Genomic DNA, 461,373 nt, shown 5'->3' on the forward strand with positions numbered 1-461,373 from the left:
GGCTTCTCGCTCGACACGCCCTGGAAGAAGCTCCCCGCATCGGTGCGCGAAGCCGTGCTGCGGGGCGAGAACTACAAGGTCACGGTGCGGTGGAAGAACCGGTACGGCCGTGAGATGCGCTACTCGTCCGGTTTCGAGGGCGTCGTGCCGTACATCGAACGGCAGTACACGCAGGCCGAGTCCGACACGCAGCGGCAGCGCTGGGCGGAGTACCTCCGCGAGGTGCCGTGCCCGGTGTGCGACGGTGACCGGCTCAAGCCCGAGGTGCTCGCGGTGCTCGTGCACGGTCACTCGATCGCGGATGCCTCGCGGCTGAGCCTCGGCGAGGCGCGCGAGTACTTCGCCAAGCTGACCCTCACCGAGCGCGAGGCGACCATCGCGGCCCAGGTGCTGCGCGAGATCCGGCTGCGACTGGACTTCCTGATCCGCGTCGGCCTGGACTATCTCAGCCTCAGCCGCGCGGCGGCGACGCTCTCGGGCGGTGAGGCGCAGCGCATCCGGCTGGCGACGCAGATCGGTTCGGGGCTGACCGGAGTGCTCTACGTTCTCGACGAGCCGTCGATCGGCCTGCACCAGCGCGACAACCGCCGGCTCATCGAGACGCTCGTCGCACTGCGCGACCTCGGCAACACCCTCATCGTCGTCGAGCACGACGAAGAGACGATCCACGCGGCCGACTGGGTGGTCGACATCGGCCCCGGTGCGGGGGTGAACGGGGGAGAGGTCGTGCACTCCGGCCCGATCGCCGAGCTGCTGGCCGATCGCGACTCGATCACGGGCGACTACCTGTCGGGCAGGCGCAGCATCGCGACCCCCAAGAAGCGACGCAAGATCGACAAGAAGCGTCAGGTCACCGTCGTCGGGGCGCGCGAGAACAACCTCAAGAACGTGACGGTCGACTTCCCGCTCGGCGTGCTGACCTCGGTCACCGGCGTCAGCGGTTCGGGGAAGTCGTCGCTGGTCAACGGCATCCTCTACCAGGTCCTCGCGACGCGCCTCAATGGTGCGCGCCGGGTCGCCGGCAAGCACACCCGGGTGACGGGACTGGAGAACCTCGACAAGGTGGTGCACGTCGACCAGGCGCCGATCGGCCGGACCCCGCGCTCCAACCCGGCGACCTACACCGGGGTCTTCGACCGCATCCGCACCCTGTTCAGCGAGACGCCCGAGGCGAAGGTCCGCGGCTATCAGCCCGGCCGGTTCAGCTTCAACGTGAAGGGCGGCCGGTGTGAGGCGTGCTCGGGTGACGGCACGATCAAGATCGAGATGAACTTCCTGCCCGACGTCTACGTCGACTGCGAGGTGTGCCACGGCAAGCGGTACAACCGCGACACGCTGGCCGTGCACTACAAGGGCAAGAACATCGCCGAGGTGCTCGAGATGCCGATCGCCGAGGCGGCAGAGTTCTTCGAGCCCATCCAGGCGATCCACCGCTACCTCAAGACGCTCGTCGACGTCGGTCTCGGCTACGTGCGCCTCGGACAGTCCGCCACGACGCTGTCGGGCGGTGAGGCGCAGCGCGTCAAGCTCGCGACAGAGCTGCAGCGGCGCACCAACGGTCGCTCGATCTACGTGCTCGACGAGCCGACCACGGGGCTCCACTTCGAGGACGTGCGCAAACTCCTCGAAGTGCTGAACGGGCTCGTCGACAAGGGCAACACGGTCATCGTCATCGAGCACAACCTCGACGTGATCAAGTCGTCCGACTGGGTCATCGACCTCGGGCCCGAGGGCGGCGCGGGCGGTGGCCAGGTCATCGCGACGGGTACGCCCGAGCAGGTCGCGCGGGTCGAAGGCAGCCACACCGGCGCCTTCCTGGCCGAAGTGCTCGGACTGCGTGCCCCCACGCACGCCGGAGCGGCTCTCACCGACGCCGAGCCGGTCGAAGTCCGCAAGGCCGGCTGAGCCGCATGGCACGCTCCGCTCCGACTGTCCCGTACAAGCCGAAGCCGGGTGAGATCCCCACCAACCCGGGGGTCTACCGCTTCCGCGACGCGGATGGCCGCGTCCTGTACGTGGGCAAGGCGAAGAACCTGCGTGCCCGCCTGTCCAACTACTTCGCGCCGCTGCACACGCTGCACGAGCGCACGCGTCGCATGGTGACGACGGCGGCATCGGTGGAATGGACCGTCGTCGCCACGGACGTCGACTCGCTGCAGCTCGAGTACCAGTGGATCAAGGAGTTCGACCCGCCGTTCAACGTCCGCTACAAGGACGACAAGTCCTACCCGTACATGGCGATCACGCTCGCCGACGAGGCGCCGCGCGTGATCGTGACGCGCAACCGCCGGATCCCCGGGGCGAAGTACTTCGGACCGTATCCGAAGGTGTGGGCGGTCCACGACACCATCGACCTGATGATCAAGGTGTTCCCTATCCGCACCTGCAGCGACTCCTCGTACAAGAAGGCGATGGCGACGGGAAGGCCGTGCTTTCCGGGACAAATCGGGCGCTGCGGCGGCCCGTGCTCGATGAAGGTCACCATCGAGGAGCACCGCGCGATCGTCGAGGACTTCATGGCCTTCATGTCAGGCGGTGACCAGCGCTTCACCAAAGCACTGACGGCGCGCATGCGCGAGGCCTCGGCGGCGATGGACTACGAGGCGGCGGCCGTCTACCGCGACAAGCTCCAGTCGATCGACGCGGTGCTCAACAAGAGCGCGCTGGTGCTCGCCGCCGACACCGACGCCGACCTGTTCGGGATCGCCGAGGACGAACTCGCGGCCGCCGTCCAGCACTTCGTCATCCGCGGCGGCCGTGTGCGCGGCGTGCGTGCCACGACGATCGAGAAGGAGATCGACATCTCCGGCGGCGACCTCGTCGACCAGGTGCTGCAGCGCACGTACGGGAATGCGGCCGGTGCCGACATCCCGCGCCAGGTGCTGGTGCCGTCGCTCCCGGAGGATGCCGCCGATCTCGAGGAGTGGCTGCGCGGACGCCGCGGCAAGTCCGTCACGATCCAGGTGGCCCAGCGCGGCCGCAAGGCAGACCTCATGCGCACGGCGACCCTCAACGCCCAGCAGGCGCTCATGCTGCACAAGACGCGGCGCACCAGCGACTACGTCGCACGGACGCAGGCGCTCACCGACCTTCAGGAGGCGCTCGACCTCGCCGAGGCGCCGCTGCGCATCGAGTGCTTCGACGTGTCGCACCTGAGTGGAACGAACGTCGTCGCCTCCATGGTGGTCTTCGAGGACGGGCTGCCCCGCAAGGATCAGTACCGCTCCTTCGGCGTGGCCGAGACCACCGACGACACCGACTCGCTCTACCAGGTGCTGACGCGGCGCCTGGCGTACCTCGACCGGCCGGAAGAGCAGGACGAGCCCACGTCGATCGCTCCTGCCTCGGGCGGAGGCGACGGGACCTCTCGCTCGGGCGGCGATTCGGAGGAGGCCCCGGTCGTCACCACGCGCAAGCGGCCGCGGTTCGCCTACCGGCCGCAGCTGCTGGTCGTGGACGGCGGCAAGCCGCAGGTGGAGGCGGCCGCGCGTGCCCTGCGCGATGCCGGGCACGAGGAGATCGCGCTGTGCGGCATCGCCAAGCGGCTGGAAGAGGTGTGGCTTCCTGGGGAGGAGTACCCCGTGATCCTGCCACGCACATCCGAGGCGCTGTACCTGCTGCAGCGGCTGCGCGACGAGGCGCACCGGTTCGCGATCACGCATCAGCGTCGTCGCCGTCGGCGTGACATCCAGAGCGTGCTCGCCGAGGTGCCCGGCCTGGGCGAGGCTCGCATCAAGGCGCTGCTGCGGCATTTCGGGTCGGTGTCGGCACTGAAGAAGGCCACGCTGGACGAGATCGAGCAGCTCCCCGGCGTCGGCCCGAAGCTGGCCGCCGCCATCCACGCGCACCTGGCGCAGACACCGCAGGGCGAGAGCGCTTCCCCGCGCGAGCAGGCCGTCGCCTCGAGTGGGTAGGCTGGGCTCGACGGGGGTGGTCATGAGCGAGGCGTCGCGGCACGTCGGTGAGGTGCTGATCGTCACGGGCATGTCGGGCGCCGGGCGATCGACGGCGGCCAACGCGTTGGAGGACCTCGGCTGGTACGTCGTCGACAATCTGCCGCCGCAGATGCTCAAGCCCCTCCTGGACCTCACGGAGCTCGCGGGGGGAGTGCTGCCCCGCGTCGCCGTCGTCGTGGACGTGCGTGGGCGGGACCTCTTCTCGGACCTGCCGGACGCGATGCGCGCGCTCCGGGAGCGACGGCAGATCCGGGTGATGTTCCTGGATGCCTCCGACGATGTGCTCGTCCGGCGGTTCGAGGCGGTCCGGCGGCCGCACCCCCTGCAGGGCGACGGAACGATCCTCGACGGCATCCGTCGCGAACGTGCACGGCTGGCGGCCGTCCGAGAAGGCGCGGACGTCATCATCGACACGTCGACCTACAACATCCACCAGCTCGCCACGAAGATCGCGGATCTGTTCACCGAGGAGGGCGCAGCGCGGCACACCGTGACGCTGCAGAGCTTCGGCTTCAAGTACGGGCTTCCCCCCGACGCCGACATCGTCGCCGACATGCGGTTCCTGCCGAACCCGTTCTGGGACGAGCGGCTGCGGCCGTTCACGGGCGAGGACGCCGAAGTGCGCGACTACGTCCTCGCCCAGGAGGGGGCACGCGAGTTCCTGGAGGCGTACAGCCAGGCCTTGCGTCCCGTCCTGGAGGGCTATCAACGGGAGAACAAGAGCCATTCCGTGATCGCGGTGGGATGCACCGGCGGCAAGCACCGTTCGGTCGTCATGGTCCGAGAGCTCGCCGAGCGCCTGGCATCCGTTCCCGGCGTGGCCGTCCGGATCGCCGATCGCGATCTGGGACGGGAGTGAGGAGTGGGCGCCGGGCGGCCGGGTAGGCTTGACGGTCGTTCCCGGAAGAGCCCGAAGGAGACCCGTGTCGCTGACCGCTGACGTGAAGGCCGAGCTGATCACTGTGCGCGACCCGCGCCCGACGGCCCGGGTCGCCGAGCTCACGTCGCTCCTGCGCTTCTCGGGAGGCCTGCACTCGATCGCCAACCGCGTCGCGGTGGAGGCGGAGCTCGACTCCGACGTCCTCGCCCGCAGGACGGCCCGCGACCTCGTGGAGCTCTACGGCGTGCGACCGGAGCTCGTGCACGTGCAGGGCTCGGGCGGGCGCACCGGCAGCCATTACGCCGTGCGGGTGATCGAAGGCGGCGAGACGCTCGCGCGCCAGACGGGTCTGCTCGATCAGCGCCGGCGCCCGGTGCGCGGCCTTCCCAACAAGCTCACGACCGGCTCTCGCGGCGACCTCGCCGCCATCTGGCGCGGCGCGTTCCTCGCCGCGGGCACTCTCACCGATCCGGGGCGCTCGGCCGCCCTCGAGATCACGTGCCCGTCGTCGGAGGCGGCGATGGCGCTCGTCGGCGCCGCGCACCGGCTCGGCATCGCCGGCAAGGCACGCGAGGTACGCGGGATCCCGCGCGTGGTGGTCCGCGAGGGCGAGGCGATCCGTGCCGCCCTGGCGGCGATGGGCGCGGTCCGCGCCGCCTCGGACTGGGACCAGATGCGCCAGCGCCGCGAGGTGCGCGCCGGCGTGAACCGCCTGGTGAACTTCGACGACGCCAACCTCCGCCGGTCGGCGCAGGCCGCCGTCGCCGCCTGCGCGCGCGTCGAGCGGGCCCTCGAGATCCTGGGCGACGAGGTTCCCGAGCACCTCCGTCAGGCAGGTGACCTGCGCCTGGCGCATCGCGACGCGAGCCTGGACGAGCTCGGCCACCACGCCGATCCGCCCCTGACGAAGGATGCCGTCGCCGGCCGCATCCGCCGGCTGCTGGCGATGGCCGACAAGAAGGCCGAGGCCGAGGGCATCCCCGGCACCGACGCAGCCGTGCCCGCCGGCATCGAGGACTGACCGCCCAAGCATCCGGTTCCCGAGCCTCTTCTCCCGCGAGACTCATCGGGGCGCCGAGACTCCATGCGAGCGTCGAGTCTCGGCGCTCGGATGAAGTCCGGGGTGGTGCGGGGGGGGCGGGGGGGTCGGGGAGGAGCGGGGGACGAGCGCGGGGGCGTCCTTCCACACGTCATAACGGGAAGCAACCCCGGTGCGCCAGCGTTGCCGCTCAGTAGGATGAGAACGTCACCCTCGCTGCGCCGGGGATTCGGCGCGCGCCGACAGGAAGAAGAGAACATGGCGAAGTACACCTTGCCCGACCTCCCTTACGACTACGCCGCGCTGGAGCCGCACATCAGCGGCAAGATCATGGAGCTGCATCACAGCAAGCACCACCAGGCGTACGTCACCGGTGCCAACACCGCGCTGGAGCAGCTCGCCGAGGCCCGCGAGACCGGCAACCTGGCGAACGTCAACAAGCTCGAGAAGGACCTCGCGTTCAACCTCGGCGGCCACGTCAACCACTCGATCTTCTGGACCAACCTGTCGCCCGAGGGCGGCGGCGAGCCCGAGGGCGAGCTGCGTGCCGCGATCGACGAGTTTTTCGGCGGCTTCGACAAGTTCCAGGCGCACTTCACCGCCGCGGCCACCGGCATCCAGGGCTCCGGCTGGGCCGTGCTCAGCTGGGACCCGATCGGCCAGCAGCTCATCATCCAGCAGCTGTTCGACCAGCAGAGCAACACCGCGCAGGGCACGGTGCCCATCTTCCAGCTGGACATGTGGGAGCACGCCTTCTACCTCGACTACCTCAACGTGAAGGCCGACTACGTCAAGGCGGTCTGGAACATCGCGAACTGGCAGAACGTGGCGCAGCGCCTCGACGCCGCCCGCCAGAAGACCTCGGGCCTGCTGGTACTGTCATAGCAGGCGCGGCCGTCCCGGCGGGCGCGCCCGCCGGGACGCCGTTGTCCTCGTTCGAATCGCAACAACCGCGCACTCGCGCACGACACACTCAGGAGAAACTCCGTGGCTGTCAAGATCGGCATCAACGGCTTCGGCCGAATCGGACGCAATTACCTCCGCGCGGCTCTCGCGCAGGGCGCGGACCTCGACATCGTGGCGGTGAACGACCTCACCGACAACAAGACCCTCGCTCACCTCCTCAAGTACGACTCGGTCGGCGGACGCCTTGACCAGGAGGTCTCGTACACCGAGGACTCGATCACGGTCGGCGGCAAGTCGATCAAGGTCTTCGAGGAGCGCGACCCCGCCAACCTGCCGTGGGGCGAGCTCGGTGTCGACATCGTCATCGAGTCGACCGGCCGGTTCACCAACGCCGACGACGCCCGCAAGCACATCCAGGGCGGCGCGAAGAAGGTCCTCATCTCCGCTCCCGCCACAGGCGAGGACGGCACGTTCGTCATGGGTGTGAACGAGGAGTCGTACGACCCGGCGACGATGCACATCATCTCCAACGCGTCGTGCACCACCAACTGCCTGGCGCCCCTGGCCAAGGTCTTCAACGACACGTTCGGCATCGAGCGCGGGTTCATGATGACCGCGCACGCCTACACCGCCGACCAGAACCTGCAGGACGGTCCCCACAAGGACCTCCACCGCGCCCGCGCGGCCGCGATCAACATCGTTCCCGCCTCGACCGGTGCGGCCAAGGCGATCGGCCTGGTGCTGCCCGAGCTCAACGGCAAGCTGAGCGGCTCGTCGTACCGGGTCCCGGTGCCCACCGGCTCGATCGTCGACCTCACGATCATCACCCCCGCGGAGGGCCTGACCAAGGAGTCGGTCAACGCCGCGTACGAGGCCGCCGCTGCCGAGGGCCGCCTCGCGGGTTACCTGAAGTACAACGCCGACGCCATCGTCTCCAGCGACATCCAGCAGGACCCGCACTCGTCGATCTTCGACTCGCAGCTGACCAACGTCAGCGGCAACCTCGTCAAGGTCTCGGCCTGGTACGACAACGAGTGGGGCTACTCGAACCGCCTCGTCGACCTCACCGAGTACGTCGCCGAGCGTCTCTGATCCCGCCATGGCTCTGCGTACCCTCGACACCCTGGGTCCGCTGGCCGGCAAGCGCGTCATCGTCCGTGCTGACCTCAACGTCCCTCTGAAGGACGGGGTCATCACGGACGATGGCCGTGTGCGGGCCACGCTCCCCACGCTCAACGCCCTGATCAACCAGGGCGCCCGCGTCATCGTCTGCTCCCACCTGGGACGCCCCGACGGCGCGCCCGACCCGAAGTACAGCCTGGCGCCCGTGGCGCAGCGTCTCTCGGAGCTGCTCGGTAAGCCCGTCGCGTTCGCTCGGGACACCGTCGGCGAGTCGGCCCACGAGGCGGCCGCCGCGCTCGAGGACGGCGACGTCGCGATCATCGAGAACCTCCGGTTCCACCCGGGCGAGACCGCGAAGGACGACGCGACCCGTCGTGCCTTCGCCGAGGAGCTGGCGTCGCTCGGCGACGTGCTGGTCTCGGATGGCTTCGGCGTCGTCCACCGCAAGCAGGCATCGGTCTACGACCTCGCGGAGATCCTGCCGTCGGCCGCCGGCTTCCTGATCGAGAAGGAGGTCGACGTCCTCGACCGCCTCACCGAGAACCCGCAGCGCCCGTACACCGTCGTCCTCGGCGGTTCGAAGGTGAGCGACAAGCTCGGCGTCATCGAGCATCTGCTTCCGCGCGTGGACCGCCTGCTCGTCGGCGGCGGGATGATGTTCACGTTCCTCGCGGCCGAGGGGTACCAGGTCGGCTCGAGCCTGTTGGAGCGCGACCAGCTCGACACCGTGAAGGGCTACATCGCGACGGCGAAGGAACGTGGCGTCGAGCTCGTGCTCCCCGTCGATGCGGTGGTAGCCGCATCCTTCTCGGCCGATGCCGAGCACGTGGTGGCCCCGGCATCCGCCCTCGAAGACACCCCGTTCGGATCGTCGGGCCTCGGGCTGGACATCGGTCCCGAGACGGCGGCGATCTTCGCCGACAAGGTGCGCGACTCCCAGACGGTGTTCTGGAACGGGCCGATGGGCGTGTTCGAGATGGCGGCGTTCGCCGCCGGAACCAAGGCGGTCGCCCAGGCGCTCACCGAGGTGGACGGACTGTCGGTGGTCGGCGGGGGAGACTCCGCCGCGGCGGTCCGTCAGCTCGGATTCGCCGACGACGCGTTCGGTCACATCTCGACCGGCGGCGGCGCCAGCCTCGAATTCCTCGAGGGCAAGAAGCTTCCCGGACTGGAGGTCCTCGGATGGCAGTGACGACGGGACAGGCCCAGGGGCCGCGTCAGCCGCTCATCGCAGGCAACTGGAAGATGAACCTCGACCACCTTCAGGCGGTCGCGTTCGTGCAGAAGCTGCATTGGACGTTGAAGGATGCCAAGCACGAGGACGGCTCGGTCGAGGTGGCGGTGTTCCCGCCCTTCACGGATCTGCGCACCGTGCAGACGCTGCTCGACGCCGACAAGATCCCCTTCGCGCTGGGCGCGCAGGACCTGTCGGTGCACGACTCGGGCGCATACACCGGGGAGATCTCCGGCGCGTTCCTGTCGAAGCTCGATGCGCGCTACGTCATCATCGGCCACTCGGAGCGTCGTCAGTACCACGCCGAGACCGACGAGGTCGTGGCCGCGAAGGTGAAGGCCGCGCTCAAGCACGGGCTGGTGCCGGTGATCTGCGTGGGTGAGACCAGCGAGGACCTGGAGAAGTTCGGTGCGAGCGCCGTCCCCGTGAGCCAGCTCGCGGCCGCACTGGACGGTGTGAAGGCGGATGCCGACATCGTCGTGGCCTACGAGCCGGTGTGGGCGATCGGCTCGGGTCAGGCGGCGACGCCCGAGCAGGCACAGGACGTGTGCGCGAAGCTCCGCGAGGTCATCGCCGAGAAGCTGGGACCGGATGCCGCGGCCCGCACCCGTGTCCTCTACGGGGGCTCCGTCAAGGCGGCCAACATCGCCAGCTTCATGCGGGAGCCCGACGTCGACGGCGCACTGGTGGGCGGAGCGAGCCTCGTCGTGGACGAGTTCGCGGCCATCATCCGGTACCAGAAGCACGTCGGAGTCTGATCGCGTTTCGTCTCGTCGCTGCGCTCTCCTTCAAGTACCGGGCTGTGTTCGCGGTCGTTGAACGAGCGAAGCGAGACCAAACGCGGTAACCCGTATACTTGTCCCTTGTGCGATCGGCGAATGATCGCCGCGAAAGGCTTCTACGACTGTGCAGATCCTCGAGTTCGTCTTGCAGGTGCTCCTGGGCATCACCAGCCTCCTGCTGACCCTTCTCATCCTGCTCCACAAGGGGCGCGGCGGCGGCCTGTCCGACATGTTCGGCGGCGGCATGACCTCGGCGCTCGGTTCGTCCGGGCTGGCCGAGCGCAACCTCAACCGCTTCACCGTGGTCCTCGCGCTGGTCTGGTTCGCCTCGATCGTCGCGCTCGGCCTGATCACGAAGTTCCAGGCGCTCTGATGGCTACCGGAGGCAACGCGATCCGCGGCACCCGCGTCGGTGCCGGGCCCATGGGAGAGCAGGACCACGGCTTCCACGCCGAGCGCATCGCGATCTCGTACTGGGACGCACTCGGCAACGAGACGGTGCGGTACTTCGCCGCGGGCATCCCCGAGGAGGAGATCCCCGACATCATCGACTCGCCGCACTCGGGACTTCCGGCCGGGCGTGACAAGGAGAACCCGCCGGCGGTCGCGAAGACGGAGCCCTACAAGACCCACCTGGCCTACGTGAAGGAGCGTCGCACCGAGGAAGAGGCCGAGACCCTCCTCGAGGACGCCCTGCGTCAGCTGCGCGAGCGGCGCGGCCAGGAGTGACGAGCCGTCTCGCGACCTCGTGAGACGAGAAGAAGACCGGATGCCGCGGCATCCGGTCTTCTTCGTTGCTTTGGGACTGATCGATACACTCGCTGCGCACGTGCACGAACTCCTCAAAACCGCCCGCTGCGACGGACAACTCTCGGCGCATCCCTTGGGATTGCCGCAGATGTGAGGAGTTCGTGCAGCACGGTCGGGGCGACTGAGGCCCGGGTGGACGACGGGCACGCCACTGCCCGGCGTCCCGGTGGGCGCCGTCTCTCCGCTCGGCGCCGCCGACCCGCGTGCGCAAACTCCTCAAGGTTGCACCATCCAACGGACGAATCACCGCGAACGCCGGGTCACTCCGGCAGATCTGAGGAGTTCGGGCCGCGCGTCGAGACCGGGACGCGCCCGTGCCCGAACCCTCGAGGTCGCGTGGGGCACAGGCCGGTCAAGACACACGCTGATCCGTCGCGCCTCAGTACTCCTGGTCGATGAGCTCCGGCGGCACCTGCGCGGCAGCGGCGCGATCCACGAAGAACGTGGTGCGCTTGCGGCCCTTGGCGCCCGCGGCGGGCACGCTCGCGTAGCTGGCACCCGCGAGCGCGAGGCCGAGCGCGGCGGCCTTGTCGGGGCCGGCGAGCACGAGCCACACGCGCTTGGAGCTGTTGATGACGGGGCGCGTCATCGTGATGCGCTCGGGTGGCGGCTTCGGGGACTCGCGGACGGCCACCACCGAACGATCCGTGATCTGGATCTCGGGCCGGTCGGGGAAGAGCGAGGCGATGTGACCGTCGGGACCGACCCCGAGGAAGCAGACGTCGAACGACGGCCACGGCCCCTCGGCCCCGGGGAATCGCGCGAGCTCCTCGGCGTACGCGGCAGCCGCGGCATCCAGGTCGACGCCGTCATCGCTGGCGAGAGTCGAATGGATGTTGCCGGCGGGGATGTCCAGGCCGTCCAGGAACGCCTCACGCGCCTGCCGGTCATTGCGGTCGGCGTCGCCGCGCGGGACGAACCGCTCGTCGCTCCACCAGAAGTGCACGAGCGACCAGTCGATCCGCGCGGCCTTCGGACTGCGGGCCGCCGCGGCGAGCACGGCCGAGCCCATCGAGCCTCCGGTGAGGGAGATGTGGGCGAGCTTGCCCTCATCCACCCGCTTGGCCACGCGGCTCAGGAAGCGGGGTGCGACGGAGTCGGCGAGCGTCGCGGGGTCGGAGCTGATGACGACGCGCTTCTCCGCCCAGCCCTCAGGCATCCGCACCGTCCCCGGCCGTGACCCGCGCATCGCTCATCGGACCTGCGTCTCCTTCGTCGCCGGCGGGTCGAGCAGTTCCCAACCCTCGGTGATCACTCGACCATACAGGACGTCGGGGTCCAGCCGACGAAGCTCCTCGGCCAGGCATTCCCGCAGCGTGCGGCGGGGGAACGCGAGCTCGTGGCTGGGCTGCCCCGGCTGCGTCAGGATCGCCGTGCCCGGCGTCGGGCGCTCCAGGAGGACCTCGCCGCTGGCGCGCACGAGGGCGACCGACTTGATGCCGTGAGGCCACTCGTCGGCCGGGAGGTACGCCCAGTCCACCGGCACGTCCAGCGCGAGCCGCAGCCAGGCAGCCAGGAGGGCGGTGGACGGCGAGTCCGCCGCCCCCCGCACGCGCACTCCCACGACCGGCTCGTACGGCGGCTGGTCCAGGATGGCGGCCAGCTGCTCACGCCAGCGTGTCAACCGGGTCCACGCGAGATCGGTGTCGCCCGGCGCGTACTGCCCGCCGAGTCCGGCGACGAAGGCGGACGGGTCAGGCTTGGTGGCCGCATCCGTGATCCGCCTCTGTGCGATGCGGCCGATCGAGGTCTTCGAGATGCTCTCGGGCGTGCGGTTCGGCCACCACACCACGACGGGGGCGTCGGGCAGCAGCAGCCCGGTGACGAGGCTCTCGAGATTCGAGCGGCCGGCGTCCCCGTAGGCCCGCAGCGTCACGACCTCACTCGCGCCGGCGTCGCCGCCGACGCGGATCTGCGCGTCCAGACGCGAGTCGCCCTCGTAGCCGTCCGGGATCAGCAGCACGATGACACGCATGGGATGCTCGCGCGAGGCGTCGTTGGCAGCCTCGATGACCTCTTCGACCGCACTCTCGCGGGTGAGGATGACGAGCGTCAGCACACGGCCGAGCGCGACCGCCCCGCCCTCCTCGCGCACGTTGACCAGCGCGCGAGAGATCTTGCTGACGGTGGTGTCGGGAAGATCGACGATCACGGGCGCCTCCAGGTCCGTCCGTCGCGGGCGAGCATCTCGTCCGCGGATTCCGGGCCCCACGACCCGGGCGAGTACTGCTCGAGGGGACCGCCCTGGGATTCCCAGAACCGCTCGATCGGGTCCAGGATGCGCCACGACAGCTCGACCTCTTCGTGCCGCGGGAACAGCGGCGGGTCGCCGAGCAGCACATCGAGGATGAGACGCTCGTACGCCTCGGGGCTGGCCTCGGTGAACGCGTGGCCGTAGCCGAAGTCCATCGTGACATCGCGCACCTGCGCGCCGGCGCCCGGCACCTTGGAGCCGAAGCGGATCGTGACCCCCTCGTCGGGCTGCACGCGGATCACGAGGGCGTTCTGCCCCTGGCCCGAGGTCTGGCTGCGGGAGAAGAGCAGTTCGGGGGCGCGCTTGAAGACCACCGCGATCTCGGTGACCCGGCGTCCCAGGCGCTTGCCGGTGCGCAGGTAGAAAGGCACCCCTGCCCATCGCCGGGTGTTCACCTCGAGGGTCACCGCGGCGTACGTCTCGGTGGTGGACTGCGGGTCCATGCCCTCCTCTTCGAGGAAGCCGAGCACCTTCTCACCGCCCTGCCAGCCGCCGGCGTACTGACCGCGGGCCGTGGACCGGGCGAGGTCTTCGGGCAGCGTGACGGCGGCGAGCACCTTCTCCTTCTCGGCGCGGAGATCCTTCGCGTCGAACGAGATCGGCTCCTCCATGGCGGTGAGGGCCATGAGCTGCAGCAGGTGGTTCTGGATGACGTCGCGCGCGGCGCCCACGCCGTCGTAATACCCTGCGCGACCGCCCACGCCGATGTCCTCGGCCATGGTGATCTGCACGTGATCGACGTAGTTGCGGTTCCAGATCGGCTCGTACAGCTCGTTCGCGAAGCGCAGCGCCAGGATGTTCTGGACCGTCTCCTTGCCGAGGTAATGGTCGATGCGGAAGATCGAGTCGGTCGGGAACGCCGAACGCAGCACGTCGTTGAGCGCGCGTGCCGACTCCTGGTCGTGGCCGAACGGCTTCTCGATGACCACGCGGCGCCACCGATCCGGCCGGTCCGCGGTGTCGTCGACGAGACCGGACGACTTCAGCTGCTCCGCGACCAGCGGGAACGCCTTCGGCGGGATCGACAGGTAGAACGCGTGGTTGCCCATCGTGCCGCGCTCGGTGTCGAGCTTGTCGACGGTCTCGCGCAGGCGCCGGAAGGCGTCGGGGTCGTCGAACTCGCCCGACACGAACCGGATGCCCTGCAGCAGCTGCTGCCACGTCTCGTCGCGGAACTCGGTGCGTGCGTGCTGGCGGACTGCGTCGTAGACGACCTTCGCGAAGTCCTGGTCTTCCCAGTCGCGACGCGCGAAGCCGACCAGCGCGAAACCCGGGGGCAGCAGACCCCGGTTGGCGAGATCGTAGACGGCGGGCATGAGCTTCTTGCGGGAGAGGTCTCCCGTGACGCCGAAGATGACGAGCGCGCTCGGACCGGCGATGCGGTTGAGGCGACGGTCCTCGGGGTCGCGCAGCGGGTTCTTCCCGCGCGAGATCTCGACGGTCATGAGGGATGGGGCTCCTACTGTGCCGCTTCGAAGAGCGACAGCACTTCGATCTGGGGATCGGTCAGGGTGAGGGTGACGACGGGGCGGCCGTGACCGTCCGCCAGCACGGCGGCGTCACCCGCCGCCTGCGCCTGGATGAGTTCGCCGAAGGTGAACGGACGGCCCGGGATCTCGAGGTCGACGTCTGTCTGCTCGAGGATCTGCAGGAACACGCCCTTCGCCGGTCCGCCCTTGTGGTACTGGCCGGTCGAGTGGAGGAACCGGGGCCCCCACCCGAACGTCGTCGGCCGGCCGGAGTCCGCCGCGACGAGCTCCCGGAGCCCCGCGAGCTGCGAGAGCTCGAGGCGGTTCACGTACGCCTGGATCGCGACGTATCCGTCCGCCGGGATGCGAGCCCACAGGGCGTCGAGGACGCCGGCGACGGTTCCGGATGCCGCGAGCTCGGGGTCGGACACGCGGACCTCGACGCCCTCGACGGCGAACGCCGGTGCGGTCTGCTCGGGACGCGCCTCCAGCAGGCCGCGCGCGGCGACCTTGGCGGATTCGACGTCGGGCTGGTCGAACGGGTCGATCCCCAGCATCCGTCCCGCGATCGCCGTCGCGTACTCCCACACCACGAACTGTGCTCCGAGCGAACCGCTGACCAGCACCTCGCCCTGGTGATGCTCGAAGAGGTGGAACTGCTTCGCCTCGTCGACGAACCGCACGATCTGCAGGTCCGGGGGAGTGACGTCGACTTCCGGCGAGACGGGGAGCAGGACGACGGGCAGGATGCCGGTGCCCTCCTTGCCCGTCGATTCCGCGATCAGCTGCTCGATCCAGTCGGGCAGGCCCGCGATGTGCGTCCCGTCGGAGACGAGACCGAGCTTGTCCTTCCGCGGGTCGCCGCCGGCGATCGCCGCGGCCAGGACCAGCGCCGGATTGTCGGGGCTGTCGATCGCGACCTCGAGCAGCGACGCCTCCGCCTCGTCCAGGAGCTCGGAGATGTCGGCGCCCGCCAGTCCCGCGGGGACGAGGCCGAACGCCGTGAGCGCCGAGTAGCGGCCGCCGACCGTCGGGTCGGCGTTGAACACGGTGTAGCCGTCTGCCCGCGCCGACTGATCCAGCGGCGAGCCGGGATCGGTCACGACGATGATCCGCTCAGCCGGGTCGATCCCGAGGTCGCGGAACGCGGCCTCGAACGCCCGCTTGGCGGAGTCGGTCTCGACGGTGGAGCCCGACTTCGACGACACCACCAGTGCCGTGCGGGTCAGGTCGCCACCTTCGGCGTCGCCGTCGATCGCGGCCAGGACCTGTCCCGGGGCGGTCGAGTCCAGGATGACCAGCGGAACGCCTGCCGTCTGGGTGATGACCTCGGGCGCGAGCGACGAGCCGCCCATGCCTGCCAGCACGATCCGGGTCACGCCGCTGGCGTTGAGCCGCTCGCGCAGGGCGAGGATCTCCGGAACCAGCGGGCGCGAGACGCTGACCGCCTGCACCCAGCCGAGCCGCTGGGATGCCTCGGCTTCGGCCTTCGGGCCCCACAGGGAGGCGTCACCGGCGGTGATGCCGGACGCGACCAGGCTGCTGACCAGACCGGGCAGCGTCGCTTCGACGACGGACTTGACGTGCCCGCTCAGGTGGATGTCGAAGCTCATCGGGTGCTCTGGAGGGCGTCCTCGAGCGCCTTCTTCACCGTTCCCTGCAGGTCGTGCCACGACGCGATGAACTTGTCGACGCCCTCGGTCTCGAGGACATCGGTGACGTCGGCGAAGTCCACGCCCACGGCTGCCAGGTCGGCGAAGATCTTGCGTGCCGCCTCGTACGTGCCGGTCACCGCGTCGCCGGCGATCTCACCGTGGTCGAACGTGGCCTGCAGCGTCTTCTCGGGCATCGTGTTGACGACGCCCGGCGCGACGAGCTCGGTGACGTACAGCGTGTCAGGGAGTGAGGGGTCCTTGACGCCCGTCGAGGCCCACAGCGGACGCTGGACGTGTGCGCCGGCATCCGTGAGCGCCTTCGCGCGGTCGGTGGCGAACTCCTTCTCGAACAGCTCGTACGCCAGGCGCGCGTTGGCGACACCGGCGAGCGACTTCAAGGCGAGGGCCTCGTCGGTGCCGATGGCGGCGAGGCGCTTGTCGACCTCGGTGTCCACGCGGGAGACGAAGAACGACGCCACCGAGTGGATCTTCGAGATGTCGTGGCCGTTCGCCTGCGCCTGCTCGAGGCCGGCGAGGAACGCCTCGATGACCTCGGCGTACCGCTCCAGGCTGAAGATGAGCGTCACATTGACCGAGATGCCCTCGGCGAGGGTCGCCGTGATGGCAGGAAGGCCCGCCTTGGTCGCGGGGATCTTGATGTGCACGTTGGGTCGGTCGATGCTGGCCCACAGCTGCTTGGCCTGCGCGACGGTGGCTTCGGTGTCGTGGGCGAGGTCGGGGGAGACCTCGATCGACACACGGCCGTCCACGCCGTCGGTGGCGTCGTAGACGGGACGGAAGATGTCGGCCGCGTCGCGCACGTCGTCGGTGGTCGCGGCGAAGATGGCGTCGTCGACCGAGGCGCCCGCGCGGGCGAGCTCGGTGATCTGGTCGGCGTAGGCGTGCCCGCCGCCGCCGATCGCTCCCTGGAAGATCGTCGGGTTGGTCGTGACGCCTGACACGTTGCGGGTCGAGATGAGCTCGGTCAGGTTTCCCGACGTGATGCGCTCGCGCGACAGGTCGTCGAGCCAGATGCTCACGCCGTCGGCGACCAGCTTCTCAGTAGGGGTGGTCATGGTGCCTTCTCCTCGTGCTTTCGTGTCGTCGCTCAGCGAGCCGCGGCCGCGAGGGACTCGCGGGCTGCCTCGACGACGGCGTCGGCGGTGATGCCGAACTTCTGGAACAGGGTCTTGTAGTCGGCCGACGCGCCGAAGTGGTCGATCGCGACCGAGCGGCCGGCGTCGCCGATGATGCCGCGCCAGGTGAGCGGCGAGCCGGCCTCGACCGACACCCGCGCCCGGACCGCGGAGGGCAGCACCTTCTCGCGGTACGCCTCATCCTGCTCGTCGAACCACTCCAGCGAGGGAGCCGACACCACGCGGGCGTTCACGCCTTCGGCGGCGAGGGTCTCGCGCGCCGCGACCGCGAGCTGCACCTCGGATCCCGTCGCGATGAGGATCACGTCCGGCGTGCCGCCGGGCGCCTCGGCGAGGATGTAGGCGCCCTTGGCGACGCCGTCCGTCGAGGCGAGCACGTCACCGGATGCCTCGCCGTCGCCGCGCTCGAACACCGGGATGTTCTGGCGGGTGAGGGCGATCCCGGTCGGCCCGCCCTGGCGCCGCAGGATCTCCAGCCAGGCGGCGGAGGTCTCGTTCGCGTCGGCCGGGCGCACCACCGTGAAGTTCGGGATGGCGCGGAGCGTGGCAAGCTGCTCGATCGGCTGGTGCGTGGGGCCGTCCTCGCCCAGCGCCACCGAGTCGTGCGTCCAGACGAAGATCGACGGGATGTTCATGAGGGCGGCCAGGCGCACCGCCGGGCGCATGTAGTCGCTGAAGATCAGGAACGTGCCCCCGAACGGGCGGGTGGGACCGTGCAGCTTGATGCCGTTCACGATGGCGCCCATCGCGTGCTCGCGGATGCCGAAGTGCAGGACGCGGCCGTACGGGTCGCCCGACCACTCGTGCGTGGACCACTCGGCCGGGATGAACGACTTCGCGTCTTTGATCGTGGTGAGGTTGGACTCCGCCAGATCGGCCGAGCCGCCCCACAGCTCGGGAAGCTCGGCGGCCAGGGCGTTGATGACCACGCCGGACGCGGCGCGCGTGGAGACGTCCTTGCCTGCTTCGAACGACGGGACAGCGGAGGCGATATCGGCGGGAAGCTCTGCGGCCTCCAGGCGATCGAGCAGGGCCTTGCGCTCGGGGTTGGCCGCGGCCCAGGCGTCGAACGACTCCTGCCACGCGGCGCGCGCCTCGGCAGCGCGGTCCTTCAGCGCCCGCGTGTGGGTCAGGACGTCGTCGGCGACCACGAACGACTGCTCCGGGTCGAAGCCGAGGACCTTCTTGGTCGCCGCCAGCTCGTCGGCTCCCAGGGCGGAGCCGTGGATCTTGCCGGTGTTCTGCTTGCCGGGCGAGGGCCACCCGATGATGGTGCGCAGAATGATCAGCGAGGGCTTCGCCGTCTCGCCCTTCGCGGCCTCGATCGCGGCGTACAGCTCCGCGACGTCCTCGACGTACTCGCCGGTCTTCTTCCAGTCGACGACCTGCACGTGCCAGCCGTACGCCTCGTAGCGCTGGGCGACATCCTCGGTGAAGGCGACGTTGGTGTCGTCTTCGATGGAGATCTGGTTCGAGTCGTAGATGGCGATGAGGTTGCCGAGCTCCTGGTGGCCCGCCAGCGACGAGGCCTCCGAGGTCACGCCCTCCTGCAGGTCGCCGTCGCCGGCGATCACGTAGACGAAGTGGTCGAACGGCGAGGTGCCGGCGGCGGCGTCCGGATCGAACAGCCCGCGCTCGTAGCGGGCGGCGTAGGCGAATCCCACCGCGGACGCGAGGCCCTGGCCCAGCGGACCTGTCGTGATCTCCACGCCCTTGGTGTGTCCGTACTCCGGGTGCCCCGGCGTCTTCGAGCCCCACGTGCGCAGCGCCTTGAGGTCATCGAGCTCCAGGCCGAACCCGCCGAGGTACAGCTGGACGTACTGCGTCAGCGACGAGTGGCCGGCCGAGAGGATGAACCGGTCGCGGCCCAGCCAGTGGGTGTCCGTCGGGTCGTGGCGCAGCACCCGCTGGTACAGCAGGTACGCCGCAGGCGCGAGGCTCATCGCGGTCCCGGGGTGGCCGTTGCCGACCTTCTCCACGGCATCCGCCGCTAGAACGCGTGCGGTGTCCACCGCGCGCCGATCGATCTCTTCCCAACGCAGTTCCGACACCGGGCCGCCTTTCACAGAGGAGGTGCGCCCGAGAACGAGGCCGGTTCGCGGCCCTTGTCCGGATGGAGAAGGGGAGAATCGGCGGCGGGCGCGCGTGATCTCAGCATAGCGAAGCGGGGTACCGCCCGGGCCATGCGAGCCGTCTATGTGACGGAGTCTTGCGAAGCCGGCATCCTCGCCGGTGACGTGCCGGTGTCGACGGCGTCACGTTCTGCTCACCCGCCTTGCGGCGGCGATGTGAATCGGCCGCGCGAGGGGAGCGGGGCGTCCGGCAGACGGGTCGCGACACGCCGATGCCCTAGACTTGGGAGGATTCTGCGAACGGCGATTGCGGGGGCCATGGACAGCACGAAGACGGTCGGGACCGAGCCGCAGCGCGACGGGTCCCGCCGGCCTCGCCAGAGCGTCGGCCGTACCGTCCGCGCATACGTGGCGCTCATGAAGCCGCGCGTGCTGGAGCTTCTGCTGGTGACCACGGTCCCGGTCATGATCCTGGCCCAGGGCGGCTTCCCGAACGTGTGGCTGGTGCTCGCGACGGTCATCGGCGGCACCGCCAGCGCCGGGTCGGCCGCCGCGTTCAACATGTATCTGGACCGCGACATCGACGCGCACATGCAGCGCACCGTGAATCGTCCGCTCGTCACCGGTGAGGTGTCTCCGCGGGGGGCGCTGATCTTCGCCTGGACGCTCGCCGCGTTCTCGACGGTGTGGCTGTGGCTCACCACGAACTGGCTCGCCGCGACGCTCTCGGCCGCCGCGATCTTCTTCTACGTCGTCATCTACACGATGATCCTCAAGCGCCGCACGGAGCAGAACATCGTGTGGGGCGGGATCGCGGGCTGCTTCCCGGTGCTGATCGGCTGGACCGCCGTCACCGGATCGCTCGCCTGGCCGCCGGTCATCCTCTTCGCCCTGGTGTTCCTGTGGACCCCGCCGCATTACTGGCCGCTGTCGATGAAGTACAAGGAGCAGTACGAGCAGGTGCACGTGCCCATGCTGGGTGCCACCCGGCAGGGGTCGCAGGTCGGTCTGCAGGTGATCCTGTACGCATGGGCGACCGTCGTGTGCTCGCTCCTGCTGATCCCTGTCGCCGGCATGGGACTGGTGTACACCGCGTCGGCGGTGGTGTTCGGCGGCTGGTTCATCTACGAGTCGCACGTGCTCTACACCCGTGCGGTGCGCGGAACGGAACCGCGTCCGATGCGGGTGTTCCACGCGTCGATCACCTACCTCACCCTGATCTTCGTCGCGATCGCCGTCGACCCGCTGCTGCCGTTCTGAGCTCGGGGCCGCCGGCGCTGAGCAGTCGGTGAATTCGGGCCGCCTGTCGAATCCGGTCGCCTCCCGTTCGTCGGAGGAGAGAGGCACAATGCCTCTGGATGACGGAGGAGACCCATGGCGCAGTATCTGATCCTGATCTACGGCGACGAAGCCCGCTGGGAGGCGGCCTCGGAGTCCGAGCGGCGACAGATAGACGAGGGGCACCGCGCGTTCTGGCAGCAGGCCGGTGCCGCGATCCTCGCCTCGGGCGAGTTGGAGCCGACCCGCACGGCGACGACGCTGCGCCCCGGGGGTGAGCAGCCGCTGATCACCGACGGACCGTTCCTGGAGACGAAGGAGGTCCTCGGCGGGTTCTACGTCGTGGATGTCGCCGACCTCGACGCGGCCCTCGCGCTCGCGGGGCTTCTCGCCGAAAGCCGCCAGGATCACAGCGGCGTGCAGGTCCACCCGCTCGTGGACCATTCGTGAGGAGGATGCCGTGCCCGGTGCCATAACCGCCGCGACGGTGAGGGAGGCGGTCGCGGCCGCCCACCGGAGCGAATGGGGTGCGGTGGTGGCGGCCACCGCCCGGCTCACCGGGGAGCTCGACCTGGCGGAGGAGTGCGCGCAGGAGGCGTTCGCGCGGGCGGTGGAGCTCTGGCCGGAGCGCGGCATCCCGGACCGTCCGGGTGCGTGGCTGACGACGGTCGCCGCCAACCACGCGCGCGACCTGCTCCGCCGGCAGGTCGCCCTGCGGCGCCGTCTGCCGCTGCTGGTCCGCGATGAGGTCACGGATGACGACGCCGCGGTGCGCGCGGACGATCGGCTGCGGCTGATCTTCATGTGCTGCCATCCCGCGCTGGCGCGGGAGGCGCAGGTCGCGCTCACCCTGCGTCTGGTGTGCGGCGTCGCGACCGTTGACATCGCGAGGGCGTTCCTGGTGACCGAGCAGACGATGGCGGCCCGGATCACCCGCGCCAAGCGCAAGATCGCCGCCGCACACATCCCTTTCCGGATGCCGGATGTGCGGGAGATGCCCGCTCGGACGTCGGCGGTGTGCGACGTGCTCTATCTCGCATTCACCGTCGGGCATGCCTCGCCGGGGGAGTCGAGCGGGCGCGACCTCGTCGCCGCGGCGCTCGCGCTCACACGCATGCTGCAGACGCAGGTGCCACGCGACCGATCGGTGGCGGGGCTGCTGGCTCTCATGCTGCTGATCGACGCGCGGCGTGCGACGCGCGACCGGCTGCTTCCCGACCAGGACCGGTCGCTGTGGGACCGGGCGCAGGTCGAGGAGGGCCTCGCGATGCTGGGGACCGCGGCGGCCGGGCCGGTCGACCGGTTCGCGATCTCCGCCGCGATCGCGGCCGTGCACGCCCAGGCGCGCACGTGGGAAGCCACGGACTGGGGTCGGATCGTCGACCTCTACGACGTGCTGGGTGAGGCGTGGCCGAGCCCGGTCGTCGAGCTCAACCGCGCCGTCGCGATCGGCATGCGCGACGGGCCGCAGGCGGGTCTGGCGGCGATCGAGGCCGTCCGTGACGCGCCGGCGCTGGATCGCTACGCCTATCTTCCTGCGGCGCGCGCGGCGTTCCTCGCCGGCAGCGAGCGGTGGGCGGAGGCCGCAGCGGAGTACGATCGCGCCGCTGGGCTCACCGCGAGCCTCGCCGAGCGCGCGCGGCTGCAGGAAGAGGCGTCACAAGCGCGCTCGCGCGCGTGAGCAGCATCGCACGGCGAGGCTCTTTCGCACCCGGGACACGAGAAGGGCCGCCCGGTTCGCCCGGGCGGCCCTTCTCACATCGACGTCAGCGGGACGCCTCGGAGCCGGGCTCCGTGGCCGTCTTCGGCTGATCGGCAGGTGCGGTGGACGCCGTGTCGGCGGCGGGACGGTCGGCGACCGGCTCGGCATCGACCACCGGCTCGGGCGTGGGTGCGACGGGTGCGGCGTCGGCGACCGGCTCGGCGGCCCCCGTGGTCGGTGCGAGGTCGGCCTGCGCGGCGGTGGTCCCGGACTCGGCAGTCCAGTCGATGGGCTCCACGACCTCGACCGGCGGGTGCGGCCGGAGCGTGGACAGAGCGGCGATGGCGAGGGTGAGCAGCACGCCGACGATGCCGGCGCCGATGAGGATCGAGCCGAGCTGTGCGATCGACTGGCCGACGTAGACATCCACGCCGGTCGCGCTGCCGTCGGTCAGCGTGGAGGTCATCGTGCCGAGCTTGTCGGTGGTGAGGAACCAGCCGCCGACGATCGTCGCGAGCGACACGACGAGAAGGCCCCAGAACGGGATGCTGCTGATGAGACGGGGACGGGTGGGCATGTGGCGATCACTCCTCGCGGTATGCGACCCGGGTGGCCGCGGCCTCCCACCCTGGCAAAAGAGTCTCTGCGGCGCCAATCCGGCCGCTATGAATTCCCTGTGACGGGTCAGCGTGCGGCAGCGCGGTCACCGGCGTCCACGGCAGCCGGCTTCTTCAGCTGCAGCACGGCGGCCGTCATGGTGGCCACGGCGATCGCCGCGAGGACCATGTGGATGCCGACAGCCAGCGGTGGCAGGTCGTTGCGCGCCTGGTAGAGCCCCACGCCGATCTGCACCAGTTCGACCGCCAGCAGGACCGTCGCCCAGCGCAGGAGGCCGGCCGCGCCCGGGCCGGCGCGCCACGCGCCGATCACCAGCACGATCGTCAGTGCGAACAGCGCGTAGGCGGGCCAGGAGTGCACGTGCTCCAGCAGGGTGGCATCGAACCCGTTGCGCAGGGTGACCTCGGGGTCGCCCGAGTGCGGGCCGGCGCCGGTCGTGAGCACCCCGACCAGCACCGTGAGCACGAGTACGAGGGAGGTGATGTGCGTGGTCACGGCGAGCCAGCGCGGCACCGCGGCCTCGCGGCGACCCGCGGGCTGCGTCGCGCGTCCGACGATCGCGGCGGACACCCCGACGAGGATGAGCGAGACGATGTAGTGGAAGGACACCAGGTTGGGGTGCAGGTCGAAGATCACGAGCACCCCGCCCACCACCGCCTGCACCAGGACACCGGCGAAGACGATCCACGACATCACCCACAGGTCGCGGCGCTCGCGGCGCAGCCGCGACACGAGCACGATCAGGGCGACGGCCGCCAGCCCGACGAAGAACGACAGCGCGCGATTGCCGAACTCGATGACGCTGTGGTAGCTCTGCTCGGCCGTCGGGAACAGCGAGTCCGGTGTGCACAGCGGCCATTCGCAGCCCAGTCCGGAGCCGGTGAGCCGCACGGCGCCGCCGGTGCCCACGATGGCGATCTCGAGCACCAGCGAGATCCAGGCGGCGGTGAGCACCCTGCGGTCCACGCGGTCGGGCAGCCACCGGCGCAGGCGCTGCCCGATCCCTGGAGCGGTGGTGGTGGACTGTTGCGCGGACATGCTTTCGTCGCCTCCAGGGAGAGGCTCCTCGCGCCGCATATGACGGACGGCGCGCGCCCGTGCCGGGGTGGAACCTGTAGAATCGAGGGGTCGGTCGCGAGCGCATCGAGCCGGTGGCTTTCAGGCGCCGCGTACCACTGACATTCTAGGCGCGATGGTCGGCGCCGCTTGAGAGGGCCCGAGAAGCGGCATCCCCCCTCCGGTATCTCCACCGGAGGAACCGGAATGCTGGGGCGGATGACACCGCAGGACCCGGAGGAGAACGTGACGATGTCTGATGTGCTGATCGATCGCCCGGAGCTGGATGGCCTGGGTGTCTACGAGTTCGGCTGGCACGACCCCGACGCCGCGGGCGCGAGCGCGAAGCGCGGCCTGAACGACGCCGTGGTGCGTGACATCTCGGCCCTGAAGGCCGAGCCGGAGTGGATGCTCAAGACGCGGCTGAAGGGACTGCAGCTGTTCGAGCGCAAGCCCATGCCCACGTGGGGGGCAGATCTCAGCGAGATCGACTTCGACAACATCAAGTACTTCGTGCGCTCGACGGAGAAGCAGGCCGGCTCCTGGGAGGAGCTGCCTGAGGACATCCGCAACACCTACGAGAAGCTCGGCATCCCCGAGGCCGAACGGCAGCGTCTGGTGGCGGGTGTCGCGGCTCAGTACGAGTCCGAAGTCGTCTACCACCAGATCCGCGAGGACCTCGAGGCCCAGGGCGTCATCTTCATGGACACCGACACGGCGCTGCGCGAGCACCCTGAGTTCTTCGAGGAGTACTTCGGCACCGTGATCCCCGCCGGCGACAACAAGTTCGCGGCGCTCAACACGGCGGTCTGGTCGGGCGGCTCGTTCGTCTACGTGCCGCCGGGGGTTCACGTCGAGATCCCGCTGCAGGCGTACTTCCGCATCAACACCGAGAACATGGGCCAGTTCGAGCGGACGCTCATCATCGCGGACGAGGGCTCGTACGTGCACTACATCGAAGGCTGCACGGCCCCGATCTACAAGAGCGATTCGCTGCACTCGGCCGTCGTCGAGATCATCGTGAAGAAGAACGCGCGCGTGCGCTACACGACGATCCAGAACTGGTCGAACAACGTCTACAACCTCGTCACCAAGCGGGCCGTGGCCCACGAGGGCGCGACGATGGAGTGGATCGACGGCAACATCGGCTCGAAGGTCACGATGAAGTACCCGTCCATCTTCCTGATGGGCGAGCACGCCAAGGGCGAGACCCTGTCCGTCGCCTTCGCCGGCCCCGGTCAGCACCAGGACGCCGGCGCCAAGATGATCCACATGGCGCCGTACACGCAGTCCTCGATCGTCTCGAAGTCGATCGCCCGCGGGGGCGGACGCGCCGGCTACCGCGGTGAGGTCCGCGTCGACGCCAACGCGCATCACTCGGCCAACACGGTGCGCTGCGACGCTCTGCTGGTCGACACGATCTCGCGCTCGGACACGTACCCGGCCATCGACATCCGCGTCGACGACGTGCAGCTGGGCCATGAGGCGACGGTCTCCAAGGTCAGCGAGGAGCAGCTCTTCTACCTCATGAGCCGCGGTCTTCCCGAAGACGAGGCCATGGCCATGATCGTGCGCGGCTTCATCGAGCCGATCGCCCGTGAGCTGCCCATGGAGTACGCGCTCGAACTCAACAAGCTCATCGAGATGGGCATGGAAGGATCCGTCGGCTAGATGAGCTCCGTCACCTCGGCCCCCACCGTTCCCGGCGCGAAGGGCCACTCCGATGGCGCCGGCGCTTTCGTGCCCGTGCAGACCCGGTCCGAGCGGCCGTGGTCCTTCGACCCCGCTGACTTCCCGGCCCCCACGGGGCGTGAGGTCAACTGGAAGCACACGCCGATCGCCAAGCTCCAGCCCCTCTTCGTCGACGAGGCCGGCCCCCACGGCGTCATCCGTGTCGAGGTGAGTGGTCCCGAGGGGCTCATCCAGGAGCGCCTCCGTGCCGGAACCGCTCCGCGGGGTGAGGTCTTCCGTCCCGAGGACCTGCCCAGCGCGATCGCCTTCGCGCAGGAGACCGAGGCGCCGCTGCTGCGCATCCCGGCCGGAGCGGAGTACGACGAGCCCATCGTGGTCTCGCTGACCGGCACGGGCGGACTCGCCCACGCGCATGTGGTCGTCGAGGCGCAGGCGAACTCGCATGCCACGGTCGTGTTCCGTCACTCGGGCACCGCGCAGCACGCGCAGAACATCGAGATCATCGTCCGGGAGGGCGCGCACCTCGAACTGGTCACCGTGCAGAGCTGGGATGACGAGACCGTGCACGTCGCGTCCCACCAGGCGCGCGTCGAGCGCGACGCGACCCTCCGCCACGTCGTCGTCAGCTTCGGCGGCGGCGTCGTGCGCGTGAACCCCAGCGTCGAGCTGGCGGGCACCGGCTCGCGAGCAGAGCTCTACGGGCTGAGCTACTCCGATTCCGGGCAGCACCTCGAGAGCCAGGTGTACCTGCATCACAAGGGCGCCGAGACCAGCGGCGATGTGCTGTACAAGAGCGCGCTGCAGGGCTCCGCGGCGCGCACCGTCTGGATCGGCGACGTCCTCATCGGAGCGGATGCCGTGGGCACCGACTCCTACGAGGCCAACCGCAACCTCGTCCTGACCGAGGGCGCCCGCGCCGAGTCCATCCCGAACCTCGAGATCGAGACGGGCGACATCCGCGGCGCCGGCCACGCGAGCGCGACCGGGCGCTTCGACGACGAGCAGCTGTTCTACCTCCAGGCCCGCGGCATCCCGGAGGAGGAGGCGCGCCGGCTCGTCGTGCTCGGCTTCCTCGCCGAGATCGTGCAGAAGATCGGCGTGGCCGACCTCGAGGCAGAGCTCTTCGCCGCGATCGAGGAGGAACTGGCGAAGGGGGCCGACCGATGACCGCCGAACGCGTCTGCGCTCTGAGCGAGCTCGTGCAGGACGAGGCCCGGCGCGTGGAGATCGACGGCGTCGCGATCGCGGTCGTGCTCGACTCCAACGGTGAGGTCCACGCCATCGGCGACGTCTGCACGCACGGCGACATCTCGCTGTCCGAGGGGTTCGTCGACGGCGAGTCCCTCGAATGCTGGGCGCACGGCTCGGCGTTCTCGCTGCGCACCGGCAAGCCCCTGAACCTCCCCGCGTACGAGCCGGTCCCGGTCTTCGCGGTCACCATCGACGGCGATGATGTGCTCATCGACCCGACCGTCAAGCTCGAAGTGAACTGAAGAAGGTACTGAACAATGTCTGTCCTCGAGATCCGCGACCTGCACGTGACGGTCGAGACGGATGCCGGAACCACGCCCATCCTCAACGGCGTGACCCTGACGATCCGCACCGGTGAGACTCACGCCATCATGGGCCCGAACGGCTCGGGCAAGTCCACGCTCGCGTACACGATCGCCGGTCACCCCAAGTACACGGTGACGAGCGGCTCGATCACGCTCGACGGTGAGGACGTGCTGGCGATGTCCGTGGACGAGCGGGCGCGGGCCGGGCTCTTCCTGGCCATGCAGTACCCGGTGGAGATCCCCGGCGTCACCGTCACCAACTTCCTGCGCACCGCCAAGACCGCGATCGACGGCGAGGCGCCCTCGATCCGCACCTGGACCAAGGACGTCAAGGCGTCGATGAAGAACCTGCGCATGGACTCCAAGTTCGCCCAGCGCAACGTCAACGAGGGCTTCTCCGGCGGTGAGAAGAAGCGGCACGAGATCCTGCAGCTGGAGCTGCTGAAGCCCCAGATCGCGGTGCTGGACGAGACCGACTCCGGCCTGGACGTGGACGCGCTGAAGATCGTCTCGGAGGGTGTGAACCGCGCCAAGGCCGAGACCGATCTGGGTGTGCTCCTGATCACGCACTACACCCGCATCCTCCGCTACATCGCCCCGGACTTCGTGCACGTCATGGTCAACGGGCGGATCGTCGAGGAGGGCGGCCCGGAGCTGGCCGACCGCCTGGAGGACGAGGGCTACGACCGCTTCCTGCCCGCGGGCGAGGAGGAGGCCGCCGACGCCCCCGTGGGCAGCGAAGCGTAGGATCCTGCTATGACCGCGACGCTCACCCCCGAGAAGTACGACGAGGTGACCGAGGCTCTCAAGGACGTCATGGACCCCGAGCTCGGGATCAACGTCGTCGACCTCGGCCTCATCTACGACCTCGCGTGGGACGACGAGAACGACGCCCTGGTCATCCACATGACGCTCACCTCGGCGGGCTGTCCGCTCACCGACGTCCTCGAAGAGCAGACGGCGCAGGCCCTCGATGACATCGTCGAGCGGTTCCGCATCAACTGGGTGTGGATGCCGCCGTGGGGACCGGAGCGGATCACCGACGACGGGCGCGACATGATGCGCGCGCTCGGCTTCGCCATCTGACGGGCGCGTGCGGCCTGCCGGCGTCCCGGGCGATGTCCCGAGGTGACGGGTCGGCGACCGGGACACGGCGCTCTCGATAGGCTCGGATGGTGAGCGTGATCACCCCCCTCCAGGCACTTCCCGTCGATCAGCTGCGTCAGCGTACGAGCACCAAATGGCGCACCTACCCCGACGATGTGCTCCCGCTGTTCGTCGCCGAGACGGATTTCCTGCCGGCTCCGGCGATCACGGCCGCGCTCGCGCGGGCGGTGGAGCTCGGAGACACCGGATACACGCCGCCGGACCCGGGAGTGCGGGCGGGGTACGCCGCGTTCGCGCAGCGGCGGTTCGGCTGGACGGTGGACCCGGCACGGATCCGCACGACGTGCGACGTCATGATGGGCGTCGTCGAGATCCTGCGTGCGGTCACCGAACCGGGGGACCGTGTCATCGTCACACCGCCGGTCTCCCCGCCGTTCTACGACTGCATCCCCGAGGCGGGCGCCGTGGTGGAGCGGGTCCCGCTCGTCGACACCGGCCAGGGGTGGCACCTCGACCTCGAAGGCATCGAGGCCGCATTCGCCGGCGGTGCGCGCGCGATCCTGCTGTGCAACCCGCACAACCCGACGGGCACCGTCCACTCCCGGCAGACGCTGGCTGCGCTGGCCGACCTCGCCGCGCGTTTCGGAGCCGTCGTCGTCAGCGACGAGATCCACGCGCCGCTGACCGGTCGCGGCGCGACGTTCACTCCCTTCCTGGACGCGTCCCCGGTCGCCGCACGCGTCGGCTACGCCGTGGCCAGCGCCAGCAAGGCCTTCAATCTGGCGGGCCTCAAGTGCGCGCTCATGATCACGGCGGACGACGCGACGACACAGGTCGTGCGATCGCTTCCCGCCGAGGTCGAATGGCGAACGGGGCTGTTCGGCGCGCTGGCCGCCGTCGCCGCGTTCGCGCCCGAGAGCGATGAATGGCTCGACGCTCAACTGGCCGCGCTCGACGCGAACCGGGTGCTGCTGGCCGAGCTGCTCGCCGAACACGTGCCCGCCGCCCGCTACCGGATCCCGGATGCCGGATTCCTGGCCTGGATCGACCTTTCCGCCCTCGGCTGGGGAGACAATCCGGCCGCGAAGATCCTTCGTGAGGCCAAGGTCGCCCTGCACTTCGGTCCGCACTTCGGCGAAGAGGGGAACGGGCACGTTCGCCTGAACTTCGGCTGTTCGCCAGACGTGCTGCGCGAGGCGGTGGCGCGCGTGGGCGCGCTCGCGCGATCGTGACAGCCGACCCCGAGACCGGTATCTGGCAGGGCCGCTACGTCTGGGTGACGGTCGGCGCGGTCGCGCTGATCTTCCTGGCGGCGATCCAGTCCCTCGCGGTGACCACCGTGATGCCCGTGGTCAGCGCTGACCTCGACGGCCAGCGGCTCTACGCGGTGGCTTTCGCCGGCACGCTGGCGACCAGCGTCATCGGCATGGTGGCGGTGGGGGCCTGGTGCGACCGCGGGGGAGTGCTCGCGCCGCTGAGCACCTCCGTCGGACTCTTCGTCATCGGTCTGCTGGTCGCCGGCTTCGCCCCCGACATGCCCGTCCTCGTCGTGGGAAGGCTGATTCAAGGGCTCGGTACGGGCGGCCAGACCGTGGCGCTGTACGTGGTCGTCGCCCGCGTGTACCCGGGCGCGATGCACGGACGCGTGTTCGCGGCGTTCTCGGCGGCATGGGTCGTTCCCTCGCTCATCGGCCCGTTCCTTGCCGGCGCGGTGACGGAGTTCCTGCACTGGCGGTGGGTGTTCCTCGGCGTCGCCGCGCTCACGGTGGCCGCCTTCGGCATGGTCGTCGCCCGGCTGCACGGCCTCCCGCTGCATACCGATGAGCCGGCGACAGGACGCGTCGCACCGCGCCTGGCCTGTGCGGTGGCGGTCGCGGCGGGGGCCCTCGGCCTGAGCCTCGCCGGCGAGTTCGGCGGCTGGGCCTGGGCGGCGGTGGCGGCATCCATCGTCGTCATCGGGCTCGCCTCCCGACCGCTGTTGCCCACGGGCACCCTCATGGCTGCGCGAGGGCTACCCAGTGTCGTGCTCATGCGCGGACTCATCGCGGGGGCGCTGTTCGGCGCTGAGATCTACGTCCCCTACCTGCTCATCGACGGGTACGGGTTCTCCCCGACATGGGCGGGCTTGGGTCTGACCGCGGCCGCGATCGCGTGGGCCGCTGCGGCCGACGTGCAGGGTCGCTTCGGTGACCGGATCGGGAACACGCGGATCACGCTCATCGGCACGGCGCTGCTTGTCGCCGCGCTCGTGGTGGCCGCCGCCACGGCGCTGCTGGCCTGGCATCCGGCCGTCCTCATCGCGGGGTGGGGCCTCGCGGGCGGCGGCATGGGGCTCATGTACCCGCGTCTCACGGTGCTGACCCTGGCGTACTCGACACCTCAGAACCAGGGATTCAACTCATCCGCGCTGTCCATCTCGGACTCCATCGGCTCGGCGTCGTCGATCGCGATCCTGGGCCTGGTCTTCACCGCGCTGGTCGGCACGGATGCCGGCTTCCCGGCCGTCTTCGCGATCGCCGGCGTCCTCGCGCTGGCTGCGCTGGTTCCAGGTCTGCGGCTCGGGCATGCCCACGAGGGCAGTCGATCCACAGCACCACGCCCGGGAGCCCCGACAGCACGGCGGCCGCGCCGGCGCGCACCGCCTCGCTCGCGCGCTCGGGCGTGAAGCTGCCGGCATCGTACTCGGCAGCTGTGCCGAGCCCTTCGCCGCGGTAGCCCGCCCCGGTCCAGTCGACGGCGGTGACGTTGGCCGTGGGCTCGGCGATCTCTGCTCCGACGACAAGGAACTGCCGGTCGAGGTGATTCGCGCTCACCGTGGCGAGAGCGTCGACGAGCCCGTCACCGACGCTCACGATCAGCTCGCCGTTCAGTTCCATGCCCTCGACGAGACCGGCGATCGGGTCGTGCTCGACGCGCACGGTGCGCAGCGCGACGCCCGAGCCGGCGGCCCAGTCCTCGACCGCTGACACGAGCGTGCGGGTCGGCGTGTCATCGCCCATCGTGACGAGGACGACGCGATAGCCCGGCGCCGGGGCGATCCCGTCCCAGGATCCCGGTGGCGGGGAGACGGTCGCCTCCGGCGTCGGGATCGGGGTCGGCACGAAGCCCGCCGCGGCCGCGCCGACGGGCAGCGGCGCGACGCGTTGCTCCCAGGCGGTGGCGCATCCGGAGAGGCCGACCGTCAGCAGGGCGCACGCGAGCGCGGCGGCGCGCGTGAGGGGCGAACGGGACACGGGACCTCCTGTCGATGTGACAGGTGCCACTCTCGCACCGGTCGAATGGGACGGACGCGTCGGCAGGCTGTCCGTCGTGCGGTGTTCTCCCCGCGTGCACGCACTGTTCACCGCGGTGGCGTTCGGTGCTCTGGTACCTGAAGGAGCCCGAATGATCCGCCGGCACTCTCGCCTCATCCTGTCCGCCCTCGCCGTCGTGCTCGGACTCGTCGCCTCGGCAACGACGGGCGGCGCGGCATCCGCGCACGGATTCACCTCCGTCGTCTACGCCGAGATCGCCACCGGCGACCGGCCGGGCCACGTGGCGGTGAGCCTGGAGCTGGAGTACGACCTGCTGGTCGTGTCGGCAGCGGACGCGGAGCGGAACGACCCGCTGTTCCAGGACGGGACCGAGGCCTTCCAGTTTGGAGACGCGGACGATCAGGCCCGTGCGCTCGAGGCGTATGACGACACGGTGCTGCAGTACGTCGCCGACCGGTTCACGGTGACCTCCGGCGACGAAGTGTGCGCCCTCGCCCGTGACGGCGACGTCGAGATCACGGTTCGTGAAGGGGTGCCGTACGCCGTCATCGGCTTTGATGCGGCGTGCACGAGCCCCGGGTCTGCGCATGTCGTCACCAGCACGCTCTTCGGCGACGACGAGGGCTACGTGCGCGACACCAAGACGATCTTGACGTACGACATCGACGCGCACTCCGGAAGTGCCGCGCTCGACGCCGCGTCGCCGACCTTCTCGACCGAGCAGAGCCTCGCGACCCGCTTCGGCGAGTTCTTCCTGCTGGGGGCCGAGCATCTGCTCACCGGCGCCGACCACATCCTGTTCCTGCTCGCGCTGATCGCGGGGTCACGCAGACTGCGGGAGGTCGTCCTCGCTGCCACCGCGTTCACCGTCGCCCATTCGGTGACGTTCATCCTGGCCGCGACCGGCGTGGTCAGCGCGCCGGCCGCCCTGATCGAGCCCGTCATCGCGCTCTCCATCTCGATCGTCGGCGCGTGGCATCTATGGGGACTGTGGCGCAGCGGGAAGGCCGCACCGGAGCTGGACAGCAAGAGCGGCCCGCTCGGCATCGACCGTGCCGGGTGGCTCCGCCTCGCCGTCGTGTTCGTGTTCGGGCTCGTGCACGGACTCGGCTTCGCATCGGCCCTGGGGATCGACGAGCCCTGGTCGTGGACACTGCTCGGTTCGCTGCTCGTGTTCAACATCGGCGTCGAGGTGGTTCAGATCGCGATCATCGCCCTGGTCTTCCCCCTCATCGTCCTGCTGCGCCGCCGGGTGCCGACGGTGGGCCTGTGGGCCACAGGGGCGCTCGCGGTGTCGGTCACGGCGGCGGGTCTGCTGTGGTTCTTCGAGCGGATCCTCGGCCAGTGACCGCCGCACGTGAGAGTTCGCACCACAGATAGATGACCTGGGTCAACTGTTCACCAGCCGTCCACGTGACGGGCGAAACGTTCTACCGGCCCCAAACGAGGCCGCACGCGTTCCCTGTCGGGAACTGAGAGAAATGGACACTGCATGTCGTTCACGCTCACGGCATCCGGTCAGGCCCCACGGCGTCCCCGACGCCGAGCGGTCGCCTGGATCACCGCCGCCACACTGAGCACGACTCTTGCATTCGCGGGTGTCGCGGGCGTTCCCGCGTTCGCGGAAGAGACGTCGAACTTCACCGGCATCATCCTCGGCGTCGGTGCCGACGAGTCGCAGCGCATCGTCACGTGGTACTCCTCCGGCGACACGAACCAGGTGGTGCAGGTCGCACCCACGGCGTCGCTCGTCGACGGCGAGTTCCCCGCGGACGCGGCGACCTTCACCGCGACCGGCGCCGCGAACATCGCGTCCAGCGGCGGGTACAACCGGCACGCCACGCTGACCAACCTCGCCGAGAGCACCGCGTACTCGTACCGCGTGGGTTCGCAGGGCAACTGGTCGTCGGCGTACACGTTCTCGACCCGCTCTTTCGAGGGCGACTTCGACTTCCTGTTCTTCGGCGACCCGCAGATCGGGGCGTCGGGGAACGTCGCGAACGACGGCGCCGGATGGGCCGACACGCTGGATGTCGCGCTCGGCGCCAACCCCGAGGCGGAGCTCCTCGTCTCGGGCGGCGACCAGGTCGAGACGGCGAACACCGAGACGCAGTGGGACGCGTTCCTCGCGTCCGACAAGCTGCGCCAGTACCCCTGGGTCGCCACGATCGGCAACCACGACGTCGGCGGCAAGGCGTACGAGCAGCACCTGTACACCCCGAACACCGACCGCTCGGGCGCGTACTACTCCAACGGCGACCCGGCGTCGAACACCTCGGGCGGCGACTACTGGTTCATCTACAAGGACGTGCTGTTCATCGACCTGAACAGCAACAGCTACACGACCACCCAGGGCGGCGGCGGTGACGCGGCCCACGTGGCCTACGTGACCGACGTGGTGAACAACCACGGCGCCGACGCCAAGTACACCGTGCTCGTCTACCACCACTCGATCTATTCCGCGGCCTCGCACGCGAAGGACGGCGACAACAAGGTCCGGCGAGTCGACTTCCCGACGGCGTTCTCGAACCTCGGCGTGGACCTCGTCTTGCAGGGACACGATCACGTCTACACGCGCAGTTACGAGATCCGCAACGGAGTGAAGGCGAACCCCGACGAGCAGCCGGGCGACGACGAGCTCTTCGCCGGCCCCGGCGGCGTCATCTACATGACGGCGAACTCCGCCTCGGGCTCCAAGTACTACAACATCACTGCTCCTGACAGCAGCGGGACAAGCGGTGCCGGCAACGGCGCCGACCCGCTGAACCCGAGCAGCTACTGGTACAACTCGGTGCAGAGCCAGGAGAAGGTGCGGTCGTACGTGAAGGTCTCGGTGCAGAAGGACCAGCTGGTCGTGCAGGACATCCGCAGCGCCGCCGCGGCGGCGGACAAGCCGGTCGGTTCGGTCGTGGACCAGGTCACCATCCACCCCGACCACGGCGAGGGCGGGCAGGAGATCCAGGTCGACGTGCCAACCGCCGCGCCGGGCGAGTTCGGGTGGACGATCGCCGGCGACAACGGTCTCGTCGACCTCGGCACCGCCGAGGAGCACAGCGGCGAGTACTTCGAGGCGAAGGGGCAGATCAACCCGATCACCGTCTCCGACACGCGTCGTTCGCTGGCGCCCTGGTCGATCGCGGCCTCCGTCGGTGACTTCACGGACGGCTCGAAGACGTTCTCCGGCAAGTTCCTCGGGTGGACGCCGAAGGTCGTCACCCCGGGTGCGGGTGCGGCGGCGGCTGAGCCGGTCGCCTCCGGTTACGACGGCGGAGACGGCCTCGCGGTCTCGCGCGGACTGGGCGCAGCGGCGCAGGGTCACGAGCGTGGTGAGGCCACGCTCGGCGCGGACCTGGATCTCAAGATCCCCACCAGCGCCGACCGCGGAACCTACCGCGCGACGCTCACGCTGACCGCACTGGCCGGCTGAGACAGGCCGTTGCGAGGCGAGCCCGTGCCCGCCTCGCAACGGCTCTCGCCCTGATCTACCCAGAAAGCCAAACATGAGAGCATCGTCCCTTCTCCGCCTCGCGTCCGCGTCGGCGCTGAGTGTGCTGCTGGCCGCTGCGCCGTCGGCGGCCGGCGCGCACGCGGCTGTCCCAGCCGCCCCGAGCGCGAGCGCCGCCCAGAGCGGCGATGTCACGTGGACGGTCCGGACCGAGTCCAATCGCCTCGGCGCGGATCGCACGAGCTTCACGTACACGCTGAACCCGGGCGCCACGATCCAGGACGGGCTGGTGGTCGCCAATCACGGGGATCAGGCGCTCGACCTCGCCGTCTATGCCGCCGACGGGTACACCACGGATTCCGGCCAGTTCGATGTGCTGGTGGCCGGAGCGGATTCCGCAGGAATCGGCGCATGGCTGCACGCCGACGTGGACCGTGTCGCCGTCGCGCCCGGAGGGTCCGCGACCATCCCCTTCACGGTCACGGTCCCCGAGAAGGCGACACCGGGGGATTACGCCGGCGGAGTCATCACCTCCCTCGGCGCCGAGGACGACGAGGCAGGTGTCTCGGTCGACCGACGGCTCGGCATCCGGATCGATCTGCGGGTCGCGGGCGAGCTGACGCCCGCACTCGCCGTCGAGGACGCCCGCGTCGACTGGCAGGGAGGACTCAACCCCTTCGCGACCGGTGACGCGACGCTCACGTACACATTGCACAACACCGGCAACACCCTCGTGACGTCTCAGGAGTCCGCGACGGTCGCCGGGCCGTTCGGCTGGTTCGCGCGGGACGCCGGGGAGATCGCGGCCCCGCCCCGCCTGCTGCCGGGGGAGTCGTGGACCCAGCGGGTGGCCGTCCACGACGTCGGCGCCCTCTTCGTCCTGACGGCCACGGCGATCGTCATCCCCGTCGTGACCGACGCCGCCGGTACGACCGCCCCTCTGGAGCCGGTGACGGCGACCGCTGCCGGCTGGGCGGTGCCGTGGGTCGCGCTGGGGATCCTCGTTCTGGCCGGGCTCGCCGCCTTCTTCATCGTCCGCCGGATCCTCCGGCAGCGCGCGAAGCGGAAGGAGCAAGAAGACGCTCGGATCGCCGAGGCCGTGGATCGCGCCCTGGCGCACGACCGTCGCGCGCGCGAACGCGACGGGGCACCGGACGATGCCGAGATCCCCGTTCCCTGACCCCGCCCTGGAGGGTGCCCGGGCGAGTTCACATTTGGCACTGGGCAGTAGGTAAGGCTAGCCTAATGTCATGCCCTCGACTCAGACCGCGGTCCGGCCTGCCTACCGTCCGTACAGCGCCGAGGTCGCGCGCAGCGTGCGGCTGTCACCGCACTTCGTGCGCGTCACCTTCACGGCCGACGAGTTCGAGCACTTCGGCACGGCGCGCCTGGATCAGCGCATCAAGATCGTGCTGCCGCACCCGGACGGCACCTTCTCCGACTTCGGGCAGGACGAGGGAGCGGGGGACTGGTACGACCGCTGGCGCGCCCTTCCGCACGCCGAGCGCAACATCTTCCGCACCTACACCGTCCGGCGGATCGACCCGGACAGCAGAGAGCTCGACGTCGACTTCGTCACCCACCACGACGCCGGCCCCGCCGGAGCGTGGGCCGAGCAGGCCGTCCCGGGTCAGCAGCTGATCATCGTCGGCCCGGATGCGCGCAGCCCGCTCTCGGCCGGTGGTCTGGACTGGCACCCCGGCACGGCTCGTCGCGTCCTGCTGGCCGGCGATGAGACAGCCGCCCCCGCCATCACCGCGATCCTCGAGCTGCTCGGCGACGAGTACGACGTGGATGCCTTCATCGAGGTGCCGACGGCCGACGACGTGCTCGACGTGCGCCATCACGAGACGGCGCGTCTCACGTGGCTGCCCCGCGAGGACCGGCCACACGGCGCACGCCTCATCGATGCTCTCGCGTCGTGGGCGGATGCCTCCGGCGAGGTCCTGGCGCGCGCGGCGGCGCCCCGTCGGCAGCTGGTCGACGACATCGACGTCGATCTGGAGCTGCTGTGGGACAGTCCCGATCCGGCCGACGGAGAGTTCTACGCGTGGATCGCCGGGGAGGCTGCGACCGTGAAGACGCTGCGCCGCATGCTGGTGAGCGAACGCGGAGTCGACCGCAAGCGGGTCGCGTTCATGGGGTACTGGCGGCTCGGCCAGGCGGAACGCATCGAATGAGCGGCGTCGCCCGCACGCGACGGGCGCGCCTCGTGCTGGTCTGTGTGATCGTGCTCCTCGGCGGAGCCGTCGTGCTGAGCCTCGGCGTGGGCGCGCGCGCCATCGCACCCGCCGACGTGGTGCAGGCCTTCTTCGCGCCGGATCCGGACAGCGCGGACCACACGGTGGTGCTCTCGCAGCGGGTCCCGCGTACCGTGATCGGCTTGCTCGCCGGGGCGGCGCTGGCGCTCGCGGGAACCGTCATGCAGGGCCTCACGCGCAATCCTCTCGCCGATCCGGGTCTGTTCGGTGTGAACGCCGGCGCCGCGGTGGCGGTCCTCGCGGCGATCACCCTCGCGGGGATCACGACGCCCGCCGGTTTCGTGTGGTTCGCGTTCGCCGGCGCCGCGGTGGCCGCACTCGTGGTCGCCGTCATCGGCTCACGGGGCGCCGACGGCGGGAATCCGGCGAAGCTCGCCCTGACCGGCGCCGCGGTGACCGCCGGCCTCACCGCGGTCATGCTGATGATCCTGACGACCAACCGCGAAGCGCTCGACGTCTACCGGTACTGGTCCGTGGGAGGACTGACGGCGCGAGGGCTCGACGCGGTCGCCGCGGTCGCCGGTCCCGTCGCGGTGGGGCTGGTGCTGGCGGCCCTGTGCGCGCGCGGCCTCGATCTGATCGCCCTCGGCGAAGAGACCGCGACCGGGCTCGGTCACAACGTGACGCGAACGAGGGCGCTCGGCATCCTCGCCATCGTCCTGCTGTGCGGCGGCGCGACCGCGATCGCCGGGCCGATCGTCTTCCTCGGGCTGCTGGTGCCGCATGCCCTTCGTGCGCTGGCGGGCTCCGACTACCGCTGGCTGCTGCTCATCGGCGCGCCGGCGGGTGCCGCCGTCCTGCTCCTGTCGGATGTGCTGGGGCGTGTCATCGCGCTGCCCGGCGAGGTGCAGGCCGGCCTGGTCGTCGCGTTCGTGGGGGCGCCGCTGCTCATCTCGCTGGTGCTGCGCACACGGCAGGTGGCCCTGTGAGCGCCGCGCCGCACAGCGCATCCCCGGCGCGGATGACCGCTTCGGGGCCTCCAGGCCGCGTGGCTTCGGTGCGGGCGCGGGTGCGCCGCCGACGGCTTCTCGTCGGAGCCGGGGTGGCTCTGGTCGTCGTGGTCGCGGCTGTCGTTTCGCTGTCGATCGGCGATTACACGCTGACGCCGACGGACCTGTGGCGCACCCTCGCCGGCGGCGGATCGCGTGTCGAGGAGTACGTGGTGTTCCAGGTCCGGGCTCCCCGCATGGCGATGGCCCTCCTCGTGGGGGCGTGCCTGGGGGTCGCCGGCGCTCTGCTCCAGTCCTTGCTGTCCAACTCCCTCGCCAGCCCCGATCTCCTGGGCATCAGCGGGGGAGCCGGGGCGGCTGCCGTGTTCGGCCTGCTCATCCTGGGGATCGGCGGACCGCTGCTGGCTCTGTTCGCGTTCGTCGGCGGACTGGTCGTGGCGACCTTCCTGCTGCTGGCGGGCCGACGCAGCGATGGCGGGTACCGGCTCATCGTCGCCGGGGTGGGCATCTCCTTCCTGTGCGCTGCGATCACCAGCTACCTCATGGTGCGCGCGAAGGTGGAGCTGGCCCAGGCCGCGCTCATCTGGCTCACCGGGAGCCTGGCCTCGACACCGTGGTGGAACGTGATCGTGGTGGCCGCCGTCGCGACGGTGAGCGCGCCGTTCGTCATCGCGTGCGCGCGCTGGCTGCCGCTGACACAGCTGGGCGCGCCCACGGCGGTGTCGCTGGGGGTGCGACCCGCCCTGGTGCGGGGCGTCGCAGTCGTGGTGGCGGTGCTCCTCACCGCCACGACCTGCGCGTTCGTCGGACCCATCTCGTTCGTCGCACTGTGTGCGCCGGCGATCGCCCGGCCGCTTCTCGGCCACGGTGCGGTCGGCATCGGCACGAGCGCAGCAGTGGGCGCTGCCCTCCTCGTCGCAGCAGACCTGGTGGCCCAGTACGCGGTGCCGGGAGTCTCCCTGCCGGTCGGGGTCGTCACGGGCGCGATCGGCTCGCTCTTCCTCCTGTGGCTGCTCACCGCATCGAAAGGACGACACCTGTGACCACCGCATCCGCTCCCGCGCCGGCTCCGCGGCTGGCCGCTCGCGGTCTCGCGGCCGGATACCCCGGACGTCGCGTCATCGCAGACCTCGACCTCGAGATCGCGCCCGGGCGGATCACCATGATCATCGGCGCGAACGCCTGCGGCAAGTCGACCCTGCTGAGCGTGCTCGCCCGTGTCAACAGCCCGCTCGGGGGCGCTGTCGAGCTCGACGGCACCGACGTCTCCACCATTCCCCGGCGCACCTTCGCGCAGACCGTCGGCCTGCTGCCGCAGCACCCCACGGCCCCCGACGGGCTGACCGTGGCCGAACTCGTGTCGCGAGGCAGGCACCCGCACCGCGGAGTGTTCCAGCGCTGGAGCGCGACAGACACCGCACGAGTCGATGAGGCGATGGCGCGGACGGGCGTCAGCGAGCTGGCGGACCGTCCGGTCGGCGATCTGTCGGGCGGGCAGCGCCAGCGCGTGTGGATCGCGATGGCGCTCGCCCAGAGCCCGCGGATCCTGCTGCTGGACGAACCCACCACGTTCCTGGATCTGAGTCACCAGATCGAGGTGCTCGACCTGCTCCGGGAGCTCAACCGGAGCGACGGGACGACGATCGTCGTCGTGCTCCACGAGCTCAACCTGGCAGCACGCTACGCCGATGACCTCGTCGTCATGTCGCACGGGCGTGTCGTCGCCCATGGCTCGGCTCACGAGGTGATGACTCCCGCGGTGATCGCGGAGGCGTTCGCGCTGGACGCGCTCGTCATTCCCGATCCCCTGACCCAGACCCCCCTTGTCGTTCCCGTCCCCGGCGGCTCGCATGTCGTCGCGGACGAGGGGTGACCTGACGAAAGGAAACACAGCGATGCCTTCTCGCGTCTCGTCCTTCGGCGCTCTGGTGGCGCTCACGATGGCCGGCGCTCTTGCGCTGACCGGATGCGCCGGACCGGCGGCCGACGAACCAGCCGCCTCGTCCACGGCCGCCGGAGATGCGTCGGCGTTCCCGGTGACGTTCGATCACCTCTACGGTGAGACGACGATCGACTCCCCGCCCGAGCGGGTCGCGACGTGGGGGTGGGGGGCGACCGACGCCGTGCTGGCGCTCGGAATCGTTCCCGTCGCCATTCCCTCGATGGATTACGGTGGCGGCGACGACCGCATCACCCCCTGGGTCGAAGACGCCATCGAGGAGCTCGGCGGCGACGCGCCGGCGATCCTCGACAACGCCAGTTACGAGCTGTCGGTCGAGGAGCTCCTCGCCGCCGACCCCGACGTGCTGATCGCGCCGTACTCCGGCCTCACGGAGGAGGAATACGACGCTGTCACGGCGGCCGGCATTCCCGTCGTCGCCCCGGAGCAGGCGCTGTGGGCCACGCCATGGCGGGACGTCATCACGGAGACGGGCAAAGCGCTGGGCCTGAGCGCTGAGGCGGAGGACGTGCTGGCGGACCTCGACACGCAGATCGCCGATGCCGCCGCCGCGCACCCGGAGTTCGAGGGAACATCCATCGCGTACATCGATGACGACGTCGACACGCTGTACGCGTACCTTCCGTCCGATGCGCGCGTGGAGATCCTGCAGGACCTCGGCTTCGTCCCTGCCGAGAGCGTCACGGCGCTGGACAACGGGGAGAGCACGTTCTACACGACAGTCAGCTACGAGAACCTGGACCAGATCGACGCGCAGGTGATCTTCACGCAGGCCGAGGAGCAGTCCGCGCTCGACGAGTTCCTCGCGTCGGACAGGGGACAGCTGATCCCCGCCGTCAAGAAGGGCGCCGTCGCGGCGATCGTCGGCGAGGAGAACGTCTCCGCCGTCTCGCCGACGGCGCTGTCCCTGCCCTGGCTGCTGCCCACCATGCTCGAGCAGCTCGCCGCGGCGACCGCGACCGCCCGGGGCTGATCTCCCCGACACGCAGAGGACCCCGGCCGCTCGGCCGGGGTCCTCTGCGTCGTGGAGATGGAGGAGTCAGGAACGCTTGCGCTTGTCGACGGCGCGCACGAGCGCCCACGCGCCGGGGATGATGGCCGCGGCGAGCGCAGCCTTGATGACGCCGCCGACGATGAACGGCAGCAGCCCCGCCTCGATCACCTCGCCGAACGAGTAGTCCAGGCCCAGGACGACGTTGAGGATGAAGGCCATGTACGGGATGCCCACCAGGAACGGCATGACGCTGGCCGCGGCGAACCCCACGAACGCCAGCGCGGGGCGGCGGTCCCAGGCGCGCTCGGCGAACCACCCCGCGACGAACGCGGAGAGGATGAAGCCGATCACGAACCCGAAGCTCGGCTTGCCGACGGCAGCGACCGTCCCGGTGAATCCTGCGAAGACGGGGAGGCCGGCCAAGCCCGCGAGCATGTAGGTGCCGAGGGCCGCCGCGCCGCGCCACGCGCCGAGTGCCGCGCCCACCACGATGACGCCGAGCGTCTGCCCCGTGATGGGCACCGGCCACAGCGGGATCTCGACCTGGGCGAGCAGGGCGACGATCGTGGCTCCCGCGACGATCAGCCCGGCGTCCAGCGCGAAGGCACGGGCACGGGAAGAGGGACGGGCGATGACGTCGGCGAGCACCCGACGTGTCCCGGCGGCGGCGGTCGAGGCAGCGGCGATGGATGACATGGCACTCAGCCTAGGGGCCGCCTGCACCCGATACTTGGATGGCGTCCACCAATGATCGGCCGATCCGCTGTTCACCATCCACCAGCGGCCCCCACGCGGACCGGGCTCCCTTCTGCGATACGCGAGAGCGATGAAGCCGTCACGCGACTGCTTCGCACCGGTGTGCGCGCCAGACGCAGGGCGGCGATGAGGAGGGCGACGGCTGCTGTCGCGGTGAACGCGGTGGTGCCGGCGACGAGCAGAAGCGCGACGGCTGCGGCGCCCACGGATGTCGCGGCGATCAACCGGCGCACCGAACGCGTCGCCGCCGGTGCTCTCACCGCCTCGATGCGTGACAGGGGCCGAGCGACGACGGCGGTCACCAGCAGCGCGACCGCGAGCCACAACGGCCGCCCGATCCACCACCCCGGCCCGTCGATCGGAGGCAGCGGCATCCCGCTCGTCATGGCCGCGGCGGCCGTGATGCCCGCCAGACTCAGCAGCACCGGCATGTGCCACAGGTAGATCGTCATCGCGCGTGGCGTGACGAACGCCGTGAGCGCCCCGGGCACTCGTCGCTGCGCAAGACGCTCCACGTGCGCTCGGTACAGCGAGAACAGCGCGGTGTGGATGACGCCGACCAGCAGCAGCGCCGTCGTGGGCGGATTGATGTTCGCCACGAGGTCGGGGGAGTGGATGCCGCCGGCGAACGACAGCGCCAGCATCGCGGTCGCCCCGGCGGCAGCGATCGCTCGCGTGCGGCGCGAGAGCGCATCGATCGCTCCGTCGGCCAGGAAGAACCCGACTTGCTGCAGCGCCAGCCAGACGAAGGCGAGGTTGATGAAGCCCAGCGCGTCGACGCCCGTGGCGATCCGGGCGACGTCGACGATCAGCGCGAGCCCGGCGAGCACGCCGAGCGATCGCAAGGGCGCGGATTCGTGGAGGCGCACCAGCACCGGCAGCAGTGCCTGGCACACGAGGAAGACGCCGAGGAACCACAGCGGCTGGGCGAAACGGAAGCCCGCGAGCGACACGAGATCAGCCCCGACCCCCGCGGCCGAGAGCATCGCCAGCAGGGCGCCGGCGGCGCCGATCGTGACGACGGCGGGCAGCAGCAGGCGATGGATCCTCCCGGCGACGAACTCGCGGGCGCTGCCGCCGCGTGCTCGCGCACGGCGGAAGGCGGTGACGCCCGAGAACCCTCCGATCACGAAGAACAGCGGCATGACCTGCAGCGCCCAGCTCAGCGGCACGATCCACCACGCTCCGTCGCTCGCATTCAGGAACGCGGGGCCCGTGGCGGTCACCTCGACGCCGACCATCATCGCGTGCAGCAGCACGACTCCGACGATGCAGACGGCCCTGATCAGGTCGATCGCGCGGTCTCGCCCCCGGCTGCGGGATGGGGATGCCGCACGGGCGGCGTCTACGACAGTCATGAGTCCTCCTCGGGAAGCGTCCCGGGAAGGCTATGGAGACGGTGTGCGGGCAGGCATCACTCCGTGGTGCCCACCCTCCTCACTCCAGGGAGGGATATCAGGGAGCGGGTTCGACGAGGCCGGCGTCGTAGGCGAAGATGACTGCCTGCACCCGGTCACGTGCGCCCAGCTTGGCGAGGACCTTGCCGACGTGAGTCTTCACGGTCTGCTCCGAGATGAACAGCTCGCTCGCGATCTCGGCGTTCGAGCGGCCGCGTCCGATGAGCGTGAGCACTTCTCGCTCGCGCTCGGTGAGCTCACGCAGGGCGGACACCGCCCGCCCGGTACGCGGCCGCCGCGCGGCGAAGTGCTCGATCATCCGACGGGTGACGCTGGGCGCCAGGAGCGCATCGCCGGCGGCCACGACGCGCACGGCATGGACCAGGTCGTCCGGCAGCGCATCCTTCAGCAAGAAGCCGCTGGCGCCGGCCTCCAGCGCGTCGTAGACGTAATCGTCGATGTCGAAGGTCGTCAGCATGAGGATCCGGGGAACGCGTGCGGCCGGGAAGTCCGGTCCGAGAATGCGTCGCGTCGCCGCGATGCCGTCGACGCCGGGCATCCGCACATCCATGAGCACGACGTCGGGGCTGAGCCGCGCCGACAGGGCGACCGCCTCGGCGCCGTCCGCGGCCTGCCCCACGACCCGGATGTCGTCCTGGGCGTCCAGCAGGGCGGCGAATCCTGCCCGTACCATGGCCTGGTCGTCGGCCACGAGCACGCTGATCGTCATTTCGTCTCTCCGTCCGAGGCGGGGGCGCTCGGCGCGTCGGGCGCGAGCGGGAGCCTGGCGGCGACGGTCCAGCCGCCGTCCGGGTCAGCGCCGACGCTGACGGTTCCGCCGACCAGGGCGGCACGTTCCCGCATGCCGAGCAGCCCGTGCCCGTGATGCGACGCCGGGGGTGTCGATTCCGCCGAGCCGGTCGGCGCGTTGCGCACCCGCAGCCGGAGGGCCGCGGCATCCACGTCGACGACCAGCTCGATCGGGGCCTGGGGCGCGTGGCGCACGGCGTTGCTCAGCGCCTCCTGGACGATGCGGAACGCCGCGATGTCGACCGCGCTGGGCAGCTCCGAGGCAGCCGGCGGAAGCGTCGCGTCGATGACGGCGCCGGCGCGGCGCACCGTCTGCACGAGCTCGCCGATGTCGGCCAGGCCCTGCTGCGGCGCGAGATCGGCATCCTGGTCATCGGTGCGGAGCACGCTGAGCAGGCGTCGCATCTCGGTCAGACCGGTGCGCGCGGTCAGGGCGATCTCGTCGAACTCGCGGGCAGCGTCATCGGAGAGTGCCGGAACCCGGTAGCGCGCCGTCGACGCCTGGACCTGGATGAGCGACATCCCATGCGCCACCACATCGTGCAGCTCGCGGGCGATGCGGGCACGCTCTTCGACCACCACCCGCCGTGACTGCTCCTGCGCGCTGACCTCACGCTCGCGGGTGAGCTCCGCTCCGACACGGAGGCGGCTGGCCACTAGCACCGCCACCAGGAGTGCCGCTCCGGAGATCGCGGTGACGATGACGAGATTCACCACCGACGCGACGAGCGGGACCGCGACGGCGAGTGCGATCGCCACGGCCAGCGTTCCGACGATCGCCGGGATCCACGCCAGCAGGGCGAGACGCCAGCCGTGCAGGAAGGCGACGACGCCGATGAAGAGGAAGAACACGAGCATGGCGGGAACCGACCACGGCCACGGCGCGGTCGTCGCATCGACGACGGCAAGTGGCAGGGCGATCGCCGCGACGACGAACGCCGCAACGCCCGACCGGGGGAACCGCACCGCGAGCAGCGGGGACGCGCACAGCAGGACGCCGAACAGGAAGGCGAAGGCAGCCGGCTGCTGGTAGAGCGCGATGTGCACGGGCACCAGCACGGAGAACAGCGCCACCATCGCCAGTGCGAAGGCGCCGAAGGCGACCAGACGCGCCGCGTCGCGGCGCGCCGGCGTCACAGCGGATCCGGGGGGTGTGGAGGCGTGCACCTTGTCATCCTGTCAGTCCTGGGCATTCGCAAAGACGCCGCGTACACCACGGCGCAGCAACGGGGCGCGCGACGAGGTCCGTGATCGGACCATCCCGGAACGGTACGCCGCCGACGCCGGGGGAGGCATCCCCCTGCGGTACCGACCGCATCCCTCTGCGGAGCTATCCGGCGCCACGGTCGCGACCCGGACGGAGCGGGGCGAGCGGGCCGTATACTGGATGGCTGGCCACTCGGCCAGCTCTCACTCCACCGACGGAACGGACATCCGCTGTGCTCGCCGTGCACGACCTTGAGATCCGCGTGGGCGCCCGCGTGCTCATGTCGGACGTGTCCTTCCGCGTGTCCGACGGCGACAAGATCGGGCTGGTCGGCCGCAACGGCGCAGGCAAGACCACGCTGACCAAGGTGCTCGCCGGCGACGTGCTGCCCACGGGAGGAAAGGTCGAGAGGTCGGGAGAGCTCGGCTACCTGCCCCAGGACCCGCGGTCGGGCGACCCGGAGATGCTCGCCCGCACCCGGATCCTCGACGCCCGCGGCCTCGGATCGCTCGCCATCGGCATGCACGAGGCATCCCTGGCGATGGCGTCGGACGACCTCGACGTCGCGGCTCGCGCCATGAGGAAGTACGGAAACCTCACGGAACGCTTCGAGGCGCTCGGGGGGTACGCGGCCGAGGCTGAGGCGGCGTCGATCGCCCACAACCTGTCGTTGCCCGATCGCATCCTCGACCAGCCGCTGAAGACCCTCTCCGGCGGTCAGCGTCGCCGCATCGAGCTTGCTCGCATCCTGTTCTCCGACGCGCAGACGATGATCCTCGACGAGCCGACCAACCACCTCGACGCCGACAGCGTCGTGTGGCTGCGCGACTTCCTGAAGGGATACAAGGGCGGTCTCATCGTCATCAGCCACGACGTGGAGCTCGTGGGCGAGACGGTCAACCGCGTGTTCTACCTCGACGCCAATCGCCAGGTCATCGACGTCTACAACATGAACTGGAAGAACTACCTGCGCCAGCGGGTGGCCGACGAGGAGCGTCGCAAGAAGGAGCGCGCCAACGCCGAGAAGAAGGCGACCGCGCTTCAGCAGCAGGCGGCGAAGTTCGGTGCGAAGGCCACCAAGGCCGCCGCGGCGCACCAGATGATCGCTCGTGCGGAGAAGCTGCTGTCAGGTCTGGAAGAGGTGCGCCAGGAGGACCGGGTGGCGAAGCTGCGGTTCCCCAAGCCCGCGCCCTGCGGCAAGACACCGATCACCGCGTCCGGCCTGTCGAAGTCGTACGGTTCGCTGGAGATCTTCACCGATGTCGACCTCGCGATCGACCGCGGCTCCAAGGTCGTCGTGCTCGGCCTGAACGGTGCCGGCAAGACGACGCTGTTGCGGATCCTCGCGGGCGTCGACAGGCCCGACACCGGTGTGGTCGAGCCCGGTCATGGCCTGAAGATCGGCTACTACGCGCAGGAGCACGAGAACCTGGACGTCTCGCGGTCGGTGCTGGAGAACATGATGTCGGCGGCGCCCGACATCACCGCCACCGAGGCGCGAAAGGTGCTCGGATCGTTCCTGTTCACCGGCGACGACGTGCTCAAGCCCGCGGGGGTGCTGTCGGGCGGCGAGAAGACGCGGCTGTCGCTGGCCACGCTCGTCGTGTCGTCGGCGAACGTGCTGCTGCTGGATGAACCGACCAACAACCTCGACCCGGCCTCGCGCGACGAGATCCTCGGGGCGCTGGCGCATTACGAGGGAGCCGTCATCCTCGTCTCCCACGACGAAGGCGCCGTGGAGGCCCTCAACCCGGAGCGCGTGCTCATCCTGCCCGACGGCGTGGAAGACATCTGGGGCCGCGACTACGCGGATCTCGTCACGCTCGCGTGACCTATCCGCGTCAGCGGCCGGCGGCGTCGAGCAGGGCGTCCTCGTCCTCGGCATCGCGGTCCCTGCGGCGTCGTGGCGGCGCGGGCTGCGCGGCATCCGTCGTCGGCTCCGCCGCAGCGGCCTCCTCGGCGTCTTCGCGGCGGTGGCGGCGCTCCGTCCGGATCACGTACCCGATGAAGACGAAGCCCATCACCGCGAAGAGGATCCACTGGATGGCGTACGACAGGTGAGGACCGGGGTCGTCGGACGGCGCCTCCAGCGCGTTCGGTGAGGTGGCCGGCGTCGGGTCCTCGCTCACCAGCACCCCGTACGCGCTCCGCTCCAGCGCGGCGCCCGACTCCGCAGAGATCGCGCCGGCCGCGAGCTCCAGGTTGATCGTCGGCACCTGACCCTCCGGGGCCGACCGGCCAGACGAGGGCAGGGCCTCGCCGGGCCGCAGCCGCGCCACCACGGTGACCTCGCCGGCCGGGGGTGCGGGAACCGCGTCCGGTTCCGGCTGGTCCTGTCCGGGCGGTACCCAGCCCCGGTCCACCAGGATCACACGGCCGTCGTCGAGCCGGAACGGAACCAGCACCTCGAACGCGGACGTGCCGCCGTGCGGGCGGTTGCGGGCGAGCAGCTGGTCGTCGGTGAGGTAGGTGCCGGTGAGGCGGACGGGACGCCATTCGTCCTGCGGGTCGAGCTCGCCGCCCGCGGGGATGACCTCTGCGAGCGGCACCGCTGCGGCGTCGTAGTTCTCGGCGACGAGGGCGAGCTGCCCGGCCCGCTCCTGATTGCGCGAGAACTGCCAGTTCGACAAGAACGCGCACGCGATGGCGAAGACCACCGCCAGGGCGATGTAGATCGCCCACCGCCCGGCTCGCGGAAGCCGCTGCATGCTGACGGATCGGCGCGTCATCGTGGCGCCCCGGTCTCAGCCAGGGGCGCGACAGAGAGGGGGAAGTCGCGCGCGGCCAGGAAGTCCCGCAGGTAGTCGACGTGCTCGTCGCACGCCACCCACGTCTTGCGGCGGTCAGCGGTGTGGATGCGGGGATTGCGCCAGTCGATGCGCCAGTGCGCCGTGGCGCGGCATCCCGCTCGCGAGCAGACCGCGTCGGCGACCTGCCCGCTCGACTGCGCGCTCATGCCGGCCGGTCCGGGGTGCCGTCTGTGCCCGATTCGGGGGGCGCGACCGGATCGGTGCGCGCCTCTTCGATGCGGATCACGCGGGGCGCGGCGGGCGGTGCCGTGGGCGCGGCTGCGGGAAGGGCCGGCTCGGGATCCTCCCGACGGTTGCGCCTGGCCTCCTGACCGACGTTCGCCGAGACGACGGCGATGTAGGGCAGGAAGATGGCGGCGGCGCCGAGCACCCACGTGTACCAGCCGTACGGCGTGATGACGACCATCAGGATGAAGCATGCGATCCGCACGCCCATCATCACCAGATACCGCGTGGACCGCGCGCTCACCTCGTCGCGCGGTGCGCGCGGCAGGGATGTCGCCGACGGGGCGTGGCTCGAGCTCTTCACGGTGCTTCCAGCGTACGCCGGTTGCATCGCTTGATCGCCCTGGGAGCGGATCCCGGGGCGGGGGATTCAGGAGCTGTAGGTGTAGCCCTGGTAGGTCGCCACGAAGAACGAGAAGAACAGGATGGCGGCGATGATGCCGAGGACGGCGAAACCCACGCCGACCCACCCGACGATGGTGCCTGCCAGCGCCATGCCGCGACCTTGCTCGCCGCTGTTCTTGAGCTGGCTGAGCGACATGTGACCGGTGATCACGCCGACGATCGAGCCGATCAGCGGCAGGATGACGAAGGCCGAGATGGATGCGATGAGAGAGACGATCGCGAGGGTGTTCGTCTTGGCCGGGGCGCCGTAGCCGTAGCCGGCACCGTATGCCGGGGCGGCGCCGTAGGCCGACGGAGAGCCGTACGCCGGCGCGGAGCCGTAGGCCGGAGGCTCCGTGGGGGCGCCGTACGCGGGCGGCGGGTAGCTGCCCTGCGGCGGCGGATACGCGGCCGGTCCGGGCTGCGCGGGCTGCTGTGCCGACGGCGCGGGCGGGGCTGCCGGAGCGGGCGGAACCGGCGGATACGCGCCCGGTTCGGGTGCGGGGTTCTGAGGAGGGGTGTCGCTCACGGTGGCCCTTTCGTCGGTGTCTGCGTCCAGCGTTCCAGCGCCGCCCGGGGCTGTCAAACGGGAAGGGGAGGACACCGGAGCCGCCGCTAGGCTGGTGCGGATCCGCCACTGAACCCGGGAGCGTCCCCTATGTCCACTGATCGCGTCGTCCTCGTCACCGGCGGCAACCGCGGCATCGGCCGCGCCATCGCCGAACGCTTCGTCGCCGCCGGGTACAAGGTCGCGGTGACGGCGCGCTCCGGCGAGGGGCCCGAAGGCGCTCTGACGGTGCGCGCCGATGTGACGGATGCCGCCGCCGTGGATGCCGCCTTCACGGAGGTGGAGAGCACCCTCGGACCGGTCGAGATCGTCGTCGCCAACGCCGGCATCACCAAGGACACGCTCCTGCTGCGGATGACCGAGGACGATTTCGACAGCGTCGTCGCGACGAACCTCGGCGGCGCCTTCCGCGTGGTCAAGCGAGCATCGAAGGGCATGCTGCGCGCCAAGTGGGGACGCGTGATCCTCATCTCCAGTGTGGTCGGGCTCTACGGCTCCGCCGGCCAGATCAACTATGCGGCGTCCAAGAGCGCGCTCGTAGGCTTCGCTCGGTCGTTGACACGTGAGCTCGGCGGACGGGGCATCACGGCGAATGTCGTGGCACCGGGCTTCATCGAGACGGACATGACCGCCGAGCTCCCGGCCGAGACCCAGGCCGAGTACAAGAAGAGCATCCCGGCCGGCCGTTTCGCGACCGCGGACGAGGTCGCCGGTGTCGTGGCGTGGATGGCGTCGGACGATGCCGCCTACATCTCAGGAGCCGTCATCCCTGTCGACGGTGGCCTGGGCATGGGGCACTGATCCGATCGCATGCCTCTCGTGCTCCTGCTTCTTCGGTGAGCCGGGTCAGCCGATCGCCTGCAGGATGGCCTCGGCCACCGCGCCGGGTCGCGAGAACTGCGGCCAGTGCCCGGTGGGATCGCCGGGACGGCCCAGCTCGATGATCTCGAGGTGCTCGAGCGCCGCCAGTTCCGCCGCCCATGCCGGCGCAGCGGCGATGATCTCGCGGATCTGCGCCGCCGGAACTGTTCCGGTGATGATCGTGGCGGGCACGGAGCGACGGCGCTCGTCCGTGAGATGGATCGGGTCGGTCGGCACCCGCGCGGGCACGGAACGCGCACGATCCGCCGCCGCAGCCCTGGTCTGCGCGTCGAGGTCCGAGACGTCCGACTCGTCGAAGAAGTCCCAGCCCGGGAACGGAACGACACCGTCGACGACGGGGAATTCAGAGATCGACCCGCCGTCGCCCGGCGGGAACGTGTCGAGGAAGACGACATGCGCGACGCGGTCGGGTCGTGCATCGACGGCCCCGTAGACGACGTTGCCGCCGCCGGAATGGCCGACGAGGGCGATCGGGCCGTCGAGACGGTCGAGCTCTGCGACCGTCGCGGCGATCCAGTCGGCGATCCCGACGCCCGAGGAGTCGGCACCGGTGGCGCCCACGCCCGGCATGGTGAGAGCGTGCGTGCGATGTCCGGCCGCTTCGAGGGCGGGGGAGACCTCCCCCCACGACGACGCGTCGAGCCAGAGACCGGGGACCAGGATGATGTGCATCCTCCGACGCTAGTCGCCGGCCCCGACATCGCGCCGGGCGGGACTCCTCAGGGAAGGAGGGGGATGATCTCGGCGAGGTCCACCGGCGCCACGACGACGTCCGCGCGGGCGCGCACAGCGGGCTTGGCGTTGAAGGCGATCCCGAGGCCGGCCGCCGACATCATCTCGAGGTCGTTCGCGCCGTCCCCGATCGCGATCGTCCGATGAAGGGGCACATCGCGCTCGGCGGCCCATTCCCGCAGCGCGGCGGCCTTGCCCGCGGCATCCACGATCCCGCCGTCGACGGTGCCGCTGAGCACGCCGTCCCGGTGGACGAGGCGGTTCGCCCGCCACATGTCCACGCCGAGGTCGGGCGCGACGGTGTCGAGGATCTCGTGGAATCCGCCCGAGACCACCCCCACGGCGCCGCCACGCTCGTGCACGGTGCGGATGAGATCGGTCACCCCGGGCGTGGGCTCGATCCGCGACAGCACGCGCGCGAACGCGGCGACGGGCACGCCTTCCAGTTCGCGGACGCGGGAGCGCAGGCTCGTGGCGAAGTCCACCTCACCGCGCATCGCGGCCTCCGTCGCGGCAGCCACCTCCGGGCCGCGGCCCGCCTCATCGGCGATGAGTTCGATGACCTCGTTGCGGATGAGCGTCGAGTCGGCGTCGAGGACCACGAGGAAGCGAGCGGGGGCGACGGGCATGCCTCAACGCTAGTCGGGGCCGCCGCCGGTGCCCGACCGTGTGTCACCGCTCGACGCGGACCCCTTTGCCGACGACGGTGATGCCGCTGTCAGTGACCGTGAAGCCGCGCGAGAGGTCCCGCTCGCGATCCACTCCCACCGTCGCGCCTTCCTCGAGGAAGACGTTCTTGTCGAGGATCGCCCGGTGCACACGGGCGCCCGCGCCCACGTGCACGTAGTCGAACAGCACCGAGTCGGTGATCGTCGAGCCGCCGCCTGCGAGCGTCCACGGTCCGACCACGCTGCGCTCCAGGTGCGTGCCCGACAGGACCGAGCCCAGCGACACGATGGAGTCGATCGCGTTGCCGATGCGGCCGACCGAATCGCGCACGAACTTCGCCGGCGGCGAGTTCACCGCCTGCGAGTGGATCGGCCAGTCGGTGTTGTAGAGGTTGAAGATCGGCAGCGTCGAGATGAGGTCGCGGTGGGCATCGAAGAACGAGTCGATCGTCCCCACGTCCCGCCAGTAGTACCGGTCGCGGTCGGTCGAGCCTGGCACGTCGTTGCGGTTCATGTCGTACACGCCGGCTTCGCCTCGGCCGACGAAGTAGGGGACGATGTCGCCGCCCATGTCATGGTTGGAGGTCGGCAGCTCACCGTCGCTCTCGACCGCCTCGATGAGGGCGTCGGCGTCGAAGATGTAGTTGCCCATCGACGCCAGCACCTGGTCGGGCGCGTCGGCGAGACCGGTCGGATTCTGGGGCTTCTCGAGGAACTCCCGGATGCGCACCGGATCGGCGGGGTCCACATCGATGACGCCGAACTGGCCTGCCAGCGAGATCGGCTGGCGGATGCCGGCGACCGTGGCCCGTGCGCCGGACTCGACGTGCGCGGCGAGCATCTGGCGGAAGTCCATGCGGTACACGTGATCGGCGCCGATCACGACGACGATGTCGGGCTGCTCGTCGTTGATGAGGTTGAGGCTCTGCAGGATCGCGTCCGCCGACCCGGAGAACCAACGCTTCCCGAGCCGCTGCTGCGCCGGGACGGACGCGACGTACGAATCCAGCAGCGCCGACATCCGCCACGTCTGGGAGATGTGACGGTCCAGGCTGTGCGACTTGTACTGGGTCAGCACGACGATCTGCCGCAGGCCCGAGTTGATCAGGTTGGAGATGGCGAAGTCGATGAGGCGGTACTGCCCGCCGAACGGGACCGCGGGCTTGGCCCGGTCCGCCGTCAACGGCATCAGCCGCTTCCCTTCGCCACCGGCGAGGATGATTCCGAAGACCTTGGGAGCTGCTGGCATGGTGCCACACTAGGGCCGCGGCGAGATTACGGGTACCCGCTACACGCGGACGTCGACGTGTATTAGGTTTCGTGCCATGCGCGTCGACATCGTGACCAAGGAGTACCCGCCCGAGATCTACGGCGGGGCCGGTGTGCACGTGACGGAACTCGTGAAGGCGCTGCGGTCGAGCATCGACGTGCGGGTGCGCGCGTTCGGGGCCGACCGCGACGAGGAGGGGACCACCTCGTATCGTGTGCCGGCGGAGCTGTCGGCGGCGAACGCGGCCGTGCAGACGCTCGGGACGGACCTCGAGATCGTCTCGGACGTCGCGGGTGCCGACGTCGTGCACAGCCACACCTGGTACGCCAACTTCGCGGGCCACCTCGCCGGGCTGCTGCACGGCATCCCGCACATCGTCACCGCGCACAGCCTCGAGCCGCTGCGTCCCTGGAAGGCCGAGCAGCTGGGTGGCGGCTATGCGGTGTCGAGCTGGATCGAGAAGACCGCGTACGAGAGCGCCGCGGCGATCGTGGCCGTCAGCGACGGCATGCGGACCGACATCCTGCGAAGCTACCCGAGCCTGGACCCCGATCGCGTCCGCGTGATCTACAACGGCATCGACGCCGAGGCGTGGCATCCGGTCGAAGACGCGGAGCTGCTGGCCGAACTCGGCATCGATCCCGCCAAGCCGTCGGTCGTCTTCGTCGGGCGCATCACTCGTCAGAAGGGGCTGCCGTACTTCCTGCGGGCCGCCGAACGCCTCCCTGCCGACGTGCAGGTCGTGCTCGCGGCCGGTGCGCCCGACACCCCGCAGATCATGGCCGAGGTCGAGGCGCTCGTGCGGGGACTGAAGCAGTCGCGCGCCGGCGTCGTGTGGCTCGACCGGATGCTCTCGCGGCATGAGCTCTGCACGATCCTCAGCGCCGCCACCACGTTCGTCTGCCCTTCGGTGTACGAGCCGCTGGGCATCGTGAACCTCGAGGCGATGGCGTGCGGGGCGGCGGTGGTCGGCACCGCGACCGGCGGCATTCCCGAGGTCGTCGTCGACGGTGTCACCGGCCGGCTGGTTCCGATCGACCAGGTGCAGGACGGGACGGGCACGCCGACCGATCCGGAACGGTTCGTGGCCGATCTCGCGCGCGTGCTCACCGAGGTCGTGAGCGATCCGGAACGGGCGAGGGCGTACGGCGCCGCGGGCCGCAAGCGGGCGACCGAGGATTTCAGCTGGCAGCGCATCGCGGAGCAGACGGCGGCGCTGTACGCGGAGGTGGCGGCCGGCGGCCGATAGGCTGGGAGGCATGCCTGAGGTGCTCGAGTTCTCCGACGTCGTCGTCCGCCGAAACGCCCGGAACATCGTCGATCACCTCGACTGGACGATCAGCGACGACGAGCGCTGGGTGGTTCTCGGGCCCAACGGCGCGGGCAAGACGACCGTGCTGCAGATGGCCGACACGCTGCTGCACCCGACGTCGGGCACGGTGACGATCCTCGGCGAGCGGCTGGGCCGCACGGACGTGTTCGAGCTGCGGCCGCGGATCGGGTTCGCGTCGTCTGCGATGGCCCGGCGCGTGCCGCCCGAGGAGACCGTGCTGAACGTGGTGCTCACCGCCGCCTACTCGGTGCTCGGACGGTGGCGCGAGGACTACGAGGACATCGACGAGCGCCGCGCGCTGCGTGTGCTGGCCGAATGGAAGCTCGACCACCTGGCGGACCGCACCTTCGGCACCCTCAGCGACGGCGAGCAGAAGCGCGTGCAGATCGCCCGCGCCGTGATGACCGACCCGGAGCTGCTGCTGCTGGACGAGCCGACGGCGAGTCTGGACCTCGGCGCGCGGGAGGAGCTGCTCATCCTGCTGGGCGGGTACGCCCAGGCCCCCACCACGCCGGCGATGATCATGGTCACGCATCACGTCGAGGAGATCCCCGTCGGGTTCACCCACGTGCTGCTACTGCGCGAGGGGAAGGCGGTGGCATCCGGTCCCATCGCGGCGACCCTCACCGCCGAGGCGCTGAGCGAGACGTTCGGCGCGCCGATCCGTCTCACCGAGGACGGCGGCCGGTTCGCGGCGCGCGCTGCCCACTGATCCGCGATCCGCGGGCGATTCCGCGTCGGCCGCGCGGCCTGATAGAATCGTCCCTTGGTGCGCTCGCACCGCAGACTTTGACCGCCCTGGCAAAATCCAGGGCGCCTTCCTCAAAGGACCATCATGAAGACTGACATCCACCCGGACTACCAGGCCGTCGTGTTCCGTGACCTCGGCTCGGGCGAGACCTTCCTCACCCGCTCGACGGTGACCAGCGACAAGACGATCGAGCTCGACGGCGTCGAGTACCCCGTCATCGACGTCGAGATCTCGTCGGCGTCGCACCCGTTCTACACGGGCAAGCAGCGCATCATGGACTCGGCCGGCCGCGTCGAGAAGTTCAACCAGCGCTTCAAGAACTTCGGCTCCAAGTAACGGGTGCCTCCGGCGCCGGGCGACGGCGCCGGCATCGCAGACGTTCAGAAGACCCCGCTTCGGCGGGGTCTTCTGCGTCGGGGCAACCGCTCAGCGGATGGGCCAGCGGCCGTCCAGCCGGTCGTCCGGATCCAGCCGGCCGATGCCGATGAAGTACTCGGTGAGGCTCTCGGCCTGTGCGCGGGCCCAGCCGATCTGCCGGGTGTGCAGTTCGTGGACGGTCGGCGGCAGCCACGGAGCGAACCGCTCGGCGAGTGCCTGCGCGACCCGACCGGCCGCGACGGCATCGGCGGATGCCTGGTGTGCGGCCTCGAGCCGCACGGCGTAGTGGGCGGCCACGACCTGGAGCGTGCGCTTGCCCTTTCGCCACCGGTCGTACGCCTTGTCGACGACGAGCGGGTCGATGACAGGCGCCGGGTCCTCGATCGGCGCGATGCCGTACCGCAGGCACTCGTACTTCAGGAGCGAGAAGTCGAACGGGGCGTTGTACGCGACCACGGGGATGCCGGCGTCCAGGAGTGCCCGTACCGCATCGACCACTTCGGCCACGACGTCGGCCGCACGGCGCCCGTGGCCGCGCGCGTGCTCGGTGGAGATGCCGTGGACCGCGCGGGCCCCGTCGGGGATCGGCACGCCGGGGTCGGCCAGCCAGTCGCGGGCGCGGATCACGCCGCCGTCGGCATCCAGCAGACCGACATGGGCGGTCACGATGCGGTCGGCGGTGACGTCGACCCCGGTCGTCTCGAGGTCGAAGACGCCCACCATGCGCACCCAGTCCGGCACGTCCCACAGCGGTAGCTGCTCGGGGCCGGGGCGTCTCATGCCGATCACGGTATGCGTCGCCTCCGACATCCGTGCGAGGCTCACCGGCGCCTCGCGGATCTCCCGCCCGCCCGTAGACTCGACAGGTGGTCGCCCCCAATCCCTACGCCGCACTGCTCGAGGCGGTGCCCGTCGAGCGGCGCGAGGCGCAGGTCCTCGGCGGCACCGCCGTGTACTGGACGTACGGACCTGCGGACGCCGAGACGACGGTCGTCGCGGTACACGGCTTCCGTGGCGAGCATCATGGTCTGGAACCGGTCGTCGCCCACCTGCCGCACGTTCGGGTGATCTCCCCGGATCTGCCCGGCTTCGGCGAGACGCCCCCGATCACCGGTCGCACCCATGACCTGGATCTGTACGCGCAGTGGCTGCGGGAGTTCGTGAGGACCGTGGCCCCGGATGCCGTCATCCTCGGGCATTCGTTCGGGTCGATCGTCGTGTCGGCCGCCGTCGCGGGCGGGTTGGCGACGCCTCGTGTCATCCTCGTGAACCCGATCGGCGCACCCGCACTGGAGGGCCCACGCGGCATCCTGACCAGGCTCGCCGTCTTCTACTACTGGGCCGGGGCGAAGCTGCCGGAGCGGCCGGGCGATGCGCTGCTGCGCAACCGTCTGATCGTGCGGGTGATGAGCATCTCGATGGCCAAGACCCGGGATCCCGGCATCCGGCGGTTCATCCACGATCAGCACGACACCTACTTCTCGCGGTTCGCCGACCGCGAGGTCCTCCACGACGCGTTCGTCGCCTCGGTCTCGCACGACGTCCGGGCCTTCGCGCCGGCGATCGCTCAGCCGACGCTGCTGGTGGCCGCGCAGCGTGATGACATCACGCCGATCGAGGCGGAACGGCGCCTGGCGACGATGTTCCCCCGGGCGCAGCTCGTCGAGATCGCGGACGTCGGCCACCTCATCCACTACGAGACGCCGGCCGCCGCGGCGGCGGCCATCACACGGTTTCTCGCGCCTTCCGTCGACGATACGCGTTGACGTTCATGCGGTTCCCGCAGTTGCCGGTGTCGCAGTAGCGCTTCGATCCGTTCTTCGAGTAGTCGATGTAGACGGAGTCGCAATCGTCGGCCGAGCAGATGCGGACGCGGTCGTACTCGTCGGACCGGATGACGTCGACGAACGCCATGGCGGCCTCGACCAGGATGCGCGTCGCCAGCGGCGCGTCGTCGCTCGTGGCGTGGATGTGCCAGTCGAACCCGTCGTGCCGCACCAGTCGCGGAAGGGCCCGGCCGTCGGCGAGCATCTCGTTGACCAGCGGCACGGCCCCGTCGCGGTCGACCTCCCAGAGCTCGCGCAGTCGCGGACGGATCGCCCGGATCGCCGCCAACTCATCCTCGTCGCGGCGGATGACGCCGGTGTAGGGGTTGACGGCCAGGTACTCGTCGAACTGCTCGAGCGTCGTCAGCGTGTCTTCGTCGTCGTAGCCCGGCAGCGTGTTGACCAGGAATGTGGCCGCACGGAGGCTCAGCTCCGTGTCACGAATGAAAACCATATTGACTCCTGACACTACCCGTGGGTACTGTCACCAGTGTAAGCACGCTTGACCCCTGACAGTCGGATGCCGCCCATGACCGCCTCCACCGCGTCCATCCCCATCATCGCCCCGACCGCGACGTTCGGCTCGGCGGCGCGCATGCGCACGACAGGCCTCGTCATGGGGATCGCCTCGGCGCTGGCGTTCTCGTCGAGCGGACCGTTCGTCAAGCCGCTCCTGGAGGCCGGATGGTCGCTGGGCGCGGCTCTGCTCGTGCGCATGGGTGTGGCCGGATTGGTCCTGTCGCCGGCTCTGGTGCGGGCCATCCTGCGTCAGCGGGGCTTCTTGCGCCGGCACTGGAGACTCATCGCCGCGTTCGGCCTCATGCCGGTGCTGGGGTGCCAGCTGTTCTTCTTCTCCGCGATGCAGCGGATGCCGGTGGCCGTGGCCCTGCTGATCCAGTACCTGGCACCGGTCATGCTGGTCGTGGCGGTCTGGGTGCGCACGCGGCGAGCGCCGTCGGCGCTGGTGCTGTGGGGGTCGGCCGTGGCGATGGCGGGGCTCGTGCTGGTCGTCGACATCTCCGGCGCCTCGTTCGACCTGGTCGGCACGCTCCTCGCGCTCGGCGCGGCCGTCTGCGTGTGCGCGTACTTCGTCATCTCCGAGCGGGCCGGCGACGACCTGCCGCCGCTGGCTCTCGCTGCCGGCGGCTTGCTCGCCGGCGCGACGGTGATGGGTGTCCTGTGCCTGATCGGAGTCATGCCCTTCCATGCGCCCGCGGTCACCGTGGTGCTGGCCGGCGTCACCGTGCCGTGGTGGATGCCCCTGCTGTGGGTGGCGGCGATCGCGACCACGCTGGGCTACGCGCTGGGTGTCATGGCCGTGCCGCGGATCGGGTCGCGCGTCGCCTCGTTCGTCGGGCTCTCCGAGGTGCTGTTCGCCCTGTTGTTCGCGTGGATCTTCCTCGCCGAGGTTCCGGCGCCCGTCCAGTTCCTGGGCGGCGCACTCATCCTGATCGGCGTGGTGCTCGTGCGAGCCGACGCCGGACGCATCGCGAAGGAGGCCGCTACGGTTCCCGTCGTGCCAGGTCCATGAGCGGCGTCACGCGATGCGCGATCACCTCGCCCATCACCAGCGAGGTCTCGGTGCGCTCGACGCCTTCGATCGCCAGAATGCGCGCGTCGGTGTCGAAGAGGTGCTGCGTGTCGCGGCATGCCACCCGCACCAGCAGATCCACCTGACCCGACAGACCGTGAGCCTGGACCACCTCCGGGACACGGGCCAGTTCGATGGCGATGCGGGGCAGGTCCGCCTGGCGGACGATGACGCTGATGAAGGCCTCGATCGGGAACCCGAGGGACGCCGACGAGATCGCCCGCTCATACGAGAGGAACACTCCGGCGCGCTCCAGGCGCGCCATGCGCGCCTGGACGGTGTTGCGCGACAGCCCGAGCCGCTCGGCCAGCGCCACCACGGTCGCGCGAGGGTCGGCGGACAATGCTGCCAGCAGCTCGAGGTCGACATGATCGAGGGCACTCATAGTGCGAAACGTTAGCACGCCTTTCGGACGTGTTACTTGTCAACATGCTCAAGTGATTGTCGAATGCTTGAGCGAGGTGCGATGCAGACGTAGCCTCAGAGCAGCCGGCGACGAGGCCGGCGCACACGAGGCGGCCCCTCACGAGGGGGCCCGCAACGAGGAGTGATGACGATGACGCACACCCTGACACCGACAGCGGATCCGGCCACCGACATCGACGATGTCGCGCGGCTGCTAACCCCTGACGGCGAGCGCATCTCCGACCCCGACCTGGAGCGGTGGGTGGCGGACATCGACGCAGCCGCGCTGCGCGGGCTGTATCGCGACATGGTGCTGCTGCGTCGCATCGACACCGAAGGGGTGGCGCTGCAGCGGCAGGGCCAGCTGGGCCTGTGGCCGCCGTGCCAGGGCCAGGAGGCGACGCAGATCGGCACCGCCCGAGCGCTCCGCGCCGACGACTTCGCCTTCCCGAGCTACCGCGAGACGGGTGTCGTGTACGCCCGCGGCGGCAAGCCCTCGGACTTCGTGCTCGCCTGGCGCGGCGAGGAGCACTCGACCTACGATCCGTACGAGCTGAACACGGCGACGCAGCAGATCATCATCGGCGCGCAGTCGCTGCACGCCGTCGGCTATGCCATGGGCATCCAGCGCGACGCGACGGACCAGGTCTCGGTGGCCTACTTCGGCGACGGCGCCTCCAGCCAGGGCGACGTCAACGAGGCGATGGTGTTCGCGTCGTCCTTCGGCGCGCCGGTGGTCTTCGTGTGCACGAACAACCAGTGGGCCATCTCGGAGCCGGTCACGGTACAGGCGCGGTTCCCGATCGCCGGGAGGGCCCCCGGCTTCGGCATCCCGAGCATGCGCGTGGACGGCAACGACGTCCTGGCGTGCCTCGCGGCCATGCGGTGGGCGATCGACAACGCCCGCCGGGGCAACGGGCCGGCCTTCATCGAGGCGGTCACCTATCGCATGGGACCGCACACGACCTCCGACGACCCCACGCGCTACCGCGGCAAGGAAGAGGTGGAGTCCTGGCGCCGTCGCGACCCGATCTCGCGGGTGGAGGCGCTGCTGCGATCGCTCGGCGAGTTCGATGAGGATTTCGCCGCGGCGGTGGCCCGCGACGCCGACGCGCTTGCGGCCGAGGTGCGCGAGGCCGCGATGTCGGCGCGCACGCGAGAGCCGCTCAGCGTGCTCGACAACGTCTACGCCGAGCCGCACGCGGGCCTCGACGAGCAGCGCGAGTGGTTCGGCGCCTACCTCGACGGGTTCGCGCCGGCTGCCGAGGAGGCGGGACGATGACCCAGCTCACGATGGCGAAGGCCATCAATGAGGGGCTGCGCAGGGCCATGGCCGACGATCCGAAGGTCCTTGTGATGGGCGAGGACATCGGCAAGCTCGGCGGCGTCTTCCGCATCACAGACGGCCTGCAGGACGAGTTCGGTGCCCAGCGCGTGATCGACACACCGCTCGCAGAGGCGGGGATCATGGGCACGGCGGTGGGCCTGGCCTTCCGGGGCTACCGGCCGGTCGTCGAGATCCAGTTCGACGGGTTCGTCTACCCGGCGTTCGATCAGATCGTGTGCCAGGTGGCGAAGCTGCACTACCGCACCCGGGGCAACGTCACCATGCCGATCACGATCCGCATCCCGTGGGCGGGCGGCGTCGGCGCGGCGGAGCACCACTCCGAGTCGCCCGAGGCGTACTTCGTGCACACCTCGGGGCTGCGCGTCGTCGCGGTGTCCAACCCGCAGGACGCGTATGTCATGCTGCGACAGGCGATCGCGTCGGACGACCCGGTCGTCTACTTCGAGCCGAAGCGGCTGTATCACACGAAGGGCGACGTCGACCTCGACCTCCAGCTCGCGGACGCGCCGCCCATGGGCCTTGCACGCGTCGTCCGCGAAGGCCGGGACGTGACGCTCCTGACGTACGGCGCGCAGGTGGGCACCGCGCTGGATGCCGCGATCGCCGCCGAGGACGAGGGCGTGTCCCTCGAGGTCATCGATCTCCGGTCCCTCTCGCCGGTGGACTACCGCACCGTCACCGCGTCGGTCCGCAAGACCGGGCGCGTCGTGGTGACCCACGAGGCGGCTCGCGAGGCGGGTGTGGGCGCCGAGCTCATCGCGAGTGTGACGGAGCGCTGCTTCCACTACCTCGAGGCCGCACCGCAGCGTGTCACGGGGCACGACATCCCGTACCCGCCCGCCAAGCTCGAGAAGCACCACCTGCCCGACCTCGACCGGATCCTGGACGCCGTGGACCGCGTCATGGACCGGCCGAACAGCCTCTCGGGGGTGCTGGAGTCATGACGCAGGACTTCCGTCTGCCCGATCTCGGGGAAGGTCTTCCCGAGGCTGAACTGGTGCAATGGCTGGTCGCCGTCGGTGACACCGTGTCGCTGAACCAGACGATCGCCGAGGTCGAGACCGCGAAGGCCGTCGTCGAGCTGCCGTCGCCGCACGCCGGCACCGTCACGGCGCTGCACGCCGAGCCGGGCGACGTGATCGCCGTGGGGTCCGTCCTCATCTCCTTCGACACCGGAGCAACCGATGCCACGTCGCCCGCGTCCGACGCCGGCGCAGCGGCGGCCGATGCACCCGTCGACGCGTCGGCGCCGGCTGAGCAGGCCCAGCCGAACCTGGTGGGCTATGGGGCGGCTCCCCGGGCATCCGTCCGACCCCAGCGGCGTGCACGCGTGGCGGCATCCTCCACCGTCGCGTCCGACACCGCGGTGCTCGAGGCGGCTCCCCACGACGCCATCCAGCTGGGCGATGTCGGGGAGCGGCCGGTCGAGCGGCCCCGCTCGACGCCACCGGTGCGCAAGTTCGCCAAGCAGCTCGGGATCGACCTGGCCCTGGTCGAGGCGACGGGGGTATCGGGGATCATCACGCGGGCCGACGTCGAGGCTTATGCCGCGCGTACGGGGGCCGTCCCGGCACCGGTGACCACGGCGGAGGTGGACGAGCGCCTGGAGCCGCCGCGTCCGGCCGCGTCGGCGGAGCGCACGACACGTACCCCGATCCGCGGCGTGCGGCGGATGACGGCCGAGGCCATGGTCCGCAGCGCCTTCACGGCGCCTCATGTCACGACCTTCCTCACCGTCGACGTCACCGCGAGCAGCGAGCTCATCGCCTCGCTCAAGGCCGACCGTGCGCTTCAGGAGCACCGCATCGGCATCCTCGCCGTCGCCGCAAAGGCCGTGTGCCTGGCCCTGAGCCGGCACCCCGGTCTGAACTCGCGGTGGGACGAGGAGGCGGGCGAGATCGTCGAGCACCACTACGTGAACCTCGGGATCGCGGCGGCGACCGGTCGGGGGCTGGTCGTCCCCAACATCAAGGACGCGCAGGAGCTGACCCTCGTCGAGCTGGCCGACGCCATCCGCTCGCTCGCCGAGACGGCACGCGGAGGCAAGACGCCGCCCGCCGACATGATGGGCGGCACCTTCTCGATCACCAACGTCGGCGTCTTCGGCGTCGACGCGGGAACGCCGATCATCAACCCCGGCGAGGCCGGGATCCTGGCCCTCGGCGCCGTGCGGCGTCAGCCCTGGGAGCACCGCGGCGAGATCGCGTTGCGTGACGTGATGACCCTCGCGCTCTCGTTCGACCACCGGTTGGTCGACGGCGAGCAGGGCTCGCGCTTCCTCGTGGACGTGGCGGAGATCCTGCGCGAACCCGGGCGAGCGATGCTGCTTCGATAGCAGGCCGCTGACCGGCCGGTGACTTGGGGAGGCCGGCCGGTCAGTGCTTCTTCGGGTAGAACAGGCCCAGGCCCTTGGCCTGCAGGATGCGGTACGCGTCGGCGTACGTCGTCGGATCCTCGTCGTCGCTGCTGCCGTACTTGGCCAGCAGGAGTCCGAGCAGCCCGCGTCCGGGCGGACTCAGGGGCTTGTCCTTGTGCGGGCCGTTCTTGAGATCGCTGCGTTCGTCCTCCGCGGTGTTCGGCGGAACGTAGAGCGGATGCACGAGGGGCCACGAGGCGGGATCCCGCGGTTCGTCCAGGTTCACCACTGAGTACAGGTCGCGCGCGTCGGCATCGCGCTGCGTGAGGGGGCGGAGCCCATGGCGCCTGGCGAGGGTCGCGGCCAGCGCCCCGTGGTGCATCTCGTCGTGGATGACGGTGCGTGCCCGGGTGTACGCCGACACCGCGATCGCCGGCACCCGGACGCCCAGGCGGTCGAAGGCGAAGCCCATCTCGCCCGGCGGTTCATCTGCCACCGGCGGAGTGGCCGGTGGCGGCGGCACGTGATCGTACGTCCCGCCGTGCTCGTCGAACGTGATGAGCAGGAGCGTGTTGATCGCGTTGGACCCTCGAGGGCTCGCGCTGGTGCGGATGGCGTCGTACACGTCGGCCACGAGCTTCTCGCCGGCGCGCACGTCCGACACGGCCGCGTCGATCACGACGTCGTCCTCGACGTCGCTGGCCCGCAGCACGCCCACCGGCGGGTGGAAGTCGTTGTGGTTGTACACCAGCCGCGGCTCGATGAACGCGTACGCCGGCAGCGTCCCGTTCTTGGCGTCGTCGAAGAAGTCGCTCATGTAGACGAAGTGTTCTGTGCGCCAGTACTTCTCCAGCGTGGGCGAATGGAGGATGCCGGTGAGTGAGACGAGCTGCAGCTCGTCGAAGTACACCTTCCATGAGATGCCGGCTTCTTCCAGCCGGTCGAACACCGTCGGCACCGGGGGAGCGTCGAGCCATTTGCGGTAGCCGCCGCCGTCGCGGTTCGTGACGAAGCCGTGGGACGTGGAGGCGTGGAAGAACGAGCGGTTGCAGTACGTCTGAGAGGGGACGGCGCAGAACCACGCGTCGAAGACCGCGAACTCGCGCGCCAGCGTCGACAGCACCGGCACCTGCTCCGGCGAGAACCCGCCCATGATGCGCGAGACGTCGTCCAGGCTCGGCGGGCTGCCCCGCCGGATGCGCTCGAGGTTGTTGCGGTAGTCGGTGACGAAACCGCCCATCGTGGCGCTCGTGCCGGCGGGCGGTGCGTTGAACGGCGGCCGCATGTCGACGATCTCCGCGGGACCGTTGCCGGGCGGATCGACGACGCCGAACAGCTGTGTGTTGACGTGGGGGAACTCCTCGCCGGGGTCGGGGTCGGGGCTGCCCATGATCTCGTCGATGGACCCGGTGTAGATGTGGGCGGCGATGCGCTCGCCGGACGGCGCGGTGTTGGCGTAGTCGCCGAACTCCAGTCCGTCGAACGTCTCGCCGGGTGGGACGGTGCCGGGGGAGTACAGGCGGCCCAGGAGGTTGTCGAAGGACCGGTTCTCACCCATGATCACGACGATGTGGTCGAACCCGGGTTCGTCGCGCGCCGGCACGGCGCCCAGATCCACCGAGCCCTCCCGCCCCCCCGCCTCATGGCCGATCGAGGCCCCTGCGGCGGCGCCGATGGCGCCGCCCACCACCAGCCCCGCGGTCGCGGCGCCGCCCATCTTCAGGAAGTCGCGCCGCGAGCTGCCGCGGCGTTCTGTTTCCGCGCCGACCGGTGCTGCGGCGTCGCCCTCGGGCGTCTCCGCATCGTGTGCGCTGCCACCGTCCTCCGCCATGATCCGTCCAGAGTAGGCCAGGAACCCCTGGTCAGGCGGTCAAGCAGGCGCGTGCCATCGACTGGAGGATTCCCCGCACGTCGCGCCCGCCGCTCTCGGTGCGCGCTGCGCGCACCGTGTACGGCGTGGAATTGATGAGGCCGAAGCAGGCGTGAGCCCGGACCCGCAGCTCGTCCTCGTCGCGATCGGGGTGCACCGTGGAGAGGATGGCGATCCAGACCTCCACGTACTCCCGCTGCAGCCGGCGCACCGTATGGCGATCCTCATCGCTGAGGCTCGCGAGATCACGGTCCTGAACGCGGATGACGTCCGCGTCGCGCAGGGCGAACTCGACGTGGAAGGCGATGATCGATTCGAGCCGTTCGACGGCATCGTCGTGCGTCGCGAGCACGGCGCGCCCGCCTGCGAGGAGCCGTTCGCTGACGCCGACGAGGATGGCGCCCAGCAGCGCCTGCTTGTTCGCGAAGTGCCGATACAGCGCGGGGCCGCTGACACCGACGGCGCCTCCGATGTCTTCCAGGCTGACGCCGCTGAAGCCGCGCTCGGCGAACAGCGCTGCCGCCTCGTGGAGGATCGCGGCGTGACGGTCCGCCTTCGCGCGTTCGCGATCGGTGACACCGCTCGTCATCTCACTGCTCCGCTTGTCATTTCAGTTAAGGCTCGCTAACCTAGACGCCAGTTAGTGAACACTAACCAATCTGGTCGCGTCGGGACAACGGACGTGACCCGATCGTGACGTCGACGGAGATGACGCGAGGAGCTCCATGAGCGTGCTGACCACGACGGCCGTGCAGGACGAGGAGTTCGAGCGCACGCGCGCTGCGCAGCAGGAGCTCGCCGGTCGGCTGCGCGAGCGGCTCGCCGCGGCGGCCGTCGGCGGTCCGGCAGCGTCCAGGGACCGTCATGTCGCGCGGGGCAAGCTGCTGCCGCGGGACCGCGTGACCCGCCTGTTGGACGAGGGCAGCCCGTTCCTCGAGGTGGCCCCGCTCGCCGCCGAAGGTCTGTACGGCGGCGACGCTCCGGCCGCCGGAGTGATCGCCGGCGTCGGGCTCGTCCACGGCCGGCACGTCATGGTGGTGTGCAACGACGCGACGGTCAAGGGCGGGACCTACTACCCGATGACGGTGAAGAAGCACCTGCGGGCTCAGGAGATCGCTCTGGAGAACCGGCTGCCGTGCGTGTACCTGGTCGACTCGGGCGGGGCCTTCCTCCCGATGCAGGACGAGGTCTTCCCCGACCGAGATCATTTCGGCCGCATCTTCTTCAATCAGGCCCGGCTGTCGGCGGCGGGAGTCCCGCAGATCGCGGCGGTGCTCGGCTCGTGCACGGCCGGTGGCGCTTACGTGCCCGCGATGAGCGACGAGACCGTCATCGTCCGCGATCAGGGAACCATCTTCCTCGGCGGTCCGCCTCTGGTGAAGGCCGCCATCGGTGAGGTGGTGACGGCCGAGGAGCTCGGTGGCGGGGAGCTCCACGCCCGCCGTTCCGGCGTCGTCGACCACCTCGCCGAAGACGACGAGCACGCCCTCGAGATCGTCCGGGACATCGTCGCCACCCTGCCGCCGCCGGCGGCGCCGGCCTGGGATGTCGCCCCGACGGCCGAGCCGGTGGTCGCGGCATCCGATCTCTACGGGGTCGTGCCCGTCGATGTGAACCAGCCGTACGACGTGCGCGAGGTCATCGCGCGCCTGGTCGACGGCAGCGAGCTGCACGAGTTCAAGCGTGAGTACGGCGACACGCTGGTGACCGGTTTCGCGCGGATCCACGGGCACCCGGTCGGGATCGTGGCCAACAACGGCGTGCTCTTCAGCGAATCCGCACTCAAGGGCGCGCATTTCATCGAACTGTGCGATCAGCGGGGGATTCCGCTGCTGTTCCTGCAGAACATCTCGGGATTCATGGTCGGAACCGATGCCGAAGCGGGAGGCATCGCCAAGGACGGGGCGAAGATGGTCACCGCCGTCGCCACGACGCGGGTCCCGAAGCTGACGGTCGTCATCGGCGGGTCCTTCGGCGCCGGGAACTACTCGATGTGCGGGCGGGCGTACTCGCCGAGGTTCCTGTGGACCTGGCCGGCGAGCCGCATCTCGGTGATGGGCGGGAATCAGGCGGCGTCGGTGCTGTCCACCGTGAAACGCGACCAGCTCGAGGCGCGAGGAGAGGACTGGTCCGCCGAGGATCAGGCGGCGTTCGAGGCGCCCATCCGCGCCCAGTACGAACAGCAGGGCGACCCGTACTACGCGACCGCGCGGCTGTGGGACGACGGGGTGATCGATCCGCTGGACACCCGTGACCTGCTGGGCCTCGCGCTGGACGTGGTGTCGCGTACGCCGCTGCCCGAACCGCGCTTCGGCGTCTTCCGGATGTGAGACATGCTTCCACACGCTCAGCAGCCAGGTGAGGGCGACCGCCCCGCGATGTTCGAATCCGTCCTCGTCGCCAACCGCGGCGAGATCGCCCGCCGGGTCATCCGCACCCTTCGGCGTCTGGGCATCCGATCGATCGCCGTCTACAGCGACGCCGACGCCGACGCGCCGCACGTGCGCGAGGCCGACCTCGCGGTGGGCATCGGTCCGGCCGCCGCGACGCGGTCCTATCTCGACGTCGACGCGGTCGTCGGCGCTGCCGTCGACAGCGGCGCACAGGCGGTGCACCCCGGCTACGGGTTCCTCTCCGAGAACGTGGCGTTCGCGCGGGCGTGCGCGGCGGCCGGGATCGTCTTCATCGGGCCGGGGGAGCGCGCCCTGGAGATCATGGGTGACAAGATCCGCGCCAAGGACCACGTCGCCGCCCACGGCGTGCCGACGGTGCCCGGGTTCTCGGCCGCCGGGATGACCGACGCCGAGATCGTCGAGTCCGCTGACCGGACCGGGTATCCGCTGCTCGTGAAGCCGTCCGCGGGCGGCGGCGGCAAGGGCATGCAGGTCGTGCGGTCCGCCGCGGAGCTCGCCGACGCGCTGGCGACCGCGCGTCGTGTGGCCTCGGCGGCCTTCGGAGACGACACGCTCCTGCTGGAGCGGCTGATCGAGCGACCGCGCCACATCGAGGTGCAGGTGCTCGCCGACGCGCACGGGCAGGTGCTGCACCTCGGCGAGCGCGAGTGCACGCTGCAGCGTCGGCATCAGAAGGTCGTCGAAGAGGCGCCGTCGCCGGTGGTGGATGCCGCGACCCGGGCACGCCTGGGCGCCGCGGCCTGCGCCGCGGCGGCATCGGTGGACTACCGCGGCGCCGGCACCGTCGAGTTCCTGGTCGCCGCCGACCGCCCCGACGAGTTCTTCTTCATCGAGATGAACACGCGCCTGCAGGTGGAGCATCCGGTCACGGAGCTGGTCACCGGGTTCGATCTCGTCGAGCAGCAGCTGCGCGCCGCGGCCGGTGTTCCCTTGGACCTCGTTCAGGACGACGTGCGTCTGACGGGCCACGCGATCGAGGCGCGGGTGTATGCGGAGTCGCCCGAGCGCGGCTTCCTGCCGGCGACCGGCGAGGTGCTCGCGTGGCGGCCTCCCGCATCTGCAGCCCCTGAGGTCGTCGACGTGCGCACCGACTCTGCCGTCGAGACGGGCAGCGTCGTCACGGCCGACTACGACCCGATGATCGCCAAGGTGATCGTGCATGCCCGCGACCGATCCACCGCGCTCGCCGCACTCGATCGAGCGCTCGCCGACACCGTGCTCCTCGGCATCGACAGCAACATCGGCTTCCTTCGTGAGCTCGTCGCCCAGGACGGGGTGCGGACGGGCGACATGGACACCGGCCTCATCGAACGGATGCCGCCGTACACGGCCCCGCAACCGCCGGCGGCTGCGGTGCGCGCCGCGGCCACGCTGACGGTTGGCCGCGCGGACGCTCAGGGCCCACGGCCGGACCGCGCGGGAAGTGTGTGGCGCGAGCTCGCGAGCTGGCGCGCAGGCGCCGCTCGCGTGCCGACGATCGCGCGGTTCGAGACCGCCGACGGGCGCATCGTCAGCGCCGAGCCCAGCGCGCCAGGCCCCGTGGTGAGCGCCGGTTCCTCGCAGAGCCGATCGCGGCCGCTGGGGGACGCGCTGCCTGCGGGACTCGCGCTGGCCATCGGGTCCGACGGCACCGTGTGGGTGCACGCCGAGGGCGGGACGCACCGCCTGCGCCCGCTCACCCGCCGCGCCGCCATGGACAGACGCCTCGCCGCCCGTCGGCGCGACGCCGCGGCATCCGATCCCGAACTGCGCGCGCCGATGCCGGGCGCCGTCGTGGCCGTGCACGCGGCCGACGGCGCGACCGTCTCCGCCGGAGAGCGGATCGTCACCATCGAGGCCATGAAGATGGAGCACCCCGTCACGGCCCCCCATGACGGCGTCGTGCGACTGGACGTCGCCGTCGGGGACCAGGTGCGCCGCGATCAGGTGCTCGCGCACGTGAGCGCCGCGAGCATCACCGAGACCACCCCCCGCGCAGCGGCTCATGAGGCCGCCGCGATCACCTCCTGACACCCGAGGAGCAGCATGGACAGCTACGAGGCCTACGACGTCAGCGACGACGAACGAGAACTCGCCGCGATGGCGCGGCAGTTCGCCGATGAGGTGGTCGCGCCGCGCTCATACGAGGCCGATCGATCCCACACCCTGCCGATGGACGTGGTCGCACAGATGGGCGACCTGGGCCTGTTCGGGCTGCCGTTCCCCGAGGAGTACGGCGGACAGGGCGGTGACTACTTCGCGCTGTGCCTTGCGATCGAGGCGCTCGGCCGCGTCGACCAGTCGATCGCGATCACTCTGGAAGCGGGGGTCAGCCTCGGGGCGATGCCGGTGTTCCGCTTCGGCACCGAGGAGCAGAAGCAGCAGCTGCTGCCGGATCTCCTCGCCGGCCGGGCGCTGGCCGGTTTCGGTCTGACCGAGCCGGAGGCGGGATCGGATGCCGGTGCCACCCGCACGACCGCGCGCCTGGACGGCGGAGAGTGGGTCGTGAACGGGTCCAAGCAGTTCATCACCAACTCGGGCACCGAGATCACCCGGTTCGTCACCGTCACGGCCGTCACCGGCGAGGCCGACGGCCGGAAGGAGATCTCCACGATCATCGTGCCCAACGGCACGCCGGGCTTCACGGTCGAGCCGGGGTACGACAAGGTGGGATGGCGGGCCTCCGACACGCACCCGCTGACGTTCCAGGACGCGCGCGTTCCCGAGACGAACCTGCTGGGCCGGCGCGGGCGTGGCTTCGCCAACTTCCTGCACATCCTCGATGAGGGCCGGATCGCGATCGCCGCGCTGGCGACCGGCGCTGCCGAGGGATGCCTCGACGCGGCGGTCGACTACGCGCGCAAGCGGACGGTGTTCGGCGACCCCCTCGCCGGTCGGCAGGGCATCCAGTTCCTGCTGGCCCGCATGCAGCAGCGGGTGCATGTGGCTCGGCTCGCGTGGCATCACGCCGCACGCCTGCGGGATGCGGGCAGGCCGTTCAAGACGCAGGCGGCGATGGCGAAGTTGACCGCGAGCGATGCGGCGATGGACAACGCGCGCGACGCCACGCAGGTGTTCGGGGGGAACGGGTTCATGAACGAGTACCCGGTGGCCCGTCATTACCGCGACTCGAAGATCCTCGAGATCGGCGAGGGCACGAACGAGGTGCAGCTGCTCGTGATCGCCCGCGCGCTGGGCGTGGCGTGAGGGTAGCGTGACGGAGGTGAGCGCTGACGCTGCCGGCCGGACCGGCCCCGAGATCGTGCAGCGCGGGCTGTACTACGACGAGCTCGCGGTGGGAGCCCGCTACGTTCACCGCCCCGGACGCACGGCGACCGAGGCTGACAATGTGCTGTTCTCCTCGCTCACCATGAACACGCAGGCACTCCACCTGGATGCCGCGTACGCACAGTCGCAGCCGTTCGGCGAGCGCCTGATGAACTCCATGTGGACGCTGGCGACGATGGTCGGGGCATCCGTCTCCCAGATCACCCAGGGCACCCTGGTGGCCCAGCTCGGTCTCAGCGACATCTCGTTCCCGGCGCCGCTGTTCCACGGCGACACGCTGTACACCGAGACGGAGGTCGTCGACAAACGACTCTCGGCGTCCCGCCCGGGCCAGGGGATCGTCACGCTGCGCCATACCGGGCGCAACCAGCGGGGCGAGGTCGTGGCGGTGGCGACCCGCACGGCGCTCATGTGGTGCGCGCCACCGTCCGCGCCCGACGCCTCCGAAGGAGACGCATCATGACCTTCGATCTCGGACCTGCCCTGCTGTTCTGTCCCGCCGACCGCCCGGAGCGGTACGAGAAGGCCCTGCAGCGCGCCGACGCCGTGATCCTCGATCTCGAGGACGCCGTCGCCCCCGCCGACAAGACGGCAGCCCGCGGGCATCTGATCGAATCCGAGCTCGACCCCACGCGTGTCATCGTCCGGGTGAACCCGCCCGAGACCGACGCCTTCCTCGCCGACCTGGCCACGCTGTCGCAGACGGACTACCGGCGCATCATGGTCGCGAAGTCCCAGTCGCCCAAGCGGATCGCGCGGATCGATCCGAGATTCGAGATCGTCGCGCTGTGCGAGACGGCCAAGGGCGTCGCACAGGTGGACCGGCTGGCCGCGCTCGACAACGTCGTGGCGCTGATGTGGGGGGCGGAAGACCTCGTCGCCGATCTCGGCGGCACCTCCAGCCGCAAGCCGAACGGACGCTACCGCGACATCGCCCGGTACGCGCGAGCCCGAGTGCTGCTGGCGGCCGGGGCACGCGGCAAGGCGGCCATCGACGCCGTGCACCTCGACATCGACGACGCGAAAGGCCTGGCGGCCGAGGCGACGGATGCCGCGGCATCCGGATTCCGGGCCACGGCGTGCATCCATCCGAGCCAGGTGGCGGTGATCCGGGCGGCATACCGTCCGGACGAGAAGACCGTCGCGTGGGCCCGCGCGGTGCTCGCGGCCGCCGACCACGAGCGCGGCGTCTTCTCCTACCGGGGACGGATGATCGATGAGCCCGTGCTGCGCCACGCCCGTCGCGTGCTGGCGAGCGCCGACAGGTAGCGGGGGACAGGTCTCCCGCTACACCACCAGCCCGGCGTAGGCCACCAGCCGCAGCAGATCGCCCTCGAACACGAAGTCGTGCATCGACCCGTTGAGGAGGCGCTCGCCCGCCGGCGGCAGCTCTCCGGCGGTGGCATGGCGGATCAGCTCGCGGATGAGGGCGCCGTGGCTCACGACGATCAACGTCCCGTCGTCGCGGCCATCTCCGGCGGCGTCGCCGCGGAGGTCCGGCTCGCTCGAAGCGGCGGCACGCACCGCGTCACGGTGGTCACGCACCACGCGGGCGAGAGCCGCAGTGCCGCGCGCGCGCAGGTCCGCCCACGGCTCCGCGCCGGGCACCTCGGCGGTGTACCAGTCACCCCACCGCGCACGGAACTCGTCCACCCCGAGGCCCTCCGCCTCGCCGTACGCCCGCTCGCGCAGCTCGGGATACACCCGAGGACCCGGGATGCCGAGCTCGGACGCGATGATCTCGGCCGTCTCGCGGGCGCGCGCGAGGTCGCTCGAGGCGATCGTGACCGCACCCGCGTCATCCAGGCGCTCGCGCAGCGCCTCGGCAGTGGCGCGCGCTTGCGCCCGCCCGTGGTCGTTGAGAGGGATGTCGGTGGTGCCCTGGATGCGCCGGTCGCGATTCCAGTCGGTCTCGCCGTGGCGGATCAGGGTCAGCGCGGTCACCCCTCGAGCCTAACCCGACGCTGTCCGGCGGCTGCCGCCCCGTCAGCCGACCGCGGGCAGGGCGTCGGCGAGCGCCCGAAGCACCTCGCTCGTGCCGGCGTCGATCTTCACGCTCGCCCGCCCGTCGCCGCGCGTCATCCCGCGGTTGACGATGACGACCGGCAGACGCCGGCGTCGTGCCCGCTCCAACAGCCGGATCCCGGAGTTCACCACGAGGGACGAACCGGCCACCAGCAGCGCCTCGCTGGTGTGGACCAGCTGCTCCGCTTCCCGGAACTTCTCGGCGGGGATGAACTCGCCGAAGAAGACGACGTCGGGCTTGAGCATGCCCCCGCACACGGTGCATGCCGGGATGCGGAAGCCGTCCGTGCTCTCCGGCAGCACATCCCCGTCGGGACCCAGCGGCACGTTCTCGGGCACGCGGATCCAGGGGTTGTCCTCCTCCACACGGCGCGCGAGGTCGCGGCGGTCGAACACCTGGCCGCAGTGCGTGCAGAACACGCGGCGCATCGTCCCGTGCAGCTCGACCACGCGTCGGCTGCCGGCGCGTACGTGCAGGCCGTCGACGTTCTGCGTGATCACGCCGGTCGACAGTCCCCGCTGCTCCAGCTCCGCGAGGGCGCGGTGACCGGCGTTGGGTTCCGCGGCCGCGAACGCCTTCCAGCCCAGGTGACTGCCGACCCAGTACCGGCGGCGCGAGGCGTCGCTGGAGAGGAACTGCTCGACCGTCATCGGCGTGCGCACCGGCGCGCCCTCGCCGCGATAGTCGGGGATCCCGGAGTCGGTCGACACGCCGGCGCCGGTCAGCACCGCCAGCCGGCGGCCGGAGAGCGTCGCGATGGCCGTTGCGACGGCGTCCGCGGTTCGCGCGTCCCATTCCGTGGCGGTCGTGGTCACCGGCGCACCCCCTTCGTTCCGAGTGTAGGCCTCTGCGTTTTCGGGGATGTTACGCCGGCCTCTCTCGTGCCAGGATGGCGCTGTGGGCAGCTTCGGCGGCGTCAGCGCGGACGCCTACGCACGGTTCATGGGGCGCTTCTCGACGCCGCTGGCGGTGCCGTTCGCCGAGGTCGGGCTGGCGGGCGTACCCGCATCCGCGTCCGTGCTGGACGTGGGCTGCGGACCGGGGATGCTGACGCTCGAGCTGGTGCGGCGTCGTGGCGCGGCGCACGTGGCCGCCGTCGATCCCGAACCCGTCTTCGTCGCGGCCACCGCGCAGGCCTGTCCGGGAGTGGACGTGCGCGTCGCGGCGGCCGAGGAGCTGCCGTTCGCCGACGACGCGTTCGGGGCGTCGCTCGCGCAGCTGGTCGTCCATTTCATGACCGACCCGGTGCGCGGGGTGGGTGAAATGGCACGGGTCACCTCGCCCGGCGGCCGCGTGACGGCGTGCGTGTGGGATCACGCCGGGGGCGGCGGTCCGCTCTCGCTCTTCTGGCAGGTGGCGCACCGGTTCGACGGCGACGCCCGCGGCGAGGCGGGTCTGAGCGGCGCCGCGGAGGGACAGCTGGTCGACATCTTCGAGCGAGCCGGACTGGCGGACGTGACGCAGACCGTGGTGGAGAGCACGGTCGCCTTCCGCGACTTCGACGACTGGTGGGCTCCGTTCCTGCTCGGCGTCGGCCCCGCGGGCCGTTACGTCGGCACGCTGGACGCGGCGGGCAGGCAGCGCCTGGAAGGTGCGCTGCGCGACGAGCTCGGCGCCGGCCCCTTCTCGGTCACCGCGCGGGCGTGGACGGCGGTGGGCACGCGCACCTGACGGGCTCGGCGCGTGCCACGATGGGACACGATGCCCGCGATCGTGATCTCCGACCCCGCTGACGAGAGGCTCGCCGACTACCGCGACCTGACCGACGTCGCACTGCGGCGGATGCTCGAGCCCGAGGGCGGTCTGTACATCGCCGAATCGGCGAAGGTCATCGCCCGGGCGATCGCCGCCGGCCACCGCCCTCGCTCGGTGCTGGCGCAGGAGAAATGGCTCGCTGACATCGAGCGCGTGGTGACGGATGCCTCGGTACCCGTGTACGTGGTGACACCGGAGATCGCCGAGTCGCTGACCGGCTACGCGGTGCATCGCGGTGCGCTCGCGTCGATGCACCGGCCCGAGCTCCCGCCCCTGGTCGACATCGTCGCCGGCGCACGGCTCGTCGTCGTGCTCGAAGACATCGTGGATCACACCAACGTCGGGGCGATCTTCCGTGCCGCGGCGGGTCTCGGCGCCGACGCGGTGCTCGTGAGCCCTCGCTGCGCCGACCCGCTGTACCGACGCAGCGTGCGGGTCAGCATGGGCACGGTGTTCCAGGTGCCGTGGACGCGGCTGCCGGAGTGGGATGAAGCGCGCACCGTGCTTCACGGCGCCGGGTTCGAGCTCGCCGCCCTCGCCCTCGCCGAAGACGCGACGCCCCTCGACGACTTCAGCACGCGCAGGCCGGAGCGGGTGGCGTTGATGCTCGGCGCGGAGGGCGACGGTCTGTCGCGGCGCGCGCTCGCGGCCGCCGACGCCGTGGTCACCATCCCCATGGCCGGCGATGTGGACTCGCTGAACGTCGCGGCGGCAAGTGCCGTGGCACTGTGGGAGCTGCGCCGGCGCTGATCCGCTCGTCCTCAGCTGCCGGGTCGGACCGTGAGCTCCGAGACGACGGCGTCGCGAGGCAGATCGAGCGCGGCGAGGATCGTCGTGGCCACCGACTCGGGCGCGATCCAGCGCGTCGGATCGTAGTCGGCCCCCTCCTGCCGGTGCACCTTCTCCTGCATGGGGGTCGCCGTGCGTCCCGGGTAGACCGTCGTCACGCGGACACCGGTGTCTCGTTCCTCTTCCCGGAGCGCATCCGCGATGGCGCGCACCGCGAACTTGCTGGCCGCATACGAGCCCCACTCCGGGCTCACCCGCAATCCCGCGCCCGAGTTCACGAAGACCACGTGACCGCGCGCCGCCCGCAGCGCCGGCAGCATGAGCCGTGTCAGCTCGGCCGGACCCACGGCGTTCACGTCCAGCTGCTGCTGCCAGGTGGCCACGGATGTCTCGGCGACGGGCCCGAGCTCCACGACTCCGGCGACGTGGATGAGCGCGTCGACTCGGGAAGGGACGGTCTGGTGGCCGAACGCCCACGAGAGGCGCCCAGGATCCGCCAGATCTCCGACGAGCGTCCGTGCACCGGCGTACCGCTCCCGGAGCTGCGCGGCCCTGCCGGCGTCCCGCGCGAGGAGCCACAGTTCGTCACCCCGCTCGGCGAGCCGGGCGGCCAGCGCGGCGCCGATGCCCGAACCGGCGCCCGTGACGAGACAGGTGGCCACTCAGACCTCCTCGCCGCGCGCGGCGGCAGCATCGCGGCCGGGCGCCAGCGTCCGCACGGGCAGCGGATCGGGCCGCTTGGGTGAGATGTCGTCGCCGGACGACTGATGACGCAGCCGCCGCAGCACCCACGGGACGAGGTACTCGCGGGCCCACACCAGGTCGACGGCGCGGGCCTCGCGCCACGTGCGCAGCGGCAGCGGGTCGGGTTGCATCGGCTGCAGGTCGTTGGGCACATTGAGGGCGCGCAGCACCATGCGCGCGACCTCGTGGTGGCCGAGCGCGTTGTAGTGCAGGCGGTCGTCGTCGAAGAAGCGCATGTCCTGCACCTCCTTCAGCGCCCACTGGTCGGCGACGATGCAGTCGTACCTGTCGGCGATGGCCCGGATGTTCTCGTTGTAGATCGCCACTTTGCCGCGGATGCCACGGAACACCGGCGTGAAGGCGGTGTCGATGCCCGTGAAGACCACGACCGTCGCACCCTCGCGTGAGAGCCGTACCACCGCGTCCTCGAAGAGCTGGGCGATCACATCCGGGTCGCCGTTGGGCCGGATGACGTCGTTGCCTCCCGCGGAGAACGTCACCAGATCAGGCTTCAGCGCGATCGCCGGCTCCACCTGCTCGGCCACGATCTGACCGATGAGGCGTCCCCGGATCGCCAGGTTCGCGTATGCGAAGTCGTCGACCTGTTCCGAGAGCACCTCGGCCACGCGATCCGCCCAACCGCGCAGCCCGTTCGGAGACGACGGCTCCGGGTCGCCGACACCCTCGGTGAAGGAATCGCCGATCGCGACGTAACGGCGCCACGGGTGCGGCTCCGCGTTGGCGACGTAGGGGGTGCGGGCGTCTTCGCTGGTGGACATGCGTGTTCCGTTCCTCGGCTCGTGACCGAGAGTCAGGCTACCGCGCACCGTCCGGCGGCGGCTGTCGTGGTTCGGGCCCGGATGTCGCGAGGTTCGTCTATCGTGGTGACTCGTTGTCTTCGGGGGAGGTGTGATCGGTGACGGACGAATCCGCGATCGAATCGCCGCCCGCATCCACCGAATCCCCGACCGCATCGCTCGCCGCTCATGATGCGCCCGCGCACGGCGGTGAACCCCACATCGGCAGCTTCGCGGCGGAGCACCTCTCGCCGACCTACCCGCAGCGTGCGCCATGGGGCACCGCCCAGCGGCTGCGCGCGTGGCAGGCCGAGGCCCTTGATCTCTACTTCGGCATGGACGGCCCGGACGGACCGGGCGGCGGGCCGCGGGACTTCCTCGCGGCCGCCACGCCCGGCGCCGGCAAGACGACGTTCGCCCTGCGCCTGGCCAGCGAGCTCCTCCGGCGCCGCATCGTGAACCGCATCGTCGTGGTGGCCCCGACCGAGCACCTGAAGACGCAGTGGGCGGATGCCGCCGCACGGGTGGGGATCCGGCTCGACCCCGCCTTCAGCAACCGCCATGCCACGCCCGCCCGGCAGTACCACGGGGTCGCCGTGACGTACGCGCAGGTCGCGGTGAAGGCATCCGTCCACCAGCGCCTCACGATGGACGCGCGCACGCTCGTGATCCTGGACGAGGTGCACCACGGCGGCGACGCCCTCAGCTGGGGCGATGCCCTGCGCGAGGCGTACAGTCGGGCGACCCGGCGGCTGCTGCTGTCGGGCACGCCGTTCCGCAGCGACACCGCCCCCATTCCGTTCGTGGAGTACCACCCGGATGAGAAGGGCATCCGGGTGTCGCGCACCGACTACGCCTACGGGTATCGGCGCGCCCTCGAAGACGGCGTCGTGCGTCCCGTGCTGTTCCTCGTCTACGCCGGTCACATGCGCTGGCGCACCAAGACGGGCGAGGAGATGGAGGCCCAGCTCGGGCAGGACAACACCAAGGACATCACGTCGCAGGCGTGGCGCACGGCCCTGGATCCACAGGGCGACTGGATCCCGGCGGTGCTGCGGTCCGCCGACCGGCGCCTCACCGAGGTGCGCGAGCACGTGCCGGATGCCGGCGGCCTGGTGATCGCCACGGATCAGACCGCCGCCCGCGCGTACGCCGCGATCCTGCACGAGATCTCGGGGGAGGCGCCCACCGTGGTCCTCTCGGATGAGGCCGAGGCCTCCGCCCGCATCGAGGAGTTCTCGAAGGCGACGACCCGCTGGATGGTCGCGGTGCGCATGGTCTCGGAGGGCGTGGACGTGCCGCGGCTGGCCGTGGGCGTGTACGCCACCAGCGCGTCGACGCCGCTCTTCTTCGCACAGGCCATCGGCCGTTTCGTGCGTGCCCGCCGCCGCGGTGAGACCGCGAGTGTGTTCCTGCCGAACGTCCCGCAGCTGCTCGCGCTGGCGGGGGAGATGGAGAGGCAGCGCGACCACGCGCTGGACAGGGACGCCGACGGCGACGACGAGTGGAACGCCGAAGAAGACCTCATGGATGCGGCGGAGCGCGAAGAGACCGCGTCCGACGCGCTCACCGAGGAGTTCACGTACCAGGCGCTGGGGTCGCTCGCGCACTTCGACCGCGTGCTCTTCGACGGCAAGGAGTTCGGACAGCTCGCGGTCCCGGGCACGCCGGAGGAAGAGGAGTTCCTGGGCATTCCGGGACTGCTCGAGCCGGACCAGGTGCACGAGGTGCTGATGTCGAGGGTCGCCCGGCAGTCGCGTCATCGCAGCGCGCGCGAGGCCCGCGCGCAGCGTCACGCAGAGGAGGCGGGCGCGGCCGGCGTGAAAGAGGAGCCGTCGCTGCCCCAGCCGCTGCACCGCACGCTCAAGGAGCAGCGTCAGCTGCTCAACAGCCTCGTGGGGCTGTACGCGCGTCAGTCGGGGGAGCCGCACGGGCTGGTCCATGCCGAGTTGCGCCGGATCTGCGGCGGTCCCGCCGTCTCCCACGCCACGGTCGCGCAGCTTCAGGCGCGCATCGACGTGCTCCGCAAGCGTGTCCGCTCCTGACCCCGAGAAGGGTCTCCGGCCTAGAATCCCCGCATGGCGGCGGCGTACTCGTTCGTCTCGCGATGGCGGATCCCGCAGCCGCCTGAGCAGGTGTGGGCCGAGCTCGAGCGCACACTGACCGGTCCGTCGGCTGCGACGATTCCGTGGTGGCCTGAGCTGTCGATCCCGATGCCGCCGCGGCGGCTGGCCCCGGGGGAGCGGATGGTGCTCGCGGTGCGGAGTCCGCTGGGCTACCGGCTGCGGGTGCGACTGGAACTGACATCGGTGGATGCCGGGCGCGCGCTGGCGGCCGCGAGCGAGGGCGACCTGCGCGGGACGGGGGAGGTCGTCATCGGCGGGCCTGCGCCGGAGGACCGGACGGGGGATCCGGCGGGCGCGGGGTGGTGCCTGGTCGCCTTCCGCTGGGACGTGCAGACCCGCCGACCGTGGATGAACGCCACCGCCTGGCTGCTGCGCCCGCTCTTCGAGCGCGCGCACGCGCGGGTCATGCGGCGTGGCGAGCGGGGCCTGCAGGCGTTGTGGGGGAGCGGCGCCGGTTCGGAACCCCGAAATGCTGGCAATCCACGCCCGACGGGCGGCCGCGGCGGTCGGGCTGACTAGCGTGGACGGGTCCCGATCCCGACTGGAGGCCCTGTGAGCGCGCCCGCCGCACCGACCGACCGCGATCGCCGCCGCTGGGCGAAGTACCTCGTGAACGAGCAGGCGGAGGCGCGCGTGTACCGACAGCTCGCCGATCGCCGCACCGGTGAGGAACGCGAGATCCTGCTCGCGCTGGCCGAGGCCGAGGGACGGCACGAAGCGCATTGGGTCGAGCTGCTCGGCGCGACGCCGACGCGGCTGCCGCATCCCGACGTGCGCACGCGCCTGCTCGGCTGGATGGCCAGGCGCTTCGGCTCGATCTTCGTGCTCGCGCTGGCCCAGAACGCCGAGGCGCGCTCCCCGTACGACGACGAGCCCTTCGCGACGTCGCGGATGGCCGCGGACGAGAAGATCCACCACGAGGTCGTGCGCGGTCTCGCCGCGCGCGGACGTCGCCGTCTGTCCGGCACGTTCCGTGCAGCCGTCTTCGGGGCGAACGACGGCCTGGTGTCGAACCTGGCGCTGGTGATGGGGATCGGCGCGACGGGCGTGCCGAGCCAGTTCGTGCTGTTCAGCGGCATCGCCGGGCTCCTCGCCGGGGCCCTGTCGATGGGAGCCGGCGAGTTCGTCTCGGTGCGCTCGCAGCGCGAGCTGCTGGCAGCCACCGAGCCGAGCGATTACGCCGACGGGGCGATTCCGCACCTCGACATCGATGCCAACGAACTGGCCCTCGTCTACCGCACGCGCGGGATGCCGGAGACGGAGGCGTCCGCCCGCGCCCGGCGCGTGGTCGAGGCGGCCCGCGCTGCCGGCCAGGGCCGAGCAGACACCGGTGCCATCGCGATCGCCGACCACGGCAACGTGGTCGGCGGCGCGTGGGCGGCAGCGCTGTCGAGCTTCCTCTTCTTCGCCTCCGGCGCGATCATCCCCGTGCTGCCGTGGCTCTTCGGGCTGTCGGGGTTGACGGCGGTCGTGGTGGCCCTGCTGCTGGTGGGCGTGGCGCTGATGTCGACCGGCGCCGCGGTGGGGCTGCTCTCCGGCGCATCGCCGCTTCGCCGCGCACTGCGGCAGCTCGGGATCGGCTTCGGGGCGGCGGCTGTCACGTACGTGCTCGGGCTGGTCTTCGGGGTGTCGATGGGCTGACGCGCCCGGGGGTCTGCGGATTCGTTCCGCGACCCCCGACGTGGTAGTGTCATTCCTCGGTTGCAAAACCGGAAACCACCTGCGCGGGTGGCGGAATAGGTAGACGCGCTAGCTTGAGGTGCTAGTGCCCGTATAGGGCGTGGGGGTTCAAGTCCCCCCTCGCGCACATGAGGTCGAAGGCCCCCGAGAGGGGGCCTTCGCCGTTTCCCGTCCGATCGAGACGATAGGTTTGAGCGCATGCCCGAAGCCGAACTCCCGGAAGTCGCCGCGCTGGCGCAGGACCTGATCCGCTTCGACACGACGAACCACGGCGGCGGTCGGGCCGCCGGCGAACGGGAGGCGGCGGAATACGTCGGGGCGTATCTGGAACGCCTCGGACTGAGGCCTCAGTTCTATGAGCCGATCCCGCGGCGTACGAACGTGATGGCCCGTGTCCCCGGCCGTGACGGCAGCAAGCCCGCACTGGTGCTGCACGGACACCTGGACGTGGTCCCCGCGATCGCGGAGGACTGGAGCGTGGACCCCTTCGCCGGCGTCGTCAAGGACGGCATGCTGTGGGGGCGCGGCGCGGTCGACATGAAGGACATGGACGCCATGATCCTCGCCTCCGTCGCCGACATCCTGCGCGCGGGCGACCAGCCCGAGCGCGACCTGGTGCTGGCGTTCTTCGCCGACGAGGAGAACGGTGGCGTCGAGGGCTCGGCACTGGTCGTCGAGAACCGGCCGGAGTGGTTCGAGGGGGCGACCGAGGCGATCAGCGAGGTCGGCGGGTACTCGATCCCGCTGGGTGAGCGTCACGCCTACCTGCTGCAGGTGGGTGAGAAGGCGCTGGTGTGGATCCGCCTGGTCGCCCGCGGCCGTGCCGCGCACGGCTCGAGCTTCCACGCCGACAACGCCGTCACGCGTCTGGCCGAGGCGGTCGCGGCGCTGGGCCGCACGGCGTGGCCGGTCACCCTGACCGAGACCACGCGGGAGATGACCCAGCGGCTCGCGGAGCTGACCGGCCGCAGCCCGCACGACGCGGATGCCGTCGCACAGGCCGCGGGTGCAGCATCCGGGTTCCTCCGCTCGACGCTGCGGACGACGACGAATCCGACCGGGCTGGTGGCCGGCTACAAGCACAACGTCATCCCCGACCGCGCCGAGGCGCTCATCGACGTCCGCGTGCTGCCCGGCACGGAACAGGCGGCGCTGGCCGAGATCGCACGGATCGTGGGCGACGACGTGGAGGTGCAGGTCGTCCACCAGGACATCGGTCTGGAGGTGCCGTTCGCGGGCGACCTCGTCGACGCGATGGTCGCGGCGCTCGGGCGCCACGATCCCGACGCGCCCGTCGTGCCGTATCTCATGGGCGGCGGCACCGACAACAAGGCGCTCGCGGCGCTCGGCATCGCCGGCTACGGGTTCGCACCGCTGCGGCTGCCGTCCGAGCTGGATTTCACCGGCATGTTCCACGGCGTGGACGAGCGGGTGCCGATCGACGCGCTGACGTTCGGTCAGGCCGTGCTCACCGACCTGCTCCGCACCTACTGAGAATGGACGGATGCCGCCGGCAGCGGCATCCGCACGGCTGAAAGGCGCCCATGCTTCTCGAAGCGATCATCCTCGGCTTCGTCCAGGGACTGACCGAGTTCCTCCCGATCTCGTCGAGCGCGCACCTGCGCATCCTGGGGGAGTTCCTGCCCTCCGCGCAGGACCCGGGCGCCGCCTTCACCGCCATCACCCAGATCGGCACCGAGGCGGCCGTCGTGGTGTTCTTCTGGCGCGACATCGTACGGATCATCGGCCACTGGTTCCGTGCGCTGTTCGGCCGTATCCCGCGCAACGACCCGGACGCGCGGCTCGGGTGGCTCATCATCGTGGGCAGCATCCCGATCGTCGTGCTGGGGCTGCTGTTCCAGGACCAGATCGAGACGGTGCTGCGGTCGCTGTGGATGACCGCGGGCATGCTGATCTTCTTCGGCGTGCTGCTGGGCATCGCCGATCACGTCGGCGCGAAGAAGCGCAAGCTGAAAGACATGACGATCGGTGACGGCGTCGTCTACGGCCTCGCGCAGTCGCTCGCCCTCATCCCGGGTGTCTCGCGGTCGGGGGGCACGATCACCGCCGGTCTGTTCCTGGGATACGAGCGTGCCGCGGCCGCCCGCTACGCCTTCCTGCTGGCGATCCCGGCGGTGTTCGGGAGCGGGTTCTTCCAGCTGTTCAAGAGCCTCGACGAGCCGGGGGTGTTCACCCTCGGCGAGACCGCGGTCGCCACGGTGGTGGCGTTCGTGGTGGCGCTCGGGGTGATCGCGTTCTTCATGAACTGGATCTCCAAGCACAGCTTCCTGCCGTTCGTGGTTTATCGCGTCGCGGTGGGTTCCCTGCTGCTCGTGCTCCTGAGCATGGGCGTCATCCACGCCTGAGCGGAGGGCACGCGGGGCGTCATCCCGAGGTCGTCGAAGCGCGCTTCGACGACCGGGAACGGTCAGCGGCGCGGGTCGTCGCGCCCGGGCTTGGTCGGCCCGTCGCCCGGCCGGCCGTCGGTGCGGCGCAGGTACCGCTCGAACTCCTGCGCGATGGCATCGCCGGACGCCTCAGGCGAGTCCCAGGTGTCGCGCGTGCGCTCGAGTTGGCGGATGTACTCGGTCATCTCCTCGTCGTCGGCCGCGGCGGCGTCGATCGACGCCTCCCACGCGGCCGCCTCGGTCGCCAGGTCGCCGCGGGGCACCGGCGCACCGGTGATGTCCTCGAGCTTGTCCAGCAGCGCCAGCGTCGCCTTCGGCGACGGGGTGTGCCCTGCGACGTAGTGCGGCACGCTCGCCCACAGGCTGGCGGTGGGGATGCCGGCGCGCTCTGCCGCGTCGCCCAGCACGCTGAGGATGCCGACGGGGCCCTCATACGTGCTGCGCTCGAGGTCGAGTGCAGTACGCAGCGCCTCGTTGTCGCTGCCGCCGAACACCGAGATGGGCCGGGTGTGCGGAACGTCGGACATCATGGAGCCGATCGCGACGAAGCCGGTGATGTCCTCCCGGAGGGCGACATCGATGAACTCCGATGAGAACGCCTGCCAGGCCCTGGCGGGCTCCACGCCGGTGAGCAGCCAGAGCTGGGTGCCCCGGGTCGCATGCGCGGGGCGCAGCAGCGTCGCCTCCGGCCACCGCAGCGACCGGCGGCCCTCGCCGTCCAGCGCGACATGAGGCCGGGTGTACTGGTAGTCGAAGTACAGCTCGGGATCGACGGAGAACACGCTCTCGTACTGACCGCCTTCGCGCAGATGCGTGAGGGCGGACGAAGCGGCCTCACCGGCGTCGTTCCATCCGTCGAACGCGGCGACGAGTACCCGGCGACCCAGTCCGTCCACGAGACCTCCTCCACCCGCGTGCACTGCGGGTCTCTCCAGGATAGGCCCCCCTCTCCGTCGGGGGCCGGAGTCGCGTCGGTAGGATTGCACGGTGAACGCGCCCCGACTCGCCGCCGTCCTCTGGGACATGGACGGCACTCTCGTCGACACCGAGCCGTATTGGATGGCGGCGGAGACACCGCTCATCGAGAGCTTCGGGGGCACCTGGTCGCACGAGCAGGCGCTGAGCCTGGTCGGCCTGGGCCTGGAGGACTCCGCCCGGATCCTGCAGGAGACCGGCGTGCGCATGAGCACGGACGCGATCGTCGACCACCTCACCGACGAGGTGATGCGTCAGCTCGCCGTGACCGGCGTGCCGTTCCGCCCGGGGGCGCGGGAGCTGCTGGCCGACCTGCGCGCGGCGGGGGTCAAGACGGCTCTGGTCACCATGTCGATGCGGCGCATGGCCCGGACGGTGGTCGACCTCATCGACTTCGAGGCGTTCGATGTCGTCATCGCGGGTGATGATGCGACCCGCCCGAAGCCCTTCCCCGATCCGTACCTGCAGGCCTGCGACGCGCTCGGAGTCGAGCCGGCGTCGACGGTGGCCATCGAGGACTCGCCCAACGGGCTGCGCTCCGCGCTGGCGTCCGGGGCGTCGGTCATCGGCGTGCCGCTCATGGTGTCGCTGACGGGCGTCGGCGCCCATGCGGTGTGGGAGACGCTGGAAGGGCGCACGGCAGCCGATGTCTCGGCCTTCCACGCGGCTCACCGTTCGACCCTGCACGGCACGCGCGCTGTCGAGGAGGCCACGCGATGACGACCGAACGCGATGCACCGGAACGCCCTCGCGGTCCGTTCCGCCTCGGGGACCGCGTGCAGCTCACGGGTCCGAAGGGGCGCCTGCACACCATCACGCTGCGCGAGGACGGTGAGCTCCACACCCACCACGGCGTGCTGAGGCACGCGCAGCTGGTCGGACAGCCCGACGGCTCGGTGGTGGCCAACAGCGGCGGCCACGAATACCTCGCGCTGCGCCCGCTGCTGCGCGACTTCGTGATGTCGATGCCGCGCGGGGCCGCGATCGTGTACCCGAAGGATGCCGCGCAGATCCTCGCCGAAGCCGACATCTTCCCGGGCGCCACGGTGGTGGAGGCCGGGGTTGGATCCGGCGCGCTGTCACTGTGGCTGCTCCGTGCGATCGGCGCGGAGGGCCGGCTGGTGTCGTTCGAGCGTCGAGAGGACTTCGCCGCGGTCGCGCGCGCCAACGTGGAGACCTTCACGGGGGAGGTGCCGGCGAACTGGGACGTCGTCGTCGGCGATCTCACCGAGCAGCTCGGCGAGACCGTGGCTGCGGCATCCGTCGATCGCGTCGTGCTCGACATGCTGGCACCGTGGGAGTGCATCGATGCGGTCGCCGACGCGCTCACGCCCGGCGGGGTCGTGGTCTGCTACGTGGCCACCGCGACCCAGCTGAGCCGGGTCGCGGAGTACATCCGCGGCACCGGCCTGTTCACCGAGCCCGATGCCAACGAGACGATGGTCCGCGGCTGGCACGTCGAGGGACTCGCCGTGCGGCCCGACCACCGCATGGTCGCGCACACCGGCTTCCTGGTGTGGGCACGTCGGCTGGCGCCCGGTGCGATCGCGCCCGAGGTCAAGCGCCGCGCCTCTAAGTCCAGCTACGGCGACGAGGACGTCGAGCTGTGGACTCCGGGCGCCGTCGGCGACCGGGAGATCACCGACAAGAACCTCCGCAAGCGCGTGCGTGAGGCCGAGCGGGCCGCCGAAGGAGCCCGCCGGGCCGCGGGGCGCACAGAGGCGCCGGACGCCCCGTGAGGCTGCGCGGCGACGCGTGAGCCGCCTCGAGCGCACGGCATCGCGTCGACGCGCATCTAGACTGTTCCGGTGCGCAAGTTCCCCGCTGCCCTCCTCGTCCTGGGACTGGTGACCGTCGGTCTCACCGGATGCTCGCTGTCCGGGTCGGCCGCCGCGGACTGCTCCCGCCCGGAGGTGACCGACACGGAGGTGATGAACCTCATCGACGTCACCGGCGACACCGACGAGCAGCCCGAGGTCGACATCTACACGCCGCTGCACGCGCCGCACCTCGCCTTCGAGGACGTCGTCACCGGCGACGGCACCGCGATCACGTCGCCGGACCAGCTGATGGTGGTCGACGTGGCGCTCTTCAACGGCACGACGGGGGAGCCGATCGTCGCCACCGCCTACGACGGCGACCTGACCCGCGTCTCGTCGCCGTCCCAGTGGGCCACGAACTTCCTGGGCTTCGAGGATGCGCTGCACTGTGCGACGGAGGGCTCCCGTGTGGCCGTCGCCCTCTCGCCCGACGACCTGGCGCCCGATGTCGCCTCGGGCTTTGGGCTCGAGGACGACGACACGGTCGTCGCCGTGGTGGACCTGCGAAAGGTGTACCTCGCCGCTGCCGACGGGCAGAACCAGTTCAACAGCGGCTTCGGGCTGCCCAGCGTCGTCCGCGCCCCCGACGGGCGCCCGGGTCTGATCATCCCCGACAGCGCGCCTCCCACGGACGTCGTGGTGCAGACGCTCAAGAAGGGCTCCGGCCCCGAGGTCACCGGCGACCAGCCGGTGCGCGTCCACTACACCGGCGTCGTCTGGGGTGAGGACGAAGCGTTCGACACGACGTGGGACGCGCAGCCGGCATCCGTCACCCTCGACGGGGTGGTGCCCGGGTTCGCGGAAGCACTGAAGGGGCAGACGGTCGGTTCGCAGGTGCTCGTGGTGGTGCCGCCGGACCAGGGCTACGGCGACCAGTCGCATGCCGGCGTGCCCGCGGGTTCGACGCTCGTGTTCGTCATCGACATCCTGGGTCTCGACGCGGTCCCGCAGGAGTGAGGCGGGGTCGCCGTCAGGATCGCTCGCGCGCGTGGGGCTCCGCCGCGCCCGCGGAGGCGGCCCTAAGATAGGCGGGTGCCTGCCACTGCTGCCGCGAAGATCCCGCCCGAGGAGCGCCTGGTCAACCTCGTGGTGGCGCTCATCGCGACCGATCAGGGGCTGACGAAGGACACCATCCTGACGTCGGTCGCGGGCTATCGCGAGCAGAGCGAGGCGGGTGCGTCCAAGGACGCCCTCGAGAAGATGTTCGAGCGCGACAAAGAGGCGCTGCGCGGCCTCGGGGTGCCCATCGAGACCATCGGCGACTGGGCCGACCCCGACGATCTGCGTGAAGCGCGGTATCGCGTGCCCACGGCGGAGTACGAACTGCCGGAGGACATCGTCTTCACGCCCGCCGAACTCGCACTCCTCACCTTGGCCGGGGGAGTGTGGAGCGAGAGCTCCATGTCGGACGACGCGCGCAGCGGGCTGCGGAAGATCCGCGCGCTCGGAGACCTCGTCGACGAGCCGATCATCGGCTTCTCCCCGCGGCTGAGCCTGCGCGACCCGGCGTTCCCGGTGCTGCAGCAGGCCATCGAGCAGAGCCGGGTCGTCACCTTCCCGTATCTGAAGCCCGGCGAGGGTGCCCCGCGCACGCGCCGGGTGCAGCCGCTGGCGCTGGTCGAGTACGAGGCGCGCTGGCACGTCTTCGGCGTCGACCTCGACGTGCGCGCAGACCGCACCTTCCTCCTCTCACGCATCGTGGGCCCCGTGACCGTCACGCGCTCGTCCTTCGACCCGGCGCTGCGCGAGGGGGCCGGCGAACGTGCGCTGGCGGGGCTGGAGGACGTCGCCGCGCGGAACTCGGCGCTGCTGGAGGTCAACCCCGGGACCGAGGCGGCGCTGCGACTGGCCCGCCGCGCGCAGCCCGCGGAGCAGGGGATCCGTGTGCCGTACGTGGACGTGCACATCTTCGCCGATGAGCTCGCCTCGTACGGCCCGGAGGTGCGCGTGGTCGAGCCCGCCGAACTGCGGGATCGCGTGATCGACCGGCTCGCTGCCACACGTGATCTGCACGGAGGTGCGTCATGACCGCCCGCCGGCCTCTCGTCGCGACGGATCGTGCGGCCCTCATGCTGCAGCTGGTGCCGTACCTGGTGGGCAAGGGCGAAGTGTCGCTCGCCGAAGCGGCGGACGAGTTCGACGTGACGCCGGAGCAGATGCGGTCGATGGTCGAGAAGCTCACCGTGATCGGGCTGCCCGGCGACCGCGGCTACTGGCAGATGGCCAACGACCTGTTCGACATCGACTGGGATCTCCTGGACGAGCGCGACCTCATCGTCATCACGAACTCGGTCGGGCTCGAGCGGTCGCCGAAGCTCACCGCCCGGGAGGCCGCGGCCCTGCTCGCCGGCCTGCAGATGGCCCGGTCGATCCCGGGCGTGGGCGACACCGAGCTCTACGCGGGCCTCCTCGCCAAGCTCGCACGCGGCGCTTCCGGGACCCCCGCCGAGGTGATCCTGGCCCCTGAGCCGGTCGACGCCGTCCGGGACCTCGTGGCCGACGCCCTGCGCCGCGGGGTGGCGGTCTCCTTCACCTACAAGGCGCCCGATGCCGCTCCCACCACACGGACTGTCGATCCCGTGAAGGTCCACATCGCGAGCGGGCAGTGGTATCTGCAGGGCTGGTGCCATCTCCGGGAGGCGATGCGCACGTTCCACCTCGACCGGGTGAGCGACCTGGAGCTGACCGGCATCCCGAGCACGCACGCGGGGGAGCACGCGCCCGACTGGTTCGACTCCGACGCCGGCGACATCGTCGCGCGGATCCGGTTCGCCGAAGGCGTCGCACCGCTGCTGGGGGACTACCTGGACCGCGCGACCCTCGAGACGGTGCACGGTGTCACCACCGCGACCATGCGCGTGGCGGACGAGTTGAGCCTGCGCCGGCTCGCCGCCCGCCGCGGCGGGGCGGTCGAGGTCCTCGAGCCCGCCGGCGCACGGCGTGCGGTGGCGGAATGGGCCGAGGCGGGTCTGGCCCAATACCGGTGACGTCGGCGGGCCGCGAGCCGCAGCGGGTTACACTGTAGGCACATCCGCACCGACAAGGAGATTCCGCATGGGCGCATTCGGATGGCCGCATCTTCTGATCATCCTCGCGGTGATCCTGCTCCTCTTCGGGGCCGCGAAGCTCCCGGCTCTGGCCAAGAGCCTCGGCCAGTCCGCCCGGGTCTTCAAGGGCGAGATGAAGGCGATGAAGGAGGACGACAGCACGGCGAAGCCGAAGGCGGAGAACGTGTCGTCGGAGTCTCCGAAGGCCGACACCCCCGCGAGCTCGAGCAGCAGCACCGCAGACCCTTCGTCCTGACCCGCCGTGGTCACCACGGAACCACCGCGCATCGAGGAGCCTGAGCAGCCTCGGCGCGACAAGCGCATGTCCCTCGGGGGGCATCTGCGCGAACTCCGCAAGCGGTTCTTCATCGCCGCGATCGGCCTGATCGTCGGCATGGTCGTCGCCTTCGTCATCAGCGGCTGGGTGATCGACCTCCTCTCGCAGCCGATCGTGCAGATCGCAGAAGAGCGCGGGGACCAGTACATCGCGCTCAACTTCACGACCGTCTCCAGCGGCTTCGACCTGCACATGCGGATCGCGTTCGCGATCGGCCTGCTGATCTCGGCTCCCGTCTGGCTGTGGCAGATCTGGGCGTTCGTCATGCCGGGGCTGACCCGCAAGGAGATCCGCTACACGGTGGGCTTCCTCGCCGCCGCCATCCCGCTGTTCGTGGCCGGACTGTACGTCGGCTGGCTCATCATGCCCCACATGGTGGTGCTGATGTCCAACTTCGTGCCCAACGATCAGGGCATCGCGCAGTTCTACGACTACGCCACGTACTACGACTTCGTCTTCAAGCTGCTTCTCGTGATCGGCGTATCGTTCGTCACCCCCGTGTTCCTGGTGGCGCTGAACCTCGCAGGCGTCGTGTCCGGACGCGGCATCCTCAAGGGCTGGCGCGTCGCGATCATCGTGATCACCGTCTTCGCAGCCGCCGCCACTCCCGCCGCCGATGTGACCTCGATGCTGCTGCTGGCGGGCATCCTCTGCGTCCTGTACTTCGCCGCCGTGGGACTGTCGATGCTGTTCGACCGCCGCAAGGCCCGGCGTGACGCCACGCTGCTGCCGCCCGAGGCGACCGCGTGAGCGACGGCGATCCGGCCGAGCGGTACGCGCGAGCCCGCGAGACGGCCCGTCTGGAGCGCACCCACCCGATCACGGCCGACTTCGCGGCGTCCCAGCGGTTCACGCTCGACCCGTTCCAGATCGAGGGATGCCGCGCGCTCGAGGAGGGGCGGAGCGTGCTGGTGGCCGCTCCGACCGGCGCCGGCAAGACGATCGTGGGCGAGTTCGCGGTGCACCTGGCGATGCGGGAGCCCGGCGACAAGGCCTTCTACACCACCCCGATGAAGGCCCTGTCGAACCAGAAGTTCCGGGAGCTTCAGGAGGTGTACGGCCCCGAGGAGGTGGGGCTGCTCACGGGCGACACGAACATCAACGGCAACGCCCGCGTCGTCGTCATGACGACCGAGGTCCTGCGGAACATGCTGTACGCCGACTCGCCGGCGCTGCGGGGACTCCGCTACGTCGTGATGGACGAGGTCCATTACCTGGCGGATCGGTTCCGTGGCGCGGTGTGGGAGGAGGTCATCATCCACCTCGCGCCGAGCGTGCGGCTGGTGTCGCTGTCGGCGACCGTGTCCAATGCCGAGGAGTTCGGAGACTGGCTCGACACGGTGCGTGGCGACACCGAGGTGATCGTCTCGGAGACCCGCCCGGTGCCGCTGGAGCAGCACGTCCTCGTGCGGGGTGATCTGCTGCCGTTGTTCGACGACCGCGCCGGGGTGGCGACGGCGCAGGTGAACCAGGAGCTCATGCGGATCCGCTCGTTCAAGGGCTCGCACTTCGAGAACAACCGCTCGGCGCAGGCGTCGCTCAGTGCGCGTCACGCGGGGTTCGAGGCATCCCGTCGCCGCCCGAACCGTGGCGGGCGACGCCCGGTGCGATCGGCGAACGTGCAGCGGATCGAGCGCATGGATCGTCCGGACGTGGTCGAGCTACTGTCGCGCGCCAACCTGCTGCCGGCGATCTTCTTCATCTTCAGCCGGGCCGGCTGCGACGCCGCCGTGCAGCAGGTGCGGCGGTCGGGTGTGCGACTGACGTCGCAGGAGGAGCGCCGCGAGATCCGCGCGATCGTCGAGGAACGCACTCGCAACCTCCTGGAGGAGGATCTGGCCGTCCTGCGGTACTGGGAATGGCGGGACAACCTCGAGCGGGGCGTCGCCGCGCACCACGCCGGCCTGCTGCCCGCCTTCAAGGAGGTCGTCGAGGAGCTCTTCCAGCGCAAGCTCGTGAAGGTCGTCTTCGCGACGGAGACGCTCGCGCTCGGCATCAACATGCCCGCCCGCACCGTCGTGCTGGAGAAGCTCGAGAAGTTCAACGGCGAGGCCAGGGTGGCGATCACCTCGGGGGAGTACACCCAGCTCACCGGGCGCGCCGGACGCCGGGGCATCGACGTCGAGGGCCACGCGGTGATCCAGTGGACGGAGGGGCTGGATCCGCAAGCGGTCGCTGCGCTGGCGTCGCGCCGCACGTATCCCCTCAACTCGAGCTTCCGGCCGACCTACAACATGGCCGTCAACCTCATCGACCAGTTCGGCCGGGGGAGGGCGCGCGAGATCCTGGAATCGTCGTTCGCCCAGTTCCAGGCCGATCGCGCGGTCGTGGGACTCGCGCGCCAGGTGCGCGACCAGGAGGAGTCGCTCGCCGGGTACGAGAAGGCGATGACGTGTGACCGCGGCGACTTCGCCGAGTACTCCGGCATCCGTCGTGAGCTCAGCGATCTCGAGAAGCTCAACCGCAAGGACGCGAACGCCTCCCGTCGCACCCGCGACGAACGACAGCGCCAGATCGCCGCCTTGCGCAAGCGCATGCAGCGTCATCCCTGCCACCAGTGCCCCGACCGCGAGCATCACGCGCGGTGGGCGGAGCGGTACTGGAAGCTCAAGCGCGAGATCGACAAGATGCGCCGTCAGATCGAGATGCGCACCGGCACGGTCGCCCGCGTCTTCGACCGGGTCGTCGATGTGCTCGGAGCTCTCGAGTACGTCACCGTGGCCGGTGACGGCACCACCGCTCTCACGGCGGCAGGGCGCACCATGCGTCGCATCTACGGCGATCGCGACCTCCTCGTCGCGGAATCGCTGCGCCGCGGCATCTGGCGAGACCTCGACGCCCCCTCGCTTGCGGCATTGGCCTGCTCGCTGGTGTACGAACCGCGACGCGACGATGCCGGCCCCGGTGAGAACAGGCTGCCGCGAGGCGCCTTCCGTCCCGCGTTCGACGCGACCCTCACCCTCTGGCAGGAACTGGACGACCTCGAGCGCGACCACCGGCTTCCCGGCACCGAGCCGGTTTCGGCCGGCCTCGCGCAGGCGATGCACACGTGGGCGCGCGGCGGCATGCTCGACCACGTCCTGCTGGAGGCCGACATGGCCGCGGGGGACTTCGTGCGCTGGGCGAAGCAGACCATCGACCTGCTCGACCAGCTCTCGCTGGTGGCCGATCAGCCCCTCGCCGGGGTCGCCCGCAAGGCGCTGGACGCAGTGCGTCGCGGCATCGTCGCGTACTCGGGCGTCTAGCGGAGTCGGGCTCGCGTGGGCTCGCTTAGGGTGGATCTCGTGCCGCCCGCTCCGCCTCAGCCTCGACTGACGCGGCCGCTGCTGCCGCTGTGGGCGGCGGTGCTGTGCGCGGCGGCGGGCGGTCTGCTGCTGTCCACGGCCTTTCCCGCACTGGCGTGGTGGCCGATGGTCTTCGTCGCTGTTCCGCTGGCACTCATGAGCTTGATCGGCCGGCGGATCTGGAGTGCGGGGCTGGTGGGCCTCGTGTTCGGGCTGGCCTTCTTCCTGGTCAACGTCTCTTTCACCGCACGCTATCTGGGCCCGGTGCCCTGGCTGGCGCTGTCGATCTTCGAGGCGGTGCTCACCGCCGTCGCCGCCATCCCCATCACACTGGCCTACCGGTGGCTGCCCAGAGTGCGAGATGGCGCGTGGGCGCGTCTGGTCGCCCTGCCCGCACTCGTGGCCGCGCTGTGGGTGCTGCGGGAGCAGCTGCTCGGAACGTGGCCGTACGGCGGATTCCCCTGGGGACGGGTCGGCATCACGCAGGCGGCGAGCCCTCTGGCGGAGGTAGCCTCGTGGGTCGGCGTCGCCGGGCTCTCGTTTCTCATCGTGTTCGTCTGCGCGAGCGCGGTCGAATGGGTGCGCCTGCGCCGCTACGGCGATCTGCGCACGGCGATCCCCGGCGTGGGAGTCCTCCTCGTGCTCGTCGTGATCCCGCAGTTCCCGACGACGGATGCCGGGAGCTTGCGCGTCGGCGCGGTGCAGGGCAACGGTCCCGCGGGCTACTTCGATGCGCGCGGCCGCAACGACGTCCTGAACGCCCAGCTGCAGGCGACCGCTCCGCTGTTCGGGGAGGACGTCGACGTGCTGCTGTGGCCGGAGGGCGGCGTCGACTCGGACCCGACGACGGACCCCGGCACGGCCACGACGCTGGATGCGCTGACGCAGCGGCTGGACGCGCCGCTGGTCGTCGCGGCGGTCACGCAGCGCGGGGACGAGTACTTCAACTCGTCGCTGCTGTGGGAACAAGACGCCGACAACCCCGTCGACGTGTACGACAAACGCCACCCGGTGCCCTTCGGCGAGTTCGTGCCCGACCGGTGGCTGTACCGCCAGTTCGCCCCCGACCTCATCGACCTGATCCAGCGGGAGTACACGCCGGGCGGAGCGCGGCCGTTCTTCGATGTGGACGGCGTGGGGGTCGGGCTCGCCATCTGCTTCGACGTGATCTACGACGACGTGGTCTGGGACGGTGCGCAGGACGGCGCCGAGCTGTTCATGTTCCAGACGAACAACGCCGACTTCCGCGGGACCGACGAGAACCTCCAGCAGCTGGCGTTCGCGCGCATGCGCGCCGTCGAGACGGGTCGTTCCGTGGTGAACATCTCGACGGTGGGAACCAGCCAGATCATCGCACCGGACGGCTCCGAGATCGCCGTGATCGCCGCTGACACGGCCGGTCACATGCTCGAGGACGTCCCGCTGCGCACGGGGCTCACACCCGCCGTGATCTTCGGGGGAGCGATTCAGCTCCTGCTCGTCGGGGGTGCCGCTGCGGCGCTCATCGCGCTCGGCGTCATCGGCCGAATCCGGCCCAGGAACGCGAAAACGCCGACCCCGTAGGGTCGGCGTCGCGCGTGGCTCGGCGTCAGGCGCTGAGCTTGTCGGTCTTGGACTCCTCGGTCGCACCGCGACGCGCACGGAGGTACGCGAGGCGCTCCTCGAGCAGCTCTTCGAGCTCGGGAATGGTGCGGCGCTCCAGAAGCATGTCCCAGTGGCTGCGGGGCGTCTTGTCGCCGGAGTGGTCGACCGTCGCGGTGCCTTCGCCGACGCGCAGCAGAGCCTCTGCGCCGCAGGTGCGGCACTCCCATGCCGGGGGGACCTCGGCGTCTGCCGCGAAGGTCAGGGTGGTGTCACGTCCGCACGACGTACACGTGTAGGTGTGCTGTGCGCGCTCATGGAACACGACGCCCTCTTCGCTCTGTAGGCTCTGGGCGCCGAGTCGGATGCCGCGCAGGCTGCGGTCTGCCATTGTGTGGTCCTCTCGTCGCTGTACAGGTATAACGAAGCGACCTGAGCGGATCATCCGAAGGGGGCCTGTTCATCGGCCTTTCACAGTGGATGCACAGGGGCGAAAGCCTAAGGTGGCGCCGGCCTGCTACGAGAGGGTTGCGAGGGCCACGTCAGCCCGATCGGTGACGATGCCGTCGACGCCCGACTCGACCAGGCGGACCATGTCGCCCGGGTCGTTGACAGTCCATACATGCACCTCCACGCCGTGGCGATGGGCCGCAGACAGGAAGCGGGGCGTGACGATCCGCAGCGCCCCCTGGCGCTCGGGCACCTGCAGTGCATCCACGTCGGCCAGGGCGCGCGTGAGGAGCCGGTCGGAGCGCGCCGTCAGTGCGGTGAGCACCCGCGCGATCGTGCGACGACCACCGGAGGTGGCGGGACGGGTGCCGCGACCGGTCGACGCGGCCGCCCGCAGTGCCGCCAGCCGCCGCGCGTCGGAGAAGCTCGTCAGCAGCACCCGGTCGGCGTGCCGTGCGACGATCGTGCCCACGTCGACGGCGGCATCGGCGGCCTTCACATCGAGGTTGAATCGGAGAGTCGGGAAGGCGTCGAGCGCCTGCGCGAGCGTGACGAGCCCGCCGCGCTCGGCCATGAGCTGCTCCAGTTCGCGCGAGCCGACCTGTGCGACCTTGCGCGGGTCGCCGGTGACCCGTGACAGATCCTCATCGTGGAAGAGGACGATGACCCCGTCGGCGGTGCGATGGCAGTCCGACTCCACGTATGCGGCTCCGGCCGCGTGGGCCGCGACGATCGCGGCGAACGAGTTCTCGACGATGCCGGCACGCGCGTCTTCCGCTGTCACGAGCCCTCGATGCGCCAGGACCCGCGGCGGGGCGGCACCGGCGAACCAGGGGTGTGTCACGGGGTCGGGGGAGTGATGGCCGTCGGCGGCCCGCCGGCGTTCGTGCCGGTGCCCGAGGTCGCCTGGGCGCGGCCTCTGGCCGCGGCATCCGCCATGACGCCGCCGAAGGAGCCACTGAGACCCTTGAGCGCCTCGGTGAACTCGCTCGGGATGATCCACAGCTTGCTCGATGCGCTGTCGGCGATCTTGGGCAGCGTCTGCAGGTACTGATAGGCCAGCAGCTTGTCGTCGGGGTTGCCGGAGTGGATGGCATCGAAGACCGTCTGGATGGCCTCGGCCTCACCCTGGGCGCGCAGGACCGCGGCCTGCTTGTCGCCTTCGGCGCGGAGGATCTCGGCCTGCCGGCGCCCCTCGGCCTCGAGGATCTGCGACTGCTTCGAGCCCTCGGCGGTGAGGATGGCGGCACGTCGGTCACGTTCGGCGCGCATCTGCTTCTCCATCGAGTCCTGGATGGAGATCGGCGGGTCGATGGCCTTGAGCTCGACGCGCGACACCCGGATGCCCCACTTGCCGGTGGCCTCGTCGAGGACGACGCGCAGCTGACCGTTGATCTCGTCGCGGCTGGTCAGCGCCTCTTCCAGGTTCAGTCCACCGACGACGTTGCGCAGCGTGGTGGTGGTCAGCTGTTCGACGGCGCCGAGGTAGTTCGCGATCTCATACGTGGCCGCGCGCGCATCGGTGACCTGGAAGTACACGACCGTGTCGATGGAGACGACCAGGTTGTCCTCGGTGATCACCGGCTGCGGCGGGAACGACACCACCTGCTCACGCATGTCGATGAGGGGGCGGAGCCTGTCGATGAAGGGCACGAGCAGATTCAGGCCCGGCGTGAGCGTCTTGTGGTAGCGACCCAGACGCTCGACGACGCCGGCGGTGGCCTGCGGCACGATGCGGATGGAGCGGAAGATCACGACCAGCACGAAGATGAAGACCGCGATCGCGAGGATCCAGCCGATGGCCGCGGGGATGGCGGATGCGAAGTCGTTCATGCGAGCGGTCCCTCCGGGGCGGAAGTGAGCGGGTCGGGGGAGTCCGAGCGGACGATCGCGGTCGCGCCGTCGATGCGGCTCACACGGACGCGCACGCCGGGCTCGAGATCGCCGGCCTCGGTGCGGGCGGTCCAGGTGTCGCCGTTGGCGAGCTTGACCTGCCCGGCGTGGGCGCTGACGGACGAGACGACCACGCCGCCGATGCCGATGAGGGCTTCGACGTTGGACGGAGTGGGGTCCTCGCCGCGCCGCAGCCGCCGCAGCAGCGGTGGTCGCAGCAGGAGGACGAGCACCGCGGCCACGGCCGCGGCGATGATGACCTGCAGCCAGATGGGTGCGCCGAGCAGATCCGAGACGAGACCGGCGAGTCCGCCGATGCTGAGCATCAGGAAGGTGAAGTCGAGAGTGAGCATCTCGATCACCAGGAAGACGAGGATCAGGACGAGCCAGCCGATCCACGCCCATTGTTCGATGGTCTGGATGAGCTCCACGATGCGCCTCCTCTTGCTTCGAACCTAGCAGGTAGGGTCGCTGTGTGACTGAGACATCCACCCCGATTCCCGCCGGTTCGCTGAGAGGCAGGACCGCCCTCGTGACCGGCTCGTCGCGCGGCATCGGCGCCGACACCGCGCGCTTCCTCGCCCAGGCCGGCGCCAACGTCGTCATCAACTACCGGAACAAGGCACCGCGGGCCGAGAAGCTCGCCGGTGAGCTCCGCGAGCTGGGCGTCGAGGTGCTCGTCGTCGGCGCGGACCTGACGGATGCCGAGTCGGTGCAGGCGATGTTCGACGAGGTGGCGAACGCGTTCGGCGGGCTGGACGTGCTGGTTCTCAACGCATCTGGCGGGATGGAGTCCGGTATGGCGGAGGACTACGCCCTGCAACTCAACCGTGATGCCCAGGTGCGGGTGCTCGAGACGGCGCTGCCGCTGCTCCGCGAGGGATCGCGGGTCGTCTTCGTCACCAGCCACCAGGCGCACTTCATCCGCACCACGCCCACCATGCCGGAGTACGAGCCGGTGGCCCTCTCCAAGCGAGCGGGCGAGGACGCCCTGCGCGAGCGGATCCCCGCCCTGCGGGAACGCGGCGTGGACTTCGTGGTCGTCTCGGGCGACATGATCGAGGGCACCATCACCGCGACCCTCCTTGAGCGCGCCAATCCCGGCGCGATCGCCGCGCGCCGCGAGGACGCGGGCAAGCTCTACAACGTCTCGGAGTTCGCGGCCGAGGTCGCGGCCGCCGCGGTGGACGACATCCCCGCCGACAACACCCGTCTCGTGGGTGACGTGTCCTCTTTCGGGGCGGAGGGATCATGAAGGCGCGCGACATCGAGAGCCTGATCTCGGTCGGGCGCCCTGAGATCGCTCCGGATGGTGGTTTCGCGGTCTTCGCCACCTCCCGTCCCGATCTCTCGGCCAATCGGGCCGTCGGCCAGATCTGGGGCGTCGAGCTTCCCGACGGCACCCCGCGCAGGCTCACGCGCGGCATCGCCGACAGCTCGCCGAGACTGTCGCCCGACGGCTCCCGGCTGGCGTTCCTGCGGGGAGATGCGAAAGGCAAGCCGCAGGTGCACGTCGTCGCGGCCGCCGGCGGTGAGCCGGTGCAGGCCACCGACGCCGTGCTCGGTGTGGAGTCGTTCGCGTGGTCGCCCGACGGGACGAGCCTCGCGTACCTCGCCCGGGTGCCCGAGCAGGGCCGGTACGGCAGCGTGGAGGGACTGGATGCCTCGGCGGAGGCGCCTCGGCACATCACGGGGGTCCGCTGGCATGCGAACGGGCTCGGCTACATCGCCGACCGACCGGCGCACGTCTTCGTCGTCGCTGCTCCCGCACCGGATTCCGAGCCGTTCTACGAGCCGGCGCCTGCCGTGAGAGCCGACGACGCCGAGCCTCCGAAGAAGCGGATCGTCGCGGCCGAACCCGTGCAGCTCACGAACGGCACGACGTCCCATGGCGGTCTGGAGTTCACAGCAGACGGTCGTGAGGTTCTGACGGTGCCCGACGACATCGAGCCGGACCGCCGGGACCTGCGCGATCGTCTGGTGGCGGTCGCCGTGGACGGCTCGGGGGAGAGGGAGGTGCTCGGCGCCGACGCGGGTCTGTCGATCTCCGACGTCGTCGTCGCCGACGACGGCACGGTGGGGCTTCTCGCACACGAGATCGGCGATGGGCGGGACTTCATCGCACCCGGTGTCGGCCTGTTCCTGCTGGAGGACGATGGCCCGCGGCGACTCACGGATGCGGAGACCATTCAACTGGGCGAAGGTCACCTCTCCGTCGACGGTGGAGAATTCCTCGTGCAGGATTCCACCCGGGGCCGCCTGCGGCTGCTGCGTGTGACGCGTGACGGGTCGATCACCGAGCTGCTCGGCGGTGATGTCGAGGTGGGCGGACACGCTGCCGCCGCCGGGCGCGTCGTCGCGTCGGTGGCGCGGCCCGACACCTTCGGCGAGCTCGTCCTCGTCGAAGGGGGCGCGGTTCGCACCCTCACCTCGTTCGGCGCCTCCATCGCCGCGGCGGGGATCGTGCCGCCACGTGAACTCACGGTGACGGGGCGCGACGGCTACCCGGTGCACGGCTGGGTCGCCACGCCGGAAGGGGACGGCCCGTTCCCGGTGATCCTCCAGATCCACGGTGGGCCGTTCGCGTCCTACGGGATCCACCTGTTCGATGAGACGCAGGTGCTCGTGGATGCCGGCTACGCGGTGGTGTACTCGAACCCCCGCGGCTCGGCCGGATACGGCCGCGCGCATGGTCGCAGCATCCGTCAGCAGATGGGAACGGTCGACTTCGCCGATGTGATCGACTTCCTCGAGGGTGCCCTGGCCGACGACCCCCGCCTGGACGGAACGCGCGTCGGCGTGCAGGGCGGGTCGTACGGCGGCTACCTGACGGCCTGGGTGATCGCTCACGATCACCGCTTCCGCGGAGCGATCGTGGAGCGCGGCTTCCTCGATCCCGCCTCGTTCCAGGGGACCAGCGACATCGGCTCGTTCTTCGGCGACGAGTACGTCGGGGTCTCGGTCGACGACATCGCGCGCCAGAGCCCGATGGCCGTCGTGGGCCAGGTCACCACTCCGACACTCGTGATCCACTCGGAGCTGGACTACCGCTGCCCGTTGGAGCAGGCGACGCGGTACTACTCCGCGCTCAAGCGTCAGGGCACCGAAGCGGAGCTGCTGGTGTTCCCGGGCGAGAACCACGAGCTCACGAGGTCGGGCCAGCCCCGCCACCGCGTCGAACGCTTCGACGCGGTGCTGGACTGGTGGCGACGTCACCTCCCGGTCGACTGACCACGACGCAGGAAGACCGCGGCCCCGGAGCGATCGCTCCGGGGCCGCGGTCGTGTGCGGACCTGATCAGATGTCGCCCTTGAACGTGAAGGCGCGCACGATGTTGATGATGCCGAGGACCACGAGGGCGATGCCCAGCAGCCACCACAGCACCGCTGCACCCCACAGAGGGGAGAACAGCAGGATGATGCCGGCGATGATGCTCAGGATGGCGAAGAAGATCGACCAGCCCTTCGACGCGGCATCGCCGAGCGTCGACAGTGCGACGACGCCCTCGACGATCCACAGGATGCCGACGAGGATGCCCAGGAACAGCGCCAGCCAGGCGGTGGCCTGACCGATGTTGAACAGCGCGACGACGCCGGCGATGATGAACAGGATTCCGAGCACGATGTGCCCGACACGGGCCCAGCCGCCCTTGGTCTTCGCGAAGATGCCCAGGCCGGCGTAGACCAGCCCCGCGGCGATCGCGTAGATCGCGATGATGGCGGTGACGACGGCGGCCGTCTTGCCCGGCCAGACCAGAATGAGGATGCCGACGATGACGGCCAGAATGCCGCCGACGCCGAGCGCCGTGCGGATCCCGTTGACGGCCGACTTCCCGGCCTCGGATGCGGTAGACATGAGGTCGCCTTTCTGAGAGTTACCTGTGTGTCATGCGGCTAAAGCTTAGACCCGGCGTCGAACATTCGGGCCAGCATTCCCGTGTGTTGCGTTTTGCCCATCGCCCGCGACGGCCCCGCCGCGCTAGCGTGAGCGTGCATTCCCGCGCAGGAGGAGGACCGCATGGCCGTCATCTCGAGAGGTTTCGGCGCACGGCGCCGTGAAAGTGATCCGCACCTGCCTCCGGGGCAGTACCTCACCGAGGACTTCCCGGTGCTCTCCGCGGGTCCCACGCCCCGGGTGGATCTCGCGCAGTGGCGTTTCGGCATCCGGAACGAGCGCGGGCAGGAGGTGTCGTGGTCGTGGGACGAATTCCTCGCACTCCCGATCGACGACGTGCACACCGACATCCACTGCGTGACCCGCTGGTCGAAGCTCGGGACGTCATGGCGCGGAGTGTCGCTGGACACCCTGCTGGCGGCGGTCGAGACGGACGCCGAGTACGCCATGGCGCACTCGTACGGCGGCTACACCACCAATGTGCCCCTGGACGAGCTGCGCGGCGGTCAGGCGTGGATCGCGTTCGAGTTCGAGGGTGAGCCGCTGGATCCGGAGCACGGCGGGCCGGCCCGCCTGCTGGTGCCGCACCTGTACTTCTGGAAGAGCGCGAAGTGGGTGCGGGGTCTGACTCTCATGGACCACGACGAGCCGGGCTTCTGGGAGCAGAACGGGTACAACATGCACGGCGATCCTTGGACCGAGGAGCGCTATTGGTGACGGTGGGCGGCTGGCGCGAGGGCCGCGTCGTGGAGACCGTCGCCGCCACACCGTCGGCGCGCGTCCTGCGCGTGCAGGTTCCCGGCTGGCCGGGCAGTGCCGCCGGGCAGCATGTCGACATCCGGCTCACTGCCGAGGACGGGTACCAGGCGGTGCGCTCGTACTCCCTGGGATCGTACGGCGAGGCTGACACGATCGAGCTCGCGGTGGACGAGGTGCCCGACGGGGAGGTGTCGCCGTATCTGGTGCGCGATGTCCGGCCGGGTGACGAGCTGGAGGTGAAGGGGCCGCTGGGCGGCTACTTCGTGTGGCGGCCGGGGGGAGTGGCGCCGGTGCAGCTCATCGCGGGCGGCTCGGGCGTCGTGCCCCTGGTGGCGATCGCGCGCGCGGCGACGGATGCCGGGGCCGGGGCATCCATGCGTCTTCTCTACTCCGTTCGAACGGCCGAAGATGCGATATATCGTGATGCCATCGAGCGTGCCGGCCAGGACGGGGGAGTGGAGGTCTCCTGGCGCTACACCCGGGCGGCCCCGGACGGCTGGCAAGGCCCGGTGGGACGCCTCGACGACGATGCCCTGCGGGAGGCGACCTGGCCGCCGCAGCGCGAGCCGGTCGTGTACGTGTGCGGTCCGACGGGTTTCGTGGAGCACGTCGCCGACGCGCTGGTGCGGCTCGGTCATGCGCCGTCGCGGATCAGGACCGAACGATTCGGAGGTGCGTGATGCGTGCGGAGAACGCGCAGAGCGTCGTGGACGGGAACGCGGCGGCCGGACTGCTGTGGGACGTGTTCGGGACCGACGTGACAACCCTCGTGGGTGTGTGCGGCGGCTGCGGGTCGGCGGCGCCGCTGGCCGAGGCCGTGGTCGAGCTCGATGAGGTCGCCGCCATCGTGCGCTGCCGCACCTGCACGCACACCCTGCTGACGGTGCTGCGGCAGGGGGACGGGGTGCGGCTGGTGCTCGGAATGCTGGGGGAGCTGGTGCGGGAGTAGCGGCCGCCCGCTTCGCCGCTCAGCCCAGAAGCGCTGTCACGATGATCAGCACCGGCACGCAGCCGATCGTCGTCAGGAACACCGTGTCACGGGAGATGGTCTCGCCCACGTCGTAGCGCTGGGAGTAGTTGAAGACGTTCTGTGCCGTGGGCAGCGCCGCCAGCACGGTGACCACGAGGACGTCGGCCGGGCCGAGGTGGAACACGAACGCGGCAGTGGCCCAGGCGATCAGCGGCATCGCGACGAGCTTCAGCGAGGTGGCCAGGACGATGTCGCGTCGGCGTCCCGACGCTCCCAGCACCCGTTGCCCGTGCAGCGAGATTCCGTACGCGATGAGCAGGATCGGCACGCAGGCGTTGGCGATGAGGGTGGCCGGCTCCATGACGAGCGGAGGCAGGTCCAGTCCGCTCACCGACACCAGCGTTCCGAGGACCGAGCCGACAACGATCGGATTGGTGCCCACGCGGGCGATCGCCCGCCAGAGCGACCCGCGGCTGGAGGTGACGGCATCCAGGATCGCCATCGTGATGGGCGTGAACACCAGCAGCTGCATGAGGATGACCGGGGCGGGATACGCCGCCGACCCGAGCAGGTACAGCGACAGCGGGATGCCGATGTTGTTGGAGTTCACCTGGCCGGCGCTGAGCGCACCGATCACCGTCTCGCCGACAGAGCGCTTCCAGAGGACCCGAGCGATGGCGGCGTACACGGCGATCACCGCGACGGCGGCGATCGCGGAGACCGGCAGCAGTGCGGAGAACAGCGTGTGCACATCGGCCTGTGCGAGCACGACGAACAGGAGGAAGGGCGAGAGCACGAAGAAGGTCAGCCGCGCCAGCACCGGGCGCGCATGCTCGCCCAACAGGTCGATGCGCCCGAGGATCCAGCCGACCAGGATCGCCACGCCCACCACGACGAATCCGGTGAGCGACTCCAGCATGCTTCGAGCCTAGGGAGAACGCTCGGTCGCTCAGAAATCCGGGTCGCCGTCTGTCAGACTGACGAACGCAGAACGAAGGGAATGACGGATGCCCGAACCTCGCGACCGCCCGACCCGCAAGGCCGACCTGCTGGCGGCGCTCAGTGCGCCCGCCGCCGACGTCTGGGTGGCGACGGCCTCGCCTGAGGCGATCCCGCACCTGGTTCCGCTGTCGCTCGCGTGGGTCGACGAGCGCGCCGTGATCGCGTTGGACGGCGATTCGCCGACGGCACGCAACATCCGAGCATCCGGCATCGCGCGACTTGCCGTCGGCCCGACACGGGACGTCGCGATCATCGACGCCGTGCTCGAGCGCACCGCGGGCGTCGACGACGACGAGACGCTCGGTGCACCGTATGCCGCCCAGGCCGACTGGGATCCGCGAGGCCTCGTCGGCTACGTGTTCCTCGTGCTCCGGCCGCTGCGGATCCAGGCGTGGCGCGAGTCGAACGAGCTGTCCGGGCGACTGCTGATGCGCGACGGCGAATGGCTGGTGTGACGCCCAGCGCAGGTCGCATCGGCCTTCAGGTGTCACGACACGCGGTCACCTCGCGCGGGAAGGCGCTTTTGGTGACACCCGAAGCAACGATCCATCGATCGGGGAAGACGAGAGGACCGGATGCCTCAATAGAGCGTCTCGCCGCGTTTGAGCATTTCGACGTACTGTGCGACGCGGGCCTCACGTGAACTCGGCCGTTTGAGGTTGCTCACCCGGAACGCCATCGCGAACCGGTTCTGAGCCGTCTGGGCGGCGAACGCCTTCGCGACGTCCGGATCGGCGTCCAGCGCCGCCTGCAACTCAGGCGGGATCTCACCGTCACGCTGCCGATAGGCGTTGTCCCAGCGTCCGTCCGCCTTGGCACGGTCGATCTCGCGTTGGCCCTCCGGTCGCATGCGGCCTTCTTCGATGAGCCGAGTGACATGCCCGATGTTGACCTTCGACCACATGCTTCGCGGCTTTCGTGGCGTGAACGATTGCAGGAAGTAGTCGGCGTCGAGCGATTGCGACTGTCCGTCGATCCACCCGAAGCACAGTGCGACATCGAGCGCTTCGGGATACGTGATGCCGGGTTTGGTCGACGCCTTCTTGCGCAGTCGCAGTCTCACACCGGCGGGATCCGGGTCGGATTCGAGCCACGTCTCCCACTCGGTGACCGTGTCGACTTGCAGGATCGGCTTGTCGGCATGCTTGACCATACCGGCACGATACCGTTCGCCGATAATGCACATTATGTCAGCTTGAACTTGTACTACGTGCGAGATTCGCAATTACTGCAGAAACGGGTATCACTCGGCGCTCTCCCCTGAAAGCTGATCTGACCAGGCGTTCTCACCTATCTCGCCTGCTTGCCCATGGTGGGTCGCGTTGTGCTGACGTGTGTACGAACCAGTTCAGCGATGCCGGCTGCTCCTCGACGTCGACGTACCGAGACCACCGCACGAAGTTCCTGGCGCGATCGATGAACGGCAGATAGACGCGGAGCATCGGCAGATCCCGGTGGGACGCCGGGATGAAGTCACGAGCGGGGGCGTGCCATCCCGACTGATCCAGCTCCACTATCGTCTGCGCCCTGCACAGACCGTAGCGACGCACCGCTGACACGGGCAGTTCGGCGGGGCGCGTTGTGGTGTCGATCGTGATGGGCTGACGTTAGTGAGGAAACGGGTAACACGGTTTCTCAGCAGAAACGACACTATGTGCGTTTCTCGCAATTGCCGCAGAAACGGATGTGGCACAGCGTGCCTTCCCTGAAAGATCAACTGACCTTTGGGCAGAAGGAACGTGCCAGCGACACTGTCTGCGTAGGGGCTGTCAGGGATCGACGCTGACCGTCGACAGCCGTCGCCCGGTCTGCCCATCAAGCGAGATCAGCGCAACATTGTTGAGCTGCAGCACATCACCGGCCTCTACACGAACGGCGGGAGCGAGCGTTGCGTGAGGTCGATATCCGCTGCCCCAGAAGGCCGGCTCGACCGCCTCGAAAGTCGTCATCTGCATCACCCGTGCCGCGAGCGACTGGTGCAGTCGATGGAAGTCAGGATGCTCGGCAAGGAGGACAGGAATGCTATGTGTCGCTCCGAACTGAGCTGCGGGGCCGAGAACGACTCCGAAAGCCGACGTCGCCTCGACGATCTCGATGAGCGATGCGGAGATGGCGTCAAACTGCGAGCGGTCCGCTCGGAAGTTGCCCACAAGGGTGACATGGACCGGCCAGTGGTGTCGGTCGACGGCCACCGGCACTTCGATCGGGGTCGCCATGATCGTGAACAGGTGACGGTTCTCCATGATGGCCCACACGCTATCGGACGTGCGCCGACTCTTCCTCGCCCGCACAATAGTGAGAAAGTGGATAACGCACTTTCCCACCAGAACGACACGATGTGCGCTTCTCGCAAACCGGATCGAGCGGCGTAGCCCACGATGGAGAGATGCTTCCGACTCATCAACTCGCCGCCGCAGTGCTGGTTCGCAACGTTCGTGGCGACCTCTTGATGGTCGCGAGCCCATACAGAACGGACCTGGTTCTCCCCGGAGGCATCGTCGAAGAGGACGAGCCCCCGGCTGTCGCAGCAGCGCGTGAGGTTCACGAGGAGACTGGGCTGCTCGTGAGTCCCACGCGGCTACTCGTCGTGGAGCACCTGACGCGAACCTCGACCGGAGGTTCGGGCCTGCGCTTCGTCTTCGATACCGCCCCGGTGCCGGTAGACGTTTCCCTCGTCAAGCAGGAGGGCGAGGTTGCCGAGCTGCTCTGGTTACCGCCGGACCAGGCCGTGCAGCGGCATGTGCCACGCGGTCGAAACCGTCTCCAGGCCGCCTTGGCAGCACTTAGCGACGGCAAGACCACCTACCTGGACGGCCACTTCGACGCCCGTTGGTGAAGAAGTTGGTAACGGGATCACCCATCAGAAGTTGCGTTGCGAAAGCTAGTCGGCGGCGAGTAGACGAGCGCTCGCGCTGCGCTCTCGTGACCCGTCTCATCTCGGGCTCACGACGCGCCGATCGCCTCCTGGCGTGCATGTGATCCATCAACGTGTGAGGGCCGAGAGGTACGTGATTGACTTTCGAGATGGTCTTGAGGATGAGGTTCTGCTTTGTCGGATGACGTCGATCAGCCTCCTGAAGGCGTCAACGCTTCTGCCCGGGCGGCCGCTCGGCGGCGAATCGGACAGGTGGGCTGGATTCTCTGGGTGATCCTGTTGGTCGCGGCCGGGGTGCTGGCGGCCTCTATGGTCGGCCTTCTGATGGAGGGCGCCTTTGGTGGTGGCCTGAGTGCCCATGAGGTCGGCGACTGGGTCGGAGCGGCGCGTGCCCTGCTTGTCGCTTCGATCGCCTGCTGTGTCCTCGCCGCGATCGCGAGGCGCTGGGTTCTCTTCTCGCTGTCAGTCGCCACCGCGCTCCTGCTCGCGGTGATGAACCACTTGCAATGGAACGCCGGCGCTTGAGCACGGGTCCCAGAAGACACGGCAGCTATGTCGGTCGGGAAGATGAGCCATACAGGTCGCTAGCCGAACCCTCCCCCGCTCCCGACTCCTTTCGCGGCGATCGCCGCCGGTAACCGGACGGAACCGAGGCGGAGCAGCGCGACACGAATCCGCCCGAGTCGTTGACGAATCCCAGGTCCGCTGCTAATTTCCGGACGTAACTCCGCTGATGCGTCCATGTCGGCTCGGTGAATCCGTGAGGAGTGTGACATGAAGAAGCGAACGATCATCGTGGGCGCGCTCGTGGCCGCGGCCGGCTTGGTGGCAGTCGGCGGTCTGGCTGCGTCCGGTGGATCATTCACGAACCCGGAAGCAGGGCCCCTCCCCGAGGGTGTCACCGTCGTCACGCGACAGGTGTACGAGGATGCCTTCGCGAAGTTCGAGGCATGCATGAAGGATGGTGGCGCCTCGCTCGCCGGCAGGCATGATGTCGCTGGAGTGCACATGTTCTCCTTCCTCGCCCAGGACGAACCGGTATACGACAGGTGCTATGTCGACTTCGCACCGGTCGACTTCCGGTGGCAGGTCTCCAGGTCGTACTACACGCCGGTATTCGACAGGTATCGCGAGTGCCTGACGAACATGGGCGTCGAGCCGGGAAAGGACGCGGAGACCATCCTGGCCCAGGTCGAGGACAGCGGCATGGACGTCCGGAAGTGCTTCGAGGAAGACACAGCGAACGGGTGACGTGAACGTCCCACCTCGTCCCCGTGCTCATCGAAGTGAAATCGAAGTGGTTCCCTTCTCGCCCTGAGGATCGACAGCGCCGATCTCGTCCACGTCGTCGCCCGAACGCAGGGAGTGCACCATCGTGCGCAGGATCTCGCTCGCTCGCGCTCGGTCCGCGGGCGTGAGATCCGCCAGCATCCGTATCTCGACGTGTCGTACCGCGGTCGTCGCCTTCTCGAGCTTCTGCCGTCCCTGGGTCGTCAGTCGCGCCGGAAGCGTCTTGCCCACGCGGTCCTCCGGCGGGCGGACGACGTCGCCGATCTGCTCGAGGCTCTGCAGCAGGACGTTCATCGACTGTCGCGTCACGAACGCTCCCCGAGCGAGATCGGAGTTCGACAGTCCCGGGCGCTGCGCAAGCAGTTCGAGGCAGGCGTAGTGCGTGATGCTCATTCCGAGGGGACGAAGGACCGTCTCCATCGCCGCGCGCAGGGCGCTGGATGCCTCTTTGAGCAGGTATCCGGGAGAGTTCTCGAGGTCGATGCCCGCGTCGTCTTGACTCATGTCAGAAGTCTGACATACCGTGGCGCATGTCAGAAAGCTGACATTCATTTCGAAGGAGCAACCATGCCCGCCACCGGACCCGACTTCCTCTCACTGCAGGTGCGCGACCTCGACGCGTCGCAGGCGTTCTACGAGCGCTATCTCGGCCTCGTCCGCTCCCCCGCCGGTCCGCCGCACGCCGTCGTCTTCGCGACGCAGCCGATCCCCTTCGCCGTCCGCGACATCGTCGTGGGCGCCGATCTTGACGCCGTCGCGCAGCCGGGCGCCGGCATCGCGCTGTGGCTCCACGCCACCGATGTGCAGCAGATCCACGACGCCCTCCTCGCGGACGGCCACCGGATCGTCGCCGCGCCGATCGATGGTCCTTTCGGGCGCACGTTCACCTTCGCCGATCCTGACGGGTATCACATCACGCTGCACGACCGTGCCTGAACGAGGATGAGGCGCTCGCGGGCAACACCGAGAGCGTGCTCTCGGTGAAGACTCGAAGGGCCCCTGCTGATCAGACCACTCCGGCGGCGGTCACGGACGATCGTTTCGGACCGCGATCATCGGGCGTGAGCAGAGGAACCTGGACAGGCTGGATGTCGAAGGAGGCACCGTGATCAGGACGCTCAATCAGGTCGTCGAGTACGTCGACGCTCACCTGGACGACGAGCTCGACGTCGCGGCGCTCGCTCGCCGGCTCGGGACGACCGAGTACCACGTGCGACGGATGTTCTCGTCATTGGCGGGCATGCCGCTGTCGGAGTACGTCCGTCGTCGCCGCATGACGGTCGCTGCCGCGGACGTGCTCGCAGGCGTCGATCTGCTGAGCGTCGCCGTCCGGTATGGGTACGGTTCGACCGAGGCGTTCGGGCGGGCATTCCGAGCCGTTCACGGCTCGGGCCCCGGAGATGTGCGCCGCCGCGGTGGCCCCCTTCGTTCACAACCGCAACTCAGGTTCCGCCTGACCGTCGAAGGGACGACACCCATGGACACCCGCCTCACCGAACGACCCGCGTTCCGTCTGATCGGGCACGCCGCCCGCGTGCCGCTGATCCACGAGGGCCCGAATCCGCACATCCAGGCCCACATCTCGTCGCTGCCCGCATCAGAACATGAACGACTGAAGACGCTGAGCGAGGTCGAGCCTGCGGGCCTGCTGCAGGTCAGCGCGGACATCGACCCGGACTATGTCGAGGGCAGCGAGCTGACCTACCTCCACGGCGTCGCGATGGATGCCTCCTCCCCCGTCCCCGACGATCTGGACGTGATCGATGTGCCGGCCGGCACATGGGCGGTGTTCCGCACAGCCGGCGCCTATCCCGCCGCACTTCAGGAGACCTGGGCGGCGACAGCGACGGAGTGGTTCCCCTCGAACCCGTGGCGGCTGCGGCCGGGACCGTCGATGGTCGCTGTGCTGGACCGCTCCCCCGACCTCCGCACGGCGACCTGCGAACTCTGGCTTCCCGTGGAGAGGGACTGAGGGCGCGCAATCTTGCTGCGAGGGGTCTCCGCCGCCGCGCCTCGGTCTGGCAGACTTCCGGGATGCCGCACCCTGAACTCCTCGCCCGGCTCTGGCCGGCGTCCGCGCTCCGCGTCACCTCCGGCGACCTCGAGCTTCGCTGGATCGACGATGAGATCCTGGTCGAGCTCGCCGAACTGGCCGGTCGCGGCATCCACGATCCAGCCGACATGCCGTTCGAGCACCCGTGGTCGCGGGGAACCGCCGACGAGGTGGGGCGGAGCGTCCTCACGTATCAATGGAGCGCGCGGACGCAGGTCACCCGCGACCGGTTCGCCCTGGAGCTCGCCGTGCTGCACGACGGGCGGCCGGTCGGCATCCAGGGGCTCACCGCGCGGGATTGGCCGGTGCTGCGCAGCGTCCAGACCGGCTCGTGGCTGGGGCGCGAGCACCAGGGGCGGGGCATCGGCACCCGTATGAGGGTCATGGCACTGCATCTGGCGTTCGACGGCCTCGGTGCCGACGAGGCGACATCAGGGGCCTTCGCCGACAACCCCGCCTCGAACGCCGTCTCGCGCCGCGTCGGCTACCAGCCGGACGGCGCGGTCAGAGTGGCGCGAGACGGCGTGGCGGTCGCTCACAACCGCTACGTCATGTCGCGCGAGAGGTGGGCGTCGCTCCGGTCGGAGCACGCCGCCCTGCTGGGCGCACCGGTCGCGGTCACCGGCGCCCGGTCATTCCGGACGCAGATCGAAGGCGCGACGACAGAACGCTGACCGGACCGGCCGCGGGGGTGGAGACGCCCGCGGCCGTCGCGGTGATCAGAGTCCGGCGCTGTCGTCGGGCATGCTCGCACTGCGCCGGGTGACGCGCGAGTTGGTTGCGGGGTCGACGTCGGTGTGCGTCACGACGTCAGAGCGACGGCGCCGCATCAGCAGCACCAGGCCTACGAGGAAGATGACCACGCCGGCACCCATCAGGATGTAGCCGATCATGTCGAGGTTCACCCAGTCGACCTGCACGTTCAGGGCGAATGCCAAGATCGCTCCGATCGCGAACAGAACGATTCCTGCTCCGATGCTCATCGAAAGCTCCTTTCCTGGGGCGCCTTCGGCCCCTCCCCTCCAGGGGACGCGTTCGTCCCGCCTTACAGGCTGGCGTATCGACCAGGAGGCGGGCAGGGGCTTGACAGACGCCGTGAATCCCGGCATCCCGCGCGTGACTACTGTGGAATGGTGCACAGCCTTGCCCGTTCCGCAGCGGCCGGGCCGGGACTGCGCGCGTGGGTGATCTGGACGGTGGGCGTCGCCGCATACGTGCTGGCGATCACCAACCGGTCGTCGCTGAGCGCGGTGGGAGTCGACGCGGCCGCGCGCTTCGATGCCGACGCCGCCACGCTGTCCCTCTTCGCCGTGGTCCAGCTCGCCGTGTACGGCGGCATGCAGATCCCCATCGGCGTGCTGCTGGACCGATACGGCGCGCGCCCCATCATGACGATCGGCATGTCGCTGATGGCCGTCGGCCAGCTGACCATGGCCCTGTCCCCCAGTGTCGGCGTCGCGATCCTCGCGCGCATGCTCCTCGGCGCCGGAGACGCGGCCATCTTCCCCGGCGTGCTGCGGCTGATCGCCACGTGGTTCCCCGCGCAGCGCGGCCCCATCATGGTGCAGCTCACCGGCATCGTGGGACAGGCCGGTCAGCTCGTCGCACTCATCCCCCTGGCGGCGCTGCTGCACGCCACGTCGTGGACGATCACCTTCGGCAGCATCGCCGGGCTGGGCGTGCTGTTCGCCATTCTGGTGTTCCTCCTCATCCGCAACCACCCGCCTGACCGCGACGAGGACGTGTCCGTCGACACCGACACCGGCGCCATCCGGGTGGTGACCTCCGCCGTCGACACCGGCGTCGGCATCAGGGCAGCGTGGGCACACCCCGGTACTCGACTGGCCTTCTGGTCGCATTTCACGACCCCGTTCGCCGGCACCGCCTTCGTGCTGCTGTGGGGGATGCCGTTCCTCACCGCCGGCGAGGGACGCAGCACGGCCGAGGCGGCGTCGATCATGTCCCTGTACGTCGTGGTCGGCATGGTCCTCGGCCCGATCATGGGAGAACTGTCGCGCCGCAACCCCCATCTGCGTTCTCAAGCCCTCGTGCTGCCGACCATCGCCGCGCAGGCGGCGGCCTGGATCGTCGTCATCGCGTACCCGGGGCCGGCGCCGCTGTGGCTGCTGCTCGCGCTCGCGGTTGCGCTGGCCACCGGCGGTCCCGCATCGATGATCGCGTTCGACCACGCGCGCACGCACAACCCCTCGCACCGGCTCAGCACCGCCACGGGCGTGACCAACGCGGGAGGATTCCTCGCCGCGCTCCTGGCGATCCTGCTCATCGGACTCGCGCTCGACCTTCAGGGGGCGGGCACGCCCGCGACGTACAACCTCGATGCCTTCCGGCTCGCATTCCTGATGCAGGTGCCCCTGTGGCTGCTGGGCGGCGCCTTCATCGTGGTCGAGCGCAAACGCACCCGCATCCGGCTCGGCATGGACCCGCCCCGGACGCCCCGGCGCTCCCGTCGGTGAGGCACAGGACCACCGCAGCGGTGGACCCATCCGATCCGCTGTCTGACGGGTCCGCTACGGTGACGGCATGACTCGCGCCGTCTTCTACACCGCGACCACACTGAACGGCTTCCTGGCCGACGACCACGACTCCCTCGACTGGCTGTTCGCCGCGCCGGGCGGCGAGGGCGGCGACGACGACTTCCAGCAGTTCCTCGCGGGCATGGGCGTCCTCGTCCAGGGTTCCTCCACCTACCGCTGGGTTCTCGAGCACGAAGACCTCGTCGCGCATCCGGAGAAATGGCCCGGGTACTACGGTGATCGCCCCACGTGGGTGTTCACGAGCCGTGAGCAGCCGGTCGTGCCCGGTGTCGACATCCGCTTCGCGTCGGGCGACGTCCGTGAGGCGTGGCCGGAGATCCGCGCGGCCGCCGGGGATCGGGATGTCTGGATCGTGGGCGGCGGCGATCTTGCCGGGCAGTTCGCGGATGCCGGGCTGCTGGATGAGATCCGGGTCTCGGTCGCACCCGCCACGCTGCGCTCGGGCAAGCCGCTGATGCCGCGCGATCTGGGCGCGGACCGGCTGAAGCTCACTGCCGTGCGCAAGGCGGGAGCGTTCGCCGAGCTCACCTACACGCTCAAAGGCGCCCGGGAATGAGCCGGCGATGGCGTGGAGTGCTGGCCGCGCTCACCAATCCCGACCTGCGAGCGGTGCTCGCCGAAGCCATGACCGCTCCCCCGCTCCCGGATGCCCGCCGTCGCCGGGCGATCGCCCGCCTGTCGGAGCTCGGGCTGGTACGAGCCACGCCGTCGGGAACGCTCTCGTTCGATGAGGCGACGGTGCGCAGCATCCTCGCGGAGGAGCGTCCCGTGAAGCCATCGGGGGTGGCCCGCTTCCTCGACGCGGACGGTCGGATCGATCGCTATCCGGCTCAGCACGGCGATCGCTTGGACCTGCTCGCATGGGTCGCGGACCAGGCGTTCTCGGCCGACGACGCCCTCGCCGAAACGGAGGTCAACGAGCGGCTGGAGCGCTTCACAACCGACGTCGCGGTGCTGCGCCGCTACCTGGTGGATGCCGGGATCCTGGAGCGCACGAATTCCGGCTCGCAGTACCGGCTCGCGGCGGTGTCACCGCGGTGACGGAGCGAACGGGGTCCAGTCGGCGAACTTGGGCGTTCGCCCGTCTCCCGATGACGTCCGGGTGAGGCGACGGCGCACCCACGGCCCCACGTGTTCCCGGTAGTACGCGGCGCCGCGCGTGCCCCCCTGCGGGAGAGGCGGCAGTGACCACCACACCGGCGGCGCGTCGAATCCGAGCGCGTCCAGCACGCGAGCAGCCACCCGGTGGTGTCCGCGGGAGTTCATGTGCAGGCGGTCCTCCGACCAGTACGGCGGGGTCGCGAGCTCTTCATCGAACCAGTTGTACGCGCGCACGACGTCCGGCCGCGAGGCGAGGTGCGACTCGACGGCGTGTGAGAGCAGGTCGCCACGACGCTTGATCACCCTCCCGAGCGGAAGCTGCGCCGTGGGATTCGCCCCCGACAGCACGATGAGCTGTACGCCTTCCTCGTCGCAGCGACGAAGGACGGTGTCGAAGGCGGCGACCACGCGACTCACATCGGTGCGGGGACGCAGCATGTCATTGCCGCCGCCGTTGAACGAGAGATGGGTCGGCTTGAGGGCGAGAGCCGGCTCCAGCTGCTCCTGGACGATCGGCCACACGAGCTTGCCTCGGATCGCCAGATTGGCGTACTCGATCGGCTCCCCCGCGGCATCCGCCCAGCCCTGAGCGACCAGGTCGGCCCAGCCCCGTACGTGTCCGTCCGGCAGCTCGTCGCCGACGCCCTCGGTGAACGAGTCGCCGATTGCGACGTATCGAACGGATGCCACGGGCTCCAGCCTACGGCGAGCGTCGCCGTGCGCCGTCACCGGTCGTCGAGCGCCGCACCGCGCCGGTCGACCAGGCCCCACGCTCCCGCGGCGGCCAGGACGAAGAAGGCGGCGAACACGACGAACAGGACGGGTGCTCCGCCCGCGAGCAGGAGCGACGGGACGACGAGCGGCGCGACGATCGAGGCGATGCGCCCCACCCCGGCCGCCCACCCCGTTCCGGTCGCGCGCAGCGAGGTGGGATACATCTCCGGCGTCACCGCGTAGAGCGCGCCCCACGCGCCGAGATTGAAGAACGAGAGCGCCATGCCGGCCGCGATGACGGCGCCGGGCGGGTCTGCGGTGCCGAAGAAGACGGCAGCCACCGCCGAGCCCACGAGGAAGACCGACAGCGTCACCCGCCGCCCCCACACTTCGATCAGCCACGCCGCGGCGGCGTATCCGGGGAGCTGGGCGAGCGTGATGACGAGCGTGAAGCCGAACGAGCGGACCAGGTCGTATCCCTGCGCCACCAGGATCGAAGGGATCCAGATGAATGCGCCGTAGTACGAGAAGTTGACGCAGAACCACACCAGCCACAGGCAGGCCGTACGCACGCGGAACTCACCCGACCACAGAGCGCCCAGCCGCTCGCTCAGCGAGCTGGCGCGCGCCGCGGGCACGGTCGGGCGCCCGCGCGGGGGCGCCGAGGCGACGACGGCGGCCTGCTCGAATCTGCCGACCACTGCCTCGGCCTGAGTGAATCGCCCGCGCCGCTCGAGCCACCGCGCGGATTCAGGCAATCCCCACCGGACGATCAGCGCATACGCGGCGGGAATGGCGCCGAGCGCGAAGGCCCAGCGCCAGCCGTCCGCGGACGAGGGGATCACGAGGTACCCGATCAGCGCCGCGAGTGTCCAGCCGACCGCCCAGAAGGCCTCGAGGATCACGATCAGCCGCCCGCGGATGCGCGCGGGCGCGAACTCGCTTACGTACGTGCTCGCCACCGGCAGCTCGGCGCCCAGTCCCAGACCGACCAAGAATCGCAGCACGAGCAACGCGGCGAGCCCCCCGACGAGTGCGCTCGCACCGGTCGCCAGACCGTAGATCAGAAGCGTCAGGGCGAAGATCTGGCGGCGTCCGAACCGGTCCGCGAGCAGACCGCCGACGCTGGCACCGACTGCCATGCCGACGAAGCCGATGGAGGCGATCCACCCGGTCTCGCTGGGTGCAAGGTCCCATTGGGCCGCCAGCGCGGCGATGACGAACGAGATGAGCCCCACGTCCATCGCATCCAGAGCCCATCCGATCCCGGAACCGGTGAGCACCCGCAGATGCAGGCGCGAGAACGGGAGGCGGTCGAGACGCTCCGCGAGCGTCGACGCGGTGCCCGCCGGCGCGTACGAGCCGGACGGGGAGACAGGTACGGCATCCGTCATATCGTCATGCTACGGAGGTCGGCACGGGCGCGGGTGTCATGAGAGCATGTCGCGCACGAGCGGAACCACGCGTGTGCCGAACAGTTCGATCGAGCCCATCATCTTGTCGTGCGAGAGCGTTCCCGTCGAGAATTTCATATCGAACCGCGACGCTCCCAGCGTCCGTACCGTATCGACGATCTTGCGGGCCACCGTCTCAGGAGAGCCGACATACAAGGCCCCCTCGGGGCCGACGTCATGCTGGAAGCGCAGCCGATTGTAGGGCGGCCAGCCGCGCTCCCTGCCGATCGAGTTGTTCATGGCTTCGAACCCCGCATAGGCCTCGTCCCACGCCTGCTGGTCGGTTGCTGCCACATGGCCCGGCGAGTGGACACCGATCGGCAGCTGCGGCTGCCCGAACGTGTCGAGCGAGCGCCGATACAGGTCCGCGAATGGGCGGAAACGGGCGGCAGGCCCGCCGATGATGGCGAGCATGAGCCCGAACCCGTACCGAGCGGCCCGCACCGCGGACTCCGGTGTGCCACCGACGCCTACCCAGGCGCGCAGGCCGTTCTCCGTCTTGGGGAAGACATCGGCCTCCTCCAGTGGAGCCCGCATGGTGCCGCTCCACGTGACGGGCTCCTCGGTGAGAAGGCGGGAGAACAGATCGAGCTTCTCGTCGAAGAGCGCCTCATAGTCGCGGAGATCGTAGCCGAACAGCGGAAAGGACTCGATGAACGAGCCCCGACCCAGGATGACCTCCGCGCGCCCCCGCGAGACGGCGTCGAGGGTGGCGAAGCGTTCGAAGACGCGCACCGGATCGTCGCTGGAGAGCACGGTGACGGCCGTCCCGAGGTGGATGCGCTCGGTCCGCGCAGCGGCGGCGGCCAGCACGATCTCGGGACTGGAGACGGCGAACTCCCGCCGATGGTGCTCGCCTACCCCGAAGAACGACAGCCCGACCTGGTCGGCGAGCACCGCCTGCTCCACGACGTTGCGGATCGTCTGCGCGCCGCTCACCATGGCGCCCGACGCGTCGAGCGTCACGTCGCCGAACGTGTCGAGGCCGAGCTCCAGCGCGGCGGGATCAGGGGCTTCGGCCGGAACAGCATCCATCGCGATCTCCTTTGTATGCAACTGCATGAACTCGAGCGGACCGAAGTGCATTCCCGAGACGTCTGCGCACGGCGAGCGTAGCGTGAGGGCTATGGCACTGTTCGCCGATCGCCGAGCCGCGGGACGCGTGCTCGCCCATGATCTGGAGCGCTGGCGCGGATCCGATGCGGTCGTGCTGGGCATTCCGCGTGGCGGTGTCGTGACAGCGGCCGCGGTCGCGGCACACCTGGGCCTTCCGCTCGACGTCATCCTGGTGCGCAAGCTGGGCGCAACGGGGCACGAGGAGTTCGCGGTGGGAGCGATCGCGGACGGTGTGCGGCTCGTCGAACCGAGCGCGGTGAGGTGGGCGGGCATGTCACCGAGCGACGTCGACGATGTCGAGGCGGCCGAGCGCGACGAGCTCGCCCGGCGCTCCGCGCGGTTCGGATCGGGTCGCGTCGACCTCGCCGGGCGCACCGCCATCGTCGTCGACGACGGCGTCGCCACCGGATCGAGCGCGATCGCGGCATGCCGGGCCGTGCGAGCCCGCTCACCCCGTCGAGTGGTGCTCGCCGTTCCGGTCTCCCCCGAGCGGTTCACGCCGCCCGCGGACGTGGTCGACGAGTTCGTGTGCCCGCACCGCGAGCCGGACTTCTGGGCCGTCGGACAGTACTACGACGACTTCGCGCAGACCACGGACGCAGAAGTCGTGCAACTCCTCGGTGACAGGGCGACAGGCTCAGGAACCGCGAGCGGCTCCTGAGCCAGTCCCGTGCGTCAGCGCGAGAGCGCCGCGCGCAGCGTGTCGAGGCCGACGCCGCCGATATCGAGGGCGCGCTTGTGGAACTGCTTGATCGAGAACGCGTCGCCTTCGCGCTCGGCGACATCGTCGCGCAGCTGCTCCCAGATGCGCTGACCGACCTTGTACGAGGGCGCCTGGCCGGGCCAGCCGAGGTACCGGTTGACCTCGAACTGCACGAATTCGTCGGACATGTTGACGTTGCGCCGCATGAACTCGAGGGCGAAAGCAGCGTCCCACGGGCCGTCGCCGTCGGGACGCTCCTTCTCGAGATGGACGCCGATGTCGAGGACGACGCGGGCGGCGCGCATGCGTTGTCCGTCCAGCATCCCGAGACGGTCGGCGGGGTCGGACAGGAAGCCCAGCTGCTCCATCAGCCGCTCGGCGTAGAGCGCCCAGCCCTCGGCATGGCCCGACGTGCCACCCAGCAGGCGGCGGTAGGTGTTGAGCTGGGCGCGGTTGTAGACGGCCTGAGCGATCTGCAGGTGGTGCCCAGGAACACCCTCGTGGTAGACGGTCGTCAGCTCGCGCCAGGTGTCGAAGTCCTCAACCCCCTCGGGCACCGACCACCACATCCGCCCAGGACGCGAGAAGTCGTCGGTCGGCCCCGTGTAGTAGATGCCGCCCTCCCTGGTGGGGGCGATCATGCACTCCAGGCGCCGGATGGGATCGGCGATGTCGAAGTGCGTCTTGCCCAGCTCGGCGATCGCGCGGTCGCTGGTCTCCTGCATCCACTTCTGCAGCGCCTCGGTGCCGTGCAGCTTGCGGCTCTCGTCCTGTTCGAGGAACGCGACCGCCTCTTCCACACTTGCGCCGGGCTTGATCTCGTTCGCGACGGACTCCTGCTCGGCGACCATGCGCGCGAGCTCCTCGACGCCCCACTCGTACGTCTCGTCGAGGTCGATGGTCGCGCCGAGGAAGCGACGCGAGTGAAGGGCATACAGCTCGCGGCCGACGGCATCCTTCTCGGTCGCGGCCGGCGCGAGCTCGTTCGAGAGGAAGTCGGCGAGATGGTCGTACGCGACGCGCGCTGCGTTGGCGTTGTCGGCGAGGTCCCGAGCCAGCGACGCGGGCAGCTGCCCGTCCTCGGGTGCCGCCTCGGCGGCGAACGTCGCGAAGAAGCCGCCGTCGGCGGTGTAGCGGGCGACCTGGGTCACCACCTCGACGACCTGGCGCCGCGCGGGCACGACGCCCTGCGCGATCCCTTCGCGGAGGGTTGCGATGTAGCCGTCCACCGCGCCCGAGACCGCGCCCAGACGGGTGGCGATCACCGACCAGTCTTCGGCGGTCGCGGTCGGCATCAGGTCGAACGCCGATCGGATGTTCTGCGCGTGCGATGCGATGACGTTGAGGTCTCGGAGATGCCATCTGGCATCGTGAAGGTCGAGTTCGAGCTGGATCTCGCGCGAGAGGTCGTCCTTCGTCACCGCGTCGACATCGTCGTCGACGGTCGCCGCGCTGAGCGCAGCCAGGGTCTTGCGGCCCTCTTCGACGAGGCGCTCCTGCCCTTCCGGGCTGTAGTCGCCGAACCGGTCGTTGTACTCGGACCGGCCGATGTAGGTGGCGAGCGTCGGCTCGAGCTCGGCGAGGGTGTCGACCCACGCATCAGCGATCTTGTCGATCTGCGTGGGCGTGCGGGTTTCGTCTGTCATGGATCCGAGCCTAGAGATGAGACAGGATGCCGACAAACAAGACCGGCGCGCCGACCGCGCCGGTCGCGCTCAATGCCCGGCGGCGTTCCAATCGTGGCCGCGGCCGATCTGCACGTCCAGCGGGACGGACAGCTGCGCCGCGTCTCCCATGCGCGTGCGGACGATGCGCTCTGCGGCATCCCACTCCCCGTGCGCCACTTCGATCACGAGTTCGTCGTGGATCTGCAGCAGGACCCGGGACGACAGTCCCTCGGCCGCGAAGTCATCGTGGATGTGGAACAGGGCGATCTTCATGATGTCGGCGGCGCTGCCCTGGATGGGCGCGTTCAGCGCGGCCCGCTCGGCGTTCTCGCGCAGCACGCGATTCGGGCTCGCGAGGTCGGGGAACGGCCGTCGACGGCCGAAGATGGTCTCGGTGTACCCGTCGATCCGCGCCTGCTCGACGGAGGAGCGCAGGTAGTCGCGCACGGCGCCGAACCGGGCGAAGTACTCCATCATGAGCTGCTTTGCCTCGGCCTGCTCGATCCGCAGCTGCTTGGACAGTCCGAACGCCGAGAGTCCGTAGACGAGCCCGTAGGACATCGCCTTCACCTTCGTGCGCATCGGCGGCGTGACGTCTTCGGGAGCCACGCCGAACACGCGGGATCCGACGAACCGGTGGGTGTCCTCCCCGGAGTTGAACGCCTCGATCAGCCCCGGGTCCTCGGAGAGGTGGGCCATGATCCGCATCTCGATCTGCGAGTAGTCGGCCGTGAGCAGCGTCTCGTAGCCCTCCCCGACCGTGAAGGCCGAGCGGATGCGACGGCTCTCTTCGGTGCGGATGGGGATGTTCTGCAGGTTCGGCTCCGTGCTGGAGAGCCGCCCGGTCTGACTGCCCGTCTGCACGTAGGTGGTGTGGATGCGCCCGTCGTCGCCGATCGCCGTGTCAAGGGACTCGATGATCTGCCGGAGCTTCGTCGCCTCCCGGTGCTGGAGCAGCAGATCCAGGAACGGATGCGGGTTCGACTCCTGGAGGTCGGCGAGCACCGCGGCGTCCGTGGAGTACCCCGTCTTGGTCTTGCGGGTCTTCGGCAGCTGGAGCTCGTCGAAGAGCACCTCCTGCAGCTGCTTGGGCGAACCGAGGTTCACTTCGCGTCCGATGGCGGTGTAGGCCTCCTGCGCCAGCGCGTCGGCGCGCGTGCCGAGCTCGCCGGAGAACTCGGTCAGGGTGTCATGCGACACCGCCACACCCGCCAGCTCCATGTCGGCGAGCGTGTGCAGGGTGGGCAGCTCGATGTCGGTGAGCACGGCGGCCACGCTCGGCGGCATCTCGGCCTGGACCGCCCGGGCGACGCGCAGCGTGTACCACGACAGCTGACCCGGCGTGGCGCCCTCTGTCTCGGGCACCAGTTGCGCAGGGTCGGCCTCCGGCAGCTTCTCGTCGAGGTACCGGTCGACCAGGTGCGCGAGGTTCTTGTCGGGGAAGCTGGGCCGCAGCAGCCAGCCGGCGAGCACGACGTCGCACACGAGCCCACCCAGCCGCACGCCGGCGCGTCGCAGTGCCTTGACCTGCGGCTTCGCGTCGGACAGCACCTTGGGGGCATCGGAGGTCAGCCACGGCTCCAGCGCAGCCTGCAGCTCGGGCGTCCAGGACGCCTCGGCGGCCGCCCCGCTCGTGGCGACGCCGAGTCGAGCGGGAAGACCACGCTCGACCGTGACGGTGAGGCCCACCTCGCCCGTCGCGTTCGTGAGCCATGCCGCGAGCTCGTCAGGACCGAGCTCTTCGGCGACCGGTGCCAGTTCGGCGGCGGCCGACGTCACCGCCGCCATCTGCTGCTCGATCCCCGCGAGCTCGGCCACACGCGGGATCAGCGTCTTGAACTCGAGCCGCGAGAAGATGTCGCGCACCGCCTGCGCGTCCATCGGCTGGACTTCGAGGTCTTCCGGCCCGAGCGGCAGGTCGACGTCGGTGAGCAGACGGTTGAGCGATCGGTTGCGTCGGACATCGTCGATGTGCTCCCGCAGGTTGCTGCCGACGACGCCCTTGATGGTGTCGGCCCCGTCGAGGAGTGCGTCGAGTGAGCCGAACTGGGTGAGCCACTTGACCGCGGTCTTCTCCCCCACCTTGGGTACGCCGGGCAGGTTGTCGCTCGTCTCACCGACGAGCGCCGCGATGTCGGGGTACTGCTCAGGCGGCACGCCGTAGCGGTCGATGACAGCCTGACGGTCGTAGCGCTTGAGCTGCGAGACGCCCTGCACGTTGGGGTACAGCAGCGTCACGTCGTCGTTGACGAGCTGGATCGTGTCTCGGTCTCCTGAGCAGACGAGCACCTGGAAACCCTGCTGAACCCCCTGCGTCGCCAGCGTCGCGAGGATGTCGTCGGCCTCGATGTCTTCCAGCTGAAGCACGCGGATGCTCATCGCCGCCAGGCAGTCCTGCAACAGCGGGATCTGGCCCTTGAACTCGGAAGGCGTCTCGGAGCGGTTGGCCTTGTACTCGCTGTACTCGCGCGTGCGGAAGGACTGACGGGACGTGTCGAAGGCGACGGCGAGGTGGGTGGGCTTCTCCGCCTTGATGAGGTTGATCAGCATCGCGAGGAACCCGTAGATGCCGTTCGTGTGCTGGCCGTCCTTCGTCGAGAAGTTGTCGACAGGAAGCGCGTAGAAGGCCCGGTAGGCCAGCGAGTGGCCGTCCACGACGAGAAGGGTAGGCTTTGCGGAGTCCGTCACCCTGTAAGCCTAGCCAGGGGCGACGACAGCGATCCGCGCCCCCTCCCCCGCCCCGACCGAAGGTGAGCCATGCCCGAACGACCTGTCGCCACGGAGGACGCGTTGGAGTGGGCCCGCGCCCGCGGCATCGGTGCGCTGGCCCAGAAGATGGGCTTCGAGTGGCTGGAGTTCACGCCCGACCGCGCGGTCGCACGCATGCCGGTCGAGGGCAACACGCAGCCCGTCGGGCTCTTCCACGGCGGGGCCTACGTGGTGCTCGGCGAATCCCTCGGATCGATGCACGCGAACTACCACGCGGGCCCCGGCCGCCTGGCGGTGGGCGTCGACATCAATGCCACCCACACCCGCTCGGCGACGTCGGGATACGTCACGGGCGTCTGCACTCCCCTGCACCTGGGTCGCACTCTGGCCGTCCACGAGATCGTCGTCAGCGATGACGAGGGCAGGCGATGCTCGACGGTGCGCATCACGAACCACCTGAAGGACCTGCCCGTCGCGTGACGGGCGCACACGAGAACAGCGGATGCCTCGGTCAGAGGCATCCGTTGCTGTCGAGAGTCTGAGGGTCAGCCCTTCTTGGGCGCCAGCTGCTCGATGATCGCCTTGGCGACGTCCTGCATCGTCAGGCGGCGGTCCATGGAGGCCTTCTGGATCCAGCGGAACGCCTCGGGCTCGGACAGGCCCATCTTCTCGTTGAGCAGGCCCTTCGCGCGGTCGACGAGCTTGCGGGTCTCGAAGCGCTCGACCATGTCGGCGACCTCGGCCTCCAGCGTGATGATCTGCTCGTAACGGGCCAGGGCGATCTCGATCGCCGGCAGCAGGTCATTGGGGGTGAAGGGCTTCACGACGTACGCCAGTGCGCCGGCTTCGCTGGCGCGCTCGACGAGCTCCTTCTGGCTGAACGCGGTGAGCAGGACGACGGGGGCGATGTGGTTCTTGCTGAGCTTCTCGGCGGCGGAGATGCCATCCAGCTGCGGCATCTTGACGTCCATGATCACGAGGTCGGGCCGCAGCTCGGTCGCCAGCTGGACGGCGGTCTCACCGTCCCCGGCTTCTCCGACGACGTCGAACCCGTTGTCGCGGAGGATCTCGACGATGTCGAGCCGGATGAGCGACTCATCCTCGGCGACGACGACACGACGGGGTGTGGAAGCCGTGGCGGCTGGGTTCTGCTCCTGGTCAGTCACCATTGAATCCTACGGCCAGATCGGGCGCCCAGCCCAACCGCGCCGCCTCCGACGTTGCGTGCGGTCCGGGCGGCCGGCTGCGGTAGGGTCGTTCGCGGACGTGCGGCCTGGTCGCACGGGCCGGTGTGGCGGAATGGCAGACGCGACCGACTCAAACTCGGTTGCCCGCAAGGGCGTGTGGGTTCGACTCCCACCACCGGCACTTCCCCGACATCCTCAGGAGCGGATGCCTCGAATCGAGGCATCCGCTCCTTCTGCTTCTGCTCCTGAAGAAATTTGCTATTCGGTGTTGCTAAGTACCGGTACCTAGTGTTACTTTCTACTGGTAGTCAACAACACTGAGTAGTGAAGGGAGGCGCGCCTCATGGGCAAGCAGGAGACCGAGATGCTCAAGGGCACGCTGGAGGGGATCGTGCTCGCGATCCTGTCCGCTCGGCCGGCATACGGCTACGAGATCACCTCGTGGCTGCGAGACCAGGGCTTCTCCGACATCGCGGAAGGCACCGTCTACGCCCTCTTGGTCAGGGTCGAGCAGCGTGGCCTCGTCGACGTCGAGAAAGTGCCCTCGGAGAAGGGACCGCCGCGCAAGGTGTACTCCCTCAACGCGCAGGGCAGCGAGCAGCTCGCGGAGTTCTGGAGGACGTGGAACTTCCTCGCAGACCGGATCGAACAGCTCCGCCACGCGAACAACGACAACACCGTCAGCAGCACGAAGGAAGAGGTTTGATCATGGCCGCCAAGTGGTACGAATTCGTCACCGGATCGCTGGAGCAGAAGAAGCAGTACAAGCAGTACAAGGCCCGCGTAGAGGCCCTGCCGGAGCCGTACCGAGCCGCCGCCAAGGCACTGGATCGGTACCTCATGACCGTCGGGGGGCTCACCGACGGCGAGGCGATGGTGCAGATGCTGAGCGACTCGGCTGATCTGTGGGAGCGGGCCGCCGCCGACGGCACACCCGTTCGCGACATCGTCGGCGAGGATCCGTCGGCGTTCGCACAGGAGTTCACCGCGGCGTACTCCGGCAAGCAGTGGATCGACAAGGAACGCGACCGCCTCAACAAGGCGATCGACGAAGCAGAACGGAATCAGGAGCGATGACGACGACCGCCATCCAGGTCAGCGGCCTGGAGAAGTCTTACAAGGATCTGCGGGTGCTGCGCGGGGTCGACTTCGACGTGGCCCGTGGAAGCATCTTCGCTCTCCTCGGGTCCAACGGGGCCGGCAAGACCACCGTCGTGCGGATCCTCTCGACGCTGCTGAAGGCGGATGCCGGGCAGGCCGCGATCGGCGGATTCGATGTGGCCTCTCAATCGCAGAGGGTGCGCGAGACGATCAGCCTGACCGGGCAGTTCGCCGCCGTCGACGAGGTGCTGACCGGCCGGGAGAACCTCGTGCTCGTCGCCCAGCTGCGACACCTGCCGAACCCGGGTGAGATCGCGGACGGGCTCCTCGCCCGGTTCTCGCTGACGGATGCAGGCAGTCGCCGAGCGGGCACCTACTCCGGAGGCATGCGCCGTCGCCTCGACATCGCGATGAGCCTCATCGGCAACCCGCCGGTGATCTTCCTCGACGAGCCGACGACGGGTCTGGATCCGGCCGCCCGCGTGGAGGTGTGGGAGGCCGTCAAGGAACTCGCCCACGGAGGCACGACCGTTCTGCTGACCACCCAGTACCTGGAGGAGGCGGAGCAGCTGGCTGATCGCATCGCGATCCTCCACAAGGGCCGCATCATCGTCAACGGCACCCTGGCCGAGCTGAAGCAGCTGCTTCCCGCGGCGAAGGTCGAGTACGTCGAGAAGCAGCCGAGCCTCGAGGACGTGTTCTTCGCCCTGACCGGCGAGACCGAGACCGCAGAACCAGAAGGCGCCGAGAACGGCGCTCCGCAGACACGAAAGGAAGGGCGATGAGCGCTCACGTCATCGGCGATACCGCCGTACTCACCGGCCGGTCGCTGCGCCACATCCTGCGCAGTCCCGACACCATCATCACCACCGCGGTCACGCCGATCGCTCTCATGCTGCTGTTCGTCTACGTCTTCGGCGGGGCGATCGACCTCGGCGCCGGTCAGGGGGCGTACATCGACTACATGCTGCCCGGCATCCTGCTCATCACGATCGCCTCCGGCATCGCGTACACGGCGTACCGGCTGTTCCTGGATCTGCAGGGCGGGATCTTCGAGCGGTTCCAGTCGCTGCCGATCTCGCGGTCGAGCGTGCTGTGGGCGCACGTGCTGACGTCCGTCGTCTCCATCATGGTGTCGCTGGCGATCGTCGTCGGCGTGGCCCTCCTGATGGGCTTTCGCACCGGCGCGAGCTTCGGCGCGTGGCTCGGCGTGATCGGGATGCTGCTGCTGTTCACGCTGGCCCTCACCTGGCTCGCCATCATCCCGGGCCTGACGGCGAAGACGGTGGACGGCGCGAGTGCGTTCTCGTACCCGCTCATCTTCCTGCCCTTCATCAGCTCGGCGTTCGTGCCGACGGAGACCATGCCGGGACCCGTGCAGTGGTTCGCCGAGAACCAGCCCGTCACCTCGATCGTCGACACCATGCGCGCGCTCTTCGCAGGCGAGCCCGTCGGCTCGGACATCTGGGTGGCGATGGCCTGGCTGGTCGGCATCCTCGTCGTCGCGTACGTCGCGTCGATGGCGATCTACCGTAAGAAGATCAGCTGACGCCGACCGGAAATGCAGAAGGGTGGATGCCTCTCCTCCGAGGCATCCACCCTTCCGCGTGCACGCGGATCAGGCGCCGAAGTACTGGTGGCCCAGGGCCTTGCTCTTGAGCGCGTCGAACTCTCCCTGCGTGATCGTGCCGGCATCCAGCAGCGCCTTCGCCTTGGCGATGTCCTCGGCGGGGCTGGCGGAAGCGGCGGGGTGGTAGTCGTCGCTCTCGGGCACGACTCCCCCGCGCGCCGCCTGGGCCCGAACGGCCATGCCCTTGCCGCGGGCGATGATGTAGACCAGGGCCGTCAGGAACGGCACGAAGACCAGGGCGATGATCCACAGCGCCTTGAACCAGCCGTTCAGCGCGTGATCGCGGAACAGATCCGTGATGATCACGATCACGACGTACAGGTAGGCGATGAAGTAGAAGCTCCACAGCAGGAACCACCAGAAGTCACCGAAGAACATCGGCGTCACCTTTCTCGAAAGCCGGACGGCTGCGACCACAGTAGTGGTCGCAGCCGTCGCAGCGGGAGAGGTGTCAGTCCCGTGTCTGGTAGATGGGCGCTTTGCCGTGGACCGCGTCGCCCACCTTGTGGATGCGGATGTCGTTGGTCGAGCCGATGATCCCGGGAGGCGAACCCGAGATCACGACCACCTTGTCGCCGACCTTCGCCAGGTCGTTCGACAGCAGGTAGTCGTCGACCTGGATGAACATCAGATCGGTGTGCGCGACGTGCTCCACGAGGGTCGACTGCACGCCCCAGGTGAGCGCCATGCGGCGACGGATGGCCGGTTCGGGGGTGAAGCCGATCATCGGGATGCGCGGACGCAGCCGCGACATGCGGCGCGCGGTGTCGCCGGACTCGGTGAAGATGCAGAGGATCTTGGCGTCCACGAACTCGGCCACCTCGTTGGCGGCCAGCGTGATCGCACCCCCCTGCGTGCGCGGCTTCGTCGTCAGCGGCTGGATGCGCTCCAGGCCGTGCTCCTCGGTGGAGCCGATGATGCGCGCCATCGTCTCGACCGTGACGACCGGGTACTCGCCGACGCTCGTCTCACCCGACAGCATCACCGCGTCGGCGCCGTCGAGGACGGCGTTTGCGACGTCGGATGCCTCGGCGCGCGTGGGCACCGGTGAGTGCGTCATCGACTCGAGCATCTGCGTCGCGACGATCACGGGCTTGGCCATGCGGCGGCACAGTTCGACGGCGCGCTTCTGCACGATCGGGACCGCCTCCAGGGGCAGCTCGACGGCGAGATCTCCGCGGGCGACCATGATGCCGTCGAAGGCGTCGATGATCTCCTCGAGGTTGTCGACGGCCTGCGGCTTCTCGATCTTGGCGATGACCGGAACGTGGCGTCCTTCTTCGGCCATGATCGCGTGGACGCGCTGCACATCCTTGGCGTCGCGGACGAACGACAGCGCGATGAGGTCGGCACCCGCGCGCAGACCCCAGCGTAGATCGGCCTCGTCCTTCTCGGACAGTGCGGGGACGTTGACGGCCACGCCGGGGAGGTTGATGCCCTTGTTGTTCGAGACGGCGCCGCCGACAACCACCTCGGTGGTCACGATCGTGCCATCGGTCTCGAGGACCTTCACGCGCACCTTGCCGTCGTCGATCAGGAGGAAGTCGCCGGGCTTGACGTCCTGCGGAAGACCCTTGAAGGTCGTGCCCACGATCTCCTTGGTGCCGAGGATGTCCTCGGTGGTGATCTTGAAGATGTCGCCGGCAGCGAGCTCGTGGGGGCCGTTCTCGAACTTGCCGAGGCGGATCTTCGGACCCTGCAGGTCGACGAGGATCGCGACCGCACGCCGGGCGTCTTCGGCCGCCTTGCGCACGTTGGCGAAGTTGTTGTCGTGGACCGAGTAGTCCCCGTGGCTCAGGTTGAAGCGGGCGACGTCCACACCGGCATCGATGATCGCGCGGACCATCTCATACGTCGATGTGGCCGGACCCAGGGTGGCGACGATCTTCGCGCGTCTCATCCGTTGGTTTTCTCCGGGTTGGGGTGAATTGGCGAGTGCCTCGGCCAGCCTACGCGGGCTGCAGGCCGATGGCGACATCGGTGGGGCGGACCGGGGCGGGCAGCTCCGTCTCGCCCATGAGGTAGCGGTCGACGCTGGCGGCGACGGCGCGTCCCTCGGCGATCGCCCACACGATGAGCGACTGTCCGCGACCGGCGTCGCCGGCGACGAACACACCGGGAGCGGTCGTCTGGTAGTCGCCCTCGCGGCGGACGTTCCCGCGCTCGGTGAAGCGCGTGCCGAGCTGGTCCTCGAGCAGCGCCTGCTCGGGGCCGGTGAAGCCCATGGCGATCAGCACGAGGTCGGCCGGGATCTCACGCTCGGTGCCGCTCTTGGGCACGCGACGACCGTCGACGAACTCCGTCTCGGCCACACGCAGCGCGCGGACTTCGCCCGCCTCGTTGCCGAGGAACTCGACGGTGGAGGCGAGGTAGGACCGCTCGCCGCCCTCCTCGTGCGCCGACTGCACCTCGAACAGCGTCGGGTCCATCGGCCACGGCTGGTGCTCGGGACGCTCACCCGGAGGGCGCCGGCCGATCGCGAGGTTGGTCACGCTGAGCGCACCGTGGCGGTGGGCGGTCCCGATGCAGTCCGCACCGGTGTCACCGCCGCCGATGACGACCACGTGCTTGCCCTCCGCGGTGATCTGGTTCGGCACCGCATCGCCGGCCACCGCCTTGTTCGACTCGACGAGGTACTCCATCGCGAAGTGCACGCCGGCGAGGTCACGCCCGGGGATCGGCAGGTCGCGCGGCACGGTGGAGCCGGTCGCGATGACCACGGCGTCGTAGCGGGCGCGCAGGTCGGCCCACGAGATGTCCTTGCCGATCTCGACGCCGGCGCGGAAGCGGGTGCCCTCGTCCTGCATCTGGCGAAGCCGCGCCTCGAGGTGCTTCTTCTCCATCTTGAAGTCCGGGATGCCGTAGCGCAGCAGCCCGCCGATGCGGTCGTCCCGCTCGAACACCGCGACGGTGTGGCCGGCGCGGGTCAGCTGCTGGGCGGCGGCCAGTCCCGCGGGCCCGGAGCCCACGACGGCGACCGTCTTGCCGGTCAGGCGCCCCGGCGGCTCCGGCTCGATCCACCCGTTCGCGAACGCCTCGTCGGCGATCGAGACCTCGACCTGCTTGATCGTGACGGCGGGCTGGTTGATGCCCAGCACGCACGCGCTCTCGCACGGAGCGGGGCACAGCCTGCCCGTGAACTCCGGGAAGTTGTTCGTTGCGTGCAAGCGCTCGCTGGCCGCGCGCCCCTCGCCGCGCCAGGTCAGGTCGTTCCACTCCGGAATGAGGTTCCCGAGCGGGCAGCCCTTGTGGCAGAAGGGGATGCCGCAGTCCATGCAGCGCCCCGCCTGCCGGCGAAGCACGGCCGAGTCGCCCGGCTCATAGACCTCTTTCCAGTCCATGATGCGCACCGGCACGGGCCGCCGCGGCGGCAGCTCGCGCTCGGTGACCTTGAGAAAGCCCTTCGGGTCAGCCACCCGTCACCTCCAGGATGCGGTTCCAGACGACGTCGCCGTCGGGGTCCAGCCCCTCGGCGACCGCCTCCTGGCGGGTCTGCAGCACCGCGGCGTAGTCGCGCGGCAGAACCCGGACGAAGTTGCCCAGCTCGGCCTCGAAGTCGTCGAGGAGAGCCTGGGCGAGAGTCGATTCGGTCTCCGCGACGTGCTGCTCGAGCAGATCGCGGAGGATCTCGGCATCACCGGAGCCCAGTTCGCCGAGTTCGAGCTCGCCGGAGGTCAGCGCCTCACGATTGACGAGCTTGCTGTCCAGCCGGTACACGTAGGCGGTGCCGCCCGACATGCCGGCGCCGAGGTTGCGCCCCGTCGCCCCGAGGATCACGGCCAGACCGCCGGTCATGTACTCGAGCGCGTGGTCTCCCACTCCCTCGACCACCGCCGTCGCCCCCGAGTTGCGGACGAAGAACCGCTCCCCCACGACGCCGCGCAGGAACATCGTGCCCTGCGTCGCCCCGTAGCCGATGACGTTGCCGGCGATGACGTTCTTCGACGCGTCGAAGCCGGCTGCCCGGGGCGGCCGGATCACGATCTGCCCGCCCGAGAGACCCTTGCCGACATAGTCGTTCGAGTCGCCCTCGAGTCGCAGCGTGATGCCGGCGGGCATGAACGCGCCGAAGGACTGCCCGGCGGACCCGGTGAGGTTCACGACGATGCTGCCGGAGGGCAGCCCGTTCTCGCCGTGAGCCCGCGTGACGTGGTGACCCAGCAGCGTGCCGACCGCGCGCTCGGTGTTGCGGATCGGCAGGTCGATCGTGATCCGGCCACCGTGGGCGATCACGTCCTGCGCGCGCTCCAGCAGCGCGACGTCGAAGTGCTCCTCCAGGTCGTGCTTCTGGCCCGTCGTGTTGCGACGGGGCTCGTCGGCGGCGAACACCGGGCCCTCGAGCACCGGACGCAGGTCGAGCCCGCTCGCCTTCCAGTGCTGCACGGCGCCGTCGACGTCCAGCAGATCGGTGCGCCCGATCGCCTCGTCGAGCGTGCGGAAGCCGAGCTGTGCGAGGTACTCCCGCACCTCTTCGGCGATGAACTCCATGAAGTTCACGACGAACTCGGGCTTGCCCGTGAAGCGGGAGCGCAGGACCGGGTTCTGCGTCGCCACACCCACGGGGCACGTGTCCAGGTGACAGACCCGCATCATGATGCAGCCGGAGACCACCAGCGGCGCGGTGGCGAAGCCGAACTCCTCGGCGCCCAGGAGGGCCCCGATGATGACATCGCGCCCGGTCTTCAGCTGGCCGTCGACCTGCACGACCACGCGGTCCCGCATGCCGTTGAGCATGAGCGTCTGCTGCGTCTCGGCCAGGCCCAGCTCCCACGGGGTGCCGGCGTGCTTGAGCGAGTTCAGCGGGCTCGCACCGGTGCCGCCGTCGTGGCCCGAGACGAGGATCACGTCTGCGAGGGCTTTCGCGGTGCCTGCGGCGACCGCGCCGATGCCCGACTGGCTCACCAGCTTCACGTGCACCCGCGCGCCGGGATTGGCGCGCTTGAGATCGAAGATCAGCTGCTTGAGGTCTTCGATCGAGTAGATGTCGTGGTGAGGCGGCGGCGAAATGAGGCCGACCCCGGCGGTGGCGTGACGGGTGCGCGCCACCCACGGGTACACCTTGGTCGGGGGCAGCTGCCCGCCCTCGCCCGGCTTGGCGCCCTGCGCGAGCTTGATCTGGATGTCGTCGGCCTCGGTGAGGTAGAGGCTCGTCACGCCGAAGCGGCCGGAGGCGACCTGCTTGATGGCGCTGCGCCGCTCCGGGTCCAGCAGGCGATCCACATCCTCGCCGCCCTCGCCGGTGTTGGACTTCGCACCCAGGCGGTTCATCGCGATCGCGAGCGTCTCGTGCGCCTCCTTCGAGATGGAGCCGTAGCTCATCGCTCCGGTCGAGAAGCGCTTCACGATCGACGACACGGGCTCGACCTCGTCGATGGGGATGGGTGTGCGGCCCTGCGTCTTCAGCCCGAACAAGCCGCGGAGCGTCTTCAGCTCCTGCGCCTGGTCGTCGACGAGCTTGGTGTACTCGCGGAAGATGTCGTACCGACGGGTCCGCGTCGAGTGCTGCAGCCGGAAGACCGTCTCGGGGTTGAACAGGTGCGGGGAGCCGTCGCGCCGCCACTGGTACTCGCCGCCGGTCCAGAGCCGTTCGTGGGCGCGGACAGCGGCATCCTGCGGATATGCGTAGGCGTGCCGCGCGGCGTTTTCGGCGGCGATGACGTCGAGTCCGACGCCGCCGAGCTTGGACTCGGTTCCCGTGAAGTAGGTGTCGACGAAATCCTGCGAGAGCCCGACAGCCTCGAACACCTGGGCGCCGGCGTACGAGGAGACGGTCGAGATGCCCATCTTCGACATGATCTTCAGCACGCCCTTGCCGAGGGCGTAGATCAGGTTCTTGACGGCCTTCTCGGGCGCGATGCCGGTGATGAAGCCGGCGCGCACGAGGTACTCGACGGTCTCCATCGCCAGGTAGGGGTTGACGGCGGACGCGCCGTACCCGATCAGGGTCGCGACGTGATGGACTTCCCGCACGTCGCCGGCCTCGACCACCAGACCGCACTTCATGCGGGTCTGCTTGCGGATGAGGTGGTGGTGCACCGCTGCCAGCATGAGCAGCGACGGGATCGGGGCGAGGTCCTTGTTGGAGTCGCGGTCGGAGAGCACGATGAACTCGGCGCCGTCCTCGATGGCCTGGTCGACCTCCTGGCACATCTGCTCCAGGCGCTTCTTCATGCCCTTGTGCCCGGCCTCCACGCGGTACAGGCCGCGGATGGTCACCGAGGTGCGCCCCGGGAGGGCGATGTCGATGTGCTGGATCTTCGCGAGCTCGTCGTTGTCGATCACCGGGAAGTCCAGTGTGACGACGCGGGTGTGCTCAGGACCCCACTCGAGGAGGTTGCGCTCCGGCCCCAGCCCGAGCGCGAGGGAGGTCACCACCTCCTCGCGGATCGAGTCCAGCGGAGGGTTCGTCACCTGTGCGAACTGCTGCGTGAAGTAGTCGAACAGCAGCCGCGGACGCTCGCTGAGGACGGCGACCGGGGTGTCGGATCCCATGGCCCCGAGAGGCTCGGCACCCGTCTGGCCCATGGGCGTGAGGAGGATGCGGACCTCCTCCTCGGTGTACCCGAACGTGCGCTGGCGGCGCGTGATCGAGGCGATGGGATGCACGATGTGCTCGCGCTCGGGGAGGTCGGCCAGTCGCACGCGGCCCGCGTCGAGCCATTCCTGCCACGGCTCGAGGTCGGCCAGCTGCGCCTTGATCTCGTCGTCCTCGATGATGCGGCGCTGAGCCGTGTCGACGAGGAACATGCGGCCCGGCCGCAGCCGTCCGCGGCGCTTGATGCGCTCGGGGGCGAAGTCCAGGACGCCGGTCTCGCTCCCGATGACGACCAGCCCGTCGGTGGTCTCGGTCCAGCGGCCGGGACGCAGACCGTTGCGGTCGAGCGTCGCGCCCACGAGGGTGCCGTCGGTGAAGATGAGTGCGGCCGGGCCGTCCCACGGCTCCATCTGCATGGAGTGGAACTCGTAGAACGCCCGCAGCTTGGGGTCGATGTCGGCCTGCTTCTCGTAGGCCTCCGGCACCATCATCATGATCGCGTGCGGGAGGCTCCGCCCGGTGAGGGTCAGAAGCTCCAGCACCTCGTCGAAGGATGCCGAGTCGCTGGCTCCCTCGGTGCAGATGGGCAGCAGCGGACGGATGTCGCCGAGCAGCTCCGACTCCAGCTGCGACTGGCGCGCGCGCATCCAGTTGCGGTTGCCGTTGACCGTGTTGATCTCACCGTTGTGCGCGAGCATGCGCAGCGGCTGCGCGAGCGGCCACGACGGGAACGTGTTGGTGGAGTACCGCGAGTGCACGACGGCGAGTTCGGAGGCGAAGCGCTCGTCCTGCAGGTCGGGGTAGAAGGGCTCGAGCTGGAGCGTGGTGACCATGCCCTTGTAGCCCAGGGTCCGCGCCGAGAGCGAGACGAAGTACGCGTCCAGCTCGGTGCGTGCGCGCTTGCGCAGCCGGAACGTGCGGCGATCCAGCGCGATGCCCGAAAGCGCCGGCTGGTCGCCGACCGACGGCCGTGAGACGAAGAGCTGCTCGAACACCGGCCGCGCCTCGAACGCCAGCTTGCCGAGGTTCTCGTCGGCGGTGGGCACCTCGCGCCACCCGAGCACGGTCAGGTTCTCGGATGCCGCGATCCGCTCGATGCCGGCCTTCTGTGCCGCGCGAGCCTCATCGTCGCGCGGGAGGAAGGCCATACCGGCCGCGTATTCCCCGACCGGCGGCAAGTCGAAGTCCACGACCGCGCGCAGGAACGCGTCGGGCATCTGCGTCAGGATGCCGGCGCCGTCGCCGGTGCCCGCGTCCGAGCCGATCGCGCCGCGGTGCTCGAGGTTGCGCAGGGCCGTCAGCGCCAGGTCGATGATGTCGTGCCCGGCTTCGCCGCGAAGGGTCGCGACCATCGCCAGGCCGCAGGCGTCCTTCTCGAAGGCCGGGTTGTACATCCCCTGCTTCTGCGGAAAGCCGGCTCGGCCGGACGAAGCAGGGGTGATCGCCTCCGGGAAGGCGACGTGACGGGGGCTCGAAGCCATACCTACCGTCCTCACGTTGATAGTCAAGATGGGACGACGTCGGCCCTGGGCGCGCTCTTCGGGAGTGAGCAGCGTTACTTGGTGGCAGGGGTGCTTGTGGCGCTGACCTCTTCGACCTCGGACGCCGGGGGTTCGCTGACGTCGACGAAGTCGTCGGTGTCCTGCGATTGTACAGCCTGTCCGGCCTTCCACTCGCGGCCGGGCACATACGGCGACGGCTCGAAGCCGGGGTGGCGGCGCTTCTGCACGAAGAAGATGAACAGACCCAGCAGCACCCCGAGGATGGCCGCCCACACGTTGGTGCGGATGCCGAGGAAGATGTCGCTGGGATCGATGCGGATCGACTCCCACACGATGCGCCCCGCGCTGTACCACATCAGGTAGACCGCGAACAGGCGCCCCCACTGCAGGCGGAAGCGGCGACCTGCCCACACGATCACGATGACGCCGAGAGCGTTCCAGATCACCTCGTACAGGAACGTCGGGTGGAAGAGGGTGCCCTCCGGCAGGCCGATCGGCCAGGCGGGGTTGGGGTAGTCGATCTCCAGTCCCCACGGCACGTCCGTGGGCAGGCCGAACAGCTCCTGGTTGAACCAGTTGCCGAAGCGGCCGATCGCCTGGGCGAGCAGCAGGCCGGGGGCGAGGGCGTCCGCGAACGTCCAGAACCGGATGCCGGTCCAGCGGCATCCCAGCCACGCGCCGACGGCGCCGCCGATGAGGGCGCCGTAGATCGCGATGCCGCCCTCCCAGATGAACAGCGCCGACCAGGGGTTGGCGCCCTCGCCGAAGTAGAAGCTCCAGTGCGTGAGGACGTGGTAGATGCGCGCGCAGATGATCGCCAGGGGCACGGCCAGCAGCGCGATGTCGATCACGACCCACGGCTCGGCGCCGCGCTTGGTCAGGCGGGCGTTGGTCCACAGCACCGCGACGATGATGCCGGTGATGATGCAGAGCGCGTAGATGTGGATCCGCAGGGGCCCGATGTCGAAGTAGCTGATCGACGGGCTCGGGATGCTGGCGACGACGCTCGCGGCGGCGTTGATCATGGAGAACCGTGTCCTTGGTGGATCCGTGCTGAGGGGTCGGCGGCGCCCGCCGACCTGAAGAGTCTAGTTGGCTCGGCGCGCGGTGCCTGCGGCGAGGCTGCGTGCGGTGGTGGCGAGGCCCTCGAGTCCGCCGTCGCGGAGCGCGCGCACGAGCGCGGTGCCGACGATGGCGCCGTCGGCGTAATCGAGCACTCCGGCGACCTGCTCGGCGTTGGAGATGCCGATGCCCACGCACGCGTGCTGGGCCCCGTGCTCGCGCAGCCGCGCGACGAGCGTGCGGGCCGCGGCATCCAGCTGCGCCCGCTCGCCGGTGATTCCCATGGTCGACACGGTGTACACGAAGCCCGTCGAGCTGCCCACGATGAGGTTCAGCCGCTCATCGGTGGACGTCGGTGCCGCGAGGAAGACGCGATCCAGCCCCGTGCGCTCGCTCGCGCCGATCCACTCGGGTGCCGCTTCGGGCGTGATGTCTGGTGTGATGAGCCCCGCTCCCCCGGCGGCGAGCAGGTCGTCTGCGTACCGGTCGATCCCGTACTGCATCACCGGGTTCCAGTACGTCATGACGAGCACCGGGACGTCGACGCGGCGCGTGATCTCGCGCACCGCCGTGAAGGTGTCGCGCATCCGGAACCCGCGCGCCAGCGCTTCCTGCGTCGCCTCCTGGATGACCGTGCCGTCCATCACGGGGTCGGAGTACGGCGGACCCAGCTCGAGGATGTCGGCGCCGTTCTCGGCGAGGGTGACGGCCGCGTCGATGCTGGTGGGCAGGTCGGGGTATCCGAGCGGCAGATAGCCGACGAACGCGCCCCGGCCGGCGGCGTGGGCGGCCTCGATCGCCGCGGCGACGCGCGAGGTCACAGCTTCTCCCCCTCGCCTTTGGCGGCGTCGTCGTGCGGCGCGGTGGCCGCGGCCGCGGCATCCGTCCCGTCGTCGTAGAGCTGGAAGTAGCGCGCGGCGGTGTCCATGTCCTTATCGCCCCTGCCGGACAGGCATACGGCGAGGATCGCGTCGGGTCCGAGTTCGCGCCCGATCCGCAGCGCGCCGGCCAGCGCATGGGCGGACTCGATCGCGGGGATGATCCCCTCGGTCTCCGAGAGCAGGCGCAGCGCCTGCATCGCCTCGTCGTCGGTGGCCGGGATGTACTCGGCGCGGCCGATCGACGCCAGCCACGCGTGCTCCGGACCGACTCCGGGATAGTCCAGGCCGGCAGAGATGGAGTGCGACTCGACGGTCTGGCCGTCCTCGTCCTGCAGGACGTAGGTCTTGGCGCCGTGCAGCACGCCCGGGCGGCCGCGCTCGATGGAGGCGGCGTGCCGAGGCGTGTCGACGCCGTCGCCGGCGGCTTCGACACCGTAGAGCTTGACGCCCTCGTCGTCGAGGAACGCGTCGAACATGCCGATCGCGTTGGAGCCCCCGCCCACGCACGCGAGGACGGCGTCGGGGAGCCGGCCGGCTTCGTCGAGCAGCTGGGCGCGGGCCTCCTCCGAGATGACCTTCTGGAAGTCGCGCACCATCGCGGGGAACGGATGCGGGCCGGCGGCCGTGCCGAAGATGTAGTTCGTCGACTCGACGCTGGCCACCCAATCGCGGTAGGCGTCGTTGATGGCGTCTTTGAGCGTGCGCGAGCCCGTCTTGACGGGCACCACCTCCGCGCCCAGCAGACGCATGCGTGCGACGTTGAGCGCCTGGCGCTCGGTGTCGACCTCGCCCATGTAGATGGTGCAGTCGAAGCCGAACAGTGCGGCCGCGGTGGCGGTCGCGACGCCGTGCTGGCCGGCCCCGGTCTCGGCGATCACGCGGGTCTTGCCCAGTCGCTTGGTCAGCAGCGCCTGGCCCAGAACGTTGTTGATCTTGTGCGAGCCGGTGTGGTTGAGGTCCTCACGCTTGAGGAACACGCGGGCGCCACCGGCGTGCTCGGCGAAGCGGGCGACCTCGGTGATGGGCGACGGCCGGCCGGCGTAGGAGTGCAGCAGACGCACGAACTCCGCCTGGAAGGCAGGGTCGGCCTTGGCCGCCTCATACTCGGCGGTCAGCTCGTCGATCGCGGCGATGAGCGACTCGGGCATGTAGCGCCCGCCGAACTCGCCGTACAGCGGGCCGGGGGCTTCGCGAAGACTCATGCGGTCTCCCTCCGTTCACCCGTGCCGTGCCCTGCGCCCGCCTCCAGGAAGGCACGCAGGGTCGAGACGGGATCGTTCGTGACGAGAGCCTCGCCGATGAGCACGACGTCGGCGCCGGCGGCGCGGTAGTGCGCGACGTCGGCGGGGGCGAGCACCGCGGACTCGGCGATCTTCACCGTTCCGGCGGGGATGCGGTCCGCCAGTCGTCCGAAGAGGTCGCGGTCGAGCTCGAACGTCGAGAGGTCGCGCGCGTTGACGCCGATGAGCTGCGCGCCGAGGTCGACGGCACGATCCACCTCGTCGGCGGAGTGCGTCTCGACCAGCGCGGTCATCCCGAGATCCCGGGTGAGGGCGTACAGCCGTGCGAGCGTGTCGGGCTCCAGCGCAGCCACGATGAGCAGAAGGAGATCCGCGCCCGAGGCGCGTGCCTCGAGCACCTGGTACTCGGTGGCGATGAAGTCCTTGCGCAGTACGGGGAGCGATACGGCGGCCTTGACGGCTTCGAGGTCCGCGAGGCTGCCCTTGAAGCGACGCCCCTCGGTGAGCACCGAGATGGCTGACGCGCCGCCCTCTTCGTACCGGCGGGCCTGAAGCGCGGGGTCGGGGATCGCGGCGAGGTCACCGCGCGACGGGCTGGCGCGCTTGACCTCGGCGATGATCTTCACGCGGTCGGCGGGCGCGAGTGCTGCCAGGGCGTCGATCGCGGGACGCTGCGCCTGCGCGGCGGCCTCGACGGCAGCAAGGGGCCGCGCCGCTGCGCGCGCCTGGGCATCCTCCACCGCGCCGGCCGTCAGGTCGGCGAGCATGTTCAGTGCTCTTTCGCGACGTACTTCGAGCCGTTCACGCCGTACCCGGCCTTGGCCATGGCCCAGCCGACGATCAGGCCCACGACGAGCAGCGCCGCCGACGCCCACACCAGGGCGGGGATGTCGAGGAAGAAGAAGAGGGTGCCGAGCGACACCGCGACGAGCATGATCACGACGGCCGTCCAGGCGGCGGGCGAGTGTCCGTGGCCGGGGTCGCCGATGTTGTTGCTCATGGATATCTCCTCGTGAAGCCTGGGAAGCGCGGGATGCCGCCAGTCTAGCGGTCAGGCGGTCGGGTCCTGGCCACGCGACAGGTCGTCCCAGTCATCGATGGCACGCGACCCCGCGGCGTCGTGCGGGCGGGGACCGGGTGCGGCTCCGGTGCGCGACACGTCGTCTGTGCGGTAGCGGCGTCCGGTGCGCGACCAGGTGTGCGCCGTCGCGAGGACGCACACGCCGACCAGCACGAGAAGGACCCACCCCACGAGGGTGACGACGGGCCAGGCGGTCGCGGTGATGGAGGCGGCCAGCGCGCCGACGGACTGCTCACCGGCGATGCCGGTGGCCTCGGTCACGACCGACGCGACCGCCGAGACCGGGCGTTCGAGCACCACGCGAGCAGTCAGCCACGCCAGCACGACGGCCATCACGACCGACAGAGCGCCGAAGACGTACCGCAGCGCGAGGCCCACGATCGACAGTGCCGCGCCCAGTGCCAGCACGGCCAGGCTCAGCGGGGCGAGCACCGGCACGGCGGAGGCCCCCGGCACGTCGAGCGCGTGGTGGGCACCGTCGCGCAGCACGACGGTCAGCCAGGTCTGGGTGGACGAGATCACACCGAGCGCGCCGCACGCGATCGTCGCGACGACGGCCAGCAGGCGCACTCTGCGGATCACGCGGGAAGCTCCGGGCCGCGCACCGCGCCGAGATCGTCGGCGTCGAAGCAGGTGCGGGTGCCGGTGTGGCACGCGGGTCCGACCTGCTCGACCTGCACCAGCACCGCGTCGCCGTCGCAATCCAGCCGCGCTTCGCGTACGAGCTGGATGTTGCCCGACGTGTCGCCCTTGCGCCAGTATTCCTGGCGCGAGCGCGACCAGAAGGTCACCCGGCCTTCGGTGAGGGTGCGGCGGAGCGCCTCCGCATCCATCCAGCCGAGCATGAGCACCTCGTGGGTGTCCCACTGCTGGATGATCGCGGCGACCAGGCCGTCCGCGTTGAACGCCACGCGGGCGACACGCTCGTCCACCGTCTCGGTCATGACCTCACCTCCCGTACGGCGATCCCCTCGGCCGTCATCGCGGCTTTCACGTCGCCCACTGTGAGCTGTCCGGAGTGGAAGACCGACGCTGCGAGCACGGCATCCGCTCCCGCGGCGATGGCGGGCGCGAAGTCTTCGGCACTGCCGGCGCCGCCGGACGCGATCACGGGCACGCTGGAGAGCTCGCGCATGAGCGCGACCAGTTCGAGGTCGAAGCCCTGCTTGGTGCCGTCGGCGTCGATCGAGTTGACCAGGAGCTCGCCGGCACCGCGATCGATCGCCTCTCGTGCCCACGCGAGGGCGTCGAGGTCGGTCTCGGTGCGTCCGCCGTGGGTCGTCACGACGAAGCCGGAATCAGTGCGGGGCGAGCGCTTGACGTCGAGCGAGAGCACGAGCACCTGCGCGCCGAACCGGTCGGCGATCTCGTCCAGCAGCGGCGGGCGGGCGATGGCGGCGGAGTTGACGCCGATCTTGTCGGCGCCGACCGACAGCAGCCGGGCGACGTCGTCCGCTGAGCGCACTCCCCCACCGACGGTGAGCGGGATGAACACCTCTTCGGCGGTGCGACGCACGACATCGTAGGTGGTGGCGCGCTCGTCGACCGTGGCAGTGACGTCGAGGAACGTGATCTCGTCCGCGCCCTGGCGGAAGTACTCGCGCGCCAGCTCGACCGGATCGCCCATGTCGCGCAGGTTCTGGAAGTTGACGCCCTTCACGACGCGGCCCCCCGCGACGTCGAGGCACGGGATGACGCGGCACACCAGGCTCATGACGCTGCCCCCGGCATCACAGTCTCGCGTTGTGGATCGCGGTGACGAGGATGGCACGGGCGCCGATCGCGTAGAGCGCGTCCATGACCTGGTTGACGCCCTTGCGCGGGACCATCACGCGCACCGCCACCCATGCCGCGTCCCGCAGCGGGGAGATCGTGGGCGACTCGATTCCCGGTGCGATCTTGACCGCCTCGTCGACGAGCTCAGCGGGAAGGTCGTAGTCGACCATGACATAGCGACGGGCGACCATGACCCCGCGCAGCCGGCGCAGCAGCGTCTCGGTTCCTGCAGCCTCGGTCGGCGCACTGATCAGCACCGCCTCCGACTGCAGCAGCACGGGGCCGAAGATCTCCAGTCCGGCCTGGCGCAGCGTGGTCCCCGTGGAGACGACGTCGGCGACCGCGTCGGCCACGCCCAGCTGGACCGCCGATTCGACGGCGCCGTCCAACGGCACGAGGTCCACGGCGACGCCGTGCTCGTCGAGGAAGGCGTCCACGAGCCCGGGGTATGCGGTCGCGACCCGCACCCCCTCGAGGTCGTGGACGTCATCGAAGCGTCCGGGCGGGCCGGCGAAGCGGAACGTCGAGTCGCCGAAGCCCAGTGCCTCGATCTCCTGGGCACCGGGCATTCGGGCATCCAGCAGCAGGTCGCGTCCGGTGATGCCGACATCCAGTGCACCGGAACCGACGTACGTGGCGATGTCCTTGGGGCGGAGGTAGAAGAACTCGACCTCGTTCTGAGGGTCGATGACGTGCAGGTCCTTCGGATCGCGACGACCGATGTAACCGGCCTCGTGGAGCATCTCGGAGGCGGTCTCGGCGAGCGAGCCCTTGTTCGGCACGGCGATTCGCAGCATGGCAGCGTGTCTTTCGGGTTCGAGGATGGGAGGTGACGCGCGCTCAGAGATGTCGGTAGACGTCTTCGAGGCTCAGTCCCTTCGCGAGCATGAGCACCTGCAGGTGGTACAGCAGCTGCGAGATCTCCTCGGCCGCGGCATCCGTGGACTCGTACTCGGCCGCCATCCATACTTCGGCGGCCTCTTCGACGATCTTCTTCCCGATGGCGTGGACGCCCGCATCCAGCTGTGCGACGGTGCCCGATCCCTCGGGGCGCTCGCTCGCCTTCGCGGCGAGCTCGGCGTACAGCGAGTCGAACGTCTTCACCATGCCAGGGTATCGCCCTTCCACGGGGCCCCTGCCCGCGTTACCGCGGCGATGCGTCTCGTGCCGGGCCGCCGCGTCAGTGGGCGAGGATGCTGAGACCGATGACCAGCGCACCCATCACCGTGGTCGTCAGAACACCCGCGATGCGCCACGGCCATGAGCTGCCGTTGCGGGCGGCGTTGGCGTAGCCGATCACGGCGAGCATGACGATGCCGCTGCCCAGCGCGAGGAAGTACGCCGTGTACTCCTCGATGAGGCCGATCGTCCCGAGGAACAGCAGCGCCGCCGGAACGAGCATCGCGACCAGCATTCCGGAGGCGTGGCGCGCGCCGTCGGCCACGGCGGTCTTCAGCGGCTTCGCGGGCTGCGCCGCCCGGCTGGCCACCACGGCCGCGTAGATGTGCGCGAGCCAGAAGACGACCACGGTGCCCACGACGAACAGGAGGACCTCGAAGTCGGTGTCCTCCTCCCAGCCCACCGCGACGAGCGCCGTCACGAGGACGAGCCCGTAGACGGCGTGTTCGCCGCTGTAGGCATCCAGCACGCGACGCGCTCCGCGGCGGTGGCGCGGTGAGGGGGTCGTGGCCTCGTCATCGGCGGTCATCTTCGTTCCTCGCCTTCAGCGCCGCGTCCGTTCGGCGACGTCAGTGGATGTGACTGCGTGCGCTGTCGCGCAGCGCGGCGATCGCTCTTTCGGGGTCTCCGGCTCCGAACACCGCGGATCCCGCGACGAAGGTGTCGGCACCGGCCTCGGCGGCCTGCGCGATCGTCGACTCGCCGATGCCCCCGTCCACCTGCAGCCACACCGACGATCCCCGTCGGCGGGCCTCATCCGCCAGCCGGCGCAGCTTCGGCATGGTCTCGGGCATGAACGACTGACCGCCGAAGCCCGGTTCGACGGTCATCACCAGCACCTGGTCGAAATCGTCGAGGAGGTCGAACAGCCCGTCCACCGGAGTGGCGGGTTTCACGGCGACCCCCGCGCGGGCGCCGATGTCGCGCAGCCGGCGCGCGAGCGCGACCGGCTCGGTGGCCGCTTCCAGGTGAAAGGTCACCGAGGCGGCACCCAGCTCGGCGTAGCCCGGTGCCCACCTGTCGGGGTCGGTGATCATCAGATGCACGTCCAGGGGCACGGGGCTCGTCTCCTGGATGCGCTCCACCATCTGGGGTCCGAAGGTGAGGTTGGGAACGAAGTGGTTGTCCATCACGTCGACGTGGACGAAGTCTGCGGTCCCGATCCGCGCCAGCTCGGACTGCATGTTGACGAAGTCGGCCGCGAGGATGCTGGGATTGATGCGGATGCCGCGCTGGCGGCCGTCGTCGTCGCTGGGGAGCACGCGTCCATTATGGTCGAGGCTCGCCCTCGGGCCCGGCGGTGTGCGTCACACGCGCCGCAGCAGGGAGATCGACATGGCGTCCGTGTTGTGGCGGTGGGGCCACAGCTGGGTGCGTCCGCTCCCGTCCGCCTGGGCGGGCAGACCCGGATCGGCTTCGGCCAGGGCAGTGACGACCTCACGTGCGGACACCTCCTCGAGCGCGCCCTCCCACTCCCGGCGGATGTCGGCGACCACACCGGCCGTCTCGGCCAGGTGCGGCGAGCACGTGACGTACGCGACGATCCCGCCCGGCTTCAGCGCGCCGATCGCCGCATCCAGCAGTTCCCGCTGCAGCTGGGTCAGCGCGGGCACGTCGCTGGGAGATTTGCGCCAGCGTGCCTCGGGGCGGCGCCGCAGGGCCCCGAGACCGGTGCACGGCGCATCGACGAGGATCCTGTCGTACGTCCCGGGTGCCTCCGCCGCCCGTGTGCGTCCGTCCTCCTCCGACACCGGCACGTCCATGGGAACCCCGGCGAGAGCCTGGCGGACGAGCCCGGCACGCGCCGGCGAGATCTCGTTGGCCTCGAGCCTCGCGTCGTTGCGGAGGGCCTCCGCGGCCAGGACTGCGGTCTTCCCGCCCGGGCCGGCGCACAGATCGAGCCACCGCTCGCCCGCAGTGACGGGGACGGCGCGCGTGAGAGCCAGTGCGGCCAGCTGCGACCCCTCGTCCTGCACGCGGATCCGGCCGCCCGAGCCACGCACCAGCGCGTCGGGGTCGCCACCGCCCAGGCGGAAGCCGATCGGCGAGTACGGCGTCCGGCGCGCGTCGCCGGGTGCATCCGCCAGGTCGGGAAGCGCCGCCATCGTCACGCGTGGTGACGCGTTGTCGGCGGTCAGGAGCGCTTCCAGCTCGTCCGCGCGTCCTTCGGCCGCCAGCGCACGCCGGAACGCCCTGACCACCCACACCGGGTGGGAGAAGAGCAGGCCCAGCTGCTCGTCATCGGAGCGTGCGCTCTCGGCCACGTGGGTCATCCAATCCCCCGGCGTGTCGCGGGAGACCCGCCGGAGCACCGCGTTCGCGAACCCCGCGGCACCGCGGCCGCCGGCGGTGCGCGCCAGCTCGACCGACTCGTGGACCGCCGCATGCGACGCGACACGTGTCGACAGCAGCTGGTGCACGCCGAGCCGCAGTGCGTCGAGCACCCCGGGATCGATGTCGGTCACCGGCCGATCGGCGGCGATCGCGATGACGGCGTCGTACGTGCCCTGACGCCGCAGCGTTCCATACGTCAGTTCGGTCGCCAGTGCCGCGTCCGCCGTGGACAGCCCGGCGCGTCCGATCGCGGCGGGCAGCAGGAGGTTCGCGTACGCGTCGGATTCGTGCACGGCCCGCAGGGTGTCGAAGGCGACGCGGCGGGCGGCGACTGCGCGGCTCACGATCCGGCCACCGCGCTCGTGTCGCGCCGGCCCCGCCACCAGTCCGCTGCCCGCATCGGTCCTCTGCCGGCCGGCTGGACCGTCTCCACGACGATGGGGTCCGACCCGGTGCCGGCGATGACGTGCCGCCCGTGCAGCGCGAGCGCGCCCGGTGCCAGGCGCGGGGCGTCCTGGGGAGCACGCGCCACCGCGAGCAGCTTGAGGCGCGCCCCGTCGATGGTCGTATGCGCGCCCGGCTCCGGGGTGACTCCGCGGATGCGGCCGAGGACCGCCGCCGCCGGCTCCTGCCAGCGGACCCGGCCGTCGTCGTCTCCGAGCTTGGGGGCGAGAGTGGGCTCGCCCTGCTGCGGCTGCGCGACGGCCGAGCCCGCGGCGATCGCGTCCACGACGCCGGCCAGCAGGTCTGCGCCCTCGTCGGCGAGTGTGCTCAGGAGATCTCCCGCCGTCGCGTCAGCGGGGATGTCCACGGCGGTCTCGCCGAAGACGTCGCCCGCGTCCAGCTCCGGTACGAGCTGGAACACGCTGGCTCCGGTGCGGGTGTCGCCGGCGATGAGGGCGTGCTGGACCGGGGCTGCGCCGCGCCAGCGCGGCAGCAGCGAGAAGTGCAGGTTGATCCAGCCGTGGGTGGGCGCCGACAGGAGCGGCTCGCGGACGAGACCTCCGTAGGCGACGATGACGCCCAGGTCGGGGCGCAGCGCGGTGATGCGCTCAGTGACGTCCGTGTCCAGCCGGTCGGCGCGCATCACCGGGATACCCAGCTCGTCGGCGGCTACGGCCACCGGCGACGGAGTCATCACGCGTTTGCGCCCGATCGGCGCGTCCCGCCGGGTCACCACCGCGACCACGTCGTGCGCGCCCGCGGCCAATCGCCGCAGCGACGGCACGGCGGGCGCGGGAGTGCCGGCGAAGACGAGACGCATGGCGCTCCTGAACGTCGAGGGTCACAGATCGAGATCGGGTACGTCGACCCGGACCTTCAGTGTATTGGCGGTCCCTGGTGGGCGTCCCTTGACGGGACGGCGGCCCTTGACGGCATGACCCACGACCGATGCCCGCAGGCTCTCCGTCACCCGCGCCCCGAGGCCGTACTCGAAACGCACGAGCGCACGCACCGTGTCCTCGCGCGCGAGCGGCCCGAGCACCGCGTCGGCGTCGAGCTCGGGAACGGCACGGCGCAGCTCTTGCAGCGCGGTGTCCACGGCACGTCGCGGACCTTCGACCGCCGCCACCCGCACCGTCGGCGGCATCCGAAGCGGCGCCCGATCGGCCAGCTCCGCCCGGGCGTATGCGGCCTGCGTCCATGTCGCCAGCGCGCGCGCGACGTCACCGGTCACGCCGACGAGGTGGACCGGCGCGCCGGGGGCCGCCAGGGCGGCCGCGTTGGACCACCAGCGCAGACACGACTCGCCGATGCGAAGATCGTCGGCCATGAGCATGCGGTCGCCGTCCAGCAGGATCACGGCACGGTAGCCGCCCGCCGCGAGGGGCTCGGCACCGCGGGTGGCGACCACCAGGGCGGGCCGTCCGTCGACCTCGGCGACAGGGTGGTCGCCGTCGGCGACGATGACGCGGATGCCGGGGAACGCGCGCCCCAGTTCGTCGGCGGTCCGTTCACTGCCCGACGACGCCATCCGGAGCATCGTCGAGGAGCACTGCGGGCACGTCCATGCGTGCGCCGACCGCCCGCACCACGAGCAGGTCGGCACGGCGCCGTGCCGGGCAGCGTGCAGGGGTCCGCCGCAATGCGCGCAGCGCGCCGGATGCCGGCACTGGGCGCACACGAGGACCGGCGCGTACCCCGGTCGCGCCACCTGCACGAGCACGGGCCCCGTGGCCAATGCCTCACGCGCGGCCGCGAACACCGAGGATGGCACCCGCGCCGAGTGGGATTCACCCTCCCTCGTCGCGCTGAGCACGACCCGGGGGCTGACGCGGCGTGCCGGCGGCACGTCGCGGACCCAGCCGACCCCCACCAGCCGCTCCACGTCTGTCGTGCGCGTGTGGCCGGCGAAGAGGAGAGCGCCGCCTTCGAGCTCCTGCCTGAGCAGCGCCGCGTCGCGCGCGTGGACGCCGGGACTGAGCGGCTCGGCCAGCAGCGGGTCGCCGTCGTCCCACAGCGCCACCAGGCCGAGTGTCGAGACCGGCGCATACACGGCGGAGCGATTGCCGATCACGACACAGGGGGCGTCGGCGAGGGTGCGCAGGAATGCCGCGTAGCGCGCGGGTCCGCTCTGCTTCGCGTCGTCGCGGACGAGCGCGTCGGCGGGGACACGGGCGCCCAGGGCCGCCTCGAGCTGAGCACGGTCCCGGTGGTCGGGGACGGCGATGACCGTGCTGCGCCCGGCGACGAGGGCATGAGTCGCCGCCGCCGCCAGCAAGAGCGCCCAGCTGCCGACCACGGCACCGTCTGCCAGCGCTGCCGGCACAGGTGGAGCGTCGAGCGCGACCCGCTCGCCGCCGTCCAGCGCCTGCGTGAGACCGGGGTACGCGGCCAGGACGGCATCGGCCCACTGCACGTGCTCGTCCTCGACCGCCGGATGCGGTGGCGGGTCCGCCGCGAGCCAGGCCTTCTCGGCGCGCACCATGCGCTTGGGGATCGCCAGGCGGAGGATGTCGCCCGCGGAGCCGGCGGCGCGGTCGGCGGCGCGCCGGGCCAGCGAGTACAGGGCCGGGGTCAGCACCGGGACCGGAGAGACGACGGCCTCCAGCTGCGAGAGCGGCCGGTCCGAGGCATCCGGTTCCCCCACCTCGACGAGGAGCCCGTCCACGACGCGTCCGGCGCTGCGCAGCGGCACCCGCACGCGCACACCCGGCAGCGCCTCGTGGGCCAGCTCCGCGGGGATCTCGTAGTCGAACAGACGGTCCAGCTGCGGCAACGGCGACTCGATCAGCACGCGGGCGACGCGGCGCACGCGGGCGGCGCCGGGCCCGTGATCTTCGTCGTGCACCGCGGTCACGCGGCCGGTGTCAGAGTCCCGCTGCCGCGCGGAGGGCGTCCGCGCGGTCGGTGCGCTCCCACGTGAAATCGGGCAGCTCACGGCCGAAGTGACCGTAGGCGGCCGTCTGCGCGTAGATGGGGCGCAACAGGTCGAGCTGATTGATGATCGCCTTGGGGCGCAGGTCGAACACCTCGAGGATCGCGGATGTGATGGCGTCGTCGGAGACGCGGCCGGTGCCGAACGTCTCGACGTACAGCCCCACCGGCTTGGCCTTGCCGATGGCGTACGCGACCTGCACCTCGAGGCGGTCGGCCAGACCGGCGGCGACCGCATTCTTGGCCACCCACCGCATCGCGTAGGCGGCGGAGCGATCGACCTTGGACGGGTCCTTCCCGCTGAAGGCGCCGCCGCCGTGACGGGACGCCCCGCCGTACGTGTCGATGATGATCTTGCGGCCGGTGAGGCCGGCGTCGCCCTTGGGGCCCCCGATGACGAAGGGCCCGGCGGGGTTGATGTAGTACTTCACGTCCGGCAGCTCCAGCCCGGTCGCCTCGAGCACCGGGTCGATCACCTCCGCGCGAACCGCGGCGCGCAGTGCCTTCTGCGAGATGTCGGGGTGGTGCTGCGTGGACAGCACGACGGATTCGACCGTCCGGGGCGTCTGGCCCTCGTAGCCCAGCGTGACCTGCGTCTTGCCGTCCGGCCGCAGGAACGGCAGTGCGCCCGAGCGGCGCACCTCTGCGAGGCGCTCGGCCATGCGGTGCGCCGTCCACGCCGCCATGGGCATGAGCTGCGGGGTCTCGGTCGTGGCGTACCCGAACATGATGCCCTGGTCGCCGGCCCCCTGCAGGTCGTGGGGGTCTTCGGACCCGTCTTCGCGGCGCTCGAACGCCTTGTCGACGCCGGCGGCGATGTCGGAGGACTGCGCGCCGATCGACACGCTGACGCCGCACGAGTCACCGTCGAAGCCGGTGTCGCTGGAGGTGTAGCCGATGCGGTTCACGACCTCTCGCACGATGGCCGGAATCTCGACGTACGCCGACGTCGAGACCTCACCCGCCACGTGGACGAGGCCCGTCGTGACCAGCGTCTCGACGGCGACCCGGCCGTCGGGGTCTGCGGTGAGGATCGCGTCGAGGATCGAATCCGAGATCTGGTCGCAGATCTTGTCGGGATGCCCCTCCGTGACGGATTCGGACGTGAACAGACGCAGATCGGTCATCGAAACTCCAGTAGTCGTGGACCCGGTCGCCGTGCGCGCACGACCGACTCGCGGGCGGACACCAGTATGCCCCCGACGACGGACAACTCCGTCTTCGAGGGCATCGGGTCGTAACGGATCACTCCGCGCGGCGAAGGCGCAGCTTGTCCTCGTGGATCTCGTGCAGGGCGATCGTCAGCGGCTTGTCCTCGACGGTGGAGTCGACCAGCGGGCCGACGTTGTCGAACAGGTTGCCCTCGTGCAGGTCCGAGTAGTAGTCGTTGATCTGACGGGCGCGCTTGGCCGCGTAGATCACCAGCTGGTACTTCGAGTCGACCTTCTCGAGCAGGCTGTCGATGGGGGGCTCGATGATGCCCTGGTTCGTTCCGGCCATGGCGAAACCTCCTGGATCGGATGTCGGGGTGGAGTCTGCGGAGCCTCGGGGTGCCGAGGCATCCCACCATTCTACGGGACGCCGTCGTCGCGCAGGCGCCGGCCTCACCGCGCGAGGCGCGCGACCTCCTCTGCGGCGCGCGCCACGTCGTCGTTGACGACCCGGTAGTCGAACTCCGCCTGGGAGGCGAGCTCCGTCTTCGCGGTGCGCAGGCGTCGCGCCCGCTCGGCGGCGTCCTCGGTGCCTCGCCCGACGAGCCGGTGCACCAGCTCGTCCCAGCTGGGAGGCAGCAGGAACACGAGCGTCGCGGCGGGATCGGCCTGGCGGACCTGACGGGCGCCCTGCAGGTCGATCTCCAGCAGCACGGTGCGACCCTCGGCCAGGGCCTTCTCGATCGGGGCTCGCGGGGTGCCGTACCGGTGGGCGTTGTGCACGGTCGCGTGCTCGAGGAGCTCTCCGGCGGCGATCATGCGGTCGAACTCGGCGTCGTCGACGAAGAAGTAGTGCTCGCCGTCGACCTCGCCCGGTCGCGGCGCGCGCGTGGTGGCCGAGACGGAGAGCAGGATCTCGGGGTGGTGCTCCTTGATGTGCGCGGCGACGGTCCCCTTGCCCACGGCGGTCGGCCCGGCCAGGACCACCAGCCGACTGCGACCGCCACGCGGCTTCAGCTCCGGCCACCGGCTGTCGAGGAAGCGGCGCAGGTCCTCGCGCTGGCGCGAGCCGAGCCCGCCCAGGCGCTTCACCGGCGAGATCTCGAGGTCGTGCAGGATGCGGTCGCGCTTGCCCTCCCCGATCGCGGGGATCGCGGTGAGGAATTCGGGCACGCGCATCGCACCGGCCGGCGATGCCGGGTCGGCCAGGGCGCGCCGCAACAGCTCCTGCGGCGTGATGACCCGCATCGCGACATCCTTCTTCAGCGCGGCGCGCTCGCGTCGAGCGGCGACCGCACGGCGAGACGCGGCCACTCTGTCGACGTCGGGCGGCTGCGCGCCGGGGTTCCGGGGCAGAGCCCCGTCGGATACAGAGCGCGAATCGGGCATGTCAATCACCACGGTAGAGAAGGGCGCGCTCAGTGATGCGCGCGGCGAGCCGGTCGGGTCCGGCAGCCAGGATGCTGCGGCTCTCCGACGCTATCACCGCTTGCCCCATGTCACCGAAGCGCTCACCGAGGTGATGCGGTTCCGCTCCCTGATGACCGAAGCCCGGGGCGAGGATCGGAGCGACCGGCGAGAACGCCGTCAGCCCCGCCTGGGCCCAGTCCACCGTGCCGCCGATGACGAAGCCGAGGCTGCCCCACCGGCCCTCGGGCGTCGTGGCCGCGTTGCGTGCCGACACCTCGCGCACGATGCCGGCGGAGACCGTCGCGCCGTCCTCCAGCCTGGCACGCTGAGCCGTGAACGCATCCGGATTGCTCGTCGCGGCGAGAACGAACACGCCCTTGCCGCTCGCCTCGGCGAGGGCGAAGGTGCCGTCGAGGGTTCCCGTGCCCAGGAACGGATTGGCTGTCATCGCGTCCGCCTCCAGCGGCGATCCCGGTGTCAGCCACGCCTCGGCGTAGGCGTCCATCGTGGATCCGATGTCACCGCGCTTGGCGTCGGCGATCACGATGAGGCCGGCCGCGCGCGCCGCCGCGAGAACGTCCTCGAGCGCAGCGATGCCCGCTGAACCGTAGCGCTCGAAGAACGACACCTGAGGCTTGACCACGCCCACACGGCCCGCGCAGGCGTCCACCACGCGCAGCCCGAACTCCCGCGCCGCGCGCCCCGAGGCATCCAGCCCCCACTCCTCCAGCAGCGGGACATGCGGATCGATGCCGACGCACAGCTGCCCGTGCGTCGTGAGCGCGGCGCGGATCCGCTCGCCGAATGACGTCATCCTCGGTCCTGCCGCTCCAGCGCGTACTCCTGCAGGCTCTTCACATCGAATCCCTCCCGCAGCACGGGCAGGGCGCTGACTGCAGCGCCGAGCACCGCCATCGTGGTGAACAGCGCCTTGTCGCCCGCGACGGCCGCCGCCCGGATCTCATACCCGTCGGCGCGTGCGGCCCCACCGGACGGGGTGTTCACCACGATGTCGATCTCACCGGCGTTGATGAGGTCGACGATGTTGGTGCCGCCCGAGTCCTGCGTCTCGGAGTACTTGCTCACGACGTTCACGTCGATGCCGTTGCGGGCGAGGATCTCGGCGGTGCCCTCGGTGGCGACGAGGTCGAAGCCGAGCTCCTGCAGGCGATGGGCGGGAAGGATCACCGCGCGCTTGTCGCTGTCGGCGACCGAGATGAAGACGGTGCCGGACTGCGGCATCCCGCCGTACGCGGCCTCCTGCGACTTGGCGAACGCCGTCGGGAAGTCCCGGTCGATGCCCATGACCTCCCCGGTGGAGCGCATCTCGGGGCCCAGCACCGAATCCACGGTCTGCCCCTCGGCCGTGCGGAACCGCTTGAAGGGCAGCACCGCCTCCTTGACCGCCACCGGCGCGTCCAGCGGCACCCGGGAGCCGTCACGCTCGGGCAGCAGCCCCTCGGCCTTCAGCTCGGCGACGGTGGCACCTGCCATGATGCGCGATGCCGCCTTCGCGAGCGGGATGCCCAGCGCCTTGGAGACGAAGGGGACGGTGCGGCTCGCGCGCGGGTTCGCCTCGATGACGTAGAGCACGCCGGCCGAGATCGCGAACTGCACGTTGAGGAGCCCGCGCACCCCCACTCCCTCGGCGATGGCGAGCGTGGCCTCGCGCACGCGGTCGATGTCGGTGCGGCCGAGGCTCACCGGCGGGAGCGTGCACGACGAGTCGCCGGAATGGATGCCGGCCTCCTCGAGGTGCTCCATGACGCCGCCGATGTAGAGCTCCTCGCCGTCGAACAGCGCGTCGACGTCGAGCTCGATGGCGTCGTCGAGGAAGCGATCGACCAGCAGCGGCAGCCCGGGCCCGATGATCGCCTCCCCCGCCACTCGCACGAAGTAGTCGCGCAATGCCTCCGTCGAGTACACGATCTCCATGCCGCGGCCGCCGAGCACGAAACTGGGGCGCACGAGCACCGGATAGCCGATCTCCTCGGCCACCGCCACGGCGCCGTCGACGTCGATCGCCGTGCCGTTGCGCGGGGCGACCAGTCCGGCATCGTCCAGCAGGCGCGAGAACAGCTCGCGCTCCTCGGCGAGGTCGATCGCCGCCGGCTTCGTGCCGAGGATCGTGTACCCGGCCTCCTCGATGCCCTTGGCCAGGCCCAGCGGCGTCTGCCCGCCGAGCTGGCAGATGACGCCGAGGATCCGGCCGGACTGCGCCTCCGCGTGCAGGACCTCCAGAACGTCCTCGAGTGTGAGCGGCTCGAAGTACAGGCGGTCCGAGGTGTCGTAGTCGGTCGACACCGTCTCGGGGTTGCAGTTGACCATGATGGTCTCGTAGCCCGCGTCGGCCAGGGCGAAGGACGCGTGCACGCACGAGTAGTCGAACTCGACCCCCTGGCCGATGCGGTTGGGCCCCGACCCGATGATGACGACCTTGGTGCGATCGGAGGCCGAGACCTCGGTCTCGAAGTCGTAGCTGGAGTAGTGGTACGGGGTCAGTGCCGGGAACTCCCCCGCGCAGGTGTCGACGGTCTTGTAGACCGGGCGGATGCCGAGACCGTGGCGGATCCCCCGCACCTGGCTCTCGCTGTCGCCGCGCAGCTGCGCGATCTGGGCGTCGCTGAAGCCATGCTCCTTCGCGACGCGCAGGGTCGCGGCATCCAGCTCCGCCGCCCGGCGCACGAACTCCGCCACGTCGTTGATCAGCACGATCTGATCGAGGAACCACGGGTCGATCTTCGTGGCCTCGAACGCCTGCTGGACCGTCGCGCCCTTGCGCAGCGCCTGCTGCAGCACCACGATGCGGCCGTCGGTCGGTGTCTTGGCGATCTCGAGGAGCTCCTCCACCGAGCGGTCCTCGTCGCCCCAGTGGAAGCTGGAACCGCGCTTCTCGAGGGAGCGCAGCGCCTTCTGCAGCGCGGTGGCGTAGTTGCGGCCGATGGCCATCGCCTCGCCCACCGACTTCATGGTGGTGGTGAGGGTCGTGTCGGCGGCCGGGAACTTCTCGAAGTTGAAACGCGGCACCTTCACGACGATGTAGTCCAGCGTCGGCTCGAAGCTGGCCGGCGTGACCTTCGTGATGTCGTTGGGGATCTCGTCGAGGCGGTAGCCGATCGCCAGCTTCGCCGCGATCTTCGCGATCGGGAAGCCGGTCGCCTTCGAGGCGAGGGCGGACGAGCGCGACACCCGCGGGTTCATCTCGATCACGATGATGCGGCCGCTGGCCGGGTCGACGGCGAACTGGATGTTGCAGCCGCCGGTGTCGACCCCCACGGCGCGGATGATGTCGATGCCGATGTCGCGCAGCCGCTGGTACTCGCGGTCGGTGAGCGTGAGCGCCGGCGCGACGGTGATCGAGTCCCCCGTGTGCACGCCGACGGGGTCCACGTTCTCGATGGAGCACACGACCACCGTGTTGTCGGCGGTGTCGCGCATGAGCTCGAGCTCGTACTCCTTCCACCCGAGGATCGACTCCTCGAGCAGCACCTCGCTCGTCGGCGAGTCGTGCAGGCCCGCCCCGCCGATGCGCCGCAGATCCTCCTCGTTGTACGCGAAACCCGAGCCCAGGCCTCCCATCGTGAAGGACGGGCGCACGACCAGGGGGTAGCCGAGCTTCTCGGCGCCGGCGAGCAGATCCTCCATGGAGTGGCAGATCACGGATGCCGCGACGTCGGCGCCCGCTTCGATCACGAGCTCCTTGAAGATCTGACGGTCCTCACCCTTGCGTATGGCATCCACCTTCGCGCCGATGAGCTCCACCCCGTACTTCTCGAGGATGCCGCGATCGTGCAGCGCCATCGCCGCGTTGAGGGCCGTCTGACCGCCGAGGGTCGGGAGGATCGCGTCGGGCTTCTCCTTCGCGAGGATCGTCTCGATCACCTCGGGGGTGATCGGCTCGATGTACGTCGCGTCGGCGAAGTCCGGGTCGGTCATGATCGTCGCCGGGTTGGGGTTGACCAGGATCACCCGGATCCCCTCATCGCGCAGCACCCGGCAGGCCTGCGTGCCGGAGTAGTCGAACTCGGCGGCCTGGCCGATGACGATCGGGCCGGAGCCGATGACGAGGACGGAGGCGATGTCGTCGCGCTTGGGCATTACTCGGAGTCCTTCTTGGTCTCGTCGGTCGTTGAGCGAGCTTGCGAGTCGAAACGCGTCGGGTCGCCGGGTTCCGACTCGCTGCGCTCGCTCAACCTGCTTCGCTGGTGCTGGCGCACCAGCTCCGCGAACCGGTCGAAGAGGTAGTTGGCATCGTGCGGGCCGGCGGCGGCCTCGGGATGGTACTGCACCGAGAACGCGGGGATGTCCAGCGCGCGCAGCCCCTCGACCACCTGATCGTTGAGCCCCACGTGGCTCACCTCGATGCGGCCGTACCCGTTGGGGCTGTCGAAGGCGCCCTCGAGCGGGGCATCGACGGCGAAGCCGTGGTTGTGGGCGGTGATCTCGACGCGACCGGTCGACTTGTCGAGCACCGGCTGGTTGATGCCGCGGTGGCCGAACGGCAGCTTGTAGGTTCCCAGGCCGAGCGCGCGACCCAGCAGCTGATTGCCGAAGCAGATCCCGAAGAAGGGCAGGCCCTCATCGAGAACGCCACGCAGCAGGTCGACGTGGTCGCCGGAGGCCGCCGGGTCGCCGGGGCCGTTCGAATAGAACACCGCCACCGGGTCGATCGCCCGGATCTGCTCGATCGTCACGTCCTGCGGCAGCACGTGCACGTCGAAGCCGCGGGCGGCGAGATTGTCGATCGTCGCCTGCTTGACGCCCAGGTCGAGGACGGCCAGGTTGCCGATGCGCTCCGTCGTGGCGGGCGTCACCTGGGCGGCCGGAACCGAGACCTCGGCGGAGAGGTTGAGCCCTGCCATCTCGGGCGCCTCCCGCACCAGCCGGAGCTGCTCCTCGGGGTCGAGCCCCGCGGCAGGACCCGAGAAGATGCCGCCGCGCATGCTGCCGGCCGAACGGATGTGGCGGGTCACCGCGCGCGTGTCGATGCCGCTGATGCCCACCACGCCGTCGTGCACGAGCGCGTCGTCCAGCGACTGGTCGGCACGCCAGTTGGACACCACGCGGGAGGGGTCGCGGACGATGTAGCCCGACACCCAGATCCGGCGGGACTCGGGGTCCTCCCCGTTCATGCCGGTGTTGCCGATGTGGGGCGCCGTCTGCAGCACGATCTGGCCGGCGTACGACGGATCGGTGAGCGTCTCCTGGTAGCCGGTCATCCCGGTGGCGAAGACGACCTCACCGAGGGTGGTGCCGATCGCGCCGTAGGCGCGGCCGGTGTGGCGGGTTCCGTCCTCGAGGACGAGCACGGCCGGATCGGTCTGGAAGAGGGAGGTCATGGGCGGGTTCCCGTCTGTCTCGGGGGAAGGATGGCGGCCACGGCGTCGGCGAGGGCGCGGGCCGAGGCATCCTGGGGTCGGAGGTAGGAGTCGACGACGGTGCCGTCGTCGAGGCGCCAGGCCACGCGCACGAGGCCGTCGCGTTCGACGACGCGGTCGATGGCCACGTTGGCCTGGCCGACGCCGTCGATGCGGTCCGCGGCGACGAAGACCCGGGGCCGTCCGGTGAGGTCGAGCGCCACGCCGGCGTCGGTGACGGTGACGTCGGCTCGCGAGCGGAACGCCAGCCCATCGATGGCCAGGCGCTCGAGCGGCTCGTCGTGGCGCGTGGTGGCGACGTAGAGCGCCGGGAAGGCCGAAAGGGTCCGTGCGCCCTGCGGCACCTCGCCGACGGGCGCGGTGAAGCGCGCATCACGCCGCGTGCGTCGCCACCACGCCCACGCGAGCAGCGCAAGCAGGCCGACGGCGACCGCCACGATGACGGTGAGCGCACCCTCGCGGCTCATGCCCGAACCCCCGGCCGGTCCAGCACGGTGCCGTCGGCGACGGTCACGGTGCCCCGGTGGAGCGTCCATCGGACGTCGCCCGGCAGCTCGCGTCCGAGGTAGGGCGAGTTCACGCTGCGGCCACGGAGGTCGTCGGCGGTGAAGGTGCGACGGGGAGTCGGGTCGTAGAACGCGAGGGATGCCGGCTGACCCTCCGTCAACGGTGTGCCATGCCCGTGCAGCCGGCCGATGCGGGCGGGCTCGCGCGACATGATCCGCGCGACGTCGCCCCACGTGATGAGCCCCGTGTCGACCATCGCCTGCTGCACGACGCGCAGCGCGCTCTCCAGGCCCACCATGCCGTTCGCGGCGGCGTGCCACTCGCACGCCTTGGCCTCGGCGGGGTGCGGGGCGTGGTCGGTGGCGACGATGTCGATCGTGCCGTCGGCGAGCCCCTCCCTCACGGCGAGGACATCCTCTTCGCGACGCAGCGGAGGGTTCACCTTGAAGCGGGCGTCGTAGTCGCGCACGAGCTCGTCGGTGAGGAGCAGGTGGTGAGGCGTGACCTCCGCGGTCACGTTCACACCACGCTTCTTGGCCCACCGGATGATCTCCACGGATCCTGCGGTGGAGAGATGGCACACGTGCAGGCGTGAACCGACGTGCTCGGCCAGCAGGACGTCGCGCGCGATGATCGACTCCTCGGCGACGGCGGGCCACCCGGCCAGGCCCAGCTCGGCCGACACCGCGCCCTCGTTCATCTGGGCGCCCTCGGTCAGCCGCGGGTCCTGTGCGTGCTGCGCGATCACCCCGTCGAAGGCCTTCACGTACTCCAGCGCCCGGCGCATGATGAGCGGGTCCCACACGCAGAAGCCGTCGTCGCTGAAGACCCGCACCCTCGCCCGCGAGTCGGCCATCGCACCCAGCTCGGCAAGGCGCTCGCCCCGCTGGCCGACGGTGACCGCGCCGATGGGCTGGACCGTCACGAAGCCTGCGGCCTCGCCGAGGGCCAGTTCCTGCTCCACCACGCCGGCGGTGTCGGCGACGGGAGAGGTGTTCGGCATCGCGAACACGGCCGCGTACCCGCCGGCGGCGGCGGCGCGCGATCCGGTGAGGATGGTCTCGGATGCCTCGTACCCGGGCTCGCGCAGGTGCGTGTGCAGATCGACCAGACCCGGCAGCAGCACGAGCCCTTCGGCGTCCACGACGGTGGCGCCGGCGCGGCTGAGCCCCTGGCCGATCTCGCTGATGACGCCGTCCGCGACGATGACGTCGGCGCCCGCGGTTCCCTCGACGAGCGCTCCGCGGAAGAGAAGGGTCTCGCTCATCGGGTGTTCTCCTTCGCTGTGCCTTCCGCGGCGGCATCCGTCGCAGGGGTGGTCTCGGCCGTGCTGCGCTCCGCGCCCGCCAGCAGCAGGTAGAGCGCGGCCATGCGCACCGAGACGCCGTTCGCGACCTGCTCGAGCACCGTCGAGCGGGGCGAGTCCGCGGCTTCTGCGGAGATCTCCAGGCCCCGGTTCATGGGTCCGGGGTGCATGACAATGCTATCGGCACCCAGCGCCTGCAGACGGCGGGCGTCCAGGCCCCAGCGGCGCGAATACTCCCGTTCAGTGGGGAAATACGCGGCGTTCATGCGCTCCAGCTGGATGCGCAGCATCATCAGCGCGTCGGGGCCCGCGGCGATCGCCTCGTCGAGGTCGTAGCAGACGTCGACGGGCCAGCCGGATACGTCCTGCGGCACCAGGGTGGGCGGGGCGACGAGCGTCACCCGCGCTCCGAGGGTGTGCAGGAGCCAGACGTTCGAGCGCGCGACTCGCGAGTGCAGGATGTCGCCCACGATCGTGACGGCGACGCCGTCGAGATCACGACCGCGGCTGTCGGCGCCGAACCGGCGCTTGCGGATGGTGAAGGCATCCAGCAGCGCCTGGGTGGGGTGTTCGTGGGTGCCGTCTCCGGCATTGACGACGCCCGCGGTGATCCACCCGCTGGTGGCGAGGGTCCGCGGTGCGCCGGAGGCGCCGTGACGGATCACCACCGCGTCGGCCCCCATGGCCTGCAGCGTCTGGGCGGTGTCCTGGAGGGACTCCCCCTTCGAGACGCTCGAGCCCTTCGCGGAGAAGTTGATGACGTCGGCCGACAGGCGCTTGGCGGCGGCCTCGAACGAGATCCGGGTCCGCGTGGAATCCTCGAAGAAGAGGTTCACGACGGTCTTGCCGCGCAGCGTCGGGAGCTTCTTGACCTCGCGGCGCTGGGTGTCGGCCATGTCCTCGGCGACATCGAGGATGGCCAGCGCGTCCTCGCGGCCCAGCGTCCTGGTGTCCAGCAGGTGCCTCATGACTCGATCGTCACCTCCTCGACGCCGTCCGTCTCGGCCAGGCGCACGTTCACGCGCTCCTCGCGGGCGCTGGGGAGGTTCTTGCCGACGAAGTCGGGCCGGATCGGAAGCTCCCGGTGGCCGCGGTCGACGAGCGTCGCGAGGCGGACGGCGGCGGGACGGCCGATGTCCTGCAGCGCATCGAGGGCGGCGCGGATGCTGCGGCCGGAGAACAGCACGTCGTCCACCAGCACGACCACCTTGCCGTCGATGCCGCCCGGCGGGATCTCGGTCGGCTGCGGCGCGCGGGTCGGGTTGCGGTGCAGGTCGTCGCGGTACATCGTGACATCCAGCGCGCCGACCGGCACCGGGGTGCCGCCGAACTGAGCGACGAGAGCGCCGACGCGGTGAGCGAGCGTCACACCGCGGGTCGGGATGCCCAGAAGGATCAGGCCGTCGGGCCCCTTGTTGGACTCGAGGATCTCGTGGGAGATCCGAGTCAGTGCCCGTGCGATGTCGGCCTCGTGCAGCACGGTGCGCGTGCTCATCCGCCGCTCCCTTCTCCGCCTCACGGGACGGTGTTAAAGGTTGCTGATCGCCTTCCACTCTACGGCACGGCCAGGGCCGGTCCCCAATCGGGGACCGGCCCGTACGGACGCGCCCGCTCAGCTGCGCGGTGACGGTCCGCGCAGCACTCGCGAGGCGATCACGAGCGCCGCGGCGATGAGCACGACGTTCTTGAAGATGTACTGACCGGTCAGCGTGGGGCCGGCAGGGCCGAACACCTCGCCGGGCAGCAGCACGATCGGCGACAGGATGCCGACGAACGCGGCGGCGAGCACGACGAGTCCGAAGCGTGCGAAGGCGCCGCCCGCGATGAGCAGCAGGCCGGCCGTCACCTCGATGACGGCGGTCGCGACGAGGGCGGCCTGTCCGCTCACGAGACCGAACGTGAGCTTCTCCCATGTGCTGCTCACGAGGGCTTCGACAGGGCTGACACCGGGAAACAGCTTCAGCGCGCCGAACACGGCGAACACGGCGCCCAGTGCGATGCGCAGCGCCGGGATGCTCCACCGCTGCAGCGACGCCTTGAGCGCGGCTTCGGCGCGAGCCTGCGCGGCGATGATCCTGCTGCGCGGCTGACGGCGGCGGGCGGACGCGGGGACGACGCCGGCGGCGCCGCGGACGGAAACGGTGGTCATGGCGTGACTCCTTCGGGTTCTGATCGCCCGCATGGCGGGCACGGTGATCAGGACCCGATCGGGCCGCGCCGTGATACGCCGCCGCTCAGATTGACGCCGGTCATACACATGTCGGGCGGTCAACGCGCACGTCGTTGTGGGATGCCTACAATGCCACGGCGCTTCGTCAGGCGGCGGGCGTCGTCGCCGCGCGGAAGAGATCGTCCTCCACCTGCGACGCCCGGATCGGATGGCCTTGGCTGGTCAGGCACTTGCCGCTGGCCAGATCCCACTTCCAGTCGTGCAGGGAGCACGTCAGGACGCCGTCCTCGATCTTCCCGGTCTTGGTGAGGTCGGCCCGCAGGTGCGGGCAGCGGCGCTGCACGAGCCAGTCGCCCAGCTGGGCGTCTTCCGTCTGGTCCGTCTGCTCGGCGTACCAGTTCTCGACGTACTCGATGCGGTCGCGCGACAGGCACTTGAGGAACGTGGTCAGGAACTCGTTGAACTTGCCGCTGCGCCCCACCTCGAACTGCATCGACAGGAAGATCGAGTTCGACCAGTCGATCTCGTGCTCGGCGATGTTCGTGGACACGAGGTCCGCCGGGATGGTGTACCAGTAGATGCACTCCTCGCCGGCGTACTCGCGGACCTTCGCCTTGGGGAAGTCGACCACCATGTCGAGGTCTCCGATGCGGAACCGCACGTTGCCGCCGACCCCGTTGCGGATGGTGCGTCCACGCCGCAGCAGCGGCTCCCACCATTCCTTGATCGCGGCGAGCATCTCGTCGGGCGGGAGCACGGGCGCCCGCGACGCCTCCTCTGCCCGGATCTCGTCCTGCCGGCTGTCGCGCTGCTCGGCGAGGTAGGCCCACTTGTCGTCGAAGATGCGGTCGATCTCGGCCTCGGTGTAGAGCGTCTGCGTGACCGAGATCTCACCGCCGTTCAGCTCCACGACCGTCCCCGGCAGGAATTCGTAGGCCTTCTGCTGCGGGCGCAGCTCCCGCATGTGGGCGAGGAACTCCCGCTGGTCGGTGAAGATCGCGTCGCCGTCCAGGCCCTGTCCGTTGTACTTGAACAGCTCCTCGCGCAGGAACATCGGGGGGCCGGCCATCGGGAAGACGTGCTCGGCGTCGACCTTCTCGATGTAGTACATCGCCCGCTTGTTCTGGGCGTCGCGTTTCAGCTTGGCGAAATTGCGCTTGGCGTCCTGCGGGAGGTCGTAGACCATCGGCCACCAGATCGCGCCCGACACCTGCGTGAAGTACGCCTCGGGCTTGGAGAACGACATCAGCTTCTCCAGATCCAGGGGGTGCGAGTCGTTCTGGTTGAGGATGCTCGCCGTCCCGTCGTCGACGCTCAGCGACGAGTCGCCGATCGGGCCGTCGCTGGGCGCACGCAGCGGAGTGACCATGACCTTCAGGTCGCCGAACTCGAGCGGCACTCCTGCCTGGGTGTAGATGATGTTGTCATAACCGAGCCCACGGAGGTCCTGCTCGAGATCGTCGGTCGGGTACTCGGGCAGCAGGACCTTGATGTCCTTCGGGATGTAGCGGTGCATCAGAGCCGGGTCGAGGTGGTCGCGGTGCCGATGCGAGACGTACAGGAAGTCCGCCTTGCCGAAGCGCTCCCAGTCCAGCCCGCGGTTGTCGGGGAAGGGGAACCACGAACCGAAGAACGTCGGTCCGATCACGGGGTCGCAGAGGATGGTGCCCCCCGCCGTCTCGATGAACATTCCGGCGTGGCCGAGGCCCGTGATGCGCATGGGGAGTCCTCCTGGGTCGAACCAGACGATTCTAGGCGGGGATCGATCCGGTCGCCGTGCGACGTGCTCGACACCCACCCGATCCCCAGCCTCCGTCGCGGTGCCGCGGGCCGCGCCGGGATCACTCGTCGAACAGTCCTCGGATGTCCTCGGCGCTCAGTGCCTGCCCGAACAGGGCGTCGTCGTCCATCACGGCCTGGAAGAGCCTCGCCTTGCGCTGCTGCAGCGCCATCACCTTCTCCTCGATGGTTCCGGCGGCGATGAGTCGGTACACCATCACGCTGCGGTGCTGGCCGATGCGGTGCGCACGATCGACGGCCTGCGATTCGGCCGCCGGGTTCCACCAGGGGTCGAGCAGGAACACGTAGTCGGCCTCGGTGAGGGTGAGGCCGAAGCCGCCCGCTTTCAGACTGATCAGGAACACCGGCGCCGCTCCCCCGCGGAACGCCGTGACGGCCGCGTCGCGATCGCGGGTGGAGCCGTCCAGGTAGGCGTGCGGGATGCCGCGGTCGGCGAGGCCGGCCGCGACCAGACCCAGGAACGACGTGAACTGGCTGAAGACCAAGACGCGATGGCCTTCCGCCAGCGCTTCGTCCAGCTGCTCGAACAACGCGCCCAGCTTGCTCGGCGGGATGTGGGAATGGTCGGGGTCCACGAGTTCGGGGGCAAGGCTCAACAGGCGCAGGAGCGTCAGCGATCGGAACACGATGAAGCGGTTGCGGTCGAGGTCGTCCAGCAGCCCCAGCACCTTCTGCCGCTCTCGCTGCAGCACCGTGTCGTACAGCGCGCGGTGCGCGGCGCCCAGCTCGACACGCACCTCCTGCTCCTGCTTGGCCGGAAGCTCCGCCGCGACGAGGTCCTTGGTCCGGCGCAGGACGAGCGGACGGATGCGTCGGCGCAGCCGGTCCAGGCGCGCGGCGCGGTACGCCCCGCCCTCCTGATTCTCCGGGACCTTGCCCTTCTCGATCGGGCCGACGTACTCCTCGCGGAATCGTCGCGAGGACGGGAAGAGTCCCGGGGCCGCCAGAGACAGCAGTGCCCACAGTTCGGTGAGGCTGTTCTCCAGGGGTGTGCCCGTGACGGCGAAGACGACCTCGGCGGGCAGGTCCCGCGCGGCGCGGTACGCCTTGGTCTGGCTGTTCTTGACGAACTGCGCCTCGTCCAGAATGAGACCCGCCCACGCAACGGCCGAGAACTCGTCCGCTTCCAGGCGCAGCAGTGTGTACGACGTGACGACGATGTCGGCGTCGGCTGCGGCATCCGACACCCTCGCTCCGCGTCTGCTGCGCGTCGCGTCGACGACCGCGACGCGCAGATCGGGGGTGAATCGCGCGGCCTCGCTGCGCCACGTGGACAGCACCGACGTGGGCGCCACGACGAGGAACGGGCGGCTTTCGCCGGATTGGCGTGCGTGTGCGATGAGAGCGAGCAGCTGCAGCGTCTTGCCCAGTCCCATGTCGTCGGCCAGGATGCCGCCCAGCCGGTGATTCCACAGGAACGCGAGCCACTCGAACCCCGCGCGCTGGTACGGGCGCAGCTCGGCCCGCAGCGTCGACGGGACCGGTGCGGCCGGCACGCCGTCCGCGTCGCGCAGCGCCTGGACCGTGGAACGCCATGCCCGTGCGGGCTCGGCCTCGTCCGCGAGATCCTCGAAGTCCGCCCACAGAGCGGTCTGGTAGCGGCTGATGCGCGGCCCCGTCTCCCACTCCGCCAGGTCCCCCGCCTCGTCGATCAGGTCGCGAAGCCGCGTGAGTGCGGGATGCCCGAGCGAGAAGTACGCGCCGTCACTCAGCAGGATCTTCTTGCGTCCGCGCGACAGAGCGGTGAACAGCGTGCCGAACGGGACCCGCCGCCCGTCGATGGTGACGACGACACCGAGGTCGAACCAGTCCGGGTCGCCCGTCTCGACGGTCGAAATCTCGATGCGCGGGTCGCCGGCGAGTTCGCGATACCGGGGGCGCTCGCCCGAGATCTCGACCGCGATGTCGGGATCGAGTTCGAGAGCCGGCAGCAGCCGCGCGGCGAACTCGGCCGCGTCGATCCCCGAGAGCGTGCCCGACGATGCGAACGCGACGGGGGCGAGCTCCTGCCAGCGGGCGTCCAGGCGTGACCGGATCAGTCCTTCGGCCGCGGAGTCGCGCTCGTCGTCACCGGTGTCGAACGGGAGCAGATCGCCGGGGCCGTACCGCCACGACAGGGCGTAGACCAGCCGGTGGTTCGGCTCGAACCGCACGAGCATCACGAGCACCGGCGACGGTGCCGGCGCGATCGTCAGGCCGGGTGCCTCCAAGGGGACGCGACGTGCGATGCGCGGCAGGTGGTCGTGCAGGAACTCGTCGGCCTCCTCGGCCGGGATGGTGACCGTCTCCCGCGTCGCCAGCAGAGCGGGAAGCGGGTCGGGCAGCACTGCCGGCGCGAGCGTCAGGTGGATCCGATCGCGGGCCACCTGGAACCGGTAGACGCCGGTACGCGAAACGGGACGCACGGATCCGGCGTCCGCGTGCTCACCGTCGATGGTCACCACGGGTGCGATCTCGACGGCGCCGCCGGCCCGCCGCGCCCGCACCGCGGCGGTCGCGCTCGTCGCGAGCACCACGGTGGCACCGCGTTTGGTCGCCACGATCGGGATGCCGAGGCCCGCGCCGGCCGCCAGGTGCGGCCAGAGCAGTGTCGAGGCGATGTCGTCGAGGGTGAGCCACTCCGAGACATCGGAGAAGCTCCCGAACGAACGCACGTCGCGGCCGATGCTGTGGAGCTCGGCGAACCATCGCGCCTGTTCGGGGTCGTAGGCGGTCGTGGGACGCCGGAGGGCATCCCACGAGACGCCGCCCTTGATCCATGCGTCGGAGCGTGAGGAGCGCTCCAGGGGGCGCAGGCCGACGAGGATGTCTTCGCCGTGCTGGTGCAGGCTGCGCGGGGATGCCGACTCGATCCGTGCGGGCGCCCACGTGGAGGCGCCGCGTCGGACGCGCTGGCGCAGCTCCACCCCCAGGGCCAGCGGCATGCGGTCGCGCGGCGGCAGGGCTGCCGGCATCAGCACCTCGCGCCACGACCTGGTCGCGGCGCCGGGTGCCGTCACCGCGATCCGGTTGCTCTCCAGCAGGGTGGCGACCGTGTGTTTGCAGTCGAACTGCACCGGGCAGGTGCAGGATGTGGCGGCGATGGGTCGCTCCGGGCGCTGCGGGTCCAGGCGGATCCTGCAGCGATACGTGCGTCCGCCGCTGCCGGTCACGGCGGACTCCACCACCGACGCGTGCGCGTCCCAGTGCAGCTGCACCACGGCACCGTCGTCGAAGTACGCCCGTCCTCGCTCGAACGACCCGCTGTCGGTGAGGGCGCGCAGGTGCGCGGGATCGACGAAGGGAGCGGTCACGGCATCCATCCTGGCCATCATCGCCGACAGGCCGGATGCTCCGACGCGGTCAGGAGGCGCGAGCGATGCGTGCCAGGACTCCGTGGACGAACGCACCCGAGTCGTCGGTCGAGAACTCCTTGGCGAGCTCGACGGCCTCATCGATGGCCACCGCGGCGGGCACCTCGTCGTTGTAGAGCAGTTCCCAGGTCGCGATCCGCAGCACCGCGCGGTCGACCGCGGGCATGCGCGCCAGCGACCAGTCCTTGGCGAACGTCGTGATCTGCTCGTCGATCGCGTCCTGGTTGTCGATCACGCCGTCGACGATCTCGCGGGCGTACAGCCAGGACGCCTGGCGGGCAGGCTCTCCGGCCGCGCGCTTCGCTTCGGCGGCGAGGATCGTCGCCGGCTGGTCGCCGCGGACGTCCGCCTGGAAGAGGATGTCGAGCGCGCGCTTGCGCGCCTTCGTGCGGGCACTCATCGATCGGCGCCGCTGGTCAGTTGACGCGACCGAGGTAGTCGCCCGTGCGGGTGTCGACCTTCACCTTCGTGCCCGTCTCGAGGAACAGCGGCACCTGGATCTCGTATCCGGTCTCGACCGTCGCGGGCTTGGTGCCCGCCGACGAGCGGTCGCCCTGCAGGCCCGGTTCGGTGTACGTGATCTCGAGGACCACCGAGGCCGGCAGGTCGATGTACAGCGGATTACCGTTGTTCAGCGCGATCGTGACCTGCTGGTTCTCGAGGAGGAAGTTCTTCGCGTCCCCGACGGTCGCCGCCGGCACCGTGATCTGGTCGTAGTCGGTCGTGTCCATGAACACGAAGCCGTCACCGTCGCTGTAGAGGTAGGTGAAGTCCCGGCGATCGACGTTCTCGATCTCGATCTTCGCGCCGGCGTTGTAGGTCTTGTCGACGACCTTGCCCGTCACGACGTTCTTGAGCTTGGTGCGGACGAACGCGCCGCCCTTTCCGGGCTTGACGTGCTGGAACTCCACGACGCTCCAGAGCTGACCGTCGATGTTGAGGACGACGCCGTTCTTGATGTCTGCGGTGGATGCCATGAGGGTGCGGGTCCGTTTCGTTGAAGGGGAAAGGCGGTCGTGGCCGCGCGCAGGGGGGCGGCGCGAGCGCCGACGTTCGATTCTACGGGATGCCTGGTCTCGGGCCGATTCCTCAGCCCTCGGCCTGTCCGCTGAGGACGTCGATGAGGCGGGCGACGGCGGTCGCGTACCCGGCGACGCCTTCGCCGGTCACGTGGACCACCGCGACATCGGCCACGTACGAGTGGTGCCGGAACTCCTCGCGAGCGCGCACGTCCGAGATGTGCACCTCGGCGACCGGCAGCGCGACCCCCGAGAGCGCATCGCGCAGCACCACGGAGGTGTGGGCCAGTCCGCCGGGGTTGATGACGATGCCGGCGCAGTCCTCGCGCGCCGCGTGGATGGCATCCAGCAGGACGCCCTCGTGGTTGCTCTGCACGGCGCGCACCTCGAAGCCGCGCCGGGCAGCGGCACCCGTCGCGACGGCCTCCACGTCGGCGAGGGTCTGGGTCCCGTAGATGTCGGGTTCCCGTGTGCCCAGGAGATTCAGGTTCGGGCCGTTGACGAGAAGGAGGCGACGGGGCGTGCTCACCCGCCCACCCTATCGCCGCCTCAAGCGGTCACCGGGGTGTCGTCCCGCGGCTGGTCGGACTCGTCCTCGGCGCGGTACTGGGCCAGCAGCTCCTTCTCGCGGGCGAACTTCGGGAAGGCGAAGAAGACGAGGATGCCGCCGACGAGCACCGCGATGACGCCCGCGAGGTACGCCCACGTCTGCCCCTGCTCGAACGACTCGCGGGCCGCGGTGATGATCGCGTCCGAGTACTGCGGGTACTGCTCGGCGAGGTCCGACGCGCTGGCGAACGACTTGGTCAGCTGGCTCTGCATCGATGCGGTCACCTGGTCGGCGCTCGGCGACTCGCCGATGAGCTGGTTCGCCGAGGCGGCGTACCCGGCGGTGAGCAGCGCGCCGAGGATCGACTGCATGACGGCGCCGCCGAGGTCGCGCTGCAGATCCGCGGTGCCGGATGCCATGCCCGCGCGCCTGACCGGGACGGCGCCGGTGAGCGAGTGCGAGGCGGGCGTCCCCGCCAGACCCACGCCCGCGCCGACGAAGGCGTAGCCGAGACCGACGGCCCAGTAGCCGGCGTTGCTCGTCCACAGCAGGAGCATCGTGAGGAATCCGAGCAGCACTGCCGCGTACCCCAGCAGCAGCGTGAAGCGGGCACCCCGCGCTTCGACGAGCTTCGCCGATCGTGGCGCGAGCAGCACCATGAAGACCGCTGCCGGCAGGATCGCGAATCCGGACTCGAGCGTCGAGTATCCGAGGACGTTCTGCAGGTACTGCTGACCGATGAACATCGCCCCCATGAGAGCGCCGAAGACGATGACGCCGGCGCACGCGGCGACCCAGAAGATCGGTCGCGCGGCGATCCGCAGATCGTAGAGCGGGTTCCTCGCGCGGCGCTGGCGGATCACGAACGCGACGAGCGCTGCCAGCCCGATCACGCTCAGCCCGAGGACGAGCGTTCCCGCGTTCGGGACGGCGGCGAAGTTGATGGCCAGGATCAGTGCCCCGACGAGGATCGCCGAAAGCACCCCGCCGAGGTTGTCGACCGGATCGGTCGACTCGTTCACGTGGCTCGGCACGACCTTGATGACCAGTGGGATCGCGACCAGGATGAGCGGGATCGTCAGGAGGAAGACCGAGCCCCAGTGGAAGTGCTCCAGCAGCACGCCGGACATCAGCGGGCCGAGCGCCGAGATTGCTCCGCCGATCGCCGACCAGAGGGCGATCGCGCGGGTGCGTCCGGCACCGGCCCACAACGCGGTGATGAGCGCCAGCGTCGTCGGGTAGGCCATGCCGGCAGCCAGACCGCCGACGATGCGGGCCGCGATGAGGATGTCGATCGTGGGCGCGAAGGCGGCCACGATGCCGGCGGGCAGGGACAGCAGCACGCCGATCAGCAGCATCATCTTGCGGCCGTAGCGGTCACCGACGGCGCCGAGCCACAGGACCGACGCGGCAAGTCCCAGCGAGTAGCCGACGGCGACCAGGTTCAGCTGCGTCTGGGAGGCGTCGAACGCCTTGCCGATGTCGGGGAGCGCGACGTTGGCGACCGAGAGCGGGAGGTTGGCGACGGCCGCGACGAGGATGAGGGTGGACAGGACCGCTCCGGCGCGAGCCGGTGCCTGTGTGGTACTGGTCGTCATGCGCAGGCTCCGTTCGACGGGTAGGTGGCCTGGTCAGTCTGGCAGTCCCCGCACCCGGCGTGCATCACCTCATTGCGGTGAAAGGCTGCGCGCCATCTCGAGCTCGGGACCGATCGTCGAGGTGAAGGTCACACCCGTCGGCACGAAACCGCAGCGGCGGTAGGCGGCCTGCGCGCGGGTGTTCTGCGTGTGGACGTCGAGGGTGAGGCGCGTCAGGCCGAGCGAAGCGGTCCAGCCTGCCGCCGCGTCCAGGAGCGCATCGATGACGCCCTGTCCTCGGTGGTCCGCCCGCACGAAGACTCCTACGACATCGGCACGTCGGTGGTAGACGGTGCGCCCCGTGTGGTCCGTCGTGCCTGCCGGCCGTACGAGGACCGTCGCCGTGCCCACCCAGTCCCCCTCAGCTTCGGCGATCAGCTGCGCCGTCGCGTCTCCGGAGGCGGCGTCGGCGGCGCGCTTGCGCCAGTGCGCCTCGTCGTGCGCCCGCTCCTGCTCGGGGGTGGTGAGGAACGCGATCGCCGCGTTCGGATCGGTGACGGCCGCGATGCGGAGATCGCGGACGCGTTCCCACTCGTCCGCTCGGACGCGGCGCACCTCGATCCCCTCGGTCACCCGGCGACTTCCTGATACGCCGCGAACAGCAGCGACTCGTCGGGTGCCTGCAGCACCGTGGGCTTGGCGATGTCGTCCAGCACGATGAAGCGGAGCATGCCGCCCCTGCTCTTCTTGTCGCGCTGCATCGTGGCCAGCAGCTGCGGCCACGCGCCCGGCCGATAACCCGTGGGCAGACCGAGCGACTCGAGGACATCGCGATGACGCTGGGCGGCAGCATCCGGAAGCCGCCCTGCCAGGCGCGAGAGCTCGGCGGCGAACACCATCCCGACCGAGATGGCGGCACCGTGGCGCCAGCGGTAGCGCTCGGCGTGTTCGATGGCGTGACCCAGCGTGTGGCCGTAGTTGAGGATCTCGCGCAGCCCCGCCTCGCGAAGGTCCTCCCCCACGACGCGGGCCTTCATGTCGATGGCGAGCTCGACGGCGCGGCGGAAGGCATCGCTGTGCGGGTCGACCGCGTTCTCGGGGTCTGCCTCGACGAGCTCGAGGATCTCGGGCGCCCAGATGAAACCGGCCTTGACCACCTCGGCGAATCCGGCGACCCGCTCGTTGCGCGACAGCGTCTCGAGCAGGTCGAGGTCGCAGATGACCGCGCGCGGCGCCCAGAACGCCCCGACCAGATTCTTGCCCTCCGCGGTGTTGACCCCGGTCTTGCCGCCGACGGCGGCGTCCACCATGCCGAGGACCGTGGTGGGCACCTGGACGACCTCCACGCCGCGCAGCCAGGTGGCGGCGACGAACCCTGCGAGATCCGTGACGGCGCCGCCCCCGAACCCGATGACCGCGTCGGTGCGCGTGAAATCGGCCTTGCCCATCACCTGCCAGCAGAACGCGGCGACTTCGATCCGCTTGCCGGCCTCGGCGTCGGGGATCTCGGCGAGCAGCACCTCGCGGTCGGCCGTCAACAGCGACCTGAGCCGCTCGGCCTGCTCGGCCAGCGTGGGCGGGTGGATCACCAGCACTTTGCGTGCCGCCGGGGGCAGGGCCTCGGCGAGCGAGGCGAGGATGCCTCGGCCCACGGTGATGTCGTAGCGCGCGTCTCCGGTGACGGTGATGGTGGTGGCATCGGTCATGCGTGGTCCTCCTGGCGTTGATGTTCGCCGGAACGCTCGCGGCGCACCCACGCCACGAGGGCGTCGACGACGTCCTGCAGCGGGCCGCTCGAGGTGTCGAACGTCACATCGGCGAGGTCCTCGTAGACGGGCCGCCGCTGCTCGTAGATGGCCGTCCATCGTGCGATCGCGTCGTCGCCGACCAGCAGCGGCCGATTCGAGTCGCGCACGCGTCCGGCCACGACGCGCGGCGTGACGGTGAGGAGCACGACCCGGTGCTCCGCGAGATCGGCTCGTGTGTCGGGGTCCATCACCGCGCCGCCGCCCAGCGACACGATGCCGCCGGCGGCCAAGCCCGCGGTGACGGCGGCGCGTTCCAGCGCGCGGAAGTGCTGTTCCCCATGCTCGGCGAAGATCCGCTCGATCGGCCCATGGTCGCGCACGACGGCGGCGTCGGTGTCGAAGAACGGCACGCCGAGGGCACGTGCCGCCTTCCGGCCGATGCTGGTCTTGCCGGCCCCCATCGGACCGATCAGCACGACGGCCTCAGAGTGCGAGGTCATGCGCGGCGAGGCCGGCGTCGCTCTCGGACGCGGTGCGGAGCGTGTCGGGGATCGCGGCGAGGTAGCCCTCGAGGTTGCGGCGGGTCTCTGCGATGCTGTCGCCGCCGAACTTCTCGAGCACCACATCGGCGAGAACGACGGCCACCATGGCCTCGGCGACCACGCCGGCCGCCGGCACCGCGCACACGTCTGAGCGCTGGTGGTGGGCCGACGCCGTGTCGCCGGTGGCGACGTCGACGGTACGCAGGGCTCGCGGAACGGTCGCGATGGGCTTCATTCCCGCGCGCACGCGCAGCACCGTGCCGGTCGACATCCCGCCCTCGGTGCCGCCGGCCCTGTCACTGGATCGGGTGATGCCCTCCTGCGCGGCGAACAGCTCGTCGTGCGCCGCGGAGCCGCGTCGACGGGTGGTCTCGAACCCGTCGCCGACCTCCACGCCCTTGATCGCCTGGATGCTCATGAGCGCTTGCGCGAGCTTCGCGTCCAGGCGCCGGTCCCAGTGCACGTGGGAGCCGAGGCCCGGAGGCAGACCGTACGCGAGGACCTCGACGATGCCGCCGAGGGTGTCGCCGTCCTTGCGGGCGTCGTCCACTTCCGCCACCATCGCCTGGCTGGTGGCGGGATCGAAGCAGCGCAGCGGGTCGGCGTCCAGTGCCTCCACGTCGTCCGGCGTCGGCAGCGCCGCGCCGTCGGGGACCCGCACCGGCCCGATGGAGAGCGTGTGGCTGACCAGGCGGATGCCGAGCTCGCCGAGGAAGGCGCGTGCGACGGCGCCGAGGGCGACGCGGGCAGCGGTCTCGCGGGCGCTGGCGCGCTCGAGGATCGGCCGGGCCTCGTCGAACCCGTACTTCTGCATGCCGACGAGGTCCGCGTGGCCGGGACGGGGACGGGTGAGGGCGGCGCCGCGGCCGCGCGACTTCTCGGTGAGCTCGACCGGCTCGGCGCTCATGACCTCGACCCACTTGGGCCATTCCGTGTTGCCGATCCGCAGCGCGATGGGGCTGCCGAGCGAGAGGCCGTGACGCACGCCCGCCGAGATCGTCAGCTCGTCCTCCTCGAACTTCATCCGCGAGCCGCGGCCGTAGCCCAGCTTGCGACGCGCCAGATCCGCCTGGATCGCGGCGCGGGAGACGGGCACGCCTGCGGGCAGGCCCTCCATGACGGCGACGAGTTCGGGGCCGTGGGATTCGCCGGCCGTGAGCACGCGGAGCATTGCTCCAGTCTCCCACGGCGTGACCGGCCGTTACGCCGCGGGGGCCTCCAGTGCGCGGCGCATCGCCTCCAGCGCCGCGTCCTCGCCGGGCAGTTGTGCGTCGGGGTCGCCGTGCCGGAAGATGCGGATCTGCAGCAGCGCCTGGTGCAGCAGCATCCCGAGTCCGGATCTGGCGGTCCCGCCGGCGCGATCCCACGCCGCCGACAGCGCGGTGGGCCAGTGTCCGTAGACGACGTCCAGCAGCAGGCCGCCCGAGGCGGCGAGGGCGTCGGCCACGGCACCGTCGACCGGCGCGTCGCCCGGCAGCGTGGCGATCGTGAGCGGCACGTCGGTGCGCGAGGACGACGTGAACGGTGCGGCGGTCACCGTGATGCCCAGGCGGCCGCCGAGCTCTTCCAGCGGTGCGACGGCGCCGGGCCGTCGGGCGACCACCTCGACATCGCGCGCGCCGAGCTCCCCGACAGCGACGAGGGCAGAGGTGGCGGTGGCGCCCGCCCCGACGATGCGGGCGTGCGGAACGTCGCCGATGGCGTCGTCGGCGAGGGCGCGCACGATCCCGCCGACGTCGGTGTTGAAGCCGCGGCGCTGCCCGCTCTCCAGGAGCAGCGTGTTCACGGCGCCGGTGAGCTCGGCGCGCCGGTCCCGCGCTGTGGCTGCGGCGAACGCCGCGCCCTTGAGCGGCATCGTCAGCGACAGTCCGCGCCACGTGTCATCGAGCCCCGCCAGCTGCTCCGCGAAGGACGCCTCGTCCACCCGGCGTCTGCCGTACGACCAGTCCAGCCCGAGCACGGCGTACGCGGCGGTGTGCAGCTGCGGCGACCTGCTGTGCGCGATCGGGTCGCCCCAGACCTCCAGACGCGGCGCGCCGGTCGTCAGCACCCCGAGTCCGGGTGGTCCGAGCACCACTGCTGCCACTGCTGGACGGCACGGTTGTGGTCTGCGAGGTTGTTCGTGAAGACGGTCTCGCCGGTGTCGAGGTTGACCGTGACGAAGTAGAGCCAGTCGCCGTCGGCGGGATGCATCGCCGCGTTGATCGCGACATCGCCGGGGTTGGAGATCGGCCCCACCGGAAGTCCGGTGTGGACGTAGGTGTTCCACGGGTTGTCGTCCGAGAGAGCCTCCGCCGACGAGCTCACGGTCCCGTCGTGCATCTCGCCGTACCCGTACTGGGCGGTCGAGTCCATCTGCAGCAGGCCGAAGGTCTCCTGATTGTCGGGGTTCAGGCGGTTCTGGATCACGCGCGAGACCTTCTGCATGTCGGCCTCGAAGCGCGCCTCGCGCTGGATGACGGACGCTGTCGTGAGGATGCGCTGCCGGTCCTCGGCGGGAACGCCGGCCGCGTCGAGCGACTGGATCGTGCGGTTCACGAGCGTCTGGATCGCCGATTGCGCAGTGACGCCCGGGTCGAAGGTGTACGTCGCCGGGAACAGCCAGCCTTCCAGCGGCTGCCCGCCGGCTGCCACGATGGCCGGATCGACCGGTACGCCGTACGCGGCCGGGTCGGCGGCGGCTGCCTGCAGATCGGCGAGCGGGATGCCGGTGCCCTCGGCGAGCCGCTCCAGCGTCCCCTCGACGGTGAATCCCTCGGGGATCTGGGCGGTGAACTCCTGTTTGTTCGCGGGATCCATGAGGGCGGCCAGCGCCGCCTCCGAGGTCATCTTCTGCTGGAGCTTATAGACGCCCGGCTGGAAGGTCGGGTTCTGCCCGGTGTCGATCAGATAGTCGTAGAACGCCTCGGAAGTCTTCGTGACCCCCGCCTCGTGCAGGGACTGCGAGATCGGCATGCCGGTGTCGCCGGAGGCGATCGTCACGAACGCCTCGCCGGTGGCCAGGCCCTCCTCGTAGTCCTTGGGCTCTTCCCAGCCCATCACCTCGCGGATCTTGTCTTCGTAGGTCGTCCACACGTAGAAGGCGCCACCGGCGATGCCGCCCAGGAGGAGCAGCACGACTCCCAGCGCGATCCAGCCGCCGACGCGCCGACTCCTCTTGTTCTTGGGGGGTGGCACGTCTCCGATGTCCTCCGTCGAGGTGGAACCGCTGAACAGTGCGTCCAGGGTCGCGGGGGACGCGCCGGGGGTCGACTGCCGACCCGAGGCGGTGGCCTCGGGATGCCCGCGCGATTCGAACCCCGGACGGGGGGCGGTCGGTGACGCGGCGGCGCCGGACCGGCTGTACGGCAGCGCGGGCTCCGCTCCCACGCTCGCGAAGATCCACGGCTCTTCATCCGCGCCCGCCGAACCGGCAGGAGCGGCATCCGGGCGAGGCGTTCGCAGCGGCACCGGCCGGAAGCCCGTGCCGTCCGGCACGTCGGAGGCGGGCGCGCCGCCGCTCGGTTCCGTCGCCGGTGAAGCGGGCGCGGCCGGCACGGGACGAGACGTCGCGTCGATCGGAGCCGTCGGCTGAGACGGCCTGCTGGCCGCCGTCCCGGTGGCGGGCGCGCTCGGCTGGGTCGGGTTCTCCCCCGTCGCCGCTCGGCGGGCAGCCGCTTCGCGGGCGGCGCGGCGCGACCGCGGTACGGCTTCGCCGTCGGGCGATGACTCGGGCATCAGGCGGGCTCCTGGGAGATGGGGGTTCCGGGCGCGCGGCCGGTGCTCTTCTCGACATCGAGGGCCTGCTGGAGCAGCACGACTGCGGCGACCTGGTCAACGATCGTACGCGACGTTCGCTGAGATCTGCCGGAACTGCGCAGCGCCGCGTGCGCCGAGACCGTGGAGAGGCGTTCATCCACGAGGCGCACGGGCAGACCGGATGCTGCGGCCAGCGCTTCGGCGAACTCCCGGGCGTCGCGGGTCGAGGCGGTGTCCTCGCCCTTGAGGTTCATGGGCAATCCCACGAGCAGCTCGATGGCGGCGTTCTCGTCCGCCAGGGCGACGATCCGCGCGATCGAGCCGTCGTCGCGGGGCACCGTCTCGACGGGTGTGGCCAGCAAGCCGTCCGGATCGCACTTGGCGACGCCGATGCGGGCTCTGCCCACGTCGATGCCGAGGCGCGTGCCGCGCCGCCACTGGCTCATCCGCGGAATCCGCTCACGCGCGCAGCGCATCCTTGATCGACGCCAGCGCAGCGGGCAGCGCCGAGGCATCCGTCCCGCCGCCCTGCGCGACATCGTCGCGACCGCCCCCGCCGCCGCCGAGCACTCCGGCGGCCGCCTTCGCCAGCGCACCGGCCTTCGCGCCGGCCGCGCGCGCGGCGTCGTTGGTGGCGACGATCACCATCGGCCGGTCGTTGACGACCGCGCCGAGGGCCACGACCGCCGCCTCGGAGCCGAGACGCTCCCGCACCTGCAGCGCGAGCGAACGCACATCGTCGGCCGCCGCCGCCGTGCCGAGCGACTCGGCCACGACCACCGTCTGTCCCACCCGCGCACCGGCGGCAACGAGAGCCGGCAGCCGCTCGCCCAGCGCCTTCGCCTCGAAGGCGGCGATCTTCTTCTCGGCCGCCTTCAGGTTGGCCTGCAGCTCCGCGATGCGAGCGGGCAGCTGTTCCCGCGGCGCCTTCAGCGACGTCGTCAACTGCGACACCAGCGCGCGCTCCGCGGCCAGCGACCGGAAGGCGTCCAGGCCCACGAGCGCCTCGACCCGGCGGTTGGACGCACCCACCGAGGATTCGCCGACCAGGTTGATCAGGCCGATCTCCGCGCTCGTGGACACGTGCGTGCCGGCGCACAGCTCGCGTGACCACGGGCCGCCGATGTCGACCATCCGCACGGTGTCGCCGTACTTCTCACCGAACAGCGCCATCGCCCCGAGTGACTTCGCCTCATCCAGGGGCAGCACGCGCGTGGTCACCTCGAGGTTGTCGCGCACGGCGTTGTTGGCGATCTCCTCGATCTCCGACTTCGTCTCATCCGACAGCGCCTGACCCCACGAGAAGTCGAAGCGCATGTAGCCGGCACGGTTGAGCGAGCCGGCCTGCGTCGCCGTCTTGCCCAGCGTGTCACGAAGAGCTGCGTGCACGAGGTGCGTCGCGGAGTGCGCCTGCCGCGCCGCGCGGCGATTGGCGGCATCCACCACCGATGTCGCGGGCTGGCCGACGCCGACCTCGCCGGTGGTCACCTCGACGGTGTGGCTCACCAGACCCGGCACCGGCTTCTGCACATCGAGCACCTCGAGCTCGTAGCCGGGGCCGACGATGACGCCCTTGTCGGCGACCTGACCACCCGACTCCGCGTACAGCGACGTCTCGGCCAGGATCACCTCGGCGATCTGGCCCGTCGTCGCACGGTCGACCGAGACGCCGTCCACCAGGATCCCGAGCACACGCGACTCCGTCTCCAGGTCCGTGTAGCCCGTGAAGACGGTCTCGCCCTGCGCGCGCAGGTCGCGGTACACGCTCGTGTCGGCGAGCTGGCGCTTTCGTGCCCGGGCATCGGCCTTCGCGCGAGTGCGCTGCTCCTGCATGAGGGTGTCGAACGCCGCACGATCGACGGTGAGCCCCGCCTCCTCCGCGATCTCCAGCGTGAGGTCGATCGGGAACCCGTAGGTGTCGTGCAGGAGGAACGCCTCCGCTCCGGGGATGGAGCTGCCCCCGGAGGCCTTCGTCTGGACCAGGGACTCCTCGAGGATCGCCTCACCGGCCGCCAGCGTCCGCAGGAAGGTGGCCTCCTCGGCGAGTGCGTACTGCGAGATGCGAGCCCAATCCGTCTCGACGACCGGGTAGGCCTCCTTCATGGCATCACGGGATGCGGCGAAGAGCTCTCCGAAGGTCGGCCCGTCCACGCCCAGCAGCCGCATCGAGCGGATGACGCGGCGCATCAGGCGACGGAGGATGTAGCCGCGGCCGTCGTTGGAGGGCGTGACGCCGTCCGACATGAGCATGAGCGAGGAGCGCACGTGGTCGGCGACGACGCGGAAGCGCACGTCATCCTCGTGGTCGGCGCCGTAGGTGCGGCCCGACAGCTCGACGGCCTTGTCGAGCACCGGCCGGACCTGGTCGGTCTCGTACATGTTGTCGACGCCCTGCTTGAGGAACGCGATGCGCTCCAGCCCCATGCCGGTGTCGATGTTCTTGTTGGGCAGCTCCCCCACGACGTCGAAGTCGTACTTCGAGCGCACGTTGGTGATCTCGTACTGCATGAACACGAGGTTCCAGATCTCGACGTAGCGGTCGTCGTCGGTGGCGGGCCCGCCGTCGATTCCGTATGCCGGGCCGCGATCGAAGAAGATCTCCGAGCACGGGCCGGCGGGGCCGGGAAGGCCCGTGCTCCAGTAGTTCGTGTCCTTGCCGAGGCGCTGGATCCGCTCCTCAGGAAGATCGGTGAGACGGCGCCACAAGTCGTGCGCCTCGTCGTCATCCTCGTAGACCGTGACCCACAGGTCCTTCGGGTCGAAGCCCAGACCGCCCTCGGTCTCGGGCGTGGTCAGCAGCTCCCACGCGTAGCGGATCGCGCCTTCCTTGAAGTAGTCGCCGAAGGACCAATTGCCGAGCATCTGGAAGAACGTGCCGTGACGAGGCGTCTTGCCGACCTCTTCGATGTCGTTGGTGCGTATGCACTTCTGGTTGTCGGCCGCGCGTGGATAGGGCGCCGGCACGTCACCGGACAGGTACGGGATGAACGGCACCATTCCGGCGACGGTGAACAGCAGCGCGGGGTCGTCTGTCACCAGCGACGCCGAGGGGACGATGGTGTGGCCGTTCTTCTCGAAATAGTCGAGGAAGCGCTGGGCGATCTCGGCGGTCTTCATTCGGGTCCTTGTGCGTACGAGAGCGTGCGTGTTCCAGTGGTGCGTGCGAGGGGTACGGGGTGTCCCCCGAGGCGCTGAGCCGGCCGCCGGGTCAGTCGGCCAGGCTGCCGCCGTCGGCCGCTGTCTGCGCCGTGCCGGCGGTCGCCGCGGTTGCGGCGGCTGCGGATGCGGCGCTGGCGGCAGCTGCCCCGTCATCCACGATCCCGGCGAATCGTGCCTCCTGCTCGCGGTAGGCGTCGCCGATCCGGTCGGTGAACTCGGTGATGCGCGCGTCGACTTCCGCCAGGATCTCGTGGCCGCGCGGGTCCTTGTTCATCAGATGTGCGATCACGAATCCGCCGGCGATGCCGAACAGGAACCACAGGAGGTTCTTCATGTCACCACTTCCTCGCGGGCCGCCGGGGCGCGGCATCCCACAATCGTATGCCGAAACGACGAAGGGCGTCGGGTCACCCCGACGCCCTTCATGCGCTGCTGGGTATCAGCGCGCTGCGTAGTACTCGACGACCAGCTGGACGTCGCAGACCACGGGGACCTCGGCGCGCTTGGGACGGCGCACGAGACGGGCCTGCAGCTTGTCGAGCTCGACCTCGAGGTAGCCCGGCACCGGGGGCAGGACGTCGGCGTGACCGCCGGCGGCTGCGACCTGGAAGGGCTCGAGGGCCTCGCTCTTGGGCTTGACGTGGATGAGCTGGCCCGGCTTCACGCGGAACGACGGGCGGTCGACGAGCTGTCCGTCCACGAGGATGTGGCGGTGCACGACGAGCTGACGCGCCTGCGCGGTGGTGCGGGCGAAGCCGGCGCGGAGCACGAGCGCGTCCAGGCGCATCTCGAGCTGCTCGACCAGGTTCTCACCCGTCAGGCCCTGGGTGCGGCGGGCTTCGTTGAACTGGATGCGCAGCTGCTTCTCGCGGATGCCGTACTGCTCGCGCAGACGCTGCTTCTCGCGGAGGCGGACGGCGTAGTCGCTGTCGGCCTTGCGCTTGGTGCGGCCGTGCTCGCCGGGAGCGTAGGGACGCTTCTCGAGGTAGCGGGCGGCCTTCGGGGTGAGCGCGACGCCGAGAGCGCGCGACAGACGGACCTTGCGGCGGTCCTGAGACTTCGTAGCCACGAAGTGTTCCTTTCGATGACGCTGCCGTGTCTTTCACGGCTCGCGGACGTATCGCCCTGTCTTCGCCCGGTCCGGACTGCACGCCGGGGCATGCCGGAAGGTCTGTGAAGAAGAAAGGGGATGCCCGAAAACGACGTTTCGAGCCGATCAAGCCTATCAGACCCGGGATCCGTGCCCGTCATCCCCGCGCGACGACCAGCGTCGCGGCCGCGAGCACGACGCATACCGGGGTCATGGTCAGTCGCTCGGGCCGGCTGCGTGAGACGGCGTTCATGACGATGCCGATCACGAAGTAGGCGAGAAGCGCCCAGGTGAGGACGTGAATGACCGTCGTGTCACCGCCGGGCAGCACTCCGGCGCGGCTGAAGACGATGCCGGCGAACGCGGCGTAGAGGATCACCGAGACTGCGCTGCCGACACGCAGGCGGGCAGGAAGCACGCGATGGCCGCCGCCCCAGACCAGGCGGCCCCACGGGGCCCCGGCGGCCACACCTGCCTGCAGCACGACCAGGGCGCTCAGCAGAACCGCGATGACGGCCGCAGCGACGATGGTGGGCGTCATGCGAGGTTCTCCTTCATGCCTGCTCCCCCACTTCGTCGATCCACGCGCGGAGAAGTCCGTGGGCGCGGATGCCGTAGTCGAGCGTCATTCGCTGGAACGAGTAGACCTCGCGCTCATGGCCCTCGAGGCTCGCCGCGCGGCCGTCGAGATCCCGTGCGAGCGACCTCAGGGTCTCCGAGGACCGGTCGACGTGCGCGCGGACCGCCCGTACGACATCCGCGCGGTCGGACTGATCTGCGAGCTGACCGAGGAGGAAGACTCTGGCGAGCACCGTCGTCTCGGCCTCCGTGCCGTCGGGCACCGGGCCGAGCATCCACGACCTCCAGCTGTCTCGTCCGCTGTCGGTGATGACGTAGAGCTTGCGTCCCCGTCGGCTTCCGTCGGGATCCGCGATGGACGCGTACCCGTCCGCTGCCAGGTGCTGGAGCGCCCGCTGGATGCTGCCGGAACTGGCGCTGTAGAACAGGGAGATTCCTGCCGTGAACCGCTTCTGGACGTCGTAGAGCGACAGCGGGCCGCTCATGAGCAAGCCCAGGATGACGTACTGCATACGACTCCTTCCCCACGCGAGTATATCCCTCTGAGGGATATCTACATCCCTCAGAGGGATATCGGCGAGATGAGCGCGCAGTCTGGTTTCCGGAGCGGGCAGACGGGGATGCCGCAGGGCCGGGAACGGACGATGTTCAGCGGTCGCCGAGGATGCGGCGGATGCGTTCCAGTCGGGCCTGCACGTCGCGTTCGGCGCCCAGCGCTTTGGGCTCGTAGTAGCGCCGGCCGCGCAGCTCATCGGGCAGATACTGCTGCGGCGCGATCCCGATCTCCGAGTCGTGCGGATAGACATAGCCCTTGCCGTGGCCGAGCCGCTTGGCCCCCGGATAGTGAGCATCGCGCAGGTGCACCGGCACACGGCCGAACCCACCGGCGCGCACATCGGCGATGGCCGCGTCGATCGCCAGGTACGCCGCGTTGGACTTGGCTGTGGTGGCGAGATACGCCGTGGCCTCGGCCAGCGGAATGCGTCCCTCCGGCATGCCGATGAACTGCACGGCGTCGGCGGCCGCCACGGCCAGCGGCAGGGCGTGCGGGTCGGCGAGGCCGACGTCTTCGGCCGCCGAGATGATCAGGCGGCGGGCGATGAACCGGGGGTCCTCCCCCGCCTCGATCATGCGAGCGAGGTAGTGCATGGCGGCATCGACGTCTGATCCGCGGATGGACTTGATGAACGCGCTGATGACGTCGTAGTGCTCGTCACCCTGGCGGTCGTAGCGCAACAGGGCCCGATCCACCGCCTGCGCGACGTCTTCCGGAGTGATCTCGGGAGCATCGCCGGGCGCGGCGGCCCCGCCCTCCTCGTCAGCGGGCAGCACGAGTGAGGCCGCCGCCTCCAGCGCCGTGAGCGCGCGCCGGGCATCGCCCGAGGCGAGGCGGACGAGGGCGTCGCGCGCCTCATCACCGAGGGCGACTGCGCCGTTCAGTCCGCGCGGATCGTGAACAGCGCGCTCGAGCAGCATGCGCAGATCGTCGTCTGTCAGAGGTTTGAGGGTGAGCAGCAGGGAGCGCGACAGCAGTGGCGAGATGACCGAGAACGACGGGTTCTCGGTGGTGGCGGCGATGAGGACGACCCAGCCGTTCTCGACGCCCGGCAGCAGGGCGTCCTGCTGGGCCTTGGTGAAGCGATGGATCTCGTCGAGGAAGAGGATCGTGGACTGGCCGTAGAGATCGCGCTGTGTCAGCGCCTCCTGCATGACCTCGCGCACGTCCCGCACCCCGGCGGTCACGGCCGACAGCTCGACGAACCGCCGGCCGGAGGAACGCGCGATCGCTTGCGCGAGGGTCGTCTTGCCGGTGCCCGGAGGGCCCCACAGGATCACCGACGTCGCCGCTCGGGCTGCGGCATCCGGGTTGGCCAGCGTGACCAGCGGGGAACCGGCGCGCAGCAGATGCGACTGACCGGCGACCTCGTCGAGCGAGGTCGGACGCATGCGCACGGCGAGGGGCGTCAGCCCCTGGAAGAGCGCGGTCGGACCGGTCACCTCACCAGGCTATCTCCCGGATCCGACACCGGACCGGGGTCGGTTTGGCCGCGGTCTGGCCCGCGCCATAGGATCAAGCCGCCCGGCGCGCACCCGCACTGCGCTGAGGCGACACTGCACGAAGCGGGATCACGGCTTGTGGACCAGGGAGGTCACGTGGCGACCGGTGGCAAGAATCGCGATGCACGGGCGGCGCGCGAGCGCGCCCGGCTGTACGAGGCGCGACGCCGGTTCCACGACGACCAGGCGCGGCGGCGCACGCGGGACAACGTGATCGCCGGCGTCGTCGGCGGCCTCCTCGTCGTCGCGATCGCGGGCGCGCAGACCGCCTACTTCATCGCCGGCCCGGGGGCTCCCGAGCCCACGCCCACCTCCACCCCGACCCCGAGCGCCACGACGCCCGCACCGACGCCATCGGCGAGCACCACCGCCGAGCCGACGCCCACCGGCACTCCGGCGCCCTGACCGCGCCTTCGCGCATCTCCGGGCATCGGCGGCGGGCGTGCGCCGTACTAGGCTGTGAGCCGTCCTACTCCCTACGAACGGCGCGAGCCGCGATGAGGTGCATCCCGTGACTGCCGCAGCAGACTCCCAGCCCGACAACGTCACCCCCGAGGCCGCCGGCGCCGAAGCAGATGAGCGCGTGGCGTCCGTAGACACCGCCGCCGACGCCGTCGACGACACCGCCGGGGAGCCCGCCCAGAGCGACGCCCCGGCCGAAACCGCCGACGCCGTAGGCGACACCGCCGGGGAACCCGCCGAGAACGATGGCCCGGCCGGGACCGAAGCGGCCGGCGACACGTCCGAAGACGATGCTCCGGCCGGGGCTCAGGTCGGCACGTCGGCGGAGAATGAGGAATCCGCGGACGCGCATGTCTCGCCGGTCGCCGAACCGGGCGAGTCCGCCGAGTCAGCCGCTGCGGCGGAGCCCACGACGTCCGGATCGACCTCTGACGCGCCGGCGGGCGGCGCCTCGCCCGACGAGCCCTGGGGTCGCGTGGACGAGGACGGCACGGTCTCGGTGCGCGAAGCCGGTGGCTGGCGCGTCGTCGGTCAGTACCCCGACGGGACGTCCGAAGAGGCGCTGGCCTACTTCGAGCGCAAGTACGCGGACCTCGCCAGCGAGGTGACGCTGCTCGAGGTGCGCCACCGCCGTGGCGGTGCCTCGGCATCCGACCTGCGGGCCACCGCCCGCACCATCAACGCCAAGCTCGACGGCGCAGCAGCCGTGGGTGACCTGGCCGCCCTCGCCGCGCGGGTCGCCGCGCTCACCGAGACGCTCGCCGCCGAATCCGAGTCCGAGGCCGTCGCGGCGCGCGAGGCCGTGGACGATGCCGTGAAGGCCCGCACCGAGCTCGTGGAGAAGGCGGAAGCCCTCGCGGCGCGAGACCCGCGGACCGTGCAGTGGAAGCAGGCGACGGCCGAGCTGAACTCCCTCTTCGACCAGTGGCAGTCGCAGCAGCAGAACGGCCCGCGGCTGCCGAAGTCGACGGCGCAGCAGCTGTGGAAGCGGTTCCGCGACGCCCGCGGGACCGTCGACAAGCATCGCCGCGCGTTCTACGCCGAGCTCGACGAGGCGCACAAGGCGGTCCGCGACCGCAAGACTCGTCTGGTCGAGAAGGCCGAGGCGCTTTCGCAGAAGGGCGAGGACGGCATCCCCGCCTATCGGGAACTGCTCGATCAGTGGAAGACCGCGGGGCGCGCCGGCAAGAAGGTGGACGATGCACTGTGGGCCCGCTTCAAGGCGGCCGGAGACGCCCTCTACGGCGCCCGGGTGCAGCGGGAAGCCGCTGACGCGGAGGCCTCGCGCGAGAAGATCGAGCTCAAGCGCGCCCTTCTGGAAGAAGCCAAGGCCGTCGGTGACGAGCGTGACATCGCCAAGGCCCGCTCCCTCCTCACCGGCATCCAACGGCGATGGGACGAGATCGGCCGCATCTTCCCGCGTGAGACCGAGCGCTCCCTCGATGACGAGCTGCGTCGCATCGAGAACGCCCTGCGTTCGCGGGAGGACGCCGACTGGAAGCGCAACGACCCTGAGCAGAAGGCGCGCGCCAACGACATGACGCGCCAGCTCACGGAGGCGATCCAGAAGCTCGAGGATGAGCTGGCGGCAGCCGAGAAGTCGGGAGACAAGAAGGCGATCGCGCAGGCCAGCGAGGCGCTCGAGGCGCGTCGGTCCTGGTTGCGGGCGCTCGGCGGCTGACGGCGCCCCGCCGCGCCGCGGCTGCGGACTTGTCCACAGGACGATGCGCTCGCCCGCCGTCTGCCCGGGCGCTCGGGCACACTGCCGGTATGCCGTCGCCGTTCCTCTACTTCGCCGATGAGAAGCTCTCACAGGCGGAACTGACCGCGGCATGCCTGGACGGTCATCTCGTCGAGCTGGGTGAGGCGTTCATCCCGGCCGACGCGGTCGAGACGACGGCGCTGCGCGCAGGCTCCCTCATCCGCATCCTCGGAGACACGCTCGCTGCGACGCACCTGACCGCCGCGTGGATCCATGGGGCGCTGCCGGCCCCGCCGGCCCGTCACACCGTTCAGCGTGCGGTCGGTCGCCGACTGCACATCGCGCCGGACCGGCAGGTGGTGTACCGGGATCTCGCGGTAGACCCGGCCGACCTGCAGCTGGTCGGCGGCGTGCTGGTGACCAGCGTGGTGCGCACCCTCAGCGATCTGGCCCGCGTCGACGACGACGTGCACGCGCGCGCATGCGGGCTGCTGGGAGCCACCCGACCGGATGCCGTCGCCACGGCGATCGAGCGGCTCCGCCAGGGCTCACTCCCCCACAAGCGGGCGGCGCTCGCGCGGCTGCACGCGATCGCCGCGCCGGCTCAGGACGACGTGACCCGGTAGACGTCGTAGACGGCGTCGATGCGCCGCACCGCGTTGAGCACGCGGTCGAGGTGCACGATGTCGCCCATCTCGAAGACGAACCGGCTGAGGGCGAGCCGGTCGTTCGTGGTCGAGACGGTCGCAGAGAGGATGTTGACGTGGTGCTCGCTGAGCACGCGCGTGACGTCGCTGAGCAGGCCCGAGCGGTCCAGAGCCTCGACCTGGATCTGCACCAGGAACACGCTCTTGGTCGTCGGCGCCCACTCGACGTCGATGAGGCGTTCGGGGTCGGCCATGAGCGACTTCACGTTGGTGCAGTCGGCGCGGTGCACCGACACCCCGCTGCCGCGGGTGACGAACCCCACGATCTGATCGCCGGGCACCGGCGTGCAGCACTTGGCGAGCTTCACCAGGATGTCGGGGGCTCCGCGCACGAGCACGCCCGAGTCGCCGCCGCGCGGCGCCCGCGCCCGTCCGACGACCGGCAGGTCGATCGGGCCCGTCGTCGTGTCCTCGGCGGCCACGAGCGCGGTGACCTTCTCGATCACGGACTGCGTCGACACGTGGCCCTCGCCGACCGCCGCGTACAGGGCCGAGACGTCCTCGTAGCGGAGCTGGTGGGCGACCTCGGCGAACGAGTCCTGGCTCATCAGGCGCTGCAACGGCAGGTTCTGGCGGCGCATCGCGCGGGCGATCGACTCCTTGCCCTGTTCGATGGCCTCCTCGCGCCGTTCCTTGGTGAACCATCCGCGGATCTTGTTTCGCGCTCGGGTGCTCTTGACGAACGTGAGCCAGTCCTGGCTCGGTCCGGCGTCGGGGTTCTTCGAGGTGAAGACCTCGACGACATCGCCGCTCTTGAGTTCCGACTCCAGCGGCACCAGCCGCCCGTTGACCTTCGCGCCCATCGTCCGGTGCCCGACCTCGGTGTGGACGGCGTACGCGAAGTCGACCGGCGTCGCACCGGCGGGCAGGCCGATCACGCGCCCCTTCGGAGTGAAGACATAGACCTCTTTGGCGCCGATCTCGAAGCGGAGCGAGTCGAGGAACTCCCCCGGGTCGGCGGTCTCGGCCTGCCAGTCGGAGATGTGCGCGAGCCACGCCATGTCGGTGTCGACGGACTTGGCGTCCGCCTTGCCGCCGTTCATCTGCTCCTTGTACTTCCAGTGGGCCGCGACGCCGTACTCGGCCTGCTGGTGCATCTCGTGCGTGCGGATCTGGATCTCGACGGTGCGCCCGCCGGGACCGATGACCGTGGTGTGCAGCGACTGGTACAGATTGAACTTCGGGGTCGCGATGTAGTCCTTGAACCTGCCCGGCAGCGGCGTCCACCGTGCGTGGATCGCGCCCAGGACCGCGTAGCAGTCGCGCACGCTGCCGACCAGCACGCGGATGCCGATGAGGTCGTAGATGTCGTCGAACTCGCGGCCCCGCACGACCATCTTCTGGTACACCGAGTACAGCTGCTTCGGCCGGCCCATGACGCGGCCGCGGATCCGCAGCTCGCGCAGGTCGCTGTCGACCGCGTCGATGACGCTCTGCACGTACTGCTCACGCTGGGGCGTGCGCTGCTTGACGAGGCTGTCGATCTCGGCGTACAGCTTCGGATGCAGCACGGCGAACGACAGGTCCTCCAGTTCCGACTTGATCGCCTGGATGCCGAGCCGGTGGGCCAGCGGCGCGTAGATCTCGAGGGTCTCGGTCGCCTTCTTGCGTGCCTTCTCCGGCGGCACGAACCCCCACGTGCGGGCGTTGTGCAGACGGTCGGCGAGCTTGATGAGCAGGACCCGGATGTCGCGCGACATGGCCACGATCATCTTGCGGACCGTCTCGGCCTGAGCGCTCTCCCCGTACTTGACCTTGTCGAGCTTGGTCACGCCGTCCACGAGCATCGCGACCTCGTCGCCGAACTCGCTGCTGAGCATCTCGAGCGAGTAGTCGGTGTCCTCGACGGTGTCGTGCAGCAGCGCCGCGGCGATGGCGCGGGGCCCGAGGCCGAGGTCGGCGAGGATCTGCGCCACGGCGAGGGGATGCGTGATGTAGGGCTCGCCGCTCTGCCGCGCCTGCCCGGAATGCGCCCGCTCCGCGACCGAGTAGGCGCGCTCGATGACCGACAGGTCGCCCTTCGGATGGTGGGTGCGCACCGTCCGCAGAAGCTGCTCGACGTCGTCTCGGCGGGCCGACCGCGAGAAGATGCGCGGCACCAGGCGGCGCAGCGACGACGACTGGGCGGGAGGGACGGTCTCGGTCATCCGCACCACTCCCCTCCGCTGGACCTCACAATCCTACGCCCGCGCGGCGGAGCCTCAGGCCGGTGTGCCGGCCAGCGCGCGTGCTCCGAGCACCCGCGCGTCGCGTGTCTTGATGCCCGGCTCGTTCTCGCGCAGCAGCGAGTACAGCGGCGCCGCAACGAAGATCGTGGAGTAGGCCGCGACGATCGTTCCGACGAAGATCGACAGTGACAGGTCGGTCAGCGTCTGGGCGCCCACCCAGATGAGGCCGATGAACAGGATCGCTCCGGTCGGCAGCACCGCGACGACGGTGGTGTTGATCGAGCGCACCAGGGTCTGGTTGACGGCGAGGTTGACGGACTCGCCGAAGGTCCGACCCGACACCTCCCCGTCTTCGCTGGTGTTCTCCCTGATCTTGTCGAAGACGACGGTCGTGTCGTACAGCGCGTACGAGAGGATCGTGAGGAACCCGATGACGGCGGCCGGCGAGATCTCGAAGCCGAAGAGGGCGTAGATCCCGATCGTGATGACCAGCACGTCGACGAGGCCGATGATGGCCGACACCGACATCTTCCAGGTGCGGAAGTAGAGCGCCAGGATGAGGAAGGTCAGCGCCAGGAAGATGGCCAGGCCCCACAGCGACTGGCGTGTGACGTCCGCGCCCCAACTGGGACCGATGAACGCATAGCTCACTTCGCTCTCGGGGACGTCGTAGGCCTCGGCGAGAGCGGCCGAGATCTCCCGGCTCTCGGCGTCGGTGACCTGGTCCGTCTGCACGCGCACCGCGTCGTCGCCGATCGTGACGACCTTGGTCGTGGCGCCCGGGACGACAGAGAGCACGGCATCCGTCGCGATGGACTGGTCGATCGGCGAGGCCACACCGCTGACGGTGAACTGAGACCCGCCCGTGAACTCGATCGAGAACTGGATCGGACGGAACAGCGGCACGAGTGCGGAGCCCACGACGAGGATCGCGGCGATGAGGAACCACAGGCGGCGCCGGCCGACGAAGGGGAACGATGTCTTACCGGTGTAGAGGTCGTTGCCGAACTGGCTCATGGAGCGCATCAGTCGTCTCCCTCCTTCACGGTCGTGCCGGGTTTCGCGTTCTCGGCCGCCGCCAGCTCGGCCTGCTTGCGCTCGGCGATCGTCTGGCGTCGTGCCGCCTCGCCCCGTGACTTGGCCGTCCGGCGGCCGGCGCCGCCCGTCGCCAGCACCGGCTCGCGGAACTGCGCGCGGCCGCGGTAGACAGCGCCGAGCGCGGTCGGGTCGAGGCCGGACAGCGGATGCCCCGAACCGAAGAACCGGGTTCGCGCCAGCAGCTGCAGCACGGGGTGGGTGAAGAGGATGAAGATCAAGACGTCGATGGCCGTCGTGAGCCCGAGCGTGAACGCGAAGCCCTTGACCGTGGAGTCGGCCAGGATGTAGAGCACCACGGCGGCCAGGATGTTGATCGACTTCGAGATGTAGATGGTGCGCTTGGCTCGTCCCCAGCCGTCCTCGACCGCCGCGGTGATCGACTTCCCGTCGCGCAGCTCGTCACGGATGCGCTCGAAGTACACGATGAACGAGTCCGCCGTGAAGCCGATCGTCACGATGAGGCCCGCGACACCGGCCAGCGACAGGCGGAAGCCCATGCGCCAGGCCAGGATGCAGAGGGTGATGTAGGTCAGTACGGCCATCACCGCGAGGGACGCGATGATGATGAAGCCGAGTGCCCGGTACACGATGAGCGAGTAGATCGCCACGAGCGCGAGGCCGATGAGGCCCGCGATCAGACCGATCTGCAGCTGCTGGGATCCGAGCGTCGCAGAGATCGAGTTCGAGCTCTCGACGGTGAAGCTCAGCGGCAGTGCGCCGTACTTCAGCTGGTCGGCGAGCACCTTGGCGCTCTCCTGCGTGAAGCTGCCGGTGATGCTGGGCTTGCCGTCCAGGATCACGCCATCCATCGACGGCGCGGACAGGACGTACCCGTCGAGCACGAACGCGAACTGGTTGAGGGGCGGCTGCGCTCCGTACAGTCGCTGGCTGATCTCGCCGAAGGTCTTGGTGCCGTCGGCGTCGAACGACAGATTGACCGCCCACAGCCCGTTGTTCTGCTGCAGACCGAACGTCGCGTCGTCGATCGACGAGCCGTCCAGCTCCACCGGGCCGAGGATGTACTTGACGCTTCCGTCGGGGTCGCAGGTGATGAGCGGCTCGTCCGCCGGCGCATTCGCGGGGTCGTTGTTCGGGTCGGAGCAGTCGTACGCCTGGAACTCCGCCTGCAGCGCGGGGGTGATCCACGCGGTGTCGCTGCCGTTGGTGGGCGACGCGGTCGGCGTCGCCTGCAGCGTGGGATCAGGCGTGGGGTACGGCGTCGTCTTGCCGTCGTCACCGACGAAGGTGTTGGCCGGCTCGCCCGCGAGGAGCACGGCGCGCAGCTGCAGCTGTGCAGACGCCTCGATCCGGTTGCGCGTCTCTTCGTCGGCCTGTCCCGGGATCTGCACCACGATCTGGTTGCCGGCCTGCGTCGTGACATCCGCCTCGCCGACGCCCGAGGCGTCGACGCGCTGACGGATGATCGTCACGGCCTGCTGCATCTGCTCTTCGGTCGGTGCGACGCCGTCCTCGGTCTGCGCTTCGAGCACGATCTGCGTGCCGCCCTGCAGGTCGAGCGCCAGAGCCGGCGTCCACGAGCTGGCGCCGAACACGTAGACACCGAGCGCGTTGATGCCGAACAGGAGTGCCGTGATCGCGAGGAGCCCGGTCAGCGCACGCCACGCATGCCGGACGGGAGTGGATGTCGCCACGTCTCTGCTTTCTTGAGATGCCCGATCGGGCGAGCGGGTCGGGTCTCAGCCCTGCGACTTGGTTCCGGGCTCGGCGTCAGGGTCGGTCTTGTCGTGGGCGGCGCCGGTGCTGTGGTCGTCGCTGATCGAGCTGATGTCGCCGTTCGCGACGCCTTCGGCGTACTCGGCGTGGCTCTCCTCGGCCGCGAGGAACTCGTCCTCGGTGACGGCGCCGACCGTGGGGTTCACGACGCGCAGGATCGCCTGGCTGTGGACCTTGATCTCCACCCCGGGGGCGAGCTCGACGATGGCCGGCTGGTCGAGGTTGTCGGGGTCGTACGAGACGATCGTCCCGTACAGGCCGCCCTGGAGCAGCACCTCGGCGCCCGGTACCGTCTGGCGCGACTTCGCCTCCTGCTCCGCCTTCTGCTTCTGCATGCGGCGGCGCGAGCTCCAGAACATGAAGACGAGGAGCACGACCAACAGGATGATGAGGCCGTAGTTGCTCAGGAACGTAGCGAAGTCCATGGAGCTGTGGGCACCTTTCGGATCAGGCATGCGCCGAGGGCGGCATTGCCTTGCAGGAGGGGGTGGGCGAGAGCCTCCAGCGATTATAGGTCATCGAATCCCAGGACCGAGTCGACGCTCGGCACCCCCAGGTGCGCGTACGCCTCGGGCATGGCGATGCGTCCGCGCGGCGTGCGGCCCATGAAGCCGATGCGGACCAGGTACGGCTCGACGACCGACTCGATGGTGTCGGCCTCCTCGCCGACCGCGACCGCGAGCGTCCCCAAGCCCACAGGGCCGCCCCGGAATCGGCGGACGAGGGCGTCCAGAACGGCGCGGTCCAGCCGGTCCAGCCCGATCGCGTCGACGTCGTAGAGGTCGAGTGCGGCGTCCACCGCCTCGATGTCGGCGCCGGTGCGCCCGTGGACCACCAGGTAGTCGCGCACGCGGCGCAGCAGCCGGTTCGCGATGCGAGGTGTTCCACGGGAGCGCCGGGCGATCTCGGCGCGGGCCGCCGGCGGCAACGAGACGCCCAGCATGACGGCAGATCTCTCGATGACCCGCTCGAGTTCCTCCGGCTCGTAGAACTCCAGATGGGCGGTGAACCCGAACCGGTCCCGCAGCGGATTGGGCAGCAGCCCCGAGCGGGTGGTCGCGCCGACGAGCGTGAACGGCGCCAGATCGAGCGGGATGCTGGTCGCCCCGGCTCCCTTGCCCACCATGATGTCGATGCGGAAATCCTCCATCGCGAGGTAGAGCATCTCTTCGGCCGAGCGTGCCATCCGATGCACCTCATCGATGAAGAGCACCTCGCCCGGCGTGAGGCTGGACAGGAGTGCCGCGAGATCGCCGGCGTGCTGGATCGCCGGGCCGCTGGACAGCCGCAGCGGGCGCCCGCTCTCGTGGGCGACGATCATGGCCAGGGTCGTCTTGCCGAGGCCGGGAGGCCCCGACAGCAGGATGTGGTCCGCCGGCCGCTGCTGGATGCGGGCCGCGTCCAGCAGGAGCTGCATCTGGCCGCGCACCTTCTGCTGTCCCACGAACTCCGCTAGCGACGTGGGGCGCAGGGCCCCCTCGATCGCCAGCTCGGTCTCGTCGACCGGTTCCCCTGCCTCGCGGAAGTCAACCACCGACCGGCTCCTTCCGTGCGGGACCCAGAGCGGCGAGGGTCAGGCGCAGCAGCGCGGGCACGGACGCCCGGTCGGCGTCCGCGGCGTCGGCGGCGACCGTGTCGACGGCGTCGGCGGCGACCCGCTCGGACCACCCGAGACCCACGAGGGCCTGGACGACCTGTGCGGGCACGGCGGCGAAGGAGGCGGCATCCCCGCCGACAGCCCCGGCGGGGCGGGTGGCGGCGATCTTGCCGGTCAACTGCACCACGATGAGCTTGGCCGTCTTGGGCCCGATGCCGGACACCCGTCGGAAGGGCGCGTCGTCGTCGGCGGCGACGGCGTCGGCGATCTGGGCGACGGTCAGGGTGGACAGCACGCCGAGCGCCGACTTGGGTCCGACCCCCGTGACGCCCAGCAGCTGACCGAAGACGCTCAGCTCCTCGCGGGTCTCGAAGCCGAACAGCGACAGCGCGTCCTCGCGGACGATGAGCGAGGTGTGCAGCGTGATCGTCTCACCGACGTGCGTCGCGCGCGCCACCTGGGGGGTGACCGCGACGTGAAGCCCCACTCCCCCGACTTCGACGACGACCGCATCGGCATCGACATGCACGGCGGTGCCGCGGACTGACGAGATCATGCATCGAGCCTACGGCGCGCTTCGGACGTTTGTTCGAGCGACACGCGCCCGTCTCACCGCCGCGCGAGACGTTCCGCATCCGCCCACGCGCGCTGCGCGGGCGTGAGGGGACCGGATGCCGCAGCCGTCGACGGTGCCCCGCGCCACGCGTGGCAGAGCGCGAGGGCGAGGGCGTCGGCGGCATCGGCGGGCTTGGGCAGCTCATCGAGCCTCAGGACGCGGGCGACCATGGTCTGCACCTGACGCTTGTCGGCGTTGCCGTAGCCGGTGATGGCCGCCTTGACCTCGGACGGCGTGTGCGTGGCGGCCGCGATCCCCCGCTCCCCGGCGACCAGGAGTGCGATGCCGCTGGCCTGCGCGGTGCCCATGACGGTCTGCCGGTTGTGCTGGGCGAACACGCGCTCCACGGCCACGACGTCCGGACGGTGCGCGTCCAGCACCGCGCGCAACCCGCTCGCGATGACGGCCAGACGGTCTTCGATCGCGGCGCCGGGGTCCGAGCGGACGACACCGACATGCACGAGCGTGGCCGAACGATCCGGTGCGACGTCGACGACGCCGACGCCGCACCGCGTCAGGCCGGGGTCGATGCCGAGGACGCGCAGTCGACGGGTGCGTGCGGATGCCACGTCACCACGCTAGGCGAGCGGGAGGGATGCCACCGCCAGGCGCGCGGAACGCGGACACGCCAAAGGCTCCGGATCGACGGGAGCCGACGATCCGGAGCCTCGGGAGCGCCGGCTCAGTCCTCGTCGTTCTCGAGCTCCGCCTGCACCTCAGGACTCAGATCGAAGTTGCTGTAGACGTTCTGCACGTCGTCGCTGTCTTCCAGCGCATCGATCAGCCGGAACACCTTGCGAGCCGTCTCGGCGTCGACCTCGACCTTGAGATTCGGGACGAACTCGACGTCGGCCGACTCGTACTCGATGCCCGCGTCCTGCAGCGCAGACCGCACGGTGACCAGGTCTGAGGCCTCGGTGATCACTTCGAAGCCCTGCGCGTGGGGTTCGACCTCCTCCGCGCCCGCCTCGAGCACCGCGAGCATGACGTCATCCTCGGTCGTCCCCTCGCCGCCGACGACGATGACGCCCTTGCGGGTGAAGTTGTAGGCGACGCTGCCCGGGTCGGCCAGCGTGCCGCCGTTGCGAGTGAGGGCGGTGCGCACCTCGGCCGCGGCGCGGTTCTTGTTGTCGGTGAGGCACTCGATCATCAGAGCGACGCCGCTCGGGCCGTAGCCCTCGTACATGATCGACGCGTACTCGACGGATTCGCCGCCGATGCCGGCGCCGCGCTTGATGGCGCGGTCGATGTTGTCCTTCGGGACGGACGTCTTCTTCGCCTTGAGCACGGCGTCGAAGAGCGTCGGGTTGCCTTGCAGGTCGGGGCCGCCGAGCTTCGCAGCGACTTCGATGTTCTTGATGAGCTTGGCCCACGACTTGGCACGGCGCGCGTCGATGACGGCCTTCTTGTGCTTGGTCGTGGCCCACTTGGAATGCCCGGACATGGTCCTCCTGAATCGAGCTCGTCGGGGGCTTCGCATGAGCCTGCGCCATCCGGCGCGGCGCCCGCCTGACGGAACATTCTATTCCTCGCGGCGGGCGCCGTCCGCGTCCTGGCGTCCGGCGTCTGCAGGCCGACGCGGGTGCAGCGTCCTCTCCGGCGCCGGCTGGGTCCCCGTCGTGCTCAGCCGATGCGTTCGCGCACCATCTCGAGGAAGAGGCGGTGGAAGCGGTCCTCGCCGGTCACCTCGGGGTGGAACGAGGTGCCCAGGAGCGGGCCTTGGCGCACCGCGACGAGCCGTCCGTCATTCAGGGCGGCCAGTCGCTCGACGCGCGGACCGGCCTCCTCCACGAGGGGTGCCCGGATGAACACCGCGTGGACCGCTCCGCCGGTCACCGCGGGGACATCGAGATCCACCTCGAACGAGTCCACCTGGCTGCCGAAGGCGTTCCGTCGCACAGTGACGTCCAGCCCGCCGAAGGTCTGCTGGCCGTCGATGCCGTCGACGATGCGGTCGGCGAGGAGGATGAGCCCCGCGCAGGTGCCGTAGACCGGCATCCCGCCGGCGATCGCCGCACGGATCGGCTCCTGCATGCCGAACGCGCGCGACAGCTTGTCGATCACACTGGATTCACCGCCCGGAAGGACGAGGCCGTCGACGTCGAGGAGCTCCTGCGGTCGCCTCACCGTCGCCGGCTCCGCCCCGAGCTCCGTCAGCACGCGCACGTGCTCGCGGACGTCGCCTTGCAGCGCGAGCACGCCGACGCGGAGGCGGCTCCTCGTCACCAGCCGCGCTCGGCGAGTCGGTGCGGAGCGGCGAGGTCCGCGACGTTGATGCCGACCATCGCCTCGCCGAGGCCGCGCGACACGTCGGCGATCACGGCCGGGTCGTCGTAGAAGGTGGTGGCCTTGACGATCGCGGCGGCGCGCTGGGCGGGGTTGCCGGACTTGAAGATGCCGGACCCCACGAACACGCCGTCGGCGCCCAGCTGCATCATCATCGCCGCATCGGCCGGCGTCGCCACTCCGCCGGCGACGAACAGCACCACGGGGAGCTTGCCGGTCTCGGCGATCTCGGCGACGAGCTCGTAGGGGGCCTGCAGCTCCTTGGCCGCCACGTACAGCTCATCCTTGGTCATCGAGCGCAGCACATTGATCTCGGAGCTGATCTTGCGGATGTGCTTGGTGGCCTCGGACACGTCGCCGGTGCCGGCCTCGCCCTTGGAGCGGATCATCGCCGCGCCCTCGTTGATACGGCGCAGAGCCTCCCCGAGGTTCGTCGCGCCGCACACGAACGGCACGGTGAACTTCCACTTGTCGATGTGGTTGACGTAGTCGGCGGGCGAGAGCACCTCGGATTCGTCGATGTAGTCGACTCCGAGCTGCTGCAGAACCTGCGCTTCGACGAAATGGCCGATCCGCGCCTTCGCCATCACCGGGATCGACACGGACGCGATGATGTCATCGATGAGATCGGGGTCGCTCATCCGCGCGACACCGCCCTGCGCGCGGATGTCGGCCGGCACGCGCTCGAGCGCCATCACGGCGACGGCGCCCGCGTCCTCGGCGATCCTCGCCTGCTCCGCGGTGACGACGTCCATGATGACGCCGCCTTTGAGCATCTCGGCGAGCCCGCGCTTGACGCGGTCGGTTCCGGTGTCGGCAGTGGTCACAGGGGTTCCTTCCAGTTCCGCACGCGGTGGCGTGCGACGAGCGAGGACAATGAGCATCATTGACCTAGGCCAAAAGATACCATGGTGTCCGCCCTAGAATCGGCGAGGCACCGCAACCACGGCAGGAGACGGCAGATGACCACGCTCGGCATCAGCGGGCGCTCCGCATCCGAGATCGCCGAGAGCGTGCGTGGCCTCATCGAACGCGCCGACCTGCGGCCCGGAAGCTCCCTGCCGTCGGTCCGCGCGCTGGCGGAGGAACTGGGGGTGAACCGCAACACCGTGGTCGCGGCCTACCGGCAGCTCACGCAGGCCGGCGTCGTCGTCACCCTCGGCCGGGGAGGCACGCGCGTCGCCGACCTCTCCCCCGTCGCCCAGGAGGGATTCGCGGCAGACAGCGTGCTGCGCGACGTCGGCACCGGCAACCCCGACGCGCGGCTCATCCCCGACCCCGCACGAGCCCTCGCCGCGATGGCCGGACGACCGGTGCTCTACGGCGAGCCGGTCGTCGATCCCGGTCTGGAGGCCTGGGCGTCCGACTGGATGCGTGAGGGCCTCGGGCCCGACGTCGACATGCGGCTCACGGTCACCAGCGGCGCCGCCGACGCGGTCGAACGGCTGCTCGCCCAGGCCCTGACACGCGACGACCTCGTGGCTCTGGAGGATCCCTGCTTCCTCACCAGCATCCACACGGTCCGGATCGGCGGATACCGTCCGGTGCCGGTGCCGGTGGACGACGAGGGGATGACGGTCGCCGGGCTGCGCGCCGCGCTCGAGCAGGGCGTCCGCGCTGTCGTGCACACCCCGCGGGCGCAGAATCCGACGGGAGCGAGTCTTTCGGCCCGACGCGCCGCCGAGCTGCGGGCGGTGCTGCGCGAGCATCCCTTCGTCCTGGTCATCGAGGACGACCACTTCTCGATGCTGTCGCGCCGGCCGTTCCACACGCTCATCGCTCCCGGACATCGGCGCTGGGCACTGGTCCGTTCGGTGTCGAAGTTCCTGGGGCCCGACATGTGCCTGGCGGTGGCGGCCTCGGATCCCGAGACCGCCGAGCGCCTGGCGATGCGCCTGACTCCCGGAACCACGTGGGTCAGTCATCTGCTGCAGCGACTGACCCTGGCGCTGGTGACCGACACCGCCACAATGGCGTCGATCCAGCAGGCGGGCGACCATTACGCGCAGCGCAATGCCGCGTTCGCGGGGATGCTCCGGGATCACGGCGTGGTCGCCACCGCGGGCGACGGGCTGAACCTGTGGGTGGCGCTCCCGGTGCCGGCGCGAACGGTCTCGGAACAGCTGATGCGCCGCGGATGGCTGGCCCGACCGGGCGACGAGTTCCAGATCGGTCACCGCGAACCCTCGCAGCGGCTGCGGCTGACCGTGCACGACCTGGACCAGGCCGACGCCGAGAAGCTCGCCGCCGACGTGGCGGGCGCGATCCGGGCTGCGGGTGGTCGGCTCGCCGAGCAGGAAGTGGCATGATCGAGCGGTGAAGATCCTCTCGATCCAGTCCGCGGTCGCCTACGGTCACGTCGGCAACTCGGCCGCCGTCTTCCCGCTGCAGCGCATCGGCGTCGAGGTCATGCCGGTGTACACGGTGAACTTCTCGAACCACACCGGGTACGGTGCCTGGCGTGGGCCGATGATCAGCCCCGACGACGTGCGTGAGGTGATCCTCGGCATCGAGGAACGGGGGGCGTTCCCGCAGATCGACGTCGTGCTCTCGGGCTACCAGGGCGGTGAGGGCATCGCCGACGTCATCCTCGACACGGTCGCCCGGGTGAAGGCGGCCAACCCGGCAGCCGTGTACGCCTGCGACCCCGTCATGGGCAATGCGAAGTCGGGGTGCTTCGTCGCACCCGCCATCCCCATCCTGCTGCGCGACCGCGTCGTGCCGGCCGCCGACATCATCACACCGAACCAGTTCGAGCTCGGATTCCTCACCGAGACCGACCCGTCCGACCTGGAGTCGACGCTGGCCTCGGCCGACGTCGCTCGCGACATGGGCCCGCGCACCGTGCTGGTGACGAGCGTCGAGCGGCCGGACCGCCCCGAGGGCACGATCGAGATGCTGGCGGTGACCGACGACGGAGCATGGATCGTGCAGACACCGCACATCCCCATGAAGGCCAACGGGTCCGGCGACGTGACCGCGGCCCTGTTCACCGCGCACTACCGCCGCACCGGGGATGCCGCCGATGCGCTCGCCCGCACCACGTCGAGCGTCTTCGATCTGCTCGAGCGGACGCATGCATCGGGCGAGCGGGAACTGCAGCTCGTGGAGTCGCAGGAGGCGTACGCCCACCCGCGACTGCAGTTCGAGGTGCTTCAGGTCCGCTGAGCCGAGGCGTCGGCCCAGGCGCCCGCCACGGCACGGCGCACATCGCCGAGGAGCTGAGGCAGCGCCTTGGTCTTCGCGATGATCGGGAAGAAATTGGCGTCGGCTGCCCACCGCGGAACGATGTGCTGGTGCAGGTGCTCGTCGACGCCGGCCCCGGCGACGTGCCCCTGGTTCATGCCGATGTTGAACCCGTCGCAGCGCGAGACGGCCCGCAGCACGCGCATGCCCTGCTGCGTCAGCGCGCCGATCTCGGCGACCTCTGCGTCGGTCGCCTGATCGTAGGTCGCGATGTGGCGGTACGGGCACACGAGGAGATGGCCGGAGTTGTACGGGAAGAGGTTCAGCAGGGCATACGCCGTGACCCCCCGGAACACGATCAGGCCGTCCTCATCCGACTTGCGAGGAGCTTCGCAGAAGGGGCAGTCGTGCCGGAGCACCTCGGGACCGGCCTGGATGTAGGCCATGCGATGCGGCGTCCACAGTCGCTGGAATTCGTCGGGAACCCCGGGAAGCGTGGCGGCGTCGACGAGGGCGGCATCCTCGGCATCGGCCGGTGGGCCGCCCGCCTCGGTCTTGCCGCTGCCCGTCACGAAAAGTCCTCCGCCGTGTTCACCAGCGCGTGCGAGTCGATCGCCTCGCGCACGCGGCGAACCGCGTCGGCGATGGGCACGCCGTTCTCCTGGGAGCCGTCGCGGAATCGGAACGACACGGTTCCGGCCGAACGATCCTGCTCGCCCGCGATCAGCAGCAGCGGCACCTTCTGGGTGGTGTGGGTGCGGATCTTCTTCTGCATGCGGTCGTCGCTGTGGTCGAGCTCCGCACGGACCCCTTCGGCCCTCAGCTGCGCGACGACATCGCCCAGATAGTCCGCATACTCCTCGGCGACGGGGATCCCGACCACCTGCACCGGCGACAGCCACACCGGGAAGGCACCGGCGTAGTGCTCGAGCAGGATGGCGAAGAACCGCTCGATCGAGCCGAACAGCGCGCGGTGGATCATGATGGGCCGCTTCTTCTGGCCGTCGCGGTCCGTGAACTCGAGTTCGAACCGTTCGGGCAGGTTGGGATCGACCTGCACCGTCGACAGCTGCCAGACGCGCCCGATCGCGTCACGCGTCTTCAGGTCGATCTTGGGGCCGTAGAACGCCGCCTCGCCGGGCACCTCGGTCAGCTTCAGTCCGCTGCTTCTGGCGACGTTGCGCAGCGCGTTCGTCGAGTACTCCCAGAACTCGTCCGAGCCGATCCACTTGTCCTTCTCGTCGTCACGCATCGACAGCTCGAGCTCGAAGTCGTCGAGCCCGAAATCGCGCAGCATCGAGATGACGAACGCGAGCACCCGCGTCGCCTCGCCCTCGAGCTGGTCGGGGGTCACGAACAGGTGCGAGTCGTCCTGGGTGAACCCCCGGACGCGGGTGAGGCCGTGCAGCGCTCCCGACAGCTCGTTGCGGTAGACAGTGCCGTTCTCGGCCAGTCGCATCGGCAGGTCGCGGTAGCTGCGCGCGCGCTCCTTGTAGATCAGGATGTGCATCGGGCAGTTCATGGGCTTGAGGTAGTAGTCCTGCCCCTGCTTGGTGATCTCACCGTTGTCGTCGCGCTCCTCGTCCATCACGATGGGCGGGAACATGCCCTCCTTGTAGGTGACGAGGTGGTTCGAGGTGAGGAACAGGTCCTCCTTGGAGATGTGCGGCGTGTACACGTAGGTGTAGCCACCCTCGATGTGGCGGCGTCGGGCATGCTGCTCCATCTCGCCGCGGACGACGCCGCCGCGCGGATGCCACACCGACAGCCCCGACCCGATCTCGTCGGGGAACGAGAACAGGTCCAGCTCCTTGCCGAGCTTGCGGTGGTCGCGCCTGGCCGCCTCCTCCAGACGCGTCTGATACGCCCGCAGCTCATCCTTCGTCGGCCACGCGGTCCCGTAGATGCGCTGCAGCTGCGGGTTCTTCTCGCTGCCGCGCCAGTAGGCGCCGGCGACCCGCTGCAGGGCCCATCCGTTACCGATCAGGCGGGTGTTGGGCAGGTGCGGGCCCCGGCACAGGTCCTTCCAGACCGTCTGGCCGTCGCGGTCGACGTTGTCGTAGATCGTCAGCTCGCCCGCTCCGACCTCGACCGAGGCCCCCTCGGTCTTGTCGGCGCCGCCCTTGAGCCCGATGAGCTCTAGCTTGAACGGCTCGTCCACGAGCTCGGCACGCGCCTCCTCGTCGGTGACGACACGGCGCACGAACCGCTGGCCCTCGCGGATGATGCGCTGCATCTCCTTGTCGATGGCCTTGAGGTCCTCAGGGGTGAAGGGATGCTCGACGCCGAAGTCGTAGTAGAAGCCGTCGGTGATCGGCGGGCCGATTCCGAGGTTCGCCTGCGGATTGATGCGCTGAACGGCCTGGGCGAGGACGTGCGCTGTGGAGTGGCGGAGGATGTCGAGGCCGTCCGGGCTGTCGATCGTCACCGGCTCGACGGCATCCGTCTCCTGCACCGTGGTGGCGAGATCTTTCAGCTCGCCGTTGACGCGGAGGGCGACAACGGAACGGTCGGGGAACAGGGCGAACCCGTCAGCGGGATAGGACACGACGTCAGACACGGCATCAAGGCTATCGCTCCGCCGCACCCCATCCGGCGGGCTCGCCCAGCGGCACCGCCGCGTCCGTCGATCCCAGGGCGTAGCCTGAACGCGTGCGGCGACAACCCCTCGACTCGTCGGCGATCGCGGCAGCGGGCTACGACGCCGCCACCGCCGTGCTCGAGCTGGAGTTCAGCTCGGGCGAGGTGTACCGGTACTTCGCTGTGCCGCCGTCGGTGCATCGCGCGCTGCGGTCGGCCGAGAGCGCGGGGCGCTTCTTCCGGGACCGCATCCGCGACGTATACCCCTCGCAGCACGTCCGCTGAGTCCGGCGGTGCGTGCGCCGCGACCGCTCGCTGTCCCGAGGCCGGCTCAGTGCCCCAGCGCCGCCGCGACGTCGACGAGGGTCGACGGGGAGCCGACGTTGCCGGGCACGACGACGTAGAGCCGGTCCTCCCCCTCCGCTGAGACGAGGTCCCACACCGAGACGCCGTCCAGCACCTGGCCGCGCACCCGCGCGCGCGTCGCACCGACGCCCGTGCGGGCCAGTTCCGCGGACGTGATTCCGCCCTTGGCGACGACCGCCTCCACGTCGCGGACGAGGTCGCGCACGGCCGTCGTGAGCGCCCGCATCACCAGCTCGCCGTGCGTGAGCGTGTTGTGGTCGGGACGCCGGTGCCGCTCGGTGGCGACGATCGCGAGCCCAGTCGTCACCAGGCGCGCCCGCGCCTGCGCGGCCGCCGCGAGGCCGGCCGCCTCAGGATCGGCGAAGGCGGCGTCGGTGGGGATCACGACGGCTGGTCCGTGCCGGGCCTCGAGCTCGGTGAGCTGCGCCGTGGCCCCGGCCGTGTGGGATCCGCACGCGACCAGGGTCGACGTGGCCCTCGTGGTGAGCGGCGTCGGTAGCAGGCCGTCGCTCTGCACGCCCGCGAGGATGGCGGCCAGCGGCGCCGCGCTGCGCACCACCACCGATCGGCCTGCGCGACGGGCCGCGACGATGCCTGCGGCGACGGCGCGGATGTCGTCGTCGGTCTCGGCGTCGGGAAGCACGACCGCTCCGGCCGGAGCGGACGCGATGACCGCTTCCGTTCTGCCCGCCCGCACGTCGGTGAGAGGGACGTTCACGCTCGACCGACCGGACTTGTCGGCGACGTACTCGGCGAGGACGGCCGAACGGAACGGGAAGACGGGATCCTGTGCGTACTCCGTCTCGTGTGCGGGGAGGTTCTCATCGCCGATCCGCACGTAGTGCACGCCGCCGACGGTCGTCCGCCCGCCGGCGGGGAACGCGGGGCAGAAGACGATGACCGAGTCCTCCTCGAGGAACACGGCCGTCTCCGGGAACACGTGCCCGCGCAGCGTCGAGTCGCCTCGCAGCACGAACTGCACGTCTTCGCTGAGCGTGCCGGCGGCCGCCCGTGCGTCATCCCGCAGGCGTCGCAGCAGCGCGACGGCGGTCGCCTCGTCGATCGCGCGCGAGTTCGTCTGGATGTACACGCTGTCGGCGGCGGCCAGCGTGGCGTGCAGCGACTCCGCATCGGCGTCGAGCAGCACGTCGACGCCGCTGGCGGACTGCGTGCCGGTGGGGTCGTCGTCGAACACGACGGTCTTCATCGCCCCTCCTCCCCTGCGCGGTAGGTCTGGAGGACGCTGGAGTCGTCACGCGACAGCAGGCCGATATCAGCGGCCGCGAGGAACCGCTCGCGGGCCGCCTGCAGCAGCGGCAGCTCGATTCCGGCCTCGGCCGCGGCGTCCGCGACGAGACCGGTGTCCTTGACGAAGATGCCGACCTGGCTGCGCACCTCGGCTTCCGGCCCCTCGATCATCCGGGGACCGCGATCGGAGAGCATGAAGGATGCCGCCGCTCCCCCGCCGATCGTGTCCAGCAGGAACGCGGGGTCGAGGTGCAGGCGCTCGGCAAGGGCCAGGGCCTCGGCGGCGGCGACGATGTGGACGGCGCACAGGTGCTGGTTGACGACCTTGATCGACTGGCCGTCGCCGACGGCCGACCCCACGCGGCGTGCCGTGCCCATCGCGGCGAGGACGCCGGCGACGCCGTCGACGACCTCATCCTCGCCTGCGACGAAGAGGAGGAGGTCGCCCGCCGCGGCGCGGGCGATCCCGCCGCTCACCGGCGCGTCGACCACGTGGCCGCCGGCGGCGGCGATCCGGGCCGCGTCGGCGCGGACGGCCTCCGGGCCGACCGTTGACATGACGACCCACGTGCGGCCGTCGACGACGCCGGCGGCGCAGGCGGCGTCGACGACGGCGCTGAGCTGTGCCGGGGTGGCGACCATGACGATGACGGCGGGCGCGGTGCCGATGCCGCCGATGTCGGCCACCGCGTCGATCCCGGCCTCCGCGGCCCGGCGGCGTCCGCTCTCGTCCGGTTCGACGCCCACGACGGGAATGCCTGCCCGGACGAGGCTCGCGGCCATCGGCAGCCCGATCGCGCCGAGCCCGACGAAGGCGGTCAGAGGGTGAGCGCTCATGAGCGCGATCCTTTCGATACAGCGACGCGGGGTGCGCTGCGCACACCCCGCGTCGTGACTGCGTCAGCCGGGGCTCAGTGACCCGGGGTGGGTGCCTGCTCGTCGAGCAGGGCGTCGGCCTTGGCGCGGAAGAACCTCGTGCACGCCATCATGATGGCCGCGAGGAACGCGAACACGCCGAGGGAGACCACGCCCCACGCTCCCGACTCGGTGGGGATCGCCTCGTTGATCGCGGTCCGCATGATCGGCGCGACGAAACCACCGAGGTTGCCGAGCGAGTTGATGAGTCCGATGCCCGTCGCGGCGGCCGCGCCGACGAGGAACGCCGTCGGGAACGACCACGTGATCGGGCCAACCGACAAGAACGCCGCGACGGCGACCGTGATCGCTGCGATGCCGAGGAGCGCCTGACCGTTGGCGCCGGCCCATGCCGACACGATGATCGCGACGCCGGTGATGATGAAGAACAGCGTGCCCCACGTGCGGCGGCGGCGGAGCGTCGTGGCGTGCTTGCCGACGAAGTAGCAGGCGAACAGGCCGACGGCCCACGGGATGGCTGAGACGAGGCCCACCTCCCAGCCGACCTCCTTGCCGATCAGGCCCGAGACCTGTTGCGGCAGGTAGAAGGTGGTGCCGTAGACGGCGATCTGCAGGCAGAAGTAGATGACGGTGAAATACCACACCTTCCAGCTGATGAGAGCGGGGCCGATGCCTCGCGGGCCGTCGTCGTGCTTGACGGCATCCTCGTGGTCCATGACCGCCTTCATCGCCGACTTCTCGTCGTCGGTGAGGAACTTCGCCTTCTGCGGCGAGTCGACGAGGAAGAAGATCGCCGCGATGCCGGCGAGCACGGCGAGCATGCCCTCTACGAAGAACATCACCTGCCACCCGGCCCACGGCGTGTACTGGTCGCCGAAGCTGATGAGCCCGCCCGACAGCGGCGCGCCGAGCATCTGCGAGAACGGCTGGGCGAGGTAGAACAGCGCGAACATCTGCACCCGGCGCTTGTTGGGGAACCACTGCGCCAGGAACATGATGACGCCGGGGAACAGACCCGCCTCCGTCACACCGAGCAGGAACCGGAGCCAGATGAACATCGTGTCGTTCGTCACGAAAGCGAACAGCGACGCGACGATGCCCCATGTGATCGCGATGCGGGCCAACCAGAAGCGGGCGCCGAACTTGTTCAGCAGCAGGTTCGAGGGGATCTCGAACAGCGCGTAGCCGATGAAGAAGATGCCGGCACCGAGCGCGTACGCGCCCGCGGTGATGCCGCGGTCGACCTGGAGCGCCTCTTCGGCGAAGCCGACGTTGGTGCGGTCCAGGAACGCGACGAAGTACAGGATGATGAGCATCGGCATCAGCCGGTAGGTGGCCTTCTTGATGCCGCTGCTGAGGTGGGGGCTCGACAGCAGGGCCTGCGCGCTGGGGGCGCCGGACGTCGTAGTCACTGGGTACTCTCCTTCGAGTTTCTCCCGGGCGTGGGGTGCCCGGTCAGCCGAGGCTGGGGATGATGAGCGCGAGGCCGATGGCCACGCACACGATTCCGATCACCAGGTAGGCGATGCGGGACTTGGACCAGGTGAAAGGCATTCGGGACCTCAATGCATGTAGAGACCGCCGTCGACGTTCAGGGTCTGGCCCGTCACGAATCCGGCGTCTTCGCTGATCAGATACGCGACCGCTGCGGCGATGTCGCGGGGGGTGCCGATGCGCGGCAGCACGCCGTCGGCGGCCATGGCCTGCTTGCGCTCCTCGGTGAGGGTGCCGCCCATGATGTCGGTGTCGATGGGGCCGGGTGAGATCACGTTGGCGGTGATGCCCAGAGGTCCCACCTCTCGAGCGATCGAGCGCATCAGACCGATGACGCCCGCCTTGGAGGCGGAGTACGGCGTCTTGGAGAACGTCCCGCCGCCGCGCTGGGCCGACACCGACGAGATCCCGACGATGCGGCCCACGCCGGACTCGACGAGCGAGGCGACCACGCGCTGGGTCACCCAGTGCACGCCGTCGAGGTTGATGCTCAGCACGCGGTGCCACTCCTCGGGGGTGACCTCGAGGTACGGCACCGGAGAGGACACGCCGGCGAAGTTCACCAGGGCGACGATCTGCGGCAGACCCTGTTCGAGGGTGTCGACAGCGGCGACGGCCTGCTCGCGGTCGGACGTGTCGGCGCCGACGCCGAGTCCGCGGACGCCGAACTGCTCGGCGACCTCTTGCGCGGTGCGCGCGGCCGCATCACCGTCGATGTCGATGATGCCGATGTTCCAGCCGAGCTCGGCCAGGTGATATGCCGTCGCACGGCCGATGCCGCGGGGGCTCGCGGCGCCGGTGAGGATGACGGTGCGCTCTGCGGGGAATGCGGTGGCCATGGTGTCCTTCAGCTGTTGTGGGTGGCGGCCGCGTGGATCGGTGCAGGGCCGAGCTCGTCCATGAGCTTCTTGATGGCGACGTACGCCTTGTTGCGGTAGGCGACGAGTTCCGGTGTGCGATCGGCCGGCACGTCGAGGAAGCCCGCGCCCGACTTCGTGCCGAGCTTGCCCGCCGTGACGAGGTCGTCGAGGATCTTCGGCGTGGCGAAGCGCTCGGGGAACTCCGTCTGCAGCGACGCGTAGCAGAACGCGTACACGTCGAGTCCGGCCATGTCGGCGATCGCGAAGGGGCCGAACACCGGGAGGCGGAAGCCGAAGGTCGTGCGGACGATCGTGTCGATGTCCTCCGGGGTCGCGACGCCCTCCTCGACGAGCTGCGTGGCCTCGTGGAACAGGGCGTACTGCAGGCGGTTGAGGACGAAGCCCGTGGCGTCCTTGACGCGCGCCGACTCCTTGCCGGTCGCCGCCACGATCTGCTCGACCACCGGGATGATCGCTTCATCCGTCGTGGTGTGCGGGATGAGCTCGACGCCGGGGATGAACGGCGCCGGGTTGGAGAAGTGGACCCCGAGGAAGCGCTCCGGGTTGCTGACGGCTTCGGCCAGCTTCCCGATGAGGATCGTGGAGGTGTTGCTGCCGATGATCGCGTCGGGCGCAGCGGCTCGTGAGATGCGTCGCAGCGTGTCGTGCTTGATCTCGATCTTCTCGGGGACGGCCTCCTCGATGAAGGTGGCGCCGCTGACGGCATCCTCGATCGTGGCCGCCGTGATGCGCGCGGCGATGAGGGCGGGGGCCTCGGCTGGGAAGAGGCCGTCTGCGGCGAACTGCTCGGCTTCGCGGATGAGGCGGTCGCGGTTGCCCGCGGCGATGTCGAGGTCCACGTCGGCGATGCGGACGTCGGCGCCGGACATCGCGAGAACCTGGGCGATGCCGCCGCCCATGTAGCCGCTGCCGATGACGGCGTAGACAGGGCGTGTGTTGTCGGTCATTCCATCTCCTTCTTCGACGGCTCGCGTCGAGGCCGATGCGTCGCTCACGCGGCCGGCTGGGGCAGCAGGGACTGCAGGTAGGTGCGGTTGGTGGCGCAGACGCCGAGGCTGTCGCCGCCGTACTGCTCCATCAGGAACGGACCGCGGAAACCGAGCTCGACGGCGCGGGCGACCATCGCGCGGTAGTTGATGAGGCCGAGCTCCATGCTCGTGGGCACTGCCGTGTACCAGCTGCCGTCGGCGGCCTCGTCGCGGATGTAGTTCTTGACGTGCCAGTAGTTCGCGTACGGGAGTGTCTTCTCGTGCATCTCCCGCCAGTCCTCGATCGGACGGTGCAGGCGGATGAGGTTTCCGATGTCGGGGTTGAGCCCGACGTTGTCCAGGCCGATCTCCTCGATCAGCTGAACCGCGCTGTCGGCGGTGCCGAGGTAGGTGTCCTCGTACATCTCCAGCGACATCGGCAGGCCCACAGACGCGGCGTGCTCGCCGAGCTCACGCAGCCGCCGGACGGCCAGCGCCCGTGTCTCAGTGTCGTCGGGGTCGACGGGGCCCTGCGCGGTCCAGAACCACAGCGCCGTGCGCTGCGCCTCGGTGAACGGCTGGTGCAGCCCGGTGGAGAACACCTGCAGCCCGAGCTCTGCCGCGGCGTCGATGGTGCGGTGCGCGTAGGCGAGGTTCTCCTCGCCGCGGCCGGGCTGGATGACGCTCTGACGCTGGACGTGGACCGAGAGGGGCGTGACGCCGTGCAAGCGCGCGATGGACAGCAGCTCGTCACGGCGCGAGGCGTCGAGGTCCGCGGGACGGATGTGGCTGTCGGCGAGCTCGATCGCGGTGAAGCCGAGTCGCGCCACCTGCGCGAACACGCCGTCCCACACTTCGGCGGGCGCGTCGTGCAGCGCCGTGCCGTCCGCGCCGATCGGCGGGAACCCGTGCATGCAGACGGCGATCGGCCAGGTCTCGCTGTCGAGCGCGGGTGGGGGTGACTGGGTCATGACGGCTCCGTTGACGTGTGGATCGACTTCGTTGTGATTCCTAAATCCTACAGGATCTTTCCTGCAGGGCAAGCGCAGTCAGGACGGCCGACTCTGGCGGGAGCCGGAGGCCGGACCGGGCTGCTGGGTGGCTGTCGTGCGGCTAGTCGGCGCCCTCGACGGCGAGGGACCGTGAGCGCACCAGCTGGATATGGCGACGCATGGCCTGCTCGGGCGCGTCCGCGTCGTCGCCGGCGAAGGCGGCGACGATCGACTCGTGCTCCGCGATGGCCTCCTGCACGTCGGTGACGCCGTGCCGAGCTGCCTGCCGCATGCGGTGCAGCTGCGCGCCGAGCGTGTCGGACATCTCGAGGATGTAGTGGTTGCCGCAGTGCGCGAAGACGACGCGGTGGAACGCGGCATCCGCTGCGAAGTACTCGCGGGTCAGGGCGACGTCGGCGATGCCTGCCGACATCGCGGCGCTGATCCGCTCCCCCGCTTCCCGGTGGAGATCCTCGGCGGCGCGGAGATCGCGCAGCATCGACGCGCTGGCGGGAGTTGCCAGGCGAGCCGCCGTGGTCTCGAGCATCAGGCGGGCGTCGAACAACTCCTCCAGCTCCGACGGCCGCAGCGGAGGAGCCACCCGATAGCCCTTGAGGGCTTCACGCGTGACCAGGCCGGTGCGCTCGAGCTGCACCATGGCCTCTCGCACCGGAGTCGGCGAGACGCTGAGTTGGCGCGCGATGGTGTCGATGGACAGGCGCGCGCCGGGCGCGACCTCCCCGCTGAGCAGGAGCTGGAGAATGCGCTCGTAGACGTGGTCGCGCAGGCCGCGGCGCTCGATCGTGCCTCTCAGGGCGTCAAGGCCTTGGAAATCGGCTGCCATCGTCATGATGAGTCCTCCCCGTGTGCACCCAGCAGCTGCGCGGCTTCGTCGAGGATCTGCGCGAACGCCCTCGGGTCGTGGGCGAACCTGCCCAGGAACAGGCCGTCCACGCAGTCACCGATGTCGGTCAGCAGGCCCGGTCCGGCACTGCCACCGTATACGACCCTCACGCTCTCCGGAGCGACGCCGAGCCGCTCCCGCAGCGGTCCGCAGACCGCCCGGATGTGGTCGGGTGCGGCCGGCTGCGCGGCGCCGATCGCCCAGTGGGGCTCGTACGCCACGACGACGTCGCCGCCGTGGCCGGCGGCGCGCGCCGCCGACAATGCCGCGTCGACCTGCCGCAGGCACTCGGCCAGCGCAGGTTCGGCCCCTTCCTGCCGTGATTCGCCGATGCATACCAGCGGCACCAGCCCGTTTCGCAGTGCTGCGGATGTCTTCGCGGCGACCACGCCATCGGTCTCCCCGAAGAGCCGGCGCCGTTCTGCATGGCCGACCTCCACGAAGGTGCAGCCGATCTCGGCGAGCACTGCGCCGCTGACTTCGCCGGTGTACGCGCCCACATCCTCGGTTGCAACGTCCTGTGCCCCGACCGCCAGTCCTGCGGGCGTGCCGATCTCGACGCAGGCCGGGATCGACGGGTACTGCGGGATCACGAACGGCGTCACGCCGGCTGCCGTCGCGGGGTGGTCACGGGCGACGTCGGCGACGGCCCTCGTCCACGCCACCGTGCGGGCGTGGGAGAAGTACATCTTCAGGCTGGAGCCGATGAGCATCGCGACCCTCCCGGCGCGCCGCGGCGTTCAGACGCCCTCGTAGGCGCAGATCTCCGCGACCTTGTCGGCGGACGCGCTGCGGGGGTCGAACGTGTAGGTGAGCCATTCGCGCGCGAGGCGACGAGCGAGCTCGATGCCGACGACACGCTGGCCCATGCACAGCACCTGCGCGTCATTGGAGAGGATGGACCGCTCCACGCTGAAGGAGTCGTGGGCCGTGACGGCGCGGATGCCGGGAACCTTGTTGGCTGCGATCGCCACGCCCAGCCCCGTCCCGCAGATGAGGATGGCGCGGTCGGCCGCGCCCGCCGCGACGCGCTCAGCGGCCGCGATCGCGATGGTTGGGTAGTTCGTGTTGCCGTCGGCGTCCACGCCCACGTCGACGACGTCGGTCACCAGGTCGTTGGCCAGCAGGTCGGCCTTGATCCGCTCCTTGTAGTCGAAGCCGGCCTCGTCGCTGCCGATCACAAGTCGAAGCGCCATGTCAGTTGTTCTCCTTCAGTACGTCCAGAACGGTCTGGGTGCTCAGCGCGAACGAGACCGCGCCGGGGTCGGGGGTGCCCAGGCTCTTGTCGCCGTGGGAGCGGGCGCGGCCCAGTCGCGCCGTCATCTCGGCGGTCGCCTCCGCCGCGGCCGCGGCCACGCCGGCGGCGTGGGTCCACGCGTCGGTGAGTCCGTCGCCGGCCGCGAGCCGCTCCGAAAGGTCCTCCGCGAACGGGACGATCGCGTCGATCATGGTCTTGTCGCCGGGCTTGGCCTTGCCGAATGCCATCACGGCGTCCTTCATCGCCGTGATGCCGGCACCGACGGCATCCGGGGTGACGGTGCCCTCATCGCCCAGGGCCGTGCCGAGGGCGACGAGCATCTCACCCCAGATGGCACCGGACGTGCCACCGCCCTTGTCCGCCCACGCGTCGCCCGCGTGGTGCAGGGTCGTGCGGGCGCCGGCTCCGGCGTCCACGGCGGCCGACGCGGCGTCTGCGGCGGCGCGGCTGCCTCGCTGCATGCCGATCCCGTGGTCGCCGTCCCCCGCGATGCGGTCGATACGGCCGAGCTCTTCCGCGCTGGCGTCGAGCATGCCGGCCATGGCGCGCAGTGCACGGGCGACCATGGCCGCCGCATCGCGCGAGGCTTCGTCGGACTCGCCGATCTCCTGCGCGTCGTCGAGCGCGGCCAGCTCGTCGGCGCTGACCTCGCGGCGCCCGGCGACGGCGCCGCGGCGGTACGCGGGGGTGTCGCAGGGGGCGAGCCACAGCTGCTCGAGCTCATCGTCCAGCCACAGCAGCGTGAGCGAAGCGCCCGCCATGTCGAAGCTGGTGCAGAACTCACCGACCTCCGGCGACACGACGACGGCGCCGGCGTCGGTGAGCAGGCGGTGCACCGAGCGGTAGACCACGAAGAGCTCCTCGTACTTGACGCTGCCGAGTCCGTTGAGGATCGGCACGACGCGGGCGCCGGCAGCCGTCACCCCGTCGGGCAGCTCGTCGAGCAGCTTCGCGACGAACATTTCGGCCAGGCCCGCGGCCGTCGGAGTGTCGACCTCGTCGATGCCCGGTTCGCCGTGGATGCCGAGACCCACCGCCATGCGACCCGCGGGCACCTCGAACAAGGGCTCGTCGGCGCCGGGGAGCGTGCAGCCGCTGAAAGCGACGCCGAACGAGCGCGTGCGGTCGTTCGCGCGGCGCGCCACCCGCTCCACGCCGTCAAGGTCCATGCCGGCCTCGGCGGCCGCGCCGGCGATCTTGAACACCACGAGGTCGCCGGCGATGCCCCGGCGCTTCTCGATCTCTGACTTGGGAGCGCTCCAGACGTCGTCGGTCACGAGCACCGTGCGGCAGTCGATGCCGGCCTCGCGCATGCGCTCCTGCGCCTGCCCGAAGTGCAGCACGTCGCCGGCGTAGTTGCCGAAGCTCAGCAGCACGCCTCGGCCCTCGTGCGCCGCGGTGGCGACGGCGTGCACCTGGTGCGCGGACGGCGACGCGAACAGGTTGCCCATCGCGGCGCCGTGCGCGATGCCGGGCCCGACCAGCCCGCCGAAGGCCGGGTAGTGGCCGCTGCCGCCGCCGATCACGACGGCGACCGTGGGCTCTGCGCCACGGGTGGACCGGACGACACCGCCGGTGACGGGACGCACCCATCGGGACGATGCGGCCGCGAAGCCCTCGATCATCTCCTCGGCGAAATCGTCTGGGTCATTGAACAGCCGCGTCATCGCGCTTCTCCCTACCGGCGACAGTGATTCCTCGATCCTATTGGAAATGGGATCACAAGGCCACCGTACGCCGGAGTAAGCGGGTCGGCGCACTCGCCACAGGGAGGACCCACGCGAAGGCGGCCGCGGGCGCGCACGCATTCCCGGAACGACGAAGCCCCCGCCGAAGCGGGGGCTTGCTGGTGGGCGATACTGGGATCGAACCAGTGACCTCTTCCGTGTCAGGGAAGCGCGCTACCGCTGCGCCAATCGCCCGAGTCGATCTCCGGTCGGGACCGGGAGTGGAGGTGGCGACGGGATTCGAACCCGTGTAAACGGCTTTGCAGGCCGGTGCCTAGCCGCTCGGCCACGCCACCGCGTGTGGTTTGACCCCACGTGCCGTGATCCCTGGAGGAGATCCCTGCACTCGAGCGGATGACGAGACTCGAACTCGCGACCCTCACCTTGGCAAGGTGATGCGCTACCAACTGCGCTACATCCGCATTTCGTTTCCGGGATTCGCACCCCGGGCACTTGAAAGACTTTAGCCGATCCTCGCCCGCATGCAAAACCAGACGACGTCCGCGCGTGTCACGTCCGGGTGGTTCGAGGCATGCGCTGCCATCCGGTAGGATCGTTACTCGTCCCCCTCGGGGAACGGGCGATTGGCGCAGTTGGTAGCGCGCTTCCTTCACACGGAAGAGGTCATCAGTTCGAGTCTGGTATCGCCCACCACACGTGCAGCCAGAAGACCCGCGGTAACCGCGGGTCTTCGGTTTTCAGTCGGTCGAGGAGCGGCGACCCGTCTGAGCGGCTACGTCATCGAAGAGCTTGCGCAAGCGGGTCTTGCGCCCGTTTCCCCGCAGCGCGTCGGCGTCACGTGGCGGCATCCCAGCCGTAGCGGCGGTGGAGCTCCCGAGCGACACGGCCGAAGCGGCCGAGGTCGAGCGCGGATGCCTCGCGCCGCATGCCATCGCGGTGCACGCTGTACAGCTGCTCGATGTCGACCCATGACGGCCGTCGCTGCGGGTCCCACTCCCCTGTCCCCAGGGCGAGGAAGTCCCGGTCCCCCTCGTGCGCCTTGCTCGTGAGGCGGACCGCGTAGACCCGGTCCTGCGTGTGGCGGGCGATCACCAGGACGGGGCGATCCTTGCCCCGCCCGTCGTTCTCGTCGTACGGCACCCACGTCCAGACGATCTCGCCGGCGTCCGGGTCGCCGTCGCGCTGCGGGGCGTACGTGATCTGCAGTCCGCCGCGGCCGGGCGGCGGCACCTCGACCGTGGCCGTCGAACCCCGCTGCGCCGTCCGCGGCACCCGCGTCGGAAGCGGCCGGTTCGATCCGGCGGAGGGCCTGAGGACGGAGTGCAGGATGCCGAGAAGACCGCGTCGCCGTGTCACACGGTCATCCTAGGAGCGGCGTCGCACGACGAAGGGGCGTCGCGACGTAGCGCGCGACGCCCCTTCGCGGGGTTGGCGGATCTCAGGCGCGGGCACCCTCGAGCACGTAGCCCTCTTCACCGTGCACGACGGTGTCGATGCCGGCGACCTCGTCCTCGTTCTTCACGCGGAAGCCGACCGTCTTCTCGATCGCGAACCCGATGACGTACGCGAGCACGAACGAGTAGACCAGGACCGCCACGGCGGCGATCGCCTGCACCATCAGCTGGGTCAGGTTCCCGCTGTAGAGGAGGCCCGTCTCGTTGGCGAAGAAGCCCAGGTACAGCGTGCCGAGGAGGCCGCCGACGAGGTGGATGCCCACCACGTCGAGCGAGTCGTCGAAGCCCCACTTGAACTTGAGCTCGATCGCGAGGGCGCACACGGCACCGGCGATGAGGCCCAGCACGACCGCCCAGATCGGTGTCAGTGAGGCGCAGGCCGGGGTGATCGCGACCAGACCCGCGACGGCGCCGGAGGCGGCGCCGACGGAGGTCGGCTTGCCGTCCTTGAACCTCTCGACGACCAGCCATGCCAGGAGCGCTGCGGCGGGCGCGGCGATCGTGTTGACGAAGGCGACGGCTGCGGTTCCGTCGGCGGCCAGCTCCGAACCGGCATTGAAGCCGAACCACCCGAACCACAGCAGACCCGCGCCGAGCAGCACGAACGGCGGGTTGTGGGGCACGTGGACGCCCTTCTGGAAGCCCAGACGCTTGCCGAGCACGAGGGCGAGTGCAAGAGCGGCTGCACCGGCGTTGATGTGCACCGCGGTGCCACCGGCGAAGTCGATGGCACCGACTCCGAACCACTCCTGCATGCCGTAGGTGATCCAGCCGCCGTAGGCGAAGCTGCCGTCATCGGCCAGGCCGAAGTTGAACACCCAGCTGGCCACCGGGAAATAGACGATCGTCGCCCAGATCGCGGCGAAGATCATCCACGACCCGAACTTGGCGCGGTCGGCGATGGCGCCCGAGACCAGAGCGACGGTGATGATCGCGAACGTCGCCTGGAAGGCGACGAAGGCCAGCGGCGGGAAGGCGGCGCCCTCCGGCACCTCGAGCAGGCTCTCCAGCCCGATCGCCGACCAGTCGATCGACCACGGCGGCACGAGGCCGTCGGAGCCCGGGAACGCGATCGCATAGCCGTAGATGACCCACAGGACGCCGATGAGTCCCATCGCACCGAAGCTGAGCATCATCATGCTGATGACGCTCTTGGCCTTGACCAGACCGCCGTAGAAGAACGCGAGTCCTGGCGTCATCAACAGGACGAGTGCTGCCGCTATCAGGATGAATGCGGTGTTGCCTTGATCCATCTCGAAGAGAACCTCTCTGCAGGGACGCAGGTATAGCGTCGGGTTCCCTCAGTGTGGCGACGGTCCGTTTCGGCCGCGGGACAAGCCGTGTTTCCCCGGGGTTACACGGGGACCGCCCACGTAAACATCGTGTTTCGGCACGCCGAAGCACTGCCCCGAGTCCGGCGTGAGACCGCCTCACGGCCGGACGCCCGGCGGTCAGGCCAGGGTCGAGGCGACCAGCCGCGAGATCGCTCGCAGGTACTTCTTCCGGTACCCGCCGGCGAGCATCTCTTCGGGGAACACCAGATCGAGAGACGTGCCAGTGGCGCGGATCGGCAGCTGCGCGTCGTACACGCGGTCGACGAATGCCACGAACCGCAACGCCGCGGACTGATCCGTGAACGGCGCGACATCGCGCAGCCCGACCAGGGACAGATCCCCGATGAGCCGGATGTAGCGAGACGGGTGGACGCGAGCGAGGTGCGCGACGAGGGAGTCGAAGTCGTCGTCCGAGACGAGACCGGTCGTCGCGGCATCCGCGATGGCGTTCTCGTACGGAGCGGGCTCCAGTACGGCGGCGTGGCCGTCGACGGCGCGGTGACGATAATCCGTGCCGTCGATGCGGACCGTCTGGAAGCTCGCGGCCATGGCGTGGATCTCGCGCAGGAAGTCCTGCGCGGCGAACCGGCCCTCGCCGAGAGCGTTCGGCGGGGTGTTGGATGTCGCGGCCAGGCGCGTTCCCGAGGCGACCAGCTCCCCCAGCAGGCGCGTCATCACCATCGTGTCGCCCGGATCGTCGAGCTCGAACTCGTCGATGCACAGCAGGTCCGATCCGCGGAACAGCTCCACGGTGTTCTGGTACCCCAGCGCGCCGACCAGCGCTGTGTACTCGATGAACGAGCCGAAGTACTTCCGACGCGCGGGCAGCGCGTGGTAGACCGACGCGAGCAGGTGCGTCTTGCCGACGCCGAACCCGCCGTCCAGATACACGCCCGGCTTGATCTCGGGCCGCTTCGCACGGCGGAAGAGACCACCCTTGACGGGCGCGGCGGCACCCGAGAACGCCATCAGGAGGTCTTTCGCCTCCTGCTGCGAGGGGTATGCCGGGTCGGCCCGATAGGTGTCGAACGTCGCACCCTCGAACTGCGGCGGCGGCACCAGTGCGGCGACCATCTCGGCACCGGCGAGCTGCGGAGTGCGATCCGCGAGATGGATCACACCGGTTCGGGTGGCGGGGACGGTCATTCGGGTCCTCTGTCGAAGTGGCGGACGGGCGGTTCGTCGTGCCCGGCGCCCCAGCATGCCGCGGGCCTGTGACGGCGTCTTACGGGGGTGCTGTGCTCGCACGCGCGGGAATCTAGGGTCGGAGGCGACGGTTCAACCCTAATCGTCAGCCGCGTGCGCCGACCCGCTGCCGCCGGACCCACCGCCCCGGCGAGCGATCCGCCCCACCTGAGGAGTAGCCATGTCTGTCGAGACCGACACGTCGTCCGAGAAGTTCGCCGAGTACGCCGAGCCCGGCAGGCTCGTCACCGGCGAGTGGCTCCAGGCCCAGCTGGGCCGGCCCGGGCTCGTCGTGGTCGAATCCGACGAAGACGTCCTGCTGTACGAGACGGGGCACATCCCCGGTGCCGTGAAGGTGGACTGGCACACCGAGCTCAACGACCCGGTGGTCCGGGACTACGTCGACGGAGAGGGCTTCGCGGCTCTCCTCAGCCGCAAGGGCATCTCGCGTGAGGACACCGTCGTGATCTACGGCGACAAGAACAACTGGTGGGCCGCGTATGCGCTGTGGGTCTTCTCGCTCTTCGGGCACGAAGACGTGCGCCTGCTGGACGGCGGCCGTGACAAGTGGATCGCAGAAGGGCGCCCGATCACGACGGAGGTGCCGGCCCCCGCGCCGACGCAGTACCCCGTCGTCGAACGCGATGACAGTGTTCTGCGCGCGTACAAGGACGACGTGCTGGCGCACCTCGGCTCGGGCCCGCTGATCGACGTGCGGTCACCGGAGGAGTACGACGGCTCTCGGACGTCGGCTCCTGCGTACCCGGAGGAAGGCGCCCTCCGTGGTGGTCACATCCCCACCGCGCGCAGCGTGCCGTGGGGCCGCGCGGTCGCCGAGGACGGTGGCTTCAAGCCCCGCGCGGAGCTCGAGGCGATCTATCGCGGCGAGGTCGGCCTGCAGGACGACGACAGCATCGTCGCCTATTGCCGCATCGGGGAGCGCTCCAGCCACACGTGGTTCGTGCTCAAGCACCTGCTCGGCTTCGGCGACGTGCGCAACTATGACGGCTCGTGGACCGAATGGGGCAGTGCCGTGCGGGTGCCGATCGCCACGGGTCCGCAGCCGGGCGAGGTGGCCGCGCGCTGAGCGGAGGCGGCCCGAGCCGGTCGGCCTCACGCGTGGGAGGATGGCGGTGATGTCCGAAGCCGTCCTTCCCGAGCGCCTCGCCGAGATCCGCGACGAGTTCCTGGAGCTGCCCGAGCCCGATCGCCTGCAGCTGCTCCTGGAGTACTCGCAGGAGCTCCCGCCCGTTCCGCAGCGATACGAGGGCCATCCCGAGCTGTGCGAGCGGGTCGTGGAGTGTCAGTCGCCGGTGTACATCGTCGTGGACGTCGATCCGGACGGGGTGGTGGCGATGCACGCCACGGCTCCACCCGAGGCTCCGACGACGCGCGGATTCGCGAGCATCCTCGCGCAGGGCCTGACCGGGCTCTCTGCGGCCGAGGTGCTGGCCGTCCCGGGCGACTACCCGCAGACCCTCGGATTGACCCGCGTGGTCTCCCCGCTGCGGATCTCGGGCATGACGGGCATGCTGTTGCGTGCCCAGCGTCAGGTGCGCGCGAAGACGGCCTGACGCCGGCGCCGCTCACGCCGCGGCGAGCCCTCGCGCGGCCAGCCAGGACCGGATGCTGTCACTCCAGCGCTCCTGGTCGTAGTTCCAGAGCTTCGTGTGACGCGCGACGTCGAACACCCGCAGATCGACGAGGTCGGGACGGGCCGCGAACAGCTCGTGCGACGCGTCGGAGGGCACGAAGCCGTCGTCGTCGCTGTGGAGGATGAGGATCGGATGCCGCAGCTCGGCCGCGCGCGCGACCACATCGAGCTCGTCGAGCCGGATGGCGGCGCCGGTCCGTGTGAGCGGTGTCGCCCATTCCGCCTGAAGCGCCTCCAGGGCCAGCCCCGTGATCGGCCGGGGCACGCGCAGCTCGCGCGCCTGGTACGCCAGCACGAGGCGCCAGTCGACGACGGGCGACTCGAGGATCAGTCCGGCAATGACATCACCGTGGGCCGAGTTCAGCGACAGCTGCAGCGCGATCGCGCCGCCCATCGACCACCCCATGACGATCACACGCCGCGCGCCGCGGCGCCGGGCGAATCCGACGGCGGCGTCGACGTCCCGCCACTCGGTCGCCCCCAGCGCATACGTGCCGGTCCTGCTGCGGGGCGCCTCCCCGTCGTTGCGGTACGACACCAGCAGGGACGTGATGCCGAGCGAATCGAACAGCGGCACGGCGCGCAGGCACTCGGCGCGCGTGGTTCCCCGGCCGTGCACCTGGATCACCCACGTGTCGCCGTCTCCGGCAGGGAACAGCCACGCGGGACAGGGACCGACGGTCGAACCGATGAGCTCCGGCGTGTACGGCAGGTGCAGCTCCTCGGGGCGCTCGTAGTACCAGCCGCTGAAGGCCGCCTCGGGCGACAGGTGCGCATCCGGCCCGATGTGGGTGAGCAGCTTGCGTTTGACGCTGGTGGCGTCCTCGGACAGCACCGAGCCCAGCTTGAGGTAATCCGCCGTCCCGGTGGTGAACAGACCGTAGCGGCCGGGGAGCTCGGTGTCGGCGGTGCGCGCGAGGGTGATCGTCTGCGCCGCCGTGTCGAGCGCGAGGATGCGCGTGTCCGGCAGCCGCCGGGCGGGCGTCACGACCTTGCGAGCCATCCGCACGGAACCGGCGGCGAGGGCGCCGACGACGCCTGCCAGCGCGATGCTCAGCACGGCGAGAGCAGCCTTGACACCGGCGGCGAACAGAGGGGTTGCGCCGCGGATCGCGGCGCGCCTGGAGGCGACCATCGAGGCATCACTCTAGTCTGTCCGCGTGGCTGAGCAGCGTCCCCCGGCGGCACCCACCACGTTCGAGCAGGCGGCGGACGCGGTGAGGGCGATCGAGTTCCGCGATGACCTGACGGTGCACGAGATCGCGGCACCCCAGGGGCTCGCGCCGCAGGCGCTCGCCATCGCGGGAGACGTGCGCTCCTCCCCCGACGAGGCGGACTCCCCCTACGGCACCGGGCGCCTGGTGCTTCTCTTCGATCCCGAGGAGCCCTCTGCGTGGAACGGTCCTTGGCGCATCGTGTGCTTTGCACAGGCCCCCCTCGAGCCGGAGATCGGAATCGATCCGCTGCTGGCCGACGTCGCGTGGACGTGGCTCACCGACGCCCTGGCATCCCGCCACGCCGGCTTCCATTCGGCCTCGGGCACGGCCACCAAGACGCTCTCCAAGGGCTTCGGATCGCTGGCCGCGGAGGGCGACGGAGCGCAGATCGAGCTGCGCGCGTCCTGGTCGCCGGAAGGCGCGATCGCGCCGCACGTGGAAGCATGGGCGGAGTTGGTATGCATGCTGGCGGGACTCCCGCCGGGCTCGGAAGGAATCGCGATGCTGGGTTCGCGCAGGTCGACACGTGGCTGAGTATGCGGTGATCGACGCCGTCGACGACGTCGTCGAAGCTGCCCTTCGGCTCGCCGCCGGGCAGGGGCCCGTCGCCGTCGACGTCGAGCGTGCGTCGGGTTTCCGGTACTCGCAGCGGGCCTATCTGGTGCAGGTGTTCCGGCGCGGCGCCGGGGTCTTCCTGTTCGACCCGCCCCCGATCGGCGACTTCCGCGCCCTCCAGGATGCGATCGGCGGCGAGGAGTGGGTGCTGCACGCCGCCAGCCAGGATCTGCCGTCCCTGCGTGAACTCGGGCTGGAACCCGACTCCATCTTCGACACGGAGCTCGCAGCCCGCCTCCTCGGTCACGAGCGGGTGGGCCTGGGTGCGGTGGTGGAGGACACGCTCGGCATCACGCTCGCGAAGGCGCACTCGGCGTCCGACTGGTCGACGCGGCCGCTGCCCCAGTCCTGGCTGGAGTACGCGGCCCTGGACGTCGAGCACCTCGTCGACGTGCGCGACAAGCTCGCAGACGAACTGGTTGAGCAGGGCAAGACGCAGTTCGCCGCCGAGGAGTTCCGCGCAGTCCTCGAGCGCGAGCCCAAGCCGCCGCGCGAGGAGCCCTGGCGACGGCTGTCGGGACTTCACACCGTGCGTGGCCGCAGGGCGCTGGCGATCGCCCGCGAGCTGTGGACCGCCCGCGAGGAGTTCGCACGTGAGGAGGACGTCGCTCCCGGACGTCTGGTTCCCGACCGTGCGCTCGTGGCAGCCGTGCTGGCCGACCCGAAGTCGAAGAACGCGCTGGCGGCCGTCAAGGAGTTCACCGGCCGTGCCAGCCGTACGCAGCTGGATCGCTGGTGGGCGGCGATCGAGGCGGGACGCGCGGCGAACCAGCTTCCTCTGGAGCGTGCCACCGGTGGCGACTCGCTCCCACCGCCCCGAGCCTGGTCCGATCGCAACCCCGAGGCCGACGCGCGGCTGAAGGCGGCCCGACCCGCTGTCGAGCATCGCGCCCAGGAGCTGGGAATGCCGACCGAGAACCTCCTGACGCCCGAGACTCTGCGCCGCGTCGCCTGGGCGCCCCCGGAGCCGGTGACCCCGGCATCCGTCGGGGAGGCACTCGCGGCGCTGGGCGCCCGCACCTGGCAGGTTGCGCAGACTGCACAGGTGATCGCCGATGCCTTTGTGGGATCCGTGCAAGGGCCGTCGCAGGCGTCCGAAGCCGCTTCGTAGGTTTCCCCCACCCGATTCCTGGCGTTCCGCGGCCGATCCTAGGCTGGCGGCATCTCTATGTTTGGAGGCAGAGTGGCCGAGATTTCGGACGTCTTCTTCGTCGATGGCATGCGCACCCCGTTCGGGCGCGCCGGCGAGAAGGGCATGTACTGGAACACCCGCGCGGACGACCTCGCCGTCAAGGCGACGATCGGGCTGATGGAACGCAATCCGGGCGTTCCCAAGGACAGCGTCGATGATGTCGCCATCGCCGCGACCAGCCAGACGGGCGACCAGGGGCTGACCCTGGGCCGCAGCGTGGCGATCCTGGCAGGGCTGCCCCAGACGGTTCCGGGCTTCGCGATCGACCGCATGTGCGCGGGTGCCATGACGAGCGTCACCACGATGGCCGCCTCGATCGGCGTGGGCATGTACGACGTCGCCCTCGCGGGCGGCGTCGAGCACATGGGCCACCACCCCATCGGCGCCAATGCCGACCCCAACCCCCGATTCGTCGCCGAGAAGATGGTGGATCCGGGGGCCCTCAACATGGGGGTCACGGCGGAGCGCATCTTCGACCGATTCCCGCACCTCACCAAGGAACGCTCGGACCGCTACGGCATGCTGAGCCAGCACAAGGTGCAGGCGGCGTACGACGCCGGCAAGATCCAGCCCGACCTCGTCCCGGTCGCGATCAAGGACGCCGAGGGTTCGTGGGGCCTGGCCACCGAGGACGAGGGTCGCCGGCCGCAGACCACAATGGAGGACCTGGCCAGCCTGAAGACGCCGTTCCGCCCCCACGGCCGTGTGACCGCCGGGACGTCGTCGCCGCTGACCGACGGCGCGACGATGTCGTTGCTGGCGGGCGGTCGCGCTGTCAAGGAGCTCGGTCTGAAGCCCAAGATGAGGCTCGTCTCGTTCGCCTTCGCCGGCGTCCAGCCCGAGATCATGGGCATCGGCCCGATCCCCTCGACCGAGAAGGCTCTCAAGAAGGCCGGCCTCACGATCGACGACATCGGACTGTTCGAGCTGAACGAGGCCTTCGCGATCCAGGTGATCTCGCTGCTGGATCACTTCGGCATCGCCGATGACGATCCGCGCGTGAACCCGTGGGGCGGCGCGATCGCGTTCGGCCACCCGCTGGCGGCCTCCGGTGTGCGCCTCATGATCCAGCTGGCGGCCCAGTTCGCCGAACGGCCCGACGTCCGCTACGGGTTGACCGCCATGTGCGTGGGCCTCGGACAGGGCGGCTCCGTCATCTGGGAGAACCCGTACTTCGACGGAAAGAAGCGGAAGTAATCGCAGAATGACCGACTACGACGACATCGACTTCTCCCCCATCCTCGCCACCACGGACGGCGAGGTGATCACCCACTCCCGCGTGCGCGACATCCGCCTGCCCTCCGGCAAGGTGCTGGCCCTCATCACGCTCGACAACGGCCGCGACCACACCCGTCCGAACACACTGGGCCCGGCCACGATGTCGCAGCTGGGCGACACCCTCGACGCCGTGAAGGCCCGCGCGGCCGCGGGTGAGATCCAGGCCGTGGGCATCACGGGCAAGCAGTACATCCTGGCCGCCGGCGCCGACCTCTCCGACATCGGCAGGGTGCGCTCCCGGGACGACGCACGGCTGGTCGCCCAGCTCGGCCACAAGGTGCTCGGCAAGCTCACCGAGCTCGGCGTGCCCTCGTTCGCCTTCGTCAACGGCCTGGCCCTGGGTGGCGGGCTCGAGATCGCCCTCAACAGCACCTACCGGACGGTGGATGCCTCGGCCGCGGCGATCGCGCTGCCCGAGGTGTTCCTCGGCATCATCCCGGGCTGGGGCGGCGCGTATCTGCTTCCGAATCTCATCGGCATCGAGAACGCGCTCGAGGTGGTCATCTCGAACCCGCTCAAGCAGAACCGCATGCTGAAGCCGCAGCAGGCGTTCGACTACGGGATCGTCGACGCCATCTTCCCCGCGGCCAACTATCTCGAGGACTCCCTCGCCTGGGCCGACGCCGTGCTGGCGGGCAAGGTCAAGGTGGAGCGCCGGAACGAGCCGGGCAAGCTCGAGCGTCTGACGAAGTGGCCGATCGCGATCAAGGTCGCGCGCGGAATGCTGGAGTCCAAGATCGGTACGGTGCCGAAGTCACCGTACGTCGCGCTGGATCTGCTCGACAAGGCCAAGAGCGGCACCAAGGCCGAGGGGTTCGCCCGCGAGGACGAGGCGCTGGCCGAGCTGGTGACCGGCGACCAGTTCGCGGCATCCATGTATGCCTTCGATCTCGTCCAGAAGCGCGCCAAGCGTCCGGTCGGCGCGCCCGACAAGCAGCTCGCGAAGAAGGTCACCAAGGTCGGCATCATCGGCGCCGGTCTCATGGCGAGCCAGTTCGCGCTGCTGTTCGTGCGCAAGCTGCAGGTGCCCGTGCTCATCACCGACCTCGACCAGGCCCGCGTCGACAAGGGTGTGGCGTACATCCACGAAGAGATCGGCAAGCTCCAGGCGAAGGGCCGGCTGGACGGCGACACCGCCAACAAGCTGCGTGCGCTGGTCACCGGCACGACCGACAAGAGCCTCTACGCGGACTGCGACTTCGTCATCGAGGCGGTGTTCGAGGAGGTCGGCGTCAAGCAGCAGGTGTTCGGCGAGATCGAGCAGATCGTGGCAGAGGACGCGATCCTCGCGACCAACACGTCGTCGCTCTCGGTCGAGGAGATCGGGGCGCGGCTCGTCCATCCCGAGCGCCTGGTCGGGTTCCACTTCTTCAACCCGGTCGCGGTGATGCCGCTCATCGAGATCGTCAAGACGCCGCAGACCGCGGATGCCGCGCTCTCGACCGCCTTCGTGGTGGCCAAGAACCTCGGCAAGAACGCGGTGCTCACCGCTGACGCGCCCGGCTTCGTCGTCAACCGCCTGCTGGCGAAGGTGATGGGCGAGGCAGCGCGCGCAGTGTACGAGGGAACCCCCGTCGCGGACGTGGAGAGGGCCTTCGCGCCGCTCGGCCTGCCGATGGGTCCGTTCCAGCTCATCGATCTGGTCGGCTGGAAGGTCGCCGCCCACGTGCAGGACACCATGGTGCGCGCGTTCCCGGACCGCTTCTACGCCAACGAGAACTTCCATGCTCTCGCGGAGCTTCCCGAGGTCGTCGAGAAGGACAAGGGCGGTCGTGTCACCGGCTGGACGAAGGCGGCCGAGAAGGTGCTCAAGCCCGCGGTCGGCTCCGCCCCCGCTCCGGCGGCGGAGATCCTCCGCCGCGTGCAGGACGGACTCGCGCAGGAGATCAAGATCATGCTCGACGAGCGTGTGGTCCCCGAGGTGCAGGACATCGACCTCTGCCTGATCCTCGGCGCCGGCTGGCCGTTCATCGACGGGGGCGCCTCGCCCTACCTCGACCGCGAAGGCGCTTCGGAGCGCGTCTTCGGCGACACCTTCCACCACCCCGTGATCAAGGGCATCGGCGGCTGAGCCACCGCCTCCTGCCAGGGCGCACCTTCTCCGGAGGGTGCGCCCTGCGCTTTCCCCCGCGACGTCGTGTCGCGGCCGAGTCGACACCTTTCGATCCAGACGACATGTATCGCCCGTCCGGAACACCGCGACTCGCGCGAAGCGCATCGAGTCGTCGGCCGCGAGGACGCCCGCGAGCGTCAGCGGCGTTCGTCGCGGCTGCGGGCGAGGTCCGGCAGGGTCGGGATCTCGGTGGTCTGCGCGCCCCGGGCGACGGGGATGCGCGTGCCCAGCACCTGTGCCACGACATCCTGGGCGATCTTGGCCGGCGCGAGCCCGGCGTCTTCGAGGATCTGCTCGCGGCTGGCGTGGTCGATGAACTCGTCCGGAACCCCGAGCTCATCCACGGCGGTGTCGACCCCCGCCTCGCGCAGCACCTGTCGCACGCGGGTGCCGATGCCGCCCACGCGGATGCCGTCCTCGATCGTGATGACGAGGCGATGGGATGCCGCGAGCTCCACGATCGACGGCTGCACCGGAACGACCCACCGGGGGTCGACCACCGTCGCACCGATGCCCTGCGCGCGCAGGCGCTCAGCGACCTCGACCGCGGTGTGGGCCATGGGGCCGATGCCCACGAGCAGCACGTCCTGGGCGTCCGAGCGCACCAGGACGTCCACGCCGTCTTCGAGCCGTTCGAGAGCGGGAAGGTCGGCACTGACCGGGCCCTTGGGGAAGCGCAGCACCGTGGGAGCGTCGTCGACGGCCACAGCCTCCTGCAGCTCTTCGCGCAGCCGGGCTTCGTCACGCGGCACGGCGATGCGGATGTGCGGGACGATCTGCAGCATCGCCAGATCCCAGATGCCGTGGTGACTGGGCCCGTCGGGGCCGGTGACGCCGGCCCGGTCGAGCACGAACGTGACGCCCGCCTTGTGGAGGGCGACGTCCATCAGCACCTGGTCGAAGGCCCGGTTCATGAACGTCGCGTAGATCGCCACGACGGGGTGCAGCCCGCCGAAGGCGAGGCCGGCGGCCGATGTGACCGCGTGCTGCTCGGCGATGCCCACGTCGTACACGCGGTCGGGGAACCGCTGCGCGAAGGGCAGGAGCCCCGTCGGGCGCAGCATCGCGGCCGTCATCGCGATCACGTCGTCGCGCCGGTCGCCGACCGAGACCAGCTCGTCGGCGAAGACGTCGGTCCAGGCGCGATCGCCCGGGGAGCCCAGCGCCTCGCCGGTCAGTGGGTCGATCTTGCCGACGGCGTGGAACTGGTCGGCCTCGTCCTCGAGTGCCGGAGCGTAGCCGCGGCCCTTCTCGGTGATCGCATGGACGATGACCGGGGCGCCGTACGCCTTCGCGAGTTCGAGCGTCTCCAGCAGCACCGGAAGATCGTGACCGTCGACCGGACCGAGGTATTTGATGTCGAGGTTCGAGTACAGCGCGGCGTTGTTGGTGAACCGTGAGAGGAAACCGTGTGTGCCACCCCGCACGCCCCGGTACACGGCGCGCGCGGCCGGCCCGAGCTTGCGGAACAGGTTGTCGGACCCGCGGTGCAGATTGCGGTACGACTCCGCGGTGCGCACCCGGTTGAGGTACCGGGCCATCCCGCCGATGGTCGGTGCGTACGAACGACCGTTGTCGTTGACGACGATGACGAGGTTGCGATCGTTGTCGTCCGAGATGTTGTTGAGCGCCTCCCACGTCATGCCGCCGGTGAGCGCGCCGTCGCCGACCACCGCGACGACGTGCCGGTCCTTGCGGCCCGTGCGCGTGAGGGCTCGTGAGACGCCGTCCGCCCAGCTGAGTGAACTCGATGCGTGCGAGGACTCGACGACGTCGTGCGGGCTCTCGGATCGCTGGGGGTAGCCGGCCAGGCCGCCCCGGGCGCGCAGTTTCGTGAAGTCCTGCCGCCCCGTCAGCAGCTTGTGGACATAGGACTGGTGGCCGGTGTCGAAGACGATCGGATCGTGCGGGGAGTCGAACACCCGATGAAGGGCGATCGTGAGCTCCACGACGCCGAGATTGGGACCGAGGTGGCCTCCGGTGCGTGCGACGTTCTCGACGAGGAACCCGCGGATCTCATCCGCCAGCTGCTCCAGCTGATCGATGCTCAGTGCGTCGAGGTCGCGCGGTCCGGTGATGGACGACAGCAGCGACATCCCCGCTCCTTTCCGGCCCCGGAGGGGCTCTGACAGTCTACCCGCGGCACGCAGAAGGACCGGATGCCGCGAGGCATCCGGTCCTTCTGCGTGCGAGTGTCAGACCAGCGACCGCAGCACGTACTGCAGGATGCCGCCGTTGCGGTAGTAGTCGGCCTCACCGGGCGTGTCGATGCGCACGACTGCGTCGAATTCGACGGTCTGCTTGCCCTCGGGCGAGAACTCGCTCGGCGCGGCGGTGACGTGCACGGTCTTGGGGGTGATGCCCTCGTTCAGCTGCTCGAGGCCGGTGATGGACACGATCTCGGTGCCGTCCAGCCCGAGCGACTTCCAGCTCTCCCCCGCCGGGAACTGCAGCGGGACCACGCCCATGCCGATGAGGTTGGAGCGGTGGATGCGCTCGAAGCTCTCGGTGATGACCGCCTTGACGCCCAGCAGGCTCGTGCCCTTGGCCGCCCAGTCGCGCGACGAGCCCGAACCGTACTCCTTGCCGCCGAACACCACCAGCGGTGTGCCCTGCGCCTGATAGTTCATGCACGCGTCGTAGATGTAGGACTGCGGGCCACCCTCTTGCGTGAAGTCGCGCGTATACCCGCCCTCGACGATCTGGCCGTCGTTGACGGCGGCGACCAGCTCGTTCTTCAGGCGGATGTTGGCGAACGTGCCACGGATCATGACCTCGTGGTTGCCGCGTCGGGAGCCGTAGGAGTTGAAGTCCTTCTGCGCGACGCCGTGCTCGGTGAGGTACTGCGCGGCCGGCGTTCCGGCCTTGATGTTGCCCGCGGGCGAGATGTGGTCGGTCGTGACCGAGTCGCCGAGCGTGGCCATGACGCGTGCGCCGGTGATGTCGGCGACCGGCGTCAGCTCCATCGACATGCCGTCGAAGTAGGGCGCCTTGCGCACGTACGTCGAGTCGGCGTCCCACTCGAAGACCGGGCCCTCGGGGGTCGGAAGGTTCTGCCAGCGCTCATCGCCGTCGAACACCGTCGCGTACTGCTTGATGAACTGCTCGCGCGAGATCGAGGTGTCGATGATCTGCTGGACCTCCTCGGGCGAAGGCCAGATGTCCTTGAGGAAGACATCGTTGCCGTCGAGGTCCTTGCCGAGAGGATCGGTCTCGAAGTCGAAGTTCATCGAGCCGGCGAGGGCGTACGCGACCACCAGCGGCGGGGACGCCAGATAGTTCATCTTCACGTCGGGGCTGATGCGGCCCTCGAAGTTGCGGTTGCCCGACAGGACGGCCGTCACGGCGAGGTCGTGCTCGTTGATGGCCGCCGAGACCTCCTCGATGAGGGGGCCGGAGTTGCCGATGCAGATCGTGCAGCCGTAGCCGACGGTGTAGAAGTCGAGCCCCTCGAGCGCCTTGTCCAGTCCGGACTTCTCGTAGTAGTCGGTGACGACCTTCGAGCCCGGGCCCAGCGTGGTCTTCACCCACGGCTTGCGCTTGAGCCCCTTGTCGACCGCGTTCTTGGCCAGCAGGCCGGCGGCGATCATGACCGACGGGTTCGACGTGTTCGTGCAGGACGTGATGGCGGCGAGCGTCACGGCGCCGTTGTCGAGGATGTAGGCCTCACCGTCCGGGGTGGTGACCTTGACCGGCTTGGAGGCCGTCGCCGGTGCGCCGCTGTTGATGTGGACGGGTCGCGTCGAGCGCTCCTCCTCACCGGGGACCTGGCCGGGGTCGGAGGCCGGGAACGAGTGCTTGGACTCGAGGTCCACGATGTCGTCGCTCGTGGACGGCGTGGCGTAGCCCACGATGTCCTTCTCGAACTGCGCCTTGGCCTCGGACAGCAGGATGCGGTCCTGCGGGCGCTTCGGCCCGGCGATCGAGGGCACGACGGTGGAGAGGTCGAGCTCCATGTACTCGCTGAAGTTCGGCTCGCGGGCCGGGTCGTGCCACAGCGACTGCTCCTTGGCGTACGCCTCGACGAGGGCCACCGCCTTCTCGTCCCGGCCGGTCAGACGGAGGTAGTCGAGCGTGACGTCGTCGATGGGGAAGATCGCCGCCGTGGAGCCGAACTCCGGGCTCATGTTGCCGATGGTGGCGCGGTTGGCCAGCGGCACCGAGGCGACGCCCTCGCCGTAGAACTCGACGAACTTGCCCACGACGCCGTGCTTGCGCAGCATGTCGGTGATCGTGAGGACCACGTCGGTCGCCGTCACGCCGGCGGGGATCTCACCGGTGAGCTTGAAGCCCACCACGCGCGGGATGAGCATCGAGACGGGCTGGCCGAGCATCGCCGCCTCGGCTTCGATGCCGCCGACGCCCCAGCCCAGCACGCCCAGGCCGTTGACCATCGTGGTGTGCGAGTCGGTGCCCACACAGGTGTCGGGGTAGGCGCGGAGCACTTTGTCCGCCCCCAGTCCTGAGCCTGTCGAAGGGACCTCACGGTCGTAGATCACCTTCGCCAGGTGCTCGATGTTCACCTGGTGCACGATGCCGGTGCCCGGAGGTACGACCTTGAAGTCGTTGAAGGCCGTCTGTCCCCAGCGCAGGAACTGGTAACGCTCGCCGTTGCGCTCGTACTCGATCTCGACGTTGCGCTCCAGAGCGTCCTCGCGGCCGAAGAGGTCGGCGATCACAGAGTGGTCGATGACCATCTCCGCCGGCGAGAGGGGGTTGATCCGGTTCGGGTCGCCGCCGAGGGCGGTGACCGCCTCGCGCATCGTGGCGAGGTCGACGATGCAGGGAACGCCGGTGAAGTCCTGCATCACCACGCGCGCCGGCGTGAACTGGATCTCGGTGTCAGGCTCGGCGTCCGGGTTCCACGAGCCGAGGGCCTGGATCTGCTCCTTGGTGACGTTGGCACCGTCCTCGGTGCGAAGCAGGTTCTCCAGCAGCACCTTCAGGCTGAACGGGAGCTTGTCGTAGCCCGCGACCGTGTCGATGCGGAAGATCTCATAGTCGGTGCTGCCGACCGTCAGGGTGCTCTTGGCACCGAAGCTGTCAACCGTGGACACGTCTGTCTCCTTCGTCGGCGGCGGGATCGTGCCGGAGTCCGGCATCCCCATCTTCTCTCGCCCCCGACCCCTCGGCTAGTGAGGTGCACCTAAACGGGACGAGCGATATTTATCTTGATGTCGAGATAAATGTATCACCTTGGCGAGGGTGGGTAGAGCGCGCGCACCGCGAGCCAGGTGACGGCGACGAGCGGGGCGAACAGCGGCAGACCCATGACGAGCTTCAGCGTGCCCAGGGCGGTCACGTCGTTCGCGAAGTACAACGGCACCTGAACGAGCAGCCGCGCCGCGAACAGCGAGGCCCACGCGATCGACAGCCAGAAGAACGCGCGACGCTTGCGCCGGTCGACACGCCACGCTGTGCCCTCCCCCATGAGGAACCCGACGGCGAGCCCGATGAGCGGCCATCCCACGAGAGCGGAGATCAGGAAGGCGGTGCCGTAGAGCCCGTTGGTCGCGAACCCCCAGAGGAAGTTGTCGGCGGCCCGACCGGTCCACAGCGACAGCGCGGCGGCCGCCACCGCGGCGATGAGTCCGCCGAGGGCCGCGGCGACCGGCTGCTTCTGGAGCAGGCGGATCACGGTGAAGATCGCCGCGATCCCGACCGAGACGGCCAGCGAGAGCACGAGCTGCTGCGTGAGCGTGAACAGCACGACGAACGCGAGGCTCGGAAGCACCGATTCGAGGATGCCGCGCCAGCCGCCCATGGCCGACCACACCACGTGCCGCGTGCTCCTGCCCTCCGCCGGGTCGAGGCCCGCGCGGCGCGCGGCGCCGCCGAGGGCGGCGCCCAGGATCTCGGATGCCGACGGCTGGGCGCCCGCTGCGGAGGAGGAGGGATCGGGCAGGCCGCCCTCGGGCATCGGTCCGGCGGTCGCGCCGGCCGTTGCCGGCTCGGCGTCCGCGTGTCGCGCGATCGGGGGATCCCCGTCTGCCGGCTCGCCACCGGGTCCGGGGCGGCCGTCGCGCGGGGTCGCGTCGCTCACGCCGTACCCGGGGTCGCCGGCATCCGAAGCGGGATGAGGTCGCGCGGAGGCATCGGGGACCCGCCCCGGACCACGACGATCGAGCGGAAGAGGTCCTCCACAGCGGCCGCCGCTTCGACGTCGGAGGTCGCCGCCCCGCCGATGACGCCCCGCAGGAACCACCGAGGACCGTCCACGCCGACGAAGCGCGCCAGGCGCTTGCCCGCCGTGCCGTCCGGCCCGGCGATGACCGGCACCTCGGCGAGCAGCTCCGGCCCCAGAGGGCCCTCGCGCTCCTCCACGCGTCCGCCCTGCTGGCGGATCTGCTGGCGGATCTGGTCCCGCGTCTCGTCCCACAGGCCCGCAGTGCGCGGGGCGGCGAACGGCTGCACCTGCAGCGTCGACCCGGCATAGTCGAGCCCGACGGCCACGATGCGCTTGGTCTGCTCCTCGACCTCCAGGCGGAGGTTCAGTCCTTCGCGCGGCAGGATCTTGATCCCGCCCAGGTCGATGTACGGCCGGACCGGGTTCGCTTCCGACTCGTCGAACGGGCCGGTCGCGGCACGGTCTTCGGGAGCCGCCTTGCGCGGCGTCTCGGGTGAGGGGGAATCGGTCATGCCAGGACTCCGTCCGTCTCGTCGTGGTCGCGGGGAGCTGTCCGCGCGTACTCCGCGGCGCCCGTCGCCGGCTGCGCCGCGCCCGCGCGATAGCCCGTGGAGCCGAAACCGCCCTCGCCTCGCGTGCTGTCGGGCAGCACCTCCACAGGAAGGAACGCCGCGCGCGGGACGGGCATCACGATCAGTTGCGCGATGCGGTCGCCCACGGCGATCTCGTGCGGCTGATCGCGATCGGTGTTCAGAAGGATGACCTTGATCTCGCCCCGGTAGCCGGCATCGATGGTCCCCGGCGAGTTGACGATGGTGATGCCGTGCTTGGCGGCCAGGCCGCTGCGCGGCACGACGAAGCCGACGTAGCCGTCCGGGAGCGCGATGCGCACCCCCGTGCCGACCAGAGCGCGCGCACCGGGCTCCAAGCGCACCGCCTCCGCGGCGACCAGATCCGCTCCGGCGTCGCCGGGATGGGCGTACACCGGGACGTCGGAGGCGATAATGGGGACGTCCACCGTTTCAGTCACCCAATGAGGGTAATGCAGAACTCATCGCGTCACGCCGGGGCCCGCAACGACCGCGGCGGTGCGCCCGCGGACCGTCTGTACCGGGAACGCCTCGGGCCGTCGCTGTGGATCCTGGTGGCCGCCGCGGTGGCGGCGCCGATGGCGGCTCTGGTGCTCACGCCGATCGACACGACGGTGGCTCTGGCGGTGGGGATCGTAGTGGGCGTGCTGCTGGTCGCGCTGATGATCGCCGCCGCTCCCGTCGTCGAGGTGCGCGGTGGCGAGCTCCGCGCGGGACGCGCCCACATTCCGGTGGAGTTCCTCGGCGTTCCGGTGACGCACGTGGGCGATGACGCCCGCCATGTGCGCGGTGCCGGTCTGGACCCCCGCTCGTGGCACCTCATCCGCGGCGGCATCGACGGCGTCGTCGTCATTCCGGTGACGGATGCCGACGATCCGACGACCGCGTGGGTGATCTCCTCGCGGACGCCTGATCGCCTCTCCGCCGCGGTACGGCGGGCTCAGCTCAGGCGGCGCACTCCGAGCAGATAGGGCCGTCGCCGCTCTCGTGATCCAGCTGCGAACGGTGCTTCACGAGGAAGCAGTTCGCACACGTGAACTCATCCTCCTGAGGCGGCAGAACGACGACGTCGAGCTCGAGGTCCGACAGGTCGGCCCCGGGCAGCTCGAAGCCCGACGGGTTGTCGGCGTCCTCCACGTCGACCGAACCCGAGAGCTTGTCGGGAACGCGCTCCTTGAGCGCCTCGATCGACTCGCTGTCGTCCTCGGTCTTGCGGGGGGCGTCGTAATCGGTGGCCATGCGTGAAGATCTCAACTTCCGGGTATCGCGGGTTGCGCTCGCCCTTGCGGGCGGCGATAGTTTGCACGACGGCTTCCCCTTTTGCAAATGCGATCGAGGCGGGTCCGTGGGGTGCGTTCGCGTGAAACTCGCGGCACGCGCGCGATATTCCCGGCGCTGGGGATCTGCTGTGACAGCATGGGCGCACAGGCAGGATCGGCAGCCATCAGCCCGACAAGACACGCGCAGCCATGAGCCGGCACGAGAAAGCAAGGGGCGTCCGCATGGAACAGCTCAAGGTGATCGGAACCGAGGACGACAAGCTCATCCTGGCGACCGAGTCAGGCGAGAGGTTCTCGCTCGCCGTCGACGACCTGCTGCGCCGAGAGCTGCGCAAGGCGCGCCGGGAACGCGACGAGGACGCGCAGGCCGCCCGGCCGAGTCCCCGCGAGATCCAGTCCCACATCCGCGCGGGGTTGTCCGCGCGAGAGGTGGCGGAGCTGCTGGGCGCCCGCGTCGAGGACATCGTCCGCTTCGAAGGCCCCGTCCTGGCCGAGCGCGAGCACGTGGTCGGTCAGGCGCTGGCCGTGCCCGTGCTGCTCGGCGGCGACTTCGAAGGCGACGGCCACACGACTTTCGGCGCGGCAGTGAGGGCGAAGCTCGCTGAGGCCGGCGCCATCGGTGAACGGTGGACCAGCTGGAAGGAGCCGACCGGCTGGATCGTGAAGCTGGAGTTCACCTCGAACGACATCGGCCATGACGCCCGCTGGGGCTTCGACCCCCGCCGCAGCACGCTGTCGCCGCTGAACGCCGACGCCATCCAGCTCTCGCGCCAGGGATCGCTGCCGGAGGGGCTCATTCCCCGGCTGCGCGCCCTGGAGTCGGTCTCCGCCAAGGACGACTCCCGCTTCGACAGTGGCGCATTCGGGCCGCGACGGCTGCCCGAGGCAGACATCGAGACGCCGGAGCTGCCTGCTCCCGCGGCTCCGGCCGTCCAAGAGGCGGCGATCAAGCGCGCGAGCGAGCCCGCCGTGGCGACCTCGGCCGAGACGGCGGACCTCCTCGAGGCGCTGCGGCGGCGCCGCGGTCAGCGCGAGCCGCTGCCGGGTGCCGACGAGGTCGCTCCGACGCCCCGCGGCTCCGCGCCGGTGGCGCTGTTCGACGCGCTCGAGCCCGGTTACGACGAAGCACCCGCCGACGAGGAATCCTCGGCAGCCGACCATCAGACGTCGTCGTCCTCTGCGGCGGTCGCCGAGGCGGGTCGCCGCAAGGGGCGGACGTCGATGCCATCGTGGGATGAGATCGTGTTCGGCGCCCGCTCCGACGACTGACCCCTTTCAGGCGAAGGCGCCCAGCCGGATCAGCGGCACCACTCGCTCTTCGTCGGTCAGCGAGCCGTGCTGGCCGATCATCTTCTGCGGCGCCTTGTCGGCGAGCCGGTCGTCGTAATAGGCGATGCCCGAACGCGCTGCGACGACCACGTCGCCGATCCGCGCGCTCACCTCCTCATCGATCGGACCCATCAACCCGGATTCCGCCAGCTCGGCACGCGAGAGCACCCAGGAACGGGACGCCTCGCCCGCCAGCCAACGCTCTTTCACCGCCACCGCGGCCCCGGGCTCCGCATACAGATGCAGCATGCGCGGCTCGCCGCCGATGAGGTGCACGCCCTCCAGCAGCGTAGATCCCTCCTCGAGGAGCACGTGCCGATGCCGCGGCACATCGACCATGCCGTGGTCGGAGGTCACCACGACCCCCGTGCCACGCTCCAGCGACCGGGCGAGCAGGCGCGCGGCGGCATCCACCCGCTCCAGGGTCGCCACCCACTCGTCCGACTCCCAGCCCCGCCTGTGCCCGACGGCGTCGAGGTCCGGCGCGTAGAGATAGACCAGCGAACCCGGATGCCGCGCCGCGAGGTCGGCGGCCAGCGCCACGCGCTGATCGAGGTCGTCCGCCCCGTGGAACTCTGCCGAGCCGAGCGTCGCCTCCGTGAATCCCGTGCGCGCGTACTCGTCGCGCGACACGACGAAGAACGGACGGCCGAGCGTCTGCGACAGCGGCGCCGCACGTTGGAACGACTGCGGCAGGCCATCGGTGTCCCAGCCGCGCAGCTGATTGGCGACATGGTCCGTGCCCGGGATGCGCGCGCGGTAGCCGACGATGCCGTGTTCGCCGGGCGCAGCCCCCGTGAGGAGGCTGGTGAGCGCGGCCGCCGTCGTCGAGGGGAACACCGTGCGCGCGGCATCCTTCTTCGCGCGGGCGTCCGCGAGGAACCGTGCGTGACCGGCGCGCGCCGACAGGTTGAAGACGCCGAGTCCGTCCAGTACCCAGACGATGGCGCTGCGGGCCGGGGCGAACCACTCCGACCGCCCATCCAGTGCCGCCGACATCTCCGGCACGACACGGGTGAGGCTCCGGGCTCGCGGCGGGTCCACGGGTAGGCTGAGGGACATCGGGGCCAGTCTCGCACACGCGGCCGCGCCCGTCCCTTCTGCCATCACCCGAGGCTTCATCGTCACATGCCCGCATCCCGCACCGACTCCGCACCCGCAGACCACGGCCGCATCGAGGACGTCGACGTCTCATCCGAGATGCAGACGTCGTTCCTCGAGTACGCCTACTCGGTGATCTACTCTCGCGCGCTGCCCGACGCGCGCGACGGCCTGAAGCCGGTGCAGCGGCGCATCCTCTTCCAGATGGCCGACATGGGCCTGCGACCCGATCGCGGACACGTCAAGAGCGCGCGCGTGGTCGGCGAGGTGATGGGAAAGCTGCACCCGCACGGTGACGCTCCGATCTATGACGCGCTGGTGCGGCTCGCGCAGCCCTTCTCGCTCCGGGTGCCGCTCGTGGACGGGCACGGAAACTTCGGGTCGCTGGACGACGGCCCCGCCGCCCCCCGCTACACCGAGGCGCGGCTGGCGCCACCGGCGCTCGCGCTGACGGAGAACCTCGACGAGGATGTCGTCGACTTCATCCCCAACTACGACGGCCAGTTCCAGCAGCCGGAGGTGCTGCCGGCGGCCTTCCCGAACCTGCTGGTCAACGGCACGACCGGCATCGCGGTGGGGATGGCGACCAACATGGCGCCGCACAACCTCATCGAGGTGGTCGGAGCCGCGACGCACCTGCTGGAGAACCCCGAGGCCACCGTCGAGGAGCTGATGGAGTTCGTGCCGGGTCCGGATCTTCCCGGCGGCGGCATCATCGTCGGGCTCGACGGCATCAAGGACGCCTACGCGACCGGCCGTGGCAGCTTCCGCACGCGCGCCAAGGTCTCCATCGAGTCGCTCGGCCCGCGCCGCACCGGTCTGGTGGTGACCGAGCTGCCCTATCTCGTGGGTCCGGAGCGGGTCATCGAGAAGATCAAGGACGCCGTCAACGCCAAGAAGCTCCAGGGCATCTCGGACGTCAACGACCTGACCGACCGGCACAAGGGCCTGCGCCTCGTCATCGGCATCAAGACCGGCTTCGACCCGCAGGCGGTCCTCGAGCACCTGTACCGGCTCACGCCCCTCGAGGACTCCTTCAGCATCAACAACGTCGCTCTGGTGGAGGGGCAGCCGCAGACCCTGGGACTGCGCGAGCTGCTGCGGGTGTACCTGGACCACCGCATCAGCGTCGTCACCCGCCGTAGCCGGTACCGGCTGAACCGCCGTAAGGAACGCCTGCACCTGGTCGAGGGCCTCCTCATCGCGATCCTCGACATCGACGAGGTCATCCAGGTCATCCGCACGTCCGACGACGGCGAGGCGGCCCGCACGCGCCTGATGAGCGTGTTCGACCTGTCCGAGCCGCAGGCCGAGTACATCCTCGAACTCCGCCTGCGACGGCTGACGAAGTTCTCGCGCATCGAGCTCGAGACCGAGCGCGACAACCTCCAGAAGGAGATCGCGGCGCTCGAGGAGCTGCTGGGCAGCGACGTGCTGCTGCGGCGGCAGGTCGCCACGGAATTGGATGCTGCGGCGGAGGCGTTCGGCACTCCGCGGCGGACCCTGCTGCTCAACGGCGGACCGGTGCAGCCGCGTTCCCGCGCGGCAGCAGCGGCCGCCGACCTGCAGATCGCGGACGCGCCGTGCCGCGTGTTCCTGTCGGCGACGGGGCGCATGGTCCGCGCCGAACTGGTCCCGGACGCGCCCGGCGGCGGCATCGTTGCACCGGCCCGCCGGTCCAAGCACGATGCGATCCGGTCGGCCGTGGACGCGACCACACGCGGTGACCTCGGCGCGGTCACCAACCTGGGCCGTCTCGTCCGCTTCTCCCCCGTCGACCTGCCCTCGGTCCCGGCGAACTCGGTGCAGTTGGCGGCCGGCACGCGCGGCGACCAGTACCTCGGTCTCAGCGGCGGCGAGCACGTGGTCGCCCTGGTGCCCCTCGCAGACGGTCCCCCGATCGCTCTGGGCACGGCGCAGGGCGTGGTCAAGCGCGTCGCGGCCACCGAGATCGGCAACAAGCACGACATCGAGATCATCGCGCTGAAGGACGGCGACCACGTGGTGGGTGCCGCTCCTGCGTCCGACGGTGCCGAGCTGGTGTTCGTCGCGAACGACGCCCAGCTGCTGCGCTTCGACGCGTCATCGGTGCGCCCCCAGGGCCGCTCGGCCGGGGGCATGGCCGGCATCCGTCTCGCCGACGGCGCGGAGGTGATCGCCTTCCACGTGGTCGGCGCATCCGAGTTCGATGCGGTGGTCGTGACGGTCGCCGGATCGACCACCGCGATCGCGGGAACCGACGCGGGCAGCGCCAAGGTGTCGCTGTTCAGCGAATTCCCCGCGAAGGGACGTGCGACCGGTGGCGTACGCGCTCAGCGGTTCCTCAAGGGCGAAGACGCGCTCACCCTCGCGTGGGTGGGAACCGACCCGCGCGCGGTCGGCGCCGACGGTGCCACCCGTACGCTGCCCGAATCCGGTGCCAAGCGCGACGCGTCGGGCGTGCCGCTGGACGGTGTCATCGGTGCCGTCGGGACTGCGGTCCGCTGATCAGACGAGACCCTGTCGCGGGCGGTGAGGTTTCGACTCGCTTCGCTCGCTCAACCTTGAGTCGGCACGCGTCAACGCTCATTCGTCGCATTGACCCGCACCGACTCAAGCGTCGATGCGCTCCCGCGCGAGGCGGTCGCTGGAGTCGATGATGAACTCCTTGCGCGGGGCCACGTCGTTGCCCATGAGCAGTTCGAAGACGGATGCCGCGGCCTCGGCATCCTGCATCCGCACGCGGCGCAGCGTTCGACCCGCACGGTCCATGGTGGTGGTGGCGAGCTGGTCGGCATCCATCTCGCCCAGACCCTTGTAGCGCTGCACGGGCTCCTGCCAGCGCTTGCCCGCCTTCGTGAGCTTCGTGAGCAGGGCGTGAAGCTCGTGCTCCGAGTACGTGTAGATCGTGTCGTTGGGCTTGGACCCCGGGTTGATGACGACGACCCGGTGCAGCGGCGGCACGGCTGCGAAGACCCGGCCCTCATCGATGAGGGGACGCATGTACCGGAAGAAAAGCGTCAACAGCAGCGTGCGGATGTGCGCGCCGTCCACGTCGGCGTCGCTCATCAGGATGATCTTGCCGTAGCGCGCGGCGTCGAGGTCGAACGAGCGACCCGAGCCGGCACCGATCACCTGGATGATCGCCGCGCATTCCGCGTTCGACAGCATGTCGCTGATCGACGCCTTCTGCACGTTGAGGATCTTGCCGCGGATCGGAAGCAGTGCCTGGAACTCGCTGTTGCGGGCGAGCTTCGCGGTGCCCAGGGCGGAGTCGCCCTCGACGATGAACAGCTCCGACTCCGCGACGTCGTTCGAACGGCAGTCGGCGAGCTTGGCGGGGAGGGACGAGGACTCCAGCGCGTTCTTGCGGCGCTGCGTCTCTTTGTGCGTGCGGGCCGAGATGCGCGCCTTCATCTCGGAGACGACCTTGTCCAGCAGCAGAGAGGTCTGCGCCTTGTCGTCCCGTTTGCTCGAGGTGAACCGCGCGGTCAGCTCGCGGGTGACGACGTTCGAGACGATCTGCCGCACCGCGGGGGTACCCAGAACCTCCTTCGTCTGGCCCTCGAACTGCGGTTCGGGCAGCCGGACCGTCAGCACCGCAGTGAGCCCGGCGAGGATGTCGTCCTTCTCGAGCTTGTCGTTGCCGACCTTGAGCCGGCGGGCGTTCTGCGTCACCTGGTCGCGCAGCACCTTCATGAGACCCTGCTCGAACCCCTGCTGATGCGTGCCGCCCTTGGGTGTGGCGATGATGTTCACGAAGGACCGGGTCACGGTCTCGTAGCCGGTGCCCCAGCGCACGGCGATGTCGACGTGACATTCGCGTTCCACCTCGGTGGGGACCATCGCACCCGACGCCTGCAGCACCGGGACGGTCTCGGTGAACGTGCCCGAGCCGGTCAGGCGCCAGGTGTCGGTGACGCCCGCATCGGGCGCGAGGAAGTCCGCGAACTCGGAGATGCCGCCGTCGAACCGGTAACTCGTCTCGACGGGCTCGCCGGTCTCGGTGCCGGGCCGCTCGTCGCGGATGACGATCTCGAGCCCGGGCACGAGGAAAGCCGTCTGGCGGGCGCGCTGCTCCAGCTCCTGCAGGTTGAAGGTCGCGTCCTTCGTGAAGATCTGGCGGTCCGCCCAGTAGCGGATGCGCGTTCCCGTCGCACCCTTGGGCGCCCGGCCGGCGACGCGCAGTTCGCTGCGATCCTCGAAGGGCGTGAACGCGGACTCAGGGCTGCCGTTGGAGAAGATGCCCGGCTCGCCGCGGTGGAACGACATCGCCCACGTCTTGCCGCCGCGGTCGACCTCGACGTCGAGCCGCTCCGACAGCGCGTTGACCACAGACGCACCCACGCCGTGGAGTCCGCCGGAGGCGGCGTAAGAGCCGCCGCCGAACTTGCCGCCGGCGTGGAGCTTGGTGAAGACGACCTCGACCCCGGAGAGCCCCGTGCGCGGCTCGATGTCGACGGGGATGCCGCGCGCGCGGTCACGGACCTCGACGCTGCCGTCGGCGTGGAGGATGATGTCGATCCGTGTGCCGAAGCCGGCGAGGGCCTCGTCGACGGAGTTGTCGATGATCTCCCACAGGCAGTGCATGAGCCCGCGCGAATCGGTGGATCCGATGTACATGCCGGGGCGCTTGCGGACCGCCTCGAGCCCTTCGAGCACCTGGAGATGATGGGCGGAGTACTCGGCGGTCACAATCTCTCATCGTAATCGCGGGGCCTGACACCCTTGCGCAGACACGCGCCGGGCGGGGCCGCCGTACGCGCTCAGCGAAATGTGCCGCGCTACCGGCATTCTCCGATGCAGCGCGTGGTTGTATTTCATGACCGCTACGGAGTTCTACGCATACGAGGAGGCACCGAGATGACCACGCTTTCCACCCCCACTGAGAACGGCGCCGTCCTCGAGTACCGCCTCACGGCGATGGACCGGTGCGATTCGTGCGGAGCGCAGGCGTACATCGCCGCCGAGGTGAACGGCAGCGAACTGCTGTTCTGCGCCCACCACGGTCGCAAGTACGAGGAGAAGCTGCGCGCCGTCGCCACCACGTGGCACGACGAGACCGCGCGCCTGTCCGAGACCGACTGACGCCGGTTCAGGCGTCCTCCGTCCCGCCCGCGAAGACCCGCGGGACGAGCGGCGAGACGCGCACGGCGAGCTCTTCCCCGATCGTTCCGATCTCCTCGGCGAGGTCGGTGGACGACGGGTCGTCGTGCTCACCCGTGCCGAACACCGTCACCTCATCGCCGACCGCGGCGCCCGGCCACGCTTCGATGGTCGACCGGGTGGCGCCCACGCCGAGCAGGCGCCGTCTGCCGGCGGGTGTGCCCAGCGCGGCCCTGCCGCCCAGCGACGATGGCAACCCGTGAAGCGCCCCGATCCCGATCTCGAGGACGTCGTCATGCACCTCGATGACGTCGGCGGCGAGTCGCCCCACCGGCATGAGTCCCAGCGACTGCGCAGACGGCCCGCCGGCGGAGCGGATGCCGTAGCAGAACGCGCCCACGCGCACCATGTCGTAGCGGAACTCCGGACGGGCGAACGAGGCCGCGCTGGCGGCCAGATGCCTCACGGCGGGGCGCAGGCCGGCCGACGAGGCCTGGGCGAGTGCGTGCTCGAAGACGTCTCGCGCCGCGTCGTCGTCCTCGTCCGACGCCTCCGCGATGTGGCTCCAGATCCCGACGACCTCGGTCAGACCGTGCGACTGCAGGGCGGCGGCGCGCGCGACGAACGCGGGCCACTCCTCGGGTCGCACGCCGTTGCGATGCAGCCCGGTGTCGATCTTCAGATGCACGCGCACCGGGCCGCGCGCCGCACGCGCAGCGTCGGCGACCTCCTCCAGGAGGGCCGCGTCGCCGACGCCGAGGTCGATGTCGGCGGCCACGGCGTCGTCGAGGTCGCTGCGGGACGCCGCGATCCACGCGAAGATGCGGATGCCTTCGCCCACCGCCGCACGCACGGCGCACCCGGTTCGCACGTCGAAGGCGCCGATCCACGTCACGCCGCTCGCCACCGCCGTGCGGACCACCGGCTCCACGCCGTGCCCGTACGCGTCGTCCTTCACCACGAGCATCGCCTCCGCGGGCGCGACCGTCTCCCGCACCCGCCGGATGTTCGACGCCAGCGCGCTGCGGTCCACGTGCAGTCGTGCGCTCATGCCACGACCTCCCGGAGCGCACGCAGCCCCACCATCGTGATCAGCTCGCCGGCGGAGAGCCCGGTCGGCGCGAGCCAGTCTGCGAGCGAAGGCTCGCCCTTCGACGCGTCGCCGAGGAACAGCGCCTCATCACCGCGCCCGACCTGGGAGCCGCCGATCTCGACCACGCAGACGTCCATCGCAACCCGTCCCACGATCGGATGCCGCATGCCGGCGATCATGACGTCCGCACCCCCGCCCAGCGCCCGCACGATGCCCTGTGCGTAACCACCTGTCACCAGCGCCACCCGTGTGTCGACGGGCGCCCGGTACGCGTAGCCGTAGGACACGCCCTCACCGCGACGCAGGTCCTTCACGGAGAGCACGGTCCCGGTCAGCCGGAGCGCGGGCGTGCCGCCGGAGCCGGGCAATCCGAACAGCCGCGGCGCCGACAGCGATCGCCGGGAGCCGGGCACCGCGACATCGCCGGCGGCAGCGTCCGCGGAGTCTGCCGGGTCCGGCCCCAGCCCCGCCTCGACGAGCACCGCCGCGACGAGCTCTTCACCGTGGCCCCAGGCATCCGCGTCCAGGATCGAGGACGCGTACAGGCGGATGTCGTCCGCCCGCGCCCTGCGCGCGTTGGCGAGGAGGATCCCCCGCGACACCCGGGCGACCGGCGCGCTGTGAGGCCCGGATCCCGATGCCGTCTGCCCAGGGATCGCGGAACTCACGCCTCTAGACTAACGAGGTCCCCTGCACCCGATACGGAGCATCCATGCCTTCTCAGGGCCTCAGCCTTGCGCCTCGCCTTCGCTACCTCGCCGCTCGCGCGCGCCGCATCGATGTCGGCTCGGTCATCGAACGGGCCAAGGAGACCGCGCGTGATCACGGCAAGTGGACGCCGGCCGTGCTCGTGGACATGCTGTGGTCGGCGGGTTTCCGGCAGGTCGGGTTCCAGGACTACGTCGACTACGACTTCGCGATCCTCAATCGCGCCGAGCGATCCACGTACATGACGCACCCGGTGTCGAACGAGCTGTCGCAGAAGTACGACGACCCGGCGTACCGGCACCTGTTCCACGACAAGGTGGCGTTCGACCGCACGTTCAGCGACTATCTGCGACGCGATTGGATGGTCGTCGAGGACGGCAACGCCGAGGCCGTGCGGGAGTTCACTCAGAAGCACGGCACCATCGTGACGAAGGAGCCGGTCGGTCAGGCCGGCACGGGCGTGCACCGCTACCACGCGAGCGATGTCTCCGACTGGGACGACTTCCATCGCGGGTTGCTCGCGCGCGGGGAACTGCTCATCGAGGAGGTCATCCGTCAGCACGACGACCTCGCCGCCGTGTGCCCGGGCACCGTCAACACGACACGCGTCACCGCCTTCTTCGACGGTGAGACCACCCACATCCTCGCCATGGCGCAGAAGTTCGGTCGGGGGGCCGTGAGCGATCAGATGACGTTCGGCGGCTTCTACACCATGCTCGACGACGACGGGCACGCCGTGGGTCCGGGCTACGACTCGCACGGCCACGTGCACCGCGCCCACCCCGACAGCGGCTTCGTCATCGCCGACTTCCAGCTGCCGATGGTCGACGAGGTCAAGGCCTTCGTCGACGAGGTGGCGCGCGTCGTGCCGCAGATCCGGTACGTCGGCTGGGACATCGTCGTCACGCCCGAGGGGCCGGTGCTCGTCGAGGGCAACTGGGGCGCGGGCGTCTACGAGAACAAGCCCAGCGTCACCGGCATCCGGACCGGTCACAAGCCCCGCTACCGGGCCGCGATCGGATTCTGAGCACGGGACGCCTTCGGGACGACACGGAAAGGGCGCGGCACCCGTATGGATGCCGCGCCCTTCCGCGCGTGTGGATCAGACCGCCCGGACGATGCCGAGCGGCGTGGACTGGTGCCCCTGCCCCAGCGGGTTGTCCTTGAGGATGGCGACCAGGCGCCGCTCCCCCTCCTTGTCGAGCGTCGAGCCCAGGATGTTGCCGCCGAGGTCGTTGATGTCCACGACGGCGACCTCCGCGACGGAGCCCAGGAGCGCCTTGAGACGCTGCGCCACCTCGCGCGGCCGCTCGGGCCCCAGCACGACGGCCTTGTTGTACGGCGGGATCGTGCCCGAGGTGGGACCGTCGATCGCACGTGCCTTGTCGCCGGCGATGCGGTAGAAGTCACCCTTGCGGCCGAACAGTTTGGTCACGGCCGATACGGCCGCGGCGACGAGGATGCGCGGTGTGCCGCACTCGCGAAGGGCCATCTCCATCGTCTCGGGCATCCCGAGGCCGATGCCATAGGGCGTGCGCGTGACGTACTTCGACAGGAAGAGCGCGAGCTTGCGGGGCGTGATGTCCTCCACCAGGTACGAACGCCCCTGGGTGATGGCGACGATCTTCTCCGTGACGAAGAGCACGTCCCCGTCACGGACGGCGTCTGCGGCGTACTCGCGCACGAAGGAGTCGAGGTCGTCGCCCGGCATCACGACCCGGGTGCGGATCGGGATGCGGGCGAACGACGAGCCCTCGACCTGGACGGTGAGCGCCTTGCCGGCGTTCGCCTCGCTCACTCGAGGTAATCCCGCAGGGACTGCGAACGGGAGGGGTGGCGCAGCTTCGCCATGGTCTTGGACTCGATCTGGCGGATGCGCTCACGCGTGACGCCGAACGTGTCGCCGATCTGATCCAGCGTCTTCGGCTGGCCGTCGCCGAGCCCGAACCGCATGCGGATGACGCCCGCCTCGCGCTCTGAGAGCGAGTCCAGCAACGACTCGAGCTGGCGCTGCAGCATCGTGAAGCCCACCGCGTCGGCGGGGACGACCGCCTCGGTGTCCTCGATGAGGTCACCGAACTCGCTGTCCCCGTCCTCACCCAGCGGTGTGTGCAGCGAGATCGGCTCGCGGCCGTACTTCTGCACCTCGATGACCTTCTCGGGGGTCATGTCGAGCTCGCGGCTGAGCTCCTCGGGCGTGGGCTCGCGGCCGAGGTCCTGCAGCATCTGGCGCTGCACGCGCGCCAGCTTGTTGATGACCTCCACCATGTGGACCGGGATGCGGATCGTACGGGCCTGGTCCGCCATGGCACGCGTGATCGCCTGGCGGATCCACCACGTCGCGTACGTCGAGAACTTGAAGCCCTTGGTGTAGTCGAACTTCTCCACCGCGCGGATGAGACCGAGGTTGCCCTCCTGGATGAGGTCCAGGAACTGCATGCCACGGCCGGTGTAGCGCTTGGCCAGCGACACCACGAGGCGCAGGTTCGCGCCGAGCAGGTGGCTCTTCGCGCGCTGGCCGTCGCGGGCGACCCACTGCAGATCCAGACCCAGCTGGGACGCCTTCTCGGCGGGCGACATGTGCGAGAGCTTCTCTTCGGCGAAAAGGCCCGCCTCGATGCGCATGGCCAGCTCGACCTCTTCGGCCGCGTTCAGCAGCGGCACCTTGCCGATCTGCTTGAGGTAGTCCTTGACCGGGTCTGCGGTGGCGCCGGTGATCTGCGTCGAGTAGACGGGGACGTCGTCCTCGTCGCTGGACGAGATGACGATGGCACCGGTGGGAAGCGGCTCGGTGAACGCCGGCTTGGTGCTCTCCTCCTCGTCCTCCTCGTCTTCGGCTGCCGATGCGTCCTCGGCGCCGGTCTTGCCGTCCTTCGCGGCGGGAGCCGCCTGGGCGTCGGCACCGTCGTCGTCGGCGTCCTCGTCGATGTCGTCGGCGTCCAGTTCGACGTCGTCGTCGAGCTCCTCGACGTCGTCCTCGAACTCGTCGTCGGACTTCTTGGTGCGCTTCGAAGCGGTCTTGGGGGCCGCCTTCGCCTTGCCGGCACCCTTCCCGGCGGCAGCCTTGGTGGTGGCCGAAGCCTTCTTCTCGTCCGTCTCGGTGTCCTTCACGGCCGAGCGAGCCTTGGTGTTCGTGCCTGGAGTCACGTTTCGCCTTTCACCGGTCTGCGCGTGACGCGCCGTCCGGTCGGTTTCGGACACTAGTAAGACCCTTGTCAAGTCCGGATCTTCGGCCGGTGCGCCGGCGAAGAAGGTTGACAACGGGTCAGAGCGTCTAGTATCTCATACTTGCCGTGCGCCGCCAGCATCGCTCTGCGGAGTCGGCGCACCTCCATCTCCAGATGCAACGCATCGGCGCCGCCGGGAATTCCGCAGCGGCGCGGGTCTCCCCGCGATCAGACGCCGAATCGATGCGTGGATCAGGATCCGCGCTTGTCCTCGTCTCCGGGGCGGGTGGCCAGGAACCGCTCGAGCTCGGCAGCGAGCTCGTCTGCACTCGGGAGATCGCCGGTGTGGATGATCGGTGTCGCCTGGGTGGAGCCCGCCATGTAGGCGTCGTACCGCTCCTCCAGCCCTTGGATCATGCGCCCGAGCTCTTCACTGCCGTCGATCTGCTCCGTGACCTTCTCGAGGTATTCGCGGTTCTCGTCGCGCAGTTCCTCGCCGGCGAAGACGAGTCCCGTCGCGACGGTCAGACTGTCCAAAGCCGCCAGCGCGGCGGCCGGATACTCGGTGTCGCCGAGGTAGTGGGGCACCAGCAGCACGAACCCCGCGACACGGACGCCGGCCGCAGCCAGCCGGTACTCGAGCAGGTGACCGGCGGTGGCCGGCACTTGCGTGTGCGGCTGCCACACCGAGTGCGCCTCGGTCAGCTCCGTCCTCGTGCCGCTGACCGTGGTGCCGATCGGACGCGTGTGAGGCACCGGCATCGGGATGGCGTGCACCCATGTGACGGTCGAGACGCCGTACACGTCGGTGAAGTCGAGCACGGCTTCCGCGAAGGCGTCCCATCCGAAGTCCGGCTCGTATCCCGCCAGCAGCAGGAAGGGCTGTCCGAGAGCATCGTGGGCGAACGACAGCTCCAGGCGCTGCGGACGGAAATCAGTCAGGTGATCCTTCTCGAACGAGACGATCGGGCGGCGGGCGCGATAGTCCAGCAGAGCGTCGTTGGAGAACACCGCGAGCGGTGTGGGCACGAGCTCGTCGCGGAAGTAGTCGATCACGCGGCTCACCGCGCTGCCCGCATCGGTGAACCCGGTGAGGGCGATCACCAGCGGCAGACCGCGCGGGACCGGCGGCGCTGAGGCCGCACGCTCGAACAGCGGGCCGGGAAAGGGCATGGACCCATGCTACGAGTCGCGCGCGTACGCCGGGTCGCGCCCGTCGCGCTCAGAGCGAACACCCTCGGCTCCCTAGGATGGAGATCATGTCGTTCCCCGACCTCGAGTACCGCCTCACCCCGATCCGAGAGTCAGACGCCGACGCACTGCTGCTGGCACTCCCCCCGCTCGAGGCGGAAGGTCCGGCGGATCTCTCCGACTGGCCGGGACTGCCAGAGGCGCTGTCCGGCGTCGGATTCACCGGGGCTCCCGGGTCCTTGGTGCGCGTCTACGCACCGGAGACCACCACGCGGCCCCTGGCGGTCGTCGGAACAGGGTCGGCTCCGGATGCCGCGACGCTGCGTGATGCGGTGGGTGCAGCCATCCGCTCCCTCACCGGGTTCGCGACCGTCGCGGTGGCCGCACCGGCTGCCGATCCGGCGCTGTGGACCGCCATGGCGGAAGGGGCCGCGCTCGGCGGGTATCGCTTCGACGGCTACAAGAGCGACTCCGGCAAGCAGCGCGCATCGCGCGTGATCGTCCACGGCGACGCGGATGCCGACGATGCGGCACTGCGGCTGATCAGGGAGACCGCGGCATCCGTCGCCCTGGTGAAAGACCTCGTCAACATCCCCGCCGAGTGGCTCGGTCCTGCCGACCTCGCCGAGCGCGCGGCCGCGGAGGTCGCAGAGCTGCCCGTCACCGTGCAGATCCTCGACGAGGTAGCCCTGCGCGAGCAGGGTTTCGGAGGCATCCTCGGCGTCGGTCAGGGCTCGGACCGCCCGCCGCGCCTGGTGCGGTTGGAGTATGCGCCCGAAGGAGCGACGCGGCACGTCGCGCTCGTCGGAAAGGGAATCACCTTCGACACCGGCGGGCTCTCGCTCAAGCCGGCCGCATCCATGGTGGGCATGAAGTACGACATGGCAGGAGCGGCCACCGTGCTCGGCGTGCTGCGGGCCGTGGCATCCGTCGAGGCTCCCGTCAAGGTGTCGGCGTGGCTGTGCCTCGCCGACAACATGCCGTCGGGGCGTGCGACACGGCCGGGCGACGTGCTGCGGATGTTGGACGGCACCACGGTCGAAGTGCTCAACACCGACGCCGAAGGCCGGCTCGTGCTGGCCGACGGGCTCGCCGCCGCGAGCCGTGAACGTCCCGATGTCCTCGTGGACGTGGCGACGCTGACCGGTGCGATCCTCATCGCGCTGGGCACGCGCCACACCGGTGTGATGGGCGACGACGACGCAGCGGCTGCCTATCTGGCCGCGGCCGCTCACGCCGGCGAGCCGGCGTGGCAGCTGCCGCTTCCGGCGCACATGGTGGAGGAGCTCGACTCCCCCATCGCCGACCTGCAGAACGCGAAGATCGGCGACCCGGCCGGCGGATCCCTTTTCGCAGGACTGTTCCTGCGTCACTTCGTCGGCCGGACGGGCGACGAGGCCGATGCTCCCCGCATCCCGTGGGTGCATCTCGACATCGCCGGCAGCGGCACCCACAAGGGCGCGCCGTACGGCTACACCGACAAGGGGCCGACTGCCGCGACCGTGCGCAGCTTGGTCCGCTTCGTCCTGGACCTCGCTGAGGAGGCACGATGACCGACCACACCTTCGATCTCGTCATTCTGGGCGGCGGCAGCGGCGGCTACGCCGCGGCGCTGCGGGCCGCGGAGCTCGGCAAGAGCGTGGCTCTCGTGGAGAAGGACAAGGTGGGCGGCACGTGCCTGCATCGCGGATGCATCCCGACGAAAGCGCTCCTGCACGCGGCAGAGGTCGCCGACACCGCGCGGGATGCCTCGACGATCGGCATCCGCGCGACGCTGGAGGGCATCGATCCGGCCGGTGTCCGGGCGTATCGCGAGGGCATCGTCGCCAAGAAGTACAAGGGCCTCGAGGGTCTCGTGAAGGCGCGCGGCATCACGGTCGTGAAGGGCGAGGGCCGTCTGGAGTCGGGACCGGCCGTCCGGGTCGGAGAGGACGTGTACCGGGGCACCGACGTGGTGCTCGCGACCGGTTCGTACAGCCGCACCCTTCCCGGTCTCGAGATCGGCGGCCGCATCCTCACCAGTGAGCACGCCCTCGAGCTGGACGACATCCCCAGCCGGGTCGTGATCCTCGGCGGCGGTGTGATCGGCGTCGAGTTCGCCAGCGTCTGGCGCTCCTTCGGCGCCGACGTCACGATCGTGGAGGCACTGGACCACCTGGTGCCGAACGAGGACGTCACCCTCAGCAAGGGACTGGAGCGTGCGTTCCGCCGACGCGGCATCCAGTACTCCCTCGGCGTCCGGTTCCAGGCGGCGACCCAGACCGCCGACGAGGTCACCGTCACCCTGGAGGACGGCAAGAGCTTCACCGCCGATTACCTGCTCGTCGCCGTCGGACGCGGGCCCGCGACGGCGGGACTGGGCTACGAGGAGGCCGGGGTCACGGTGGACCGCGGCTTCGTCATCACCGATGAGCGGCTGCGCACCGGCGTGCCGCACGTCTGGGCGGTCGGCGACATCGTCCCTGGCCTTCAGCTGGCGCACCGCGGCTTCCAGCAGGGGATCTTCGTCGCGGAGGAGATCGCCGGGCTGCGGCCGGTCGTCATCCCTGACACGCACATCCCGAAGGTCACCTACAGCCACCCCGAGGTCGCCTCGGTGGGTCTGACCGAGCAGCAGGCGACCCAGGCGCACGGGGCGGACGGCGTCGTCGCGTACGAGTACAACCTCGCGGGCAATGGAAGAAGCGAGATCCTCGGGACCAGCGGCGTCGTCAAGGTGGTGCGGGTCAAGAACGGCCCCGTTCTGGGCGTGCACCTCATCGGAGACCGTGTGGGCGAACTCATCACCGAAGGGCAGCTCGCCGTCGGCTGGGAGGCGCACCCCGAAGACATCTCGCCGTTCGTCCACGCCCACCCGACGCAGTCCGAGGCGCTCGGCGAGGCCTTCCTCGCGCTTGCGGGCAAGCCGCTGCACGCGCTCTGACCCTTCGGGCCCGGCCCGATCACTAAGCTAGATCCGATATTTCTTCAGAAGGAGACATCCTCATGAGCACATCCGTGGTCCTCCCCGCTCTCGGCGAGAGCGTGACCGAGGGAACGGTCACCCGCTGGCTCAAGAACGTCGGCGACACGGTCCAGGCGGACGAGGGCCTGCTCGAGATCTCCACGGACAAGGTGGACACCGAGATCCCCTCGCCGGTCAGCGGCGTCATCGAGGAGATCCTGGTGCAGGAGGACGAGACGGTCGAGGTCGGCGCCGTGCTGGCCAAGATCGGCGACGGCTCGGGCAGCACCGAGGCAGCACCCGCACCGGAGGTCGCGACGGCAGAGGCCCCGTCGGCACCTGCCCCGGAGGCGGCGCCCGCGGAGGCTGCGCCGGCTCAGGCCGCGCCTGCCGAGGCCGCCCAGGCCGCTCCGGCCGCGGCTCCCGCCGCTGACGCGGCCCCGGCTGCCTCCTTCAGCGGCAAGGAAGTCGTCCTTCCGGAACTCGGTGAGAGCGTCACGGAGGGCACCGTCACCCGCTGGCTCAAGCAGGTCGGCGACGAGGTCGCCGTCGACGAGCCGTTGCTGGAGATCTCCACCGACAAGGTCGACACCGAGATCCCGTCGCCGTTCGCGGGTGTGCTCCAGGAGATCCTCGTTCCCGAGGATGAGACGGTGGCCGTCGGCGCTGCGCTTGCCCGCATCGGCGAGGCCGGTGCACCCGCCGAGGCTGCTGCGGCTCCGGCACCCGCCGAGGCTTCGGCACCCGCGCAGCCCTCGGCACCCGCGCAGTCCTCGGCACCCGCGGCTCCGGCCGCCGCGCCGGCTCAGGCCCCGGCACCTGCCGCGCCGGCCCAGCCCTCGGCACCCGCCGCCGCGCCGGCTCAGGCTTCGGCACCTGCCGCGCCGGCCCAGCCCTCGGCACCTGCGGCGCCCGCCCAGACTGCGGCGGCCCCGGCTGCCCCGGCCATCGTGGCCGAGGACGACGGCATCACCTACGTCACCCCGCTGGTGCGCCGTCTCGCGCAGCAGCAGGGTGTGGACCTGTCCACGGTGAAGGGCACCGGCGTCGGCGGGCGCATCCGCAAGGAGGACGTGCTGAAGGCTGCCGAGGCTGCGGCCGCTCCCGCCGCGGCAGCGGCTCCTGCGGCGCCGGCGCCGGCACCGCTCGAGGTGTCGCCGCTGCGTGGGACCACCCAGCCGATGTCGCGCCTTCGCAAGGTGCTGGCGCAGCGTGCGGTCGAGTCGATGCAGTCGACGGCTCAGCTGACCACCGTCGTGGAGGTCGACGTCACCAAGCTCGCGGCGTTCCGCGACAAGGTGAAGAACGACTTCCTCGCGAAGACGGGCGACAAGCTGTCGTTCCTGCCGTTCTTCGCTCTCGCGGCGGCCGAAGCGCTCCAGGCGTACCCCGTCATCAACTCGACGGTGGATGGCGACCAGATCGTGTATCCGGCGACGGAGAACCTCTCCATCGCGGTCGACACCGAGCGCGGTCTGCTCACCCCGGTCCTGCGCGACGCGGCCACGAAGAACCTCGCTCAGATCGCACACGAGATCGCCGACCTCGCCGCACGCACGCGCGACAACAAGCTCAAGCCCGACGAGCTCGCCGGCGGGACGTTCACGCTCACGAACACCGGTTCTCGCGGCGCATTGTTCGACACTCCGGTGGTGTTCCTGCCGCAGACGGCGATCCTCGGCACCGGCGTCGTGGTCAAGCGCCCCGGTGTGGTCACGGTCGACGGCAAGGACGCGATCTCGGTCCGCTCGTACGTCTACCTCGCGCTGTCCTACGATCACCGCGTGATCGACGGGGCCGATGCCGCCCGCTTCCTCGGTGCGGTCAAGTCCCGCCTGGAGGCGGCCGCGTTCGAGGGTCAGCTCGGCATCTGATCCGGGCCGCCCGAAGGCTCTACGGCTGCTGCGCGACGTCATGCACGTCGCGCAGCAGCCATTCGTCGTTCTCACGCACGATCACCACGAGCTGCGCCGCGGCCTGTCCGGACGCCGCCTCCACGCGGAGCACGGCGAGGTCGCCGAAGTCATCCAGCAGCGTCACGGTCCGCTCCTGCGTCGCCAGATCGATGACGCCGCCGGCGGGGAGGGCGGTCGGATCGACCGTCACCGCCGAGAGACAGTCGATGTCGGTGCCGCACGTGCGCCGGGTTCCCCCGCCTCCGGGGTCGCCGTCGTCGTGTCGTTGCCCGAGCCGGTCCGGGTTCCGACCGCGTCGTCGGCGGGTGGAGGTGCCGTCTGGGCAGCGGTGCCGGTCGCCACTCCGCCGGCCGACGGCCACAGTGCTCCGCCCGCGAGCACCGCGGCAGCCACGGCGCCCCCGACCAGCCAGGGCGTGCGTCGGCGCGGTGACCTCGGTGGACGGTCGGCGCGCAGCCGCCTCCAGACGGCCGTCGTCGCACGCGACACGCTGTCGGCCAGGTCGTCGTCGACCCCGGCGATCAGAGAGTGCCACAGCGGCCGCGCCGGCGGGTCAGGCGGCCCACCGCTGCCGTCGGCCCGGCTCACAGCATGCGCGGGAGACGCGGTGCCGGCCGCCTGCCGGGGCGCCAGGTTGACGGTGCTCAGCGGCTCGGGGGCGGCGACGGCGAACAGCGCATCCTCCGCGGCCGACAGTTCGCGCAGAGATACGCGCTCCGCCGTGAGCGAGCGCAGCACGTCGTCCCACACGCGGGCGAGCTCCGGGTCCACGGCGGCGCGCTGAAGCGCGCCGACGGCACCATCGAACGCGTGGTCGGCGGTCGCCTCGGTGGCGAGGATCGGTCGTCCGGAATCATCGAGCCACCACTCCCCCGTGATGTCGCGCCTTCCGATCACCTGGGCGCATCCGCGGAGGACGCTGACGCCGAGCGTCACGGCCTCCCCAGGGCTCAGCGGCGCGCGCCGGGCGCGGCGGCCGACGAAGTCGTCGAGTCGCTCGACGCACAGCGGAAGCACGACATCGTGCCCGTCCGTGCGCCGCGCCACGTCCAGCGCCGCGAGCACGTGACCCTCTGGTGCGGCATCCCACCCGCTCCATCCCTCGCCGAGCGTCACGGCATCGACGAGCACCCGCGACTCACCGTCGGCGGCGCGCACCAGAGTGCCCGGCCACGGGCCGTCTTCTCTCGCGCGGACGGCTCGCACGACGCGGTACGGAGCACCGAGGATGCCGTCGGATGGGGTCACCCGCCCAGTCTTCGGGGAGTCGTCGGCCGCGTGCGCATCGACGAGGAATCTGGGGACGAAGCCGTGACTTGCGCGGCTGGGGAGGAACCGAGGACGAGCCGGCGGAAAGGTAGGCTGGAGGGTATGGCCGCGCGCAGCACCGCCCCCGAGAAGGGCCCGGGATTCTTCTCTCAGATCCGCACCCTCTACACCTTCACGCAGAAGGAGTTCCGCTGGCTGCCCTTCCTGCTGGCGGGCATCCTGCTCGTCGGCATCGCCATCGGGGTGGGCATCGGCTTCCTCATCCCGCCGGTCGCCGTGTGGAGCGTCATCCTGTGGGGTGTGACCGGCCTGATGCTCGGCGTCCTGGCATCGATGATGACGATGACGCGGCTGTCCACGCGCGCGATGTACAAGAAGATCGACGGGATGCCCGGGGCGACCGGGCACGTCATCTCGACGTCGCTGGGTCGCAAGTGGCAGGCCAGCGAGATGCCGGTGGGCATCAACCCCAAGACGCAGGAGGCGGTCTATCGCGCGATCGGGCGCGGCGGCGTGGTGATCGTGGGCGAGGGCGCCCGCGGACGCCTCACCCGCCTGGTCAACGACGAGCGCGCGAAGGTGCAGCGCGTCGCCTCCGGTGTTCCGGTCACCGTGCTCTACGTGGGGCACGGTGAGGACGAAGTGCCGATCGCCAAGCTCGCGCCGACCATCAAGGCGCTCCCCAGCAAGATCGACCGCGCCACGATGGCGGCCGTCATCAAGCGCGTCGAGTCCGTCTCGCAGTCGCTCACGTCTCTGCCCATTCCGAAGGGCATCGACCCGACGAAGGTGCGCGCACCGCGTCCACGCTGAGCGCCCGTCCTCGGCCCGCACGTCGCGGGCCGCCTCTCGACTGGCGGCCGGCGACCTGCGTCAGGAGCGGATGAGGACCGTCCCGGCGGCCTTGTCGTGGAGGCCGCGCTGGTCGGCATCCCAGATCACCGCGGGGATGGCGAGAACCAGAAGAGCCGTGCGGATGACGGGGCGCCAGAGCCCGACCCAGGCCCCGTCCAACCGCACCAGGCGCAGGCCGAAGATGCGGTGACCCGGGCTTCCCTGCAGGGTGGGCAGGAACACGATCTGGATCGCGGCGAAGATCGCGAGGATCGCCAGCGGGTCCCACCCGAAGAAGCCCGAGATCAGGTACGCGGCGCCGTAGTCGAGGAACAGCGCGCCGACGCGGCGGCCGACGCGGCCGACCGATCCCGTTCCCTCGCGGGGAAGACCGAGGCGCTCTCCGGGGTAGTCCTGCGTGCTCTGCGTCACTTCCTCAGCGTACCCAGGTCGCCGTAACATCCCCGAAACACAAGTGATACTGCCGGGCAATGCCCTGCCGGTAGCTTGCCAGCAAGCCCGCCCGTACGGGCCGATCCGAATGCCCTACCTCTGGAGTCTTCATGTTCAAAGATTCATCCGAGGTGCTCAAGTTCATCAAGGACGAGGACGTCAAGTTCCTCGACATCCGTTTCACGGATCTTCCCGGTGTGCAGCAGCACTTCAACATTCCGGCCTCCACCGTCGACGAAGAGTTCTTTACGGTCGGCCAGCTGTTCGACGGCTCCTCCATCCGGGGATTCGCGAACATCCACGAATCGGACATGCAGCTGATCCCGGACGTCTCGACGGCCTACCTCGACCCGTTCCGCGAGGCGAAGACCCTCATCATGGTCTTCGACATCTACAACCCCCGCAACGGCGAGATCTACGCGAAGGACCCGCGCCAGGTCGCCAAGAAGGCCGAGAAGTACCTCGCGTCGACCGGCATCGCCGACACGGCGTACTTCGCACCGGAGGCGGAGTTCTACATCTTCGACGACGTGCGCTACGAGGTGAAGCAGAACTCGAGCTTCTACTCCGTCGACTCGGAGGAGGGCGCCTGGAACACCGGTCGCGCGGAAGAGGGCGGCAACCTGGCGAACAAGACGCCGTACAAGGGCGGATACTTCCCGGTCTCGCCCGTCGACAAGACGGCGGATCTCCGCGACGACATCAGCCTGCGCCTCATCGAGGCGGGTCTGCAGCTCGAGCGCGCGCACCACGAGGTGGGCACGGGCGGTCAGCAGGAGATCAACTACCGCTTCGACACGATGGTGCACGCGGCCGACGACATCCTGAAGTTCAAGTACATCGTCAAGAACGTCGCCAACGAGTGGGGGAAGGTCGCCACCTTCATGCCCAAGCCGCTGTTCGGTGACAACGGCTCCGGCATGCACACCCACCAGTCGCTGTGGCTGGAGGGCAAGCCGCTGTTCTACGACGAGAAGGGCTACGCGCAGCTGTCCGACACGGCCCGCTGGTACATCGGCGGCATCCTCGCCCACGCGCCCGCGCTGCTCGCGTTCACCAACCCGACGCTCAACTCGTACAAGCGTCTGGTGAAGGGCTACGAGGCGCCGGTCAACCTGGTGTACTCGGCCGGCAACCGCTCGGCGGCGATCCGCATCCCGATCACCGGTTCGAACCCCAAGGCCAAGCGCATCGAGTTCCGCGCGCCGGATGCCTCGGGCAACCCGTACCTCGCCTTCGCGGCGCAGCTGATGGCGGGCCTCGACGGCATCCAGAACCGCATCGAGCCGCACGAGCCGGTCGACAAGGACCTGTATGAGCTTCCGCCCGAGGAGGCCAAGAACATCCCTCAGGTGCCGAACTCGCTGCTCGACTCGCTCGAGGCACTGCGGGCCGACCACGAGTTCCTGCTCAAGGGCGGTGTGTTCACGCCCGAGCTCATCGAGACGTGGATCGAGTACAAGATCGAGAACGAGATCCAGCCGCTCAACGCGCGCCCGCACCCGTTCGAGTACGAGCTGTACTTCGGGGTGTAAGCACCAGATAGACCAAGACCCCTCCTCCTCCCGCGAGTCACGGGAGGAGGAGGGGTCTTGCTGTCGGTGCGGATGTCGGCTGTTGTCGAGGAGCTGCCCGCCCTCACCGTGAGCGGAGCGCTACTCGCGTCTGCGTCTGGGCTGCGCCGCACTCCTTCTTGAGCCGGCGCAGCAGCGTGTCCAGGGTGCGGGTATCAGGGACGAACGCACGCAGGAGGTAGTCGTAGGAACCCGTCATGTGCACGGCATCCACGATGTGCTGGATCGGTGCGATGCTCGCCGTGAAGGCGTCGTAGTCTGTCGCCGCGTCGAGGCGGACGTCGATGAACACCTCCAATCCGCCGGCAGAAGGCGGCGCGTCCGTGCCGGTGACCACCGTGTACCCCACGATGATCCCGTCGGCCTCCATCCGGCGCACCCGCGCGGCCGTCGCATTGGTGCTGAGTCCGACCAGCCGCCCCAGCTCACTGAACGAACTTCGCGCGTTCTCCCGCAGAAGACCGAGAATGTTGGCGTCTGTCGCGTCCATGCCGCAAACATACCCGTGGGGCGGAGAATCCTCACGGCATCTGTGTGCGCGGTCGTCACACTGGCTGTCATGGTCGACGACATCTGGTCCCCGCTGCTCGGCGGTGCGCTCGCGGGCCTCGGCGTCGCGATGCCCTTGGGAGCGATCTCTGCACTGCTGCTGAGGGAGGGCGTGGTCAACGGCTTCCGGGTCGCGATGGCCGCCGCGGCGGGGGTCGCAACCATCGACCTGCTCTACTGCGCGGTGGCCACCGCGACCGGAACCCTCCTGGTGCAGGTCATCGAAGACCAGCGAGGCATTCTCATGGTCGTCTCGGGTGTCGTCATCGTGGCCATCGGCGCGCGGCAGCTGCATCGCAGCAAGGCGGAGCGGTCTGCCGCACCGACCGAGGTCGGCACAGCGTCGCGCTGGGGCGCCTACGGCCGCTACGTCGGCCTGACCGCGATCAACCCGTTGACCCTCGTGTACTTCGTCGCGCTCGGTGCGGCGGTGACCGCCTCACGCTCGTGGCCCGCACCGGTCCTGTTCGTGGCAGCGGCGGGACTGACGTCTCTCGCCTGGCAACTGGTGCTCGCCGGCATCGGCTCCTTCGTCGGTGGCGCGATAGGATTCCGGGCCACCCGCGCGATCGGCGCCGTGGCCGCGCTCCTGGTCATCGCGTTGGGAGCATCCGTGCTGATCAGCGGTGCGTTCGCGCTGGCGTAACGGGCATTCTCGACCAGCCGGGCGCGGCGACCGCCACGACACGACGACGGCGGATGCCGCCGGCCTCGCGGGATGCGCGCGTCGAGGTGCGGATCCCGGAAAGCGCTCTGCCAGACTGACAGGGACCTATTCCGGAGGACGCATGAATCAGGATGCCCCTACTCGGCACGGCCGACGCGGTCTGCGCATCGCCGGCTACACCCTGCTGGTGCTCACCGGCCTGATCATCGTGGTGCTCGTCGTCGGTGCCATCACGCCGTGGCCGTCCGCGATGCTGATCCGCTCGGTGTTCGAGCGGGGCGGGGACGAGACGGCCGCGGAGATGGAGCGACACCAGCCGTCGGCGCCCGTCGAGGAGCAGCTCGGCCTGGAGTACGGCGCTGCGGGAGATGAGACGACCACATTCGACGTGTTCCGTCCGCAGGGAGCCGAAGGGCCCCTCCCGACGATCGTGTGGGTGCACGGCGGCGCGTGGATCTCCGGCTCCTCCGCCAACGTCGACCCTTACCTGCGCATTCTCGCGGCCGAGGGCTACACCACCGTCGGTCTGAACTACGAGCTCGGTCCGGAGGGCACGTACCCCACGGCCGTCGTGCAGTTGAACGAGGCGCTGGCATATCTCGACGACAATGCGGCCGACCTCGGCATCGATCCGGATCACATCGTGCTCGCGGGCGATTCGGCCGGCGCGCAGCTGGCCAGCCAGTTGGCGGTGCTGACCACGAACGACCGCTACGCGAGGCTCATGGGGATCGACCCTGCGCTCGAGTCCTCGCAGCTGTCGGGCGTCATCCTGAACTGCGGCGTCTACGACATGCCCGCCATGGCAGAGCTCGACGGGATCGTCGCGTGGGGCTTCCAGATCGCGCTCTGGGCGTACACCGGCACCAAGAGCTGGTCAGCCGGCTACGAGGGCGCGACGATGTCGACGATCGACTTCGTCACCGCCGACTTCCCGCCGACCTACATCAGCGGCGGCAACGCCGATGGGCTCACCTGGCTGCAGTCGATCCCCATGTCGCAGCGCCTGCGCGACGCCGGCGTGCCGGTGACGGAGAAGTTCTGGGCCGCCGACCACTCCCCCGCGCTGCCGCACGAGTACCAGTTCCACCTGGACCTGCCCGACGCTCAGGACGCCCTGCAGACGACGATCGACTGGCTGGGCGAGACCGTGGGCACCGACGCTCAGCCGTAGAAGAGCTTCGAGAAGACGCGCCGCGCGCGCCGCGTGGTGCCGAGGTAGTCCTCCTCGACCTGTGTCGCCGAGCGCGGAGGGTACTCGAGCAGCCGACCGATGCCGTCGAGCTTCTTCCGGTCCACCGGGAGCACGTCGCTCGTCTGACCCGACAGGAGCGTGTTCGCTGACCTCAGACGGCTGGCCAGGCGCCACGCCGCCGCCAGGCGTTCGACGGCGCTGGTCGGAATGAGACCGGCCGACTCAGCCGCGCGCAGTGCATCCAGAGTCGACGTCGTGCGCATGCCCGGGACGGCATGGGCGTGCTGCAGCTGCAGCAGCTGCACGAGCCACTCCACGTCGCTGAGGGAACCCGGACCGAGCTTGAGGTGGCGGGACGGATCCACCCCTTGAGGCAGACGCTCGCTCTCCACGCGCGCCTTGATCCGCTTGATCTCCCGCACCGCGGTCGCGTCGATGGTCGGCGGGTACCGCACCTGGTCGGCCAGCTCGATGAAGTCATGGATCAGCTTCACGCTCCCGGCCACGCCGCGCGCACGCAGCAGCGCCTGTGCCTCCCACGGCTGAGCCCAGCGCCGGTAGTACTCGGCGTACGCCTCCAGCGACCGAGCCAGCGGGCCGTTGCGTCCCTCGGGTCGCAGATCGGCGTCGAGCTCCAGCGGAACGCGATGGTCTTCCGAGTGCGTGCGCAGTGCCGCGACCAGCCGGAGCGCGAGCTCGTGGGCGCGTTGCGGATCCACGCCGTTCGCACGGTACACGTACATGACGTCGGCGTCGGAGCCGAAGCCGAGCTCGCTTCCCCCGAAGCGCCCCATCGCGATCACCGAGAAGTCCAGTGCGGAGTCCTCCTCGGGGACGATGTCACGCCGCACCGCGCGCAGTGTCGCCTGGATCGTCACCTCGGTGATCGTCGTCAGCGCCTCGGCCACCTCCTCGATGGTCACCGCCCCGAGGATCGCCGCCATCGCCAGGCGCAGCTGCTCCCGACGGCGCAGCGCGCGCACCGCGCGCATCGCGTCGGCCACGGTGTCATGCCGCGTCTGGATGGCGCGGGCCTCCTGCTGCAGCGCCGCACCCGATCGCGGGCGCAGCAGCTCGGGGTCGTCGAGCCAGGCGGCCGACTCCGGTGTCCACTCGATGAGCTCGCCGACGTAGCGAGAGCCCGAGAGCACGCGGGACAGACTCTCCGCGGCACCGGACGAGTCGCGGAGCATGCGCAGGAACCAGTGGGTGTCGCCGAGCCGTTCGCTCAGGCGGCGGAAGGCCAGCAGTCCGTAGTCGGGATCCACCCCGTCGGCGAACCAGCGGATCATCACGGGCATGAGGTGCCGCTGGATGGTGGCCTTCCGGCTGAGGCCGGTCGTCAGCGCCGCGATGTGGCGCAGCGCGCCCGCGGGGTCGGCGAAGCCGATCGCGGCCAGGCGGTCGTGGGCCTGTTCGGTGGACAGCACGCGCTCATCGGCAGGGAGCGAGGCGACCGCCGACAGCAACGGCCGGTAGAACAGCCGCACGTGGATGTCGCGCACCTCGCGCTTCACCGACTCCCACAGGTCCCACACGCCCTCCCCGGTGTCGGCCAGGCCGGTCGCCCGCGCGAGCACCCGCAGGTCTTCTGGCCGCGCCGGCATGAGGTGCGTGCGACGCAGCTGCCGCAGCTGCACGCGATGCTCGAGCAGGCGCAGCACACGGTAGTCGCGTGAGAAGGCGGATGCCTCGGCCCGGCCGATGTAGCCCTCCGCGACGAGTGCGTCCAGCGCGTCGAGAGTGCCTCGCTGGCGGATCCGGTCGTCGGACAATCCGTGCACGAGCTGCAGGAGCTGCACCGTGAACTCGATGTCGCGGATACCGCCAGGGCCGAGCTTCAGCTGGTACGGCACGTCGCCGGCCGGGATGTGCTCGGTGACGCGCTCGCGCATGCGCTGCACGCTGTCGACGAAATTCTCGCGTGCGGCGCTGGTCCACACCTTGGGCTGGACCGCGTCGATGTAGGCCTGGCCCAGCGCAGCGTCGCCGGCGATGGGCCGCGCCTTCAGCAGTGCCTGGAACTCCCAGCTCTTGGCCCACCGGTCGTAGTAGGCCAGGTGCGAGTCCAGGGTGCGCACGAGCGCCCCCTGCTTGCCCTCAGGGCGCAGGTTCGCATCCACCTCCCAGAGCGGCGGTTCGATCTCCATCCCCGAGATGCCGCGCATCGTCTGCACAGCCAGCCGTGTCGCGATGTCGACGACGCGGCTCTCCCCCAGCTCGTCAACGGCATCGCTCGCGGCGCCCGCGACGAAGATCACGTCGACGTCGCTGACGTAGTTCAGCTCCCGCGCACCGGTCTTGCCCATTCCGATGATCGCGAGCTCGGTGCGCGCGACGTCCTCGCGCGGGAAGAGGCCGGCACCGACGGCACCGCCCGAGACGCGGGTGCGGGCGACCGCCAGCGACGCCTCCAGTGCCGCCCCTGCGGCATCCGCGAGCGCCGCGGAGACGGCCGCGACCTCGTCGACCGGTGAGGCGCTCAGCAGGTCGTAGGCGGCGATGCGGGCGAGCATCCGGCGGTACCGGATGCGCAGCGCCACCCACGCGGCCTCCCCGCCGTCCGCTGCGAATCCGTCGGTCGCACCGACGGATTCCAGCAGCGCCTCCCGCAGCTCGTCGGCCGTGGGAAGCCGCGCGCCTGCGTCGCCGAGCTCGTCGAGTTCGGCCGGGTGGCGCAGGAAGAACTCGCCGAACCCGCTCGAGGCGCCCAGCAGCGCCCACACTGCGCGCCACGCCGCGGTGGCGTCTTCGGCCCGCCGGACGGCGGCGGCGTCGCGCCGGGCGAGGCGCGTCAGCGCCACCAGCGCCTCATCGGGATCGGCCGCAGACGACGCACCCTGGAGCACGGCATCCCGCGGCGCAGCGATGAGCCCCGTCAGCTCGTCCAGCAGCGCCTCGGCCTCCGCGAGGCGGCTGAATCCCAGCCGTGCGAGAGGGGTGAGGGAACCCGGCCTTTCGCTCGCGGACATACGGTGAGGTCTCAGAGCATCTCGAGGTTGCTCTTGAGCTCGAACGGCGTGACCTGCGATCGGTATTCCTGCCACTCGCGCCGCTTGTTGAGGAGGACGTAGTTGAACACCTGCTCGCCCAGAGTCTCGGCGACCAGCTCCGACTCCTCCATGTATTCGAGCGCGTGATCAAGGCTCGCCGGCAGCGGCGCGTACCCCAGGGCCCGCCGCTCGGCGTCGGTCAGCGACCACACGTTGTCTTCGGCCTCGGCGGGCAGCTCGTACTCGTTCTCGATGCCCTTGAGCCCCGCGGCGAGCATGAGGGCATACGACAGGTACGGGTTGGCAGCTGAATCCAGCGCACGGTACTCCACCCGGGAGGACTGGCCCTTGTTGGGCTTGTAGAGCGGCACGCGTACCAGGGCCGAGCGGTTGTTGTGACCCCAGCAGATGAAGCTCGGCGCCTCGTCGCCGCCCCACAGGCGCTTGTACGAGTTCACGAACTGGTTGGTCACCGCCGAGATCTCGTTGGCGTGGCGCAGGAGGCCCGCGATGAACTGCCGCCCGACCTTCGACAGCTGATACTGGGCGCCCTCTTCGTAGAAGGCGTTGACGTCGCCTTCGAACAGCGACATGTGGGTGTGCATGCCGCTGCCGGGCTGTCCGGTCATCGGCTTGGGCATGAAGGTCGCGTACACGCCCTGCTCGATGGCCACCTCCTTGATGACCGTACGGAAGGTCATGATGTTGTCGGCCGTCGTGAGCGCGTCGGCGTAGCGCAGGTCGATCTCGTTCTGACCGGGGCCACCCTCATGGTGACTGAACTCCACGGAGATCCCCAGGTCCTCCAGCATGCGGACCGAGCGGCGCCGGAAGTCGTGTGCCGTGCCGCCGGGGACGTTGTCGAAGTACCCCGCGGAATCGACCGGCTCGGGCCCCTCGGCGCCGAACGCGGACGACTTGAGGAGATAGAACTCGATCTCGGGGTGCGTGTAGAACGTGAAGCCCGCATCGGCGGCCTTCGCCAGCGTGCGCTTGAGCACATGGCGCGGGTCTGCGACGGCCGGCTGCCCATCGGGCGTCGTGATGTCGCAGAACATGCGCGCGGTCGGGTCGATCTCGCCCCGCCAGGGCAGGATCTGGAACGTCGTGGGATCGGGATGTGCCAGCAGATCCGACTCGTACGAGCGCGTCAGGCCCTCGATGGCGGACCCGTCGAAGCCGAGACCCTCGCTGAATGCGCCCTCCACCTCGGCGGGCGCGATCGCGACGGACTTGAGGGTGCCGATCACATCCGTGAACCACAGCCGTACGAACTTGACGCCTCGCTCTTCGATGGTCCTCAGAACGAAGTCACGCTGCTTGTCCATCGCGTCCTCTCCGGTGCCCGGTCCGCCCCAGCCGTCCACGCGGACGCGGGCGAAGCCAGACTACTGGTCGTCGCGGGTCTGTCCTGACACGGAGTCGCCGCCCCAGCCGTCCTCACGTGCTTCCTCTTCGGCCCACGCACGGGAACGCTCGCGGATGACCTCGGGGGCCTTCGCCGCCTCCTCGGGTGTGTCGAAGGGACCGGCGCGGTCGGGAGCGGGCGATTCGAAGCCCTTCTCGACCTGGCCGGTCTTGAGGTTGTACCAGTACTTGTCGTTGCCGCTCGTCATCGCGCACTCCTCGGATGGCGGGACCTGGTCCCCGCAGCTCGATCCTAGTGAGCCGGCGCTGCGCGGCGCCCTGTGCGCGCCTGGCTAGGCTGTGGGCATGGCATCTGAGGCGACACGTGCCGTCGGCGTGGACATCGGCGGCACCGGCATCAAAGCGGGGATCGTGGACCTGGAACGGGGAGAGCTCATCAGCGATCGCGTCAAGGTCGCCACCCCCGAGGGCGCCCACCCGCCGGACGTGCTGGCGGCGGTCACGGAGGTACTGAAGACGCTCCAGGTCGAGGACGACCAGACGGTGCCCCTCGGTGTCGCCTTCCCAGCCATCGTGAAGAACGGCCGGACGCTGTCGGCTGCGAACGTCTCGGACGAGTGGATCGGCTTCGAGGCCGAGAAGTTCTTCGAGGACGGCCTCGGCCGCGACATCCACTTCGCCAACGACGCGGACGTCGCCGGTGTCGCCGAGATGCGCTACGGCGCGGCGAAGGACCAGCGCGGCCTGACCATCCTGACCACGCTCGGCACCGGCATCGGCTCGGCGCTGCTGTACAACGGGGTGCTGATCCCGAACTCCGAGCTCGGGCACGTGCAACGCGCCAAGCACGGAAAGGATGCCGAGGCCTATGCCGCGTACTCGGCGATGGAGCGTGACGAGCTGACGTGGGAGAAGTGGGCGCAGCGGCTGCAGTGGTACTACAGCCACATCGAGTTCCTCTTCAGCCCCGACCTGTTCGTCGTCGGCGGCGGCGTGTCGAAGCACTCCGACAAGTTCTTGCACCTGCTGGACCTGAAGACGCCGATCGTGCCCGCCGTGCACCGCAACAACGCGGGCATCATCGGCGCCGCCGCGCTCGCACGCGACTGACGCGGAGGCACAGGGAGGCGAATGGGCCGGCCTGTACGCCGGGTTCTGTCCGGGGGCTCACGCCCCGTGGACGGTCATCTCTCTCGGCGACACGTTGCCGTGCCGCTCCAGCGGCCTACCCGGGGACTCGGCGGGCCGCGTCGTCATCCCCTGTCTGGCCTTGCTCCGGGCGAGGTTTGCCGTGCGGGTCGTGTCACCACGACCCCGGTGGTCTCTTACACCGCCCTTTCACCCTTACCCCGGCCGAGGCCGAGGCGGTCTGCTCTCTGTGGCACTGTCTCGCGGATCGCTCCGGGTGGGTGTTACCCACCGCCCTGCCCTGTGGAGCCCGGACGTTCCTCGGCGCGCGGCGGCGAACCGCCCGCGACGCGACCGTCCAGCCGACCCATTCGCTGGCAGAAGCTTAGGCGATCCACAGGCAGTGCTCACCTGGGGATGCTGTCAGCGCGCCGGGCGATGGAGTAGAGTCTCCCTTACGACCCTCCTGGGGAGTTGGGTCGTACACGCCTACTGGGGAGGCAATTGTGAAGCGATCTTTCTTTGTCGCGCTCACGGTCGCCGGGGTCGTTGCGCTGGGTGCGCCGGCTGCGGCTCAGGCCGAGACCGACGATTACACACCGACCAATCCGGCGACGCCGTCGCTGGCGGGGTCCACTGCCGTCGGCGTCTGCGAGGACGACGTTCCGTGGATCAGCTACGACGTCACGCTCATCGATCCCGATGCGCAGACGTCGAACGCCGCAGCGCGGCTCGTGCTGACCGACGGCACCAACTCCGCGACGATTCCGCTCGGCACGTTGTCCAACGGTCACCTCGCCGGTCGGGTCCTCTGGCCCGGCGCGTCGGTGAGCGCCTCCGGACAGCCGACCGGCTGGCCGGGGTGGGTCTACGAGAACGGTGCCTGGGTCGAGACGTCGGGGAACTTCCGGTGGACCCGCGGTGACATCAGCGCGACGATCGAGGTCAATCCCTCGCTCGCGGTGCCGCTGTCGTACCCGCCGTCGACTCCGGAGTGCGCCACCGATCCCGGCAACCCGTCGACCGCGGCGATCCTGCCCGCGACCGGGATGGGAGCCGCCGTGCTGCCCATCGCGATCGCCGGTGGAGTGGCTGTGGCGATCGGTGCCGTGATCATGCTCCGGCGACGCGCTGTCCGTCGCTGACCCGCCGTGGAGAGCAAGAAGGCGGCCCGCAAGGGCCGCCGGATCCTGTTCGGCGTGCTCGCGCTCGGCGCGGTCCTGATCGCCTGCGCGGCGTGGGTCGGCGTGCGCGCGTTGATGGTGAAGTCCGATCTGGACGAACTGGTTCCCCTCGCCGAACAAGCGCGGTCTGCGCTGGACGCGGGCGATCCCGAGCAGTTCGCCCAGGTGGCCCAGGCCATGTCGGCGCACTCCGAACGCGCCGCGGCGACCGCGGGAGACCCGCTGTGGCGAGCCGCCGAGACCGTCCCCGGTGTCGGTCCCAACCTCACGGCGGTGCGGGTCGTCGCGACCGAGCTCGATCGGGTGGTTCGGACCGCTCCCGCCGTGCTGCAGGCTGCGGACGGGCTCGACGCTCCGGCCGACGGCGCGCTCGTGGACACCGCCGCGCTCGCGGCCGGGTCTGCACGGATCGAGCAGTCGGCACGCGCGCTGGAACGTTCGGCCGACGCGCTGCGTGCCATCGACGAGGGCGCCTTGATCGCACCCGTCCGGCAGGGGGTCGACAAGGTGCGCGGTGCCGTCGACACCCTCGCGCCGCTCGCTGATGTCGCGGCCGGCGCGGCACGCATCCTCCCGACCGCACTCGGAGGCGACGGCGCACGGTCCCTCCTGGTGATGATCCAGAATCCCGCCGAGCTGAGGACCGGCGGCGGGATCTCGGGCAGTTTCGCGGAGCTCCGAGCAGAGCAAGGTCGTCTGACGCTGGTGCGCCAGGCGAACTCGTCGGAGTTCACGCGCACGACGGCGCCCGTGGCGGACGTTCCCCCCGCCACGGGCGCGCTCTACGGCGACGGCGTCGGCCGGTACGTGCAGAACGCATCGATGGCGCCGGACTTCGCGGTCACTGGTGAGCTGGCATCGGCCTGGTGGGCCTCACTGACCGGACACCGACCCGACATGGTGATCGCGGTGGACCCGTACGTGCTCCAGGCGCTGCTCTCGGTGACCGGTCCGGTCGCCTTGCCGTCCGGAGCGACGCTCGACGCCGCCAACGTGCTCGACAGCCTTCTCGTGCAGCCGTACCTCACGCTGTCGTCCGACGAGCAGACGGCGCTCTTCTCCGGCGCCGGCGACGCGGTCTTCGCCCGCGTCGCCGACGGTTCCCTGGACGCTCTCGCGCTCCTGCGTGCCGTCGAGCAGCCGGTCGCGGACGGACGCGTCTCGGTGTGGAGCGCCCACCCCCACGAGCAGGACGTGCTGGGACGCTCGCCCGTGGGCGGGCCGAAGGCACGTCAGGATGCCGCGGGCGCGGGCGCCTTCGCCGTGTACTTCAACGACGCCACCGGCGGCAAGATGGCGGGATACCTCGATGTCGGTATCCGCTCGCGGGTGCTGGAGTGCCGCAGCGATGGCCTCGCCGAGGTCGCCGTCACGGTGACGATGGGCAGCCACGCCCCGGCGGATGTCGCCTCCCTGCCGATCAGTGTCACCGGCGGGGGCATGTTCGGCGTGGGAGAGGGCGACATCGGCACGAATGTGACCGTCACCGCGCCCGAGGGCTCGTTCGCAGGTCAGGTGATCGTCAAGGGTGAGCCCTACCCCGCGGCGACGGCAGACGACGCCGGTCGGGCGGGAAGCACCGCGCGAGTGAACCTCTCGCCCGCCGAGATCAACGAACTGGAGTTCCGCTTCCTGGTGCCGCGCGACGCGACAGACGCGATCACGTTCGTTCACACCCCGCTGATGAACGCCCCGGAGGTGAGCGTCGAGGGGCGCTGCTCGGCGACCGTCACTCCTTGAGCGCGGTCTCGGCGATCCGCACGTCCAGGCGGAAGTCGAGGGGGAAATCGCCGAACAGCAGCCGCGCGGCCTGCGCCGCCGCATCCGTCACCGCCTGCGCTGCGGCATCCGCATGCTCCTGCGGCGTGTGCACGATGACCTCGTCGTGCAGGAAGAAGGCCAGGTGCGGCCGCCGCGCGAACGCGATCCCCGAGCGCGGCGCCGCCCGCTCGTGGTCCACGGGCGGCAGGGACGCCAGGCGCCCGCGCAGATCGGCGAGCCAGGCCAGGGCCCATTCGGCGGCCGTGCCCTGCACGACGAAGTTCCGCGTGAAGCGACCGCGATCGCGGGCCCACCGCCTCGCGCGCGTCTCGTCGGCCCCGGATGCCTCGGCTTCGGTCGCGCGGGACTGGGCCGCCGACCACGCCGCCGAGGGAGGCGGTGACGAGCGCCCGAGCCACGTCGAGACGACGCCGCCATCCTCGCCGGTGCGCGCCGCGTCGTCGACCAGGCCCATGGCGCGGGGGTAGGCCCGCCGCAGCCTGGGGACGAGACGGCCGGGCTCCCCCGTCGTCGCGCCGTACATGGCACCGAGGATCGCGATCTTCGCCTCGTGCCGCGTCGCCACCGCACCGCTCTCGACGATCCCGGTGTAGAGGTCGCGTCCGCGCGCCGCGGCGGCCAGAGCGGTGTCGTGCGAGATCGCGGCCAGCACGCGAGGCTCCAACTGGGCGACATCGGCCACGACGAGGCGCCAACCCGGGTCGGCGCGGACGGCCTGCCTCAACTGGCGCGGAAGCTGGAGCGCGCCCCCGCCCGAGGACGCCCATCGGCCCGTCACGACACCGCCCGGGACGAACACCGGACGGAAGCGGCCGTCCGCCACCCATTCCTCCAGCCAGACCCATCCGTTGGCCGACAGCAGGCGCGAGAGCTTCTTGTACTCGAGCAGCGGCTCGATGACGGGATGTCGCTGCTGGGCCAGCTCCCACCGACTCGTGGACTCCACGAGGACGCCGACACGATGCAGCGCGCGCAGCAGCTTGGGCTGGGAGTCCAGGCTCGCCGTCGGATCCCCGAGGGCGGCGCGGACCCGGGCCGCCGACTCGGCGAGCCTGGCCGGCGGACCGCCACCCGGCGGTCGCTCGCCCAGCGTCTCCACAAGGATGCGGTCGTGCTCCACCGCGTCCCACGGGAGCCCCGCCGCTCGCATCTCCACCGCGATGAGAGCTCCGGCCGACTCGGCCGCTGTGAGCAGACGGAGCCGTCCCGGCTGGGCGCTGCCGGAGATGGCGTCACGTTGGCGTGCGAACTCCGCCAGAGCGGACTCGACGTCAGCCGGCGGACCCGCCGCGCCGGCAGACTCGTCGAGCTCGAACAGCGCCGGCGCGCGGCCGGCGTCGGTCTCGACCTGGGCCGCGGCATCCCATGCCGACCTGTCCTTCACCGGCGCGGACGGATCAACGAGCACGGAGTCGCGCAGGATCGCGTGGCACAGGCGCAGGTCGTGACAGCGCGCCACTCGTGCTCCCGCGTCGATCAGCACCGCGTACCACTGGGGGGTGTCATGCCAGACCCACCGAGGGGCGGAGCGCCCCTCGAGGTCGGCCACCCAGCTGACCAGTTCGGATACGGCGATGCTCTCGCGCCCGAGCTCATCTCCCGCCGCATCCAGTGCGACCGCGGTGACAGTTCCGTTCTCGCGGCCCAGGACGACCCAGGCGGGCGCGTCAGAACCGCCCATAGCGGTACCGCCCCGGTCCGGTCATCGCGGCGGTCGGATCACAGACCCGACTCGTCGTCGCGGACCAGGATGCAGCCGCACTCGGGACACGTGACGACGTCGTCCTCGGCGGCCTGACGAAGGGCGTTCAGATCGGTGCCGGCGAGGACCATGTGGCACCCCTCGCACGTACGACGCCACAGCAAGGCTGCTCCGGCACTGCGCACGGAGAGCCGGTCGTAGAGGGCGAGGAGCTCCCCCGGGACCGACCCGGCCAGCGCGGCACGGTCGCGGGTGGCCGCGTCGAACGCGGCGTTGGCCTCGGCGACAGCGCGCTTTCCCTCGGCGCTCAGCTCGGCCCCCTCCGCGTTGGTGGCCGCGATGAGCGCCTCCTGCTCGGCGACGGCGGCATCGGCGATCTCCAGGCGCTCCATCACGCCGAGCTCGGCGTCTTCGAGGTCGCTCTTGCGTCGTGCCAGGGCGGCGAGCTCGCTCTCGAGGCCCTGCGCTTCTTTGGGATTGCTCGATGCGGCCAGACGCTCGGCATCGCGCGCGGCCCGGGCGTCGACGACGGCGACGTCGGACTCGATCCGCGACAACTCGGTGCGCAGGTCGTCGCGCACGCCCAGCCGCGTCGTGAGCTCCTGCGAGAGCTCCTGCCGTCGCGCCAGCAGCTCCTGCACCCGGGCCGCCTGAGGCGGGTTCTTCCGTGCGTTGTCTGCCTGGCGGATGCGGGCGTCGAGCTGGGCCACGTCGACGAGGCGTCGCTGATCTGCGGGGCTGGCTTTCACGTGACCAACCTACCGTGGGGCGTCGACGCCGCGACCGGGCGGCGGTTACCATTCGACGACCTGCCCTTCCGAAGACGAAAGGCACGCACCATGGGCGTTCTGCGTACGAAGTCCGTCGAGCAGTCGATCGCCGACACCGACGAACCGGAATATCGACTCAAGAAGTCCCTCACCGCGCTGGACCTGACGGTCTTCGGCATCGGCGTGGTGATCGGGGCGGGCATCTTCACGCTGACCGGGCGCGCGGCCCACGAGGTCGCCGGCCCGGCCATCGTGATCAGCTTCGTCGTCGCGGCGATCGCGTGCACCCTCGCCGCCCTCTGCTACGCGGAGTTCGCCTCGACCGTGCCGGTGTCGGGGTCCGCGTACACGTTCTCGTACTCCTCGCTGGGCGAGCTGTTCGCCTGGATCATCGGGTGGGACCTCATCCTCGAGATGTTCCTCGGGGCCAGTGTGGTGGCCCAAGGGTGGAGTGCGTACCTCGGCACGCTGCTCGCTCAACTCGGTCTCCCCATCCCCGCCGTGATCGGATACGGCGGCGTCGTGGACGTCATGGCGATCCTGCTCGTGCTCGTGCTCGGCGGGCTGATGACGTTCGGCATCAAGGAGTCGCTACGTGTGAACCTGGTGCTGGTCGCCGTGAAGATCTTCATCGTGCTGTTCGTCATCGTGGCGGGGCTGCTGTTCGTCAACCCGGCCAACTGGTCTCCCTTCGTGCCTGAGGCGCAACCCCGCGAGGCGGCCACCGGACTCACGCAGCCGCTGCTGCAGTTCCTGTCCGGCATCGAACCGACCGCGTTCGGGGTCGGCGGGATCTTCGCCGGCGCCGCACTGGTGTTCTTCGCCTACATCGGCTTCGACGTCGTCGCGACCACCGCCGAGGAGACGAAGAACCCGCAGCGCGACATGCCGATCGGCATCATCGCCTCTCTGGCGATCTGCACGCTGCTGTACTGCGCCGTCTCGTTCGTGGTGACCGGGATGGTGCCCTACGAGGATCTGGACCCCGCGGCCGCTCTCGCGAACGCGTTCGTGTTCCACGGCGCGGACTGGATGGCGACCCTGATCTCGGCGGGCGCGGTGGCGGGCCTAACCACCGTGGTGCTGACGCTTCTGATCGGCGCCACGCGCATCATCTTCGCCATGTCGCGCGACAACCTGCTCCCCGTCCGTCTGGCTCGTGTGCACCCGCGGTTCCGCACGCCGTGGGTGATCTCGATCCTCGTGACGATCATCGTCGCGCTTGTCGCCGGCTTCACCCCGGTGGGCCTGCTCGAGGAGATGGTGAACATCGGCACGCTGTCGGCCTTCGTCCTGGTCTCGGTCGGCGTCATCGTGCTGCGCCGCAAGCGTCCCGACCTGCGGCGCACCTTCCGCGTGCCCCTGAACCCGTGGCTGCCTGCGCTGTCGGCCGCGATCTGCGTCTACCTGATGCTGAATCTGACGGTGGAGACGTGGCTGCGCTTCCTGGTGTGGCTCGTGATCGGCTTTGTGATCTACTTCGCGTACTCGCATCGCCACTCGAAGATCGGCCGGCCCGGCTACGAGGACTTCGCGCTGCCGCACGTCGTCTCCCACGCCAGGGATGACAGCGACGGCGACCCGCGGCGCTGAAGGCCCGGTCTCTGACAGTGGGCCCTGCCGGGATCGAACCGACGACATCCACGGTGTAAACGTGGCGCTCTACCAGCTGAGCTAAAGGCCCCTCGCGCTCAGTCTACGAGGTGCGTCCGTCGCGTCCCGAACTCGCTAGGCTGGCAGATGGTGCGTTGTGCAGGGCTGACAAAGCCCGCACCGCTCCGCTAGCGATTCCCTGGCACGATCTGCCAGACGACGAAAGGTCTTCTGTGACTGTCAACGATCAGGATCCGTACTCGCAGGAACCCCTCGACAGCGATCCCGATGAGACCTCCGAGTGGCAGGAGTCCCTCCAGCAGCTCGTGCAGGCCAAGGGCCACGGCCGTGGACGCGAGATCATGCTGAGCCTGCTGCAGACCTCGCACGAGCTGCAGCTGGACGTGCCGCAGGTTCCCACCACGGACTACATCAACACCATCGCGCCCGAGAACGAGCCGGAGTTCCCCGGCGACGAGGAGCTGGAGCGCCGCTACCGGCGGTGGATCCGCTGGAACGCGGCCATCACCGTCCACCGCGCGCAGCGTCCCGGGATCGGCGTCGGCGGTCACATCTCCACGTACGCCTCGTCGGCCTCCCTGTACGAGGTGGGCTTCAACCACTTCTTCCGTGGCCTGGACGACCCGGCCGGCGGCGACCAGATCTTCATCCAGGGTCACGCGTCGCCTGGCATCTACGCGCGCTCGTTCCTCGAGGGCCGGCTCAGCGAGGCCCAGCTCGACGGCTTCCGCCAGGAGAAGTCGAAGGCGCCCGACGGGCTGCCCTCGTACCCGCACCCGCGGCTGATGCCGGACTACTGGCAGTTCCCGACGGTGTCGATGGGCATCGGACCGATCAACGCCATCTATCAGGCGATGACCAACAAGTACCTCACCAACCGCGGCATCAAGGACCTCTCCAACTCGCGGGTGTGGGCGTTCCTCGGCGACGGCGAGATGGACGAGGTGGAAAGCCGCGGCCAGCTCCAGGTGGCCGCGAACGAGGGACTGGACAACCTGACCTTCGTCATCAACTGCAACCTGCAGCGTCTCGACGGTCCGGTGCGCGGCAACGGCAAGATCATCCAGGAGCTCGAGAGCTTCTTCCGCGGCGCCGGCTGGAACGTCATCAAGGTCGTGTGGGGCTCCGGGTGGGACGAGCTGCTCGCCAAGGACGTCGACGGCGCCCTCGTGCACCTCATGAACACGACGCCCGACGGCGACTTCCAGACCTACCGCGCCGAGGACGGCGCCTTCATCCGCGAGCACTTCTTCGGGCGCGACGAGCGCACCGCGGCGCTCGTGAAGGACTGGAGCGACGACGACATCTGGGGCAAGCTCCGCCGCGGCGGCCTGGACTACCGCAAGGTGTACGCCGCATACAAGGCCGCCACGGAGCACAAGGGTCAGCCCACGGTCATCCTCGCCAAGACCATCAAGGGCTACGGGCTCGGTCACCACTTCGAGGGGCGCAACGCGACCCACCAGATGAAGAAGATGACCCTGCAGGACCTCAAGTACTTCCGCGACTCGATGCGCATCCCGATCTCGGACGCGCAGCTGGAGGAGAACCCGTACCTTCCGCCGTACTTCAACCCGGGCGGGCAGGACGAGACGATCCAGTACATGCTCGAGCGCCGACGCGCGCTCGGGGGCTTCCTGCCGGAGCGCCGCTCGCACCACGTGGGCATCCAGCTCCCCGGCGACGAGGCCTATGCGCTTCCGAAGAAGGGCTCCGGCACCCAGGAGGTCGCCACCACCATGGCGTTCGTTCGCCTGCTGAAGGACCTGCTGCGAGCCAAGGACTTCGGTCACCGCATCGTGCCGATCATCCCGGACGAGGCACGCACGTTCGGCATGGACGCGTACTTCCCCACCGCGAAGATCTACAACCCGCACGGCCAGAACTACACGTCGGTCGACCGCGAGCTGCTCCTGGCGTACAAGGAGAGCCCGCAGGGCCAGATCATGCACGTCGGCATCAACGAGGCCGGCGCGGTCGCCGCGTTCACGGCCGCCGGCACGTCCTACGCCACGCACGGCGAGCCGCTGATCCCGGTGTACGTCTTCTACTCGATGTTCGGGTTCCAGCGCACCGGCGACGCCCAGTGGGCCGCCGGTGACCAGATGGCCCGCGGCTTCATCATCGGCGCGACGGCAGGTCGCACCACGCTCACCGGTGAAGGTCTGCAGCACGCCGACGGGCACTCCCAGCTGCTCGCCTCGACGAACCCCGCGACGATCTCGTACGACCCCGCATACGGCTACGAGATCGCCCACATCGTGCGCGCGGGTCTGGAGCGCATGTACGGCGGGAACCATCCCGACCCGAACGTCATGTACTACCTCACCGTCTACAACGAGCCGCTCGTGCAGCCGGCGGAGCCCGAGGGTGTGGACGTCGACGGGATCGTTCGCGGCATCCACCGCATCTCCACGCTCGAGGGCGACGGGCCGCGCGCGCAGATCCTCGCGTCGGGCGTCGGCGTGCCGTGGGCGCTGGAGGCGCAGCAGCTGCTGCGCGACGACTGGGGAGTGCACGCCGACGTGTGGTCGGTGACCTCCTGGAGCGAGCTGCGCCGCGACGGTCTCGCCGCCGACGAGCACAACTTCCTCCACCCGGAGGAAGAGCCCCGCACCGCCTACATCACGCAGAAGCTGGCGGGAACACCCGGCCCGGTCATCGCCGTGAGCGACTTCATGCACGCGGTGCAGGACCAGATCCGCCCGTGGGTGCAGCACAACTTCGCCACGCTGGGCGCCGACGGCTTCGGCTTCTCCGACACACGTGCCGCCGCGCGCCGCTTCTTCAAGATCGACGGCCCCTCGGTGGTGGTCCGCACGCTCCAGGCGCTCGCGCAGGAGGGAGCGGTCGACCGCAGCCTGGCAGCCCAGGCGATCCACAAGTACCGCCTGCACGATGTCACGGCGGGAACGAGCGGGAACACGGGCGGCGAGAGCTGAACCGCGGATGGGCAAGTCCGCCGAGGTGATGGACAAGCCCGAGACGCTCGCGTGGCTGCGGCGCATCTCGGGTGATCTCGCCACCGTCACCATCAAGCGACTCGAGGAGACGCTGCCCTGGTACGCCGAGATGCCTCCGGCCCGACGCTCCGCCGTCGGGCTGGTGGCACAGGCCGGCATCACGTCGTTCATCCAGTGGTACGACGATCCCAACTCCACGCCGTGGATCGCGTCGGATATCTTCGCCGCGGCCCCGCGCGAGCTGTTGCGCAGCGTCAGCCTCCAGCAGACGCTGCAGCTCATCCGCGTCACGGTGGAGGTGACCGAGGAACGGGTCGCCGGCAAGGGTGAGCATCTGCGCGAGGCGATCCTGCTCTACTCGCGCGAGGTGGCCTTCGCCGCCGCCGACGTGTACGCGCGCGCCGCCGAGGCGCGGGGACTGTGGGACGCGAGGCTGGAAGCGCTGGTCGTCGACTCGATCCTCACCGGCGAGGCCGATGAGGAACTGCCCAGCCGCATCGCGGCGCTCGGCTGGCACGGACACGGTGAGGTCGCGGTGCTCGTCGGCACGACTCCCCCGCAGTTCGATGTGGATCAACTGCGCCGCACGGCCCGCAAGCTGGGAGTCGACGTGCTGATCGGCGTGCAGGGTTCGCGCCTGGTGCTCGTCGTCGGGCGCGCGGAGCCGGGCGCACGAGCGGACGATGCCGCGGCGGACCTGCCGTTCGCCGAGATCGCACGGCGGCTGGAGCCGGGGTTCGGCAACGGGTACCTGGTGCTCGGCCCGACCGTGCCGGCGCTGGTCGACGCGAGCCAGAGCGCCCGGGCGGCCCTCGCCGGCTTCGCGGTCGCCCGCGCGTGGCGTCACGCGCCGCGTCCGGTCGAGGCGGACGACCTCCTTCCGGAGCGCGCCCTCGCCGGCGATCCCCTGGCGAAGGCGACGCTCGTCGATCGCATCTACCGGCCGCTGCAGGGGCACAGCGCAGACCTCGTCGCCACACTGTGGGCCTATCTCGACAACGGCCGGTCGCTCGAGGCCACGGCCCGTGAGCTGTTCGTGCATCCGAACACCGTCCGGTACCGCCTCAAGCGCGTCTCGGAGGTCATCGGGTGGGACGCGACCGGGCCGCGGGAAGCGCTGATCCTGCAGACCGCCCTCATGCTGGGCTCGATCGGGACGGATGCCTCCCGCCGGCGTCCGGCGCCCGCCCGTCGCGCGCCCGTGTGACCGCGCGGCCGCAGAAGATGTCGGCCACGCACAAAGCCGCGCGCGATTCTTTGACGGTGTCGCCAGAATCGCCCTTTCGATGATTGGCAGGATGGAACGGTGAGAATCGCGGTCTTCCCCGGGCAGGGCTCCCAGTCCCCCGGTTTCCTGTCCCCGTGGCTCGATGCCGACGGCGCTGCCGATCGGCTGGCGCAGTACTCGGAGTGGTCCGGTGTGGACCTGGTCGCCGCCGGCACCGAGTGGGACGCAGACCGCATCCGCGACACGCAGGTCGCTCAGCCGCTCATCGTGGCGGCGAGCCTGCTGTCATGGAACGCCCTGCCCGACCGGGACGGCATCGGCGGCGTCGCCGGCCATTCCGTGGGCGAGTTCGCCGCCGCCGCGGCGGCGGGCGTCCTCAGCGAGCAGGCGGCGCTCACCCTCGTGGGCATCCGCGGCCGTGCCATGGCCGAGGCGGCTGCGACGGCGCAGACCGGGATGAGCGCCGTCATCGGCGGCGACGAGGCCGCGGTGCTCGCACGTCTGGAGGAGCTCGGGCTGTCGCCGGCCAACTACAACGGCGGCGGACAGCTCGTCGTGGCCGGTGCCCTGGATGGGCTGCAGGCTCTCGCCGCCGACCCGGTGCCGGGTACCCGCGTCATCCCGCTGCAGGTCGCCGGCGCGTTCCACACCCGGTACATGGCGCCCGCTGTCGATGCGCTGCGCGCCGCCGCGGCCGAGGTGACGGCATCCGATCCACGGGTCATGCTGTGGACGAATCGCGACGGATCGGCCGTCACGTCGGGTGCCGATTTCGTGGCCCTACTCGTGGATCAGGTGGCCTCGCCGGTGCGCTGGGACCTCTGCATGACGTCGTTCGCCGACGCCGGTGTCTCGGGCATCGTGGAGCTCTCGCCCGCCGGCACGCTGGTGGGCTTGGCCAAGCGTGCACTGCGCGGCGTGCCCGCCGTCGCCGTCAAGACCCCCGCCGACCTGGACGCCGCCACCGCGCTGGTGGCCGTCGAATCCTGACCGGAGCAAGAGCATGACCCCCACCCTGATCCAGCCGACAGGCGCCGCCCACACGCGGATCTACGCCTACGGAGCCGCGCGCGGTGAGATCGCCGTCCCCAACGAGGACCTCATCGGGCCGATCGACTCCAGCGACGAGTGGATCCGGCAGCGCACGGGGATCGTGACCCGCACGCGTGCCGTTCCCGAGACCGACGCGATCGATCTCGCGACGGATGCCGCGCGTGAGGCGATCGAACGGTCCGGCGTCGCGGCATCGCAGATCGACGCCGTCATCGTCGCCACAGTGAGCAATCCGAAGCAGACCCCCTCGGTCTCGGCGATCGTCGCCGATCGGGTCGGATCCAACCCGGCCGCCGCATACGATGTCAACGCCGCGTGCGCCGGTTTCGCGTACGGCGTTGCACAGGCTGACGCACTCATCCGTGCCGGTGCCGCCCACTACGCGCTCGTCATCGGCACCGAGAAGCTCAGTGACATCGTGGACCCCACCGATCGCAGCATCTCGTTCCTCCTCGGCGACGGAGCCGGCGCCGTGGTGATCGGTCCGAGCGAGGCCGCGGGGATCGGTCCCACCATCTGGGGCTCCGATGGTTCGAAGGCGGATGCCGTCGGCATGAACCACACGCTGACCGAGTTCCGCGATGGCGTGGCTCCGTGGCCGACGCTGCGTCAGGAGGGCCCGACGGTGTTCCGCTGGGCGGTGTGGGAGATGGTGAAGGTGGCGCGCCAGGCGCTCGAAGCGGCCGGCGTCGAAGCATCCGACCTGGCCGCCTTCGTGCCGCATCAGGCGAACATGCGCATCATCGACGAGTTCGCCAAGCAGCTCAAGCTGCCCGAGACGGTGGTGATCGGCCGCGACATCGAGACCACCGGGAACACGTCGGCGGCATCCATCCCCCTTGCCACGCACCGGCTCCTGGAGGAGCACCCCGAGCTCAGCGGCGGACTGGCCCTGCAGATCGGCTTCGGCGCCGGACTGGTGTTCGGCGCGCAGGTGGTCGTGCTGCCCTGACGTCGCGGGCCTCGACCCTAGACTGAGACCCGGCCCGCTCGGGTCCTCGAACCCCCAAGAAACAGGAGAATCCCATGGCATTCACCAGCGAAGAGGTCCTCGCCGGACTCGCCGAGCTCATCACCGACGAGACCGGCATCTCGGCCGACGAGGTCGCGCTCGAGAAGTCGTTCACCGACGACCTCGACATCGACTCGATCTCGATGATGACGATCGTCGTCAACGCGGAGGAGAAGTTCGGCGTCACCATTCCCGACGACGAGGTGAAGAACCTCAAGACCGTCGGCGACGCCGTCAGCTACATCACGTCGAACCAGGCGTAAGCAGTTCCGAATCGGGGCATCGCGCCCCACACCCCGGCTCGCCGTCGCGAGACCCCGGTGGGGGCTGCGGCCCCCACCGGCAAACCCACGAGGACTTTCACCGACATGAGCAACTCCCGAATCGTCGTCACCGGCATCGGCGCGTCATCGCCGTTGGGCGGCACGGCCCCCGAGAGCTGGTCCGCGCTGCTGGACGGCGTCTCGGGCGCGCGCACCCTCGAGTACGACTGGGTCGAGCAGTACCAGCTGCCGGTGACCTTCGCCGCTGAGGCGAAGGTGCGTCCCGACACGGTGCTCGAACGGCCCGTCGCCAAGCGCCTGGACCCCGCTTCGCAGTTCGCCATGGTCGCGGCCCTCGAGGCCTGGGCTGATGCGGGAAGCCCGGATGTCGACCCGGAGCGCCTCGGCGTGGACTTCGCGACGGGCATCGGCGGTGTCTGGACGCTGCTGGACGCGTGGGACGCCCTGCGCGAGAAGGGCCCGCGCCGGGTCATGCCGATGACCGTCCCCATGCTCATGCCGAATGCAGCGGCGGGGAATCTGTCGTTGCACTTCAACGCGCGCGCCTACGCGCGCACCGTCGCAAGTGCCTGTGCGTCGAGCACCGAGTCGATCGTGAACGCGGTGGAGCACATCCGTGCCGGGTATGCCGACGTCGTGATCGCCGGCGGCACGGAGTCGGCGATCCACCCCATCACGGTGGCGGCGTTCTCCTCCATGCAGGCACTGTCGCGCCGGAACGACGACCCCGCGACGGCCTCACGGCCTTGCAGCATCGACCGAGACGGCTTCGTCATGGGCGAGGGTGCGGGTGCCCTGGTGCTCGAGACCGAGGAGCACGCACGCGCGCGGGGCGCCAAGATCTACGCCGCCGTCGTCGGTGGCGGCGTCACCGCTGACTCGTACCACATCACCGCGAACGACCCCGAGGGGCTGGGCGCCTCGCGGGCCGTCCGCATGGCGCTGGAGATGGCGGATGCCTCTCCCGACGACGTCACGCACATCAACGCGCACGCGACGTCCACTCCGGTGGGCGACCCGAACGAGTACACCGCGCTGCGCTCCGTCTTCGGCGCCCGCATCGACGAGATCCCGGTCTCGGCGACGAAGGCGTCCACCGGTCACCTGCTGGGCGGCACCGGCGCCCTCGAGGCGATCTTCACGGTCCTCGCGCTGCGGGACCGCGTCGCGCCCCCCACCATCAACCTGACCACGCAGGACCCGGACGTGCCGTTCCGCATCTCGGGCACTCCGACGCCGCTCGGCGACGGGGCGCACCTCGCGATCAGCAACTCGTTCGGTTTCGGCGGACACAACGCCGTCGCCGCGTTCGCCACGGTCTGAGGCGGAAGGCGCCTCGCGGCGCTGCCGCGGCTGCACACGAAGACGCCCCCGCGCGGCCCGTCTCGGCTGACCAGCCGGTCCAACGGGCCGACGCCGGGGGCGTCTGTCGTGTCAGGCGGTGGTTCGCGGTCCCGCTGCCCGGGATTCACGGCCTCCGAGCCTCGGTAGTGGCGCCTCGCACCGCCTGCGTCTTCGTGAGTGCTAAATCGCTCCTTCGTCGCTTTCCGACACCCGGCGCGTCTCAGCCGACCTTGTGAAGCCAGACCACCGGCGCGTCGTCGCTCGCGTGCCGGAACGGCTCGAGCTCCTCATCCCAGGCGGCGCCGAGCGCGACCTGCAGTTCCCGATGCAGTTCGGCCGCGTCTCCCCCGGCGATCTCCATGGCGTACCGGATCCGGTCTTCGCCGATCACGACGTTGCCGGCGCTGTCGGTCTGCGCGTAGTGGATGCCGAGGCCCGGTGTGTGCAGCCACCGGCCGCCGTCGCTGCGCGGAGTCGGATCCTCGGTGACCTCGAAGCGCAGGTGCTCCCAGCCCCGGATCGCCGTGGCGAGCGCCGAACCGGTGCCCGCGGCGCCCTCCCAGTAGAACTCTGCGCGACGGCTGCCTGCCAGGACGGGCTGGTCGGCCCAGTCGAAGCTGACGGCACGCCCGAGGGCGCGCCCGACTGCCCACTCCAGGTGGGGGCACAACGCGCGTGGCGCAGAGTGAATGAAGATCACTCCACGCGCCTTTTGTGTCGCCATGATCTCTCCGTTCATCAGGTGCGTCTTCCCCTACGACCTGCGACGGTTGTCACGACTGCTGTTCGGTTGTGCTGCCGCCATTATCGCCGACAGGGCGGTGGAATCACAAGAGTGTGATTCCACCGCCCTGTCGCGTGCGATCGAGGCTCAGGCCTCGCTCATCGCCTGGACCTCGGCCTTGCCCTTGGCGGCGTAGTACGCCGCGCGCGCGGCATCCCGGCGGGCCTGCTCGGCCTGGCCGGCGTCGAGCACATCCTGTGCGACCTCGACCTGGTCGGTGGTCGGCTTGCCGTGGTACTTCTCGATGTAGGCGTCGAGTTCGGGACCGGACTCCCACGAGGTGATGAGGCAGTAGCGCGCCGCGTCGCCGTAGTGGGCGACGGCGTGCCACAGCCGCTGGGTGTCGACGATCAGCTGCGCGCCCGCGGGCAGGGCAACGCGGTACTCGATGCTGGGGTCGGTACGGTTCTCACGCAGCACGAAGTAGCTGTTCTTGTCGTCGGTGAGGTTGAAGAACCCACGAACGACCCAGCCGGTCCCGTCGGGGTTGAGGCGGTTGTTGTCGTCCTGGTGCAGGTTGTACAGCGCGTCGGCGTACGTGTTGGGCTGCAGCTCGATGATGCGGCAGCGGCCCACGTTGGCGCCCGGCTCCTGCGCGCGGCGCGTGAGGGTCGGCGCCTTCTCGGTCTGCGACGGGATCCAGACGCCGTCCTTGTCGGTGCGCGGCGGAGTGTGGTTCCAGAAGCCGTTGCACTCGATCTCGCCCTTGGCTGAGGCCAGTGGCGCGAAGCGGGTGTCACCCGAGGACTTCCAGTCGACGTACTCGATCGACAGCCATTCCTGCGGGTCGATCTCCTCGTTGTAGGAGTCGAGCACCACGAAGCCGGTCTCTTCGAGAGCGGCGGACTTGATGTAACCCATGACGAATCATGCCTTTCGGTCAGCGAGCCAGCGCGTTTTTACAGGCTCAACTTAGGCAAGCCTACCTCGGGGCCTCGGAGCAGCCGGATCGACGGCCCGGGAAAGGGGGACGCACCCTTGCCCCGCATAGACTGGACGGGCCATGGTGAGTGCCACGAACGTCGATGCGACCGCTGTCAACACGATCGGATGGCTGTCCGCCGCGGACCGGACGATCGTGGTTCCGGTGTATCAGCGACAGTATCGCTGGGACATCGGCGGCTGCGAGCAGCTCCTGGCCGACATCCGTGCGGTGGCCGACCTCGATGATCGGCACATGCATTTCATCGGCTCCATCCTCTCCTCCTCCAGCAGGGAGGGACGGGATGCCGAGCTCGTGCTCATCGACGGCCAGCAGCGCACCACGACGCTGATGCTGCTGGTCGCCGCACTCCACCACACGGTGCGCGATGCCGATCCGCAGCTCGCGCGCGACCTGCAGCGGGTGCTGGTGCACGCCGATGACGCCACCCGCACCAAGCTCCGACCGCACCGTGCGTGGGCCTCGGTGTATGAGCGCGTCGTCCTCGACCTGCCGCTTCCGCCCGGTGAGCAGCGCGACTCCCGGTTCGACGACAACTATGCGTTCTTCCGCAGTCAGATCAGCCTCGAGGAGGCGCCGCACATCTGGCGCGGACTGCAGAAGCTCGAGCACGTGGCGATCACGCTGGGATCGGGCGCCAATGCCCAGCAGATCTTCGAGAGCCTCAACTCCACAGGCGAGCCGCTGCGGGACCATGAGCTCATCCACAACTACGTGCTCATGGGGCTCAGCCACGGCGAGCAGCGTCGGATCGAAGCCGAGTACTGGCAGGCCATCGAACAGAACACCGGCGACGCGATCGCGGAGTTCTGGCGGCAGTATCTGACGATGCGGACCGGCCGCGAGGCGACCGTGGTCGGCGGGCGCGGGGTCTACGACGCCTTCCGGAGCGAGTTCCCGCGCCTGGACTTCAGCCGGCTCGTGGCGTACGCGGAGGAATGGCGGGCTCTCTCGCACGTGTATCGCATCCTGCGGGATCCCGACGAGGCGCCGGACGACGAGATCGGACGTCACCTCCGGTACGTGAACACCTTCGGGACCGACATGTACCCCCTGCTGATGCGCGCCTACCGCGATTTCGAGCTCGCGCGCATCGGGCGCGATGAGCTCATCGACACGCTGGAGATGGTGCAGTCGCTGGTCGTGCGGCGCTCCGTGGTCGGTACCGGCGTCGAGCGCCTGGTCGCTCGGCTGTGCCGTGCACGCGAGGAAGGGCCTGCGGCCCTGGTCGCCGCGATCTCGCGCATCACACCGTCGGACGAGCGCGTCGCGGTGGCGCTCAAGTACTCGGAGCTGCCGCATGCGGCCTACATCCTCGGCCGTATCGCCGGGGTGGACGGGCTGGCAGGGCTCGACGTCGAGCACATCTTCCCGCTGGCGCCGGGAGACTCATGGACCGGCGACGGCGTCCGCGAGTGGGCGTCGTACAGCGACGACGAACAGAACAGCCATCGCGCGCTGGCGAAGACGATCGGCAACCTGACGGTGCTCGAGGAGGATCTGGCCGTTCGCGCCTTCGATCGATCCTTCCCCGAGAAGAAGTCGCTGTATGCCCGCAGCGCCGTCTCGACGACCGCCGACCTGGCGCAGATCGACTCATGGGGCACGGCAGCGATCGCCGAGCGCTCCGCTGGGCTGACCGAGAGGTTCGTGCAGGTGTTCCAGCGTCCGGGCGGTCCGGCCATCGACGACGACGGCCTCACCCCGATCCTGGACGCGGTGCGCCGCCGCGGGTGGCCGCCCGGATGGCAGCGCGAGTGGTCCTACGTCGAGTACTGCGGAGAGCACTGGGAAGTGCCCGACGTGAAGTACCTCTTCAACCGCGTCTTCAAGCGACTGTGGGCCGACGCCCGCGATGCCGTCGAGCGCTACAGCGCGCGGCGCGGCGGGCCCGTCTACACCGCGGAGTCGTGGAACGGCCAATGGGACCGGCTCGACGACCAGCACTCCCTCTACATGGGGTGGGACTCCAGCTACATGCTGAGCGCCGTGCAGGGTGTGCTGGAGGAGGCGGGGCTGGCCGCCGAGGTGTTCGTGAAGTACTCCTACATCGGCAATGCCATGTAGCGGACCGCGCCGAAGGCGGGATGCCTCGTGGTGAGGCATCCCGCCTTCGGCGCATCGATGCCGGTCAGTCGAACGCGATCGACGCGTTCTCGTTGTTGAGGACGATCACCGGCGTGATCGCGGGGTGACCCGCGGCCTTGATCCTCGCCAGGTCGAAGCGCAGCAGGGGCGTCCCCGCGGCCACCTTCTGGCCCTTCTCCACGAGGGTGCGGAAGCCGTCGCCCTTCATCTGCACCGTGTCGATGCCGACGTGGATCAGCAGCTCCGTGCCGTCCTGGAGCACCAGGGCGACCGCGTGGCCGGTGTCGAAGGTGGCGCCGATCGTCCCGTCGGCGGGCGCGACCACGGTGTCACCGGTGGGCTCGATCGCCACGCCCGGACCCATGATCCCCTCGGCGAAGGTCGCGTCGGGCACCTGCGACAGCGGAACGACGGTGCCCTCCAGCGGCTGACGGAGCGAGACGGTGGTCGTGGTCGCCGCGTCCGTCAGGACCGCGGTGCTCCCGGCCGCCGGTGCCACGGCCGGTTCGGGCGCGGCACCGGTCGGCGCTTCGGCGCGCCCCGACATGATCTGCTCCATCGCGTCCTTCACGAACTGCACGTTCGTGCCGTACACGACCTGCACGGACTTGCCGCCCGGCTTCATCGTTCCGGCGGCACCGGCGCGCTTGAGGGCCGTGTCGTCGACCTTGCTGACGTCGTCGATCTCCAGGCGCAGGCGGGTCGCGCAGTTCTCCAGTTCGAGGATGTTGTCCTTCCCACCGAGGGCATCGATGAAGCGGCTCCCGGTGACGAGGTACTTGTCATCGGCAGAGCGGGTGTCGTACTCGGTGTCGTCGGCGAGGATGTCGTCGTCCTCGCGACCGGGGGTCTTGAGGTTGAAGCGCTTGATGAAGAAGTAGAACACTCCGAAATAGATGAAGAACCAGAAGACGCCCATCACCGGGATCAGCCAGGGATTCTGTGCCATCGGGTTCGACCATCCCAGTACGAGATCGACGAAGCCTCCCGAGAAGCCGAAGCCCATGCGGACGGGAAGGATCTGACTGATGGCCATCGAGATGCCCGTGAAGACCGCGTGCACCACATACAGGACGGGCGCCAGGAACATGAACGCGAACTCGAGCGGTTCGGTGACGCCCACGAAGAACGACGACACGGCGCCGCCGAGCAGGATGCCGTACGCCAGCTTCTTGCGGGTGGTCTTGGCCGTGAGGTACATCGCCAGCGCCGCGCCGGGCAACCCGAACATCATGATGGGGAAGAAGCCGGTCATGTACTGTCCCGTGACCCCGTACGTACCCTCGCCGGCGAGGAAGTTGTTCAGATCGTTGATGCCCGCGACATCGAACCAGAACACCGAGTTGAGCGCGTGGTGCAGACCCACCGGGATCAGCAGGCGGTTGAGGAATCCGTAGATGCCCGTGCCGACGGGGCCGAGGGTCACGATCCACTCGCCGAATGTGACCAGGCCGGTGTAGATGAAGGGCCACACGAAGAACAGCACGATGGCGAGCACGAGCGAGAAGCCCGCGGTCACGATCGCGACGGACCGCTTGCCGGAGAAGAACGAGAGGGCGTCGGGCAGCTTCGTGTCCTTGAAGCGGTTGTAGCAGAACGCGCCGATGAGACCGCAGATGATGCCGACGAACACGTTCTGCACCTTGAGGAACGCCGGGTCGACCTGATTGACGTCATCCACGCCGGTGAACACCATGACGGTCTCGGGCCTGAGCAGAGTCGTCACGACCAGCCATGAGACCAGTCCCGCCAGCGCCGACGTGCCATCGGACTTGTTCGCCATCCCGAGGGCGATGCCCACGGCGAACAGAAGGGCGATGTTGTCGAGCAGCGAGCCGCCGGCCGCGCCCAGGAACGTTGAGACCAGGTTAGGCGACTTGCCGCCGTTACTGACCCAGAACGCGATGCCGGACAGGATCGCCGCCACCGGCAGCACCGCCACCGGCAGCATGATCGATCTGCCGAGCCTCTGCAAGAACTTCATCGTTCGCCTCCGAGATGCGAGGAACAGTTGCTGGCGACGACGCTACACGCAAAGGAAGTCGCGTCAACAGGCCACCCCCTCCGAAAGTAAGGAGGGTGAACGAATTGCGCCGGGTCGGTGCATTCGAGCTTCGCGCGCGCCGGATCATGCGGACGCCGGGAACCGACTCGACACGAAGAGACAGCCGCCACCTCTGTGCGACGGCTCACATCTGTAGGGCGGGTGGGACTTGAACCCACGATCGTCGGGTTATGAGCCCGCTGCCTTGACCAGCTTGGCCACCGCCCCGCGCGCGCAACGTGCGCGGACAAGAGCCTACCGCTCGTGCACGAGTCGTCGGTGTCAGCGCCGATCGGGATCGTCGGCGCGGTCCTTGACCGGCGGCTCGGGCCAGACCTTCGCGACGGCCTCGGTCACCTTGATGGACCCGGTGCGCGGGTGTGCGGCATCCACTGTTCCGCCACTGCTTCCCCGCTGGATGGGCAGCTCCTGGCTCTCGCTGAGCACCTGGGGATGGTGGCGCGCGAGCTGGAAGACGCCCCACACCGCCACAGCGCCCACGACGGCGAAGGCGATGTACACCCACAGCGGCGCGCCGGCCGCCTCCTGCAACACGGTGAGACCGATGATGATCGCCACGATGGGGTCGATCACGGTCAGGCCGGCGACCACGAGGTCAGGCGGCCCCGACGCGTAGGCGCTCTGCACGAAGTAGGCGCCCACGATCGCCCCGAGAATGAGCGCGGCCAGGCAGGTGAATGTCAGCCAGTCGAAGTCGCTGGCCTTGATCCGTTCGATCACCACCTTGGCAAGCGTCGCCACGAAGCCGTAGATGACGCCGGCCGCGATGATGTAGAAGAGCGGGCCCATCCGCTTCCGCAAGCAGATCCACAGTCCCGCGAACACCACGGTGACCACGCCCAGCAGGACCAGGATCGTGACGAGCTGTGCGTTCGACACCGGCTTCTCGGTCGCGAACAGCGCCGCGATCGTCACGAAGACGAAGATGCCGCCCACGCAGGCACCGATCGCGGTGAGAGACCGCTTCGTGGGTTTGTGCCCGCTGATCTGGGCGTTCAGCAGCGTGGTGATGACGAGCGCGACCGCGCCGAGCGGTTGAACCACGATCAGTGGTGCGAAGGCGAGAGCGGCCAGCTGGCACACGATCGCCAGGCCCAGCATCAGCGTGCCGATCACCCACGACGGCCGCGCCAGGAGCTTGAGCAGGTGGCTGGCGTCCAGTCCTCCCTGACTCCCCTGGGTACCGCTCAGGCGCTCGACCTTGGTGACGCCGCGATGCTGGTACTGGGCGCCGAACGACATGAACACCGCACCGAGGAGCGCCAGCGGGATGCCGATGAGGATGCCGGGGTTCTGGAAGGCGCCGACGAGCTGATCGCCCACGTCCTCGAGCTCCACCGCCGTCCACACCACACATCGACACTAGCCGCAGGCGTCGCTCGATAGGCTCAAGGCGTGGCTGTTCTCCCGATTCGCATCATGGGCGATCCCGTCCTGCACTCCCCTGCTTCCCCGGTCGACGAGATCACCGACGAGATCCGCGCGCTCGTCGCCGACATGTTCGAGACGATGGATGCCGCCCCCGGTGTCGGGCTGGCCGCACCGCAGGTCGGCGTTCCGCTGCGCATCTACACGTACACGTACACCGATGACGACGGGGCACCCTGGCGGGGCGTGATCATCAACCCGGAGCTGTGGATGCGACCGCTCGAGCCGGGCTCGCCGGACCCGGACGAGGAATCCGAGGGGTGCCTGTCATTCCCGGGGGAACGGTTCCCGTTGCGCCGCTCGGACGAAGTGCTCGTGACGGGCATCGACCTCGAAGGCGAGCCGGTGCGCATCCAGGTGGACGGGTGGCGTGCCCGCATCATGCAGCACGAGTTCGACCACCTCGACGGGGTGCTCTACATCGACCGCCTGGACGACGGTGACTGGAAGACGGTGCAGAAGATCGCCCGCAAGCGCGGGTGGGGGCGCCCCGGCAGCGCATGGACGCCCGGGGTGGACGACCTCGAGGCGTGAGGCCTGCACACCCACGTGAACCGGTCGGAGAATGCGGCCCTCACGATGAAGAAAGGCCCCGAGGTGGAGCTCGGGGCCGATCCGCTCCCCCACTTGGACTCGAACCAAGAACCTATCGGTTAACAGCCGATTGCTCTGCCAATTGAGCTATGGAGGAATGTGCTCCGCGCTCGCGCGGGCAACCAGTCCATATTAGCAAAGCTCCGGCGGTGCGATGACCACCGCCGGCCCTCAGGAGCCGACCAGCCGCCGATCGGCCTCACCGCTGGGCGTCCAGAGAAGATCGTCCGTGCCGTGCCCGAAGGCGACCGCGTGACCTGCCCGCAGGACGAGCACGTCGGCATCGAGCTCCTTGATCGCCTCGCGCTCGTTGGTGATCACGAGAGCGGCCATCCCGAGGTCCCGGCGGCGGCGCATGATCGCCTCGCGTGCCGCCTTGCGGACCTCGACGTCCATGTTCGCGAACGGATCGTCGGCGACGAGAACGCGAGGCTGAAGCACCAGCGCGCGTGCCAGCGCAACGCGCTGGCGCATGCCCGCGCTCAGTTCGTACGGATACTTCGCCGACGCGCCCAGAGGCAGCAGCATCTCGTCGAGCAGGGAGGCGACACGCACGGCGAGCGCTCGCGCGCTCACGCGCCGGTCGCGGCTGGTGATCGGTTCGCCGATGACCTCGGCCACCGTCAGTCGCGCCGGAAGCCGGGCACCCGCCGACTGGGGCATGTAACCGGCGTAGTACGTCAGATAGCGATGCGCCCGCCCGGGATGGCGGACCGGGATCCCCTCCACCAGGCCGCTGCCGCCGACCACCGCGAGCCCGGGCTCATCGGCGCCGGCGAGGACCGCGGCCAGCGAGGACTTGCCCGACCCCGTCGGCCCCATGACAGCGAGGATGCCGCCATGGGCGAGCCGGAACGAGACGCCGTCGACCACGCGCTGCGCGGCGCCGCCGCGTGCCGCGCGGGCGATGGACAGATCAGAGCAGTCGATGGCGAACTCCGCGTCTCGTCTTCGAGCCATGACTTCATCCTGCCGTGCGGCGCGCCAGGAAGCCAGCCGACCGGGGCTGGTCACGCCTCTGCGGCCAGTGCCTGGCGACTCGCGTCGATCTCGCGCAGGCGCAGCCTGATGCGGCGACCCTCTTCGGAATCGGCCGGCACGCGCTGGATCGCACCCAGAAGCTCGGCCTTCTCTCGGTCCAGGCCACGCAGCACGAGTCGCCGAGCCAGATCCCCTGCGGACACGACCGCGGCGTCGTCACTCAAGGCGGGAAAGTCCCCGGCCAGCAGCTCCGCCGCCAACGCCCGGTACGGCTCACGGACGGCTGCCACGGCATCCGCCGCCCATCCGGGGCGTTGCATGTCGGGCGCTTCGCGGACTGCCGCGCGCACCGCATCGAGCGCAGGATGCCGGAACGGCAGATCCAGCGCACGTGCGACCAGGGCGGCGTCCATGCGGTGCCCGAACTGCAGCACGCCCATGAGCGCGTCGCGCTCGAGCCCCACCTCGGGAGTGCGCGGAAGGGTCGCCAGCGTCACCCGCAGCGAGCCGTCCGCGGGTGGCGGAGCGGTCGGTTCGGGTGCGGCGCCGGCCTCTCGTCTGCCACCGCGGCCGGCACGCTCGACCTCGCGGCGCACGTCCTCGGTGTCCATGCCGAGACGACGGGCCAGAACCCGCACGTACTCAGGCTGCAGGAGAGGATCGCGCAGTTCCGCCACGACCGGGGCTGCGGCGCGCAGCGCCCCCACGCGCCCTTCGACGCTGGCGAGGTCGTAGCCCGAGATGCGCTGGTCGAGCACGAATTCGACCATCGGGGCCTTGGTCTCCAGAAGCGCCCGCACGGCGCCGTCGCCGCGAGCAAGACGCAGGTCGCAGGGGTCGAGCCCCTCCGGGCCCGTCGCGACGTAGGTCTGCGCGTTGAAGCGCTTGGCATCGGCGAACGCCCGGAGCGCCGCCTTCTGGCCGGCCGCGTCAGGATCGAACGTGAAGACCACCTCACCGGCCGTCGAGTCGTCGCCCATGACCCGGCGGAGGACCGTGATGTGGTCGGAGCCGAATGCGGTGCCGCATGTCGCGATCGCCGTGGTGATGCCCGCGAGGTGGCACGCCATGACGTCGGTGTACCCCTCGACGACCACCACCCGGTGCTGGCGGGAGATCTCGCGCTTGGCCAGATCCAGGCCGTACAGCACCTGCGCCTTCTTGTAGAGCGTCGTCTCGGGGGTGTTGAGGTACTTCGGCCCGTTGTCGTCGTCGTACAGCCGGCGCGCGCCGAACCCGATCACCTGGCCGGTGACGTCGCGGATCGGCCACACGACGCGGCCGCGGAAGCGGTCGTACACCCCGCGCTGACCTTGCGAGACAAGACCGGCCGAGCTGAGCTCCTCGTCCGAGAAGCCCTGAGCGCGCAGCGCCGCGTGCATGCCCGACCAGCCCTTCGGCGCATAGCCGACCCCGAAGTGCCCCGCTGCCCCCGCGTCGAACCCCCGCTGACCGAGGAATCGACGGGCGATGTCGGCCTCGGGCGACATCAGCTGTGACCGGAAGAACTCGGCGGCGGCGGCGTTCGCGGCGTACAGTCGCGCGCGTCCGGTGTGCTCCGGAGCGGCGCCGCCGTCTTCGTAGTGCAGGGTGTAGCCGATGCGGCTCGCGAGCCGCTCGACCGCCTCCGTGAACGTGACGTGATCCATCGCCCGCAGGAACGAGTACACGTCACCGGATTCGCCGCACCCGAAGCAGTGGTAGAAGCCCGCCTGCGGTCGCACGTTGAAGCTCGGGCTGCGCTCGTCGTGGAACGGACACAGCCCCTTCAGCGACCCGACGCCCGCGGACTTCAGCGCGACACGTTCTCCGATGATGTCGGCGATGTTGGTGCGGGCCTTGACCTCATCGACGTCGGCCTGGCGGATCCGTCCTGGCATCAACGGCCTCCCGGGGCCCGCATCGCCGCCGTCGTGCCGTCCACCGGCCGCGCTCCCGGAGCCCAGACCCCGACCGATGCCGGATCAACGGCCCCCACGAGCGCGCCGTGCCACGCGATGGCCAGCTGGTCGGTCAGGCTCGCGACCTGGTCGACGACGACACGGCGGCGCGCGGCATCCGTCTGCGCGGCGGCGAAGTCCTGACCGTGCAGCGGGTCCAGCGCTTCTGGCCGCTCCCACAGGGCGGTCGCCAAGCGCTTGAGCACACGACGCTGCTCCTTGTAGAGGTCCTTGCGTCCCTCGATCGAGACGACGGCCGCGCCGATGATGCCCTTCAGCACGGCCATCTCCGCCTCAACCACGCGCGGCACCACGAGGTGACCGCGGTAGCGGGTGAGCACCGAGGCATCGTAGGAATCGCGCGTCGCGGTCGTGGCGGCGCGTGCGAAACGGCCGATGAGGTCGGACGTGAGGTTCTTCAAGCGCGCCAGCGCCGACCGTGTGCCGTCGAAGGAGTCGATCCACTCCGGCATCCGTGTCAGCCGGAACAGCGCGTCCTCCAGCTCGTCACGGGCGTAGTCGAAACCCACCCACGACTGGATCGCCGTGAGCAGCCAGTCGTGCTCGCGCGGGTCCACCAGGCGCGCCGGGTCGAGGTAGCCGTTGACCACCGCGTCTTCGAAGTCGTGCACGGAGTAGGCGATGTCGTCAGAGAGGTCCATCACCTCGGCCTCGATGCACCGCACCCGGCCGGGAGCATCGGCGCGCAGCCAGTGGAAGACCTCCTCGTCCTCGGGGTACACGCCGAACTTCAGGCGCCCGCCCGGGTCGGGAAGCGGGTGGTCCGCCGTCCACGGATACTTGCAGGCGGCATCCAGGCTGGCACGGGTCAGGTTGAGCCCGAAGCTGCGCCCCTCCGCGTCGATCACCTTGGGCTCCAGGCGCGTCAGGATCCGGAGCGTCTGGGCGTTGCCCTCGAATCCCCCGAACCCCTCTGCCCATTCGTTGAGCGCGCGTTCGCCGTTGTGACCGAACGGCGGGTGTCCGAGATCGTGGCTGAGGCATGCCGTGTCCACCACATCCGCGGCCAGGCTCAGGGCGGTGGCAAGCTCACGTCCGACCTGGGCCACTTCGAGCGAGTGCGTCAGCCGGTTGCGCGCGAAGTCGGCCGGGCTGGCGGGACTGAGCACCTGGGTCTTCGCAGCCAGGCGCCGCAGTGCGGCCGAATGCAGCACGCGTGCCCGGTCGCGTGCGAAGTCATCTCGCTGCGACCGGTGCTGCTCGGGGTGGAAACGCGCGGCGTCGGCGTCGTCGTACCCCACCGGGCGGTCCGACGCGCCGGCGAGATCACCCGCCACTGTGATCGAGTTCCGCGTCGGCCAATGCGGTGGATGCCTCGGCGCCCAGCTCACGCGACTGCAGCCAGCCGTCGGGGAGGGCCGGGCGCTTCGGCGTGCCGGCGCGGCCGCGCTGCCCCTCGGCGGCGGCGCCGGGGTACGGCGCATCGAGGTCCATCGTCGCCACCAGAGCGTCGATCTCAGCCAGGCTGGAGACGGTCGCCAGGCTCGCGCGGAGCTCGCCGCCCACGGGGTATCCCTTGAAGTACCAGGCGACGTGCTTGCGGATGTCCCGACAGCCCCGGGCTTCGTCGTCGAAGAACTCGACGAGAAGCTCCGCGTGTCGCCGGAAGGCCGCGGCGACGAAGCCGAGCGTCGCATCGACGGTCTCGGCGTCGGGCGCCACCGCCGCGGGGCCGCCGAGGGTGCGTGCCAGTTCGCCGAACAGCCATGGACGACCGAGGCACCCGCGCCCGACGACTACGCCGTCGCAGCCGGTCTCGGCCATCATGCGCGCCGCGTCATCGGCCGACCAGATGTCGCCGTTGCCGAGGACGGGCACGCTCGTGACGGCATCCTTCAGGGCGGCGATGGCTGACCAGTCGGCGTGGCCGGAGTAGAACTCGGCGGCCGTGCGGGCGTGAAGGGCGACCGCCGCGACGCCCGCGTCTTCGGCGATCCTTCCCGCGTCGAGGTACGTCAGATGATCCGAATCGATGCCCTTGCGCATCTTGACGGTCAGCGGCACCTCCCCCGCGGCGCGCGCGGCACGGGTCACGATCTCGCGGAACAGTCCGAGCTTCCACGGCAGCGCGGCTCCCCCGCCCTTGCGTGTCACCTTGGGCACCGGGCAGCCGAAGTTCAGATCGATGTGATCGGCGCGGTCCTCTTCGACCAGCAGCCGCACCGCCGCCTCAGTGGTCGCGGGGTCCACGCCGTAGAGCTGGATGGAGCGCGGCGTCTCGGACTCGTGATGGGTGATCAGGCGCATGGTGGTGGCGTTCCGTTCGACCAGGGCACGCGTCGTGATCATCTCGCTGACGTAGAGGCCCGCCCCGTACTCGCGGCACAGGCGCCGGAAGGCCGTGTTCGTGATGCCGGCCATAGGAGCCAGGACGACGGGGGCGGCCAGCGTGATGGGACCGATGCGCAGGGGGCGCGCAGCGGTATCCGGCCGCGTGGGCGCCGGGGCGAGGGCAGTCGTCACGACTCCATTCTCGTACAGGAATCCGGCCCTTGGCTGAACGGCCTTCCTGCCTGTGAGGGGCTTAGCCTGGGGGTTATGACCGAGGCCACCACGACCGACCTGCGCGAGATCCCCTTCCAGACGGCTGACGGCGGCACCGCGACCCTCGCCGACTACGGCGATCAGGTGCTGCTCGTCGTCAATGTCGCGTCCCGATGCGGGCTGACGCCGCAGTACGAGCAGCTGGAGCAGCTGCAGCGGGCCTACTCGGACCGGGGCTTCACGGTGCTGGGGTTCCCCTGCAACCAGTTCATGGGCCAGGAGCCGGGCTCCATCGAAGAGATCCTCGAGTACTGCACCACCACATGGGGGGTGACTTTCCCCGTCTTCGACAAGGTGAAGGTGAACGGCCCGGGTGCGGCGCCGGTCTACAAGGCGCTCAAGAAGGCCCGTGATGCCGAGGGCAAGAAGGGTCCGATCGTGTGGAACTTCGAGAAGTTCGTGCTGACGCCCGCCGGCGGCATCCATCGTTTCCGCCCCAACGTCAAGCCGGACGACCCCGCCGTCGTCGAGGTCATCGAGGCGAACCTCCCCCGGTGACGCGCGCGCGGGGATCGCCGACCACGACGATCCCCGCGCGGTTCAGGCCGTTGCGTCCGCAGGCTCGCGGTGTTCGGCCCACACCTGCCGGACGATCTGCGCGAACGCCTCGGCGGGCTGCGCACCTGACACACCGTACTTGCCGTCGATCACGAAGAACGGCACGCCGTTGATGCCGTACGCGCTCGCCTGCGCCTGATCGGCGCGGACCGCCGGCAGATACCGACCGCTCTGGAGCGCCTCGCGCGCGGCGTCGGCGTCGAGACCCGCCTCGGCGGCGAGCTCGACGAGTTCATCCTCACGGCCGAGGTGGCGTCCCTCGGTGAAGTACGCCGACATCAGCCGCTCCGCCATCTCGTGCTGCCGTCCCTGTTCCTTCGCGAAGTGCAGCAGCTCATGCGCCTTGACGGTGTTGGTGTGCTTGAGGAGATCGAAGCGATACTCCAGGCCCGCATCGGCGGCGACGCCGGTGACCCGCTCCAGCATCTGCTGCGCCTGCGCCGGCGAGATGCCCTTGTGGGTGGCCAGGTAGTCCGTCTCGCCGCCCTCGAAGTCCACGGGGGTGTCGGGCGACAGCTCGAACGAATGGAACACGACCTCCACGGCGGGAGCGTCGTCGTCACCGGATGCCTCGGCCAGCCCCTTCTCCAGATTGCGCTTGCCGATGTAGCACCAGGGGCAGGCGATGTCACTCCACACGTCGATCTTGATGGCATCCGTCATGTTGAGGACAACTCGCCGTGGCGTACTTCGTATTCCAGCGACCGACGGGCGAGGACCGCTGCGAGGAAGAAGCAGACCGCCCCGAGGAACGTGCCGAGGTTCACCCACTGAAGGCTGTAGAGATCGCCGGTTGCCGGAACGACGTACGCGCCGACCGCCGAGAAGCCGAAGGCGACTGAGCCGGCCATGTTCAGCCAGGTGCCGTGCGCCGTGCGTGCGTCCGGGTCCCACAGCTCGTGGCGGCGATACGCGGCGACGAGGGCGACGCCGCTGGAGAGCAGGAAGGCGGCCGATCCCCAGGCATCCGGCTTCCATCCGGTCGACGCGGCCGCGGACGAGTGCAGCGCGCCGATCAGCACGGCACCGGTGCTGACGTTGAACAGCAGCGTGCCCACGAACTGGATGGCCGCCGACCACCAGTCGGCGAAGTCCGCACGCGAGGACGAGCGCCGCGGCGGACGGCGACCGCTCAGCGCGAGCTGGATGAAGGCGGCGAGGGTGAAGAAGATCGATCCGGCGAAGAAGGTCGCCGCGTCCCACACCGCGCCCACGGCACCGGCATACGAGGGCACCACGCCGACGGCGAAGAACACGGAGCCGATGGCGAATCCCCACGATTCGCGGCGGAGGCGGGTCGTCCGGGTCCGGGGCGTGCGCACCGGATGATCGTAACGTGCGGGGCGGACCCGGCTGCCGGCGACCCGTGTTCAGTGGTGGAAGGCGCCCGCCTCCTCCTCGGTCATGGGGACGGTGATGGGGTGCCGGTCGAAGTGCGCGATCGCGGCGCGGTAGTCGTCCATGAGGAGGGCGGCTTCGTCACGGCTGAAGCCGGCGCGCACCAGGATGCGCTGGACGGCGAGATCCTGCCGATCCGCCGGCATGGTGTACGCGGGCACCTGCCATCCCCGCGCACGCAGGCGGTCGGCGAGGTCGAAGAGCGTGAAGGGATGGTCCACGCCCTCCTTGAGCTTCCACGACACCGCGGGGATCCCGGCCTGCGGGCTGCCGTCGTTGATGATCTCGAAGTGCCCGAGCTTGGCGATCTCGCTCGCGAGGTACATCGCGGTGTCGTAGCAGGACTGGTGGACCTTGCGGTATCCCTCGCGGCCGAGCCGCAGGAACGTGTAGTACTGCGCCACGATCTGGCCGCCGGGACGGGAGAAGTTCAACGCGAACGTGGGCATGTTCCCGCCCAGGTAGTTCACGTTGAAGACCAGCTCCTCGGGAAGGTCCTCGGCATCCCGCCACACGATCCAGCCGACCCCGAGGGGGGCGAGGCCGAACTTGTGACCGGACGTGTTGATCGACTTGACCCGTGGCAGCCGGAAGTCCCAGACGATGTGCGGTGCGGTGAAGGGCGCGAGGAACCCCCCGCTGGCGCCGTCGACGTGGATCGGGATATCGAGCCCGGTCTCCTCCTGATGCGCGTCCAGCGCGTCACTGACCGCCTGCACCGGCTCGAACCCGCCGGTGAAGGTGACGCCGAGCGTCGGCACCACCCCGATCGTGTTCTCGTCGACGCGCTTGATGACCTCCTCGGGCGTCATGAGAAGCCGGTCGCCCTCCATCGGGATCTCGCGCAGCTCGACATCCCAGTATCGGGCGAACTTGTGCCAGCACACCTGGACGGGACCGGTGATGAGGTTCGGCTTGTCGGTGGGCTTGCCGGCGGCGCGCTGCCGTGCCCGCCACTTCCACAGCAGGGCCATGCCACCGAGCATCGCCGCCTCGCTGGAGCCGGTGGTCGACGTCCCGACCGTGTTCGCGGCATCCGGCGAGTTCCACAGGTCGGCGAGCATGTGCACGCAGCGCTCCTCGATGGCCGCCGTCTGCGGATACTCGTCCTTGTCGACCATGTTCTTGTCGAGGGTCTCGGTCATGAGCAGACGCACCTCGGGCTCGAGCCACGTCTGGCAGAACGTCGCGAGGTTCTGTCGAGAGTTGCCGTCCAGCATGAGCTCGTCCGAGACCACCTGGTAGGCGTGCCGGGCGAGGTGCTCCTTGTCGGGCATCCGGTATTTCGGCATCGAGATCGACAGGTCCGACGCGGAGAAGACCTCGTCGAGAAGGTCGTCACGGATCGAATCGCGCTTGTGCAGCATTGCTTCCTTCTTCCGGAGAGGGTCGGTTCGTGCGCGGCGACACTACACCGGCGAGTCAACTCCCGGTCGCAAGGGGCGACATCGCGCAGAATGCGTGAAATGCCCGGCGCCGTCCGTCGGTACCCGCCCGGGGCAGTCGTCTGGGCGGTCGTCAGGCGCTGGGGGCCTGCGGCACGTCCACCGCGCCGCCGAATCGGCGTTCCCGCCCGAGGTAGACGTCGATGCCGTGCCACAGGTCCTCGCGGGTGAAGTCGGGCCACAGCGTGTCGAGGAAGACGAACTCGGCGTACGCCGACTCCCAGAGGAGGAAGTTGGAGGTGCGCTGCTCCCCACTCGAGCGGAGGAACAGGTCCACATCGGGCATGTCGGGCCGGTACAGCCGCCGCTGGATGAGCTTCTCCGACACCGCCGAGGGCCGGAGGCGGCCGGCCGCGACATCGTCCGCGATCGACCGCATGGCGTCGACGAGCTCGATGCGCCCGCCGTAGTTCACGCACATCGTGAGGGTCAGCACATCGTTGCCGGCGGTGAGCCGCTCGGCGAACTGGAGCTCCTTGATGACGCTCGACCACAGGCGGGGCTTGCGCCCTGCCCACTGGATGCGCACGCCCCATTCGTTCAGCTGGTCGCGACGGCGGTGGAGCACGTCGCGGTTGTAGCCCATGAGGAAGCGGACCTCGTCCGGTGAGCGCGACCAGTTCTCCGTCGAGAATGCGTACACCGACAGATGCCTGACGCCTGCCTGGATGGCGCCGGCCACCACGTCGAGCAGCGCCGCCTCACCGGCCTTGTGTCCTTCGATGCGTGTCAGACCCCGCCGGTTCGCCCAGCGACCGTTGCCGTCCATCACGATGGCCACGTGGTTGGGTACCGCACCTCGCGGGTAGTCCGGCGGGTAGATGCCGGTCCAGTCCAATGGTCGATACGGGACGGCGTCCCGGTGCGTGTAAGGCTTGGGGGTCACCGGGTGCCTTCCTGAAGGGCCGTGGACACGTGCGAGAGCGAACGGATGCCCCGCTCCAGGTGCCACTGCGCGTACGCGGCGATGAGACCCGAGGCGGCTGCGCTGGAACCCGGAGAGGCGGCATCCACGGCATCCCACTCCCCCGCCATGAGCGACTGCAGCAGTGAGACCGTCGAGGCATCCACCCGCGCAGCGCCGACCGGCGCACAGTCGCGGCATACGATGCCGCCCTGCTGGGCGACGAACGTGTCATGCGGGCCCGTCCGCCCGCACCGGGCGCATTCACCCAAACCTGGGGCCCACCCCGATAGCGCCATCGCGCGGAGGAGATACGAATCGAGCACGCTGCGGGCGGCGTGCTCGCCGCGTGAGAGCGCGCGCAGCCCACCGACCAGCAGTAGGTACTGCTGCGGCGTCGCCTCGGCCTCGTTGAGCCGGTCCGCTGCCTCGACCATGGCGTGAGCGGACGTGTAGCGGTCGTAGTGGGCCGCGATGTCGGCCCCGTAGGATCCCAGCGACTCCGCCTGCTGCACGATGTCGAGCGATCGGCCCTGGTAGAGCTGCACGTCGGCGACCATGAACGGCTCCAGCCGTGCCCCGAAGCGCGACGAGGTGCGCCGCACGCCCTTCGCGACGGCGCGCAGCTTGCCGTGGCGGCGGCTGAGCATCGTCACGATCCTGTCGGCCTCACCCAACTTGTGGGTGCGCAGGACCACGACTTCGTCGCGGTAGGTGGGCACCCGTCAATTATCCCTGCGTGCCTCGCGGATCGGGCGAGGCGGGCGCGTTGCGTGGCGACAGGCTCCGCTGCCTCGTTCGGGTGTCACGACACGCCGTATCGCCCCGCCGGTTGCCGCGTGTCGTGACACCTGAACCGCCGGCCCGCTCGACCTTGCGATGGAGCGACATCATGCAGACGGTGCAGCGCTCGTGAGATGTCGCGGAGAAAGCGCCGATGATTCGCGATGAAGTGCACGGACGCACGTTGAGTCTGCGCATCCCCTGAGCGCTCGGTACCGCGTGGGCCGGCGCCGTTCGGGTGTCACGACACGCCGTATCGCCCCGCCGGTTGCCGCGTGTCGTGACACCTGAACCGCCCCTGGTGATGCAGCGCGGGCGCCTTGCGCCGATCGCGACGACAATGGAGGGGTGAACGAGCCGGTCTTCGTGATCCCCCTGTGGGCGGACCTCACCGCTGTCGGCCTCGGCGGCATTCAGGGGGCCCTGTTCGCCTCGGGCTTCCGGGGCCAGCGCCGGCTCGACCTGCTGGGCGTCGCCATCATCGGCATCGTGGTCGGAATGGGGGGCGGTCTCATCCGCGACCTGCTCCTGAACGTCACGCCGACCACGCTGCAGAGCAACTGGTACCTGTTGACGGCGACCGGGGCCGCACTGCTCGGGATGCTGCTGGCCGGGCTCTTCCAACGGCTCAACGCCGTCATCGTCGGCCTCGACGCGCTGGTGATCGGTCTGTTCGGCGCCTTCGGCACGAGCAAGGCGCTGGTGCTCGGGCTCCCGCTCGTTCCCGCCGTCTTCGTCGGCGTCTGCGCCGCGGTCGGCGGCGGCATCCTGCGCGACATGATCATGGGTCTGCCCGTCGCGATCATGCACGTCGGCTCGCTCTACGCCGTCGCGGCGGGGGCAGGATGCCTCGTCCTGGCCGTCGCCCATGAGCTCGGGCTCGACGTGGTCATCGCCTCGGCCATCGGCATCGTGGTGACCGCTGTCATCCGGCTGCTCGCGGTGATGTTCGACATCTCTCTGCCCGAGCAGCGGGCTCTGTATCGCCGCAAGGTCGCGGTCGAGACGTCGACGATCCCGATCGTCAAGCCCTGAGGCATCGGCGTTTCGTCTCGCTCGTTCCCCGCGCGCCCAGCGACCGAAGGCGCACACACCGACGGGTGCACACGGGGGTCGCCCGTGCACACCCGTCGACGGTTCGCGCTCAGACGGCCGCGAGGGCCCCTGAGCGCTCCCGCGTGCGGATCGCGCGGTTCACCCCCGACACGATCGCCTTGAGCGATGCGGTCGAGATGTCGGAGTCGATGCCCACGCCCCAGAGGCGCTCACCATCGACCTGCAGTTCGACGTAGGCGGCGGCCTGTGCATCGCCGCCGGCGCTGAGAGCATGCTCGACGTAGTCGTACAGCGTCACGTCGAACCCCTGCGCGCGGATGATCTCGAGGAAGGCCGCCACCGGGCCGTTGCCTCGGCCGGATGCCTGGAACCGGTCGTCCCCGTCGCGCAGGGTGATGTCCAGCGCGACGTCGCCCGACAGGTCGCTGCGGGTGCTCATGGCGAGCAGCTCGAACCGGCCCCAGCGCTCGTCGGCGACCTCGGAGGGCAGGTACTCGTCCGTGAAGATGCGCCAGATCTGCTCGCTGGTGACCTCGCCGCCCTCGGCGTCGGTCTTGGCCTGCACCACGCCCGAGAAGTCGATCTGCAGCTTTCGCGGCAGATCCAGCGAGTGATCGGTCTTCAGCAGGTAGGCCACTCCCCCCTTGCCGGACTGCGAGTTGACGCGGATGACGGCCTCGTACGAGCGCCCCAGATCCTTCGGGTCGATCGGCAGGTAGGGCACCGCCCACTCGATCTCGTCGACACCGACGCCCCGCTGCGCAGCGCGGGCTTCCATCGCCTCGAAGCCCTTCTTGATGGCGTCCTGGTGGGAGCCGCTGAAGGCGGTGAACACCAGGTCGCCCGCCCAGGGGCTGCGCTCGTGCACCGGCAGCTGGTTGCAGTACTCGACCGTGCGCTTGACCTGGTCGATGTCGCTGAAGTCGATCTGGGGGTCGATGCCCTGCGTCAGGAGGTTGATACCCAGCGCGACCAGATCGACGTTGCCGGTCCGCTCGCCATTCCCGAAGAGGCATCCTTCGATGCGGTCCGCGCCGGCCATGTAGCCGAGCTCGGCCGCGGCGATCGCGGTCCCCCGGTCGTTGTGCGGATGCAGCGACAGGATCACGTTCTCACGATGGTTGAGGTGACGGCTCATCCACTCGATCGAGTCGGCGTAGACGTTCGGGGTCGCCATCTCGACGGTGGCGGGCAGGTTGATGATGACCTTGCGCTCGGGTGTCGGCTCGAAGACGTCGAGCACCTGGTTGCAGACGTCGACGGCGAACTCCAGCTCGGTCCCCGTGTAGCTCTCGGGCGAGTACTCGTAGAAGACCTTCGTCTCGGGGATGCGCTCCTCGAACCGGCGGCACAGGCGCGCACCCTCGAGGGCGATGTCGATGATGCCCTGACGATCGGTGCGGAACACGACCTCGCGCTGCAGCACGCTCGTCGAGTTGTACAGGTGGACGATCGCCTGCCTGGCCCCGGCGATGGACTCGTAGGTGCGCTCGATGAGGTGCTCGCGCGCCTGCGTGAGCACCTGGATCGTCACGTCGTCGGGGATCAGGTCCTCTTCGATGAGCTGGCGGACGAAGTCGAAGTCGGTCTGGCTCGCCGAAGGGAAGCCGACCTCGATCTCCTTGTAGCCCATCTGCACGAGCAGGTCGAACATGATGCGCTTGCGCTCGGGGCTCATCGGGTCGATGAGGGCCTGGTTCCCGTCGCGCAGGTCGACCGCGCACCAGCGCGGCGCGGTCGTGATGCGCTGGTCCGGCCAGGTGCGGTCGGGCAGATGCACGCGGATCTGCTCGTGGAAGGGCCGATACTTGTGGATCGGCATCCCGGACGGCTTCTGAGTGTTGTTCATGATGGCTGCTTCCTCGTCGGGTGGTGCGGGCCAACACGAATCGCCGCGACGAGAAAGGCCCTCAGTACGAAGCCTCGTCGCGGCGGCTAAGAAGAAGGAGCCCGCCGAAGCGCATGCACTCAGCGTACACCCCGTGGCAAGCGCGGGTCGAAGCAGGTGACGGCGGATGTCGGAACGGGTCAGCGCACGACGTCGAGTACGAGCTTCTGCACGCCGTTCGCGTACACCTCGTGCTCGACGACGTCGACGCGCTGCGCGGCCATGTCGGCGTCGGTGAAGAGCGGCTTTCCGGCCCCGAGCAGCACCGGAAAGACCAGGAGGTGATAGCGGTCGATGAGTCCCGCCTCCTGCAGGGCCCGGTTGAGCGACGCGCTGCCGTGGACGAGGAGCGGGCCGCCCTCGGTGTCCTCCTTCAGGCGGGCGACGTCGTCCAGTGAACGCAGGATCGTGTTCTCGCCCCAGTCGTCGACCAGATCGTCGTCGGTCAGGGTGGTCGAGACGACCCATTTCGGCAGGTCCTTGTAGATCGTGAACTCGGCCATGCCCGGCCACACCGGCGCGAACAGCTCGTAGCTGCGCCGGCCGAGCAACAGACCGCCTGCTTCCTCCTGCTCGCGGCCCTTGAGCTCGTACACCTCCGGCAGGAAATCGACCGTCTTGAACGTCCACTTGGTGTCGCGGAGCTCGGGATCACCGCCCGTGGGGTCGAGCTTGCCGTCGAGCGAGACGAAAGACGTCGAGATCAGGGTGCGCATGGTTCTCCTCATCGTCGAGAGCGTGCAGTGGTGGATGCCGAGGCGTCGGTCCGGGCTCGGCATCGAAGCGCCTGGACACGCGTGGATTCTACGCGCGACCCGCCGCGCGCGGTGACCGCCAGCCGCGTCAGAAGCCGAGACGACCGAGCTGCTTGGGGTCCCGCTGCCACTCCTTGGCCACCCGCACGTGCAGACCGAGATACACCCGCGTGCCCAGCAGCGGCTCGATCCCCGCCCTCGCTCGTGCGCCGACGTCCCGCAGCCGTGAACCCTTGTGCCCGATGATGATCGCCTTCTGGCTGTCGCGCTCGACGACGATGTCGGCGTACACGTCGGTGAGGTCGGAGTCCTCGCGCGGGGCGATGTCCTGCACCACGACCGCGATGGAGTGCGGCAGCTCATCGCGCACGCCGTCCAGCGCCGCCTCGCGGATGATCTCCGCGATCCGGTCCTCTGTGGACTCGTCGGTGACCACGCCCTCGGGGTACAGCGCGGGACCTTCCGGCATCAGAGCGAGCAGCTCGTCGCTCAGCACATCGAGCTGGTCGCGGGTGAGCGCCGACAGCGGGATCACCGCCGCCCAGTCCTCGCGGAGCTGATCGACCTCGATGAGGCGCTCTGTGATCTGCTCGCGCGGGGCGGCGTCGGTCTTGGTCACGATGGCGACCTTCTTGGCGCGGGGGTAGCCGCTCAGCGACTCCGCGATGCGGCGATCACCCGGGCCCACCTTCTCGGTCGCCGGCACGCAGAAGCCGATGACGTCCACGTCTCCCAGCACCTGCTCGACGAGGTCGTTCAAGCGCTGCCCGAGCAGCGTGCGCGGCTTGTGCAGTCCCGGCGTGTCGACGATGACGAGCTGACCGCCGGGCCGGTTCAGGATGCCGCGGATCGCGCGCCGCGTGGTCTGCGGCTTGTCGCTGGTGATGGCGACCTTCTCGCCCACCAGCGCGTTCGTGAGCGTCGACTTGCCGACGTTGGGTCGCCCCACGAAGGTGACGAAGCCGGAACGTCCGGCACCCCCGGGGACCGGCGCGGGCGCATCGGCGGAGTCGGATTCCCGTCGGGCAGGATCCGGAGCAGCGGATGTGTCGCGGTCGCTCATGAGGTCTCCTCCTTCTTCGGGATCCGGGTCTCGCCGGTACGCGGTCCGAGGACGCGGATCTCGCCCGTGCGTGGAGATCGGCCGGGATCCGGAGCCTGGGCGCTGCGCTCGACGAACACGGTCGAGATCCCGCGTCCGCGCCCGCGCGAGGCCCCGCCCGTGAGCAGCAGGCCGGCGTATTCCGCGGTGGCGCCCGGTTGCGGAACGCGTCCCAGCGCCTTGCCGAGCAGTCCGCCGATCGAATCCACGTCGTCGTCCTCGAGCTCCATGCCGAACAGGTCGCCCACTTCGTCCAGACCCAGCCGCGCACTCACCCGGTAGTGGCCCGGCTCGAGCTCGGTCACCTCGGCCGCCCGGGGGTCGTACTCGTCGGAGATGTCGCCGACCAGTTCCTCGATCAGGTCTTCGAGTGTCACCAGGCCCGAGACGCCGCCGTACTCGTCCACGACGAGGCACACGTGGACCGCGTCGCGCTTCATCTGCTGCAGGAGCGTCTCGGCCTTCATCGACTCCGGCACGAAGACCGCCGGACGGGCGATGCGGCTGATCGGGGCATCCCGCCACCCCGTCTCGTCGCGGAAGCCGAACTGCACGAGGTCCTTGAGGTACAGCACGCCGACGACGTCATCGGCGTCGTCGTCGACGATCGGCACCCGCGACACCCCCTTCTCGAGGAACACCTTCATGGCGTCGCGCGTCGAGGTCGAGGCATCCACCGTCACCATGTCGGTCCGCGGCACCATGACGGCGCGGACGAAGGTGTCGGTGAAGTCGAACACCGAATGGATGAGCTCCCGGTCGTCCTGTTCGATGAGCTCGTTCTCGGCGGCCTCGTCGATGATGCTGAGGAGCTGCTCCTCGGAGGCGAACGAGGAGCCGCGTGACGCGCCGGGCGTGATGCGGGTGCCCAGGGCGACCAGTCCGTGTGCGAGCGGTCCGAGGATCACCCTCACGCCCCGGATGACCGGCGCGGCACCGCGCAGCAGCCCCTTCGCGTGGAGCCGGCCGACGGTGCGGGGGCTCGCGCCCACCACGACGTAGGAGACCCCGGTCATGAGGACCGCGGCGGCGAGCATCGCCCACCAGATGTTGTCGAAGAGGTCCACGAACGCGACCGTCACGAGCACCGCGGCGGTCGTCTCGGCCAGCACCCGGATGAAGAGCACGGCGTTGCTGTGGGCTTCGGGATCGGCTGCGATGCGTCGGAGGGACCCTGCGTTGCGGCCCTCGGCCGCCAGCTCGGCCAGGTCGGCGCGGGATGTCACGCCGAGAGCGGCGTCGATGGCGACCATGAGGGCGCCGAAGGCGAGCAGCAGCGCCGCGACGACGAGGAGGGCGGCGGCGGTCATGCGCGCGGTCGTCGCCGCTCGGCCGCGTGGAACGACGCGATGAGCTCCCGCTGCAGGCCGAACATCTCCCGCTCCTCTTCGGGCTCGGCGTGGTCGAATCCGAGCAGGTGCAGCAGCCCGTGAGTGGTGAGAAGGATCAGCTCGTCCAGCGTGGAGTGCTTGGCCGCGACCGCCTGCGTCTCGGCCACCTGCGGGCACAGCACGATGTCGCCCAGGAGGCCCGCAGGGGTGGGGGCGTCCTCCGTGCCCGGGCGCAGCTCGTCCATGGGGAAGCTCAGCACGTCGGTGGGACCGGGCTCGTCCATCCACTGCACGTGCAGCGCCTCCATCGCTCCTTCGTCGACGAGGAGGATCGCCACGTCGGCGTCGGGGCTGACGTGCAGCTCCGAGAGGTTGTGCTCCATCAGCCGCAGCAGCACCGTCTCGTCGACGGCCACACCGGACTCGTTGCCGATCTCGATGGTCATGCGCGTCCTCGCTTGGGAAGGTGATCACGCGGCCCGCCCGGGCGGACGGTGGCCGCGCGCCGCTCGGCGCGGTTGGCGAACTCGGATGCCTCGTCCCGCTCTCGGCGGGCGGCCAGACGGCGCTCGTCGTATTCGCTGTAGGCGTCGACGATCCGTCCCACCAGCGTGTGTCGGACGACGTCGTCGCTGGTCAGATAGGCGAAATGGATGTCGTCGATGTCGCCCAGCACACGGGTCACGAGCCGGAGGCCGGAGGCTCCCTGCGGCAGGTCGATCTGCGTGATGTCGCCGGTGACGACCATGCGTGTGCCGAAGCCCAGTCGCGTCAGGAACATCTTCATCTGCTCGGGCGTGGTGTTCTGCGCCTCATCGAGCACCACGAAGGAGTCGTTCAGCGTTCGGCCGCGCATGTAGGCGAGCGGCGCGACCTCGATGGTGCCCGTCGCCATCAGCTTGGGCACGAGCTCCGGATCCATCATCTCGTTGAGGGCGTCGTACAGCGGCCGCAGATAGGGATCGATCTTGTCGGTCAGAGTGCCCGGCAGGAAGCCGAGCCGCTCCCCCGCCTCCACGGCCGGCCGCGTCAGGATGATGCGGCTGACCTCCTTGCGCTGCAGCGCCTGGACGGCCTTGGCCATCGCGAGATACGTCTTGCCCGTGCCCGCGGGGCCGATGCCGAAGACGATCGTGTTCTCTTCGATCGCATCCACGTACGCCTTCTGACCCAGTGTCTTGGGCCGGATCACCTTGCCGCGGGACGACAGGATGGCCTCGCCGAGCACCTCGGACGGGCGAGGACCGCCTTCGCTGCGCAGAATGCGGTTCGAGGAGGCGACGTCCTCCTCGCCCAGCGCATGTCCCGCCTTCGTCATCGCGAGGAGCTCGTCGACGAGCGACTTGGCGGCGGCGACGGCCGCGGCATCCCCGGTCAGGGTGATCTCGTTGCCGCGGACGTGGACGTCGACCTCGGGATGCTCCCTCTCGACGACCCGCAGCAGCCGGTCCTGCGGACCCAGCAGCTGCACCATTGCGACCCCGTCGGCCCAGATGCGCTCGACCGTCGTGCCGCGGTCGCTCGGGATGTCGTCAGCAGGTTGGTCAGGCACCTACGCTCTTCTCTTCCAGGCCTCCCGCGAGCACATGGGCGTGCACGTGGAAGACGGTCTGACCCGCATGGGGTCCGGTGTTGAACACGAGGCGGAAGTCTCCGTCGGAGTGCTCGGTGGCCAGCGTGTTCGCCAGCCCCACGAGCTCCGCCATGAGCTCCGGATCGCCGGCCGCCAGTTCGACGACGTTCCGATACTCCTCGGTCTTGGGGATCACCAGCAGGTGCACGGGCGCCTGCGGTGCGATGTCGCGGATGGCGAAGGCGTTCTCGGTCTCCGCGATGATCTCGGACGGGATCTCCCCGTTGCGGATGCGCGTGAAGATCGAAGGCTCGCTCATGCGCCAAGTCTACCGACGGGGTCCTCCGACGGGCCGGCTCCGAGGGCGCCGCGGGCCGAAACCGACGGTGCCCGTGCCGATCGAGGTGCTCACCGGCGCCCGAGGCGCGTGCTCACCAGCGTCCGAGGCGCGTGCTCACCAGCGTCCGAGGCGCGTGCTCACCAGCGTCCGAGGGCGGTGCTCACCACCGCGAGAGCGGCGGGGCCGGCAGTCGAGGTGCGCAGCACGGTGTCGCCGAGGCGCACCGCCCGCGCTCCGGCCGCGGCCAGCGCCTCGAGCTCCTCGGGCGCGATGCCGCCTTCCGGGCCGACGACGAGCAGCACGTCCCGCGCGTCCTCAGGGGAAAGCTGGACGGCGCTCAGCCGCTGCCTGGCGGTGGGCTCGAGGGTCAGGGCGACGGATGCCGCTGCGCGGCGTGCGAGCGTGGCCGTGCTGACCGGCTCTGCGACCTCGGGAACCCACGCCCGGTGCGCCTGCTTCGCGGCCTCGCGGACGATGGCGCTCCACCGGGCACGTCCCTTGACCGCCTTGGCGGCGTCCCAGCGCGAGACGCTCCGCGCCGCCTGCCAGGGCACGATCTCGTCGACTCCCAGCTCGGTGGCGGCCTGCACGGCCAGCTCATCCCGGTCGCCCTTCGCGAGGGCCTGCACCAGCACGATCCGCGGACGTGGCGCAGCGGCATCCGTCCGGTGGGCGATCCGCACGACGACCTCGCGGGGCGCGACGGACTCGACGGTCCCAGCCAGCCACGCGCCGCGCCCGTCGCCCACCGTGACCTCCTCCCCGGTGCGTACCCGTCGCACCGCGGCGGCGTGGTGCGCCTCGGCCCCGGTGAGCACGACGACCTCCCCCGGCCCGGCTGCAACCGGATCATCCAGGAGGAAGTGCAGCGCCACCGATCAGCCGTTCCGGAAGCGGTCGCGCAGCTTCGCGAAGAGCCCCTGGTGGAACTCCGCGAGGCGCGGGGCGGGTGCCTTGGTGCGCTTGGCGAACTCCTCGATGAGGGCCCGTTCCTTGTGGTCCAGTCGTGTCGGGGTGACCACGTGCACGCCCACTCGGAGGTCGCCGCGCTGCGTGCCGCGCAACGGCGTGATGCCACGGCCCTTGATGGTCAGCACATCGCCGGCCTGCACGCCTGGCCTGACCTCGAGGTCGACGGGGCCGTCGAGGGACTGGATGGTCGTGGTGGTGCCCAGGATCGCGTCGGGCATCGAGACCTCCAGCGTGGCCAGCAGGTCGTCGCCGTCGCGGCTGAACACCTCGTGCGGTGCGACGGTGACCTCGATGTACAGGTCGCCGTTGGGGCCGCCGGCGGGGCCGACCTCACCGGAGCCGGGCAGCTGCAGCCGAAGCCCCGTCTCGACGCCCGCCGGGATGTCGAGCGAGACCGTACGCCGTGCGCGCACACGACCCTGCCCCTGGCAGGTCGCGCACGGGTACGGGATGGTCGTGCCGTAGCCCTGGCACACGTTGCACGGCTGGCTCGTCACGACGTTGCCCAGGAGGCTGCGCACCTGGCGCTGGACGTTTCCGGTGCCATGGCAGATGTCGCACGTGACCGGGCTCGTGCCCGGCTGGCAGCACGACCCCTGACAGGTCTCGCAGAGCACGGCGGTGTCGACCTCGATGTCGCGGTGCGTGCCGAACACCACGTCGCCGAGTTCGAGCGTGACCCGCACGAGGGCGTCCTGGCCGCGCTCCCGCCGGGACCGCGGCCGCCCGCCGCGCCCGCCGCCTGCGGCACCGAAAAAGGTCTCGAAGATGTCGTTGAAGCCGCTGAAGCCGGCACCGGCGCCGCCGAACGGCGAGTCACCGCCGCCCATGTCGTAGCGTGCGCGCTGCTCCGGGTCGCTGAGGACGTCGTAGGCGTGCGTGACGAGCTTGAACCGCTCGGATGCCTCTTCACCGGGGTTCACGTCCGGGTGCAGCTGTCGGGCGAGCTTCCGGTAGGCCTTCTTGATTTCGTCGGGAGAGGCGTCGCGTGAGACGCCGAGGACCTCGTAGTGGTCAGCCACTTTCGCCTTCCTGCCGCGGCACCGCCGCGGGATCGTGGGTGCGCGCCGATGTCAGCGGGAGTTCTCGTCCTGCTCGAGCATGCGCGTGAGGTAGCGCGCGACGGCACGGACCGCCGCGAGGTTGGTGGGGTAATCCATGCGGGTCGGGCCGAGCACGCCCACCCGCGCGAGTGAGCCGGTGCCGTCGTAGTCGCTGGCGACGACCGACGCCTCGGCGAGGCCGAACGGCTCGTTCTCGCGTCCGATGCTCGCCGACAGCCCCTGCTCGTCCGCCACCATCTCGCCCATGAGGCGCAGCAGCGTGACCTGCTCCTCGATCGCCTCCAGCAGCGGATAGATGCTGCCGCGGAAGTCGGCTTCGCTGCGGGCGAGATTGGCACTGCCGGCCATGACCAGCTTGTCCTGCCGGAACTCCTCGAGCTCTTCGGCCACGGCGCTCACGATCTCATCCGTCGCGCGCTCGTGAGCCGGGGCCGTCGGAGCCACCGGGGCTTGCAGGCGGTCGGCGATGCGATGGAGTCCGTCGCGCACGGGTCGACCCACCAGGAGCGTGCCCAGCTCCGCCCGGATGCGGGCGAGGTCGGCCTCGTCGAAGTCGTCGCCCACGAAGATGAGGCGCTGTGAGACCCGTCCGGTGTCGGTCACCACGATGACGAGCATGCGCCCGCCTCCCAGTTGCACGAGCTCGACGTGGGTGACGTTCGCGCGCGCGAACGAGGGGTATTGGACGATGGCCACCTGGCCGGTCAACTGCGTGAGCGCGCGCACGGTGCGGACCAGGACATCGTCGAGGTCGCCCGGGCCTTCCAGGAACGAGGCGATGGCCGACCGCTGTGCCTGCGTGAGGGGACGCAGCTCCGCGAGGTGATCGACGAAGACGCGATACCCCTTGTCGGTCGGCACGCGACCGGACGACGTGTGCGGCGCGGCGATCAGCTCTTCGTCCTCGAGCAGCGCCATGTCGTTGCGGATGGTCGCCGCCGACACGCCGAAGGCGTGCCGCTCGACGATCGCCTTGCTGCCGACCGGCTCGCGCGTGTCGACGTAGTCCTGGACGATCGCCCGCAGCACCTGGAGTCCTCGCTCGCTGACCATCCCGCCTCCTCACGCCCGGACCTGGCACTCGCATGACTGGAGTGCCAATTCTATCCGATGCCCCTGCGAGGATCGCCGAGCGACGCCGCTCTTGCCGTGCATGCGCCCGGATGTCGGGCGCACGCCGGATCAGATCACGCGGTGAGCGTGCGGACGACGGCGTCCGCCAGGAGCCGGCCACGACGGGTGAGCACGACCCGTCCGCGCACCGCCGCGACACCGTCGACGAGTCCGTCGGCGACCAGACCCGCGACGCCCCGTCGCCCCGCTTCCTGCAGCTCCGACAGCGGCAGCCCCTCGCGGATGCGCGAGCCGAGCAGCACCCGTTCCAGGGCACGCGCCTGGGCATCGGGGATCTCCCGCCCTGCTGCCGGGGACTGCCCCAGGGACAGTCGCTGCGCGTACGCGGCCGGATGCTTGACGTTCCAGAAGCGCACGCCGCCGATGTGGCTGTGCGCGCCCGGGCCGAAACCCCACCAGTCGGTGCCCGTCCAGTAGGCGAGGTTGTGACGGGAACGATGCGTCTGGCCGCGCGCCCAGTTCGACACCTCGTACCAGTCGAACCCGGCGGCCGCCAGCAGCTCGTCGGCAAGCTCGTACATGTCGGCCTGGAGATCGTCGTCCGGTGCCGGCACCTCACCGCGCCTGATCTGGCGGGCGAGCTTGGTGCCCTCCTCGATGATGAGCGCGTACGCGGAGATGTGGTCGGGGGCCAGAGCGATCGCCGTCTCGAGCGACGCACGCCAGTCCGCGAGCGACTCCCCCGGTGCCCCGTAGATGAGGTCGACGCTGACGTCGAGCCCGGCATCCCGAGCCGCATGCACGGCGGTGCGCACGTTCTCGGGGTCGTGGGTGCGATCGAGGGCCGCCAGCACGTGGGGCACGACCGACTGCATGCCGATTGACATGCGGGTCACGCCGGATGCCGCGAGCTCGGCCGCGACCGGGGCTGAGACGGTGTCGGGGTTGGCCTCGACGGTGATCTCCGCGTCATCCGCGATGCCGAACGTCCGACGGATCCCGTCCAGCATCCGCGCAAGATCGCCGGGTGGCAGGAGCGTCGGTGTGCCGCCGCCGAAGAAGACCGTGGCCGCGGGGCGGTTGCCGCCCGCCCGCTGCAGGACCTCCGCCGCAAGTCGCACCTCGTGCAGCAGCGTGTCGGCGTACTGGTCCTGACGGGCTCCGCGCAGCTCCGACGAGGTGTAGGTGTTGAAGTCGCAGTACCCGCACCTCACACGGCAGAACGGGACGTGCAGGTACACGCCGAAATCCCGTGACGCGTCGACGTGCGTGCCGGCGGGCAGCGAGCCGTCCGCGGGAACGGGCTCGCCGAGCGGAAGAGCCGATCCCATCAGACCCTCACGCCGGCGTCGTGTACAGGGGCGAGATCGCCCGCAGGTAGCGCGTGAACAGCTCTCGGCGGCGTCGCCTGGTGAGGCCAGGAAGCAGGCGGTACAGCATCGCGCGCGGGGCATCGAACGCGCGCACGGTGAACCAGACCTCGTCGTTCTCGTACCAGTCGATCATGAACGACTCCTCGCCGCTGACCACAGAGTCCGAGACGGTCCCCAGCGCGAAGCCGACTCGCCGCGGCTCCTCGACGGCGAAGATGACGCGCAGCTCGGCATCGGCACGCAGACCCTTCACGCGCCCGCTGACGCGGATGGTGGTGCCCGCGCCGACGAACGGGGTGCCGTCCGCGTCGAAGCGCTGCTCGGACTCGGTTCGACTGGGCGCGATCGGGTGCCCCTCGGCGTCGAAGCTCACTCCCGAGTACATCGGCCCCGACGCCGGTCGCACGTCGCTGAGCGAGAGACCGGCGGCGCGCTGCGCCGTCCACGACAGCAGCGCGTCGGATGCCGCCTGGAATCGCCCCTGGCCGCTGCCGATGCGCCAGGATTCCTCGGCCGGGATGCTGCGCTCCGGTGGGTACTGCATGAGATCCGGCGCCTGCGTCGCCCCGACGGCGGCGTAGTCGACGGTGTCGTCACGGAAGGTTCCTCGACGCATGTCCCTCAGCCTACTTCGAGGCCTTCCCCTCGACGTCGCCCGAGAGCGCGGCGATGAACGCCTCCTGAGGGACCTCCACGCGACCGACCATCTTCATGCGCTTCTTCCCCTCCTTCTGCTTCTCCAGGAGCTTGCGCTTGCGCGTGATGTCGCCGCCGTAGCACTTGGCCAACACGTCCTTGCGCATCGCCCTGATGTTCTCGCGGGCGATGATGCGCGCGCCGATCGCGGCCTGGATGGGGACCTCGAACTGCTGGCGCGGGATGAGCTTGCGCAGGCGCTCGGTCATCATGGTGCCGTACGCGTACGCCTTGTCGCGGTGGACGATCGAGCTGAAGGCATCCACCTTGTCACCCTGGAGCAGGATGTCGACCTTCACGAGGTCGGCCGTCTGCGAGCCGGCCGGCTCGTAGTCCAGGCTCGCGTACCCCTGGGTCTTCGACTTCAGCTGGTCGAAGAAGTCGAACACGATCTCGCCGAGCGGCATGTTGTAGCGCAGCTCCACGCGGTCCTCGCTGAGGTAGTCCATTCCCAGCAGCGTGCCGCGGCGCGACTGGCACAGTTCCATGACCGTGCCGACGTAGTCCTTCGGCAGCAGGATGCCGACCTTCACGACCGGCTCGGACACCTCGGCCACGCGGCCGTCGGGGTACTCGCTGGGATTGGTGACCACCACGGTCTCGCCCGTGTCGGTGGTCACCTCGTAGGTCACCGAGGGTGCCGTCGTGATGAGATCGAGGTCGAACTCGCGCGAGAGCCGCTCCGTGATGATCTCCAGGTGCAGCAGTCCGAGGAAGCCGCACCGGAAGCCGAAGCCCAGCGCCACCGAGGTCTCGGGCTCGTACTGGAGGGAGGCGTCCGACAGCTTGAGCTTGTCCAGCGCCTCGCGCAGGTCGGCGTAATCGCTGCCGTCGATCGGGTAGATGCCGGAGAACACCATCGGCTTGGGATCGGTGTATCCGGGGAGCGCCTCAGCGGCCGGCTTGCGCTGGTTGGTGATGGTGTCACCCACCTTCGACTGGCGCACGTCCTTGACACCCGTGATGAGATAGCCCACCTCGCCGACGCCGAGGCCCTTCGTGGGGACCGGTTCGGGGCTGGACACGCCGATCTCGAGCAGATCGTGGGTCGCCTTCGTCGACATCATCTGGATGCGCTCGCGCGGCTCCAGCTTTCCGTCCACCATGCGGACGTACGTGACGACCCCGCGGTACGAGTCGTACACCGAGTCGAAGATCATCGCCCGGGCGGGGGCGTCCGCATTCCCCTTCGGCGCCGGGATCCTCTCGACGATGCGGTCGAGGAGGGTCTCGACACCCATACCCGTCTTGCCGCTCACGCGCAGCACGTCGTCCGGATCACCGCCGATGAGGTTCGCCAGCTCTGCGGCGAACTTCTCGGGATCCGCCGCCGGCAGGTCGATCTTGTTGAGGACCGGGATGATGTGCAGATCGTTCTCGAGCGCCAGGTAGAGGTTCGCGAGCGTCTGCGCCTCGATGCCCTGCGCGGCATCCACCAGAAGGATCGCCCCCTCGCACGCCGCCAGCGAGCGGCTCACCTCGTACGTGAAGTCGACGTGGCCCGGTGTGTCGATCATGTTGAGGGCGAACACGTCATCGGTGGTCGAGCTCGTCGACACCGCCCACGGCATGCGCACGGCCTGCGACTTGATCGTGATGCCGCGCTCGCGCTCGATGTCCATGCGGTCCAGATACTGCGCGCGCATGTCGCGCTCCGCGACCACGCCGGTGATCTGCAGCATGCGGTCGGCCAGTGTCGACTTGCCGTGGTCGATGTGGGCGATGATGCAGAAGTTGCGGATCAGCTCGGGCGGGGTGGCGGAGGGCTCGAGAGGCTTCAGGGCGCGCGGGGACATGTCCAGACGATTGTACGGGTGGCGGCCGGCGGGCGAGGCCCCGGCCCCGGCGCTGCGCAGGGCGACGGCCGGCGCGCTGCCGGGCGAGGATGGCTCACCGCTAGCCTGTGGTCATGGTGGTCCAGGTCGTGCTCGTGCACGGCATCCGGACGTCCGCCACGATGTGGCGCTCCCAGATCGAGCACCTCACCGCCCGCGGCACTCCCGTCACCGCGGTGGATCTCCCCGGCCACGGCACACGGATGGCCGAGACGTTCACCCTCGACGGCGCGTTCGCCACAATCGATGAAGCGGTGCGGGATGCCGCCGCCCGTGGCCCCGTGCTTCTCGTCGGCCACTCGATGGGCGGACTGCTCAGCGTGGAGTACACGGGAGCGCAGACCGCTCCCCCCGTCGCCGGCTTGATCGCCGCATCGTGCACGGCGATCCCGCGAGGCGTGGGACTGCGGACCTACCGCCTGCTCGCCCGCGGCTTCGACTCCTTGCCCGACCGCGGCATGTGGCTGACGGACCGCCTGCTGGACCGCATCCTGCCGGAGGAGACCCGCGCCGACTTCGGTGCGGGCGGATACGCGCTGGACGCACAGGATGTCGCGCTGGCGAGTCTGTCGGTGCTGGATCTGCTGAGCGCCCTGCACCGGATCGACGTTCCCCTCTGGTTCGTCAACGGTCAGTACGACCAGTTGCGCGTGAACGAGCGGCTGTTCACGCGGGTCGCGCCGGATGCGGAGCTGATCGTGGTCCCCCGGACCACGCACCACGTCACGGTGATGCGTCCTCGCGTCTTCAACGCCGTGCTCGACGTCGCGGTGACGACGCTGGAAGCCTCACACCGCTGACCGGGATCGCTCCCCCGTCCGGATGGCGTACGTCATGAGACCACCGGCGACGGAGAGGATGCCGCCCACGAGGAAGAGCAGCCAGAAGCCGCCCACGAGCGCGACCAGGCCGGCGCCGAGCAGCGGCCCGATGAGCTGTCCGAGGTTGGCAGAGACGTTCACGAAGCCCAGATCCTTGGCATGGTCCTCCGGGCGCGGCAGCAGGTCGGTTCCCAGTGCCAGGCCGACGGACATGTACGCGCCGTAGCCGATGCCGAGGAGCGCGGCGGCGACGAGGGCCGACGTGAGCGAGGGGGCCACCACGAGCAGGACCGACGCGCCGCCCTGGATGACCGCCGACCACACGACGAAGGGGATGCGGCGGCCAGTGCGGTCGGAGACCCGCCCCGCGACGACCGAGGCGGTGACGACGAACAGGGTGTAGACGAGGATCAGGAGCAGCAACTCGTCTTCGGCGGTCGCCGGGTCGCGGTCCAGACCGTACAGCAGGAAGAAGAGCAGCAGCCCGGTGCCCAACGCGTTGCCGATGTTCACGACGAGCCGCCCGGCCAGCAGCCACGCGAAGTCGCGATCGCGCAGGGCGGACAGGCGTTCTGCGAGCGGCCGGGTCTCGCGCGCGGCGGCGGCGGCGGCCGGAGCGGGCGGGTCGGGCAGGAGCAGGGCGGCAACGGTGCCCACCACGGCGAGGAAGGCGGCCAACACGAGGTAGCCCACCACCACACCGAGCTCGAGCAGCACGATGACGCCGACGCCGACCACGATGCCCAGCGCCTGCGATGACGACACCGCGGCCGATGCCGCGCCCCGCTGGGTCGTGAGCTGGTCGGCGATGAGGGCGGTGAACGCGGCCGACGCGACAGCCACCCCGACGGACACACCGACCCATGCCACGCCCACGCCCCACGGTCCGGCAGCGAACGCGATCACCACCAGTGACAAGGTCGCGAGCCAGACTCCGCCCAGCGCCCACGGACGCCGACGGCCCGCCCGGCCGCGCGTGCGGTCGGACAGCCCACCGGCGAGGGGCGCCGCGATCACGCCGGCGATGCCGCCGGCCGCCAGCACCAGCCCCGAGGAGACCACCCCCGACACCCACCCGTCGGCATCATCCGGCGTGTTCAGCTGCAGCGGGATGAGCAGCTGCAGCGGCGTGAGCTGCACCGTCCACAGGGCGAGCCAGGCCAGCGTGAACAGGGTGAACCACCGTGCGCCCACCTTTGCGCCTCCGGTGGCGATCATGACCGCGCCTCGGCGATCAGTGCGCGGTACCAGTCGAACGACTCTTTCGGTGTCCGCGCCGAGGTCTGGAAGTCCACGTGCACCAGCCCGAACCGCTGCGTCCAGCCTTCTGCCCATTCGAAGTTGTCCAGCAGCGACCAGACGGTGTACTCGCGGACGTCGACACCGGCATTCACCGCGGCGCCGACGGCGTCGATGTGGCCCGCGAGGTAGGCGATGCGCTCGGTATCCCTGAGCGCTCCGTCGACGTGATCGGGTTCAGGGAACGACGCCCCGTTCTCGCCGATGATCACGGGAGGCAGACGGTCGCCGTACCGCGCGGCGAAGTCCGTGAGCAGGGCCTTCAAGGCGGAAGGGAGGATGGGCCATTCCTGGCCGAACCCGGTCACGGGGGCGCCTGCCGTCGGCTCGATCGTGAACGGGACGGGGCTGCCGTCGGGCGCCGCGGCGATCGTCGTCGGGTTGTAGAAGTTCACCCCGTAGAAGTCTCCGCGCGTCGAGATCAGTTCCAGGTCGCCGTCGGCGACCGGCATCGCCGGGAGGCCCGCGGCCTCGAGGTCGGGATACGTGCCGGTGAGGACGGGGTCGGCGAAGATCCGGTTGTGCAGCATGTCGTAGGTCGCAGCCGCGGCGAGGTCGGACTCCGCATCGGATGCCGCCAGCACGAGGGTGTGGTTGTTGACGATGCCGCACTCGACCGCGCCCGCCTCTCGCAGCGCGCGCATGGCCAGCCCGTGGGCGAGCAGCTGGTGATGCACCGTCGGCAGCGCGCCGAACAGCAGCTGGCGTGCCGGCGCGAGCGTGCCCACCGCGTATCCCTGCAGCGACGTCGAAACCGGTTCGTTCACGGTGTACCAGTGATGGATGCGGTCCCCCAGGGCCGTGGCGACGACCTCTGCATAGTCCGCGAAGCGGAGGGCGGTGTCACGACTCAACCATCCGCCACGCTCCTCCAGTGCGCTGGGCAGATCCCAGTGGTAGAGCGTCGGGAACGGCGTCACACCGGCGTCGAGAAGATCGTCCGCCAGGCGGCGGTAATAGTCGAGCCCCGCCTGCGAGGCCAGACCGCCGGGCTCCGGCTGGACCCGCACCCACGAGATCGAGAACCGGTATCTGTCGGCTCCGAGACGCGCCAGAAGCGCGACGTCCTCGGTGTGCCGCCGGTAGCTCTCGGGCCCGGGCTCTGCGGTGGCACCGCCGCGCACCCGGCCGGGCTGATCGACGAAGTCGTCCCAGATCGAGCGGCCCCGCCCGTCCGCGGTGCGTGCGCCCTCGACCTGGAAGGCGGCCGTCGCTGCCGACCACCGGAATCCCGGAGGAAAGGCGGACACGTCGACAGGGTGATGCTGGGGCACGGCGAGACTCCTTCGTCACTCGGCGCGTCTCGGGCGACGCGCACCCACCCGTTGATCATGCATCATCGCGCGTGTGCGGGGTGGACGGCTGTGGACGCGCCGCCGGGCGGCAGGACGTCCACGGCAGGGCGGGCGACCTGATAGAATCCTTGTTTGGCTTGCGTGTGGGTTCGCCCTCACGACCGCCGGGAAGCGCCCCTCTCTCGCCGACCGGCACATCAATCCGATTCACCTTCGAACGAAAGAACCGTCGACACGTGGCGAACATCAAGTCGCAGATCAAGCGCAACAAGACCAACGAGAAGGCGCGCGAGCGCAACAAGGCCGTCAAGAGCGAACTGAAGACGCTCGTCCGCCGTACCCGCGAGGCCGTGGCCGCGGGCGACAAGGCCGCTGCGGAGCAGGCTCTCGGCAAGGCCACCAAGAAGCTCGACAAGGCCGTCAGCAAGGGCGTCATCCACAAGAACCAGGCGGCGAACCGCAAGTCGGCCATCGCCAAGCAGGTTTCCGCGCTCTGAGCCGCCGCGCCGCTGGGCGCCGAACGGTCATCAGTCGACAGGCCCGTCCCGCAGGGGGCGGGCCTGTCGCATGCGCGAAGATGCCCGCTTCGCCCGCGGGGGCGGTCGTCAGGAGCCGTACGGGGCCCGCGTCGCGATGACGGTGATCATGCGCTCCAGCGCGAAGATCGGATCGCGCGAGCCGCCCTTCACCTCGGCATCCGCTCGTGCCGTCGCCTGGATCGCGCGCCCCAGGCTCTCCTCGTTCCAGCCGACGAGGTCGCGACGGGCACGATCCACCTGCCAATCCTTCATCCCGAGCCGTGCGGCCAGCGCTGCCGCCGGTTCGCGGTTGCCCGCGACGCGCGCCATCGTGCGAAGCTTCATCGCCACCGCGGCCACCAACGGCACTGGGTCGGCCCCCGACGCGAGCGCGTGCCGCAACGCGATGAGCGCGTCGCCGTAGCGACCGGCGATCGCGGTGTCGGCGACCGTGAAGGCGGACGTCTCGACGCGCCCCCCGTAGTAGCGCTCGACCACCTGGTCGGTGATGTCACCGGGGACATCGGCGATGAGCTGCTGGCACGCCGCGGCCAGTTCCGTCAGGTCGTCGGCGAACGCGGAGACCAGCGCCCGCAGCGCGGTGGGCTTGATCGCCTTCTTGGCGGCCTGGAACTCCCCCGCGGCGAAGTCGAACCGGTCAGAGTCGCGTTTGACGGCCGGGCAGGCGATCTCCACACCCGATCCCTCGCCCGCACGGATCGCGTCGAGCAGCTTCTTGCCACGGACGCTCGCGCCCGTGTGTCGCAGTACGACCGTGGCGCCCTCCTGCGGTGCCGCCACGTACGAGAGTGCCTCTGCCAGGAACGTGTCGGAGCACTTCTCCACCCCGCTCACCCGCACCAGTCGCGGCTCTCCGAACAGGGACGGCGAGGTCACCGCCAGCAGGGTGCCGGCGGCGTAGTCGTCGGCGCGGAGGTCGGAGACCTCCAGCGTCGGATCCTCAGCTCGGAGGTAGTCGCGCACGCCCGCGATCGCCCTCTCGGCGCAGACCTCTTCCGGTCCGGACACCAGTACGATGGGCGCCGGCTGCGGCGACCGCCACGACAGCTGCGGGATCGCACTGCGCGGTGCCTTCGCGGGTGGTCTGCGGGCGGGGGAAGCCATTGTTCCAGCCTATCGACGGCCATCGACGTCCGAGGCGGGAAACCGACCGATCACCGCGGAGTCCCCGGGGGCGCCGCCGGTGATCGCCGCCTGCCGTCACCCGCCGCGTTCGCGCCAGACCGAGACCGTGTGATCGGCTGCGCTCCAGAGGGCGACCGCGCCGTCGAGATCCGTGCGCGCCACCCGCGCACCGGTCGCCGTCAGCAGATCGAGGAGCTCTCGACGAGGGTGACCGTAGTCGTTTCCGGCTCCCACCGTGATCACCGCGACGGAGGGACGCACATCGGCGTACAGGTCGGCGTCCTGATCCGCACTGCCGTGATGCGCCACCTTCACCACGGCGTACGTCCTGTCCAGCGCACCGGAAGCGACGAGAGCGCGTTGCGGGGAAGCTGACAGATCCCCGAGGAGCAGGATCGACGGCAGGCCCCCACCGACGACGTCGATCACCACGCTGGCGTCGTTGCCCGGTTCAAAGGCACGACTCCCGGCGCGCGGCCACAGCACCCGCCAGCGCGCCTCCCCCAGATCGCCTGCCATGCCGGCCGTCGCCGGGGTCGATCGCGCCCCGCCCGCCTCGAGTGCGGCGATCGCCGCCGCGCCGGCCTCATCGGCGGGCCCGTGAAGCACCTGCCCGACACGTCCCTGAACGGCGGCGACTCCGCCGATGTGGTCCAGATCCGAGTGGGTCAGCACCAGGAGGTCGACCCTGTCGATGCTCGCCCGCGCCAGACACGCGGTCAGCGGCTCAGGCGCGGGGCCGGTGTCGACGAGCGCCACCGCGCCGGCCGATCGCAGGAGCACGGCATCCCCCTGTCCCACGTCGCAGGCGAGCACGCTCCAATGAGCGGGCAAGGTCCAGCGACCGGCGATCGAGCCGAGCGCTCCGATGCCGACCGCCACGCCGGCCACCGTCGCGACGAGCGCCGTCGCCGCGAGCTTGACCGCGCGGCGGGCGGGTGGCCCGCCACGGGGCAGACCGACGACCAGCCCGACGGCGGCTCCCACCACCGCGAGGGCGGCCGCGCCCCCGACGCCCTCTGGCCATGGCAATTGGTCGGCCGGAAGATCCGCCACCGTGGCCGCCGTCGCGGCGATCCAGGATGCCGGCAGCCATGCGAGTGCGGCGAGCCCGGATTGGAGCCACGGCAGCGGCGCGCTCAGGCACGCCGCCAGCCCGAGCACCGTCGCCGCGGGCGCGGCAGGGCCGGCCACGAGATTGGCCAGCACGCCGTACATCGGGACCGTCGGCTGGATCAGCACCAGCAGAGGACCGCAGGACAGCTGAGCGGCCAGTGGAACCGCGAGGCTCAGCGCGAGGGGTCGAGGCATACCACGTGCCAGTCCGGCGGCGAGGGGACGGGCGAACAGCAGCAGTGAACCGGTGGCGGCCACCGAGAGCGCGAAGCCGAGCGAGGCCGCGAGCCACGGGTCCAGGACGAGCAGGAGCGTCACCGCCGTGCACAGCAGCGCCGCCCCGGCACCTGCGCGGCCCAGCAGCACGGCGAGCATCGCGATCGCCGCCATCGCTGCTGCCCGCACCACACTCGGCTCGGGTGTGACCAGCACCACGAACCCCACGAGCGCACCGAGCCCGATTGCCACCCGCGCCCCTCGTGGGGCGCCGGCCAGGGCCGCGAGAGCGAACGCGATGCCCACCACCAGTGCGCAGTTCGCGCCAGAGACCGCGGTGAGATGAGACAGCGATGCCTCCTTCATCGCGGCATCCAGTGCTGCGGGAACGACCGAGGTGTCACCGACCGCCAAACCGGGAACCAGTGCGGCACCTGCCCCGGGCAGCCCCTCCACCGCCCTCACCAGGCCGCGGCGCAGATCGGCGGTGGCGGCAGCCACGCCGCGCGCGGGGGCGTCCACGGTGACACCGCGGGAGGCCCACAGCACGAGGACCGCACGCTCCCCCGGGCGCGGCGGCGAAGCGGTGCCGCGGGCGAGCACCGTCGCGCCGACGTCGAGCCGTTCGCGGTCCTCGACCGCATCCTCGCCGACGCGCACGACGATCTCCGCGTCGACCTGCCGGACCTCGGCGCCCGCCGACACCCGGGTGGCCCGCGCGTCGAACGAGAGCGAGCCGTCGGCGCGTCGCTCGATCTTGCCGACGACCTGGGCGCGGACCTCCAGCGCCCGGCCGCCGTCCGCCGCCGACGCGGCGAGGGCCGCCCGTGCCGGTCCCACGGCTGCGCCGTGGCCGGCCGCGGCGGCCGCGGCGGCCAGCGCGAGAACCGCCACGACGAGGCCTCGGCGCACCGCATGCCGCGGCATCCGCCATGCCCGACACCGTGGCCCTCTGACCGTCACCGTCTCGCGCACCTGGCGTGCGCGTCCGGCGGCCCGGGCGCCGAGCAGCGGAAGGCCGACGCAGCAGCCGCCGGCGATCACCCACAACGACACGGCGATCGGCCCTGCCGCGCGCGGCTGGAGGATGACGACTGCCGCGGTGGCCCAGACGAGCGCCGCGACGGGTACCAGGCCCAGTCCGCGCGTCTTCATGTCACACCGTGACGAGGTCGCGCAGCGACTCGAGCATCTTGTCGCCGATGCCGGGAACCGCCAGCAGGTCCTCGACGCTGGTGAAGTCCCCGTTCTCCTCGCGCCACGCGATGATCCGCGCCGCCAGAGCGGGCCCGATGCGAGGCAGCGTCTCGAGCTGGGCCGCGTCCGCCGCGTTCAGATCGACACGTCCGTCGGCGGCGGGTGGGGACGCCCCAGCCGGCGGGACCTCGCCGATCCGCGGCACCGGCAGTTGCTCGCCGTCATCGAGCCCCCGGGCCAGGTTCACCGCCTCCCGGTCGGCGTCCTCGGCGAAACCGCCGGCGGCAGCGACGGCATCGACGACCCGCGCCCCCGGTGGCAGGACGTACAGACCCGGTGCGCGCACGGCGCCGGAGACGTGGACGTAGAGGTCGCTGCCGCCCCCGTCCGAGACGGCAGGCGTCGACTGGATCACCACCTCCTCGACGGGGGCGAGGGCGCCCCGGAGGATGCCGATGGCCACCGTGACCGCCAGCGCCACCAGCACGACCACGATCGCCGCGCCCACACCCACCCGCCGACGTGTGGGAAGAGCGCCCGTCGGTTCGGAGTCGGTGCGGGCACCAGCTGTCACGGATTCACGCTAGGGGCGCGGCATATGCCGCACCCCTACGGATCAGCCGATTGTGGACATCGCCCGGCGCAGTCTCGTTGGGGAGGAGGTCAGTGCGTGCTGAAGCTCACGACCTTCGGAGGCCGGACGACGGCACGGGTGATCTCGCGGCCCGCCAGCGACCGGACGACCTTCTCATCGGCGCGAGCCAGGCGCTCCAGCTCGGCGGCGTCGATGCGCGCGGGCACCTGCAGGGTGCCGCGGACCTTCCCGTCGATCTGCACGACCGCGGTGACGCTCTCCTCGACGAGGAGGGTGGGGTCGGCTGCGCGCCAGGGAACGAGACCGACGAATCCTTCGTAGCCGAGGATCTCCCACATCTCCTCGGCGGTGTGCGGGGCGAACAGGTCGAGGATCATCGCGGTGACCTCAGCCGCCTCGCGCACCGCGGGGTCGGCCGGCCCTGCGCCCGTGTCGATGACCTTGCGGGTCGCGTTCACCAGCTCCATCAGGCGTGCGACGACGACATTGAACTTCGTCTGCTCGACCAGGCCCGGGGCGTCCGCCAGCAGGCGGTGAGTGATGCGACGCAGTCCCGCATCGCCCTCCGCCCAGATCACGTCGGGCTCGCTCGTGACGTCCTTGGCAACCCGCCAGGCGCGTGCGAGGAACTTCTGCGCGCCCGTCGTCGACACATCCTCCCAGTTGATGTCGTCTTCGACCGGTCCCGCGAACGCGATCGCGACGCGGGACGCGTCGGCGCCCGGGTCGACCATGCTCGACGCGAACTCGACGAGGTTGCCCTTCGACTTCGACATCTTCGACCCGCCCAGCAGCACCATGCCCTGGTTGATGAGGCTCGAGAACGGCTCGGTGAAGTCGATCAGGCCCATGTCGAAGAGGACCTTCGTGATGAACCGCGCGTACAGGAGGTGCAGGATGGCGTGCTCGACGCCCCCGATGTAGGAGTCCACGGGTGCCCACCGGTCGGCTTCCCGCGACGGGAAGGCCGCGTCGTCCGCGTTCGGTGAGAGGAAGCGCAGGAAGTACCACGAGCTGTCGACGAACGTGTCCATCGTGTCGGGGTCCCGCAGCGCCGGCTCGCCCGTCTCGGGGTCGGTCGTGCGCATCCACTCGGACGCCGCGCCCAGTGGCGAGGTGCCCTTCGGCGCGAGGTCCAGCCCGTGCGCGTCCGGAAGCCGCAGCGGCAGCTGATCCTCGGGGACGGGGACGATGCGGCCGTCCTCGGTATGGATCATGGGAATCGGCGTGCCCCAGAACCGCTGCCGTGAGATCAGCCAGTCGCGCAGGCGGTACGACTTGGCGGCGCGACCGGTGCCCGCCGCCTCCAGCTGCTCGATGATGCGCGCGATCGCGTTCCGCTTGGAGAGGCCGTCCAGCGTGCCGGAGTTGATCATGCGGCCCTCGCCGGTCAGCGCGATGCCGGTCTTGGCAGGGTCGATGTCGGCGAGCGTCTCGGTGGGACCGGGATCGATCGGCACACCGTCGTCGTCGAGCTCGATGACGGGGATGGCGCCGGTGATGGGCGCAGTGGTGTCGACGACCACCTTCACCGGCAGATCGAAGGCCCGGGCGAAGTCGAGGTCGCGCTGATCGTGAGCGGGCACCGCCATCACCGCGCCATGACCGTAGTCTGCCAGCACGTAGTCCGCCGCCCAGATCGGCAGGCGCTCGCCATTGATGGGGTTGATCGCGAATCGGTCCAGGAAGACCCCGGTCTTCGGCCGGTCGGTGCTCTGCCGTTCGATGTCGCTCTCGCGCTGCACGCGCTCGAGGTAGTCCTGGAAGCGCATCCGCACCTCGGCGGACGAACCGGCAACCAGCTCCGCCGCCAGGTCGCTGTCGGGGGCGACCACCATGAACGTCGCGCCGTGCAGCGTGTCGGGGCGGGTGGAGAACACCGTGACCTTCTCGGGGTGCCCCTCGATCTCGAAGTCGATGTCGGCGCCGACGGACCGGCCGATCCAGTTCCGCTGCATGCGGATGACCTTCTGCGGCCAGAACCCTTCCAGCTGGTTCAGATCGTCCAGCAGCCGGTCGGCGTACTCGGTGATCTTGAAGTACCACTGCGTGAGCTTCTTCTTGACGACCTCGGTGCCGCAGCGCTCGCAGTGCCCGTCGATGACCTGCTCGTTGGCGAGCACCGTCTGGTCGTGGGGGCACCAGTTGACCGGGCTCTCCTTGCGGTACGCCAGGCCGCGCTCGTAGAGACGCTGGAAGAGCCACTGGTTCCAGCGGTAGTACTCCGGGTCGCTCGTGTGCAGCACGCGGCTCCAGTCGTACGACGTGCCGAAGTTCTTCAGGCTGGCCTTCTGCTGTGCGATGTTCGCGTACGTCCACTCGCGGGGGTCGGCCCCACGCTGGATGGCGGCGTTCTCCGCCGGCAGGCCGAAGGAGTCCCACCCGATCGGGTTCAGGACGTTGTAGCCGCGGTGGCGCCAGAATCGCGCCACGGTGTCGACGTACGCGTAGTTCTCGGCGTGGCCCATGTGCATGTCGCCGGAAGGGTACGGGAACATGCCGAGGACGTACTTCCGCGGCCGGGTGTCATCGTCGCCGCCCGCACGGAACGGGTCGGCTTCCGCCCAGCGCGCCTGCCACTTCTGCTGGATCGCATACGCGTCGTAGCCCTCGGCGGGCACAGTGGTGTCGGAGGACATGGTCTGACTCACGGGCGGGGAACCAATCATGGGGTGCTGGAAAGCGCGCACAGCGCGCGAAGCGTGCCTTCCAGGTTAGCGGAACGGCGTGGTCACCAGCCCGGGGGCAGCGCCGCCCCGACCGCAGCCAGCGGTCCCCGCGCCTTGATGCCCACCTCGGCGACCTCGGCGGCCGCATCCGAACGCCACGTGATGCCGCCGCCGGCACCGACATAGGCGCTTCCCGGACGCACGACGATCGACCGGATCACCATGGCGAGGTCGGCCGCGCCGTCGTCGCCGACCCACCCGAAGCATCCTGAGAAGACACCGCGCGGTCCGCCCTCGAGCGCGTGGAGGATCGTCATCGCCGAGAGCTTGGGCGCACCGGTCATCGACCCGGCGGGAAAGGTCGCATCGAGGATCCCTCCGAGCGTCGTGCCCGGCCGTAGCCTGCCGGACACGGTGCTGACGAGCTGGTGGACGGCCGGGTACGACTCGACCTCCAGCAGCCCGTCCACGCCGACGGTGCCGGGCACGCAGACGCGGGACAGGTCGTTGCGCATGAGGTCGACGATCATCACGTTCTCGGCGCGCTCCTTCTCGCTGCGGCGCAACTCGTCCGCGAGCGCCACGTCGGCTGCGGCATCCGCCCCACGCGGGCGTGTTCCCTTGATGGGGCGGGTCCGCACGACGGCGGCTCCGGCGGCGGACTCGACGTGGAGAAAGCGTTCGGGGCTGGCGCTGAGCAGCGCCACGTCCCCCGACCTGATGAAACCCCCGTGGTGGGCCGGCGTGCTCGCACGCAGCCGGGCGTACGCCTGTACGGGATCCACGGATGCCTCGACGTCGAAGCGTGTCGTCAGGCACAGCTGGTACGCGTCGCCCTCGCGGATGGCATCGCGGCACCGCTTGATGAGCGCGGCGTATTCGTCGGGGGCATGCCTCGCCCGCACCCGACCCGACATCGGGACGGAGGGTGCCGGCGGAGCGGGAGCAAGGTCGGCGACAGACGACGCCAATTCGCCTGCCACAGCGGGCGGTCCGAACGCGATGACCCTGCGGTTGGCGTGGTCGAATCCGACCATCCGCTCCACACGCAGCCAGAGGGAGGAAGGAACACCGTCGGCCTCGCGCGTGGCGGGTGCCCCGGCTCGCGCGGCGGCGTCGTCGTACGAGAGCCACCCGACCCATCCCCCTCGAAAGGGTCCCGCGTCGCCGCTCGGGCTCACTGCGTCGCTGCGGACTGCTCTGACGCGCGCCGCGTCGTGCGGAGTGCCGCTGCCCATCCAGCTCCAGCCGTCCGGGGCATCGGGTCCGGCATCCAGCCAGAACACGTGCGGGCCGCCGGCGAAGAGGGCGGCGAAGACGGATGCCGGGTCCACCCACTGCGCGGCGTGTGCGACGGCGAGGGGCTCCGACATGTTCCCAGGTTAGAGGTCGGCCATGGCCTCTAGGCTCGTGGCGTGAACGAGTTCCTGACGTGGCTGCTCGACGCCGTGCAGAGCGTCGACCCGGTGGTCAGGACCCTCCTCGCCGGGCTGGCGATCATGCTCGAGACCAGTGTCCTCATCGGTCTCGTCGTGCCCGGCGACACGGTCGTGATCGTGGCGGCCACGGCGGTGTCGTCGCCGCTGGAGGGGGTGCTGCTCGGCGTCGCGGTGGTGCTCGGAGCCGTCGCGGGTGAGAGCATCGGCTTCGGGCTCGGCCGCTTCCTGGGGCCCCGCATCCGGCATTCGCGCCTGGGCCGGCGCATCGGAGAGGAGAACTGGAGGCGCTCGGAGCGCTATCTGCGCAGACGCGGCGGACCAGCGATCTTCATCTCCCGCTTCCTGCCGGTCCTGCATTCACTGGTGCCGCTCACCGTCGGCATGAGCGGCTACCCGTACCGCCGGTTCCTCGCGTGGACCATCCCCGCGTGCATGGTCTGGTCGGCACTGTACATCTCCGTGGCGGCCGTCGCCGCCGGCACCTACCGGGAGCTCGCGGACCGGCTGCACTACGCGGGATACATCTTCGTCGGCGTGATCGTCGTCTTCCTGATCCTCGTCTTCGTGGCCAAGAAGGTCATCGAGCGTGCCGAACGCAAGCACCTGGATCACGACGGTCCCGACGAGGCCCCCACGGCGGACGTGAAAGACTGAGGGGATGCCCGAGACCGACGCTCCTTCTGCGCGCCCGAAAGTGCTGTGGCTCGCCAGGCTGGAGTACCGGTTCCACGCGTGGCGGGAACGACGCGCCCGTCGTCGGGGGCAGACACCCACCGTCACACCGTTCCCGGGCTACGGCGGACCCGACTGGGTCCGGGTCCTCGGGCGCGTCATGATCGTCCCGCCCGTGAAGCCGTCGGGCTCCGGCGAGTACGCCGGCGTGCGCGGCTGGCGCAGCTTCGTCGCCGTGCCCATCGGCTATGCCCAGGTGACGGTGAGGATCGCCGGGGTCGAGCACGAGGTCGTCGCCGACCGCGGCGGCGTTATCGACACGCGGCTGCCGGCGCAGCTGGAGCCGGGGTGGCAGACGTTCACGATGTCGGTCGAGGGCGGCGAGCCCGTCGAGACGCGGGCGTTCATCGTCGGACCGGAGGTGCGGTTCGGCGTCGTCTCGGACGTGGACGACACCGTCATGGTGACCGCGCTGCCCAGGCCGCTGCTGGCGGCGTGGAACTCCTTCGTCGTCGACGAGCACGCCCGCCAGCCGGTCCCCGGCATGGCCGTGCTCATGGAGCGCGTCATCCGCGAGAATCCCGGCGCGCCACTGGTCTACCTCTCCACCGGTGCCTGGAACATCGCCCCGACGCTGATGCGGTTCCTCAGCCGTCACGTCTTCCCGCCCGGTGCGCTGCTGCTCACCGATTGGGGACCGACGCACGACCGGTGGTTCCGCAGCGGAATGGCTCACAAGCTGTCGAACCTGCGACGCCTCGCCGAGGAGTTCCCCCAGGTGCGCTGGCTGCTCATCGGCGACGACGGGCAGCACGACGACGAGATCTACACCACGTTCACCGACGAGCATCCCTCGCAGGTCGTCGCCGTCGCGATCCGGCGCCTGTCCCCCGCCGAGGCGGTTCTGGCCGGCGGCCGCACCGCCGTCAACGACCACGCGGCGGCCGCCGTTCCCTGGGTGAGCGAGAGCGACGGAGCCGGTCTCCTGGAGCGGCTGGAGGATGTCGGCGTCGTGGGTGCGGACGGACGCCTCCCTGACGTCGGAGGCCGCGCGTAGGCTGGCCGCATGTGCGGACGCTTCGTGGTGGCAAGTGCCGGATCCGACCTGGTCGGTGTCCTTCGCGTCGACGTCGAAGGCGACGACCTGCCAGCGCCCTCGTACAACGTCGCCCCCACCGACCGCGTCGCCATCGTCCTCGACTCCGCCAAGACCGAGCCGCCGACGCGGCGGCTCGAGGCCGCGCGCTGGGGTCTGATCCCCTCATGGGCGAAAGACCCCAAGATCGGCGCCCGCGCCTTCAACGCCCGGGCCGAGGAGCTCGAAGACAAGCCGATGTTCCGCAGCGCGCTCGAGAAGCGCCGGGCCGTGGTGCCGACCTCGGGCTACTACGAGTGGAAGACCGCCGACGGCGTCAAGACCCCGCACTACATCCATCCCGCCGACGGCGAGCCGCTGTTCCTGGCCGGGCTCTACGAGTGGTGGCGCGACAAGACCAAGGGCGACGACGATCCGGACCGGTGGCTGCTGAGCTTCACGATCCTCACCAGGGACTCCATCGGCCGCCTGGGGTCCATCCACGACCGCATGCCGCTGTTCCTCGACCCGGATCACGCCGACGCGTGGCTGGACCCCACGACCGACAACGTGCGCGACGTCCTGGACGCGGCGATCGACGCGGCGCCCACGTTGGCCGACACGCTCGACGACCATGCCGTCTCCAAGGCGGTCGGAAACGTCCGAAACAACTCGCCCGAGCTCATCGAGCCCGCCGAAGAGTGACGCCGCGCAGGGCCTCGTCGCCCCGTATCCTCGAACCGTGTCCTCCCGTCCACCCCGGCCGCGCGTGCTCTCGCGCCTGGAATGGCGTGAGCACGAGACGGCGCACGACGAGAGGGCCCGGGCGTTGACGAGGCCCCACCGCGAGCGGGCGGCGCGCGGCCAGTCGCATCCCGTCGAGGACTTCCTCTTCACGTACTACTCCTACAAGCCGTCACTGCTGCACCGGTGGCATCCCGGCGAGGGCGTCGACCTGGCCGAAGCCGTCACCGGCCCACGTGCGGCGTGGCGCTGGTACCGGGCCGGCGCCGAGCCGCGGAGCCTCGCGGTCGACGGCGCGGCGTACCGCGCGGAGCGAGCGGCGCTCCTGGCGAACGTCGGGACGATCCTGCGTGCCACCGCCGACAGAGCCCCGGGATTCGGTTGCTTCGGGCTGCACGAATGGGCGATGGTGTACCGGCAGCGTGAGCACCGGCACCCGGTACCGCTGCGACTCGGGCGATCGGGGACCGACGCGGTCGTCGAGGCGCATGACCTGCGCTGCACGCATTTCGACGCGTTCCGCTTCTTCACGCCGGAGGCGGCGCCGCGCAACCGCGACGCCCCCACACGGGAGCGTCAACCCGAGCTCGAGCAGCCGGGTTGCCTGCACGCGGGGATGGACCTCTACAAGTGGGCGGTCAAGCTCGGTCCCCTCGTGCCCGGCGATCTCCTGCTCGACGCGTTCGAGCTCGCCCGCGACATCCGCGTGCTCGACATGCGGGCCTCGCCCTACGATCTGACCGACTGGGGTTACGAGGCGGTGGCCATCGAGACCGCTGAGGGGAAGGCGGCGTACGTGCGGGAGCAGCGTGCGTTCGCCGAGCGCGGGCAGTCGATCCGCGCGCGGCTGAGCGACATCACGGCCGGCTGAATCAGTCTCGGGGCGTGCACGTCGTGCAGGGCAGATCACCCGTCCCGGCCGCCGCGATCGCCAGCCGCAGCTCCATCACGCGCGTCGCAGCCTCGTCGAGCCGATCCAACGGGACGGCGCCGGACTGGACGGCCGCGACGATCCCGTCCACGATGCGCGGCGCGGTCTCGGGCGTGGAGTAGACGACGGTCAGCACCATGTCGTTCCCGGCAGCGAGTGCTGCAACGGCGTTGGCGACCGGATCGGCGTACTCCGGCACCCCCGACGCCTCGAGCATGCCGAGGTCGTCGGTGATCGCGACGCCTGTGAATCCCAGTTCCTCCCGCGCGATTCGGTGCCACGTCGGCGAGAGGCTCGCGGGAGCCGTGTCCACCGCGGTGTACGCCAGATGCCCGAACATCAGAAGCGGCGCACCGGCCTCGATGCCGGCGCGGAACGGCACCGCGTCGGCCGTGCGCCATTGATCGAGGGTGGTGGCGGTGGCAGGGATCGTGGAGTGCGAGTCGCCGGGAGCGGCGCCGTGACCGGGAAAGTGCTTGAGGGTGGACAGGGCCTTTCCCTGCTCACCGTGCACGGCGGCCGCCACACGTGCCGCGGCGGCGTCGGGGGTGGTCCCGAGGATGCGGCGGCGCAGGAACGACTGCGGATCCGCAGTGACATCGGCGACGATGCCGAAGTTGACCCCGATCCCCGCCTGGCGCACCAGCGCGGCGCGCGCGGCGTAGGCCGCTTCGGTGGCCGCCGGGTCGGCATCCTGCAGCTCGTACGGCGCGGGAAGATCGTCCCACGGCAGCCGTGAGACATCCCCGCCCTCCTGGTCGATCGCGATCAGCGGCGGACGCGAAGGGTCCACGGTCAGTGCCGCGGTGATCGCGCGAAGCGCCGGCTCGTCGGCGGGCATGTTGGCGCCCATGAGCAGGAACCCGCCGAGCGCGTCGTTCTGCATGTACGACCGCAGCGCTGCGGTGTCGGTGGTCGGGATGTGCCCCATCACGACGCTCGCCGCCTTCTCGCGCAGTGACATCGCCGCCACCGCCGACGCTGCCGGAGTGGCCGGGGTGGGAGTGGGGGTGGGTGTCGAGGAGGACGCCGGCGATGCGGAAGCCGACACCACCGGCTTCGGGACGGCGGTCGGCGCACAGGACGCGCACACGATCGCCACTGCCGCCAAGGCGGCCAGCGCACCGGATCGTCCGAGGGCCTTCACCCCGCAAGCCTAAGCGCGGTGAACGGTTCAGTGGCGGGTGACGATGGATGCCGCGTCGGTTCCCGTGGGGAGCACCCCGTACTGCGCCCCGCGGTCATCGCCCAGACGTGCGGCGATGAAGGTCTCGGCGTCCACAGACGGCGCATGCCGCAGCATGAGCGAGGCTTGAAGCGCCAGTGCGAGATCCTCGGTGAGCCGGCGAGCCTGAGGAGCCGCGTGGGCGGGTTCGCCCTCGCTCAGCCGCTGCAGCAACGCCAGCGTGCGCGCCACATGCCGATCGAGGATCGCGGAGGCGCCGGCCGTGGCACGCAGCTCGTCCGCGAATGCCTCACCGGACTCACGATCGCGCGTGAGCGCCCGCAGCACGTCGAGCGCGATGACGTTCCCGGATCCCTCCCAGATCGCCATGACCGGCTGCTCGCGGTAGCGTCGCGCCAGAGGGAAGGACTCGGTGTAGCCGTTCCCGCCGAGGCACTCCAGCGCCTCGTACGCGTGGTGCGGTCCGCGCTTGCACACCCAGTACTTCGACACGGGCGTCGCCAGGCGCCTCAGGGCGACGTCGCGATCGGAGGCCTCCGCCTCGAACAGCTGCGCCAGGCGCAGGCCGGTGAGCATCGCGGCCTCATATTCGAGCGCGAGGTCGGCAAGCACCGCGGTCATCGCGGGCTGATCGACGAGCGGCGCTCCGAACGCCTCCCGCCCGCGGGCATGCCAGATCGCCTCGGCGACGGATTGCCGCATGCCGGCGGCCGTGCCGAGCACGCAATCCAGCCGAGTGCGCTGGACCATCTCGATGATCGTGCGCACTCCCCTGCCCGCCTCACCGACCAGCAGACCCACCGTGCCGTCGAACTCCACCTCTGCGGAGGCGTTGGAGCGGTTTCCGAGCTTGTCTTTGAGACGCTGGATGCGGAACACGTTGCGCGTCTCATGCGGCAGCACACGAGGGACGAACAAGCACGAGAGCCCTTCGTCGCTCCCCGATCGCCGCGTGTGCGCGAGCACGAGGAACGCGTCGGACATGGGCGCCGAACAGAACCATTTGTGGCCCGTGATCTGGTACGCGTGCCCGCCCATCGACTCCCCGACGGTGGTCCCCGCGCGCACGTCCGATCCGCCCTGCTTCTCGGTCATCGCCATACCGATGAGTGCGCTGGTCTTGCCGCCCGGCACGAGCAGACGCGGGTCGTATCCTCGGGAGTACATCCGAGGCAGCCAGTCATCTGCGATCCACGGTGACCCCGCGATCGAGGCGACCGCGGCATGCGTCATCGACACCGGGCATGCGTGCCCCGGTTCGACCTGCGCGAACAGCATGAACATCGCCGCGCGCGCGACGTGCGCTCCGGGTCGCGGGTCGGCCCACGCCGACGTGTGCGCGCCGCGGGCGATCGCCTCGCCGATGACGCGATGGTACGACGGGTCGTACTCGACTTCATCCAACCGGAAGCCCCACCGGTCATGCGTCATCGCCGTGGGCGTGTGCACGTTCGCCAGGTGCGCGTCCCGCTGGAAGGCGGCCGTCCCGACGACCTGCCCCGCATTCCGCAGGCATTCCTCGGCCCATGCTGCGCCGAACGAGCGCACGGCGGCCGTCAGCGGCGCATTGGAGGTGTACTCGTCCACGTCGACGCGCCAAGGAGGCTGATTCTCGACGGTGTGCGTCGCGGCCCCGATGGGCCGCTCACCGCGCGCGTAAGGCGAGCTCACGAACTCACCGTAGCGCGCGACCGGCATCCGCCGCGGTCAGCCCGACACCGTCAGTTCGACGCGCAGCAGCATGTCGTCATCGGCTCCCGGGGACCCGCGTCCGTCGGTGTTGCTCGTGAGCACCCACAGCGAGCCGTCGCCCGGCGCGACGACGTCGCGCAGCCGGCCGTACGCATCCAGCGCCGCCACGGGGTCGTGCGCGAGCGCTCCGGCATGCGTGTCGACCTGCCACAGGCGCTCACCGCGCAGTCCCGCCAGGAACACGGTATCTCCGACAGCGGCGATGCCGCTGGGGCTGGCGTCGCTGGTGGCCCACACCGCCACCGGATCGATGAACCCGTCGCGCTCGGCGACGCCCTCCACGAGCGGCCAGCCGTAGTCGCCTCCCGGCTGGATGCGGTTGAGTTCGTCCCACGTGTCCTGCCCGAACTCGCTGGCCCACATCGTCCCGTCCGCGGTCCACGCGATCCCCTGGACGTTGCGGTGTCCGAGCGACCAGACCTCGTTGCCCCAGGGGTTTCCCGGAGCGGGCTCGCCGTCGACCGTGATGCGCAGGATCTTCCCTGCCAGAGCATCGGCATCCTGTGCCGCCTCACGCTGCTGCGCGTCGCCGGTGGTGACATAGAGGAAGCCGTCCGGGCCGAACGCGAGGCGGCCGCCGTCGTGCGTGCTGGCGCGCGGGATACCGTCGATCACGACCTCGGGCTGCCCCAGCGACAGCTCGCCGGGGCGCCCGAGTACGGGCATCTTCACCACGCGGTTGTCGGTCTCGGATCCGAAGTAGGCGTACAGCATCGGATCGTCGGCGTCGGAAAGGAGCGCGAGGCCGTGCAATCCCGATTCGCCGCCGGAGACCACACCGGGTACGACGCCTGCCGTGCGCAGGTCCCCCGCCGCCGTAAGCTCGTGCACGGTGCCGTCGTCGCGTGACGATATCAGTGCACCCCCGCCGGGCAGCGGCACGACCGACCACGGGGTGTGAATCCTCGAGGCCAGGCGCGTGACCTCACCGCCGACCCGCCACCATCCCGCCGTCGCAGACGGGGTGGGCCCGACCGTGGGCGCCTGCGGCGACGGCGTCTCTCGGGCTGTGGAGGCGGTGCACCCGGATGCCGCGGCGAGCAGCAGTGCGAGGCATCCGATCGCCGTCCATCGGACGGATCGCCCAGTCATCCGTCCGACACCGCCGCCTCTAGGGTCGCGATGTCGATCCGTCGCATGCGGAGCATCGCCTGCACAGCCCGATGGGCGATCTCGGGGTCAGGGTGACGGATCAGCTCCACCAGCCGATCGGGGATGATCTGCCACGACAGTCCCCAGCGGTCCTTCAGCCACCCGCACGGCTGCTCCTGGCCGCCTTCCGCGGTGAGAGCGTCCCAGTAGCGGTCGACCTCCGCCTGGTCACGGCATGACACGTAGAGCGAGACAGCCTCGGTGAAGGGGAACTGCGGTCCCGCGTCCATCGCGAAGTAGTCGCGTCCACCGAGCCGGAAGTGCACGTGCATGACCTTGCCGCCCATGCCCGGCACCTCGTCCGGGTACCGCCCGATCGTGACGATCTCCGAACCGGGGATGAGGCTGGTGTAGAAGGTCACGGCCTCCTCCGCGTCGTCGTCGAACCAGAGGAACGGGGTCACGGCGCTCATGCCTCCACCCTGCTCCGCGAGCCGCTGCCTATGCAATGGCTGGGGCGGCTATCGCTGCGGTGCCGGGAGCTCCACTCTGACGTGCAGGCCTCCGCCGGCTCGCGGGCGGATGGCGATCGTGCCGGCGTGGGTCTCGGCGATGGTCTTCACGATGGCGAGCCCGAGCCCGACGCCTGCGTGGTCATCGCCCCGGGCGCGTTCGCTTCCCCGCTGGAACGGCTCCGCCAGCGTCGCCACCAGCTCGGGCGACATCGGTCCTCCGGTGTTGTCGACCGTGAGCGCGGCCGTGCCGCGCGGGGTCTGTTCGGTGGTGATGAGGACGGCACCACCGGTGGGGAGATTGTGGACGATCGCGTTGTGCACGAGGTTCGTGACCAGCTGCAGCAGCAGCGTCGGCGATCCCGCCGTGCGCGCGACGCTGCCGGACGTCTGCAGTTCGACGCCGCGCGCCTCTGCGAGCGGCAGCAGCGTCTCGGTCGCTTCCTCGGCCAGCAGCGACAGATCCACCTCCTCGGCGGTGAACGAGCGCTGCTCGGCGCGGCTGAGCACGAGGAGGGCCTCCGTGAGGCTGATCGCGCGCGCGTTGACGATGCGCAGCCGCTCGATGAGCGCCCGGGTGTCGTGACCTGGGTCGTTGCGTGCGACGTCCAGCATGGTCTGCGTGATGGCGAGCGGCGTGCGCAGTTCATGCGAAGCGTTCGCCGCGAACCGCTGCTGCTCCTCGACCTGCGCCTGGAGTCGCTCGAGCATGGCGTCGAAGCTGTCGGCGAGCTCGCGGAACTCGTCCTGCCTCCCGGCGAGATCGATCCGGTGCGACAGCGACCCGCTCGCAGCCAGGCGCGTAGCCTCGGTGATCCGCTGCAGCGGCGCGAGCATCCGTCCGGCCAGCAGCCACCCGCCGACCAGGCCGAACGCCAGGAGAAAGAGGAGGGCCCAGGCCGCTGCCGGCGTGAAGGCGCGCTCGAGATCGCCGCGGTTGGGGATGAACGGGCCCGGTCCCGTGATCGCTCCGGTCGGCACGTAACGCAGCAGGAACACCCACACCACGGCCAGCAGCAGAGCACCGGCGACCATGAGGAACGCGGCGTAGCTCACGGCGAGCTTGACCCGGACGCTGAGTCCCGGCGCTCTAGCCCGGCGGATCATCCTGGCCTCGTTCCTCGGGGGCGGCATCGATGCGATAGCCGACGCCCGGCACCGTCGCGATCACCCACGGCTCGCCCAGCCGTTTGCGCAGCGCCGACACGGTGATGCGCACGGCATTGGTGAAGGGGTCGGCGTTCTCGTCCCACGCGCGCTCCAGCAGCTCCTCGGCGCTCACCACACCCCCTTCCGCGGCCACGAGCACCTCGAGCACCGCGAACTGCTTGCGGGTCAGCGCCACGTAGCGGCCGTCCCGGTAGACCTCCCGCCGGAACGGGTCCACGCGCAGCCCGGCGAGTTCGCGGACGGGCGGCCTGCGATGTGCGCGTCGCCGATCGAGCGCGCGCAGCCGCAGCACCAGCTCTCGCAGTTCGAACGGTTTCGTGAGGTAGTCGTCGGCACCGAGCTCGAAGCCCGTCGCCTTGTCGTCGATGCGATCCGCGGCGGTGAGCATGAGGATCGGGATGCCGCTTCCCGAGGCGACGATGCTCGCCGCCACCTCGTCTCCGGACGGACCGGGGATGTCGCGGTCGAGCACGGCGATGTCGTACGCATTGAGATCCAGCAACTCGAGCGCCGTATCGCCGTCGCCCGCCAGATCGGCGGAGATGGCCTCCAGGCGCAACCCGTCGCGGATCGCCTCGGCGAGGAACGGCTCGTCCTCGACAACCAGCACACGCATTCCTCGATGCTACGAGGCGGCGCATATCGTCGCTGTATCGCCGGCGCCATACGCTCCGGCAACACGGGCGCGCGTGAAGTGGTGGCATGACTCGGTCAGCTTCCTCCCGTCGCCCGCACGCGCTGTGGGGCGTGATCCTCGCGGTCGTCGTCCTCTGCGTCGCGGTCTCGGGATTCGCACTGTCCCGCTCCGGCTCCGCGGGGGCTTCACCGCCTGATGTCGCTCCACCGGCTCCGCTCGACGCGTCCGGCCCCAGCGACGGAACGGACCACGGCGCCATCACCGAGGCGGACGGCATCCTTCCCGATGACGCCACGGTGTTCGAAGACGGGTATCCCGGGATCACCCGCTTGTCCCCCGACCTCCTGACCGCCCTGCGGGCGGCGGCACAGGACGCGTCGCAGGACGGCGTGGTGATCCACGTCAACAGCGGCTGGCGCTCGGCGGAGTACCAGGAGCAGCTGCTGCGGGACGCGCGGTCGCAGTACGGCTCGGCCGCCGAGGCCGCGCGGTGGGTCGCGACCCCGGCGACGTCTGCGCACGTCGCCGGGGACGCTGTCGACATCGGCTCGTACGATGCGGTCGACTGGATGTCGCGCCATGGCTCGGTCTACGGGCTGTGTCAGGTGTACGACAACGAGGCCTGGCACTTCGAGCTCCGCCCGGCGGCAGTCGCCGGCGGCTGTCCGCGCCCGTACACCGACCCGACACAGGACCCGCGGATGCAGGGGTGATGGGGGCGGACAGCGGCGAGGCCGGGTGCATGCAGACCGGGGGTCACGCCGGGAAGTTGCCTCGGAACAGCCCCGCCGGGTCGCAATCGGACTTGATCGCGCGAAGCCGAGCGATCGATGCGGCGGGGAGGGCGTCGCTGAGCTGCTCGGCCGGGTTCAGGAACGTGACCGGCTTACGCCCGGTGATCGGGAGCGAGTGCGCCATCAGCTGCTGCCGCGCTGCGATGTCGGCGGCGGGCGCGAAAGCAGGAGACCCGAACATGTACACCGCGAACTCGGCGGACAGCGGCCCCTGTGGAGTGTCGGACGGCTGCGCGAACGCACCTCCGAGGTGGCGGACCTGGACGCTCAACATCGGCGCGATCGATGACGTCAGCACGTCGTCGACGGCCTCGGCCCCGAGATGAGCGAGCAGCTCCCCTCGAGTGACCCCTGCACCCGGGTCGGTCGGCTCGGCGGTGATGCTCCCCAGCTCCGCCACGCTCATCGACCTCCGTGTATCGGACAGCGGCGCGGGGAGGCGCTCCAGCTCCGCGAGGTGCGTGACCGCCTGTGAGGCGGACCCGAGATAGGTGAGATCGATCGCGACCACCGGGTCGCTCCCGGGAAAATGGAGCAGTTCCAGCCACAGCGTCAGCTCCTGTGGGGCGGCCGCCGTGACAGCGCGGAAGGCATCCAGCACGTCGCGCGTGAGCTCTCCTGGCCACAGCACGCGACCCCCGAACAGCGCGGGAGCCCCGTGCAGGTCGAGCTCGAGACCGGTCACGATGGCGTAGTCGCCGCCTCCTCCGCGAAGCGCCCAGAAGAGGTCGGGGTCGCTCGCAGCCGTGACGCGTCGCTGGTTGCCCAGGGCATCCACCACGTCGAAACCACGCACGCTGTCGGAGACCCAGCCGTGGGCGCGTCCGAACCAGCTGAGGCCCCCGCCGAGGGCCACCCCCGCGACACTGACCACGGGCGAGCTGCCGGGAAGCGCTGTCAGACCGTGCTCAGCGGTCGCTTGCTGCAGTGCGCCCGAACTGACGCCGGCACCGATTCGTGCCCGGCGGCTCGCGGCATCCACCTCGACGGCGTTCAGCCGACCCGTGCGAAGAAGGATGGTGTCTTCGGTACGGCCAGACGCTCCGTGCCCGTTCGGCTGTGTGGCGATCGCGAGCCCGGCGTCCCGGGCGAAGTGGACCAGGCGCGCCACGTCGGCCGCGTCGGCGGCTTCGACGACCGCGCGCGTCGGCTGTGCGACCGCGCGGTTCCAGGGCAGCCTGACGTCGTCGAACCGGGCATCCCCGGGCAGCCAGACGCGGCCGCGTACCGCCGAGCGGAGTCGTGAGAGGTCGGTCGAGCGGGATGAGGTGTGGGGCGTGTGCGACACGGAAGCTCCTTTGTGCGATGGGATGGCCGGCGTCTGAGGCGCACGAGATACGCCTCACAAAGACGTCGGGCAGACTGCCCGGAATGTGACAGACCGGGCCGAGACGGACAGAATGGGGACCCATGGCCGATCTCGCCGGGCCCGCCCTCGCGGAGCTGTTCGATGCCCAGCGCGGGCGGCTGCGAGCTATCGCGTACCGCACACTCGGCTCCCACTGGGACGCTGACGACGCCGTCCAGGACGCATGGATCCGCCTCAGTCGCGCGGACGTCGCCCGCATCGAGAATCTCGAGGCGTGGCTCACGACGGTCGTCTCCCGCGCCAGCATCGACATCCTCCGCTCTCGAAGCGCCTGGCGCGAGGATGCCGACGACGTCCTGCTACACGAGTCCGTCGACACCGAGGGACCGGAATCGGAGGCGATGCGGATCGCTGAGATCGAAGCGGCCATGTTCGTGGTGCTGGAACAGCTGACGCCGCTGGAGCGTCTGTCGTTCGTGCTCCACGACATCTTCGGCCTCGCATTCGATGACATCGCGCCCATCGTCGAACGCAGCCCCGCCGCGGCGCGCCAGCTCGCATCCCGCGCCCGACGCCGCGTGCGCAGCGTCGATGTGACCACCGAGCGGGTTCGGCGAACGCGCGCCGTCGCAGCCTTCCTCAAGGCGTCCCGGGACGGCGAGTTCGGCGATCTCCTGCAGCTGCTGGATCCGGACGTCCAGTTGAAGGCGGATGCCGGCGTCGTGGCGACGGCGGCGGCATACGCGGACTCGGGAGCGCCGCTGCTGCGCGAGAACGTGCAAGGGGCCGATGCCGTGGCCCGGGTGTTCGCCGGACGGGCCGATCAGGCCGAGGTCGCCGACGTGGATGGCTTGCCAGGCGCCGTCTACGCACCCGAAGGCGTCGTCCAGGCCGCATACATCATCCGCTTCGAGGCGGACCGGATCATCGGCGTCGAGGTCATCGGAGATCCGGACCGTCTCATGTCGCTGCAGGTCGCTCTGCACCGTTCCGTCGTGCGCGGCGACAGCTGACGGACGTGTGCTCCGCCGGCGGAGCCGACGGGCTGCGCAGCGCTGCTATCGCCGGGATCGAGGCTCGTTGCGGTCGGGGTGCGCGGTGAGGTTGGCGCCGCCATCACGCTCGGAAAGCCCGTGCAGGGAGAACCCCGGTGAGTCCAGGAAGGGCGCACGTAGCCACATCGGCACCTTCGCGATGAATCCGATGATGAAGAACCCGATTCCGCAGGCGACGATGAGCACCCACCCCGCCCAGTACAAGGGGACGCGCCACGCGCCCAGGATGTCGAGAGCCTCGACCGTGGGAAGGAGAGCGACCAGTGCCACGCCGAGGACGAGGCCGAAGCCCAGGAACCCGCCGCCGGCCTTGATCGCCTCGCCGCCGAGGATCGCGGCCACCAGCAGCGGCACGAGCAGCCCGCCGACCACCAGGCCTCCTCCGAGGTTCCCGAGCGTGTCGACGGCGTCGCCGCCGAGGCTGTCCGCCACGAGGCCCAGGACGACGCCGGTCGCGACGACCACACCCATGATGATGAGCAAGACGGCGGTGGCGCGCCGGATGAACTGGTCCGAGAACCGGTACCGTCCAGCAGGCCGACCACCCGGGCGATGCACGGTTGCCGCGTGTCGTTTCGTGCTCATGATCGGATCGTAGCGACCTCCGTGCCGAGGTGGCCGTCGCCCGAACCCACGGTGCGTCCGCCACGCAAAGCGAAAGGCCGCCCCGTGGGCGGCCTTCTCGCTGTGGACCTGAGGGGACTCGAACCCCTGACCCCCTGCATGCCATGCAGGTGCGCTACCAGCTGCGCCACAGGCCCGGATGTCTTCCCGCTCTCGCGGGGCAACTCGTCTAGCTTACAACACTCGGGAGCGTGATCCGAACCACGGTCAGTCCTCCGATGCCGCCCGCGCGGGAAGCGTCACGGGCACGACGGGGCAGTCCTTCCACAGACGTTCCAGGCCGTAGTAGACGCGTTCCTGCTCGTGGAAGACGTGCACCACGAGGTCACCGAAATCGATCAGCACCCACCGGGACTCCTCGCGGCCCTCGCGACGCAGGCGCTTGTGCCCGGCCTCGAGCAGACGGTCCTCGATCTCGTCCGCGATGGCGGCGACGTTGCGCTCGCTGCGGCCGGTGACGAGCAGGAAGATGTCGACGAGAGGCAGGGGCTCCGACACGTCGAGGGCGACGAGATCCTCGCCGCCCTTCGCATCCGCCGCGGCCGCGGCGATCTGAAGCATCTCTCGCGATGACGCGCTCGCGACCATCAGAAGACCCCCGTCACGAACGCGAGGATCAACACGCCCACGAGCGCGAGAGCCAGGACGCCGGCGGTGATGGCGAGGGCCATCATGAGCCTGCCGCCCTTCTCCGGTGCCGGCGGTTTGATCACCTCGCCGGGCATCTTCACGGTGCTCACGGCGGCGCTCGCGGCGATAGGCGTCGGTGACGAGTGCGAGGGCAGCTCCCCGTCGACCAGCGCCGCGTCGATCTCCTTGCCGTCCGCCGTTCCCTTCACGTGGCCGGTCGACCCGAGGCCTTCGGGAAGATTGAACGTCCCGGTGAGGATGACTTCACCCGTCGCTGTGACGGGCGCCACGAGCGGTGATACTTCGGGCGCCTGCGACACGATGAGCGTATTGGGGACGGCGACTGCACCGGTGGTGCGTGCCAGCAGCTGATCGAACGAGGGCGGGAACTCGACCGCCTGCGGCTGGGTCGTCCCGTGCTCGTCGAGCAGGCTGGCGCCCAGCAGTGGGCTGACGGACTTCGGGCGATCATCGGCTTCCTCCGCCGCCGGCTCTCCGTCATCGAAGAGAGAGCGAGCGGAGGCATCGTCACCGACCTCGGCCGGCGCGGGGGTGGGCGCCTCGACGGCCGCGCTCTCGGCGGCGGTCTGATCCTCCGGTGATGACTGGCGCGGCAGCCCGAACAGCGCGTGCAGGCCGCTGTCGGTCGTGACCGGCGCCTCCTGGTCGGCCGGGGCGGTGAACAGCGGCTGCTCGGGCTCGGGCGACCCGTCGGGGGCGGCTGCGGGCGGTGCCGACGGGAACGCCGCCGGCGAACCGGACGTCGCCGCCGCGTGCGCCGCGACGACCTCGGGCGTGATCACGGGCACGGAGGCCGTGCGGATGCGCTCCTGCTGACGTGCCTGACGCCTCGTGAGGGGCGAGACGCCGAGGTCGACAGCCGAGTCGGCCACGGGAGGCGGGCCGACCGGCGCGGGGTCGGCCGGGCGCGGGAACGGAGTGACGGCCGACGGTGGCGCGGTGGCGGGGGTGCCGGTCGCGCCGTCGCCGGCGGGGTCATCCGTCGTCGGTGATGTGGGTGCGGCGGTGATGACGGGCGTGGAACCCGTGTTCCGCAGCTCGCGCATCTGCTTGCGCGTGAGAGCTGGTGTTGCCGGCTGCTCGGGTGTGCTCATTCCTTGCTCCGGTAGAGATGGTGCTTCGCAATGTATTGGACGACCCCGTCGGGCACGAGGTACCACACCGGGTGTCCTCGCTGAACTCGATCGCGGCAGTCCGTCGACGAGATGGCGAGGGCGGGGATCTCGAGCTGGCTGACGTCGTCACTGGGCAGGCCGTCCGTGTTCAACACGTGGCCGGGTCTGGAGACCGCGACGAAGTGGGCGAGATCCCACAGTTCATCATGGTCTCTCCAACTGAGAATTTGCGCTATGGCGTCCGCGCCGGTGATGAAGAACAGCTCCGCGTCGGGGCGCTGTGCCTTGAGATCGCGGAGCGTGTCGATCGTGTAGGTCGGGCCGTGTCGATCGATGTCGACGCGGCTCACGGTGAAGCGCGGATTGGATGCCGTGGCGATCACGGTCATCAGATACCGATGCTCACTCGGCGAGACGTCTTCCTTCTGCCACGGCTGTCCCGTGGGAACGAACACCACCTCATCGAGGTCGAACCATTGCGCCACTTCGCTTGCGGCGACCAGGTGACCGTGATGGATGGGATCGAACGTCCCGCCCATGACCCCGACCCTCGGGGCTGTCGCCACCGACATGCAGCAGCCCTAGTGGCCGTGCCCCGCTCGCTGCACGTCGTCGGCGTGTGCCTTCGCGTACGCCTCCGCCTTGTGCGAGTGGCGGTTGGCGACGTTGCGGTACGACAGGGTCACCAGAGCCAGCGCGGCGAAGACGAGGATCGCGGTGATGCCGTACCCCACGGTCTCGAGCGCCACGTTGCCGTGGTGCTCCGACTCTTCGGCGGCGAGGGCGAGGATCGTGGCGATTGTCATTCGGGCTCCGTTCGGGTTCGCCTCTGGGGCGCAGGACTGCTCCAGTCTATGGCGTTACGCGCGCACCTGCCCGGCGCCGCGCGCCAGCCACTTCGAGCTCGTGAGCTCCGCGAGTCCCATCGGCCCGCGCGCGTGGAGCTTCTGCGTGGAGATGCCGACCTCCGCGCCGAAGCCGAACTCGCCCCCGTCCGTGAACCGGGTCGACGTATTGGCCATCACCACCGCCGAATCGACCTCGGCGAGGAATCGCGCCTCGTTGGCGGCATCCTGCGTCACGATCGACTCGGTGTGGTGCGTCGAATAGCGGCGGATGTGCTCCAGCGCGTCGTCGAGATCGTCCACGACGCGCATCGCGAGGTCGAGACTGAGGTACTCCGTCGCCCAGTCCTCCTCGGTGGCGGGAATCACACCGGGCGCCAGGCGCGCGACGGCTTCATCGCCGTGCACCGTGACGCCGCCGTGCTGCAGCGCCTCGACGACGGGACCGACGAGTCGCTCCGCGGCGGCCCGGTGGATGAGCACCGTCTCGACCGCGTTGCAGACGCTCGGCCGCTGTGTCTTCGCGTTCACCACGATCTCGCGGGCCCACTCGAGCGAGGCGGTCTCGTCCAGCACGATGTGCACGACGCCGGCGCCGGTCTCGATCACCGGCACGGTCGACTCGGTCACCACGGTCTCGATCAGCTGGGCACTGCCCCGCGGCACCAGCACGTCCACGATGCCTCGCGCGTGCATGAGATCACGCGCACCCTCACGTCCGTACTCGTCGACGGTCTGGATCGCTTCCGGGTCGATCCCCCGGTCGGCGAGAGCCCCGCGCATGGCGGAGACCAGGGCCGCGTTGGTCTGCTCGGCTGCTGTCCCGCCGCGGAGCACGACCGCGTTGCCCGACCGCAGAGCCAGCGCCGCGATGTCGACCGTGACGTTCGGGCGCGCCTCGTAGATCGAGCCGACCACTCCGAAAGGGACGGCGACCCTGGTCAGCGACACGCCGTTGGCGAGCGTGCGCTCATCGAGGATGCGCCCGACAGGGTCGGGAAGGGCCGCGATGTCGCGCACCGCTGCAGCCAGGGCAGCCACACGCGGTTGGTCGAGGCGAAGCCGATCCTGCAAGGCGGTCGAGAGCCCGCTCTCGCGTCCTCGCTCGAGGTCTGCGGCATTCGCAGCGACGATCTCCGGCGCTGCCGCTTCGATGGCGTCGGCGATGGCCAGAAGCGCCGCGCGCTTCGCGTCGTCGCCGAGCAGACCGATGGTGCGGGAGGCGTCCTTCGCCAGCAGCATCCGTTCGCGGGCCGTCGTCGCGGTGGTGGTCATCCGCCCAGTTTATCGGCCGCCGTACGCAGCGGCCCGGTGGCCGCGGGCGCCGTGGGTTCCGGATTCGGTTGGAACCACGTGCCGACGTCTTCTCCCGTCAGCGCCTGCCCAACGAGGTCGGCGCTGGTCACGAGCACGCCGATGCCGGATGCCGCGGCCAGGCGGGCCGCCGAGACCTTCGTGGCCGCTCCTCCGGTGCCGACGCTGTTGACCACGACGGATCCGAACTCGAAACCGTGGAGGTCGTCCCCGTAGCGGACGAGCGGGATCGGCATCGCGCCGGGTTCACCGGGCGGCCGCGTGTAGAGGCACTCGATGTCGCTGAGGAGCACGAGGGCGTCGGCGCCGATGAGCTGGGCCACAAGTGCCGCGAGCCGGTCGTTGTCGCCGAAGCGGATCTCGTGCGTGGCAACGGTGTCGTTCTCGTTGACGATGGGCAGGATCCGCAGACCGAGCAACCGCTCCATCGCGCGGCGCGCGTTGGACCGGTGCGTCGGATTCTCGAGATCCCCGGCGGTCAGCAGGACCTGGCCCGCCACGATGCGGAACGGGCGCAGCGCCTCCTGGTAGCGATAGATCAGCACGTTCTGGCCGACAGCCGCCGCCGCCTGCTGCGTGGCGAGGTCGCTCGGCCGCTCGTCCAGCAGGAGGAAAGGCATGCCGGTCGCGATCGCCCCCGACGACACCAGCACGACCTCGGTGCCACGCCCGTGCGCTGCGGCCAGCGCATCCACGAGCGGCTTGATCTTGTGCGCGTTGTCGCCGCTGATCGACGACGAGCCCACCTTGACGACGACGCGCCGGGCGGAGGGGATGTCTTCGCGCTCGCGCGCACTCACTCGTCGTCCTCCTCATCCCACCCGCGCTCGGCCAGACGCTCGGCCTCGAGTTCGGCGCGGGCCTGCGATTTGGCGTCCATGAGCTCGTGGTACTGCTCGCGACGCTCGGCGCTGGTGCGCCGGCCCCGCTCGTACAGTCGAGGATCGGTGCCGCGGGGGGCCGTCATGAGCTCGGCCGCCGACGAGAGCGCGGGCTGCCAATCGAACACGACGCCGTCGCCCTCGCCGATCACGACGGTGGCGCCGGGCGTGGCGCCCGCACGGTACAGCGCGTCGTCGACGCCGAGGCGATCCAGCCGGTCGGCGAGGTACCCGACCGCCTCATCGTTCTGGAAGTCGGTCTGCTGCACCCAGCGCACCGGCTTGTCGCCGAGGATGCGGTACACGTTGCCGTAGGTGCCGCCCTCGACCCGTACGGTGAAGTCCTGGTCGGCGCCCTTGGGCCGGATCACGACGCGCTCGGGCGGCGCGGTCTCGGCCTGCTCGCGGCGGTGCGCGGCGATGATGTCGCCGAGCGCGTAGGTCAGCTGGCGCAGGCCCTCGTGGCTGACAGTGGAGATCTCGAACACCCGATACCCTCGGGCCTCCAGGTCCGGACGCACCAGGTCTGCGAGATCTTTGGCCTCCGGCACGTCGACCTTGTTGAGCGCGACCAGCTGCGGTCGCTCCAGCAGCGGCACCTGACCCTCCGGCACCGGGTACGCTGCCAGCTCGGCCAGGATGACGTCGAGGTCGGTGAGAGGGTCTCGACCGGGTTCGAGGGTGGCGCAGTCGAGTACGTGGACGAGCGCCGTGCATCGCTCGACATGGCGCAGGAACTCCAGGCCGAGCCCCTTCCCCTCGCTCGCACCCTCGATGAGACCGGGCACGTCGGCGACGGTGTAACGCACGTCGCCGGCCTGCACGACGCCGAGGTTGGGGTGGAGCGTGGTGAACGGATAATCCGCGATCTTCGGCCGGGCCGCCGACACCGCCGCGATGAGGCTCGACTTGCCCGCGGACGGGAAGCCGACCAGGGCGACGTCGGCGACGGTCTTGAGCTCGAGGACGACGTCGCCCTCCCACCCCGGGACGCCCAGGAGCGCGAAGCCGGGCGCCTTGCGCTTGGGACTGGCCAGCGCGGCGTTGCCGAGTCCGCCCTGCCCGCCCGGGGCGACGACGAACCGCATGCCGGGCTCGATCATGTCGACGAGGACCTCGCCGCCGGCATCCCGCACGACGGTCCCCACCGGCACGGGAAGCTCGAGACTCTCCCCCGCCGCCCCGGACCGATTGTCGCCCATGCCGAAGCCGCCGTTGCCCGCGTGTCGATGAGGCGAATGGTGGTACGACAGCAGCGTCGTGACCTGAGCGTCGGCGACCAGCACGATGTCGCCGCCATGGCCTCCGTTGCCGCCATCGGGGCCGGCGAGCGGCTTGAACTTCTCGCGACGCACCGAGACGCAGCCATTGCCGCCCTTGCCGGCGCGCAGATGCAGCGTCACCCGGTCGACGAACGTGACCATGCGGTCCCCCTCAGGTCTGGTGCTCCCCACGGCGGGGGAACGGATAAAGCGAAGGGGCGAGCCGAAGCCCGCCCCTTCCGGAAGTCTGCGCCACTCTCGCGGTGCGTGAGCCTGATGAAGGCTACTCGGCCACCGCCACGACGTTGACGACCTTGCGGCCGCCCTTCTGCCCGAACTGGACCGCGCCGGCGGCCAGTGCGAACAGCGTGTCGTCGCCACCGCGGCCGACGTTGGCGCCGGGGTGGAAGTGGGTGCCACGCTGGCGGACGAGGATCTCGCCGGCGTTGACGGCCTGGCCGCCGAAGCGCTTCACGCCGAGGCGCTGTGCGTTAGAGTCACGACCGTTGCGGGTGGAGCTTGCGCCCTTTTTGTGTGCCATCTCTGCGTCTCCTGTGGCTTACTTGATGCCGGTGACCTTGACGCGCGTGAGGTCCTGACGGTGGCCCTGGCGCTTCTTGTAGCCGGTCTTGTTCTTGAACTTCTGGATCACGATCTTCGGGCCGCGCTCCTCACCGAGGACCTCGGCGGTCACGGTGACCTTCGCGAGCTTGTCGGCGTCGGTCGTGACGTTGTCACCGTCGACGAAGAGCACCGCGGGGAGCTCGATCTTGTCGCCGACCTTCGCGGCCTGGCGGTCGAGAACGACGATCGTGCCGACCTCGACCTTCTCCTGCCGGCCACCGGCGCGCACAACTGCGTAAACCACTTCACACCTGTTTCTTCTGGGAGCACGCGCACGCGCTCAGGACGTCATCCAAGACTTGGCGCGGATGTCTCGACGCACCAAGGGTCAACTTTACCAGATGCCGGGTCGGTCCGCGAAAGCGGCCACCGGCCGTGTCGCGCCGGCGGTGCGTAGGATCTGCACGTGGCGATCCTCATCGACGATCCGCTCTGGCCGGCCCATGGGCGCCTGTGGGCGCACCTGGTGACCGACACCGATCTCGCGGAGCTGCACGCGTTCGCGGCTGCGAACGGCATCCCGGCGCGAGGGTTCGACCTCGACCATTACGACGTTCCGGAGGACGCGCACGCAAGATTGGTGGCCGCCGGCGCGCAACATGTCAGCGGCCACGAACTGGTGCGCCGCCTGATCGCATCGGGACTTCGCGTGCGGGCACGCGATCGGCACTGACCGGGTCGCGCCCGCCGCCCCGGGGTGCGAAGCAGCGGGCGGGGACGCTCAGTCCTCGGACGGGGTGTGCGGCACCGGCGTGCCGGTGAGGGCGGCCGTGGTGACCCGCCGGCGGGCGCGACCCTGCCCCGGAGCCTTCGGCTCGGGCAGCGCGTTCAAGACGGAGTCGAGCAGGATGTCCTTCTCGGTCCGCGGCTCCTTCTTCGCACCCGAGTCGCGCTTCTTGCGCTTCTTCGGACGCTCCGCCGGCAGAGGCTCCGCGACGGGCTGCCCGGGTTCAGCCGAGGCTGACTCCTCGTGGTGGTGGATCGTGGATGCCGCGATCTGCGCGAGGGCCGACTTCACTCCCTCGGTGATCACGTGCGTGCCGTTCGCGCCCCCGTTGGAGGGCGCGGGAGCCGAGCCGCGCGAGCGGCGACCGGAAGGCGCGCCCGAGGACGACGGCACCCGGTGCTTGACCACCGGATCGTGGTGCACGATGAGGCCACGGCCCGCGCACACCTCGCACGGCTCGCTGAAGGTCTCGAGCAGCCCCAGACCCAGCTTCTTGCGCGTCATCTGCACGAGCCCGAGCGAGGTCACCTCGGCGACCTGGTGCTTGGTGCGGTCGCGGCTGAGGCACTCGACGAGACGACGCAGCACGAGATCGCGGTTGGACTCGAGCACCATGTCGATGAAGTCCACGACGATGATGCCGCCGATGTCGCGCAGTCGCAGCTGCCGGACGATCTCTTCCGCCGCCTCCAGGTTGTTCTTGGTGACGGTCTCTTCGAGGTTGCCGCCGGACCCCACGAACTTGCCGGTGTTGACGTCGACGACCGTCATGGCCTCGGTGCGGTCGATGACGAGGGATCCGCCGGAGGGCAGCCACACCTTGCGGTCCAGCGCCTTCTCGATCTGCTCGGTGACCCGGAACTCATCGAACGGGTCCTGCTCGCCCTCGTAGCGCTCGACACGCTCGAGCAGGTCGGGGGCCACCGACTCCAGGTACTTCGAGATCGTGTGGTGCGCGTCATCGCCCTGGATGAGCATCTTCGAGAAGTCCTCGTTGAAGACGTCGCGGACGATCTTGACCAGGAGATCGGGCTCGGAGTGCAGCAACGCGGGCGCCTGGATCGTCTCGACCTGCTTCGAGATGTGCTCCCACTGGTTGGTGAGGCGCTGCACGTCGCGCGTGAGCTGCTCCTCCGTGGCGCCCTCTGCGGCGGTGCGGACGATCACGCCGGACGACTCGGGAAGCACCTCCTTGAGGATCTTCTTGAGCCGCGCGCGCTCGGTGTCGGGCAGCTTGCGCGAGATGCCGTTCATGGCACCGCCCGGCACATACACCAGGTAGCGACCCGGCAGCGAGATCTGGCTCGTCAAGCGGGCGCCCTTGTGCCCCACCGGGTCCTTCGTGACCTGCACGAGCACGCGGTCACCCGACTTCAGCGCCAGCTCGATGCGGCGGGGCTGGTTGCCCGTCTCGACGGCATCCCAGTCGACCTCGCCGGAGTAGAGCACGGCGTTGCGGCCGCGGCCGATGTCGACGAAAGCCGCCTCCATGCTCGGGAGCACGTTCTGCACACGACCGAGGTAGACGTTGCCGATGAGCGACGCGTCCTGGCTGCGGGCGACATAGTGCTCCACGAGGACGTTGTCCTCGAGGACGGCGATCTGGATCCGTCCGTTGCGGGAGCGGACGATCATCACGCGGTCGACGGCCTCACGGCGCGCGAGGAACTCGGCCTCGGTCACGACGGCGCGTCGGCGTCCGGCCTCGCGGCCGTCGCGGCGACGCTGCTTCTTGGCTTCCAGGCGGGTGGACCCCTTGATCCGCTGCGGTTCGGTGATGAGCTCGACGGCTCGCTGCCGCGGCGGCGACTGCTCGGCGGGACCGGATGCCTCCTCGCGCCCCTCGCCGCCACGACGACGGTTGCGGCGACGCGATGTACCGGAGGATGCCGCATCCGGTTCCGGCTCCCGTCCCGGTCGGGCCGGGAGCACGGTGATCTCGGGGGCGTAGAAGTGCAGGTCGGTCGACACCGCCGAGACGAACACCTCGGGAAGCAGTCCGAGGCTCACCGCGGTCACGGGCTCCTCGGCGCGCGCGTCGCCGCCCGGCTGGTCAGTGCTCTCCGCGGCGTTGTCCTCGGACGCGACGTCCGTCGCGGCGGCGCCGTCCTCGGGCACGGCGGCGTCCTCAGACGCGCCGTCTTCGGACGCGCCGTCCTCGGGCGCGGCGTCGGTCTCGGGCGCGCCATCGGTCTCAGCGTCCACCGCCGCATCGGGATCGGCGCCATCGGCCACAGCCTCGATGTCGGTCGCAGTGCCGGCGTCGGGGTCCGCGTCGGCCGCAGCATCGGGGTCGGCGTCGCTGACGGCCTCGCCGGCCGGGTCGGCAACACCGGCCGGTTCCTCCGTTGCGGGCGTGCCGGCCTGTGGGCCCTCTTCAGACGCGGATGCCGTGACGTGGGCCGCTGGTGTCAGCGAGCCGTCCGGATCGGTCTGAGGGGTGACTTCTGCATCGGTTCCATCTGCCATCACTGGCGTACTCCTAGCGGGGCGGCACCGCGCGTCGCCCGGCGAAATCTCGTGCGGCGCCGCCCGTGTCCCTGGGGTGGGACGGTGCCGCGAACTCACTCGGTCTGCAGCGGAACTCGTCGCCGAGGCGGACGTTCGCGCTGCCAAGGGCATTCGTCGCCCTGAAGTCTTCTGTGATCGCCCTCACGGCGCGGCCGTGAGTCATCCCGACCATTATCGCACCTCCCCCGCCGTATTGCGCATTCACGGCGCGCCAGCGATCGGATGCCGCACCCAGCGGGCGCGCCGGGTGCGGCATCCCCTCAGTCCTCGATGCCATAATCCGAGGCATGCCCGAACGCGAGAGCACCGCCCGACCGACCGGATTGGCCGTATGGCTGGTGATCGCCGGTGTGATCGGCTGGTGGGCGGCGTTCTCGCTGACCGTGGAGAAGTTCGAGCAGCTGGCGAATCCCGATGCGATCGCCTCCTGCGACTTCAGCGTGCTGGTCCAGTGCACGGCCAATCTGGGCTCGTGGCAGGGCAGCCTGTTCGGCTTCCCCAACCCGATCCTCGGGCTCACGGGGTGGGTCGCCCCGGTGGTCGTCGGGGTGGCGATCCTGGCGGGAGCACGGTTCGCGCCGTGGTTCTGGTGGTGCTTCTGGGCGGGCACCGCGTTCGCCTTCGGCTTCGTGGTGTGGCTCATCAGCCAGAGCATCTACGCCCCGAACCTCCACACTCTCTGCCCCTGGTGCATGACCACGTGGGCGGTGACCATCCCTACCTTCTACGCGGTGACGCTCCACCTGCTGCGGGCGGGACTCGTGCCTGTCTCGGGGCGCGTCCGCGACGCCGCCGGCCGGCTGATGGCGTGGGTGCCGCTGGCTGCGATCGTGAGCTTCGCACTCATCCTTCTGCTGGCTCAGCTGGAGATGAATGCGATCGTCAACATCTGGCAGACCTTCTTCAGCTGATCCGGCCGACCTCGAACGCGTGGGCGCGGCGGCTCAGCCGAACCAGATGTCGAGCTCGCGTGCGGCGGACTCCGGGCTGTCGGAGCCGTGCACCAGGTTCTGCTGCACCTTCAGGCCCCAGTCCCGGCCGAAGTCGCCGCGGATGGTTCCCGGCGCCGCGGTGGTCGGATCGGTCGTGCCGGCGAGGGAGCGGAAGCCTTCGATGACCCGGTTCCCGGCCAGCCGGATGGCCACGGACGGACCCGACATCATGAACTCGAGCAGCGGCTCGTAGAAGGGCTTCCCCTCGTGCTCCGCGTAGTGCCGCTCGAGCGTCTCACGATCGGGTTCCACGAGCCGGATGTCGACGAGCGCGTACCCCTTGGCCTCGATGCGGGCGAGGATTGCTCCGGTCAGACCACGGGCGACGCCGTCGGGCTTGACGAGGACGAGGGTCTCTTCGGTGGGCATGCGGGTCTCCGTTCCGGGTCAGGCGTTCGGCGAGGGATCCGCCGTGCGGCGCGCATTGCGCCGGTCGAGGGCGGCCCCCTTGATCGTCGCATACGCGTACATGCCACCGAAAATGAGTGCCACGATCGCGAGGGCGGGCACCAGGAAGGCACCGAGGGCCACGACCGCCTGCAGCACCCAGCCGACCACGATCCCCCACCGGTACCGGACGAGCCGCGCGGTGAGGATCATCAGCACCGCCAGTACGGAACCGGCGACGATCCCCCACCACGGCTCGATCGGCTCCGGCAGCGCCTTCAGCCCGTAGACCACCAGTCCTGCCAGGAAGGCGACGATCGACTCGAAGCCGAGCACGATCGCCGCGAGCGACTCCGCCGCGCCGCGCGTGCGCCGCTGCCGGGCCGGTGGCGTGAGGCTCACTGGTTCCACCCGCCCTTCCAGTCCTCCGAAGCCGCCAGGGCGAGCGCCTCTCCCGCGAGCACGACCGATCCGGCGATGATGACGGCACGACGGTCCGAGGCGGCCGCCCACTCGCGCGCCGCGTCGGCCGCCTCGGCCAGGTCCCGGTGCACCGAGACCCTCACGTCGTGGCCTTCCGCGAGGTCTGCAATCGCATCGGCGTCTTCGGCACGATCAGAGTCGGGCGTGGTGGCGAACACGTGGGCCGCGATCGGGGCGATCGCCGCCACGATGCCGGCGGCATCCTTGTCGGAGAGCACCCCCAGCACCACCCCCCACTCGTCGAAGTCGAACGACTCGCGCAGCGCGGTCACGAGGGCGCGCGCACCGTGGGGATTGTGGGCGGCATCCACCAGCACGGTCGGCGCGGCGCCGACGAGCTGCAGGCGGCCCGGAGACGTCACGCTGCCCAGACCCTCGGCCAGCACGTCGGGAGCGATCGCCTGGGTGCCACCGCCGACGAGGGATTCGACAGCCGCGATGGCGAGGGCGGCGTTGAACCCTTGGTGACCGCCGTACAGCGGCAGGTACTCGTCCGGGTAGGTCGCTGCCAGGCCCCGCACGGTGATCTGCTGCCCGCCCACCGCCAGGCGCTGTTCTGCCAGGCCGAACTCCTGACCCTCGAAGGCGATCGAGGCGTGGTGGGCGGCTGCCGCCTGTCGCAGCACCGCCTCGGCGGCGGCGTCCTGCTTCGCCGACACCACGGCGGCGCCGTCCTTGATGATGCCGGACTTCACGGTGGCGATCTCGCGGATCGTCCCGCCCAGGCGGTCGGCGTGGTCGACGTCGATCGGCGCGAACACCGCGACGTCGCCGTCGGCCGTGTTCGTGGAGTCCCACGACCCGCCCATGCCGACTTCGAGCACGAGCACATCGATCGGCGCGTCCGCGAACGCCACGAACGCGAGCACCGTGAGCAGCTCGAAGAACGTCAACGGCGCGTCGTCCTCCGATGCCAGCTCGGCGTCGACGATGTCGACGAACGGGACGATCTCGTCCCACGCGTCGGCGACAGCCGTGTCGTCGATCGGCTCACCGTCGATCATGATGCGCTCGGTGAAGCGTTCGAGATGCGGGCTCGTGAACAGACCCGTCCGCAGTCCGTGCGCGCGGACGAGGCTCTCGATCATGCGGCTGGTCGAAGTCTTGCCGTTCGTGCCGGTGACGTGGACCACCCGATAGGTCTTCTGCGGGTCGTCCAGCAGCTCGAGCACGCGCCGCGTGCGTTCGACACGCGGTTGCACCCATCGCTCGCCCTGCCGCTGCAGCAGCGCCTCGTAGACGGCATCTGCCCGTCGACGGTCCCGATCGCTCATACGGATGCCTCCACCTTGGTCACCGAGACGGTGAACGCGCCGCGGTTCGCGAAGTCGCCGGCCGCGTGCGTGCGCTCGAGATCGCTGCCCGAGGGGATCATGCTGGCCAGCACCGCGCCGTCGGCCAAGAGCACCGTGCCATCCGGTCCCACGACCGAATAGTCCACGGCGAGGGTCTCCCCCGCGACATCTGCGGTGCCGAACGCGCCGGCGACCGCGGCTGCGTCGCCGGGATCCTCGAAGGCGAGCCGCAGGTCGATGCGGTCGCTGACGTCGAAACCGGCCGCCTTCCGCGTGTCCTGGACCGCGCGGATGATGTCGCGCGCCAGGCCCTCGGCCTCCAGCTCCGGAGTGGTCGTGGTGTCCAGCAGAACGAAGCCGTCCCCGGCCAGCAGCGCGATCGCCGTGCCGTCCTCGACGCCGCCGGCTTCGAGAGTGAGGTCGTACTCCCCCGGCTCGAGCGCCACGCCGTCGACGACGACCACGCCGTCGCGCTCCTCCCACACGCCCGCCTTGGCGCCGGCGATGACGTGCTGCACCTGCTTGCCCAGACGCGGGCCCGCGGCACGCGCGTTGATCGTCAGGCGCTTGCTGATGCCGTACTGCTCCGAGACATGGTCGCCGAGCTCGATGAGCTCGACCGACTTGACGTTGAGCTCGTCGCGCAGGATGCCCTCGAACTGACCGAGAGCGGCGGCATCCGGCACCGCGACCGTCAGCGACGGCAGCGGCAGGCGCACGCGCCGGCCCTCCTTCTTGCGCAGCGCGTTGGCGACGCTGGATGCCTCGCGGACCGCATCCATCGCGGCGCGGATGTCGTCGGCGGCGGGGAACGCATCGGCGTCGGGCCAGTCCTGCAGGTGCACGCTTCGACCGCCGGTGAGCCCCTGCCAGATCCTCTCGGACACGAGCGGGATGAGCGGCGCGGCGACGCGGGTCAGCGTCTCGAGCACCGTGTAGAGCGTGTCGAACGCCTCGCGGCTCTTCGGGTCGTCGGAGACGCCCACCCAGAACCGGTCGCGCGATCGCCGGATGTACCAGTTCGTCAGCGCCTCCGCGAAGTCGCGGAGCTTCGCGGCGGCGAGGGTCGAGTCGAGAACCTCGAGGTCGGCCGCGACATCGCGAACGAGGTCGCCGGTGAGGGCCAGGATGTAGCGGTCCAGCACGTCGGTCGAATCGGTCCGCCACGACGCCTCGTAGCCCTCCGAGCCCGACGCGTTCGCGTAGGTCGCGAAGAAGTACCAGGCGTTCCACAGCGGCAGCAGGAACTCGCGCACGCCGGCGCGGATCCCCTCCTCGGTGACGATGAGGTTGCCCCCGCGCAGCACCGAGCTGGACATCAGGAACCACCGCATCGCGTCGGATCCGTCGCGATCGAACACCTCGCTGACGTCGGGATAGTTGCGCAGCGATTTCGACATCTTGAGGCCGTCGCTGCCCAGCACGATGCCGTGGCACGACACGCCCGTGAAGGCCGGGCGGTCGAACAGCGCCGTCGAGAGCACGTGCATGACGTAGAACCAGCCGCGCGTCTGGCCGATGTATTCGACGATGAAGTCGGCGGGTGAGTGCTCGTCGAACCATTCCTGGTTCTCGAAGGGATAGTGCACCTGGGCGTACGGCATCGAGCCGGAGTCGAACCAGACGTCGAAGACGTCCTCGATCCGGCGCATCGTGCTCCTGCCGGTCGGGTCGTCCGGATTGGGCCGCGTCAGCTCGTCGATGTAGGGGCGGTGCAGGTCCACCTCGCCGTCGGCGTTGCGGGGCAGCCGGCCGAAGTCCCGCTCGAGCTCTTCGAGAGACCCGTAGACGTCCACGCGCGGGTGCTCGGGGTCATCGCTCTTCCATACCGGGATCGGCGAACCCCAGTACCGGTTGCGACTGATCGACCAGTCACGCGCACCCTCCAGCCACTTGCCGAACTGTCCGTGCTTGACGTTCTCGGGCACCCAGGTGATCTGCTCGTTGCCGGCGATCATGCGGTCCTTGATGTCGGTGACACGCACGAACCAGCTCGACACCGCACGGTAGATGAGGGGGTTCCGGCAGCGCCAGCAGTGCGGATACGAGTGCTCGTAGCTCGCCTCGCGCAGCAGGCGCCCCTCCTGGCGCAGCAGCCGGATGAGCGGGCGGTTCGCATCCATCCAGAGCTCACCGGCGACGTCGGTGACCTGCGGTAGGAAGCGCCCGCCGTCGTCCAGGCTCATGATGAGCGGGATGCCGGCGGCCTCCGTGACCCGCTGGTCGTCCTCACCGTATGCCGGCGCCTGGTGGACGATGCCGGTGCCGTCGCCGGTCGTGACGTAGTCGTCCACGAGGATGCGCCAGGCGTTCTGCGTACCCCAGACCGAGGCATCCGCGTAGTAGTCGAAGAGACGGTCGTATGCGACGTCCTCGAGCTCGGAGCCGGTGATCGTCTGGACCACCGCGTCCCGGGCGGCCTCGGGCGAGTCGTAGCCGAGGTCTTTGGCATAGCCCCCGAGGAGCTCGTCGGCCAGCAGATAGCGGTGGGCGTAGGCCTCCTCGGCCTCGTCGGCCTCTCCGTCGGGCGCACGATGCACGTCGGCGGCGCCGTTCGGCCCACCGGGCACCACGACATAGCGGATGTCGGGCCCCACGGCCAGCGCCAGATTCGTCGGCAGCGTCCAGGGAGTCGTCGTCCACGCCAGCGCGCGGACGCCCGTCAGCCCCAGGGACTCGGCCTTGGCGCCGACCAGCGGGAAGGTCACCGTCACCGACGGGTCCTGCCGCATCTTGTACACGTCGTCGTCCATGCGCAGCTCGTGCGCCGACAGCGGCGTCTCGTCGCGCCAGCAGTACGGCAGCACGCGATAGCCCTCGTATGCGAGGCCCTTGTCGTAGATGGTCTTGAAAGCCCAGAGCACGGACTCCATGTACGACAGGTCCAGCGTCTTGTAGCCGCGCTCGAAGTCGACCCATCGCGCCTGACGCGTGACGTAGTCCTCCCATTCGCGGGTGTACGTCAGCACCGATTCCCGCGACTTCGCGTTGAACGCGGCGATCCCCATCGCCTCGATCTCGCTCTTCTCGGTGATGCCGAGCTGCTTCATCGCCTCGAGCTCGGCGGGCAGGCCGTGGGTGTCCCACCCGAACACGCGGTCGACCTTCTTGCCGCGCATCGTCTGGAACCGCGGGAACAGGTCCTTGGCGTATCCGGTGAGCAGATGTCCGTAGTGCGGCAGTCCGTTGGCGAAGGGAGGGCCGTCGTAGAACACCCACTCTTCGGCGCCGTCGCGCTGATCGATCGAGGCGCGGAACGTGCCGTCGGCCTGCCAGAAGGCGAGCGTCTCGCGCTCGATCTCAGGAAAGCGCGGGCTGGGAACGACGGAAGCCGCGCTGCCCGGGGTCGTCGAGGCGTCGGCCGCTGGTCCGAATGCGGAGGGGCGGGGATAGGTCATGTTCTCTCGCAGGTGCTCGCTCGTGTGCTTCCTGCGGGGACGACCCGGACGGGATGCCTCTCCCGACGGACCGCGGTACCACCCTGCGTTGACGACTCGGATCCTTCGACGGACTCAGGGACCGAGCAGTCCACTCTCACAGCGGCTGTGACGGGCCTGCCCCGCTCGGTTCTAATGAGGTCGTCGCGTGTGCGGCTTCCCGTTCTTCCGAGAGCTCCCCGGTGATGGCCGGATCTGCGCTGGTGCGTCGATTCTACCGTCATGGGGAGCACCGGGAATGCGGGATGCCGCCCCGGGGTTTCTGGACTCGTGCCAAGATTGACGTCCGTGACCGCAGCCCCCGCATCAGAGTCTCCTCTGCCTCCCGCCTCCGCCCTCGAGGCCGCCCCCGCCCGACGCGTCGCCTGGGCGTCGATGGTGGGGACCTCGCTGGAGTCGTTCGACTTCTACCTGTTCGCGTACTTCTCCGCCTTCTTCGTCGGACCGCTGTTCTTCGACCCGCTCGGTTCCTTCGGCGCGACGAGTGCGGCCTTCCTGACGATCGCGCTGGCCTTCGTCGTGCGCCCGATCGGCGCGGTGATCTTCGGCTACATGGGCGACCGGCTCGGGCGGCGCACGACGCTCCTGTGGACGGTCGCGATCATGGGCATCGCGACCGGTCTCATCGGTCTGCTCCCCACGTACGCGCAGGCCGGGTGGCTGGGGGCGATCCTTCTGATCGTCCTGCGGATCGTGCAGGGGCTGTCGCTCGGCGGCGAGTGGGGAGGCTCGATCCTCATCGCGACAGAGAATTCCGGACCGGTCAAGCGCGCGTTCTACGCCGCCATCCCGCAGCTGGGCTCACCGGTCGGCTCGATCCTCTCGGCGGCCGTCTTCATCGTGCTGACCGCGGTCCTGCCGGCCGACCAGCTGGCCGAGTGGGGATGGCGCATCCCGTTCCTCCTGGCGATCCCGCTGCTTCTGGTGTCGCTGTACCTGCGGTGGTCGATCTCCGAGACGCCCGTCTTCCAGGACGTCGTCGCGCAGGGTCGTCGTGACCGGATCCCCTTCGTGACGATGTTCGCCAAGCGTCCCGGAGCGATGCTCATCGCCATCGGCGCGGCGCTCCTGGGCATCGGCTCCTACTCGCTCATGAACACCTACACGGTGAACTACGGGGTCGAGCAGCTCGGCTTCAGCTTCCAGGACCTGCTGGTGGCGACGACCATCGGCGGCCTGCTCCAGCTGGTGACCATCCCCTTGTTCGGCGCGTGGGCGGGTCGGATCGGATCGGCGCGCGTGGTGCTGTGGGGAGCCCTCGGCACGCTCCTGATCACCTTCCCGATGTACTTCCTGCTCCAGTTCGCGACGTTCCCGATCCTGGTCGCCACGATGATCGTCGGCGGCATCCTGCCCACGATGTCATGGGCGGCGCTCGGCGGTCTCATGAACGACCTGTTCCCGGACTCGTTCCGCTACTCCGCGCTGTCCTTCGCCTACGCGCTGGCGGCGACCATCAGCGGGTTCGTGCCCTACCTGACGCTCGAGCTCGGCGCGGCGACCGGCTTCGCCTGGTGGCATCCGGGAGTGATACTCGCGATCATGTCCGCCGTCACGCTGGTCTCGGCATGGCTCGCGGCGCGCCGCCGGGCCGAGCCCGAGATCGCGACGGCCCCGGAGACCGCCAGCGCCGCGGTCTGACGGACTCGGCTCGCACTCCACGGCTCGCACTCCACGGCTCGCACTCCACTGCCCGCGCCGAGATGACGGCATGTGCCCAGATGAGGAGCGGCCCCGGCTAGAACGTCCTCACGCCGGCACGCTTCCTCATCTGGGCAAGGGCATCGAGGGCTGACGTTCATCACGGCGCACCGACGGGAGAGCGCCGTGCGCGCGGCGCCGCGAGGCATCGGCGTCAGCGGGCGAGATGGAGGCCTTGAGCGACCGCCGTCATGATCAGCTGCTGCACCATCGGCCAATCGTCCATCACCTGCCAGTACCCCACCCGGATGACGTGGTATCCGCGCAGGAGCAGGTCGGCATCATGCGTGATGTCGGCGCGCCGCTGAGTGCCGACGTGGTGTCCGCCGTCGATCTGCAGCACGAGTCGTTCGCCGATCAGGAAGTCCACCGGCCGCCCCAGGATCCACGCCTGCGGGAGGATCCGCACGTTCATCCAGCGCAGGCGCCGCGGGACGAAGGACTCCAGTCCCGAGTCCGCGAACGGTGACGCTTCGTCGAGAACGGCACGGGCGAAGGCCGGCAGCGGGAGTCGCCCGAGCACCGTCTTGTCGACCAGCCCGCGGTTGAGTGCGGAGTCCCACACCGCCAGCGCGTGCTCTCGAGGCTGACATCTCGCGACGACCACCAGAGTGTTCTCGATCGAGTCTTCGAGACAGTGCGGTGGTCTTTGCACGACCGGCGTGCACCAATGCACGACGGCCTTGCGCCCGTCCACCGGATCCCCGCCGCCTCGTTCGATCGTGACGCCGCCGCTGTTTCCCGGCGCCGCCACGTGCGGCCGGTCCTCCATGGTCACCCAGAGTCCGAGGCGCTTGGCCCGGGTCACGCACGTCAACACGACGCCCGCCCTGGCCGCCGCGACGAGCAGCGGATCGGCATCCGGCAGCGCCAGCCACGACCGCCGGACACGCAGCAGGCGCTGCTCCCGCACGTGGCGCGCCAGCTCGTTCTTCCCTGCGCCCAGCTCGATGAGCATCGCCTGGCGCGCGATCCCGTCGCCCTCGCCGAGCGCGCGCATCCACGGGGGCTGCGAACGGTTCATCTTCGGAATGCTCCTCTCCGATGCCGCCGTATAGGCGGGACCACGGCGCTTCTGTGGAGGCCGCGACGCAGGTGGCGCAGGTGGAGGAGGCGTCGATATCGGTACTGCGCACGGGGACCCGCCGGATCGAGCCGGATCGAGGAGGGATGCCGAGATGAGGCCGCAGGGGCGCCCCAGCTCCCGCATCCGGGCACATCTCCTCATCTGGGCATCACGTGCGGTCTGGGCATCACGCGCAGAAGTCCGGGCACCCGGGCACCCGATACAATCGAGCGACATCCCACACTCAGGCACGCTCACACGGTGCCGCACATATCGCTCGAGGAGTTCTCCATGACCGACGCCCGCATCTCGCAGGGTCAGATCCCCGAAAAGCCCGCACTGGAGGGCCTCGAACAGAAGTGGGATGCGGCGTGGTCCGCGCAGGGCACGTACCTGTTCGACCGCGCGCGGGCGGCCGAGGTCGGCCGTCCGGGTGTCTACTCGGTCGACACTCCCCCACCGACGGCCTCCGGCTCGCTGCACATCGGGCATGTCTTCAGCTACACGCACACTGACGTCAGGGTGCGGTTCGAGCGCATGCGCGGCAAGACGGTGTTCTACCCGATGGGGTGGGACGACAACGGCCTGCCCACCGAGCGACGCGTGCAGAACTACTACGGCGTGCGCTGCGACCCGTCGCTGCCGTACGATCCGGACTTCACCCCGCCGTTCGAAGGGGGCGACAACAAGTCGAGCCGTGCCGCCGACCAGGTGCCGGTGAGCCGCCGCAACTTCATCGAGCTGTGCGAGCGACTCACCGTCGAGGACGAGAAGCACTTCGAGTCCCTGTGGCGCTCTCTGGGACTCAGCGTCGACTGGACTCAGACGTATCGCACCATCTCGGACGACACGATGCGCACGAGCCAGCTCGCCTTCTTGCGCAATCTCGAGCGCGGCGAGGCGTTCCAGGACCTCGCCCCCACCCTGTGGGACATCGACTTCCGCACGGCGGTCGCCCAGGCCGAGCTCGAAGACCGGGATCAGCCCGCCGCCTACCACCGCGTGGCCTTCCACAAGAGCGACGGCACGGGCGACGTCTTCATCGAGACGACGCGCCCCGAACTGCTTCCGGCCTGCGTGGCCCTGGTCGCCCATCCCGACGACGAGCGGTATCAGCCGCTGTTCGGAACGACGGTGCGCACCCCGCTGTTCGACGTCGAGGTTCCGGTGCTCGCCCACCCGCTGGCGCAGCAGGACAAGGGCTCGGGCATCGCCATGATCTGCACGTTCGGCGATGTCACCGACATCGTCTGGTGGCGTGAGCTGCAGCTGCCCAACCGGACGATCCTCGGGCAGGACGGTCGCGTGCTGGCCGACGCTCCCGACGTCATCGTGACGGATGCCGCGAAGGCGGCGTATGCCGAGCTCGCCGGCAAGACGGTCTTCAGCGCGAAGAAGCGGATCGTGGAGCTTCTGCAGGAGTCCGGCGAGATGGAGGGCGAACCCAAGCCCTTCACGCACGCGGTGAAGTTCTTCGAGAAGGGCGACCGGCCGCTGGAGATCGTCTCGACCCGCCAGTGGTACATCCGCAACGGCGCTCGCGACGAGGCCCTCCGCGACAAGCTCATCGCGCTCGGCAAGAGCATGTCGTGGCATCCGGACTTCATGCGCGTGCGCTTCGAGAACTGGACCAACGGGCTGACCGGGGACTGGCTGGTGTCCCGACAGCGGTTCTTCGGCGTACCCATCCCGGTCTGGTACGCGCTGGACGAGAACGGCGAGCGGGACTACAGCCGGGTTCTGACCCCCGACGCAGCCTCGCTGCCGGTCGACCCGTCGACCGACGTCCCGCCGGGGTACACCGAGGAGCAGCGCGGCGTCCCCGGTGGTTTCGACGGCGAGAACGACATCTTCGACACGTGGGCGACGTCGTCGCTGACGCCGCAGCTCGCCGGCGGGTGGGAACGCGACCCGGAGCTGTGGAACCTCGTCGCGCCGTTCGACCTTCGTCCCCAGGGGCAGGACATCATCCGCACGTGGTTGTTCTCGACCCTGCTGCGCAGCGCCCTCGAAGAGGACCGCGCACCGTGGTCGGATGCCGCGATCTCCGGCTTCATCGTCGACCCCGACCGCAAGAAGATGTCGAAGTCCAAGGGCAATGTCGTCACGCCGGCCGACATCCTCGCCCAGCACGGGTCGGACGCCGTCCGCTATTGGGCGGCATCGAGCCGTCTGGGGACGGACGCGGCCTTCGACCCGCAGAACCCGACGCAGATCAAGATCGGCCGACGGCTGGCCATCAAGGTGCTCAACGCCGCGAAGTTCGTGCTGTCGTTCCCGGTGCCCGAGGGAGCACAGGTCACCCACGCGCTCGACGCGTCGATGCTGACGGCGCTGGACACGGTCGTCCGCGACGCCACGAAGGCGCTGGAGGCGTACGACCACGCGCGCGCGCTCGAGGTCGCGGAGTCCTTCTTCTGGACGTTCTGCGACGACTACCTCGAGCTCGTGAAGGAGCGGGCGTACAACCAGAACGACGTCGGTCAGGCATCCGCCGCCCTCGCGCTGCGGATCGCGCTGTCGACGCTGCTGCGTCTGTTCGCCCCCGTCCTGGCGTTCGCGGCCGAGGAGGCCTGGTCGTGGTTCAACGACGGGTCCGTCCACACCTCAGCGTGGCCGGAGCCGCTCGGCATCGAGGGGGATGCCGCTGTGCTCGGTGTCGTGGGCGAGGCGCTCATCGGGATCCGCCGCGCCAAGACGGAGGCGAAGGTGTCGCAGAAGGCACCCGTCTCGCACGTCACCATCGCCGCGCCCGCCCACGCCGTTGCCGCGCTGCGCCTGGCAGAGGGTGACCTGCGCGCTGTCGGACGGATCGGCGAGATCCGTTACACCGACGCCGACGCGCTGGCCGTCACGGAGATCGAACTGGCCCCGCAGGAGGACTGATGCAGCTCGGAACACGCTGGACCTCAGGAGACGAACCGCCCGCAGGGGTCCCGGACGCGCTGCGCCGGGGCATTCGGGCGGTCGACGAGACCATACCCGCCGATCAGCTCGGTCAGCCGCGGCCGCGCTGGACCCTCACGTGGCTGGAGGGGAAGCCGCTCGCCGAACTCGACACGGGCGTCATCGTCTCGCTCAATGAGGACGGCGAGGCGGTCGCCCGCAACGACCCGGAAGACGGCTTCGGCTGAGCAGTCCTCACTCCTCCGGGGCGTCGTGCGCCGACGCCGACAGGAGGAGCCGCACGGCGACGAGCGTGGCCACGAGTGTCACACCTGCCGCCAGGAGGAACGGAAGCCGCAGGTCGATCCGGGCCACCCATCCGCCCAGCAGCGTGGCGAACGGGAAGATGCCCCAGGTCAACGTGCGGCTGATGCCGAGCACGCGGCCGAACAGATGCCCCGGCACGATCGTCTGACGCAGGGCGCCCCACGGCACGTTCCACACCGACACCGCAGCCGCCATCGTCGCATAGGCGACCGTCGCAGAGATGGCTTCGGGCGCGGCCCACACGCCGATCAGGCCGATCGCGGCCACGACGTTGGCGCCGAGCATCACCTTTCCGCGACCGAACCGCGCCACGAGCCGTGAGGCGACGAGCGACCCCACCAGCCCTCCGAGACCGATTCCCGCGGTCACCAGACCGATCGCCGCAGGGGCCACGTGGTGGACGTCGAGGAAGTAGAGGAACACCGGCGCCTGCGCGAAGGCGAACGCGCAGCCCACGATGGACGTGAACAACACCATCGACCGCAGGAAGCGGTGATGCCACAGGTACGCCAGCGCCTCGCGGGCCGACACCCCGGAAGGACGCGAGCCCGCGGCATCCGCCTCGGCGTCCATATCCGCCGCGGCCAGCGGCTCGCCCGCAGCCACGGCAGCCTCGGCCGACGCGGCCGGAACCCGCTCGGCTGTCCAGGCCTCGCGCAGCGGGCGCGCGGCCGACAACGGCAGCATCACGGCGAGGACGATGGGGATGAGATACCCGGCCGCGCCGACCCACAGCGGCAGCGCCAGCGCGACGGCGAACAGCACGCCGCCGATGGGCGACGCGATGAAGCTGTCGATGGTGATCTGCGCCGCCTGCAGCCAGCCGTTGGCCCGGTCCAGCGCCGGACGTCGCACGACACTCGGAACGATCGAGTTGGTGGCATTGTCGAACAGCGTCTCCCCCAGACCGAAGACGAGGACGCCGGCCAGCAGCCACCAGATGTCGATCGCGCCCGTCACGGTCAGGAACGCCAGACCTACGGCAGCCAGCCCGCGCAGCCCGTTGGCAACGGCCATGATCCACCGCCGATCGAAACGGTCGACGATCATGCCCGCGGGCAACCCGAACACGAGCCACGGAAGGAAGGCGAGGGCGCCCAGCGCCGAGATCGCGAGCGGATCGCGCGTGAGAGTCGTCGCGATCAGCGGAACGGCGACCCGGCCGACTCCGTCGGCCAGATTGCTGAATGCCGCCGCGGTCCAGAGCTTGCCGAAATCGCGGCCGAGCGGGACCCTGCGCGCCCGCCCGGCCGACGCTTCGGGGTGCACCACCGTGTCGGTGCCCTCGCTCATCGAGGCAGCATTCCGACCGACGCCAGCGCCTCTGCGGCACGGCGCGCGCCCGTGGCTGCAGCCTCTGCCGCGAGGGCATCACGCCGGGCTGCGGCATCCCGCCGTTCCAGCCGCGTGAGGACGTAGGCGTCCAGCGCGGAGGCCGCGCGCAGGAGAGCGCGCTCGAATCGCGTCGTGCTCGAGCCGAACGCTCGTACGGAGAGCTCGGGGGCCGTGATGGTGCTCATGACTGTTCTCCTAGCTGCGGGAGCGGGAACAGGTCGGCCCTGATGGTGACGGGTCGCACGTTCTCGCCGGTCTGATTGCGGTAGTTGTCGACGGTCTCGTCGATGAGGGCCATGATCTTCATGCCCAGTTCCTTGCTCTGCTCGGGGGTGAGCCGGGCCGTGGCGGTCGAGATCATCGTCCCGTCCTGCCATTCCACGTCTTCCTGCCCCAAGCCCCGGTTCACGAACTCGAGCAGCTGCTCGTTGCGGTTTCGCAGGAACTCGGCCATGACGACCTGTGTCGCGGCGCGTCCGGCCGGCGTGGACATCGCCTCGGGGTTGCTGAAGGAGACGCCGCCGACCGGACGCTCCCACCAGCGCTCGCGGCCGGTGCCCCGATCCTCCGCCTCACGGATGAGGTCCTGCTTGGCCAGAGCTCGCAGGTGGTAGCTGGTGGAGCCCGTGGACTCCCCCAGCTTCTCGGCCAGAGAGCTGGCCGTCTGCGGACCGTACTGGCTGAGGATGTCGTAGATCCGCACGCGGAGCGGATGCGCGAGAGCGCGCAGCGCACCGGAGTCGAGGACGCGATCCTGGCTGTGCCGCAGCTGGCTGCGTGCGGCGGCGTCCATCGGCTCGTCGACCGGGTTGTCTGTCATGGTCTCAGCGTACCTGTGCAAAGGTTTCTTTGCAAGCGTTTCTTTGCAGTCGCACTTTTGCAAACGTTTCTCGGCATCCTCGCGGACGCCGGATAGGCTGTTCCGCATGCCGACCGACGACAACCCGCTGCTCTCCCCCTCCTCGCTTCCGTACGGCCTTCCCGACTACGGCATCATCAAGCCCGAGCACTACCTCCCGGCCTTCCGCGCCGCCTTCGACGAGCACTCGCGCGAGATCGCGAACATCACGCGCGACCGCTCGATGCCGACTTTCGAGAACACCCTCGTGCCTCTCGAGGAGAGCGGGCGCCTGCTCGGGGATATCGCGCGCACGTTCTACACCGTGTCGTCCGCGGACGCCACGACCGAGGTGCAGCAGATCGAAGAGCAGTTGGCGCCGTTGATGTCAGCCCACCAGGACTCCATCCAGCTGAACTCGGAGCTGTTCTGGCGCATCAAGACGATCCATGACCAGCTCGACGAGCTGGATCTGTCACCCGAGCAGCGGTATCTCGTCGAACGCCATTACACCGAAATGTCTCACGCCGGCGCAGGCCTCGACGATCAGTCGAAGGCGCGTTTGACCGACCTCAACCAACGGCTCTCCACGCTCACCACCCAGTTCGAGAAGAATCTGCTCGCCGACACCAATGACCTCGCCGTCGTCTTCGACGATCCTGCCGACTTGGACGGTCTTGCTGAGGGCGAGCTCTCGGCGGCCTCGCAGGCGGCCTCCGATCGCGGGCTCGAGGGCAAGTGGGTCGTGACACTCACCCTCTTCACCGGTCACCCGTACCTGTCCAGTCTCACCCGCCGGGCGTCGCGCGAGCGCTTGCTTGCGGCTTCCCGCTCGCGCGGCTCCCGAGGCAACGAGCACGACAACCGGGAGACGCTCCGCGAGATCGTGCGTCTGCGCGCCGAGCGTGCCGCCCTTCTGGGATACGAGTCTCACGCCGCGTACGTCACATCCGACGAGACGGCAGGCTCACCGGCCGCCGTGCACGACCTGCTGCGCAGGCTCGCCGTACCGGCCGCTCGCAACGCCCGCCGCGAGCAGGAGAAGCTGCAGGCGATCATCGACGCGGAGGCGGACCCGTTCCCGCTCGAGGCGCACGACTGGGCGTTCTACACCGAGAAGGTGCGCGCTGCCGAGTACGACCTCGACCGCGCGGCGCTGCGACCGTGGTTCGAGGCGGAGCAGGTGCTGCGCGACGGTGTCTTCCGCGCCGCGACGCAGCTGTACGGCATCACGTTCACGGAGCGCACGGACCTGGCCGGATACCACCCCGACAACCGGATCTTCGAGGTTCGCAACGCGGACGGCTCGCCGCTCGGGCTGTACCTCCTGGATCTCTACACGCGTGACACCAAGCGCGGCGGCGCCTGGATGAACTCGATCGTCCTCCAATCGCGGCTGCGCGGCACCGCGCCAGTGGTCGTCAACAACCTCAATGTGCCCAAGCCGGCGCCGGGCCGGCCGACGCTGCTGACCCTCGACGAGGTGACGACGCTGTTCCACGAGTTCGGACACGCGCTGCACGGGCTCTTCGCCACCGTCACCTACCCGCACTTCGCGGGAACCAACGTCTTCCGCGACTTCGTGGAGTTCCCCAGTCAGGTCAACGAGATGTGGATCTACTGGCCCGAGATCCTCGCCTCCTACGCGCGGCACATCGACACGGGTGAGCCGCTTCCCGCGGAGGTCGTCGAGAAGCTTCACGCGTCCGAGGCGTTCAACCAGGGTTTCGCGACCAGCGAGTACCTCGCGGCCGCGTGGCTGGACCAGGCCTGGCACTCGCTCTCGGTCGAAGAGGCGACGGCCGACATCGACGTCAACGAGTTCGAGGCATCCGCCCTCGCCGACATCGGCCTGGACAACCCCGTGGTGCCGACGCGTTACTCGTCGACCTACTTCGCCCACGTGTTCTCGGGCGGCTACAGCGCCGGGTACTACTCGTACATCTGGAGCGAGGTGCTCGATGCCGACACCGTCGAGTGGTTCCGCGAGAACGGCGGTCTGCGCCGCGAGAACGGTGACCGGTTCCGCGAGCGGCTCCTCGGAGTGGGAGGGTCCAAGGACCCGCTGGAGGCGTACCGCGACTTCCGTGGCCGGGATGCCGAGATCCAGCCGCTGCTGGAGCGACGCGGGCTATCCGACTGACGTCAGCGCGCGTTCGCGACGGCCCACGCCGCCGCGGCGGAACGGGACGGCACGCCCAGCTTGGTGCGGGCGTTCGCGACGTGCCGATGAACTGTATGCACGCTGAGGAAGAGCTCGGACGCGATCTGAGCATCCGTCCTGCCCTTCGCAACGAGGAGCAGTACCTCGAGTTCACGAGCCGAGATCGGCGACGGTCGCTGCGTGCGACGCGCCGCCTCCGCGTCGACGGCGCCCGGAGAGAGGCTCACGTGCATCTCATCCACTCCGTCGAACGCCATCGCGCGCCGAAGGAAGGTCGCCGCGTCGCCATGCCATGGATGGTGGGCGTCGCCGTCGAGAACCTCGAGATGAGCTCCCGGGATCGCCTGCGCCGTCGCCACGCCGAGTGCGAGCCGGATCGCACGGTCGCCGCGACGGTGCAGCACGAGTGTGGGCGCGCGTACGGCGGGCGCCGATTCGCGGGCGTCGAACTGGTACACAGCCTCGAGGGCCGCCGCGGCCATATGCGGCGTCGCGGAAGAGCGCTGATGAGCGATGTACGCCCGCCGCTGCTCCGGCGTCGCATCGGGGTAGAAGATGTCGGACATCACTCGTGAACTCACCCCCCAGCTGCGACGCACCATCTCCACCAGGGCCTCTCGGTCCGGCGCAGCGGCCACTGACCCGCCATCCAGGTAAGGCCCCGCGAGCACGAGACGATGCACGCGCTCGGGGTACCGTGCGGCGAACTCGACTGCGATCGGGCAGCCCGATGACCCCGCCATGATTGTGACCTGGTCGACTCGGGCGGCATCGAGCACCGCGGCCACCGCGTCGACGTGCGGACCCAGCGTGATCGGCGTCTCGCCGCGTGAACGCGAAAGCCCACTGCCGGGCAAGTCCATCCGGATCACCCGCCGATGGCGGGCCATCTCGCTCGCGAACGCCCGAAACGGCGGGGACGCCCAGTCGTGGGGGAGGTGACTCATCCACCAACCGCCGATGAGGACGGGCTCGCCGTCGCCCAGCTCCGACCAGGCGACATCATCGGTTCCCGACCAGGCATAGCGAACGTCGACAGACGCGGACTCCACGCCATCAGTATGGACGACCGGGCCCGCGAGATGCGGTGCCGGTCGTGCGGCGTCGCGACACCGTGCGCTGCTGCCCGTCATCATCCATCCGGTAGAAACGACCGCCTGGACGGCTTCAGCGCGAAGTCGGGCCACGGCACCCAGTCGGTCAGGGTGCCGGCGATCGCGTGGTGACCGCGCCACGCGCGGAGCTGACCCATCGCAATCGCCGGCGAACGCGTGCGTCTCACCTCAGGCGACCGAGGAGCCACACGAGCCGCTGATGCCTGAGAGCGACCCAGGTGGAATCAGCCCGAGCGATCCGTTCTCCGGCGGCATCGACAATGACCACTGACGTCTCGTACCGACGGCCGTGCTGCTCACGCGTCCAGCTGAATACCACGAGGTGCTCACCCACGCGGGGGCGCCGCTCGACCTGAGCAGTCATGGTGCCGAGCAGGCACAGGACCCGCTGCCGCAATGCAGCAGCGGGAAAGCTCGGGCAATCCATCGCCCCCCACACGGCCGGGAAGTCGGCGATGCCCGCGTGCGCGTACGCTGCCCCGACGACCCACGGCGCCGCAAGGATCTCCGGGCGGTGCGGGACCGGCCCCGGCGTGACATGCATGCCATCCGCGCGCGCAGGCCCGCAGACGACGCAGTCCGACAGCGCATGGCGCACTCCGACCAGGGGATGCGCCTCTCGTGCACGCCGCGCGTCGTCGAACGTGGGTGCGGGCGGAACGGCGGAAGCGTCGAGACGCCCCGGTCTCGCCTCGGCGACGAGCCTGGTCCGATCGAGGACGACGAGACCACCGGAGGGCGCGCCCGAGACGTCGAGCGGCACGCCAAGGCGGATCGGACGCCGCAGTGCGACCGTCACGGTCTCGGAATCGATGCGTGTCGCGATGGTGCCTGCGGCGAATCCGCCGTTGGCCGTGCGACGAGGTCCGTTGAGGGAACGGTCGATCTGCAGCCGCCCGGGCTGCACCGGATCCACGATGGTGGGTGCGACGGTGACGGCAGCAGTGGCGTGCTGTGTGGCGGATGTAGACATGCAACAAGCAAATCGTCGCCGAGCGCGTCGTGCATCGCCGGGATGGGCTATCAGCATGGCCCGATCCGGCCATGTCCGACTGTTCTCAGAGCGCTCTGACCTCGCGAGCCAGCCACCGCGCCCGGTCCGCCATCGTGGTCGGCACCTCGGCGGCGGCGAAGTGTCCGCCCTCGTTCAGTCGCTCGAACGTCCTGAGGTCGCGGTAGAAGCGACGGGCGAGCGCCTCGGGATAGTCGGCTTCGTGCCGTTGGATGTGCACGGATGCCGGCACCTCGACGGGCGGCATCCTGTCCGGCTGGTCGGCGCCCTCGTAATAGGGCCGGAAGGACGATCCGATGCACTGCGTCGTCCAGTAGATCATCGCCTCGGTGAGGATGCGTTCGCGCGAGATGCGCGTCTCGACCGCCCGCGGGTCGCCCTCGGGCGTGTCGCTCCACTCCACGAGCTTCTCCGCGAGCCACGCGAGCAGCCCCGCGGGCGAATCGTTCAGCGCCGCGGCGAGGGTGTCGGGCCGTGTCGCCTGCACGTGGCCGTAGGCCCCGTTGCGGCCGCCCCAGTTGTCGAGTCGCTCGAAGAAGGCGATCTCATCGGGGGCCGTGAGGTGCTGCCGCTCCTCGCGCGATGGAAAGTGCGAGTGGGTGACGAGGATGCCTGCCACAGCGTCGGGGTAGGAGCCCGCGATCAGGTCGTTGACGTTGGCCGAGACGTCCTCACCGTAGGTGAGGTACGTGCGGTAGCCCAGCACGTCTGTCATCAGCTCGTGCATCGTCTGGGCCAGACGCACCTCGGTGACCGGGCCGGCGGCGTACGGGCTCGAGTAAGCGAAACCCGGGAGGCTCGCCACCACGACGTGGAAATCGGGCAGCAGATCGGCGAAGTCGAGCTGCAGAGCGAAGGTGTGCGGCCAGCCGTGCATCACCAGGAGCGCCGGTGCATCGGCGCGCGCCGACCGCAGATGCGCGAAGTGGATCGTGGAGTCGCCGATGTCTGCGAGGAACTGTGGATGCCGGTTCAGCCACGCCTCGCGTGCGCGCCAGTCCCACGCGCGCCAGCTCGCCACGAGCTCCGCGAGATAGGCGGCTGTCATGCCGGACGACGGTCGTCGCGGCGAGTCGGGAAGCGCACGGAAGTGGTCGAGCCGGTCGTGCAGGTCGGTCAGTACGGCGTCGTCGACAGCGATGGAGAAGGGGCGCGGGGTGCTCACGTCCCGACGCTAACGGCCCCCTCCGACACCGGAGACGACGCGGTCAAGCGCTCTTGCGCTTCTCACGCAGCACGAGGGTGGGAGGAGCACCGTCCTCGACGGCTGCGCGCGTGACGATGACCTTGTCGACGTCGTCGGTCGAGGGGATCTCGAACATGATCGGACCGAGCACGTCCTCGAGGATGGCGCGCAGGCCGCGCGCACCGGTCTTGCGTGCCACAGCCAGGTCGGCGATGGCCTCCAGCGCTTCGCGATCGAACTCCAGCGTGACGCCGTCGAGCTCGAACATGCGGTGGTACTGCTTCACCAGCGCGTTCTTCGGCTCAGTGAGGATCTCCATCAGGGCTTCGCGGTCCAACGGCGAGACCGACGCGACGACCGGCAGGCGCCCGATGAACTCGGGGATGAGGCCGAACTTGTGGAGGTCTTCGGGCTGCACGTCGCCGAACAGGTTGAGATCCTCGTCCTTGCGGTGCAGCGAGGCGCCGAAACCCACACCGTGCTTGCCCACGCGCGCCGAGATGATGTCTTCCAGCCCCGCGAACGCTCCCGCGACGATGAACAGCACGTTCGTCGTGTCGATCTGGATGAACTCCTGGTGCGGGTGCTTGCGACCGCCCTGCGGCGGGACCGAGGCGACCGTGCCCTCGAGGATCTTCAGCAGCGCCTGCTGCACGCCCTCACCCGACACGTCGCGGGTGATCGAGGGGTTCTCCGCCTTGCGCGCGATCTTGTCGACCTCATCGATGTAGATGATGCCGGTCTCGGCGCGCTTGGTGTCGAAATCGGCCGCCTGCAGGAGCTTCAGGAGGATGTTCTCCACGTCTTCGCCGACATAGCCGGCCTCGGTCAGCGCGGTCGCGTCCGCCACTGCGAACGGCACGTTCAGGCGCTTGGCGAGGGTCTGAGCGAGATATGTCTTGCCGCACCCGGTGGGCCCCAGGAGCAGGATGTTGCTCTTGGCGATCTCGACCTCGTCGGCGCGCTGCTCGGCCGACTGGATGGTCCCGTGCGCCCGCACGCGCTTGTAGTGGTTGTACACGGCGACCGAGAGCGCGCGCTTCGCGTCCTGCTGGCCGACGACGTACTCCTCGAGGAACGCGAAGATCTCGCGCGGCTTGGGCAGGTCAAAGTCGGCGACGACGCCCGACGAGGACTCCGCCATGCGCTCTTCGATGATCTCGTTGCACAGCTCGACGCACTCGTCGCAGATGTAGACGCCGGGCCCCGCGATCAGCTGCTGGACCTGCTTCTGGCTCTTGCCGCAGAAGGAGCACTTGAACAGGTCGGCGCTCTCACCGATGCGTGCCATGCGGCTCCTCCTCGTCGCGACCGGGGGCGCGTCCCCCAGCTGTTCTCCGAGCCTAATAGCTGATGCCGACGTGCGGCGGCATTGCGGCGCACGTTGTGGACGCCGCCGATTTCGCGCTCAGCGGACGCACGGGGCGGTACATGACGACACCCCGCCGCCCGGCAGTTCCGGGCGACGGGGTGTCGCGGCATCCGCTCGAGGCGGCGTGACCTACTTGGTGAGCGCCTGCTGCCCGCGCTTGCGGGTCGTCAGAACCTGGTCCACGAGACCGTACGCGACCGCCTCCTCGGCAGAGAGGATCTTGTCGCGGTCGATGTCCTTGTTGACCTCCTCGACCGACTTGTTCGAGTGCTTCGCGAGCGTCTCCTCCAGCCAGGTGCGCATGCGCATGATCTCCTGAGCCTGGATCTCGATGTCGGAGGCCTGACCGTGCCCAGCCTCGCCCATGGCGGGCTGGTGGATCAGGATGCGGGCGTTGGGCAGAGCCAGACGCTTGCCGGGGGCACCGGCGGCCAGCAGCACGGCTGCGGCCGAGGCGGCCTGGCCGAGCACGACCGTCTGGATCTGCGGCGACACGTACTGCATAGTGTCGTAGATCGCCGTCATGGCCGTGAACGAGCCACCGGGCGAGTTGATGTACATGATGATGTCGCGATCGGGGTCCTGCGACTCGAGCACGAGCAGTTGCGCCATGACATCGTCCGCAGAGGCGTCGTCGACCTGCACGCCCAGGAAGATGACGCGGTCCTCGAAGAGCTTGTTGTACGGGTCCTGCCGCTTGTAGCCGTAGGCCGTGCGCTCCTCGAACTGCGGCAGGATGTAGCGGCTGCCGGGCATCTGAAGTCCCTGCGGCGCGGTGGGTGCGCCGCCGAAAGTGGGGGTCTGCATTGCGGGTTCTCTCTCTTTCGCCTCAGGTGCCGTCAGCTCGCGGACTCGCCGTTGCCGCCGGTGCCGCCGCCGCCGATCACATCGACCGCGGACTCGCGGATGTGGTCGACGAAGCCGTACTCCAGCGCCTCCTGTGCCGTGAACCAGCGGTCACGATCGCCGTCGGCGTTGATCTGCTCCACCGACTTGCCGGTCTGCGCAGCCGTGATCTCGGCGAGGCGCTTCTTCATGTCGAGGATGAGCTGGGCCTGCGTCTGGATGTCGCTCGCGGTGCCGCCGAAGCCGCCGTGCGGCTGGTGGAGCAGCACGCGGGCGTTCGGCGTGATGTAGCGCTTGCCCTTTGTGCCGGCGGTCAGCAGGAGCTGTCCCATCGAGGCGGCCATGCCGATGCCGACCGTGACGATGTCGTTGGGCACGAACTGCATGGTGTCGTAGATCGCCATGCCGGCCGTGATCGAACCGCCGGGCGAGTTGACGTACAGGTAGATGTCCTTCTCGGAGTCCTCAGCGGCGAGAAGCAGGATCTTCGCGCAGATCTCGTTGGCGTTCTCGTCGCGCACCTCCGACCCCAGCCAGATGATGCGGTCCTTGAGCAGCCTGTCGAAGACGCTGGTCGCGACAAGTGGTTCGGCCATGTGTACTCCTGTTTCCTTGGGTCGCCAACGAATCTACCGGCGCGCTGCGAGCGACCCGCCCGTGTTCGCCGTGGGCAGATCGGCCACATCGAAGGCGAAGGGACGGATGCCGCGGCATCCGTCCCTTCGTCATTCACGTGTGCGCGGCAGCCGCCGCGTCACTCCTTCTCGGCAGCAGCCTTCTTGGCCGGTGCCTTCTTCGCGGGAGCCTTCTTGGCTGCGGTCTTCTTGGCGGGCTTCTCGGCCTCTTCGGCCTCGATCACCGCGTCGGCGTCGGCTGCGGCGTCCGCGATCTGCTCCGCCTCCTCGACGACCTCTTCCTCGGCCTCGGCCTCGTCCTCGACGGCGATGAAGCCGCTGAGGTCGACGGGCTTGCCGTTGGTGTCGACGACGGTCACCTTTCCGAGCGCGACGGCCAGGGCCTTGTTGCGCGCGACCTCGCCAACGATGGCGGGCAGCTGGTTGCCGTCCTGCAGCGCGTTGACGAACTCCTGGGGAGCCATGCCGTACTGTGCGGCGGACTGCACGAGGTACTGCGTGAGCTCGTCCTGCGAGACCTGCACGTTCTGCTGCTCGGCGATCTTGTCCAGCAGCATCTGCGTCTTGAACTGCTTCTCGCTGGCCTCGGCCACCTCGGCGCGGTGGACGTCGTCTTCGAGGCGGCCCTCTGCCTCGAGGTGGTTGTGCACCTCGTCCTCGATGAGCTGAGGCGGAACGGGGATCTCGACCTGGTCGAGCAGCGTCTCGACGAGCTTGTCGCGCGCAGCCGACCCCTGCGAGAAGGCACCCTGCTGCCCGACGCGCTCCTTGAGGCTGTCGCGCAGCTCGCCGATGGTGTCGAACTCGCTCGCGATCTGAGCGAAGTCGTCGTCGGCCTCGGGAAGCTCGCGCTCCTTGACCGCCTTGACGGTGACCGAGACCTCGGCCTCTTCACCGGCGTGGTCGCCGCCGACCAGCTTGGAGCGGAATGTGGTGTCTTCGCCGGCGGTCAGCGACTCGATCGCCTCGTCGATGCCCTCGAGCAGCTCGCCCGAGCCCACCTCGTACGACACGCCCTCGGCGCGGTCGATCTCGGCGCCGTCGATGGTGGCCACGAGGTCCAGCTCGACGAAGTCGCCGGTGGCAGCCGGGCGATCGACCGTCACCAGCGTGCCGAAGCGGCCACGGAGCCGGTCGAGCTCGGCGTCGACGGCCTCCTCGTCGACCTCGACGGCGTCGACCTCGATGGTCGTTCCCTCGAAGGCGGGAAGCTCGAAGTCCGGGCGCACGTCGACCTCGACGTCGACCTCGAGGTCGCCGGAGAAGTCCTTCTCGTTCGGCCACTCGGTGACCTCGGCCGACGGCCGGCCCAGCACGCGCAGCTCGTTGGCGGCGACGGCCTCGCGGTAGAAGTTGTCCAGGCCTTCGCTGACCGCGTGCTCGAGCACGGCGACGCGGCCGATGCGCTGGTCGATGATGGGGGCCGGCACCTTGCCCTTGCGGAAGCCGGGAATCTGCACGTCCTGCGCGATGTGCTCGTAGGCGTGCTTGATCGACGGCTTGAGCTCGTCAGGGCTGACCGTGATGTGCAGCTTCACCCGGGTCGGGCTGAGCTTCTCGACGGTGCTGTTCACCATGCCTGTTACTTCTCCTCTATCGGACCGCGCGCGTGCACGGTTGAAGGTCTGGGTCGCGAAAATTCTGTGAGGCCGTGATGTCGGGGCGACAGGATTTGAACCTGCGGCCTCCCGCTCCCAAAGCGGGCGCTCTACCAAGCTGAGCTACGCCCCGGGCGGGTTCGCACGCATGCGCGCGCCTTTCGGCCCCGAGCAGTCTAGCCGACCCGCCCGGGCACCGTCTGCGCGGCACGGTCCGCGACGCGCGCCGGTTCGAGTCGGGCCCTGTTCGTGACATACAATGGCGGATGCCGCGGCTCGCCGCTGCGGGGATGTAGCTCAATGGCAGAGCCTCAGTCTTCCAAACTGATGGTGCGGGTTCGATTCCCGTCATCCCCTCCACTTCCTCATCGGAACGACACTCCCGCCGCGGACTTCCGCCTCGCATCGGTGCTCACGGGCCGCGCGCGCCGATCCGAGATTCACGCGATCCGCACTACCTGCCGCCTCCCGCGGAGCGGCAGACTGACAGCAGCACTGGGTCCTCGCCTGTCAGGAGGCGCGATGAGCACACCGTCGCCCGCATCACAGCCGGCCAAGCCGCGCAAGGTGCCGCGGCGCCCCGCGTCACGGCTCGCGGAGAAGTGGACGCGGTTCGACGACGTCGATGTCTTCTACCGCGAGTCGCCGAATCCGCCCAAGGACGCCCGAGTCATGGCGCACGTGCACGGCTTCGGACTCTCGGGGCGATATCTGCTGCCGACCGCCGAGCAGCTGGCGGACGAGTTCCACACGTATGTGCCCGACCTGCCGGGCTTCGGGCGCAGCGGCAAGCGCCGCGACATGCTCGACATCCCCGACCTCGCGCGCGCGGCGCGCGACTTCCTCGACGATCGGGGCGTCGAGAAGGCCACGCTCGTCGGCAATTCCATGGGATGCCCCGTGATCATCGAGTTCGCCCACACGTTCCCCGAGCGAATCGACCGAGCAGTGCTGGTCTCCCCCGCGGGCGGCATCTTCAACCAGCCCCTGCGGCGCGCGATCGGTCAGCTGTCGGCCGACGCACCGCGCGAGCCGGTCCGCATGGCACGCGTTGCGGTACCGGACTACGTGAGGTTCGGCGTGCCCAGCACGATGCGCATGTTCCGGGCATTGACGCAGTACCCCTCGCTGCCGCGTCTGCTCGAGATGCGCATCCCGACGCTCGTGGTGCTCGGGCAGCGCGACCCGCTGCTCCCGCACGCGCACCGCATCGACGAGGTCGCGAGCCAGACCGACAGCCATGTGCTCGTCGTCCTCCTCGAAGGCGCTGCGCACGCCATCAACTTCAGTCACCCCGGCCAGCTCGCGCACGTCATCCGGCTGTTCATGGACGACAAGCCGATCGTGAACGATCCCGCGTGGCCCGGTCACCTCCGGCTCTACGAGGTGCACCGAGGCAAGCATCACCCCCGCCCGCGGGCGTGAAGTCCCCGCCCGTCACACCGCCGGCGTTGCGTCGCGGTGCTCCTCGATGTGGGCCAGATAGTGCTCCGCGTTGCGCAGCAGCCCCGCGCGCTCCTCGGCGGTGAGCTCGCGGCGCACCTTCGCCGGCACCCCGGCGACGAGTGTGCCGTCCGGGATCTCGGAACCCTCGAGCACGACCGCACCGCCGGCCACGAGGCATCCGGATCCGATCCTCGCCCCGTTGAGCACGACGGCCCCCATGCCGATGAGCGAGCCGTCGCCGATCGTGCAGCCGTGCACCACCGCGTTGTGCCCCACCGAGACGTTCTCGCCGATCACGACCGGCTTGCCGGCGTCGACGTGCACCGAGACGTTGTCCTGAAGATTGCTGCCCGCGCCGACGGTGATGGTGTCTCCGTCGGCGCGCAGCACCGCGTTGTACCAGACGCTGGCCCCAGCGCCGAGAGTCACTCCGCCGACGACACGCGCTCCCGCTGCGACGAAAGATGTGGGGTCCAGCGCCGGCGTTCTACCCGCCGCGGTCAGGACCGATGCACCTACTGCAACCGTCATGATCCTCTCCTCTCCAGAGCCGACTGGATCGCCTCCGTGTACCACGGCGCGAGGGTGTCGACGAAGGTCACCGTCAGGTGGTCCTGGTCGCGATAGATGTTCGCGCCTCCCACGACCGGCGCGCAGTCCGTCTCGCCGCAGAACACGTCGGTGAAGTCGAGCAGTGTCACCAGATCCTGACCGGATGCCGCGTCCCGCAGCGGATCGTCGGCCACGAGCACATCGGCGCGTGCCCCGTCGCAGTCGGACAGCGCGCGGGTGCGCAGGCACTTGTTCGGGTCGGTCTCCCACACCGGGTTGTCGACCACCGTGATCACCGGGATGCCACGATCGGTCACGGTGCTCCACGCGCCGCGGTACCCGGCCGCGGCGGCGTCGTGCGCCGAGTCGTACCCCGCGGACGAGTACGGTGTGGTCGCGATCGCCGCAGTGAACACCGCGTCGAGGTCGGTCTCGTCGATCGCGCGCTGCACCCCTTCACGCCACTCGGCGCACGCCGCCCCGAAAGCCCCCGGAGTCGACAGCGGCGTCGTGTTCCACGGGCAGGCGCCCTTGAACCAGGTCACCAGCTGCCACCCGTTCTCCTCTGCCATCCGCTCGAACGTCGACAGCAACTGGTACGCGTGGCTGTCGCCGATCAGCGCCACCCGCGGTGCGTCGGGGTCATCTGAGCCGAAGGTGCAGGAGACCGGCCGGGAGTCGGTGAGCTGCACGAAGCACTGTTCGTCGCTGGGTCGGTCGATCCCCGCGAACCCGGGCGCCGGAAGGATCGTGTCGCCGAAGTCGGCATCGGCGCACGAGGCGTCCAAGACGGATGCCGCGCCGAAGCAGTCCGGCGGATCCTGCTGCAGCTCGGCAATGGCCCGCGTGCCCTGGTTGTACAGGGGCGCGTTGACGAACCATGCCGATGCGGCGACCAGGCCCACCACGACCATCGCGGCCAGGGAGGACCAGAGCGTCACACGCGCGGGTCGGCTGGTGAGCACCCGCCAACTGCGCACCGGGTCCTCGACGAACCGCTTCGTCAGCCACGCCAGCACGAAGCACAGCACCAGAAGAGCCACCCGGTGATAGATGGTCAAACCCCAGAACGGCACCGACGGGGCGATGACGATGAGCGGCCAGTGCCATAGGTACAGCGAGTACGAGATGTCACCCACGAATTGCGCCGGGCGGATCGCCAGCACCCGAGTGGCATACCACCAGCGCTCGGTGTTGGATGCGGCGATGATCGCCGCTGCTCCGAGTGTCGGCAGGGCCGCCATGTAGCCGGGGAACGGCGTCTGACCGTCGAAGGTGAAGGTCACGAACACCAGGAGGAGGATGCCGCCCCAGCCGAGCACGAAGCTGCCGATCGCGTTGCTCACCCGCAGACGCGGCACGAGGGCGATCATGGCGCCGACGCCGAACTGCCACATGCGGCCGAACGTCACGAAGTACGCCGGCGCGGGGTCGGTGATGGTGAAGATGACGCAGAACACGAAGGAGGCGATGCTCACCAGACCCAGCGCGACGATGACGGCCCGTCGGCGTGCGCCGCGCAGCCACTTCACGGCCACCCACGCCGCGAGCAGCATGATGAGCGGCCACATCACATAGAACTGCTCTTCCAGGGAAAGCGACCAGTAATGCTGGACGGTGGTGGGCTCGCCACCGTGATTGAGGTAGTCCGCTGAGTTCAGCGCCAGGTACCAGTTCTCGACGTAGAACGTCGACGCCAGGATCTCGCGCACCTCGTTGGGCAGAGCCGACGTCGGCATGAGATACGGCGACATCACCACGAGCGCGCAGAACAGGAGCACCAGCAGCGACGCCGGAAGCAGTCGCCGCGCGCGCCGCGCCCAGAACTGGCCGAGCCGCACCGTGCCGGTCGCCGTCAACTCGCGCATGAGATGCGCCGTGATCAAGAACCCGGAGATGACGAAGAAGATGTCGACGCCGATGTACCCGCCCGTGATGCGTCCGGGCCAGAAGTGGTAGAGCACGACGCAGAGCACCGCGATCGCACGCAGCCCCTGTACGTGCGGGATGAAGCGCGCGGGTTCGGCGTGTTCGGGCGAGCGGTCGCGAGGCTCGCGGGTCACGGTCTTGACGGGATCGCCCAGATTCTGCGGTCCGAGGTCGTGATCGGCGGAAGGCACGAATCGACGTTAGCCGCTGTCGCTGTGCGTGCCCGCACACACGGCGTGCAACGCCTGATTAGCCCAGCCTTCTCTTGCTTGCGGAATGACAGCCGGTGAGTAGCGTTGCACTCACTGGAGGACGAGCGCCGATCTGAGCGATCCTCCCCACGATGGAGGGCAGAGATATGACGAACACCCAGACCACCCCCGCAACCGCCGCGAACCCCGACGTCGCCGCCGCGACCGCGCAGTTCCTCACCCCCGTTGCTCTGGGCCTGCAGGCCCTGGCCGTGAACGGAAAACAGGCGCACTGGAACGTGCGCGGCGCGAACTTCATCGCGATCCACGAGCTGCTCGACACCGTGGTCACGCACGCGCAGGACGGCGCCGACCAGGCCGCCGAGCGGATCGTCGCGCTCGGGCTGCCGATCGACGCACGTGTCACGACCGTCGCCGAGAAGACACCCGCGACGGCGGTTCCCGCCGGCTTCACGCAGTGGGACGTTCTCATCCGCAACGTCATCAGCGACATGGACGCGGTGATCGCCGACGTGCAGGCGGCCATCGACGGTCTCGACGAGTTCGACCTGACCAGTCAGGACATCGCCATCGCCATCAAGGAGTCGCTGGAGAAGGACCGCTGGTTCCTCTTCGCGCACCTCGCAGAGTGAGCCCACTCCCGATGTGGAACGCCCCGGACCCATCCTGAGGTCCGGGGCGTTCCGTCTCGCTTCGCTCGCTCAACGAACGTCGGACTCCGGTCGTTGAGCGGAGGGCGCCCTGGCGCCCGAAGACGAAACGCCACGAGGCCGCAACGAGGCGTTTCGACTCGCTTCGCTCGCTCAACGAACATCGGCCCCCGGTCGTTGAGCGGAGGGCGCTCTGGCGCCCGAAGACGAAACGTCTCGAGGTTCCCGCCGGGGCGTTTCGTCTAGCTTCGCTCGCTCAACGAACATCGGCCCCCGGTCGTTGAGCGGAGGGCGCTCTGGCGCCCGAAGACGAAACGCCTCGAGGCCGCGCCGGGGCGTTTCGACTCGCTTCGCTCGCTCAACGAACATCGGCCCCCGGTCGTTGAGCGGAGGGCGCTCTGGCGCCCGAAGACGAAACGCCTCGAGGTACCCGCCGGGGCGTTTCGACTCGCTTCGCTCGCTCAACGACCGAGGGCCGCGCCGGGGCGTTTCGACTCGCTTCGCTCGCTCAACGAACGAGGGGCCCACCGGGGCCGATTCGGTCTCGCATGGCCGCGCGATGACGGAGGGGTCAGGGGCGCTGCAGGAACGCCAGCACGGCCAGGACGCGGCGATGCTCGGTGCCGGATTCCTCGAGGCCGAGCTTGGCGAAGATCGAGCTGATGTTCTTCTCCACAGCACCCACCCCGATGAACAGGCGCTCGGCGATGCTGGCGTTGCTGCGGCCCTCGGCCATGAGCGTGAGCACGTCCCGCTCGCGCGGCGTGAGCGTCGACAACGGGTCGGGCCGTGCCGACAGCAGCCCCTGCACGACGAGCGGATCGAGCACCGTGCCGCGCTCGCGGACGCGGCGGACGGCATCGGTGAATTCGTCCAGCGACGTGACGCGGTCCTTCAGCAGGTATCCCACGCCGCCCTCCCCGCTCGCCAGGAGCTCGCGCGCGTACACGCCCTCGACGTATTGGCTGAGCACCAGGATGCCGACATCCGGCAACGCAGCGCGCACCGCCAGCGCGGCGCGGATCCCCTCGTCGCGGAAGCCGGGTGGAAGCCGGACGTCGAGGATCGCCACGTCCGCCCGCGCATCGCGTGCACGCGCCACGACGTCTTCGGCGTCGCCCCATGCGCCGGCAGTGACGTAGCCGGCCTCGTCGAACAGTCGGACCAGGCCCTCCCGCAGCAGCACGGAGTCCTCGAACAGGACCACGCGGACGGGCTCGGAGTCGGCGGAGGCGGGCATCCCCTCAGGATAGGCAGAGGTCACGGCGCCATCACCAGCGGGATGTGCGCGCCCACGGCGGTGGGCCCCCCGGCGGGGCTCGTCACGACGAGGACGCCGCGCAGACCGGCGACGCGTTCCTGCAGCCCCTCCAAGCCGTGCCCCGACGAGACCACCGCTCCCCCGCGCCCGTTGTCGACGACCCAGACGTCCAAATGGGTCGGAGCGCCGGCGGGGCTGCGTCGGAGCGACGCGCGCAGCGTGACCCCGGTGGCACCGGAGTGCTTGACGACGTTGGTCATGAGCTCGGCGACGACGAAGTACACCGTCCGCGCGACCTCCTGGCTGACGGCCCGGTCGATGGCGGGGTCGATCTCGGTCTGCACCCACAGCGGTGATGCCGTGGCCAGTGCGCTGAGCGCCGCGGCCAGACCCCGGTCCTGCAGCAGAGGCGGCGCGACGCCGCTCGAGAGTGCGCGGAGCTCGTCCAGCGCCGCCTTGGCGTGACCCCGGGCGTCGCGCGCGAGCTCGGCGGCGGCATCCGCGTCGCCCGCCTCGGCCCGGCGCTCGAGCGCCGCGAGATCCATCTGCAGACGCACGAGACGCTGCTGGGGCCCGTCGTGGATGTCGCGCTCCAGGCGTCGCAGCGACAGGTCTTCCGCGTGCACCGCGGCTCCGCGCGCGGCCGCCTCGGCGCGCACCTCGGCGGCGAGGTCGTCCGACTCCCACCGGCCGAGCATTCCTGCGGCGATCGCGTGGTGGCCGCGCGCGAGCCCGCCGAGCACCCAGGGCATGGTGAAGGTGAACAGGATGCCGGCCACGAGGTACAGCACCACCTCGACCGCCCAGCTGGACCACCCGCCGAACAGCCACGGCACCGCGTCGGCGACATAGTGGCCCCATTCGCCGCCGGATCCGTCGTTCTCCCAGTTGCGCGGGAGGAACAGGCCCCAGAACCAGTAGGTCAGTCCGCCGAGCCCGATGCTCAGCCACGCCACGGTCACGGCGAAGGAGATCGTGCTCACGATCGGGCTGACGATCATGCCGTGCACCAGGTACAGCCAGTAGTGGGCGTTGCGGATGGGCCGGGTGAGCGTCATCCAGAATCCGTCGGCGTCGGCGCGGTCCCGGTTCCACTCCGGCTCAGCGATCGGGGGCAGTCCGGTGAGCGCCAGCAGGAACCTGTCGGTCACCCCGAAACCGCGCGCCACGAGAAGGGTGAGCACGACGAGGGGAAGGCCGATGACGAGGATCAGAAGGCCGACGCTCGTCCAGAACAGGGAGGCGAGCACACTGATCGAGATCATCGCGAGCACGAAGACGATCAGGAGATACAGGGCGCTGCCCGGTGTGCGGATCCAGGCGTGGCCGTACCCAGCCCAGAACCCGGTGCTGGATTGCCCGCGTGCGCCCGGCTGCAGAGTGGCCGGCTCAGTGGTCATGGTGGTCATCAGTGTCTCCCTCGGGACGCTTGAGATCGGGCTGCTGGCCCGGTTCGACGACCAGGAACTGTCCCATCATGCCCTGGTCCTCGTGCCACAGCAGGTGGCAGTGATACATGTACGGAGTGGTCGGGTCGGCGTAGTCCTCGAACCGCACGAGGAGCCGGTACTCGCGGTCGCGCTCCAGCGCGATCGTGTCCTTGAAACCTGCGAGTCGTTGGGGCGGGGGCCCGCCGTCGACGCTGAGCACGCGGAACTGGGTGTCGTGCACGTGGAAGGAGTGCGGCAGCGGATTCTCGTTGCGGACGGTCCAGATCTCGCTCGTGTCCACCGTCGCGACGAGGTCGACGCGACCGAGATCCATCTGCGCGTCGTTGATGTTGTGGCCCGACATGACGAACGAGCGTTCGGCCGCGACATCCGAATCGTCCGGCTGCGGAACATCCACGAGCCGGTCAGGCACGGCGGAGGACGGCCGAAGGGATGCCGCAGCCCGCAGTTGCATCACGTCGAAGGCTGCGCCACCCGCGTTCAACGCCGGGTCGGGCGGGTTCGACACGAGCGTCACCTTCTCACCGGGCTTCATGCTGACGACGATCTCGGCGCGTTCCCCGGGCGACAGCGGGATGCCGGTCGTGGCGACGGGGGCGGCCAGCAGCCCGCCGTCCGTGCCGATGAGGTCGAAAGCGCGGCCGTCGGAGAAACCGAAGTCGTACATGCGGGCACTGGACCCGTTCAGCAGGCGAAGCCGCACCCTTTCGGTGGACACGTCCAGGTACGGCGCCACGGTGCCGTTCACGAGGATCGTGTCGCCGAGCACGCCGTCGAACTGCATCCCCAGACCGGCGGCGAACGATCCGTCGCCGTTGAAGGATCGGTCCTGCACGATCACCGGGATGTCGTCGACGCCGTACTCACGCGGGAGCGCGAGACCGGACTCCTCGTCGTCCCGCACCAGGAACATTCCCGCCAGACCGGCGTCGACCTGCTCGCGGGTGCGTCCGTGGAGATGGGGGTGGTACCAGAGCGTGGCGGCGGGCTGGTCGATCGTCCACTCCGGCTGCCACGTGGCGCCTGCGGCGATCGGCGAATGCGGCCCCCCGTCCATGGCGGCCGGCAGGTGCATGCCGTGCCAGTGCACGGTGGTGGAGTCGGTGAGCTCGTTGGTGATGTTCACTCGCACCCGTTCACCCCTGTCGGCGACGAGGGTGGGACCGAGATACGCCCCGTTGTAGCCGAGCGTCGGCGTCTGCCCCTGAGGGACGAACGAGGAGCGTCCCTCCTGTGCCGTCAGCTCGAAGACGCGGACGCCGTCCTCCACGCGAGACGGCGCGAGCGCGGGGACAGCGAGGGGATTCTCGAAGTCGACGCTCCCGGCGGCAGGCGGAGTCGCGCGCGTCGCGTTCGTCGCGAACCAGATGCCGGCGCCGGCGATGAGCAGCACGACGACGGAGAGCGGGACGGCGATCAGGGTGACGAGAAGTCCCCGTCGGCGTCGCCGTCCCGGCGGACGCGATGCCGCCGGTGGGGTCGGAGGAGCGGGTGGAGCGAACGTCATGACTCCAGCCTCGTGACGAGCGAAGTCCGCCGGCAGCCGACGCCCTCCCGAACCTTCACGGGGGCTGGCCCCCGTGTCGTCGGGGAGTCAGCCGGGTGCGTGCTTCCCGACGTGACGGGTGGGTGGAGGTCCGCCGCGGGCGCCTGAATCAGGCCAGGTGGGTGAGCCTGCCTCCCAGCAAAGTGGCCGATACGCGCATACCCCGGAGCGTGGCCTCGTCGGCGGCGAGCGGGTCGTGCTCGCAGATCGCGAGATCGGCGATGTCGCCGGGTTCCAGACGCGCAGGTGCTGCCGAGCCTCCTCGCGTGGATGCCGCCAGGGCGGTGGTGGCATCGACGCGCTGGTGCGGCTGCCACGGCTCTCGACCGTCGCGGGTGCGGAAGACGGCGGCGGCCATCGCGGCCCAGGGATCCAGTGGTGAGACCGGGGCATCCGATCCGAACAGCAGGGTGGCTCCGGTGTCGGCCAGCGTGCGCAACGGGTAGGGCTGTGCGGTTTGGTCGACCCAGATGGTGTCGGTGAGATCGCGGTCATCGAGAGCGTGCTCGGGCTGGACGCTCGCACCGATCCCGAGCCGACCGAAACGCGGGATGTCGGCGTGCGCCACCAGTTGGGCGTGCTCGATCGTGCCCCATGCGCCCGTCGCGGCGAAAGCGTCCAGCGCGTGGGAGTTGGCGACGTCACCGATCGCGTGGATCGCCGAGGCGATCCCGGCCGACGTCGCCCGCGTCATCAGCTCCACGAGCGTCGGAAGATCCACGGTGACCACACCGTGATTGTGCGGATCTCCCGGGTACGGGTGAGAGCATGCCGCGGTCCGTGTGCCGAGCGAGCCGTCGGTGATCACTTTCAGCGGTCCCACTCGGGCGAGGTCGGACGCGGCGCCGCGTGCGACATCCCCGGTCTGAAGTCCCTCGCGGACGGCGCGGTCGAGGTGCTCGGGATAGATGCCGAACGAGACACGGAGTGCGTCGAAGCCGGCGGCGATGCGGCGGACCCAGGCGTCTTCGTTCCACGCCATGTCGAGGTCGACGATGCCGACCACGCCCCGCGTCGCAGCCTCCTCCGCCATCCGCTGCACGAGCGGATCGGACACCGTCGCAGCCACCGCATTGAGGCGGCGGGAGATCTCGAAGGCGGGCTCCTCACGGAGCACGCCCGTCCCGTCGGGCGTGAAGCCCTCGCGGCGCAGGGCGGCGGAATTGAGCCACACGCTGTGCACGTCGGCGTTGATCAGGTAGGTGGGCACGTCCCCGGTGGCCGCGTCCAGCGTGGCCAGATCGAGCGTGTCGGCCCAGAAGGCGTCGCGGAACCCGCTGCCCACCCGGCGTCCGTCCGGCAGCGTCTGCGCTGCCCCCATGAGCGCCGCGGCGTGCGCCGCGCTGGTCGCATCGCCGAGCGCGACGCGCTGTGCGGACAGCGCCCACTGCACGGTGTGGACGTGGTGATCCCACAGGCCCGGGATCACCCGTCCTCCCTCCGCGTCGAGCACGCGGCCACGGCGTGGCAGCGCACCAGCGGGAGCGAGGTCGGTGACGATCCCGTCGGCCAGGTGGACGTCCACCGGGTCGGTGTCGAACGGGTCGGTGCGCTCCGAGCCGGTCAGCCGCGCGTTCACGATGACGTCGGGCGCGTCCCCGCGAGCGAGCGTCACCGTGCCGTCCTGCGCGTCTCGAGGTCACGGCGCATCTCGCCGGCGAGCCGCGAGTCGGCGTAGGGGCTCGACCCCGCTTCCAGCTCGACGATGACGTTCTCCACCACGTCGTCGGTCTTGTTCTGGCTGAGCTTGCGCTTGCCGACGACTCGGGTGGGCGTGAGCCGGAACCCGACGGTCCCCTTTTCGAGCCGCCGCACGAACTCGGGGTCGTTCGGCGGCGCCCACATCAGCCGCGGCTGTGGCAGGCCGCTCTCGAAGCGTGCGACGAGGCGCTCCAGGACGGCGAGGTTCTCCTCCGGGCTGAGCAGCTCGGGCACTCCGCTCAGGTGGGCGGAGATGAAGTTCCACGTCGGGACGCTCTGGGTGTCGCCGTACCAGCCCGGCGAGATGTAACCGTGCGGGCCTTGCACGACGACGAGGATCTCACGCTCTCCGAGGCCGTGGATGAGGTCATCGGGCTTGCCGACATGACCGACGATCGTGAGGTCCTCGCGGTCGGGATCCAGCAGCACCGCGTAGTGCGAGGCCACCAGTCCGTCGTCGGTGGAGCTGACGATGGTGACCCAGGGATTCTGCTCGACCAGGCGGCGGATCTCGCTGACGTCCGACATCGCAAAACTCGGGTTCTGGCGCATGCCCTCAGCCTAGAGACCCGCTCGCATCAGCGCTGGCAGGAGGGGCACCAGTAGAGCTTGCGGCCGGCCGCCTCTTCCACGACGATCTCCGTCCCGCACACGCGACAGGGCAGGCCCGCGCGGTGGTACACCCAGTGACGGTCGTCGCGGCTGGCCATCGCCTTGCGGTAGGCGTCCGGATCCAGGTCGTCCATCGTCATCATCTGGCCGGTCTCGACACCGATGGAAAGGAGCCGCACCCAGTCGCGCCAGATGCCACGCACGACCTCCTCGGGAACGTCCCGGCCCGGCGTGTGCGGATTCTGTCGGGCGCGATACAGCAGCTCGGCGCGATACACGTTGCCGATGCCGCTGACCACGTTCTGATCCATGAGCAGCAGACCGATGGGCGTGGGCTTGCGGCGGACCACCGACGTGAATCTCTCTTCTCCCTCGGAGACATCATCGACCAGCGGATCGGGACCGAGCTTGGCGATCGTGGCGGCTACCTCCTCCGGGGTCTGCAGTTCACATGCGGTCGGCCCGCGCAGGTCAGCGCACGTCACGTCCGTGAGCAGGCGGAGGCGCACCTGCCCGACCACGGGCGGCGGCCACTGGTCGCCCTCGTCGGCAAGTCCCGTCGTCTGCTCCGACATCCGCACGTGCACCCGCGCGCGGCGCGGGGCGCCGATCGACGTCAGTGAGTTCTCGCCGGCCGAGTCCAGGATCGGCTCCTCCAGCTGCGTGCCACGCTGATTGGTCTGCCCCATGCGCCCGTTGGAGGAGGCGATGGTGGGATCGACCAGGATCTCGCCGGCGAAATCCCATGCCCCGTACATGCCCAGGTGCACCCGCAGCCAGATGTCGTGGTCGAACTCGAGGAACATCTGCTTGCCGACAGCGCGCACCTCGGTGGGCGTCCGTCCGTCGAGTACCGCCGCACCCTCGGTGAACCGGCCCTGCGGGCTGGATGCCGTGACCGGGCGCCCGACGAAGTTGCGATCGAATTGCCGGGCGATGCGGTGGACGGAATGGCCCTCGGGCATCGGCTCAGCCGGCTTCGGGGTCGAACGAACTGTCCTCGGCGTCCAGGACGTCGGGCTCAGCCTGGATCGGTCCGTCCGCGCGCTGCGCGGCACGCGGGTCGGGCTGCAGCGTGCCGTCCTGTTCGTACGCGGCCAGCTGCGAGATGCGCCGGGCATGCCGCTCCTCTGCCGAGAACGGCGTGGCGATGAAGCGGTCGATGAAGGAGGCCGCCTCTTCGAAGGTGTGCTGCCGGGCGCCGATCGCGATGACGTTGGCATCGTTGTGTTCGCGCGCGAGCTCCGCGGTCGCGATGCTCCACACCAGGGCGGCACGCACGCCGTGCACCTTGTTCGCCGCGATCTGCTCGCCGTTGCCGGAGCCGCCGAACACCACCCCGAGCGTCTCGATGCCCGCCGCCTGATCGCGCACGACGGCCTGTGCCGCGCGGATGCAGAACGCGGGGTAGTCGTCGAGCGGGTCGTACTCGATCGGGCCGTGGTCGACGACCTCATGGCCGGCGGCGGCGAGGTGATGCTGCAACTGTGTCGAGAACTCCAGTCCGGCGTGGTCCGTCGCGATGTGGATGCGCATGCGGTCAATCCTAGGGAGGCTGTCGTGGTCGTGACGGCGTCAGGGCACGAGGCCGGCCGCCGCCGGTTTGAACCCCGCGCGGACGTTCTCGCAGCAGGCGGGCCGGCACACATCGAACCAGGGCCCGAGGTCCGTCATGTGGGGTCGCTCTCCCGCCGGCGTCCCGGACAGGCGCTCCTGGACGAGGTCGACCAGACCCGACACGAAGGCGGGGTCGACGCCGGGAGTCGGCGTGCGGACCGCGCGGATGCCGGCCTCGGCCGCAGCATCCATCGCCTCCGTATCCAGATCCCACAGGACCTCCATGTGGTCGCTCACGAACCCGAGCGGCACGATCGCGACCGCCTGAACCCCCGCGGCCGGAAGCCCCGCGATGACGTCGTTCACATCGGGTTCGAGCCACGGCTGGCTGGGCGGCCCGGACCGTGACTGGTACACGAGGTCCCAGGCGACGCGATCGGCGCCGGGGACCTCAGCTGCGACCGCCGCCATGACCACTTCGGCGACGGCGAGATGCTGCGCCGCATACGCGCCACCCGGGCCGAGATCGCGGTGCAGGGGGTCTCCCGTGCGCGGACCCGAACGTTCGGCGTCGGCCGTCGGGATGCTGTGCGTTGAGAACAGCACTCGCACGGCCTCGGGCGCGACGCCGTCCGACAAGAAGCCCGCGACCGCGTCGCGCACTCCGTCCACGAAGGGCTGGACGAAACCCGGGTGGTCGAAGAACTGGCGCACCTTGTCGATCGTGACGGTGTCCTGCAGGTTCGTCTCCGTCAGCACCCGCGCGAAGTCCTCGCGGTACTGCCGGCAGCTCGAGAAGGAGGAGTACGCGCTGGTGGCCAGAGCCAGCAGGCGGGTGTGGCCGGCGGCGGCGGCATCCGTCACCGCCTCCTGCAGGTACGGAGACCAGTTGCGGTTGCCCCAGTAGACCGGCAGGTGCAGTCCTCGTCGAGTCAGTTCTGCCTCGAGCGCCTGCTTGAGGGCCCGGTTCTGCGCGTTGATCGGGCTCACACCGCCGAAGTGGCGGTAGTGGTGGGCGACCTCCTCCAGCCGCTCGTCGGGGATGCCCCGTCCGCGCGTGACGTTGCGGAGGAACGGAATCACATCGTCCTGCCCCTCCGGACCGCCGAACCCTGCGAGCAGGATGCCGTCGTACGCGACGGGCTGCTCGACGAACGGGGCGCCGGGCGCGGCGGCCGGCGAGGCGAACGGGACGACGGGCTGGTCCGAGGAACTCACCCGTCCATCCTGACACTCCGGGCCGCGGGCGCACGCCGACAGAACCATCCCAAGCGACGTGCTTTTCCACACGACGCCGTTCGCCGACGCGGCCTGGCATAGGCTGGGACGGTTGTCATCGGCGCCAGCAGCGCTGATCGTCGGCGCCGGAGACGCGTCGGCGCAACGGGCTTTAGAGACCATCCGTACCTCACCCCCTTGGGAGCCGAAGCAGTGCCAGGAGAGAACCTCACCCGCATCGAGGCGCAGGAGCGCCGCGCGATCGTCGACACGCAGTCGTACGAGGTCGCGCTGGACCTGACGAAGGGCGCGGAGGTCTTCGGATCCCGCAGCGTCGTACGGTTCACTGCAACGCCCGGTGCGTCGACCTTCATCGACCTGATCGCCCGTGAGGTCCGCGAGATCACGCTCAACGGCCGCGCGATCGATGCGGCATCCGCCTTCGCGGACTCGCGGATCCGGCTGGACGGCCTGGCCGCCGACAACGAGCTGGTCGTCGACGCAGACTGCCTCTACACCAACACCGGCGAGGGCCTGCACCGGTTCGTCGACCCCGTCGACGACGAGGTCTACCTCTACTCGCAGTTCGAGGTCCCCGACTCGCGCCGTATGTTCGCGGTGTTCGAGCAGCCCGACCTCAAGGCGACGTTCCAGTTCACGGTCACCGCGCCGGAGCCGTGGAAGGTCGTGTCGAACTCCCCCACGCCCGAGCCGAAGAAGCACGGGGATGGGACGGCCACCTGGGTCTTCGAGGCGACGCCCCGCATCTCGTCCTACATCACCGCACTCATCGCCGGTCCGTACGAATCCACGTTCTCCGAGCTCACCAGCGCCTCCGGACGTGTCATCCCGCTGGGCGTCTACGGCCGCAAGAGTCTGTGGCAGTTCCTGGACGCCGACTACATCTTCGAAAAGACGCGCCAGGGCTTCGCCTACTTCGAGGACAAGTTCGACTACCCGTACCCGTTCGCCAAGTACGACCAGCTCTTCGTGCCCGAGTTCAACGCGGGTGCGATGGAGAACGCCGGCGCGGTCACCTTCACCGAGACGTACGTCTTCCGTTCCAAGGTGACGGATGCCGTCAAGGAGCGTCGCGTCGTCACGATCCTTCACGAGCTGGCGCACATGTGGTTCGGCGACCTCGTCACCATGAAGTGGTGGAACGACCTCTGGTTGAACGAGTCGTTCGCCGAGTGGGCGTCGACGATCGCGACTGCCGAGGCCACCGAATGGACGGAGGCCTGGACCACGTTCAATGCGATGGAGAAGACGTGGGCCTACCGTCAGGACCAGCTCCCGTCGACGCACCCTGTGGTCGCGCAGATCAACGACCTGGAGGACGTGCAGGTCAACTTCGACGGCATCACGTACGCCAAGGGCGGGTCGGTCCTCAAGCAGCTGGCCGCCTGGGTGGGTATCGAGGCTTTCTTCTCGGGTGTCGCCGCGTACTTCAAGAAGCACGAGTGGTCGAACACCGAGCTGTCCGACCTGCTCGCCGAGCTCGAGGTCACCAGCGGCCGGGAGCTCACCACGTGGTCGAAGAAGTGGCTCGAGACGGCCGGTGTGAACACGCTCTCCCCCGAGGTCGTCGCCGACGTCGACGGCACCATCACACGGTTCGCGATCGTGCAGACCGCTCCGGCCGACTATCCGACGATCCGGCCGCACCGCCTGGGCGTCGGCTTCTACGAGCTCGAGGGCGACGCGCTGGTGCGCGTGCACCACATCGAGCTCGACGTCGACGGAGACCTCACGGAGGTTCCCCAGTTGAAGGGCCGCAAGCGCCCTGCCCTGGTGCTGTTGAATGACGACGACCTCGCCTACGCGAAGATCCGGCTGGACGGCCAGTCGCTGCAGACGGCGATCGACCACCTGGGCAAGATCAGTGATCCGCTGGCCCGCTCGCTCGTGTGGGGTGCTGCGTGGGACCAGACGCGCGACGCCGAGGCGTCCGCGTCGGACTACGTCGACCTGGTGCTGCGTAACATCGGCGCAGAATCGGAGTCGACGACGGTGCGCACCACGCTTGCCCAGCTGCAGCTGGCGGCGAACTCCTACGTCGCCCCCGAGAAGCGGGACGCCAGCCGCCGGAAGGTCGCGGACGCTCTGTGGGACCTGGCCCACGCGGCCGAGGCCGGCAGCGACAGCCAGCTGCAGTTCGTCACCGCCTTCGCTTCGGCAGCGGCCACGCCGGCGCAGTGGGACCGGGTGCGGCAGGTGCGCGACGGTGAGGTGACTTTCGACGGACTCGAGATCGACACGGATCTCTCGTGGCAGCTGCTGGTCTCGCTCGCCGCCGGCGGCCTCGTGACCGACGAGGACATCGACGCCGCGCTGACCGCCGACAACACCGCGAAGGGCGGCGAGTTCGCCGCGCAGGCGAAGGCCGCCCTCCCCACCGCCGAGGCGAAGGACGCGGCGTGGACCTCACTCGTCGACAGCGACGACCTGCCCAACACGATCGTCCGCTCGGCGGCGCTGGGCTTCGTGCACCCCGCCGGACGGGACCTGCTCGAGGACTTCGTGCCCCGGTATTTCGACGCCCTGCTCCCCATCTGGAACTCGCGCACGTACCAGATCGCGCAGTACCTGATCGTGGGCCTCTACCCGGCGCCGCTCGCGAACCTCGCCCTGCGGGACGCCACCCGCGCATGGCTCGAGGCGAACGCCGACGCCGCCCCCGCGCTGCGCCGCCTCGTCGCCGAGAACCTCGCCGGCGTCGAGCGCGCGCTCGCCGTGCAGGACCGCGACGCCCAGTAGGCGACGCCCAGTAGGCGATGCCGGGATGCCCCGGTCCCCCGCGAGAGCAGGGACCGGGGCATCCTCCATTCCGGCACCCAGGTACCACCGATGGCGGGACCGTTCGTACCGCAGGCGGACGCGCGCGCCCCGGCCGCCCTCGTAGCGTGGGCGCATGATCGTTGCAGAACAGCTCACGAAGCGCTTCGGAGACAAGACCGCCGTCTCCGAGGTGTCGTTCACCGTGCAACCCGGAAAGGTGACCGGGTTCCTCGGACCGAACGGCGCAGGCAAGTCCACGACCATGCGGATGATCGTCGGCCTCGACCGCCCGACGTCGGGATCGGTCACCGTCAACGGCCAGCCGTATGTCCGGTCGCGGGCGCCGCTGGCGGAGGTGGGGGTGCTGCTCGATGCGAAGGCCGTGCACACCGGCCGGTCGGCGCGCAACCACCTGCGCGCGATGGCCGCCACCCACGGCATCGGCCGCTCACGAGTCGACGAGGTGATCGAGCTGACCGGCATCGGGTCGGTCGCGGGCAAGCGCGCCGGGAAGTTCTCGCTGGGCATGGGGCAGCGCCTGGGCATCGCGGCCGCGCTGCTGGGCGACCCCCACACGCTGATCCTCGACGAGCCTGTCAACGGGCTCGACCCCGAGGGCGTGCGATGGGTGCGCCAGTTCGTACGGTACCTGGCCTCCGAAGGACGAACGGTGCTCCTGTCGAGCCACCTCATGAGCGAGATGGCGCAGACCGCTGATCATGTGATCGTGCTCGGGCGCGGGCGGGTGCTCGCCGACGCAGACCTGTCCGAGCTCGTGCGGGCGTGGACGAGCAACACGGTCCTGGTGCGCTCGCCGCGGCTGGGCGAACTCGTCACGGCCGTTGCGGGACCCGATGTCACCGTGACCGCCGCCGAACCGGGGACCGCCGAGATCACAGGCGTCACCGCTGCGGCGATCGGCGACCTCGCCGCCTCTCTCGGCATCCCGATCCACCAGCTCACACCCCGTACCGGCTCGCTCGAAGACGCGTACCTCGCGCTCACCGGCGACGCCGTCGAGTACAAGTCCAAGGAGATCTCATGACCGCCCTCGCCACGGAGCCGCTGACGCGCTCACGCATCGCCTCGCCCTACCGCCTCAGCTTCGCTCATCTGCTGCGCAGCGAGTGGATCAAGATCCTGTCCGTGCGCTCCACGTGGTGGTCGCTCGGTGTGGCCGCGGCGCTGTCGGTCGCGATCTCGATGATGGTCGCCGGCGCCTCGGCGAGCTTCGGCAGCTCGTACCCGGCCGTCAGCGTCATCCTGTCCCCCACCCAGTTCACGATGCTCGTCGCCGGCATCCTCGGCGCCATCGTGATCACCGGCGAGTACTCGACGGGCATGATCCGCTCGACGTTGACCGCCGAGCCGCGCCGCGGCGCGGTCGTGCTGGCCAAGGCGGTCGTCGTGTCCGTGCTCATGGCGGTGGTCACCGCAATCATCTACGCGATCGCCATCGCGGCGACAGCCCCGCTCGTGTCGGAGGGCATCGACTGGTCTGAGCCGTCACAGTCGATCGCACCATTGGCGTACGGCGTCATGTCGATGGTCGCGTTCACCCTGATCGGGCTCGGTTTCGGCTTCATCGTGCGCAACGGCGCCGGTGCCATCGCGGCGACGGTGGGCGTGCTGTTCGTGCTGCCCATCGTGTTCAGCCTGTTCTCGATGGCGGGTGAGGGCTGGCGCTGGATCGTCGACCTGTCGGAGTACCTGCCCATGAACGCGGCCTCGACGCTCGCCGCTCCGGGCGCCGAGGACGTTCTGCCGGCCGTGCTCACTCTTGTCGGCTGGGCCGTCATCCCGCTGGCCTTCGGGTGGGGCGTGCTGCGCACACGCGACGCGTAGAGTCGACCGGATGCCCCGATCCCCGTCTGACAGCACAGCCGTCGTCGGCGCCCTCACAGGTACCGACGACGGCCTGCTGCTGCCGCGCCCACCCGGGGTGCTGCGCCGGTTCTGGGCGCGGCATCCGCGGATCACGGACGTTCTCGTCGCACTCGTCGCGTTCCTGCTCTCGGCACCCGCCGCGACGATCCGCAGCGATGCGCCGGTCGCTCCCTCGACCGGCGAGACCTGGTTCGCGATCGCGCTCGTCGTCCTGATGTCGGCCGCCTTGGTGCTGCGTCGCCGCCACCCGCTCCTCGTCTTCGCGCTGACGATGGTTCCCGTGCTGATCCTGGCGCCCAGCCTCTCACCCGTCGCCCATCTGCTGCCCGCCTTCGCCATCTACGCCGTCGCCGTCTACCGCTCCGTGAGGGCGTGCTGGATCGCGTTCGCCGCGGCTTCCGGTGCGCTGGTGGTCTACACGCTCGTCGCGTGGGCGACGGTTCCGGTCGAGCTGGGCTTTCTCGTCACGTCCCAGATCTCGGCGATCGTCGCGCTCCTGCTGGGCGCGCTCATCGGCATCAACGTCGGGAATCGCCGCCGATACCTCGAGGCACTCATCGACAGGTCTCGGCAGCTGCTCGTCGAGCGCGACCAGCAGGCCCAGCTCGCCGCCGCCGGAGAGCGCGCGCGCATCGCGCGGGAGATGCACGACATCGTCTCGCACAACCTCACGGTGGTGGTCGCCCTGGCTGAGGGCGCCGCCGCAACCCCCGATCCCGACCGTGCGCGGACGGCCGCGCAGCAGATCGCCGCGACCGCCCGCGGCGCACTCACGGAGATGCGCGCGATGCTCGGCGTCCTCCGCGCTCCCGGCGCCGCGATAGAGCACCCGCTGGCGCCCGCGGGGTCCGAGGGCGTCGCGGAGGCCGTCGAGGCGGCGCAGAGAGCCGGCTTTCCGGTGGTGCTGCGCTCCGAGGGCAGGTGGGAGGACGCTCCCGCCGAGACGCGGTTCGCGGTCACGCGGATCGTGCAGGAATCGCTCACAAACGCGATGCGGCACGCTCGCCTGGCCACGTGCATCGAGGTGCACCTGGCCACCGGCGACGCCGGGATCGACCTCACGATCGTGAACGACGGCGTCCGTGGCGATGCGGACGCCGTCTCGGCGCGCGGCGGCTTCGGTCTCGTGGGGCTGCGCGAACGCGTGACCCACGTGGGCGGCACCCTCCAGGCCGGCGCTGCGGGCGGCGGTCGCTGGCTCGTGCGCGCATCACTCCCGTGGGACCCCACCACCAGCCGAGCAACGAAGGAGACCACCCCGTGAACGAGCCGATCCGCGTCCTGCTGGTCGACGACCAGCAGCTCATCCGGGTCGGCTTCCGGCTCGTCCTGGAAGCCGAGCCCGACCTCGAGGTGGTCGGCGAGGCAGCCGATGGCGATGAGGCGATCACGGCGGCGGCCGCACTGTCACCCGATGTGGTGCTGATGGACATCCGCATGCCGGGCACCGACGGCATCGCGGCGACCCGGGCCATTGTACGAGCACACCCCGGCACCCGCGTGCTGGTGCTCACGACCTTCGATCTCGACGAGTACGCGTTCGGCGCGCTGGATGCGGGCGCCGGCGGCTTCCTCCTCAAGGATGCCGAGCGTGCTGAGTTGACCGCGGCGATCCGGGCGGTCCACCGCGGCGACGCCGTCCTCGCCCCACCGGTCACGCGGCGGCTCATCGAACGCCTGCATGCCGGGCCGCCGCCGGCCGCGGAAACCGACGTCGATCCGACCGGCGACCTCACCGATCGCGAGCGGGATGTCTTCATCGCCATCGCGCAGGGCCTCAACAACGCCGAGATCGCCCGTCACCTGTTCCTGAGCGAGTCCACGGTGAAGACACATGTGGGCCGCGTGCTCGCCAAGCTCGGCGCGCGCGACCGCGTCCACGCCGTCATCCTGGCTCACCGTCACCGCCTGGTCGACTCGTCCGCTCCGCCGCCTGCTCGCCTCGGCGACCGGTCGACAGCCTGAGCGCCGGCTCAGCCGGGCCGCGGCACCGGTGGTTAGGATCGTCACGATGATCCTGCATCCCTTCGACACCACTCCGCAGGACGAGAATGTCGACATCACGGACGTCGAGTTCTGGCGGGGGATCGGCGAATTCTTCGTCGCTGCGGGGTGGAATCTCCTGGCCGTCGCGGGAATCATCGTCGGCGCGATCCTCCTCGTCTGGGTGCTGCACGGTGTCATCCGCCGCGTCGTCAACCGCATCGTCAACGGCGCCAAGTCGAAGGCCAATGTCGACGACACGCAGGCGCTCGAGCGCTCCCCGCTCGCCTCCGTGCGTCTTGTGCAGCGCACGCGGACGCTGGGGTCGATCCTGGGCAACATCGTGAACGTGACGATCATCGTGATCGCACTGCTCCTGATCATCAACGTCGTCGCGCCCACTGCGCTCGGCTCACTCACCCTCCTCACCGCCGCCGTCGGGGCGGGTCTGGGCTTCGGAGCGCAGAACATCGTCAAGGACGTCCTCAACGGCATCTTCATCGTCGCTGAGGACCAGGTCGGGATCGGCGACGTCGTGGATCTGGGACTGGCCACCGGCGTCGTCGAGTACGTCAGCGTGCGCGTCACCCACGTGCGCGACGTGAACGGCACGCTCTGGTACGTGCGCAATGGCGAGATCACGCGGATCGGGAATCTGTCGCAGGGATGGTCGCGGGTGATCCTGGACCTCTCGGTCGCCGTGGACTCCGACATCGAAGCGGTCGAGAAGGCGATGCTCGACACCGCGAAGGGCCTGGCGAAGGACCCCAAGTGGCGCACCCGCATCCTGGAGCAGCCGGAGGTCTGGGGTCTGGAGTCGATCTCCGGCGATGCGCTGGTGATCCGCCTCGTCATGAAGACGCGCGCCAACGCGAAGGACGACGTGGCACGCGAGCTGCGCATGCGTCTGAAGCGCACGATCGACGACATGGGCATCAGCCTCCCCGCGCTCACCGCGGTCATGCCGACCGGACTGGAGGGCGCGCAGCGCGTGCGGGGTGCCAACCCCCCGAAGACGAAGCCCACGCCGGTGGCTGCCAGCAGCGAGCGCCCCGTCTGGAAGCCGAAGCGAACCGGCAAGAAGACCCGGCCCACGGACGGCGGCTCCGACGCCCCTTCTGAAGGAGCATCATGACGATTCCCCCACCCACGCCGTCGGATGCGTCGCGGCACGAAGGCACGAGTGATTCTGCCGGTGCCCAGGCGCCCGCTGCCGACACCGGCGAACGTCCCGAGCCCGCGGCCGTGCTGAGCTTCTACGACGAGATCGGCGGCCACGAGACGTTCGTGCGCCTGGTGGAGGCGTTCTACCGGGGCGTCGCGGACGATGAGGTGCTGCGACCGATGTATCCCGAAGAGGACCTCGGCCCTGCCAAGGAACGGCTGACGCTCTTCCTGGAGCAGTACTGGGGCGGCCCGACGACGTACAGCCGACAGCGCGGCCACCCCCGTCTGCGCATGCGGCACGCCGCCTTCCACGTCGACCCCGAGGCACGAGACCGGTGGCTCGCCCACATGCGCGTGGCAGTCGACGAACTGCAGCTGCCCGCCCTGCACGAAGTGACGCTGTGGGACTACCTTCAGCGCGCGGCGTTCGCGATGGTGAACACCTTCGAGCCTTCCGGGATCGGGCCGTCCGCCGGCACCAGGGCGGCCGGTGGGCTTCCCGTCACCGCCGCACCACCGGCGGCCGCGTCGCCGCCGGCAGCCCCACCCGCGGACCCCGCGCGCGGAACCGCCCGCTGACCCCGATCCCGCTCCTCACCACACGCCGACAAAGGAGTCGACATGCCCCTCGCCACCCACAACACCGACGTCCTCGTCATCGGATGGGGTCTTGCCGGCCTCGTCGCGGCCGCCGAAGCGGTGGCCGCCGGCAGACGCGTCGTCCTCATCGACCAGGAGCCGCGCTCGAACCTCGGCGGGCAGGCGTGGTGGTCGTTCGGGGGCCTCTTCTTCATCGACTCCCCCGAACAGCGGCGCCTGGGAATCCGCGATTCCCTCGAGCTGGCGCGGCAGGACTGGTTGGGGAACGCCGGCTTCGACCGCGACGAGGATCTGTGGCCCCGCCGCTGGGCGGAGGCGTATCTCCAGTTCGCCCACGAAGAGAAGCGGTCGTGGCTCCGCGAGAAGGGGGTCGGCTTCTTCCCGATCGTCGGCTGGGCCGAGCGGGGCGGTTACACGGCCACCGGCCCGGGCAACTCGGTGCCGCGTTTCCACATCACGTGGGGTACGGGGCCCGGCATCGTGGCGCCCTTCCAGGCCGCTGTCGAGGCAGCCGAGGCCGACGGGCGTCTGGTGGTCCTGCCGCGCCACCGCGTGAGGGCGCTGAGCGTCGAAGGCGGAGTGGTGACGGGAGCCGAGGGAGACATCCTCGCGCCGTCCGGGGCACCCCGTGGTGTCGCGACGTCCCGCGACGTCGTGGATGCGTTCGTCGTCCGGGCGGGCGCCACGATCGTCGCGTCCGGAGGTATTGGCGGCAATCATGAGCTGGTGCGCCGGTGGTGGCCCGAACGGTTGGGGACTCCCCCTGCCACCATGGTGACCGGCGTCCCGGCCTACGTGGACGGGTCCATGCAGCCCATCAGCGCGGCGGCCGGCGCGCGGCTCATCAACGGCGACCGCATGTGGCACTACGTGGAGGGCATCCGGAACTGGGATCCGGTGTGGCCGGATCACGGCATCCGAATCCTTCCGGGGCCGTCGTCGGTGTGGCTCGACGCCACCGGGAGCCGGCTGCCGGTGCCGCTGTTCCCCGGGTTCGACACCCTGGGAACGCTCGCGCATCTGCGTGGCACGGGGTACGACCACTCCTGGTTCGTGCTCTCGCAGAAGATCATCGAGAAGGAGTTCACGCTGTCGGGCAGCGAACAGAACCCCGACCTCACCGGCAAGGACGTGCGTCTGCTGGCGAAGTCCCGGCTCGGCAAGGGCGCCGCCGGTCCCGTACAGGCCTTCGTGGATCGCGGCGCGGACTTCGTCGTGCGCGACACGCTCGACGCGCTCATCGCGGGCATGCAGGCGCTCCCCGGCGGAGAGGCGCTGGACGCGGACCGTGTGCGCGCGGAGCTCGAGGCGCGCGACCGCGAGGTCGACAACGACTTCACCAAGGATGCGCAGATCGCGATGCTGCGCTCAGCGCGCGCCTTCCGGGGCGACAGACTGATCCGGACGGCCAGCCCACATCGCATCCTCGATCCCAAAGCGGGCCCGCTCATCGCCGTGAAGCTGCATGTGCTGACGCGCAAGTCGCTCGGCGGGATCGAGACCGACCTGTCGGGACGGGCGCTCGGCTCCGGCGGCGAACCGGTCCCGGGGCTCTACGCCGCCGGGGAGGCCAGCGGATTCGGCGGGGGCGGCGTCCACGGATATCGGGCGCTGGAGGGCACGTTCCTCGGCGGCTGCCTCTTCTCCGGGCGTATCGCGGGGCGCGCAGCCGCAGCGGCTGTCTGACGTCGTCCCGCGCACCGTCGTGGCCGGTCGCTCAGGCGCTCGGCCGGAACCGATCGCTCAGTCCCGGGACGGCCCGGTGCGGCGCACCGGCGTGAGACCGGTGACCAGCGGCCCGCGCACGAGCACGTGCCCCCGCGCAAGACTGATCCGGGTCCACGGCCCGGCGGTGAACACGCGTGCGGTCTCGGCCCCGCTGATGAAGCCGAGGCTCAGGGCCGCGAACGCGACACCCAGGGGCCTTCCTCCGAGCTCCTCGTCGGGCGCGCCCCACACGGTGGCGCGCACCGCTCTCACGACGTCCTCGCCGGCATCGGTGGGCACCGCGTCGGCCACCCGTGCGATGCCCGCCTGCGCCTTGGTCGCCAGCGTCGAGGCCTCGATACCCGGCTGCGCCTCCCACCCGGAGCGCGGCGGTGCGATCCCTGCCCAGGCGGGCGACAAGGCGGTGTCGGGAAGAAGGACGGCCCTCGCGTCGTCCGGCGCGGCCGACAGGGCGGATGCCTCGACGACGAGGTCGCAGACCAGCTCGGGATCAGCCGCGAGCGTGCGCAGCGCCAACACGGTGGGCGTGGGGTCGCCGAGGCCGCGCGGCGCCAGCGGCGCCGCGGTCATCGCCATGATTCCGCCCGAGGCCTGCAGCCGCACTCCCTCGACGGTGAACCGGGCGGCGCGGCCCGCGAACGTGATCGCGTCGGCGGCGGAGTGCGGATCGGCGAACAGCAGGCGCGAAGACATCGCCCCTAAGCTACCAAGCGGACCGACGGGCGGCCGACGCCCCGGGAGGGAGCACCGTGGACGCCGAGCCGAACCTCGAGGACTCACCCGAGAGCGACCCCGTCGCGTCCATGCTCGCCGTGATCGACCTCAGGGAATCGGACGCACGCACCACCGAGGACATCTTCACCGGCACGTCCCAGTCCATGCCGCTCGGCCGCGTGTTCGGCGGTCAGGTGCTCGCGCAGTCCATCGTGGCGGCATCCCGCACCATCCCCGAGGAGCGCATCGTGCACTCGATGCACGGGTACTTCCTGCGCCCGGGTGACTCGACGAAGGGCATCACCTTCGCGGTCGACCGCATCCACGACGGTCGCTCCTTCTCGACGCGTCGCACACAGGCGTTCCAGGAGGGTGTGCCGATCTTCTCGATGATCGCGTCGTTCCAGGACGAGGATCCGGGACTGGAGCACCAGGAGCCGATGCCCGAGGGTCTGCCGCAGCCGGAGGACGTGCCCGACGTGGAGTCCCACCTGGAGGGACTGCACCCGATGTCGAAACGGCTGTTCACCGATCGACCGGTAGACCTCCGGCACATTCCTTCACCGATCTACGTTTCGGTGGACGGCGGCCGGGAGCCCCGTCAGGCCGTGTGGATGCGTGTGCGCCGGCCGATCCCCGACGCGCCCGCGATCCATCGGGCCGCCCTGGCCTACCTCAGCGATCTGACGATCCAGGAGTCGATCCTTCGCGCGCACGGCGTCGCGTGGTCCACACCCGGCCTGAAGGTGGCGAGCCTCGACCACGCCATGTGGTGGCACCGCTTCGGCCGGGTGGACGAGTGGATGCTCTACGTGCAGCAATCGCCGAGCGCCCGCGGTGGCCGCGGCCTGGCGACGGGCCGTGTCTACAGCCGGGACGGGTCGCTCTTGGCCAGTGTCGCACAGGAGATCATGGTGCGGGTCCCTGGCGGGGACGTGGCCGGACGCTGACTCAGCGCCGGTGCGCGTAGAGGATCGGCTCGCCCAGATACGGCTCCCATGCGGCCCGCTCGGCGGCTGAGAGTCGCAGCGGACGGCCGGTCTCGGCATCCACCTTCACGACCACCGTCGTGGCCCGGGCATAGAGCGCCTGCTCGCCGTTCGCGGTCTCACGAGGACTGCGCACCTCGTAACACACCTCGATGCTGGAGCCGCCGATCTTGCCGAACCACATCTGCACATCGAGCGGATGCCGCTGATACGGCACTGGGGCGAGATACTCGATCTCCTGCCGGGCGATGAGGGTGAGCACGCCGCTGAAGATGCTGGAGTCGAGCACCGCCGTGTCGGGAGCGTGCTCGCCCGGTTCGGGCAGCCAGAACGCCCGCACGCGCGCCTCTTCGAGGAGCTTCAGCATCGACGTGTTGTTCACATGGTTGAACGCGTCGAGGTCGCCCCACCGCAGGTGGATCGGGATGTGCAGCCGGCGGTCGGGCCCGGGGGCCGCGGCCGCGGCTCCGGCGGTGTCAGTCACGCGTCAGCTTGCGGTAGGCGGTGCGGTGGGGACGGGCGGCATCGGGGCCGAGCCGCTCGACCTTGTTCGCCTCGTACGCCTCGAAGTTGCCCTCGAACCAGTACCACTGGTCGGGGTTCTCCTCGGTGCCCTCGTAGGCCAGGATGTGCGTCGCGATGCGGTCGAGGAACCACCGGTCGTGGGTGATGACGACCGCACAGCCCGGGAACTCCAGGAGCGCGTTCTCGAGCGACTGGAGGGTCTCGACGTCGAGGTCGTTGGTCGGCTCGTCGAGCAGCAGCAGGTTGCCACCCTCCTTCAGCGTGAGGGCCAGGTTGAGGCGGTTGCGCTCACCGCCCGAGAGCACGCCCGCCTTCTTCTGCTGGTCGGGCCCCTTGAAGCCGAACTTGGATACGTAGGCCCGGGACGGGATCTCCGTCTTGCCGACGGTGATGATGTCCAGTCCGTCCGACACCACCTCCCACAGGGTCTTTCCGGGGTCGATGTTGGCGCGTGTCTGGTCGACGTAGCTGATCTTCACGGTCTCGCCGATCTTCAGATCACCGCCGTCCAGCGGTTCGAGACCGACGATCGTCTTGAAGAGGGTCGTCTTTCCGACGCCGTTGGGACCGATGACGCCGACGATGCCGTTCGGCGGCAGGCTGAAGCTCAGACCGTCGATGAGCGAGCGGCCGTCGAAGCCCTTCTGCAGCTTCTTCGCTTCGATGACGACATTGCCCAGGCGCGGACCCGGCGGGATCTGGATCTCCTCGAAGTCCAGCTTGCGGGTGCGCTCCGCCTCGGCAGCCATCTCCTCGTAGCGCGCGAGACGGGCCTTCGACTTCGCCTGGCGGCCCTTGGCGTTCGAGCGCACCCAGTCGAGCTCCTCCGCGAGGCGCTTGGCGAGCTTCGCGTCCTTCTTGCCCTGCACCTCCAGGCGCTCGGCCTTCTTCTCGAGGTACGTCGAGTAGTTGCCCTCGTACCCGATGAGCCGGCCGCGGTCGACTTCCGCGATCCATTCGGCCACGTTGTCGAGGAAGTACCGGTCGTGCGTGATCGCGATCACCGCACCGGGGTACTTCTGCAGGTGCTGCTCGAGCCACAGCACGCTCTCGGCGTCGAGGTGGTTCGTCGGCTCGTCCAGCAGCAGCAGGTCGGGCTTCTGCAGCAGCAGCTTGGTGAGCGCGACACGCCGCTTCTCACCGCCGGACAGGTGCCGTACGGAGGCGTCGCCCGGAGGCGTGCGCAGGGCGTCCATGGCCTGCTCCAGCTGAGAGTCGAGATCCCACGCATCGGCTGCGTCGATCTCTTCCTGGAGGGTGCCCATCTCTGCCAGCAGAGCGTCGAAGTCCGCGTCGGGATCTGCCATGAGACCCGAGATCTCGTTGAATCGGTCGAGCTTGGCCTTGATGGCGATGCCGTCCTGGATGTTCTCCAGCACCGTCTTGTCCTCGTCCAGCTCAGGCTCCTGCATCAGGATTCCCACGGAGAAGCCGGGGCTGAGCTTGGCTTCGCCGTTGGAGGGCTGGTCGAGGCCCGCCATGATCTTGAGGATCGTCGACTTCCCCGCGCCGTTCGGGCCGACCATGCCGATCTTCGCGCCCGGCAGGAATGCCATGGTGACGTCGTCGAGGATCAGCTTCTCGCCGACTGCCTTGCGAGCGCGGACCATCTGGTAGATGTACTCAGCCATGCGGGTTTCAGTTCTCCTTGGAGTGGACGTCAGCCTCCCAGCCTACCGGCCGCTCCCTCCGGCGGTGCGCTCGCGGGAAGCGGTCGATGCCGCCGCGCGCTCGCGGGACTCACCAGTCGATGGGTCGGGTCTGCCCGATGAGGCAGGTTCCTTCCGCGAGCACGGGCATCACCACGGTGACCGGCTCGCCGGTCGCGGGACCCACCTGGCCGATGAGGCATTCCTCGTTCCATCGGACGGAGAACTGAATGCTCTCGGCGGGGTTGCCCACCGTCGTCGTGTCCTCGGTCACCTGCATGGCCGATTTGTCGAAGCCGGCGGCCACGAGCGCATCGACGTACGCACGCCCCGCGACCCGATCCGCCGAGTTCCACACCGCCTTGGTGACCGCCGTGAACACCGGGAGGTTGTCGGCCGCTGTGCCATCGGGGACCAGCGTCGGCGAGGTCGCCGTCGCGCCGGGAGTTCCGGTATTCGAGGGAGTCTGCGTCGGATCGCCCGACGAGGGCGCACCACCGGGATTCCCCGGTGTGCAGGCCACCAGAACGGCCGCCAGCATCGCCGCCGCCAGCGCAGATGAACCGCCTCGGCGAGCACTGCTGTGCGAGAAGGGCGGTAGCAGTCGGGGCACGCAGAGAGTTTATGGGCCGCGGGCCGAGCGCCGGCCGCACGGCTCAGAACGGAGTGTCGCCGGCGTCGGCTTCCTGCGCTGTTTCCGACGCAGCGCCGAGGGGAACGAGCAGCGGACGGCCGTCGCCGTCGGACTCAGCGGCCACGCCGGCCACTTCCCCAGTGCGACCGGCACCCTCGGGCGGCACTCCGGGCGCGGCCCACGCGTCACCGGGCGCGGCCGTCCACGCTGTTCCACCTCCGCCCGCTGCTCGGGCGTCCTTCACGAAGGTGGTCGTCCCCCAGAGCAGGTCGTGCCCGATGGCGTCCGCATCGATCTCGACCGCCGTGCCTCGACGGGTGCCGTTGTCCCACTCGCGCAGTCGCAGTCGGCCGGTCAGGATGACGCGGTCGCCCTTGCTGAGGGAATGGAAGGCGTGATCGGCCAGCATTCTGAAGACCGACACCGTGTACCAGTTGGTGCCGGAGTCGGACCAGGTGCCGGAGTCGCGGTCGTACTTGCGCCGCCCGCTGGCGACCCGGAACGTCGTGATCGCCACCCCGGCAGCGGTGCGCTTGAGCTCGGGATCCGTGGCCACGTTGCCCGTGATCGTGATGGTGTCGCCGGTGTCACTCATTTCGCTTCCCTTCGTCGGACCGGGGACTCTCCTCCGGTCCCGCCGGCGCCCCGTGCCCGAGGACGCCGGCGGTGCACACAGCTTCGCCGCCCGCGGTGCCTGTTCGGGGCGCCGGCTCCAGGACTGGGGAAAAGCCGAGGGAGACCGCGGCTGGGGAGGAATCACCGTCGAGGGAGGAATGTCGGAGGTCGCACATATCTTCGAAACACATCATCGTGGCAGGGAGGACCACATGAGCACCGCCTCACCCACAGCCTCGCCGCTGCGCGCACCCGCACTCGCGCCGCGGCTCCGCGTCCGACTCATCCCCGCCGCGCCCTCGTTGTGGCGCGTGGTGGAGCCGAGCGGCCGCGTCATCGGACACTTGCAACAGCTGACGCACCATGGTGCGGTGCGCTTCCGGGCGCGTCGTTACCACGCCGCGTCTCACGCGTTCCGCGACCTCGGGGACTTCTGGAGTGCGGACGACGCCGTCGAGAGCCTGCGCTTCACGCGGTGAATGCCATTTCGTTGACCCGCGCGGGGACGACGTCCCCGCCCAGGGCGCGCACGCGTCAGACCACGGCGCCCGCTGCGTCCACCATCGTCGACCGCGCACCGGCTCGCACCGCGTCCCAGGCATCCGAGAGCACGTGCGCTGCCCGCATCATCTCGTCGGGCGGACTCGTGAACGGCACTCGCAGGTGCCGATCGTGCCCCCCGTCCACCGAGAAGCGCGGGCCGGCCGTCAGCAGAACCCCGCGCGAGCGTGCTTCGAGCACGAGGGCGGAGCTGAGCGGCGCGTCCAACTCGACCCAGAGCGAAACGCCGCCTGCGGCGTGCGGGATGCGCCACGACGGAATCACACGCAAGGCGTCGGCGACCGCATCCCGGCCGGCTCGCAGCAGCTCCGACCGCTGGGTCACGATGTCGTCGAAGCGTGCGAGCAGCCGTGAGGCGATCGCCTGCTCGAACTCGGGAGTGCCCAAGTCGTGGGCCGGGCGCGCGGCCACCAGACGCCGGATGAGGTCTCCGTCCGCGCGCACCCAGCCGAGCCGGAGTCCGCCCCAGACGGTCTTGCCGAGCGAGCCGATGCGCACGACCGTGCCGGGCTCGGCGGTGTCGAACCCCGGTGGCACCGGACCACGGTCGATGTCGAGATCGCCGGTCGTCTCGTCGAGCACCAGAACGGATCCGGCGCGCTCCCCCGCCGCCAGAAGCGCGCTCCGCTCGTGGGCGGTCATGCTGCGGCCCGTCGGGTTCTGGAAGTCCGGCATGAAGTACGCCATCACGGGGAGCGTCCGCGCGAACGCCTGCTCGGCGCGGTCGACATCCCAGCCATCGCCTGTCGTGACCGGTATGCCGACGAGCCGGGCACCGGCGCGCCGCAGTGCATCGACGGCGTGAGGATACGTCGGCGTCTCGACGAGGACGCGGTCACCACGGCCGATGAGCACCGTCGAGACCAGATGGATCGCACTCTGCGCGCCCGTGGTCACCAGCACTTCGGCAGGATCGGTCGGGATCCCTCGCTCGGTGTACCGTCGCGCGATCGCCTCGCGCAGTTCGATCCGTCCCAGCACGTCGTAGCCGACGCGCGAGACGAGCGACGACGCCGCAGCACCCACGTCCGCCATGAGACCTGCCAGTCCCGGCCACGCGGGCGGGCTCGCCTGTTGCAGGTCGATCATGCCGTCCGCCGGGTCGACCCGACCGGGGTCACGCCGTCCCAGTGGCAGCGTCACGCTTCCCGATCCGCGCAGACTCGCGATGTGCCCCGTTTCACGCAGGCTGCGGTAGGCCGCCGCCACCGTGCTGCGGCTCAACTGAAGCGCCGCGGCGAGCTCGCGCTCAGCAGGCAGCGCGGTGCGGGGAGCCAGCCTGTTGTCCAGGCACAGCAGGCGGATGCTGTCGGCCAGGGCTTCATACGCCGGCTCGCGCGTGCGCCAGCCGCCGAGGGCCGCCGCCAGAGCCCGCGCCGATATCCGGGAGTCCATGGGGGCCAGCGTACCGCTATTGGACTGGAGCGTACGGGCCAATCCTGCGATTGGATGGAGAAATGACCCGTCGGATCGTGCAGCTGTTCGTCGGCCTCTTCCTGTACGGCGCCGGCTGCGCCCTCACCGTGCAGGCGGGCCTCGGCGTCGACCCCTGGACTGTGTTCGCCGAGGGACTCTCCGTGCGAACCGGCATCGGCGTCGGCTGGATCACCAACATCGTCGGCTTCTTCGTGCTGCTGCTGTGGATACCGCTCCGACAGCGTCCCGGCGTCGGAACGGTCGCGAACATCCTGCTCGTCGGCACGAGCATGCAGATCGTCCTGGGCATCGTGCCGCCGATCTCGGGGTTCCTGCCGCAGCTGGCAACCCTACTGGGCGGGATCGCCGTCGTCGCGCTCGCGTCCGGCCTCTACATCGGAGCGGCATTCGGGCCCGGCCCCCGCGACGGGTTGATGACGGGCATGCACTCGCGCCTCGGGTGGCCGATCTGGCTGTGCCGCGCGCTCGTCGAGCTGACGGTGCTGCTGGTCGGCTGGCTGCTGGGCGGCACGGTGGGTATCGGCACGGTGCTCTTCGCCGTCCTCATCGGACCGCTCGTGCACATCGCGCTCCCGCTGCTGGACACGCGGCGGACGGCGGCCCGGGCCGCCGCGCAACCCTCGACCTGACGGCTCGCCGACGCGAATTCGGCGACGTCCCGTCGGGTGCTCAGTGCTCGCGGAACAGTGGCCAGTCGCTTCCCGGCGCCATGTGCGCGTGCAGCGCGCTCTTGGCGATCTCCATCGAGGGGTAGGTGCCTGCCGCCTTGTCGGCGCCGGCCATCGTGACGGTGTAACCGTCGTCGTCCTTGCGGATGCTGCCGGCGACGCCGGACGGGCCGTAGGCGACCCACAGTGCGTGGTGCGTCTGGGTGGTGCTCATGGTGAACTCCTTTCGACCTCTGTGTCAGACGCTACGCTCGAGAGCCGTGTGACGCCAGCATCGGCGTCGGTGTCGTCCGACCCGGTAGGGTGAGAACACCCTTCCCTCCGTAGCTCAGGGGACAGAGCGAGCGGTTTCTACCCGCCAGGTCGGGGGTTCGAATCCTCCCGGAGGGGCACGGGGTTCCGGCGTGGCAGCCGGGACCTGCGTCCAGCCCTGTGGGATACCTGGACCTGTCACGAGGATGGAGCGCATGGTGGGGGCATCCGAGAACGACCGTCTGGTGTGGATCGACTGCGAGATGACGGGGCTCGACCTCGGCGTCGACGAACTCGTCGAGATCGCCGTCGTGGTCACCGATTTCGAGCTGCGTCCGCTCGATCCCGGCTTCCATGTCGTCATCAAGCCCGACGATTCGGCGCTGGCGAACATGAACGAGTTCGTCACCAACATGCACCGGACGTCGGGACTGCTCGACGAGATCCCCCACGGCGTCAGCCTCGCCGACGCGGAGTTCCAGGTGCTCGAGTACATCCAGCGCTTCGTTCCCCTCGAAGGCAAGGCCCCGCTCGCGGGAAACACCATCGGAACCGACCGCATGTTCCTGGCCAAGTACATGCCGCGGGTCGACCGGTGGCTGCACTACCGGAACGTCGACGTCTCGAGCATCAAGGAACTTGCTCGGCGCTGGTATCCCCGTGCCTACATCCACGCGCCCGCGAAGGAAGGCGGCCACCGCGCGCTCGCCGACATCATCGAGTCGATCCGCGAACTGGCCTATTACCGCCAGGCAGTCTTCGTCCCCGAGCCCGGCCCCACGAGCGACGGCGCACGTGCCGCAGCGGCGGCAGCCGTGTCGTCGTTTGCTCCGGAGGTATGAGAGAATCTTCTGGTTGCCCGCGCAGGCGGGAGACATGGTGGGTATAGCTCAGTTGGTAGAGCACCTGGTTGTGGTCCAGGGGGTCGCGGGTTCAAGTCCCGTTACTCACCCCATTTCCTCCGAATGGGGCGCGCAGCTCGCGCCCCATTCGCGTCGAGGCGAGGCATCATGATGGAGATGGATGCCGCGACCTTCGAGCAGCTCGTGATCGACGAGCTGGACCTGCTGCCCGACGACATGGTGGACGGCCTCGACAACGTCGTGTTCGTGGTCGAGGACCGGCCCGAGGACGGCAGCCTCGACCTGCTCGGCCTCTACGACGGCTGGGCCCTGACCGAGCGCGAACGCTATGGCGTCGGCGAACTGCCCGACCGCATCATCGTCTACCGCGAGCCGCATCTGGCCGCATGCGACGACGAATCCGAACTTCGCGACGAGGTGCATACGACGCTCGTGCACGAGATCGCACACTTCTACGGCATCGACGACGAGCGGTTGCATGAGCTGGGGTGGGCGTGATGGCACCGGTGGCCACGCCCGACATCGAGCGGGACCTCGAGCAGGGGTCGCTCGTGGACCCCGGTCTGCCGTGGCAGACCGTCGTGTGGGACGATCCGGTCAATCTCATGAGCTACGTCACCCACGTCTTCCGCGAGTACTTCGGGTTCCCCAAGCCCGAGGCCGAACGCCTCATGCTCGCCGTCCACAACAACGGCCACGCCGTCGTCGCCCAGGGGGCGCGGGAGCAGATGGAGCTCCACGCCCAAGCCATGCATGACTACGGGCTGTGGGCCACGGTGCGGCAGGCCCCGCGATGAGCGGTCGGGCCCTGGTCGTGGAGATCACGCGTCTGGAGGCGGCGCATCTGTCCGGTCTCGTCGCGCAGTTCGCCGACCTCCTGCGCGAGTCGACCCCTCAGGATGGCGATCCGGCGATCGCCCGTCTCGTACCTCCGGCGTATCCCGACGACGAATCCGCCGCTGCCGAGTTCCGCGCCCTCACCGCCGGCGACCTGCTGGCTCGACGCGCCTCCGACGCCGACATCGTTCTGGCTTCTCTCCACGATGCGGCGCAGATCCCCGACGACCCGGATGACCCGACGCTCCTGGAAGAGGTCGAGGTCCACCTGGACCCTCAGGCGTCGCGCGCGTGGCTGCGCACGCTGGCTGCTGTCCGCCTCGTCCTGGCCAGCCGGCTCGGCGTCGCCGACACGGACGACTACGACCACGAAGACCCGCGATTCGGCATCTACGACTGGCTCGGCTACCGGCTCGACGGTCTCGTCAGGGCGCTAGAAAGCACCGACTGACGAACACTCGCCGGCAGTCGGGCGTGTGTCACGGCACCGGGAACACGTGAGTGGCCAGGCGCTGCGGCTGATCGCGCTCGATGTGCCGCTCCTCCTGACGCGCCCATCGCTCCCAGTGCGGCCGATAGGTCTCCCCGTCGCGCGCGAGCGCTCGCTGCCGGCGCGAGGCCGGCGGCGACTCCAGCCACACCCGGATATCGCCCAGGCGGGCGGTCGCCGGTGTCAGGATGCCGGCGCCTTCGACGATCAGCGGAAGGGAGGGATCCACGGCATGGGCCTCCGCCGGGGCGGAGACCGTCCAGTCCCACCGCTGCCATACGCCGATCGCCCCGCGAGCGTGAGGAGTCAGGATCAACTCTCTGGCGAGCTCCACACCGTCGTCCAATCCGTCCCACCCGGGGTAGAGCGAGTCCAGCGCAACCAGTTGCACCCGCCCCCGCAGTGGCCACCGGGCGACCAGCGCGCGCGCCAGCGAGCTCTTTCCCGCGCCGCTGCGGCCGTCGACGAGGATGACGGGATTGGACGCGGCCATCTCGCCGATCGCGGCGAGGATCTGTGCAGCCGCCACCGCCAGCGAAGAGCCGACCGCGTCCGGGCTATTTCTTGAGGGTGCGGATGACACGGCTGAGCGCACGCCCGGCGAAGAAGACGAACGGCACCGCGACGGTGAGCAGCGCGATGATGTTCGGCTCGAAGCGCAGGTCGTCGCCCCGACGGATGTACGCGCCCACCGGGATGGCCCAACCACCCCCGCCGCCGCCACCGTTGCCCGCCTCGTCGGAGCCTCCGCCGAAGCCCGACCAGGTCAGCGCGACAGGGATGATGCGAACGCCGTCGACGTCCTGCTGCTCGCCGTAGGCGCTCCTGACGCCGAATTCCGCGGACTGCTTGCCGAGTTCGAGTGCGATGTTGGGCATGCGTCAACGGTAGCGGGCTGGGCGCCTCCGGCACAGAGCCAACGATCCTCGCAAGATGCGCTCACCTCGGTTCCACCACGGATGTGCATCAGCCCCGGTCGAGGCGGGGCGCGGGCGGGCTGGACGGCAGGGTCCCACCACCCCGCGACCCCAGCAGCGTGGCCCGCGTGACGGCTCCGCGGCCGAAGCGTGCCGCCGCATCGTCGAGGGCCCCCTCGATGCGCCGCCAGTCCTCGTCGTCGTCCCAGAGAGCCGGGGCGCTCGAGCCGGCGGGACGCAGCCGCTCCGCCCGCACACCGATCAGCCGTACCGGGAGGACGCGGTCCACGCCGTCGAACAGATCGTGTGCAGCGTCGCCGATCCGCTGCCCCACCGCCGTCGGCTCGGGGAGGGTCTGCGACCGCGAGATGGTCGTGAAGTCCGCGAAGCGGACCTTGATCGCCACCGTGGACGCCTCCCAGCCGTTGCTGCGCAGGCGGGCCCCCACGCGATCGGAGAGGCGACGCAGTTCCGAACGGAGGATCGCCGTGTCGGCGATGTCCTCGTGAAAGGTCTCTTCGTGCCCGACGCTTTTCTCCACGCGCTCGGTGTCGACGTGGCGGGCATCGAGGCCGCGCGCGAGATGCCACACCCGATCGCCCATCGCGGCCCCGAGCGCTCGATCCAGCACCGACCGCGGCGCGTCTCGAGCGTCGGCGATCGTGCGGATGCCGCGAGCCTCCAGCGCCTCGGAGGCTTTCGGTCCGACGCCCCAGAGTGCACGCACGGACCGGGGCCCGAGGAACGCGGCGGTGTCCGCTTCGGCCACGATCAGAAGTCCGTCGGGCTTGCTCAAGGTGGAGGCCATCTTCGCGACGTGCTTGGTGGCGGCCACCCCCACGCTGCACGCGAGGCCGGTCTCTTCCCGCACCCGGTCACGGAGCATCCGTGCGATCACGCCGGGGCTCCCCCACAGGCGTCGGGCACCTCGGACATCGAGGAACGCCTCGTCGATCGAGAGCGGCTCCACCAGCGGCGTGATATCGCGGAAGATTGCCATGACCTGCGCGGACACCTGGAGGTAGCGTCCGAAGTGCGGGAGGACGACGATCGCGGTCGGGCACAGACGCAGCGCTTGACCGACCGGCATCGCCGAGCGCACGCCGAATCGCCGTGCCTCGTATGACGCGCTGGACACCACGGATCGGCTGTCGGGGGCACCGACGATGATCGGCTTGCCGCGCAGCGACGGATCATCCAGTTGCTCGACCGACGCGTAGAACGCATCCATGTCGACATGGAGGATGCCGGTGCCGGTGTCGTCGGCCCCGTCCGGGGAGACCAGCCGGCCTGTTCCGTCACCGCGCCCCATGGCCTCGATTCTCCCAGGTACTCCCGACAACCGTCCCGACAACCGATGAGAGCGGCTCCCGACGGAGCCGCCCTCATCACCAACTCAGACGGCGAATCAGCCGCCGGTCGTCAGTCGTTCGTCGCCGCCGCGCGCTCCAGGATGAGCTCGCGGACACGCGCCGCGTCGGCCTGGCCCTTCATGGACTTCATGACCGCGCCGATCACAGCGCCCGCCGCTTGCACTTTGCCGTCGCGGATCTTCTGCAGCACGTCCGGCTGCGCGTTCAGGGCTTCGTCGATCGCGGCGATGAGCGCGCCGTCATCCGAGACGACGGCGAGGCCCCGCGCGTCCACGACCTCCTGCGGAGTGCCCTCGCCGGCGATGACGCCCTCGAGCACCTGCCGAGCCAGTTTGTCGGTCAGGGTGCCTCCGTCCACCAGAGCCTGCAGCGCCGCCACGTCCGAGGGTGTGACGAGGTCCGAGGCTTCACGGCCCTCGGCGTTGGCGATGCGGGCGATCTCGCCCGTCCACCACTTGCGGGCCGCCGCCGGCGAGGCTCCGGCGGCGATGGTCGCCTCGACCTCGGCTACCACGCCGCTGTTGACGACGCTCTGGAACTCGATGTCGGGGAATCCCCACTCCGCCTTCAGGCGGCGCCGACGGGCAACGGGCGGTTCCGGCAGCGCCGCGCGCAGCTGCTCGATGAGCTCCGGTGTCGGCACGACCGGCAGAAGGTCCGGCTCGGGGAAGTACCGGTAGTCGTCGGCGTCCGACTTGGGCCGGCCCGGTGATGTCGTGCCGGTGTCCTCGTGCCAGTGCCGGGTCTCCTGCGTGATCGTGCCGCCCTCGGCGAGGATGGCGGCCTGTCGCTGGATCTCGTAGCGGACGGCGCGCTCGACCGAACGCATGGAGTTGACGTTCTTCGTCTCGGTGCGGGTGCCGAGCTTCTCCTGGCCGCGGGGTCGCAGCGACACATTGGCGTCGCAGCGGAGGTTGCCGCGTTCCATGCGCGCATCCGAGATGCCCAGGGCGAGGACGACGTCGCGGATCGTCTGCACGTAGGCCTTCGCGACCTCGGGAGCACGGTGCTCTGCGCCGAAGATCGGCTTCGTGACGATCTCGACCAGCGGGACTCCGGCACGGTTGTAGTCGACGAGGGAGTACTCGGCGCCCTGGATGCGACCGGTCAAGCCGCCGACGTGGGTCAGCTTCCCGGCATCCTCCTCCATGTGCGCCCGCTCGATCGGCACCTGGACGATGGTGCCGTCGGCGAGCTCTATCTCGACCTGGCCGTCGAACGCGATCGGCTCGTCGTACTGCGAGATCTGGTAGTTCTTGCCGAGGTCGGGGTAGAAGTAGTTCTTCCGGGCGAACCGGCTGGACGGCGCGATGGAGCAGCCCAGCGCCAGTCCCAGGCTGATCGAGTAGCGCACCGCTGTCTCGTTGACCACCGGAAGCGATCCGGGAAGGCCCATGTCGACCGGTGCCACGAGCGTGTTCGGTGCGGCGCCGTGGTTGGCCGAGTTGGCGGGGTTCGCCGCGGCCGAGAACATCTTGGTCTCGGTGTTGAGCTCGACGTGCACCTCGAACCCGAGCACCGGCTCGAAGAGCTCGAGGGCCTTGTCGAAGTCCATCAGCTTGTCCTTCGCCATCAGCGGGCACCTCCGTTCGCGTCACCGGCGGACGCCCCCGCCAGCTGGGGAGCACGGTCCAGCAGCGGGCCTCCCCACGAGTCGACGAGCAGCTGCTCCACCGCTGCACCGACCCGGTACAGCCGGGCGTCCTCATACGCCGGCGCCAGGAACTGGATTCCCACCGGCAGCCCGTCCTCGGATGCGAGTCCGGACGGGATCGAGATCCCGGGCACGCCGGCGAGGTTCGCGGGAATCGTCGTCACGTCGTTCAGATACATCTGCAGCGGGTCGTCGACCTTCTCCCCCAGCTTGAACGCGGTGGTGGGAGCCGAGGGCGTCGCGATGACGTCGACCTGCGCGAACGCCTCGGCGAAGTCGCGCTGGATCAGGGTGCGCACCTTCTGTGCGGACCCGTAGTACGCGTCGTAGTAGCCGGCGGACAGCGCGTACGTGCCCAGGATGATCCGGCGCTTGACCTCGTCGCCGAATCCCGCGTCGCGGGTCGCGGCCATGACGTCCTCCACGGTTCCGCCGGGGACGTTCACCCGAAGGCCGAAGCGCACCGAGTCGAACTTGGCGAGGTTGCTGGATGCCTCGGCCGGCAGGATCAGGTAATAGGCGGCGACGCCGTACTCGAAGTGCGGCGCGCTGATCTCGACGATCTCGGCGCCCTGCGCCTGCATCGCCGCCAACGCGGCCCGGAAGGACGCCGAGACGCCGGGCTGGAATCCGCTGTCGGGCAGCTCACGGATCACCCCGACCTTCAGACCCTTGAGGACCTCACCCGTGGCGCCCTCACGAGCGGCGGCGGCGAAAGAAGGCCATTCGTGCGCCAGCGACGTCGAGTCGTGCGGGTCGTGCCCGCCGATGACGTCGTGCAGGAGGCCGGCGTCGAGCACGGTCCGCGTCACGGGACCGACCTGGTCGAGGCTGGATGCCAGCGCGATGGCGCCGTATCGGCTCACGCCGCCGTAGGTCGGCTTGATCCCGACGGTGCCCGTGACGTGGGCGGGCTGACGGATGGAGCCTCCGGTGTCCGACCCGAGTGCGAGCGGCGCTTCGAAGGCGGCCACAGCCGCCGCCGATCCCCCGCCGGAGCCGCCCGGGATGCGCTCCAGATCCCACGGGTTGCGCGTGGGGCCGTAGGCCGAGTGCTCCGTGGAGGAGCCCATCGCGAACTCGTCCATGTTGGTCTTTCCCAGCGGCACGAGGTCGGCGGCCCGCGAGCGGGCGACCACTGTCGCGTCGTACGGGGACAGGTAGCCCTCGAGGATCTTCGATCCGCTCGTGGACGGCATGTCGGTCGTGACGAGGACGTCCTTGATCGCGAGGGGGACGCCTGCGAGGGGGCCGAGGTCATCGCCGGCGCCACGGCGACGGTCGATGTCGGCGGCCACATCCAGCGCGCGCTCGTTGACGTGCAGGAACGCGTGGATGTCGGCATCCACCGCGGCGATGCGCTCCAGGTGCGCGCGCGTCACCTCGACGCTCGACACCTCGCCACGGGACAGCTTCTCCGCCAGGTCGGCGGCAGTGAGACGGGTCAGATCGGTCATCTCGCGCCCCTACTGCTCTTCACCGAGGATCGCGGTCACCCGGAAGCGCCCGTCGGCGGCGTCGGGGGCGTTCTGCAGCACCTGCTCGGGCGTCAGCTGGTCGGCCGCGACATCCGAGCGGAACACGTTCTGCAAGGCGATGGGATGGCTGGTGGCGGGAACGTCGGGCGTGGCCACCTCGGAGACCTTCGCGATGTTGTCGACGATCGCATCGAGCTGACCGGTGAGACGCTCGACCTCTTCATCGCTCAACTGGATCCGGGCGAGCACACCGAGATGGCGCACGAGATCGGGGGTGATTTCAGACACCCGAACAGCCTACCGGGGCGGCATGCGTGGCCGAGGGCGCCCGGCGTAGGCTGAGGCGGTGACGACCTACGACCCGCCGCGTCCCTGGATCGCCAGCTATGCCGAGGGGGTCCCGGCCGACCTGGATCCGGTGACCGGATGCCTCGTCGACATCGTCGACGCGTCCGCGCGCGACTATCCGGATGCTGCGGCGCTGCAGTTCTTCGGACGCGAGACGACGTACCGCTCCCTGCACGAGCAGATCGAGCGGGCGGCAGCGGGGCTGCGGGCGCTGGGCGTCAAAGCGGGCGACCCCGTGGCCATCGTGCTGCCCAACTGTCCTCAGCACATCGTCGCCTTCTACGCCATCCTGCGCGTGGGAGCGGTCGTCATCGAGCACAATCCGCTGTACACGCCGCGGGAGCTGCGCAAGCAGTTCGAGGATCACGGCGTGACGCACGCGATCGTGTGGAGCAAGGTCGTGAAGACGCTGCAGGCCTTCCCGCCCGATGTCGCTGTGCCGAACATCGTCTCGGTGGACGTGGTCAAGGCGATGCCCCTGCGCACCCGCCTCGCGCTCTCGCTCCCGGTGGCGAAGGCACGAACGGCGCGTGCGGCTCTCACCGAGCGTGTGACCGGCACCGTGCCGTGGGAGCAGGTCGTCGCATCGGCGCCGCTGCCCGCCTCGCACCCGCGCCCCGCGACGGACGACCTGGCACTCATCCAGTACACGAGCGGGACGACGGGCACACCGAAGGGTGCGGCCCTGACCCACCGCAACCTGCTGTCCAACGCGGCGCAGGCCCGCGCGTGGGTCCCGTCCATCGTGCGCGGCGACGGTTGTGTGGTGTACGCGGTGCTGCCGATGTTCCACGCCTACGGCCTCACGCTCTGCCTGACCTTCGCGATGTCGATGGGCGCGCGCCTGGTGCTCTTCCCCCGCTTCGACCCCGACATGGTCCTCGAGGTGACGAAGAAGCATCCGGCGACATTCCTCCCGCTCGTGCCGCCCATCGCCGAGCGCCTTCTCAAGGCCGCTCGCGAGAAGGGGGTGTCGCTCGCCGGCACGGAGGTCGCGATCTCCGGCGCCATGGCCCTCCCGCACGACCTGGTCGTGCCGTTCGAGGCCGCCTCGGGGGGATACCTGGTCGAGGGATACGGCCTGAGCGAGTGCTCCCCGGTGCTGATGGCGAACCCGGTGGCCGACAACCGGGTCCCCGGCACGGTCGGTCTTCCGCTGCCGGGAACGGAATGTCGCGTCGTGGACCCCGATGACCCGACGCGCGATGTGCCCGCCGGCGAGCGGGGCGAACTGCTGGTGCGTGGACCGCAGGTCTTCGGCGGCTATTACGGAAAGCCCGAGGAGACGGAGGCGGTGTTCTCCGAGGGCTGGTTCCGTACGGGAGACATCGTCACGATCGATCCCGCCGGATTCGTGCGGATCGTGGACCGGATCAAGGAGCTCATCATCACCGGCGGATTCAACGTCGCGCCGACGGAGGTCGAGAACGCGCTGCGGCAGCACCCCCACGTGGAGGACGCCGCCGTCGTGGGACTTCCCAGCGACCACTCCGGGGAGGAGGTCGTCGCCGCCATCGTCGCGAAGCCCGGCGAAGACGTCGACGTCGAGGCGGTGCGCGAGTTCGCCCGCGGCATCCTCACCGCGTACAAGGTGCCCCGCCGGATCTACGTCGTCGACGAGCTGCCCACCTCGCTGATCGGGAAGGTGCTCCGTCGGCAGGTGCGGGAGCGGTTGCTCGCGCTCAACGCCGGCGGCTGAGCCTCACTCCTCCAGGGCCTCGCGGGCGACAGCGATCCGGTACGGGTGCAGCGTCGCGAGGAAGACCCCGCCCGCCACACCCGGATCTGCTTCCATCACGCCGCGCGCCGACGCCTCATCATCGGCCTCGAAGATCGTGATGCCGAACGTGTCGCCGGCATCCTGCGTGCGTCCGGCGAGGATCAGCACGCCCCGATCGCGCAGGTCGACGAGGTACTGGAAGTGGTCCCCCACGATCCGGCCCTCTTCGGGCGTCGGGTCCGTGACCATCGCCGGCCGGGAGGGAACGATGCGGTACAGCCACTGCGCCATGCCGACATCATCGCAGTCCCTCCTCGTCTGCCGCGAGGCCGGCGTGTACGCAGCCGGATGCGGCCGCGTGCGCGCCGATCGAACCTTCGCGTGCGCTGAGCCGGGGCCCACCCGTCCGTCCGTTGCCTCGTCGTCGTCACCCGGCGTCGGGGGCGAGCGCGTCCAGGGCGGACGGACCCTCGGTGACGAGGATGTGGAACTGTGCGGCGTCGAGGATGCGGATTCCGAGCTCTTCGGCCTTCGAGAGCTTCGATCCCGCGCCGGGGCCGGCGGCCACGAAGTCCGTCTTCTTCGAGACGCTGGAGGCGGCTTTGCCGCCGGCCTTGATGATCGCCTCCTGCGCTCCCTCGCGCGTGTACCCCTCGAGCGAGCCGGTGGCGACGACGGTGAGCCCGTCCAGCACCCCTCCCTCGGTCGAGGCCGCTCCTGGTCCGGGGTGACCCGGCGTGGCCAGTTGCGCACCGGCGGCGGCCCAGCGCTCAACGATCTCGCGGTGCCAGTCGACCTGGAACCAGTCGCGGAGCGAATCGGCGATGATGCCGCCGACTCCCTCGACGCCGGCCAGCTCATCGCGTGACGCCGTCCGGATGGCGTCCACCGAGCCGAACCACTGCGCCAACGCCCGGGCGGCGACCGGGCCGACGTGGCGGATGTTGAGGGCGACGAGGAAACGCCACAGCTCCTTGGTCTTCGCACGCTCGAGCTGGTCGATGAGCGTCAGGGCCTGCGCCGAGGGCTGAGGCTCGGTGATTCCCGTCTTCTTCTCGGCCGCCGTGGGATTGCGGCGGAACGGCGCGCGGCGCACCGCCTCGCCGGTCTTCTCGTCGACGCGCGGCTCGCCGGTCTCGGCATCGCGCACCACCACCTCGATGGGCACCAGCTGCTCGACGGTGAGCTCGAACAACCCCGCCTCGGTCTCGAGCGGAGGCACCGCGGGAACTGACGGCTGGGTCAGCGCGGCGGCGGTCACCTCGCCCAGCGCCTCGATGTCGAGGGCGCCGCGCGAGCCGATGTGTTCCACGCGCCCGCGCACCTGCGCCGGGCAGGCTCGCGTGTTCGGACATCTCAGGTCGATGTCCCCCTCTTTCGCGGGCGCGAGCGGAGAGCCGCATTCGGGGCAGTTCGCCGGCATCACGAATTCGCGTTCACTGCCGTCGCGCAGCTCGACGACCGGACCGAGGACCTCGGGGATCACGTCACCCGCTTTGCGCAGGACCACGGTGTCGCCGATCAGCACGCCCTTGGCGCGCACGACGTCCTGATTGTGCAACGTCGCCTGGCGGACCACCGATCCCGCGACACGGGCCGGGGCCATCACGGCGAACGGCGTGGCGCGGCCGGTGCGCCCGACGGACACGACGATGTCGAGCAGCTTCGTGTTGACCTGCTCGGGCGGGTACTTGTACGCGATGGCCCAGCGCGGCGCACGACTGGTCGCGCCGAGTTCGTCGTGAAGGGCGAGCTCGTCGACCTTGACGACCACGCCGTCGATCTCGTGCTCGACGTCATGGCGATGCTCGCCGTAGTGGGCGACGAAGTCGAGCACACCATCGACGTCGTCGGCGGTGCGGTAGTACGGACTCGTGGGAAGACCCCATTCGGCCAGCAGCGCATACGTCTCGCTCTGCGAATCGACCGGCGGGCGGCTCCAGGCGCCGATGCCGTGCACGAACAGCCGGAGCGAGTCCAGGCGCGCCCGACCGGCTTCGAGCTCCAACCCGTCCTTCTTCTCGAGCTGCTGGCGCAGTCCGCCGGAGGCGGCGTTGCGCGGGTTCGCGAACGCCGGGAACCGCCGCTCGGCACTGATGCGCGCCTTGGTCTCGTCGAAGGAGCGGCCACGGGCGCGGGCGTCTGCGACGACGCGGTCGCGCATGTCCGCCTGCAGCGCGTTCAGCCTTTCGAACGCGGCGACGGGGATGTACACCTCGCCTCGCACCTCGACGAGCTCCGGGTGGCCGGTGCCCGCCAGTCGCTGAGGGATGCCGGTCACACGCACCGCGTTCATCGTGACGTCCTCGCCGACGCGCCCGTCGCCCCGCGTAGCCGCCGACGTGAGGACGCCGCGCTCGTAGCGCAGGCTGATGGCGAGGCCGTCGATCTTGAGCTCGGTGAGCCAGCGGACCGGCCGTCCGGCGGCAGCTTGCGTCTTGACGCACCAGTCGCGCAGCTCGTCGAGGCTGAACACGTTGTCAAGACTCAGCATCCGCTCGGCGTGCTCGACCGGCGCGAACATGGAGCTCTCGGCAGCGCCTACTGTCTGGGTCGGGGAATCCTGTCCCTGCAGCTCAGGGTGCAGCCGCTCGAGCTCTTCGAGCCGGCGCATCCACGCGTCGTAGGTGGCGTCATCGACGATCTCGGCGTTGCGCCCGTAGTACGCGTCGCGCGCCCCCAGGATGCGCTCGGTCAGCTGAGCGGCTTCCTCCCGCGACGCGTCCAGACCGGGGTCGGCGGGAAGGGCTTCGTGCGTGCCGACAGGGCCGCCGCGTTCGTCATCCGTCACCCCGCCAGTCTAGGAGCGGCCCCCGACAGCGCACCGGGCTTGCGCCGCAGCCGCGGATCCCTCCGCGGCGCTACGCGATGACGGGTACGGCCGACACCGTGCGGTCGATCGTGAACTGGCCGATCACCCGGGTGCCGTCGTACAAGACGGCGGTCTGACCAGGCGCCACGCCGTCGAACGGCGTCTCGGGCACCACGGTGAGCACTCCGTCATCCAGCGTGGCCGTGGCCGGCACCGGATCGGCATGCGCACGGATCTGCACGTGGCACTCGAACTCGCCCGGCGGCTGCGCTCGACCAGCCCACGAATAGCGCTCCCCGGCGATCTCCGCGGTCGCGAGCGCCTCCTTCGGGCCGACCACCACCGTGTTGGTGACCGGTCGCACCTCGAGGACGAAGCGCGGCTTGCCGTCCGGGGCCGGCCGGCCGAGCTGGAGCCCGCGGCGTTGTCCGACGGTGAACGCGTGCGCCCCGTCGTGCGCGCCGACGACGGCTCCGGTTCGATCGACGATGTCACCCCGCTCCGCACCGACCTTCTCGGCCAGCCAGCCGCGGGTGTCGCCGTCCGGGATGAAGCAGATGTCGTGGCTGTCGGGCTTGTGCGCGACTGTCAGGCCCCGCTCCTCCGCCTCAGCCCGCACGATGGCCTTCGAGGGTGTGCTCCCGAGCGGGAAGTAGGTGTGCGCAAGCTGCTCGGCGGTCAGCACGCCCAGCACATAGGACTGGTCCTTGGCCTCGTCCGATGCGCGGTGCAGTTCTCGCCCGTTCGGACCGTCGACGAGCGTCGCGTAGTGCCCGGTGCAGACCGCGTCGAAGCCCAGCTCCAGGGCGCGCTCGAGCAGGGCCGCGAACTTGATCTTCTCGTTGCACCTCATGCACGGGTTGGGCGTGCGCCCCGCCCGGTACTCGGCCACGAAGTCATCGATGACGTCGTCGCGGAAACGCTCCGAGAAGTCCCACACGTAGAACGGGATTCCCAGCCGGTCCGCCGCCCGCCGCGCGTCCATCGCGTCCTCGATGGTGCAGCAGCCGCGGCTGCCGGCCCGCAGGGTGCCGCCCGCGCGAGAGAGCGCGAGGTGCACGCCGACGACGTCGTGGCCCGCCTCGACCGCACGTGCGGCGGCGACGGCGGAGTCCACTCCCCCGCTCATGGCCGCAAGTATCCGCATCCCCCCAGTCTACGAACGCCCGGCTGGCAGGGTCCCGGATGCGCCGCTCTCGTCTCGGCGGACTTAGCCGGTGCACGAACTCCTCAGGTTTCAGGCCGATCCGCGGACCTGAGCTCCGTCCGGCGCCGGTCGGGCCCAAGTTGAGGAGTTTGTGCGCCCAGAGACAGCGACGACGGACCGGACGCGCCGCAGATGCCGATGCCGTCGGGCACGACCCCTGCCACCGGGCCTCGAAGCACAAACTCCTCAAGTTCCGCGAGAACCCAGACCCCAGCCTCATCCGGCGCCCGAAGGCGCGCCATTCTGAGGAGTTCGTGCCGCCGGCGGTCAGCGCCCGGAGGCCGCACGAGCGCGGCTGACGGCGTCGGGCAGCGCGGCGAGGGCGGCGTCGACGTCGGACTCCGTGGTGGTGCGGCCGAGTGTGAAGCGCAGCACCTGGCGCGCCTCGGCATCCGTTCGCCCGAGGGCGAGCACGACATGCGAGGGCTCGGGCACGCCCGCCTGGCAGGCCGAGCCCGTCGATACGGCGATCCCGGCCTGGTCGAGCAGGAACAGCAGTGTCTCTCCCGACGCGCCGGGAAAGAGGACGTGCGCGTTTCCCGGCACGCGGTCCACCGGGTCTCCGAGCAGCTCGGCCTCGGGGATCGCTTGCCGGATGCCCCGAACCAATCGGTCGCGCAACCCGGCGAGCCGGACGGACTCGGCGGCACGCTCGGCCTCCGCGAGCTCGGCGGCGACCGCGAAGGCGACAGCACCGGGAACGTCCTGGGTGCCGGCGCGCAACCGGCGCTGCTGGCCTCCGCCGTGCAGCAGCGCCGAGAGCTCCGCCGTGCGGGACACCACGAGAGCACCGACGCCGGTCGGTCCCCCGATCTTGTGCGCAGACACGCTCATGGCCACCAGGCCCGCTCGTCCCCGCGCCGTCCCGCGCCACCGCCGGAACGACACCGGCACGTGGCCGAACGCAGCCACGGCATCCAGGTGAAGCGGCACACCGGCGTCCGCGGCTGCCGACGACAGGGCGGCGGAGTCGTTGACCGTGCCGATCTCGTTGTTCGCGACCAGTGCGGTCGCCAGGGCCGCGCCGGCCAACGCCCTGACGAACGCGTCGCCGCGGATGCGGCCGACCCGGTCGAGCGCCACCCGGTGCACCGGCGCCCCCTGTGCTTCGAGCCACTCCACGGCGTCGAGCGTGGCGTGGTGCTCGCCGTCGGGCAGCACCACCGCCGCGGCATCCGGCTGACGGCTCCACCAGAGGCCCTTGACGGCGAGATTCACCGATTCCGTGCCTCCCGAGGTGAACACCACCTCGATGGGATCCGCGTCCAGCACCGCCGCCAGTCGCTCGCGGGCCTCCTCCAGCGAGCGGCGGGCCTGCTGCCCGGCGCCGTGGATCGACGAGGCGTTGCCGACGGCGGCAGCCGCTTCCAGCCACGCTTCGCGCGCCTCCGCGCGCAACGGCGCCGTCGCGGCATGGTCGAGGTAGATCGGCACGCGCTCTCCTTCGCGCTCACACGGCGGCTCGGGCGACACGGGCTGCGCCTGAGTCCCGTCCACCATGGGACCCGGTCCCGTAACATCGCCGACTCCGACCATGGTTATCGTAGTCCGCATGGTCAGCCCCGAGTCCGTCATGTCGCCACCCTCAGAGGGTCTGCTGAGCGCCGACCTCGACGGGCTCGGTGTCGTGCTGCTGCCGGAGGGCGGCCGCCTGCGCGTCTGGTCGGGCGGTGCCGACGCCGTCGACCTCGTCATCTTCGACGACTCGGACCTGGACTGGATCACCGCCGCGGAGCCGCTCACTCCGGTCGGCGGCGGCGTGTGGGAGACCACGACGCCGCTGCTGCGCCCCGGGGTGCGCTATGCGGTGCGCGTGGACGGTCCGCCGGGGCCCGGCAACACGTTCAACCGGGGGACGCTGCTCATCGAGCCGTACACGCGCGGCCTGGTGCGGACCGGGTACGACGGCTGGCGCTCGGTCGTCGTGGAGGGCTCGTTCGATTGGGGCGGGGTCGGCAAGCCGGGGGTGCCGCTGGATCGCACGGTCATCTACGAGGGGCATCTGAAGGGTCTGTCCAAGCGGCATCCCGACGTGCCCGGGGCGCTGCGGGGCACGTACGCGGGGCTCGCGCATCCGGCGATGGTCGAGCATTTCCTCGACCTCGGCGTCACCAGCATCCAGCTGCTCCCGGTGCACGCGTTCACCACCGAGCCGCGACTGCTCCAGCACGGGCTCACCAACTACTGGGGCTACAACTCGCTGAACTTCTTCTCCCCGCACGCGCCGTACGCGACGGAAGAGGCGCGCCGCCAGGGTCCGGAGGCGGTGCTCCGCGAGTTCAAGGGCATGGTGAGGCTGCTCCACGAGGCCGGGCTCGAGGTGATCCTCGACGTCGTCTACAACCACACATCCGAAGAAGGCATCGGCGGACCGAGATCGAGTCTGCGCGGCATCGACAACCGCGCGTACTACCGGCAGCAGGACGACGGCGCGTACATCGACGTCACCGGCTGCGGGAACTCCCTGAACACATCGACGGATGCCGCGGCGCGGCTGGTTCTGGACTCCCTGCGGTACTGGGCGAACGAGGTGCAGATCGACGGTTTCCGCTTCGACCTCGCCACGACCCTCGGACGCGACGCCGCCCACACGTTCACGCCGGACCACCCCCTTCTGCGGACGATCCTCGACGACCCGGCCCTGCAAGGGGTCAAGAAGATCGCGGAGCCGTGGGACGTGGGCATGGGCGGCTGGCAGACCGGCAACTTCGGGCCGGGCTGGAGCGAGTGGAACGACCGATACCGCGACCGGGTCCGCAACTTCTGGCTCAGCGACGTCGACTACGCCCGCCGGGCGTCGACCTCTCCTGTCGGCATCGGCGGCTTCGCCACGCGGCTCGCCGGTTCTGCGAACACGTTCTCGGACGATCGCGGGCCGCTGGCGAGCGTGAACTTCATCACCGCGCACGATGGATTCACCCTGCGCGATCTGGTCTCGTACGACGTCAAGCACAACCTCGACAACGGCGAGCACAACCGCGACGGTGCCGACACCAACCGCTCGTTCAACCATGGCGCCGAGGGACCGACAGACGACGAGGCGATCCTCGCCACCCGGCGCCGGGCGATGCGGAACCTGATGGGCACGCTTCTGCTCTCGGCGGGAGTGCCGATGATCACGGCGGGCGACGAGTTCGCCCGTACCCAGCGGGGAAACAACAACGCCTACTGCCATGACTCGGTGCTGACGTGGCTGTCGTGGCAGCACGCGCCATGGCAACGCGAGTTGTACGCGCACGTGCGCCACCTGCTGAGGCTCCGCCGAGAGAACCCGGCCCTGCGTCCGAGCAGGTTCGCACGACTGGGCGAGCACACCCCTTCCGCATCGGTCATGGAGTGGTACGACGAGCACGGCGAGACCATGTCGCTCGACCGCTGGACCGATGCCTCGCACCGCACGCTGCAGTACGTCGCGGCCTCGACTCCCGAGTTCGAGGACTTCAACCGCATCCTGCTCATCGTCCACGGCACCGAGCGCGACGCCGCCGTCACGCTTCCGGAGGTCGATGGCGTCAGCCGGTACGCCGAGCTGTGGTCCAGCGCCGACGAAGCCCCGAGCGAGCGGGTGACTCACTGGAGGCCGGGCGATGTCGTGCCCATGACGGCTACGTCCATGAGGCTCTTCCGCGCCGAATAGCCGGGCCGATATCCGCCGCGCCCGTCGCCGCGCTGTCGCCGGCACCGGCGTGACGGTAGGTTCGAGACGTGGTCACGACGACGCGCTCCGCGCGCTCCCGCCCGTGGCGGAGCGCCTCGGCTCTCCCTGTCCGCAGCGCCGATGCCTGGCAGGCCGATCGCGACACCCGGGCGCGGCGGCTCCCGCTCGCCCAGCCCGCACCGTCGGTTCCATGGGGCGATTACCGCCCGAAAGCGTTCCAGGGCGAGGCGGTCCCGTTCCGGGTCACCGCCTTCCGCGAGGGTCACGACCGGATCGGCGTGCACCTGCGCCTCTTCTCACCCTCGGGCGACGAGTCTCTGCACCGCCTCGAGGCGCTCGAGGACGGGTTCGACCGCTGGCAGACGACGGTGGCCCTCCTCGAGCAGGGCGTCTGGCGGTTCCGCTTCGAGTCGTTCGGTGACGACTTCGCCACGTGGGAGCACGCCGCCTCGCTCAAGATCGCCGCGGGGGTGGATGCCCCGCTCATGCGGGAGATGGGAGCGCAGCTGTTCGAGCGCGCCGCCCGGGAGAAGGGCCGCCCCGCCGCCGAGCGCGCGGCGCTGACGACCGCCGCGGCATCCCTTCGCGATCCGGGGGTCGACCAGACGGCCGCGCTGGCCGTCGTCGAGGACCCGGCCATCGCGGCGTACTTCCGGGATCGCCCGGTCATGTCGCTGGTCACACTCGGCGACGACCTCGAACTGCTGGTGGAGCGCGAACGCGCGGGGGTCGGCGCCTGGTACGAGTTCTTCCCGCGCTCGGAGGGGGCGCGACGTCTGAAGGACGGGACGATCAAGAGCGGCACGTTCCGCACCGCCGCCAAGCGTCTGCCTGCCGTCGCAGCCATGGGCTTCGACGTGGTGTACCTGCCGCCCATCCACCCCATCGGCACACGCAACCGCAAGGGACCGAACAACACTCTGGAGGCCGGTCCCGGCGATCCCGGATCGCCGTGGGCCATCGGCTCGGCGGCCGGCGGCCACGATGCCGTGCACCCCGACCTCGGCACGCTCGCTGATTTCCGCTCGTTCGTGCGCGCAGCCCGCGCCGAAGGGCTCGAAGTCGCGCTCGACCTGGCGCTGCAGGCGGCGCCGGACCACCCCTGGGTCGCTGAGCACCCCGAGTGGTTCACGACGCTGCCCGACGGCACGATCGCCTACGCCGAGAACCCGCCGAAGAAGTATCAGGACATCTACCCCGTCAACTTCGACAATGATCCGGCTGGGATCCGCGCCGAGGTGCTGCGCATCGTGCGCCACTGGATCGCGCAGGGAGTGCGGATCTTCCGCGTGGACAACCCGCACACCAAGCCCCTGCAGTTCTGGGAATGGCTGATCGCCGCTGTGACGGCCGAGGACCCCGACGTCGTCTTCCTCGCCGAGGCCTTCACCCGGCCCGCTCCCCTGCAGAGCCTCGCCGCAGCGGGGTTCCAGCAGAGCTACACCTACTTCACGTGGCGCAACACCAAGCCGGAGCTCGAGGAGTTCCTCTCGGGCCTCGCCCACGAGACAGATGCGTTCCTGCGGCCCAACCTGTTCGTCAACACGCCCGACATCCTGACCGAGTACCTGCAGTTCGGGGGCCGGCCGGCCTACCGCATCCGCGCCGCCATCGCAGCGACCGCGGCGCCCACCTACGGCGTGTACGCAGGATACGAGCTCTACGAGAACGTCGCGCGTCCCGGCTCGGAAGAGAACATCGACAACGAGAAGTACGAGTACAAGCTGCGGGACTGGGCGGGCGCCGAAGAGCGCGGCGAGTCCCTCGCGCCCTTCCTCACGCGCCTCAACGAGATCCGCCGCGCCCATCCCGCGCTGCGCCAGCTGCGCAACCTCACCGTCCACTGGAGCGACGACGACGCGATCCTGGTGTACGTGAAGCACCTCGACGCGGCTCTGTCCTCCGACGGCGCGAGCGACACCATCATCGTGGTGGTCAACACCGACCCGCACTCCGTCCGCCAGACGATGGTCCACCTCGACACGCGGGTGTGGGGTGTGGCGCCCGGCTCCCCGTACGAGGTGGAGGACCTCATCACCGGATCGCGGTGGACGTGGTCCGATCACAACTTCGTGATGCTCGACGCCTTCACCGAACCGGTCCACATCCTGCACGTGAAGGAGCCCCGATGATGCTCTCCGACCAGCTCCTCGATGCCGTCGCGGCCGGTACGCACCACGATCCGCACGCCGTGCTGGGCATCCACCCCGACACCGACGACGAAGGCACGCCGACGTGGACGGTGCGGGCCCGCCGGCCCCTCGCCCGCAGCGTGACCGCCGTGTTCGACGACGGCACCCGGGTGCCGCTCGAGCACGTCCGCGAGGGCATCTGGGAGGGGACCCGCGGCGGGGCGCGCGGCCGGTACGAGCTGGTGGCCGGCTACGCCGAGGGGCCGGACTACGTCGCGGACGACCCCTACCGGCACACACCCACCATCGGCGAGCTGGATCTGCATCTCATCGGCGAGGGCCGCCACGAGGAGCTCTGGCGGGTCCTCGGCGCGCACGAGCGCGAGCATGACGGGAGCCGCGGAACCGCCTTCGCGGTCTGGGCGCCCAACGCCCGCGCGGTCCGCGTGGTCGGCGACTTCAACGGCTGGGACGGCCGAGGTCACGCGATGCGCTCGATGGGCGCCAGCGGGGTCTGGGAGCTGTTCATCCCCGGCATCGGAGCGGGGACCACGTACAAGTTCGAGATCCGCGGCCGCAACGGCCAGTGGGCGATGAAGGCCGACCCGATGGCGCAGTTCGCCGAGGTCCCCCCGGCGACCGCGTCCGTCGTCGTCTCCTCCTCGTACAAGTGGCGCGACGCGGCGTGGATCGCTCGGCGCTCGGCGTCCACACCGGTGTCTCAGCCGATGTCGGTGTACGAGCTGCACCTCGGCTCGTGGCGCCAGGGCCTGTCGTACCGAGAGGCCGCCGATCCGCTCATCGAGTACGTGACCGCGCAGGGCTTCACGCACGTGGAGTTCCTGCCGCTGGCCGAGCACCCCTTCGGAGGATCCTGGGGCTACCAGGTCACCGGCTACTACGCACCCACCAGCCGCTACGGCCATCCCGATGACCTGCGCTATCTCATCGACCGCCTCCACCAGGCGGGCATCGGCGTGATCATGGACTGGGTGCCGGGGCATTTCCCGAAGGATGCCTTCGCCCTCGCGCGCTTCGACGGTGAGCCGCTGTACGAGCACCCCGACCCGCGACGGGGCGAGCACCGCGACTGGGGGACGCTCATCTTCGACTACGGGCGCAACGAGGTGCGCAACTTCCTCGTCGCCAACGCCCTGTACTGGTTCGAGGAGTTCCACGTCGACGGCCTCCGTGTGGATGCCGTCGCATCGATGCTCTACCTCGATTACTCGCGCAAGGACGGCGAGTGGGCGCCGAACATCCACGGCGGTCGGGAGAACCTGGAAGCCATCCGGTTCCTCCAGGAAGTCAATGCCACCGCGTACAAGCGGTATCCCGGGATCGCGATGATCGCCGAGGAGTCCACCAGCTTCCCCGGCGTGACGGCACCGACAAGCCACGCGGGCCTCGGCTTCGGGTTCAAGTGGAACATGGGCTGGATGAACGACTCGCTGCAGTACATCAAGCGGGATCCGCTGTACCGATCGCACCACGAGGGGGAGCTGTCCTTCTCGTTCGTGTACGCGTTCAGCGAGAACTACGTGCTTCCGATCAGCCACGACGAGGTGGTCCACGGCAAGGGCAGCCTCTTCTCGAGGATGCCGGGAGACCACTGGCAGCAGCTGGCGAACATGCGCGCGTTCCTGGCGTACATGTGGGGGCACCCGGGCAAGCAGCTGCTGTTCATGGGGCAGGAGTTCGGGCAGCTCTCCGAATGGTCGGAGTCACGGTCGCTGGACTGGTGGCTCCTGGACCAGCCGACGCACGCACAGCTGCAGCAGTTCGTCTCGGTGCTCAACAGCGTGTATCGCGAGCACGCGCCGCTGTGGGCACGTGACAGCGACGCCGCAGCCTTCACGCGCCTGGGCGGCCCACGGTGGAACCCGAACGTGATCGCGTTCTCCCGACGGGACTGGCACGGGAACAACGTCGTCGTCGCCGCGAACTTCTCGGGCGCGCCCATCTCGTCCTTCGAGCTCGACCTGCCCGAGCGAGGGATGTGGCACGAGATCCTCAACACCGATGCGCAGGCATACGGCGGCTCCGGTGTGGGGAACATGGGCGTCGTCCACGCCGGCGACGGCGGACGAGCGACCCTCGTGCTGCCGCCCCTCGGCGTGCTGTGGCTGCGGCACGAGACGCAGGCTCACATCCCCTCCCCCACCCAGGGCTGATCACCAGGCGGTGCGGCATCACGCGAGATGAAGCACCACCTCTTGAGCATGGGCACCATCTCGCGACGGCACCCACCACGCTGCGGAGACGAGCACCACGTCGCAGAGGTGCCGGACGGCGTCAGAACAGCAGCGAGGCGAGGCGCCCGCGGGCGGAGACGACGCGGGGGTCGGCGTCACCGACGAGCGCGAAGAGCTCCAGCAGCCGCTCACGCACGGGGGCGCGCTCGTCCGAGGGCAACTGGGCGAACAGATCGAGCAGTCGCCCGAACGCGTCATCCACGTGCCCGCCGGCGATGTCGAGGTCGGCGACCGCCAGCTGGGCGGTGACATCCGTCGGCGCCGCCGCAGCCGCCGCGCGCGCCTCCTGCAGGTCCAGTCCCTGCACGCGGTCGAGCAGGCGCACCTGCCCGAGACCGGCGCGGGCGTCGGCGTCCCGGGGGTTCTCGGCGAGAGCCTTCTCGTACGCGGTGATCGCGCGCGCGTAGTCGCCGGCTTCGATCGCCTCGAATGCCTCGGCGTGCAGGGGAGGCAGCGGCGGCTCGGCCGCGTCGCCGGCGGACGAGTCCGATGCTCCATCCACCGCGACGGACCCCGTGACGCCGTTCTGAGCGGCCAGTTGGAGCAGCTGGGCGAACACCTCGCGCACCTGCTGCTCGGGCACCGCGCCGGTGAACAGCGGGACGGGCTGCCCGGCGACGAGCGCCACCACCATGGGGATCGACTGCGCACGGAACGCCTGTGACAGCTGCGGGTTGGCGTCGACGTCGACCTTCGCGAGCACCAGGCGGCCGGCGAGCTCGGTGACCACGCGCTCGAGGATGGGGCTCAGCTGCTTGCACGGCCCGCACCACTCGGCCCAGAGGTCGACGACGACGGGAACGGTACGGGACAGCTCCAGCACCTGCGCGAACGTCTCGTCGGTGACATCCATGACCAGCGACGCAACGCCGATGGCGTCACCGGAGGGTGCGGCGTCACCCGCCGCGGCAGGAGCCGGCCGGTTGCGCAGAGCCGACAGGTCTACGGCGCCGCGGACGGCGGCACCCAGGGTGGGATCGCTCACGAGATCACCTTCGCGTCGAGGAGGTCGGAGGAGTAGCCGAGAAGACGGATCTTCTCGTTGGATCCGGGGCCGGGAACGTAGAAGAACACCTGGTCACTGTAGGTCGTGACGAAACCGGTCGCCGACTGCTCGACTCCCGTGAGCGCCTTCACCGTCGGGTTGTCCAGGAGCTTGATCACGGCATCCGGGTTCGTCGGGGTGACGGTGTCGAGCTCGTTGATGTTGACCGCCACGATGGCGCCACTCTCGACCGTCTGCAGAGCGAACGGCGGCTGCGAGCCGGCGGCGGAGGAGAACTGCAGGTTCCCGGTGGTCGCCCCGGTCTGATTGAACTCGTCCAGGCGCCGCTGGCGGTCTGCCGCGATGCTCTCGCGCAGCTGATCGCCGTCGGACTCGAACAGGTCGTAGAACTCGCTCTCCTCGCCCTTGTTGATGATGTCGGAGTAGGCGGCGGCGACCTCGTCCGGCGGCAGCAGAAGGAACGGCGAGTCAGGTTCGATCTGCGGCGCGCCGATGTAGGCGGGGGCCAGCTTCGGCAGCGAAGTGGAAGCCTCGAGGCTTCCGATGTAGGAGACCTTGTAGTCCGCCCAGGCGTCCTGCTGGGTCATGATCATGATGCTCGACGTCTTCGACGTCTCGTCGTCGGCGACGGCGATCACCGAGCGGGGCCAGCTGTCGAACGCCTGCGGAAGGATGATCTCCAGCGGCTTGGCGAGGATCGGGGCAGGAGCCGGGTAGTCCGCGATCGCGCCGCGGAGCTTGTAGTTGGTGTCGCGGGCGGCCAGTGCCGCACCCTCCAGGCGCGTGTCGGCGAGGTCTCCGTCCATCGCCGCATCCGCGTCGGCGACGGTGGCCGAGATGCGGGTGAGGATCCGCTCGGCCTGCGCCTTCGTGACGGCCGGCGCCTGCTGGCCCTCGGGTGCCACGACGGTCGTCGTCGGAGTCGGCGTCGGCGTCGGCGCGAGCTGCGGCCACGCGTCCGCCGAGCAACCGCTGAACAGCAGCGCGGACACCGCGACGACGGGCAGCACGGCGAACGCGCGCCTCCCGCTTCCCACGGAGCGCCGCGTGCGAGCACGCGAGCTGCTGATGACGCCCTTGTCACCCTCGGCCGTGGCGATGTCGATGGGCTCGGTCACAGGCAGCGGCAGACCCTTGCGGCGAGGACCGCGCTTACGGCGCGCATGACGGATGCCGAGGATGTAGAGGAACACGCCGACCGCCATGAGGATGCCGCCGCCCACGATGAGCGGACCCGCCCACGGTGTCGAGGTCTGCAACGGCCACGTCACGGTGACCTTGCTGGGGGCGGGCGCGGTGCCGTCCGACGCGACGAGGACGCTCATCCCCTCGGGAAGCTGCAGCGGCGCGATCAGCAGGTCCTTCTGCTGGTACTCGTCGAGCCAGAGGTCCGAACCGACAGGGCTGCGCCCGGCGGTCGCCTCCGTCGCGTCGTCCGTGGCGGCATCGCCGTCGGCCGCGGCATCGCCCTCTCCCGGAGCATCGGCGCCGCCGGCAGCCGGATCTTCCGTCGAGGCGGTGTCGTCACCGGTGTCACCCTCGGCCGCCGTCTGCTCGGGCTCCACGACAGCGGTGTCCAAGCCGCCGTCATCCCCGAGGGTGACATGCGTGTACGAGCTGTCGGAGAGCCACGCCTGCATGTCGGCCGTGCGGCCATACGAGGCGAAAAGGTCGCCGGGGGCTTGCGCCCGCAGGGTCTGCGTACCGGGCAGCTGGTTGAGGACCGCTCCGTCGATCAGCAGGTACGGGGTGTCGTCCTCGGCCGAGATCGCGGTGGTCTCGGTCCTGGGTCCCTGGAAGATCGTCCGCTGGGCGATGCCCGCACCGATCATCACGGCGGCGAGCACGAAGGCTGCCACGGCCCACACGAAACGCACGAACGACACCTTTCCCGGGCGCGCCGACACAGCGCTGCCCTTCGATTCGACATTTCAGACTAGCGAATTCGACCTGTGAGGCGCGTGGGAGGGAGCATTGCCGGGCCTGCGTGTCGTGCATGCGTATCCTGGGCGGACACACGCATCGACGCCGCGTCGGTGGAGGGGGATCTCGATGAAGCTGCACAGCCCGTTCCGCACCGCCCTGCTGGCCACTCTGGGCGTGGGACTCGGACTGCTTCTCATCGGCAGCATCCAGAACCTGCAGACGATCCTGCTGTACGTCGGGACGGCACTGTTCCTCTCGCTGGGACTGGATCCGATCGTCGGGTGGCTCGAGCGTCGCAAGCTGCCGCGCTGGGCCGCAGTGCTCATCACCATCCTGGGCGTCCTCGCCGCCTTCGCGGGGATCATCCTCATGATCGTGCCGATCATCGTGCAGCAGATCGGGCAGCTCGTCGGGACGCTCCAGGACCTCGCAGAGGAAGGTGCCTTCGACGACCCGGTGGGCGCGATCCAGGACTGGCTGCACACGGTCTTCCCCGCGCTGAACGTCGACGAGGTGTGGACCTACGTCGAGGACTGGTACGCGTCGCTCGACGTCGGCGCGATCGGATCGGAGGTCGGAGGCAGCCTGATCGCGATCATGGGTGCGATCATCACGGGGTTCGCCGGCGCGTTCATCGTGCTCATCCTCACGATCTATTTCACGGCGTCGACGCCGAGCCTCAAGCGGGCCGTCTACCAACTGGTGCCGGCCTCCAAGCGGGCGCGGTTCATGGATCTCGGAGAGCAGATCACCGACTCGGTGGGCTACTACGTCATCGGCCAGCTCAGCCTCGGTGTGATCAACGGCGTGCTCAGCGCGATCTTCCTGTCGATCATCGGAGCTCCGTTCCCCGCGGTCCTCGCTGTGATCGCGTTCTTCTTCTCGCTGATCCCGCTCGTCGGAACACTCACCGGCTCGACGATCATCGTGCTGACCTGCCTCATCCCGGGACTGGGAAGCAACCCGAACGCATGGTGGATCGCGGCGATCTACTACCTGATCTACATGCAGATCGAGGCGTACGTGATCTCGCCGCGCATCATGGGCCGGGCGGTGTCGGTACCGGGCGCCGTCGTGGTGATCGCGGCCTTGGCCGGTGGCTCGCTCTTGGGGCTCCTCGGCGCGCTGGTGGCCATCCCGGTGGCCGCGAGCATCCTCATCATCTACCGCCAGGTGGTCATCCCGCGCCAGAACGAGAGATGACCCGCGCGTCTGGACTCTCGCTCAGGCGTCGGGGACGACTGGCCCGTCCCAGTCGACCGGCAGCGGCAGCGCGTCCGGATTGACGGCGGCGACGATCTCGGTCAGCACGCGACGGGTCTGGTTCTCGCCCACCCAGAGGTGCTTGCCGCCCTCCACCGGAATGAGCACGGCCTCGGGAACGCTCGCGAAACTCCGGGCTGCGGCATCCGGTCGCAGGTAATCGTCGAACTCGGGGACGAGGATCACCAGCCGACGCTCGCCGCCGGCCCACGCGGCCACCTCGGCGTCCGTCGCGCGGTGCAAGGGCGGCGACAGCAGCACGGCGCCCTCGATGCCGTGATCCCTGCCGTACTTGAGGGCCAGTTCGGTGCCGAACGACCAGCCCACCAGCCACGGGCGCGGCAGACCGCGTTCGCGGACGAACTCCATGGCCGCCGCGACGTCGAACGCCTCGGCGCGACCGCCGTCGAACGAGCCTTGGCTCGTGCCTCGGGGCGATGTCGTTCCGCGGGTGTTGAACCGCAGCACGGCCAGATCAGCCAACGCGGGAAGCCGCGCGGCGGCCTTGCGGAGAACGTGCGAATCCATGAAGCCGCCGGCGGTGGGCAACGGGTGCAGGGTGACCAGCGTCGCGACCGGGTCGCGCTCCTCGGGCAGCGCCAGCTCCCCGACCAGGGTCAGGCCGTCCAGCGTGTGCAGCTCGATGTCCTCCCGGCGGGCCGGAAGAAGCATCGGTCCACGGATCTCCACTGTCATGCCACCTTCCAGCAATGCTGATGCCAATGCCGGCGCGCCGCCAGGTCGGCGGCATCACCCAGCACCCCGTCCGCGCGCCACGTCACGACGTGGGCGACCCCGATGTCGATCTGTCCACCGCATCCCGGGCACGTGTACGGCTTCTGGGCCTGTGCCGCCGAGACGGGCTGCACCGTCCATTCGACGCCCCGCTTGACCTCGCCTCGCTTCCAGCCCGCGAGCAGGCGCTCGAAGGACTCATCACCGCCGGCATCCGGACGGCGGCGGTTGGACCGCGGCACGGCTCAGTACCAGCCCGTGCGCTGGGAGTGGTCCCACGCTCCGCACGGGCTGCCGTAGCGACCGCTGATGTAGCCCAGGCCCCACGTGATCTGCGTAGCGGGGTTGGTCTCCCAATCCGCGCCCGCGCTGGCCATCTTGCTCCCGGGCAGCGCCTGCGGGATGCCGTAGGCACCGCTTCCGGCGTTGTAGGCGTTCACGCGCCAGCCGGACTCCTTGTTCCACAGCGCCACGAGGCAGGCGAACTGATCGTCGCCCCAGCCGCGCGCCAGCACCATGTCGTAGGCGATCGCCTGCGCCGTGCCCGGGTCCGGAGAGACGAACGGCGGTCGCCACCCGCCGCTCTTGGCCGTTCCGCCCGACGCGGTGGCGGTGGGGGTCGGCGTCGGCTTCGGCTTGACGTACACCGAGTAGCTGCCGCGCTCGAGGACCGCCGGTTCCGGATCCGCCGCGGACTCATCCCCCGCGCGCGACTGGACGTCGTCCAGACCGCTGGCATACAGCGACACGGTCGTCTCGTCATCGGCGCTGGCCTGCGCGAGGGCGAACCCGGTGGGGCCGATGTAGGCCGCTGCGAAACCGAGCACCGCGAATGCCGCGAACGCCCCGACGACTCCGCGTCGTCGCGACCACCGCGCCGTGGTCGCCCGCGTGGCGGAGGCTGAAGTCGCCCGTGGCCCCCTGCGCGTCGACACCTCGGTCGACACCTGGTGACGACGGACCCGTCTGGTCGGGTTGAGCTCGTTTCCAGAAGTCACAGTGCCCCGATTCTCGCACACGGGCACCGCGGCGTGCCATGCGCGCCGGGAGCCGAGGTCACTTGACCGCAAGCATGACCTCGACGACGGCATCCAGCACCGCGTCGACCTGCGACTCGCGATAGCCGCCGCGCTGCATGCGGAACGCCACCGCGCGCACCTGCTCGACCGTGACCGACTCGCCCGTCTCGAGGTATGCCGCGAGCTTCTCCGACACGAGGTCGACTTCGGTGATCCGGTAGCCGTAGCGCAGCGCAGACACGCGGTCGAACCGCTTCTTGGCCGGGCGTGACAGCCGGTTCAGTACTTCCTGCGCGAGTTCCCGGGTGTGTCCCACCCACGCGGGAGCCCCGACGGTCGCGACAGCCGCAGAGCGCTCGCGTGCGGCGAACGCGTCTTCGATGCGTCCGAGCGCGGCGTCGACGGACGGGATGGCGTAGCCGTGGCGCACCAGCGGGAACGCCACCCGCCGCACGTCCGCGGCGGTCAGGTCGTCGGTGCCCTCCTCGAACGAGGCCCGCGCGCGGGCGAGGAACTCGTCGACGGTCTGCTTCTCGTAGCCCTTCTCGCGTCCTCGCGCTTCGGGGAAGGACGTCCGTGCGGGCGCCTGGGATGCCGTCATGATGCCACCAGCGGGGTGAAGAAGTAGTAGAGGGCCAAAGCGCCGACGGCGGAGAGCAGGATCGAGTCCAGCCGGTCCAGGACGCCCCCGTGCCCCGGGAGCCAGGAGCTCATGTCCTTGATCCCGAGATCGCGCTTGATCATGGATTCTCCCAGGTCGCCGGCCGTCGCCGTACCCAGGATGACGATGCCGAAGACGGCGCCGAGCCACCATGGCAGGCCCAGCATGAACAGGCCGACCAGCACGCCCGCCAGGATCGCCGCGAGGGTAGCGCCGGCGAACCCCTCCCAGGTCTTCTTGGGACTGATCCGGGGTGCCATGGGGTGCTTGCCGAAGGAGATCCCGGCCACGTACGCCCCGGTGTCGGATGCGACCGCCACGATGATGAAGGCGAGCACCCACCATTCACCGCGCTCCTGGCTGAGCAGGACGACGCACAGCGCGGCGAGGAAGGCCACATACAGCTGGAGGAACGCGGCGATGACGACGTCACCGATGACCGCCGAGTACACGCGGCCGTCGTGCGCGGCCATCTGCGCCACCAGGCGCCACACCACGACGAACGCCAGCGCGACGAACAGCACCACCCACAGCAGCCAGGAGCTGACGAAGTACGCCGACACCACGACCACGGTGGCAGCGACCAGCTGCGGGACCACGTCCACACGCCGCCCGCTGGTGCGCAGCGCCCGGCCGAACTCGAAGACCGCCAGGAGCGCCGCCGCCAGCGCGAAGACCACGAACGCCCACTTGACGAACAGCAGGGAACCCAGGAGCACGACGCCGATGGCCAGGGCGATGAGGATCGCCAGGATCAGATCCCGCCCGGTGCGCTCCTTGATCCGCTCGTTCGCCTCCTCGAAGTCAGCCTTGGCCTGCGCGACCTGGTTCTCCAGCTCGCTGCGCGCGGCGCGCAGGTGGGCCTGGAGATGAGGGCCGGAGTCTTGCGGCTCGACGGCTCGCCGGCTCTCCCCCGCCGCTCGCCGCGTGCGGGGTACGGGCGGCTCGTCGGCTCGCGGCGGATCTGATGCGTCGCTCATGCGCACACCTCAGACCTCGAGGAGTTCCGCCTCTTTGCGCTTGAGCGCCTCGTCGATCGCGTCGACGTGGGCACGCGTGAGCGCGTCGAGTTCCTTCTCGGCACGGGACAGCTCGTCCTCACCGACCTCGCCCTTGAGCGCGTCGATGTCGTCCTTGGACTTGCGACGGATGCCGCGCACGTGCACCTTCGCGTCCTCGCCCTTGCTGCGCACCAGCTTGACGTACTCCTTGCGGCGCTCCTCGGTGAGCTCCGGCATGGTCACCCGCACGAGGTTCCCGTCGTTCGTCGGGTTCACGCCGAGATTCGGGATGTCACGGATGGCCTGCTCGATCGCCTTGAGCGCCGACTTGTCGTACGGCGTGACGATGAGGGTGCGGGCCTCGGGGTTGTTGATCGACGCGAGCTGCGCCAGCGGCGTCGGCGTGCCGTAGTAGTCGACGAGGACCTTCTGGAACAGCTGGGGGTTCGCCCGACCGGTGCGCACCGTGGCGAAGTCCTCCTTCGCAGCCTCGACGGCGCGGTCCATGCGCTCTCCGGCATCGGCCAAGACGTCCGCGATCACAGTGTCTCCTTCGCGTAGATGGGGCTCGTCAAGTCTATCGGCGGCGGCCGTTCACGCCGTGACCAGTGTGCCGATCGACTCGCCCAGCAGCGCCTTGGTCACGTTGCCCGCCGGCTCCATGCCGAACACCCGCATGTCCATCTTGTTGTCCATGCAGAGGCTGAAGGCTGTGGAGTCGACGACCTTGAGGCCGCGCTGCAGCGCATCCAGGTACGTGATCCGGTCGATGCGCGTAGCCGAGGCATCCTTCTTCGGATCCGCCGTGTACACGCCGTCGACGCCGTTCTTGGCGACCAGCACCTCCTGGGCGCCGATCTCGAGGGCCCGCTGGGCGGCGACGGTGTCGGTGGAGAAGTAGGGAAGGCCTGCGCCCGCGCCGAAGATGACGACACGGCCCTTCTCCATGTGGCGCTCGGCGCGACGCGGAATGTACGGCTCGGCCACCTGCGTCATGGAGATCGCCGACTGCACCCGGGTCGCCGCCCCCGCCTGCTCGAGGAAGTCCTGGAGCGCCAGCGCGTTCATGACGGTCCCCAGCATCCCCATGTAGTCGGCACGGCCGCGGTCCATGCCCCGCTGGCTGAGCTCCGCACCGCGGAAGAAGTTGCCCCCGCCGACGACCACGGCGATCTCGACACGGTCCACCGCGGCGGCGATCTCGCGGGCCATCTGGCTCACCACGTCCGGGTTCACCCCGAGCTGGCCACCCCCGAACGCCTCACCCGACAGCTTCAGGAGGACGCGCCGGCGTCCGGTGTTCTCATTGATCACAGTGGTCCTCTCGTCATCGACAAACTACCGAAGGGCATGAGAAAAGGCCCGCACCGGAATGCCGATGCGGGCCCTCTCAGAGTCTCAGGCGCCGACCTTGAAGCGGGCGAAGCCCGTCAGGGTCAGACCGGCGTCCTTGGCGACCTGCGCGACGGAGAGCTTGTTGTCCTTCGCGTAGTCCTGGTCCAGGAGAGCCACCTGCTTGAAGAACGCGTTCACACGCCCCTCGACGATCTTCGGCAGCGCCGCCTCGGGCTTGCCCTCGTTGCGCGAGATCTCGGTGACGATCTCGCGCTCCTTCTCGACCTCGGCCTCGGGGACCTGGTCGCGCGAGAGGTAGGTCGGGTTGGCGAACGAGATGTGCTGCGCGAGGCTGCGCGCCGTTTCGGCGTCGTCACCCGTGTAGGCGAGCACCACGCCGACCTGCGGGGGCAGGTCCTTGCTGGTCTTGTGGAGGTAGATCTCGAACTTGTCGCCCGACAGCGTGGCCACGCGACGCAGCTCGACCTTCTCGCCGATGATGGCGGCTTCGTCCGAGATCAGCTCGGCGACGGTCTGGTTGCCGGCCGGCGCGGCCAGGGCGTCCTCGGCGGAGTCGGCGTGGGCAGCCGCAGCCGCGTCGAGGACCTTGTCGGCCAGGGCGATGAAGCGGTCGTTCTTCGCGACGAAGTCGGTCTCGGTGTTGAGCTCGATGATCGTGACCTGACCGTCGACCTCCTTCGCCGCGACGAGACCCTCGCTCGTGGAGCGGTCGGCGCGCTTGGCGTTGCCCTTGGCACCCTTGAGGCGCAGGATCTCGACGGCCTTCTCGAGGTCGCCGTCGGCCTCCTCGAGCGCCTTCTTGGTGTCGACCATGCCCGTGCCGAGCTGCTCGCGCAGCGCCTTGATGTCGGCGATCGTGAAGTTTGCCATGGGTGGCGGCTCCTTGGTTGGTGTGAGTTCTCGTGGATGCCTCGGCGGGACCGTCCGGACGGTGGCGTCCGGGCGATCCCGCCGAAGCGGAGTATGTGTGCGGGCTTACTCGGCGGCAGTGGCCTCGGCGGCCTCGGGGGTCGCCTCCGCGGCCTCGGCGCCGGCCTCGTCATCGGCAGACTCGGTGGCAGCCGTCTCGACCTCGGCGACGTCTGTGACGACCGGCGCGCCCTGCTCGAGCAGCTCGCGCTCCCAGTCGGCCAGCGGCTCGGCGTCGGCCGACTCGTCGGTGGGCTGGTGACGCTGGATCAGGCCCTCGGCGGCGGCGTCGGCGATGATGCGGGTGAGCAGGCCCACCGAGCGGATCGCGTCGTCGTTGCCCGGGATCGGGTACTGGAACTCGTCGGGGTCGGCGTTGGTGTCGAGGATGCCGATCACCGGGATGCCGAGCTTCGAGGCCTCGTCGATCGCGAGGTGCTCGCGCTTGGCGTCCACGACCCAGATCGCCGACGGGGTCTTCTGGAGGTTGCGGATGCCGCCGAGCGACTTGTGCAGCTTGTCGAGCTCGCGCTTCTTGAGGAGCAGCTCCTTCTTGGTGAAGCCGCTCGCAGCCGGGTCTTCGAAGTCGAGCTCCTCGAGCTCCTTCATGCGCGCGAGGCGCTTGGACACCGTCGAGAAGTTGGTGAGCAGACCGCCCAGCCAGCGCTGGTTGACGTAGGGCTGGCCCACGCGGGTGGCCTGCTCGGCGATGACTTCCTGCGCCTGCTTCTTGGTGCCGACGAAGAGGATGGTGCCGCCGTGGGCGACCGTCTCCTTGACGAACTCGTAGGCCTTGTCGATGTAGGTCAGCGACTGCTGCAGGTCGATGATGTGGATGCCGCTGCGCTCCGTGAGGATGAAGCGCTTGACCTTCGGGTTCCACCGGCGGGTCTGGTGTCCGAAGTGGACGCCGCTGTCGAGCAGCTGGCGAATGGTGACGACGGCCATAGCCGTTCTCCTGTTCCGGCGCGTGCGCGCCTGTTGCGGTTGGTGTCGCGCCGGCGAGGCCGGCGAGCCTGGTGCCCGGCTCCGTCCCGCTCCACGCTCGCCCGGAGGCGATCACGGAGACCGATGGGATGGATGCCGCGCCTCAACCCCTCGTGAGTCTCGGGGCGTGCGGCGCTGTGGGCACGCGGAGTCACCCCGACAAGCGGAGTGCGGGTCCAGTGTACCAGGGCACGGGGCCACCGCCTCCTCCTCCGTGCCCCGGGCGTCCGGGTTTTCCCCCGATGCGGGCGCCCGCACGCCGTCCCCGCGCCGGCGACGGCAGAGTGGGGTCCATGACCGACACACGTGCGCGACGTCGACGACGCGCAGGAGTCGCCATCGCACTGCTGGCGGGCATGCTCACCGTCTCGCCCCTGACGGCCAGTGCAGCCACGGATGCGGCCGTTCACGCCACCGACGACAGCGTGGCGGTGCAGCCGGCCGGTGACTGGCTGTGGCCCGCGCAGCCGTTTCGTCTCGTGAGGCCGTTCGTGGCGCCCGCGCACGAATACGGACCCGGCCACCGCGGCATCGACCTGGAGCCGTTGGAGGGTGACGAGGTCCGCGCTCCGGCCGCGGGCGTGGTCGCCTTCTCCGGACCGGTGGCCGGACGAGGCGTCCTCACGATCGACCACGGCGGCGGCCTCGTCTCCACGCTGGAACCGGTCGACTCAGACCTCGCACCCGGCACGGCCGTCACCGCCGGCTCGCCGGTAGGACGCCTGTCCCGCGGTGGTCATGCACCCGCAGGGAGCCTGCACTTCGGTGTCCGGCTCGACGGGCGCTACATCAACCCGCTCGCCCTGCTCGGCGGCATCCCGCGTGCGATCCTGCTCCCCTGCTGCTGACCCTCACGCGCGCGGGTGCGCGAGGCGGTACGACGCGGCGAGGCGCTCGCTCGAGACGTGCGTGTAGATCTGCGTGGTGCCCAGACTCGCGTGGCCGAGCATCTCCTGCACGGCGCGCAGATCCGCGCCGCCGTCCAGCAGGTGCGTCGCCGCCGAATGGCGCAGCGCGTGCGGACCCACCGCCCCGCCGAGCTCGGGACCGAGCTCGCGCGCGACCACGTCGTAGACGGCGCGCGGTCCGATCCGTCCACCCCGCGCGCCGAGGAAGAGCGCATGCTCGGAACCCCCCGCCGTGCGCCGCGCGAGCAGCTGAGGCCTTGCGCGGACGACGTACGCGTCGAGTGCGCGCTGCGCCGGCAGCCCGAAGGGGACGACCCGCTCCTTGGACCCCTTCCCGAGGACGCGCGCCGTCCGCCGGTCATGATCCACGTCGCCGATGTCGAGGCCGCACACTTCCGAGACGCGCACCGCGGCGCCGTAGAGCAGCTCGAGGATCGCGTGGTCACGCAGGGCGAGCGGATCGCCCTGCGCCGCGCCGGCAGCCATGCGTGTCAGCACCTGGTCGAGCGTGTCCGCCGTGGCGACCTTGGGAAGGGTGCGTCCGCGTTTGGGAGCGATCAGGCGGAGGCTCGGATCGGTCGGGATATACCCCTCCTCCGTCGCCCACGCGAAGAGCCCGCGAGCGGCCGCGGTGCGGCGTGCGATGGTCGAGCGCGCCTCGCCGCGCTGTACCGATTCCCAGAGCCACTGCCGCAGGTGCTCGAGGTCGACGTCCGGCAGGCCGATGTCGCCGCATGAGGCCGCGAGCGCCGCCAGATCCGAACGGTACGCCTTCACGGTGGCGGGAGAAAGCCGTCGGACGTCGGCCAGATGCCGCGCGTACGCCTCTGCTGCCTCGTCGATCCTCACCCTGCCAGCTTGCTCCCCGGGACCGGCGATCGCGACGCGCCGCTCCGCAGCGGCGCGTCGCAGGTCACTCGCCGCCCTTCTCCACCAGCTTCTCCGCGTCCTCCTGCAGACGAGCGTTCAGCGCACCGAGGTCATTGGCGAGCACGGCCCGCGCGTCCCTGATGAGGTCGGGATCCAGCTTCACTCCGGGCACGTGAGGAACGTCGTCGCTCCAGGTGTCGGGGATCTGGCACGCGGTGAGCTCTTCGAGGGTCGGATTGTGCAGCAGGACATTCGCCTCATTCGCGTCGTCCCACACGCAGCGGAACTGCACGTTGCCGATTCCGGCACCCGGTTTCGCGTCGAGGTGGCCGTTCAGCACGTTCTCGGCTCCGTAGGTCGTCATATCGATCGGAACCATGACCGTCGTCCCCGTGACGCGGTACCACGAGCCGCCCTCGCCGTAGAAGTAGATGTCGCCCTGGTAGACGTTCCACGCGTCGAACTGGACGTAGGAGCCGACAGCACCGAAGGGAATGGACGGGTATTCCACGAAGCTATATTCGAGCCCCTTGGTCAGGTCGTATCCGTACGAGGTCTCGGAGCTGATCTCGATGCCTTCCTTCTCCGTCACTCCGGGCACGAGCTCCACTTCGACCTCATACGTGTACTTCAGCCCGAAGGTATGCTCGACCGAGTCAGTCACCTTCCGAGTCCAGGTCTTGTCGAACTTCCACTCCATGGCCTCCGGCTTGCCCTGGGTGTTCGGCTGCACGCCGATGACGCTCGCCTCCGCGGCATCCGCGACGTGTAGGGCCGGCTTGCCGATGGTCTGGATGCAGCCGTCGCCGCCGTCCCCGCACGCTGCGGTGATTCCCCGCAGCTTGGCGTCGGCCTGGTTCGTGAGCGTGTCGATGACCGCCATCCGCACCTGGAAGGTCGTGTCGTCGTACGTGTGGATATTGGGCTTGGACATGGCGGTCGGCTCGCAGGTGAAGGGAGTGCGCTCCACCACCTTCTTGCCGGTGGTGTTCGGGTCGCCGAAGTAGATCGAGCAAGATGCCGAAGGCTCGCTCCCCTGGTGGTACTTGTAGTTCTCAGCCCAGCCGTCGATCCAGTACGGTGTCGGCTTGCCGTCGAGGTAGATGCGGTAGTTGAAGGTCGCCTGCGCATGCGTGTCGGGCTCGGTCTGCGACACGCCGAAGTTCTGCTGCGCCGCCATCCAGGTCAGCTGGCCGCCGTTCGGGATCGTCGCATACGCGAGCTTGCGCTGCTCCTGGACCGAGGCGTCGAGCGGGTACCAGGCGGTCCCGTTCATGATGATGCGACGCTGCTGATTCGCGGTCGAGAACGTGCCCTCGCCGAGCGAGATGGCGGGGCCGGTGCCGTCGTTGCGCACATCGATGATCCCGGTGATCGTCGACCAGTTCAGGAGCGACACGGTTCCGCCCGCCAGCACGGCGCCCGAGGCGCTCTGCGCCGACGCGCCCTCGCAGGTGAAGGGAGAGTCGTTCTGCAGATCGACGGCCACCCCTCCCTTGAGGATCTCGCAGTCGGTGCGCACGCTGATGGAACCGCTGACGCGGGCGATCGCCGACGTGTAGCGCACCGTGTAGCCGGTGGACGCGCCGTGGTCGATCAGCTCCGCCGTGAAGGTGACGGCGTGGTGTCCGTCCGCCGGCATCGGATAGTCCCACTGCAGGTAGTGGGTACCGCTGTCCGACCAGTCGTAGTCCGCCTCCGAGGTGACGTCGGTTTCGACATGGCGGGCGACGGGCTGGACGCCGGCCCCGAAGGCGTACTGAAGCTTGAAGCCGGTCGCCGTGGTGGGCACGGCGCTGCGAGCGATCGTCTGCGTGGCGCGGGGCAGCGACGCTGCCTCCGTCGGAACGGGCGCCGGTTGCTCGGGTGAGTCGGGCGACGACGGCGTCGGCTCGCTCGGCGCCTCGGGCACGGGTGAGGTCGGCGTCTGAGTGGGCTCCGGGGGCGCGGGGGTGGCGTCCTGCGCGAACGCCGGGCTGCCGAAGAGCGCCGTGGCGAGGACGCCGACGATCCCGATCGCGGCGAGGGACAGGCGCTGTCGGCGCGGGGTATGGAGCGTTCTCGTGCGGTTCATTGTGGCGATCTCCTCGATGTCTGGTGCAGGGTGTGGTGTCAACTCGAGATCGGCAGTCAGCCTGTCTCGGCCTGGTACCACTCCTGGAAGGCGTCGAACGAGCTGCGAAGCTGGGCTGCAGCCTCGGCGGCGTCGCCCGCGCCGCCGTCGAGAACGGCATCGTGCACGTCGTCCACCGCTTGGAAGGCGGGCACGAGCTCGATCAGCACGCGGCCCGCGTCGCTCTCGAGGTCGAGCTGAGCCGCGAGCACGACTTCGGCGAGCGCCTCGGCCGTGTGGCCGGACGCCCGACGCGCCGCTGCGCGGTCGTCCGCGGCGATCGCGGCGTCCAGCTCGGCGAGCCGCTCCTCGGCGTCCTGGTAAGGGGTCCGCGACAGTGCCCGGTCGGGGACGACGTCGAGGTACGGACCCGGATCAGCGGCGAGGAGGGGACGGAAGGCCGTCAGCGCAGCGTCCTGGTCGCCCTTCGCCACCGCATCGGCGACAGCGACGACGCCTTCGAACGTCGCCACCGACTCCGCGTAGTCGACGTCGTCGACCGCTGCATGGTCGAGCGTGGCTGCTGCCGCTTCGAGCGTCGCCGCGGTCACGACCCAGGCGTTGTCGAAGTCGTTCTCGAGCCAGTCGCCCAGAACGGGCAGCGACAGGGCGTACGCCTGTTCGGGCGTGGCCGCGGGCCGGAGCTCCGCGTCGGGCGCCGCGGGCGATGGGTCGGCGGCCCGCGGCTCGGTCTGCGTGCGGAGCGACCCCACGACGCCGACGCCGATCAGGACGCCGACGACCGCGAGAGCTGCGACGCCCGCCAGAATGAGCGCACCGCGTTTACCGCGGGACGTAGGAGTACCGGTCATGTCTTTGACGCTAACGAGCGGGTCTTCTTGTCTCAGGAGACCCAAGTCCCCAGATTTCCCTCACGCGGCGCCGGTGCTCTCGGGTGCGGATGGCGCACCTGGGCGAGCCCGCGAATCCGTTGCCGGTTCACACCGCGTTGCGCGTCAGTCGCCAGCCGGCCGGGGTCCGCGTGGCGCTGCCTTCGAGGTGCAGCAGTCCGAGTATCGCCTCCGCGTCCTCGGGCGCCATGCCGGCCCGGCGGGCGATCTCGGCCGCATCCCGCCACGTGCGTGTGCTCATCGCGTCGCGGACCCTCGTGCTCTGATCGGTCGGCGCCCCGGCATCCGGTGGCGCGGACGGCGCGCCGATCCCCAGCATCTCGCGGACGTCGTCCGCGCTGGTGATGCACTGCGCCGCGCATTCGCGGATCAGTCGCAGCGTGCCGGCCGATGCGGCCGAGGTGATCGGCCCGGGAACCGCGCCCACCGGCCGCGACAGCGAGTCCGCGTGGTTCGCCGTGTTGAGAGAGCCGCTGCGCCATCCGGCCTCGACGACCACGGTGGCCGCCGACACCGCGGCTATCAGGCGGTTGCGTTGGAGGAACCGCCACTTGGTCGGCGCCGTGCCGCACGGGACCTCGCTGATCACCAGTCCCGAACGCGCGACGTCGTCGAGGAGCTGCGTGTGCCCCGCCGGATAGGCGCGCTCCGCTCCGCCGGCCAGAAGGGCGGCGGTGAGCCCGTCGGCCGCAAGGGCCGCCCGGTGCGCGGCGCCGTCGATGCCGTACGCACCGCCCGACACCACCGCGACACCGTTCGCGGCGAGCTCGGCCGCCAGCTCCATGGCGACATGATCGCCGTACCGTGTGGACGCGCGTGCGCCGACGATCGCGACCGACGCCCGCAGGCGCGGGAGCGCCGACAGATCTCCCCGCACCCAGAGGCACAGCGGAGCGTGCACCTCGAGGTCATCGAGCTGCGCCGGCCACCTGTCATCATCTCGCGTGACCAGCTGCACACCTCTGACGGCCGCGATGCGGATGGCGTCAGTGACAGCCTGCATGGAGAGCCGCGGCACCCAGCGCTTGCGCGCATCGGAGAGCTCACGCGGCGTCAGCTCGGGCAGGGCGCCGCCGGCGAGGACCGCCTGTAGCGCTTCGACGGGACCGCGCGCGGCGATGAGTCGTCCCGCGACCGAATCACCGGGCTCGGTGGCGTGCGACCACAGCACGGTCGCGTAGCGCCGGCGTGCGGTCTCGTCGTCGCCGGGGGCGGGCCCGAGCGGCGCGAGCGTGCGGCGCGCGGCATCCGCTGTCAGGTCGGGGCCGGTCACAGCGCGATGCCCTTCTTGAGGTACAGCGCCCTCCCGACATGCTCGGCCGTCAGCTGCGCGCGGCCGTCGATGTCGGCCAGCGACCATGCCACGCGCAGGACGCGGTCGTATCCCCGCAGGGTCAGCGCCCCCCGATGGAGCGCGGCATCCAGCGGACGGCGGACGACCGGCGGCGGTGCCGCCGGACCTTCGCGCAGCCACGCACCCGGCACGTCCGCGTTGACGCGCCACGGCGTGTCTTTCAGCCGATGCCGCGCGCGGGCGCGGGCTTCGGCGACGCGTCCGCGAGCGACCGCGGTCGAGGTGGCCTGACCGGTGCCGCGCTGCGCCACCGACACGCGGGTGAGCGTCAACTCGATGTCCATGCGGTCCAGCAGCGGGCCGGACAGGCGCCCGAGGTATCGGCGGATGGCCGCGGGAGGGCACACGCAGGTGCCGCCGCGGATGCCGTAGTCGCCGCAGGGACAGGGGTTCGTTGCGAGCACGAGCTGGAACCGTGCCGGGTAGTGGGCGTGGGCGCCGGCGCGGTGGATGCTGATCGATCCGGACTCCAGCGGCTGCCGGAGCGCGTCCAGCGCACTCGCGGCGAACTCGCCCGCCTCGTCGAGGAACAGCACTCCTTCGCTCGCACGGGCGATCGCACCGGGCCGCAGCACGCGCGACCCACCGCCGACCAGGGCGGCGATGCTGGCGCTGTGGTGAGGAGCCTCGAACGGCGGAGTGCGGGAGAGTTCCACGACCCGCGAACCAGACAGGCTCCGGATGCAGGCGCTCGCCAGCGCGGCACGATCATCCAGCTCGGGGAGGATGCCCGGAAGCCGGCGGGCGAGCATCGTCTTGCCTGCTCCCGGCGGACCGCACATGAGCAGATGGTGCCCACCGGCTGCCGCCACGATGAGGGCCTCGACCGCTTCGCGTTGGCCGATCACCTCCGCGAGGTCGGGAACCTCGGCAGGCGGCTCGTCGTCGTCGAAAAGCGCGACAGGCATGTCATCGGGCACCTCGACTTCGCCGCCGTGCCAGGCGACGACCTGTGCCAGATTGACCGCGGCGAGCACGTCGATGCCGTCGACGAGTTCGGCTTCGGGTCCGTTCGCATGAGGCACGACGACGCGGCGGTGTCCTGCCCGCCGCGCGGCCACCACGGCGGGCAGTACGCCCGGCACCGGTCGCAGCCGGCCATCGAGCCCCAGCTCGCCGATGTGCACCGCCGACGCCACGGATGCGGCATCCATCGAGGACTCGGTCGCCAGCGACGCGATCGCGATCGCGACGTCGAAGCCGGAGCCCTGCTTGGGCAGGCTCGCCGGCGACAGGTTCACCGTGAGACGGCGTCGCGGCAGTGGCGTCCCGCTGTTGGCGCAGGCGTTGTGCACGCGTTGCACCGCCTCACCGAAGGCCTTGTCGGGCAGCCCGATGATCCGGAACTCGGGCGTCTGCTTGGAGAGGTCGGCCTCGACCTCGACGCACTCGCCCTCGGCACCGACGAGCGCAACCGCCCAGGTCCGCGCGACGTTCACGGCACCTCCACGTCGACGAGGTGCTCCAGACGCGCCGTCTCGGGGTGCCGGCCGATCAGGCCGACCGCGTCGATGCGCAGCCGCCGTCCGCGGAGGAGCTCGCGGTGCGCGCCGGCCCATGCCATCGCCAGTCGCCACAGCCTCGTGCGCTTGCGTGCATCGATCGCCTCGAAGGGGTGGCCGAACTCGTCGCCCCGCCGCGTCTTGACCTCGACGACCACCACGGTGCCGGCGTCGCCGACGATGAGGTCGAGCTCCCCCTCTCGGCAGCGCCAGTTGCGGGCGAGGACGGTGAAGCCCAGCTCCTCGAAGTAGCGGGCGGCGCGGTCCTCGCCGGCGCGCCCGAGCACATCCTTGTCTGCCATTCCGGCATCGTCCCGCGCGCGTGGGGCGGCGCGGGCACGACCGGGGCGCATCGGTTCACAACCGGCGCAGAACCCGCCTCGGCACCTGCCTGGGGAGGAGGCGCGGGCTCAGGTGTCGAGCGAGAGCTCTTCGGGCAGGTGGAAGTCGCGGCGCGAGAGCTCCTCGACGTTGACGTCCTTGAACGTGAGCACGCGGACGGCCTTGACGAAGCGGTCCGCCCGATAGATGTCCCAGACCCAGACGTCGGACATCGAGATCTCGAAGTAGAAGTCGTGCTCGGTGTCGCGGCGGACGACGTTGACCTCGTTGGCGAGGTAGAACCGCCGCTCCGTCTCGATCACGTACTGGAACTGCGAGACGACGTCCCGGTACTCGCGGTACAGCGCGAGTTCGAGCTCGCGATCGTAGTCTTCGAAGACCTCGTCATCCATGGTGGTTCCATCCTATGGGCGCGGCCGGGCCGCGTGACCCGCGGTCCGCGGGCGGCGAACGTCAGAACAGGGTCGGCGCGTCCGCGATGGACCACGAGGCGCGGTGGTGGCGGCTGATGCCGTGCAGCCGGATCGCGTCGCGGTGGTCGGGGCTGGCGTATCCCTTGTTGCGCGCCCAGTTGTACGCGGGCAGCTCGTCGTGCAGGTCGGTCATGAGCCGATCCCGTGCGACCTTGGCGATCACCGACGCGGCCGCGGCCGACGCGCAGTCCCGGTCGGCCTTGATCACGGGGGTCACCCTCAGCCCGTGTCCGCCGGCAGGGCTGATGTAGTCGTAGTTCCCGTCGAGGATGACGATGGCCTCCTCGGGCACGATCCCGTGCGCGCGCAGGTCGGCCAGCGCGCGCAGCGAGGCCAGCCCGAGGGCCCGCATGATGCCGATCTCGTCGATCTCGGCGGAGCTGGCCCAGCCCACCGCGCTGGCGGCGACCCAGGTCGCGGCGCGTGCGGCGACGTCTGCGCGACGCAGCTCGGGAACGAGCTTCGAGTCCCGCAATCCCTGGGGGATGCGCTTGCGCGACCGTGTCGCGTCGATGACCGCAGCGCCGACCGCGACCGGGCCCGCCAGCGCACCGCGGCCCACCTCGTCGCACGCGATGACGATGGCATGCTCCCGCAGCAGACGGCGCTCGAGGGTCAGCCGCGGCTCCGCGACGGTCACTGCGAGCCGTCCTCCCCGGCCGGTTCCGGGACGCCCGCGAACACGTCGTGATGGAAGTCGAGCAGTCCGAACCGGTCGAACGGCCAGGTGACCAGGAACGCGCGACCGACGAGGTTGTCGATCGGCACGAACCCCTTCCCCGGCTGATCGGTGTTGTACCGCGAGTCCTTGGAGCGGTACCGGTTGTCGCCGAGCACCCACAGGCTGCCCTCGGGCACGGTGATGTCGAACGGGTCGGCGGACGCCGCCGCCTCGGCGTTGGGAAGCTTCAGGTAGCCGCTCTCGTCGATGGGCACGTCGTTCACGGTGATCTGACCGATCGCATTGCAGCACACGACGTGGTCGCCGGGCAGCCCGATGATGCGCTTGACGAGGTGATCGTCGCTGTCCGGGGCGGCCAGCCCCACCAGCGAGAGCACCCACTCGACGCCCTCGACGATGGCGGGCGGGCGGGGGCGGTGCTCGGCGGCAGCCACCCACCCGGGTCGCGGAAGACCACGATGTCACCCCGTTCGTACCCGCCGAAGCGCGGCGTGATCTCGTCGACCAGGATGCGGTCGTTGACGTGGAGCGTGTCCTCCATCGATCCCGAGGGGATGTAGAACGACCGGACGACGAACGTCTTGACGACCAGCGACACGATGACGGCGATCAGGATGATCACCACGACGTCGCGGAGGAAGACGAGCCAGCCGCGCCGCCGCGGCCGGGCGCCGGCCACGCTCTGGGCGCCGGGGGCCGGCTCGGCCGGAGCCGACTTCTCGGTCGTCATGCGTTTCCTTCACGGACGACGTCGGTCGCGGCGCCCGCATTCAAGGGTCGCACATTCCGGCTCGCCCGGAGAACGACGAAGCCCCGGACCACGGGTCCGGGGCTTCGGGACGGCAGTGCGCCTGTCAGTTCTCGCGCTTCTCCTTGATCTTGGCCTTCTTGCCTCGGAGGTTGCGGAGGTAGTAGAGCTTGGCGCGACGCACGTCGCCGCGGGTCACGACCTCGATGTGGTCGATCACCGGGGAGTGCACGGGGAAGGTGCGCTCGACGCCGACCTGGAAGCTGATCTTGCGGACCGTGAAGGTCTCGCGCACGCCGTCACCCGAACGGCCCAGGACGACGCCCTGGAAGACCTGGATGCGGGAGCGGTTGCCCTCGGTGATGTTGACGTGCACCTTGACGGTGTCGCCCGGGGCGAAGTCGGGGATGTCGGAGCGGAGCGAAGCCGCGTCGACGGCGTCGAGGATCTGCATGATCGTCTCTCTCTGCGGCCGCCACAGGTCGACCGCGGGAAGGGTGGGAAAAGGATGCGGTGTGCCGAAGGCCTCCGGCGTGACGCCGTCCAGCTGGTTCCCCTGAGGCAGAACCGGTCAGGGCACAAACATCCATTCTGCCATGGATGCCGCACCCGGCCAAAACACGTCAGCCCGCGGGAGGCGTGCGCTTCTCGGTGACGATGAAGACGTCCCGATCGGCCGCCTCGGCACGCTCCTCCTGCGGCGGGATGTACGCCATCCCGTCCGAGGTGTGCAGCACGAACCGCGACGGCCTCGCCTCGCTCCACAGCTGCCACAGCGCGAGCCAGAACAGCGCCACCCCGGCGACGATCGCCAGCACCATCACCGGCGCCCACCACGCCTCCGCGAAGAAGCCGAGGGAGACCACCAGCGCCTGCCAGACGGTGAACCCGAGGACGTCCCACCATGAGACCGCCCGGTGCGCACGCACCGTCCCCCGTGCGCGGACAAGAAGGGTGAGCAGGAGCTGCCACAGGAACACCCCGGGGATGGCGAGGAACAGCACCCACAGGAACGCCCAGCCGCCGGCGTTGAACACGGCCCAGCCCACGAGCAGCCACAGTGGCAGCAGGAAGGCCGACGGGATCAGCCAGCCGAAGAACACGCGACGCAGCCACATGTCTCAGATGGTACGCCGGTGCGCCCCCGCCGTGGCGGTCGCCGCCGAGCCGCCGAGCATCCTCCCAGCCCGGCCTCGGCTCATCCGACAGAATGGAGGCGAACGAGAGGATCCCCATGATCGAGCTGCGCACGCCCGCCGAGATCGAAGCGATGAAACCGGCGGGGCGGTTCGTCGCCGAGACACTGGCGACGTTGCGCGATGAGACGAAGGTGGGCACCAATCTGCTGGCGATCGACCGCCGCGCCCATGACATGATCCGCCGCGCCGGCGCCGAGTCGTGCTACATCGACTATCACCCCTCGTTCGGCGCGCGTCCGTTCGGCAAGGTCATCTGCACGTCGGTGAACGACGCGGTGCTGCACGGCCTGCCGTTCGACTACGCGCTGCGCGACGGGGACCTGGTCTCGCTGGACTTCGCCGCCTCCATCGACGGCTGGGTCGCCGACTCCGCCGTCTCGTTCGTGGTCGGCACACCGCGCGATGAGGACCTGGCACTCATCGACACGACCGAACGGGCACTGGAGGCCGCGATCGCCACCGCGACGGTGGGCAATCGCATCGGCGACATCTCCGCCGCGATCGCGACCGTCGCACGCGCTGAGGGCTACTCCATCAACACCGATTTCGGCGGCCACGGCGTGGGGCACGAGATGCACGGCGATCCCCACGTGGCCAACGACGGCAAGGCGGGGCGGGGCTATCCGCTGCGTGCCGGTCTGGTGCTCGCGCTCGAACCGTGGTTCCTGCAGACCACCGACGAGCTGGTCACCGATCCGGACGGCTGGACTCTGCGGTCGGCCGACGGCTCCCGCGGCGCCCACTCCGAGCACACCGTGGCGATCACGGAGGCGGGGCCGATCGTCCTGACGGATCGCTCCTGGCTGGGCGTCCGGTAGTCACTCCCCTGAGGCGGTGATCACGGCCGCGGAGCGCGGCGGGAGCACGACCGAGGCGTCCTCGAGGCGCACCTCGCCGTCCGTCGCCAGGAGCACATGGCTCGCCCCGCCCGCCGGCACCGTCACCGGTGCGGTCGAGAAGTTGACGACGATCTCGGTGCCCCTGCCCCGTTCGAGCCGGAACCACCGTCGCTCCTCGTCCGCCGTGGCGGCCAGACGCCGGAAGTCCGGGTCGGCCAGTTCGGGGCGGCGACGGCGGAGTGCGATGAGGTCGCGGTACAGCGCCAGGATGCGGGCGTGCACCCCCGCATCCCGCTCCTCCCAGCGCAGCCGCGAACGTTCGAACGTCGCCGGGTCCTGCGGGTCGGGCACGACGGACTCGTCCCAGCCCATCTGCGCGAACTCCGCCTTCCGTCCCCGCGCCGTCGCTTCCCCGAGCGCGGGTTCCGGATGCGACGTGAAGAACTGCCACGGCGTGCTCGCTGCCCACTCCTCGCCCATGAAGAGCATCGGAGTGAAGGGTGAGAGCACTGTCAGCACCGCGGCGATCGCGAGGCCGCCCGCGTCGAGGGTCTGCGAGAGCCGGTCACCTGCTGCCCGGTTGCCGATCTGGTCGTGGTCCTGAGAGAACGTCACCAGCCGCCACAAGGGAATCCGCGGGTCGATCGGGCGGCCGTGGGCCCTTCCCCGGAACGAAGACCACGTGCCGTCATGGAAGAACCCGCGGGTGGATGCCTTGACCAGTGCGCTCAGCGGTGCGAAATCCGCGTAGTACCCGGTGGTCTCCCCCGTCAGCGCGACGTGCAGCGCGTGATGATAATCGTCGCTCCACTGCGCGGTCAGGCCGTAGCCGCCCGCCTCCCGCGCCGAGATGAGTCGCGCGTCGTTCATGTCGGATTCGGCGATGAGGGTGAGCGGACGGCCGACGTGCGCGCTGAGCGCATCGACCGCTTCGGCCAGCTCTTGCAGAATGTGCTCGGGGCCGCGGTCCAGCAGTGCGTGCACGGCATCCAGGCGCAGGCCGTCCACGTGATGGTCCCGCAGCCACATGAGCGCGTTCTCGATGATGTACCGCCGGACCTCGTGCTCATCCAGGTCGACGGACGAGCCCCAGGTGTTGGCCTCCTCGTCGCGCAGGTACGGTCCGAAATCGGGCAGATAGTTGCCGCTGGGCCCGAGGTGGTTGTAGACCACGTCCTGGATGACGCCGATGCCCACCCCGTGGCAGGCGTCCACGAAGCGCTGGTACGCGGCCGGACCGCCGTACGGCTCGTGCACCGCGTACCAGAGGACGCCGTCGTAACCCCAGTTGTGCACGCCGTTGAAGCCGTTCACCGGGAGCAGCTCCACGAAGTCCACGCCGAGGTCGACGAGGTGCTCCAGTCGTCCGGCGGCCGCATCCAGGGTCCCCTCGGGCGTGAAGGTGCCCACGTGGAGCTCGTAGATCACGCCGCCCGCCAGTTGCCGGCCGGTCCATGAGCTGTCGCTCCATCGGTGCGCGCCGGGATCGAACACGGCGCTGAGATCGTGCACGCCGTGCGGCTGCCGACGCGATCGAGGATCCGGGCGCGCCGGGCCGCCGTCGAGCACGAACCCGTATTCCTCGCCGTCGGCGAGATCCAGGTCGGCGCGCCACCAGCTGCCGTCCGCTGCGCTCATCGGCACGTCGGCGCCGCGGCCGGGCACCCGCAGCGAGACCGCGCCGGCGCGCGGGGCCCACACCCGGGGGATCACGAGGACGCCCTTGCCGTGAGGAGGGCGACCGGATAGGTGTCCAGCAGCTCCGCCAGGGCGATGTGCCCGGTGAAGGTGCGTCCGGTCAGGACGTCGGTCGTCGGCCCGGCGTGCCGCAGCAGGGTTGTGTCGCCCCACGGGGACCCGCCGTCCGTCGAACGGCGGACCAGCCCCACGGGCAGGCGCGTGGCGACCGCGACAGCGCCGCCGCGGTCGACCGCGATCGCGTGTATCGCGGCCCCGCCGACGACCGTCATCGGCTTGTACCGGGTGAACAGGTCGGCGCGGTCGCGTCGAAGCCGGAGAGCGCGAGAGGTGACGAGCAGCTTCGCCGCGCCGCTGCGGTCGACAACCGGCCGCTCCCCCGCGTCCAGACGGGCCAGCAGACGGCGACGCTCCTCGAAGTCGACGGCGCGGCGGTTGTCGGGGTCGACGAGGCTCTGCTCCCACAGCTCGCTGCCCTGGTACACGTCCGGCACGCCGGGGCCGGTCAGCTGGAGCAGCTTGGCCGACAGCGAGTTGGACCAGCCGGCCGGCTCGATCTCGGCGACGAACGACTCGACGCGGGCGGCGACCGACGGGTCGTCGAAGACGGCATCGACGGCGGCGTGCATGCGGCGTTCGAACTCCTCGTCGGGGTCCAGCCACGTCGTCACCTCGGCGGCCTCCCGCGCCGCCTTCTCCGCGTACGCGTGCAGCCGCTCCCGCGATGCCGGCCACGCACCCACGATCGCCTGCCAGAGCAGGGCGTCGAAGGGTCCATGGCCGCTGGACGCGGCATCCGTCAGCTCTTCGAGCACCCGTCCCCACCGCTCCGGGATCTCCGACAGCACGGTGAGGCGGGCCCGTACGTCCTCACCGCGCTTGGTGTCGTGCGTGGAGAGGGTGGTCATCGAGTGAGGCCATGCGGCAAGACGAGCGGCCTGCGCGGCGTGGAACTGATCGACGGTGAGGCTGAACTGCGACGGGTCACCGCCCACTTCCGTCAGCGTTCCCAGCCGGGTCGCACGGTAGAACGCGGTGTCTTCCACCCCCTTGGCCATCACCATGCCGCTGGTCTGCTGGAACCGCAGCGCGGCCGGATGGCGCGGGTCGCGCAGGGCGCGCAGCACGGCCTCGAGGGGCCCTGCGAGATCGGGGCGGTGGGCGCCGACCGCCGCGGCCGCGTCGTCCAGGTGTGATTCACCGGCCGGCAGGTACGACCGATAGACCGGGAAGCGCGACAGCAACTCCGCGAGGACGTCCTCCGTGGCTGGATCGTCGGGCCTGCCGAGCTCGCGGGTGAGCCGGCGCACCTCCGAGTGGAGGATGCCTTCGGCCACCGCCCGCTTGGTCGCCGCGACGACATCCGACCAGGGTAGCGAGGGGGGAAGGCCGGTCCGCTCGCGCAGGCGCGCATCCAGCGCGTCCAGGGGCTCCTCCCCCGCGGGATCGACGAGCACGCGGTCGATGTCGCCGAGCGCCTCGTATCCGGTCGTGCCGTCCGTGGCGAAGAAGGACGGAAGGGCTTCCCCGCGCTCGAGGATCTTCTCGACGACGACGTACCCGCCGTCGGTGAGGGCGTCCAGCCGCTCCAGGTACTCGGCCGGTGCGCGAAGCCCGTCGGGATGGTCGACCCGCAACCCGTCGACCAGGTCGTCGTCGAACCACGAGCGGATCTCCGCGTGGCTCTCCTCGAAGACCGCGGGGTCCTCGATCCGCACGGCAGCGAGACTGGAGACCGCGAAGAACCGGCGGTAGTTCAGATCCGACGCCTCGCGCCGCCAGTGCATGAGCTCGTAGTGCTGTCGCTCGTGGACGCGCAGCACATCGTCGGTCTCGGACGCACTCCCGGGCGCCAGCGGGAAGCGATGCTCGTGATAGCGCAGCTCCCCCGCTTCGACACGGAACGCACCCGACGCCGCGGCGGCGGCGAGGTCTTCTCCGAGCACGGGCAGGCGCACCTTGCCGCCGCCGAACTCCCAGTCGATGTCGAACGCCTCGGCGTACCGGGAATCGCGGCCGAGCCTCAGCACGTCCCACCACCACGGGTTCTCATGGGCCCGTGCGACCCCGACGTGGTTGGGCACGACATCCACGAGCACGCCGCGACCCGCGTCGTGGAAGGCGCGGGCCGCGCGCTCCAGCCCTGCCCTGCCGCCCCGCGCCGGGTCCACCGACGTCGGATCGACGACGTCGTAGCCGTGATCGGATCCCTCAGCCGCCTTCAGGAGCGGTGAGAAGTACACCCAGTCCGCGCCGAGGTCGGTGACGTACTCCTGCAGCGCCGCGGCGTCCTCCAGCGTGAACGACGGGCGGATCTGCAGACGGTAGGTCGACGTGGGACGTCGGATGCGCATCGCCGATCTCCTCTCAGCCGCCGAGCTCGGGCCGCGGTGCGGCTCCGGGAACCTCGTCGGGGCCCGGAGGCGCCGCCGCGGCCAGCGATGCGGCCACCGAGTGGTCCACCTCCGGCGGGGGGCTCTCATGCTGCCGCAGGACGGTCAGGGAGCGAGCAGGGACAGACAGCGTCGAGCCGGGCGCCACCGGACCGTCGTCGGCGTGCTGCCCCGCCGTGTCGACGATCACGTCCCATTCGGGGCTGAACTCCACCGCGGGGATGAGAAAGTCCACCTCGTCGTCACCGGCATTGAAGAGCACGATGAAGTGCCGATCCGAGATCGGCTCGCCACGCCGGTCGCGTTCGCGGATGCCGTCGCCGTTGAGGAACACGGCGACAGCCCGGCCGAAGCCGGCATCCCAGTCCTCCGGCTGCATCTGGCTGCCGTCGGGACGGGCCCACACGATGTCGGGGATCGGCGCCCCCTCCTCCCGCCGTACCGGGCGCCCGTCGAAGAACCGCCGGCGCCGGAACGTCGGATGCTCGCGACGCAGCCGCGCCAGCGCCGCGGTGAACTCGATCAGCGGCTGATCCGGCGCCGACCAGTCCACCCAGGTGATCTCGTTGTCCTGCGCGTAGCCGTTGTTGTTGCCGCGCTGGGTGCGTCCCAGCTCGTCGCCGTGGAGCAGCATCGGCACGCCCTGCGACAGCAGCAGCGTCGCGATGAAGTTCCGCTGCTGCCGCGCGCGCAACGCGAGCACCTCGGGGTCGTCCGTCGGCCCCTCGACGCCGCCGTTCCACGACCGGTTGTCATCCGCTCCGTCTCGGTTGTCCTCGCCGTTGGCCTCGTTGTGCTTGTCGTTGTACGAGACGAGGTCGCGCAGCGTGAAGCCGTCGTGGGCCGTCACGAAGTTGATGGATGCCACGGGCCGGCGTCCGGAGTGCTCGTACAGGTCCGACGAACCCGTCAGCCGCGAGGCGAACTCACCCAGGGTGGCGGGCTCGCCGCGCCAGAAGTCGCGCACGGTGTCGCGGTACTTGCCGTTCCATTCGGTCCACTGCGGGGGGAAGTTGCCGACCTGGTAGCCGCCGGGACCGACGTCCCACGGCTCGGCGATGAGCTTCACCTGCGAGACCACCGGGTCCTGCTGCACGAGCTCGAAGAACGTCGCCAGCCGGTCCACTTCGTAGAACTCCCGCGCCAAGGTGGAGGCGAGGTCGAAGCGGAAGCCGTCCACGTGCATCTCGAGCACCCAGTACCGCAGCGAGTCCATGATGAGCTGCAGCGTGTGCGGGTTGCCGACGTTGAGGCTGTTGCCGGTGCCCGTGTAGTCCGTGTAGTACCGCTTGTCGTCTTCTTCGAGCCGGTAGTAGGCCTCGTTGTCGATCCCGCGCATCGAGAGCGTCGGACCCAGGTGGTTGCCCTCCGCGGTGTGGTTGTAGACCACGTCGAGGATGACCTCGATACCCGCGGCGTGCAGGGACTTCACCATCGCCTTGAACTCCTGCACCTGTTGACCGCGCTGCCCGCTGGAGGCGTACGTGTTCTGCGGGGCGAAGAACGCGATGGTGTTGTAGCCCCAGTAGTTCGAGAGGCCCTTCTCCTCCAACACCGAGTCGTTGACGAACTGGTGCACCGGCATGAGCTCGATGGCGGTGACGCCCAGTTTCTGCAGGTGCTCGATGATCGCCGGGTGCGCGATCGCGCTGTACGTCCCGCGGATCTCCTCGGGAACGGCGGGGTGGAGCTTCGTCAGCCCTCGCACGTGCGCCTCGTAGATCAGCGACTCCGCGTAGGGAGTCTTCGGGTGCCGGTCGCCGCTCCAGTCGAAGTACGGGTTCACCACCACGCCCAGCATCTGGTTCGAGGCCGAATCGTCGTCGTTGCGCGAGTCCGGATCGCCGAAGTCGTAGCCGAACACCGGCTGCCCCCACGTGACCTGACCCTCCACGGCCTTGGCGTACGGGTCCAGCAGCAGCTTGTTCGGGTTGAAACGCTTGCCCGCCGCCGGGTCGTACTGCCCGTACACGCGGTACCCGTAGCGCTGACCCGGCTGCACCGCGGGCAGGTACCCGTGGTGCACGAACGCGTCGACGTCCACCAGCTCCACCCGCGTCTCGGTTCCGTCGTCGTCGAAGAGGCAGAGCTCCACGCGCTCCGCCCCCTCGCTGAAGAGTGCGAAATTGGTGCCGCTCCCGTCGAAGGTCGCTCCGAGCGGGTACGGGGAACCGGGCCAGATCTGCATTCGACCTCCAAGTCGGCGCCTTCACGATAGCGCCCGCGACCGACCGCGATCTCGGGGTGGCGCGAACGCCCGCGGGGCGGTATGCACACCCGGCACCGGCGTTCTCACACCCCGGGGCCGCGCGGTGTGAGCGAAACGTTCGCTCGGGGTAACCGCCGTCCGCCGGACGGTGAAACACCGCACTCCTACCGTCGACGGCATCGACCTTCGCCCGTGAGGAGGGGACATGGCAGCCCGTGACCGCGTCAACAGCCGGAAACATGACGCTGACGCCTCTGCAACATCCGCCGCGTACCGTGACGGCATGAACGACAGCCCGGCTCTCGGCACCCATGTGGTGGTCGTGGGTGCCGGAATGGTGGCGCACCGCTTCGTCGAGAGTCTCCTCAGTCGGGGCGGTGAGCAGTGGCGCATCACGCTCATCGGCGAGGAGCCCCGCCACCCTTATGACCGGGTGGGCCTCACGGGCTTCTTCTCCGGCACCTCCCCCAGCGAGCTCGAGCTCGATTCGGCGGTGCTGGAGGACGAGCGCGTCCGCTTCCTGCGAGGGGATGCCGTCACCCGCGTCGACCGCGCCGCCCGCCGTGTCACGACGCGGAGCGGGCTCAGCGTCGCGTACGACCGCCTCGTCCTGGCGACCGGGTCGTACGCCGCCCGCCTGGCCGTCGACGGCTTCGGGCTGGACGGCTGCTTCGTCTACCGGACGCTGGACGACGTCGAGAACCTGCAGGACTTCGTCGCTCGCCGGTCCCGGGAATTGGGCCGCCCCCTCGTGGGGACCGTCATCGGCGGCGGGCTGCTCGGCCTCGAGGCCGCCGGTGCCCTGCAGGGCCTCGGCGTGGACTGCACGGTCGTGCAGTCGTCGGACCGCCTGATGTCGGCGCAGCTGGATCTGCCGGCGGGCGACGCCCTGCGACGGCTCATCGAGACACGCGGTATCCGCGTGAAGACCCAGACGGTCACCACGCGTCTGGACCCCGACCGCACCGGCCGGGTCACCGGCCTGGAGTTCCAGGACGGGTCCTACGAGCGCACCGATGTCGTCGTCTTCACCGTCGGCGTGCGACCGCGCGACGAGCTGGCGCGGACCGCGGGGCTGGACGTCCACCCGCGCGGAGGGGTCCTGATCGACGCCGGGTGCCAGACATCCGACCCGCGGATCCTGGCGATCGGCGAGGTGGCGAACTACGACGGGATGTGCGTCGGCCTCGTGGCTCCCGGATATGCGATGGCAGAGGTCGCAGCCACGCGCCTGCTCGGCGGAGAGGCATCCTTCCCGGGCTACGACCTGTCCACCAAGCTCAAGCTCTCGGGCGTCGATGTCGCCAGTTTCGGCGACGCGTTCGCACAGACACCCGGCGCGCTGGACGTGACGTACGCCGACCCGGTCGCCGGCGTCTACAAGAAGCTCGTCCTCTCCGACGACGCCAAGACGCTGCTGGGCGGGATCCTCGTCGGGGACGCATCCGCGTACGGAGCACTTCGACCACTCGTCGGCGGCGCGCTCGGCGGCGACCCGGCCGCCTACCTCATGCCCGAAGGCGGCGTGGCCGCGCCCACCGGCGAACTCGCTGACGACGCCCTGGTCTGCTCGTGCAACAGCGTCACGGCGGGCAGGATCCGTCACGCCGTCCACGAGGAGGGCTGCACGGATGTGGCGGGCGTCAAGGCCTGCACCAAGGCCGGCGCAGCGTGCGGCTCGTGCGTGATGATGGTCAAGAAGATCGTCGGCAGCGAGCTGGCCAGGTCCGGCGCAGCGCTCAGCAACGCCCTGTGCGAGCACTTCGACATGTCACGGCGTCAGCTGTTCGACGCGGTACGGGTCTCGGGCCTGACCACCTTCAGCGCAGTGATCGAGCGCTTCGGACACGGTCGTGGCTGCGACATCTGCAAGCCCGCGCTGGCGAGCATCCTGGCCACTCTCGTGCGCAGCCACGTGCTCGACGGCGAGAACGCGACGCTGCAGGACACCAACGACCACGTCATGGCGAACCTGCAGAAGGACGGCAGCTACTCCGTCGTCCCGCGCATCCCGGGCGGCGAGATCACGCCGGAGGGGCTGGTCGTCATCGGGGAGGTCGCCCGCGACTTCGGCCTGTACACCAAGATCACCGGCGGTCAGCGGATCGACATGTTCGGCGCACGGCTCGAGCAGCTTCCGGACATCTGGAAGCGTCTCGTCGATGCCGGCTTCGAGTCCGGCCACGCCTACGGCAAGTCGCTGCGCACGGTGAAGTCGTGCGTGGGCTCGACCTGGTGCCGCTACGGCGTGCAGGACTCCGTCGGCATGGCGGTCAGGCTCGAGCTGCGCTATCGGGGACTGCGTTCGCCGCACAAGCTCAAGCTCGGCGTGTCGGGCTGCGCCCGCGAGTGCGCAGAAGCGCGTGGCAAGGACGTCGGGGTCATCGCGACCGAGGCGGGCTGGAACATGTACGTGGGCGGCAACGGCGGCTTCACCCCGCGCCATGCCGTGCTGCTGGCGGAAGGGCTGAGCGACACCGAGCTGCTGACGGCGATCGACCGGTTCCTGATGTACTACATCTTCACCGCCGACCGGCTGCAGCGCACGGCGCCGTGGTTCGAGGATCTGGACGGCGGCATCGACGGGCTGCGCGAGGTGATCTTCGAGGACAGCCTCGGCATCTGCGCCGACCTGGACGCGGCGATGGCCGCTCATGTCGACGCCTATGAGGACGAGTGGAAGGCGACGCTGGAGGACCCGGAGAAGCTGCGCCGGTTCGCATCCTTCGTCAATGCGCCCACCACGCCCGACCCGTCGCTGGCCTACACGGCCGAGCGCGGCCAGCCGCGGCCGGCGACGGCCGATGAGCGCGGTGACGCGGCGGTGCTGATCGCCGGCACGACACTGGAGGTGCGCCGATGACATTGCTCGATCCACAGACCGCCGGGTACACCGCGCCGCCGGGCTGGGTCCGCGTGTGCGCACTGGACGACCTCGAGATCGAGCGGGGACGAGCGGCGCTGCTGGGCGGAACGCAGATCGCGCTGTTCCTGCTGCGCGCCCCGGAAGGCGGACCGGGGCGGGTCCACGCCGTCTCCAACCTCGACCCGTACAGCCGGGCTCATGTCATCTCCCGCGGCATCGTGGGCACCCGTCAGGACATCCCGACCGTCGCGTCGCCGATGTACAAGCAGGTCTTCGACCTCCGTACCGGGGCGTGCCTGGATACGCAGGGCAAGGAGCCGATGAGCCTGCACGTCTGGCCGGTGACCGTGGACGGCGGGCACGTGCTCGTCCGCTGGGAGGAGGAGCCGTGAGCGCGGTCGGCAGGGTCGACCTCATCGGCGGCGGCCCGGGCCCGCTCGATCTGCTCACGTTGCGGGCGTGGCGGCTGCTGACGACAGCGGACGTCGTGGTCATGGACCGCCTCGGCCCTACCGACATCCGCGCGCACATCCGGCCCGACGCCGAGCTGATCGACGTCGGCAAGCACCCCGGCCACCATCCGGTGCCGCAGCACGAGATCAACGATCTGCTCGTCTCCCGCGCGCGGGAGGGCAAGCACGTCGTGCGACTCAAGGGCGGTGACCCGTTCGTCTTCGGGCGCGGCGGAGAGGAGGTGGCCGCGTGCCTCGCGGCCGGGATCGCGGTCGACGTCGTCCCCGGCATCTCGAGCGCGATCGCCGTGCCTCAGGCCGCCGGCATCCCGGTGACCCACCGTGGCGTGGCCGGCGCGGTGCATATCGTGAACGGACCGGCAGGCGTGGGTCCGGCGACCATCGCCGCCCTCCATGACGACAGCATCACCACCGTCATCCTCATGGGGGTCGCCGCGCTGCCGCGCATCGTGGCCGACGCGCTGCAGGCGGGAGTGCCATCGGATCGGCCGGTGGCGATCGTGGAGCGCGGCCATCACCACGATCAGCGGACCACGCGCAGCACGCTGGGCGCGGTCGTGATCGATGCCGGCGTCGCCGGCATCCGCAACCCTGCCGTGATCGTCATCGGCGAGGTGGCTCGTGCGGGTCTGCTGCTTTCCCTCCCCCAACTGACAGGTGACGCCGTCCGTTGAGCTCCGCCACCCGCCCCACCCTCTCGGCCGCGCTCGACGGCTGCACCATCGTCGTCGCCGTGGATCGCCGCTCGCTCGAGCTGGCGGCGGCACTGGAGCGGCACGGCGCCCAGGTGCGGCACGCTCCCGCTCTCACGATCGTGCCGCATATCGACGACGACGCCCTCATCGCGGCGACCCGTGAGCTCATCGCGCGACCACCCGACGTCGTGGTGGCCACCACCGGAGTCGGCTTCCGCGGCTGGATGGAGGCCGCCGACGAGGCGGGACTGCTGGATGACCTCCATGCCGCGCTGGCGGGAGCGCAGATCGTGGCCCGCGGCCCCAAGGCGCGTGGCGCGATCCAGCAGGCCGGTCACACCGCGGACTGGGTGGCCGAGTCCGAGACCTCGGCAGAGCTGGGCGAGTATCTGCTCGCTCAGGGTGTGGACGGCCGGCGCATCGCCGTGCAGCACCACGGGTCGGGGGCCGACGGGCTGGACGAGCTGTTCGCGGGGGCGGGCGGCGACGTGGTGAGCCTCACGGTCTACCGCTGGGGTCCGCCGCCCGACCCCGCGGCCGTCGCACGATCCGTCGTCTGCGCCGCGCAAGGCGATGTCGATGCGGTCCTGTTCACCTCGGCCCCCGGGGCCGCCGAGTGGCTCGGAGCGGCCCGCCGCGAGGCCGCGCTGCCGGGCATCGTCGAGCGCGCCGCGTCGGGCCGGCTGCTTCTTGCGGCGGTGGGCCCGATCACGGCCGGCCCGCTGCGGGACGCCGGCCTGGATCCTCTCGTGGCCGAACGGGGCCGCCTCGGGTCGCTCGTGCGGGCCGTCGTGACGCATTTCGGTGGCGGCGGCGCCCCGTCGCTGGTCACCGCCGCGGGCAGGATCGAGATGCGCAGCACGGGCATCGTGCTGGACGGACGATATCTCCCCCTCTCGCGCAGCGGCACGGACCTCATCGGTGCGCTCTTCGACGCGCGCGGGGGTGTGGTGTCGCGCCACCGTCTGCAGACCGCGCTGCCGCGTTCGGGCGAGAACACCCACGCCGTCGAGATGGCGGTGGCGCGCCTGCGCGAGGCACTGGCCGTACCCGACCTCGTGAAGACGGTCGTCAAGCGCGGGTACCGGCTGAACGTCGTGGATCCGGAGTGAGGCGTGCAGTCAGGCGGATCGATCGGCCGCATCGGGGGCGCGGTCACCGTCCGGCAGGAGATCGGGCCGGTGCGCTCGCGTGCGTTCCAGGCTCCGCTCGTGCCGCCACGCCGCAATGGCGCCGTGATTGCCGCTCAGGAGCACCGGCGGAACGTCCAGCCCGCGCCAGCTCGCGGGCTTGGTATAGCTGGGGTACTCCAGCAGCCCCGCCTCGTGAGACTCCTCGACGAGGCTCTCGGGGTTGCCCACGACACCCGGGATCAGGCGCGACACGGCCTCGATGACCGCCATCGCCGCCACCTCTCCCCCGTTGAGCACGTAATCGCCCAGGCTGATCAGCCGGACGCGGCCGCGCGCGGCGTAGTGATCCACGACCCGCTGGTCGATCCCCTCGTAGCGCCCGCAGGCGAACACCAGGTGGTGCTCCTGCGCCAGCTCGCGGGCGATCGGCTGCGAGAACAGCTCCCCCGCCGGCGAGGGCACGAGCAGCACCGCGTCATCGCTGAGCACGGCATCCAGTGCCTCGCCCCACGGTTCCGGCTTCATCACCATGCCGGCCCCGCCGCCGTACGGGGTGTCGTCGACGGTGCGATGCCGATCGTGTGTCCAGTCGCGCAGATCGTGCACGTGCATGTCGAGGATGCCGCGGTCGCGGGCCTTGCCGATGAGCGAGACGCCCAGCACGTCGAAGAACGTCGGGAAGATCGTGACGATGTCGACGCGCATGCCTTCGAGTCTAGAAGGGGCGCGTGTTTCGGACGTGTGTCGCGGCATCCACCTCCGATCCCGGGAGCGGGTGAACGAGAAGTTCCCCGCAGGTAATCGAGCGGGGCGCTGCGACGAAACACCGGATTCCTAGCGTGGACGCACACTGACCCGCACTGCCCGCTCACTCAGGGAGGCGCCATGACCACCACCGTGCCATCGTCCACGACACCGGCAACCGAGCCGCCGCAGGCAGCGGCGACGGACGCACCCGTCGCCCTCGTCCGGCGGCCGGGGCGCTGGATCGACGGCTGGAACGCGGAGGACCCGCGATTCTGGCAGGCCCAGGGGCGAGCGATCGCCCGGCGCAATCTGGGGTGGTCGATCTTCGCCGAGTTCCTCGGGTTCATCATCTGGCAGCTGTGGAGCATCGTCGTCGTGATGCTGCCCGCGGCCGGCTTCCAGCTCACGAGCTCGGAGTCGTTCTGGCTGATCTCGCTTCCCAGCCTGGTCGGAGCGACGCTGCGCTTCCCCTACACGTTCATGGTCGCGATCTTCGGCGGCCGCAACTGGACCATCGTCTCGGCCGGTCTGCTTCTGATCCCGGCCGTCCTCCTGGGAATCGTGGTCTCGAATCCCGACACGCCCTTCGGTGTGCTGCTGCTGGTGGCCGCCCTCGGTGGGGTCGGCGGCGGCAACTTCGCCAGCTCGATGGCGAACATCACGTACTTCTTCCCGCAGAAGGAGAAGGGCTGGGCACTCGGGCTGAACGCCGCGGGCGGCAACCTCGGCACGTCGGTGGCTCAGTTCGCGGTGCCGATCGTCGTCACCCTGGGCGCGGGTGCGACGTTGAACATCTCGCTGGCGGGGTGGATGTGGATCCCTCTCATCCTGCTCGCGATGTTCGGCGCGTGGCGCTTCATGGACAATCTGTCGTCCGCGAAGGCGGATTTCGCCGGATCGGCCGCCGCGCTGCGCGAGCCGCACCTGTGGGTGATGGCGGTGCTCTACATCGGCACCTTCGGGTCGTTCATCGGTTTCGCCAGCGTGTTCCCCAAGCTCATCGCGGACCAGTTCCCGGCCTTCTCCACGATCCAGGTGGGACAGGCGGCGGTGTCGCTGGCGTTCCTCGGCGCGCTCGTCGGCTCTCTCGCCCGTCCCTACGGCGGCCGGCTGGCTGACCGGTTCGGCGGCGCGCGGGTGACTGTCGTCGCCTTCGCGGTCATGGCGCTGGGCGCGCTCACTCTCGTGTGGACGCTGCCGCTCGGGCAGTTCGGCGTGTTCCTCGCCTGCTTCCTGGTGCTCTTCGCCGCGACGGGCATGGGCAACGGCTCGACGTACCGGATGATCCCGAGCATCTTCGCCGCGCGCAGCCTCGCCCGGGGCATCGAGCCGGGCTCTGCCGCTGCCGCCGCGATGCAGCGCAAGGCAGCGGCCGCGCTCGGCATCATCTCGGCGATCGGGGCGTACGGCGGGTTCCTCGTGCCGCAGGTCCTCAATGCGTCGCAGCTGGCGACCGGCGCCTACACGGCGGCCTTCATCGGCTTCGTGTGCGGCTACGTCGTGCTGCTGGCTCTGACGGTGCTCGTGTATGTGATCCCGCGCGCATCGCTCGCCAAGCAGCGCATCTGACCGCCCGACACCCCGCAAGAGCGGATGCCTCGCCTCGAGGCATCCGCTCCTCGTCGTCCCCCCTGCGCTGCGCGCTTCCTCGCTCCCCGCCCCGCCCCGCACCAGCATGTCCCGATTTCGCTCAGAAAACCGCTGAGGTATGGAGGAAATCGGGACATGAGGGCAGGAGATCGGGACATGACGGCACCGCGGCACCGCAGCACGGCGTCAGCGAGATCGCGCACGACTGTAGAGCACGCGGCGCACGGCGGCCAGGCCGCGCACGGCTGTAGGGCCACGCGGCGCACGGCGCCCAGGCCGCGCACGACTGTGAGGCCACGCGGCGCACGGCGGCCACGGCCCGACGGGCGTGGTCAGTAGACGTCGCGGGCGTAGCGGCCCTCGGCGACGAGCCCGCGGACGTACTCGGCCGCGGCGGCGTCGTCCAGGCCGCCGTGCTGCTGCACGATCATCACGAGCGCCGCCTCGACGTCCTTGGCCATGCGCATCGCGTCACCGCAGACATAGAGGTGCGCGCCGTCCTCGAGCCATCGCCACACGTGCGCGCCGTGCTCGATCATGCGGTCCTGGACGTAGATCTTCTGCCGCTGATCGCGCGAGAAGGCCAGGTCCAGCCGCGTGAGGAAGCCGTCCTCACGCATCGCGAGCAGCTCGTCGCGATAGTAGAAGTCCGTCGCCTCGTGCTGTTCTCCGAAGAAGAGCCAGTTGCGCCCGGTGTGACCGTCGGCGCGGCGGTCGTGGAGGAAGGCCCGGAACGGGGCGATGCCGGTGCCGGGACCGATCATGATCATCGGCGCGTCCGGCGAGGAGGGCGGACGGAACGCGTTCGAGCGCTGCAGGTAGAGGGGCACCGGGCGCGGTTCTCCGTCGGCGAGGAACGTGGAACAGACCCCTCCCCGGGCGCGACCGGCCTCGGTCTGGAACCGTACGACGGAGACGGTGAGCTCCACGGTGTCGGGATCCGTCTTGGGACTGGACGAGATCGAGTACTGACGAGGCTGCAGGCGCCCCAGGACTCCGACCCATTCTTCGGCGGTGGCGCGCACCGGGTGGTCCCGCACGAGGTCGACGGCCTGCTGGCTCCACAGGAACTGTTCCAGCCGGCTCTTGTTCTCGCGTCGTAGAAGAGCGCCGAGCGCGCTGTCACCGCTGCGCTCGGCGATGAAGCGGACCAGGTCAGGGGGCGTCCTGGTGATGTCCAGTCGGGTGCGAAGCGCGTCGGCGAAACTGCGCTCTTCGCCGTCGATCTCGACGACGGTGCGCGGGGCGATGCCGGTCGCCTCCAGCCACTCCGCGACGACGGAGGGCGCGTTGGCGCACAGGACGCCCAGGGCATCGCCGGCCTGATAGGCCGCACCCGAGTCCGCGAGGTCGAAGGCGAACCGCCGCACCTCCTTGCGCGACCCTGCGCCGCTGAGCAGGTCGTTGCGCACCAGCGGGGCGTGCACGGGGTTCGTGCGACTGAACAGCCGCCGCGCCGGCGGAGCCGCGGCGGCCGCCGGCCCTCCCCCGGCGCTCGTCGTCTCACCGGCCAGCACGTCGACGAGCCGACTCAGCCAGGCGGCGCGCGCCTGGTCCGCGTCGGGCTCGACGTCGACGCGCTGCAGGAGCGCCGTCGCACCGAGCTCGCCGAGTCGGGCGTCGAGGCGGCGCCCGTGGCCGCAGAAGTCGTCGTAACTGGAGTCCCCGAGCGCCAGCAGCGCGTACTGCAGCCCCGAGAGCTCGGGTGCGCCGTCGCTGTTCAACTCGTGCCAGAGCGACGCGGCGTTGTCGGGCGGTCCCCCGTCGCCGAAGGTCGACGTGACGACCACGAGCCGTCGCACCGTCGCGAGATCGGCTGCCCGCAGTTCCGCCATGCTCTGCGTGCGAACGGGAACGCCCCGCGCGGCCAGCGCCTCGGTGGCTGCGGTGGCGACCTCTTCGGCCCTGCCCGTCTGCGACCCCCACAGCACCACGACGTCGTCGACGCCGGTCGACGAGGCCGCCGGCACCGCAACCCGTGAGAACGCTCCTGCCAGCACGCCCTCGAACCATGCGCGTGCCAGGCCGCCGACGGGCGCCTCGGCGGGGAGCACCGGCACCTGGCCGGGTGCCGGGGGCAGGGAGCGCACCGTGGCGAGGAACCCGGCGAGGTACGCACCCTCACGGTCGCTCAGCGCAGGCGGGTCGGTCTTCACGCCCGCCTGCGCGAGCGCTGCGTCCGCGGTCGATTCCGACCGCCCGGGTCCCACGCGGCGCAGCGACACGGCCGCGAACTTGAACTCCGGCTGCGCCGACAGCGGGTCGACGGCGTCGCTGGTGACGGCGTTCACGGTGACGTACTCGCCGTGCTCGTCGTTCCAGTGGAACGGGGCGAAGAGGTTGCCCGGCTGCACCCGGTCGCTGACGGCAGCGGGAACGACGAACCGACCGCGGCGGGAGGCCACCTCGACCTCATCGCCCTCCGCGATCCCGTACCGCTGCGCGTCCAGCGGGTGCACCTCGACGAACGGCCCCGGATGCAGCCTCGCGAGCTGGGCGATCCTGCCGGTCTTCGTCATGGTGTGCCACTGGTGGGGCAGACGCCCGGTGTTGAGCACCCAGGGATAGTCGTCGTCGGGCAGCTCGGCCGGATCCAGATGGGGACGGGCGAGGAACTGCGCGCGACGAGACGGCGTGGCGAACGCCAGCGGCGGGATCGTGCCGTCCTGCTCGACTCGCAGTGACTGGCTGACCCCGTCGTTGACGTACCGGATCGGATGCCGCGTCTGTGCGTCGTCCGGCGGCGCCGGCCATTGCACCGGCGTCTCGCGCAGCCGCTCGTACGTCACGCCGCGGAGGTCCCAACCGGTCTGAGGGTTCCAGAACCGTCTGATCTCGTCGAAGACCTCGGCGCTCGTCTGGAAGTCGAAGCCCGAGAAGCCCATCGCGCGCGCGATCCGGCAGATGAGCATCCAGTCCGGCAGGGCGTCGCCGGGCGCCGGCACCACGTCGCGGACGAGGGTGAGCGTGCGGTCGCTGTTGACGGTGACGCCTTCCGCCTCCACCCACAGCGTCGCCGGCAGCAGGATGTCGGCGTACGCGGTGGTGGCGGTCTCGGTGTAGACGTCCTGGGCGATGACGAGCTCCGCGCGCTCGAGCGCCTCTATGACCGTCTTGCGGTTGGCCACCGAGGCCACCGGATTGCTGCAGATGATCCAGACCGCCTTGATCTCGCCGTCGGCGGCCCGGCGGAACATGTCGATGGTGCCCGCGCCGGACTGGGCCCGGATGGAGCCGGGCGGCAGGTCCCACACGCTCTCGACGAAGGCGCGGTCGCCGGCATCGAAGACGGTCCGCTGGCCGGGCAGCCCGGGACCCATGTAGCCCATCTCGCGGCCGCCCATCGCAT

Annotated in this window: 423 protein-coding genes, 14 tRNA genes, 1 other RNA gene and 1 pseudogene (2 of these 439 running past the window's edge); 168 read left to right on the forward strand and 271 right to left on the reverse strand. The window is 69.9% G+C overall.

Annotated features, from left to right (window positions below):
- The 10 genes from uvrA to C9992_RS01155 all read left to right on the forward strand — a co-directional run.
- Positions 1-1,905 carry the 3' portion of an excinuclease ABC subunit UvrA gene (gene uvrA / locus C9992_RS01110; RefSeq protein ID WP_407662201.1) on the forward strand. The gene continues 1,062 nt to the left of window position 1, outside the view, so only the last 1,905 of its 2,967 coding nucleotides appear in the window; its start codon lies beyond the left edge, outside the window; it ends in the stop codon at positions 1,903-1,905.
- Positions 1,906-1,910: 5 nt separating this feature from the next.
- Complete coding sequence (gene uvrC, locus C9992_RS01115; RefSeq protein ID WP_106813764.1) at positions 1,911-3,914, forward strand: excinuclease ABC subunit UvrC; 2,004 nt, start codon at positions 1,911-1,913, stop codon at positions 3,912-3,914.
- 22 nt (positions 3,915-3,936) lie between these two features.
- Entirely contained in the window at positions 3,937-4,815 is an 879-nt protein-coding gene (gene rapZ, locus C9992_RS01120) for an RNase adapter RapZ (RefSeq protein ID WP_106813765.1), read from the forward strand.
- 64 nt (positions 4,816-4,879) lie between these two features.
- Positions 4,880-5,857 (forward strand): DNA-binding protein WhiA, encoded by a 978-nt coding sequence (gene whiA, locus C9992_RS01125; protein WP_106813766.1) that lies wholly within the window; start codon positions 4,880-4,882, stop codon positions 5,855-5,857.
- Positions 5,858-6,133: 276 nt separating this feature from the next.
- The gene (locus C9992_RS01130) at positions 6,134-6,760 is read left to right on the forward strand and encodes a superoxide dismutase (RefSeq protein ID WP_106813767.1); all 627 of its coding nucleotides are present in this window, start codon (positions 6,134-6,136) and stop codon (positions 6,758-6,760) included.
- A gap of 102 nt (positions 6,761-6,862) precedes the next feature.
- Positions 6,863-7,873, forward strand: coding sequence for a type I glyceraldehyde-3-phosphate dehydrogenase (gene gap, locus C9992_RS01135; RefSeq protein ID WP_106813768.1), 1,011 nt, complete (start codon positions 6,863-6,865; stop codon positions 7,871-7,873).
- 7 nt (positions 7,874-7,880) lie between these two features.
- Positions 7,881-9,095, forward strand: a complete 1,215-nt coding sequence (locus C9992_RS01140; protein WP_106813769.1) for a phosphoglycerate kinase — start codon at positions 7,881-7,883, stop codon at positions 9,093-9,095.
- Positions 9,086-9,895, forward strand: coding sequence for a triose-phosphate isomerase (tpiA, locus tag C9992_RS01145; RefSeq protein ID WP_106813770.1), 810 nt, complete (start codon positions 9,086-9,088; stop codon positions 9,893-9,895). Before C9992_RS01140 ends, tpiA begins: the two co-directional genes overlap by 10 nt.
- A 148-nt stretch (positions 9,896-10,043) precedes the next feature.
- Positions 10,044-10,292: a preprotein translocase subunit SecG gene (gene secG / locus C9992_RS01150; protein WP_045298839.1), complete on the forward strand. Its 249-nt coding sequence runs from the start codon at positions 10,044-10,046 to the stop codon at positions 10,290-10,292.
- Positions 10,292-10,648 (forward strand): RNA polymerase-binding protein RbpA, encoded by a 357-nt coding sequence (locus tag C9992_RS01155; protein WP_106813771.1) that lies wholly within the window; start codon positions 10,292-10,294, stop codon positions 10,646-10,648. The genes secG and C9992_RS01155 overlap by 1 nt, the downstream gene beginning before the upstream one ends.
- 460 nt (positions 10,649-11,108) lie before the next feature.
- On the opposite strand, the gene pgl is transcribed toward C9992_RS01155, so the two are convergent.
- From pgl to tkt, 6 genes are read right to left on the reverse strand one after another with little or no spacing between them, the layout of a single operon-like run.
- Positions 11,109-11,888, reverse strand: a complete 780-nt coding sequence (pgl, locus tag C9992_RS01160; RefSeq protein ID WP_106814570.1) for a 6-phosphogluconolactonase — start codon at positions 11,886-11,888, stop codon at positions 11,109-11,111.
- 33 nt (positions 11,889-11,921) lie between these two features.
- Positions 11,922-12,881 (reverse strand): glucose-6-phosphate dehydrogenase assembly protein OpcA, encoded by a 960-nt coding sequence (locus C9992_RS01165; RefSeq protein ID WP_106813772.1) that lies wholly within the window; start codon positions 12,879-12,881, stop codon positions 11,922-11,924.
- Complete coding sequence (gene zwf, locus C9992_RS01170) at positions 12,878-14,428, reverse strand: glucose-6-phosphate dehydrogenase (RefSeq protein WP_106813773.1); 1,551 nt, start codon at positions 14,426-14,428, stop codon at positions 12,878-12,880. The genes C9992_RS01165 and zwf overlap by 4 nt, the downstream gene beginning before the upstream one ends.
- 14 nt (positions 14,429-14,442) lie before the next feature.
- Entirely contained in the window at positions 14,443-16,065 is a 1,623-nt protein-coding gene (locus C9992_RS01175; protein ID WP_106813774.1) for a glucose-6-phosphate isomerase, read from the reverse strand.
- On the reverse strand, positions 16,062-17,183 hold the full coding sequence (gene tal, locus C9992_RS01180) for a transaldolase (protein ID WP_106813775.1): 1,122 nt from the start codon (positions 17,181-17,183) through the stop codon (positions 16,062-16,064). Before tal ends, C9992_RS01175 begins: the two co-directional genes overlap by 4 nt.
- Before the next feature lie 32 nt (positions 17,184-17,215).
- Entirely contained in the window at positions 17,216-19,315 is a 2,100-nt protein-coding gene (gene tkt / locus C9992_RS01185; RefSeq protein ID WP_106813776.1) for a transketolase, read from the reverse strand.
- A gap of 339 nt (positions 19,316-19,654) precedes the next feature.
- Here tkt and C9992_RS01190 point away from each other — a divergent pair, with 339 nt between their 5' ends.
- The 3 genes from C9992_RS01190 to C9992_RS01200 all read left to right on the forward strand — a co-directional run bounded on the left by C9992_RS01190 (position 19,655) and on the right by C9992_RS01200 (position 22,295).
- Positions 19,655-20,596: a heme o synthase gene (locus C9992_RS01190; RefSeq protein WP_106813777.1), complete on the forward strand. Its 942-nt coding sequence runs from the start codon at positions 19,655-19,657 to the stop codon at positions 20,594-20,596.
- Between the two features lie 114 nt (positions 20,597-20,710).
- Positions 20,711-21,064: a YciI family protein gene (locus tag C9992_RS01195; protein ID WP_106813778.1), complete on the forward strand. Its 354-nt coding sequence runs from the start codon at positions 20,711-20,713 to the stop codon at positions 21,062-21,064.
- Between the two features lie 10 nt (positions 21,065-21,074).
- On the forward strand, positions 21,075-22,295 hold the full coding sequence (locus C9992_RS01200) for an RNA polymerase sigma factor (protein WP_235007900.1): 1,221 nt from the start codon (positions 21,075-21,077) through the stop codon (positions 22,293-22,295).
- A gap of 85 nt (positions 22,296-22,380) precedes the next feature.
- On the opposite strand, the gene C9992_RS18160 is transcribed toward C9992_RS01200, so the two are convergent.
- Positions 22,381-22,893, reverse strand: coding sequence for a dinucleotide-utilizing enzyme (locus tag C9992_RS18160; protein ID WP_200826196.1), 513 nt, complete (start codon positions 22,891-22,893; stop codon positions 22,381-22,383).
- Between the two features lie 107 nt (positions 22,894-23,000).
- Complete coding sequence (locus tag C9992_RS01210) at positions 23,001-23,972, reverse strand: COX15/CtaA family protein (RefSeq protein ID WP_106813780.1); 972 nt, start codon at positions 23,970-23,972, stop codon at positions 23,001-23,003.
- A gap of 270 nt (positions 23,973-24,242) precedes the next feature.
- On the opposite strand from C9992_RS01210, the gene sufB reads away from it, so the two are divergent.
- The 15 genes from sufB to C9992_RS01290 all read left to right on the forward strand — a co-directional run bounded on the left by sufB (position 24,243) and on the right by C9992_RS01290 (position 41,188).
- The gene (gene sufB / locus C9992_RS01215) at positions 24,243-25,661 is read left to right on the forward strand and encodes a Fe-S cluster assembly protein SufB (RefSeq protein WP_106814571.1); all 1,419 of its coding nucleotides are present in this window, start codon (positions 24,243-24,245) and stop codon (positions 25,659-25,661) included.
- Complete coding sequence (gene sufD, locus C9992_RS01220) at positions 25,662-26,849, forward strand: Fe-S cluster assembly protein SufD (protein WP_106813781.1); 1,188 nt, start codon at positions 25,662-25,664, stop codon at positions 26,847-26,849. It abuts the gene before it with no gap.
- Complete coding sequence (locus tag C9992_RS01225) at positions 26,846-27,175, forward strand: non-heme iron oxygenase ferredoxin subunit (RefSeq protein ID WP_106813782.1); 330 nt, start codon at positions 26,846-26,848, stop codon at positions 27,173-27,175. Before sufD ends, C9992_RS01225 begins: the two co-directional genes overlap by 4 nt.
- A 15-nt stretch (positions 27,176-27,190) precedes the next feature.
- Positions 27,191-27,985 (forward strand): Fe-S cluster assembly ATPase SufC, encoded by a 795-nt coding sequence (gene sufC, locus C9992_RS01230; RefSeq protein ID WP_106813783.1) that lies wholly within the window; start codon positions 27,191-27,193, stop codon positions 27,983-27,985.
- A gap of 9 nt (positions 27,986-27,994) precedes the next feature.
- Entirely contained in the window at positions 27,995-28,324 is a 330-nt protein-coding gene (locus C9992_RS01235; protein WP_045298811.1) for a metal-sulfur cluster assembly factor, read from the forward strand.
- 89 nt (positions 28,325-28,413) lie between these two features.
- Positions 28,414-29,577 (forward strand): MalY/PatB family protein, encoded by a 1,164-nt coding sequence (locus C9992_RS01240; protein ID WP_407662202.1) that lies wholly within the window; start codon positions 28,414-28,416, stop codon positions 29,575-29,577.
- Positions 29,574-31,010, forward strand: coding sequence for an MFS transporter (locus C9992_RS01245; RefSeq protein ID WP_327316517.1), 1,437 nt, complete (start codon positions 29,574-29,576; stop codon positions 31,008-31,010). The genes C9992_RS01240 and C9992_RS01245 overlap by 4 nt, the downstream gene beginning before the upstream one ends.
- Before the next feature lie 719 nt (positions 31,011-31,729).
- A complete protein-coding gene (locus C9992_RS01255; RefSeq protein WP_106813786.1) occupies positions 31,730-32,947 on the forward strand; it encodes a HupE/UreJ family protein in 1,218 nt (405 codons plus the stop codon).
- A 144-nt stretch (positions 32,948-33,091) separates the two neighbouring features.
- Positions 33,092-35,026: a purple acid phosphatase family protein gene (locus C9992_RS01260; protein WP_106813787.1), complete on the forward strand. Its 1,935-nt coding sequence runs from the start codon at positions 33,092-33,094 to the stop codon at positions 35,024-35,026.
- Between the two features lie 73 nt (positions 35,027-35,099).
- A complete protein-coding gene (locus C9992_RS01265) occupies positions 35,100-36,224 on the forward strand; it encodes a WxL protein peptidoglycan domain-containing protein (RefSeq protein ID WP_106813788.1) in 1,125 nt (374 codons plus the stop codon).
- A 70-nt stretch (positions 36,225-36,294) separates the two neighbouring features.
- Positions 36,295-37,224, forward strand: coding sequence for a siderophore-interacting protein (locus tag C9992_RS01270; protein ID WP_106813789.1), 930 nt, complete (start codon positions 36,295-36,297; stop codon positions 37,222-37,224).
- On the forward strand, positions 37,221-38,234 hold the full coding sequence (locus tag C9992_RS01275) for a FecCD family ABC transporter permease (protein ID WP_106813790.1): 1,014 nt from the start codon (positions 37,221-37,223) through the stop codon (positions 38,232-38,234). The genes C9992_RS01270 and C9992_RS01275 overlap by 4 nt, the downstream gene beginning before the upstream one ends.
- 113 nt (positions 38,235-38,347) lie before the next feature.
- Positions 38,348-39,298: a FecCD family ABC transporter permease gene (locus C9992_RS01280; protein WP_235007902.1), complete on the forward strand. Its 951-nt coding sequence runs from the start codon at positions 38,348-38,350 to the stop codon at positions 39,296-39,298.
- Positions 39,295-40,128, forward strand: a complete 834-nt coding sequence (locus C9992_RS01285; protein ID WP_106813792.1) for an ABC transporter ATP-binding protein — start codon at positions 39,295-39,297, stop codon at positions 40,126-40,128. The genes C9992_RS01280 and C9992_RS01285 overlap by 4 nt, the downstream gene beginning before the upstream one ends.
- A 22-nt stretch (positions 40,129-40,150) precedes the next feature.
- Positions 40,151-41,188 carry an ABC transporter substrate-binding protein gene (locus tag C9992_RS01290; RefSeq protein ID WP_235007904.1) on the forward strand — a complete coding sequence of 346 codons (1,038 nt, stop codon included), beginning with the start codon at positions 40,151-40,153 and terminating at the stop codon, positions 41,186-41,188.
- 66 nt (positions 41,189-41,254) lie between these two features.
- Here the strand turns inward: C9992_RS01290 and C9992_RS01295 are convergent, their stop codons facing one another.
- From C9992_RS01295 to C9992_RS01310, 4 genes are all read right to left on the reverse strand, one after another.
- Positions 41,255-41,905 carry a biotin transporter BioY gene (locus tag C9992_RS01295; RefSeq protein ID WP_106813793.1) on the reverse strand — a complete coding sequence of 217 codons (651 nt, stop codon included), beginning with the start codon at positions 41,903-41,905 and terminating at the stop codon, positions 41,255-41,257.
- Positions 41,906-41,976: 71 nt separating this feature from the next.
- The gene (locus C9992_RS01300; protein ID WP_106813794.1) at positions 41,977-43,323 is read right to left on the reverse strand and encodes an acyltransferase family protein; all 1,347 of its coding nucleotides are present in this window, start codon (positions 43,321-43,323) and stop codon (positions 41,977-41,979) included.
- A 97-nt stretch (positions 43,324-43,420) separates the two neighbouring features.
- Entirely contained in the window at positions 43,421-44,092 is a 672-nt protein-coding gene (locus tag C9992_RS01305; protein WP_106813795.1) for a response regulator, read from the reverse strand.
- Entirely contained in the window at positions 44,089-45,339 is a 1,251-nt protein-coding gene (locus tag C9992_RS01310; RefSeq protein WP_146145282.1) for a sensor histidine kinase, read from the reverse strand. Before C9992_RS01310 ends, C9992_RS01305 begins: the two co-directional genes overlap by 4 nt.
- Before the next feature lie 272 nt (positions 45,340-45,611).
- Here C9992_RS01310 and C9992_RS01315 point away from each other — a divergent pair, with 272 nt between their 5' ends.
- Positions 45,612-47,210, forward strand: coding sequence for an ABC-F family ATP-binding cassette domain-containing protein (locus C9992_RS01315; RefSeq protein WP_106813797.1), 1,599 nt, complete (start codon positions 45,612-45,614; stop codon positions 47,208-47,210).
- Positions 47,211-47,220: 10 nt separating this feature from the next.
- Here the strand turns inward: C9992_RS01315 and C9992_RS01320 are convergent, their stop codons facing one another.
- The 4 genes from C9992_RS01320 to C9992_RS01335 form a co-directional block, all read right to left on the reverse strand.
- Entirely contained in the window at positions 47,221-48,108 is an 888-nt protein-coding gene (locus C9992_RS01320) for an SURF1 family cytochrome oxidase biogenesis protein (RefSeq protein ID WP_235007906.1), read from the reverse strand.
- On the reverse strand, positions 48,105-48,335 hold the full coding sequence (locus C9992_RS01325; protein ID WP_106813799.1) for a hypothetical protein: 231 nt from the start codon (positions 48,333-48,335) through the stop codon (positions 48,105-48,107). The genes C9992_RS01320 and C9992_RS01325 overlap by 4 nt, the downstream gene beginning before the upstream one ends.
- A complete protein-coding gene (locus C9992_RS01330; protein ID WP_200826198.1) occupies positions 48,332-48,718 on the reverse strand; it encodes a DUF3099 domain-containing protein in 387 nt (128 codons plus the stop codon). The genes C9992_RS01325 and C9992_RS01330 overlap by 4 nt, the downstream gene beginning before the upstream one ends.
- 66 nt (positions 48,719-48,784) lie before the next feature.
- Positions 48,785-49,327, reverse strand: coding sequence for a DUF4190 domain-containing protein (locus C9992_RS01335; RefSeq protein ID WP_106813801.1), 543 nt, complete (start codon positions 49,325-49,327; stop codon positions 48,785-48,787).
- A 129-nt stretch (positions 49,328-49,456) separates the two neighbouring features.
- Between C9992_RS01335 and fabG the strand changes: the two genes are divergently transcribed.
- Positions 49,457-50,167: a 3-oxoacyl-ACP reductase FabG gene (gene fabG, locus C9992_RS01340; RefSeq protein WP_106813802.1), complete on the forward strand. Its 711-nt coding sequence runs from the start codon at positions 49,457-49,459 to the stop codon at positions 50,165-50,167.
- Between the two features lie 45 nt (positions 50,168-50,212).
- On the opposite strand, the gene C9992_RS01345 is transcribed toward fabG, so the two are convergent.
- Genes C9992_RS01345 through C9992_RS01355 form a run of 3 tightly spaced genes read right to left on the reverse strand, consistent with a single transcriptional unit; the run spans position 50,213 to position 52,897 of the window.
- Entirely contained in the window at positions 50,213-50,920 is a 708-nt protein-coding gene (locus C9992_RS01345) for an alpha/beta fold hydrolase (protein ID WP_106813803.1), read from the reverse strand.
- A gap of 47 nt (positions 50,921-50,967) precedes the next feature.
- The gene (gene serB, locus C9992_RS01350) at positions 50,968-51,609 is read right to left on the reverse strand and encodes a phosphoserine phosphatase SerB (RefSeq protein WP_106813804.1); all 642 of its coding nucleotides are present in this window, start codon (positions 51,607-51,609) and stop codon (positions 50,968-50,970) included.
- 43 nt (positions 51,610-51,652) lie between these two features.
- Positions 51,653-52,897 (reverse strand): glucose-1-phosphate adenylyltransferase, encoded by a 1,245-nt coding sequence (locus C9992_RS01355; RefSeq protein ID WP_106813805.1) that lies wholly within the window; start codon positions 52,895-52,897, stop codon positions 51,653-51,655.
- 76 nt (positions 52,898-52,973) lie between these two features.
- Between C9992_RS01355 and glgA the strand changes: the two genes are divergently transcribed.
- The 3 genes from glgA to C9992_RS01370 all read left to right on the forward strand — a co-directional run bounded on the left by glgA (position 52,974) and on the right by C9992_RS01370 (position 55,338).
- Positions 52,974-54,167 carry a glycogen synthase gene (gene glgA / locus C9992_RS01360; protein ID WP_106813806.1) on the forward strand — a complete coding sequence of 398 codons (1,194 nt, stop codon included), beginning with the start codon at positions 52,974-52,976 and terminating at the stop codon, positions 54,165-54,167.
- Positions 54,168-54,177: 10 nt separating this feature from the next.
- A complete protein-coding gene (locus C9992_RS01365) occupies positions 54,178-54,963 on the forward strand; it encodes an ABC transporter ATP-binding protein (protein WP_106813807.1) in 786 nt (261 codons plus the stop codon).
- A 123-nt stretch (positions 54,964-55,086) separates the two neighbouring features.
- Complete coding sequence (locus C9992_RS01370) at positions 55,087-55,338, forward strand: type B 50S ribosomal protein L31 (RefSeq protein WP_106813808.1); 252 nt, start codon at positions 55,087-55,089, stop codon at positions 55,336-55,338.
- 90 nt (positions 55,339-55,428) lie between these two features.
- On the opposite strand, the gene C9992_RS01375 is transcribed toward C9992_RS01370, so the two are convergent.
- The gene (locus C9992_RS01375) at positions 55,429-56,160 is read right to left on the reverse strand and encodes an exonuclease domain-containing protein (protein ID WP_235007907.1); all 732 of its coding nucleotides are present in this window, start codon (positions 56,158-56,160) and stop codon (positions 55,429-55,431) included.
- 86 nt (positions 56,161-56,246) lie between these two features.
- Between C9992_RS01375 and C9992_RS01380 the strand changes: the two genes are divergently transcribed.
- Positions 56,247-57,146, forward strand: coding sequence for an alpha/beta fold hydrolase (locus tag C9992_RS01380; RefSeq protein WP_106813810.1), 900 nt, complete (start codon positions 56,247-56,249; stop codon positions 57,144-57,146).
- Here the strand turns inward: C9992_RS01380 and C9992_RS01385 are convergent.
- Positions 57,106-57,660, reverse strand: a complete 555-nt coding sequence (locus C9992_RS01385; protein WP_106813811.1) for a CGNR zinc finger domain-containing protein — start codon at positions 57,658-57,660, stop codon at positions 57,106-57,108. The two genes, C9992_RS01380 and C9992_RS01385, sit on opposite strands and share 41 nt — an antisense overlap.
- 75 nt (positions 57,661-57,735) lie before the next feature.
- Between C9992_RS01385 and C9992_RS01390 the strand changes: the two genes are divergently transcribed.
- Positions 57,736-58,737: an EamA family transporter gene (locus C9992_RS01390; RefSeq protein ID WP_106813812.1), complete on the forward strand. Its 1,002-nt coding sequence runs from the start codon at positions 57,736-57,738 to the stop codon at positions 58,735-58,737.
- Here the strand turns inward: C9992_RS01390 and C9992_RS01395 are convergent.
- Positions 58,709-59,182, reverse strand: a complete 474-nt coding sequence (locus C9992_RS01395; protein WP_106813813.1) for an Lrp/AsnC family transcriptional regulator — start codon at positions 59,180-59,182, stop codon at positions 58,709-58,711. The genes C9992_RS01390 and C9992_RS01395 overlap by 29 nt on opposite strands.
- Before the next feature lie 165 nt (positions 59,183-59,347).
- Here C9992_RS01395 and pdhA point away from each other — a divergent pair, with 165 nt between their 5' ends.
- Genes pdhA through C9992_RS01410 form a run of 3 tightly spaced genes read left to right on the forward strand, consistent with a single transcriptional unit; the run spans position 59,348 to position 62,885 of the window.
- Positions 59,348-60,484: a pyruvate dehydrogenase (acetyl-transferring) E1 component subunit alpha gene (gene pdhA / locus C9992_RS01400; protein WP_106813814.1), complete on the forward strand. Its 1,137-nt coding sequence runs from the start codon at positions 59,348-59,350 to the stop codon at positions 60,482-60,484.
- Positions 60,481-61,494: an alpha-ketoacid dehydrogenase subunit beta gene (locus C9992_RS01405; RefSeq protein WP_106813815.1), complete on the forward strand. Its 1,014-nt coding sequence runs from the start codon at positions 60,481-60,483 to the stop codon at positions 61,492-61,494. The genes pdhA and C9992_RS01405 overlap by 4 nt, the downstream gene beginning before the upstream one ends.
- Entirely contained in the window at positions 61,491-62,885 is a 1,395-nt protein-coding gene (locus C9992_RS01410; protein WP_106813816.1) for a dihydrolipoamide acetyltransferase family protein, read from the forward strand. The genes C9992_RS01405 and C9992_RS01410 overlap by 4 nt, the downstream gene beginning before the upstream one ends.
- 40 nt (positions 62,886-62,925) lie before the next feature.
- Here the strand turns inward: C9992_RS01410 and C9992_RS01415 are convergent, their stop codons facing one another.
- Complete coding sequence (locus C9992_RS01415) at positions 62,926-64,737, reverse strand: alkaline phosphatase family protein (RefSeq protein WP_106813817.1); 1,812 nt, start codon at positions 64,735-64,737, stop codon at positions 62,926-62,928.
- A 31-nt stretch (positions 64,738-64,768) separates the two neighbouring features.
- A complete protein-coding gene (locus C9992_RS01420) occupies positions 64,769-65,365 on the reverse strand; it encodes an SACE_7040 family transcriptional regulator (protein WP_106813818.1) in 597 nt (198 codons plus the stop codon).
- Between the two features lie 136 nt (positions 65,366-65,501).
- On the opposite strand from C9992_RS01420, the gene C9992_RS01425 reads away from it, so the two are divergent.
- The 5 genes from C9992_RS01425 to C9992_RS01445 are packed head-to-tail and all read left to right on the forward strand — an operon-like array spanning position 65,502 to position 71,726.
- Positions 65,502-67,106, forward strand: coding sequence for a carboxyl transferase domain-containing protein (locus C9992_RS01425; protein ID WP_106813819.1), 1,605 nt, complete (start codon positions 65,502-65,504; stop codon positions 67,104-67,106).
- Between the two features lie 3 nt (positions 67,107-67,109).
- Complete coding sequence (locus C9992_RS01430; RefSeq protein WP_235007909.1) at positions 67,110-69,200, forward strand: acetyl/propionyl/methylcrotonyl-CoA carboxylase subunit alpha; 2,091 nt, start codon at positions 67,110-67,112, stop codon at positions 69,198-69,200.
- A 15-nt stretch (positions 69,201-69,215) separates the two neighbouring features.
- Complete coding sequence (locus C9992_RS01435) at positions 69,216-70,376, forward strand: acyl-CoA dehydrogenase family protein (protein WP_106813821.1); 1,161 nt, start codon at positions 69,216-69,218, stop codon at positions 70,374-70,376.
- A 16-nt stretch (positions 70,377-70,392) separates the two neighbouring features.
- On the forward strand, positions 70,393-70,920 hold the full coding sequence (locus C9992_RS01440) for a MaoC family dehydratase (RefSeq protein ID WP_106814573.1): 528 nt from the start codon (positions 70,393-70,395) through the stop codon (positions 70,918-70,920).
- On the forward strand, positions 70,917-71,726 hold the full coding sequence (locus C9992_RS01445; RefSeq protein ID WP_106813822.1) for an HpcH/HpaI aldolase/citrate lyase family protein: 810 nt from the start codon (positions 70,917-70,919) through the stop codon (positions 71,724-71,726). The genes C9992_RS01440 and C9992_RS01445 overlap by 4 nt, the downstream gene beginning before the upstream one ends.
- 18 nt (positions 71,727-71,744) lie before the next feature.
- Here C9992_RS01445 and C9992_RS01450 read toward each other — a convergent pair whose 3' ends face one another.
- A complete protein-coding gene (locus C9992_RS01450; protein WP_106813823.1) occupies positions 71,745-72,401 on the reverse strand; it encodes a histidine phosphatase family protein in 657 nt (218 codons plus the stop codon).
- 42 nt (positions 72,402-72,443) lie between these two features.
- Entirely contained in the window at positions 72,444-73,298 is an 855-nt protein-coding gene (locus C9992_RS01455; RefSeq protein ID WP_106813824.1) for a Sir2 family NAD-dependent protein deacetylase, read from the reverse strand.
- Positions 73,299-73,380: 82 nt separating this feature from the next.
- Between C9992_RS01455 and C9992_RS01460 the strand changes: the two genes are divergently transcribed.
- Both C9992_RS01460 and C9992_RS01465 read left to right on the forward strand, forming a co-directional pair.
- Complete coding sequence (locus tag C9992_RS01460; protein ID WP_235007910.1) at positions 73,381-74,154, forward strand: class I SAM-dependent methyltransferase; 774 nt, start codon at positions 73,381-73,383, stop codon at positions 74,152-74,154.
- Between the two features lie 30 nt (positions 74,155-74,184).
- Positions 74,185-74,988 carry a TrmH family RNA methyltransferase gene (locus C9992_RS01465; protein ID WP_106813826.1) on the forward strand — a complete coding sequence of 268 codons (804 nt, stop codon included), beginning with the start codon at positions 74,185-74,187 and terminating at the stop codon, positions 74,986-74,988.
- Between the two features lie 11 nt (positions 74,989-74,999).
- Here the strand turns inward: C9992_RS01465 and C9992_RS01470 are convergent, their stop codons facing one another.
- Positions 75,000-75,689 carry an SDR family oxidoreductase gene (locus C9992_RS01470; RefSeq protein WP_106813827.1) on the reverse strand — a complete coding sequence of 230 codons (690 nt, stop codon included), beginning with the start codon at positions 75,687-75,689 and terminating at the stop codon, positions 75,000-75,002.
- Complete coding sequence (locus C9992_RS01475; protein ID WP_106813828.1) at positions 75,690-76,550, reverse strand: SGNH/GDSL hydrolase family protein; 861 nt, start codon at positions 76,548-76,550, stop codon at positions 75,690-75,692. It lies immediately after the preceding gene.
- 239 nt (positions 76,551-76,789) lie between these two features.
- Between C9992_RS01475 and C9992_RS01480 the strand changes: the two genes are divergently transcribed.
- From C9992_RS01480 to C9992_RS01505, 6 genes are all read left to right on the forward strand, one after another.
- On the forward strand, positions 76,790-78,613 hold the full coding sequence (locus C9992_RS01480; RefSeq protein WP_106814574.1) for a DEAD/DEAH box helicase: 1,824 nt from the start codon (positions 76,790-76,792) through the stop codon (positions 78,611-78,613).
- A 33-nt stretch (positions 78,614-78,646) separates the two neighbouring features.
- Positions 78,647-79,213 carry an SRPBCC family protein gene (locus tag C9992_RS01485; protein ID WP_106813829.1) on the forward strand — a complete coding sequence of 189 codons (567 nt, stop codon included), beginning with the start codon at positions 78,647-78,649 and terminating at the stop codon, positions 79,211-79,213.
- A 33-nt stretch (positions 79,214-79,246) separates the two neighbouring features.
- On the forward strand, positions 79,247-80,335 hold the full coding sequence (locus C9992_RS01490; RefSeq protein ID WP_106813830.1) for a VIT1/CCC1 transporter family protein: 1,089 nt from the start codon (positions 79,247-79,249) through the stop codon (positions 80,333-80,335).
- Between the two features lie 81 nt (positions 80,336-80,416).
- A tRNA-Leu gene (locus C9992_RS01495) sits at positions 80,417-80,501 on the forward strand.
- 71 nt (positions 80,502-80,572) lie between these two features.
- A complete protein-coding gene (locus tag C9992_RS01500; protein ID WP_106813831.1) occupies positions 80,573-81,868 on the forward strand; it encodes a M20/M25/M40 family metallo-hydrolase in 1,296 nt (431 codons plus the stop codon).
- Positions 81,869-81,918: 50 nt separating this feature from the next.
- Entirely contained in the window at positions 81,919-82,740 is an 822-nt protein-coding gene (locus C9992_RS01505) for an undecaprenyl-diphosphate phosphatase (RefSeq protein WP_106813832.1), read from the forward strand.
- 62 nt (positions 82,741-82,802) lie between these two features.
- Here the strand turns inward: C9992_RS01505 and C9992_RS01510 are convergent, their stop codons facing one another.
- Complete coding sequence (locus tag C9992_RS01510) at positions 82,803-83,678, reverse strand: PAC2 family protein (RefSeq protein WP_106813833.1); 876 nt, start codon at positions 83,676-83,678, stop codon at positions 82,803-82,805.
- Between the two features lie 91 nt (positions 83,679-83,769).
- Here C9992_RS01510 and C9992_RS01515 point away from each other — a divergent pair, with 91 nt between their 5' ends.
- The 9 genes from C9992_RS01515 (at position 83,770) to lnt (ending at position 93,808) form a co-directional block, all read left to right on the forward strand.
- Positions 83,770-84,477, forward strand: a complete 708-nt coding sequence (locus tag C9992_RS01515) for an HAD family hydrolase (RefSeq protein WP_106813834.1) — start codon at positions 83,770-83,772, stop codon at positions 84,475-84,477.
- Positions 84,474-85,496 (forward strand): tRNA (adenine-N1)-methyltransferase, encoded by a 1,023-nt coding sequence (locus tag C9992_RS01520; RefSeq protein WP_106813835.1) that lies wholly within the window; start codon positions 84,474-84,476, stop codon positions 85,494-85,496. The genes C9992_RS01515 and C9992_RS01520 overlap by 4 nt, the downstream gene beginning before the upstream one ends.
- Positions 85,497-85,565: 69 nt before the next feature.
- The gene (locus C9992_RS01525) at positions 85,566-86,534 is read left to right on the forward strand and encodes an FKBP-type peptidyl-prolyl cis-trans isomerase (RefSeq protein ID WP_106813836.1); all 969 of its coding nucleotides are present in this window, start codon (positions 85,566-85,568) and stop codon (positions 86,532-86,534) included.
- Between the two features lie 75 nt (positions 86,535-86,609).
- Positions 86,610-87,605 (forward strand): helix-turn-helix transcriptional regulator, encoded by a 996-nt coding sequence (locus C9992_RS01530; RefSeq protein ID WP_106813837.1) that lies wholly within the window; start codon positions 86,610-86,612, stop codon positions 87,603-87,605.
- Positions 87,602-88,564, forward strand: coding sequence for a helix-turn-helix transcriptional regulator (locus C9992_RS01535; RefSeq protein ID WP_106813838.1), 963 nt, complete (start codon positions 87,602-87,604; stop codon positions 88,562-88,564). The genes C9992_RS01530 and C9992_RS01535 overlap by 4 nt, the downstream gene beginning before the upstream one ends.
- Positions 88,565-88,631: 67 nt before the next feature.
- Complete coding sequence (gene tatA, locus C9992_RS01540; RefSeq protein WP_106813839.1) at positions 88,632-88,880, forward strand: Sec-independent protein translocase subunit TatA; 249 nt, start codon at positions 88,632-88,634, stop codon at positions 88,878-88,880.
- A 66-nt stretch (positions 88,881-88,946) separates the two neighbouring features.
- The gene (gene tatC, locus C9992_RS01545; protein ID WP_106813840.1) at positions 88,947-89,711 is read left to right on the forward strand and encodes a twin-arginine translocase subunit TatC; all 765 of its coding nucleotides are present in this window, start codon (positions 88,947-88,949) and stop codon (positions 89,709-89,711) included.
- Positions 89,708-92,206 carry a DEAD/DEAH box helicase gene (locus C9992_RS01550; protein WP_106813841.1) on the forward strand — a complete coding sequence of 833 codons (2,499 nt, stop codon included), beginning with the start codon at positions 89,708-89,710 and terminating at the stop codon, positions 92,204-92,206. Before tatC ends, C9992_RS01550 begins: the two co-directional genes overlap by 4 nt.
- Positions 92,207-92,245: 39 nt before the next feature.
- Positions 92,246-93,808: an apolipoprotein N-acyltransferase gene (gene lnt, locus C9992_RS01555; protein ID WP_200826199.1), complete on the forward strand. Its 1,563-nt coding sequence runs from the start codon at positions 92,246-92,248 to the stop codon at positions 93,806-93,808.
- Between the two features lie 25 nt (positions 93,809-93,833).
- Here lnt and C9992_RS01560 read toward each other — a convergent pair whose 3' ends face one another.
- The 4 genes from C9992_RS01560 to C9992_RS01575 form a co-directional block, all read right to left on the reverse strand.
- Positions 93,834-94,217, reverse strand: coding sequence for an RNA polymerase-binding protein RbpA (locus tag C9992_RS01560; RefSeq protein ID WP_106813842.1), 384 nt, complete (start codon positions 94,215-94,217; stop codon positions 93,834-93,836).
- A gap of 126 nt (positions 94,218-94,343) precedes the next feature.
- On the reverse strand, positions 94,344-95,120 hold the full coding sequence (locus C9992_RS01565) for a glycerophosphodiester phosphodiesterase family protein (RefSeq protein ID WP_106813843.1): 777 nt from the start codon (positions 95,118-95,120) through the stop codon (positions 94,344-94,346).
- Complete coding sequence (locus C9992_RS01570; RefSeq protein ID WP_235007912.1) at positions 95,117-96,109, reverse strand: SPFH domain-containing protein; 993 nt, start codon at positions 96,107-96,109, stop codon at positions 95,117-95,119. The genes C9992_RS01565 and C9992_RS01570 overlap by 4 nt, the downstream gene beginning before the upstream one ends.
- Positions 96,106-96,600: an NfeD family protein gene (locus C9992_RS01575; RefSeq protein WP_106813844.1), complete on the reverse strand. Its 495-nt coding sequence runs from the start codon at positions 96,598-96,600 to the stop codon at positions 96,106-96,108. Before C9992_RS01575 ends, C9992_RS01570 begins: the two co-directional genes overlap by 4 nt.
- Before the next feature lie 44 nt (positions 96,601-96,644).
- On the opposite strand from C9992_RS01575, the gene C9992_RS01580 reads away from it, so the two are divergent.
- Complete coding sequence (locus C9992_RS01580) at positions 96,645-97,424, forward strand: SDR family oxidoreductase (RefSeq protein WP_106813845.1); 780 nt, start codon at positions 96,645-96,647, stop codon at positions 97,422-97,424.
- Entirely contained in the window at positions 97,421-99,400 is a 1,980-nt protein-coding gene (locus C9992_RS01585) for a S9 family peptidase (protein WP_106813846.1), read from the forward strand. Before C9992_RS01580 ends, C9992_RS01585 begins: the two co-directional genes overlap by 4 nt.
- Positions 99,401-99,466: 66 nt before the next feature.
- Here C9992_RS01585 and C9992_RS01590 read toward each other — a convergent pair whose 3' ends face one another.
- Positions 99,467-100,024, reverse strand: a complete 558-nt coding sequence (locus C9992_RS01590) for an HdeD family acid-resistance protein (RefSeq protein WP_106813847.1) — start codon at positions 100,022-100,024, stop codon at positions 99,467-99,469.
- Between the two features lie 162 nt (positions 100,025-100,186).
- Between C9992_RS01590 and C9992_RS01595 the strand changes: the two genes are divergently transcribed.
- The 3 genes from C9992_RS01595 to C9992_RS01605 are packed head-to-tail and all read left to right on the forward strand — an operon-like array spanning position 100,187 to position 101,771.
- Positions 100,187-100,780: a sulfite oxidase-like oxidoreductase gene (locus tag C9992_RS01595; protein WP_106813848.1), complete on the forward strand. Its 594-nt coding sequence runs from the start codon at positions 100,187-100,189 to the stop codon at positions 100,778-100,780.
- Positions 100,777-101,502 carry a ferredoxin reductase gene (locus tag C9992_RS01600; protein ID WP_106813849.1) on the forward strand — a complete coding sequence of 242 codons (726 nt, stop codon included), beginning with the start codon at positions 100,777-100,779 and terminating at the stop codon, positions 101,500-101,502. The genes C9992_RS01595 and C9992_RS01600 overlap by 4 nt, the downstream gene beginning before the upstream one ends.
- Entirely contained in the window at positions 101,502-101,771 is a 270-nt protein-coding gene (locus C9992_RS01605; RefSeq protein ID WP_106813850.1) for a DUF6510 family protein, read from the forward strand. Before C9992_RS01600 ends, C9992_RS01605 begins: the two co-directional genes overlap by 1 nt.
- Positions 101,772-101,790: 19 nt before the next feature.
- Here the strand turns inward: C9992_RS01605 and C9992_RS01610 are convergent, their stop codons facing one another.
- Positions 101,791-102,711, reverse strand: coding sequence for an AEC family transporter (locus C9992_RS01610; protein WP_106813851.1), 921 nt, complete (start codon positions 102,709-102,711; stop codon positions 101,791-101,793).
- 88 nt (positions 102,712-102,799) lie between these two features.
- Between C9992_RS01610 and C9992_RS01615 the strand changes: the two genes are divergently transcribed.
- Positions 102,800-103,249, forward strand: a complete 450-nt coding sequence (locus C9992_RS01615) for a pyridoxamine 5'-phosphate oxidase family protein (RefSeq protein WP_106813852.1) — start codon at positions 102,800-102,802, stop codon at positions 103,247-103,249.
- 125 nt (positions 103,250-103,374) lie between these two features.
- Here the strand turns inward: C9992_RS01615 and C9992_RS01620 are convergent, their stop codons facing one another.
- Both C9992_RS01620 and C9992_RS01625 read right to left on the reverse strand, forming a co-directional pair.
- On the reverse strand, positions 103,375-103,947 hold the full coding sequence (locus tag C9992_RS01620) for a YdeI/OmpD-associated family protein (protein WP_106813853.1): 573 nt from the start codon (positions 103,945-103,947) through the stop codon (positions 103,375-103,377).
- Positions 103,948-104,563: 616 nt separating this feature from the next.
- Positions 104,564-105,037, reverse strand: a complete 474-nt coding sequence (locus tag C9992_RS01625) for a 2'-5' RNA ligase family protein (RefSeq protein ID WP_160150818.1) — start codon at positions 105,035-105,037, stop codon at positions 104,564-104,566.
- 143 nt (positions 105,038-105,180) lie between these two features.
- Between C9992_RS01625 and C9992_RS01630 the strand changes: the two genes are divergently transcribed.
- From C9992_RS01630 to C9992_RS01640, 3 genes are all read left to right on the forward strand, one after another.
- Complete coding sequence (locus C9992_RS01630) at positions 105,181-105,630, forward strand: NUDIX domain-containing protein (RefSeq protein ID WP_106813854.1); 450 nt, start codon at positions 105,181-105,183, stop codon at positions 105,628-105,630.
- A 213-nt stretch (positions 105,631-105,843) separates the two neighbouring features.
- Positions 105,844-106,194 (forward strand): hypothetical protein, encoded by a 351-nt coding sequence (locus C9992_RS01635; RefSeq protein WP_146145283.1) that lies wholly within the window; start codon positions 105,844-105,846, stop codon positions 106,192-106,194.
- Between the two features lie 249 nt (positions 106,195-106,443).
- Positions 106,444-106,920, forward strand: coding sequence for a hypothetical protein (locus tag C9992_RS01640; RefSeq protein WP_106813856.1), 477 nt, complete (start codon positions 106,444-106,446; stop codon positions 106,918-106,920).
- Positions 106,921-106,947: 27 nt separating this feature from the next.
- On the opposite strand, the gene C9992_RS01645 is transcribed toward C9992_RS01640, so the two are convergent.
- Positions 106,948-107,463 carry a MarR family winged helix-turn-helix transcriptional regulator gene (locus C9992_RS01645; protein WP_106813857.1) on the reverse strand — a complete coding sequence of 172 codons (516 nt, stop codon included), beginning with the start codon at positions 107,461-107,463 and terminating at the stop codon, positions 106,948-106,950.
- 63 nt (positions 107,464-107,526) lie between these two features.
- Between C9992_RS01645 and C9992_RS01650 the strand changes: the two genes are divergently transcribed.
- The 3 genes from C9992_RS01650 (at position 107,527) to C9992_RS01660 (ending at position 109,686) form a co-directional block, all read left to right on the forward strand.
- Positions 107,527-107,895 carry a VOC family protein gene (locus C9992_RS01650; RefSeq protein ID WP_106813858.1) on the forward strand — a complete coding sequence of 123 codons (369 nt, stop codon included), beginning with the start codon at positions 107,527-107,529 and terminating at the stop codon, positions 107,893-107,895.
- A 169-nt stretch (positions 107,896-108,064) separates the two neighbouring features.
- The gene (locus C9992_RS01655) at positions 108,065-108,931 is read left to right on the forward strand and encodes an AraC family transcriptional regulator (RefSeq protein ID WP_106813859.1); all 867 of its coding nucleotides are present in this window, start codon (positions 108,065-108,067) and stop codon (positions 108,929-108,931) included.
- 62 nt (positions 108,932-108,993) lie between these two features.
- Positions 108,994-109,686 carry a GNAT family N-acetyltransferase gene (locus C9992_RS01660; protein ID WP_106813860.1) on the forward strand — a complete coding sequence of 231 codons (693 nt, stop codon included), beginning with the start codon at positions 108,994-108,996 and terminating at the stop codon, positions 109,684-109,686.
- A 45-nt stretch (positions 109,687-109,731) separates the two neighbouring features.
- Here C9992_RS01660 and C9992_RS01665 read toward each other — a convergent pair whose 3' ends face one another.
- Positions 109,732-109,995: a DUF6458 family protein gene (locus C9992_RS01665; protein ID WP_106813861.1), complete on the reverse strand. Its 264-nt coding sequence runs from the start codon at positions 109,993-109,995 to the stop codon at positions 109,732-109,734.
- A gap of 150 nt (positions 109,996-110,145) precedes the next feature.
- Here C9992_RS01665 and C9992_RS01670 point away from each other — a divergent pair, with 150 nt between their 5' ends.
- The 3 genes from C9992_RS01670 to C9992_RS01680 all read left to right on the forward strand — a co-directional run bounded on the left by C9992_RS01670 (position 110,146) and on the right by C9992_RS01680 (position 112,608).
- Positions 110,146-111,486: an MFS transporter gene (locus C9992_RS01670; protein ID WP_235007914.1), complete on the forward strand. Its 1,341-nt coding sequence runs from the start codon at positions 110,146-110,148 to the stop codon at positions 111,484-111,486.
- A gap of 67 nt (positions 111,487-111,553) precedes the next feature.
- Positions 111,554-112,123: a dihydrofolate reductase family protein gene (locus C9992_RS01675; RefSeq protein WP_106813863.1), complete on the forward strand. Its 570-nt coding sequence runs from the start codon at positions 111,554-111,556 to the stop codon at positions 112,121-112,123.
- Positions 112,120-112,608: a DUF2087 domain-containing protein gene (locus C9992_RS01680; protein WP_200826200.1), complete on the forward strand. Its 489-nt coding sequence runs from the start codon at positions 112,120-112,122 to the stop codon at positions 112,606-112,608. The genes C9992_RS01675 and C9992_RS01680 overlap by 4 nt, the downstream gene beginning before the upstream one ends.
- Here the strand turns inward: C9992_RS01680 and C9992_RS01685 are convergent.
- Genes C9992_RS01685 through C9992_RS01695 form a run of 3 tightly spaced genes read right to left on the reverse strand, consistent with a single transcriptional unit; the run spans position 112,597 to position 115,871 of the window.
- Positions 112,597-113,358 carry an SGNH/GDSL hydrolase family protein gene (locus C9992_RS01685; RefSeq protein ID WP_106813864.1) on the reverse strand — a complete coding sequence of 254 codons (762 nt, stop codon included), beginning with the start codon at positions 113,356-113,358 and terminating at the stop codon, positions 112,597-112,599. The genes C9992_RS01680 and C9992_RS01685 overlap by 12 nt on opposite strands.
- Before the next feature lie 35 nt (positions 113,359-113,393).
- Positions 113,394-114,776: an MFS transporter gene (locus C9992_RS01690; protein WP_106813865.1), complete on the reverse strand. Its 1,383-nt coding sequence runs from the start codon at positions 114,774-114,776 to the stop codon at positions 113,394-113,396.
- A 36-nt stretch (positions 114,777-114,812) separates the two neighbouring features.
- The gene (locus tag C9992_RS01695; RefSeq protein WP_106814578.1) at positions 114,813-115,871 is read right to left on the reverse strand and encodes an LLM class flavin-dependent oxidoreductase; all 1,059 of its coding nucleotides are present in this window, start codon (positions 115,869-115,871) and stop codon (positions 114,813-114,815) included.
- Positions 115,872-115,962: 91 nt separating this feature from the next.
- On the opposite strand from C9992_RS01695, the gene C9992_RS01700 reads away from it, so the two are divergent.
- A complete protein-coding gene (locus C9992_RS01700; protein ID WP_106813866.1) occupies positions 115,963-116,613 on the forward strand; it encodes a phosphoribosyltransferase in 651 nt (216 codons plus the stop codon).
- A gap of 14 nt (positions 116,614-116,627) precedes the next feature.
- Here C9992_RS01700 and C9992_RS01705 read toward each other — a convergent pair whose 3' ends face one another.
- Both C9992_RS01705 and polA read right to left on the reverse strand, forming a co-directional pair.
- Positions 116,628-118,301 (reverse strand): DUF885 domain-containing protein, encoded by a 1,674-nt coding sequence (locus tag C9992_RS01705; protein ID WP_106813867.1) that lies wholly within the window; start codon positions 118,299-118,301, stop codon positions 116,628-116,630.
- A 69-nt stretch (positions 118,302-118,370) separates the two neighbouring features.
- Positions 118,371-121,010 carry a DNA polymerase I gene (gene polA, locus C9992_RS01710; RefSeq protein ID WP_106813868.1) on the reverse strand — a complete coding sequence of 880 codons (2,640 nt, stop codon included), beginning with the start codon at positions 121,008-121,010 and terminating at the stop codon, positions 118,371-118,373.
- Between the two features lie 69 nt (positions 121,011-121,079).
- On the opposite strand from polA, the gene C9992_RS01715 reads away from it, so the two are divergent.
- Positions 121,080-121,511: a PaaI family thioesterase gene (locus C9992_RS01715; protein WP_106813869.1), complete on the forward strand. Its 432-nt coding sequence runs from the start codon at positions 121,080-121,082 to the stop codon at positions 121,509-121,511.
- A 65-nt stretch (positions 121,512-121,576) separates the two neighbouring features.
- Here C9992_RS01715 and C9992_RS01720 read toward each other — a convergent pair whose 3' ends face one another.
- Positions 121,577-122,197 carry an ANTAR domain-containing response regulator gene (locus C9992_RS01720; protein WP_106814579.1) on the reverse strand — a complete coding sequence of 207 codons (621 nt, stop codon included), beginning with the start codon at positions 122,195-122,197 and terminating at the stop codon, positions 121,577-121,579.
- 119 nt (positions 122,198-122,316) lie between these two features.
- Here C9992_RS01720 and C9992_RS01725 point away from each other — a divergent pair.
- The 5 genes from C9992_RS01725 to C9992_RS01745 all read left to right on the forward strand — a co-directional run bounded on the left by C9992_RS01725 (position 122,317) and on the right by C9992_RS01745 (position 124,868).
- A tRNA-Leu gene (locus tag C9992_RS01725) sits at positions 122,317-122,399 on the forward strand.
- 162 nt (positions 122,400-122,561) lie between these two features.
- Positions 122,562-122,924, forward strand: coding sequence for a PadR family transcriptional regulator (locus C9992_RS01730; RefSeq protein ID WP_106813870.1), 363 nt, complete (start codon positions 122,562-122,564; stop codon positions 122,922-122,924).
- Between the two features lie 2 nt (positions 122,925-122,926).
- Positions 122,927-123,295, forward strand: a complete 369-nt coding sequence (locus C9992_RS01735) for a DUF1048 domain-containing protein (RefSeq protein ID WP_106813871.1) — start codon at positions 122,927-122,929, stop codon at positions 123,293-123,295.
- Positions 123,292-124,104 carry an ABC transporter ATP-binding protein gene (locus tag C9992_RS01740; RefSeq protein WP_106813872.1) on the forward strand — a complete coding sequence of 271 codons (813 nt, stop codon included), beginning with the start codon at positions 123,292-123,294 and terminating at the stop codon, positions 124,102-124,104. The genes C9992_RS01735 and C9992_RS01740 overlap by 4 nt, the downstream gene beginning before the upstream one ends.
- Positions 124,101-124,868, forward strand: coding sequence for an ABC transporter permease (locus C9992_RS01745; RefSeq protein ID WP_106813873.1), 768 nt, complete (start codon positions 124,101-124,103; stop codon positions 124,866-124,868). The genes C9992_RS01740 and C9992_RS01745 overlap by 4 nt, the downstream gene beginning before the upstream one ends.
- Positions 124,869-124,937: 69 nt before the next feature.
- Here the strand turns inward: C9992_RS01745 and C9992_RS01750 are convergent, their stop codons facing one another.
- The 49 genes from C9992_RS01750 to C9992_RS01990 form a co-directional block, all read right to left on the reverse strand.
- Entirely contained in the window at positions 124,938-125,327 is a 390-nt protein-coding gene (locus C9992_RS01750; protein WP_106813874.1) for an SHOCT domain-containing protein, read from the reverse strand.
- 73 nt (positions 125,328-125,400) lie between these two features.
- Positions 125,401-126,849: a pyruvate kinase gene (pyk, locus tag C9992_RS01755; protein ID WP_106813875.1), complete on the reverse strand. Its 1,449-nt coding sequence runs from the start codon at positions 126,847-126,849 to the stop codon at positions 125,401-125,403.
- Positions 126,850-126,898: 49 nt separating this feature from the next.
- Positions 126,899-128,365, reverse strand: a complete 1,467-nt coding sequence (locus C9992_RS01760; RefSeq protein WP_106813876.1) for a glutamate synthase subunit beta — start codon at positions 128,363-128,365, stop codon at positions 126,899-126,901.
- Positions 128,358-132,965: a glutamate synthase large subunit gene (gene gltB, locus C9992_RS01765; RefSeq protein ID WP_106813877.1), complete on the reverse strand. Its 4,608-nt coding sequence runs from the start codon at positions 132,963-132,965 to the stop codon at positions 128,358-128,360. Before gltB ends, C9992_RS01760 begins: the two co-directional genes overlap by 8 nt.
- A 74-nt stretch (positions 132,966-133,039) precedes the next feature.
- Positions 133,040-134,011, reverse strand: coding sequence for a prolipoprotein diacylglyceryl transferase (gene lgt / locus C9992_RS01770; RefSeq protein ID WP_106813878.1), 972 nt, complete (start codon positions 134,009-134,011; stop codon positions 133,040-133,042).
- Positions 134,012-134,074: 63 nt separating this feature from the next.
- A complete protein-coding gene (gene trpA, locus C9992_RS01775) occupies positions 134,075-134,869 on the reverse strand; it encodes a tryptophan synthase subunit alpha (protein ID WP_106813879.1) in 795 nt (264 codons plus the stop codon).
- Positions 134,866-136,131, reverse strand: a complete 1,266-nt coding sequence (gene trpB / locus C9992_RS01780) for a tryptophan synthase subunit beta (protein WP_106813880.1) — start codon at positions 136,129-136,131, stop codon at positions 134,866-134,868. Before trpB ends, trpA begins: the two co-directional genes overlap by 4 nt.
- Positions 136,128-136,937, reverse strand: a complete 810-nt coding sequence (gene trpC, locus C9992_RS01785) for an indole-3-glycerol phosphate synthase TrpC (RefSeq protein WP_106813881.1) — start codon at positions 136,935-136,937, stop codon at positions 136,128-136,130. Before trpC ends, trpB begins: the two co-directional genes overlap by 4 nt.
- Before the next feature lie 2 nt (positions 136,938-136,939).
- On the reverse strand, positions 136,940-137,170 hold the full coding sequence (locus C9992_RS01790; RefSeq protein ID WP_106813882.1) for a DUF6704 family protein: 231 nt from the start codon (positions 137,168-137,170) through the stop codon (positions 136,940-136,942).
- Positions 137,171-137,221: 51 nt separating this feature from the next.
- The gene (locus C9992_RS01795) at positions 137,222-137,833 is read right to left on the reverse strand and encodes a Trp biosynthesis-associated membrane protein (protein WP_327316578.1); all 612 of its coding nucleotides are present in this window, start codon (positions 137,831-137,833) and stop codon (positions 137,222-137,224) included.
- Complete coding sequence (hisI, locus tag C9992_RS01800; protein ID WP_106813883.1) at positions 137,830-138,195, reverse strand: phosphoribosyl-AMP cyclohydrolase; 366 nt, start codon at positions 138,193-138,195, stop codon at positions 137,830-137,832. Before hisI ends, C9992_RS01795 begins: the two co-directional genes overlap by 4 nt.
- Positions 138,192-138,965 (reverse strand): imidazole glycerol phosphate synthase subunit HisF, encoded by a 774-nt coding sequence (gene hisF / locus C9992_RS01805; RefSeq protein WP_106813884.1) that lies wholly within the window; start codon positions 138,963-138,965, stop codon positions 138,192-138,194. The genes hisI and hisF overlap by 4 nt, the downstream gene beginning before the upstream one ends.
- Before the next feature lie 16 nt (positions 138,966-138,981).
- Positions 138,982-139,824 carry an ATP phosphoribosyltransferase gene (gene hisG / locus C9992_RS01810; RefSeq protein WP_106813885.1) on the reverse strand — a complete coding sequence of 281 codons (843 nt, stop codon included), beginning with the start codon at positions 139,822-139,824 and terminating at the stop codon, positions 138,982-138,984.
- A gap of 43 nt (positions 139,825-139,867) precedes the next feature.
- On the reverse strand, positions 139,868-140,131 hold the full coding sequence (locus C9992_RS01815) for a phosphoribosyl-ATP diphosphatase (RefSeq protein ID WP_106814581.1): 264 nt from the start codon (positions 140,129-140,131) through the stop codon (positions 139,868-139,870).
- 76 nt (positions 140,132-140,207) lie between these two features.
- A complete protein-coding gene (locus C9992_RS01820) occupies positions 140,208-140,735 on the reverse strand; it encodes a hypothetical protein (protein ID WP_106813886.1) in 528 nt (175 codons plus the stop codon).
- Between the two features lie 40 nt (positions 140,736-140,775).
- Entirely contained in the window at positions 140,776-141,468 is a 693-nt protein-coding gene (gene rpe, locus C9992_RS01825) for a ribulose-phosphate 3-epimerase (RefSeq protein ID WP_106813887.1), read from the reverse strand.
- Between the two features lie 45 nt (positions 141,469-141,513).
- Entirely contained in the window at positions 141,514-142,884 is a 1,371-nt protein-coding gene (locus tag C9992_RS01830; RefSeq protein ID WP_106814582.1) for an RsmB/NOP family class I SAM-dependent RNA methyltransferase, read from the reverse strand.
- Positions 142,881-143,804, reverse strand: a complete 924-nt coding sequence (gene fmt, locus C9992_RS01835) for a methionyl-tRNA formyltransferase (RefSeq protein ID WP_106813888.1) — start codon at positions 143,802-143,804, stop codon at positions 142,881-142,883. The genes C9992_RS01830 and fmt overlap by 4 nt, the downstream gene beginning before the upstream one ends.
- Before the next feature lie 21 nt (positions 143,805-143,825).
- Positions 143,826-145,841, reverse strand: a complete 2,016-nt coding sequence (locus tag C9992_RS01840) for a primosomal protein N' family DNA-binding protein (protein WP_407662203.1) — start codon at positions 145,839-145,841, stop codon at positions 143,826-143,828.
- A 10-nt stretch (positions 145,842-145,851) separates the two neighbouring features.
- The gene (gene metK, locus C9992_RS01845) at positions 145,852-147,045 is read right to left on the reverse strand and encodes a methionine adenosyltransferase (protein WP_106813889.1); all 1,194 of its coding nucleotides are present in this window, start codon (positions 147,043-147,045) and stop codon (positions 145,852-145,854) included.
- Positions 147,046-147,163: 118 nt separating this feature from the next.
- On the reverse strand, positions 147,164-147,418 hold the full coding sequence (rpoZ, locus tag C9992_RS01850) for a DNA-directed RNA polymerase subunit omega (RefSeq protein ID WP_106813890.1): 255 nt from the start codon (positions 147,416-147,418) through the stop codon (positions 147,164-147,166).
- A 104-nt stretch (positions 147,419-147,522) separates the two neighbouring features.
- On the reverse strand, positions 147,523-148,458 hold the full coding sequence (gene gmk / locus C9992_RS01855) for a guanylate kinase (RefSeq protein WP_106813891.1): 936 nt from the start codon (positions 148,456-148,458) through the stop codon (positions 147,523-147,525).
- A 1-nt stretch (position 148,459) separates the two neighbouring features.
- The gene (pyrF, locus tag C9992_RS01860) at positions 148,460-149,293 is read right to left on the reverse strand and encodes an orotidine-5'-phosphate decarboxylase (RefSeq protein ID WP_106813892.1); all 834 of its coding nucleotides are present in this window, start codon (positions 149,291-149,293) and stop codon (positions 148,460-148,462) included.
- On the reverse strand, positions 149,290-152,577 hold the full coding sequence (carB, locus tag C9992_RS01865; RefSeq protein WP_106813893.1) for a carbamoyl-phosphate synthase large subunit: 3,288 nt from the start codon (positions 152,575-152,577) through the stop codon (positions 149,290-149,292). The genes pyrF and carB overlap by 4 nt, the downstream gene beginning before the upstream one ends.
- Positions 152,577-153,818: a glutamine-hydrolyzing carbamoyl-phosphate synthase small subunit gene (carA, locus tag C9992_RS01870; RefSeq protein WP_235007917.1), complete on the reverse strand. Its 1,242-nt coding sequence runs from the start codon at positions 153,816-153,818 to the stop codon at positions 152,577-152,579. The genes carB and carA overlap by 1 nt, the downstream gene beginning before the upstream one ends.
- Positions 153,815-154,324 (reverse strand): PH-like domain-containing protein, encoded by a 510-nt coding sequence (locus tag C9992_RS01875; protein ID WP_106813894.1) that lies wholly within the window; start codon positions 154,322-154,324, stop codon positions 153,815-153,817. Before C9992_RS01875 ends, carA begins: the two co-directional genes overlap by 4 nt.
- Entirely contained in the window at positions 154,321-155,631 is a 1,311-nt protein-coding gene (locus C9992_RS01880) for a dihydroorotase (RefSeq protein ID WP_106813895.1), read from the reverse strand. The genes C9992_RS01875 and C9992_RS01880 overlap by 4 nt, the downstream gene beginning before the upstream one ends.
- Positions 155,628-156,638, reverse strand: coding sequence for an aspartate carbamoyltransferase catalytic subunit (locus C9992_RS01885; protein WP_106813896.1), 1,011 nt, complete (start codon positions 156,636-156,638; stop codon positions 155,628-155,630). The genes C9992_RS01880 and C9992_RS01885 overlap by 4 nt, the downstream gene beginning before the upstream one ends.
- Entirely contained in the window at positions 156,635-157,165 is a 531-nt protein-coding gene (pyrR, locus tag C9992_RS01890; protein ID WP_106813897.1) for a bifunctional pyr operon transcriptional regulator/uracil phosphoribosyltransferase PyrR, read from the reverse strand. Before pyrR ends, C9992_RS01885 begins: the two co-directional genes overlap by 4 nt.
- 117 nt (positions 157,166-157,282) lie before the next feature.
- Entirely contained in the window at positions 157,283-157,819 is a 537-nt protein-coding gene (locus tag C9992_RS01895) for a DoxX family membrane protein (protein WP_106813898.1), read from the reverse strand.
- A gap of 166 nt (positions 157,820-157,985) precedes the next feature.
- On the reverse strand, positions 157,986-159,560 hold the full coding sequence (locus tag C9992_RS01900; protein ID WP_106813899.1) for a Rieske 2Fe-2S domain-containing protein: 1,575 nt from the start codon (positions 159,558-159,560) through the stop codon (positions 157,986-157,988).
- A gap of 121 nt (positions 159,561-159,681) precedes the next feature.
- On the reverse strand, positions 159,682-162,933 hold the full coding sequence (locus C9992_RS01905; protein ID WP_235007918.1) for a DEAD/DEAH box helicase: 3,252 nt from the start codon (positions 162,931-162,933) through the stop codon (positions 159,682-159,684).
- Between the two features lie 49 nt (positions 162,934-162,982).
- On the reverse strand, positions 162,983-163,393 hold the full coding sequence (gene nusB, locus C9992_RS01910; protein WP_106813901.1) for a transcription antitermination factor NusB: 411 nt from the start codon (positions 163,391-163,393) through the stop codon (positions 162,983-162,985).
- 16 nt (positions 163,394-163,409) lie between these two features.
- A complete protein-coding gene (efp, locus tag C9992_RS01915; protein WP_106813902.1) occupies positions 163,410-163,970 on the reverse strand; it encodes an elongation factor P in 561 nt (186 codons plus the stop codon).
- 112 nt (positions 163,971-164,082) lie between these two features.
- Positions 164,083-164,541 (reverse strand): type II 3-dehydroquinate dehydratase, encoded by a 459-nt coding sequence (locus C9992_RS01920; RefSeq protein WP_106813903.1) that lies wholly within the window; start codon positions 164,539-164,541, stop codon positions 164,083-164,085.
- Between the two features lie 20 nt (positions 164,542-164,561).
- Positions 164,562-166,160 carry an MFS transporter gene (locus C9992_RS01925; RefSeq protein WP_106813904.1) on the reverse strand — a complete coding sequence of 533 codons (1,599 nt, stop codon included), beginning with the start codon at positions 166,158-166,160 and terminating at the stop codon, positions 164,562-164,564.
- Positions 166,161-166,229: 69 nt separating this feature from the next.
- Entirely contained in the window at positions 166,230-166,772 is a 543-nt protein-coding gene (locus C9992_RS01930) for a GNAT family N-acetyltransferase (RefSeq protein ID WP_106813905.1), read from the reverse strand.
- Entirely contained in the window at positions 166,769-167,845 is a 1,077-nt protein-coding gene (aroB, locus tag C9992_RS01935) for a 3-dehydroquinate synthase (RefSeq protein WP_106813906.1), read from the reverse strand. The genes C9992_RS01930 and aroB overlap by 4 nt, the downstream gene beginning before the upstream one ends.
- The gene (locus C9992_RS01940; protein ID WP_106813907.1) at positions 167,842-168,387 is read right to left on the reverse strand and encodes a shikimate kinase; all 546 of its coding nucleotides are present in this window, start codon (positions 168,385-168,387) and stop codon (positions 167,842-167,844) included. Before C9992_RS01940 ends, aroB begins: the two co-directional genes overlap by 4 nt.
- Positions 168,371-169,600: a chorismate synthase gene (aroC, locus tag C9992_RS01945; protein ID WP_106813908.1), complete on the reverse strand. Its 1,230-nt coding sequence runs from the start codon at positions 169,598-169,600 to the stop codon at positions 168,371-168,373. Before aroC ends, C9992_RS01940 begins: the two co-directional genes overlap by 17 nt.
- Before the next feature lie 30 nt (positions 169,601-169,630).
- On the reverse strand, positions 169,631-170,506 hold the full coding sequence (locus C9992_RS01950; protein WP_106813909.1) for a shikimate dehydrogenase family protein: 876 nt from the start codon (positions 170,504-170,506) through the stop codon (positions 169,631-169,633).
- Positions 170,473-172,146 carry an endolytic transglycosylase MltG gene (gene mltG, locus C9992_RS01955; RefSeq protein WP_235007920.1) on the reverse strand — a complete coding sequence of 558 codons (1,674 nt, stop codon included), beginning with the start codon at positions 172,144-172,146 and terminating at the stop codon, positions 170,473-170,475. The genes C9992_RS01950 and mltG overlap by 34 nt, the downstream gene beginning before the upstream one ends.
- Positions 172,146-172,613 carry a Holliday junction resolvase RuvX gene (gene ruvX, locus C9992_RS01960; protein ID WP_106813910.1) on the reverse strand — a complete coding sequence of 156 codons (468 nt, stop codon included), beginning with the start codon at positions 172,611-172,613 and terminating at the stop codon, positions 172,146-172,148. Before ruvX ends, mltG begins: the two co-directional genes overlap by 1 nt.
- A 13-nt stretch (positions 172,614-172,626) precedes the next feature.
- A complete protein-coding gene (gene alaS, locus C9992_RS01965; RefSeq protein ID WP_106813911.1) occupies positions 172,627-175,284 on the reverse strand; it encodes an alanine--tRNA ligase in 2,658 nt (885 codons plus the stop codon).
- A gap of 91 nt (positions 175,285-175,375) precedes the next feature.
- Positions 175,376-175,660: an ATPase gene (locus tag C9992_RS01970; RefSeq protein WP_106813912.1), complete on the reverse strand. Its 285-nt coding sequence runs from the start codon at positions 175,658-175,660 to the stop codon at positions 175,376-175,378.
- Between the two features lie 105 nt (positions 175,661-175,765).
- Entirely contained in the window at positions 175,766-176,395 is a 630-nt protein-coding gene (gene rpsD, locus C9992_RS01975) for a 30S ribosomal protein S4 (RefSeq protein WP_106813913.1), read from the reverse strand.
- Positions 176,396-176,573: 178 nt separating this feature from the next.
- Positions 176,574-176,957: an OpgC domain-containing protein gene (gene opgC, locus C9992_RS01980; RefSeq protein WP_106813914.1), complete on the reverse strand. Its 384-nt coding sequence runs from the start codon at positions 176,955-176,957 to the stop codon at positions 176,574-176,576.
- Between the two features lie 13 nt (positions 176,958-176,970).
- The gene (locus C9992_RS01985) at positions 176,971-177,507 is read right to left on the reverse strand and encodes a PadR family transcriptional regulator (protein ID WP_160150819.1); all 537 of its coding nucleotides are present in this window, start codon (positions 177,505-177,507) and stop codon (positions 176,971-176,973) included.
- 136 nt (positions 177,508-177,643) lie between these two features.
- Positions 177,644-178,993, reverse strand: a complete 1,350-nt coding sequence (locus C9992_RS01990; RefSeq protein WP_106813916.1) for a replication-associated recombination protein A — start codon at positions 178,991-178,993, stop codon at positions 177,644-177,646.
- A gap of 156 nt (positions 178,994-179,149) precedes the next feature.
- On the opposite strand from C9992_RS01990, the gene C9992_RS01995 reads away from it, so the two are divergent.
- From C9992_RS01995 to C9992_RS02005, 3 genes are all read left to right on the forward strand, one after another.
- Positions 179,150-179,458 (forward strand): dioxygenase, encoded by a 309-nt coding sequence (locus tag C9992_RS01995; RefSeq protein ID WP_106814585.1) that lies wholly within the window; start codon positions 179,150-179,152, stop codon positions 179,456-179,458.
- A 106-nt stretch (positions 179,459-179,564) separates the two neighbouring features.
- Complete coding sequence (locus C9992_RS02000; RefSeq protein ID WP_200826201.1) at positions 179,565-181,196, forward strand: DUF349 domain-containing protein; 1,632 nt, start codon at positions 179,565-179,567, stop codon at positions 181,194-181,196.
- A gap of 89 nt (positions 181,197-181,285) precedes the next feature.
- Positions 181,286-181,843: a hypothetical protein gene (locus tag C9992_RS02005; RefSeq protein WP_106813917.1), complete on the forward strand. Its 558-nt coding sequence runs from the start codon at positions 181,286-181,288 to the stop codon at positions 181,841-181,843.
- Here the strand turns inward: C9992_RS02005 and C9992_RS02010 are convergent.
- The 10 genes from C9992_RS02010 to pdxS all read right to left on the reverse strand — a co-directional run bounded on the left by C9992_RS02010 (position 181,822) and on the right by pdxS (position 192,250).
- Positions 181,822-184,071 carry a RelA/SpoT family protein gene (locus C9992_RS02010; RefSeq protein ID WP_106813918.1) on the reverse strand — a complete coding sequence of 750 codons (2,250 nt, stop codon included), beginning with the start codon at positions 184,069-184,071 and terminating at the stop codon, positions 181,822-181,824. The genes C9992_RS02005 and C9992_RS02010 overlap by 22 nt on opposite strands.
- Positions 184,072-184,125: 54 nt before the next feature.
- On the reverse strand, positions 184,126-185,118 hold the full coding sequence (gene secF, locus C9992_RS02015; RefSeq protein WP_106813919.1) for a protein translocase subunit SecF: 993 nt from the start codon (positions 185,116-185,118) through the stop codon (positions 184,126-184,128).
- Positions 185,118-186,842, reverse strand: coding sequence for a protein translocase subunit SecD (gene secD / locus C9992_RS02020; RefSeq protein WP_106813920.1), 1,725 nt, complete (start codon positions 186,840-186,842; stop codon positions 185,118-185,120). The genes secF and secD overlap by 1 nt, the downstream gene beginning before the upstream one ends.
- A gap of 45 nt (positions 186,843-186,887) precedes the next feature.
- Positions 186,888-187,349, reverse strand: a complete 462-nt coding sequence (locus C9992_RS02025) for a preprotein translocase subunit YajC (protein WP_106813921.1) — start codon at positions 187,347-187,349, stop codon at positions 186,888-186,890.
- Between the two features lie 83 nt (positions 187,350-187,432).
- Entirely contained in the window at positions 187,433-188,458 is a 1,026-nt protein-coding gene (gene ruvB, locus C9992_RS02030) for a Holliday junction branch migration DNA helicase RuvB (protein WP_106813922.1), read from the reverse strand.
- Positions 188,451-189,077: a Holliday junction branch migration protein RuvA gene (ruvA, locus tag C9992_RS02035; RefSeq protein WP_106813923.1), complete on the reverse strand. Its 627-nt coding sequence runs from the start codon at positions 189,075-189,077 to the stop codon at positions 188,451-188,453. The genes ruvB and ruvA overlap by 8 nt, the downstream gene beginning before the upstream one ends.
- 53 nt (positions 189,078-189,130) lie before the next feature.
- On the reverse strand, positions 189,131-189,706 hold the full coding sequence (gene ruvC, locus C9992_RS02040) for a crossover junction endodeoxyribonuclease RuvC (protein ID WP_106813924.1): 576 nt from the start codon (positions 189,704-189,706) through the stop codon (positions 189,131-189,133).
- A gap of 113 nt (positions 189,707-189,819) precedes the next feature.
- Entirely contained in the window at positions 189,820-190,581 is a 762-nt protein-coding gene (locus C9992_RS02045; protein WP_106813925.1) for a YebC/PmpR family DNA-binding transcriptional regulator, read from the reverse strand.
- A gap of 179 nt (positions 190,582-190,760) precedes the next feature.
- Entirely contained in the window at positions 190,761-191,363 is a 603-nt protein-coding gene (gene pdxT / locus C9992_RS02050; protein ID WP_106813926.1) for a pyridoxal 5'-phosphate synthase glutaminase subunit PdxT, read from the reverse strand.
- Positions 191,360-192,250, reverse strand: a complete 891-nt coding sequence (gene pdxS / locus C9992_RS02055; RefSeq protein WP_106813927.1) for a pyridoxal 5'-phosphate synthase lyase subunit PdxS — start codon at positions 192,248-192,250, stop codon at positions 191,360-191,362. The genes pdxT and pdxS overlap by 4 nt, the downstream gene beginning before the upstream one ends.
- Positions 192,251-192,385: 135 nt before the next feature.
- On the opposite strand from pdxS, the gene C9992_RS02060 reads away from it, so the two are divergent.
- A complete protein-coding gene (locus C9992_RS02060) occupies positions 192,386-193,732 on the forward strand; it encodes an aminotransferase class I/II-fold pyridoxal phosphate-dependent enzyme (RefSeq protein ID WP_106813928.1) in 1,347 nt (448 codons plus the stop codon).
- 7 nt (positions 193,733-193,739) lie between these two features.
- Positions 193,740-194,591 (forward strand): pyridoxal kinase PdxY, encoded by an 852-nt coding sequence (gene pdxY / locus C9992_RS02065; protein ID WP_106813929.1) that lies wholly within the window; start codon positions 193,740-193,742, stop codon positions 194,589-194,591.
- Here the strand turns inward: pdxY and C9992_RS02070 are convergent.
- Both C9992_RS02070 and thrS read right to left on the reverse strand, forming a co-directional pair.
- Positions 194,579-195,181, reverse strand: coding sequence for an HIT family protein (locus tag C9992_RS02070; protein WP_106813930.1), 603 nt, complete (start codon positions 195,179-195,181; stop codon positions 194,579-194,581). The genes pdxY and C9992_RS02070 overlap by 13 nt on opposite strands.
- The gene (gene thrS, locus C9992_RS02075; RefSeq protein ID WP_235007922.1) at positions 195,178-197,169 is read right to left on the reverse strand and encodes a threonine--tRNA ligase; all 1,992 of its coding nucleotides are present in this window, start codon (positions 197,167-197,169) and stop codon (positions 195,178-195,180) included. The genes C9992_RS02070 and thrS overlap by 4 nt, the downstream gene beginning before the upstream one ends.
- A 92-nt stretch (positions 197,170-197,261) precedes the next feature.
- Here thrS and C9992_RS02080 point away from each other — a divergent pair, with 92 nt between their 5' ends.
- Positions 197,262-197,474, forward strand: coding sequence for a KTSC domain-containing protein (locus C9992_RS02080; protein ID WP_106813931.1), 213 nt, complete (start codon positions 197,262-197,264; stop codon positions 197,472-197,474).
- Positions 197,475-197,520: 46 nt separating this feature from the next.
- On the opposite strand, the gene C9992_RS02085 is transcribed toward C9992_RS02080, so the two are convergent.
- From C9992_RS02085 to C9992_RS02145, 13 genes are all read right to left on the reverse strand, one after another.
- Entirely contained in the window at positions 197,521-198,762 is a 1,242-nt protein-coding gene (locus C9992_RS02085; RefSeq protein ID WP_106813932.1) for a four-carbon acid sugar kinase family protein, read from the reverse strand.
- The gene (locus C9992_RS02090; protein ID WP_106813933.1) at positions 198,759-199,640 is read right to left on the reverse strand and encodes an NAD(P)-dependent oxidoreductase; all 882 of its coding nucleotides are present in this window, start codon (positions 199,638-199,640) and stop codon (positions 198,759-198,761) included. The genes C9992_RS02085 and C9992_RS02090 overlap by 4 nt, the downstream gene beginning before the upstream one ends.
- Before the next feature lie 74 nt (positions 199,641-199,714).
- On the reverse strand, positions 199,715-201,091 hold the full coding sequence (locus C9992_RS02095) for an MFS transporter (RefSeq protein ID WP_235007924.1): 1,377 nt from the start codon (positions 201,089-201,091) through the stop codon (positions 199,715-199,717).
- Between the two features lie 150 nt (positions 201,092-201,241).
- Positions 201,242-202,012: an SDR family NAD(P)-dependent oxidoreductase gene (locus C9992_RS02100; protein WP_106813934.1), complete on the reverse strand. Its 771-nt coding sequence runs from the start codon at positions 202,010-202,012 to the stop codon at positions 201,242-201,244.
- Positions 202,013-202,020: 8 nt separating this feature from the next.
- Positions 202,021-203,001 (reverse strand): 3-hydroxyacyl-CoA dehydrogenase family protein, encoded by a 981-nt coding sequence (locus C9992_RS02105; protein ID WP_106813935.1) that lies wholly within the window; start codon positions 202,999-203,001, stop codon positions 202,021-202,023.
- A gap of 44 nt (positions 203,002-203,045) precedes the next feature.
- Positions 203,046-203,993, reverse strand: coding sequence for a sugar phosphate isomerase/epimerase family protein (locus C9992_RS02110; RefSeq protein ID WP_106813936.1), 948 nt, complete (start codon positions 203,991-203,993; stop codon positions 203,046-203,048).
- A 142-nt stretch (positions 203,994-204,135) separates the two neighbouring features.
- Positions 204,136-204,864 (reverse strand): GntR family transcriptional regulator, encoded by a 729-nt coding sequence (locus C9992_RS02115; protein WP_235007925.1) that lies wholly within the window; start codon positions 204,862-204,864, stop codon positions 204,136-204,138.
- Positions 204,861-205,631: a triose-phosphate isomerase family protein gene (locus C9992_RS02120; RefSeq protein ID WP_106813937.1), complete on the reverse strand. Its 771-nt coding sequence runs from the start codon at positions 205,629-205,631 to the stop codon at positions 204,861-204,863. Before C9992_RS02120 ends, C9992_RS02115 begins: the two co-directional genes overlap by 4 nt.
- A 27-nt stretch (positions 205,632-205,658) precedes the next feature.
- Positions 205,659-206,114: a ribose-5-phosphate isomerase gene (locus C9992_RS02125; protein WP_106813938.1), complete on the reverse strand. Its 456-nt coding sequence runs from the start codon at positions 206,112-206,114 to the stop codon at positions 205,659-205,661.
- 1 nt (position 206,115) lies between these two features.
- Positions 206,116-207,843, reverse strand: a complete 1,728-nt coding sequence (locus C9992_RS02130; RefSeq protein ID WP_106813939.1) for a dihydroxyacetone kinase family protein — start codon at positions 207,841-207,843, stop codon at positions 206,116-206,118.
- A 180-nt stretch (positions 207,844-208,023) separates the two neighbouring features.
- Positions 208,024-208,098 (reverse strand) — tRNA-Val (locus C9992_RS02135).
- Positions 208,099-208,125: 27 nt separating this feature from the next.
- A tRNA-Cys gene (locus C9992_RS02140) sits at positions 208,126-208,199 on the reverse strand.
- 53 nt (positions 208,200-208,252) lie between these two features.
- A tRNA-Gly gene (locus C9992_RS02145) sits at positions 208,253-208,325 on the reverse strand.
- A gap of 156 nt (positions 208,326-208,481) precedes the next feature.
- On the opposite strand from C9992_RS02145, the gene C9992_RS02150 reads away from it, so the two are divergent.
- Positions 208,482-208,557, forward strand: a tRNA-Val gene (locus C9992_RS02150).
- Between the two features lie 141 nt (positions 208,558-208,698).
- Here the strand turns inward: C9992_RS02150 and C9992_RS02155 are convergent.
- From C9992_RS02155 to zapE, 3 genes are all read right to left on the reverse strand, one after another.
- Positions 208,699-209,220, reverse strand: coding sequence for a type II toxin-antitoxin system PemK/MazF family toxin (locus C9992_RS02155; protein ID WP_106813940.1), 522 nt, complete (start codon positions 209,218-209,220; stop codon positions 208,699-208,701).
- Between the two features lie 82 nt (positions 209,221-209,302).
- A complete protein-coding gene (locus tag C9992_RS02160) occupies positions 209,303-210,571 on the reverse strand; it encodes an ammonium transporter (RefSeq protein ID WP_106813941.1) in 1,269 nt (422 codons plus the stop codon).
- Positions 210,572-210,769: 198 nt separating this feature from the next.
- Positions 210,770-211,798: a cell division protein ZapE gene (gene zapE / locus C9992_RS02165; RefSeq protein WP_106813942.1), complete on the reverse strand. Its 1,029-nt coding sequence runs from the start codon at positions 211,796-211,798 to the stop codon at positions 210,770-210,772.
- A 220-nt stretch (positions 211,799-212,018) separates the two neighbouring features.
- On the opposite strand from zapE, the gene C9992_RS02170 reads away from it, so the two are divergent.
- Positions 212,019-212,924: a sulfurtransferase gene (locus C9992_RS02170; RefSeq protein WP_106813943.1), complete on the forward strand. Its 906-nt coding sequence runs from the start codon at positions 212,019-212,021 to the stop codon at positions 212,922-212,924.
- 49 nt (positions 212,925-212,973) lie between these two features.
- Positions 212,974-213,411 carry a SufE family protein gene (locus tag C9992_RS02175; protein WP_106813944.1) on the forward strand — a complete coding sequence of 146 codons (438 nt, stop codon included), beginning with the start codon at positions 212,974-212,976 and terminating at the stop codon, positions 213,409-213,411.
- 12 nt (positions 213,412-213,423) lie between these two features.
- On the opposite strand, the gene C9992_RS02180 is transcribed toward C9992_RS02175, so the two are convergent.
- A complete protein-coding gene (locus C9992_RS02180) occupies positions 213,424-214,626 on the reverse strand; it encodes an alpha/beta hydrolase family protein (protein WP_106813945.1) in 1,203 nt (400 codons plus the stop codon).
- A gap of 25 nt (positions 214,627-214,651) precedes the next feature.
- On the opposite strand from C9992_RS02180, the gene C9992_RS02185 reads away from it, so the two are divergent.
- The 4 genes from C9992_RS02185 to C9992_RS02200 all read left to right on the forward strand — a co-directional run bounded on the left by C9992_RS02185 (position 214,652) and on the right by C9992_RS02200 (position 219,864).
- Complete coding sequence (locus C9992_RS02185; RefSeq protein WP_106813946.1) at positions 214,652-215,242, forward strand: DUF3000 domain-containing protein; 591 nt, start codon at positions 214,652-214,654, stop codon at positions 215,240-215,242.
- Positions 215,235-216,434, forward strand: coding sequence for a ribonuclease D (locus tag C9992_RS02190; RefSeq protein ID WP_106813947.1), 1,200 nt, complete (start codon positions 215,235-215,237; stop codon positions 216,432-216,434). Before C9992_RS02185 ends, C9992_RS02190 begins: the two co-directional genes overlap by 8 nt.
- A 72-nt stretch (positions 216,435-216,506) precedes the next feature.
- On the forward strand, positions 216,507-217,712 hold the full coding sequence (locus tag C9992_RS02195) for a thiolase family protein (RefSeq protein ID WP_106813948.1): 1,206 nt from the start codon (positions 216,507-216,509) through the stop codon (positions 217,710-217,712).
- Between the two features lie 7 nt (positions 217,713-217,719).
- Positions 217,720-219,864, forward strand: coding sequence for a 3-hydroxyacyl-CoA dehydrogenase NAD-binding domain-containing protein (locus C9992_RS02200; protein ID WP_106813949.1), 2,145 nt, complete (start codon positions 217,720-217,722; stop codon positions 219,862-219,864).
- Positions 219,865-220,043: 179 nt separating this feature from the next.
- Here the strand turns inward: C9992_RS02200 and dxs are convergent, their stop codons facing one another.
- The 5 genes from dxs to dut all read right to left on the reverse strand — a co-directional run bounded on the left by dxs (position 220,044) and on the right by dut (position 227,063).
- Entirely contained in the window at positions 220,044-222,002 is a 1,959-nt protein-coding gene (gene dxs / locus C9992_RS02205) for a 1-deoxy-D-xylulose-5-phosphate synthase (protein ID WP_106813950.1), read from the reverse strand.
- Between the two features lie 99 nt (positions 222,003-222,101).
- Positions 222,102-225,008 (reverse strand): aconitate hydratase AcnA, encoded by a 2,907-nt coding sequence (acnA, locus tag C9992_RS02210; RefSeq protein ID WP_200826202.1) that lies wholly within the window; start codon positions 225,006-225,008, stop codon positions 222,102-222,104.
- Positions 225,009-225,097: 89 nt separating this feature from the next.
- On the reverse strand, positions 225,098-225,826 hold the full coding sequence (locus C9992_RS02215; RefSeq protein WP_106814591.1) for a DUF3159 domain-containing protein: 729 nt from the start codon (positions 225,824-225,826) through the stop codon (positions 225,098-225,100).
- Positions 225,827-225,945: 119 nt separating this feature from the next.
- Entirely contained in the window at positions 225,946-226,545 is a 600-nt protein-coding gene (locus C9992_RS02220) for a DUF3710 domain-containing protein (protein ID WP_106813951.1), read from the reverse strand.
- Positions 226,542-227,063: a dUTP diphosphatase gene (gene dut / locus C9992_RS02225; protein ID WP_200826203.1), complete on the reverse strand. Its 522-nt coding sequence runs from the start codon at positions 227,061-227,063 to the stop codon at positions 226,542-226,544. Before dut ends, C9992_RS02220 begins: the two co-directional genes overlap by 4 nt.
- Positions 227,064-227,075: 12 nt before the next feature.
- On the opposite strand from dut, the gene C9992_RS02230 reads away from it, so the two are divergent.
- A complete protein-coding gene (locus tag C9992_RS02230; RefSeq protein ID WP_106813953.1) occupies positions 227,076-227,594 on the forward strand; it encodes a DUF3093 domain-containing protein in 519 nt (172 codons plus the stop codon).
- On the opposite strand, the gene C9992_RS02235 is transcribed toward C9992_RS02230, so the two are convergent.
- Entirely contained in the window at positions 227,569-227,862 is a 294-nt protein-coding gene (locus tag C9992_RS02235) for a DUF4193 domain-containing protein (RefSeq protein ID WP_106813954.1), read from the reverse strand. The genes C9992_RS02230 and C9992_RS02235 overlap by 26 nt on opposite strands.
- 263 nt (positions 227,863-228,125) lie before the next feature.
- Between C9992_RS02235 and sepH the strand changes: the two genes are divergently transcribed.
- Positions 228,126-229,172: a septation protein SepH gene (sepH, locus tag C9992_RS02240; RefSeq protein ID WP_106813955.1), complete on the forward strand. Its 1,047-nt coding sequence runs from the start codon at positions 228,126-228,128 to the stop codon at positions 229,170-229,172.
- Between the two features lie 6 nt (positions 229,173-229,178).
- Here sepH and C9992_RS02245 read toward each other — a convergent pair whose 3' ends face one another.
- Positions 229,179-230,294 carry an alkaline phosphatase family protein gene (locus C9992_RS02245; protein ID WP_200826204.1) on the reverse strand — a complete coding sequence of 372 codons (1,116 nt, stop codon included), beginning with the start codon at positions 230,292-230,294 and terminating at the stop codon, positions 229,179-229,181.
- A gap of 66 nt (positions 230,295-230,360) precedes the next feature.
- On the opposite strand from C9992_RS02245, the gene C9992_RS02250 reads away from it, so the two are divergent.
- Positions 230,361-232,820 carry a DNA gyrase/topoisomerase IV subunit A gene (locus tag C9992_RS02250; protein WP_106813957.1) on the forward strand — a complete coding sequence of 820 codons (2,460 nt, stop codon included), beginning with the start codon at positions 230,361-230,363 and terminating at the stop codon, positions 232,818-232,820.
- A gap of 105 nt (positions 232,821-232,925) precedes the next feature.
- Here the strand turns inward: C9992_RS02250 and C9992_RS02255 are convergent, their stop codons facing one another.
- Positions 232,926-235,007 (reverse strand): DNA gyrase/topoisomerase IV subunit B, encoded by a 2,082-nt coding sequence (locus C9992_RS02255; RefSeq protein WP_407662204.1) that lies wholly within the window; start codon positions 235,005-235,007, stop codon positions 232,926-232,928.
- 168 nt (positions 235,008-235,175) lie between these two features.
- Here C9992_RS02255 and C9992_RS02260 point away from each other — a divergent pair, with 168 nt between their 5' ends.
- Positions 235,176-235,400 (forward strand): DUF7455 domain-containing protein, encoded by a 225-nt coding sequence (locus C9992_RS02260; protein ID WP_106813959.1) that lies wholly within the window; start codon positions 235,176-235,178, stop codon positions 235,398-235,400.
- Positions 235,401-235,407: 7 nt separating this feature from the next.
- Here the strand turns inward: C9992_RS02260 and C9992_RS02265 are convergent, their stop codons facing one another.
- Positions 235,408-236,469: an alanine racemase gene (locus tag C9992_RS02265; protein ID WP_106813960.1), complete on the reverse strand. Its 1,062-nt coding sequence runs from the start codon at positions 236,467-236,469 to the stop codon at positions 235,408-235,410.
- Complete coding sequence (locus tag C9992_RS02270) at positions 236,466-237,179, reverse strand: alanine racemase C-terminal domain-containing protein (RefSeq protein ID WP_106813961.1); 714 nt, start codon at positions 237,177-237,179, stop codon at positions 236,466-236,468. The genes C9992_RS02265 and C9992_RS02270 overlap by 4 nt, the downstream gene beginning before the upstream one ends.
- Before the next feature lie 44 nt (positions 237,180-237,223).
- Here C9992_RS02270 and C9992_RS02275 point away from each other — a divergent pair, with 44 nt between their 5' ends.
- Positions 237,224-238,246, forward strand: coding sequence for a sugar-transfer associated ATP-grasp domain-containing protein (locus C9992_RS02275; RefSeq protein ID WP_106813962.1), 1,023 nt, complete (start codon positions 237,224-237,226; stop codon positions 238,244-238,246).
- Positions 238,247-238,321: 75 nt separating this feature from the next.
- Here the strand turns inward: C9992_RS02275 and C9992_RS02280 are convergent, their stop codons facing one another.
- From C9992_RS02280 to C9992_RS02290, 3 genes are all read right to left on the reverse strand, one after another.
- On the reverse strand, positions 238,322-239,017 hold the full coding sequence (locus tag C9992_RS02280; protein ID WP_106813963.1) for a coenzyme F420-0:L-glutamate ligase: 696 nt from the start codon (positions 239,015-239,017) through the stop codon (positions 238,322-238,324).
- Positions 239,014-240,366 (reverse strand): RNA polymerase sigma factor, encoded by a 1,353-nt coding sequence (locus C9992_RS02285; protein WP_235007927.1) that lies wholly within the window; start codon positions 240,364-240,366, stop codon positions 239,014-239,016. Before C9992_RS02285 ends, C9992_RS02280 begins: the two co-directional genes overlap by 4 nt.
- 272 nt (positions 240,367-240,638) lie before the next feature.
- Positions 240,639-241,559 (reverse strand): proteasome assembly chaperone family protein, encoded by a 921-nt coding sequence (locus C9992_RS02290; protein ID WP_106813965.1) that lies wholly within the window; start codon positions 241,557-241,559, stop codon positions 240,639-240,641.
- 86 nt (positions 241,560-241,645) lie between these two features.
- Here C9992_RS02290 and C9992_RS02295 point away from each other — a divergent pair, with 86 nt between their 5' ends.
- From C9992_RS02295 to sucB, 3 genes are all read left to right on the forward strand, one after another.
- Positions 241,646-243,130 carry a leucyl aminopeptidase gene (locus C9992_RS02295; protein WP_106814592.1) on the forward strand — a complete coding sequence of 495 codons (1,485 nt, stop codon included), beginning with the start codon at positions 241,646-241,648 and terminating at the stop codon, positions 243,128-243,130.
- Positions 243,127-244,500: a dihydrolipoyl dehydrogenase gene (gene lpdA, locus C9992_RS02300; RefSeq protein ID WP_106813966.1), complete on the forward strand. Its 1,374-nt coding sequence runs from the start codon at positions 243,127-243,129 to the stop codon at positions 244,498-244,500. Before C9992_RS02295 ends, lpdA begins: the two co-directional genes overlap by 4 nt.
- A gap of 62 nt (positions 244,501-244,562) precedes the next feature.
- Positions 244,563-246,395, forward strand: coding sequence for a 2-oxoglutarate dehydrogenase, E2 component, dihydrolipoamide succinyltransferase (gene sucB / locus C9992_RS02305; protein ID WP_106813967.1), 1,833 nt, complete (start codon positions 244,563-244,565; stop codon positions 246,393-246,395).
- A gap of 19 nt (positions 246,396-246,414) precedes the next feature.
- On the opposite strand, the gene C9992_RS02310 is transcribed toward sucB, so the two are convergent.
- Positions 246,415-246,627 carry a hypothetical protein gene (locus C9992_RS02310; RefSeq protein ID WP_106813968.1) on the reverse strand — a complete coding sequence of 71 codons (213 nt, stop codon included), beginning with the start codon at positions 246,625-246,627 and terminating at the stop codon, positions 246,415-246,417.
- Positions 246,624-247,685 (reverse strand): hypothetical protein, encoded by a 1,062-nt coding sequence (locus tag C9992_RS02315; protein ID WP_106813969.1) that lies wholly within the window; start codon positions 247,683-247,685, stop codon positions 246,624-246,626. Before C9992_RS02315 ends, C9992_RS02310 begins: the two co-directional genes overlap by 4 nt.
- 123 nt (positions 247,686-247,808) lie before the next feature.
- Here C9992_RS02315 and C9992_RS02320 point away from each other — a divergent pair, with 123 nt between their 5' ends.
- Positions 247,809-248,519 carry a DUF4191 domain-containing protein gene (locus C9992_RS02320; protein ID WP_106813970.1) on the forward strand — a complete coding sequence of 237 codons (711 nt, stop codon included), beginning with the start codon at positions 247,809-247,811 and terminating at the stop codon, positions 248,517-248,519.
- Positions 248,520-248,579: 60 nt separating this feature from the next.
- On the opposite strand, the gene C9992_RS02325 is transcribed toward C9992_RS02320, so the two are convergent.
- Entirely contained in the window at positions 248,580-248,972 is a 393-nt protein-coding gene (locus tag C9992_RS02325; protein ID WP_235007929.1) for an RDD family protein, read from the reverse strand.
- Between the two features lie 131 nt (positions 248,973-249,103).
- Here C9992_RS02325 and glnA (C9992_RS02330) point away from each other — a divergent pair, with 131 nt between their 5' ends.
- A complete protein-coding gene (glnA, locus tag C9992_RS02330) occupies positions 249,104-250,528 on the forward strand; it encodes a type I glutamate--ammonia ligase (protein ID WP_106813972.1) in 1,425 nt (474 codons plus the stop codon).
- Positions 250,529-250,631: 103 nt separating this feature from the next.
- On the opposite strand, the gene C9992_RS02335 is transcribed toward glnA (C9992_RS02330), so the two are convergent.
- Positions 250,632-251,057 carry an Lrp/AsnC family transcriptional regulator gene (locus C9992_RS02335; protein ID WP_106813973.1) on the reverse strand — a complete coding sequence of 142 codons (426 nt, stop codon included), beginning with the start codon at positions 251,055-251,057 and terminating at the stop codon, positions 250,632-250,634.
- A 69-nt stretch (positions 251,058-251,126) separates the two neighbouring features.
- On the opposite strand from C9992_RS02335, the gene C9992_RS02340 reads away from it, so the two are divergent.
- Together C9992_RS02340 and C9992_RS02345 are read left to right on the forward strand one after the other, a co-directional pair.
- Positions 251,127-251,762 carry a LysE family transporter gene (locus C9992_RS02340; RefSeq protein WP_146145284.1) on the forward strand — a complete coding sequence of 212 codons (636 nt, stop codon included), beginning with the start codon at positions 251,127-251,129 and terminating at the stop codon, positions 251,760-251,762.
- A gap of 142 nt (positions 251,763-251,904) precedes the next feature.
- Positions 251,905-252,957: an alpha/beta hydrolase gene (locus tag C9992_RS02345; RefSeq protein WP_106813975.1), complete on the forward strand. Its 1,053-nt coding sequence runs from the start codon at positions 251,905-251,907 to the stop codon at positions 252,955-252,957.
- On the opposite strand, the gene C9992_RS02350 is transcribed toward C9992_RS02345, so the two are convergent.
- Genes C9992_RS02350 through C9992_RS02360 form a run of 3 tightly spaced genes read right to left on the reverse strand, consistent with a single transcriptional unit; the run spans position 252,948 to position 257,587 of the window.
- Entirely contained in the window at positions 252,948-255,950 is a 3,003-nt protein-coding gene (locus tag C9992_RS02350; RefSeq protein ID WP_106813976.1) for a bifunctional [glutamine synthetase] adenylyltransferase/[glutamine synthetase]-adenylyl-L-tyrosine phosphorylase, read from the reverse strand. The genes C9992_RS02345 and C9992_RS02350 overlap by 10 nt on opposite strands.
- Before the next feature lie 11 nt (positions 255,951-255,961).
- The gene (gene glnA / locus C9992_RS02355; protein ID WP_106814593.1) at positions 255,962-257,299 is read right to left on the reverse strand and encodes a type I glutamate--ammonia ligase; all 1,338 of its coding nucleotides are present in this window, start codon (positions 257,297-257,299) and stop codon (positions 255,962-255,964) included.
- A 60-nt stretch (positions 257,300-257,359) separates the two neighbouring features.
- Positions 257,360-257,587: a hypothetical protein gene (locus tag C9992_RS02360; protein ID WP_106813977.1), complete on the reverse strand. Its 228-nt coding sequence runs from the start codon at positions 257,585-257,587 to the stop codon at positions 257,360-257,362.
- A 97-nt stretch (positions 257,588-257,684) separates the two neighbouring features.
- Here C9992_RS02360 and ppgK point away from each other — a divergent pair, with 97 nt between their 5' ends.
- Positions 257,685-258,449 (forward strand): polyphosphate--glucose phosphotransferase, encoded by a 765-nt coding sequence (ppgK, locus tag C9992_RS02365; RefSeq protein WP_106813978.1) that lies wholly within the window; start codon positions 257,685-257,687, stop codon positions 258,447-258,449.
- An 18-nt stretch (positions 258,450-258,467) separates the two neighbouring features.
- Here the strand turns inward: ppgK and rnpB are convergent.
- An RNA gene (gene rnpB / locus C9992_RS02370) (RNase P RNA component class A) lies at positions 258,468-258,837 on the reverse strand.
- 136 nt (positions 258,838-258,973) lie between these two features.
- Between rnpB and C9992_RS02375 the strand changes: the two genes are divergently transcribed.
- Positions 258,974-259,612, forward strand: a complete 639-nt coding sequence (locus C9992_RS02375) for an LPXTG cell wall anchor domain-containing protein (protein ID WP_106813979.1) — start codon at positions 258,974-258,976, stop codon at positions 259,610-259,612.
- A 6-nt stretch (positions 259,613-259,618) separates the two neighbouring features.
- Positions 259,619-261,391 carry a DUF4012 domain-containing protein gene (locus C9992_RS02380; RefSeq protein ID WP_106813980.1) on the forward strand — a complete coding sequence of 591 codons (1,773 nt, stop codon included), beginning with the start codon at positions 259,619-259,621 and terminating at the stop codon, positions 261,389-261,391.
- Here C9992_RS02380 and C9992_RS02385 read toward each other — a convergent pair.
- Both C9992_RS02385 and C9992_RS02390 read right to left on the reverse strand, forming a co-directional pair.
- Positions 261,381-263,114, reverse strand: a complete 1,734-nt coding sequence (locus tag C9992_RS02385; RefSeq protein WP_106813981.1) for a bifunctional 3'-5' exonuclease/DNA polymerase — start codon at positions 263,112-263,114, stop codon at positions 261,381-261,383. The two genes, C9992_RS02380 and C9992_RS02385, sit on opposite strands and share 11 nt — an antisense overlap.
- A 38-nt stretch (positions 263,115-263,152) precedes the next feature.
- A complete protein-coding gene (locus C9992_RS02390) occupies positions 263,153-263,884 on the reverse strand; it encodes a zinc ribbon domain-containing protein (protein ID WP_106813982.1) in 732 nt (243 codons plus the stop codon).
- A gap of 90 nt (positions 263,885-263,974) precedes the next feature.
- Between C9992_RS02390 and C9992_RS02395 the strand changes: the two genes are divergently transcribed.
- Positions 263,975-265,498, forward strand: a complete 1,524-nt coding sequence (locus tag C9992_RS02395) for an amino acid permease (RefSeq protein ID WP_106813983.1) — start codon at positions 263,975-263,977, stop codon at positions 265,496-265,498.
- Between the two features lie 18 nt (positions 265,499-265,516).
- Here the strand turns inward: C9992_RS02395 and C9992_RS02400 are convergent.
- Positions 265,517-265,589 (reverse strand) — tRNA-Val (locus C9992_RS02400).
- A 142-nt stretch (positions 265,590-265,731) separates the two neighbouring features.
- Between C9992_RS02400 and aceE the strand changes: the two genes are divergently transcribed.
- The 6 genes from aceE (at position 265,732) to C9992_RS02430 (ending at position 273,382) form a co-directional block, all read left to right on the forward strand.
- Positions 265,732-268,461: a pyruvate dehydrogenase (acetyl-transferring), homodimeric type gene (gene aceE, locus C9992_RS02405; RefSeq protein WP_106813984.1), complete on the forward strand. Its 2,730-nt coding sequence runs from the start codon at positions 265,732-265,734 to the stop codon at positions 268,459-268,461.
- A gap of 7 nt (positions 268,462-268,468) precedes the next feature.
- Complete coding sequence (locus tag C9992_RS02410) at positions 268,469-269,689, forward strand: PucR family transcriptional regulator (RefSeq protein WP_106813985.1); 1,221 nt, start codon at positions 268,469-268,471, stop codon at positions 269,687-269,689.
- Between the two features lie 99 nt (positions 269,690-269,788).
- Positions 269,789-270,700 carry an ACP S-malonyltransferase gene (locus C9992_RS02415; RefSeq protein WP_106813986.1) on the forward strand — a complete coding sequence of 304 codons (912 nt, stop codon included), beginning with the start codon at positions 269,789-269,791 and terminating at the stop codon, positions 270,698-270,700.
- A gap of 13 nt (positions 270,701-270,713) precedes the next feature.
- Positions 270,714-271,715, forward strand: coding sequence for a beta-ketoacyl-ACP synthase III (locus C9992_RS02420; protein WP_106813987.1), 1,002 nt, complete (start codon positions 270,714-270,716; stop codon positions 271,713-271,715).
- 74 nt (positions 271,716-271,789) lie between these two features.
- Positions 271,790-272,038 (forward strand): acyl carrier protein, encoded by a 249-nt coding sequence (locus tag C9992_RS02425; RefSeq protein WP_106813988.1) that lies wholly within the window; start codon positions 271,790-271,792, stop codon positions 272,036-272,038.
- Positions 272,039-272,143: 105 nt separating this feature from the next.
- Positions 272,144-273,382: a beta-ketoacyl-[acyl-carrier-protein] synthase family protein gene (locus tag C9992_RS02430; RefSeq protein ID WP_106813989.1), complete on the forward strand. Its 1,239-nt coding sequence runs from the start codon at positions 272,144-272,146 to the stop codon at positions 273,380-273,382.
- 241 nt (positions 273,383-273,623) lie between these two features.
- Here the strand turns inward: C9992_RS02430 and C9992_RS02435 are convergent, their stop codons facing one another.
- Together C9992_RS02435 and C9992_RS02440 are read right to left on the reverse strand one after the other, a co-directional pair.
- Positions 273,624-274,127 (reverse strand): DUF3145 domain-containing protein, encoded by a 504-nt coding sequence (locus C9992_RS02435; RefSeq protein ID WP_106814594.1) that lies wholly within the window; start codon positions 274,125-274,127, stop codon positions 273,624-273,626.
- A 147-nt stretch (positions 274,128-274,274) separates the two neighbouring features.
- Positions 274,275-275,048, reverse strand: coding sequence for a hypothetical protein (locus C9992_RS02440; RefSeq protein WP_106813990.1), 774 nt, complete (start codon positions 275,046-275,048; stop codon positions 274,275-274,277).
- A gap of 142 nt (positions 275,049-275,190) precedes the next feature.
- On the opposite strand from C9992_RS02440, the gene C9992_RS02445 reads away from it, so the two are divergent.
- Positions 275,191-277,197, forward strand: a complete 2,007-nt coding sequence (locus C9992_RS02445) for a DUF262 domain-containing protein (protein WP_106813991.1) — start codon at positions 275,191-275,193, stop codon at positions 277,195-277,197.
- 64 nt (positions 277,198-277,261) lie between these two features.
- Here C9992_RS02445 and nagE read toward each other — a convergent pair whose 3' ends face one another.
- The 3 genes from nagE to C9992_RS02460 form a co-directional block, all read right to left on the reverse strand.
- Positions 277,262-279,202 carry an N-acetylglucosamine-specific PTS transporter subunit IIBC gene (nagE, locus tag C9992_RS02450; RefSeq protein ID WP_106813992.1) on the reverse strand — a complete coding sequence of 647 codons (1,941 nt, stop codon included), beginning with the start codon at positions 279,200-279,202 and terminating at the stop codon, positions 277,262-277,264.
- Positions 279,203-279,416: 214 nt separating this feature from the next.
- Positions 279,417-279,490 (reverse strand) — tRNA-Ile (locus C9992_RS02455).
- 54 nt (positions 279,491-279,544) lie between these two features.
- Positions 279,545-280,636 (reverse strand): DMT family transporter, encoded by a 1,092-nt coding sequence (locus C9992_RS02460; protein ID WP_200826205.1) that lies wholly within the window; start codon positions 280,634-280,636, stop codon positions 279,545-279,547.
- 42 nt (positions 280,637-280,678) lie between these two features.
- Between C9992_RS02460 and def the strand changes: the two genes are divergently transcribed.
- Positions 280,679-281,245 (forward strand): peptide deformylase, encoded by a 567-nt coding sequence (gene def, locus C9992_RS02465; RefSeq protein ID WP_106813993.1) that lies wholly within the window; start codon positions 280,679-280,681, stop codon positions 281,243-281,245.
- 84 nt (positions 281,246-281,329) lie between these two features.
- Here the strand turns inward: def and C9992_RS02470 are convergent.
- The 5 genes from C9992_RS02470 to dusB form a co-directional block, all read right to left on the reverse strand.
- Positions 281,330-281,402: transfer RNA gene (locus tag C9992_RS02470), tRNA-Asn, on the reverse strand.
- Positions 281,403-281,476: 74 nt separating this feature from the next.
- A complete protein-coding gene (locus C9992_RS02475; RefSeq protein WP_106813994.1) occupies positions 281,477-282,265 on the reverse strand; it encodes an ATP-binding cassette domain-containing protein in 789 nt (262 codons plus the stop codon).
- Positions 282,266-282,315: 50 nt separating this feature from the next.
- Positions 282,316-284,166 (reverse strand): DNA primase, encoded by a 1,851-nt coding sequence (gene dnaG, locus C9992_RS02480; RefSeq protein ID WP_106813995.1) that lies wholly within the window; start codon positions 284,164-284,166, stop codon positions 282,316-282,318.
- Positions 284,166-285,524: a deoxyguanosinetriphosphate triphosphohydrolase gene (locus C9992_RS02485; RefSeq protein WP_106813996.1), complete on the reverse strand. Its 1,359-nt coding sequence runs from the start codon at positions 285,522-285,524 to the stop codon at positions 284,166-284,168. The genes dnaG and C9992_RS02485 overlap by 1 nt, the downstream gene beginning before the upstream one ends.
- Entirely contained in the window at positions 285,514-286,710 is a 1,197-nt protein-coding gene (dusB, locus tag C9992_RS02490; protein ID WP_106813997.1) for a tRNA dihydrouridine synthase DusB, read from the reverse strand. The genes C9992_RS02485 and dusB overlap by 11 nt, the downstream gene beginning before the upstream one ends.
- A gap of 75 nt (positions 286,711-286,785) precedes the next feature.
- On the opposite strand from dusB, the gene C9992_RS02495 reads away from it, so the two are divergent.
- Complete coding sequence (locus C9992_RS02495) at positions 286,786-287,289, forward strand: glutathione peroxidase (RefSeq protein ID WP_106813998.1); 504 nt, start codon at positions 286,786-286,788, stop codon at positions 287,287-287,289.
- Positions 287,290-287,331: 42 nt separating this feature from the next.
- On the opposite strand, the gene C9992_RS02500 is transcribed toward C9992_RS02495, so the two are convergent.
- The 5 genes from C9992_RS02500 to recO form a co-directional block, all read right to left on the reverse strand.
- Positions 287,332-288,012, reverse strand: coding sequence for a DsbA family oxidoreductase (locus C9992_RS02500; protein ID WP_106813999.1), 681 nt, complete (start codon positions 288,010-288,012; stop codon positions 287,332-287,334).
- A complete protein-coding gene (locus C9992_RS02505) occupies positions 288,009-288,671 on the reverse strand; it encodes a hypothetical protein (RefSeq protein ID WP_106814000.1) in 663 nt (220 codons plus the stop codon). Before C9992_RS02505 ends, C9992_RS02500 begins: the two co-directional genes overlap by 4 nt.
- A 48-nt stretch (positions 288,672-288,719) precedes the next feature.
- A complete protein-coding gene (locus C9992_RS02510) occupies positions 288,720-290,114 on the reverse strand; it encodes a glutamate decarboxylase (RefSeq protein ID WP_106814001.1) in 1,395 nt (464 codons plus the stop codon).
- Between the two features lie 151 nt (positions 290,115-290,265).
- Complete coding sequence (locus C9992_RS02515; protein ID WP_106814002.1) at positions 290,266-291,078, reverse strand: isoprenyl transferase; 813 nt, start codon at positions 291,076-291,078, stop codon at positions 290,266-290,268.
- Complete coding sequence (recO, locus tag C9992_RS02520; protein WP_106814003.1) at positions 291,075-291,818, reverse strand: DNA repair protein RecO; 744 nt, start codon at positions 291,816-291,818, stop codon at positions 291,075-291,077. Before recO ends, C9992_RS02515 begins: the two co-directional genes overlap by 4 nt.
- 409 nt (positions 291,819-292,227) lie before the next feature.
- On the opposite strand from recO, the gene C9992_RS02525 reads away from it, so the two are divergent.
- The gene (locus C9992_RS02525; protein WP_106814004.1) at positions 292,228-292,914 is read left to right on the forward strand and encodes a trimeric intracellular cation channel family protein; all 687 of its coding nucleotides are present in this window, start codon (positions 292,228-292,230) and stop codon (positions 292,912-292,914) included.
- Between the two features lie 109 nt (positions 292,915-293,023).
- Here C9992_RS02525 and leuA read toward each other — a convergent pair whose 3' ends face one another.
- The 13 genes from leuA to lepA all read right to left on the reverse strand — a co-directional run bounded on the left by leuA (position 293,024) and on the right by lepA (position 306,899).
- Positions 293,024-294,784: a 2-isopropylmalate synthase gene (gene leuA / locus C9992_RS02530; RefSeq protein ID WP_106814005.1), complete on the reverse strand. Its 1,761-nt coding sequence runs from the start codon at positions 294,782-294,784 to the stop codon at positions 293,024-293,026.
- Positions 294,785-294,963: 179 nt separating this feature from the next.
- The gene (locus tag C9992_RS02535) at positions 294,964-295,539 is read right to left on the reverse strand and encodes a dihydrofolate reductase family protein (RefSeq protein ID WP_106814006.1); all 576 of its coding nucleotides are present in this window, start codon (positions 295,537-295,539) and stop codon (positions 294,964-294,966) included.
- A gap of 127 nt (positions 295,540-295,666) precedes the next feature.
- Positions 295,667-296,641, reverse strand: coding sequence for a GTPase Era (gene era / locus C9992_RS02540; RefSeq protein ID WP_235007930.1), 975 nt, complete (start codon positions 296,639-296,641; stop codon positions 295,667-295,669).
- Positions 296,638-297,990: a hemolysin family protein gene (locus tag C9992_RS02545; protein ID WP_106814007.1), complete on the reverse strand. Its 1,353-nt coding sequence runs from the start codon at positions 297,988-297,990 to the stop codon at positions 296,638-296,640. The genes era and C9992_RS02545 overlap by 4 nt, the downstream gene beginning before the upstream one ends.
- Positions 297,987-298,457, reverse strand: coding sequence for an rRNA maturation RNase YbeY (ybeY, locus tag C9992_RS02550; RefSeq protein ID WP_106814008.1), 471 nt, complete (start codon positions 298,455-298,457; stop codon positions 297,987-297,989). The genes C9992_RS02545 and ybeY overlap by 4 nt, the downstream gene beginning before the upstream one ends.
- Positions 298,454-299,485, reverse strand: coding sequence for a PhoH family protein (locus tag C9992_RS02555; RefSeq protein ID WP_235008022.1), 1,032 nt, complete (start codon positions 299,483-299,485; stop codon positions 298,454-298,456). Before C9992_RS02555 ends, ybeY begins: the two co-directional genes overlap by 4 nt.
- Before the next feature lie 70 nt (positions 299,486-299,555).
- Entirely contained in the window at positions 299,556-299,903 is a 348-nt protein-coding gene (locus C9992_RS02560; RefSeq protein ID WP_106814009.1) for an HIT domain-containing protein, read from the reverse strand.
- A 158-nt stretch (positions 299,904-300,061) separates the two neighbouring features.
- On the reverse strand, positions 300,062-300,799 hold the full coding sequence (locus tag C9992_RS02565) for a 16S rRNA (uracil(1498)-N(3))-methyltransferase (RefSeq protein ID WP_106814010.1): 738 nt from the start codon (positions 300,797-300,799) through the stop codon (positions 300,062-300,064).
- Between the two features lie 3 nt (positions 300,800-300,802).
- Complete coding sequence (gene dnaJ / locus C9992_RS02570; protein WP_106814011.1) at positions 300,803-301,918, reverse strand: molecular chaperone DnaJ; 1,116 nt, start codon at positions 301,916-301,918, stop codon at positions 300,803-300,805.
- Between the two features lie 51 nt (positions 301,919-301,969).
- Positions 301,970-303,013 carry a heat-inducible transcriptional repressor HrcA gene (gene hrcA / locus C9992_RS02575; RefSeq protein WP_106814012.1) on the reverse strand — a complete coding sequence of 348 codons (1,044 nt, stop codon included), beginning with the start codon at positions 303,011-303,013 and terminating at the stop codon, positions 301,970-301,972.
- A 134-nt stretch (positions 303,014-303,147) separates the two neighbouring features.
- On the reverse strand, positions 303,148-304,365 hold the full coding sequence (gene hemW, locus C9992_RS02580; protein ID WP_106814013.1) for a radical SAM family heme chaperone HemW: 1,218 nt from the start codon (positions 304,363-304,365) through the stop codon (positions 303,148-303,150).
- A 7-nt stretch (positions 304,366-304,372) separates the two neighbouring features.
- Entirely contained in the window at positions 304,373-305,023 is a 651-nt protein-coding gene (locus tag C9992_RS02585) for a DUF1990 family protein (RefSeq protein WP_106814014.1), read from the reverse strand.
- A 10-nt stretch (positions 305,024-305,033) separates the two neighbouring features.
- Positions 305,034-306,899: a translation elongation factor 4 gene (gene lepA, locus C9992_RS02590; protein ID WP_106814015.1), complete on the reverse strand. Its 1,866-nt coding sequence runs from the start codon at positions 306,897-306,899 to the stop codon at positions 305,034-305,036.
- A gap of 113 nt (positions 306,900-307,012) precedes the next feature.
- On the opposite strand from lepA, the gene C9992_RS02595 reads away from it, so the two are divergent.
- The gene (locus C9992_RS02595; protein WP_106814598.1) at positions 307,013-307,738 is read left to right on the forward strand and encodes an alpha/beta fold hydrolase; all 726 of its coding nucleotides are present in this window, start codon (positions 307,013-307,015) and stop codon (positions 307,736-307,738) included.
- Here C9992_RS02595 and C9992_RS02600 read toward each other — a convergent pair.
- On the reverse strand, positions 307,727-308,977 hold the full coding sequence (locus C9992_RS02600) for an MFS transporter (protein ID WP_106814016.1): 1,251 nt from the start codon (positions 308,975-308,977) through the stop codon (positions 307,727-307,729). The two genes, C9992_RS02595 and C9992_RS02600, sit on opposite strands and share 12 nt — an antisense overlap.
- Positions 308,974-310,332, reverse strand: coding sequence for a GH1 family beta-glucosidase (locus C9992_RS02605; protein ID WP_106814017.1), 1,359 nt, complete (start codon positions 310,330-310,332; stop codon positions 308,974-308,976). Before C9992_RS02605 ends, C9992_RS02600 begins: the two co-directional genes overlap by 4 nt.
- Positions 310,333-310,589: 257 nt before the next feature.
- Between C9992_RS02605 and rpsT the strand changes: the two genes are divergently transcribed.
- Positions 310,590-310,850, forward strand: a complete 261-nt coding sequence (gene rpsT, locus C9992_RS02610) for a 30S ribosomal protein S20 (protein ID WP_106814018.1) — start codon at positions 310,590-310,592, stop codon at positions 310,848-310,850.
- A 108-nt stretch (positions 310,851-310,958) separates the two neighbouring features.
- Here the strand turns inward: rpsT and holA are convergent, their stop codons facing one another.
- The 5 genes from holA to C9992_RS02635 all read right to left on the reverse strand — a co-directional run bounded on the left by holA (position 310,959) and on the right by C9992_RS02635 (position 319,183).
- Entirely contained in the window at positions 310,959-311,996 is a 1,038-nt protein-coding gene (gene holA, locus C9992_RS02615) for a DNA polymerase III subunit delta (protein WP_106814019.1), read from the reverse strand.
- Between the two features lie 96 nt (positions 311,997-312,092).
- Entirely contained in the window at positions 312,093-314,504 is a 2,412-nt protein-coding gene (locus tag C9992_RS02620) for a ComEC/Rec2 family competence protein (RefSeq protein WP_106814020.1), read from the reverse strand.
- A 1-nt stretch (position 314,505) separates the two neighbouring features.
- Positions 314,506-315,120: a ComEA family DNA-binding protein gene (locus tag C9992_RS02625; protein ID WP_235007932.1), complete on the reverse strand. Its 615-nt coding sequence runs from the start codon at positions 315,118-315,120 to the stop codon at positions 314,506-314,508.
- Between the two features lie 89 nt (positions 315,121-315,209).
- Complete coding sequence (gene leuS / locus C9992_RS02630) at positions 315,210-317,780, reverse strand: leucine--tRNA ligase (RefSeq protein ID WP_200826207.1); 2,571 nt, start codon at positions 317,778-317,780, stop codon at positions 315,210-315,212.
- Between the two features lie 92 nt (positions 317,781-317,872).
- Positions 317,873-319,183, reverse strand: coding sequence for an anthranilate synthase component I family protein (locus C9992_RS02635; protein ID WP_106814023.1), 1,311 nt, complete (start codon positions 319,181-319,183; stop codon positions 317,873-317,875).
- Between the two features lie 42 nt (positions 319,184-319,225).
- Between C9992_RS02635 and C9992_RS02640 the strand changes: the two genes are divergently transcribed.
- Genes C9992_RS02640 through C9992_RS02655 form a run of 4 tightly spaced genes read left to right on the forward strand, consistent with a single transcriptional unit; the run spans position 319,226 to position 322,611 of the window.
- Positions 319,226-319,903, forward strand: coding sequence for a DedA family protein (locus tag C9992_RS02640; protein ID WP_106814024.1), 678 nt, complete (start codon positions 319,226-319,228; stop codon positions 319,901-319,903).
- A gap of 4 nt (positions 319,904-319,907) precedes the next feature.
- On the forward strand, positions 319,908-320,978 hold the full coding sequence (locus C9992_RS02645; RefSeq protein WP_106814025.1) for an App1 family protein: 1,071 nt from the start codon (positions 319,908-319,910) through the stop codon (positions 320,976-320,978).
- Positions 320,979-320,987: 9 nt separating this feature from the next.
- Positions 320,988-321,701, forward strand: coding sequence for an SOS response-associated peptidase (locus tag C9992_RS02650; RefSeq protein ID WP_106814026.1), 714 nt, complete (start codon positions 320,988-320,990; stop codon positions 321,699-321,701).
- Positions 321,702-321,738: 37 nt separating this feature from the next.
- Positions 321,739-322,611 (forward strand): 3-methyladenine DNA glycosylase, encoded by an 873-nt coding sequence (locus C9992_RS02655; protein ID WP_235007934.1) that lies wholly within the window; start codon positions 321,739-321,741, stop codon positions 322,609-322,611.
- A gap of 1 nt (position 322,612) precedes the next feature.
- On the opposite strand, the gene C9992_RS02660 is transcribed toward C9992_RS02655, so the two are convergent.
- A complete protein-coding gene (locus C9992_RS02660) occupies positions 322,613-323,602 on the reverse strand; it encodes a glycoside hydrolase family 3 N-terminal domain-containing protein (RefSeq protein WP_235008024.1) in 990 nt (329 codons plus the stop codon).
- On the opposite strand from C9992_RS02660, the gene C9992_RS18165 reads away from it, so the two are divergent.
- Positions 323,592-323,831, forward strand: coding sequence for a hypothetical protein (locus tag C9992_RS18165; RefSeq protein ID WP_106814029.1), 240 nt, complete (start codon positions 323,592-323,594; stop codon positions 323,829-323,831). The two genes, C9992_RS02660 and C9992_RS18165, sit on opposite strands and share 11 nt — an antisense overlap.
- A gap of 14 nt (positions 323,832-323,845) precedes the next feature.
- Here C9992_RS18165 and C9992_RS02670 read toward each other — a convergent pair whose 3' ends face one another.
- Genes C9992_RS02670 through C9992_RS02690 form a run of 5 tightly spaced genes read right to left on the reverse strand, consistent with a single transcriptional unit; the run spans position 323,846 to position 328,999 of the window.
- Positions 323,846-325,528, reverse strand: a complete 1,683-nt coding sequence (locus C9992_RS02670) for an acyl-CoA dehydrogenase family protein (RefSeq protein WP_235007936.1) — start codon at positions 325,526-325,528, stop codon at positions 323,846-323,848.
- 36 nt (positions 325,529-325,564) lie between these two features.
- On the reverse strand, positions 325,565-326,701 hold the full coding sequence (locus C9992_RS02675) for a PQQ-dependent sugar dehydrogenase (RefSeq protein WP_106814031.1): 1,137 nt from the start codon (positions 326,699-326,701) through the stop codon (positions 325,565-325,567).
- On the reverse strand, positions 326,698-327,174 hold the full coding sequence (locus C9992_RS02680) for a VOC family protein (protein WP_106814032.1): 477 nt from the start codon (positions 327,172-327,174) through the stop codon (positions 326,698-326,700). The genes C9992_RS02675 and C9992_RS02680 overlap by 4 nt, the downstream gene beginning before the upstream one ends.
- A gap of 48 nt (positions 327,175-327,222) precedes the next feature.
- Positions 327,223-328,320, reverse strand: a complete 1,098-nt coding sequence (locus C9992_RS02685; protein ID WP_106814033.1) for a sensor histidine kinase — start codon at positions 328,318-328,320, stop codon at positions 327,223-327,225.
- Entirely contained in the window at positions 328,304-328,999 is a 696-nt protein-coding gene (locus tag C9992_RS02690) for a response regulator transcription factor (protein ID WP_106814034.1), read from the reverse strand. Before C9992_RS02690 ends, C9992_RS02685 begins: the two co-directional genes overlap by 17 nt.
- An 86-nt stretch (positions 329,000-329,085) precedes the next feature.
- Here C9992_RS02690 and C9992_RS02695 point away from each other — a divergent pair, with 86 nt between their 5' ends.
- A complete protein-coding gene (locus C9992_RS02695; protein WP_106814035.1) occupies positions 329,086-329,733 on the forward strand; it encodes a M15 family metallopeptidase in 648 nt (215 codons plus the stop codon).
- 43 nt (positions 329,734-329,776) lie between these two features.
- Here C9992_RS02695 and C9992_RS02700 read toward each other — a convergent pair whose 3' ends face one another.
- Entirely contained in the window at positions 329,777-331,102 is a 1,326-nt protein-coding gene (locus C9992_RS02700) for an FAD-binding oxidoreductase (protein ID WP_106814036.1), read from the reverse strand.
- 122 nt (positions 331,103-331,224) lie between these two features.
- Between C9992_RS02700 and C9992_RS02705 the strand changes: the two genes are divergently transcribed.
- Positions 331,225-332,136: a sigma-70 family RNA polymerase sigma factor gene (locus tag C9992_RS02705; protein ID WP_106814037.1), complete on the forward strand. Its 912-nt coding sequence runs from the start codon at positions 331,225-331,227 to the stop codon at positions 332,134-332,136.
- A gap of 45 nt (positions 332,137-332,181) precedes the next feature.
- Here C9992_RS02705 and C9992_RS02710 read toward each other — a convergent pair whose 3' ends face one another.
- The 11 genes from C9992_RS02710 to rplU all read right to left on the reverse strand — a co-directional run bounded on the left by C9992_RS02710 (position 332,182) and on the right by rplU (position 339,738).
- The gene (locus C9992_RS02710) at positions 332,182-332,763 is read right to left on the reverse strand and encodes a hypothetical protein (protein WP_106814038.1); all 582 of its coding nucleotides are present in this window, start codon (positions 332,761-332,763) and stop codon (positions 332,182-332,184) included.
- A 103-nt stretch (positions 332,764-332,866) separates the two neighbouring features.
- Positions 332,867-332,939: transfer RNA gene (locus C9992_RS02715), tRNA-Ala, on the reverse strand.
- Between the two features lie 70 nt (positions 332,940-333,009).
- The gene (gene rsfS / locus C9992_RS02720; protein ID WP_106814039.1) at positions 333,010-333,390 is read right to left on the reverse strand and encodes a ribosome silencing factor; all 381 of its coding nucleotides are present in this window, start codon (positions 333,388-333,390) and stop codon (positions 333,010-333,012) included.
- Positions 333,390-334,547, reverse strand: coding sequence for a hypothetical protein (locus tag C9992_RS02725; protein WP_106814040.1), 1,158 nt, complete (start codon positions 334,545-334,547; stop codon positions 333,390-333,392). Before C9992_RS02725 ends, rsfS begins: the two co-directional genes overlap by 1 nt.
- The gene (gene nadD, locus C9992_RS02730; protein ID WP_106814041.1) at positions 334,544-335,140 is read right to left on the reverse strand and encodes a nicotinate-nucleotide adenylyltransferase; all 597 of its coding nucleotides are present in this window, start codon (positions 335,138-335,140) and stop codon (positions 334,544-334,546) included. Before nadD ends, C9992_RS02725 begins: the two co-directional genes overlap by 4 nt.
- Before the next feature lie 9 nt (positions 335,141-335,149).
- Positions 335,150-335,374 carry a hypothetical protein gene (locus tag C9992_RS02735; RefSeq protein WP_106814042.1) on the reverse strand — a complete coding sequence of 75 codons (225 nt, stop codon included), beginning with the start codon at positions 335,372-335,374 and terminating at the stop codon, positions 335,150-335,152.
- Positions 335,375-335,428: 54 nt separating this feature from the next.
- On the reverse strand, positions 335,429-336,688 hold the full coding sequence (locus C9992_RS02740) for a glutamate-5-semialdehyde dehydrogenase (RefSeq protein WP_106814043.1): 1,260 nt from the start codon (positions 336,686-336,688) through the stop codon (positions 335,429-335,431).
- Positions 336,685-337,527 (reverse strand): glutamate 5-kinase, encoded by an 843-nt coding sequence (proB, locus tag C9992_RS02745; protein WP_106814044.1) that lies wholly within the window; start codon positions 337,525-337,527, stop codon positions 336,685-336,687. The genes C9992_RS02740 and proB overlap by 4 nt, the downstream gene beginning before the upstream one ends.
- Positions 337,524-339,032, reverse strand: coding sequence for a GTPase ObgE (gene obgE, locus C9992_RS02750; RefSeq protein ID WP_106814045.1), 1,509 nt, complete (start codon positions 339,030-339,032; stop codon positions 337,524-337,526). The genes proB and obgE overlap by 4 nt, the downstream gene beginning before the upstream one ends.
- 121 nt (positions 339,033-339,153) lie before the next feature.
- Complete coding sequence (gene rpmA / locus C9992_RS02755; protein ID WP_106814046.1) at positions 339,154-339,411, reverse strand: 50S ribosomal protein L27; 258 nt, start codon at positions 339,409-339,411, stop codon at positions 339,154-339,156.
- A gap of 18 nt (positions 339,412-339,429) precedes the next feature.
- Positions 339,430-339,738: a 50S ribosomal protein L21 gene (rplU, locus tag C9992_RS02760; protein ID WP_106814047.1), complete on the reverse strand. Its 309-nt coding sequence runs from the start codon at positions 339,736-339,738 to the stop codon at positions 339,430-339,432.
- A gap of 162 nt (positions 339,739-339,900) precedes the next feature.
- Between rplU and C9992_RS02765 the strand changes: the two genes are divergently transcribed.
- Positions 339,901-340,167: a DUF4031 domain-containing protein gene (locus C9992_RS02765; protein ID WP_106814048.1), complete on the forward strand. Its 267-nt coding sequence runs from the start codon at positions 339,901-339,903 to the stop codon at positions 340,165-340,167.
- 48 nt (positions 340,168-340,215) lie between these two features.
- Here C9992_RS02765 and C9992_RS02770 read toward each other — a convergent pair whose 3' ends face one another.
- Positions 340,216-342,690, reverse strand: a complete 2,475-nt coding sequence (locus C9992_RS02770) for an Rne/Rng family ribonuclease (RefSeq protein WP_106814049.1) — start codon at positions 342,688-342,690, stop codon at positions 340,216-340,218.
- Between the two features lie 329 nt (positions 342,691-343,019).
- Between C9992_RS02770 and C9992_RS02775 the strand changes: the two genes are divergently transcribed.
- Positions 343,020-343,643: a vitamin K epoxide reductase family protein gene (locus C9992_RS02775; RefSeq protein WP_106814050.1), complete on the forward strand. Its 624-nt coding sequence runs from the start codon at positions 343,020-343,022 to the stop codon at positions 343,641-343,643.
- 33 nt (positions 343,644-343,676) lie between these two features.
- Here C9992_RS02775 and ndk read toward each other — a convergent pair whose 3' ends face one another.
- The 4 genes from ndk to ileS are packed head-to-tail and all read right to left on the reverse strand — an operon-like array spanning position 343,677 to position 349,287.
- A complete protein-coding gene (gene ndk, locus C9992_RS02780) occupies positions 343,677-344,093 on the reverse strand; it encodes a nucleoside-diphosphate kinase (RefSeq protein WP_106814051.1) in 417 nt (138 codons plus the stop codon).
- Between the two features lie 18 nt (positions 344,094-344,111).
- Positions 344,112-344,513 carry a DUF4233 domain-containing protein gene (locus tag C9992_RS02785; protein WP_106814052.1) on the reverse strand — a complete coding sequence of 134 codons (402 nt, stop codon included), beginning with the start codon at positions 344,511-344,513 and terminating at the stop codon, positions 344,112-344,114.
- A complete protein-coding gene (locus C9992_RS02790; protein ID WP_106814053.1) occupies positions 344,510-345,868 on the reverse strand; it encodes a bifunctional folylpolyglutamate synthase/dihydrofolate synthase in 1,359 nt (452 codons plus the stop codon). Before C9992_RS02790 ends, C9992_RS02785 begins: the two co-directional genes overlap by 4 nt.
- Positions 345,865-349,287, reverse strand: a complete 3,423-nt coding sequence (gene ileS / locus C9992_RS02795) for an isoleucine--tRNA ligase (RefSeq protein ID WP_106814054.1) — start codon at positions 349,285-349,287, stop codon at positions 345,865-345,867. Before ileS ends, C9992_RS02790 begins: the two co-directional genes overlap by 4 nt.
- A 327-nt stretch (positions 349,288-349,614) precedes the next feature.
- Here ileS and C9992_RS02800 point away from each other — a divergent pair, with 327 nt between their 5' ends.
- Positions 349,615-350,967, forward strand: a complete 1,353-nt coding sequence (locus tag C9992_RS02800; protein WP_235007938.1) for an MFS transporter — start codon at positions 349,615-349,617, stop codon at positions 350,965-350,967.
- A 214-nt stretch (positions 350,968-351,181) separates the two neighbouring features.
- Here C9992_RS02800 and C9992_RS18305 read toward each other — a convergent pair whose 3' ends face one another.
- Positions 351,182-352,051 carry an endonuclease domain-containing protein gene (locus C9992_RS18305; protein ID WP_235007939.1) on the reverse strand — a complete coding sequence of 290 codons (870 nt, stop codon included), beginning with the start codon at positions 352,049-352,051 and terminating at the stop codon, positions 351,182-351,184.
- Positions 352,052-352,384: 333 nt separating this feature from the next.
- Here C9992_RS18305 and valS point away from each other — a divergent pair, with 333 nt between their 5' ends.
- Positions 352,385-354,979 carry a valine--tRNA ligase gene (gene valS, locus C9992_RS02810; protein WP_235007941.1) on the forward strand — a complete coding sequence of 865 codons (2,595 nt, stop codon included), beginning with the start codon at positions 352,385-352,387 and terminating at the stop codon, positions 354,977-354,979.
- Positions 354,979-355,227, forward strand: a complete 249-nt coding sequence (locus C9992_RS02815) for a hypothetical protein (RefSeq protein WP_106814056.1) — start codon at positions 354,979-354,981, stop codon at positions 355,225-355,227. Before valS ends, C9992_RS02815 begins: the two co-directional genes overlap by 1 nt.
- Before the next feature lie 7 nt (positions 355,228-355,234).
- Here C9992_RS02815 and C9992_RS02820 read toward each other — a convergent pair whose 3' ends face one another.
- Genes C9992_RS02820 through C9992_RS02830 form a run of 3 tightly spaced genes read right to left on the reverse strand, consistent with a single transcriptional unit; the run spans position 355,235 to position 357,461 of the window.
- Entirely contained in the window at positions 355,235-356,599 is a 1,365-nt protein-coding gene (locus tag C9992_RS02820) for an MFS transporter (RefSeq protein ID WP_106814057.1), read from the reverse strand.
- A complete protein-coding gene (locus C9992_RS02825) occupies positions 356,596-356,826 on the reverse strand; it encodes a hypothetical protein (RefSeq protein ID WP_106814058.1) in 231 nt (76 codons plus the stop codon). Before C9992_RS02825 ends, C9992_RS02820 begins: the two co-directional genes overlap by 4 nt.
- A complete protein-coding gene (locus tag C9992_RS02830) occupies positions 356,823-357,461 on the reverse strand; it encodes a helix-turn-helix domain-containing protein (protein WP_327316679.1) in 639 nt (212 codons plus the stop codon). Before C9992_RS02830 ends, C9992_RS02825 begins: the two co-directional genes overlap by 4 nt.
- Positions 357,462-357,567: 106 nt before the next feature.
- Here C9992_RS02830 and C9992_RS02835 point away from each other — a divergent pair, with 106 nt between their 5' ends.
- Positions 357,568-359,622 (forward strand): M3 family metallopeptidase, encoded by a 2,055-nt coding sequence (locus tag C9992_RS02835; protein ID WP_106814059.1) that lies wholly within the window; start codon positions 357,568-357,570, stop codon positions 359,620-359,622.
- 2 nt (positions 359,623-359,624) lie between these two features.
- Here the strand turns inward: C9992_RS02835 and C9992_RS02840 are convergent, their stop codons facing one another.
- The 8 genes from C9992_RS02840 to C9992_RS02875 all read right to left on the reverse strand — a co-directional run bounded on the left by C9992_RS02840 (position 359,625) and on the right by C9992_RS02875 (position 367,540).
- Positions 359,625-360,695 (reverse strand): alpha/beta fold hydrolase, encoded by a 1,071-nt coding sequence (locus tag C9992_RS02840; protein WP_160150820.1) that lies wholly within the window; start codon positions 360,693-360,695, stop codon positions 359,625-359,627.
- A gap of 226 nt (positions 360,696-360,921) precedes the next feature.
- Positions 360,922-361,731, reverse strand: a complete 810-nt coding sequence (locus C9992_RS02845) for a hotdog family protein (RefSeq protein WP_106814061.1) — start codon at positions 361,729-361,731, stop codon at positions 360,922-360,924.
- Positions 361,732-361,816: 85 nt separating this feature from the next.
- On the reverse strand, positions 361,817-362,935 hold the full coding sequence (locus C9992_RS02850; protein WP_106814062.1) for an epoxide hydrolase family protein: 1,119 nt from the start codon (positions 362,933-362,935) through the stop codon (positions 361,817-361,819).
- Positions 362,936-362,978: 43 nt separating this feature from the next.
- A complete protein-coding gene (gene clpX / locus C9992_RS02855; RefSeq protein ID WP_106814063.1) occupies positions 362,979-364,247 on the reverse strand; it encodes an ATP-dependent Clp protease ATP-binding subunit ClpX in 1,269 nt (422 codons plus the stop codon).
- A gap of 210 nt (positions 364,248-364,457) precedes the next feature.
- The gene (locus C9992_RS02860; protein ID WP_106814064.1) at positions 364,458-365,135 is read right to left on the reverse strand and encodes an ATP-dependent Clp protease proteolytic subunit; all 678 of its coding nucleotides are present in this window, start codon (positions 365,133-365,135) and stop codon (positions 364,458-364,460) included.
- A gap of 32 nt (positions 365,136-365,167) precedes the next feature.
- Positions 365,168-365,770, reverse strand: coding sequence for an ATP-dependent Clp protease proteolytic subunit (locus tag C9992_RS02865; protein WP_106814065.1), 603 nt, complete (start codon positions 365,768-365,770; stop codon positions 365,168-365,170).
- Positions 365,771-365,928: 158 nt separating this feature from the next.
- Entirely contained in the window at positions 365,929-367,386 is a 1,458-nt protein-coding gene (gene tig / locus C9992_RS02870) for a trigger factor (protein WP_106814066.1), read from the reverse strand.
- Between the two features lie 80 nt (positions 367,387-367,466).
- Positions 367,467-367,540, reverse strand: a tRNA-Pro gene (locus C9992_RS02875).
- Between the two features lie 153 nt (positions 367,541-367,693).
- On the opposite strand from C9992_RS02875, the gene C9992_RS02880 reads away from it, so the two are divergent.
- Positions 367,694-367,767: transfer RNA gene (locus C9992_RS02880), tRNA-Gly, on the forward strand.
- Between the two features lie 162 nt (positions 367,768-367,929).
- Entirely contained in the window at positions 367,930-368,832 is a 903-nt protein-coding gene (locus C9992_RS02885) for an alpha/beta fold hydrolase (protein WP_106814067.1), read from the forward strand.
- A gap of 12 nt (positions 368,833-368,844) precedes the next feature.
- Here the strand turns inward: C9992_RS02885 and C9992_RS02890 are convergent, their stop codons facing one another.
- Entirely contained in the window at positions 368,845-369,384 is a 540-nt protein-coding gene (locus C9992_RS02890) for a gamma carbonic anhydrase family protein (protein ID WP_106814068.1), read from the reverse strand.
- Positions 369,381-371,525: an acyltransferase family protein gene (locus C9992_RS02895; RefSeq protein ID WP_106814069.1), complete on the reverse strand. Its 2,145-nt coding sequence runs from the start codon at positions 371,523-371,525 to the stop codon at positions 369,381-369,383. Before C9992_RS02895 ends, C9992_RS02890 begins: the two co-directional genes overlap by 4 nt.
- A gap of 167 nt (positions 371,526-371,692) precedes the next feature.
- Here C9992_RS02895 and C9992_RS02900 point away from each other — a divergent pair, with 167 nt between their 5' ends.
- The gene (locus tag C9992_RS02900; protein ID WP_106814070.1) at positions 371,693-372,178 is read left to right on the forward strand and encodes a Dps family protein; all 486 of its coding nucleotides are present in this window, start codon (positions 371,693-371,695) and stop codon (positions 372,176-372,178) included.
- A gap of 589 nt (positions 372,179-372,767) precedes the next feature.
- On the opposite strand, the gene C9992_RS02905 is transcribed toward C9992_RS02900, so the two are convergent.
- The 8 genes from C9992_RS02905 to C9992_RS02940 form a co-directional block, all read right to left on the reverse strand.
- The gene (locus C9992_RS02905) at positions 372,768-373,436 is read right to left on the reverse strand and encodes a response regulator transcription factor (RefSeq protein ID WP_106814071.1); all 669 of its coding nucleotides are present in this window, start codon (positions 373,434-373,436) and stop codon (positions 372,768-372,770) included.
- Positions 373,437-373,456: 20 nt separating this feature from the next.
- Positions 373,457-374,866, reverse strand: a complete 1,410-nt coding sequence (locus C9992_RS02910; protein WP_106814072.1) for a sensor histidine kinase — start codon at positions 374,864-374,866, stop codon at positions 373,457-373,459.
- The gene (locus C9992_RS02915; protein ID WP_106814073.1) at positions 374,847-376,415 is read right to left on the reverse strand and encodes a multicopper oxidase family protein; all 1,569 of its coding nucleotides are present in this window, start codon (positions 376,413-376,415) and stop codon (positions 374,847-374,849) included. The genes C9992_RS02910 and C9992_RS02915 overlap by 20 nt, the downstream gene beginning before the upstream one ends.
- A 148-nt stretch (positions 376,416-376,563) precedes the next feature.
- The gene (locus tag C9992_RS02920) at positions 376,564-378,069 is read right to left on the reverse strand and encodes an amidohydrolase (RefSeq protein ID WP_106814074.1); all 1,506 of its coding nucleotides are present in this window, start codon (positions 378,067-378,069) and stop codon (positions 376,564-376,566) included.
- Entirely contained in the window at positions 378,066-378,707 is a 642-nt protein-coding gene (locus C9992_RS02925; protein WP_106814075.1) for an FMN-binding negative transcriptional regulator, read from the reverse strand. Before C9992_RS02925 ends, C9992_RS02920 begins: the two co-directional genes overlap by 4 nt.
- 26 nt (positions 378,708-378,733) lie before the next feature.
- Complete coding sequence (locus tag C9992_RS02930) at positions 378,734-379,732, reverse strand: Fpg/Nei family DNA glycosylase (protein ID WP_106814076.1); 999 nt, start codon at positions 379,730-379,732, stop codon at positions 378,734-378,736.
- Positions 379,733-379,736: 4 nt separating this feature from the next.
- A complete protein-coding gene (locus C9992_RS02935) occupies positions 379,737-380,303 on the reverse strand; it encodes a ribose-5-phosphate isomerase (RefSeq protein ID WP_106814077.1) in 567 nt (188 codons plus the stop codon).
- 39 nt (positions 380,304-380,342) lie between these two features.
- Positions 380,343-381,542 carry a ferrochelatase gene (locus tag C9992_RS02940; protein WP_235007943.1) on the reverse strand — a complete coding sequence of 400 codons (1,200 nt, stop codon included), beginning with the start codon at positions 381,540-381,542 and terminating at the stop codon, positions 380,343-380,345.
- Between the two features lie 213 nt (positions 381,543-381,755).
- Here C9992_RS02940 and pepN point away from each other — a divergent pair, with 213 nt between their 5' ends.
- From pepN to C9992_RS02980, 8 genes are all read left to right on the forward strand, one after another.
- Positions 381,756-384,302 (forward strand): aminopeptidase N, encoded by a 2,547-nt coding sequence (pepN, locus tag C9992_RS02945; protein WP_106814079.1) that lies wholly within the window; start codon positions 381,756-381,758, stop codon positions 384,300-384,302.
- A gap of 154 nt (positions 384,303-384,456) precedes the next feature.
- Positions 384,457-385,368 carry an ABC transporter ATP-binding protein gene (locus tag C9992_RS02950; protein WP_106814080.1) on the forward strand — a complete coding sequence of 304 codons (912 nt, stop codon included), beginning with the start codon at positions 384,457-384,459 and terminating at the stop codon, positions 385,366-385,368.
- Positions 385,365-386,168: an ABC transporter permease gene (locus C9992_RS02955; protein WP_106814081.1), complete on the forward strand. Its 804-nt coding sequence runs from the start codon at positions 385,365-385,367 to the stop codon at positions 386,166-386,168. Before C9992_RS02950 ends, C9992_RS02955 begins: the two co-directional genes overlap by 4 nt.
- Before the next feature lie 10 nt (positions 386,169-386,178).
- Positions 386,179-387,474, forward strand: a complete 1,296-nt coding sequence (locus C9992_RS02960; protein ID WP_106814082.1) for a sensor histidine kinase — start codon at positions 386,179-386,181, stop codon at positions 387,472-387,474.
- A complete protein-coding gene (locus C9992_RS02965) occupies positions 387,471-388,175 on the forward strand; it encodes a response regulator (protein ID WP_106814083.1) in 705 nt (234 codons plus the stop codon). Before C9992_RS02960 ends, C9992_RS02965 begins: the two co-directional genes overlap by 4 nt.
- A gap of 46 nt (positions 388,176-388,221) precedes the next feature.
- On the forward strand, positions 388,222-389,328 hold the full coding sequence (locus C9992_RS02970) for a mechanosensitive ion channel family protein (RefSeq protein ID WP_106814084.1): 1,107 nt from the start codon (positions 388,222-388,224) through the stop codon (positions 389,326-389,328).
- 113 nt (positions 389,329-389,441) lie between these two features.
- Positions 389,442-389,939, forward strand: coding sequence for a globin (locus tag C9992_RS02975; protein ID WP_407662216.1), 498 nt, complete (start codon positions 389,442-389,444; stop codon positions 389,937-389,939).
- 42 nt (positions 389,940-389,981) lie between these two features.
- The gene (locus C9992_RS02980; RefSeq protein WP_106814086.1) at positions 389,982-391,646 is read left to right on the forward strand and encodes an FAD-binding dehydrogenase; all 1,665 of its coding nucleotides are present in this window, start codon (positions 389,982-389,984) and stop codon (positions 391,644-391,646) included.
- Between the two features lie 57 nt (positions 391,647-391,703).
- Here C9992_RS02980 and C9992_RS02985 read toward each other — a convergent pair whose 3' ends face one another.
- Complete coding sequence (locus tag C9992_RS02985) at positions 391,704-392,381, reverse strand: hypothetical protein (protein WP_106814087.1); 678 nt, start codon at positions 392,379-392,381, stop codon at positions 391,704-391,706.
- A gap of 110 nt (positions 392,382-392,491) precedes the next feature.
- Between C9992_RS02985 and C9992_RS02990 the strand changes: the two genes are divergently transcribed.
- Positions 392,492-393,352 (forward strand): acyl-CoA thioesterase, encoded by an 861-nt coding sequence (locus C9992_RS02990; protein ID WP_106814602.1) that lies wholly within the window; start codon positions 392,492-392,494, stop codon positions 393,350-393,352.
- 1 nt (position 393,353) lies between these two features.
- Here the strand turns inward: C9992_RS02990 and C9992_RS02995 are convergent, their stop codons facing one another.
- The 4 genes from C9992_RS02995 to C9992_RS03010 form a co-directional block, all read right to left on the reverse strand.
- On the reverse strand, positions 393,354-393,875 hold the full coding sequence (locus tag C9992_RS02995; RefSeq protein WP_106814088.1) for an acyl-CoA thioesterase: 522 nt from the start codon (positions 393,873-393,875) through the stop codon (positions 393,354-393,356).
- Positions 393,868-395,547 (reverse strand): energy-dependent translational throttle protein EttA, encoded by a 1,680-nt coding sequence (gene ettA / locus C9992_RS03000; protein WP_106814089.1) that lies wholly within the window; start codon positions 395,545-395,547, stop codon positions 393,868-393,870. Before ettA ends, C9992_RS02995 begins: the two co-directional genes overlap by 8 nt.
- A gap of 109 nt (positions 395,548-395,656) precedes the next feature.
- Entirely contained in the window at positions 395,657-396,178 is a 522-nt protein-coding gene (locus tag C9992_RS18310; RefSeq protein ID WP_235007944.1) for a DUF6993 domain-containing protein, read from the reverse strand.
- Positions 396,179-396,221: 43 nt separating this feature from the next.
- The gene (locus C9992_RS03010; RefSeq protein WP_106814090.1) at positions 396,222-396,794 is read right to left on the reverse strand and encodes a single-stranded DNA-binding protein; all 573 of its coding nucleotides are present in this window, start codon (positions 396,792-396,794) and stop codon (positions 396,222-396,224) included.
- A gap of 232 nt (positions 396,795-397,026) precedes the next feature.
- Between C9992_RS03010 and C9992_RS03015 the strand changes: the two genes are divergently transcribed.
- Positions 397,027-397,293 (forward strand): hypothetical protein, encoded by a 267-nt coding sequence (locus C9992_RS03015; RefSeq protein ID WP_106814091.1) that lies wholly within the window; start codon positions 397,027-397,029, stop codon positions 397,291-397,293.
- 55 nt (positions 397,294-397,348) lie between these two features.
- Here C9992_RS03015 and yczR read toward each other — a convergent pair whose 3' ends face one another.
- Positions 397,349-398,770, reverse strand: a complete 1,422-nt coding sequence (gene yczR / locus C9992_RS03020) for a MocR-like transcription factor YczR (protein WP_106814092.1) — start codon at positions 398,768-398,770, stop codon at positions 397,349-397,351.
- A gap of 62 nt (positions 398,771-398,832) precedes the next feature.
- Here yczR and yczE point away from each other — a divergent pair, with 62 nt between their 5' ends.
- On the forward strand, positions 398,833-399,441 hold the full coding sequence (gene yczE, locus C9992_RS03025) for a membrane protein YczE (RefSeq protein ID WP_106814093.1): 609 nt from the start codon (positions 398,833-398,835) through the stop codon (positions 399,439-399,441).
- 40 nt (positions 399,442-399,481) lie between these two features.
- Here the strand turns inward: yczE and C9992_RS03030 are convergent, their stop codons facing one another.
- Entirely contained in the window at positions 399,482-399,694 is a 213-nt protein-coding gene (locus tag C9992_RS03030) for a methyltransferase (RefSeq protein ID WP_106814094.1), read from the reverse strand.
- Positions 399,695-399,797: 103 nt separating this feature from the next.
- Between C9992_RS03030 and C9992_RS03035 the strand changes: the two genes are divergently transcribed.
- The 6 genes from C9992_RS03035 to C9992_RS03060 all read left to right on the forward strand — a co-directional run bounded on the left by C9992_RS03035 (position 399,798) and on the right by C9992_RS03060 (position 401,883).
- Positions 399,798-399,870, forward strand: a tRNA-Arg gene (locus C9992_RS03035).
- A 77-nt stretch (positions 399,871-399,947) separates the two neighbouring features.
- Entirely contained in the window at positions 399,948-400,574 is a 627-nt protein-coding gene (orn, locus tag C9992_RS03040; RefSeq protein WP_106814095.1) for an oligoribonuclease, read from the forward strand.
- A gap of 37 nt (positions 400,575-400,611) precedes the next feature.
- Positions 400,612-400,687, forward strand: a tRNA-His gene (locus C9992_RS03045).
- A gap of 55 nt (positions 400,688-400,742) precedes the next feature.
- Complete coding sequence (locus tag C9992_RS03050; RefSeq protein WP_160150821.1) at positions 400,743-401,093, forward strand: metallopeptidase family protein; 351 nt, start codon at positions 400,743-400,745, stop codon at positions 401,091-401,093.
- Entirely contained in the window at positions 401,093-401,392 is a 300-nt protein-coding gene (gene clpS / locus C9992_RS03055) for an ATP-dependent Clp protease adapter ClpS (protein WP_106814604.1), read from the forward strand. Before C9992_RS03050 ends, clpS begins: the two co-directional genes overlap by 1 nt.
- Positions 401,389-401,883, forward strand: a complete 495-nt coding sequence (locus C9992_RS03060; protein ID WP_106814605.1) for a DUF2017 family protein — start codon at positions 401,389-401,391, stop codon at positions 401,881-401,883. Before clpS ends, C9992_RS03060 begins: the two co-directional genes overlap by 4 nt.
- Before the next feature lie 28 nt (positions 401,884-401,911).
- Here C9992_RS03060 and C9992_RS03065 read toward each other — a convergent pair whose 3' ends face one another.
- The 6 genes from C9992_RS03065 to gatC form a co-directional block, all read right to left on the reverse strand.
- Positions 401,912-402,415, reverse strand: coding sequence for a nucleoside/nucleotide kinase family protein (locus C9992_RS03065; protein WP_106814606.1), 504 nt, complete (start codon positions 402,413-402,415; stop codon positions 401,912-401,914).
- 64 nt (positions 402,416-402,479) lie between these two features.
- The gene (locus C9992_RS03070; protein ID WP_106814097.1) at positions 402,480-402,800 is read right to left on the reverse strand and encodes a hypothetical protein; all 321 of its coding nucleotides are present in this window, start codon (positions 402,798-402,800) and stop codon (positions 402,480-402,482) included.
- 88 nt (positions 402,801-402,888) lie between these two features.
- Positions 402,889-404,151 carry a DNA polymerase IV gene (locus tag C9992_RS03075; RefSeq protein WP_106814098.1) on the reverse strand — a complete coding sequence of 421 codons (1,263 nt, stop codon included), beginning with the start codon at positions 404,149-404,151 and terminating at the stop codon, positions 402,889-402,891.
- A gap of 110 nt (positions 404,152-404,261) precedes the next feature.
- A complete protein-coding gene (gene gatB / locus C9992_RS03080) occupies positions 404,262-405,785 on the reverse strand; it encodes an Asp-tRNA(Asn)/Glu-tRNA(Gln) amidotransferase subunit GatB (RefSeq protein WP_106814099.1) in 1,524 nt (507 codons plus the stop codon).
- Positions 405,785-407,323 (reverse strand): Asp-tRNA(Asn)/Glu-tRNA(Gln) amidotransferase subunit GatA, encoded by a 1,539-nt coding sequence (gatA, locus tag C9992_RS03085; protein ID WP_106814100.1) that lies wholly within the window; start codon positions 407,321-407,323, stop codon positions 405,785-405,787. Before gatA ends, gatB begins: the two co-directional genes overlap by 1 nt.
- A gap of 9 nt (positions 407,324-407,332) precedes the next feature.
- Complete coding sequence (gene gatC / locus C9992_RS03090; protein ID WP_106814101.1) at positions 407,333-407,632, reverse strand: Asp-tRNA(Asn)/Glu-tRNA(Gln) amidotransferase subunit GatC; 300 nt, start codon at positions 407,630-407,632, stop codon at positions 407,333-407,335.
- A 58-nt stretch (positions 407,633-407,690) separates the two neighbouring features.
- Here gatC and C9992_RS03095 point away from each other — a divergent pair, with 58 nt between their 5' ends.
- Positions 407,691-409,391, forward strand: a complete 1,701-nt coding sequence (locus tag C9992_RS03095) for a long-chain-fatty-acid--CoA ligase (RefSeq protein ID WP_106814102.1) — start codon at positions 407,691-407,693, stop codon at positions 409,389-409,391.
- A 3-nt stretch (positions 409,392-409,394) separates the two neighbouring features.
- Here the strand turns inward: C9992_RS03095 and C9992_RS03100 are convergent, their stop codons facing one another.
- The 4 genes from C9992_RS03100 to C9992_RS03115 all read right to left on the reverse strand — a co-directional run bounded on the left by C9992_RS03100 (position 409,395) and on the right by C9992_RS03115 (position 414,865).
- Positions 409,395-409,703, reverse strand: a complete 309-nt coding sequence (locus tag C9992_RS03100; RefSeq protein ID WP_106814103.1) for a YciI family protein — start codon at positions 409,701-409,703, stop codon at positions 409,395-409,397.
- A 136-nt stretch (positions 409,704-409,839) separates the two neighbouring features.
- On the reverse strand, positions 409,840-412,026 hold the full coding sequence (gene ligA / locus C9992_RS03105) for an NAD-dependent DNA ligase LigA (protein WP_407662217.1): 2,187 nt from the start codon (positions 412,024-412,026) through the stop codon (positions 409,840-409,842).
- A 247-nt stretch (positions 412,027-412,273) separates the two neighbouring features.
- Entirely contained in the window at positions 412,274-413,371 is a 1,098-nt protein-coding gene (gene mnmA, locus C9992_RS03110; RefSeq protein WP_106814104.1) for a tRNA 2-thiouridine(34) synthase MnmA, read from the reverse strand.
- 327 nt (positions 413,372-413,698) lie between these two features.
- On the reverse strand, positions 413,699-414,865 hold the full coding sequence (locus C9992_RS03115; protein WP_106814105.1) for a cysteine desulfurase family protein: 1,167 nt from the start codon (positions 414,863-414,865) through the stop codon (positions 413,699-413,701).
- Between the two features lie 118 nt (positions 414,866-414,983).
- On the opposite strand from C9992_RS03115, the gene glgX (C9992_RS03120) reads away from it, so the two are divergent.
- From glgX (C9992_RS03120) to glgB, 3 genes are all read left to right on the forward strand, one after another.
- Positions 414,984-417,068 carry a glycogen debranching protein GlgX gene (gene glgX, locus C9992_RS03120; RefSeq protein WP_106814106.1) on the forward strand — a complete coding sequence of 695 codons (2,085 nt, stop codon included), beginning with the start codon at positions 414,984-414,986 and terminating at the stop codon, positions 417,066-417,068.
- Between the two features lie 68 nt (positions 417,069-417,136).
- Entirely contained in the window at positions 417,137-419,221 is a 2,085-nt protein-coding gene (locus C9992_RS03125) for a maltotransferase domain-containing protein (RefSeq protein ID WP_106814107.1), read from the forward strand.
- Complete coding sequence (gene glgB, locus C9992_RS03130; RefSeq protein ID WP_106814108.1) at positions 419,218-421,395, forward strand: 1,4-alpha-glucan branching protein GlgB; 2,178 nt, start codon at positions 419,218-419,220, stop codon at positions 421,393-421,395. Before C9992_RS03125 ends, glgB begins: the two co-directional genes overlap by 4 nt.
- Before the next feature lie 121 nt (positions 421,396-421,516).
- Here glgB and C9992_RS03135 read toward each other — a convergent pair whose 3' ends face one another.
- Positions 421,517-422,461 (reverse strand): tetratricopeptide repeat protein, encoded by a 945-nt coding sequence (locus tag C9992_RS03135; protein WP_106814109.1) that lies wholly within the window; start codon positions 422,459-422,461, stop codon positions 421,517-421,519.
- Entirely contained in the window at positions 422,458-424,359 is a 1,902-nt protein-coding gene (locus tag C9992_RS03140) for a glycosyl transferase (RefSeq protein ID WP_106814608.1), read from the reverse strand. The genes C9992_RS03135 and C9992_RS03140 overlap by 4 nt, the downstream gene beginning before the upstream one ends.
- Positions 424,360-424,534: 175 nt before the next feature.
- Between C9992_RS03140 and C9992_RS03145 the strand changes: the two genes are divergently transcribed.
- Positions 424,535-425,611, forward strand: a complete 1,077-nt coding sequence (locus C9992_RS03145) for an AI-2E family transporter (protein WP_106814110.1) — start codon at positions 424,535-424,537, stop codon at positions 425,609-425,611.
- A gap of 21 nt (positions 425,612-425,632) precedes the next feature.
- Here C9992_RS03145 and C9992_RS03150 read toward each other — a convergent pair whose 3' ends face one another.
- From C9992_RS03150 to rpsB, 9 genes are all read right to left on the reverse strand, one after another.
- Entirely contained in the window at positions 425,633-426,367 is a 735-nt protein-coding gene (locus tag C9992_RS03150; protein ID WP_200826209.1) for an alpha/beta hydrolase, read from the reverse strand.
- Positions 426,364-426,648 carry a hypothetical protein gene (locus C9992_RS03155; protein ID WP_106814112.1) on the reverse strand — a complete coding sequence of 95 codons (285 nt, stop codon included), beginning with the start codon at positions 426,646-426,648 and terminating at the stop codon, positions 426,364-426,366. The genes C9992_RS03150 and C9992_RS03155 overlap by 4 nt, the downstream gene beginning before the upstream one ends.
- Before the next feature lie 3 nt (positions 426,649-426,651).
- On the reverse strand, positions 426,652-427,404 hold the full coding sequence (locus C9992_RS03160; RefSeq protein ID WP_235007949.1) for an aggregation-promoting factor C-terminal-like domain-containing protein: 753 nt from the start codon (positions 427,402-427,404) through the stop codon (positions 426,652-426,654).
- A 58-nt stretch (positions 427,405-427,462) separates the two neighbouring features.
- Positions 427,463-428,026 carry a DivIVA domain-containing protein gene (locus C9992_RS03165; protein WP_106814113.1) on the reverse strand — a complete coding sequence of 188 codons (564 nt, stop codon included), beginning with the start codon at positions 428,024-428,026 and terminating at the stop codon, positions 427,463-427,465.
- Positions 428,023-429,066 (reverse strand): phosphatidate cytidylyltransferase, encoded by a 1,044-nt coding sequence (locus tag C9992_RS03170; RefSeq protein ID WP_106814114.1) that lies wholly within the window; start codon positions 429,064-429,066, stop codon positions 428,023-428,025. Before C9992_RS03170 ends, C9992_RS03165 begins: the two co-directional genes overlap by 4 nt.
- 9 nt (positions 429,067-429,075) lie before the next feature.
- The gene (gene frr / locus C9992_RS03175; RefSeq protein WP_106814115.1) at positions 429,076-429,630 is read right to left on the reverse strand and encodes a ribosome recycling factor; all 555 of its coding nucleotides are present in this window, start codon (positions 429,628-429,630) and stop codon (positions 429,076-429,078) included.
- Positions 429,631-429,681: 51 nt separating this feature from the next.
- Positions 429,682-430,401 carry a UMP kinase gene (gene pyrH, locus C9992_RS03180; RefSeq protein ID WP_106814116.1) on the reverse strand — a complete coding sequence of 240 codons (720 nt, stop codon included), beginning with the start codon at positions 430,399-430,401 and terminating at the stop codon, positions 429,682-429,684.
- Between the two features lie 84 nt (positions 430,402-430,485).
- Complete coding sequence (tsf, locus tag C9992_RS03185; RefSeq protein WP_106814117.1) at positions 430,486-431,313, reverse strand: translation elongation factor Ts; 828 nt, start codon at positions 431,311-431,313, stop codon at positions 430,486-430,488.
- A 105-nt stretch (positions 431,314-431,418) separates the two neighbouring features.
- Positions 431,419-432,300 carry a 30S ribosomal protein S2 gene (rpsB, locus tag C9992_RS03190; RefSeq protein WP_106814118.1) on the reverse strand — a complete coding sequence of 294 codons (882 nt, stop codon included), beginning with the start codon at positions 432,298-432,300 and terminating at the stop codon, positions 431,419-431,421.
- A gap of 332 nt (positions 432,301-432,632) precedes the next feature.
- Between rpsB and C9992_RS03195 the strand changes: the two genes are divergently transcribed.
- Complete coding sequence (locus C9992_RS03195) at positions 432,633-433,187, forward strand: murein hydrolase activator EnvC family protein (RefSeq protein WP_106814119.1); 555 nt, start codon at positions 432,633-432,635, stop codon at positions 433,185-433,187.
- A 3-nt stretch (positions 433,188-433,190) separates the two neighbouring features.
- Here C9992_RS03195 and C9992_RS03200 read toward each other — a convergent pair whose 3' ends face one another.
- From C9992_RS03200 to C9992_RS03250, 11 genes and pseudogenes are all read right to left on the reverse strand, one after another.
- Positions 433,191-434,096 carry a tyrosine recombinase XerC gene (locus C9992_RS03200; RefSeq protein ID WP_106814120.1) on the reverse strand — a complete coding sequence of 302 codons (906 nt, stop codon included), beginning with the start codon at positions 434,094-434,096 and terminating at the stop codon, positions 433,191-433,193.
- Between the two features lie 64 nt (positions 434,097-434,160).
- Positions 434,161-436,191 (reverse strand): hypothetical protein, encoded by a 2,031-nt coding sequence (locus tag C9992_RS03205; protein ID WP_106814121.1) that lies wholly within the window; start codon positions 436,189-436,191, stop codon positions 434,161-434,163.
- A gap of 56 nt (positions 436,192-436,247) precedes the next feature.
- A complete protein-coding gene (locus C9992_RS03210; protein ID WP_106814122.1) occupies positions 436,248-437,042 on the reverse strand; it encodes a hypothetical protein in 795 nt (264 codons plus the stop codon).
- 127 nt (positions 437,043-437,169) lie between these two features.
- Positions 437,170-438,354 carry a DNA-processing protein DprA gene (gene dprA, locus C9992_RS03215; RefSeq protein ID WP_106814123.1) on the reverse strand — a complete coding sequence of 395 codons (1,185 nt, stop codon included), beginning with the start codon at positions 438,352-438,354 and terminating at the stop codon, positions 437,170-437,172.
- Positions 438,351-439,874 (reverse strand): YifB family Mg chelatase-like AAA ATPase, encoded by a 1,524-nt coding sequence (locus tag C9992_RS03220; protein WP_106814124.1) that lies wholly within the window; start codon positions 439,872-439,874, stop codon positions 438,351-438,353. The genes dprA and C9992_RS03220 overlap by 4 nt, the downstream gene beginning before the upstream one ends.
- Complete coding sequence (locus C9992_RS03225; protein ID WP_106814125.1) at positions 439,871-440,239, reverse strand: YraN family protein; 369 nt, start codon at positions 440,237-440,239, stop codon at positions 439,871-439,873. Before C9992_RS03225 ends, C9992_RS03220 begins: the two co-directional genes overlap by 4 nt.
- Positions 440,240-440,347: 108 nt before the next feature.
- Positions 440,348-440,671: a DUF2469 family protein gene (locus tag C9992_RS03230; protein ID WP_045297888.1), complete on the reverse strand. Its 324-nt coding sequence runs from the start codon at positions 440,669-440,671 to the stop codon at positions 440,348-440,350.
- A 61-nt stretch (positions 440,672-440,732) separates the two neighbouring features.
- Entirely contained in the window at positions 440,733-441,392 is a 660-nt protein-coding gene (locus C9992_RS03235; RefSeq protein WP_106814126.1) for a ribonuclease HII, read from the reverse strand.
- A pseudogene (gene lepB, locus C9992_RS03240) lies at positions 441,389-442,164 on the reverse strand (signal peptidase I). The gene C9992_RS03235 and the pseudogene lepB overlap by 4 nt, the downstream one beginning before the upstream one ends.
- Before the next feature lie 124 nt (positions 442,165-442,288).
- Positions 442,289-442,636, reverse strand: a complete 348-nt coding sequence (rplS, locus tag C9992_RS03245; protein ID WP_106814127.1) for a 50S ribosomal protein L19 — start codon at positions 442,634-442,636, stop codon at positions 442,289-442,291.
- Between the two features lie 169 nt (positions 442,637-442,805).
- Positions 442,806-443,300 (reverse strand): MFS transporter permease, encoded by a 495-nt coding sequence (locus C9992_RS03250; RefSeq protein ID WP_106814128.1) that lies wholly within the window; start codon positions 443,298-443,300, stop codon positions 442,806-442,808.
- Positions 443,301-443,416: 116 nt separating this feature from the next.
- Between C9992_RS03250 and map the strand changes: the two genes are divergently transcribed.
- A complete protein-coding gene (map, locus tag C9992_RS03255; protein ID WP_106814129.1) occupies positions 443,417-444,199 on the forward strand; it encodes a type I methionyl aminopeptidase in 783 nt (260 codons plus the stop codon).
- On the opposite strand, the gene treZ is transcribed toward map, so the two are convergent.
- Genes treZ through glgX (C9992_RS03270) form a run of 3 tightly spaced genes read right to left on the reverse strand, consistent with a single transcriptional unit; the run spans position 444,200 to position 450,499 of the window.
- A complete protein-coding gene (gene treZ / locus C9992_RS03260; RefSeq protein WP_235007951.1) occupies positions 444,200-445,933 on the reverse strand; it encodes a malto-oligosyltrehalose trehalohydrolase in 1,734 nt (577 codons plus the stop codon).
- A complete protein-coding gene (gene treY / locus C9992_RS03265) occupies positions 445,930-448,266 on the reverse strand; it encodes a malto-oligosyltrehalose synthase (protein ID WP_106814611.1) in 2,337 nt (778 codons plus the stop codon). The genes treZ and treY overlap by 4 nt, the downstream gene beginning before the upstream one ends.
- A gap of 19 nt (positions 448,267-448,285) precedes the next feature.
- Complete coding sequence (gene glgX / locus C9992_RS03270) at positions 448,286-450,499, reverse strand: glycogen debranching protein GlgX (RefSeq protein ID WP_106814130.1); 2,214 nt, start codon at positions 450,497-450,499, stop codon at positions 448,286-448,288.
- Between the two features lie 304 nt (positions 450,500-450,803).
- Between glgX (C9992_RS03270) and nirB the strand changes: the two genes are divergently transcribed.
- Genes nirB through C9992_RS03290 form a run of 4 tightly spaced genes read left to right on the forward strand, consistent with a single transcriptional unit; the run spans position 450,804 to position 455,666 of the window.
- Positions 450,804-453,383 (forward strand): nitrite reductase large subunit NirB, encoded by a 2,580-nt coding sequence (gene nirB, locus C9992_RS03275; RefSeq protein ID WP_235007953.1) that lies wholly within the window; start codon positions 450,804-450,806, stop codon positions 453,381-453,383.
- Positions 453,380-453,778 carry a nitrite reductase small subunit NirD gene (nirD, locus tag C9992_RS03280; RefSeq protein WP_106814131.1) on the forward strand — a complete coding sequence of 133 codons (399 nt, stop codon included), beginning with the start codon at positions 453,380-453,382 and terminating at the stop codon, positions 453,776-453,778. The genes nirB and nirD overlap by 4 nt, the downstream gene beginning before the upstream one ends.
- Positions 453,775-454,533 (forward strand): uroporphyrinogen-III C-methyltransferase, encoded by a 759-nt coding sequence (cobA, locus tag C9992_RS03285; protein ID WP_106814132.1) that lies wholly within the window; start codon positions 453,775-453,777, stop codon positions 454,531-454,533. The genes nirD and cobA overlap by 4 nt, the downstream gene beginning before the upstream one ends.
- On the forward strand, positions 454,530-455,666 hold the full coding sequence (locus C9992_RS03290; protein WP_106814133.1) for a uroporphyrinogen-III synthase: 1,137 nt from the start codon (positions 454,530-454,532) through the stop codon (positions 455,664-455,666). Before cobA ends, C9992_RS03290 begins: the two co-directional genes overlap by 4 nt.
- Before the next feature lie 9 nt (positions 455,667-455,675).
- Here the strand turns inward: C9992_RS03290 and trmD are convergent, their stop codons facing one another.
- Positions 455,676-456,392, reverse strand: coding sequence for a tRNA (guanosine(37)-N1)-methyltransferase TrmD (gene trmD, locus C9992_RS03295; protein ID WP_106814134.1), 717 nt, complete (start codon positions 456,390-456,392; stop codon positions 455,676-455,678).
- Between the two features lie 180 nt (positions 456,393-456,572).
- On the opposite strand from trmD, the gene C9992_RS03300 reads away from it, so the two are divergent.
- Positions 456,573-458,003 (forward strand): MFS transporter, encoded by a 1,431-nt coding sequence (locus tag C9992_RS03300; RefSeq protein ID WP_106814135.1) that lies wholly within the window; start codon positions 456,573-456,575, stop codon positions 458,001-458,003.
- A 353-nt stretch (positions 458,004-458,356) separates the two neighbouring features.
- Here the strand turns inward: C9992_RS03300 and C9992_RS03305 are convergent, their stop codons facing one another.
- A protein-coding gene (locus tag C9992_RS03305; RefSeq protein ID WP_106814136.1) for a bifunctional nitrate reductase/sulfite reductase flavoprotein subunit alpha crosses the window boundary here: on the reverse strand, positions 458,357-461,373 show its 3' portion. It continues 1,027 nt past the right edge of the window; only the last 3,017 of its 4,044 coding nucleotides appear in the window; the start codon falls outside the window, past its right edge; its stop codon occupies positions 458,357-458,359.

This window comes from Microbacterium timonense (assembly GCF_900292075.1).
Lineage (GTDB): Bacteria > Actinomycetota > Actinomycetes > Actinomycetales > Microbacteriaceae > Microbacterium > Microbacterium timonense.

Coding starts and splice junctions, on each gene's coding strand:
- sufB (WP_106814571.1), top strand. CDS start 24,243: ATGTCTGATGTGCTGATCGATCGCCCGGAGCTGGATGGCCTGGGTGTC.
- C9992_RS03300 (WP_106814135.1), top strand. CDS start 456,573: ATGACCACCACCGTGCCATCGTCCACGACACCGGCAACCGAGCCGCCG.
- C9992_RS02535 (WP_106814006.1), bottom strand. CDS start 295,539: ATGCGCACCCTGATCTCGACGTCTTTCGTCTCGCTCGACGGCAAGCTC.
- C9992_RS01610 (WP_106813851.1), bottom strand. CDS start 102,711: ATGCTGGAGTCGCTCACCGGATTCGTCGTGGTGGGCGTGGCGATCCTG.
- C9992_RS02825 (WP_106814058.1), bottom strand. CDS start 356,826: ATGAGCACCATCACGGCCCCCGAGCTCTCCGTACGAGCGTTCGGCTCG.
- C9992_RS03065 (WP_106814606.1), bottom strand. CDS start 402,415: ATGGCCGCGTCCAATCCCGTCATCCTCGTCGACGGCCGCAGCGGCGCG.
- pgl (WP_106814570.1), bottom strand. CDS start 11,888: ATGCCTGAGGGCTGGGCGGAGAAGCGCGTCGTCATCAGCTCCGACCCC.
- C9992_RS02350 (WP_106813976.1), bottom strand. CDS start 255,950: ATGTCCGCGAGCGAAAGGCCGGGTTCCCTCACCCCTCTCGCACGGCTG.
- C9992_RS01650 (WP_106813858.1), top strand. CDS start 107,527: ATGCCCGCCACCGGACCCGACTTCCTCTCACTGCAGGTGCGCGACCTC.
- C9992_RS01875 (WP_106813894.1), bottom strand. CDS start 154,324: ATGAGCCGCGAGGGTGCGCTCACCGTCATCGTGGCGGTCGCCGTCGGC.
- C9992_RS02835 (WP_106814059.1), top strand. CDS start 357,568: ATGCCGACCGACGACAACCCGCTGCTCTCCCCCTCCTCGCTTCCGTAC.
- C9992_RS03250 (WP_106814128.1), bottom strand. CDS start 443,300: ATGTGGCTGCGTCGCGTGTTCTTCGGCTGGCTGATCCCGTCGGCCTTC.
- mltG (WP_235007920.1), bottom strand. CDS start 172,146: ATGCCCGAGTCATCGCCCGACGGCGAAGCCGTACCGCGGTCGCGCCGC.
- C9992_RS02585 (WP_106814014.1), bottom strand. CDS start 305,023: ATGCGTCGAGGAACCTTCCGTGACGACACCGTCGACTACGCCGCCGTC.
- C9992_RS01345 (WP_106813803.1), bottom strand. CDS start 50,920: ATGCACATCATCCTGGTCCCCGGTCTCTGGCTCGACGCGTCGTCGTGG.
- C9992_RS01255 (WP_106813786.1), top strand. CDS start 31,730: ATGATCCGCCGGCACTCTCGCCTCATCCTGTCCGCCCTCGCCGTCGTG.
- C9992_RS01740 (WP_106813872.1), top strand. CDS start 123,292: ATGACGACGACCGCCATCCAGGTCAGCGGCCTGGAGAAGTCTTACAAG.
- C9992_RS01940 (WP_106813907.1), bottom strand. CDS start 168,387: ATGACCTCGCACTCTGAGGCCGTCGTGCTGATCGGTCCGATGGGGGCC.
- C9992_RS02960 (WP_106814082.1), top strand. CDS start 386,179: ATGCCCCGATCCCCGTCTGACAGCACAGCCGTCGTCGGCGCCCTCACA.
- C9992_RS01305 (WP_106813795.1), bottom strand. CDS start 44,092: ATGACGATCAGCGTGCTCGTGGCCGACGACCAGGCCATGGTACGGGCA.
- C9992_RS01300 (WP_106813794.1), bottom strand. CDS start 43,323: ATGACTGTCGTAGACGCCGCCCGTGCGGCATCCCCATCCCGCAGCCGG.
- glgB (WP_106814108.1), top strand. CDS start 419,218: ATGATGCTCTCCGACCAGCTCCTCGATGCCGTCGCGGCCGGTACGCAC.
- C9992_RS02865 (WP_106814065.1), bottom strand. CDS start 365,770: ATGGCCGAACCACTTGTCGCGACCAGCGTCTTCGACAGGCTGCTCAAG.
- C9992_RS01885 (WP_106813896.1), bottom strand. CDS start 156,638: ATGAGGCACCTGCTGGACACCAGGACGCTGGGCCGCGAGGACGCGCTG.
- carB (WP_106813893.1), bottom strand. CDS start 152,577: ATGCCCAAGCGCGACGACATCGCCTCCGTCCTCGTCATCGGCTCCGGC.
- aroC (WP_106813908.1), bottom strand. CDS start 169,600: ATGCTCCGCGTGCTCACGGCCGGCGAATCCCACGGCCCCGAACTCGTC.
- C9992_RS02680 (WP_106814032.1), bottom strand. CDS start 327,174: ATGAGCGCCGTGACCCCGTTCCTCTGGTTCGACGACGACGCGGAGGAG.
- C9992_RS02420 (WP_106813987.1), top strand. CDS start 270,714: ATGACCCCCACCCTGATCCAGCCGACAGGCGCCGCCCACACGCGGATC.
- C9992_RS02245 (WP_200826204.1), bottom strand. CDS start 230,294: ATGTCCCTCAGCCTACCCGTGGACCCGCCGCGAGCCCGGAGCCTCACC.
- clpS (WP_106814604.1), top strand. CDS start 401,093: ATGGCACCGGTGGCCACGCCCGACATCGAGCGGGACCTCGAGCAGGGG.
- aroB (WP_106813906.1), bottom strand. CDS start 167,845: ATGACCGATGCCACCACCATCACCGTCACCGGAGACGCGCGCTACGAC.
- C9992_RS01235 (WP_045298811.1), top strand. CDS start 27,995: ATGACCGCGACGCTCACCCCCGAGAAGTACGACGAGGTGACCGAGGCT.
- C9992_RS02045 (WP_106813925.1), bottom strand. CDS start 190,581: ATGTCCGGGCATTCCAAGTGGGCCACGACCAAGCACAAGAAGGCCGTC.
- C9992_RS02475 (WP_106813994.1), bottom strand. CDS start 282,265: ATGGCTCGAAGACGAGACGCGGAGTTCGCCATCGACTGCTCTGATCTG.
- C9992_RS02860 (WP_106814064.1), bottom strand. CDS start 365,135: ATGCAGACCCCCACTTTCGGCGGCGCACCCACCGCGCCGCAGGGACTT.
- C9992_RS02955 (WP_106814081.1), top strand. CDS start 385,365: ATGACCGCCCTCGCCACGGAGCCGCTGACGCGCTCACGCATCGCCTCG.
- C9992_RS01395 (WP_106813813.1), bottom strand. CDS start 59,182: ATGAGTGCCCTCGATCATGTCGACCTCGAGCTGCTGGCAGCATTGTCC.
- mnmA (WP_106814104.1), bottom strand. CDS start 413,371: ATGCGGATACTTGCGGCCATGAGCGGGGGAGTGGACTCCGCCGTCGCC.
- C9992_RS02595 (WP_106814598.1), top strand. CDS start 307,013: ATGGTGGTCCAGGTCGTGCTCGTGCACGGCATCCGGACGTCCGCCACG.
- C9992_RS18305 (WP_235007939.1), bottom strand. CDS start 352,051: ATGAACCGTTCGCAGCCCCCGTGGATGCGCGCGCTCGGCGAGGGCGAC.
- C9992_RS01485 (WP_106813829.1), top strand. CDS start 78,647: ATGGCGGCGGCGTACTCGTTCGTCTCGCGATGGCGGATCCCGCAGCCG.
- tatC (WP_106813840.1), top strand. CDS start 88,947: ATGTCCCTCGGGGGGCATCTGCGCGAACTCCGCAAGCGGTTCTTCATC.
- ruvX (WP_106813910.1), bottom strand. CDS start 172,613: ATGAGCCAGTGGCGGCGCGGCACGCGCCTCGGCATCGACGTGGGCAGA.
- pyrR (WP_106813897.1), bottom strand. CDS start 157,165: ATGAGCACGCGCACCGTGCTGCACGAGGCCGACATCGCACGGGCACTG.
- nirB (WP_235007953.1), top strand. CDS start 450,804: ATGAACGACAGCCCGGCTCTCGGCACCCATGTGGTGGTCGTGGGTGCC.
- C9992_RS01435 (WP_106813821.1), top strand. CDS start 69,216: ATGGACAGCTACGAGGCCTACGACGTCAGCGACGACGAACGAGAACTC.
- hisG (WP_106813885.1), bottom strand. CDS start 139,824: ATGCTGCGAATCGCCGTGCCGAACAAGGGCTCGCTCGCCGAGACCGCC.
- C9992_RS02085 (WP_106813932.1), bottom strand. CDS start 198,762: ATGAAGACCGTCGTGTTCGACGACGACCCCACCGGCACGCAGTCCGCC.
- C9992_RS02385 (WP_106813981.1), bottom strand. CDS start 263,114: ATGGGCGGTTCTGACGCGCCCGCCTGGGTCGTCCTGGGCCGCGAGAAC.
- ppgK (WP_106813978.1), top strand. CDS start 257,685: ATGGCATCTGAGGCGACACGTGCCGTCGGCGTGGACATCGGCGGCACC.
- C9992_RS02770 (WP_106814049.1), bottom strand. CDS start 342,690: ATGGCAGATGGAACCGATGCAGAAGTCACCCCTCAGACCGATCCGGAC.
- leuA (WP_106814005.1), bottom strand. CDS start 294,784: ATGAACAACACTCAGAAGCCGTCCGGGATGCCGATCCACAAGTATCGG.
- C9992_RS01190 (WP_106813777.1), top strand. CDS start 19,655: ATGGACAGCACGAAGACGGTCGGGACCGAGCCGCAGCGCGACGGGTCC.
- ybeY (WP_106814008.1), bottom strand. CDS start 298,457: ATGACCATCGAGATCGGCAACGAGTCCGGTGTGGCCGTCGACGAGACG.
- carA (WP_235007917.1), bottom strand. CDS start 153,818: ATGACCTCCCTCTTCCAGACCGATCCGGCCGTGCTCGTCCTCGAGGAC.
- C9992_RS02900 (WP_106814070.1), top strand. CDS start 371,693: ATGACGAACACCCAGACCACCCCCGCAACCGCCGCGAACCCCGACGTC.
- C9992_RS02675 (WP_106814031.1), bottom strand. CDS start 326,701: ATGACTGGGCGATCCGTCCGATGGACGGCGATCGGATGCCTCGCACTG.
- C9992_RS02645 (WP_106814025.1), top strand. CDS start 319,908: ATGCCCGAGACCGACGCTCCTTCTGCGCGCCCGAAAGTGCTGTGGCTC.
- C9992_RS02105 (WP_106813935.1), bottom strand. CDS start 203,001: ATGACCGACAACACACGCCCTGTCTACGCCGTCATCGGCAGCGGCTAC.
- C9992_RS01985 (WP_160150819.1), bottom strand. CDS start 177,507: ATGCAGTACGTCATCCTGGGCTTGCTCATGAGCGGCCCGCTGTCGCTC.
- metK (WP_106813889.1), bottom strand. CDS start 147,045: ATGACCGATCTGCGTCTGTTCACGTCCGAATCCGTCACGGAGGGGCAT.
- glgA (WP_106813806.1), top strand. CDS start 52,974: ATGCGCGTCGACATCGTGACCAAGGAGTACCCGCCCGAGATCTACGGC.
- C9992_RS01735 (WP_106813871.1), top strand. CDS start 122,927: ATGGCCGCCAAGTGGTACGAATTCGTCACCGGATCGCTGGAGCAGAAG.
- C9992_RS02290 (WP_106813965.1), bottom strand. CDS start 241,559: ATGCCCTTTCCCGGCCCGCTGTTCGAGCGTGCGGCCTCAGCGCCGCCG.
- C9992_RS01355 (WP_106813805.1), bottom strand. CDS start 52,897: ATGCCAGCAGCTCCCAAGGTCTTCGGAATCATCCTCGCCGGTGGCGAA.
- sucB (WP_106813967.1), top strand. CDS start 244,563: ATGAGCACATCCGTGGTCCTCCCCGCTCTCGGCGAGAGCGTGACCGAG.
- C9992_RS01690 (WP_106813865.1), bottom strand. CDS start 114,776: ATGACGGATGCCGTACCTGTCTCCCCGTCCGGCTCGTACGCGCCGGCG.
- C9992_RS02410 (WP_106813985.1), top strand. CDS start 268,469: ATGGGCAAGTCCGCCGAGGTGATGGACAAGCCCGAGACGCTCGCGTGG.
- rplS (WP_106814127.1), bottom strand. CDS start 442,636: ATGCAGATCCTCGACGCCGTCGACGCGGCTTCGCTCCGCTCCGACATC.
- C9992_RS01925 (WP_106813904.1), bottom strand. CDS start 166,160: ATGACGACCAGTACCACACAGGCACCGGCTCGCGCCGGAGCGGTCCTG.
- C9992_RS01370 (WP_106813808.1), top strand. CDS start 55,087: ATGAAGACTGACATCCACCCGGACTACCAGGCCGTCGTGTTCCGTGAC.
- C9992_RS02250 (WP_106813957.1), top strand. CDS start 230,361: ATGCCCGCATCCCGCACCGACTCCGCACCCGCAGACCACGGCCGCATC.
- C9992_RS02090 (WP_106813933.1), bottom strand. CDS start 199,640: ATGAGCGCTCACCCTCTGACCGCCTTCGTCGGGCTCGGCGCGATCGGG.
- C9992_RS01175 (WP_106813774.1), bottom strand. CDS start 16,065: ATGAGCTTCGACATCCACCTGAGCGGGCACGTCAAGTCCGTCGTCGAA.
- rpmA (WP_106814046.1), bottom strand. CDS start 339,411: ATGGCACACAAAAAGGGCGCAAGCTCCACCCGCAACGGTCGTGACTCT.
- C9992_RS02435 (WP_106814594.1), bottom strand. CDS start 274,127: ATGGCGACACAAAAGGCGCGTGGAGTGATCTTCATTCACTCTGCGCCA.
- C9992_RS01745 (WP_106813873.1), top strand. CDS start 124,101: ATGAGCGCTCACGTCATCGGCGATACCGCCGTACTCACCGGCCGGTCG.
- map (WP_106814129.1), top strand. CDS start 443,417: ATGATCGAGCTGCGCACGCCCGCCGAGATCGAAGCGATGAAACCGGCG.
- tatA (WP_106813839.1), top strand. CDS start 88,632: ATGGGCGCATTCGGATGGCCGCATCTTCTGATCATCCTCGCGGTGATC.
- sepH (WP_106813955.1), top strand. CDS start 228,126: ATGGAACAGCTCAAGGTGATCGGAACCGAGGACGACAAGCTCATCCTG.
- C9992_RS01155 (WP_106813771.1), top strand. CDS start 10,292: ATGGCTACCGGAGGCAACGCGATCCGCGGCACCCGCGTCGGTGCCGGG.
- obgE (WP_106814045.1), bottom strand. CDS start 339,032: ATGGTCACGTTCGTCGACCGGGTGACGCTGCATCTGCGCGCCGGCAAG.
- C9992_RS01750 (WP_106813874.1), bottom strand. CDS start 125,327: ATGTTCTTCGGTGACTTCTGGTGGTTCCTGCTGTGGAGCTTCTACTTC.
- dxs (WP_106813950.1), bottom strand. CDS start 222,002: ATGTCGCTGCTGTCGTCCATCACCGGACCGCGCGACCTCGACGCACTG.
- ettA (WP_106814089.1), bottom strand. CDS start 395,547: ATGGCTGAGTACATCTACCAGATGGTCCGCGCTCGCAAGGCAGTCGGC.
- C9992_RS01130 (WP_106813767.1), top strand. CDS start 6,134: ATGGCGAAGTACACCTTGCCCGACCTCCCTTACGACTACGCCGCGCTG.
- yczR (WP_106814092.1), bottom strand. CDS start 398,770: ATGGACTCCCGGATATCGGCGCGGGCTCTGGCGGCGGCCCTCGGCGGC.
- nadD (WP_106814041.1), bottom strand. CDS start 335,140: ATGTCGGTGGCGACAGCCCCGAGGGTCGGGGTCATGGGCGGGACGTTC.
- C9992_RS03010 (WP_106814090.1), bottom strand. CDS start 396,794: ATGAGTGACACCGGCGACACCATCACGATCACGGGCAACGTGGCCACG.
- C9992_RS02345 (WP_106813975.1), top strand. CDS start 251,905: ATGAATCAGGATGCCCCTACTCGGCACGGCCGACGCGGTCTGCGCATC.
- C9992_RS02980 (WP_106814086.1), top strand. CDS start 389,982: ATGCCCCTCGCCACCCACAACACCGACGTCCTCGTCATCGGATGGGGT.
- C9992_RS01790 (WP_106813882.1), bottom strand. CDS start 137,170: ATGAGCAACAACATCGGCGACCCCGGCCACGGACACTCGCCCGCCGCC.
- ligA (WP_407662217.1), bottom strand. CDS start 412,026: ATGCGCCGGCTCGAAGAGCTCGAGCGGCTGCACCCTGAGCTGCAGGGA.
- C9992_RS02340 (WP_146145284.1), top strand. CDS start 251,127: ATGGTCGACGACATCTGGTCCCCGCTGCTCGGCGGTGCGCTCGCGGGC.
- C9992_RS01375 (WP_235007907.1), bottom strand. CDS start 56,160: ATGAGACGCCCCGGCCCCGAGCAGCTACCGCTGTGGGACGTGCCGGAC.
- ndk (WP_106814051.1), bottom strand. CDS start 344,093: ATGCCCACCGAAGAGACCCTCGTCCTCGTCAAGCCCGACGGCGTCGCC.
- fabG (WP_106813802.1), top strand. CDS start 49,457: ATGTCCACTGATCGCGTCGTCCTCGTCACCGGCGGCAACCGCGGCATC.
- C9992_RS02335 (WP_106813973.1), bottom strand. CDS start 251,057: ATGGACGCGACAGACGCCAACATTCTCGGTCTTCTGCGGGAGAACGCG.
- C9992_RS02705 (WP_106814037.1), top strand. CDS start 331,225: ATGGCCGATCTCGCCGGGCCCGCCCTCGCGGAGCTGTTCGATGCCCAG.
- C9992_RS02985 (WP_106814087.1), bottom strand. CDS start 392,381: ATGTCTTCGCGCCTGCTGTTCGCCGATCCGCACTCCGCCGCCGACGCG.
- C9992_RS02430 (WP_106813989.1), top strand. CDS start 272,144: ATGAGCAACTCCCGAATCGTCGTCACCGGCATCGGCGCGTCATCGCCG.
- trpB (WP_106813880.1), bottom strand. CDS start 136,131: ATGAGTCTTCGCGAAGCCCCCGGCCCGCTGTACGGCGAGTTCGGCGGG.
- C9992_RS02725 (WP_106814040.1), bottom strand. CDS start 334,547: ATGAGCACACCCGAGCAGCCGGCAACACCAGCTCTCACGCGCAAGCAG.
- C9992_RS01390 (WP_106813812.1), top strand. CDS start 57,736: ATGACCGCCTCCACCGCGTCCATCCCCATCATCGCCCCGACCGCGACG.
- C9992_RS01700 (WP_106813866.1), top strand. CDS start 115,963: ATGGCACTGTTCGCCGATCGCCGAGCCGCGGGACGCGTGCTCGCCCAT.
- C9992_RS01730 (WP_106813870.1), top strand. CDS start 122,562: ATGGGCAAGCAGGAGACCGAGATGCTCAAGGGCACGCTGGAGGGGATC.
- C9992_RS02260 (WP_106813959.1), top strand. CDS start 235,176: ATGACCACGCTTTCCACCCCCACTGAGAACGGCGCCGTCCTCGAGTAC.
- uvrC (WP_106813764.1), top strand. CDS start 1,911: ATGGCACGCTCCGCTCCGACTGTCCCGTACAAGCCGAAGCCGGGTGAG.
- C9992_RS03170 (WP_106814114.1), bottom strand. CDS start 429,066: ATGAGCGACGCATCAGATCCGCCGCGAGCCGACGAGCCGCCCGTACCC.
- gatA (WP_106814100.1), bottom strand. CDS start 407,323: ATGACCGATCTGACCCGTCTCACTGCCGCCGACCTGGCGGAGAAGCTG.
- C9992_RS01275 (WP_106813790.1), top strand. CDS start 37,221: ATGAGCGGCGTCGCCCGCACGCGACGGGCGCGCCTCGTGCTGGTCTGT.
- C9992_RS02180 (WP_106813945.1), bottom strand. CDS start 214,626: ATGGTCGCCTCCAGGCGCGCCGCGATCCGCGGCGCAACCCCTCTGTTC.
- sufC (WP_106813783.1), top strand. CDS start 27,191: ATGTCTGTCCTCGAGATCCGCGACCTGCACGTGACGGTCGAGACGGAT.
- C9992_RS01645 (WP_106813857.1), bottom strand. CDS start 107,463: ATGAGTCAAGACGACGCGGGCATCGACCTCGAGAACTCTCCCGGATAC.
- zwf (WP_106813773.1), bottom strand. CDS start 14,428: ATGACCGTCGAGATCTCGCGCGGGAAGAACCCGCTGCGCGACCCCGAG.
- C9992_RS01630 (WP_106813854.1), top strand. CDS start 105,181: ATGCTTCCGACTCATCAACTCGCCGCCGCAGTGCTGGTTCGCAACGTT.
- efp (WP_106813902.1), bottom strand. CDS start 163,970: ATGGCATCCACCGCAGACATCAAGAACGGCGTCGTCCTCAACATCGAC.
- era (WP_235007930.1), bottom strand. CDS start 296,641: ATGAGCGACCGCGACACATCCGCTGCTCCGGATCCTGCCCGACGGGAA.
- serB (WP_106813804.1), bottom strand. CDS start 51,609: ATGCCCGTCGCCCCCGCTCGCTTCCTCGTGGTCCTCGACGCCGACTCG.
- C9992_RS02560 (WP_106814009.1), bottom strand. CDS start 299,903: ATGAGCGAGCCTTCGATCTTCACGCGCATCCGCAACGGGGAGATCCCG.
- alaS (WP_106813911.1), bottom strand. CDS start 175,284: ATGAAGACCGCCGAGATCGCCCAGCGCTTCCTCGACTATTTCGAGAAG.
- C9992_RS03050 (WP_160150821.1), top strand. CDS start 400,743: ATGATGGAGATGGATGCCGCGACCTTCGAGCAGCTCGTGATCGACGAG.
- C9992_RS01290 (WP_235007904.1), top strand. CDS start 40,151: ATGCCTTCTCGCGTCTCGTCCTTCGGCGCTCTGGTGGCGCTCACGATG.
- C9992_RS02320 (WP_106813970.1), top strand. CDS start 247,809: ATGGCCGCGCGCAGCACCGCCCCCGAGAAGGGCCCGGGATTCTTCTCT.
- C9992_RS18165 (WP_106814029.1), top strand. CDS start 323,592: ATGTGCCCCATCACGACGCTCGCCGCCTTCTCGCGCAGTGACATCGCC.
- ruvA (WP_106813923.1), bottom strand. CDS start 189,077: ATGATCTCGTCAGTCCGCGGCACCGCCGTGCATGTCGATGCCGATGCG.
- dnaG (WP_106813995.1), bottom strand. CDS start 284,166: ATGCCAGGACGGATCCGCCAGGCCGACGTCGATGAGGTCAAGGCCCGC.
- C9992_RS01715 (WP_106813869.1), top strand. CDS start 121,080: ATGCCCGAACGACCTGTCGCCACGGAGGACGCGTTGGAGTGGGCCCGC.
- C9992_RS02620 (WP_106814020.1), bottom strand. CDS start 314,504: ATGAAGACGCGCGGACTGGGCCTGGTACCCGTCGCGGCGCTCGTCTGG.
- C9992_RS03205 (WP_106814121.1), bottom strand. CDS start 436,191: ATGAACCGCACGAGAACGCTCCATACCCCGCGCCGACAGCGCCTGTCC.
- nagE (WP_106813992.1), bottom strand. CDS start 279,202: ATGAAGTTCTTGCAGAGGCTCGGCAGATCGATCATGCTGCCGGTGGCG.
- C9992_RS02775 (WP_106814050.1), top strand. CDS start 343,020: ATGCCCGAACGCGAGAGCACCGCCCGACCGACCGGATTGGCCGTATGG.
- lpdA (WP_106813966.1), top strand. CDS start 243,127: ATGACCGACCACACCTTCGATCTCGTCATTCTGGGCGGCGGCAGCGGC.
- C9992_RS02120 (WP_106813937.1), bottom strand. CDS start 205,631: ATGCTCATCGGCTCCAGCCTGAAGATGTACTTCTCCCACGCCCGCACG.
- C9992_RS02635 (WP_106814023.1), bottom strand. CDS start 319,183: ATGTCGGAGCCCCTCGCCGTCGCACACGCCGCGCAGTGGGTGGACCCG.
- C9992_RS02170 (WP_106813943.1), top strand. CDS start 212,019: ATGTCTGTCGAGACCGACACGTCGTCCGAGAAGTTCGCCGAGTACGCC.
- trpC (WP_106813881.1), bottom strand. CDS start 136,937: ATGCTCGCCGACCTGACGGCCGGCGCGGTGGAGGATGCCCAGGCGCGC.
- C9992_RS01520 (WP_106813835.1), top strand. CDS start 84,474: ATGACGACCGAACGCGATGCACCGGAACGCCCTCGCGGTCCGTTCCGC.
- C9992_RS02025 (WP_106813921.1), bottom strand. CDS start 187,349: ATGGACTTCGCTACGTTCCTGAGCAACTACGGCCTCATCATCCTGTTG.
- C9992_RS01585 (WP_106813846.1), top strand. CDS start 97,421: ATGAAGGCGCGCGACATCGAGAGCCTGATCTCGGTCGGGCGCCCTGAG.
- C9992_RS01415 (WP_106813817.1), bottom strand. CDS start 64,737: ATGGCGGAGGACGGTGGCAGCGCACACGATGCGGAGACGCCCGAGGGC.
- C9992_RS01405 (WP_106813815.1), top strand. CDS start 60,481: ATGACCCAGCTCACGATGGCGAAGGCCATCAATGAGGGGCTGCGCAGG.
- C9992_RS02650 (WP_106814026.1), top strand. CDS start 320,988: ATGTGCGGACGCTTCGTGGTGGCAAGTGCCGGATCCGACCTGGTCGGT.
- C9992_RS02500 (WP_106813999.1), bottom strand. CDS start 288,012: ATGACGGATGCCATCAAGATCGACGTGTGGAGTGACATCGCCTGCCCC.
- rpoZ (WP_106813890.1), bottom strand. CDS start 147,418: ATGGCCGGAACGAACCAGGGCATCATCGAGCCCCCCATCGACAGCCTG.
- C9992_RS02915 (WP_106814073.1), bottom strand. CDS start 376,415: ATGACGTTCGCTCCACCCGCTCCTCCGACCCCACCGGCGGCATCGCGT.
- nirD (WP_106814131.1), top strand. CDS start 453,380: ATGACATTGCTCGATCCACAGACCGCCGGGTACACCGCGCCGCCGGGC.
- holA (WP_106814019.1), bottom strand. CDS start 311,996: ATGGCTTCCCCCGCCCGCAGACCACCCGCGAAGGCACCGCGCAGTGCG.
- C9992_RS02175 (WP_106813944.1), top strand. CDS start 212,974: ATGTCCGAAGCCGTCCTTCCCGAGCGCCTCGCCGAGATCCGCGACGAG.
- C9992_RS02710 (WP_106814038.1), bottom strand. CDS start 332,763: ATGAGCACGAAACGACACGCGGCAACCGTGCATCGCCCGGGTGGTCGG.
- C9992_RS01570 (WP_235007912.1), bottom strand. CDS start 96,109: ATGAACGACTTCGCATCCGCCATCCCCGCGGCCATCGGCTGGATCCTC.
- C9992_RS02395 (WP_106813983.1), top strand. CDS start 263,975: ATGGGCGTTCTGCGTACGAAGTCCGTCGAGCAGTCGATCGCCGACACC.
- C9992_RS02885 (WP_106814067.1), top strand. CDS start 367,930: ATGAGCACACCGTCGCCCGCATCACAGCCGGCCAAGCCGCGCAAGGTG.
- C9992_RS02010 (WP_106813918.1), bottom strand. CDS start 184,071: ATGACCGAGACCGTCCCTCCCGCCCAGTCGTCGTCGCTGCGCCGCCTG.
- C9992_RS02060 (WP_106813928.1), top strand. CDS start 192,386: ATGACCACGCTCGGCATCAGCGGGCGCTCCGCATCCGAGATCGCCGAG.
- gltB (WP_106813877.1), bottom strand. CDS start 132,965: ATGGCTTCGAGCCCCCGTCACGTCGCCTTCCCGGAGGCGATCACCCCT.
- C9992_RS02215 (WP_106814591.1), bottom strand. CDS start 225,826: ATGCCCGAGGGCGGCCTGCCCGATCCCTCCTCCTCCGCAGCGGGCGCC.
- tsf (WP_106814117.1), bottom strand. CDS start 431,313: ATGGCAAACTTCACGATCGCCGACATCAAGGCGCTGCGCGAGCAGCTC.
- C9992_RS02905 (WP_106814071.1), bottom strand. CDS start 373,436: ATGCCCGCCTCCGCCGACTCCGAGCCCGTCCGCGTGGTCCTGTTCGAG.
- C9992_RS01625 (WP_160150818.1), bottom strand. CDS start 105,037: ATGGAGAACCGTCACCTGTTCACGATCATGGCGACCCCGATCGAAGTG.
- C9992_RS01420 (WP_106813818.1), bottom strand. CDS start 65,365: ATGACGAGCGGTGTCACCGATCGCGAACGCGCGAAGGCGGACCGTCAC.
- C9992_RS01695 (WP_106814578.1), bottom strand. CDS start 115,871: ATGGATGCTGTTCCGGCCGAAGCCCCTGATCCCGCCGCGCTGGAGCTC.
- C9992_RS01665 (WP_106813861.1), bottom strand. CDS start 109,995: ATGAGCATCGGAGCAGGAATCGTTCTGTTCGCGATCGGAGCGATCTTG.
- C9992_RS01365 (WP_106813807.1), top strand. CDS start 54,178: ATGCCTGAGGTGCTCGAGTTCTCCGACGTCGTCGTCCGCCGAAACGCC.
- tpiA (WP_106813770.1), top strand. CDS start 9,086: ATGGCAGTGACGACGGGACAGGCCCAGGGGCCGCGTCAGCCGCTCATC.
- hrcA (WP_106814012.1), bottom strand. CDS start 303,013: ATGGTCAGCGAGCGAGGACTCCAGGTGCTGCGGGCGATCGTCCAGGAC.
- C9992_RS02845 (WP_106814061.1), bottom strand. CDS start 361,731: ATGTCTACATCCGCCACACAGCACGCCACTGCTGCCGTCACCGTCGCA.
- C9992_RS01880 (WP_106813895.1), bottom strand. CDS start 155,631: ATGAGCGAGACCCTTCTCTTCCGCGGAGCGCTCGTCGAGGGAACCGCG.
- C9992_RS02510 (WP_106814001.1), bottom strand. CDS start 290,114: ATGCTGCACAAGCGCGATTCGATCCGTGACGACCTTCTCGACGAGGTC.
- C9992_RS03100 (WP_106814103.1), bottom strand. CDS start 409,703: ATGGCGCAGTGGCTGTACCGCATCGTTCCCTCCCGGCCGGCGATGGTC.
- opgC (WP_106813914.1), bottom strand. CDS start 176,957: ATGACGCCCACCATCGTCGCTGCGGCCGTCATCGCGGTTCTGCTGAGC.
- pyrF (WP_106813892.1), bottom strand. CDS start 149,293: ATGACGTCATTCGGCGAGCGGATCCGCGCCGCGCTCACGACGCACGGG.
- C9992_RS01295 (WP_106813793.1), bottom strand. CDS start 41,905: ATGTCATCCATCGCCGCTGCCTCGACCGCCGCCGCCGGGACACGTCGG.
- C9992_RS02660 (WP_235008024.1), bottom strand. CDS start 323,602: ATGGGGCACATCCCGACCACCGACACCGCAGCGCTGCGGTCGTACATG.
- orn (WP_106814095.1), top strand. CDS start 399,948: ATGGTGGGGGCATCCGAGAACGACCGTCTGGTGTGGATCGACTGCGAG.
- clpX (WP_106814063.1), bottom strand. CDS start 364,247: ATGGCACGCATCGGTGAGAGCGCCGACCTGTTCAAGTGCTCCTTCTGC.
- tal (WP_106813775.1), bottom strand. CDS start 17,183: ATGACCACCCCTACTGAGAAGCTGGTCGCCGACGGCGTGAGCATCTGG.
- C9992_RS02735 (WP_106814042.1), bottom strand. CDS start 335,374: ATGACAATCGCCACGATCCTCGCCCTCGCCGCCGAAGAGTCGGAGCAC.
- C9992_RS01270 (WP_106813789.1), top strand. CDS start 36,295: ATGCCCTCGACTCAGACCGCGGTCCGGCCTGCCTACCGTCCGTACAGC.
- C9992_RS02440 (WP_106813990.1), bottom strand. CDS start 275,048: ATGGGTTACATCAAGTCCGCCGCTCTCGAAGAGACCGGCTTCGTGGTG.
- C9992_RS01605 (WP_106813850.1), top strand. CDS start 101,502: ATGCGTGCGGAGAACGCGCAGAGCGTCGTGGACGGGAACGCGGCGGCC.
- C9992_RS01140 (WP_106813769.1), top strand. CDS start 7,881: ATGGCTCTGCGTACCCTCGACACCCTGGGTCCGCTGGCCGGCAAGCGC.
- C9992_RS01660 (WP_106813860.1), top strand. CDS start 108,994: ATGCCGCACCCTGAACTCCTCGCCCGGCTCTGGCCGGCGTCCGCGCTC.
- C9992_RS01680 (WP_200826200.1), top strand. CDS start 112,120: ATGAGCCGGCGATGGCGTGGAGTGCTGGCCGCGCTCACCAATCCCGAC.
- C9992_RS02235 (WP_106813954.1), bottom strand. CDS start 227,862: ATGGCCACCGATTACGACGCCCCCCGCAAGACCGAGGACGACAGCGAG.
- C9992_RS01895 (WP_106813898.1), bottom strand. CDS start 157,819: ATGACCACCGTTTCCGTCCGCGGCGCCGCCGGCGTCGTCCCCGCGTCC.
- C9992_RS01225 (WP_106813782.1), top strand. CDS start 26,846: ATGACCGCCGAACGCGTCTGCGCTCTGAGCGAGCTCGTGCAGGACGAG.
- C9992_RS01535 (WP_106813838.1), top strand. CDS start 87,602: ATGACCGCCCGCCGGCCTCTCGTCGCGACGGATCGTGCGGCCCTCATG.
- sufD (WP_106813781.1), top strand. CDS start 25,662: ATGAGCTCCGTCACCTCGGCCCCCACCGTTCCCGGCGCGAAGGGCCAC.
- secF (WP_106813919.1), bottom strand. CDS start 185,118: ATGCGCTCCATGAGCCAGTTCGGCAACGACCTCTACACCGGTAAGACA.
- C9992_RS02295 (WP_106814592.1), top strand. CDS start 241,646: ATGTCGTTCCCCGACCTCGAGTACCGCCTCACCCCGATCCGAGAGTCA.
- C9992_RS02360 (WP_106813977.1), bottom strand. CDS start 257,587: ATGACGAGCGGCAACGACAAGTACTGGTACAACCTCAAGACCGGCCAG.
- C9992_RS02935 (WP_106814077.1), bottom strand. CDS start 380,303: ATGCGCATCCACATCGCGACGGACCACGCCGGACTGGAGTTCTCGACA.
- C9992_RS02930 (WP_106814076.1), bottom strand. CDS start 379,732: ATGCCCGAGGGCCATTCCGTCCACCGCATCGCCCGGCAATTCGATCGC.
- C9992_RS02445 (WP_106813991.1), top strand. CDS start 275,191: ATGGTGAGTGCCACGAACGTCGATGCGACCGCTGTCAACACGATCGGA.
- C9992_RS02130 (WP_106813939.1), bottom strand. CDS start 207,843: ATGACGCGGCTGTTCAATGACCCAGACGATTTCGCCGAGGAGATGATC.
- C9992_RS01505 (WP_106813832.1), top strand. CDS start 81,919: ATGCTTCTCGAAGCGATCATCCTCGGCTTCGTCCAGGGACTGACCGAG.
- valS (WP_235007941.1), top strand. CDS start 352,385: ATGACCGACGCCCGCATCTCGCAGGGTCAGATCCCCGAAAAGCCCGCA.
- ileS (WP_106814054.1), bottom strand. CDS start 349,287: ATGACCTATCCCCGCCCCTCCGCATTCGGACCAGCGGCCGACGCCTCG.
- C9992_RS03060 (WP_106814605.1), top strand. CDS start 401,389: ATGAGCGGTCGGGCCCTGGTCGTGGAGATCACGCGTCTGGAGGCGGCG.
- C9992_RS01260 (WP_106813787.1), top strand. CDS start 33,092: ATGTCGTTCACGCTCACGGCATCCGGTCAGGCCCCACGGCGTCCCCGA.
- C9992_RS01590 (WP_106813847.1), bottom strand. CDS start 100,024: ATGTCTACCGCATCCGAGGCCGGGAAGTCGGCCGTCAACGGGATCCGC.
- glnA (WP_106813972.1), top strand. CDS start 249,104: ATGTTCAAAGATTCATCCGAGGTGCTCAAGTTCATCAAGGACGAGGAC.
- hisF (WP_106813884.1), bottom strand. CDS start 138,965: ATGAGCCTGGTGTGCCGCGTCATCCCGTGCCTCGACGTCGCGGGGGGC.
- C9992_RS02160 (WP_106813941.1), bottom strand. CDS start 210,571: ATGGATCAAGGCAACACCGCATTCATCCTGATAGCGGCAGCACTCGTC.
- glnA (WP_106814593.1), bottom strand. CDS start 257,299: ATGGACAAGCAGCGTGACTTCGTTCTGAGGACCATCGAAGAGCGAGGC.
- C9992_RS02990 (WP_106814602.1), top strand. CDS start 392,492: ATGCTCGCCGTGATCGACCTCAGGGAATCGGACGCACGCACCACCGAG.
- C9992_RS02690 (WP_106814034.1), bottom strand. CDS start 328,999: ATGCGTGTGCTGGTTGTCGAGGACGAGCCGTTCCTCGCCGAGGCGATC.
- C9992_RS01820 (WP_106813886.1), bottom strand. CDS start 140,735: ATGACCGCCGATGACGAGGCCACGACCCCCTCACCGCGCCACCGCCGC.
- C9992_RS02545 (WP_106814007.1), bottom strand. CDS start 297,990: ATGACCGCCGCCGCCCTCCTCGTCGTCGCGGCGCTGCTGCTCGCCTTC.
- C9992_RS01210 (WP_106813780.1), bottom strand. CDS start 23,972: ATGTCCGCGCAACAGTCCACCACCACCGCTCCAGGGATCGGGCAGCGC.
- C9992_RS03210 (WP_106814122.1), bottom strand. CDS start 437,042: ATGACCGGTACTCCTACGTCCCGCGGTAAACGCGGTGCGCTCATTCTG.
- C9992_RS02555 (WP_235008022.1), bottom strand. CDS start 299,485: ATGGTGCAGCTGCTGGGTCCGCAGGACCGGCTGCTGCGGGTCGTCGAG.
- C9992_RS01705 (WP_106813867.1), bottom strand. CDS start 118,301: ATGACAGACGAAACCCGCACGCCCACGCAGATCGACAAGATCGCTGAT.
- gatB (WP_106814099.1), bottom strand. CDS start 405,785: ATGGCGAAGGACAAGCTGATGGACTTCGACAAGGCCCTCGAGCTCTTC.
- C9992_RS02695 (WP_106814035.1), top strand. CDS start 329,086: ATGACTCGGTCAGCTTCCTCCCGTCGCCCGCACGCGCTGTGGGGCGTG.
- gmk (WP_106813891.1), bottom strand. CDS start 148,458: ATGCCCGATTCGCGCTCTGTATCCGACGGGGCTCTGCCCCGGAACCCC.
- hemW (WP_106814013.1), bottom strand. CDS start 304,365: ATGGGATCGGCTCTTCCGCTCGGCGAGCCCGTTCCCGCGGACGGCTCG.
- C9992_RS01475 (WP_106813828.1), bottom strand. CDS start 76,550: ATGTCCACCAGCGAAGACGCCCGCACCCCCTACGTCGCCAACGCGGAG.
- C9992_RS03165 (WP_106814113.1), bottom strand. CDS start 428,026: ATGACGGCATCCCAGGCGCCCGCACGGACGTCCTTCCCCGAAGCGCGA.
- C9992_RS01385 (WP_106813811.1), bottom strand. CDS start 57,660: ATGGTTTTCATTCGTGACACGGAGCTGAGCCTCCGTGCGGCCACATTC.
- C9992_RS03015 (WP_106814091.1), top strand. CDS start 397,027: ATGAGCACCGCCTCACCCACAGCCTCGCCGCTGCGCGCACCCGCACTC.
- C9992_RS01560 (WP_106813842.1), bottom strand. CDS start 94,217: ATGGCAGACCGCAGCCTGCGCGGCATCCGACTCGGCGCCCAGAGCCTA.
- C9992_RS01675 (WP_106813863.1), top strand. CDS start 111,554: ATGACTCGCGCCGTCTTCTACACCGCGACCACACTGAACGGCTTCCTG.
- C9992_RS01320 (WP_235007906.1), bottom strand. CDS start 48,108: ATGACGCGCCGATCCGTCAGCATGCAGCGGCTTCCGCGAGCCGGGCGG.
- C9992_RS02600 (WP_106814016.1), bottom strand. CDS start 308,977: ATGATCGCCACCGGAGGCGCAAAGGTGGGCGCACGGTGGTTCACCCTG.
- C9992_RS02830 (WP_327316679.1), bottom strand. CDS start 357,461: ATGACAGACAACCCGGTCGACGAGCCGATGGACGCCGCCGCACGCAGC.
- acnA (WP_200826202.1), bottom strand. CDS start 225,008: ATGCCGGACTCCGGCACGATCCCGCCGCCGACGAAGGAGACAGACGTG.
- C9992_RS01445 (WP_106813822.1), top strand. CDS start 70,917: ATGACCTTCGATCTCGGACCTGCCCTGCTGTTCTGTCCCGCCGACCGC.
- C9992_RS03030 (WP_106814094.1), bottom strand. CDS start 399,694: ATGAGCACCACCCAGACGCACCACGCACTGTGGGTCGCCTACGGCCCG.
- C9992_RS02790 (WP_106814053.1), bottom strand. CDS start 345,868: ATGAGCGATCGGGACCGTCGACGGGCAGATGCCGTCTACGAGGCGCTG.
- pyk (WP_106813875.1), bottom strand. CDS start 126,849: ATGAGACGCGCGAAGATCGTCGCCACCCTGGGTCCGGCCACATCGACG.
- C9992_RS01265 (WP_106813788.1), top strand. CDS start 35,100: ATGAGAGCATCGTCCCTTCTCCGCCTCGCGTCCGCGTCGGCGCTGAGT.
- C9992_RS18160 (WP_200826196.1), bottom strand. CDS start 22,893: ATGCCCACCCGTCCCCGTCTCATCAGCAGCATCCCGTTCTGGGGCCTT.
- rapZ (WP_106813765.1), top strand. CDS start 3,937: ATGAGCGAGGCGTCGCGGCACGTCGGTGAGGTGCTGATCGTCACGGGC.
- C9992_RS02230 (WP_106813953.1), top strand. CDS start 227,076: ATGCAGAACTCATCGCGTCACGCCGGGGCCCGCAACGACCGCGGCGGT.
- nusB (WP_106813901.1), bottom strand. CDS start 163,393: ATGAGTGCCCGCACGAAGGCGCGCAAGCGCGCGCTCGACATCCTCTTC.
- C9992_RS02100 (WP_106813934.1), bottom strand. CDS start 202,012: ATGGCCACCGCATTCCCCGCAGAGCGCACCGTCATCCTCACCGGCGCC.
- C9992_RS03150 (WP_200826209.1), bottom strand. CDS start 426,367: ATGACAGTGGAGATCCGTGGACCGATGCTTCTTCCGGCCCGCCGGGAG.
- C9992_RS02740 (WP_106814043.1), bottom strand. CDS start 336,688: ATGACCACCACCGCGACGACGGCCCGCGAACGGATGCTGCTGGCGAAG.
- C9992_RS02495 (WP_106813998.1), top strand. CDS start 286,786: ATGACCGAGGCCACCACGACCGACCTGCGCGAGATCCCCTTCCAGACG.
- C9992_RS01595 (WP_106813848.1), top strand. CDS start 100,187: ATGGCCGTCATCTCGAGAGGTTTCGGCGCACGGCGCCGTGAAAGTGAT.
- C9992_RS03070 (WP_106814097.1), bottom strand. CDS start 402,800: ATGCCCAACATCGCACTCGAACTCGGCAAGCAGTCCGCGGAATTCGGC.
- C9992_RS01620 (WP_106813853.1), bottom strand. CDS start 103,947: ATGGTCAAGCATGCCGACAAGCCGATCCTGCAAGTCGACACGGTCACC.
- C9992_RS02970 (WP_106814084.1), top strand. CDS start 388,222: ATGATCCTGCATCCCTTCGACACCACTCCGCAGGACGAGAATGTCGAC.
- C9992_RS01640 (WP_106813856.1), top strand. CDS start 106,444: ATGAAGAAGCGAACGATCATCGTGGGCGCGCTCGTGGCCGCGGCCGGC.
- hisI (WP_106813883.1), bottom strand. CDS start 138,195: ATGACCGAGACGGTGGACGAGCGTGTCGCCCGCGTGGCGTTCAACGCG.
- yczE (WP_106814093.1), top strand. CDS start 398,833: ATGACCCGTCGGATCGTGCAGCTGTTCGTCGGCCTCTTCCTGTACGGC.
- rsfS (WP_106814039.1), bottom strand. CDS start 333,390: ATGGTCGCGAGCGCGTCATCGCGAGAGATGCTTCAGATCGCCGCGGCC.
- fmt (WP_106813888.1), bottom strand. CDS start 143,804: ATGCGTCTCGTCTTCGCCGGCACTCCCGCGCCCGCCGTGCCGTCGCTG.
- C9992_RS01500 (WP_106813831.1), top strand. CDS start 80,573: ATGCCCGAAGCCGAACTCCCGGAAGTCGCCGCGCTGGCGCAGGACCTG.
- C9992_RS02115 (WP_235007925.1), bottom strand. CDS start 204,864: ATGACGATGGCAGCCGATTTCCAAGGCCTTGACGCCCTGAGAGGCACG.
- lgt (WP_106813878.1), bottom strand. CDS start 134,011: ATGATCAACGCCGCCGCGAGCGTCGTCGCCAGCATCCCGAGCCCGTCG.
- C9992_RS03195 (WP_106814119.1), top strand. CDS start 432,633: ATGACCGACACACGTGCGCGACGTCGACGACGCGCAGGAGTCGCCATC.
- tig (WP_106814066.1), bottom strand. CDS start 367,386: ATGGTGAACAGCACCGTCGAGAAGCTCAGCCCGACCCGGGTGAAGCTG.
- C9992_RS02685 (WP_106814033.1), bottom strand. CDS start 328,320: ATGATCCGCCGGGCTAGAGCGCCGGGACTCAGCGTCCGGGTCAAGCTC.
- C9992_RS02815 (WP_106814056.1), top strand. CDS start 354,979: ATGCAGCTCGGAACACGCTGGACCTCAGGAGACGAACCGCCCGCAGGG.
- pdhA (WP_106813814.1), top strand. CDS start 59,348: ATGACGATGACGCACACCCTGACACCGACAGCGGATCCGGCCACCGAC.
- C9992_RS03230 (WP_045297888.1), bottom strand. CDS start 440,671: ATGGATGACGAGGTCTTCGAAGACTACGATCGCGAGCTCGAACTCGCG.
- C9992_RS02890 (WP_106814068.1), bottom strand. CDS start 369,384: ATGACGGTTGCAGTAGGTGCATCGGTCCTGACCGCGGCGGGTAGAACG.
- C9992_RS02925 (WP_106814075.1), bottom strand. CDS start 378,707: ATGCGCCAGAACCCGAGTTTTGCGATGTCGGACGTCAGCGAGATCCGC.
- C9992_RS01465 (WP_106813826.1), top strand. CDS start 74,185: ATGCCCGCGATCGTGATCTCCGACCCCGCTGACGAGAGGCTCGCCGAC.
- C9992_RS01425 (WP_106813819.1), top strand. CDS start 65,502: ATGAGCGTGCTGACCACGACGGCCGTGCAGGACGAGGAGTTCGAGCGC.
- C9992_RS01410 (WP_106813816.1), top strand. CDS start 61,491: ATGACGCAGGACTTCCGTCTGCCCGATCTCGGGGAAGGTCTTCCCGAG.
- C9992_RS01195 (WP_106813778.1), top strand. CDS start 20,711: ATGGCGCAGTATCTGATCCTGATCTACGGCGACGAAGCCCGCTGGGAG.
- C9992_RS03075 (WP_106814098.1), bottom strand. CDS start 404,151: ATGGGGCGCGGTGACGGAACAGGCCGGCTGGTCTCCCCGGACGGGGCC.
- glgX (WP_106814130.1), bottom strand. CDS start 450,499: ATGCAGATCTGGCCCGGTTCCCCGTACCCGCTCGGAGCGACCTTCGAC.
- C9992_RS01325 (WP_106813799.1), bottom strand. CDS start 48,335: ATGAGCGCGCAGTCGAGCGGGCAGGTCGCCGACGCGGTCTGCTCGCGA.
- C9992_RS02220 (WP_106813951.1), bottom strand. CDS start 226,545: ATGACCGATTCCCCCTCACCCGAGACGCCGCGCAAGGCGGCTCCCGAA.
- C9992_RS02950 (WP_106814080.1), top strand. CDS start 384,457: ATGATCGTTGCAGAACAGCTCACGAAGCGCTTCGGAGACAAGACCGCC.
- C9992_RS02110 (WP_106813936.1), bottom strand. CDS start 203,993: ATGACCCAGTCACCCCCACCCGCGCTCGACAGCGAGACCTGGCCGATC.
- trmD (WP_106814134.1), bottom strand. CDS start 456,392: ATGCGCGTCGACATCGTCACGATCTTCCCGACGTTCTTCGACGTGCTG.
- C9992_RS01430 (WP_235007909.1), top strand. CDS start 67,110: ATGCTTCCACACGCTCAGCAGCCAGGTGAGGGCGACCGCCCCGCGATG.
- C9992_RS03225 (WP_106814125.1), bottom strand. CDS start 440,239: ATGGCAGACAAGGATGTGCTCGGGCGCGCCGGCGAGGACCGCGCCGCC.
- leuS (WP_200826207.1), bottom strand. CDS start 317,780: ATGTCCTCCGACACCACTGTGCCCGCCGAGGGCTACGACGCGTATGCG.
- C9992_RS02265 (WP_106813960.1), bottom strand. CDS start 236,469: ATGAGCGCACGACTGCACGTGGACCGCAGCGCGCTGGCGTCGAACATC.
- C9992_RS01615 (WP_106813852.1), top strand. CDS start 102,800: ATGCCCGAACCTCGCGACCGCCCGACCCGCAAGGCCGACCTGCTGGCG.
- C9992_RS02005 (WP_106813917.1), top strand. CDS start 181,286: ATGCCGTCGCCGTTCCTCTACTTCGCCGATGAGAAGCTCTCACAGGCG.
- C9992_RS01900 (WP_106813899.1), bottom strand. CDS start 159,560: ATGCGCATCACGGGCCTCGGCCACGCCGGAATGTTCATCGAGACGGCG.
- C9992_RS02125 (WP_106813938.1), bottom strand. CDS start 206,114: ATGGCGCTTCGACTTGTGATCGGCAGCGACGAGGCCGGCTTCGACTAC.
- C9992_RS02425 (WP_106813988.1), top strand. CDS start 271,790: ATGGCATTCACCAGCGAAGAGGTCCTCGCCGGACTCGCCGAGCTCATC.
- glgX (WP_106814106.1), top strand. CDS start 414,984: ATGGTCAGCCCCGAGTCCGTCATGTCGCCACCCTCAGAGGGTCTGCTG.
- lepA (WP_106814015.1), bottom strand. CDS start 306,899: ATGTCCCCGCGCGCCCTGAAGCCTCTCGAGCCCTCCGCCACCCCGCCC.
- C9992_RS03145 (WP_106814110.1), top strand. CDS start 424,535: ATGAAGCTGCACAGCCCGTTCCGCACCGCCCTGCTGGCCACTCTGGGC.
- C9992_RS02910 (WP_106814072.1), bottom strand. CDS start 374,866: ATGACCACCATGACCACTGAGCCGGCCACTCTGCAGCCGGGCGCACGC.
- rpsB (WP_106814118.1), bottom strand. CDS start 432,300: ATGGCCGTCGTCACCATTCGCCAGCTGCTCGACAGCGGCGTCCACTTC.
- C9992_RS02275 (WP_106813962.1), top strand. CDS start 237,224: ATGCCTTCTCAGGGCCTCAGCCTTGCGCCTCGCCTTCGCTACCTCGCC.
- zapE (WP_106813942.1), bottom strand. CDS start 211,798: ATGACCGTCCCCGCCACCCGAACCGGTGTGATCCATCTCGCGGATCGC.
- C9992_RS02820 (WP_106814057.1), bottom strand. CDS start 356,599: ATGAGCGAGGGCACCGACACGGTGGTGCACCCCGAAGCGTCGGCCGGG.
- C9992_RS02200 (WP_106813949.1), top strand. CDS start 217,720: ATGACCGACTACGACGACATCGACTTCTCCCCCATCCTCGCCACCACG.
- C9992_RS01970 (WP_106813912.1), bottom strand. CDS start 175,660: ATGAAGAACCTCCTGTGGTTCCTGTTCGGCATCGCCGGCGGATTCGTG.